Genomic DNA, 454,255 nt, shown 5'->3' with positions numbered 1-454,255 from the left:
TCGCCGTCGGCCAGCGCCAGGCCATGATCCAGCGTTTCGTGACGGTCGCGGGTGCCCTCGCGCAGCACCTGGTGGACGGGAGAAATCATGGCGTTCTTGAAGTGAAGGGTCTTGACGAGACGAGTCTCGATGGAATCGGTTAAACGGGCAGGTGCAGCGACCAGCAGCGGTCCTGGCGTTCCAGCCGCCAGCCCGCAGCCGTCGCAAGCAGCTCGACTTCCTGGGCGTCGAACGCGGGCGGCCGTTCAGAGGCCGCTTCGCCTTCGGGGACGCGGGCGCGCCAGACGCCGGGTTCGGAGGCATCCAGTTCAAGGTGGGTGTCGGCCGGCACCAGCGGCAACAGGCACAACAACCACGCCAGCACCAGGTAACGGGTGCTGAACAGCGGCACGTCGGCGTGGGCGACTTGCTCCGGCCAGCGAATGCCGTGGTGCGACAACAGCAGGTGCGAAAACATCAGCTTGCGGCAGTCCTGCAGCAGGTCGCCGCACGCCACGTTGGCGCCGCCGTCGCTCAGCCATCCTTCCAGGTCGCGCACCACGTTCACGCTTTCGTCGAGCATGTCGGAAAGGTCGCCGGCGAGGCGTTCGCAGCGTTGTTGCACGGCTTCGTCGCTGGCGCCTTCAGGGGCCTGGCGCAGCATGGCGGCCGCGAGAGAGGCGCTGGACAGCGGGCCCAGGACTTCGTGGCGCAGCACCGGAAAGATCTGGCTGAGCACCTTGAGCTGCACGCCCTTCACGGCCAGTCGGCCAAGGGTGTCGGATTGCATCATGAAAGAACCGTCAGGTGGCCTCGTGCAGAATGGCCAGGAGCGCGTCGGGGTCCGCCGGCTTTTCGATCCATCCGGTGAAGATGCCATTGATGGCATCGCGTCGTTCGTGCCGCGCCAGGCCGCTCAGCGCGTAGATGCGCGGCGGATTGGCGCGTTCGCGCAGGCGCTTGGCGAGCTCGTAGCCGTCCATGTCGGGCAGCAGGATATCGAGCAGCACGGCATCCGGCGCAAACGTGCCGACCAGCTCCAGGGCTTCGGCGCCGGTGGCGGCGCACCGCGTTTCCAGGTTTGAAAGCGCCAGGAACTCGGCCAGCAGTTCCGATCCCATTTCGTTGTCGTCCACCAGCAGGACGCGCATGGCGCGCACTTCGTTCAAGTTATGTCTCCCAGGTTCAAGAGGGGGTTGATTCCGGCAAGGCGCGGGGCAACGAGACTGTGAAGATCACGAGTCCGTCGCGGCATTGGACCGAGATGTCGCCGCCGTGGTCGCGCACGACCTGCTCGGCGATGTACAGGCCAAGGCCGAGGCCGGTGCGGTTGCGCGACTGGCCCACGGACTCCGGCTTGAAGGGCGAGAACAGATGCGCAAGCACGTCATCGGCGATCGGTTCGCCATGATTGATGACGCTGAGCGTGACACCGTCGCCGGACGCCGACGCGTTCACCACAATGGGCTGACGCGGCGCGCCGTGCTGGCGCGCGTTGCTCATCAGGTTGGTCACCACCTGCGCGATGCGGTCGGTATCGGCCATGAGCGTCAGGCCGTCCGGCACATCGGTTTCAATGCGCAGGCCAGGGTAGGCCTGGCGCTTTTCCTCGATGAGGCCGTTGACCAATGCCGACAGGTCGCACAGCCGCTTTTCGATGCCCAATCCCAGCCCGCCCTGCAGGCGCGACAGGTCCAGCACCTGCGAAATCAGGCGCTGCATCCGGCCGCTGGAATAGCGGATGCGCTCGCCCATGCGCGCCCCGGTATCGGTGCGCGACAAGAGCGTTGCGGCCATGGAGATCGATTGCAGCGGATCGCGCAGATCGTGGCCCAGCATGGCCAGCAGCGCGGTGCGGGCGCGGTCGACGTCGGCGGCGCGGCTGGTCGAAATGTGTGAGAGCTCGTCGCGCAGATTGTCCACGGCTTCCAGTTCGGAGGGCAGCCAGGGCAGACAGACCCCGCGCACGACCTCGCGCCACGCCTCGAACGAGCCGCGCGGAGTCAGGCGCGGGCCGAGGCTGCCGACGGCGTACTGCTTTTCCGGCTTGCCGCCCCATACAAGGGTCTCGATCTGTTCCTTGCGCAGCCAGATCAGCCAGCCATTGTTCATGGGGTCGAACTTGCAGGCAAGCAGCCCCGCGTACGGGACGATTTCGGTCTGCAATTCAGGGAAATCGCGCGCGATGTTGGTGGTGTGCACCACGCGCTGCCCGCTCTGGTCCAGCGCGTTCAGAATGCCCGCCAGTTCGCCGCGCGGCGCAATGCCGCCAAACACGGTGACGCTGTTGCTCCAGAGGCAAAGCGCGGCGTCGTTCGGGACCAGCGAGGCGGGCGTTTCGCCGCCCTGCGACAGCGCCTGATGCACGTTTTCAGAGGCCGACACGCGCTCGACCAGCTTGCTGACCAGCGCGGCGTTCTGGCGGGATTGTTCAGCCCGTTCGTTCGCTTCGATGCCAGACACGGTGGCGGCAACGACCTGCGCCATGGCTTCGCACGCCAGGCGGGCAGGGTACGGCAAGGCCCGCGGCGTGTGGTGGTGGCACGCGATCATGCCCCACAGGCGGCCGCCGATCACCAGCGACAGGCTCATCGACGCCCGCACGCCCATGTTCGCCATGTATTCCAGATGGATGGGCGACACGCTGCGCAAGACCGAAAAGCTCATGTCCAGCGCGCGCGGCTCCGGCGACGGGCCGCTCAGCACGCGCACGGGGTGGTAGGTCGCGTCGGCGATCAGGCGCAGGGTGTTTACCGTATAGAGCCGGCGCGCCTGCGCCGGGATGTCGCCGGCGGGGTAACGGCGGCCCACCCAGTCGTCCAGGTCGGCGCGGCGCTGTTCGGCCACGATCTCGCCGCTGTCGTCGGGATGGAAGCGATACGCCATCACCCGGTCAAAGCCCGTGGCGCGCTGCACTTCGCGCACCATGCTGTCCAGAAGCGAGGGAATGTCGCGCTGCCGGCGCACGCGCTCGATGCTGCGGTAGATGCGCTCGGGCGCGGCAATGCCGACGCCGTCGGCGCGGCGCTCGAGTTCGACGATGGTCAGACCGTCGGCATTGCGATGGCCAATGACGTCATACGTGGCGCGATCCAGCGTGATGGTCAGCGGATCGAAAATGGGGTCAGGGTTGCCGATCCACGTGGACAGGCAATATGCCAGGCCGGGCGGCAGCGCCTCGGGCGCGCAGGGCTGGTCCAGCGTCAGACACGTGTCGAGCAGCTGGGCGGCATTTTCGCTGGCGTAGCGCAGCGTGCCGTCCATGTCGAACGCGAGCAGCGCCCCCAGCGGCTGGATGGCGCCCGGTATATGTATCGGTTCGCTATCGCAATTGGCGAGAGTGAATTGGGGGTAGGATTCTGTGGGCGCATTCATGCGAGTGAGTAACCGTGGACGCGCGGAGGTAGTGCCATTATGTCAAAGATATTGTGAGAATGTGTGCATTTGCTGCCCTTAACCATCCGGAGTTCGCATGGCCCGTTTGCCCTACGCTGATTTGACTCATCCCGAAGCGCGGCCCCTGGTGGAACGCATCGTCGCGCAGCGGGGCAGTGTGCTGCATCTGTATCAGATGCTGCTGCACAGTCCCGCCGTGGCCGACGGCTGGCTGAACTACCTGACGTCGATCCGGCAGCTCAGCACGTTGCCGGGCGATCTGCGCGAGCTCGTCATCATGCGGGTGGCGGCCATCAACGGTGCGCCCTACGAGGCCGACCAGCATGCGCCGATCGCATTGAAGGAAGGCGTGTCCCAGGCGCAGCTCGATGCGCTGGATGCGTGGGAAACCTCGGGTCTGTTCAGCGAACGCGAACGGGCGGTGCTGGCCTACACGGACGCCATGACGCGTCACGTGCAGGTTCCCGAAGCGGTGTTCGACGCCGTCCGGGCGGCCATGGGGTCGGAAAAACTGGTGGTCGAGCTGACGGCGACAATCGCCGCGTACAACATGGTATCGCGGTTCCTGGAAGCGCTGCAGGTGCACTCCCACGATCACCGGTAGGAAAGGGGCGCGCGGACGGGCGCCGCGCGCCACGCTGGCTCAGCCTCGCTGCGCGTCGATCAGGGCGTCCAGCTTGATGGCATCGGCCACAAACAGGCGGATCCCCTCGGACAGTTTTTCGCTGGCCATCGCATCTTCATTGAGCAGGGTGCGGAACGTGACTTCATCCGCGCCGATGCGTTCGATGCCGCCGCGCGCGTCGCTGACGCGAAGCTGCGCCGGGGCGTCGCCCTCGGTGGAGGCCAGCTTGTTCAGCAGGTCCGGGCTGATCGTCAGCAGGTCGCAGCCGGACAAGGCAAGGATCTGCCCGACATTGCGAAAGCTCGCGCCCATGATCTCCGTGGGAATCCCGAAGTGCTTGTAGTAACGGTAGATATTGGTGACGGATTGGACGCCGGGATCGCGCGCGCCGGCATTGTCCTCTTCGACCCACGACGCCCCGGCCGATTTCTTGTGCCAGTCGTAGATGCGGCCCACAAACGGGGAGATGAGCTGCACGTGCGCATCGGCGCAGGCGACGGCCTGCGGCAGCGAGAACAGCAGGGTCAGGTTGCAGCGGATGCCTTCGGACTGCAGGACGCGGGCGGCCTGGATGCCTTCCCAGGTCGAGGCAATCTTGATCAGCACACGCTCGCGCGGGATGCCGGCGGCCTCGTACAGGGCGATCAGGCCGCGCGCGCGCTCGATGGTGGCACGGGTGTCGAACGACAGGCGGGCGTCCACCTCGGTGGACACGCGGCCCGGCACGATGTCCAGAATCGCGCGGCCGAAGGCGACCAGCAGGCGATCCATGAGCTCGGCGGTGGACGCGCCGCGGTGTTCGCGCGCGGTCTTTTCCAGCAGCGGACGGTAGGCGTCCTGCTGCACGGCCTTCAGAATCAGGGACGGGTTGGTGGTCGCGTCGGTGGGACGCAACGCCTTCATGGCTTCGAAATCGCCGGTATCGGCGACAACGGTGGTGTGATCACGCAGGGCGTCAAGTTGGCTGGGCATGGACTTATACGACTCGCAGCAGGCTAGGGTTGAAGGTGCTGCTAGCGTATCACCGACGCCGCCACGCCGCTGTCCGCCGCAAGGCCGAGGGCGGTCATGGAATGCCGCGCAACGACGCGGCAAAACAGCCGAAAACACCGATTTCGGCCTTATTTGGCGCGGTTCTCCGGGAAAAACGGCCGGTCAAGGTATAATCCGAAGGTTTGATTATCGATTCTAAAACCGGGGTTTACTGTGCTGCCGCAACTCTTTCCCGAGGGGATCAACCGCTTCCCTCCTGCAATTCTGGCTCTGGCGGACGGTACCATTTTTCGAGGCGTGTCGATCGGTGCGCCTGGCCATACCGTCGCCGAAGTGGTGTTCAACACCGCGATGACCGGGTACCAGGAAATTCTCACCGATCCCAGCTATAGCGGCCAGATCGTCACGCTGACCTATCCGCATATCGGCAACACCGGCGTCAACGCCGAAGACGTGGAATCCAATCGCGTCTATGCCGCCGGCCTGGTGGTACGCGACTGCCCCGCGCGCGTGTCGAACTTCCGTTCCACGCAATCCTTGCCTGACTACCTGAACGAGCAGGGCATCGTTGCCATTTCCGGCATCGACACCCGCAAGCTCACGCGCATCCTGCGCGAAAAGGGCGCCCAGGGCGCGTGCATCCTCGTGGGTTCCGACGCCGAGCGCGCCGTTGAACTCGCCCGCGGCTTTCCCGGCATGGCCGGCCAGGATCTGGCCAAGGTCGTGTCCATCAAGGAAAGCACCGGCTGGACGCAAGGCACCTGGCAGCTCGAAGGCGGATACACGTCGCCCGACCAGTCCAAGTTCCACGTGGTCGCCTATGACTACGGCGTGAAGAGCAACATCCTGCGCCTGCTGGCCGACCGCGGCTGCCGCATCACGCTGGTGCCCGCCCAGACCTCCGCCGAAGAGGTCTTCAAGCTCAATCCCGACGGCGTGTTCCTGTCCAACGGCCCCGGCGACCCCGAGCCCTGCGACTACGCCATCGACGCCACGCGTGCCTTCCTGGACAAGAAGCTGCCCGTGTTCGGCATCTGCCTTGGCCACCAGATCATGGGCCTGGCGGTGGGCGGCAAGACCGTCAAGATGAAGACGGGCCATCACGGCGCCAACCACCCTGTGCAGGACCTGGCGTCCAAGCGCGTGTTCATCACCAGCCAGAACCACGGTTTCGGCGTCGACGCGGCCAGCCTGCCCGCCAACGCGCGCGTGACGCACGTGTCGCTGTTCGACGGCACGCTGCAAGGCTTCGAGCTCACCGACCGCCCGGCCTTCTGCTTCCAGGGTCACCCCGAAGCCAGCCCGGGTCCGCACGACATCCTCGAGCTGTTCGACAAGTTCATCAGCCTGATGTCCGGCCAAAAGTAAAGATTGCATCATGCCCAAGCGTACAGACCTAAAAAGCATTCTCATCATCGGCGCCGGCCCCATCATCATCGGGCAGGCCTGCGAATTCGACTACTCCGGCGCGCAAGCTTGCAAGGCGCTCAAGGCCGAGGGCTACCGCACCATCCTGGTGAACAGCAACCCGGCCACGATCATGACGGACCCGGAAACGGCCGACGTCACCTACATCGAGCCCATCACCTGGCAAGCCGTCGAAAAGATCATCGAGCGTGAAAAGCCCGATGCGCTCTTGCCCACGATGGGCGGCCAGACCGCGCTGAACTGCGCGCTGGACCTGGCCCACCACGGCGTGCTCAAGAAGCACAACGTCGAACTCATCGGCGCCAACGAACACGCCATCGAAAAGGCCGAAGACCGCCAGAAGTTCAAGCAGGCCATGACCGACATCGGCCTGGAATCGGCCAAGTCGGGCGTGGCCCACAGCATGGACGAGGCCTGGGAAGTGCAGCGCCGCATCGCGGCCGAAGTCGGCACCTCGGGCTTTCCCGCCGTCATTCGCCCCAGCTTCACGATGGGCGGCTCGGGCGGCGGTATCGCCTACAACGCCGAAGAATTCGAAACCATCTGCCGCCGCGGCCTGGAAGCCTCGCCCACCAGCGAACTCCTGATCGAAGAATCGCTGCTCGGCTGGAAGGAATTCGAGATGGAAGTGGTCCGCGACAAGGCGGACAACTGCATCATCGTCTGCTCCATCGAAAACCTGGATCCGATGGGCGTCCACACGGGCGACTCCATCACCGTCGCGCCGGCCCAGACGCTGACCGACAAGGAATACCAGATCATGCGTAACGCATCGATCGCGGTGTTGCGCGAGATCGGCGTGGATACGGGCGGCTCGAACGTGCAGTTCGCCGTCAATCCCAAGAACGGCCGCATGATCGTCATCGAGATGAACCCGCGCGTGTCGCGTTCGTCGGCGCTGGCCTCCAAGGCCACGGGTTTCCCCATCGCCAAGGTCGCCGCGCGCCTGGCCGTCGGCTACACGCTCGACGAGCTGCGCAACGAAATCACCGGCGGCGCAACGCCCGCTTCGTTCGAGCCGACGATCGACTACGTGGTCACCAAGGTGCCGCGTTTCGCCTTCGAAAAATTCCCCACCGCCGACGCGCGCCTGACTACCCAGATGAAGTCCGTGGGTGAAGTCATGGCCATCGGCCGCACCTTCCAGGAATCGTTCCAGAAGGCGCTGCGTGGCCTGGAAGTGGGCGTCGACGGCCTGAACCAGAAGACCACCGACCGCGAAAAGCTGCAGGTCGAACTGGGCGAACCCGGTCCGGAACGCATCTGGTACGTGGGCGACGCCTTCGCGCAAGGTTTCACGCTGGACGAAGTGCACAACATCACGCACATCGACCCGTGGTTCCTTTCGCAGATCAAGGAAATCGTCGACATCGAGCTGGCGCTCGAGCAAAAGACGCTGGCCGACCTGGACTACGCCACGCTGTTCGAACTGAAGCGCCGCGGTTTCTCGGACCGCCGCCTTGCGTTCCTGCTGGATTCCTCGGAATCCGAAGTGCGCAAGCTGCGCCACCAGCTCAACGTGCGCCCGGTCTACAAGCGCGTCGACACCTGCGCCGCCGAATTCGCCACCCGCACCGCCTACATGTACTCCACGTACGAGGAAGAGTGCGAATCCGCGCCCACCGATCGCAAGAAGATCGTGGTGCTGGGCGGCGGCCCGAACCGGATCGGCCAGGGCATCGAGTTCGACTACTGCTGCGTGCATGCCGCGCTGGCGCTGCGCGATGACGGGTACGAGACCATCATGGTCAACTGCAACCCGGAAACCGTGTCCACCGACTACGACACCTCCGACCGTCTGTACTTCGAGCCGCTGACGCTGGAAGACGTGCTGGAAATCGTCCACAAGGAAAACCCGGTCGGCATGATCGTCCAGTATGGCGGCCAGACCCCGCTGAAGCTGGCGCGCGCCCTGGAAGCCAACGGCGTGCCCATCATCGGCACCAGCCCCGAATCCATCGACGTCGCCGAAGACCGCGAGCGCTTCCAGAAGCTGCTCAACAAGCTTGGCCTGCGTCAGCCGCCCAACCGCACCGCGCGCACCGAAGGCGAGGCCCTGGCCCACGCCGCCGAAATCGGCTATCCGCTCGTCGTGCGTCCCAGCTACGTGCTGGGCGGCCGCGCGATGGAAATCGTGCACGAGCAGCAGGACCTCGAGCGCTACATGCGCGAAGCCGTGAAGGTCAGCAATGACTCGCCCGTGCTGCTGGACCGCTTCCTGAACAACGCCACCGAAGTCGACGTGGACTGCCTGGCCGACGGCGAAACCGTCTTCATCGGCGGCGTCATGGAACACATCGAGCAGGCCGGCGTGCACTCGGGCGACTCGGCGTGCAGCCTGCCGCCGTACTCGCTGTCGGCGGAAGTCATCGCCGAGATCAAGCGCCAGACCACGATGATGGCCAAGGCCCTGAACGTCAGCGGCCTGATGAACGTGCAGTTCGCCATCCAGGGCGGTGACGTCTACGTGCTGGAAGTGAACCCGCGCGCCTCGCGCACGGTGCCTTACGTCTCCAAGGCCACGGGCCTGCAGCTTGCCAAGATCGCCGCGCGCGCCATGGCCGGCCAGACTCTCGCCGCGCAAGGCATCACGAAGGAAGTCGTGCCGCCTTACTTCTCGGTCAAGGAAGCCGTCTTCCCGTTCGTGAAGTTCCCGGGCGTGGACACCATCCTTGGACCGGAAATGAAGTCGACCGGCGAAGTGATGGGCGTGGGCATGAGCTTCGGCGAAGCCTTCGTGAAATCGCAGCTGGCAGCCAGCGTGCGTCTGCCGGAATCCGGCACGGTGTTCATCAGCGTGAAGAACCAGGACAAGCCCCGCGCCGTCGAAGTGGCGCGCGGCCTGCACACCCTGGGCTTCAAGCTGGTCGCCACGCGCGGCACGGCCGCCGAGATCGAAGCCGCCGGCATTCCGGTGCAAGTGGTGAACAAGGTCAACGAAGGCCGTCCGCACATCGTCGACATGGTCAAGAACGGCGAAATCTCGCTGGTCATCAACACCGTCGAAGAACGCCGCAACGCCATCGCCGACTCGCGCACCATCCGCACCCAGGCGCTGGCCGCCCGCGTGACCTTCTTCACGACCATCGCCGGCGCCCGCGCCGCGGTCGAAGGCATGCAGTATCTGCGCCAGGGCCTCGGCCTGCAGGTGTACCCGCTGCAAGAGCTTCACGCTTCCCTGCACGGCTAAGCCGGTAGTCAACGTTAGGGCACGCGAGAGCGTGCCCTAATTCTTTGCAACGCCAACACAGCGACGGGCACACATGGTCAACGTCTTCATCACCGGCGCCAGCAGCGGGCTGGGCCGCGCGCTGGCGCAGCAATACGCCGCATCGGGCGCCACGCTGGGCCTGCTGGGCCGGCGCGAGGACGCGCTGCAGGAACTGGCCGGCAGTCTGCCTGGCGTCCACCGCTGCTATGCCGTCGACGTGCGCGACCGCCAGGCGCTGCATGCCGCGGCGCAGGACTTCATCGCGTTCTGCCAGGGCAGGGTGGACGTGGTCATCGCCAGCGCGGGCATCAGTGCCGGCACGCTGACCGATCATGGCGAGGATTTCGACGTGTTCAAGGCCATCGTCGACACCAACCTGCTGGCCACGGTCTCCACCTTCGAGCCCTTCATCGGACCAATGCGCGCGGCGGGGGCGGGGCGGCTGGTCGGCATCGCCAGCGTGGCCGGTGTGCGCGGCCTGCCCGGGGCGGGCGCCTACAGCGCGTCCAAGTCGGCGGTGGTGACGTATTGCGAGAGCCTGCGACTTGAACTGGCCGCCCAGGGCATTGGCGTGGTGACGATCGCGCCCGGCTACATCAAAACCGCCATGACGGCGCACAACCCGTACTCGATGCCCTTCCTGATGGAAGCCGACGCCTTCGCATCGCGCGCCCGCGCGGCAATCGACAAGGGCACGAGCTACACGGTGATTCCGTGGCAGATGGGTGTGGTGGCCAAGCTGATGCGCCTGCTGCCCAACGCCGTGTACGACAGGCTCGCCCGCAACGCCCCGCGCAAGCCGCGCAAGACGGCCTGAGTCTGGCTGCGTTGTTCTCCGGTGTCTGACACCCGGCGGAAACGACCTTCAACTGCCGCACCTGTTTCAGGGGTGTCAGACACCCACAGACTCCCGGGTCCGATTCAAGGCACCACGTCGTCGCCGACCTCGGCTGCCACGTGGCTGACATCGCCCCAGTCCAACACTTCCCATTTGCGGCCATCAACGCCGACGCGGTTGATGCTGACATTGAGCAGCGCGGCGTCGCGCGGCGCGTTCAGGGGCACGCCCGAGGCATGGCGCCAGATGATGTCCAGCACGCCGCCATGAGTGAACAGCAGGATGCGCTCGCCTTCATGGCGGCTGGCGATATCGTCGACCGTGCTGATGACGCGCGACTGGAACTGGCCCAGCGTTTCGCCGCCGTCCAGCGGGCGCAGCGGATCGCGGCTCTTCCAGGCGGCCGCGGCCTCGGGCGCCAGCACGTCGATGCGCTCATGGTCCAGGCCTTCCAGCACACCGAAACCCCGTTCGCGGATGCCGGGCTCCACGCGCACGCGCAGGCCTAGCTGCTCGGAGACCGGCACGGCGGTCGCGTGCGCGCGCTGCAGATCGCTGCTGTAGATCGCGTGGATGGGTGTGTGCCTGGCCTCGTCGTGCAGGCGCGAGGCCAGCAGGCTGGCCTGGTTGACGCCAAATTCGTTCAGGGGGATGTCTTGCCAGCCTTGCAGGCGCCGCTGGCGATTCCAGTCGGTTTCGCCGTGGCGGATGAACCAGATTTCAGTCATTGCAGTCTTGTTGCGGGAATTGAGCCTTAAGCCTGGGCGGGCGCGATGGGCGCGCGCGGTTTCCAGATGGCTTGAATGATCGAGCTTAACGCGACCAGCGCGGGCTCGCTAGCGCGTTCGTAAGGCAGCATAAAGCCCAGCACGGCGTCCACGCGCGCCTGGCCCCACACGATGAAGTCGTTGGACGCCGCGCCCGCCAGCGCGGTTTCCTCGCGCAGCAGCGCGCAGCCCGCACCCGCCCGCACCAGCGCGTCCATGTTGGCCTGGTCGTCGTTCTGCATCACGATGCGCGGCGACAGGCCGTGCCGTTCGAACATATCGCGCAGCAGCAGATGCGTGTGACTGCCGGACTGCCCGTCCAGCCACGGCAGTTGCGCCACTTCGCGCCAGCCGCCGCGTTTGAGCACCGCCGCGTGTTCGCCGGGCATGGCGATGCGGTACCGCACACTGCGCAGCGGTTGCCACAGCACGCCACGCGGCGCGTTGGCCGCGATGGTCAATGCGGCAGGCAGACGGCCCGTGCTCACCTGTTCGGCCAGCGTCGCCGCGGGCTGCGTCTGCGTCTTTAACTCAACCAGCGGCAAGCGCTGCGTCACGGCCGAGGCCAACTCGCCCAGGCGCAGGAAATCGGGCTTTTCGCTGGGGACGCCCAGCTCGACAATGCCGTGCAGATTGCCCTGCAGCTGCTGCGCCTCGGACTTGAACTGCGCGCCCAGCACCAGCAGCGATTCCGCCGTTGGCAGCAATACTTCGCCTGCCTTGGCCAGGGCCAGGCGGCCGCCGCTGCGATCGAACAGCGCCACGCCCAGGCTCTGCTCCAGCGCCTTGATCTGTGCCGTCACAGCGGGCTGCGTCAGCGACAGCGCCTCGGCCGCCTTCGTCAGGTTGCCCAGCCGGGCGACCGTGACGAAGGCGCGGATCTGGTAGATTTCCATGGCCGCGAGTGTAGGTCAGGCCGCCAGCAACCGCACCTGTGTCGGCTCCAGCCCCACGGACACCGGCGCGCCCGCCGGAAACGGCGACAGGCCGGCCAGATGCGCCTGGTCCGCGGTCAGGCGCTGTTCGCCGACCTGCACCTGATAGCGCGTGAATTCGCCCAGGAATTCGCTGCTTTCCACAATGCCGGGCAGCCAGACGTAGCGCGCATCGCCCAGGCCGTCCGCCATCTCGATCTGCACCGTGTGGGGCCGGAAACTTGCCGCCAGCCGCGTGGCCGCGGGCGCGTCGCCCGCCAGCGGCAGATGCAGGTCGCCCACGCCGTCCACCGCCAGCGTCACGCTGCTGCTGGTGCGCTCGCGCACATTGCCTTCCAGCACATTCATCGTGCCCACGAAGTTCGCCACGAAGCGGTTCACCGGGTAGTCAAACAGCGTGCTGGGCGCGCCGATCTGCTGCACCACGCCGTGGTCCAGCACCGCCATGCGGTCGGCGGTCGTCATCGCTTCTTCCTGGTCGTGCGTGACGAAGATCGTCGTGATCCCCAGGCGGCGCTGCAGGCTCAGGAGGTCCTGGCGCATCTGCACGCGCAGCTTCTTGTCCAGGTTGGACAGGGGTTCATCCAGCAGCAGCACCTGCGGTTCGATCACGATGGTGCGCGCCAGCGCCACCCGCTGCTGCTGGCCGCCGGACAGTTGGTTTGGACGCCGCTTGGCATATTGGGACAGGCCGACCAGATCGAGCGCGGCTTCGACCTTGGTGCGGATCTCGGCGCGCGGCAGCTTGCGCTCGACCAGCCCGAACGCCACGTTGTCCCACACCGTCATGTGTGGCCACAGCGCGTAGTTCTGGAACACCATGCCGATGTTGCGGTGCCAGGGCGGGGTGCCGCTGATGTCCTTGCCGTCCACCAGCAACTGGCCGGCGCTATGCCGGTTGAACCCCGCAATCAGCCGCAGCAACGTGGACTTGCCGGACCCCGACGGCCCGAGCAGTGCGAAGAACTCGCCCGGCTCGATGCTGATGCTGACGTCCTTGAGCACTTCGGTGTTGCCGTAGGAAAGCTGAATGTTGCGGCATTCGACGCTGACTTTCTTCATGCGGATTCCCCTTCATTGCGCGCCGGCTGCTGGCGTTTGGACGCGCGGTCCACCAGCAGGTGCGAGATGTATGTGCCGATGCCCACGGCGACCACCGCCAGGACGCCGAGCGCGGCGCCCGGGCCCCGGCCCGCCGCGCTTTGCATGTAGAGATAGATGCCATAGCTCATGGGCGCCTGGCTGTCCTTGGTCACCAGCATGATGGTGGCCGACAGTTCCACGGCCGCGGTGACGAAGCTGGTCACAAAGCCCGCCAGCATGCCGCCCGCCATCAGCGGCACCACCACGCGGCGGATCGTGCTCATGCGCGTGGCGCCCAGGGACTGGGCGGCTTCTTCCAGCGACACGTGGATCTGCTGCAGCGCCGCCACGCACGAGCGCAGCGCATATGGCAACCGCCGCACGGAATACGCCAGCATGATGATGATCCAGGACGAGGTCAGCAGGGTGCCCGTGCCCGGCAGCTCGATGCCGCGGAACGTGCGCAGAAAGCCGATCGCCAGCACGATTCCCGGAATCGCCAGCGCCGCGGAGGCAAGAAAATCCAGCCATTGGCGCGCGGGCAGCCGGGTGCGCAGCATCAGGTATGCGATCGCGGTGCCCAGGATCACGTCGATCCCGGCGGCCAGCCCGCAGTACAGCAACGTGTTGGCGATCATGCCCTGCGACTCGGAGAACACCGCGGAATAATGCGCCAGCGTGTACCCGTCCGGCAGCGGCGCGTAGCTCCAGACGCTGGCCAGCGACAGCAGCAACACGCCGATGTGCGGCGACAGCACCAGCAGCAGCACCAGCACGATCCAGCCATACGCCAGCACGCTTTCCACCGGTCCCAGCTTGCGCTTCTGGATCGAATTGCCGCCCTTCTGCAGCGTGGAGTAGTCGCGCCCCTTGAGCACCCGCGCCGACAGCCACAGCGCCAGGATCGAGAAGCCCACCATGATGACGCTGATCACGTAGCCCAGCGGGTCTTCCAATCCGACCTGCGTGATGCGCAAGTAAGCCTGCGGCGCCAGCATGTTGGTGGTGCCCAGCACCAGCGGCGTGCCCAGGTCGTCGAACACCTTCACGAACACCAGCGACGCGCCGGCCACGTAGCCGGGCAGGGCAAGCGGAAAGATCACGCGGCGAAACAGCCGGAAGCCGCGCGAGCCCAGGTTGAAGGCCGCTTCCTCCATGGCCCCGTCGATGTTGCGCAGCGCCACGACCAGGTTCATCAGGATGAAGGGGAAATAATGGATGGCCTCCACGAAGATCACGCCATTCAGCCCTTCCATGAACGGAATCGTGAAGCCGAACCAATCGTTCAGCAGCAGGTTCACGCTGCCCGAGCGGCCGAAGATCAGCTGCATGGCCACCGCGCCCACGAAGGGCGGCATGATGAGCGGCAGCACGCCCAGGGTCTGGATCAGCAGGGCGCCCCGGAAATCGAAGCGCACCGTGAAGTACGCCAGCGGCACCGCGATCAGCGAGGCCAGCAGCGCCGACCAGCCCGCCACGTACAGGCTGTTGAAGAACGCCTCCCGCATCAACGGCTGGTTGAAGAAGGCGCCGAAGTGCCCGGTCGTGAAGCTGCCGTCGGCGTTGACGAAGGCGCTGTGAAAGACCGTGCCCACCGGCACGATCAGGAACAGCAGCAGAAAGCCCAACACCAGCAGCGCCGCCAGGACGGGGCCGGGGGGCAGGCGCAAATGGCCCGAATGATTCATCGAGATTCCCGAAAATCGTTGCCAGAAGACAAGCGCTGCCCGCGGCGGGCAGGTCAGGCCCGCTCGCCGCGTTCAGTGCGTCCTGCGTATCAGAGCGCGGCGGCTTGCCGCGCCAGCTTGACGGCTTCTTCGTAGTTGGCGCGCGCGCGGCCGTTCCACTCGCCTTCGAGCTGCGTGATCTGCTGATTGACGGCCGCGTCCTTCTTGTTGCCCGCGAAGATCGCCAGGAAGGCAGGGTCGGCCGCCTTCTTGCTGTCCACCAACGGCGCCCAGGCCAGCTTGCGCGCCTGGTCCAGCAGTTCCGCCGCCTTGCCGCTCTTGGCCTTGTCGCCCAGCTTGGCCTCGGCGTCGTAGATGGCCTTGGTGGCCGCTTGCAGCTCTTTCAGCCGGAACGTCACGGTCTGGTCGTACAGCGATTGCACGACGTAGTAGCGCGTCTGCGACAGGTCCGCATCGAAATGCACCTTGCTGCGCTTGGCGATTTCCGCCGGATCGGGATAGCCCGGCGGAATCTTTCCGGCCAGCGCGGAGTAGGGCAGCACCGGCAACCGCGAGATCTTCGGCTCCAGCAGCAGCTCCTGGCCTGCCTGGCTCAGCGTGAAGGCGATGAACTTCTTGCCTTCCTCGGTATTCTTTGCGCCCTCGATCAGCGCGATGTTGGCCGGGACGATGGCCGTCTCGGAGGGATAGACGAACTCGACCGGGAACTTGGAATACTTGCTCGACAGTCCGAAGAAGTCGATGACCGGGCCTGCGCCGAACTGGCCGTTGTTCACGCCGTCCGGCACGCCGAACGAGCGCTCGGTCACGGCGCTGCTGTTGCCCGACATGCGAAGCAGCGTGCTCCAGCCGTCATCCCAGCCTTCGCCCTGCAGGATGGTCTCCACCGTCAGGTGCATCGTGCCCGAGCGCGACGGCGAGGTGATGCCCACGTGGCCGAACCACTTGGGCGACAGCAGATCCTTCCATTCCACCGGAGCCGGAATCTTGTGCGCCGCGATGTACCGGGTGTTGTAGATGATGCCGTAGCCCGCCAGCGCCTGGCCCAGATACATCCCGCCCGGATCGTTGATGGGGTAGCTGCCGATCTTGTCGGGGACGTCCTTGTTGGCGATGTCGGCCGACTTGGCCAGCAGCTTGTCACGCCCCAGCACCTCGAACGCATCGGGCGCACTCGCCCAGAAGACCTCGGGGCGTTGGCCTGCCGGCGTCTCGCGCACGAAGGCGATGCCCGACACGGTGTTCTTGTTCAGGATTTCCAGGGTGATGCCTGGGTTCGCTTTTTCGAACGCGGTCTTGTAGGCCTGGGTCAGGTCCTTGGGGAACGACGTGATCACCGTAACGGTGCCGGCCAGGGCCGGCGCCGCGCAAACGGCCAGCAACGCCCCGGCCAGGGCTGTGCGCATAGCGTGCATGGTTTGTCTCCGTGGTTTTAGATTTGTCTGGAGACAGTACCGGCACGCCCGAGGAGCGTCCAATCAGAAATTTTGATGCGCGCCATCAGCGACGGCGCCACATCGCTTGCCCCGAATCAGGCCTGGGCCGACACGCCGGCCTGTTTGGCAGCCTGCGCCTGTTTTGCCAGGAGATGGGAAATCTGGCCTTGGATCTGCACGGCCTGGGCATTGAGCGCCATGATCTGCTGCGCCTTCATTTCGGCCGACATGCCGCTCGCCTTCACTTTGGCGATCTGATCCATGATGCGCTTGAGCTGCTTTTGCAACTCCTTGATCTGGCGGGTGTATTCGTCGTCGTTGTCGGTTTCTTCGGTGGCCTGCGCGTTGCCGACCTTGGTGGCGCCCGGATTGTTGACGCGGATCTTGCCTTCCGCAGTCACCGACACCGCATCCTGCCCCGAAGCGTTCTTCGCTTCCTTGTTGGCCTGGATCTTCTCGGCCCACAGATCTGCAAGGCTGCTGATCCGGGAGGTGCCGCTGATGCTGTTGATCGCCATGACTGTTCCTTTGCCTGGGATTTCGGGGTTTCCACTAATACGGCAATCGGCCGGCAAAACTTAAACGTTGCCCCCGCTTGATGGCCCCCTTTACACTGGCGCCCGCTCGCAGTTTGAAACCCTCTCGTACCACCCCGGGGAATCCATGTCCAACTCCTACTTTCCGCGCTGGCGCCTGGCGGACGACGCCGAGCCCGGCGTCATCATCGCGCCCGACGAACGGCTGTCCTGGCCCAAGAACGTCGCCATGGGCGCACAGCACGTCGTCGCGATGTTCGGCTCGACCGTCCTGGCGCCGTTGCTCATGGGGTTCGATCCCAACGTCGCCATCCTGATGTCGGGCATCGGCACGCTGATCTTCTTTCTGTTCGTGGGCGGCCGGGTGCCCAGCTACCTGGGTTCCAGCTTCGCGTTCATCGGCGGCGTCATCGCGGTGACCGGCTATGGCGGCGGCGGGGCCAACGCCAACATCGGTGTCGCGCTGGGCGCCATCATTGCCTGCGGTCTGGCTTACACGCTGATCGGCGTCATCGTCTGGATCGTCAATGCCCGGGCAGGCGGCGGCGCCAACTGGATCGATACCCTCATGCCGCCCGTCGTCACGGGCGCGGTGGTGGCGGTGATCGGCCTGAATCTCGCGCCCATCGCCGCCAAGGGCGCGATGGGGGCGTCGGGCTTCGATAGCGCCATGGCGATCGTCACGATCGTCTGCGTGGGCGGCATCGCCGTCTACACGCGGGGCATGGTGCAGCGCCTGCTCATCCTGGTCGGCCTGATCCTTGCCTGCGTGGTGTACGCGGTGCTGGCCAACGGCCTGGGCCTGGGCAAGCCCATCGATTTCTCCGCGGTGTCCGCCGCCGCCTGGTTCGGCCTGCCGCAGTTCTCGGCGCCGGTCTTCAAGGCCGAGGCCATGGGCCTGATCGTTCCGGTCGCCATCATCCTGGTGGCCGAAAACCTGGGGCACGTGAAGGCCGTCAGCGCCATGACGGGGCGTGACCTGGACCGCTACCTGGGCCGGGCCTTCGTCGGCGACGGCGTGGCGACGATGGTGTCGGGCGCTGTCGGCGGCACGGGCGTCACCACCTACGCCGAGAACATCGGCGTCATGGCGGTCACGCGCATCTATTCCACGCTGGTGTTCGTGATTGCTGCGGTGATTGCGATCGTCCTGGGCTTCTCGCCCAAGTTCGGCGCACTGATCCAGACGATCCCGGGGCCCGTGCTGGGCGGGATGTCGGTGGTCGTATTCGGCCTGATTGCCATCGCCGGCGCCCGCATCTGGGTCGTCAATCAGGTGGATTTCACCGACAACCGCAATCTCATCGTGGCCGCTGTCACGCTGGTGTTGGGCGCGGGCGACTTCACCATCAAGCTGGGCGACTTCACGCTGGGCGGCATCGGTACCGCCACCTTCGGCGCCATCATCCTGTATGCGCTGTTGCGACGCACCAAGTAAACGCGGCGGGCCGGGGCGCCCTGGCGCCCCCGTTTCAAGCCGCACAGGCAATCTTTCAGGTGTTTTTCAGCGGTAGCCGATCCCGGAAAACCGGCAGTCCGCGTCACGGTTCGCCGCTACGGTCGGCATCGCCAGCGTTTTTGGGCCGAAATCGCCGTTTTTAGCGGGTTACAGCGGCGAAATGCGCCGAAAAGGCCGTTTTCTCCGGCGGCTTGCATTTCCCACCAAGTTTGACCACAATATGAACTTGATTGCCCCGGTTCCGACCCGAGCCGGGGTTTTGTTTTGGTCGCCCGCGCCGCTCGCCAGGTTTTTTTCAAGCATCAGATGGCAAGCGCGCCGGTTCAGCGGCCTTCACCGAGAACGCTCCTTCGGGGCGTTTTTCTACTTTTTGTTTGGGAAACGACATGTCTGCCATTCCTTTGACCGTGCGCGGGGCCGAGCGCTTGCAAGAAGAGCTCCAACGGCTGAAAACCGTCGAACGTCCTGCTGTGATCAACGCGATCGCCGAGGCTCGCGCGCAGGGTGATCTGTCGGAAAATGCCGAGTACGATGCCGCTCGCGAGCGCCAGGGTTTCATCGAGGGCCGGATTGCCGAGCTTGAAGGCACGCTTTCCAATGCCCACATCATCGATCCGTCCTCGCTCGAGGCCGAAGGCCGCGCCGTGTTTGGCGCCACCGTCGACATCGAAGACCTGGATTCGGGCGATCGCGTCACCTATCAGATCGTCGGCGACGTCGAAGCTGATATCAAGTCCAACCTGATTTCCGTGTCCAGCCCCGTGGCTCGCGCGCTGATCGGCAAGAGCGAAGGCGACGTGGTCGAGGTCATGGCCCCGGCTGGCGTTCGCGAGTATGAAGTCCTGGGTGTGCGTTACATCTGACGCAAACCCGTCAAGCAGTAAAAATGTCAAACCACCCTGGCCCTGACGCAACGTTCGTCTGAATTCCGCGGTACATTGCGGATCGCTATGGTGGACCGGGCGCGTAAAGCGCCCGTTTTTGTGCCTGGACTTACCGTTTTGCAGTCTTGCGGCTGGTGCCGCTGCGGGCCCCGGCGCGCAGGCTCAGCGCGCTGCCGGCGCGGCGCGGAATGCCGTGGCCGCTGGTGGTGGCGCGTTTGTTGGACGGCCGCATGGGCTTGCCCTTCTTGTTGAGTTCGTCCTGGGGGACGTAACGCTTCTTGGCGGGCGCGGGCTCTTCGGACTCGCTGCGGCGCGGGCGCTTGGCAAGGGTCCGGCCTTCGGCGGCCAGCTTCTTGGGCGTGTACGGCTCCGAGGCGCGGCGCTTGGCGGGGGCTTCGGGCTCCTGGGCGGCCAGCGCGGCGGGCTTGATGTTGCCGGGCAGCGGGCGGAACAGGATCAGGGTCTTGCCCAGGTGATGCACGGGCGCGCACGATAGCGTGTCGCAGATCGTGGCAAGCATGGCGTCACGGGCCTCGCGGTCGTCGCCGCCGGCGCGAACCTTGATGAGGCCATGTGACGTCAGCGCCCGGTCGATTTCCTTCAGCACGGCGTCGGTCAGGCCGTTGTCGCCAATCAGGACGACAGGGCGCAGAGGGTGAGCGGCGGACCGCAGGTCGCTGCGCTCACGAGAGGTAAGTTCTAATATAGGCATGCGTGGAATTGTACGGTAATGGCCAAGAATAAATTCTCTAAAGACTGGATTCACCAGCACATCAACGATCCCTATGTGAAGCTGGCGCAACAGAAGGGCTATCGCGCCCGCGCCGCCTTCAAGCTGATCGAGATTCTCGACACCGAAAAGCTGCTGCGCCGCGGCGACCTGGTCGTCGACCTGGGCTCCGCGCCCGGCAGCTGGTCACAGGTGGCGCGCGAACGGCTCGCGGGGCCGGGCGGCGTCGTGGACGGCCGCATTATCGCGCTGGACATCCTGCCCATGGAACCCGTGGCAGGCGTGGAATTCATCCAGGGCGACTTCCGCGAAGACGAAGTCTTGAAACAATTGGAAGACATGGTCGGAACCCGTGCGGTGGACCTTGTTATTTCCGACATGGCCCCCAACTTGTCCGGGGTGGGTATTGCCGATGCCGCGCGCATCCAGCATGTGTGCGAATTGGCGATGGAATTTTCCTGCGCCCACCTCAAGCCCAACGGGGCGCTGATCGTCAAGGCATTCCACGGCACTGGCTTTTCGCAGATCGTCGAATCCTTCAAAAAGCGCTTTCGCCGGGTGGTTGAACGCAAACCGAAGGCGTCACGGGACAAGTCCTCTGAAACCTTTCTGGTGGCGCGCGATCTGAAGTAACCCTTCCGTATCCATCCGGGGCAAGGTGCCCTGGCCAAGAAAACCCCGTCCCGCCGAGACAACGACCAGAAAACTCAAGAATCAAATGTAATTAAATGGGCCCCACGGCTGCCGGGACGCAACTCCGTCCTACAGGTTAGAATGGGCTATTGACATACTTGTGACTGTGCCATACGCGGGTGCACAGTCGCCGGTCGGAATCGAAAGCAGGAGATCGACCTTGAACAATTCATTTTCCAAAGTCGCTGTCTGGATGGTGATAGCCCTGGTGCTGTTCACCGTCTTCAAACAGTTCGACGGACGCGCTCAGACTCAGGACGGCGTGACCTACACGCAGTTCATGGACGACGCCAAGGCGGGACGCATCCGCAAGGTCGACGTTCAAGGCGACGTGCTGTACGTCACCCCGGACGCGGGCCGCGCCTATACGCTGACTTCGCCCGGTGATCTCTGGATGGTTTCCGACCTGCTGAAGTACGGCGTGCAGGTGTCCGGCAAGCCGCGTGAAGAGCAGTCGCTGCTGATGAGCATCTTCGTGTCGTGGTTCCCCATGCTGCTGCTGATCGGCGTCTGGGTGTTCTTCATGCGCCAGATGCAGGGCGGTGGCAGGGGCGGCGCGTTCAGCTTCGGCAAATCGCGCGCCAGGATGCTCGACGAGAACACCAACCAGATCACCTTCGCCGATGTCGCCGGCTGCGACGAAGCCAAGGAAGACGTCCAGGAACTGGTCGACTTCCTGCGCGACCCCAGCAAGTTCCAGAAGCTGGGCGGCCGCATTCCGCGCGGCGTGCTGATGGTGGGCTCGCCCGGTACCGGCAAGACGCTGCTGGCCAAGGCCATCGCCGGCGAAGCCAAGGTGCCGTTCTTCAGCATCTCCGGCTCGGACTTCGTTGAAATGTTCGTCGGCGTGGGCGCGGCCCGTGTCCGCGACATGTTCGAAAACGCCAAGAAGCACGCGCCTTGCATCATCTTCATCGACGAAATCGATGCGGTCGGCCGCCAGCGTGGCGCCGGTCTGGGTGGCGGCAACGACGAGCGCGAACAGACGCTGAACCAGATGCTGGTTGAAATGGACGGCTTCGAATCCGGCCAGGGCGTCATCGTGATCGCCGCGACCAACCGTCCCGACGTGCTGGATCCGGCGCTGCTGCGTCCGGGCCGTTTCGACCGCCAGGTTGTCGTGCCGCTGCCCGATATCCGTGGCCGCGAGCAGATCCTGAAGGTTCACATGCGCAAGGTTCCGCTGTCGCCCAACGTCGACGCGACCATCCTGGCGCGCGGCTGCCCGGGCTTCTCCGGCGCCGACCTGGCCAACCTGGTCAACGAAGCCGCGCTGTTCGCCGCCCGCCGCAATGGCCGCACGGTGGATATGTCCGACTTTGAAAAGGCCAAGGACAAGATCATCATGGGCGCCGAGCGCCGCTCCATCGTGATGCCCGAAGAGGAACGCAAGAACACCGCGTACCACGAGTCCGGCCACGCGATCGTCGCGCGCATGCTCCCCAAGACCGACCCCGTCCACAAGGTCACCATCATCCCGCGCGGCCGTGCGCTGGGCGTGACCATGCAGCTTCCGGAAACCGACCGCTACAGCATGGACAAGGGCCGCCTGCTGTCCACGATCGCCGTGCTGTTCGGTGGCCGTATCGCGGAAGAGATCTTCATGGACCAGATGACGACGGGCGCCTCGAACGACTTCGAACGCGCCACCGCCATCGCCCGAGACATCGTCACGCGCTACGGCATGACCGACGAACTGGGTCCCATGGTCTACGCCGAGAACGAAGGCGAAGTCTTCCTGGGCCGCAGCGTCACCAAGACCACGCACATGTCCGAAGCCACCATGCAGAAGGTGGACACCGAGATCCGCCGCATCATCGACGAGCAGTACGGCGTTGCGCGCAAGATCCTGGAAGACAACCGCGACAAGGTTGAAGTGATGACCGCCGCGCTGCTCGAATGGGAAACCATCGACGCCGACCAGATCAACGACATCATGGAGGGCCGCCCCCCGCGTCCCCCGAAGACGCCGCAAGGCCCGTCGGATACGTCCGATACGCCGCCGACCGGCCTGGCTGCAGGTGGTAACACGGCAGCTGCGGTCTGAGGTCCTTCGTTCTGGGTTATGGCAAATAACTTCCTTTGCGGGCGCTTCGAGTTTGATCTCGAGCGCCCGCTTGTCATGGGCATCGTCAATGTCACGCCGGACTCGTTTTCCGACGGCGGCCAGCACGACGATACCGATTCCGCGGTGGCGCATGCGCGCCGGCTGATCGACGAAGGCGCGCAGATCCTGGATCTGGGCGGCGAGTCCACGCGGCCCGGCGCAGACCCCGTGTCCGTGTCCGACGAACTGAACCGGCTGCTGCCGGTGGTCGAGGCGCTTCGCGACTGCGGCGTGCCGCTGTCCATCGACACCTTCAAGCCGGAAGTCATGCGCGCCACGCTGGACGCGGGTGCGGACATGATCAACGACATCTATGGTTTCAGGCAGCCGGGCGCGATCGAGGCCGTCTCGCAATCGCGCTGCGGCCTGTGCGTCATGCACATGAAAGGCGAGCCGCGCACCATGCAGGCGGCGCCGCCCGAGTACACCGACCTGATCGGTGAAATTGGCCTCTTCCTGGGGGCACGCGCGCAAAAGCTGCGCGCGGCCTGGATCGATCCTCGGCGCATCGTGCTGGACCCGGGTTTCGGGTTCGGCAAGACGGCCGACCAGAACTTTCAACTGCTGCGCCGGCTGTCCAGCCTGCGCAGCACCGGTTATCCATTGCTGATCGGCCTGTCGCGCAAGAACATGATCGGCCAGGCCACAGGCCGGCCGGTCGGCGACCGGCTGCCCGGCAGCATTGCCGCCGCGCTTGCCTGCGTCGCGCGTGGCGCCTCCATCGTGCGCGTGCACGATGTTGCGGCCACCGTGGATGCGCTTAAGGTATGGCAGGCGGCTGAACAAGGAGCTATCAGTTCATGATTCGACGCAAATATTTCGGTACCGATGGCGTACGCGGTGAAGTCGGCGGTCCGGTGATCAACGCCGAATTCGCGCTGCGGCTGGGCTACGCGGCCGGCCGCGTGCTGGCGCGCGCGCACGCGGTGCGCGGCGCGACGCGCCCGCAGGTCGTCATCGGCAAGGACACCCGGATTTCCGGCTACATGCTGGAATCCGCGCTGGAGGCGGGGCTGTCCGCCGCCGGCATCGACGTGCTGCTGGCCGGCCCGATCCCTACGCCCGCCGTCGCCTACCTGACCCGCGCCCTGCGCCTGGTCGCCGGCATCGTCATCAGCGCATCGCACAATCCCTACCAGGACAACGGCATCAAGTTCTTCTCGGCGCAGGGCATGAAGCTGCCCGACGACATCGAGGCCGAGATCGAGGCCGCGCTGGACGAGCCGCTGGGCTGCGTCAGCTCCGAAGGCCTGGGGCGCGCGCGCCGTATGGGCGATGCCCAGGGCCGCTACATCGAGTTCTGCAAGAGCACGTTTCCCAACGATCTGGACCTGAACGGCATGACCATCGTGGTCGACGCCGCGCACGGCGCCGCCTACAACATCGCCCCGCACGTCTTCCGTGAGCTGGGCGCCGAAGTCCACGCGATCGGCGTGAACCCGGACGGTTTCAACATCAACAAGGGCGTGGGCGCGCTGCACCCCGAGCTGCTGGCCAAGGAAGTCAAGGCGCGCGGCGCCCAGCTTGGCATTGCGCTGGACGGCGACGCCGACCGCCTGCAGATGGTCGACGGCGAGGGCCGCATCTACAACGGCGACGAGCTGATGTACGCCATCGTGCGCGAGCGCATGCAGCGCGGCAAGGTCGAAGGCGTCGTGGGCACGCTGATGACCAATTTCGGCTTCGAGCGCGAAATGAAGCGACTGGGCGTGGGCTTTGACCGCGCCAACGTCGGCGACCGCTACGTCCTGGAACAGATGCAGTCGCGCGGCTGGCTGTACGGCGGCGAAAGCTCCGGCCACCTGCTGTGCCTGGACTGCCACTCCACGGGCGATGGCATCGTGGCCGCGTTGCAGGTCCTGACGGCGCTGCGCCGCAATTCGGCTGCGCTGGGCGATTGGGTCAGCGATCTGCGGATGTATCCGCAGAAAATGATCAATGTGCCACTCACGCCCGGCATGGACTGGAAGACGCACCCCGGTCTGACGGCGGCGCGCCAGGCTGTCGAAGCCGAACTGGACGGCCGCGGCCGGATCCTGATCCGCGCTTCGGGGACGGAACCCAAGCTGCGTCTGATGGTCGAAGCCGAAGACGAGGCGCTGGCGACCAATTCCGCCGAGAAGCTTGCGCAAAGCTTGGGGTAAACCCGGAGTTTTCGTTTTAATATGTGGGCCACGCGTCGAAAATCGGCGCGTGGCCTTTGTTTATGTGCACTTTCTGTACCGGCCTAATCTTCATAGTCACGTAACATATTGGTCAAGTCATTGACATACAGGGCGTCCACACTGGCTGGACTCTCTAGGAGCTTCGCGCAATGCTGGAATTAGCACGCATCAACCCGAGCCGCAGTACCGCAGAACCCTGGACGGGCGCCGCCCCCAAAGTCCTGGCGGTCGGCCTGGCGCGTACCGCCGAAGAAATAGAGCAGATTCAACGCCTGCGCTATGACGTCTTCACGGAAGACATGGGCGCCGTCTTTCCAGATGCGCAAGACGGCATCGAACAAGACCGCTTCGATCCGTTCTGCGAACACCTGATGGTGCGCGAGCTCGACACGGACCGCGTCGTCGGCACCTATCGGATCCTGACCCCCGAAAAAGCCCTCGAAGCCGGCGGCTATTACTCGCAATCGGAGTTCGACCTGTCGGGTCTGGGCGCCATCCGCGACGAAGTCGTCGAGGTCGGCCGCTCGTGCACCCACGCGGATTACCGGGGCGGGGCGGTCATCATGCTGCTGTGGTCCGGCCTGGCCGAATACCTGCGCCGCGGCGGTTACGAATACGTGCTGGGTTGCGCCAGCGTCAGCCTGCGCGACGACGGCGTCACCGCCGCCGAAGTCTGGCGCACGGTTGCCAAGCAGATGCCCCAGGGCAACGAGCCGCGCGTCACGCCGCTGCACCGCTACCCGGTCGAAAAGCTCAACAGCACCCTGCCGGCCCGCGTGCCGCCGCTGATCAAGGGTTACCTGAAGCTGGGCGCCAAGGTTTGCGGCGAACCCGCCTGGGATCCGGATTTCAACGCCGCCGACTTTCCGGTCCTCTTGAAGATGGAGCGCATGGACGAGCGCTACCGCCGCCACTTCGGCCTGGATCAGCCGGCCGTCCTCAATACTCAGCGCTAGACGCCACTCCCATGCGCCGCCTGCTCCGCCGAATGACTATCAGACTGATACGGCGGGCCACCCGGCCGCTGCGCATGGAACTCAGGCGGCTCGATCGGGAAACCGATCTGTCGCCATTTTGAAGCGCCGGGGCGGCCAGGCCGCCCCGCGAGGCCGCTTCAGAACTCCAGCAGTTCGAACGAAAACCCGACCTTGTTCCACTCGGCTTCTTCCGCGCGCAGCGTGAAGTCGCTGAGCGGATGTTCGGCCAGCCATTCGCGGTTGACGCGCACCACGATGGAGTTGTCGCGGACCGAGGCGGTCAGCGGCAGGGGCTCGATCTCGCCGCGGCGGCGGAACAGCAGCACGGCCAGACGCAGGGCCAGAATGGCTTTCCACTGCGGGCGCGATCGCACCAGGGGTTCCAGCTTGACGAGCTTGCCCTGGTGACCCAGCGCCAGCAGGGCCAGCAGTTGCTGGTCCGCGCGCGAGAAACCGGGCATGTCCGCGTTTTCGAGCACGTAGGCGGTGTGCTTGTGATACGCGTTATGCGCGATCGACAGGCCCACTTCGTGCAGGTCTGCCGCCCAGCCGAGCGCGGGCCGCAGTTCGGCGCGCTCCTGGCCTTCCGGGAACATCGCATCGAACAGGGTGAGGGCGGCGTGGCGCACGCGGCGCGCCTGGTTCACATCGACGTGATAGCGCTTCATGAACTGGCGCACCGATTCATCGCGCTTGTCGTGTTCGTCGTCGCGGCCCAGCAGGTCGTACAGCACGCCCAGCCGCAGCGCGCCGTCGCCGGTGTGCATGACGTCGATGCCCAGTTCGTCGAACAACGCGCTCATGATGGCCAGGCCACCCGGGAGCACGTCGGCGCGCTCGATCTTGATGCCGGGCAGCTCGGACGGAATGACGCGGCCCGAGCGCACGAGGCGGTCTTTCAGCTTGTTCAAGCCGACGCGCGTGATGCCGCGGTTGGAATAGCCGCCTTCGGTCAGGATGGCAAAGAGCGCCTTGGCTGTGCCGGAAGAACCATACACTTCTTTCCAGCCCGTCTTGCGATACTGCTTGGCGATGACTTCGATTTCGCGGCGCGCGGCCAGTTCGGCCTGTTTCATCTGGTGGGCGTCCACCACGCCGTCCGAGAAGAACTGGCGGCTGTAACTGACGCACCCCATGTAAAGCGAGGACATCAGACCGGGTTCGAGCCCCTTGCCGATGATGACTTCGGTGGAACCGCCGCCGATGTCGATGACCAGGCGCTTGTTGGGGGAGGGGGGCAGGGTGTTGACCACGCCCGTGAAGATCAGGCGGGCCTCTTCGCGGCCGGCGATGACTTCAATCGGAAAACCCAGCGCGGCTTCGGCCCGGGGCAGGAAGTCCCGCGTGTTGCGGGCGACGCGAAAAGTGTTGGTGGCAACCGCGCGCACCCGATTGGGGTGAAAGCTGCGAAGCCGTTCGCCAAAGCGTTCCAGCACGGCGATGGCGCGGTCGATGGCGTCGTCGCTAAGCCGTTTATCGGCATCCAGGCCGGCGGCCAGCCGGACGGTTTCCTTGAGGCGGTCGATCTGGTAAATCTGGGGCGTACCGTCCTGCTGAACGATGCGTCCGATGGAGAGGCGAAAGCTGTTGGACCCGAGGTCCACCGCGGCCAGAAGTTGATCCATGCGGCTCGTGATATTGGCTGTGAGGTGGACCGATTATAGAGACCCCATGTGACAACGCCTTCGGCTTCGGGTTTTTGCTTATGGAACAGGCGCTTGCAAGCGTCAGGCCGATGCGCCATACGTCCCGTATTTGACGTACCCTTAGCGAATGGGCGCTGTCATAGAACCGTCACTCTTTTGCAGTAAAACTTCACGCTCTCTTTTCGTATGGAATCCGGTATGCCCACACGTCCGCCAGGCGAGCCTCTGCTCATGAATCGCGAATTGTCGCTGCTCAAGTTCAATGAACGGGTGCTGGCGATGGCGGAGAACCCCAAGACGCCGCTGCTCGAGCGGCTGCGCTACGTGTGCATCGTCAGTTCCAACCTGGACGAGTTCTTCGAGATCCGGATTTCCAGTCTGAAAGAGCAGCAGCGCCAGTCGCCCAACCTGGTCGGACCGGACGGCATGACGCCGGACGAGGCTTTCGACTGCGTGCAGCAGGCCGTGCATGAACTGGTGGGCCGCCAGTACAACCTGCTCAACGACGACATCCTGCCGGCGATGCACGCCGAGGGCATCGCGCTGCATCACGCTTCCGAATGGAACGCCGCGCAGCAGGAATGGGCGCGCGACGTGTTCCATCGCGACGTGATGCCGCTCTTGACGCCCATCGGGCTGGATCCCGCGCATCCGTTTCCGCGCGTCTACAACAAGAGCCTGAATTTCATCGTGTCGCTGGCGGGCGCCGATGCCTTCGGCCGTCAGGCATCGATCGCCATCGTCCAGGCGCCCCGGGCCCTGCCGCGTCTGATCAAGATGCCCCAGGAACTGTCGGGGCAGCCCGAAGGCTACATCCTGCTGACGTCGCTGCTGCGCGCCTTCGTGGGCGAGCTGTTTCCGGGCCTGGAAATGCTGGGCTGCTATCAGTGGCGCGTCACCCGCAACAGCGATCTCTTCGTGGACGAGGAAGAAGTCACCAACCTGCGCCATGCGCTGCAAGGCGAGCTGTCGCAGCGCAACTTCGGGGCGGCCGTCCGGCTGGAGATCGACAAGCTGACGCCAGTTGAACTCGAAACGTTCCTGCAGCGCGAGTTCTCGCTCAAGGCGGACGACACCTATCGTGTGCCGGGGCCGGTGAACCTGTCGCGCCTCATGCAGCTGTGCAATTCCGCGGCGCGCCCGGACCTGCTGTTTCCCGACTATCGCGCCCCGGTGCCCGCGCCCTTTGACCGGGTCGGCGACAAGCCGGCTGATCTCTTCGAAGCGGTGGCCGAGTGCGACCGCCTGCTGCACCACCCCTACCAGTCGTTCCAGCCCGTCATCGATTTCCTGACCGCGGCCGCGCTGGATCCCGACGTGATGGCCATCAAGCAGACCATCTACCGTACCGGCGAGGACTCCGAGCTGATGAAGATCCTGCTGGCGGCCGCGCGCGCCGGCAAGGAAGTGACGGTGGTCGTGGAGCTGATGGCGCGATTCGACGAACAGACCAACATCAACTGGGCCTCCAAGCTCGAAGAGGTGGGGGCGCATGTCGTCTACGGCGTGGTGGCGCACAAGACGCACGCCAAGATGGCGGTCGTGCTGCGCCGGGAAAAAGGGCGTCTGCGCCGCTACGCCCACCTGGGCACCGGCAACTACCATCCCCGCACGGCGCGGCTGTACACCGATTTCGGACTGCTGACCGCCGATCCCAAGCTGTGCGAGGACATGGACAAGGTCTTCGCCCAGTTGACCGGCCTGGGCGCGCGGCGGGCATTGAAGTCGCTGATGCAGTCGCCGTTCACCCTGCACGAGGGCATGGTGTCGCTGATCCGCGCCGAGGCGCGCGCCGCCAAGGCGGGCAAGCGGTCGCGCATCATGGCCAAGATGAATTCGCTGCTCGAAGAGCAGATCATCGCCGAGCTCTACAAGGCCAGCCAGGCGGGCGTGAAGATCGACCTGATCGTGCGCGGCGTATGCGCCCTGCGCGCCGGGGTGCCGGGCTTGTCGGAGAACATCCGTGTGCGTTCCATCGTGGGCCGCTTCCTGGAGCACTCCCGCGTCTTCTATTTCTATGCCGAGGGCGAAGAGACGGTGTACCTGTCGTCGGCCGACTGGATGGACCGCAATTTCTTCCGGCGCGTGGAAATCGCTTTCCCGATCTATGACAAGACGCTCAAGAAGCGCGTCATCGACGAAGCATTCACCTACGCCCTGCGCGACAACCAGCTCGCCTGGCAGCAGCAACCCAGCGGCGACTACGCGCGCGTCAAAAGCCGCCGCGAGCCCTTCAACCTGCACCAGTTCCTGATGCAGAAGCTGGGCGTGTAGCACCGGCACGGCGGCAAACCGTCCCTGATATTTCACCAGGTGACGAGCGCCGCTCCCTGCCAGTCCCCGAGCTTGAGCATGGCCCCGTCCAGCCCATTTCCCCAGTGGAAATGGGCTTTTTTCATTCGGGGACGGGCTTGCCAATGCAGCCGAACGGATCTGGCTCTGCCGGTCGGCCACTGGGGATCATGACTGTCATGGTCTTGTCACGTTGGGCTCCTAAGATGCGAGGGTCGCTGAAAGACAGGCAGCTAAAAAGCCTGCCAAGACTCCTTTAACGAGCACAGAAGGAACCCAGATGTTCAAACGTGTCTTCAAGCAAGTTTCCGTGGGCGTCGCGCTGAGCGCCGCCGTTTTCGCAGTCCAGGCCGCCAACGTGACCGGCGCCGGCGCATCGTTCCCGTACCCGATCTACGCCAAGTGGGCGTCCGACTACAAGGCTGCGACCAACAACGCGGTCAACTACCAGTCCATCGGTTCGGGCGGCGGCCAGCAGCAGATCATTGCAAAGACCGTCGACTTCGGCGCCTCGGATGACCCGATGAAGGCTGCCGACCTGGAAAAGCACGGCCTGCTGCAATTCCCCGCCGTGATCGGCGGCACCGTGGCCGTCGTGAACGTCGACGGCATCGAGCCGGGCAAGCTGAAGCTGTCGGGCAAGGTCCTGGCCGACATCTTCCTGGGCAAGGTCAAGAAGTGGGACGACGCCGCCATCAAGGCGCTGAACCCCGACCTGAAGCTGCCGTCGGCCGACATCATCGTCGTGCACCGTTCGGACGGCTCGGGCACCACCTTCGGCTGGACGAACTACCTGTCCAAGGTGTCGCCGGAGTGGAAGTCGCAAGTCGGTGAAGGCAAGGCCGTCAAGTGGCCCACCGGCCAGGGCGGCAAGGGCAACGAAGGCGTCGCCGCCTACGTCGGCCAGCTGAAGAACTCGATCGGCTACGTCGAATACGCCTACGCCAAGCAGAACAAGCTGGCCTGGACGCAACTGCAGAACAAGGACGGCAAGTTCGTCCAGCCCGAGCAAAAGGCGTTCGCCGCCGCGGCCGCCAACGCAGACTGGAAGAGCGCGCCGGGCATGGGCGTGGTCCTGACCGACGAGCCGGGCGCCGATTCGTGGCCCGTCACCGCCGCTACCTTCATCCTGATCCACAAGTCGCAAGACAAGCCGGCTCAGGGCAAGGCGGTGCTGGAATTCTTCGACTGGGCCTTCAAGAACGGCGCCAAGTCGGCTGAAGCCATGGACTACGTGCCGCTGCCGGAAGCCGTGACCAAGGAAATCCGCGCCGCCTGGGGCGAAGTGAAGTCCGCCGACGGCCAGGCTGTCTGGAAGTAAATCAGTAACGCGCGGCCCCGACGCCACCTGGCGGGCGGGGCCGCCGCCTGTAATTCGACCTACCTGCTGTTCCCCCCAGGTTTCCTAAGGAAAGTCCATCCATGAGCGCGGTAATGGATAATAGTGTGCCGCTTCCGCCCAGCGTGGCGGATTCCGTGACTACCGGCACGCCTTCGCCTATGAAGCAAACAAAAAACGCGCTGATGGATGCGCTGTTCAAGAATCTGACCCGCCTGTTCGCCTTCCTGGTGTTCATTCTGCTGGCGGCAATTCTCATCTCCCTCATCTACGGCAGCCGCGAATCGCTGGCCAAATACGGCCTGTCGTTCCTGTGGCTCAATGACTGGGATCCGGTCAATTCCAATTACGGTGCGGTCGTGCCGATCATCGGCACGTTGCTGACATCCGCGATCGCGCTGATCATCGCCGTGCCGGTGTCCTTCGGCATCGCCATCTTCCTGACCGAACTGTCGCCGACCTGGCTGCGCCGCCCGCTGGGCACCGCCATCGAAATGCTGGCGGCCATCCCGTCCATCATCTACGGCATGTGGGGCCTGTTCGTCTTCGTGCCCGTGTTCCAGCAGTACGTGCAGCCATTCCTGATCGCAACCTTGGGCAGTCTTCCCGTCATCGGCGGACTGTTCGCGGGTCCGCCGTTCGGCATTGGCATCTTCACCGCCGGCCTGATCCTCTCGATCATGATCATCCCGTTCATCGCCGCCGTGATGCGCGACGTGTTCGAACTGGTCCCCGCGATGCTCAAGGAATCGGCTTACGGCCTGGGCAGCACGACCTGGGAAGTGATGTGGCGCGTGGTCCTGCCCTTCACCAAGTCGGGTGTCATCGGCGGCATCATGCTCGGCCTGGGCCGCGCGCTCGGCGAAACCATGGCCGTGACCTTCGTCATCGGCAATGCGTTCAAGTGGTCCGGCTCGCTGTTTTCGCCCGGCAACTCCATCGCCTCGGCGCTCGCCAACGAATTCAACGAGGCGGGCGGCATCCAGAAGGCGGCGTTGCTGGAACTGGGCCTGATCCTGTTCCTCATCACGACCATCGTGCTGGCCCTGGCCAAGGCGCTGCTGGTCCGCCTGTCCGCCAGCGAAGGCAAGAAGACCTGACGCCCGGAAGCACAAGGAAAAACCATGGCTGAATCCGTACTCAACATGCAGAACGGCATCTATCGCCGGCGCCGCGTGGTCAATCGCATCATGCTCGCCGTGTCGATGACGACATTGCTGTTCGGCCTGTTCTGGCTGTTTTGGATCATTCTGACGCTGTTGATGAAGGGCGCGCCCGCGCTGTCGTACACGCTCTTCACCGAAATCACGCCGCCGCCGGGTCAGGCGGGCGGTCTGCTCAATGCCATTCTCGGCAGCGTGATGATGGCGGGCGTCGGCACGCTGATCGGCACGCCGGTGGGCATTCTGGCCGGCACCTATCTGGCGGAATACGGCCAGCGTGGCTGGCTGGCGCCCGCCACGCGATTCCTGAACGACGTGCTGCTGTCGGCGCCGTCCATCATCATCGGTCTGTTCATCTACGCTGTGTACGTGGCGCAGGTGGGGCATTACTCCGGTTGGGCCGGCGCGGTTGCGCTGTCCATCCTGGTGATTCCCGTCGTGGTCCGCACCACCGACAACATGTTGCTGCTGGTGCCCAACAGCCTGCGTGAAGCGACCGCCGCGCTGGGTTGCCCGAAGTGGCGCATGATCACCATGGTGTGCTATCGCGCCGCCAAGTCCGGCATCATCACCGGCGTGCTGCTCGCCATCGCCCGCATCTCCGGCGAAACCGCGCCGCTGCTGTTCACCGCGCTGTCGAACCAGTTCATGTCGCTGAACATGAATGGGCCGATGGCCAACCTGCCGGTCGTCATCTACCAATACGCCGCCAGCCCCTTCAAAGACTGGAACAACCTGGCCTGGGCCGGCGCGACGCTGATCACGCTGCTGGTGTTGGGCATCAACATCATCGCCCGCAACTTGTTCCGCAAGTAAAGATCGCTATTTCGGCGCGCTGGCCGCGCCGACAGCCAAGGGAAATGCAATGGAAAACACCGCTACCGCAGTCAAGAACAAGCTCGAGGTCAAGGACCTGAACTTCTACTACGGCAAGTTCCACGCGATTCGCAACGTGAACATGTCGATCCAGGAGAAGAAGGTCACCGCCTTCATCGGCCCGTCGGGCTGCGGCAAATCGACCCTGCTGCGCACCTTTAACCGCATGTTCGAGCTCTACCCCGGCCAGCGCGCCGAGGGCGAAATCCTCCTGGATGGCGAAAACCTGCTGACGGCCAAGACCGACATCTCGCTGATCCGCGCCAAGGTCGGCATGGTCTTCCAGAAGCCTACGCCGTTCCCCATGAGCATCTATGACAACATCGCCTTCGGCGTGCGCTTGTTCGAACGCCTGTCCAAGGGCGAGATGGACGAGCGCGTGGAATGGGCGCTGAGCAAGGCCGCGCTGTGGAACGAAGTGAAGGACAAGCTGCACCAAAGCGGCAACAGCCTGTCCGGCGGCCAGCAGCAGCGCCTGTGCATCGCCCGCGGCGTCGCGATCAAGCCCGAAGTCCTGCTGCTCGACGAGCCATGCTCGGCGCTGGATCCCATTTCCACCGCCAAGATCGAAGAGCTGATCGCCGAACTGAAGAACGACTACACCGTCGTGATCGTGACGCACAACATGCAACAGGCCGCGCGGTGTTCGGACTACACGGCGTATATGTACCTGGGTGAACTGATGGAATTCGGTCAGACCGACCAGATTTTTGTTAAGCCCTCGCGCAAGGAAACCGAGGACTACATCACGGGCCGCTTCGGCTGACCGCAGGGTCGGGCGCAGCGGACGCCAGACACCAGTTTCTGGTATAGTCTCCACCCTTCGGGGCGTAGCGCAGCCTGGTAGCGCATCTGCTTTGGGAGCAGAGGGTCGTGAGTTCGAATCCCACCGCCCCGACCAATATTCATGCGGGTCTCCGGATTTCCGCAGTGCAAGAAAAGACGATTGGTGGCCCATCCTGTGGACCACCAATCGGTAGGACGAAAAAATGGCCCCAAGCTCACAAAGCTTGGGGCCATTTTGTTGTGTCCCTTCCTCCTACTGCCGCGGGATCTTCGCGTCTTCGATCAGCTTTTGCCATTGCGCATCGCTGCTCGCCACGAACTGCCCAAACGCCGTGGGCGAGGTGGGCGGGCTGACCTTTACGCCCAATTCCTTGAACCGTGCCTGGATCTCCGGCTTGGCCATGACGCGGCTGAACGCGGCGTTCAATGTCTGGACGATGGGTTCCGGCGTATTCGACGGTGCAAAAATTCCGGTCCAGAAGTAATAGTCCATCCCGTTGAGTTCCGGTGTTTCACCCGCCGACGCCAAGTCCGGGTTGCCGATATCGCGGTCGCGGCTCATGACGCCCACGCCCGTCACACGCCCGCTTTTGATCAGTTCAAGCAGGGCGGGCAACCCGGACACCGCGATATCCACATTCCCGCCGATGACATCGGTCGCGATCTTCGAGGCGCTTGCATAGGGAATAAAGGTGATGTCCGTACCGGTGGTGAGCTTGAAGCTCTCCATGGCGATGGCCGGCAGCGAGCCGACGCCCGTGGCGCCGTAGGTCAGCTTGCCCGGGTTGGCCTTGGCGCGCGCAATCAGGTCGCCGAACGATTTCACGCCCAGGTTCGGATTCGCCACCACGCCGACGCCGCTTGTGCCCAGCGGCGCGACGGCGGCCAGGTCGCGGTAGGTGTATTTGGCCGACGACTGAAGAATGGGTGCGATCACGACGTCGGACACGATGCCCATCAGTACCGTGTACCCGTCGGGCTTGGCGTTGACGGCGCGCGTGACGCCGATGATGCCGCCGGCTCCCGCGACGTTCTCGATGACGACGGTCTGGCCCAGCTCGCGGCCCAGTTCGGGGGCGATGATGCGAGCGAACGTGTCCACCGAGCCTGCCGGCGCGTAGCCCACGATGAGCTTGATGGGATGGGCGGGGTAGGCCTGCGCATGCGCCGCGCTCGTTCCTCCCAACACAAGGGCTCCCAGCAGCGCCGCGCTGGAAAGGGTTCGGATGTTCATGGTTGTCTCCCGTTGTTGTCGTTTGTATTGCTTCAGCTTTGCAGCCAGTTCAGGACGCGTTGGAATACCTCGTCGCTATTGCGGTCCATCATCGGCAGGTGCGAATTGCCCGCGATGCCGCTTTCGGGCAGGTCCAGCACCGTTACGTCGGCGCACCCCCGTATGGAATCCAGGTAACGCTCGGCTTGTTGGCGGTAGCCGACCCAGTGCGACCCCGATGGTTCGATGAAGTCGCCCCACACAACAAGATGCGGCGGCAGCGCATCAATCGGCGCCGCTTGCGGCATGCCGCCGGGCTCGACGCCCACCACCCGGCGCACCGCGCGTGGCCGGCGGCGCGCAATTTCGGCTGCAAAGCCCGCACCTTGGCTGTGGGCCACGATATGGCAATGTCCCACCCGGTCGATCAACGCTTCATAGGCTGCCAGGATCATGGACTCGTGGCCCGGCCAGCGCGGCACCCATTGATTGGCGAACGCGTCGAACGCCTCGGTGGGAAACTGTTGCCCTGCATAGGCTTCGCGCCGCGCAGGGTCCGGGTCATAGACAGGCCCGATGCGAAACGTCGTCCAGGCCTCGCGCTTGGTGCGAAAGACGGGCGCCTCGCGATACACCTGCGGGAACCGTGCCCATGACGAACGGCCCCGTTCCACCGCATCGCTGACCAGCACGTCGTAACCGGCGTCCAGGAATTTCCACAGCCAGCCGTTGCGGCCATCCGGAGTTGTTTCCCAGGTGCAGCCGGTCATGCCCCCGCCATGCCACAGCAGCACCGGATCCGGATGGCGGGGCTGCGCCAGGCGGTACTCCTGGACATACATCTGCCCATAGACCTGTTCTCCGTTCGGGTTGACCTCGCGCGGCGATCCGTTCAGGACCATGCTGCGATATTCGACCGGCAGGCCTTCCAGCACGGCGGTCGCGCCGCCCACGAAGAAGCTGCTCATCGATTTCAGGAAAATGCCCTTGCCTTGTGAATTCATGATGGCTCGTCGAAGTAATGCCGGCATGTTCGGCCAGCGCGTATAGTTACGTCTATCGAAAAAATTTCAACCATTATTGATCCATGCGAATCAATTACGATCTGGAAGACATCCGCGCGTTCTGCTGCGTGGCGCGCATGGGTCAATACACGTCGGCCGCCGCGTTGCTGTGCGTCACGACGTCGGCCTTGAGCCGGCGCGTCGCGAAGCTGGAATCGGATATTGGCGGGCGTTTGTTCGAACGCACGACGCGCAGCGTGGTGCTGACGTCGGTGGGCCGCGCGCTCTACGAGCGCGTGCTGCCTATCGTGACGCAGATGGATGCCAGCCTGACCGAGGCAGCCCGCCGCGCGCGGGGGCACGAAGGCACACTGATGGTGAGCACGGTGGCCTCGGTAGGCTATTCGGTGCTGCCCAAGGTGCTGCCCGAGTTCTATGCACGGCATCCGCAGGTGTACCTGTCGATCCGCGACGGCAACGCCACCGTCACGACGGGCCTGGTCGAAGAACGCGAGGTGGAATTCGGCATCACCACGCCGGTGTCATTCGGCCCCACCCTGGAGGCCGAGCGCATCGCCACCTATGGCTTCAACCTGGTGTACGCCGAGCGTTCTGCGCTGGCGCCACGCAGCCGCAAGCTGTCGTGGAAAAAGTTGCCCGGCCTGCCGGTGGTGGGACTGAATCCGGTCAGTTCCACCCGCCTGCAGATCGACAGCGTCCTCAATGCCCGCGGGCTGGAGTTGCCCTGGACCATCGAAGTGGATCAGCTGGCCACCATGATCGGACTGGTGCAGTCGGGCAATTTCGTGACCATCATGCCGGCATTGTTCGAGGCGCATGGTTATGGCCTGAAGTCGATTCCGGTGCTGGATCCCGACATTACGCGGGATGTGTACATCGTGCGCCGGCGTGACAGCACGCCGACGCCCCAAGGCCAGTATCTGATGGAACTCGTGCGCGCCTATCTTGCGCGTTGAGTCACGCCAATTGATTCGGCGGTTGCCTGCCGGCAAGCCACAGCGCAAGCGCACCATCAGCCCACGGTGAGCTTGTCTTCCACGCTGATGACGCTTGGCGCGCTCCATGCGGCCTGCTCGGCGACGCGCCTGTCGGCCAGGCAATTCACTTTTCCCATCAGCGTGACGTGCCTGTCGTGCACAGCCACTTGGATATCGTGTGCTTCCAGCGCGGCGCTTCGTTTCAACGCGTCCTGAATCCGCTGTTTCACATCGCTGATCTGCGCGTTGTTCGACAACTTGATCTGGTTCGCGACGCCCTTGACGCCGGATAGGCGGCGAATGGCGCTTTCGGCCGCCACGCGTTGGAAGTTCCAACTGACCTCTCCGGTCAAGGTCACCCAGCCGTGTTGCACCTTGACCTGCACCTTGTTGTCGGGGATGGACACGTTCCAGCCGATGCTGGTGATCGCGCGTTTGGCCAGCTCTTCGTCCGAGTTTCCTTGCTCGTAGCCGGTCCGGACTTCGAGCTCCTGCGCGATGCCTTTGACGCCTTTCACGTGTGCGGCAATCTTCTCTGCGTCGTACTTTTCGCTGAACGTGCTGACATGCCCCGTCAGCGTTACGACCCCTTGGGAAGCCGCGACCCCGATGCCGGTTGCATCGACGCGGGGATCGAACTCCAAGGCGTCCAGCACGTGACGGCGAAGTTCTTCGTCTTTCATGATGGCTCTCCTGTCGGAATAAGGGACGAGTTAAGGGGTACGCGTGTTCCGTCGCGCACCCCGGATTCGGCGCTCTTCGCATCGATTTTCCCGGGGCAGGGCGAGTCAGTATTGACGATCGTCAATGGAAAAATGGGGTGCGTTGTATGCCGGGCGTTCGTGGGACGGCGCGTTCAAGCCAGCCAAGCGGGGCGCGTCTGTGCCCCTGGCAAAGATTCGATGAACGGGTGGTTGGAAAATTCGTGATTTTCGTCAACAAGGCGCGGTGGCGCCGGTTCATGATGGGCTATCCCGCCGCGTCGGGCGGCGAACGTCCAGGAGGACATCATGCAGCAACCCGCCAAAACTCCCCCGCCGAAAGCCAGAAAAGAAGAGGCGCGCCAGAAGGAAGACGCCGTGGCACAGCGGCAGAAGGCCGAAATGGCCGAGTCGCTGGGACGGCACAAAAATACTGGCCAGAAGGATCACAAGGGCGCGCGTTGATATCCGCGCGGGTCACGGCCTGGCAACACAACTGGCTGGGGGCGCAAGAGATCATGAACATTCTCTTCAGAAACCGGCGCGAGGCCGGCCTGTTGCTCGCGCGGCAATTGGCCAGCTATGCGGGACGGCCGGATGTGATCGTGCTGGCGTTGCCGCGAGGCGGCGTGCCGGTGGGATTCGAAGTCGCGGCCGAGCTGGATGCCCCCCTGGACATCAAGGTGGTGCGAAAGATCGGCATGCCGGGGCATCCCGAATACGCCATCGGCGCGATCAGCAGCGATCAGTCACTATTCCAGACCAGGGAAATTGAGGCCTACGGCGTCGATCCAAAAGCGATCGAGTCCATCGTGTCGCGTGAACGGAAAGAAATCGAGCGCCGTGAATCGGTCTATCGCGCGGGGCGGCCACCGCTTCCATTGCAGGGAAAGGTCGTCATCGTGGTGGATGACGGCCTTGCGACGGGTTCGACCATGCGCGTGGCGCTTCAGTCCGTACGCAAGAATAATCCTGCATGGGTTGTTGCCGCCGTGCCGGTTGCCGCAGCCGAAACCAGGCAAGCGCTTGAGGGCGAAGCGGACGAAGTCGCGTGCCTGCATACGCCTACGCCGTTCTATGGCGTCGGGCAATGGTATGCGGATTTTGAACAGACCGCGGACGACGAGGTCCTGCATCTGCTGCACGAAGCGCAGCACCGGCATCCGCCCACCGCGTCGACGACGACTTCTTCGTCGCGCAACGGCTGATGCCCCCTGGTCCAGCCTTTGGAGTGCACATGGAAACCGCCATCGATGCTCACGCCGCCACGCTTGCCCAACTGTCTGCGGCCGCGCGGCCGCTTACGGGAGCAATGACGGACTATGACGCGCTGCTTGAACATATCGGCGGCGCGCGCTTCGTGCTGATCGGCGAAGCCAGTCATGGCACGCACGAATTCTACGAAGAACGGGCTCGCATTACGCAGCGGCTGATCGCCGAAAGGCGATTCTCTGCAGTTGCGGTCGAGGCGGATTGGCCCGATGCCTATCGCGTCAACCGATACCTGCGCGGGCAAGGCGACGACAATGCCGGCGAGCAGGCCTTGGCGGGGTTCAAGCGATTTCCAACGTGGATGTGGCGCAATACCGAGGTCGTCCGGTTCGTGGAGTGGCTTCGGTCTTTCAACCAATCGTTGCCCGCACACGCGGCGCCCGTCGGCTTTTATGGGCTCGATCTATACAGCCTGTTCACGTCCATTGCCGAAGTGCTGAAGTACCTGGATGAGGTCGACCCGGAGGCTGCGCGTGATGCGCGTCAGCGTTACGCCTGCTTCGATCATTTCGGCAGCAGTAGCGAGCGCTATGGCTACTTGGCGCACCATGGCCTGTCGGCGTCGTGCAGAGACGCCGTGATCGCGCAAATGCAGGATCTCAATGCCCGTGCGGCCGAATACATGAGGCGCGATGGCCAGGCGGCAAGCGATGCGCTTTTTTACGTGCAGCAGAACGCTCGCCTGATCGCAAACGCCGAGCAGTATTACCGAACCATGTTCGACCAGCGCGTTTCGTCCTGGAATCTGCGGGATCGGCACATGATGCAAACGCTTGATGCGCTCGCCAGGCACTTGCCTCGGACGGAAGACGGCCTGCCACCTAAGATCGTGGTGTGGGAACACAATTCTCATGTGGGCGACGCGCGCGCCACCCAAGTGGGCCAGGCCGGCGAGTTGACCGTGGGACAGTTGGCGCGTGAATCCTATGGCAAGCAGGCGTTTCTGATCGGACTGACGACCTACCAGGGCAGCGTGACGGCGGCGGCCGATTGGGACTTGCCCGCCGAGCGCATGCGGGTGCGCCCTGGCCTGCCGGGAAGCTACGAATCGCTGTTTCATGAGACGGGCCTTAGCCGCTTCATGTTGCCGCTCAACAGCGATCAAGAGTTGATGCGGGCGCTGTCGACGTCCCGCCTGGAGCGCGCCATTGGGGTCGTCTACCGTCCGGAAACGGAACGAGGCAGCCATTATTTTTACGCCTGCCTGCCACGTCAGTTCGACTGCGTGCTGCATCTTGACGAGACGCGAGCAGTTGAACCTCTTGAATGGGGCGATACCTGGAAATTGGATGAGGCGCCAGAAACCTTCCCGGCAGGTGTCTAGTGGCGCCGGCACGCCAGACGGAGCGGTATTGCGATGCGAGACGGACCAGCATGAACCGGACAGATGAACACGTGGACCCGGATGCGCGGTGCCAGGCCGCCACGCTGGAATTCTTGACCCGTCCTGATGTTCACGGCGTGCCTGCGGGCGACATCGTCACGATACGCACCCATATCTCCGTTATTGTCCTTGCCGGGATTCGCGCCTTCAAACTGAAAAGGGCGGTGCGTTTTCCCTATGCCGATTTTTCCACTGCTGCGCTGCGCTTGGCGGCCTGCTTGCGTGAACTTGAGCTCAACCGGCGAACCGCGCCCGATCTGTATGTGGCAGTGCGGGAAATCAGGCGGGACGAAAAAGGCAATCTGAATTTCGACGGCTCCGGAGAATTGATCGACGCCGTCGTGGAAATGCGGCGCTTCCCGGACGATGCGCTGCTGGAAGCCGTCGCGCAGCGGGAGGGGCTGACCGACGCGCTGGCGGAGCGCATTGCGGGAGAGATTGCCAAGTCTCATGACAACGCGCCGGTTGTGGGTGGCGTGGATGTGCCTTCCAGGCTGACCCACGTGCTGGCCGCGGCCGAGAAACTTCTTGCCGCGGCCGGCGTGCTGCCCGGACCGAAGATCGAGGTGCTCTGCGCCGCGATTCGTGACGAGTTGGACAAGCAGGCGCCGCTGCTGGCCGCGCGGGCGGCGGCGGGGCATGTGCGCCATTGTCACGGGGACCTGCACTTGCGCAATATCTGCGTGATCGATGGCGCGCCGATGCTGTTCGACTGCCTCGAGTTCGATGATGCCCTTGCCACCATCGATGTCCTCTACGACCTGGCATTTCTGATCATGGATCTTTGCTCCCAGGGGTTCTTGCGGCAGGCCAACGTCGTGCTGAACCGATACCTGGATCTCCGCCACGATGACGCGGGCATGGCGCTGATGCCGTTGTTCCTGGCCATCAGAGCCGTCATCCGCGCCCACGTCCTGGTCGCACAGGCCGAAGAAGCCATCGACACCACGCGAACGACTCCGCTGGGAAAGGCCCAGCGCTATATCGATACCGCGCTTGCCTGCCTGTCGCCGCGCGTTGGGCGTCTGGTTGCCATTGGCGGGCTCAGCGGCTCGGGAAAATCCTCGTTGGCCGTCGCGATCGCGCATGCGCTTGGCCCGATGCCGGGCGCTCGGATACTGTCCAGCGACCGTATTCGCAAGCAGATGTGGGGAGTGCCCGCCTCATCGAAGCTGCCCGAAACGGCTTATCAAACCGACTTTTCCGAAAACGTCTACGCGGCACAGGCCGATTGCGCGCAGAAACTGGTCCAGGCCGGTTGCGCAGTGATCGCCGATGCAGTGTTTGAGCGGGAGGCGTGCCGTCAGCGTATTGAACAGTGCGCGGCGCGCGCAGGGGTTCCCTTCAGCGGATTTTGGCTTGATGCGTCACCGGCCGCGTTGTCGGCACGCGTGAATCAGCGTACGAACGACCCTTCGGACGCCACTGAGAACGTGGTGCGCGCCCAATTGGCGCGGCAACGCGACGTCAAAGGCTGGACGCATGTCGATGCGCAACGCCCGCTGGAATGTGTCGCCGCATCCGTCCTTGCACACCTGGACGGGCATCGGGCCTGACACATCGCGTTACTGCGTTCGTGGCGGCCGTCGATTGCCGCATGGTAGATATATCGGCGGGAGTTGCCGCGCGGCGCCTCGCCGGGCGCATCCCCCTTTTTCCAAGGAGCCGACCATGAATGCTGTTCACAAGATGAATGCTGTTCAAGTGTCCCTGAAAAGCTTTTCCGCGATTCTTTGCCTGGCGGGTCTGGCGTGGACGGCCGGCGCGGCCCATGCTGCCGACACTAGCGCTACCTCGCAAGCGCAGCATCAGCAGGACGTCGCGACCTGCAAGAGTGGTGCCTCTGGCCAACCGCTGGAGACGTGCCTGCGCGAAGCGGCTGCGGCACGGCAAGAGCGTGATCGTCAGAACCTGAATGCGCAGAGCCCGGAACAGCTCCGCCAGAACGAGCTGGCGCGCTGCAACCGTCTGCCGGAATCGCAGCGGCAGACCTGCGTGGCGAAGATGAACTCGCCCACCAGTGTGCAAGGCAGCGTGCAGGGTGGAGGCGTACTGCGCAAGAAAGAGATCCAGGTGCCCGCTACCCCGGCCACCCCCGCCACGCCGGCCGGCAGTGCTCCGGCTCCCGCGCGTTGAACGGGTCGCTTCCGAACGTATGAAACGCGGTGTTTCGCTGCCATGCGGCACCTGCTTGCGTGGCAGCGTTTGTCCAATGGGCGACGCTGCCTAAAACCGCTGATCCTTGTCGAACGGCACCTCGGAATCGCTAGGTGCTTCGAACGTCGGCGCTTCGCCATTCAGATCCGCGACGTGAATCTGCGCGAGGCGGGTGGCCTCGGCAATTGCGCCATGGGCGGAATGAAACCGTTCATCGATGGCAATGCGCTCGGACGGCACGCCGGCGATGGGAGAGATCAGCGTATAGCCAATGCGCCAATCATCGCCGTCCTGCTCCGGCTGCGCGATCTGAAAGTCCCATTTTGCGGTCTGCATAATTTCCTCCAGTCGGTCGGTGCATCCTACTGCACTCGTCGCGCCGTTGAAAGCACTGATGTCCTGCGCGGTGCCAGCCGGTCGGTGCAAACGATTGCGTCTCACGCGGGCATGGGAGTTGCTGCGTGCAGTGGCTCATCCTCGCAGACTCAACGCCATGTCCAAACCGAAGCTTGAAATCCGAACGGGTCAATACGCGGACAAGCTGCCGCGAGACACCTTCCGCTTGCGTTTCATGCGCCGCTTCTACGATCCCGCGTTCAAGGTGGAAGCGCAAGCCTTGGACCGGCTGGAGGCCATTGCGTGGGACGCATACGAAAATGGGCGCAAGGCGCCCGTCACCGCCAAAGCCGGGCAAGGCTACGCCGATCCCGATTACGACTTGTCGGTGGAATGGAAGGATGCGCACGACCGGCTTGCGCGTTCTGCCCAGGTGCAGCGCGATCCGGCCACGCGGTCGCGCGTCCTGGTGGTCGTCGGCGCGGCGCGCAATGACGGTACCTGTCCAGGCGAGGTTTCCAAGACGTGGCGGCTGTCTCGGATCGTGCGTGAAGAACTGGAGTCTGCGGGCGTCCACGCCGACATGCTCGATCTCAGCCGGCTCACGTCGGAATATCAATACCTCATCCATCCCTGCAAAGGCTGCGTGTCCACGGCGATGCCGCTCTGCCATTGGCCCTGTAGCTGCTATCCCAATCATTCGCTCGGGCAGGACAACGATGCGATGAACGATATCTACGAGCAGTGGGTGGCGGCGCATGGCGTGATCCTGCTGGCGCCCACCTATTGGTATCAGTCGCCCAGCGTGTTGAAGCTGATGATCGACCGGCTGGTCTGTGCGGACGGCGGCAACCCCGATCCGACGACAACGTCGGGCAAGGACGCAATGAAGGCCAAGCAGATCGAAATGGACGGCTGGCCGTATCCCAAGCATCTTGCTGGCCGGGCCTACGGCGTGGTGGTCCATGGCGACGTGGCCGGCATCGAGGGGCAACGGCGGGCGTTGTGCGATTGGCTGGACTGGATGGGGATGGTGGATGCGGGCGCGTCGACGCGGCTCGATCGCTACATTGGCTACTACGAGCCCTATGCCACCAGCCATGCGGATCTGGATACGGACACGGCGGTGCAGGAAGAGGTGCGCAATGTGGCCAAGGCGATGATCCTGTGCCTGCCGCGCCTGCGGGCAGGTGAGTGGCCAGCCGTCGATCAGGGGCTGTCATCTCCTCGGCCGAAATAGCCGCTAGTGGCAATTGCCATGCGAGGTCGAAACGGGACTGTCGAGGCAATAACCTAACGGCGGCCGTCCTGCTCCATCGTCAAGGCTTCGACGTTGGCAGCAGTTGCATACCGGTGCGCCGTGCGAATTCCTCATAGCTGATGGGCGCGCCCGCCGTGGTGCTGGGGCTGTTGGCCTGCCAGTGCACCCACGAGCGTCCGGTGGACGCATCGTAGACGACCTTGAATAGATGGCTTGGCACGGCCACGCCCGAGCCGATCTGTTTGGGCTTGTCGCCGTAGTAGGGGCCGGTGAAGACATACACGTCGCCCGAGGCGCGCATGACGTACTTGCGCGTGTCCTGTTCGATCTGGCTCCATGGGCCGCCGTTGTGACGCTGGTCTTGAGGCACCATGTTGGCCAGCGAAAAGCTCTGCGCCATCGCTTCGGGCGTGGACATGTCGCCCGCCGGAGCCATGTGCCCGCGGGAATAGCCCGAGCCGCGGTAGTCCGTCAGTTCGGCACGTTCGGCGCGGGGCACGCGCGCTTCGGCATAGAACTTGTCGGACCGCTGCATGTCCTGCGCCTGCGTCAATATCTTGCGGTTCAGGCGCTCTGCCACGAATACCGGCGTCTTGGTCTGGCCGTTGTGCAAGATGGCGAAGTTGGAAAAGCACAGCTCGCGCAGGGCTTGGCTGGCCGGAACGACCGGCGGGCGTTGCTGCGGGAAGAACTGCGGACACTCGGCAAAGCGCGTGTGCGCCATGCCGCCTGCTGGCGCCGCCGCGGGCGCGAACTTTTCGTGGGTCGGCCAGCCGACGCGCGCAAGAATGTCGTCAAGCGAAAACTGAGGGCGCCACTGCGGATTCAGCGCATAGGTGGCTGCGCCGAAGGCGGCCACCGAGGTCAGCGCGAATGTGCGCAGGAACCGGAAGATGCGGCCGCCGCTTGCGGCCTTGCTTCTGCTGGCTGGGGCTTTCTTTCTGGGTGCTGATTTCTTCGCGCGGGTCATGCTGCCTGTTTGTTGCGGGCCGGCGCCACTTCGCGCTCGGCAACTGGCGGCATTGTAGATGACCGCAACATGACAGGCGCAGACCGGGCAATCGGGCCGACGCCGACAACGGCAAGATCGTTGGTCGGGGTATTCTTATGCTCGTTCCAAATTCATAACCACAACGTCATCACCACAACGGCCGCACATGCCGGCCGTCAGGATTGGGGAAATTCAATGAGATCGTCCGTGCTTTTCGTGGCCGCGCTCGTGGCGGGTTGCGCCTCGCCCGCGCCGGGAGACCTGGTCACGCAATCGAAGGTGCAAGCCATCAAGATCAACGTCACGACGTTCGATGAGATGGTTCGCGACTTTGGCCCGCCCCGCACGCAGAGCGTCAATAAGCAGGGGCTGCGCACGGCGTCGTGGTTCTACTTCAACAACAGCGAGTTCGGCGCCATGCAGGATCAGCGCACGCTGACCGTGACTTACAACAAGGACGGCACGGTCAAGGAATACGTGAATTCGTCCGCTGGCGAGAAGGACGGCGCCCGGACGCGATAGCACGCAGTTTCACCAGGCGTCGCGTCGCAGGGCAATGCCTCACTGCGCCGGCGCCGCCTTCGAGGCGTTCGCCCGAATCTGTTCCGACCGCTGGCGCTGCTCGGCGCGAATCGGGATGCAGTCGACGACCAGCACTTCTTCGCCTGTGCGCAGGTCGATCACCTTGGTCGCTCGGTACAGGTTGCTGGGCGGGCCGCGATCCAGGCACGCGCGCTTGGCGCCGGAACTGGCGCGAAAGAGCTCGGGCACGCCTTCGTATTGCGGGTTGGGCACGCTCCACTTGCCGCTCATGTCCTGGGTGCGCACCACATACTGGGCAAAGGCCGGACCGCCGCACAACAGCATGGCCAATGCGCACGCGACGCCAACTGCGGTTCTCATGGCGGACGTTCCTTGATGGACGACGGTAGGGCAGCGTAGCAGCGCACTGCCGCCTTCGCCGTCCGCCAGAAGGATGAGGGATTACCTCACAAGCCGAGGGACGCGGTTCACGGATTGTCATTGGCGCCGGCCGCCACCAGATGCTCCAGCAGCAACGCGGCTGCGGCGGGCAGCGCTGATGCGCTGCGCATGCAAATGGCAAAGCGGCGCCGGCTCCAGGTGTCCTTCAGCGGCAAGACCCGCAGGCCGTGCGCCAGCGCATACGGCGTGGCCACTTCAATGGGCGCCACGCTGATCGCCAACCCCGCCAGCACGACGCGAAAGGCCGAGTCGAAGTTGCTGACCGTGACGCGGTGCCGCAGCGTCTTGCCGCTGTCGTTGGCGGCCGTCTGCAGCATGCGCAGCACGGCGCCCGCGGCCGGCATGCTGACATGCTCGTATGCCAGCGCCTCTTCAAAAAAAACGGCGTCGCGCTCGGCGAGCGGGTGGCCTGGGGCGGTGACGACAGCCAGGCGGTCGCCCCGGTATGGGCGCTGTTCCAACCCATGAAAGTCGGCGGCGTCCCAACAGATGCCAAGGCTGGCGATGCCTTCCCGGACACCGCGCACAACTTCGTGGCTGACCCGTTCTTCCATGTCGACGCGGATATTGCGGTGCGGCGCGGCCTGGAGAAAGGCGGCGATGTCCTCGGCCAGGGACTCGGCCAGGACGGACGCGGTGGCCAGGATCCGGACCTGCCCCTTCACGCCGCTGGCGTAGGCCGACATGTCGCGCTCGATGCGCTCGGAGCTGGCCAGGATGGCGCGTGCGTGCTCCAGCAGCGTTTCCCCCGCCTCGGTGGGCTCGACACCGCGGCGCCTGCGCATCAGGAGTTTCGCGCCCACGGTGTCTTCCAGCTGTGCGAGCCGCTTGCTGATCGCCGACCCCACGATGTTGGCACGCTGGCCGACGCGGGCAATGTTGCCGGTCTCGCAGACGGAGATGAAGAGCCGTAGGGTGGTGATGTCCAGGTCGCGCATGGGATGTTGTCCGGTGTGATATTCCGAAGTGGAATTTTAGTCGTTCCAAAATACCGCTTGTGACGCTATTGAGAATATCTAAAACTGGAATTTCTCCATTCGAGCCGCTTGCCATGTCCAACCAAGAATCTTCCCGTCGTCCCCAGGCCGTGTCGATCCGGGAGGTCGGCCTGCGCGACGGCCTGCAGAGCCTTTCCGTGGTGATGCCCACGCAGACCAAACTCGACTGGATCGATGCGGCCTACGCCGCCGGCCAGCGCGAGATCGAAGTCGGCTCCTTTGTGCCCGCGCGCCTCTTGCCCCAATTGGCGGACACGGCCGAACTGATCGCCCATGCCACGCAGCTTCCTGGCCTGTCCGTGTCCGTCCTGGTCCCCAACCTGAAGGGCGCGGAACTTGCGTTGGCCACCGGCGCGCACCTGATGCTGGTGCCGCTGTCGGCCAGCCACGCGCACAGCCTGGCCAACCTGCGCAAGACGCCCGACGACGTGGTGGCGATGGTTGGTCAGATGCGCGCCGCGCGCGACGCGGCGGGGTCGAGCATGCTGATCGAAGGGGGCGTTGGCACGGCCTTTGGCTGCACGTTGCAGGGTGAAGTGCGGCAGGACGAAGTGCTGCGCCTGATGCAGGCGTTGCTGGACGCCGGGGCTGACCGCGTCAGCCTGGCCGATACGGTGGGATATGCCGACCCCGCGTCCGTGGGCCGACTGTTCGATGCGGCGCGCCGCATCGCGGGCGATCGCTTGTGTTGCGCGCACTTTCACGACACGCGAGGGCTGGGACTGGCAAACGTGCTGGCCGCGCTGGACACCGGGGTGGCGCGCTTCGACGCTTGCCTGGCTGGCATCGGCGGGTGCCCGCACGCGCCCGGCGCGAGCGGCAATGTCAGCACCGAGGATCTGGTGTTCATGCTGCAGCGCATGGGCATCGAGACCGGCGTTGACCTGGAGCGCCTGGTGGCCTTGCGCGCGGCCGTGGCCGGCTGGCTGCCGGATCAGCCCTTGCACGGCGCCCTGTGGCGCGCCGGCCTGCCCAAGACTTTACCCGCACGTCACGGCCAGTTGGCCTGACCGTGCGCATCGACGAATCCTCATCGAGCCTTGCCATGCAACCCGTTTCCGACACAGAAGTTCCCCAATCGTCCCGCCCGCTGCCGCTCGCCGGCCTGCGCGTCGTGGAGTTCACGCACATGGTCATGGGCCCGACTTGCGGCATGGTGCTGGCCGATCTGGGCGCCGAGGTCATCAAGGTCGAGCCGGTGCGCGGCGACCGGACGCGCCATCTGCTGGGCGTGGGCGCGGGGTTTTTTCCCATGTTCAACCGGAACAAGAAGAGCATTGCGCTGGACATCCAAAGCCCGGCGGGCGCCGAGGCCGCGCGCAGACTGGCCGCCAGCGCCGACGTGGTGGCGGAGAACTTCCGGCCCGGCACGATGGCGAAATTCGGCTTGGACCATGCCTCGCTGTCCAAGGAAAATCCGCGCCTCATCTATGTCAGCCACAAGGGATTCCTGCCGGGGCCCTACGCGATGCGCACCGCGTTGGACGAAGTCGTGCAGATGATGGGCGGGTTGGCCTACATGACGGGCCGGCCAGGCGACCCCGTGCGCGCCGGCACCAGCGTGAACGACATCATGGGCGGCATGTTCGGCGCCATCGGCGCGATGGCGGCGCTGATTCAGCGCGGCATCACCGGCCGAGGCCAGGAAGTGCAGTCGGCACTGTTCGAGAACAACGTGTTTCTGGTCGGTCAGCACATGCTGCAATACGCGATCACCGGCCAGCCGTCGGCGCCGATGCCTGATCGGGTGTCGGCCTGGGCGCTTTACGACGTCTTTACCGTCAAGGACGGCGAGCAGATCTTCCTGGCCGCGGTCAGCGACGCGCAATGGGTGACGTTCTGCGATGCCTTTGGCTTTGACGACCTGAAGAACGACCCGGCGATGGCCACGAACAACGACCGTGTCAGGCTGCGCCCCACCTTGCTGGCGGATCTGCGCAAGCGGTTGGCGAATTTCCGCGCAGCCGAACTGGCGGCGGTATTTGAACGCATAGGGCTGCCGTTTGCGCCCATCGTCAAACCGGAGGAGCTGTATGACGATCCGCACCTGCGCGCCACGGGCGGACTGGCCGAGATTCGGCTGCCCGACGGCGAGCGGGCAGGGCAGACGGCCGGGGCGGCGTTGTTTCCGCTGATGATGGACGGCCAGCGGCTCGGCGTGCGGCGCGATCCGCCCGTGCTGGGGGCGGACACCGACGCGCTATTGCAGGGGTTGGGATACGACGCCGGACAGATCGAGGCATTGCGCGCACAGGGTGCGGCGGCGTGAAGCGGGTACGGGCATCGCGCCCGTTCTGTGGAAGGGACGCCGCACAACCGTTGTAGTAAACGGCCGCACAAGTCGGCCGGCATATAACACCATCAGGAGACAGACATGAGCAATCAACGTGCGGGCGGGCGCTGGAGCCGCCGCCAGGTCCTCGGTGCGCTGGGCGCCGCCGTGCTGGGCGTGCCCGGCCTGGCCCGGGCGCAGTCGGACAGGCCGGTGAAATTCATCTTGCCGGTGGGCGTGGGTTCCGGCGTGGACACGATCACGCGCGCCGCGGGGCCGGCGCTGTCCGCCGCGCTGGGGCACACGGTCGTGGTCGAGAACCAGCCCGGCGCGGGCGGCATCGTGGGCACGTCCGCGCTCGTGCGCTCGGCGCCCGATGGCTACACGCTCAGCATGCTGTCGAACAACCACGTCATTTTTCCCAGCGTTTATAAGAACCTGCCCTTCGACCCGCTCGCCGACATCACGCCGATCAGCATGATCGGCATGACGCCCTTCCTGCTGGTGGCCAATCCGCAGAAGATAAGTGCAAACGATATCCAGGGGCTGACGGCGCTCTTGAAAAGCGAGCCGGGCCGCTTCAACTACGCGTCGTCGGGCAATGGCACGATTCTGCACCTTGCCGCCGAGATGTATGTGCAGCAGGCGGGCGTGAAAGCGCGGCACATCCCGTACAAGGGCGTGGGCCCGATGATGGCCGATCTGATCGGCGGACAGGTCGACTTCGGCGTGCTGTCGCTGCCTTCGGTGCTGCCGCAGATCAAGAGTGGCGCGCTCAAGGCGCTGGGGGCCTGTGGCGGCGAGCGCATGGCGGCGCTGCCCGATCTGCCCACGCTTCGAGAGCAAGGGATGGCGGACTACGAAATCGGCGGGTGGTTCGCGGCCGCCGGACCGGCAAAGCTGCCGCAGGCGGACGTGCGCCGCATCTTTGATGCGCTCGCGCGCGCGTTCAACTCGCCGGAGGTCAAGCAGTCGATGGCGACTCAGAACAACCGTATCGTCCTGATGCCGCCTGAGCAGACGGTGGCGTACTTTCGGTCCGAAATGGCGAAGTACGCCGCCGTCGTCAAGGGCGCGGGCCTGGAACTGATGTAGCCCGCATGGGGCGGCAGGTCAGCTGCCGTTGCGCTTGTCGTGACCGTTCTGGTCGGCTGCGCGGAGCAGTCCGTAGAGCTTGTCCTTGAGGTGCAGTTTTTCTTTTTTTAGCACCTCGATCGCGGTGCCCGAGGACGGCGTGATGCCGTCCTCCATGTTCTGGATTTCCTGGTCCAGATCGTTGTGCCGCTGGAACAGCGCCGAAAAGTGAGCGTTTTCGGATTTCAGTTGGGTAATGAGCTCGCGGTATTCAGGGAACATAAAGGCCTCTTGAGGAACCGGTTGACGGGACCGACGATGCGCCTGGCTCGACGCCTTCATCAGCGTCAAGCCCATGACACGCCAACGCCAACGGCTTGTCAACCTCAGGGGCTGCGGCGTGCCTCCCGCCCGTTGATGGGGCGCAAGGGCTCCCTCAAAATGAGTCATTCTGTCGCGTACGTTCACCTTTCATTACAGGACGCCCTGTCCCCGGCGATACACTCGCTTCCCTTTGGACTGTCCCAGAACACCCATGAAAGAGCGCGCCCCGGTCTACCGCAGAGTGATGGACCTTTTCAAACAGGATGGCCGGATCCACCCCGGCACCGGCATGATGAGCGGCGTGATCGCGCTTTTCCTGGCGATCCTTTCGGTGCTGGGCGTGCTGGCGTTCCACTTTCCCGCCTACCTCACCACGCCGGAGCTGCGCAGCTTCTATTCGGTGGAGGCGATGCGCACGCTGCTGTTCAGCGCGCTGCTGGTGTCGGGCTCGATCGCGCTGGCCAATACCGTGCTTGGCCGCCAGCGCTGGCTGAATATCTCGGCCTTCGTGCTGGTCTGCTGCGCGGTGGCCGCGGGCGGCAGCCAAGTCGCCGTCACGGCCTCGAACGCAGGCGGCCATCCGTATCTGGGACTCGATTGGTTCATCCTGGACCTCTTGGCGTCCAGCACCGTCTTTATCATTTTCGAAAAGCTGACACCGCTCTATCCTGGCCAGCCCGTATTCCGGGGCGAGTGGCAGGTGGACATGAAGCACTTCCTCTTCAATCACCTGTCGGTGGGGGCCGTGCTGCTGTGCATCAACTTCTTCATTCACCGCCTGTTCTCCTGGGCGGCCTATGAGCCGCTGCAGCAGGCCATCCAGTCCATGCCGTATCTGCTCGAGCTATTCGTGGCGGTGCTGGTGGCGGACTTGGCGCAGTACGCCGCGCACCGTATCTATCACGAGGTGCCGTTCATGTGGCGCTTCCATGCGGTTCACCACAGCACGCGCACGCTGGATTGGCTGGCCGGCTCGCGGCTGCACATCGTGGAACTGCTGATCACGCGCGTGGCTGTGCTGGGCGTGCTGTTCGTGCTGGGGTTTTCCAAGGCGGTGCTCGACGCCTACATCATCATCGTGGGTTTCCAGGCGGTGCTGATCCATTCCAACGTGAAGCTGCCATGGGGTTGGCTGCGCTACATCATCGTCACGCCGGACTTTCACCACTGGCACCATTCGTCCGATACCGAGGCGATCGACAAGAACTACGCGGCGCACTTTTCCTTCATCGACTACCTGTTCGGCACCGCGGTGCGCGGGGTGGGCAACCGGTTGCCGCAGCACTACGGCATTCTGGACAACGACATGCCAGGAACCTTCCTGGCGCAACAGGCATATCCCTTCGCCCGCAAGGCGAAATGACGAAGGCCCAGGCATATCGCCTGGGCCTTTTTTTCATTGCCGTCTCAGCGGGTTACGGCCGGCAGCCCTGCCGCGCGCCTTACTTGGCCGACTTGAAGGCCGAATACGAAGCCATCAGGTTGCGGTAGTCGGGAATGTGGTTGGCGAACAGGGTGCCCAGGCCTTCCACGTCGTTGCGCCAGTCGCGGTGCAGTTCGCACGCCACGCCGAACCACGACATCAGCTGTGCGCCGGCCTGTTCCATGCGTCGCCACGCCGCATCGCGGGTGACTTCGTTGAAGGTGCCCGACGCATCGGTCACGACGAACACGTCAAAACCCTCTTCGATGGCCGACAGCACGGGGAAGGCGACGCAGACTTCGGTCACGACGCCGGCGATGATCAGTTGCTTCTTGCCGGTTGCCTTGACCGCCTTGACGAAGTCTTCGTTGTCCCAGGCATTGATGTTGCCGGGGCGGGCGATGTACGGCGCGTCGGGAAATTTGTCCTTCAGCTCCTGGACCAGCGGGCCGTTGGGGCCGTCTTCGAAACTGGTCGTCAGGATGGTGGGGAGCTTGAAGTATTCGGCCAGGTCGGCCAAGGCCAGCACGTTGTTCTTGAATTGATCGGGTTGGAAGTCGCGCACCAGGGACAGCAGGCCCGCCTGGTGATCCACCAGCAGAACGGCGGCTTGGGACTTGTCGAGCTTAACGTAGGGCTTGGTCATGGCTGATTCCTTTGGTCGATTCAGTTTTGCGCGGTGGTGCGCGGTGTTGTGAACAACGCTGAGTGCGTAGAAGGAATACTAATTTCAGGACGATACAGCCGGTAGTCCGGTGATTTGCACCTCAGCGTTCTATAAATTGAACGCCGGCGATAGCGCGTTCAGCGTGGGAATGCCGTGGCGCGCCTGGGTTTCAGCCTCTCGGCGCGCGTTTTCACGATACTCCGCGCCCATGAAATCCAACAGTTCGCGCACGGCCGGCAGCAGGCCGCGGCGCGACGGAAAGACGGCATGCACGCTGCCCGGCTCGGGTTGCCAGGGGGCGCCCACGGTCACGAGCGTGCCCGCGTCAAGTTCCTCGCGGATCATCAGAAGGGGCAGGGCCACGACGCCCACACCGCGCAGCGCGGCCTGCTTGAGCGCCAGCATGTCGTCCGTGACCAGCCTGGGCATGAAGGGAACGGCAAGGCGCGCGTTGCCGGGGCCCAGCAGGCGCCATTGGCATTCGCGCTGTTCGGTCCCAAGCGCCAGGGTGGGTTGCCGGCTGATCGTCTGCAAGTCGGCGGGGTCGGGCAACGAGCGGGCCAGCGCGGGGCTGGCGACCAGGCTCTGGCAGCTCATGCCCAGGTTCTTCATCACGAGATCGCTGCTTTCGATGGCGCCAAAGCGCACCCGCACGGCCAAGTCAAAGCCTTCACGCAGCACATCCACGGGCCGGCTGAAGCTCTTCAGGTAGACGTTCACCTTCGGGCACTTTTCCATGTAACGGGCCACCACGTTGCCCAGGAAGTAGTAGATGAGCGCGGGCGGCGCGGCGATGCGGATGGTGCCTTGCGGTTCAGCGTGGGTGCGGTCGATGACATCCTGCGCCGCTTCGGCGCCCGCCAGCATTGCCAGGCACTGGTCGTAGTATTCCTGTCCAAGTTCGGTCACGGCGAACGTCCGCGTGGACCGCTGGATCAGGCGCACGCCAAGGCGCTCTTCCAGTTGGGCAATGCGCCGGCTCAGGCGCGATTTCGGGATGTTCAGCGCCCGGCCGGCCGGCGCGAATCCGCCATGCTTGACGACCTCCACGAAGAAATAAAGGTCATTCAGGTCGTGCATGCAAAATCCTCTCAGGTCGTCGGTGGGCCGCCGAGCATATTAAGGCGCGCGGCGCCGATTCCCTAGAAATGCGGCATTACGCGGGCAAATCCCGGTCGTCTTCGAGGCTTGGGGGGAGATCGGCTTGGGACCCGCGGGTCGAGGCAGCGCTCAGGCGGCCAGCGCGGTCTCGTCCTTCCAGCGCTGCTTGTCGCGCAGCGGCGGCGCACCGAAAAGGCGGCTGTACTCGCGGCTGAACTGCGAGGAACTCTCGTAGCCCACGGCATGCGCGGCCAGCGCCACGCCGGCATCGTCCGTCAGCATCAGCCGCCGCGCTTCCTGCAGCCGCAGGTGCTTCTGATATTGCAGCGGGCTCATGGCGGTGGCCTGCTTGAAATGATGATGCAGCGACGACACGCTCATGTGCACGTCGCGCGCAATCTCTTCCACCCGTAACGGTTGCGCGAAATTGTCTCGCAGGATGCGGATCGCCTTGGCCACGCGGTTGAGCTGGCTGTCTTGCAGCACCGTCTGGCGCAGCACGACACCCTGGCCATTCATGAGCAGGCGGTACAGCAGTTCGCGCTTGATCATCGGCGCCAGAATCGGAATGTCCCGGGGTGTGTCCAGCAGCCGCAGCAGACGCAGCACGACGTCCAGCAGGGTGCTGCCCAGCGGGTTGACGCACAGCGCGCGCGAGGCTTCCAAAGAAACCAGCGGCGGCAGGTTTTCATCGCTGATGAGCGCGGTGATCTCCTCGGGGTTCAGGTCTACCCGCAAGCCCAGATAGGGCAGGGTGGGACTGGCGACGGACACCTTGGCCACCACGGGCAGGTCCACCGACGAGATCAGGAAATGGAAGGGATCGTATTCATAGGTCTCCTCGCCGATGAGCAGGCGTTTCGACCCCTGGGCAATGACCGCCAGCGCCGCCTTCTGCAGGACCGGCTTCGCCCCGGACGGTTGCGACAGCCGGTGCAGGTACAAGCCTTCGATCGGCGTGTCCAGCGCGCCTTCCAGATTGCCGGTCATGCGCTCCAGCATGCAAAGCAACTCGGACCGCGCCAGTTCGCAGGCGGTGTCGTGACCGGCGCCGATGGGGGCGAGCGATCGGGCAGGATTCAGGGACATTGACGGGCTCTCGCAGGCGCACCGTTCGTCACCTTGAGAGGCGACGACGGCGGAGGATTGGGTGTCCGCCAGTGTATTGCCATCTCGGGCCTCAGGTGGTGGGTCCCCGTGGGGGAATGGAGAATCAGGCAGGAATCCCGGAGAAAACGACGGGTCGGTCCGGCCTGGCTGCCGTGCCGGAGAATCAGGCAAAAAAAGGGCAGGATCAAGCAGCGCGCGCCGGGCCCGCTGGTCGCATACTGTCCGCACCCCGGCAGGCTGCCGCAGCGGCGTTCCGTCCCGGAACCCAGCGCGCCCGCCAGCCCCTGAAGGAGCAAACATGCGATACAAGAAATTCGGCAGCACGGGCCTGTTCGTCTCGGAGCTGTGCCTGGGCACCATGACCTTTGGCGGCGAAGGCGAGCTCTGGAGCAAGATCGGCAGCCTGCAGCAGGAGGACGCCAACCGGCTGGTGGGACGCGCGCTCGACGCAGGCATCAATTTCATCGACACGGCGGACGTCTACTCCGAAGGACGTTCTGAAATCATCACGGGCCAGGCCCTGCGCGATCTGAACATCCCGCGCGAAGATGTGGTGATTGCCACCAAGGTCTTCGGACCGACCGGCGCGGGCGTGAACGCGCGGGGCAATTCGCGCGTGCACATCCTGGACGGCGTGAAGAAAAGCCTGTCGCGCTTGCAGCTCGACCATATCGACCTCTATCAGATCCACGGCTTTGACCCGGCCACACCCATCGAGGAAACCCTGCGCGCGCTGGACACGCTGGTGCAGCATGGCCATGTGCGCTATATCGGCGTGTCGAACTGGGCCGCCTGGCAGATCATGAAGGCGCTTGGCATTTCCGAACGCCTGGGGCTGGCGCGCTTCGAGTCGCTGCAGGCCTATTACACGGTCGCCGGGCGCGATCTGGAGCGCGAGCTCGTCCCCATGCTGCAAAGCGAGGGCGTCGGGCTGATGGTGTGGAGCCCGCTGGCCGGGGGCCTGCTCAGCGGCAAGTACGGCCGGGACGGCGAAGCCGAGGCGGGCAGCCGCCGCGTGGCGTTCGATTTCCCGCCCGTGAACCGCGAACGCGCCTACGACAGCATCGACGCGCTGCGGCTGATTGCGGATGCGCGCGGCGTGTCGGTGGCGCAGGTTGCGCTGGCCTGGCTGCTGCACCAGCCGGTCGTCACCAGCGTCATCATCGGCGCCAAGCGCGTGGATCAGCTCGAGGACAACCTCGCGGCCACGGACATCCGGCTGACCGGGGAGGAACTGGCCGCGCTGGACAAGGTCAGCGCGCTGCCGCCGGAATACCCGGGCTGGATGCATGTGCGGCAGGGCGAATACCGGCGCCAGCAGTTGCGCGAATCGGGCGAGGCCTGACCCGCGCCGCGCTAGGGAAATCCTCGCGGACCGGCGTCCTGCCGCCGGTCCGCGCCGGAGGGATGCCGCGCAGCCTCATGGAGAAGGCCCAGGACAAACGCCGTAAATCAACGGCGGTCGGCCATCTTGGCCCGGCGACGATTCACCGCTCGCTAGTAGAATCGGACCAGTCCCTTTTTCCTTGAAGCATCACCATGAGCGAGTTTTTCACGTCGGCCGAACTGCAGGCCTTGCGCGAGCACGGCATCGCGGTGTTCGCGGACCGCCTGCTGATCGATGTGCAGCCGCCATTGCCCGACGCCCGTATCGCCGAGATCCAGGCCCTGTGCGAAGGGCCGCTCCCGCCCGCGCTGCTCGACTTGTGGCGGCTCACCGCCGGGGGCGAACTGGCGTACGACCTGCGCGCTCAGATGGATGGCAATGAAGAGGCCTTGAGCTGGTCCGAACTCTTCTATGACGGCAGCGATCACTATCGTGACCTGCAAGGCTGGATCGAGCACGAACAGGAGTGCGCGCAGGACGCCGCCGCCGAGGACGGCGCCACCTGGAACGGGAAGTTGCGCTATCTGCCTATTGGCGGCTTCGAATACTGCGATCGCATTTACGTCGCCGTGGAGCCGGGCCCGCAAGCCGGCAGTGTGGTCGCGTGGAAGCAGGGCCTGCCGGGCTGGACGCACGCCTTGCAGCAGGACGGCATCGCCACGATCGCCCCAGACCTGCACGCGGCCTTTGCCGCGCTCCGCCTGGAAACCGACCCCGACGAAGACGAGAACAGCACCGGCCTGCGCGTGCTGGAGTATCTGGATGAGCGCGTGTCCGACCATGGGATGCCGCAGGCGCTTGCCGACCGCGTGGCCGCCTTCCACCGGCGGGCGCTGGTGGACTGGCGCGGCCCGCTCGAGGCCGGCACGCTGGCCGGCACCCCCAGTCTAGCCACGCTGGCCTTGCAGCACGCGTTGTCGCACGATGACGCCGGGCTCGTGCGTCGCCTGGCGGCGCAGGGCATGCGCTTCGATGCGCCGCTGCGCGGCAGCGCCCAACCGCTGGACGTGGCCTTGATGCAGCATGCGTTCGCCGCAGCCCAGGCGCTGCTGGACGCGGGTGCGCCGGTCAGCCCGACGGCGCTGCACCGGTTCGACCGGCAGCCGCCCGTCGCGTTGGTCGCCGCGCTGCTGGCCCACGGCGCCGTGGCCGATGCGCTGGGGGTCGCGCGCTGCGCCGCCTGCGGATCCCCGGAGGCCGCGCGTCTGATCGCGCAGGCGTGCGGGGATGGGCTTGCCGACGCCTATGCCCAGGTCCGCGATTCGATGGCCAGCCGCTACCAGGAAGACCTCAAGCGCGTGCGCGCGGGCTCGCTGGGGCACTACCTGGGCGCGGAAGGCCTGGCTGAGCGGGTAGCCAACCTGCGGGAATTTGCCCTATGAATCGCCGCCTGGCCGCGCTGGCGCTGTGCCTCTCGCTGGGCAATGCGGCGGCGTGGGCGGCCGGCACGGCCTCCTTCGATTGCGCCAAGGCGCGCACCGAGGTCGAAAAGGCGATCTGCGCCGATGGCGCGCTGGCCGGGCAGGATGCCAGCATTGCCAGACACTTCGGCAAGGCCAGGATGACCTTCGATGCCGCGACGGGCAAGGCGCTGACGCAAGACCAGCGCTGGTTCGTTCAGGTGCGCGACGAGGCGTTTGCGTCGCCGCCTGGCAACGATCCGCCGGAAAAGGAACTTGCCGACCGGCTGAAGTACCGCGATGCCTTTCTTGCATCGCTGGTGCTCAAGCGGCGGCAGGGCTTCGAGGGAGACTGGGAGAACCTCGCGGGCGGCGTCTCGATCAAGCGGCAGCCCGATGGCAGCCTGTCGTTCGACGGCTCCGCGGCGCATCCGGAAAACGGCCGTTGGGTGTGCGATGTCCGGGGCACGGGCGCCATCAAGAACAAGGTGCTGGTCGTCGAGACCGCCGATGCCGAGGGCTGGACGCTGACGTTGTCGCGCAAAGGGTACGGCCTTGTGGTGTCGGAAATCCCGCCGGCGGGGGCGGCCGATGCCGCGGGCCGGCCGTACTGCGGTCTGAACGGCGCGCTGGGCGGCGTTTACTATCCCGTATCCAGGCCTTGATCGACCCTACCCCGGCGCGTCTAGAATGGTTTCCGAATCGCAGTGAATACGCTCTTTTGTTGAAAGGACTGGCGTGACCATCCCGTATCTGCGCCGGTTGACCGCCGTCAGCCGAAGCCCGCAAGCCAACCGCCATCTCGCCTATCTGCTGACCTTTACCGCCGGCGCCGTCAACGCGGGCGGTTTCCTGGCGGTCCAGCAATACACCTCGCACATGTCCGGCATCGTGTCCCTGATGGCGGATCACATGGCGCTCGGCGGCGTGATCGTGGTGCTGCAAGGCTTGGCGGCGCTCTTGTCGTTCATGGCCGGCGCCGCCAGCTCGGCCTTCCTGATCAACTTTGGCCGCAGGTCCCGGCTGGCCAGCGAATATGCGTTGCCGCTGCTGCTCGAGGCCGTGCTGCTGCTCGTCTTCGGCCTGTTGGGCGCCAATCTCGAAACGCTGCGCTGGTTCTACGTGCCCGGCACGGTGATGCTGCTGTGCTACATCATGGGCCTGCAAAACGCGATGATCACCAAGGTGTCGCGGTCCGAGATCCGCACGACGCATGTCACGGGCATGGTGACCGACATCGGCATCGAGCTTGGCAAGCTGTTCTACTGGAACGTCGCCAAAGGCGATCCGCAGACGATGCCGCGGGTGCTGGCCGACCGCGGCAAGCTCATCGTCCTGAGCCTGATGGTGACCCTGTTCTTCGTGGGCGGCGTGACCGGCGCGTATTCGTTCTACAACTTCGGTTTTGGATCGACCTGGCCGCTGGCGCTGTTGCTGATGCTGCTGGCCGCGGTGCCGATCCTGGACGACATCCGCAGCTTCATGCACCGCGCAAAGGGCGCCTAATGCTGCCGCTTCGGCTTGGCGGCAGTGGAATGGCGCAGGAACACCTGCAGCGCGGCAAGCGTTTCGGCATGCAGCCGTGCCAGGCGGGCGTCCTTGGCGGGTTCGGTGACCGCATAGCCCCTGGCATCCAGCGGATAAGGCTCTTTGAGCAACCGCGCCATGTCGATCTGATAGAAGCTCGCGCCGCCGTACGGCCGCTTGCCATCGATGTAGGGCATGGGCCAGAAGCGATCGCCTTCGCGCAGCACGGCCCGTAACGCCGGCCCCTCGGCTTCGCGCCAGTCGGCGGCGCGCAGCAGGATCAGGTGCGCATCGCGCAGTGCAAACGTGCCGTCCGCGCCCACGCCGCTTTCCGGAAAGTCGAAGGCCTCGCGCATTTCAACCGGCACGTCATAACGGCCCGGCGACAGCTTGCCGATCGCGCGCACATAGCGCGGCACCAGCCGGCAGACTTCGGCCATCCTGCGCACCGCCAGGGCATCGTCGGCGGTATCGAGCGTGCGGCGGACGATGGCCAGCGTATCGTCGCCGCCCAGCAGGGGCTGTTCGAAATCGATGGCGGGCGCCCCGGACTCCACCGGCATCCACTGCACGCGCAACAGGCGCATCAGCGCGGCGTGCTGCGCGGTGTAGGGCAATCCGTCTGCCGGTGCCGAAAACACGCCGCGGATGATGGCGTCTCGGCTGGGCGATGCCAGGGCGTGCAACGGTGCGGCGATCAGGCTGGCCAAGGTCAGGAGCAGGGGGCGGCGTTGCATGGGGGTCAGAGAAGTGAACGCGAGGGGACATAAGATACCGAAAAGCGCGGCGCGCGGGGAAAAGCGCGGTGGTGCCGGGCCGGGAATACAATCCAGCGATCGTCCTGCGCGCAACGTGTGCGACACGGATCCTTTGGAGGAGCAGACAAGTCATGGACGCGGAATTCTGGCTGGAACGGTGGCGCGAAGGGCGCACGCATTTTCATCAGACGCGGGTCACGCCGTTATTGCAGAAATATTGGCCGTCGCTGGACGTGCCCAAGGGCGGCAAGGTGCTCGTGCCGCTTTGCGGCAAGTCGCTGGACATGGTGTGGCTGGCTGCCCAAGGCCATCAGGTGCTGGGCGCGGAATTGTCCAAGCTTGCCGTCGAGCAATTCTTTGACGAGAACGAGCTGCGGCCGGTGATTCACGATTCGGTATACGGGACCCATTATGTGGCCGGCAACATCGAGATCGTCTGCGGCGACATTTTCAAGCTGGATGCCCAGGTGCTGTCGCATTGCGTGGGCGTCTATGACCGCGCGGCGCTCGTTGCGCTGCCCGACGCGATGCGTGCCGACTACGTGCGGCACGTCTACGGTCAGCTGTCGCCGTCTTACCGGGGCCTGCTCATCACGCTGGACTATCCCCAAGAAGAGATGGCCGGCCCCCCGTTTTCCGTGGTGGACAGCGAGGTGCAGGCGATCTTTTCCGGCGTTTCGCCCGCGGTCATCATCGACCGCCGCGACATCCTCGATAAGGAACCCAAGTTCCAGTCGGCGGGCGTAAGCCGCCTGGACACCGTGGTCTACCGGCTGGGCGTGCAGGCCTGAACCTGTGCGCCCCGGCAAAAGGCCCGTTCGATTCGAACGGGCCTTTTGCTAGGTCATGAGCCAGCCGCCGGCCACGTCCAGCACCTGGCCGGTCACGAAACGGGCCTGATCTGACGCGAAGAACAGGCACGCGTCCGCCACTTCCTCGGGCGTGCCCAGCCGCCGCAGCGCGGTCACGGACGCCACGGCGTCGTTGATTTCCTGCGGCACGCTTTTCAGCAAGGGCGTGCTGATGCGGCCCGGCGCCAGCGCATTCACCGTCACCTGGTGCTCGCCAAGCTCCGCCGCCCAGTGGCGCGTCAGCCCGATCAGACCGGCCTTGGTGGCCGCATAATGCGCCGCCACGATATCGCAATACGCCTTGCCGGCCACCGACGACATGTTGATGACGCGCCCCTGCCGCGCCTGCACCATGTGCGGCGTGGCCAGATGCGTCATGTAGAACACGCTGTTCAGGTTCACCGAGACGACGTTGTTCCACTCTGCCGGCGGCATTTCCCAGACCTTGAGCGCGCGGCCGTTGGTTTTGGGCGAGATGCCGACGTTGTTGACCAGGATGGTCGCGGGGCCAAGATCGCGCGTGATGCGATCATAGGCCGCCTGGCACTGATCGAAATGCGCGACATCGGCCGGCACGAAGCACACGTCGTGGCCGCGCTGGCGAAGTTCCTTTTCGTACGCCTGGCCCGCCTGCGCGTTGAAGTCGACAAGACCGATACGCCCGCCTTCGGCCAGGAATGCCTCGACGATGGCCGAGCCGATGCCTCCCACGGCGCCCGTGACGATGGCGGTCTGGTCCGCAAAGCGTGCGCTCATGGCTTCACCTGCAGCATGATCTTGCCAATGTGCTTGCTGCTTTCCATCAGTTCGTGCGCGCGCGCGGCCTCGGCCAGCGGGAAGACTTCGTGGATCAGGGGCAGGCACTGTCCTGCCTCCATGAGCGGCAGCACCTTCTGTATCAGCGATTGTGCGATGGCGGCCTTGTCCTCGTCCGAGCGCGGGCGCAGCGTGGATCCCGTGAACTGCAGGCGCTTGGTCATGATGGGCAGCGCGTCGATCTCGGCCTTGCTGCCTTCCAGGAAGGCGATCTGCACCAGCCGGCCATTCAGCGCCAGCAGCCGCAGATTCTTGTTGATGTAGGCGCCGCCCACCATGTCCAGGATCACATCGACGCCGGCGTTGCCGGTGCCCTCGCGCACGGCGGACTCGAAGTCCGCGTCGCGGTACAGCACGGCATGATGCGCCCCGGCCTTGACGCACGCCTGCGCCTTTTGCGCGTTGCCCACGGTGGTCCAGACTTCGGCGCCGAACGCGCGCGCGAGCTGGATGGCGGTCAGGCCGATGCCGCTGGAGCCGCCGTGAACCAGGAATTTCTCGCCCTGCGCCAGGCGCGCTCGGTCGAACACGTTGGTCCAGACGGTGAAATAGTTCTCCGGAATGGCCGCGGCTGTCAGCAGGTCGATGCCGCGCGGCACCGGCAGGCAGTGCCGCTCGTCGGCCAGGCAGAATTGCGCATAGCCGCCACCCGGCGTCAGTGCGCAGACCTGGTCGCCCACCTTCCAGTCACGCGCCTCGGGCCCGGTCGCGACGATGGTGCCGGACACTTCCAGGCCAAGATACGGAGAAGCGCCCGGAGGCGGGGGATACGAGCCGGAGCGTTGCAACACGTCGGGGCGGTTCACGCCCGCGTAGGCGACTTCGATCAGCACCTGGCGTCCCGTGGGCGCTTCCATGTCGCGTTCGGCGACGCGCATGCAATCGGGCGCGCCGCCCTTGCCATGGTCGATGAATGTGCAGCGTTGTGACATGAGACGATGGTCCTTGGATTTCAGTGGCCTAGATAGGCCTTCTTGACGTGGGGATCGCTGAGCAGCTCGGCGCCGGTGCCCGTGCGCACGATCGCGCCGTTCTCAAGCACGTAGCCGCGATCGGCCAGGCGCAGCGTGCGAAACACGTTCTGCTCCACCAGCAGCACCGTGACGCCATGCGAGGTGACATCGCGGATGATGTCGAACATCTGCTGCACCAGTAGCGGCGACAGGCCCAGCGACGGCTCGTCGAACACCAGCAGTTTCGGATCGGCCATCATGCCGCGCGCGATGGCGACCATCTGCTGTTCGCCGCCCGACAGCGATCCGGCGTACTGGCTCAGTCGTTCCTTCACGCGCGGGAAGATGCGCAGCACCTCCTCCAGCTTGCGCTCGACGATCGGGCGGGCCGCCCGCTTGTACGAGCCCATCAGCAGGTTGTCGCGCACCGTGAAATGGGGAAAGAGCTGGCGGCCTTCGGGAATCATCGTGATGCCGGCATCCACGATGTCGTAGGGCTGGAGGTTGGTCAGATCCCGGCCTTCGAATTCCACCTTGCCCTGCGTGGCGGCGATCACCCCGCACAGCGTCTTGAGCGTGGTGGTCTTGCCCGCGCCATTGGCGCCAATAAGCGTGACGATCTCGCCCGCGTGCACCTCGAAATTCAGGCCGTTGAGCACCTGGCTCTTGCCATAGCCCGACGTCAGATTCGACACCTTAAGCATCCTGATACTCCTTGCCCAGATAGGCTTCGATGACGGCCGGATTCTCGACCACGTCCTTCGGGGCGCCGCTGACCAGCACGCCGCCTTCGTTCAGGACGATGATGCGGTCGGACAGCGCCATCGTCGCCTGCATCATGTGTTCGATCAGCAGCACCGAGACGCCGGAATCGCGGATGCGCCGGATCATCTGGATCGATTTCTCGATGTCCGTGGGATTCAGGCCCGCCATCACTTCATCCAGCAGCAGGATGCGCGGCTTGATCGCCAGCGCCCGCGCCACCTCCAGCCGCTTCATGCCGCCCACCGTGAGGCTGCGCGCCTCGGTGTTCAAGTACTTCACCAGGTCGGTCTGCTCGGCCACCTTCAGCGCGATCTGCTCGGCTTCGTCGCGGTCGGACGTGTGAATGAAGGCGCCCAGCATGATGTTCTCCAGCACCGTCAAACCCGTGAACGGTTTGGCGATCTGGAACGTGCGGCCCAAGCCCTTGTGTGCAAAGTCGTCGGGCGTCTTGCAGCTGACCCAGTTGCCATGCTGGTCGCGCATCGTGATGTCGCCCTTGTCCGGCGACAGAAAGCCCGACAGCAGGTTGAACACCGTGGTCTTGCCGGCGCCGTTGGGACCGATCATGCCCAGGATCTCGTGCTGGTTGAGCGTCAGCGACACGTCGTTGGTGGCGCGCAGGCCGCCAAAGCTCTTGAACAGGCCCTCCGCTTTCAGCACGGGCTGCTCGCTGCGCGTGGCGTTGCGGATGCGGATCTCGTCGGCGAGCTTGCGCTTGGCCGGGGGCGTGCCCAGGTACGGCAGGCGCGCCAGCATGCGCTCGATGAAGGGCCCGAACGCGCCGGCCAGACCGCGCGGAATCGTCAGCACCACTGCCACCAGGATCAGGCCGTAGATCAACCCGTGCATGCCGTTGCCCACGCTGCTGAGCCAGCCGCGCGCCAGTTCCGCGATGGGCAGCACCAGGAAGGTGCCCGCGATGGGGCCGGACACGGTGCCCAGTCCGCCGATCAGCGCAAACATCGCGACCTGGATGGACAGCTCGAGCGAGAACGCGGAGCTGGGGTCGACGAAGGTCAGATACGTGATGTGGAAAGTGCCGATGATGCTGGTCAGCACGGCCGACGCAACGGCGGCGATGATCTTCACGCGCACGGTGTGGATGCCCACCGCCAGCGCCGCATCCTCGCGTTCGCGGATCGCGATCAGGTAATGCCCGATGCGTGACTTGCGGATGTACCACGAGACCCAGGTCACCAGCACGAACAGGCCGAACGCGATGATGACGTAGTTGATCTTCTCGCGGAACACGATCCAGGCCCAGCCGATGTTCAAGGGCAGGCTGATGCCGCTGGAACCGCCCGTCCAGCTTTCCTCGTGGATGACCAGGAGGCGCACGACTTCCAGGATGGCGATGGTCGCCAGCGCGAAGAAGGGACCCCGCAGGCGCAGCGTGGGATAGCTGATCAGGATGGCGACGGCGGCGGAAATGGCCGCGCCCGCAAACATGCCTATCCACGGCGAGATGCCGAAGTTCTGCGTCAGCAGGGTGGCCGTGTAGCCGCCGATGCCGTAGAACACTGCGTGGCCAAGGGACAACTGGCCGGCATAGCCGCCCACGATGTTCCAGGCGACCGACAGCGCGGAAAACACGAACAGCAGGACAAAAAGGTTGGTCCAGAAAGGCGTGCCCATGACGACGGGCACGAGGAACATCGTGATCAGCAGAATGAGGCTGACGTAGGCTTTGGGATGTCGAAAGTCGGGAAACACGTCTTGCTCCTTGTTGTTCTGGTCACTCTGTGCCGATGCCGAACAGACCGTTCGGCTTCAGGACAAGGATCAAGAGGAAGATCCCGAAATAGACGACTTCCTTCAGGTCGGGCGCGATGTAGAAACCCGCCAGCGTGTCGACGATGCCGATGATCATGGAGCCGGCGACCGCGCCGTACAGGCTGCCCAGGCCGCCCAGCACCACGATGACGAACGCGGTCAGCACGAAATACGTGCCCACCGTCGGGAACACAGGATATTGCGGCGCCAGCAGGCCCGCAGCAATGCCTACGAATGCGGTGCCCAGGCCAAAGGCGATGGCGTACACGTTGTTGACGTTCACGCCCATCAGCGTGGCGGCATAGCGGTGCTGCGCCACGGCGCGCAGCGCGCGGCCAAGATAGGTGCGGTGCATGAACAGGTGCAGCAGCACGGCCAGGGTTAGGCCGATGACGAAGGTGACGAGCTGGCCGGTGACCATCGAGAACGGGCCGACGTCGATGGCGTTGGTGCCCAGCTCCACCGGCGCGCGGTACACGTTGGCCCCGAAAATCACGAGCGCCAGGTTCAGCAGGATGGTGGATACCCCCACTGTGGCGAAGATCTGGATGTGCTGGTCGGCGTGCAGCAACGGCTGGATGATGCCCTTCTGCGTCAGTGCGCCCAGCGCGAACAGGATCACGGCGACAGGAATCAGGCCGGCGTAGGGGTGGATGCCGAACTGCGCCGCGATCAGATAGACCATGTACATGCCGATCATCAGGAACTCGCCGTGCGCGAAGTTCACGACGCGCACGACGCCGAAGATGAGTGTCAGCCCCAGGCTGATGATCGTGTATGCGCCGCCCAGCAACAGGCCATTGATGACCAGTTGAATGAATAATTCCATTGTGCAACCTCTAAGTGCGGGAGGCGCCCCGTCCCCGTCCCGCAGCGTCCAGGGACGGGGCGCTCGAACCCCGGGTAATGCCGGACGCGCACCGGGGCTGCAAGCCCCCAGCGTCCGGCCGCTGGCATCGCGCTTTATTTCTTGAAGATGGGCTTGCCGAGAGCGAGGTTGTCAGGACCGATGGTGACGAGCTTGCCGTCCTGCCACTGCATGACGTAGAAGGTGGACGCGTTGTTCTGTCCGTCTTCGCCGAAGTCGAATCCCCAGCCATTGGCCGTCTGGCCCGCGGGCTTCTTGTAGGCCAGCACCGCGGCGCGGATCTTGTCCTTGTCAGTCGACTTGGCGTTGCCGATCGCTTCAAAGAAGGCCTTGGCGCCGACGTAGTTGGTCAGGCTGTGGCCGGATTGCGGATCGCTCTTGTACGTGTCCTTGTAGGCCTTCAGGAACTTGTCCAGCCCCGGCGCGCCGGCCGGATTGATGGACGCTTGCGGGAAGTCCAGGTCGAACACGCCGTTCATGTCGGCGCCGACAGCCTTGGCGGTGTCGGCAAGCGAATAGCCGCCGCCCGCGCCGATCACGACCTTGGGCTTGAAGCCCGCCGCGCGCGCCTGGCTGAAGAACAGGATGGCGTCGTTCTGGTAGGCCGTCTGCAGCACCACGTCGGCCTTGGCGCCCTTCAGGCGCAAGATCAGCGAAGACAGGTCAACGGTCTTGGCCGAGTAGGGCAGAACCTCCACGACGTTGTAGCCAAGTTCCTGCGCGCGCTTCTTTTCGGTGGCCGCCACGTCGGTCCCATACGGGCCGTCTTCGTGAATGATGCCAATCTTGATGTCCTTGGGGTTCAGGCCCATGCCGGGCGCGATGGTCTCGTGCAGCGCATTCACGACCGACACGCCGTACAGCGCGGTGTTGGGATTGCTGCGGAACAGGTACTTGTAGCCGCGCGTGGTGATCTTGTGCGCGGTGGCGCCCAACTCGAAGTAGGGCACGCCGGCCAGCTCGGTCACGGGCGAGGCGGCGTACGAAATGCCCGACGCGTAGCTGCCGAAGACGCCGACCACGTTGGCCGAGATCAGACGCTTGGTTTCCGACACGGCCTGCGTGGGATCCACGGCGTCGGCCTTGATGATTTCGATCTTTTCGCCGTTCACTCCCCCCGCGGCGTTGATCTCGTTCACGGCCAGTTCCAGTCCGCGATAGCTTTCCTGTCCAAGCAGCGCAAGCGCACCGCTGAACGGGAACAGGGCGCCTACCTTCATGTCGGCCGCTGCGGTGCCGCTTGCCAGCGCGCCGCACACACCCAGCGCCAAAACAATTTTGTTGAACTTGAACACTGTCTACGCTCCTTTGTCGGTATGGGATGCGGACTGGATCCTGAGGTCCGTCCGTCTTTTGCTATATATGATATATGTGCCGGCGGGGCGTGAAACCCTCGCCTTGGATTCTAGTGGCGGTCGCTGCATGCCGAATCAGGGAATTCCCTGAAACCGCATGAATAAAGCCTCAGCGGCCGATATACAAGAGAAAACCACACTTGATTCCGCCTGGCGGACCACGCCTTTTGCACGAGATGAGGGCCGCTTGGCGGATCACAGCATAGCCGGTTTCATCATATATCGTATATGATGATTCGCGCTCATAAGAACGATCCGAGGAGACAAGAGCATGTTCGAGGAAGTCGATTTCAACGGCAAGAAAGTGCTTATCACCGCCGGCGCCGATGGACTGGGTCTGGAAATGGCCAAGGTCTTTCATCATGCCGGCGCCACCGTGTTCGTGTGCGACGTCAATGAAGCGCGGCTGGCAGCCTTGCCCACCGAATTGCCCGGCGTGCACGTGGCGCATGCCGATGTGTCTGACGAGGCCAGCGTCGAGCAGCTCTTCGCGGCGGTCCGCCAGACGCTGGGCGGCCTGGACATCCTGATCAACAACGCCGGCGTCGCCGGTCCCACGGGCTTTGTGGAAACGCTTTCCAAAGCGGACTGGGATCGCACCCTTGCCGTCAACATCACGGGCCAGTTTCTGTGCGCGCGCCAGGCCATTGCGCTGCTCAAGGAATCGAAGGCGGGCGTGATGATCAATCTGTCGTCGGCGGCGGGGCACCTCGGGTTCGCCGGCCGGTCGGTGTATTCGGCATCCAAGTGGGCGGTGATCGGTTTCACCAAGTCGCTCGCCATCGAGCTGGGTCCCCATAACATCCGCGTCAACGCCATTCTGCCCGGCGCGGTCGAAGGTCCCCGCATTCGCGCGGTGATCGCCGCCAAGGCCGGCACACTGGGCCGGCCGGTTCAAGAGATCGCGGCCCAATACGAAAACCAGGCCGTGCTTGGCCGCATGGTCACCGCGCGCGATATCGCCAACATGGTCCTGTTCAACGCAAGCGAAGCCGCCCGCAGCGTCACCGGGCAGGCCATCGTGGTGGACGGCTTTACCCAGAAGCTCTACTGATGGGCACGGAGAACGCCGTGCGGCGCGCCGCCATCATTGGAACGGGATTGATCGGGCAGGGGTGGGCCATTGTCTTTGCGCGCATGGGCTGGGAAGTGCGGCTTCACGACGTCAATGCCGCCATGCTCGCCGAGGCGCGCACCCTGATCCTGCAGCAGCTGCGCGTGCTGCAAGCGCAGGGCTTGCTGGACGACGCCGATGCCATCGTCGATCGTGTGCAGGTGTCTTCCAGCCTGCAGGAAGCCCTGGCCGGCGCCAGCTACGTCCAGGAGAACTCACCGGAAAAAGTGGAGATCAAGCGTGCGCTCTTTTCCGAACTGGATGCCTTGGCCGAACCGCACGCCATCATCGGCAGTTCCACGTCCAGCATCCCGGCAAGCCAGTTCACCGAGCATCTGGCCGGCAGGCGCCGGTGCCTCGTCGCTCATCCCGTCAATCCGCCTTACCTGATTCCTGTGGTCGAACTGTGTCCGGCGCCCTGGACCAGTCCCGAAGCGCTGGCGGGTGCGCGCGAAGTCATGACGGGCATCGGCCAGAAGCCCGTGCTGGTGCGGCGCGAAATCGAAGGCTTCATCCTGAACCGCCTGCAGGGCGCGTTGCTGCAAGAGGCCTTCCGTCTTGCAAGCCAGGGCATCGCCAGCGCGCAAGACATCGACACCACGGTCAAGGACGGACTTGGCCTGCGCTGGTCCTTCATGGGCCCCTTTGAAACCATCGATCTGAATGCGCCGGGCGGCATCGCGGATTACTGCCGGCGTTACGGCGGCCTGTACCAATCCATCGGCGCCACGCAAGGCGATTGCGTGGCCTGGGAAGGCGCGCTGGTCGACTCACTGTCCGACGAGCGGCGCGCCTTGCTGCCCGAAGAGGATCTTGCCGCACGCCGCTTCTGGCGCGACGAAAAGCTGATGCGCCTCATGCGTCACAAACAATGCAACGGAGACAACAATGGCTAAGCCCAAATCGAAAGTCGTCATCACCTGCGCCGTGACGGGCGCCATCCACACGCCCAGCATGTCGCCGCACCTGCCGGTCACGGCCGACGAGATCGCCGAGGCCGCCATTGGCGCCGCCAAGGCCGGCGCTGCAGTGCTGCACCTGCATGCGCGCGATCCCCAGACCGGCAAGCCTTCGCAGGACCCGGCGCTGTTCAAGCCCTTCCTGGAACGCATCAAGCGCGAGACCGACGCCATCATCAACATCACCACGGGCGGCAGCCCGCATATGACGGTAGAAGAGCGCATGCGGCCCGCCACCACGTTCCAGCCGGAGCTGGCGTCGTTGAACATGGGTTCCATGAACTTCGGCCTCTTTCCCATGCTGGACCGCTTCTCGGAGTTCAAGCACGACTGGGAGCGCGAGCATCTGGAAAACAGCCGCTCGCTGATCTTTCGCAACACGTACCAGGACATCGAATCCATCCTGACGCTGGGCAATGCCAACGGCACGCGGTTCGAATTCGAGTGCTATGACATCAGCCATCTCTACAACCTGGCCCATTTCGTGGACCGCGGCCTGGTCAAGTCGCCGCCTTTCATCCAGTCCGTGTTCGGCATCCTGGGCGGCATCGGTCCGCATCCGGAAGACCTGATGCACATGAAGCGCACGGCGGACCGCCTGTTTGGCAACGACTACGAGTGGTCGATCCTGGGCGCCGGACGCAACCAGATGCCGCTGGCGACCATCGGCGCGGCCATGGGCTCGAACGTGCGGGTGGGGCTGGAGGATTCGCTATGGATCGGGCCGGGTCAGCTGGCCGAATCCAACCGCGTTCAGGTCGAACGCATTCGCGGCATTCTCGAAGCCTTGAACCTCGATGTCGCCACGCCGGACGAGGCGCGGGCCAAGCTGGGATTGAAAGGAAAGGACAACGTCGCGTTCTGACCGGGCAAGCGGCGCGGATCGGCGGTCAGCGCCGCCCGCTTTTTTGCGCTAAGCCGGATCAGGCGTGGCGCCGCAAGGCCTCAGCCAGCGTGCTCACATCCAGCGTGCGATCGAAGTTGGCGGCATGCCTGGCTTTCAGGCTGAGGTCCGCGGCCAACGTCAGTTCCGCGTCGGTCGGCTGGCCGGCCGCGCCGAGTTCGCGCAGCGTGGTCGGCAGGCCGACCTGGGCGTACCACTGTTGCAGATCGGCCAACATCCCATCGCCGCGGCTTTCCAGGTCCAGCTGCACCAGCAGGCCCACCGCGACCTGCAGGCCATGCAGCGCCGTCGCGATGCCGTTGATCTTAGGCAGCCCGCGCGTCAGGGCGTGGGCAATGGACAGGCCGCCGCTTTCGAAACCGAGACCGCTCATGAGGATCATCGCTTCCACCACGCGCTCGAATGCGGGCGTGGGCTGGCCGGTTCCCACCACGGCCACGGCGTCAGCGCCGTCCGCCATCAGCGTGCGCAGGCAGCCGTCCGCGATGAGCTGGGCCGTGAGCAGCGGCGCCGCGTCATACATGTTCTTGCCGCCATTGCGCTGGCATTGCTCGGCTTCGAACTTCTTGGAAATCGCATCGCCCAGTCCGGCGCGAAAGAAATGCACCGGCGCGGTCGCGATGATCGCGGTGTCGACCAGCACGATGGTGGGATTGAACAGCATGTGCTCGACGGCAAGGAGATTGTGATGCGCGTCGTAAAGCACGTAGTTCTTGCTGGTGGGCGCGTCGTTGGACGCCACCGTGGGAACGGTGATCAGGTGACAGTGGGACGACTTCGCAACGGCCTTGCCCGCATCCAGCGACTTGCCGCCGCCCACCGCAATGACCATGTCGATGCCCGCGGGCGCGGCCAGGGCGCGCAAGCCGTCAATGACCTCGGGCGTCAGGTCGCCTTCCACGATCAGCGGCACAAGCGTCACGCCGTGCCCGGCGCACAACGCCTCGATTCTTGGACCCAGCACGCCATGGACATAGCTGTCGATGACGAGCGCGGCGCGTCTTCCGAACAGCGCCGCATATTGTCCCAACGTTTCCAGGGCGCCCGATCCCTGGATGTAGCGGCTGGGTGCTCCAAAAATCTTCAGCATGGCGTCTTCCTATTTGCGGGCCCCGGGGGGGCGGTAGTCGAGTTCTTTTTCCCGTTCGACCAGCCAATCGATCATGATCTTTCCGCCCCATACCAGGTCGGCCTGAATCGCTTCCCGCGCCGCTTCCGAATCGCGCGCCTCAAGGGCCTCGATCACGGCCTCGTGGCGGTGTTCGTTCTGCGAGTAATCCAGCCCCGCCGTCTTGACGTGAAACACCTTGAGGATGGGGCCGGTGATGACCCAGAACGACTCGACCGTGCTGCGCAGGATGGGCTTGTTGCTGGCTTCCAGGATGGCGAAGTGGAACTTGCGGTTCAGGTAGCTGGCGCGTTTGGGATCGGTGGAGGTGCACGAGATGAAATCGCGCTGCAGCGCGATCAGGTTGTCGAGCTGCTTGCGCGTGATGTGCTGCGCGGCTTCGGCGGCGCCCATGCCTTCCAGGTGAAAGCGGATCTGCTGGATCTCGCGCAGCTTTTCCGAGTTGACGTACGGAACATACACCGCGGTGGCCGCCTGCATCTCCAGGCCTTGCTCGCTGATCAGCCGGAAGATGGCTTCGCGAACCGGCGTGATGGACACGCCCATTTCCTGCGCCAGTTCGCCAATGATCAGGCGCTCGCCAGGTTCGTATTGCCCATTGATCAGGGCATTGCGAATTTCGTTGTAGACCCTGACGGAAAGGTTCTCTTTTTTTACCGGTTTGAGGCTGGGCATGGCGTTTCTGGCTTGCTGTATAGGGGATGCGGGACGAACCCAGGAGCGATTCTAGCCCGGCATAGCCAATTCGAGCGCAATGGGTATATTATATATCATATATCCATACAACATGAGGAGGCGCGATGCGCAAGGAGCAGGGGACCCCTACCGCGGGGGAAATCGCGATGCTGCGGGAAAAGGCCCGCCATATCAGGCTTGAGACGATCCGCCTCATTGAAATTGCCAAGGTCGGTCATTACAGCTCCGTGTTCTCGTGCGCCGAGATATTCGCGGCGCTCTACTACGATGTGATGCGCCTGCGACAAGGCGAGCCGCAATGGCCGGATCGCGATCGCTTCCTCATGGGCAAGGGCCACGCCGCGGTGGGCTTGTTCCCGGTACTGGCCGATCTGGGCTTCATCGACCGTGAGCTGCTCGACGGCTACACGCGGCTGGGCAGTCCCCTGGGCGATCACCCCGACATGAGCAAGGTGCCCGGCGTGGACTTCAGCTCCGGTTCCATCGGCCACGCCTTGTCCAACGGCGTGGGCATGGCGGTGGGCGGGCGCATGAACGGACGCGGCTTCAACGTATTCGTGATGCTGGGCGATGGCGAAATGCAGGAAGGGCAGGTCTGGGAAGCCGCGCTCTTCGCGGCGCACAATCGCTTGTCCCGCCTGATTGCTATCGTCGATCGCAACGGCTATCAGCTCGACGGCAAGGTCGACGACGTCATGGGCGTGGAATCGCTGAAGGAGAAATGGCAGGCGTTCGGCTGGGAGGTCCACGAGGTCGACGGGCACAATCTTGCCGACCTGACGGCGTTGCTGCGCCGCCTGCGCGACGACGACTCGCGCGCCCGGCCGGCCTGCGTGATCGCCCGCACCGTCAAGGGCAAGGGCGTGACCTACATGGAAACCGAACCGGGCTGGCACCTGGGCTACCTGGCTCCTCAAGATGCGCAAAGCGCTGTCGAAGAAATCCTCTCCCGCGAGATCTGAATGGCACAGGCACAAGTCCTCTCTCCCGATTCCTGGCAGTACCGCGCCCTCAATGCGGTGAACCCCGGGCTGTCTTATCTCTCTGATGCGCTGATCGATCTGGCGAAGGCGGGGCATCCGGTCGTGGCCGGGTCGGCCGACCTGCAGTACTCGAACGGCTTGAACCGTTTCGCCCAGGCCTACCCCGATCGCTATGTGCAGTTCGGCATCTCCGAGCAGAACATGGTGTCGGCGGCGGCCGGGCTTGCGACGACCGGCATGATGCCGTTCGTCGCCACCTTTGCCTCGTTCCTCGGCCTGTTGTGCTGCGAGCAGATCCGGATGGATGTCGCCTACACGCGGCTGCCGGTGCGCCTGATAGGCCATCACACCGGAATCAGCCTGGGCTTCTATGGCACCTCACACCACGCCACCGAAGACATCTCCACCATGCGCGCGCTCGCGGGACTGACGGTGGTGTCGCCTGCCGACGGGCCGCAACTCGCGTCCGCCATCAGGGCATCCGCGGACTGGCCCGAGCCCATCTACTTCCGTATCGGACGCGGGCGCGATCCGCAGGTCTATGAAGACGGCACGCCGTTCCAGTTTGGTCGTGCGATTGTCCACGATGTTGGTAGCGACCTGACGCTGATCGCGTGCGGCATCACGCTGCACGGCGCGCTGGCCGCCGCCCGGCAGTTGCGCGAAGAGGGCCTGTCGGTGGGCGTGATCGACATGCCCACGATCAAGCCGCTGGACCGCGACGCCATCCTGAAGGCTGCGGGCCAATCCCGCCTGATGATGACGGTCGAAGAGCACAATGTGCTGGGCGGCCTCGGATCGGCGGTCGCCGAGGTGCTGGCCGACGCAGGCACCGGTACCCGACTGCGCCGTCATGGCATCTATGACGAATACAGCCTCATTGCGCCGCCCACCACCCTGTACGCCCATTACAAGCTCGACGCCGAAGGCATTGCCGGCGTCGCGCGGGAATTCATCAAGCTTTGATCCGGAGACACCCATGAACGAAATCAGCGGCAACACGCGCCTGTTCGGCATCCTGGCCGACCCCATTCACCATGTGAAGACGCCGCAGCGCATGAACGAGCATTTCGCCAAGATCGGCTATGACGGGGTTTGCGTGCCGTTTCACGCGCGGCCGGACAACCTTGCTGCCGTGGTTGAAGGCCTGCGCCGGCTGGAAAACCTGGGAGGCGTGATCGTCACGGTGCCGCACAAGACGGCCATCCTGGAATTGGCCGACGACGCCACGCCTGTCGCTCGCAAGATCGGCGCGGCCAACGTCCTGCGGCGCGAGGCCGATGGGCGTCTGGTGGCCCATATGCTGGACGGCGAAGGTTTTGTCCGTGGTCTGCGCAGTTGCGGCGTCTCGCCGGAAGGCAAGAGCGTCTATCTGGCCGGCGCGGGCGGCGCGGCCAACGCGATCGGCTTTGCACTCGTGCAGGCTGGCGTGTCGCGCCTGACCATCGCCAACCGCACGCCGGCCAAGGCCGAGGACCTCAAGGCCCGCATCCTGTCGCTGCATCCAGACGCGCAGATTTCAGTGGGCAACGCCGATCCGTCCGGCCATGACCTGGTCGTCAACGGCACGTCGTTGGGCATGAAGGAAGGCGATCCGCTGCCGCTGGACGCCAGCCGCCTGACGGCGGATCAACTGGTCTGCGAGGTCATCATGCAGCCCAAGGACACCGCGTTGCTCGTCGCGGCGCAGGCGCGCGGCTGCAAGGTCCATTACGGCGCGCCGATGCTGGCCTGCCAGATCGAATTGATGGTGGAAACGCTGGGCGTGACGGCCGCGCGCTAGGCGCGCGGCGCATATCCGGAACTCGGTGGAAAAAGATGGGCGACTACGATTTCATCATCGCGGGCGGCGGAACGGCCGGCTGCATCCTGGCCAACCGCCTCAGTGCGGATGGCAGGTATCGCGTACTGCTGCTGGAAGCCGGCCACGAGGCGCGCAGCATGTGGATTCCGATTCCAGCGGGCTTTTCCAAGCTGCTGGTCGATCCGCAATACAACTGGCGCTTTGCGACCGAGCCCGAGGACAACGTCCACGGCCGGGTCATCGCCGTGCCGCGTGGCAAGGGTTTGGGTGGATCGACGCTCATCAACGGCATGATCTACGTGCGTGGCCAGCCCCAGGATTACGACGGCTGGGTGGCGGCCGGCGCGGCAGGTTGGGGCCGCGACGTGGCCGAGCGCTTCTACCGCAAGATCGAGAACTACGCGCCGGGGGGCGAGCACCGCGGCAAGGAGGGGCCGATGCACCTCGAAGAGGTCGCCGAGCGCTTTCCCGTGTCGGATGCCTTCCTGCAGGCCGCGCGCGAAGACGGCCAGCCGTTCAACCCGGATTACAACAGCGGCGACCAGGAAGGCGTGGGCTATTACCAGGTGCTCCAGCACCGTGGCCGGCGCTGGAGCGTCGTGGACGGCTACCTGAAACCGGCGGCCGGCCGGCGCAATCTCAGCGTCGAATGCGGCGCCCATGTCACGAGGCTGGTATTCGAAGGAAAGCGCTGCGTCGGTGTGGCCTATCGGAAGAACGGTCAGGAGCACACGGTGCGCGCGCGCCGCGAAACGTTGCTTTGCATGGGCGCGGTGCAGTCGCCGCAATTGCTCGAATTGTCCGGCGTGGGCAACCCGGCTCTGTTGAAGACGCATGGCATCGACCTCGTGCACGCGCAGCCGTCGGTGGGCGAAAACTACATCGACCACTTCGCCACGCGCATGAACTGGCGCGTCAAGAACACGGTGACCTTGAACGAGATGTCGCGCGGCTGGCGGCTGGCGCAGCAGGTGGCGCGCTATTACCTGAGCCGCAAAGGCATCCTGACGCTCGGCACGGGATTGGTGCATGGCTTCGTGAAAAGCCGTCCCGGCCTGCCCACGCCGGACGTGCAGTTTTTCTTTGTGCACGCCAGTTACGCCAACGCGGCCGAACGCATTCTGGATCGCCACCCGGGCATGACCATCGGCGTGGCCCAGCTGCGTCCCGAGTCGGTCGGGTCCATTCACATCAAGTCGCCCGACCCCATGGCCGGACCTGCCATCCGGCCCAACTTCCTGTCCGCGCAGGTCGACCGCGATAGCCTGGTGGGCGGCATGCAGGTGGCCCGGCGCATCGTGGGCCGGCCCGCCATGCAGCGCTATGTGCAAGCGGAAATCAGCCCGGGGCCGGATGTGGACACCGACGACGAATGGCTGGATTTCGCCCGGCGCAACGGTCAGACCATCTATCACCCCATCGGCACCTGCCGCATGGGGACGGATGCGGCGGCCGTCACCGACGTGCGTTTGCGGGTCAATGGGCTGACGGGCCTGCGCGTGGTGGATGCGTCGGTCATGCCGCAAATGGTTTCCGGCAACACGCAGGCCGCTGTCATGATGGTGGCCGAACGCGGCGCCGAATTGATTCTCGAAGACGCGGCGCAGGGGTAAGCACACGCCCTCCCACGAAAACGCGCAGGCCGCCGTCTGCGCGTTTTTTTATCGCCGCGTTTTTCCGCGTCTGCGGCATGCGCCTTGCTAACAGCCGGTCGCGGCTGCAGACTGCAGATTCGGCTGCGCCAACTGAAAGGAGACCGTATGACTTACGACCTTTGGTATTGGGATGGCATTCCCGGACGGGGAGAATTCGTGCGCCTGGCGCTTGAAGCGGGCGGCATTCCTTATCGGGAGCGGGCGCGTGATCCGGGCGCCGACGAAGGCACGTTGATCGAGGACATGCGATCCGCCCGCAAGCATCCGCCGTTTGCCCCGCCTTATCTGGTGGCCGGAAAAATGACGCTGGGGCAGACGGCCAACATCCTGCTTTTCCTTGGCGAGAAACATGGCCTTGCCCCTGAATCGCTCGAAGGACGATTGTGGGTAAACCAGCTGCAACTCACGATCGCCGACATGGTGGCCGAAGCGCACGACACCCATCACCCCATTTCCGCCAGCGATTATTACGAAGACCAGAAGGAAGAGGCTGCTCGTCGCGCCCGGGTTTTTCGCGAAGAGCGTATTCCGAAGTTTTTGGGATACTTCGAGCGGCTGCTGGACGGGACGGATGCCTGGCTGGCGGGAGGCGGCAAATGGACATATGTCGACCTGTCCTTGTATCACCTGGTCGACGGGCTGTTGTACGCCTTTCCCAAACGCATGGCCACGGTGGCGGCGGATTATCCCAATGTGTTTGCGCTGCACGAACGCGTGACTGCGCTGCCCGAATTGCAGGCGTATTTTGCAAGCGGACGCCGTCTTCCATTTGGCGAAGGGATTTTCCGTCAATATCGCGAGCTGGATGCGGCTTGAACCCGGGATTACCCGGGTGTGCGTCATCACGACGATTTGGATTTATTTTGGACCGATCCCAAAAAACGCGATGAGTCGTGATAATTTGGGATTAATAGTATCTATTAGATACACGTGTACCAGGCACGCCGGCAAACTCACCCCTGGAGGTCACCATGCTTTGGCATACTCTTGGCCGCTTCATCCGTGGATACCGCAGTACCGACAAAGCAGATCTGCTCGGACAAATCGACGCGATCCATAAATCGCAGGCGGTCATCGAGTTTGATCTGAACGGCCACATCCTGACGGCCAACCAGAATTTCCTGGACACCATGGGCTATGTGCTCGACGAGATCCAGGGACAACACCATCGCATGTTCATCGCGCCGCAAGAGCGCGGGTCGGCGCAGTATGCGGCCTTCTGGGAAAGGCTGGGGCAGGGCGCCCATGATTCCGGCCGCTACCGGCGAATTCGCAAAGACGGATCGGATGTCTGGCTGCAGGCGTCCTACAACCCCATCTTTGACAAGCGCGGGCAGCCACTGAAGGTCATCAAGTACGCCACGGACATCACCGAGCAGCAACACCGGCAGGCGGATTCCGAAGGCCAGCTCGCAGCGATCTCCAAGGTCCAGGCGATCATCGAGTTCGAACTGGACGGCACCATCATGCGCGCCAACGACTTGTTCCTCAATGCGGTGGGCTATCGCGCGGACGAGGTGCTGGGCCGGCACCACAGCATGTTCGTACCTGCCGACGAGGCAAGAAGCACGGCCTACAAGGATTTCTGGCGCAGACTGCGCAATGGCGAACATGACACGGGTCAGTACATGCGCCTGGGCAAGGGCGGCCGCCAGGTGTGGATCGAAGCCAGCTACAACCCGATCTTCGACGCGCAGGGCCGGCCCTTCAAGGTCGTGAAATTTGCCACCGACATTACCAAGCGGTTTACGGCGGCGCAGACGTTGCAGGTCGCCGTGCAAGGCCTGACGGAGAACGCCGAACGGGCGCGGCAGGCCAACAGCCTTGCGCAGGACGCAAGCCGCGTCGCGGAAACCGGTGGCGACACGATGCGCGAGGTGGTGGCCACGATGGAAGCCATCACCGGCAGTTCGCGCCGAATTTCCGAAATCATCGGGGTCATGGACGGCATCGCATTCCAGACCAACATCCGGGCGCTGAACGCCGCGGTCGAAGCGGCGCGCGCGGGCGAACACGGCAAGGGGTTCGCGGTCGTCGCGTCCGAAGTCCGCAACCTGGCGCAGAGCAGCGCCGCCGCCGCCAAGGAAATCAAGGCGCTCATCACGACGTCGGTCGCGCAGGTCGAAGGCGGCGCGGTGCACGTCCAGTCAGCAGGAGGAACAGTGGAGGGAATAGTCGCCTCATCGCGCCGCGTCACCGAAATCATGGGTCAGGTCGTTGATGTGTCGCTCGCGCAATCGGCCAAGCTGGCCGGCGTCACCGAAGACCTGACCGAAACCCGCGTCGAGGCCACGGCACGTCTGCGCGCCGCGTGACGAGGCCGCGCCCGCGCGAAGCGGGTCCCGATTGCGCTATAAAGACGGCATTGCCGATCCTCCGGGGCCCGCGCGGGCAGTTTCCGCCGCGGGCCACGCCATTTGCCGCCGATGTCCATGACCGAATCCGAAGCCCTGGCACTTGCCACGCACCGCCACTACAAGGGCGGCCTGTATCGCTATGTTGGCACTGCCCGCCATTCCGAGACCGAGGAATCGATGGTGGTGTACGAACATCTTTGGCCGCATGCGCGCGGTCTGTGGGTGCGACCGGCCGAGCTGTTCTTTGGCAAGCTTGCCGACGGTTCGGACCGCTTCGCCGCGCTGCACCCCGCGGAGTAGGCCCGTGAGCTTTTTCTATCGGCGCGCGCCTTCGAGCGGCGCATCACCGGCACGCCCCTCCCGGCCGGCGGCCCGAGCTCAGGCCGCGGTCACGCAAGCCCTTGACGCGTTGGGCGGCCCGTTCATCGTGGCCGACCTTGAAACGACCGGCCTGTCCACTGCCAGTTGCGAAATCCTTGAATTCGCGGCGGTCAGGGTTGGCGAGGGCGGCGCCGTGGTGAACGAGTACACACAGGTCGTGCAGACCTGCGCACGCGTGCCCTCCTTCATTTCGCGCCTTACCGGCATCACGCAGGCCGAAGTCGATCGCGACGGCATACCGGTCGCGCAGGCCTTTTCTTCGTTCCTGGCGTTTGTCGAGGACCTGCCGGTGTTTTTCCACAATGCCTCGTTCGATCGGCGCTTCCTCAGCGCGGCGGCAGACCAGACGGGGATGCCTTTCTCGAACGCCACCCACTGCACGTTGGCGCTGGCGCGCCGCGCGTGGCCCGAGCTGACGTCGCACAAGCTCGACATCCTGGCGCGGCACGTGGGCGCTTCGCAGCCCACCCACCGGGCGTTGGCCGACGTGCGCACGACGGTTGCGGTTGCGCTGGCGGCCAGCGCTCGCCTGGCATCGGTGTAGCAAGGCGCCATTCCTGGGGGAGTGCTCATGTCAGACCTGGAAAAGATCCGGCTTGCCTTGCGCCAGTTCACGGCCGAACGCGAATGGCAGCAATTCCATTCGCCCAAGAATCTGGCCATGGCCCTGGCGGGCGAAACCGGCGAGCTGGTTTCGCTGTTTCAGTGGCTAAGTGAAGACGAGTCCCGAAATCTGCCTGCTGCCCGACTTGCGGATGCCGCTGACGAGATCGCCGATGTGCAGATGTACCTGGTGGCGTTGGCGGATCAACTGGGCATCGATATCTCGCAGGCGGTTGCCGGCAAGATGGTGAAGAACGCCAGCAAGTACCCTGCCGACGCGTTCCGGCGCAGCGCGCGAAAATACGACGAGCCGCCGCAAGATTAGCGCCGGGCGGTGCTGCCGCCCGGCCCGCCGCAGAGGCGTTCAGATCACTTTCTGTTCGTGGTGCACCTGGGGCGGCTCGACGAAAAAGCCGCCCACCAGCTTGCGCCATTCCTGGAAATCGGGCGACTCGCGGAAATCCACCATGTGGTTTTCGACCGTTTCCCAGTCCACCACCAGCGTGTAACGCTGCGGCTGCTCGATGCTGCGGTACAGTTCCATGCCATGGCAACCCTTGGCGCGCAGAAAAAGCGGCTTCGCCTGAGTCACACCGGCTTCGAACAGCGCTTCCTGTCCTTCGCGGACGTGGATGCTGGCAATCTCCTGAATCATGGTTTTGTCTCCGATTGAAGGGGGAGGGGGGGCAAGGCCGGGAGTAGTATGGCCGAAATTTCCGCTTCCAGTCCGATTGATGAATCACCGAGCCGTTACCTTGACTCGTCTCATTTCCCTTCGCCTGCTCTGGTATGTGGGCGTCGGCATGATCGTATTGATGTCCCTGTTCCTGCATACCCAGTTCGCGGTCGACGTGCTGCTGTCGGCCATCGCCATTTACATCCCTCTGTCGATGCTGAGCCTGCCGCTGGTGGCGTGGTTGTGCCTGTCGCGCCGCCCGCGAGCCGTCGCGTCCGGGGTGCCGCCCGCTTGGCCCGCATATCTTGCCGGCGTCACCGGCATCGCCCTGCTGGCGACCTATCAAGTTGTCGCCAATCTGAATCTGGCCGAGTGCGGGTTCCTGCTGGTCATGGTGGCCGTGGACCTGATGCTGGCGCGGCGCGAGACCGGCTGGTGGCTGCGCCTGGCGCAAGAGGGGGCTCGCCCTCTTGCGCGCTAGATATCATGCGCGAGCCGCCCGCGCGCACACCCATCCTTTGAGCTGACAGCCGGCCCGACGGCGGGTCTTCGCGCACGCTTGGCGTCATCCATACGCATGGCTGCATGGGGCCGGCATCTCCTCTTTCAGGTTTGTGTAATTCGCGCGTCCATCGGCCAGAAAGACCCGATCGTTCGTTTAACCGATACCGACCTGCCTAGGACGGCGCAATCATTCCGTACCAATACGAAAGTCCCACGCCCTGGCCCTGGACGGGCGCAGTACCTGGGGGAGTAACGGTCCGCGCCGGTCGGTCTCCGGCACCTGTGCATCCGTGCAGACGGATCAGGAGGAGCTCAAATGAAAAAGCTCGCAGCAGTCGCCGCGTTGTCATTGTTCGCCGCATCGGCTTACGCCACTGGCCCGGGCCAGGCCGGAGGTTCGGTAACCGGCCACGCCGGCGCCATCAACGGCACCGCGTCATCCATCTCCACCGGCAGTTCGGTGGTCGCCACCCAGATCAACGGCTACGGCTCATCGAGCCAGACGTCGTTCGGCAGCACGGGCGGCATCGCGGAGGTCGGCGGCACGTTCAGCCGCGACGGCACGCAAGTCGTCACCAGCACACGGCAATACGCCAATAGCGAGTCTTACGGGCATGTGTCGGGCAACGCGCCGATCATGGTCGGCGACAGCATCGCGAACGGCGGCGCCACATTCGGCAAGACGGAAACGAGCGCATCGGCGACGGGGACGTTCCATGCAGCGAACATCGGCGCTTTCGGGTCGATACACGGCATCGGCGCGGTGGGCCATGTCGGCGGGTTCAATCGCTGACCGAATTATCCGGACGGCTTCGGCCGTCCGGGCGAGGGGACATCATGAAGACCATAGTTCTAGCCATTTCCCTGTCGCTTGCCGCCATGTCGGCGGGGGCGCAGACCAGCACGTCCAGCTCCTCGACCTCGGCATCGTCCGGGTCGACCAATGCGGGCAACAACCAGGGCATCACGCTCAATTCCAGCAATAGCGGCACCAGCACGTTGCGCAGCGCGCCGCCGGTCGGCGGCCAGAGCTTCTACGGCTCGTTCTCGTCCGACAGCTGCATGGTGTCGGCGGGCGGCGGCGGTTCCGTCGTGGGATTCGGGATGAACGTTGCGATTCCGATCGAAGACCAAAAATGCAGCCTTCGCCGCAACTTCGAGCGCACGATGCAGGCGGCGGCGTCGACCAAGGACGCGGACCGCTCGCGGCGTCTGGAAACGGCAGCCATCGATATCCTGTGCCAGACCGACGACCGCACCAAGGCGGCACTGGTGGCGCAGGGACTGTGCACCAATCCGGCCTTGACGACGGCGGATCACCGGTTCGACAGCGGCGCGGTGGCGCAGGTCGCGCCGCAAACGCCCGTCCAGACCGCGGGCGCCGTGCCCGTCGCGCCCCAGGCGCAGGCGCCGCAAGGCTATCCCGTGATGTCGGCTCGCAGCGCGGCATTTACCGCGCCGCCGCTGCGCAATCCCCGCCTGGAGCGTCAGCAGTTTGCCGACCTGTATTCGCCCGGCTGAGACGGCGGGGCCGAGGCCGGGCGGCCGTGCGGGCAATCAGGGTGAAGCGGGCGGGGCTACCGCGATGGGCGCAGGCGCCTGTGCGGGCTCCGGTGCCGCCGCAATCAGCATCGTCGGCGGCGACGACACTTCGAGCTTGGCCTCGTCCAGCCGCTTGAGCACCGTGAACAGCAGCGCGCTTCGCACGCCGTACGCCGCACGGGGCGAGGACACGTAGCCCCTCGCGTTGAAGATCAGGTGGCCAGCATCGATCCCGTCCAGGAATACGTTGGGCGCAGGCGACTCCAACACGTCCTCGTGATCGGCAAAGGCCTGCAGCATCAGTTCGCGCACCTTTTCGGCATCCGTCGACAGCGGCATGGGCAGCTTGATCTGCACCAGCCCAAGCGGGTTGGACCGCGTCACGTTGCGCACCGTCTTCGTCACGAATTCGGAATTGGGCACGATCACCGTGGACCGGTCGCCCATCTGGATCTCGGTGGCGCGCACGTTGATGCGCAGGATGTCGCCTTCCACGCCGCCGAGCGACACCCAGTCGCCCACCTTCACCGGCCGCTCGGCAAGCAGGATCAGACCCGACACGAAATTCTGCACGACGGCCTGAAGGCCGAAACCGATACCCACCGATAGCGCGCTCGCAATCCACGCGACCCGTTCCAGACCGATCCCGGCCGCGGACAGCGACAACGCCACAGCCAGCACGAAACCGCCGTAGCCGAAGAGCGTCGCGGCAGACAACTGCATGCCGGGATCCAGTTCGGTCGTGGGTAGGTAGCGGTTCGAGAGCCAGCGCTTGAGCATCTTGACGCTCAGCAACGACAGCGCCAGCACGATCAGCGCCTGCAGCACCGCGCCCGGGCGGATCTGTGCCTCACCGATGGCCAGACCTTTACGCAGCTGGTCAAAGCGCTGCACCAGATCCATCGGCGCCTCGCCGAACGGCGCCAGCACCAGAATGATGGCGAGCAGCGCGATCGCCACGCGGCCAAGGCCCGACAGCAGCACCGCGGCCTGATCGCGCATGCTTGGCCCTTCGCCTTCGCCACCCTCGCGGTGCGCCGTCCCCAGCAGTGTGCTGAAACCGTCCTCGATCAGCGTGGAGGCCAGGTAGGCCGAGGCCAGCACGATCAGCACCCACAACACCTGCTTGACCAGGAAGCTGCCAAACGCCACGTAACCCGCCAGCAGGCTGGCAAGGCTGACGATCAGCACCGTCCAGATGGCGGCCAGCATCAGCGAGACCCACAGCGGGATCGGCGCTTCGCTGTCCTGCATGACCTGCCGGCGCAAGCGACGGCTGATCGCCAATACGGCGGCCAGCATCGCCATGCTCAGCACGCCCACGATGCCCGTCAGCGTAATGGTCGTCGTCAGGCTGGCGTCGAGCAGCACGGGCAACCTTTCGGCGAGCCAGATCAGGACCACCAGCACGCCCAGCGTGCCGGGGAGCCAGCGCAGGCGGTTCGCCACGATGTCGCTGACCGGGGGCAGGCGCCAGGAAGGACGCTTGGTCGACAGCAGCGCGAAGCCCAGCCCCGAAACGAACCCGCCAAAACACACGGTCGCCACCAGGTTGGTCAGGAGTGACGCGGTGCGGTCCGAAAGTTGCGACCGCCAGTCCAGGCCGGCCTGGATCAGCAAGGCGATCACGCCGGGCGTCGCGACCGACAGCGCGACGAGGGCCACGGCCAGGAAAGAACGGCGCAACCGGCCAGGCGGCACGCGCGTTGCCGTCAACTGCAGCAGGTAACGGCCAACCCAGACGCGCAGTGCAATCGCCAGACCGGCGACGACGGCGAGCAGCAGCCAGCCCCACTTGGGCGTTTGTCCGACGGCGGTGGTGAGGTCATCGCGCAGGGCTTCCAGCCGCTCCAGATCCCGGGGGAATTCCTGGCGGAATTCGGTCCAGAACTGGCCAGACAGGAAGGAATCGCGACGCTCACCCAGGCGCGCCTGGAACTGCTTGCGCCGCTGGGCCGATATCTGTTCGGCGGTCTGTCCGGCGTCTACCGACAGTAGCCGCGCCAGCTTGAGTTGCGCGTCCAGGGCGCGGCTGTTTTTCTCGAGCTGTGTGCGTTGTGCCGCCACATCGGGCGCTTCCTTGGCGCCGTCCGGCGGCGTGCCCAGTTCGCTCAGGCGCGCCGTCACGCTGGCCAGCTGCGGCGTTAGCGCCTCCGTGGCGGCATCCGCCTTCGATTGAATGTCCAGCGCCTCGCCACGCTGTTTGAGCAGCACGGCGTCGTCCGTTTGGTCGGGGATCTGCTTGCGGATCTCGTCGATCTGTTTACGCGCGGCGGCCAACACGGCTTCGGTGTCGGCTGGGGTGGCGGGCGGCGCCGCAAAGGCGGGCAGCAAGCTGAACACCAGCAGCAGCGCGGCAAGCAGCGCCGCCAGGTTGGGCGCGCGAACGAGGCGGGCGCGCATGAGCAAAGGGTACGTGGTGGAGATCATGTTCTAAGGGCGAGTTGCTCGCGTCGAGGCGGCAGCATAACAAGCCGCCCAGCTGGCCGTTGCAACAAAAATGCTGTTACGTCCCTAAATTTCAGAGTTCATGCCTGCGCGGTGAATATCGCCGTTGGCGGGCATAAAAACGGGGCCGGATTTGGGGCGCTTGGGCGTCGCCCGCGGGCGGCCATGGCCCCCTAGCAACCCCTGTTTACGAGCCGAACGTTTGGATTCAACTCCCAGAGCCGTGGGGGGCGCGCGCCGCCCGGCTCCGAGGCTTGCCCAGCACGGCATCGCACACCTCCAGCCAGGCGCGGGCGGCGAACGACAGATAGCCGGATTGCAGCCAGATATGCCCAACTTCCCACTGCATGCCGGACTTCGCCAGCTTGGCGGTGCTAAGGCCCCGCGTCTTCATCCGCTGCATCAGGGGTTCGGGAAGCAGGGCCACCCCCAGCCCTGCCGACGCCATCGCCACCAGGAAATCCCAGTGAGCGCTCTGCGCCGCGATGCTGGGCTGCAGTCCCGCATCGGCAAACGCCTGGCGCAACCGCCGGGTGATCGCGAAGTCGTCGGTGGGAATCAGCAGCCGCGCGTCGCGCAACGCGCTCAGCGGCAACGAGGTTTTTCCGGACCATGGCGCGTCGGGCGGTCCAATCACCCAAATCGGATAGCTGCCAAACGCTTGTGCAACCAGGCCGCCGTCGGGGGCGACCGGCAGGATGGTGGCTCCGACCTCCAGTTCGCCGCTGGCCACCAGGCCTTCCACGGCCTGGCCGGTCCCTTCGCGAAGTGTCAGATGAATGCCGGGATGCAATTCACGAAACCGCTTGACCACCGGCGTGAACAGCAGATTGATCATCGGAGGAATGCCCACCTCCAGCGCGCCGCGCCTCAGGTCCGCGGTTTGCCGCAGTTCTTCCGACAGCTGGCGCATGGTCTCCAGCACCTGCAGACCGCGCTGGTACATGACCCGGCCTGTATCGGTGGGGCGGGCCGTATGCCCATCGCGAATCAGTAGCGGCGTGCCGGCTTCTTCTTCCAGCTGCCGGATCATCTTGCTCACCGTGGACTGCGTGACGAACAGCGCCTTGGCTGCCTGCGTGAAGCTGGCATGGCGGACGGTTTCCACGAAATACCGCAAAGCGCGCACGTCCATGGGAAAGCTGGCCCCTTCGCGCGATGCGCGACAAAAACGCAAATGATGAAAAAAACGACTGAATGGGATGATTTTAAGTCATTACGAGATTTCCGCCCGCGTTCCTATACTGCCGAAAAATCGTTCCATCGCCCGCATCCGCGGCCCTTGGAACCTCGGGAAACGCCGCGTCAGACGGTGCCCGGGCGCTGAAGATCCTTCGCCGCGCCCGGCCCTAAGCCGCAAGCCTTTGAATTTGGAGACAACATGCCTTTCGACCGGATCCGCAACCCAGAACTGCACGCCCGGATCACCACAGCCGAACAGGCCGCCTTACTGATTCAGGACGGAATGACCGTCGGAATGAGCGGATTTACCCGGGCGGGCGACTGTAAGTCGGTGCCCGCCGCGCTGGCCGCGCGAGCCGAACGCGAGCCGCTCTCCATCACCTTGATCACCGGCGCATCGCTCGGGCACGACACTGACAAGATGCTGGCGCAGGCCAATGCGCTCGCACGGCGCCTGCCGTTCCAGGTCGACACGACCCTGCGCCGCAAGATCAATCAAGGCGAAATCGCCTTCATCGACCAGCACCTGTCCGAAACGGTGGAACAATTGCGGGCCGGTCACCTGGGCCCCATCAACGTGGCCATCATCGAGGCCGCCGCCATCACCGAAACCGGCGCGATCGTGCCGACGATGTCGGTGGGCAATTCGGCGTCGTTCGTGCAACAGGCCGACAAGATCATCGTCGAACTGAACACGAGCGTGCCCGCGGCCATCGAAGGTCTGCACGACATCTACATCCCCGGCGGTCGTCCCGCCCGCCAGCCCATCGGCCTGGTGTCGGCAGACCAGCGCATCGGCCAGCCCTTCATCGAAGTGGATCCTTCCCGCATCGCCGCCATCGTCATCACGCAAGAGCCCGACAGCCCCTCCAACGCGCTGCCGCCCGATGCAGAAACCAGCGCGATCGCGGGCCACATCAACCAATTCCTGCGCGGCGAAGTCAACGCCGGCCGTCTGACCAATTCGCTGCTGCCGCTGCAGGCTGGCATCGGCACCATCGCCAATGCGGTATTGCACGGCTTCGAGTCATCAGACTTCGAGAACCTGGTCATGTACTCCGAGGTGCTGCAGGACAGCGCCATCGAGCTCCTCGACCAGGGCAAGCTCGCATTCGCATCGGCGTCCTCCATCACCGTGTCCAAGCCGGTGTATGAAAAGATCCTCGCCAACATGGAACACTACCGCCAGCGCATCGTGCTGCGCCCGCAAGAGATCAGCAACGCGCCTGAAATCGTGCGGCGCCTTGGCATCATTGCCATCAATACGGCGCTGGAATTCGACATTTACGGCAACGTGAATTCCACGCACGTGGGCGGCACGCACATGATGAACGGCATTGGCGGCTCAGGCGACTTCGCCCGCAACGCGCATATCTCGATCTTCGTGTCCAAGTCGATGGCCAAGAGTGGCGACATCTCCAGCGTGGTCCCGATGGTGTCCCACGTCGATCACACCGAGCACGATGTCGATGTGCTGGTCACGGAATGCGGTCTGGCCGACCTGCGCGGTCTCGCCCCGCGCGAGCGCGCGCGGGCCATCATCCAGAACTGCGTGCATCCGTCTTACCGCGACGCGCTGCAAGACTACTTCGACCGCGCCTGCGAACGCGGCGGCCAGACGCCGCATCTGCTCGAAGAAGCGTTCTCGTGGCACCAGCGGTTCAACGAAACCGACTCGATGCAGCCGGTCGCCGCATCCGCCCGCAAGGTCGCCTGATGCGGGACTGAAGATTGACTGCCGCCGTCGCGGCGTCCGCCTGGGTTTCGAGCGAAGCGAACCCAGGCTGTTTGAGGCTAGGTCCTGCCGGACGCCGTGTTTTGGTCAAGGTAAAGCGGCTGCACGCTGCTTTACCTTTTTTTTTATTAGGCCTCGTCCTCGGACTTGGAGGTCACCAGAGTCTGGCGCGAAATTTCCAGTTCGTCGCGCAGCCACTGCTTGAACTCGGCCAGGGGCGCCCAGTCCCGCAAGCTTGGCCGATAGACCAGGTGATAGGTCTGCGCCAATTCGTAGTGCACGCGCACCGGCGACACCTGCACAAGCCGCCCCGCGCACAGCGCATCCGCCGCCAGCAGTTCTCGGCCCAACGTAATTCCCAGCCCCTGCTCAGCTGCTTGCAGCATCATCCCCGCATCGTTGAATGACGCCACAGGCGTGACCTGCGTCGGAAATCCGGCTGCAGCAAACCAATGCTGCCATAGCTCACGTTCGCCCAGCAGCGGTTGGCGCGCCAACGTTTGGGGGGAGTTGTCGGGCAGGGCGGCCATCGTCTCGGGCGAAGCAAGCACGATGAGCGGCAAGGGCACATCGAACAGCGGCTCCGATTCCACCCCGGGCCAGGGCCCTTGCCCGATTCGAAGCGCGGCATGAAAGCCGTCGCGCAACAAGTCGACCAATTGCTGGGACGTCTCGATCTCCAACGCCAGGCCGGGATGCCGTGCGCGCCAACGCGCCATGCGCGGAAGCAACCACCGCTGGGCAAACGAAGGCAGCACGGACACCCGCAGCCTTTGCTCGCTGCCGGACGCAGCCGCGCTCGCAGCCATGAGCCCTTCATCGAGCAGCGCCATGGCGCCTTGCACGCTGCACAGAAGTGCCGCGCCCGCGGAGTTGAGGACGATGCCGCGCCCGCTGCGCTCGAAGAGCGGAAAACCAATCTGCTCTTCCAGCACCTTGATCTGCTGGCTGACCGCGCTATGTGTAAGGTGAAGGCGCTCCGCCGCAGCGCGAAGATTCTGCAATTCCGCGACAACGCGAAACGCAGGAAGCGTATTGAGGGGCAATCGCATGGCAGATCCAGGCTGGAATTCGACTGGTCATCTTAGCTTACCGATCATGCCAAAACAATTCGATTTTCAGGCGGAAATTGGGCGACTACGCTTACCAAAACGGATAAGCAAAAGGAGCCCGTGATGACCGCTCAGCCTTTCATGCCGCCTGTCACCTTGGCCGGTGCACCCCCCAAAGCCAAACTGGCCAACGCCGAACCGGTCGCCGTGCTGGAAAGCGCCCAGGCGCCAGACCGCAGTTTCATGACCCGCCTGTGGAACGCGTACTGTGCTCGCCGCAACGAGCGGCGTATGCGCAACCTCGCACAAGACATGGATACCCACCTGCTCAATGACGTGGGCGCGCCCCAATGGCTGGTGAACGAAGTCGCCCTGAGCCGCGATCTCGCACGGTTGCGCAACAATCATCACCTGCGCTGGTAAGTGGTCCCGCCCGCCGCGTCCGCCGCCTACCACCCACGGGCTTCGCACTGGTTCGCTATATATATAGAGAGAGAGAGACAGCGAATCGCGTTACCCGTGGTCGGCGGCTTCTCGCCACCGACGACACACCCAAAATTTTGCGTCACTGGCATGACAGTCCAAAATTCTGTGCTATAGTCTCGCTCCTTCGCCGCTCAGACAGTTTTGAGACGCGAAGCCAAGCAAGTGCAACAGGTAACGGGGCAACCCACTTTCACCTGCCGCAGCGGCAATCAGTAATGAGCGCCAAGCGGTTATTGCAAGGATCGACGCAAATCAGGCAGAAGCCAGTTGCAAGATCTGCATAAATTGTGCTATAGTTTTGGGCTTGGCAGTTACTGAAAACTTAGGGTTTACCCTGACGTTTCAATAACTGCTAGGGCAGGACGAAAGTCCTGGCGAGACCTGAAGAGGTCGCCGCAAGTAAGTGACGCAACGGCGTAAAGCAAAAAGCGAAGCTGACTTGACAAGCGATAAAAACTTCTTCATAATCTCGTTTCTCTGCTGCAACGACGGCGACGACGCAAACGCGAAGTTAGTCGAAGTTGAGAGCAGAAACCTGTAGTACAGAATTTAGCAGTACCGCTCTTTAACAATTAAACAACCGATAAGTGTGGGCGCTTGATGCGAGTGCAGCGATTGGGTTTCGGCCTTATCGCAAGCACAAGAAATCAAGTGCTCACTAGAAGTGAAGTACCTTAGACGTCAAGTTTAAGAACATACCTCACTTCCTTTGAGTAGCGACGTATGACCTGGTTTGGATTTATTCAGACCAAGAATACGAAACAAATACAGAGATTAAACTGAAGAGTTTGATCCTGGCTCAGATTGAACGCTAGCGGGATGCCTTACACATGCAAGTCGAACGGCAGCACGGACTTCGGTCTGGTGGCGAGTGGCGAACGGGTGAGTAATGTATCGGAACGTGCCTAGTAGCGGGGGATAACTACGCGAAAGCGTAGCTAATACCGCATACGCCCTACGGGGGAAAGCAGGGGATCGCAAGACCTTGCACTATTAGAGCGGCCGATATCGGATTAGCTAGTTGGTGGGGTAACGGCTCACCAAGGCGACGATCCGTAGCTGGTTTGAGAGGACGACCAGCCACACTGGGACTGAGACACGGCCCAGACTCCTACGGGAGGCAGCAGTGGGGAATTTTGGACAATGGGGGAAACCCTGATCCAGCCATCCCGCGTGTGCGATGAAGGCCTTCGGGTTGTAAAGCACTTTTGGCAGGAAAGAAACGTTCCGGGTTAATACCCCGGGAAACTGACGGTACCTGCAGAATAAGCACCGGCTAACTACGTGCCAGCAGCCGCGGTAATACGTAGGGTGCAAGCGTTAATCGGAATTACTGGGCGTAAAGCGTGCGCAGGCGGTTCGGAAAGAAAGATGTGAAATCCCAGAGCTTAACTTTGGAACTGCATTTTTAACTACCGAGCTAGAGTGTGTCAGAGGGAGGTGGAATTCCGCGTGTAGCAGTGAAATGCGTAGATATGCGGAGGAACACCGATGGCGAAGGCAGCCTCCTGGGATAACACTGACGCTCATGCACGAAAGCGTGGGGAGCAAACAGGATTAGATACCCTGGTAGTCCACGCCCTAAACGATGTCAACTAGCTGTTGGGGCCTTCGGGCCTTGGTAGCGCAGCTAACGCGTGAAGTTGACCGCCTGGGGAGTACGGTCGCAAGATTAAAACTCAAAGGAATTGACGGGGACCCGCACAAGCGGTGGATGATGTGGATTAATTCGATGCAACGCGAAAAACCTTACCTACCCTTGACATGTCTGGAATGCCGAAGAGATTTGGTAGTGCTCGCAAGAGAACCGGAACACAGGTGCTGCATGGCTGTCGTCAGCTCGTGTCGTGAGATGTTGGGTTAAGTCCCGCAACGAGCGCAACCCTTGTCATTAGTTGCTACGAAAGGGCACTCTAATGAGACTGCCGGTGACAAACCGGAGGAAGGTGGGGATGACGTCAAGTCCTCATGGCCCTTATGGGTAGGGCTTCACACGTCATACAATGGTCGGGACAGAGGGTCGCCAACCCGCGAGGGGGAGCCAATCCCAGAAACCCGATCGTAGTCCGGATCGCAGTCTGCAACTCGACTGCGTGAAGTCGGAATCGCTAGTAATCGCGGATCAGCATGTCGCGGTGAATACGTTCCCGGGTCTTGTACACACCGCCCGTCACACCATGGGAGTGGGTTTTACCAGAAGTAGTTAGCCTAACCGTAAGGAGGGCGATTACCACGGTAGGATTCATGACTGGGGTGAAGTCGTAACAAGGTAGCCGTATCGGAAGGTGCGGCTGGATCACCTCCTTTCAGAGCTTATGTGCTCGTGTTAAGCGTCCACTCTTATCGGTTGTTTGTTGTAGCTGGCGTCAAGGTTTGGCGCAGCGTAGAAACTAACTGATAGCGCTGCTTGCAGCGCTATCAGTTGGGTTTTACCCAACAGCTACATTTGTTCTTTAACAATCTGGAAGAAGCACAACGAAAATGTGTTCATCAAGTAATCAGCGTTGCTGATGAAGATGGGCACGGGTTGTGATTGCATTATTTTTTGTTCCAAGTTCTCAAGACTGAGGTGATAAGCCTCAGACTGCTTTGAAACTTATGAACGGCACAAACGCTAATACTCAGGTCCTATAGCCTACAGCGTTATAGGATCAAGCGACTAAGTGCATATGGTGGATGCCTTGGCGATCACAGGCGATGAAGGACGTAGTAGCCTGCGAAAAGCTGCGGGGAGCTGGCAAACAAGCTTTGATCCGCAGATGTCCGAATGGGGAAACCCACTGCAGCAATGCAGTATCCCTAGCTGAATACATAGGCTAGTGGAAGCGAACCGGGTGAACTGAAACATCTCAGTAGCTCGAGGAAAAGAAATCAACCGAGATTCCGAAAGTAGTGGCGAGCGAAATCGGATGAGCCTTTACGTTTTAGCACGCAGGATAGTCGAACGGAATGGAAAGTCCGGCCGTAGCAGGTGATAGCCCTGTAGACGAAATTCTGTGTGTGGAACTAAGCGTAAGACAAGTAGGGCGGGACACGTGAAATCCTGTTTGAAGATGGGGGGACCATCCTCCAAGGCTAAATACTCGTGATCGACCGATAGTGAACCAGTACCGTGAGGGAAAGGCGAAAAGAACCCCGGAAGGGGAGTGAAATAGATCCTGAAACCGTATGCATACAAACAGTAGGAGCCTCCTTGTGGGGTGACTGCGTACCTTTTGTATAATGGGTCAGCGACTTACATTCAGTGGCAAGGTTAACCGAATAGGGAAGCCGTAGCGAAAGCGAGTCCGAATAGGGCGATTCAGTCGCTGGGTGTAGACCCGAAACCAGATGATCTATCCATGGCCAGGTTGAAGGCACGGTAACACGTGCTGGAGGACCGAACCCACTAATGTTGAAAAATTAGGGGATGAGCTGTGGATAGGGGTGAAAGGCTAAACAAATCTGGAAATAGCTGGTTCTCTCCGAAAACTATTTAGGTAGTGCCTCAAGTATTACTGCGGGGGGTAGAGCACTGTTATAGCTAGGGGGTCATGGCGACTTACCAAACTATGGCAAACTCCGAATACCCGCAAGTACAGCTTGGGAGACAGAGCACCGGGTGCTAACGTCCGGACTCAAGAGGGAAACAACCCAGACCGCCAGCTAAGGTCCCGAATTATCGCTAAGTGGGAAACGAAGTGGGAAGGCATAGACAGTCAGGAGGTTGGCTTAGAAGCAGCCATCCTTTAAAGAAAGCGTAATAGCTCACTGATCGAGTCGTCCTGCGCGGAAGATGTAACGGGGCTAAGCGATAAACCGAAGCTGCGGGTGTGCACTTTTAGTGCACGCGGTAGGAGAGCGTTCTGTAAGCCTGCGAAGGTGGCTTGTAAAGGCTGCTGGAGGTATCAGAAGTGCGAATGCTGACATGAGTAGCGATAAAGGGGGTGAAAAGCCCCCTCGCCGTAAGTCCAAGGTTTCCTGCGCAACGTTCATCGGCGCAGGGTGAGTCGGCCCCTAAGGCGAGGCAGAGATGCGTAGCTGATGGGAAGCTGGTTAATATTCCAGCACCGTCGTACAGTGCGATGGGGGGACGGATCGCGGAAAATCATCAGGGTGTTGGATGTCCCTGTTGCTGCATCGAAGATGGCGCTTAGGCAAATCCGGGCGCGTAAATCAAGGGTGTGGCACGAGCGAGCATTGCTTGCGAAGTGATCGGAAGTGGTTCCAAGAAAAGCCTCTAAGCTTCAGCTGTACGAGACCGTACCGCAAACCGACACAGGTGGACGGGATGAATATTCCAAGGCGCTTGAGAGAACTCAGGAGAAGGAACTCGGCAAATTGATACCGTAACTTCGGGAGAAGGTATACCCCGGTAGTGTGAAGCGCCTGCGCGCTTAGCATGATGGGGTCGCAGAGAATCGGTGGCTGCGACTGTTTATTAAAAACACAGCACTCTGCAAAGACGAAAGTCGACGTATAGGGTGTGACGCCTGCCCGGTGCCGGAAGGTTAAGTGATGGGGTGCAAGCTCTTGATCGAAGCCCCGGTAAACGGCGGCCGTAACTATAACGGTCCTAAGGTAGCGAAATTCCTTGTCGGGTAAGTTCCGACCTGCACGAATGGCGTAACGATGGCCACACTGTCTCCTCCTGAGACTCAGCGAAGTTGAAGTGTTTGTGATGATGCAATCTACCCGCGGCTAGACGGAAAGACCCCATGAACCTTTACTGTAGCTTTGCATTGGACTGTGAACCGGCCTGTGTAGGATAGGTGGGAGGCTTTGAAGCGTGGTCGCTAGATCACGTGGAGCCATCCTTGAAATACCACCCTGGTTTGTTTGCGGTTCTAACCTTGGTCCGTTATCCGGATCGGGGACAGTGCATGGTGGGCAGTTTGACTGGGGCGGTCTCCTCCCAAAGTGTAACGGAGGAGTTCGAAGGTACGCTAGGTACGGTCGGAAATCGTGCTGATAGTGCAATGGCATAAGCGTGCTTGACTGTGAGACTGACAAGTCGAACAGGTGCGAAAGCAGGACATAGTGATCCGGTGGTTCTGAATGGAAGGGCCATCGCTCAACGGATAAAAGGTACTCTGGGGATAACAGGCTGATACCGCCCAAGAGTTCATATCGACGGCGGTGTTTGGCACCTCGATGTCGGCTCATCTCATCCTGGGGCTGTAGCCGGTCCCAAGGGTATGGCTGTTCGCCATTTAAAGAGGTACGTGAGCTGGGTTTAAAACGTCGTGAGACAGTTTGGTCCCTATCTGCCGTGGGCGTTGGATACTTGACGGAGCCTGCTCCTAGTACGAGAGGACCGGAGTGGACGTACCTCTGGTGTACCGGTTGTCATGCCAATGGCATTGCCGGGTAGCTAAGTACGGAAGAGATAACCGCTGAAGGCATCTAAGCGGGAAACTCGTCTGAAGATTAGGTATCCCGGGGACTTGATCCCCCTGAAGGGTCGTTCGAGACCAGGACGTTGATAGGTCGGGTGTGGAAGCGCAGTAATGCGTTAAGCTAACCGATACTAATTGCCCGTGAGGCTTGATCCTATAACACTGATGGTTATTGACCTGGTGATATAGCGTTCCAAGTGTCGTTCAATACAAAATACTGGCTGCACCGTCAGCAGCCAGCCAACACAATTACACCCCACCGTGCGCTGATCATCGAGCCCCAGGCTCTGATCGCCACGCGTTGCGCTTCTTCCAAGATTGGAGCCGTTGCCTAACCCGCAGCTGCTCAACCAGTTACGCCTGACGACCATAGCAAGGTGGTCCCACTCCTTCCCATCCCGAACAGGACAGTGAAACGCCTTTGCGCCGATGATAGTGGACGGACGTCTGTGAAAGTAGGTCATCGTCAGGCTTTTATTGCTCAAAACCCCGCAGGTATTCCCTGCGGGGTTTTGTCTTTGTGGCGTCGGGATTACTGTAGCGATTCCCGTATCGAAAATGCGGTATCAGGATGCAGCAAAGGGAATGCTGCAAAGGGAATGCAGGATCGGAATTTATTAAAAACCCCCTCGCGGCTGGCGCCGCGAGGGGGTTTGTTTTTGGCTGGATCGGATGCTCTGCTGTTTGAGTCGGATGTTCTTCTGACTACGGTAGCTGGCGACGCAGCGCTGCGAAAAATAGCTCGGATTGCAGGCGTTCGCTTTGAATCTGGGCCGCAACCTTGGCGGCGAGGTCGGCGTTGACGGGAACCAGGGGACGGCCGGTGGATTGTGCCAAGACCTGGGCGGTACAGGCCCGCTCGAGGAAGAAGAGATCGTCGTAGGCGTAGTCGAGACGTTCGCCGCAGACAACGACGCCGTGGTTGCCGAGGAAAACGATGTCCGCGCCTTGCATGGCGTGCGCGATGCGTTCGCCTTCGGACACGTCCAACGCCAGTCCGTTATAGGCGTGGTCGATGGCGAGGCGGCCGTGAAAGCGCATGGCGTTTTGGGACAGGGTGGTGTCCAAGCCGCGATCCGTGGTGAGCGTGAGTGCCGTGGCGTAGGGCATGTGGGTGTGCAGCACGCAGGCCTTGCCGGCGATGCGGTGGATGGCGGCGTGGATGAACATGGCGGTGGGCTCGACTTCGTGGCGGCCGGCAAGCTTTTTGCCGTGCGCGTCGACCAGCACGATGTCGTCCGCCTGCACCTCGTTCCACATGAGGCCACGTGGGTTCAGAAGGAAATGATCGGGATCGCCCGGCAATGTCACGCTGAAATGATTGCAGACGCCTTCGCCAAGTCCGTGGGCTGCGGCCGCACGTAGGGCCAGCGCCAGGTCCGTGCGTAGAGCGGTGACGGGATCTGCATGGAAGAGTGCTTTCGCAAAACCGGGTTCCTGGTTCATGACAACCTTCAAGGGATGGGTTGGGGATCAGAGCCAGCCGGCTTTACTGAAAACGTCCAGCACGCGATCCAGAGTTGCTACGGTAGCGTCAGGCCGATAGTCAGGCAAGGGTTGGCGGCCGGTGCCGCGGTCGATCCAGATGCAGCGAAAGCCAATGTCGCGTGCTGCAGCGAGATCCAGGTGAGGGCTGGCGCAGATATGCACGACGTCTGCCGGGGTGACGCCAAGCTTTTGATGCGCGTGGGCGAAGATGGCGGGCGAGGGTTTGTACGCGCGGGCCTGTTCAGCTGAAATGACGCGGTCGATATGGCCACCCATTTGTGCCACGTTGCCCGCGATGATGTTGTCATCGGTGTTGGAGATGATGCACAGGCTAAATCCGGCTTGGTTGAGCCTGCCGAGTGTGTCGACGACTTCCGGGAATGGCGGCATGCGGGAAATGCTGCCTGTGAGTGTCTCCGCGTCTTCGGGCCGGTACTCAAGGCCGAAATGCGCCATGGTGAGGCGTAACGATTCGCGGGTGACCTCGGCGAAGTTGCGGTAGGGCAGCGTCTGTTCAAGGTGGTGCTCGTGCCCATCGTATATATGCAGGAACTGCGCAGCGGTCGGCCGGTCCATTGCGGCCTCGCGGCCCGCTAGGATCTTTTCCACTGCGGCGTGCAAGCCTTCGTCCCATTGAATGAGCGTGCCGTAGCAGTCGAAGGTTAGCCATTGCGGGCGGGGAGCTTGGTTAGAAGGCATGTCGGTGCTCGGAGAGAGTTCGGAGCTTCAGCGTAAGGCCCACCGCTCTAAGTTGTAAAATTAATTAATACGTTTACCTTAGTTGCAGAGTCAATGAGCTGCGGTATGCTTAACGAGCGCCTTAGTGCACGGGCGGCTCCGCTAGCGAGAAGGGCCGGCCCATCCAGCTGATGAGCGGCACGCCGCCGCCGCGAGTGCGCAAACGGCGCTGGGGGAAGCGCCCCGCGCCGACATACAAGCGCGCCGCGCCCGACCTTCTTTGTTGTCAGGTGTAGAGGTTAGATGCCAGGGCTAGCCGAGCCGGTCAGGGCGGGAAGATTTGGAAGCGATCCAGCTCGCTCGTGAGCGGCACGTCAACATCAATCAATCAAAGCCGATGCTCGATCTTGAACTATTGAAGACGCTGGTTTGCGTCGTGGACGAAGGCAGTTTCACGCGGGCGGCCAGCCGTGTTCATCGCACGCAGTCGACGGTTAGCCAGCAAGTGCGCAAGCTTGAACAGAGCGTGGGCAAGACCTTGCTGCTGCGCGACCGCGCGGGCGGCAATGTGTCTGCGACCGAGGACGGTGAAGTCATGTTGGCCTACGCGCGGCGCTTGCTTGCGATTGCGGGGGAGGCCGAGCATGTCCTGTCCGCGCCGAGAAGCGCTCGCGTGATTCGATTGGGCGTGCCCGAGGACTTCGATGTGACGCGGCTGACGGTGCTGTTGGCGGAGTTTGCCGCGCGGCATGCGCAGGTACGGCTGGAAACCTTAAGCGGCATGAGCACGGATCTTCTGGCGGGGCTGGCGGCCGGCGAGTTCGATCTGGCGCTGGTCAAGCGGGATCCGGGTGAAGGGCCTTGCCTTGCGGCGTGGCCGGAACGGCTGGTGTGGGTGGGCGGACAAGCGCGCAATCAAGCGGCGGCCGTCGTTCCGCTGGTTCTATTTCCGCAGGGATGCGTCTATCGCAAGCGGATGATCTATGCGCTGGAGAGCGCCGGGCGGCCGTGGCATGTCGCCTACCACAGCCACAGTCTGGCTGGCGTGCAGGCGGCCGTGGCAGCGGGGTTGGGCGTCAGTCTGTTGCCGGCTTCGGCGCGCCTTGATACGCATGTCGAACTGGGCGCCGCGGACGGATTTGCCGATGTGCCGCCGACCGAGCTGGCGATCGTGGGAGACGCGCGCGCCCTCGGCAGCGTTGGCCAGGATCTGGTGGGTGCGCTGAAGCAGGCGATTGGTGGGGAGATGAAGCAGCCGGTCCGGTAGCAGGGACGTTTTGGCTGGTCGGGCTAAGCGGGAAAGGCCGCGCGGTGCAGAGTCAAATCTACGCCGTGGTGACGGCCGCAGCACAAGCGACAGTCATGGTGGCGGTAACGGCGGCAGTCATGGATACAGTCGCGGCAGCGGTAGTGGTGGCAGTCACGGGCACCATCATGGCCACAGTCTTGGTCCCAATCCTGGACCCGATCGCGGCCTCACATGCTGCGATACTCGCGGCAACATCGCGGCTTCAAGTACGGCGTCAATCGTGATCTCATCGCAGCCTCGTCGCGGCGTCAAATTCGGCGTCAATTACGGCCGCGATCGTGGCCGGAGGTTTCCCTTCAGCGTACGTCGCCGTCTAGGTAGAACCACTGTCCGTTTTCTCGCAGGAAGCGGCTGGTCTCGTGCATGCGGCTGGCGCGGCCGTCAAGGCGGCTTCTGGCCACGAACTCGACGGTTGCGTGTTCTGCGTCCTGATCTGCCACGGCCTTGATTTGCAAGCCCAGCCATTTCAGGCCGGGCGGGTTGGGCTCGAGTGACGCAGGGCGCGTGCGCGGGTGCCACGTTGCCAACAGATAAGGCAGGTTGTCCAGCACAAAGGCGCTGTATCGTGAGCGCATGAGGGCTTCGGCCGTAGGGGCTTGCAGCGCCTGCGGGCCGTCGTGCCAGCGGGCGCAGCACTCGGGGTAGGAACGGGAGCTGCCGCAGGGGCAGGAGGGAGTGGAGGGGCTTGATTGCTTTGGCACGGCTTGGGGCAATGGAATCCGGACGCGGATCAGAGAATCAGAAGTGTTCAAGCGGTCAGCATAACGGATCGAGGGAGCCGGCAGATAAAACCAATTTGGGCGTGAGGCCGAAAGCCCGCTCGATTCGTGAAATCTAGGCTTCTGACGATACTGCAGAACAAAAAACAAGGGGTCGCTTCACCTGGACCCCGCGAGGCTAAGGCGATTGATCTGGCCGCTAGACAGGGCATCAGATCGAGGCAAGGAATCGAGGCAACGCGGCTCGAGGCGACGGATCGAGGCAACGCAATCGCGCGACAAAAGCTCGCGGCGGATCACCGCAACAAATTACTGCAATCGCGCGGGACGACAGGCAAACCTGCCAAACCGAGCGCCGCTATGACTACAACAAAGACATGGCGCAGGCGGAGGGCGCTCCGCATTAGCGCCAGGTCCGGGCAAACGGCACTTGCAGGTAAAGGCGGAGAACGGATTGGGAGATCGCGTCAGGCCAGCAGGTCGGCGTATTCGGGATGGCGTCTGATGTAGGCGTCGGCGTAGGAACAATAGGGTTTGACCTTCCAGCCGTTCTCGCGCGCGGTGAGCAGGGCTTGCTGGGTCAGTTCGGCGGCGATGCCGCGGCCGCCGACCGCGCTGGGTACGCCTGTGTGCGTGATTGCCATGGCGCCGTTTTGCAGTTCATAGTCCAGCACGCACAGCACGCCGTCGACGGTGGCGGTGAAGCGGGAGCGGTCGGTGTCGTGTATTACGGAAATCATTCAAGAAACTCCTTGGGTGGCGGTGGAGCGGGCGTTACTGAGGCCTGCGCCGCATTCACAAACAACGCGCTAGTTGAGGATCGCGCCGGGCATAAATCGTGCACCGCGTGCGAGTCACACCGGGCAGCCCCGCTCCGCTTCGAACGCGTTTCAAACCCCTCTCGTGGGCAGAACGGCAACCCCCGCTCTGTAAACCGGGAAAGGGACGGACTTCAGTTCAGCGAGCAAGTTTCGAGCCCGCGGCCTGGGTTGCCGACTCGGAAATCTGCCGTCGTGGCGCCAGGCGCTTGCCGTCGTATACACGACGCCGTCAACAAGCCGCGCCTGGAGTCGGTTCGCCGGGTGCGGCCCGGGGATCAGCGGGCGATGGCGGATGGCTATAACAATGACGGGTTACCGATATTAGCGCCGACGGCGCGCAGCTGCGGCTCAACGCTGAGGCCTTTACCGGTGCAGCACCTTGATTAACGCGGTGAGTTGCGCGTCGCGGGTTTCGACGAGGTCGGCGATGTTGCGGTGGCCGGCCTCGGCGTTGACGCCTTCGATCAGGCGTTGCTGCAGCGCTGGCGTGACCTCGGGTGCGCCTAGGTCGTCCCACCAGGTTTGCACGGGGCCCAGGAGGTGGTGCATGAAATGCGCCAGACCGCCTTCGCCGCCGCCCAGGTTGAACGTCATGTGCGGGCCGAAGAGCGCCCAGCGCAGGCCGGGGCCTTGCGATACCGCGGCGTCGATGTCCGCGACGCTGGCGACGTTTTCGGCGGCAAGGTGGATGGCCTCGCGCCACAGGGCGGCTTGCAGGCGGTTGGCGATGTGGCCGGGGACTTCCTTGTTCAGGCGGATGGGGTATTTGCCCATGCTGCGATAGAAGTCGATGGCGCGGTCCATGGTGTCGGCGGACGTCTGGTCGCCGCCGACGACTTCGACCAGTGGAATGAGGTGCGGCGGATTGAAGGGATGGCCGATCACGAACCGTTGGGGATGGCGGCAGCGCGATTGCAGCCGGCTCATGATGAGGCCCGATGAGCTCGATGCGACGATGACGTGCGGGGGCAGGACGGCGTCGATGCGGGCAAACAGGTCCGTCTTGAAGTCTTCGCGTTCGGGCGCGTTCTCTTGCACGAAATCCACGCCGGTCAACGCCTTTTCGAGGTCGGGTTCGAAGCGTAGCGCGTCGGCGGTGCCGCCGGAGCGCACGTGGCCAAGTTCGGCCAGGACCGGCCATGCCGCCTGTACGCGGGCGATGGTTTGAGCTTCGGCATGCGGGCTGGGATCGCTGACCACGACTTCAAGTCCGTGCGCGAGAAACAGCGCTGCCCAACTGGCGCCGATCGTGCCGGCGCCGACGATGGCGACGCGGCGGATGGGGATGGCGGTGGAGGAAGCGGAGCCGTGCAAGCCAGACGGCGACGACGGCGGGTTTGACGAAGCAGAGCTGGACGAAGCAAGGCTGGACATGCAGGTCTCCGTTGTTGGGTTTGCTTCATTGTGAAGCAAAGCCGATGCCGTTGCCATGCAAGCTGAGCGGCGGCAAGATAGGGCTTTTCGAAATCGCCAGGAGGCTTGCATGCGTCCGACGCCTGCGCGCGCGACCGTACCGTATTTCTGCCAATGGGAATCCGCGCATCGGGCGGGCGAGATCATTCGCGGGGAACTGGCGCTGGCTGACGACCCCGCGTGGCGCAATTCCGGGGCGCAGGATCTGGACGAGTACGTGCGCTGGGCCAGCCATGTGTGCGGGATGGCGTGTCTGAAGATGGTGCTTGCGGCGCGCACCGGCCACGCCTATCCGACCCTGGAGCTGGCGCGGGGCAGCTTGTCTTACGGGGCGTACGTCGAGGAACCGGACGGAAGCATCAGGGGCCTGATCTACGCACCGTTCGTGCAATACGTCGCAGACGTGTTTGGCATGCGTGCGCAGGTGCGCGTGGACTTGCCGGCGTCAGGCCTGCCTGAGCTGATGGCGCGGGCGGATTACTTCATGGCCTCGGCACATCCGTCGATTCGCTGGCCCGCTGTGCAGCCGCCGAAAAAGGGCGGACATCTGGTGCTGGTGACGCGCGCCACGCCCGACGCCGTGACGTTTCATAACCCGTCGGGCGAGCCGGGCTCGCAGGCGGACGTGGTGCTGCCGCTGGCCGACTTCGACAGGTTCTATGCCGGCCGCGGCGTGGAAATCCCGCCCGCCGGATGACGAGGCTTACATGCCGGCTCAGGCGTTGAGGGTACGGCGCAGATAGCGCCATGCGAGCACAACCGTGATGCCATAGCTGGCGGTGATGACGCCGTAGGCGGCGGGCAACGTGGCATGCCAGTCGGGCAGCAGATGCAGAAGGGTGCCCATCACCGCGACGCCGACCAGCGCGCCGGATTGGCGATTGGCATTCAGGGCGGCGGCCGCGCTGTTGGCGTGCTGGCGGCCCGATACCTGCATGACGATGCTGGTCATCGCCGGCACGGCGATCCCCACGCCCAGATTGGCCAGCGCGACGACGATGGCAAATGGCCAGTACGCGACGCCGGGAGTGAACGCGGCGATGCCGACGGCGCTCATTGCGGCCGCGAGCGAGACGCCGCCCAACAGCGATGCCGACACGTTCCACCGCGCCGACACGCGCCCCGAGATGAGGTTGCCGATGGAGAATACCGCCAGCATCGGCACCAGCTCGATGCCGGTCTGCAACGCATCGGCGCCGCGTGCATGCTGCAGGAACAGGCTGAGCAAGAACAGTTGGCCATACGACGCGAGGTTGATGAGAAACCCCACCGCGTTGGCCGCGGAGAATTGCGGGGTGGCGAAGAGCGTCCGCGGGAGAATGGGTTCGGCGTGCTGCCGTTCGCGGTGCACCAGAAGCGCGGCGGCGGCCAGGCCCAGAAGCATCGTCGCTGCGATGGCCGGGGAGGTCCAGCCATAGGCGTTGCCCTGGATCAGCACGAAGCACAGACTGGACAGCGCCACGACGCCGAGCACGTGGCTCATGGGGTTGAGCGCGCGGGCGCGACGTGGCGCGGACGCGATGCGGCGGCGGGCGAGCCACAGGCCTGCCAGACCCAGCGGGATGTTGATGAGGAAGATGCCGCGCCATCCAAATTGGTGGATCAGCGCGCCGCCCAGCAACGGTCTCGATGCGCCAGCGACCGCCACGATGGCGGACCAGGCGGCCAGCATGCGGTTGCGGACGCTTTCGTCGTCATAGGCGTGCGTGAGCAGGCTGAGCGAGCTTGGCATGAAAAGCGCCGCGCCGACGCCTTGCAGCATGCGGGCCGCGATCAGGGTGTCGGCGTTTGGCGCCAGGCCGCAGAGCAGTGACGCGGCGGTGAACACCCCCAAGCCGGCAAGGTAGAGGGTCTTGGCGCCGTAGCGGTCGGCCAGCGCGCCGGCGACCAGCAGCAGGGCGGCGAACGTCAGCGTGTAGCCGTCGACGATCCACACCAGGTCGGTCAGTGGGACGGCGAACTGGAGCGCGATACTGGGAATCGCCACATTGACCACGGTTACGTCGAGCATGGCCATGACGAATCCGATGGCCAGGGTGACAAGCGGCACCCATCCCGTGGCGGCGACGGGCAGCGCGTCTTGGGCGGCGATGGGGCGGCAGGCGGATGACATGGTGGGACTCTTTTCGAGGGGGCGGGGGGCGGGAGGTGCAAAGCTTAGGCGCTTGTTGTGATGCAAAAAAGCCGTATTACTGCTTTATAGTCATGCAAAAGTGCATCACGGACGTCAAATGGATTGGGACAACGCGAGGATATTTCTGGCCATCTACCGTGTGGGAACGCTGCGCGGGGCGGCGGCGGTACTGCAGATCGACCAGGCCACCGCTGGACGGCGCCTAGCCGCGCTGGAGGCGTCGCTGGATGCGCGCCTGTTCTTGCGCACGCCCGGTGGCTACGTCCCGACTTCGGCGGGCGAGCTTGCGTTTGCGGCCGCCGAACGCATGGAGCAGGCGGCGGACCAGCTGCAGCGCCAGATGCAGGGGCTGGATCACCGGCTGTCGGGGGTGGTTCGCGTGGCAGCCTCGGAGACGGTTGCCCGTTATTTCGTGATGGAGGCCATCAAGCGGGTCCACGCCGAACACCCTGACATTCGCGTGGTGCTGACGACCGGCATCCAGATCAGCAATCTGACGCGCCGTGAGGCCGATCTGGCCATCCGCAACATCAAGCCCGACAACCCCGATCTGATCCACCGTCACTTGGCGCGCAAGGAGGTGGGCTTGTATGCATCGCGCGCGTACCTGGACGCGCACGGCGAGCCCAAGCCCGGCACCGCGTTCGCGGGGCACACCTTGATCGCCTATCAGCAAGCCGTGCTGCCGGGCTGGTCCGATTCCCTTTGCGGCGAGCCCACCCGCAATGGCCGCATCGGTGTCGAGGTGAATTCGGGGTTGATGATCATCGACGCGGTCGTGGCGGGTCTTGGCATCGGCGAGCTGCCCACGCACATGGCGCCCGACTTCCCGGACCTGGTGCGCATCTGGCCAGCGCGCGCCGAGGCGTATGACCTGTGGCTGGTGATGCATGGCGACCTGAACCGCACCGCGCGCGTGCGGGCCGTGGCCGACGCGATTGTCGAGGTCTTTGAAGAGAGCAATTAGCGGCAAACCGAGGCTTGTCGCGCGGCGCGACTGGCGCTAAGGTTTGCTGGCCCGCAGGAAAACCCACGACCTCAGGAGTTGCGCGTGTCCGATCTTTGGCGTTTGTCCGCAGTTGAGCTTGCCGCCCTTGTCCGCAAGCGTGAAGTGTCCGCCGTGCAGGCCGCGCAAAGCGCGCTGCAGCGGCTCGATGCCGTCAATCCCGCGATCAACGCGGTGGTGGATCATCGGCCGGAAGACGTGCTGGCGCAGGCGGCCGAGGTAGATGCGGCAACCGCGCGCGGAGAAGATCCCGGCCTCTTGGCCGGCGTGCCCGTGACCGTGAAGGTCAACGTGGATCAGGCGGGCTTTGCCACGACCAACGGCGTGCGGTTGCAGAAGGACTTGATTGCCGAACGGAACAGCCCCGTCGTCGACAACTTGCGGCGGGCCGGCGCGGTGATTGTGGGCCGCACGAACACGCCGGCGTTTTCGCTGCGCTGGTTTACCGGCAACGTGTTGCATGGCGACACGCGCAATCCGCGGAATCCGGCGCTGACGCCCGGCGGTTCGTCGGGCGGCGCCGCGTCTGCCGTGGCGGCAGGCATTGGGCATCTGGCGCATGGCACCGACATCGCCGGGTCGATCCGTTACCCCGCCTATGCGTGCGGCGTGCATGGCCTGCGTCCATCGCTGGGCAGGGTGGCGGCCTACAACGCCTCGCTGCCGGAGCGTTCGATCGGCGGGCAGATCACCGCCGTGTCGGGACCGCTGGGCCGCACGATTGCCGATGTGCGGCTGGGTCTGGCCGCGCTGGCTGCGCCGGATCCGCGCGATCCGTGGTGGGTGCCGGCGCCGCTGACCGGACCGGAGGCGCCGCGGCGCGTTGCGCTGTGTCTGAACCCGGAAGGCATGGATACCGATCCCGCAGTGGTGAAGGCGTTGCAGGAAGCGGCGCGGCGGCTGAGCGAGGCGGGTTGGACAGTCGATACGCTGGAAGCGCTGCCGCCGATGCAGGAGGCAGCCGACCTGCAGATCCGCATGTGGATGGCCGACGGCTACGACGCCATGCTGGCGGCGGCGGAAAAAGAAGGCGACCCGGGCGCGTTGGTGGCGCTGGCAGGGCAACGCGACAAGGCGGCGGGCGCGGATCTGGCGACCTTTTCGGCGGTGCTGACGCGTCGCGCCACGCTCACGCGTTTGTGGGAGATGTTCTTTGCCGAGTATCCCGTGCTGCTTTTGCCGGTGTCGGCCGAACTGCCATTTCCCGACAACCTGGATCTGCAAGGCGACGCGGCCTATGCGCGCGTGTGGCGCGCGCAGATGACCCAGATCGGTCTGCCGTTCATGGGCTTGCCGGGACTGTCCGTGGCGATGGGCAGCGCCATGAGTAGCGCGGGCCCGAGTCCGGTGGGCGTGCAGGTGGTGGCGGGGCGGTACCGCGAGGACCTGTGCCTGGCGACCGGCGAAATCATTGAGGCGGCCGGCGAGCCGATCAGCATCGCCGAGCCTGCGCCGAAGTAATTGGCGGTTGGGGGAAAACGGCGGCGCTGCCCGAAGGTGGGGCGGCCAGAAGGCGGCCCCGCCTGAAAGTGAGGCGGCGTGAAGGTGGCTGCCTGTGCGACCTTAGCCGCCGAAGCGCACCTTCAGCACGCCCAGATCGCCGTACGCCAATTCGATGTCTTGATTGGCGGGCACGTCCAGAAAGCCCGCGTATGAGCCGGTGATGACGTGCTGACCGGCCGTCAGCCCCAGGCCTTGCTCGCGCAGGAAATTGGCCAGCCAGTACAGGCCGGCCTTGGGGCGGTCGTTCGGGTGGATGCCTGCGTGCTGCTCGACTTCAACGCCATCGACCATCAACGTGATCGTCATGCAGCCGGGGGCTGCGTCTGGCGATGAAATCCGCGGGCCCAGGACGAGGCCCTGGTTGAACATGTGGTCCGCCAGCAACTCGGGCAGGCTTGCATGTTCGGGGGCGGCGTAGCGGCAGCCCAGGACTTCGAGCGCCAGGCGGGCGCCGCCCACGGCGGCGTCGATCTCGGCTTCGGTGTAGGGCGTGTCGCGCGGCGGCAGGTCGCGGGCGATTTCGAACGCGATTTCGGGTTCGATGCGAACGAGGGCATCGCGGGTGGCGACCAGCCCGGCCGTGGCGTCAGCCGTGCCCGAGGCATAGATGGGCGCCACGACGGTTTTTTCGGGCGAGGGTAGGGCGCTTTTCCAGGCCGCGATGGTGTCCTGGCGCGTTTCGCGAAGCAGTTCAGCGGTGCGCTGCTGCACGGCGAAGGCCTGGCCCAGGGACTGCGGCCGGCATTCCGCGGGCAGGCGGGGGCCGGCCACGCCGGTCTGGCGCGCGGCGATCAGAAAGCGCGCGGCGTCGATGCTGCCGGGATAGTCTTCAAATCTGATCTGCATGCGTTCAGGCTCCGAGGAACAGCATGATCCACAAGACGATCATGGCGATCAGGCCCAGCCAGCAAGATCCCCAGAAGCCGACGATCGGCCATTTGAGGGACAGCGGAACCTTCTTGGGATCGACGTGGGCAAGCAGGTCGTTGGCATTGCCGATCAACCACATGCGCGTGCCGGGAAACATCAGGCGGAAGAAATAATCGAGCATGATCGCGGCCTGGATCGCCAGCGGGAATTGCTTGAACGGCCGATGCTGCAGATAGGGGTGCTTGAGGGCCGCATTGACCTGCTGGGTCTTGAAGAAGAACAGCACGATGCCGCTGATCGTGCAGGTGATGAAACACAGCACAAACAGGCTGAAGGCCATTGCCATGACGGGTGAATGCATGGGGGATCTCAACGATGCGCGGCCGGACCGCGTGGGATGGACAAATTCAGGCAAAAAAAGCTGGCCCTATTGTAGAGGGCTTGGCGCGGCCCTGTGTTCAGGGCCGCGTCAGTAGCGCCGGTCGGGCGCTTGGGCTGGGTCAGCCGCGGGTCTGGCCTTCGCCGTTCAAGACCCACTTGAGCGTGGTCAGGCCTTCCAGACCGACCGGGCCGCGCGCGTGCAGGCGATTGGTGGAAATGCCGATTTCCGCGCCCAGCCCGTATTCGAAGCCGTCTGCAAAGCAGGTGGGAAGGTTGACGTAGACGGAGCTGGAGTCGACTTCACGCTGGAAGCGCTGGGCCGCAGACAGGTCTTGCGTGACGATCGCGTCGGTGTGGCCCGAGCCATAGCGCGCGATATGTTCGATGGCGTCGTCCAGCGTGTCGACGATGCGCACGGCCAGGATGGGCGCCAGGTATTCGGTGGCCCAGTCTTCCTCGGTGGCGGGTGTGGCATGCGGCAGCAGCGCCAGCGTGCGCGGGCAGCCGCGCAGTTCGACGCCGTGTTCGGCGAAGGCGGCGGCCAGGCTGGGCAAGATGGACACGGCGGCCACGGCGTCGATCAGCAGCGTTTCCATGGCGCCGCAGATGCCATAGCGGTAGGTCTTGGCGTTCAGGGCGATGGCGTGGGCCTTGTCGGGGTCTGCCGCCGCGTCGATGTAGATGTGGCAGTTGCCGTCCAGATGCTTGATGAGCGGCACGCGGGCTTCCTGGGACAGCCGTGCGATGAGGCCCTTGCCGCCACGCGGCACGATGACGTCGATGTGCTCGGTCATGGTGATGAGCGCGCCCACGGCCGCGCGGTCGGTCGTGGCGACGACCTGCACGGCATCCTGCGGCAGGCCGGCGGCGGCCAGGCCGGTCTGCACGATGCGGCCGAGCGCCACGTTCGAGTGCAGGGCTTCGCTGCCGCCGCGCAGGATGGCGGCGTTGCCGGACTTCAGGCACAGGGCCGCGGCGTCGATGGTGACGTTGGGGCGCGATTCATAAATGATGCCGATCACGCCCAATGGCACGCGCATCTGGGCGACACGCATGCCGTTGGGCCGCACGGTGGTGGCCGTGATGCTGCCGATCGGGTCGGGCAGGGCGGCGATCTGGCGCAGGCCTTCGGCCATGTGCGCCAGCGTCTTGTCCGACAGGGTCAGGCGGTCGAGCAGGGCGGGCTCCAGGCCATTGGCCCGGGCGGCGGCCACGTCCTTTTCGTTCGCGGCTTTCAGTTCGTCGTGGCTGGCGGCCAGCGCGTCGGCCATGGCGATCAGCGCCCGGTTCTTGGCGGCGCTGTCGGCGCGCATCATGGCGCGCGAGGCGCGGCGGGCGTTTTCGCCCAGGGTCAGCATGGCTTGTTCGATGGAGGACGAGGACATGGCGGCGTCGATCTTGTGGAGAAGGCGGCGCGGGCGCCGCCTGGAGAGTCAGTGTATATCCGGCGGGAGGGCCGGGCGAGATCCGGTCGGCGGACCGGATGGGGGGCGGGAGGCAGGCGGCGAAGCCGCCTTCACGGTCGGCCGCCGGCGGCGGCCACGCGCAGGGCCAGCCGGGTCATTTCTTCCCAGGGGTCCGACAGGCGTCCGGGCACCGACAGGCCCTTGATCAGGCGGTCGACTTCGTGGGCGTGCTGCACGGCGGCGGGCCAGACGTTGGGCTGCACCCGGTTCAGGGCCTGCAGCGCAAGGCGTTCATGCGCGCCGAAAATGCGCAGGCGGCGCATGAGGCCGCCCGCGTCCTGGCCCAGCGCGCGTGCCTCGGCAATGCGCGCCAGCAAGCGGATTTCTTCGCCGACTGCCCACAGCACCAGCGGCAGCGCCTCGCCTTCGGCGCGCAGGCCGTCGATCATGCGGATGGTGCGGCCGATGTCACCGGCCAGCATGGCATCGCGCAAACCGAAGACGTCGTAGCGGGCGACGTTCAGCACGGCGCGCTCCACGTCCTCGGGGGCAAGCTGGCCTTCGGGGTAGAGCAGGCCCAGCTTCTGGATTTCCTGGTGGGCGGCGAGCAGGTTGCCTTCGACCTTGTCCGCCATCCATTGCAGGGTGGCGCTGTCGGCGCGCTGGTTCTGGCGCGCCAGACGCATGCCGACCCAGGCGGGCAGGCGGCCGCGCTCGATATTGGCGATATCGACAGACATGCCGGCGCGGGCAAGCGCCTGCATCCAGCGGCTTTCGCGGGTGGCCTTGTCCAGACGGGGCAGCGCGATCAGCACCAGCGTGTCGGCGTTTGGCTGCTTTTCGGCCTGTTCGGCCAGCTTGGTCAGGGTGTCGGCGCCGGATTTGCCCGGCTTGCCGGTGGGTATCTTGATTTCAAGGATGCGGCGGTCGCCAAAGAGCGACACGCTCTGGGTGGCGGCAATGACCGCGCTCCAGTCGCTGCGCGCGTCCATCACCATGGACAGGCGCTCGGTGTAGCCGGCGTTGCGCGCGGCGGCGCGAAGGGAGTCGACGGCTTCGGTCACCAGCAGCGGCTCGTCGCCCGACACCGTGTACAGCGGCGCCAGGCGGTTGCCGGGCCGCTGCAGGTGTTCGGCCAGCCGATCCGCGTCCAGAGGCTGTGCCATGGACTAGCGGACGATGGCCGGATCGGTGACGGACGGCGTCTGCCAGGGCGTGGGCACGCGCGGTCGTTGCTGCTCGTTGGGGTCGAACAGCGGCGTGTTTGCGTCGTCGCCGCCCGCTTGCGCGGCTTCGAATGCCTTGTGCACGTCCGGCGCGGTGATGCGGCGCAGCACGCGCGAGACGAGGTCCCGCTGCATGGCCTTGTACAGCGTTTCGATCTGGCCCTGCTTGGCCTGCACGACCTGGTCGTCGTACGGCATTTCGCGGTAGATGGACAGCGTCGTGTCGGGGACCAGGGCGCGGCCCTTGGCGTCGATCAGGCGGAACGTGTAGTTGATGCCGAGTTCGTAGGATTCGACACGGCCTTGCGCGTTCAGCGAGACCTCACGCAGCGTGCGCGTGTCGCTGACCTGCTGGAGGATCGCCTGGGCTTCCTTGCGCGAATCCACCAGTCTGGTGTTGGGCGAGGCCGCGCGCAGCGCGCGGCGCAGGTCTGCGCCGAACTGGATGTTGTCGGGAATGCCCACGTACAGTGTGTCGAAGGGCATCGGGGTGGTGCCGCGCAGCGCGAAGCCGCAGGCGGAGAGCAGCATGAACAGCGCCAGGCAGGCGCCGCGCAGCAGCCAGGTTTGGCGGGAGACTTGCGATTGTTGCCCGGCGAAGTGCATGCTTGACCTCATCAGCCTACGACGTTGACCAGTTTGCCCGGAACCACGATGACGCGTTTGGGCGGACGGCCTTCCAGGAATCGGGCGACCTCTTCCTGGCTGGCTGCCAGTTTCTCGATATCTTCCTTGGCCGCCTTGGCCGCCACGCGGATCGAGCCGCGCAGCTTGCCATTGACCTGCAGCATCAACTCGATCTCGTCGGCGACGAGGGCGGCTTCGTCGACATGCGGCCACGGGGCGTCGAGCAGGTCGCCGAGTTCCTTGGCGTAGCCCAGATCCTGCCACAGGTGCCAGGTGATGTGCGGCACGACCGGGTAGAGCACGCGCAGCAGGACGCCGACGGTTTCGGCATAGGCGGCATCGGCCTCGGCGCCTTCGGGCAGCTTGGCATCGTCGATGGCGTTCAGCATCTTCATGCAGGCGGACACGACGGTGTTGTACTGGATGCGCTGGTAGTCGTAGTCGGCCTGCTTGAGCAGACCGTAGACCTCGCGGCGCAGGTCCTTGACCGCGGCGGGCGCTTGCGCCCAGTCCGCGCCGTGGGCCAGGCCGCGAGCGATGGCTTCGCGGCGGTTGTAGCTGATGGACCAGAGACGGCGCAGGAAGCGGTTGGAGCCTTCGACGCCGGAATCGGACCATTCGAGGGTCTGCTCGGGCGGGCTGGCGAACATGACGAACAGGCGGGCCGTGTCGGCGCCCAGCGTGTCGATCAGCGATTGCGGATCGACGCCGTTGTTCTTGGACTTGGACATCGTGCCCACGCCGCCGTAGTTGATGGCCGAACCGTCCGACTTCAGCTTGGCGCCAACGATGGCGCCGCGGTCGTCATAGACGTTGTCGACGTCTTCGGGCCAGAAGTACTCGATGCCGCCCTGGGGCGTCTTGCGGGAATAGATGTGGTTCAGCACCATGCCCTGGCACAGCAGCTTGGTGAAGGGCTCGTCGAAGTTGAGCAGGCCCATGTCGCGCATGACCTTGGTCCAGAAGCGCGCGTACAGCAGGTGCAGCACGGCGTGCTCGATGCCGCCGATGTACTGGTCCATCGGCATCCAGTAGTCATTGCGCTGGTCGACCATGGCATTGTCGTTGCCGGGCGAGGTGTAGCGCATGAAGTACCAGGACGAGTCCACGAACGTGTCCATCGTGTCCGTTTCGCGGCGGGCGGGCTTGCCGCACTTGGGGCACGCGCAGGACAGGAAGGCTTCGTTCTTGGCCAGCGGGTTGCCGCTGCCGTCGGGGATGAGGTCGTCGGGCAGGACGACGGGCAGGTCCTTTTCGGGCACTGGCACCGGGCCGCAGTCGGCGCAGTGGATGATCGGGATCGGGGTGCCCCAGTAGCGCTGGCGCGAAATGCCCCAGTCGCGCAGGCGCCAGGTGGTCTGCTTTTCGCCCAGGCCCTTTTCGCCCAGGTCGGCCGCGATGGCGTCCACGGCTTCCTTGTAGGACAGGCCGTCGTACTTGCCGGAATTGATGGTGCGGCCCGACTGCTTGTCGCCGTACCATTCCTGCCAGGCGTCGGTGGAGTAGTCTTTGCCGGGCACTTCCACGACTTGCACGATGGGCAGGCCGTATTTCTTGGCGAAGGCGAAGTCGCGCTCGTCGTGCGACGGCACGCCCATGACGGCGCCGTCGCCGTAGGTCATGAGCACGTAGTTGCCGACCCAGACTTCAACCTGCGCGCCGGTGATGGGGTGCGTGACGAACAGGCCCGTGGGCATGCCTTCTTTTTCGCGCGTGGCCATTTCGGCTTCGGTCGTGCCGCCGAGCTTGCACTGCTCGATGAACGCGGCCAGCGGCGCATTGGTGGCGGCGGCGTGCGTGGCCAGGGGGTGTTCCGGCGCCACGGCGCAGAAAGTCACGCCCATGATCGTGTCGGCGCGGGTGGTGAAGACGTACAGCTTGCCGTCCTGGATCAGTTGGCCGTCCTGGCCGGCGATCTGGTGCGGGAAGGCAAAGCGCAGGCCCTCGGACTTGCCGATCCAGTTTTCCTGCATCAGGCGAACGCGCTCGGGCCAGCCGGGCAGGTCGTTCTGGACCGCGCCCAGCAGTTCGTCGGCGTAGTCGGTGATGCGCAGGTAGTAACCCGGGATTTCGCGCTTTTCGACAAGCGCACCCGAACGCCAGCCGCGGCCGTCGATGACCTGTTCGTTGGCCAGCACGGTCTGGTCGACCGGGTCCCAGTTGACGACCTGGGTCTTGCGGTAGGCGACGCCCTTTTCGAGCATCTTCAGGAACAGCCACTGGTTCCACTTGTAATACTGCGGATCGCAGGCGCACATTTCGCGCGTCCAGTCGATTGCCAGGCCCATCGCCTTCATCTGCTTCTTCATGTAGGCGATGTTGTCGTAGGTCCACTTGGCGGGCGGGACCTTGGACTTGATGGCCGCGTTTTCCGCCGGCATGCCGAACGCGTCCCAGCCCATGGGCATCAGGACGTTGTAGCCGCGCATGCGCAGCTGGCGGGCCATCATGTCGTTGATGGTGTAGTTGCGCACGTGGCCCATGTGCAGCTTGCCGCTGGGATAGGGCAGCATGGAGCAGGCGTAGAACTTGGGCTTTTCGGAGCCGTCGGGGTTCTTTGCGTGTTCTTGGACCAGATAGACGTCGCGGGCCTGCCAGTCTTGTTGGGCGGCCGCTTCGACGGTAGTGGGGAGGTAGCGTTCCTGCATGGGCTCGTGCGCGGTGGCGAAAAAGGGGTGAGCCGCCCCATCGCGCCGGGGCGCGGTGGCGGTCAAAACCCCTGATTATAGGAGGTGCTAGGCGCGGGCAGGGGGCGAGGGCATTTCCGGGATGCGCGCACTGGGCGCAAGGGCGCCATAAGCCAGCGTAAGGGCCGCCAGGACGGCGCCCGCCGTGACCACCGCCGGCCAGCCGAAATGGGCGTACAGCCAGGACGATACCAGCGAACCCGAGGCGCCGCCGATGAAGTAGCAGGTGACGTAACCGGCGGTCAGGCGGCTGCGCGCTTCGGGCCGCAGGCGGTAGATGGAGCTGGTATTGGTGACGTGGACGCCCTGAATCGCCAGATCCTGCACCAGGATGCCCGCCAGCAGCGCAACGACCGACACCTGGCCGAACGCCATCAGTCCCCAGGAACCCAGAAGCAGCAGCAGGCCCACGCGGGTGGCGAGGTTGCCCAGTCCGCGGTCGGCAAGGCGGCCGAAGCGGTTGGCGGCGTAGGCCCCGGCGGCGCCGGCCAGGCCGAAAAGGCCAATGGTGGTGTTGCTGTATTCATAGGGCGGGCCGGCCAAAAGGAAGGTCAGCGGAGTCCACAGCATGCTGAAGGCGGCAAACAGCAGTCCGCCAATCAGGGACCGGGCGCGGAACAGGGGTTCCTCGACGAACATGCGCAGGATCGACCCCAGCAGGCGCGGGTAGCTCATTGCCGTGGGGATTTGGTAGCGGGGCAGCACGCGCCACAGGACGGCGGACATGCACAGCATCAGGATGGCGGCCACCCAGTACACCGTGCGCCAGCTGCCCACGTCGGCCAGCGCGCCGGCCGCGGTGCGGGCCAGCAGGATGCCCAGCAGCAGTCCGCTCATGACGGTGCCGACGGCCTTGCCGCGCTCGTGGGGCGCGGCAAGCGTGGCGGCGAAGGGCACGAGGATCTGGGCAACGACGGACAGCATGCCGGTCAGGGCTGTGCCCAGGATCAGCACCGCGATGTTGCTGGCAAAGGCCGAGATCAGCAGGCCGCCCGCGGCCAGCAGGTTCATCAGCACGATCAGCGCGCGGCGCTCGAACATGTCGCCCAGCGGCACCAGCAGCATCAGGCCCACTGCGTAGCTGAGCTGCGCCGTTGTGACGATGGTGCCGGCGGCAGCATTCGAAATCGAGAACTGCTGACCGATCGTGTGCAGCAGGGGTTGCGCGTAGTAGTTGCTGGCGACTGCCAGACCGGTCGCCACGGACATCAGGAGGATGATGGGCGCGGTGAGCGTGGGCGTGGATTGCGTAGGAGAAGTCACTGATCTGAGGCTGAAAAGGGTGATGACGGTGGGCGGCAGGCAGCTCAGGCGTCGACGCTGCCGGGCGTTTCCTGGTCCTGCTTGATCAGTAGCTTTTTCAGAAGGCCCGCCAATTGGCGGCGTTCCGCGGCGGACAGCGGTTCCAGCAGGTCGTTCAGGTCGCTTAGATAGTCCTTGAGCAGGATCTTGATCGTGCGCAGCCCGTCGGCGGTGAGCGACACGATGACGCCGCGCCGGTCGTCGGGATTGGGACTGCGCACGAGCAGCCCGGCCTCTTCCAGCCGGTCCAGGCGGTTGGTCATGGCGCCGGACGTCAGCAGAAGGGCTTGCACGAGTTTTTGCGGATTCATCGCATACGGCGCGCCGGTGCGGTAGAGCGTGGCGAGCACGTCGAATTCGCCCTGATGCAGGTTGTACTGGCGAAAGGTGCGATTGACGTTGCGGGCGGCGAATGCGTTCAGGCGGAAGAGGCGGGCGACCACCGACATGGCGGCGAAGTCCTGCGCAGGGCATTCCTGCGTCCATTGCGAGATCACGAGATCGACAAGGTCATTCATGGCGGCGGGCTGGTGTGTCAATGTGAAGTATCTTCACGTAAAGACAAAATTCTAGCAGCGGCTTGCCGCCGATGCAAAGCGCGCGCCACCTGCCGAGCCAAAGACCGCGCGCAAATGAAGAAGGGCCCGCCTCTTGCGAGGCGGGCCCTTCCCGGCTTGACCGGATACTGCGCGTAATGAAATTACTGCGCGGCGTCCTTCAGCTTCTTGAGCGGGCGAACCTTGACCTTGACCGAAGCCGGCTTGGCGGGGAACCAACGCTCTTCGCCCGTGAACGGATCCTTGCCGAAGCGCTTGGCCTTGGCGGGAACCTTCTGCACGGCGACCTTGAACAGGCCGGGCATCGTGAATTCGCCAGCGCCCTTCTTGTCCACGGAGCCCAGCACCGAGGTTTCCAGGCTGGCCAGGACGGCCTTGACCGACTTGGCTTCGACGCCGGATTGCTCAACGATGTAGGCGATGAGCTGGGTCTTGTTCATCGCAGCCTTGATGGCCTTGGGGGCGGCAGCGACCTTCTTGGCGGCGACGGCCTTCTTGGCAGCCGGCTTCACGGCGGGCTTGGCGGCAGTTGCCTTCTTTGCGGGCGCCTTGACGGCGGTCTTGGTGACTTTCTTGGCAGGAGCTTTAGCTTTCGTGGCCATGGTCAAAATCCGTATGTTGAGGACATGGAGCAGCGCGTGCCGGATATCGGCATTTGACGCTACGCGCCCGATGATAGCGGAAGAGTGGCGGTAAAAGCGGCTTTGCGGCGGGTTTTAAGCCACTGTTTGTTGTTTCCACGCAGAAAAGTGCCTTCTGCAAGGGGTTTCGCAAGAAGTCGTGACGTTCGCTGACGTTCTGACGGCTCGCGTTTGCGGGGCGCGCGCGTGGGCCAATCGACGGCGCAACGTGCGCGCTAAGGGGCCCTTGCCGCGCATGCGGATGAACCTATCTTGTGGCGCATGTTCCAATTGCGGGCGGCGCGCGCGGCGGGCATGGGCGGAACGTCCCGTGATTCGGACTTGTCCCAAGCGCGTTGCGCGCGCCCGAAGAAAACAGAACATGGAAGTGAAGCAGCTATATGTTGATGAAGAAGTTGGCGGCGAGCCTGCTCGTTGCGACCGCCTGTATATCCAGCGCCATGGCGCAATCGATGCCGGCGCCGGCGCTTTCGGCCAAGGCGTGGCTGCTGCTGGATGAGACCAGCGGCCAGGTCATCGCGTCGCACGCGGCCACCACGCGCATCGAGCCGGCGTCCCTGACCAAGATCATGACGGCCTACGTCGTGTTCGATGCGATGACGAAGAAGGAGCTGACCGCTAGCCAGCTGGTCACCATCTCGACGCGGGCCTGGAAGGTGCCGGCAGGCAGCTCCAAGATGTTCCTGGAGCCCAACTCCAAGGTGTCGGTGGACGACCTGCTGCGCGGCCTGATGATCCAGTCAGGCAATGACGCGGCGGTTGCGCTGGCCGAGGCGGTGTCTGGCAGCGTCGAAGCCTTTGTCGCGCGGATGAACGACACCGCCGCCCGGCTGGGCTTGCACGCCACGCACTTTGCCAGCCCGCACGGGCTGCCGGATCCGAACACGTATTCCACCGCCAGCGACCTGTCGATCCTGGCCACGCGGTTCATCCGTGACTTTCCGCAGCTCTACAAGACCTACGATTCGGCCAGGCAGTTCACGTTCAACAAGATCACTCAGCCCAACCGGAACCGGCTGCTTTGGCTGGATCCCAGTGTGGACGGGCTGAAGACGGGCCATACGGCATCGGCCGGCTATTGCATCATTGCCACGGCGCAGCGGCCCAATGGCAAGGATCAGCGGCGGCTGATCACGGTGGTGGTGGGCACGGCGTCGGACAAGCTGCGCACGCAGGAAAGCCGCGAGTTGCTGGAATGGGGCTTCCAGGGGTTCAATACCATCAAGCTGTATGCGCGCGGACAGGCCGTGGCCACGCCCGAGGTCTGGAAGGGCGAGACCGACAGCCTGAAGGTGGGATTCTCGCGCGACGCCTACGTGACGGTGCCGGCCGGCGCGAAGGTCGAATCGGCCTGGGCGCCGCAAGCGCCGTTGATCGCGCCCATTGCCGCGCAGTCGACGGTGGGCGAACTGAAGGTGACGGTGGACGGCAAGCCCGCCATGCACTTTCCGGTGGTGGCGCTGGAGCCCGTGGCCGAGGCGGGCATCGCCGGGCGCGCATGGGATTCCATCCGTTTGTGGTGGCGAGGCACAGCGGGTTAACGCAACACGATTCGGAGGCAGGCGATGGCAGTGAGTTTTCCAGGCGGTCCGGCTGCGGCGCCGGGCCCGGACGATCCGCTGGCGCTGCTGTCGGCCTGTCATGGGCGCATCGCACGCCAATGCGCGACGCTGGCGCGGCTGGCGGCGCACCTGCCATCGCACGGCAGCGACACGGCGGCGCAAACCGCCGCCACCAGCGTTCGCCGGTATTTCGACACCGCGGCCGCGCATCATCATGAAGACGAAGAAGAAGACCTCTTTCCAGCCTTGATCGACTCGATGGCGGGGTCGGACGCGGTGTGCCTGCACGCGCTGGTGGACGGCCTGATGGCCGATCATCGCCGCTTGGCGGGCCTGTGGGAACCCTTGCGCCAGACGCTGTCCGAGATCGCGGCGGGGCGGCCGGCGCAATTGCCGCCGGAGCAGGTCCAAACCTTCACCGAGGCCTACGAAGCGCACATCCGGCGCGAAGAGGACGAGTTGCTGCCGATGGCGGCGCGGCTGATACCGGACGACGCGCTGGCTGCGATCGGTCAGGCCATGAAAGCGCGGCGCGGCGGCGAGGCCGGCTGAAAAGGCGCGTTGCGCGGGCGGGGGCGAGCGTTTACCCTTGCCGGACCGGCGGGAACGCCGATGCCAGGGAACAAGACAGGATGATGCTGGGGGGAATGAACGTCGCGCGCCGGCTGTTCGGTTCGTGGGTCGAGGATGTCAACCGGGTGACGCTGCGCGCCGACCTGGCGGCGGGGTTGTTGGGCGCGTTGCTGGTGCTGCCGCAGGGCGTCGCGTTCGCGACGCTGGCGGGCCTGCCTCCTGAATACGGCCTGTATTCGGCCATCGTGCCCTGTATCGTGGCGGCGTTGTTCGGCTCCAGCCGCCATGTGATGTCCGGACCGACCAACGCCAATTCGCTGGCGCTGTTTGCGGTGTTGGCGCCGCTGGCGGCCGCGGGCACCCCCGCCTACATTCAGCTTGCCCTTGCCGTGACCGTGCTGGTCGGGATCATGCAGTGGCTGGTGGGCACCTTGCGGCTGGGATCGCTGGCGCACTTTATTTCGCCGTCGGCGTTGTTTGGTTTTACCAGCGGTGCGGCCGTGCTGATCGCCGTGCATGCGCTCAAGGACGCGCTGGGTTTGCCCTCGACAGAGGCGCATGGTGCGGGCGCGGTGCTGGAAAGCATCGCCACGCATATCGGCCAGGCGCATCCTGGCGCCTTGCTGGTGACGCTGGTCACGCTGGGCACCGCGCTGCTGGCGCGCAGGCTGGACAAGCGCAAGCCATACATGCTGCTGGGCCTGGCGGCGGGGACATTCGCGGCGTGGGCCTTCAATTCGGTGGTCCCGCCGCAGGCAGGCACGCCGGTGCCTGTGCTGGGCGCAATCGCCCAACCGTGGCCGCCTTTTCATGTGCCCAGCGTCGACTGGCGCGCGCTGCCCGATCTCTTGAGCCTGGCATTTGCGTTGACCATCGTCGCATTGGCGCAATCCATCTCGATTGCCAAGGCGGTTGCGACGCGATCTGGCCAGCGCATCGACGCGAACCGGGAGTTCGTGGGACAGGGCCTGTCCAACATCGTGGGCGGCTTCTTTTCGTGCTACCTGTCCTGCGGCTCGCTCAATCGTTCCATTCCAAACTTCGAGGCGGGCGCGAAAACGCCGCTGGCGTCGGTGTTTTCCGCGCTGCTGCTGATGCTGCTGGTGGCGGTGTCCGCGCCGCTCCTGGCGTTGATCCCGCATGCGGCGATCTCGGGGCTGCTGTTGCTGGTGGCCTGGACGCTGCTGGACATTCCCCGCTGGCGTCACCTGTTGCGCACGCAACGCGGCGAATGCGCAATCGCCGCGGCCACGCTGGCCGCCACGATCGCCATCCGCATGGAGGTCGCGATCTTGCTGGGCACGGTGCTGTCGCTCATGGTGTACCTGCACCGCACGTCGCGGCCGGCGATGCGCACGATGGGCTTTGATTCGCGCGGGCCGGATCGCCGATTCGTCGTCCTGGAGCATCACCCGGACGCCTTGCCGGAATGCCCGCAGCTCAAGCTGCTGCGCATGGAGGGGTCAGTCTATTTCGGGGCGGCCGCGCACGTGGCGCAGCGGCTGCACGATCTGCGTTCGGCGCCGGGCGCGCCGCGCCATTTGCTGGTGATGGCCAAGAGCATGAACTTCATCGACCTGGCCGGCGCGCAGGTCTGGGACGACGAGTTGGCGGCGCGGCGCGCGATGGGCGGAGATCTGTATTTCCATCGGCCGCGGCCCGAGGTGATGGACATGTGGCGCCGCACCGGATTTCTGGCCCGGCTGGGCGAGGACCACATCTTTCCGGACAAGGCGACGGCGTTGCGCGAGATCTACGCCAAGCTGGACCGGAACATCTGCGCAGGGTGCACGGCCCGGATTTTTTGGGAATGCCAGCCGGACCGCTCGCAGCCCGACGGTTGAGGCGTTTGGCGGGTCAGGCTTTCTGCGGCGTCTCGGTGCCCAGATAAGCGGCCTTGACCCGCTCGTCGGCCGCGATGGCGGCCGGCGCGCCTTCGGCCAGCAGGCCGCCCCGCACCAGCACCGCGATGCGGTCCGCGTGCTTGAACACGACGTCCAGGCTGTGTTCCGTGAAAAGCACCGCAATGCGTTGCGTGTCCGCCAACTGGCGGGTCAGGCGCATCAGCGCGTGGCGTTCGTTGGTGGCCATGCCGGCGGTGGGCTCGTCCATCAAGAGCAGACGCGGCTGGTGCGCCAGCGCCATCGCAAGCTCCACCCGCTTGACGTCGCCATAGGCCAGCGTGCCGCACGCCTCGTTGGCCTTGTCCGCCATCTGCACTTGCGACAGCAGGGTCTTCGCTTCTTCAACCGCATGGCGGCCGGCGCGCCGCCATGGGTTGAACAGCAACCGGTCGCGCGAGAGCAGGGCGGTCTGAACGTTTTCCAGCACGGTCATCGAGCGGAAGGTGGCGGCGGTCTGGAAGCTGCGGCCCACGCCCAGCCGGCAGATCTTGCCGGCGGACAGGCCAACCAGTTCGCGCCCGTCCAGCCGCACCGAACCCGAGTCCGGGCGCAACTGGCCGCCCAACACATTGAAGCAGGTCGACTTGCCCGCGCCGTTCGGGCCGATCAGGGCCAGCATGTGGCCGGCTTCCAGGTCGAACGACACATCGGCCAGCGCGTCGATGCCGCCGAAGGATTTGCGCAGGTTGCGCACCTGCAGCAGGGGGGCGGCCGGGGTCATGCGGACCTCCTGCGCAGCCGGGCGGCAGCGCCTGCCAGGCCTTCGGGGAAGGCCATGACGAGCGCCAGGATCGCCAGGCCCAGCACCGCGTGCCAGTACTCGGTGCTGCGCGCCGCGGCATCCTGCAGCCAAGTGTAGGATGCCGCGCCGACGAGCGGGCCGGCCAGCGTCTGGATGCCGCCCAGCAGCACCATCACCAGTCCATCGACCGAGCGGCTGACGGCCAGCACGTCGGGCGCGATGCTGCCCTTGGAAAATGCGTACAGGGAGCCCGCCAGGCCCGCGGCGAACGAGGCGGCCACGAATCCGGCCCATTGGATGCGGCGCGTGTCCATGCCCAGCGCTTCGGCGCGCAAGGCCGAATCGCGCACGCCGCGCAGCGCGAACCCCAGCGGCGAAAACGCCAGCCGGCGCAGCCACCAGACGCCGGCCGCGCACAGCGCCAGCGTGAGGTAGTAGAACCAGGGCCCCTGCGCCAGCCAGGCCGACGGCCACAAGCCCGTCAGGCCGTTGCTGCCGCCGGTCACGTCATCCCATTGATAGGTCAGGGCCCACAGAATCTGCGCGACCGCCAGCGTCAGCATCGCCAGATACACGCCGGACAGACGCACGCAGAACCACCCGAACACCAGGGCGCCGAACGCGGCGGCAAACGGGCCCAGCAGCAGCGCCGCCTCCATGGGGATGGCGGCCAGTTTCAGGAGCAGCGCCGCGCCGTAGGCGCCCAGTCCGAACCAGGCGGCGTGGCCGAACGAGGTCATGCCCGCCAGCCCGGTCAGAAAGTGCAGGCTGGCGGCGAACAGGGCGGCGATGAGGATCTCGGTCATGAGGATGCTGAGGTAGGGCCAGGTCAGCGTCGCGACGGGCACCAGCGCCAGCAAGGCCAGCAGTACGCCGTAGGCCAGACGCAGGCGCGGACCCGCCGGGGATATGGGGCGCTCCGGCATGCCCGGGTGCGAAGTAGGGGCGGGGGGCTTACCCATCAGGCCCCACGGCCGCACGACCAGCACCACGGCCATCACGGCGAATTCGGCCAGCAGGGTGAGCTTGGACAGGTTGAAGACCCACGGGCCGATGGCGACCTGGCCCAGGAAGACGAACAGCGCCTTGACCGAACAGATCAGCACGGCCGCCAGGAACGCGCCAGGCACCGATCCCAAGCCGCCCACGACCACCACGACAAAGGCGCTGGCGATGATTTCAAGGTCCAGGCCGAGGGTGGCGGGCACGCGCGGCGCGGCCAGCGCGCCGCCCAGTCCGGCGAGGAACGCGCCCAGCGTGAAGGCGGACGTGAACAGCCAGGCCTGATTCACGCCCAGCGCCGCCAGCATGGTGCGGTTTTCAGCGGCGGCGCGCAGCAGCCGGCCCCAGCGGGTGCGCATGAGCAGCAGCCACAAGAGGCCCAGCACGATGGGGCCGGCGGCAATCAGCAGGAGGTCGTATTCAGGGTAACGGCGGCCCAGGATCTGCACGGCGCCCGACAGGCCCGGGGCGCGGGCCGAGAACAGGTCTTCGGGGCCCCAGATGGCCAGGGCCGCGTCGCCGATGATGAGGACGAGGGCGAAGGTCGCCAGCAGCTGGAAGAGTTCGGGGGCGCGGTAAAGGCGCTTGAGCACCAGCAGCTCGGCCGCCGCACCGATCAGGCCGGTCGCCAGCGCCGCCAGCAGCAGGCCGAACCAGTAGCCCGCGCCGCTGCCGAAATGGCTGGTGAAGGTCCAGGCCAGGTAGATGCCCAGCATGTAGAACGAGCCGTGCGCGAAGTTGACCACGCGGGTCACGCCAAAGATCAGCGACAGGCCCGCGGCGACCAGGAACAGCGCGCTGGCGTCGGCCAGGCCATTGAGCAGCTGCAGCAGCAGCCCGGACACATTCATCAGTGCGCCGGCCGCATCTTGCGCACCTGTTCGTCAGGCGGCTGCAGCCGCGCGCCGTCGATGTAGGCAAAGTCCTTCATGATGCCCTTGCCGTCCTCGACCGCGGTCACGCCCACGTAGACGCCCATCGTGGATTGATGGTCGATCTTGCGGTACTGGATCGGGCCGTAGGGCGTGTCCACCTTCAGGCCGGCAAAGGCGTCGACGAGCTTTTCCGTGTCCACGGAACCGGCGGCCTTCAGGCCCTGCGCGATCGACATCAGCGAGGCATAGCCGACCACCGACCCGACCTTGGGCGTTTCGTTGAAGCGCTTCTTGTAGGCCTCGACAAACGTCTTGTTGGCCGGCGTGTCGATGGCGTACCAGGGATAGCCGGTGACGATCCAGCCGGTGGGCGTGTCGGCGCCCAGCGGCTCCAGGTATTCGGGTTCGCCGGACAGCAGCGAGACGACCGGCATGTTTTCAAAGAGGCCGCGCGTGTTGCCCTCGCGCACGAAGCGCGTCAGGTCGGCGGCAAACAGCACGTTGAAAATGGCGTCGGGTTTGGCGTCGGCCAACGCCTGCACCACCGCGCCGGCATCCACCTTGCCCAGCGGCACGGCCTGTTCCGCGACGAATTCCACGTCGGACTGGAACGACTGCATCATGGCCTTGAACGTGGCCACGGCGGATTGCCCGTATTCGTAATTGGGGTAGACGATGGCCCAGCGCTTCTTGCGCAGGGCCAGCGCCTTGGGCGCCACCGCCGCCACGTGCATCCACGTGGACGGACGCAGGCGGTAGGTGTAGCGGTTGCCTTCCTGCCAGGTGATCTTGTCGGTCAGCGGTTCGGCGGCCAGGAAGAACACCTCTTGCTGCTTGGCGAAATCGGTCAGTGCCAGGCCGGTGTTGGAAAGGAACCCGCCGAACAGCAGCTCGACTTTTTCGCGCGCCAGCAGTTCCTGTGCGGCACGGACCGAGTCACCCGGATTGCCGTTGTCGTCGCGCGAGATGACTTCGAGTTTGCGGCCCAGCACGCCACCCGCGGCGTTGACCTCCTCAAGCGCCAGCTGCCAACCCTTTTTGTACGGGCCCAGGAAGGCGGGAATGGCCTTGTAGCTGTTGATCTCGCCGATGCGGATGGGCGGCTCCTTGTCTTTGGAGGCGGCGGGGGCGGCCGGAGCCAGGGCCAGGGCCAGGATCGCGGGCGCAAGCGCGCGGCGCAGCAAAGTGAGGCAGGGACGGATCATGGTGGAGTAATCGCAGGCTGAAGATGAGTCGGGCCTCGCGCGCGCCTGGGGCGCCGCCGGTGCGGCCTAATTGAAACATGGGCCTCGGCGTAGCGGCAAATTAATGGCAATAAAAAGCCGGCAAAAAAAGCGGGCAACAAAAAGCCGGCAATAAAAATGGCCGGCAATAAAAAAGGCCCTGCATGACAGGGCCTCTTTTGCGGGATACCGGCTGAATTACTTCAGCTTGGTTTCCTTGTAGTCGACGTGCTTGCGAGCGACCGGATCAAATTTCTTGATCAGCATCTTCTCGGGCATGTTGCGCTTGTTCTTGGTGGTCGTGTAGAAATGACCCGTGCCGGCGGTCGACTCGAGCTTGATCTTTTCGCGGATACCTTTGGCCATGTCGTGCTCCTAGTATGTAGATTGGCGGGGCGGCCGATTAGGCCATTTCGCCGCGGGCACGCATTTCGGCCAGCACGGCTTCGATGCCGTTCTTGTCGATCGTGCGGATGGCCTTGGCGGAAACACGCAGGCGGACCCAGCGGTTTTCGCTTTCAACCCAGAACCGGCGCGATTGCAGGTTGGGCAGGAAGCGACGCTTGGTCTTGTTGTTTGCGTGCGAAACATTGTTGCCCACCATCGGGCCTTTGCCGGTCACTTGGCATACGCGTGCCATGGATGCACCTCTTTAGTGTCGTTCTTGCCGCGCATCGCTTCGGGGGAGTAGACAGGTGTTTAGCCGCCGGGCTGTGAAGGCTGCTGTACGCTGCCTTGGCCGGCCACCCAGTCTTAGTGGATGAGGGGGAAAGTGATTTCACCCCAGTGCTTATACCCGCTGCCTGCCGCCCGCTTGCATTCACAACACGCGGTTGGGGGTCAGAGTGCTGAACTACAAAGCATAGTAGTCCTGCACGGGAAACTTCATGTGAAGACCGCGATTCTAATACGAAAATCTTAAGTAAATCAAGCTGCAGGGCTACGCGGTGTGCGAACGCGCCACACGCCCGGCCGTCCAGGACAGGCACGCGCAGGCCGCCAGGGTGGTGGTCAGCGGCAGGGCGGTGTCGGATTGCCAGGCGCTGACGGCGAAACCCGCGAGGGCGCCGCACGACAACTGAAGCGTCCCCAATAGCGCGGACGCCGCGCCCAGCCGCTTGCCCTGGTCGGCCAGCGCAAGCGCCGCCGAGTTGGGGTTCACGAAGCCCTGGCTGCCCATGTAGCAGATCAGGCACAGCATCAGCAGCGGCAGCGTCAGCAGCCCGGCCAGCGTCAGCGCGACGGCGGCGAGGCTGGCGCACGCCAGCGTGACCAGCGCGCGGCTTTGCAGCTGGCGCGGGGTGTAGGTGCGCAGCAGCCGTGCGCTGATTTGCGAGCAGATGATGAGCGACAGTGCATTGGTGCCGAACAGCAGGCCGTAGTATTGCGGCGGCACGCCGTAGAGTTCGATGAAGACGCGGGGCGAGCCGATGATGTAGGCGAACATGCCGGCCTGGCCAAAACCGCCCGCCAGGCTGTGCGACATGAAGCCGCGATGCGCGAACAGGCCGCGATAGTTGTGCAGGATGGTGCTCCAGCGCAGCGGCACCACGCGCTCGGGCGTGAGCGATTCCTTCATGATGAGGATGACTGCCGTCATCAGCATCGCGCCGCCCGCGAGCATCACCCAGAAGAGGCTGCGCCACGATGTGATGGCCAGCAACTGGCCCCCGATCAGCGGCGCGAGGATCGGCGCCAAGCCCATGATGAGCATCAGCAGCGACATGGCGCGCGCCGCTTCGTGGGTCTCGTAGTGATCGCGGATGACCGCGCGCGGAATCACGATGCCGGCCGCGCCGCCCATTGCCTGCACGACGCGCCAGCCGGTCAGGGCTTCGACCGATCCCGACAGCGCGCACCCCAGCGAAGCGATCATGAACAGGGTCAGGCCCACCAGCAGCGGCGGCTTGCGGCCGTAGCGGTCGGCCATCGGGCCGTAGAACACCTGCGCCATCGCCAGGCCGATCAGGTACGCCGCCAGCGTGCGCTCGACATCGCCGCGGGAGACACCGAGATTGGCCGCGATCGTGGGAAACGCGGGCAAGTACATATCGATGGCGAACGGGCCGATGGCCGTCAGCGCGCCCATGAGGATGAGCCAACCGGGCAGGCTGCTGCGGGATGTCTGTGATGGGGGCATGTAGATCGCGATGAAGCGCAGGGACAGGGCGCGTGGCGGTGCAGGGGCTGTACTGGCCGCGCCAAGCCGGGGACTTTATCATGGGCGGGCTTACAGGAAAATTGCGGGTGCTTTCCGAAAGCGTCCCTGGCGCCGCTACGCATCCGGAGGAGAAGCCGTGAATCCTTTGCTATCTGTCGTGGAACGCAAACTTCAGGCCCTGCCTGTCCCGGTGCAGCTCGTGCTGCCCGATGGCGCCGTGCTCGGCGCGCCGGCCCCCCGCGTGCGGTTCGTGACGCACGACAAGAGCGCGCTGGCCCATCTTGCCGAAGGGGCCGTCGGCGTGCTGGGCCAGGATTACGTCGAAGGCCGTATCGATATCGAAGGGCGCATGCGCGACGTCATGGCGGCCGCGGCAAAGCTTCTGCCCGGTTCGCCGATGGACGCCGCGCGGGGCGGATGGCTGACCGAGCTGGTGCGCAAGGTGATGTCGGTGTGGCGGCATTCGGTCGAGCGCGACGCCAAACAGATTCAGTTCCACTACGACCTGTCCGACGACTTCTACGCACTGTGGCTGGATCCGCGCCGCGTCTATTCGTGCGCCTACTACCGCGAGCCAGGCATGACGCTGGCGCAGGCGCAGGAGGCCAAGCTCGATCACATTTGCCGCAAGCTGCGTCTGTCGGCCGGCGAGCGGTTCCTGGACGTGGGCGCGGGGTGGGGCGGCCTGCTGCTGTGGGCCGCCGAAAATTATGGCGTCGACGCCACCGGCATCACGCTGTCACGCAACCAGCATGCGCACGTCAGCCGGCTGATCGAAGAGAAGGGGCTGTCCGGGCGGGTCCGCATGATGCTGCTGGATTACCGCCAACTGGACGAATCGCAGCCCTACGACAAGATCGCATCGGTCGGCATGTTCGAGCACGTGGGGCGCGCGCAGCTGGAAAGCTACTTCGCCAAGCTGCGGCGCTTGCTCAGGCCGGGCGGGCTGATCATGAATCACGGCATCACCGCGGCCGGCGTGTACAACGCCGAACTGGGCAACGGGATGGGCGAGTTCATCGAGAAGTACATCTTCCCGGGCGGGGAGCTGACGCACGTCAGCGTGGTGATGCAGGCGCTGGCCAATGGCGGGCTGGAAGACCTGGACGTGGAGAACCTGCGGCCGCACTATGCGCGCACGCTGTGGGCCTGGAGCGATGGACTGGAGGCGCGCTTGCCCGAAGCGGCCCGCATCCTGGGCGGGGACCAGGGCGAGCGGTCGCTGCGGGCGTACCGGCTGTATCTGGCCGGGTGCGCCATGGCCTTCGAGCATGGGTGGATCGCGCTGCATCAGATTCTTGTCCAGCATCCGGCGTCGGGCCGCGCGGACGAACTGGATGGGCCTGCGGATATGTCTTATCCGTGGCGGCGGGACTATATGTATGGATCGCGGTCCGGAGAGTGAGGGGGCCACCGGTGTCAATTGGAACCCTCTTAATAGCGTGAATGTTCGCGATTTCTGGAACCAATTGCTGTGTTGCAGTGCACTCTGGAACGCGCTGAACGTATTAATAGGCACATAATATTAACTAAATGTATCTGCCTTTTTGGGTTTGGTCTCCCTAGGAGAAATCCGCCGTTCCCCCCTGATCTACTGGGGTTTTCCCGGAGCAATTTGGCCGAGAATGTATCTGTTTCATTCACCCTTGGGGTTGGGCGGCGCAGCAATTTCGTTTAAGATGCTGCCTTCTTCGTTCAGTTTGTTCTCTTTCTGTGAGTATTCAAAAACTCGTTTTTGAAGCTCCCTGTCTTGCAAGACGCCGCATCCCTCGCGGGCAGTCTTGTTGCTAGTGTCGGTTTGTATTGGCGGTTCAGCCCGTCTTCCGCACAACCCCCTTAGCTCCACGGTGCCGCCCCAGGCTTTCATCCTGGCGTGAGTGCCTGAACCTATGGAGGCAAAAGCCAATGCGTTTTACCCCTGTCAAGTCCCTGGCCGCCGCGGCCGTTTTGTTTGCGTTTGCTGGTTCGGCTCAAGCCGCCGACGCCCCGCAATGTGAACTCAAGCGTCCGGTCACGTTCGGCGCCATGAACTGGGAATCCAACCTGGTCCTGGTCGACGTCGAGCGATTCATCATGGAAAAGGGCTACGGTTGCAAGACCGAAACCCTGCCCACCGAGACCTTGCCCGCCCTGGCCGCGCTTGAGCGCGGCGATCTGGACATCAACACCGAGATCTGGCTGAACAGCGTGGCCGATCCCTGGGCCCGCGCCGAGAAGACCGGCAAGGTCAAGCGCATTGGCGACCTGTACATGGGCGCCGAAGGCTGGTACATCCCCAAGTACACGGCCGAGCGTCTGCCCGAGCTGAAGTCGGCGGCGGACCTGCCCAAGTTCAAGGATGAATTCAAGGATCCGGAAGAACCCGGCAAAGGCCGTTTCTATGGCTGCCCGGCCGGCTGGGGTTGCGAAGTCACCAGCAACAACCTGTTCCACGCCTTGAAGCTGGACGACACCTACACGCTGTACTCGCCCGGCACGGGCGCTGCGCAGAAGGCGGCCCTGATGTCGGCCTACAAGCGCAAGCAGAACGTGGTCTTCTATTACTGGTCGCCCACGCCGCTGGTCGGCGCCATGGATCTGGTCAAGCTGGACCTGCCGGCCTACGATGCTGAAAAGCACAAGTGCCTGACGTCGCCCAAGTGCGCCAAGCCCGAGCCCAGCGCCTACCCCGACAACCCTGTCTTTACCGCGGTGAACACCAAGTTCTCCGAAGATGCGCCCAAGCTGACCGAATTCCTGTCCAAGGTTTCGGTGCCGCTGCCGGTCATCAATGAAACCCTGGCCCACATGGAAGAGTCCGGCGATGAGTCCAACGCCGTGGCCAAGTGGTTCCTGAAGAACAAACCCGACGTCTGGACCAAGTGGGTCCCCGCCGACGTCGCCGGGCGCGTCCAAAGCGCGCTGTAAAGCACTGTGATCCTGGCTGCGCGCCGCGGTGGCGCGTACCGGTCCGTCAAGGGGCCGGAACTCTTTGCCGGGATGGCCGCCGGCCGGGCGCATGCGTCCGGCCCGGCAAGCGTGCTTGTGCCGCCACCCGCGGTGGCAGTGATTCCGGTGCCGGGCACCGATGCGGAATGGATTTGCGCAATCAGCGGTCCTTCCGGGTGCCTGGCGCCAGTCTCAGTCTCGATGTCTTGTCCTGCGCCAGCGTGCCCGGTGGCGACACGGGCGGCGAGCGCGCCAGAATGGAGTCGAATGTATGTTTCCTGAACTTATTCCCGCCCGTCAGGTACGGGGGGCGATCGACGGTTTCGTCGATCACCTGGTCACCAACTACGCGGACACGCTGGAAAAGATGTCCCAGCCCGTGCTGCACGCGTTGGTGTGGCTGGAGCAACTGCTGCGCAATTCGCCCTGGTGGGCGGTGGTCGCGGTGACCATCGCGATCGCCTACGGCGTGAGCCGCCGCATCGGCCTGAGCCTGGCGATGGGCGCGCTGCTGTGCGTCATCGGGGTGCTGGGCTTGTGGGACGCCGGCATGCAGACGCTGGCGCTGATGATCATGGCCGCCGGCCTGTCGGTGCTGATCGGCATTCCGCTGGGCGTGCTGATGGCACGGGTGAACTGGCTGCGCTCGGGCATGCTGCCCGTGCTGGACGTGATGCAGACGATGCCCAGTTTCGTGTATCTGATTCCTGTCGTGATGCTGTTCGGCCTGGGCAAGATTCCCGCCATCATCGCAACCGTCATCTACGCCGTGCCGCCGCTCATCCGCCTGACCGACCTGGGCATCCGCCTGGTCGACCGCGAAGTGCTGGAAGCGTCGCGCGCCTTTGGCGCCAACCCGCGCCAGCAGCTGTTCGGCGTGCAGTTGCCGCTGGCGCTACCCAACATCATGGCCGGCATCAACCAGACCACGATGATGGCGCTGTCGATGGTGGTGATTGCGTCGATGATCGGCGCGCGCGGCCTGGGTTATGAAGTGCTTCTGGGCATCAACCGCCTGGAAGTGGGCCGGGGCCTGCTCGCCGGCCTGGGTATCGTGGTGCTGGCCGTGCTGTTCGACCGGATCACGCAATCGTATGGACAGCGCATGCGCACGGGAGGCCAGCGATGAGCAAGATCGAAGTCAAGAACATCTACAAGATTTTCGGTGCGCATCCGAAGAAATGGCTGCAAGCCGCGCAGGGCGGCATGAGCAAGGAAGAGCTGCTGGCCAAGAGCGGCCACACGCTCGGCCTGCGCGACATCAGCCTGTCCATTGAAGAAGGCAGCATCTACGTCATCATGGGGCTGTCCGGGTCGGGCAAGTCCACGCTGATCCGCCACTTCAACCGCCTGATCGAGCCCAGCTCGGGACACATCCTGGTCGACGGCGTGGACGTGGTCAGCCTGAACAAGCGCGACCTGGAAATCTTCCGCCAAAAGAAGATGAGCATGGTGTTCCAGCGCTTTGGCCTGTTTCCGCACCGCACCGTGCTGGACAACGCCGCGTACGGCCTGACCGTGCAAGGCGTTGGCAAGGCCGAACGCGAGAAGCGCGCCCGCGAATGGCTTGAACAGGTGGGCCTGTCGGGCTTCGAGAACCAGTATCCGCATCAATTGTCGGGCGGCATGCAGCAGCGTGTCGGCCTGGCGCGCGCGCTGGCCACCGATGCCGAGATCCTGCTGATGGACGAAGCGTTTTCCGCGCTGGATCCGCTGATTCGCCGCGAAATGCAGGATCAGCTCCTGCAGCTTCAGGCCAAGCTGAACAAGACCATCGTCTTCATCACGCACGATCTGGACGAAGCGCTGCGCCTGGGCAACCGCATCGCCATCCTGAAGGACGGCGAACTGGTGCAGGAGGGCACGCCGGAAGACATCCTGCTGAACCCGGCCAACGACTACGTGCAGTCGTTCCTGCAGGACGTGAACCGCACCAAGGTACTCAACGCCACGCACGCCGTGAATCCGGCGCGCCTGACGCTGACGATGCGCTCGCGCCCGGCGCACGCCGTGGACCGCATGAAGGCGTTGAACTACGAGTACGCGCCGGTGCTGGATGGCAAGCGTCTGGCTGGCGTGCTGACCGCCGAGGCCGCCGAGAAGGCGATGCAGGAAGGCGTGCGCGACGTGTCCCGCTTCGTCGAGGACCTGGCGTCGGTGCCGGCCACGGCTGGCCTGGGCGAGGTGCTGGCGCAACTGGTGCACAGCGACCAGCCGGTCGCCGTGACGGGTGAGGACGACGAGTTCCTGGGCATGCTGTCGCGCAAGAAGGTCGTCGAGCTGGTGACGCCGGCCCTGACCGAGACGCAGGTGGCGGGCGACGCCGCCACGCCCGATGCGGCTGCGTTGACGGCCCAGCCCGAGCAGGAAAGCGAGGGCAAGGCCGCCGCCTGATCCCCGCATCGTCGGCATGACCCCATGCGCCCGCGTGCACCCGCTTGCACGCGGGCGCAGTCACGATATGATGGCTGGCCGGCCGGCTTGGCCGGCTTTCCTCGTCATGCACCCTCGGAACCTGTCATGCCCCTCTTGAACGTCCAGATCATGCAAGGCCACTCGGCCGCCCAGAAAGCCGCCCTCTTGAAGGCGGCGTCCAACGCGGTGGTCGAAAGCATCGCGGCCCCGGTGCCCAGCGTGCGCGCCGTGCTGCACGAAATCCCGGCGGAACACGTGATCGTGGCGGGCGAGATCGGCAAGCGCATGGCGCGCGTGGACGTGGACCTGATCGAAGGGCGCGACGAGGCCAAGAAGGCCGCGCTGATCGCGGCGCTGAATCAGGCCGTGTGCGCCAGCCTCGACATGTCGGGCGAAGACGTGCGCGTGATCCTGCGCGACGTGCCCAAGACCGACATGGGCGTGGCCAATGGACTGAGCGCCAAGGCCGCCGGACGCTGATCCGTCCCGCCGGCAGAAAAGAAGACGCCCGCTTGCCGCGGGCGTTTCCGTTTGGGCGAATACCTGGGCGGCGCAGTCAGTCCAGCTTCACGTTTGCCGCCTTCACTACCTCGCCCCACCGCGCGATCTCGCTCTTGATGTAGGCGGCGTATTCCTGCGGTGTCGACCCCAGCGCCTGCGCGCCCTGCACCTTGAGCTGCTTCTGCATTTCCGGGGATTTGAGCGCGCGCAGGATCTCGGCGTTCAGCTTGTCGATGATGGGCGCGGGCGTGCCTGCCGGCACGACGACGCCTTGCCAGGCGCCCATGCCAAAGCCCGGCGCCACCGTTTCCGCCACCGTCGGCACGTTGGGCAACTGGTCGCTGCGGGTCTCGCTGGTCACCGCCAGGGCGCGCAGCTTGCCTTCGCGGATGAATCCCAGCGAGTCGTTCAGCGTGTTGGTCATCACCTGGACCTGGCCGCCGACCAGGTCGGTCATGGCCGGAGCGCTGCCGCGATAGGGCACGTGGACCGCGTCGATGTTTAGCGACTTCAGGAGCAGCAACGCGCCCAGGTGCGTGACGTTGCCCGCGCCCGCCGATCCATACGACAGCTTGCCGGGATGCTTGCGGGCGTAATCGACAAATGCGGATGCGGTGTCGGCGGGCACCGAGGGATGCACCAGGAGGACGAGTGGAATGACGGCCGTGCTGGAGACGGGTGCAAAATCCTTGACCGGGTCGAACGCCAGCGAGCGGTACAGGTTGGGGCTGAGCGCGATGGACGAGGTGTTGTACAGCACCGTGTAGCCGTCCGGCTTGGCCGCGGCTGCGTATTGCATGCCGATGTTGCCGTTGGCGCCGCCCTTGTTTTCGACGACGACGGTCTGGCCGAGCTGGTCGGTAAGCTGTTTGGCCAGCACGCGCGCCACCAGGTCGGTCGGCCCGCCGGGCGGGAAGGGCACCACCATCGTGATCGGGCGGTCGGGCCATGCGGCCTGGGCGCTTGCGGCGCCTCCCAGCGCCAGAATGGCCAGCGTCGCGGCCAGCATTGCTTTTTTCATGGTTGTCTCCTTGTGCTGTTATGGGTACTGCGAACTGGCGGCCGCGTCCTCTGGCGGGACCCGTGCCGCCGCAGGGGCATTCAGCCGGGTCTGCCGGCCAGCATGCGCACGGCCGTGTAGGCCATCACCGGCTTGCCATGCTGGTTGCGGACGTCGATCGCGGACGTGACCACCGCGCGGTTGTGCTGCGAGGTGGGGCGCACGCCGGTCACTTCGATCTCGGCCCAGATCGTGTCGCCGGCGACCACGGGCGCGATCATTTTCTTGTGGACTTCCAGCAGCGCCAGGCCCGTTCCCTGCACCATGCCCTGCATGATCAGCCCTTCGATCAGGCCGTAGGTCAGCGCGCCGGGGGCGGGCCGGCCCTTTATCGCGCCGTGGCTGTAGGTGGCGTCGATGAAGATGGTCTCCAGCATGCCCGTGACGCTGATGAAGTTGACGATGTCGGTCTCGGTGACCGTGCGGCGAAACGTCTGGAAGCGCTGGCCGACGGTAAGGTCCTGCCAGTAGTAGCCCTGGCCCAGTTGGGCGGCGGGCGTGGCGTTGCGGTCTTGGGTCATGCGGTGTCCTTGGCGTTGTCGGAAGAGGGGGAGGGTGCTTGGCCGGCGACGCCCGCTTGCAGCAGGGCGTCGATGACGGCCGGTGCAAGGCCGGCCTGGCGCAGCACTTCGTGGGTGTGCTCGCCCAGGCGCGGCGGCATGGCGGGCGGCACGTGGGACTGCTGCAGGCGCACCGGATTGCGGGGAAAGCGGTATTGGCTGCCGGACGCGCTTTGCAGCGGCACGAAGAAACCGACGCTCTCCAGGTGCGGATCGGTCTCCAGGTCTTCCAGGCGGTTCACGGGCGCGGCCGGAATCTCCAGCCGCTCGCACAGGGCAAGCCAGTACGCGGTGTCGTGGGCCGCGACGATGCCCGCCTGCAGTTCGTACAGCGTCTCTATGTGCCGGGTCCGCGCCGAGATGTCGGCAAAGCGCGCGTCCCGCGCCAGGTCGGGGCGGCCGGCGGCGTTGAAGAAATCGCGCCAATGGGCGTCCGTGTAGGGCATCAGGCAGACGTGTCCGTCGGCGGTCTGGCAGGGCCGGCGCCACGGCGTCAGCACCCGCGGATAACCGGCCTGGCCGGGCGCATCGGCCAGGTGGCGGCCGTAGTAATGCTCCACCAGCGCAAACGACGCCATGCTTTCGAACATGGGCACTTCCAGCTGCTGGCCCCGGCCCGTGCGCTCGCGCTGGAACAACGCGGCCAGGATGGCGTGCGCGGCGATCAGGCCGCAAGTCTTGTCGGCCGCGACGGTGGGCAGGTAGCGCGGCGCGCCGGTCTGGCGGCCCACCAGGTCGGCAAATCCGGACAGGCCCTGGATGATGTCGTCGTAGGCCGGACGGCCGTCATAGGCGCCGCCTTCGCCAAAACCATACAGGCCGGCATACACCAGCCGCGGATGGCGCGCGCACAGCGTGGCGGGGTCCAGTCCCAGCGCCGCCATCTTGGCCGGCCGCATGCTGTGCATCAGCACGTCGGCCTGGTCCACCAGCGTCAGCAGCGCCTCGCGCGCGGCCGGCTGCTTCAGGTCCAGCACGATGCTGCGCTTGTTGCGGTTCAGCCCCAGAAAGATCGCGGACAGGCCGGCCTCCTGCGCGGGGCCGGTGTGCCGGGTGGAATCGCCGCCGGGCGCTTCGACCTTGATGACGTCCGCCCCGTAGTCGGCCAGGATCTGCGAGGCATAGGGGCCGAACACGACGGAGGTCAGGTCCAGGATGCGGATGCCGTCCAGCGCGGAGACGGTCGGGGAGGGAGGCGTGGTCATGGCGGAAATCCTATCGGCGCCGCACATACGCGTCTAATATGGCTTCGGTATTGCTTGATACGGAATCTGTTATGGCTATAGATTTGCGCCAGCTTCGGCAGTTCGTCACGATTGCCGAACTGGGCAGTTACCGCCGCGCGGCCGACGCGCTGCACATCGCGCAGCCGGCGCTGTCGGTGTCGATCCAGAAACTGGAGCACGCGGTGGGCGTGCCGCTGCTGGTGCGGGGCGCCAAGGGCGTCTCGACGACGCCGGCGGGCGACGCGCTGATGGCGGACGCGCGCCGCGCGCTGTTTCATACCGACCAGGCGCGCCAGGCCGCCCGCCGGGTGGCGCTGGGCGAATGGGGCACGCTGCGGCTGGGCTTCGTGGGCTCGGCCACCTACATGCTGCTGCCGCGTTGCCTGCCCGCCTTTCGGACGCAATACCCGGACGTGCAGCTGGATCTGCGCGAGGACAGCACGGTCGGCCTGGTGGCGATGCTGCGCGCCAACGAAATTGACGCCGGCCTGGTGCGCGGGCCGCTGGCCGAAGACAACGAACTGGATTCCTGGGTGGTCGAGCGCGACGACCTGATCCTGGCCGTGCCCGCCGGGCATCCGCTGGCCGGCGCCGGCCCGATCGCGCTGGAACGCATGCGGTCCGAGAACTTCGTGCTGTATTCGCCAGCCAAGGTGCCGGGGCTGAACGGGGTGACGCTGGCGCTATGCCACAAGGCGGGGTTTTCGCCCCGCATCAGCCAGGAAGCGATCCAGGTGCAGACGCTGGTCAGCCTGGTCGCCAGCGGCCTGGGTGTGGCGCTGGTGCCCGGCGTGACCCGCGCCTATTCGACGCCGCATGTGGCCTTTGTGCCTTTGACCGACGCGGACGCGCAGGGTGCGTTGTCCCTGTCTCTGGTGACGCATCGCGACACCTCCTGCGCGTCCGTGCTGCGGCTGCGGGACAGCATGCTGGCGCCGGCCCCAGCCTGACCGGCGCTACACCGCGTAGACGACGCGGTGCGCCTCGGTCGGCAGCGGAAGGTCCCAGCGGTGCAGCATGCCCGTCAGCGTCTTGTTGGACAACGACGTGTCGCGCCGGGCATTGCGCCGCAGCAGCTCGGCGCGCGGCTTTTCCAGATACACCAGCTCAACGTCGGCCTGATACGCGTACAGCAGGTCCAGCGTCTTCTTGCGCATCAGTTCGCTGAGGTTGGTGGCGTTCCACACGAAGGGCGCGCGGGCGCGCAGCAGGGCCTTCGCGCGGTCGACGGCCAGGTGCGCCACCATGCCCTCGTTCTTGCCGTGGCGCAGCCCCAGTTCCTCGCGCGCATCGTCGAACGACACCACCGGCAGGTCGGGATGATGCGCCGCCACCCAGGTGTTCTTGCCGGAAGCGGGCAGGCCCGACATCACGATGACGCGCGAACCGGGCTCCTGGAACAAGGCGTAGTCCGGATGCACGTCCGCGCCGCGGAAATAGCTGACGGCGGTGTGCGCATCGGCAAAGGCGCGGGGCTGGCCAAAGCACGCTTCGTCGCGCGCCAGTTCGCAAAAGAGGGCGATGTTGTCCAGCACGCGGCCCGCGTCCGCGCAGAGGCGGCCGCGCATGTCGGCCTCGGCCAGCATGGCAAGCAGCGGAAGGGACACTTGCCAGGACAGCTCGCGCACGATGAATTCGGGCGAGCGGCCGCGGCGCGAGCCTTCCAGCGCAAAAAACGGCACCTGGTGCGTGGCAATCAGCCGGCAGATGGCTTCGCGCACCGCGAAGGGGACGCCGGCGTCCCACAAGGCGATGCGCGCATCGATCGCGCCCTTGCGCGAATGGCCGGGCTGGCCGATGGCGCCCGTCACCGGGTCGACCACCGTGGTGCTGTGCTTGGCCACGTCGTGCAGCAGCGCCGCCAGGAACACGATCTCCTGGTCGGCGCGAGACGCAGCCTGGTACTGCGGCAGCGCGAGCAGCGCGTCCACGACCATCTGCGTGTGCGTCCATACGTCGCCCTCGCCGTGATAGCGCGGGTCCTGCGGCGTGGTCTTGGCCAGCTCCAGCGCGGGAAAGGCCGCCAGGCACGCGGCATAGTCCGCGCCGCGCGTGGGCGTGGGAACCAGTGCCCGGATCTGTTCGTAATTCATGATGTCTCTCCGGCGCGGGTGGCGCCGCGCAAGGTGTCCCAGTCCACCGCGAGGCGCGGCGCGTACAGGTCGACGCCGTCGGCGAGCAGATTGGGGATGTAGGGCTGCTCCGAATGGTGCATGTCCGAATCCAGGATGGCCTGCACGAAGTCGCGGCGCACCCACTTGTAACGGGCGAGTGTCTTGCCGTCGGCTTCGGCCTTGATGTAGAGGCCTTCGGACAGATCCGACTTGTCGCACTGCTTCCAGGCGCGCGCCAGGTCCAGGCCTTCGCGCAGCACGGTGGCCTCGAACGCGTCGCGCCAGCCGGCCGTCTTGGCAAGCGAGGGCTTTAGCAGGGCCTTCAGATCGGCCAGCCGCGCGGGCGCCGGGCCTTCGTACAGCACCGGCACGGACAGCACCGGGCCGCCGGCCAGCAGCGCGCGGCGCGCGCCGGTCGACAGGAATTGGCCGGTGCGGCGGTCCAGTACATCGAATTCAAAGAAGTGATGCGGCAGCGCGTCGTAGAACACGGAGTGCTTTTTCGACAGGGTTTCGCCGTACATCACGTATCGGTCTTCCAGCCGGTCCAGCAGCCAGTCCGCATGCGCGGCGGCCCAGGCCTTGATGAAGCTGAACTGCCGTTCGCGCCCGCCGCCCACCAGATAGTGGCCGCGCGATTGCAGCAGCAGTTCGCCCGACGGGCTGAAACTGATGCCCGTGTTGGCGCCGTCGAGCTTTTCTTCAACGACAAGGGTCTGGCCCGCCAGCGTGCGATAGGGCACGTGGCCGTGGCCTTCGTCGCCTTCCTGCAGGCGCGAGCCTTCCAGGTGGGGCGTTCGGGGATATCGGAACAGGTCCAGCGATTGCGCGTAGGCGCAGAAATCCAGCGTCATGGGTCTTCTCCAGCAGATGGGAAAAGCCGACAACGCAGTCTTTACGGGAGGGGAAGCAGAGATGGGGTGGTGTTGCGCTTCCTGGATCCGCGCCTGCCGGGCGGGGTGTGCTCATGACATGGCGTTGAGCAGCGAATGCGGGCAGGCTGACCGCGGTACCAGGACGGTACTCGTCGGCGTTCAGGCGAATTGACGAATGGCAGACACGGTTGCACCCAGAAAATGGCAGGGGTTGAAAAAGCAGGGCCGAATGCTAAGTCAGCGCGGCGGCGCTTGTCAATGCGCCGCCGACATGGCCCGCTCGCCAGCGTCAGGCGGGCGGCGCGGCGCGCAGCACGATCTGCGTGATCTCCGACGGCCGTCCGAGCCGGATGGGAAAGCCCGGCCACAGGCCCGCGCCGTTGCTCACGTAAAGGTGCATGCCGCCGACCTGATACATCCCGGACACATAGCCCTCGTTGGCCAGTTGCGTGATGAGGTGCGGGCCCAGGATCTGGCCGCCGTGCGTGTGGCCCGACAACTGCAGGCCGGCGCCTGCCTGCGCGTGGCGCTTGGCGCCGACCGGCCGGTGGCTCAGCAGGATGACCGCCGACGACGGCGGCACGCCCTTCATGGCCGCGTCGATATCCGGCAGCGGCTGGCCGACGCGCGCGGCCACACTGTCGGTGATGCCCGCCAGCACGAGCGGCTGACCGTCGCGGTCAAGGACCATGTGTTCGTTCAGCAGCATGCGCAGGCCCAGCTTCTCGAAGGCCTGCAGCCAGCCCAGGTATTCGGCGTAATACTCGTGGTTGCCGGGGATCGCCACCACGCCATGCGGCGCGCGCAGATCGGCCAGCGGTTGCACGTCTGCGGCGCGGGCTGCGGGCGTGCCGTCGACCAGGTCGCCGGTGATAAGCGTCAGGTCCGGTTCAAGCGCATTGGCGCGCGCCACGACGGCCTGCATCCAGTCGCGTTGCAGCAAGCGGCTGGCGTGCAGGTCGGTCAGATGCACGATGCGAAAGCCGTCGTAGGCGCGCGGCAGATTGGGCAGGGCGACTTCGATGGTTTCGACTTGCGGCACGCGCACCGCCTGCCAGACACCCAGCGCGGACAGCGCCAGCGCGGCCACGGCGGACACGGCGCGCAGGCGCGGGCAGCCCAGCAGCGCGCGGCCGCGGCGGCGCGAAAACAACGACACGGCAAGACCCGCCACGTCCGAGACGAACAGGAAGACGGCCAGCAGAATCAGCGCGCCAAACGCCCAGCCCAGCGCCATCAGGACGGCGGCGGGCACCTCGGGCGAGGCCATGGTGCCGAAGAAGGTGCGGGTGATGAGGTGATGTTCGGCGGCAAGCAGCACCAATGCCGACAGCAACAGCTTGCCGGCGGCCGGCCAGCGCAGACGCCAGACGAAGCGCCAGATGACGTAGAGCGCGATAAACGCGGTGATGACATGAAACACGTGCGACATCCTGAATCTTGTTGTTGGAATCGCCGGGGCCAGCCTATTGCAGCCGCCCCGGTGAAGTGTCCCGCGAGGGATCGCCGATTAAACAACGGATTGCGCGGAGGGGATTGAAACATGGCGCGGCGTAGAATCGCTGGCGCCTGCATTTGGAGATTCCTGCGCCCCATGTCGATCCGTTTCGCTCGTCCCGAAGATGCCGTCCTCTTGCCCGCCATCGAACGATCCGCGGCGGCAGTGTTTCGCGCCGCGCCCGGGCTGGCGTGGATCGCGGACGATGCGGTCATGTCCGAATCCGAGCATCGGCGCCTGATCGCGCAGGGCACGGCGTGGGTGGCGCAGGACGCCGAGCGCGTGTGCGGATTTCTAGGCGCGGAGCGCTTTGACGACGACCTGCATGTGTGGGAACTGGCGGTCGATGCCGAACATCAGCGGATGGGGCTCGGTCAGCGTCTGGTGCAGGCCGCGTGCGGCCATGCGGCGGCGGCGGGGCTGTCCGCGGTCACGCTGACGACCTTTCGCGATCTGGCCTGGAACGCGCCGTGGTATGCGCGGCTGGGGTTTCGCGAGGAGACCGCGCTGCCCGGAACGCGGCTTTACGCGGTGCTGCAAGCGGAAGCCCGGCACGGGCTGCCCGCGCAGCGGCGTATGGCGATGCGCCTGCCGGTTGCCGGCGGCGCGTGACTGGCCGGGGCAGCCGCCTAGCGCCCAGCGCCCGTCAGCCCCGCAAAAAAACGCGTCGCATTCGATTCCAGCCCATCGATGTAATAGCCCCCTTCCTGCACGATCAGTGTGGGCAGGCTCAGGCCGCCGACCTCGCGGCCCAGGCGCTCGAAGCCGTCTTCCGTCACGCTCACCATGGCCTGGGGATCCTTCTCGAAAATGTCAAAGCCCAGCGACAGCACCAGGGCGTTGGGCTGGAACAATGCGATCGCACGGCGCGCCTGCGACAGCCGCTCGAAGAACACGGATTCCGGCGAGCCGTGCGGCATGGGCAGGTTGATGTTGTAGCCATAGCCCGCGCCGGCGCCGCGTTCGTCCTCGAAGCCCGCCACCACAGGGTAGAAGTTCTCGGGATCGCCATGGATGGAGACGTACAGCACGTCGCTTCGTTCGTAGAAGATTTCCTGGATGCCCTGGCCGTGGTGCATGTCGGTGTCCAGGATGGCGACGCGGGGAAACCGGCGGGTCAGCCGCTGGGCGGCGATGGCGGCGTTGTTCAGGTAGCAGAAGCCGCCCGCGGCATCGCGCCGCGCATGGTGGCCGGGCGGGCGGCAGATGGCGTAGGCGCTGCGGTCGCCGGCCAGCAGCGCATCGGCGCCGGCGATGGCGCATTGCGCCGACCAGTAGGCCGAATGCCAGGTCTTCGGGCCAACCGGGCAACTGCCGTCGGCCAGGTACCGCCCGGCCTTGGCCAGCACGCCACGCAGCGCGTTGGGCTCGCGCACGAAGACGTTCGACACGACCTCGCCGCCCCAGTCTCCGGGCAGCTTCATCCAGTCTTCATGCGCATCCTGCAGAAAGCGCAGGTAATCCAGGCTGTGCACCGCCGCGATTGCGCCCGCCCCGTCGTCGGCCGGCGCCTGGACGTCGAAGCCCAGCTTGCGCGCCGCCTGCACCAGGCCGTCCAGCCGCGACGGCACCTCCTGCGGCGTGCGCATCTTGCCGCGCGAAAAATAGGTCTGCGGATGGTGAAGCTTTTGATCGTCGTGAAAGAACGCCTTCATGCCTGGGACCTCTGGACTGGTTGGCTCGCAAACCATGAATTCTTATCCAGCGGCGCGGCGCTGCTTATGGGGGATTACCCGCGCCGCGCGTGCCCGCGTCCGGTCCGAAGGTCTTTGCGGCCCGCCTTTCCCACTACTGCGGCTTGATTTGCGCCGCCTTGACGATGTCCCGCCACTTTTCGCCTTCCGACACGTTGAATCGGGCAAACGTCGCGGGGTCCGATCCCACCGGCTTGGCGCCCAGGCCCGCATACTGCGTCACGACATTGGGCTGGCTAAGCGCCCGGGCCGCGTGTTCGGACAGCTTGGCCACGATGGCCGGTGGCGTGCCTTTGGGCGCCCACAGGCCGTACCAGGTGCTGATGTCAAAGCCCGGAAATCCGGACTCGGCCATCGTGGGCACGTCGGGCAGCTCATCCACGCGCCGGCTTGTCGTGACCGCCACCGCGCGCAGCTTGCCGGACTTGATGAAGGGCATGGCCGACGGCATGGAATCGAACATCAGCTGAATCTGTCCGCCCACCAGATCCGTCAGCGCGGGCGCGCTGCCTTTGTAGGGCACGTGCTGCATCGGCAGGCCGGTGCGCACCTTGAAGGACTCGCCCGCAAGCTGCTGCGCAGACGCCGAACCGGCCGAACCGAAGTTCAGCGGCTGGGTCTTACCCTGCGCCACCAGGTCCTGCACGGTCCGCACCTTGGACGTCTGCGGCACCACCAGCACCAGCGGCACGTCCGCCAGCTGCGTGATGGGCACGAAATCCTTGAAGGCGTCATAGCGCATCGACGCGTAGATGTACGGGTTGATGACATGCAGCGAGGCGTTGGCCAGGAACGTGTAGCCGTCGGGCGCGGCGCGCGCCACCAGGTCCGCGCCGATCATGCCGCTGGCGCCCGGCTTGTTGTCGACGACGATGCTCTGGCCGATGGTCTTGGACATTTCCGCGGCCACCAGCCGCGCCACGATATCGGTCGGGCCGCCCGGCGGGTAGGGCACCACCATGGTGATGGGCTTGCTGGGGTAGGCATCGGCAGCCTGCGCCGCGACCGTAAAGCAGGCGCAACTGGCCGCCAGGGCCAAGGCAGCAAGCTGGCGAATGCGGGGCGCTACATCGATCGCTGCGCGGGCGCGGCGCGGCCAGGCGGCGCGCCGGAAGTCGTGGGTACGCATGGGGTTGTCTCCGTCGTTATTGTGATCGCCACCTTGCCGACGACTTGTCGGCTTTCCAGGGCGGCGAGTGCTGCGGCAAGACCGGTGATCGGATAGATCGCCGTTACAGCCGGCCGGATCCGCTGGCGGCGGGCCCAGTCGAAGAGGGTGGACATGGTCCGCTGCACGGCGGGCGCGTGGACGATGCGTTCGTCCGCGGGCGTCCAGCCGATGTAGCGGCCAAAGAAAAACCCATGCAGGGCAATGTTCTTCACAAGCAGCAGGTTCAGCGGCACGTCGGGAATGCGGCCGCTGGCGAAACCCACCGACACCATGCGCGCGTTGGCCGCCGCGGCGCGCACGCTGTGTTCGAAAGCGTCGCCGCCCACGGCGTCCAGCACCACGTCCGCGCCATGCCCTTGGCTGGCTGCCTTGACGGCCTGCGGCATGTGCGCGTCGGCGGCGAACGCATGGGCCGCGCCGGCGTCCAGCGCGGCCTGGCGCTTTTCCGGCGTGCTGGCGCAGGCGATCACGTTCGCGCCCAGTGCCGACGCAATCTCGACGGCCGCCAGCCCCACGCCGGAGCCGGCGCCCAGCACCAGCACCGTCTCGCCGGGCTGCATGGCGGCGCGCCAGAGCAGCGCTGTCCAGGCGGTGCCGTACGAAATCGGGATGGGCAGCGCGGTCAGGAGCGGCAAGTCCTCGGGCACCGGATAGACGGTGTATTCGGGCACGGTCAGGCGTTCGGCGTAGCAGCCCCAGCGCGCCAGCGCCACCACCCTGTCGCCGGGCTTGAGGCGCGTGACCTTGGCGCCGCAGGCGATGACGCGGCCGGCGGCCTCCGTGCCGGGCGCAAAGGGCAGGGGCGGGCGGCTTTGATAGCGCCCCTCGATCAGCAGCTTGGTTGCATGGCTGACGCTCGCATGCTCGATGGCGATGGTGACCTCGTCGGGGGCGGGGGCGGGCGCGTCGGCAAGCTCGCCGGGCACGACGTCCTCGACCGGACCGTGGCGATGGCAGACCAGGGCGCGCATCAGACGGCCTCCTTGCTGCAAGCAGCCTGGCGCAGCACGCCGGCCTCAAGCAGGGCCTGGATCTGCCCGCGCGGCACGCCCCAATCGGTCAGCGCCTCGACCGTGTGCTCACCGACCGCGGGCGCGGCGGCAAGGGGCCGGCGCGACAAGGCGCCGGCTGCGCGCGCATAGGGCAGCGGCTCGCCGCCCGGCTGCGCCAGCGGTTCCAGCAATCCCAGGTGCGCGGCCTGCGGATGCGCGGCCAGACCGTCGTAATCGCGCACGCGAGCATGCAGCACGTCTTCGCGCGTCAGGCGTTCCACCCAGTGCGCGGCGGGATGCAGCGCCAGTTGCTCGGCCATTTCCCGATGCAGGCGATCGCGCTGCGCCATGCGCCCCGCGTTGGTGGACAGGGCCGGATCGGCAAGCCAATCGGTCCGCTCCAGCGCGCGGCACAAGCGCGCGAACTGATCGTTGTTCAGCGCCAGCACCGACAGGCGCGCGTCGGCGGTGTCGAACACGCCATTGGGCGCGCTGACCGCCACCGCCTCGCGCTGCCCCGCGATGCCGTAGGCAAGAATGTCGTTCACCTGCAAGGCCGCGCAGGCGGCAAGCAGACTGAGCTGCACATGCTGGCCGCGGCCGCTGCGCGCCTGTTGGTAGAGCGCCGCACTGGCGGCCTGCACGGCGTACAGCGCGGTGGCGATGTCTGCCATCAAGAGGCCGATGCGGCGGGGCTCGCCCGCGGGCGTCTGGTTGGCGAACATCAGGCCGCTGTCGGCCTGCATCACCGAATCCGAAGCCGGCGCGTTGGCATAGGGGCCGTCCGGTCCGTAACCGCTGATGGACACGTAGACGAGACCGGGGCAACGCGCCGCGAGGCTGTCGTAGCCCACCCCCATGCGCTCGGCCACGCCCGGCCGGAAGTTCTGGATCACCAGGTCCGCGCGTTGCGCCAGCTCCGCCAGAAGCGCCTTGCCGCGCGGCTGGCGCGCGTCCACGCACACGCCGCGCTTGCCGGCGTTGTAGGCGATGGACAGCGCGCTCTGGTCGTCGCGCACAACGCCCACGTGCCGGCCCCAGTCGCCGTCCGGCGGCTCCACCTTCATGACGTCGGCGCCTTGCTGCCACAGGATCTGCGCGCAGTATGGGCCCGCGATGCCCTGGCTCAGGTCCAGCACACGCAGCCCGGCGTAGGGGCCGCAAGAAGCGTCAATGGGCGGGGTCGGCATGGGGATCGGGCGCTCCTCGGCAAGGGGTCTTGGGCAATGAAGACGATGCTAGACTCGGCCGACGCATTGGACAATCCATCGGTTTGTGCCGGGAATGGTGAATCATGATTGACAATATGCCGGACCTGAACCTCGTCAGGCTTTTTGTCGCGATGGTCGAGTCGCGCAATCTCAGCGCGGCCGCCCAGCGTTGCGGCATGACGCGGTCGAACATGTCGCATCGGCTAAAGCGGCTGGAACTCGATCTGGGCGCGCAACTGTTCCGGCGCACCACCCGCCATGTCGAACTGACGCAGGCGGGGCAGTTGCTGTACCAGCACGGCATCCGGCTGCTGGACGAGATGCGCGCGGTGCAGGCGGCCATCGACAGCCTCGATGGCGCGGTGCGCGGCGACGTGCGCATCCGCCTGCCCACGGGACTGGGCCATCTTTATCTGGCGCCGGTGCTGCTGGAATTCGCGCGCGCCCATCCCGACATCGCGCTGCGCGTGCACATCAACGACGGCATCGGCGACCTGATCTCCGCCGAGGTCGACATTGCGCTCAAGATCACCTCGTCTCCGCCCGAGGATCACGTGGCGCGGCGGCTATGCGGCATCCAGTGGTGCCTGTGCGCATCGCCCGGCTTCCTGGCGCGCAACGGGCCGGTGCAGCACATCGAACAGTTGGGCCGTTGCGACCTCATCGCGCCGCAATCGCTGGGCCGGCGCTTCGATCTGCGGCTCAAGCAGGCGCACGGCGATCCGTTGATCCTGCGTGTGGCGCCGCGGCTGCAGTCGGGCGATTATCCGTTCCTGCGCGACGCGGTGCTGGCGGGCCTGGGCGTGGCGCTGCTGCCGCGCTACGCCGTGTGGGAAATGCTGCGCGATCAGACGCTGGTTCAGGTGTTGCCCACGTTCGAGCCCGAGGGCGTGGGCGATGCCATCTATCTGCTGACTGCACCGAACCGCTTTCCGTCGATGGCCACGCGCGTGCTTGCCGACTTCATCCGCGAGCACATCGAGCGGCATGCGCGGGACTGGGGCGGGACGCTTCCCGCCGCGAGCGATCAGGCTTTTACGCCGTCCTGACCCAACCGCGCGATGGCCGCCTCAAGATCGTCGGCATGCACCATCAACGCCCGCACCTGCTGCAAGCACGGAAACTGATTGAGCACGGGGCTCCAGCGTGGCTGCGCAAGCAGTTGATGGCATAGCGGCGCAAGCGTCTGCGAATCTGGCGCTTCGCCCGCAATCGTCTGGCTGGCATAGTCCAGACTTTCTTGCGCGGACAGCAGCTGCATGCGGCTCGCGGCGCTGAGCAGCCGGGGCGCGGTTTCTGCGGGCGCGTCCGAGAAATACAGGATCTTGCTGGCCAGTTCGTCCGGGTCCGCCGGCAGCGCGGCCAGCGCCGCGCCGCGCAGCCGCAGGGGCCCCTGATGGCTGTCGAACACATAAGTGGTCTGCGCATCGGCATGCTTGAGCAGCCGCAGGCCCCGCAGCAACCGCGGCAGATCCGTGGTGGCGGCATCCGTGGAAGCCTTGGCCTCCACCAGCAGACACACGTCCCAGACCGGGTCCGCCGCATCGCCACCCGACTGGCGCAGCAGGGCCACGTCCCATTCGCTCTTGGCGCGGTCGGCATTGCCGGGTATCGATGCCGGCACGCGCAGGCACGTCGCCACCCGATAGGTCTCGCCAGCCGCCTGCGCAAGGTGTTGGGCCAGCGCGGCAATTGACGCTTGCGCGCGCGCCTCGACGGCCACACCGCGGCGCCGCGCGTCCAGCCCCTGGGCGGCGGCCTCGGCCGTGCCGGTGCGCGGGCCTTGGCGCTGCCACAGGGATTGATAGCGTTGAACTTGCGGATCGGACGCCAAGTCGTCCTGCCGCCGCAGACGCGCCAAGGCGGGGTCGCGAAGCAACGCCTCCAGTTGACCGGCAAGCGCCGCGTCCGCCTCTTCATCGGACGCCAGTGCGCAATGCAGGGCTTGCACGCCTTGCGTCAGAACGCGCCAATCGCCGGCGGCGCAGGCGCCATCCAAGTCCGCGAGCGCATCGGCCAACGGCCCGGCGGGCATCCGGCGACGCTTGCCGGCATGCGCAAACGCAGCCACCGCCGTGCGCACGGCGCGCCGGTCCGCGCCCGCGTGCGCCGATAGCGAAGCATGTTCGCGCACCTGCGAACTTTGATGGCGCAGGACCATGGCCTGGAAAACGGGATCTCCGCCCGGGTCCCGCAGGGCATCACGGATCAACCGCGACAGCGCAATGACAAAGAGATGCTGATGTTCGCGCCGCGGCTCGGCGCCGGAAGTCAGCGCCGTGCGGCCTGCTTCGATGGCGGCGGCAAGCGCCGCCGCCGGGTCGGAATCTTCAAGCCCGCGCGTGGGTGCGGACATCGCCGCAACGTGGTAACGGCGCGCCACGGCGCGCAGCGTCTGTTCGATCAAGGCGGGCGGTAAGGCAGCGGGCATGAAGGTTCCGTGGCATGCCCGGCCTCGTCGCTAGCTACCTACCAGGGTACGACCGACACGGCGATCGAAACCACGACGACCAGGGCAATGATGGTGAGGATGTGATTTGTACGCATATTTTCTCCTTTGAGCCACCGCTACACACTACTTGCTGGCGACGCCCCTCGTCTGCAACTGAAGTTTTAAATTCTCATCGGATGTTAGCGGCGCGCGTTTGGCGCGGATTTCCCGCGGCGGCGCGGGGTATAACCAAGGCAAGCGGCCGCGAACCCTTTGCGCCGCGCCGATCGGGAGGTGCCATGCGCGACATCGTGCAATTGCGTCCGGAAGGGCTGTACTGTCCGGCCGGCGGCTTTCATATCGATCCCTGGCGGCCGGTGGACGTGGCCGTGCTGACGCATGGTCACGGCGATCATGCGCGTTCGGGCATGGGCCGCTATCACACCAGCGCCGAAGGCTTGCCCATTCTGCAATGGCGTCTGGGCGACCAGGATTACCGGGTCCATGCGTACGGCGAGACCTTCACGTTGGGCGACGCGCGCGTGTCACTGCATCCGGCCGGCCACGTGCTGGGATCGGCGCAAGTGCGCATCGAAGTCGGTGGCGAAGTCTGGGTCGTGTCCGGCGATTACAAGCGCCAGCCCGATCCCACATGCAGCCCCTTTGAAGTCGTGCCGTGCGACACCTTCATCACCGAGGCCACCTTTGGATTGCCCATCTACCGCTGGCCCAGCGCCTCGGACGTGGCGCGCGACATCGTGCAGTGGCGTGACCACTGCGCCGCGCGCGGCGAGGCGGCCATTCTGTATTGCTATGCGTTAGGCAAAGCGCAGCGCGTGCTTGCGGAATTGATCCCGTTCATCGACCGCCCGGTCTACCTGCATGGCGCGATCGCCGCGGGCGTGGACGTATACCGCAAGGCGGGCGTGCCGCTGGCCGAGACGCGGCTGGTCATCGACGCGGACGGCCCCGCCGCCTCGGGCACGGGATTTGCTGGGGAGCTGATCCTTGCGCCGCCGTCAGCTGCCGGCAGCCCGTGGCTGCGGCGCTTTCGCAAGGCGCAGCACGGGTTTGCGTCCGGGTGGATGCGGCTGCGGGGCAATCGGCGGCGGCGCAACATGGATCGGGGTTTCGTGGTGTCGGACCATGCGGATTGGCCCGATCTGGTGCGCACGATCCGCGACACCGGCGCCAAGCGGGTCATCGCCACGCACGGCGATACCGAGGCGCTGGTGCGGACGCTGAATGATTCGGGCATCGCCGCGGAGACGCTGGCGACGCAGTACGGAGAAGACGACTAGGACGGACACGAACATCCTGGATCATCGACAGGGGAACGGACGCAGGCATGAAGCGATTCGCGGGGTTGTATCAGGAGCTTGACCGCAGCACCGCCACCTTGGACAAGCGCGCGGCGCTGGTGGCGTACTTCCGCGATGCGCCGCCGCGCGACGCGGTCTGGGCGCTGTATCTGCTGGCGGGCGGCAAGATCACCAGCGCGCGCAAGAAGATTGCCGGCGTGGGCGAGCTGCGCGCCTGGGCGGCCGACGCCTCCGGCACGGCGCCGTGGCTGCTGGACGCCTGCTATGACCAGGTCGGCGATCTGGCCGAAACGTTGGCGTTGCTGGTGCCGGATCCGGTACAGGCCGCGCCCGATCGCGGGCTGGCCGATTGGATCGAAGAGGTCTTGCTGCCCGTGGCCAATCGCGACGAGATCGAGCGGCGCGAGGTCGTCGTGTCGGCGTGGCTGGGCCTGCCCTATGCCGAACGTCTCGTGTTCAACAAGTTGCTGACCGGCGCGCTGCGCGTCGGGGTGTCGCAGCGCATGGTGCAGCAGGCGCTGGCCGAGATGTCGGGGGTGCCCATCGCCCGCATCGCGCAGCGCATGCTCGGCGCGTGGTCCCCCAGCCCGGCGTTCCTGCGCGACTTGCTCAGCGTCGAAGAGCTGCCCGGGGATCGCCAGCAGCCTTACCCCTTCTTCCTGGCCTCGCCGCTTGAAGGCGAGCCGGCCATTCTGGGACCCATCGACGAGTGGCTGCTGGAATGGAAGTGGGATGGGATCCGCGCGCAGCTGATCCGGCGCCACGGCGAAGTGTCGCTGTGGTCGCGCGGCGAAGAGCGGCTGGACGGGCGTTTTCCGGAAGTGGAAGCGGCCGCCGCCGCGCTGAACGTGGACTGCGTCATCGATGGCGAGTTGCTGGCCTGGCAGGATGGCCAGGCGGACCCCATGCCGTTTTCAGCACTGCAAACCCGTATCCAGCGCTTAAAGCCCGGCCCCAAGTGGCTGGCCGAGGCGCCCGTGCAGATGCTGGCGTACGACCTGCTTGAACTGGAAGGCGAGGACCTGCGCGAATTGCCGCAGGCAGAGCGGCGTGAGCGTCTGGAAGCGCTGCTGCGCCGCCACCCCGATCCGAGGTTGCGCATGTCGCCGGCCGTGGCGCCCACGGACTGGGACGAGGCCCACGCACTGCGCGCGGAATCGCGCGAGCGCGGTGTCGAGGGCTTCATGCTCAAGCGCCGCAGCGCGCCCTATCAAAGCGGGCGGCGGCGCGGTGACTGGTGGAAGTGGAAGATCGATCCGCTCACCATCGACGCCGTGCTGTTGTACGCGCAATCCGGTCATGGCCGGCGCAGCACGCTCTACACCGACTACACCTTCGGGCTGTGGGATGGCGATGCGCTGGTGCCGATCGCCAAGGCCTATTCCGGCCTGGACGACAAAGAGATCCTGGAACTGGATCGCTGGCTGCGCGCCCACACGCGCGAGCGCTTCGGGCCGGTGCGCTCGGTCGAGCCGGTGCAGGTCTTCGAACTGGGCTTTGAGGGTGTCAACCTGTCCAAACGGCACAAGTCCGGCGTGGCGGTGCGCTTTCCGCGCATCCTGCGCTGGCGGCACGACAAGCCTGCGGGCGAGGCCGATCAGCTTGACACCCTGAAGGCGCTGGCGCGATGAGTGGCGGGGCCCGGGGCAGGGACGCGCCGCTGATCGCGTGGTTCAAGACACGGGGCTGGAAGCCCGCGCCTTTTCAGCGCGAAACATGGCGCCGTTATCTGGATGGCGAGTCGGGGTTGCTGCACACGCCGACGGGCAGCGGCAAGACATTGGCGGCATTTGGCGGCCCGCTGCTCGAAGCGCTTGAAGACGACACACCGGTGCGCGCGGCAGCGGGCGAGGGACCACGCGTGCTGTGGGTGACGCCGCTGCGCGCGCTGGCCGCCGATACCACGCGGGCATTGACGCAGACGGCGAGCGAATTGGGCATCGACTGGACGGTCGCGTTGCGCACCGGCGACGCCAGCGCGCGTGACAAGCGGCTGGCGCGGCAGGGCAAGGCGCACGTGCTGGTCATCACGCCCGAATCGCTGGCGTTGCTGCTGTCGTACGCCGATGCGTCGCTGCGCTTTCGCGCGTTGCGCTGCATTGTGGTGGACGAATGGCACGAGCTCCTGGGCAACAAGCGGGGCGTGCTGTTGCAGCTATGCCTGGCGCGCGTTCGGAAGCTGTCGCCGGCCGCCAGGACGTGGGGGCTGTCCGCCACGCTGGGCAATCTGGAGCAGGCGCGAGCGGTGCTGCTGCCGCAGGCGCTGGACAGCGCGCTGGTGGCGGGCGCCAAGCCGCGCAAGATCCAGATCTCGACCTTGCTCCCGGAACGCAGCCGCGCCCTGCCTTGGGCGGGCCACCTGGGGCTGTCGCAGCTCGAACGCGTCTTCAAGCGCCTGTTCGACGTGCGCGCGACGCTGCTGTTCACGAACACCCGGGCGCAGGCCGAGCTGTGGCATCGCGCGCTGGAATCGATCTGGCCGGAAGCCCCGGCCACGCTGGCCCTGCATCACGGGTCGCTGGATCCCAAGCTGCGCGCCGGGGTCGAGCAAGGGCTGCGCGACGGCACGGTGCGCTGCGTGGTCGCGACGTCCAGCCTGGACCTGGGCGTGGATTTCCCCGCGGTGGATCAGGTGCTGCAGATCGGCAGCCCCAAGGGTGTTGCGCGCCTGCTGCAGCGCGCCGGCCGCGCCAAGCATCGGCCGGGCGAATCGGGCAACGTCGTCTGTGTGCCCGCGCAGGCGCTGGAATTGATCGAGTATGCCGCGGCCCGCCAGGCGATTGCGCGCGGCGAGATCGAATCGCGCATGCCACCCATCGGCAGCCTGGACGTGCTGGCCCAGCACGCCGTGACGCTGGCGCTGGGCGGCGGGTTCGACGCCGCCGAACTGTACGAGGAAGTTCGCGGCACGCATGCCTACGCCACGCTTGACGCTGCAACGTGGCAGGCCGTGCTGGACTTCATCGTGCAAGGAGGGCGCGCGCTGGCAAAGTACCCGGACTACCACCGCGTGGTGCGCGACGAGGATGGCTGCTACCGCGTGCACGACCGGCGCATCGCCTTCCGGCATCGGTTGTCCATCGGCACAATTACGTCCGACGGCGCGGTGGCGGTGAAGTATCTGCGGGGCGGCAGCCTGGGGTCCGTCGAGGAAGGGTTCCTGGCGCGTCTGCGGCGCGGCGACCGCTTCCAGTTCGCCGGCCGCACGCTGGAGCTGGTGCGGCTGGAGGGCATGGTCGCCTACGTGCGCCGCGCAAAGGCCGGCGACGGGCCCGTCGCGACGTGGCAGGGCGGCCGCATGCCCTTGTCGACGCAGTTGGCGAGCGAAGTGGAAAGCCTGTATTCCCATCCCGGCGACCATCCGGAAATGCGTGCGGTCGGGCCGCTGCTGCGGATTCAGGAAGCGGCCAGCGCGCTGCCCGACCACGGCCGGCTGGTGGCCGAGCGCATCAAGACGCGGCGCGGCACGCATCTGTTCCTGTTTCCGTTTGCCGGGCGCGCCGTGCACGAGGGCATCGCCGCAATGGTCGCGCTGCGCTGGGGCCGGCGACAGCCCAACACGATTTCCTACACCGTCAATGACTACGGCCTGATGCTGACCTTGGCCGAACCTGCCGCGCTGGACGACGCGCTGCTGCGCGCGCTGCTCAGTCCCGACAACATGGCCGAGGACCTGCGCGACGGCGTGAATCTTGGCGAAATGGCGCGCCGCCAGTTCCGGGAGATTGCCCGCGTTGCCGGCCTGCTGACGCCGTCGTTGCCGGGGCAGGCGGCGCGCTCGCTGCGGCAGGTGCAGGCGTCCAGCGGTCTGCTCTACGACGTGCTGCGCCGCTACGATCCCGATCACCTTCTGCTGGCGCAGGCGGAGCGCGAAGTCTTTGAATTGCAACTGGAGGCGCCGCGCCTGCTGGCGGCGCTGCAAGACTGCCAGCGCCGCGAACTGGCCTTGTGCGAACCGCGCGCGCTCACGCCGCTGTCGTTTCCGCTGTGGACCGAAAGCCTGCGCGGACAGCTCAGCACCGAGACGTGGCAGGCGCGTGTCAAGCGCGCCGCCGAGCAACTGGAGAAGCGTTATGCACGCGTCGCCTGACGCAGGCCTGGCGATGGCGCTGGCGGGCGAGCGCGTCGTCCTGCTGGGCGCGCGCGCCATGCACTGGCCGGCGCGGTCCCGGCTGGTGATTGCCGACTTGCATCTGGGCAAGAGCCATGTGTTTCGCCAGGCGGGCATCGCCGTGCCGCGCGGCGCGACGATGGATGACTTGAATCGCTTGTCGGCGCTGATCGCGGCGACGCAGGCAACCGAGCTGGTGATCGTGGGCGACGTGCTGCACGGTCCCGCCGCGCAGGCGGCCTGGCGCGATGCGTGGATCGCGTGGCGCGAGGCGCATGCGGGCGTGGACGTGGCGGTGCTGGCCGGCAACCACGACCGGGCCCTGGACGCTCCGGCGCTGGGCATGCGCCAGCTTGGGCAGGCGTGGGCCGACGGCCCATTTCTTTTCCGGCATCTGCCAACGCCGGACACGCAGGGCCGGCATGTCATTGCCGGCCACGTGCATCCGAAGACGCGCGTGCCGGGCGTGCCGCGCAGCTGGCCGGCCTTCTGGCTGCGCCCCGGCATCACCGTGCTGCCGGCGTTTTCCGACTTCACGGGCGGACATCCGGTGCAAGGCGGGCAGGGCGCGTCGTTAGTCGCATGCGTGGAAGGCGATGCGCTGGCGCTGGGGTGGTCGCCACCCCCTCCGTGACGCCCCGCCGTGACGGGCACGACGTTTGCTGAACAGCGCGCATCTTCTTGCGCACCTTGTGCCCCAATCTTCATGACAGACCATCGCGGCCTTGCCGCTCAGCCGTCCTGCCTGGACATCCTCGATCAGGCACTTTCAGATGCCCATGCGCCGCTCGATCCCGGGCGGTGGCTGCGGATTCTTGTCGACCAGGGTTGCGACCGGTTGCCGCTGCCCGCCTCGGGCCGCACGCGCGAACGGTGGCAGGCGTTGGCCCGCGTGGCGGCAGCGGATCTCAGCCTGGCCAAGCTTTTCGAGGGCCACACCGATGCGCTCGCCATTCTGGCGGAGTTGCAGGCGTCGCCCGCGCCCTTGATGGCGAATAGCCGCTGGGCCGTGTGGTGCGCCGAACCCCCGGATCACCGCGTCCAGATCACGCAGCGCGCCGATGGTTCGGCGCTACTGCACGGCGTCAAGGCCTGGTGTTCCGGCGCGGCATCCGTGACGCACGCGCTCGTCAGCGGCTGGAATCCGGCCGGAGAACCCTGTCTGGTCGCGGTGGCAATGGATCAGGATGGCGTCAAGGTGACCGACGCCGGCTGGCACGCGGTGGGCATGCGCGCGTCGGCCAGCGTCGACGTGGCCTTCAGCCACGTGCCGTGCACGCTGGTGGGCAAGTCGGGCGCCTACGTGGATCGCCCCGGTTTCCTGCACGGCGGCGCCGGTGTCGCGGCGTGCTGGTATGGCGGGCTGGTGCACATTGCACAGTCGCTGCGCGCGGCGTTGCCCGTGACGTCCGCCGATCCGCATCGCCTGGCGCATCTGGGCGCCGTCGACGTCGCCCTGGCGCAGGCGCGGGCAGTGCTGCGCGAGACCGCTGCCGAGATCGATGCGCATCCGCGCCAGTCGTGCGCGATGGCTTGCGCGCGAGCCCGCTTGGCCGTGGAGGCCGCGGCGGCCGTGGTGGTGGAACGGGCGGCGCGCGCGCTGGGCGCGGGGCCGTTGTGCCGCGACGCCGGCTTTGCGCAGGTGATGGCCGATCTGCCCGTCTTCATCCGTCAGAGCCATGCCGAACGCGACCAGGCGGCGCATGGACAAGCGGTGCTTAACCACGAGGGCGCGCCATGGGCGCTGTAGCCGCGGATCACTTCGAACGGCTGTACCGCGCCGACCCCGACCCGTGGCGCGTGGCAAGCGCGTGGTACGAACGCCGCAAGCGCGGCCTGCTGCTTGCGGCGCTCGGCCGCGAACACTATCGCCATGCCTTCGAGCCGGGTTGCGGCACGGGGGAGTTGACCCGATGCCTGGCGCTGCGGTGCGCGCAGGTCTGCGCCGTCGACGTCGCGCCGGCGGCAGCCGCGCGTTGCGGCGAGCGCATGGCGGGCGAGGGCCTGGACCACGTCGCGGTGCTGGCGCTGGACCTGCCGCGGCAGTGGCCAGACGTGCCGCCAGACGGCTTTGACCTCATCGTGCTGTCGGAAGTGGCGTATTACCTGGACGACGCCGCGCTTCGCGCTTTTCTGCATGGCGTGGACGCGTCGCTGGGTGCCGGCGGCGAACTGGTGGCCTGCCACTGGCGCCCGGACTTCGATGACCGTCTCCAACCCACGGATGCGATGCATGCCGCCCTCGGCGCGCTGCCCGGCCTGGTGTGCACGGCGCGGCACGAAGAGCCCGAGTTCCGCCTGGATGTATGGCGCAGACAACCCCAAGGAAGCGATTCATGATCGGCGTGTGTATTCCGGCGCACAACGAAGAGCGCCATATCGAGGACTGCCTGCGCGCCGTACTGCGCGCCTCGCGCCATGCGCGGCTGGGCGGCGAAGCGGTGCGGATCGCGGTGGTGCTGGATCACTGCGTGGATCGCACCGCGGGAATCGTCGCCGGCTGGCCGGTGGATCTGCTGACGGTCCACGCGCGCAACGTGGGCGTCGCGCGTGCCGCCGGCGCGCATCATCTGCTGGATGCCGGCGCGCGTTGGCTGGCCTTCACCGATGCCGACACGAACGTGTCGCCCGATTGGCTGGCCGACCAGCTTTCCCTGAACGCGGAGGTGGTGTGCGGCACGATATCGGTCGCGGGATGGGAAGCGCACGGCGCGTTTGCGCAGCGGGCGCGCGGTGCGTTCGCCGCGCATTACCAGGACCGCGATGGCCACCGGCACGTGCACGGGGCGAACCTGGGCGTCGCGGCGCACGTGTACCGGCGCATCGGCGGCTTTGCGGCGTTGACCTGCAGCGAGGACCAGGCCCTGGTCGACAAGCTGGAAGCCGGCGGCGCGCACATCGCATGGTCCTGCCTGCCGCGCGTGACCACCAGCGCCCGGCCGTACTCACGCGTCGAAGGCGGATTCGCGACCGCGCTGCGCAGAGGGTGGGACGCGGCGGCAGTCAGCGAGGGCGCTCAGCCGGACCCGGAGCCGGACGGGGAGGCCGGGGCGCCGTTCTGCCACTGCTCGTGATAGGCAATCATCCGGGCCAGCGCGTGCTGCGCGCTGGCCCGCCGGATCGCGTTGCGGTCGCCTTCGAAACGCGTCGTCTCGGTGTATGCGGCGGGCGCGCCATCGGCGGGGCCGGCCTTGAATACCCATGCGTAACACTGCGTGCCGGCGGGAATGTCGGGGTCGGTGCCGTCGGTGACGCCCGTGTTTGAAATTGCGACGTTCGCCGGACTGTTGCGGGCGGCGCCCAGCGCCATTTCCCTGGCCACCGCTTCACTGGTCAGATTGTGGCGCTGCAGCGTACGCGCCGCCACGCCCAGGCACTTCTGCTTGGCCTGCGGCGAGTAGGTCACGAACGCGCAGTCCAGCAACGCGCCCGCGCCCGGTATGTCGGCAAGCGTGGCGGCAATCAGCCCAGCCGTGCACGACTCGGCCGTCACCAGTTGCAGCGAGTGCTCGTGCATGTACGCGGCGACCCGTTCGATGGCATTCATTCGCGTCCCTCCTGGCGTGAATGCCCGGGCGGCCAGCAAGCTGCGTGCCGCCCGCGTGCCGACTGCCTGCCCCGTCACCTGTCAGGCGGTTTGTGCGCCACCGCCACCCCCACCGATCCGCACGGCAGCCGGTATTTGCCTCCCCCCAGCCACGTGACGGGTTCGCCGGTCGGAAGGGTGCAGACGTAGATGGGGACACCGGATGCTTCTTGCGTTCTCCTTGCGATCAAACGCCGTTCTACGCGGCAGGTGGAGCGATCGGGGAGTTTTACGATTACATCGGACAGCCTGGATCCTGAAGCCATATTTCATCTCCTGAATGTCGTGTGTCGTGTTGCCGGATGCGGTTGTTGGGCCTTGCCACGGCGTTCTGACCGCATGACCCATTCTTAGCACCGCGACCGCCTTTGGCCTATCGGCCATACAGCGTGGACCTTGTGCGGTCCGGCCGGCCGCCTCCGTCCGGCACAGCACTTGCTGCCCTGGCGAGGCGGGCAGGCGAGGGCGCGCAGCTGTCCCCGAACCCGGCCCGCTTGATGTGCAACTTGCAACGGGAGAGACGATATGAGTAGAGACCCGAGGAACACGCCGGCATTTCGAGGCGAGCGGGAACCGTGGCAGGATCCCGCGCCTTCGTTCGGATACCAGAGCGAAGGCACCCGCCCGGCAGGCACGCGCGAGACGCGAGAGCCTGTGCGCAGCCGCAGCGCGGATCCTGGCCAGAGCAGCTACGGCGGATTCTCGAACGAAGATCCCTCGTTCCAGCGTCAACAGGTGGTCGAGGGGCAGGACCGCGGGCGTGGCAGCGATGACCGCCACCATGACGCGCGCGGCCGATATGGCGATCAGGGCCGCGGCACGGGCGGCCAGGGCCGATATCCGGGCGGGCGCGACCGCGCCTACGGGCGCGATCAGTCCTACGACGGCCCCACGTCCTTTGGCGACGACGAAGGCGGCTATTACGGCGACCGTCCGGCCTGGCGCGAGGAATCCATGTCCTTCGAAACCGCCGAGCGCGGCGGCTACAACCGCGGCCCGACGGCATGGCGCGACCGCGCATCGCGCAGGACCGATCCCAAGGGCTACATCCGTTCGGACGACCGGATTCGCGAGAACGTCTGCGAGGCGCTCGCCCATAGCGGCCTGGACGTGAGCGACGTGTCGGTTTCGGTCACCGATGGCCGGGTCGTGCTGGAGGGCACCGTCCCCAACCGCCGCATCAAGCATCACATCGAGGATTGCACCGTGGAATGCGCCGGCGTCAACGACGTCGACAACCGGATCCGCGTCAGTGAAAGGAGCAAATCATGACCAAGCAGAAGGACGACAAGCACAACGAGACCGGCGCGGACCGCACCCAGGACGATACGCCCCGGCAATCGCAGGCGAGCCACGGCGACACGCAGAACCGCACCAAAAAGGAGGGCCATACCACGCAGATCGGCACTGGCCAGGACCAGCAGAGCCAGCGCAACCGCGGGCAGGGCGCCCGGTCCAAGCCTTGATCCTGTCCTGTGCATTGAGCAGGAACCGTAGCCGATGACGCTGGACGCGTTGTGGGACTTCCTGCAGTGGCCGGCCATGGCGGCGTCGCTTGCCGCCGCCTGGCTGGTCGCCTCGCGCAGCCCTGCCCGGCGCACGGCCGGTTTCTGGGTATTTCTTGCCAGCAACGTGTTGTGGGTGGCCTGGGGGCTACACGACGACGCGTGGGCGCTTATTGCGCTGCAACTAGGATTGGCCGTGCTCAACGTGCGCGGCGTCCTGAAAAACGATTCTTAGGGCGCCTGCCGGCAGGGCCAAAGGCCTATACTTTTTCCATCACGCACGCTCCGGCGCACGACACAGGGCGTCTGCCGCCTTCCCCCCGCGCGGCGTTCGCCGGGCATTCATGTGCACAGGGTCATGGCCCCTTTTCCAAGGAGGCAATTCCCATGTCGCGCCCCAGCAGATAGACGGCTTTACACGCTGTTTGTAAAGACATCGCCATCAAGGAGATGTGTGATGAACAACCTGTCCAGCAGTAGTTTGGACGATCTGCGGGCGGCGGCCCGGGGTCAGATCCTGTCGGCCGGCGATGCCGGTTACGACGAGGCCCGAAAAATCTGGAACGCCACGGTGGACCGGCGGCCTGCCGTCATCGCGCGATGCGCCGGGCCGGCCGACGTGCGCCGTGCCGTGGACTACGCGCGCGAACACGGCCTGGTGATTTCCGTGCGGGGCGGCGGCCACAATATCGCGGGCACCGCCGTCTGCGACGGCGGCATGATGATCGACCTGTCGCCCATGAAATCGGTGCGCATCGATCCGGCGCGCGCCAGGGCCTACGTGGAACCGGGCGCTACCTTGTCCGACCTCGATCACGAAGCGCAGGCGTTCGGCCTGGCGGTGCCCTTGGGCATCAATTCCACCACCGGCGTTGCCGGCCTGACGTTGGGAGGCGGTTTTGGCTGGCTGACGCGCAGGTTCGGCATGACCATCGACAATCTGGTGTCTGCGGATGTCGTCACCGCCGACGGCCAGATGCTGCGCGCCAGTGAATCGGAGAACCCGGATCTGTTCTGGGCGCTGCGCGGGGGCGGCGGCAATTTCGGTGTGGTCACGATGTTCGAATTCCAGCTGCATCCGGTGGGCCCCGAGGTCTACGGCGGTCTGGTGGTGTTGCCGCTCGAACAGGGCCGCGAGGCGCTGGCGCGCTACCGCGACGCATTGCCATCGATGCCGCCGGAGCTGACCGTGTGGGCCGTGCTGCGCCAGGCGCCGCCGCTGCCGTTCTTGCCGGCGTCCGTGCACGGAAAGCCCATCGTCGCCTTCGCCGCGTGCTACACGGGCGGGGTGGACAAGGGGCCGCAGGCGCTGGAGGCGGTGCGGGCCTTGGGCGAACCCTATGGCGAGCACCTCGGGCCGATGCCTTATGCGGCCTGGCAGAAGGCGTTCGATCCCTTGCTGACGCCCGGCGCGCGCAACTACTGGAAGTCTCACAACATCGGTGAGCTGCAGGACGGGCTGATCGACGCCGTCGTGTCGGCGGTCCAGAACGTGCCGTCACCGCAATGCGAGATTTTCTTCGGCCACATTGCCGGCGCGGCGATGCGAGTGCCCGTTTCCGCCACGGCCTATCCGCACCGGTCCGCGCAGTTCGCCATGAATGTGCACGGACGCTGGGACGATCCTGGGGACGATGCGCGGTGCATCGCCTGGACGCGCGACATTTTCAAGGCCACAGAGCCCTGGTCGCAGGGCGGTGTGTACGTCAACTTCCTGACGCAGGACGAGTCGGCAAGGGTGGGCGCGGCCTATGGTGAAAACTTCGACCGGCTGGTGCAGGTAAAGACCCGCTACGATCCGCACAACCTCTTCCGGCACAACCAGAACATCAGGCCGTCCGCGCCTTGAGGCATGCGGGGCGGCGTGTCAGCCGGGCCGGCGCAATGCGGCATGCGACCGGCCCCGCTGCTTGCGCCGCCAGATCAGCACGCCGGTCACGGACAGCATGACGACGATCAGCCCGAGCAGGCACGCAAAGATCCGGTAGGGCAGGCCGAAGACGTGCGCCATGTGCAGCGCGCCCAGCCAGTTGCTGAACGTATCGCCCCATGCGCCGCGCGTGGGCAGGTACATGCCGCGCCGCTCGCCCGTGTTGGCGTCGATCAGGATGGCGGTGTTGCCCACATGGCGGCGCAGGTCGGCGTCGCTGTGCGCCAGGTACGCGTACAGGCCGCGCCGCCGGTCCAGCATCAGCGACTCCTCGCCATCCACGGTAAAACCACGTTCTTTTGCCAATTCGTCCATCGCGCGGCGCGCGGCTACCAGGGCGGCCGGGCCTTCCAGCGCGGGCGTGGCCAGCGGCTGCGGCAGGACGGGCGCGCCGCGCCACGATGTGTCGAACGGCATGATGACCGACATCACCGGCTGGTAGACCTGGGCCCGCAGGTTGAACATGACGCTGGACCACGCATACACCAGCAGCAGGACCCACAGCCAGAGGCCGAAGGCGCGGTGCAGATCCAGCGTGACGCGCGCGGCCGCCGCGCCTTGCTTGATCGACCAGGCGGGCCGCCACGCGCGCCAGAATCCCGCGCGCTTCGCACCCTTGGACGGCAGGGTCAGGTAAAAGCCGATAACACAGTCCAGCGTCCAGATGAGCGCGATCACGCCATACAGCAAGCGGCCCCAGACGCCGGGCAGCGTCAGATCCAGATGCAGCCGGTAGATGAAGGGCAGCAGGTTCTCGCGCGCGAGCGACACCGCACCCTCGTTGCGCCAGCCCAGCACCTTGCCGCTGTAGGGATCCGCGAAGGCATGCGTGGCGGGCAGCGGCAGCATGCGCTCGGCGGCCGCATCCTGCCGCGGCGTCAGTCGAAAGACCACGGCCCGGTCCGCCTCGCGCCGCAGCGGCACCTGCTCGATGCCGGCCCACGGCAACTGTGCGCGAACCGCGTCGCGCAGGACGAAGGGATCCAGCGGCGCGCGTCCCTCGGCGGGCGCCAGGAACAGCTGCGGATTCAACCAGGCGTCCAGGTCTTCCTTGAAGGCCAGGATGCTGCCCGTCAGCCCGGCCACGCACAGGAACAGGGCGGTGGCCAGCCCCGCCCATCGGTGCACGCGGACCCAGAACGGGCGCGCTGCGATTGCCATGCCGCGCTCAGTACTTGGCGCGCAGCGTCAGCAGGAAGGCCTGCGGCTCGCCAAAGATGTTCTGCGAGCGCGGCGAGCTGATGGTCGCGTAGTACTTGCGGTCGAACAGGTTGGTGACGTTGAGCGCCACATCCAGGTTGCGGTTGATCTCGTAGCCGATCTTCATGTCGACCGTCGCATAACCGCCTTGCTCCAGCCGTGCGCCGTTGTACTGCGGCAGGGCAACATAGGTGCCGCTTTGCACGTTGACGCCGCCGCCGATGGTCCACCGGTTTGCCACGCCGGGCAGCCGGTAGTCCGTCCACAGCCGCAGCAGATGGCGCGGCGCGACGGCGGTCACGTTCGAGTCGTACGAGGCGCTTTGGTCCACGCGCGTCTGCAGCCACGTGTAGCCGGCGTAGATGTTCCAGCCCGGCTGGATCTCGCCGTTGACCTGCAGTTCGAAACCGCGGTTGCGCGTCTTGCCGTTGGCCGTGTAGACCGTGGTGGAATCCGGCGAGAGCGTGGCGCGGTTCTCGTCGCGGATCTCGAAGACTGCAAACGAGGCATTGAGCGCGCCGTCCAGGTATTCGCCCTTGATGCCGGCCTCGATCTGCTTGCCTTCCAGGGGCTTGAGCATGCTGCCGTCCGCCGTGGTGTATCCGTTCTGCGGCAGGAAGATCTCGGAATAGCTGGTATAGACCGAATAGGTGTCGTTCAGGTCATAGATCAGGCCCAGGTTGGGCGTGAACTTGCCATCGTAGTTGGCCTGCTGCGCCTTTTCCGCGGTGAGCGTGCGCTGATTGGACGTCAGGTCCCACCAGCTGAAGCGCCCGCCCGCCACCAGCGTCAGCGGCTCGGCCAGACGCAGGCGCAGGTTGCTGTAGAGGCCCCATTGCTTGGTGCGCGCGTGGTTGCTGTTGTTGAAGGCATAGTCCAGGCGGTCGAAGTCCGAACGCGGGTTCGTGATGTCGATGCGCGGCGCCCAGTTCGGCGTCGGATAGTTCCACGCGTTATCAAAGCGCGAGTCGGTGTAGTTGGCGCCCAGCGTCAGATTGTGCTGACGGCCGAACAGCTGGAAGGGGCCGTCGGCATAGGCGTCGTAGGACGTCTGCGCCTGCCGCGTCGGACCCTTGGCCGACAGCAGCTGGATCAGGTTGTTCGAGGTATTGGCCGGCCCCCAGCCGTACGCCTGTTCGCGGTCCAGCTTGTTTTCGGCGTAGCGGCCGGACAGCTTGGCGGTCCAGCCATTGTCCAGTCGGTGCTCCACGTCGGCGAAGGCTTCGGTGGACGTGAACTGGTCACGGTTCCAGTCGGCGCCGATGAAGGTGGAGCGCTTGATGTCAGCCAGCGAAAAACTGGGCTGGCCGCCGGGGCCCACGGTCATGAGCGCCGGGATCGACCACATCGACGCGTGGATGTCGCGCTCCTGGCGGCCGCCGCCCACCGTCAGCGTCGTGCGCGGCGTGAAGTCATACGCCAGCGCGCCGTATAGCACGGAATGTTGCTCGTTGGTCTTGTCGTAGAAGAAGCGGCGGTCCTGGTAGACGCCGACCAGCCGTCCGCGCAGCGAGCCATCCGCGTTCAGGCCGCCGGTCAGGTCGACCTCGGAGCGGTAGTTGTCCCACGAGCCGGCCGAGACGCTGCCTTCGAAGCCGAATTCCTTTTGCGGGCGCTTGTGGACCAGGTTGATCGCGCCGCCCAGCCCGCCCGCGCCGTTGTACAGGCCCGCCGGGCCTTTCAGGACCTCGACGCGGTCGTAGATGGCCAGGTCCGTCGAGGACAGCATGCGCCAGTCGTATTGCGTGGGAATGCCGTCGATCTGATACGACGTCATGTCAAAGCCGCGCGAATGGAAGATCGAGCGGCTGTTGTCGCGGCGTTCGACGGTGACGCCCGCCGTGTTGCGCATCGCGTCGTCCAGCGTCTGCATGGCCTGCTGGCGCATGCGCTCCTGCGTGACCACGCTGATCGACTGGGGAATCTGGCGCTGCGTGAGCGGCGTCTTGGAACCCACCGTGGTCGGCGGGTTGTAGCGTTCGGCCGCCGAGTCGCCCGTCACCGTGACGGGGGCCAGCGTGCTGACCGCCGGTGCGGCCGGCCGGATGACGAAGTGGCGTTCGCCCGTCTGCTCGGCGATCAGGCCGCTGCCTGCCAGCAGCGCCGCAAAGCCCTCGGCGATGGCGTAGGGCCCGCGCAGCGCCGGCGCCTGCCGGCCCGTGGTGAGCGACGGATCGAACGACAGCGTCACCCGCGCCGACGCGGCGTACTGGTTCAAGGCGGTCTCAAGTGGCGCGGCGGCCTGTTCGATCGTCACGCGCGCGGACTGGGCATGAACGGCGGGGGCAAGCGCCAGCGCGGCGCATAGCGGAAGCAGGCGCAGAAGGCGCGTCGGGGTGGGGCGGGCAGAGCGGGACATGACGTAGGCGATCCTGGTTCAAACGAGGGTTGTCATTCCCTATGTCGAACGAGGACGCCAAAACCCGTAAACGGAATCGCCAAAAAGTTGTAACGGCATTCAGGCGGGCAGCACGCGGGTCCACACGCCCGCGTAGCGCTCGATCCGCGTGGGCAGCGCGCGGGACAGCGTATTGAGCGCGCCCGGCAGGTCGTCCAGCAGGAAGACGCCCGACACCCGCAGATCGGCCACGGCGGGATCGCAGCTGATCCAGCCGCGCTGATAACGCGACAGTTCCTGCAGAAAATCCGCGAGCCGCATGCCGCGCACGGTCAGCACGCCGTCGGCCCAGCTATCGGCGTCAAACGGCGCGGCGGGTTCGCGCCGTGCATCGCGGTCCGTCACGCGGTAGCGCCCGCCGGGTTCGGCGCGCGATTCGGCGCCGTGCACGGGGGCAATGCGCAAGTCGCCGCGCTGCATGTCCAGCAGCGTGGCGTCTTCGATCGTGCGCAGCAGAAAGCGCGCCTGCGTGGCGGTGAAACGCGCCTGGCGCGTGCGCACTTCCCACGGGGCGGGCGCCGCGCCCGTGTCCATGCGCAGCTCGCCGGCCAGCAGGGTAAGGCGCCGGCCGCCCGGGTCGGTCCGCACGGCGCTGCCCGTGTTCAGCCACAGTTCGGCCCCGCCCTCCAGCGCGAACCGGCGACGCTCGCCGACGCCGCTGCGGTAGTCGGCGGTCATGCGATCCCAGGCGCCGTCGCGCCACGCCAGTGTCGCGCCAGCGCCCACCGTTCCCAACGCCAGCATGGCAAGGACGCGGCGGCGGCCGCGGGCGGGGGCGGCGCGCAGCGCGGACGCCGCCGCCGAGCCGGACACCGTGCGCAGATCCGTCTCGATCGCCTGCAACTGGCGCCAGACCCGTTCGTGCTCGGCGTCGGCCTCGCGCCAGCGGCGGCAGGCCTCGTGCTCGGCGGCATCGGCGTGGCCCGAGTTCAGGCGCACCGCAAAGGAAATGGCGCGATCCAGCACCACGGCGCGATCAGCCATAGCGCAGCTCGTAGCAATGACGGATGGCGGCGGCCATGTATTTTTCGATGGAGCTCACCGACACGCGCAAGGTTGCCGCGATGTCGGGATAGGTCATGCCGTCCAGCCGGGACATCAGGAACGCCGCCTTCGCCTTGGCGTTCAGGCCGTCCAGCATGCGGTCGATGCGCACCAGGGTTTCGAGCAGCAGGGCGCGGGTTTCGGGAGAAGGGGCCTGGGCTTCTGGCAGCAGGGCCAGCTCGTCGAGATAGGCCCGCTCCAGCTTGCGCCGGCGGATGTGGTCCACGGCCAGGCCGTGCGCCAGCGTCGTCAGGTAGGCGCGCGGCTCTTGCAGGCCGCGGGCGCGCTCGGGCGCGGCCAACAGCCGATGAAAGGTGTCTTGCGCGATATCGGCGGCGTCAAAGCCGCACCCCAGCTTTCTGCGCAGCCAGTTCACCAGCCAGCGGTGATGGTCCACATAGAGTGCGCCCACATGATGGTGATCCGGCGCCAGGCTGCGAGTCATGGAAGTGCGGCGAAAGGGGAGACGTTGGCAATCCCGGACGGAAGGTGTCGAGATTGAGAATGGTTCTTATTGTATCAGCGGTTTGCGGGGGGCGGCATCAGGGAATCCGAGGGGGGCAGGTGTCAGGCGGGACGCTGGCTTTCCAGCTCGTGCTCGATGCCCGCTTTCAGCGCCAGCAGATCCGGGGCATGCCGCTGCGCCACCGCGGACGGCGCGTCGTCGGTGGTGAGGCTGATGTTCAGCGCCATTGCCGGGCCGCCCAGCGGGCGTAGCGGCGTGGACAGCGCCACCACGCCCGGCTGCCACGACGCCACGCAATATCCGCGCGCCGTCACCTTGGCGATGGCGCTGTCGATGTCCGCGCGGATCGGCTTCCAGGTGGCGCTGCGATAGCCCCGCCGGATCTGGTCCAGCAGGGCGTCGCGCGTGTCGGCGTCCAGCGTCGCCAGGTAGGCGCGGCCCAGCGACGTCAGCTCGATCGGAACCCGCTGGCCCGCAACGATGGTGCGCAGGGACGCCTTGCGGTTGTAGCGGATGGATTCCAGGTAGACCATGTCGGCCCGGTCGGCGCTGGCCAGGCCCACGTTCAGGCGCTGCTTGACGGACACCTCGCGCATCAGCGGCGTGGCCGCGCGCAGCACCGGCGACGAGGCGTGCATGGCGTGTCCCAGGCTGAGCACCGGCGCGGCCAGGCGATAGGCGCGCGCGCGCCGGTCGTGTTCCAGAAAGCCGCTGGTCACGAGGGTCTGCGTCAGCCTGCTGACCGTTGCCGCCGACAGGCCCGTGCGTTCGGCCAGATCGCCATTGCCCAGCAGGTCCGTGCCCGGCTTGAACGCGCGAAGGATCTCCAGGCCGCGTTCCAACGAGCGGTTCTGGCTGACGCCGGTGAAGCGGCGGCTGGCGGCGGTAGCGGATTCGGAGGCGGCGGGCATGGCAGTGTAATTCCACTAGCTGGAAATAGGGCGGTGCATTTGCACACTGTAGCGCCTACCTTGTCGGTGTTGCCAGCCCGGCAGACGTTGTGGATTCCGGGGCTGGCCCTGGAAACGACGGAGCACGGAAATGGCTGACTACGAATTCATCAGACTGCAGACGCGGGACGGCGTGGCGACGCTGACACTGAACCGCCCCGACAAACGCAACGCGATCAGCGACGCCATGCGCAGCGAATTGATCCAGGCGCTGGAGCACGTCGCACAGGACCGCGCGATCCGCGCGCTGGTGCTGACAGGCGAAGGCAAGGGATTCTGCGCGGGCGGCGACATCGCGGGCATGCAGCGCAGGATGGACGCGCCGGCGGGCGAGGTCGGATTCAACGGATGGTCGCGCCAGCAGCGCGTGCACCACGCGCAAGGGCTGCTGTTCAACATGCCCAAGCCGACGATCGCGGCGGTGAACGGCGCGGCGGCGGGGCTGGGGGCGGACGCGGCGCTTAGCTGCGATTTCATCGTGGCGTCCGAAAGCGCCTCGTTCACGTGGAGCTACATTGCGCGCGGCCTGATCCCGGACGGTGGCGGCATGTATTTCCTGCCGCGCCGCGTCGGCCTGGCGCGCGCGAAGGAATTGATCTATTCCGGGCGCAAGGTGGCGGCGCAGGAGGCCCTGCAACTGGGCATCGCCGACCGGCTCGTGCCGGCCGGTACAGAAGTGGAGGCGGCCCAGGCGTGGGCGGCCGAATTGAGCCAGGGCTCGGCCACGGCGTTGGCGCTGGGCAAGTCGATCCTGGACCAGACGTTCGAACTGACGGCCGACCAGGTGTTCGCCATGGGCAGTCAGGCGCAAGGCATTTGCTACACCAGCGCCGAGCACCGCGACGCCGTGGCCGCGTTTCTGAAAAAGATGGCGCAGGCGCAGGCGGCCCGCGCCCAGGGAGAGAAGCCGTGAGCGCGCTGGACAAGCTGCTGCGGCCCCGCAGCGTGGCAGTGGTCGGGGCGTCGGCCGACCCCGCCAAGACCTCGGGCCGGCCCGTGGCCTACCTGCGCAAGCACGGGTTTCAGGGCAGCATCTACCCCGTCAACCCGAAGGCGTCCGAGATCGACGGCTTGCGTTGCTACCCCGATATCCGCTCGCTGCCGCAGGCGCCCGACGTCGCCATCGTGGTGCTGGGCGCCGAGCGCACGCAGCAGGCCGTCCGCGAGCTGTCCGCCATCGGCACGGGCGCGGCCATCGTGCTGGCAAGCGGATACTCGGAAAGCGGCGAGGAGGGCGCTCGCCGCCAGCAAGCGCTGCGCGAGGCCGCTGGCGCCATGCGCATTCTGGGGCCGAACACCATCGGCCTGGTCAACCTGACCGACCGGGTCACGTTGTCGGCCAGCGGCGCCCTGGAAATCGACGACCTGCAGCCCGGCGCGGTGGGGCTCGTCTCGCAGAGCGGCGGCATCCTGGGGGCGCTGCTGTCGCGCGCCGCCGCCCGCGGCGTGGGCCTGTCCAAGCTGATTTCGACCAGCAACGAGGCCGATCTGGAAGTGGCCGACTTCGTGGACGCGCTGGCCGACGACCCCGCTACGCAGGTCATCGCGCTGTACCTCGAGAGCCTTCGCCATCCCGCCAAGTTCCGCGCCGCCGCGCGCAAGGCGCGGACCGCCGGTAAACCGGTGGTGGCGTTCAAGATTGGGCGTTCGGAATCGGGCGCGCGGGCGGCAGCGTCGCACACCGGGGCGCTGGCCGGCGCCGACGCCATGTACGACGCGCTTTTCGAGGATGCGGGCATCATCCGGGCGCAGACCTTCTCGGACCTGCTGGATATTCCGGCTGCGCTGGCGCACGCACGCAAGCTCCCCGGACGCCGCGTTGCGATCCTGACATCGACAGGCGGCGCCGGCACGCTGGTGGCGGACTGCCTGGGCCTCGCGGGGTTCGAGCTGCCGGCGCCTGACGGCGCCACCGGCGCGGCGCTGCGCGCCCTGCAACCCGGCACGCCCGCCGCGCTGGACCGCAATCCCATCGACGTCACGCTGGCGGGCCTGCAGCCCGAACTGCTGCGCGGCGCCATCCGCATCCTGCTCGACAGCAGCAGCTATGACGCGCTGGTGGTGATCGTCGGTTCGTCCGGCGTGGCGCAGCCCGAACTGATGGCCGGCGCTTTGAAGGACACGTTGGCTGGCGCCGCCAAGCCCGTGATGGCCTACATCAGCCCGCACGCGCCCCGCGCCGCCGAGGTGCTTGGCCGCTACGGCATACCGGCGTTTCACACGCCCGAAGGCGTCAGCGCGGCCATGGCGGCGATGTGGCAGGCACAGGCGCGCGTCGAGGCTGACAACGCGGTGCCGCCGGACGCAGCGTTGCCGGGCGGCCTGGATCTAGGGGACGGCGGCTCGCTGGACGAGGCGCAGGCCAAGGCGCTCTTTGCCCGGTTCGGCGTGCCTGGCGTCAAGGAAATCGTCGTGCGCGACGAGGCGCAGGCCGCGCAAGCCGCGGCCGCGCTGGGCCCAAGGGTCGTCCTCAAGCTGCTGTCGCGCCACATCACGCATAAGAGCGACGTGGGCGGCGTAGCCGTGAACGTGGCGCAGGAGGACGTGCCCGCACGGCTGCAGCAGATGCGCGAGGAAGTTCTGCGTCATACCGGCGGCGAACCCCGCGCCTTCCTGGTCCAGGAGATGGTGAGCGGCGCGGCGGAAGTGATCGTCGGCCTGCATCGGGATCCCCTGGGGTCGGCCATCCTGCTCGGCATGGGGGGCGTGGTCGCCGAACTGGTCCGGGATACGACGCTCTTGATGCTGCCCGAAGACGGGACCGGCCTGTCGCCGACGCAGGTGATGGCCGGACTGCGGCGGCTCAAGACCTGGCCCTTGCTGGACGGCTACCGCGGGCGCGAGCGCGCCGACGTGCCGGCGTTGGTCGCCGCCGTCGTCGCGTTCTCACGCATGGCGGGCGCGTTGGGAGATGTCCTCGTCGAAGCCGAAATCAATCCGCTCTTCGTTCGGCCGGCGGGCCAGGGCGTTTGCGCGGCGGACGGCGTGGCCGTCCTGCAAAACCGCCCGAACTAGTTCAGGCGGGTGGATAAAAACAGGAGACAACCATGAAACAGCAAACTTTCTTCACGCGTGGCGGCATCGCCTTGGCCGCGGCGGTCCTGGCGCTGGGCGCACTGTCCGCGCCGCAGGCACGCGCGGCCTACCCCGACAGGCCCTTGCGCATCGTCGTGCCGTTTACGCCGGGCGGCGGCACCGATCTGATCGCGCGCCAGTTGGCCAAGGGCCTGACGCAGGAATTGGGCCAGACCGTGGTAGTGGAAAACCGCCCGGGCGGCAGCACCATCATCGGCACGGAGAACGTGGCCAAGAGTCCGCCTGACGGCTACACCTTGCTGATGGCCACGTTTGCTCATGCGGTGAATCCGGCGATCCACAAGAAGCTGCCCTACGATACCGAGCGGGCCTTCGCGCCGGTCGCGATGATCGGCAAATCGCCCAACGTGCTGGTGGTGTCGCCGAACTCGCCGTTCAAGAGCGTGCAGGAGGTCCTTAGCTACGCGCGCGCGCATCCGGGCAAGCTGACGTTTGGATCTTATGGCAATGGCACCTCGGCCCATCTGGCGGGCGAGCTCTTCAAGAGCCTGGGCAAGGTGGACATCCTGCACGTGCCCTACAAGGGCGCCGGCCCCGGCATCAACGACCTGATCGGCGGGCAGATCGACATGATCTTCTCGACCTCGGCCAGCGTCAGCGGCCACATCAAGAGCGGCCAGCTGCGCGCACTGGCCGTGACCACGAAGCAGCGTTCGCTGGCCTATCCCGATGTGCCGACCGTCGCGGAAGCGGGCGAGGCGGGATATTTCGTGGATAGCTGGTATGGCGTGTTCGTGCCGAACGGCACGCCGCCCGCCGTCATCGACACGTTGAACGCGGCAATCAGGAAGGCGTCCGGCGATCCGGATTTCCGCGCGGCGCTGGAGCTGGAAGGCCTGGCGCCCGATGTGGGCACGCCCGCCGCGCTGGGCGAGTACGTCAAGGAGGAAGAGGCGCGCTGGAGCCGGATCATCCAGGACGCCGGAATCACGGACAAGCCCTGAGCGGGCCTGCCCCGTGTTCGCGGGCGTGCGTTCAATGCAGCTGGTCGGACCCTTCCGGCTGCAATTCCGACAGCGCCTTCCAGTCCGGATCCTGGAACATGCGCAATTGAATCGGATACACGGGGTGCCCTGCCAGGCACTTGTTGAACGCATCCAGAAACGCCTCGACATTCGGCGTGTAGTAGCGCCATTCTTTCTGATGATTGCCCGTCAGGCAAGCCACCTGCACGCCGGCGTCCGAATTCTCGAAGCCCTGCTCGACGGCTTCTTCGAAGCTGTTGGTGCGCTGCTTGTCTTCATCATTGGGCATGCCCGATTCGATGCCCTCGTACGGCCACGTGATGATGATCAGGTTCTCGTTGATCTGGCGGTCGGCCTCGGCCGGCAGACCGGTGCGAAAGCGGATGACGACCGGCAGTCCGTTGACGCGGGCTTCGCCCACCGCCCAAAGATCGCCTGGAAAAATGCTGGGCATTGCTTGAACTCCTTTTCACTACTTCGTCGAAACAGGCCACGAGTCTATCGCAAGCGGTCCAGACGGGCCGCGGGGCCCTTGCAGCGGCCCTGCGCAGGGGCCTCGGGGATGTTGACGATTGTCAATTTCGGGGTTTCTGGCCGATCTATGCTGGCGCTGCGCAGGCGTTGCGCGCAGTGAACCTTGTGCGATTGGCAATCGGGTGGAGATCGATCATGAACATGAAGACTGCGGCCATTGCCGCGATGCTTGCCTTGTCGGCCCCTGGCCTGGCGCTTGCCGCGCCGCCCTCTGACGCGCCCGCGCGCCCAGCCCAGCCTGCCTCGCCGGGCGGCAATGTCCAGGACTTCGACAAACAGGCTGCGCAAGTCAGGGATAACCTGGAAAACATGCAAAAGCAGATGGATGAGATCCAGAAGACCACCGATCCGGATGCGCGGCAGAAGCTCATGCTTGAGCATCGGCAGCTCATGCAGAACACCATGGGCATGATGCGCCAGATGTGGACGGGCGGCATGGGACCTTGCTGCGCGCAGGGTGGCGGCGGCCCCCATCATCGGGGAGGCCCGATGATGGGATGGAACGCCATGAGAGGCAATTACTCCGGACTGACGCCTGAACAGGTCCGGGAGCATCAATACATGCGCGACCAATACATGGGAATGCAGCAGCGGATGATGGAGCAGATGCTGCAGCAGCAACTCAATTCGGCCACGCCACAACGGTGACCGCCGCGGTGGGTGTGCGCCTGGCAGCGGCGACGCCAGTCGCGTCGCGGCGTTATCGAGCGGCCCCGCATGGCAGCGCGCCTGCCGCGCTCAGCGGCTGGCCCAGCGGCCGCAGTCCTCGCGCCACCGGCCACACCGTCACCGCGGCCAGCAGTGCCGCCGTCCATTCCCGGATGCCCAGCGGGCCGAATTCGAACAGCCCGCGCAGGGCAGGCCATTGCAACGTCAGGGCCAGCAGCGCCAGCGTCGCCGCGACCGCCAGCCGGGTGGCGCCGTCCCACGTGCCGGCATGCCGCTGGTGGGGCGAGCGGTTGTTGACCATCAAGGTCAGATTGCCCAGCACCAGCGCACAGAAGGCGGTGGCGCGCGCGGTATCCGCGGGCGTCTGGGTCTGCTGCAGCCAGGCGTAAAGAACGCCGGCGGATGCCAACAGCGCCAGCCCCAGGGCCAGGCCAATCAGGAAGGTTCGTAGTGAAAACAGCGGCTTCTCGACGGGCAGGGGAGGGCGGCGCATCAGGTCCGGCTCTGCCGCGACGGACTCGAAAGCCAGTCCGCACAGGGGGCCGATGACGATCTCCAGGAACGCCACATGGGCCGGGCGCAGCAGTTCCGGCCAGCCAAAGAGCAGTGGCAGGATCACCAGCCCGGCGATCGGCACATGCGCCGCGACGATGTAGACGATTGCCTTGGACAGGTTGTCGAACAGGCGGCGGCTTTGCCGGACCGCGTTCAAGATGTCCGAGAAGTCGTCGCGGGTCAGGACCAGGTCGGCGGCTTCGCGCGCGACATCGGTGCCACGCGCGCCCATGGCGATGCCGACGTGGGCCGCGCGCAATGCGGGCGCGTCGTTGACGCCGTCTCCCGTCATCGCAACGATGGCGCCTTGCCGCTTGAGCATCTGGACCAGGCGCAGCTTCTGTTCCGGCTTTACGCGCGCGTAAACGCAGGTGCGGCCCACCAGTTCGGCCAGATGCTCGCCGCCTTCCCGCGCCAGCACATCGCCTTCAGCCACGTAGTCCGCCGGAATGCCCGCCTGGCGGGCAATGGCGCGGGCAGTCTCCGGATGGTCGCCCGTCAGCATCAGCACGCGTATGCCCGCCGCATCGCACGCGGCGACCGACTCGGCCACGCCTTCCTTCAGCGGATTTTCCAGGCCCACCAAGCCCGCGAACTGCAGCGGCAGGTCGTCGGGCTGATCGGGAAGCCGCCCGTTCGGCCAGCGCCCGCTGGCCGCCGCCAACACCCTCAGCCCCGCCGCGGCCATGCGCTGGACCTCGGCCTGCAGTTGCGCCGTGCGCGCCGGGGACAGCTGGCAAAGCTTGAACACCGCCTCCGGCGCGCCCTTGCACGCGAGACGGGCGTCATCCGCTTGCGCCGTAGCCCAGACGTGGATCACAGCCAACCGTGCGGACGAGAAGGGATAGGCTTTAACCAGGGCAAGACCGCCCGCTGGTGGATGTCCGCCAAGCGACGCGGCAAAAATGCGAAAGGCGTCCTCCATCGCGTCGCCGGAATCGGGCACGCTCGCCAGCGCAAGCGTTTCGGCCAAGGTCATGGCCTCGGCCGCGCAATCCGCCGCCGCCGCGCCCGCGAGATCGGCGGCATCGATGCGCACTGAGCCAGCGTAAAGCGCGCGAACGACCATGGTGTTTGTCGTCATGGTGCCCGTCTTGTCGGCGCACAACACAGTGGTCTTGCCCATGGTTTCGACCACGCTCAGCTTGCGGACAAGCACGCCTTCGCCCGCGATGCGCCGGGCTTCCAGCGCGGAGAAGATGGTCACGATGACGGGGAAATCCTGCGGAAGCAGACTCATCGCCAACGCGATGCCCGCCAGCATTCCTTCGAACCATCCTCCCCGCATGTAGACGTACAGGGCCCAGGTGGCCAGCGACAGGAAGAACCCCACCCACATGAACCGCAGAATGAAATGGCGGGTCTGCAATTCCAGGGGCGCGCGTTCCGGCGTCAGTTGCCGCATCGACTGGCCCAGCGCGCCCAACCGCGTGTCGTCTCCCACGGCAAGAACGCGCAGGGTGCCGGTTCCCGACAGCACCAGCGTCCCGCTCAGCACCTCGGCATCGCCCTCAACCGTGCCCGATGGCCGCTTGTACACGGGCTGGAACTCGCCGGTAAGCGGCGACTCGTCTACCAGCAGACCCTCGCCGTCCGTCAACCGGCCGTCCGCGGGGACGCGGTTGCCTTCGGCAAGCAGCACCGCATCGCCAGGCTTCAGGTCGGCCGACGGCACCCAGTGGCGCTTGCCGTCGCGCAGCAGCAGGGCGCGGGGCGCGGCCAGACGATCCAATGCGTCAAGGGCGCGTGCGGTACGTAATGACTGCGCCACCGTCAGCGCAAAAATGACCAGTACAAAAAGCAGCAGCAGCGCCGCTTCCTGCCAGGCGCCCAGAAGTGTGTACAGGCCGCCGCCGGCCAGCAGCAATGCGAACATCGGATCCTTGACCAGATCCAGGCTGATCGAGGCCAGGGTGCGCTGATGGTCCGGCGAAGGCATGGCGCGTCGGCCTAGGTGATCAGCACCACCGGAATGTGAACGGTGTGCAGCACCTTCAGCGTGGTCGATCCCAGAAACAGGCTGCCGGCCGCGCCCAGCCCTCGCGACCCCATGACGATATGGTCGCAACCTTGTTCGGTGGCGTGTGCCTTGATGCATTCGGCAATGTTGCCCACCCGCGTCGCCTTTTGATAGATGATGCCCGAGCGATCCAGCAAGGCCTCCGACTCCGCGAGGGCGGCCTTGGCTTCGTCCTCATAGAATTCCTCGATGGCATCCGGCTCAAAGAACGCCAGTATCGTGCCGGAAGCAATGGGCGGCTGCACATTCAGCAGGTGGATGGCGCACGGGCCATGTTCGCGAACCTGGTCGACCACATAGTGCACGGCGCGCAGGGAATTGCCCGATCCGTCAACGGGGATAAGCACGTTTTTCACGACCCCTCCGATAGCAGTATCTGCCCGGGCCGCATGGCTCGGGCGTGATGCCATCATCGCGCCGATGCGGTCGTGGAAGTTGACGTCAGTCAAGCTTTCGCCCGATCGCGTGGGCGAGCGCGGCCAGGCCTGCGCGGGGCCCGACGTTTGTCCCCGATTTCTGCATGACAAAGGTCAATTTGGCGATTCCGGACGGGGGCAACATGGAGAGGCGGGCGAACCTCCCGCGTCTCATCCTCACGAAAAGGAGATAGCCATGTCGCGCTTGACGCAATACAGCCCATTTTCGAGCGAACCCTTCGCGGACGTCTTCCAGGCGTTCCTGCGGCCGATCCGGCAGAACGGGGAGGATCAGGCCCCCCGGATGGACATCGATGTCACCGAGGCAGGCGACAAGTACGTCCTGAAGGCCGACGTGCCCGGGATCGACAAGAAGGACATCACCGTGCAGATCGATGGCAACACGGTGATGATCTCGGCCAACAAGGAAAAGCACAGTGAAACGAAAGAGGCGGGAAACGTCATCCGCCAGGAGCGTTTCTGGGGCCAGGTTCAACGCTCCGTGTCGCTGGCCAGCCCCATCGATGAAGCGGCCGCCAAGGCGGTCTGCGAGAACGGCGTCCTGACCCTGACACTACCCAAATCGGCGGGAAGCCGGAACAAGACGCTGCAGATCGAATGACGGCGGTTTACAGCCATGTCCCTGTATAGACGGATCCTCATTCCCATCGACGGCAGCCAGACCGCCGAACTGGGGCTGGACGAAGCCATGCGTCTGGCCGTGTGCAACGGCGCTCGCATTCGATTGATCTGCGTGGTCGGGGAACTGCCCCTGTCCTCGCGGATCGGCGCGGATTGCTATTCCCCAAAAGAGGTGCGCATGCTGTCGCGCGAGCTTGGCGTTCAAGTGCTGCGCAACGCCGCGCGCCGGGTGCGCGCACGTTGCATCCCGGTCGATAGCGCGCTGTTCGAGGCAGGCGAACAATCCTTCGAGGAGCGCGTGGCCCAGGAGGCCGACGCGTGGGGCGCGGATCTGATCGTCATAGGCGCTCGCGGGGGGGACGGCTTTAATGCCATCCCCCGGGGCGCCGGGACCAGGAACGCCCGCCGCGCCGCGCCCATGCTGCTGGTGCACGAATCCGCGCGAAAAGCGCAACGCCGCTCAGTGCACGGCGGGCGTCAGGCCGAAATCGCCTCTAGTCTCGCGTATCTCGTCGACTCGTTCTGAATCCACCAGGCAGGCGGATCGGCCCGGTCAATCAATGTGCGGCAGCGCGCGCCGGCACGGCCCAGTCCGGCCGGCTCTCGCGTTCGGTGTCGACGATGATCAGATAGCGTCCGGCGCCATCGGCGGGCGTCCTGCCGGGTTGCAGCACCCACGGCGGCGCGACCAGATCGGCCGCGAGCTCGTAGTCGGCGTCCAGCAATCCGTAGCTGTCGAGCAAGCGGTTCAGGGTTGTCGGAATGCGGATGCAGCCTTTGGATTGCGGCGTTCCCAGCTTGGATTCCAGCAGGACGGGATCCGTCGCGTGCATCTGCAGCCGCATCGTGCTCACGCCGCCATTGCCCCATCCCCGCAATGCCTGCTGCCAGCCGAAGTCATAGACCCGCATGCCCTTGGCGCCGTAGCCCAGGATGCCATTCGCGTTCTTCGTGCCCTGGGCGCGGAAGTCCGGATTGGCCAAGGTATGCGGGTACACGCCCGTGGGCGTTTCAAAGTGATCGAACTGGCCGATCCTGCCGGTCGACACCGGCGCCGCGCCCACATGGACGGGCATGCCGATGGCGGGCAGCCAAAAGAGGAAGACCGCCTGCACCTTGGGATTGCGGTCGACCACGAGGGCGTACTGCGGGCCCAACAGGCCGAGCCCCGCTTCCTTGAGCATCCCCAGCGCCAGGCTTGCATAGCGGATCTGCTCGTCGGCCGGAACCGTCAGCGCGGGCGCAACGCGCAGCGCAAAGGTCTGCATGACGTCCTGCGGCGTGACCTGGGCCGGTACCGGGCTGGTCATCATCGCCGACAGGACGGCGCACCACACTGCAGCCCGCGCGGTGGCGGGGCCATGGCCCGATCCCCCCACGGAACTCGGCTTGTTTTTCATGGTGTCTCCGGCGCTTTCGCGTGCCAGGCCGCGGGGCCTGGCCATGCAATCATGATCGCGCGGCTGCCGCGGACGCGATTGACGCCGGTCAATCTCTCTTCCGATTGCGGCGTGCGTGCCGGCCAGGATGCGGCACGCGTGCGAAGGATCGTTCGACCAAGCCCCAGCGCAAGGGCCGCCGGTCAGCGTCGAATTCGTGATTTTGGTCAACAAGCGCTTGCCAGACAGGTTCAAGATGAAATCCATGAAGACAAGCGTCCTCGCCGTGTTGCTTCACCTGATTCTGGCCCTGCTGCCGGCTGGCCCCGCGTTCGCACAGCCGGCGGATTCATTGATGCCGGTACCGCCCGCCCTGTTGAACCGCGTTGATCAGGAAGCCGAGGCCACGCTGTTGCGCCTCTATCGTCTGTCGCCCGCGGCCAAGGCGCTGGTTGGCCGGTCATTTGGCGTGCTGGTGGTGCCCGCCTTGCACGCCGACGGAAGCATCCTGGGGATGGCCTATGGACGCGGTGTACTGATCGACGCCGCCGAGGGGCGCAATTACTACAACGTCATCGCCAGTCCGCCGGGCTCGGTGCTTGGGCTGAACGACAAGTCGCTGATCCTGGTCTTTTCGTCCTACCCGGCCCTGCGCGGGTTCCAGGTCGGGCCGGGGTGGGAAGAGGGCGCCAGCGGAACCATCCAGATCCTGGACGAAACCGCCATGGCCGCGCGCGAGCTGGTCGTTGAACCGATCGCGGGCTTCATCCTGTCGGAAACCGAAATGGTTCGAGGCCTGTCGCTCGAGGGCATGCTGTTCGTCAAGGTCCCGGTTTACATGTGCGCCGATCAAACCGATGCCTGCCGTGGAAAAACCGCAATCCCCTTCCCCCCTTGATGCTCGCGGCCATGTATAGACGGATTCTCATACCGATTGACGGCAGCTCGACCTCTGAATCGGGGTTGGATGAGGCAATACGCCTGGCCTTTCTCCATGACGGGGTCATTCGGCTGATCTGTATCGTCCAGCCTCAGCCGTCGTCCGGCGCGCCAGGCGCAAATTGCTATTTCCCGGCGGAAATTCAGGCGCTATTGTTTGAGCATGCCGCCGAACTGCTGCGCAATGCGGCAACAAAGGTGCGCGCCAACTGCATTGCCGTCGATAGCGCGCTCGTCGAAGCAGGCGAACGCTCGTTCGAGGAATGCCTGGCGGCCGAGGCCCGGGCCTGGGAGGCCGATCTGATCGTGATCGGGGCGCACCGGTCGCGCGACGTGCGCAGGATGCCGATGTCCAGCCCGGCCCCGAACCTGCCGCGCGGCGTGGCCGTCCCCTTGCTGCTTGTGCGCGAGGCTGCGCCAAAGGCCGTTCAACCACTCGTCAACAGTTGGAGGTAGGGCATGAATACCACCATGAAAGCAGTCGTCTTTGCCAGCCCGGGCCGCATTGAAATACGCGAAAAGCGCATTCCGGACGTCGGGCCCAATGACGCGTTGATCAAGATCACCACCACCACCATTTGCGGCACGGATATTCACATTCTCAAGGGCGAGTATCCGGTGCAGCCGGGCCTGACGATCGGCCATGAACCCGTCGGCGTCATCGAAAAGCTGGGAAGCGCCGTGACGGGTTATTCCGAGGGCCAGCGCGTGATTGCCGGCGCGATCTGCCCGAATTTCAATTCCTACGCCGCGCAGGACGGTGCGCCTTCGCAGGACGGCAGCTATCTGGTGGCCAGTGGCATGTGTGGATGTCACGGCTACCGCGCCACCGCGGGGTGGCGCTTCGGCAACATGATCGATGGCGCCCAAGCCGAATACCTGCTGGTTCCCGACGCGCAGGCCAATCTCGCGCCCGTGCCAGACGGCCTGAGCGACGAGCAGGTGCTGATGTGCCCGGACATCATGTCCACCGGGTTCAAGGGCGCCGAAAACGCCAACATCCGCATTGGCGACACGGTCGCCGTGTTTGCGCAGGGCCCGATCGGACTGTGCGCGGCGGCCGGCGCCCGGTTGCTGGGCGCCACCACGGTCATCGGCGTGGACGGCAATGCGCGGCGTCTGGAAATATCTCGCCAGTGGGGCGCCGATATCGTCCTGAATTTCCATGATTGCGACGTCGTCGAGGAAATCCTGCGTCTCACCGGCGGCAAGGGCGTGGACTCGGCCATTGAAGCGCTGGGCCAGCAAAGCACCTTTGAATCCGCCCTGCGCGTCTTGAAGCCGGGAGGCACGTTGTCCAGCCTGGGCGTCTATTCCGCCGACTTGAAGATCCCGGTATCCGCGTTTGCCGCCGGGCTGGGCGACCACAAGATCAACACGGCGCTCTGCCCGGGCGGCAAAGAGCGCATGCGCCGGCTGATGAACGTGTTGCAGTCGGGCCGCCTGGATCTCGCAAAAATGGTCACGCACCGCTTTGCGCTGGACCAGATCGAAGACGCGTACGACCTGTTCGCCAATCAGCGGGATAACGTGCTGAAGGTTGCGATCCGGCCGGGGGCCTGATTCCTCTACAACCAGCCCCGGCGCCGTGGCGCGCCAGGGCGGCCGTCGTGGCGGGCCGCATCATCGGCTGGCCTGGTCAGGTGCTGGTTGCGCGCGCAGTTCAACGTAAACGCCAACCCACGGAAAATTCGCAGCAGCTTTCCGCCAGTTCGGCCACGCTCTCGCAAAACGCCACGTCCGCGTCCCGGCGGAACATCGCGCTGTACACCGATTGCGGCGGCGCCACGCTGGTGCGCGCAATGACGAGCTGCCGCGTGCTGACCATCTCGGCGAAGTAGTCGCGCGGCAGGCAGCTCACGCCAAACCCCGCGGCGGTCAACCCGGCCATCGCGATCAGGCTGTTGATGGTGAAAATGTTGCTTTGCGCCGTGTGGGGACGCAGCCATTCGTCATAGATCATGTTCAGGCCGGACTCGCGGCTCTGGCGCAGCAGCGGCAGGCGGGCGATGTCGGCCGGGGTGTAGACGTGGCTCGTGTCGATCAGGTCGGGACTGCCCATCCACGCAAATTCCAGGCGCTGCAACGCCACAACCTGCAGGTTCGGCTCGGCGAATTCGCCATGCAGAAAGGCCATGTCCAGCTGCCCGGCCAGCAGCCGCTTGTGCAGGTCACCGCCCAGATCGATATGCGGCTCCAGCGTGATGCGGGGATAGTGGGCGCGCAGCAGACGGATGAGCGCGGGAAGCCAGGTCATCGCGGTGATCTCCGTGATGCCGAAGCGGAAGGTGCCCGTCAGGGTGTGCTGCCCCTTCAGGCGCGCCAGCAGGCGGTCGCGGTGCCCCAGCATCTGTTCGGCCAGCGCGTAGATCTCGTGCCCCCGGGCCGTCAGCTCGGCGCGGTGGCCCGACCGGTCAAAGAGCGCGATGTCGAAATCGGCTTCCAGCTCCTGGATGCGCTTGGTGATTGCCGATTGCGTGGTGTGCAGCTTCTGCGCAGACGCGGAAAACGTGCCTAGCCGCACCGTCCAATACAGCGCCTCGATTTGCTTGAAAGTCAGCATGCGGCGCCCATGAGATCGGTAGAGTTCATTCCGAATTTTCCCTTAAGGGGTAACCCCTATATTCTGAAAAGTGATGAAGTTCGCTGAAATTTAATCCCTTTTTCGGAATCGCAAAAGCTCGCACCATTCGCTCTGACTCAATTCCTGCCGACCGGATCCGCTTCATAAAGCCGGAGATCGAGCGGCCTTCGATTCAGGACAAGCAGATCGTCATGGCTACCATTTCCACCGGCGCACGCATACTGCCGGCATCTCCCGTCGCGCCCGCCGCCATCCTGCAAGCGCTTGCAGGCATCGTCACGCCGCATCTGAGCGACAATCTTGCGCGGCGCGAGGGCATCACCGGGCTGCGGCGCTACAACCGAGCGGGCAAGCTCGTGGGCACGGCGCTGACCGTCAAGACCCGCCCCGGCGACAACCTCATGATCTACAAGGCCATGCTGCAGATCCAGCCGGGCCACGTGCTGGTGGTGGACGCCGGCGGCGATCTGTCCAACGCCGTGCTCGGCGAGATCATGAAGCGCTATCTGCAGATCCACGGCTGCGCGGGCGTGGTCGTCGACGGCGCCATCCGCGACGTGGCAGCCTTCGAAGCCGACAGCTTCCCTTGCTACGCGCGCGGCCACATCCACCGCGGTCCCTACAAAGACGGTCCCGGCGAAGTCAATGTGCCCGTGTCGATCGGCGGTCAGGTCATCAATCCCGGCGATATCCTGGTGGGCGACGAAGATGGGCTGGTCAGCTTTGCCGTGTCGGACGCCGACGCGCTGATTGCCGCAGCCCATGCGCACGCCGACAAGGAAGCGCGCATCATGGCCGAAATCGCCACCGGCGAGAAAACGCAGAGCTGGATGCAGGCCGCGTTTGCGGCAAAGGGGCTGGCATGAACGCCGTCACCCCCGAATTCCTGGCCGAACGCGCGCGCGCCATCAAGCCTTCGCCCAGCATGATGGCCAAGAGCCGCGTGGATCAACTACGCGCTCAGGGCCGCGACATCATCGATTTCACGGTGGGCGAGCCGGATCTGCCCACACCTGCCCACATCGTGCAGGCCGGCATCGACGCGCTGAACAGCGGCGACATCCGCTACACCGCGTCGGTCGGCGCCAAGCCCCTGCTTGAAGCGGTGCGCGCCAAGTTCCGCCACGAGAACGGACTGGACTACGGCCTGGATGAACTGATCGTCGGCGTGGGCGCCAAGCAATTGATCTTCACCGCGCTGGCCGCCACCGTGCAGGCCGGCGACCAAGTCATCATTCCGGCGCCGTACTGGGTGTCCTATCCCGATATGGTCCTGGTCAACGACGGCACGCCGGTCGTGGTGGCCTGCACGGAGGCCGACGGATTCAAGCTGACCCCCGACGCGCTCGAGCGCGCCATCACGCCGCGCACCAAGTGGCTGCTGTTGAACACGCCCAGCAATCCGACCGGCGCGATGTACGGCGCCGACGAGCTGCGCGCTTTGGCGCAGGTGCTGGCGCGTCATCCGCAGGTCTGGCTCCTCACCGACGAAATCTACGAGCACCTGGCCTATGGCGGCGAGGGCCACGCGTCGCCCGCGGCCGTCGAGCCGGCGTTGGCCGCGCGCACGTTGACGATCAACGGCGTCTCCAAAGCCTATGCAATGACGGGCTGGCGCCTGGGGTACGCAGGCGGTCCGAAGGCGTTGATCAAAGCCATGGCCACCCTGATTTCGCAGAGCACCAGCTGCGTCAGCGCCATCAGCCAGTCGGCCGCGCGGGTCGCGCTGACGGCCGACCAGCAATGCGTGCGCGATGCCGCGGCCCTGTTCCACGACCGGCGCGACCGCATCGTGGCGCTGCTCAACGAGGTGCCTGGCATCCGTTGCCCGGTTCCCCAAGGCGCGTTCTACGTGTATCCGTCGGTCGAAGGCCTGCTCGGCAAGACGACGCCCAACGGCCGCAAGCTGGAAAGCGACCTGGACGTGGTGATGTTCCTGCTGGACGAGGCCGGCGTCGCGGGCCTGGACGGCGCGGCCTATGGACTGTCGCCTTACCTGCGGCTCAGTTTCGCGACGTCGATGGAAAACATCGAAGAAGGCTGCCGCCGCATCCGCGAAGCCTGCGCCCGGCTGGCCTGATATCGGATTTTTAAGTAGCACCCATACCTACACATCAAGGGAATCCCATGAAGACGTTCATCTCCTCCTTCGTTGCCATTGTCGGCCTGGCGGCCACGCTGGCGCCCGCCGCCAATGCCGACACGCTGCAGGACATCAAGGCCCGCGGCAAATTCATCTGCGGCACCATGGGCACGGCCGAGCCGTTCAGCTTCCAGGATCCCAAGACGCGCGGCATCGTCGGCTACGAAGTGGATGTCTGCCAGGCGCTGGCCGACAGCCTGGGCGTGCCGCTGGAGCTCAAGCTGATCGCCGTCGAGGCCCGCATCCCCGAGCTGATTGCCGGCCGTGTGGACGTCGTGGCCGCCAACCTGGGGTGGTCGCCCGAACGCGCCAAGCAGATCGATTACTCGCACCAGCACTTCGTGAGCCCGCAGAAGATCCTGTCGCGCGAGTCGGACAAGGACCTGAAGGCGCCGGCCGATCTGGCGGGCAAGCGGGTCAGCGCGGTGCGTGGATCGTCCTCGGAGCAAGGCGCGCGCAAGAACATCCCGAACGTCGATCCCGTGACGTTCAAGGATCCCAGCGGTGCGTTCCTGGCGCTGCAGCAGGGCAAGGTGAGCGGCTTTGTCGGGTCCGAACTGATGCTGGTCAAGCTGCAACACCAGGCCGCATCCAGCGCGGTGCCCGTCAAGATCCTGGAGCCGGCGCTGTTCATCGAACCGTGGGGTGTCGGTGTGCGCAAGGGCGACACGGCGATGCTGAACCAGGTGAACAAGGTGCTGGACGGCATGGAGGCGTCCGGACAGGCCGCCAAGACCTTCGACAAGTGGTTCGGCCCCGGCACGCAATTCAACATCAAGCGCGACTTCCGCATCGAAGAAATCAAGGGTTGACGCACCAAGCGTCCTGGAGCCTGGTTCGATGCACTACATCTTCGACTTTGGCGCCATTTTTCAGGGCGAGTATCCGGACTGGCTGCTCAGGGGGTTGATCACCACCCTGGCGCTGGCCGGGCTTGCCTGGATCCTGGCGTTCTTTGTGGGCAGCCTGTTGGCGGTGATCCGCCTGACGGGCTCGCCCATTGCCAATGGATTGATCGCGACGTACGTCGCGTTCCACCGCAACGTGCCCATGCTGGTGCACATCCTGTTCTGGTATTTCGGTGTGCCGGCCTTGCTGCCGGCCCCCGTCACGGACTGGCTCAACAGCCACGGCAGCGAATTCATCCTGTCGTGCATCGCGATAGGGCTGGTGATGTCCGCGTATGTCTGCGAAGACCTGCGCAGTGCGGTGCGCGGCATTCCGCCCGGCCAGGTCGAGGCCGCGCGCGCGCTGGGCCTGAGTTTTCTGAAGACCATGCGCAAAGTCGTGCTGCCTCAGGCTTTTCGCATCGCCATTCCGCCGCTCTTGAATCAGACCCTGCTGCTGCTCAAGAACACCAGCCTGGCGATGGCCATCGGCGTCACCGAGCTGACGGCGGCCGCACGCGAGATCGAGAACAACACGTTCCGCACGTTCGAGGCCTACGCGGTCGTGACGGTGATCTACCTCGTGCTCTCGTTCGTCATCATGGGCGGGGGCGCAATGCTGCAACGACGCTATCGTCCGCTGGGAGTCCGCTGACATGTGGGACATACTCAAAGACAATTGGCTGCTGCTTCTGATCGGCCAATATCCGCATGGACCTATCGGCGGACTGGTGGCCACGCTGGGCCTGGCCGCGATCAGTCTTGCCTTGGCGCTGCCGTGCGGGGTGCTGCTGGCGCTGGGCCGCATCAGCCCCTATCGCATCTTTTATTGGCCTTCGTCGGCCGTGGTCTACCTGGTGCGCGGCCTGCCGCTGCTGATGTTCATCTTCTGGGCGTATTTCTTCGTGCCTCTGATCATCGGCCGTCCCGTGGCGGGCACGACCACCATGGTGGTCGCGCTGGTCTGCTACGAAAGCGCCTATCTGGCCGAGATCATCCGCGCCGGCATTCAGGCGCTGCCGCCCGGCCAGCAGGAAGCCAGCCGCGCGCTGGGCTTGTCCTACATGCAGACGATGCGCCGGGTGATTCTGCCGCAGGCGCTCTACAACATGCTGCCCAGCATGCTGAGCCAGTTCGTGTCCACGGTAAAGGAGACCTCGTTGGCCTACGTGATCAGCGTGCAAGAGCTGACCTACGCCGCCAACCAGATCAACAGCGTCCTGCTGACCAAGCCCTTTGAAGTCTTCGGGCTGCTTGCGCTGACCTATTTCGTCCTGAATTTTGGCCTGAGTCTATTGGTGCTCCTGACCGAACGCCGCATCGGCCGCCGGCGCGCCGGACCTGCGCCTACCCAGAAAGTGGTGCCCACATGATCCGATTTTCCGAAGTGCAGAAGTGGTATGGCGATTATCAGGCGCTGGCCGACGTGACCGCGCAGGTCGCCCGGGGCGAGGTCGTCGTGGTGTGCGGACCCTCCGGGTCCGGCAAGTCCACGCTGATCCGCACCGTCAATCGGCTGGAGCCCATCCAGAAAGGGGTGATCGAAGTCGACGGCAAGGACATCTACGGCAAGGACGTGCATCTGGACGCACTGCGCAGCCATATCGGCTTTGTGTTCCAGCAGTTCAATCTCTTCCCGCATCTGTCCGTGATGGAAAACCTGATGCTGGCGCCGCTGCAACTGAAGCGCGCCCGCCGCCCAGAAGCGCGCGAGCGTGCGATGCAACTGCTGGAACGCGTTGGCCTTGCGCACAAGGCCGATGCCTTCCCCGCGCAATTGTCCGGCGGCCAGCAGCAGCGCGTCGCCATTGCGCGCGCCCTGGCCATGAGCCCGCCCGTCATGCTGTTTGACGAGCCCACCAGCGCGCTCGACCCGGAAATGGTGGGTGAAGTGCTGCAGGTGATGAAGGGCTTGGCAAAGGACGGCATGACGATGGTCTGCGTGACGCACGAGATGGGCTTCGCCCGGGAAGTTGCCGATCGCGTCTGGTTCATGGACGCCGGCCGCATCGTCGAAACCGGCACCCCGGACGCGTTCTTCAACCGGCCGCAGACGGCCCGGGCGCAGAAATTCCTGGCGGAAATCCGGCATTGAAGCTGCGCCAAGCCAATGGCAGACCTGCCACATCATGCTGGAACGGGACGCAAGCAGCCTTGGCAAGCACGCTTGCCTTCAGGCGGCAGACAACGTTTTCGCTTTAAGGTGTCGTTTGCAAGCCATTAAGGAGGCCATGCCATGACACCCGAAACAGAGACCGCAATCGCCATCGTTGGTCCAGGCGCCATCGGCACCACGGTTGCCGCCGCGCTGCATCAGGCCGGCCGCACACCGCTCTTGTGCGGCCGCACGCCCCGGGACCGGCTGACGCTCCTGGATGGCGATCGCCGCGTCGACGTTCCCGGCCCTGTGCTGACGGATCCGGACCAGGCCGGCCGCAAGATGGACCTCGTTTTCCTCGCGGTCAAGGCGACGCAGACCGAGGCTGCATCGGGATGGCTCGCGGCATTGTGCCGGCCGGATACCGTGGTCTGCGCGTTGCAGAATGGCGTCGAGCAATTGGAAGCGGTTGCAACGCATGCGCCGCCCGCGCGGATCATCCCCGCTGTCGTGTGGTTCCCCGCGCAGGCGCAAGCCGACGGCTCGGTGCGTTTGCGCGGGAATGCGCGCCTGAGCCTGCCCGACATGCCGGCAGCTCACGTGGTTGCCGAGGCGCTGCAGGGGACTCAGTGTGCGGTGGAAATCACCGAAGATTTCCAGTCTGTGGCTTGGCGCAAGCTGCTGCAAAACGCAGTCGCTGGCCTCATGGCCCTCACGCATCGCCGCGCGGGCATGTTTGCGCGGCCGGACATCGCCAAGCTCTCCTTGGCGTATTTGCAAGAGTGCCTGTCTGTCGCGCGCGCGGAAGGCGCAAAACTTGGAGACGAGGTCCCGCAGGAAATCCTCGCCAAGTTTCAGGCCGCTTCCCCCGACCTGAGCACGTCCATCCTGACGGACCGCGAAGCCGGCCGGCCACTGGAATGGGATATACGAAACGGCGTGATCTCGCGTCGTGCACAGGCCCATGGCCTATCCACGCCGATCAGCGACATCATCGTGCCCTTGCTGGCTGCGGCGAGCGACGGGCCGGGCTGAACGCGACGACGCTGGCATTTCCAAGCGAACGACCGATTTCCTCGAGCAACGCCCTGAACGACGCCTTGAGGGCGACGCTTGTTCAAGTCATCCCGCATACTCGTTGCGTTGGTTCGTGTATCGTCGCGTCAACGTAAGACTCTTACTGCCATGGCCCGCCGCGATCTACTTCCGCCACTGAATCCCGCCCGAGCGTTCGAAGCCACTGGACGCCTGCTTAGCGTTTCCAAGGCAGCCGATGAATTGTGCGTGACGCCTGCGGCGGTCAGCAGGCAGGTGCGTGCGCTGGAAAGCTATCTGGGCACGCCGCTGCTTTTACGCATACGCGGCCGCCTGGAGTTGACGCCGGCGGGCGCACGTTACCTGTCGGACTTGATTCCGTTGTTCGCAACCCTGCGCGAAGCCACGCAGGCGGTTTCCGGCAGCAAAGTGGGCCGGGACACCTTGCGTATCAGGTCGCCCGCCACCTTTGCCGTACGATGGCTCATCCCGCGACTGGCGAGTTTTCATCAGAAGCATAAAGACATCGACGTTCAAGTCATGACGTCGTTCGCACCACTGGATTTCCAGCGCGAAGACATCGACGCAGGCATACAGCTGGGCGATGGCCGCTGGCCGGGGATGCGCACCCTGCAGCTTGTGCGCAACGAGTTGATTGCTGTGGTGGCCCCCACGCTTCGGCTGTCGCAAAGGAAACAACTGGCGACGCAAACCTTGCTGCATTCGATGGCCCGGCCCGACGATTGGATGCTATGGCTGCGTGCCGCAGGTTTGCGCAACGTGAACCCCGCGCAAGGCATGAAGTACGAAACCTCCTTGCTTGCCTATCAGGCAGCCATTGAAGGTCATGGCGTTGCCATTGCCCAAAAGGCCCTGATCGAGAAAGAGCTGGCGGACGGGACCTTGGTGGCGCCGTTGGATCGCATGCTGGATCGTGAGGATTACACGTATTACTTCGCGTGGCCTACGGGCAAGCCCCAATCCAGGGCGTTGCGTCTATTCCGCGATTGGCTGGTCACCCTCGTCGCCCTCTGAACCGCGCGCGCCTGCACTGACCTCTTTACAAAAAGTCAAAGCGTCCTGCCGATAAAGTCGTTTGCCGGCTAGATCGGCCCTGCCTATTCTGCCCGCATGACAAGTGATCACGACCACCTATCAGGCCGTGTCGCGCAGGAGCCAGGATATGTTCAAACGCAGCTTGCAAGGTGTGCGAGTCGTGGATTTCTCGCACGTACTCGCGGGGCCCGTCTGCACCATGATGCTCGCAGATATGGGTGCGGAAGTAATCAAAATCGAGCCGCCGGGCGGGGAACTCGGGCGGCAGATCGGGCCTCCCTGGATCGCGGGAGAAAGCGCCGTCTATTTGAGCGTGAATCGCAACAAGCGCGGCATGGCGCTGGATCTGAAGTCCGACGGCGGCCGAGAAGTCGCCCGTCGCTTGATCAACCGTGCGGACGTGGTGGTCGAAAACTACCGGCCGGGCGTCATGCAATCGTTTGGGCTGGACTACGACACGCTGGCCGACAGCCACCGCGGATTGGTGTACTGCTCGATCTCCGCGTATGGCCAAAGCGGCCCGCTGCGAGGCCGGCCTGGTGTGGATGGCATCATCCAGGCCGCCAGCGGCTTGATGAGCACCTTGGGCATCGCGGGCGGAGAGCCGGTTAAAGTCGCAACGCCCGTCGCCGACATGGTCACTGCCTATATCGCGACGATTGCGATTCTGGCGGCGTGTAACGCGGCACAGCGCAGCGGCCAAGGCGAATACCTGGACATCAGCCTCTACAACGCGACGCTGATGCTGCAGCAGATCGGGTACGCATCGTTCTTCGCCTCGGACGCTGTACCCGCCAAGGCTGGCAGCGCCGCTCCCTACGCCGCACCCAATGAAGCCTACCAGACCCTCGACGGATGGATCATGGTGGCCGCCTACCATCCCCAGCGCTGGCAGGCGCTGTGCGCCGCCTTGGGGGCGGGCGAGCTGGAACATGATCCGCGCTTTGCCAGTAATGAGTGCCGTGTCGCGCATCGCGAAGAACTGCGCCGGGTACTGACGCCGTTGTTTCGGCAGCGTGCCACCGAAGCGTGGGTAAGTCGGCTGTCCGGACTGGACATCCTGTGTGCGCCGGTAGCGAACTACGACGATGTCGTCCGCTCGCAGGAATACGCCGCTAGCGGAATCGACAGTTGGGTTGACCATCCTGTTGCTGGAAAAGTGCGCGTGCCGGGCTTTGCGCCCGGGCCTGCTCACGCAGCAAGCGCGCATGACCCCATCACGGCCGCGCCAACGCTGGGCCAGCACAGCCGCCAAATCTTGAACGAATGCGGCTATGACACAGCCGAGATAGACGCCATGTTCAGTAGCGGCGTGCTGGGTAAGCACGAACGATTTTCTACATAAGCCAAGGAGACACCGATGAAAACCAATGAATCCAGCGTCTCGGGAAGTGCCTGCGTCCCGGGTGATGTGCTGATCCGGCAAGATGTCGCCGACGGCGTTCTCACATTGAGCCTGAATGACCCGGATTCAGGCAATGTCATGTCGGTGCGCATGGCTGAGGCCCTTGCCGAGGCACTGGAGCAGGCCAATACGCTGCCAGACGTTCATTGCGTATTGCTGCGCGCCAATGGCAAGTACTTCTGCACGGGCGGCAATGTGAAAGACATGGCTCGAGGATCCGACTTGATGCAGGGGTCGGTCACAGAGCTACGCGCCCGGCTGAAATCGACGCTGCACCGAATCACGCATGCAATGCAAGCACTGCAGGTGCCGTCCATTGCCGCGGTCAATGGCGCCGCGGTCGGAGCCGGCTGCGACTTGGCGCTCATGTGCGACCTGCGTGTGGCCAGCGAACGCGCGACGTTTGCCGAGAGCTTCCTGCGGCTCGGCCTGGTTTCCGGAATCGGCGGCGCCTGGTTCTTGACGCGCATCGTGGGGAGGGCGAAGGCGTTGGAGCTGACACTGACCAGCGAGTTCATCGATGCCCAGACCGCGCTGCAATTAGGCATGGTTTCCCGTGTCGTGGCACCGGAAGAGCTGGACGAGACAAGCGCCGCGTTGGGTCGCCGCATTGCATCGAACCCCCCCCATGCCTTGCGCATGGCCAAGCGCCTGGTATTGGATGCCGCCGAATCCACCTTGCCGATGGCGCTGGAGGCTGCTGCCGCCATGCAAGCGATTTTGCTCTGCGGCGATGAACACAAGACCGTGGTGCGCGAGTTTCTGGCAAAACGCGCCCGACGCGATCTCCAGGCTCAACCCGCTGGAGTGCGTTGACAGCGCAACCGCGGGCGGTGGCATACACAACGTGCGGGTCCTCGACGCCGGCACGGACAAATCACAGGAGACAAAAATCATGATCCGCATCACTGCTTTTATGATCCGCGTGGCGGCGTCGTTGTCGGCCGCCCTTGGTATGGCCTGGGCCGTATCGGCGCAAGCGGCTGATTACCCTGCGAAGCCCCTGACGTTTGTCGTGCCCTTCGGCGCGGGCAGCGCGACCGATTTGCTGGCACGCGCATTGTCAGCGTCGCTGACGCAACAAACGGGGCAGGCTGTCGTCGTGGAGAACCGACCTGGCGCGAGCGGCATGATCGCCGCGCAGCATGTTGCCCGAGCTGCCCCCGACGGCTATACGGTGTTAATCACCAGCAATACGACGCAAGCCGCCAATCCGCACCTTTTCAAGAAGCTCCCCTATGACCCGGTGGGGGATTTCACGCCGTTGACAGGATTGGGACGCGGCGGCCAGATTCTGGTGGTGAAAGTCGATTCTCCGTATCGCACCGCCGATGAGTTGATTCGCGCGGCACGGCAAGCCCCAGGAAAGTTGAGCTTCGGCAGCGGAAATTCGTCCAGCCGCATGGCTGGCGAAATGCTCAAGCAACTGACCGGCACCGATATCGTCTGGGTCGGCTACAACAGCAATCCCAATGCGCTCAACGATCTGCTGGGTGGTCACATCGACATGATGGTGATTGACACCGTGACGGGCTTGTCGCAGATCGAAGCTGGCAAACTGCGTCCGCTCGGCGCGTCAACCCTTGAACGCCTGCCTCAGCTTCCAGAGTTGCCCACCCTGAACGAGGCCGGCATCAAAGGCTATGACATGGGCTATTGGTTCGCCGCCTACGTACCGGCCGGCACACCCGCGCCGGTGGCAGCGACGCTTAGACAGCTACTGGTCAAGGCGGTCGGCAGCGACGGCGCGCAGACGTTCTTTCGGAACTCGGCAACCCAGGCGTGGACGACGACCCCCGACGGGTTGAGACAGTTTCAGGCTGCAGAGATTCAAAAATGGGGCAATGTCATCAAGGCGGCTGGAATCGAGCCGGAATGAGCTGCCCCTCCAACGCCTTACCGCGTCTGCGTCCGCCTTGTTAGTCCATCCGCACGCCGGCCTGCTGCGCCAGCTTGCCCCATTTCTGGCTCTCGTTCCGAATGAAGATGGCGAACTCCTCGGGCGTGCCTCCCATCGGATCGGCGCCTTGTCCTTTGATAAACGCGTCGACCTCGGGTGTGCGCAACACGCGGCCCAGCGCGGCGTTGATCTTCTCCACCACATCTCGGGGCAGCTTGGCGGGCCCCATGATGCCGTACCAAGTCCCACTGATCACATCTGGCAGGCTTTCCTCGGCCGTAGTGGGTATCTGAGGCAGAGTGGAGATGCGATTGGAGGATGTGACCGCCAGAGCGCGTAACCGGTCGTCGGCAATGAAGGCGGACACGGCGGGCGCGTCCGCGACCATCATGTCCACGGTGCCGCCGATTACGTCGGCAATGGCGGGCGCGGCGCCACGGTAGGGGATATGTGTGATGGACACGCCCGCGGAACGCTTAAGCAATTCCGCGCCGAGTTGCGTGGTGGTGCCATTGCCCGCCGACGCGAAGTTCAGCGTATCGGGCTTTGCCTTGGCTGCCCTGAGCAGGCTTGAAAGCGATGTGTAGGGGCTTTTGGAGGCCACCACCACGACCTGCGGCGTGTTCACCGCCAAGCCGATGGCGACGAGATCCCGGTCTGGGTTGTAGCTCACGTTCTTCGTGATGGCGGGAATGATCACCAGTGCGCCCGTCGACGAGAAGAGGATGGTGTGGCCGTCGGAGGCCTTGGCCACTTCGGCGGCTCCAAGTGTGCCGCCCGCGCCGGCGCGATTCTCCACGATCACCGTCTGTCCCAGCTCGGGGCCCAGGCGCGCGGCGATAAAGCGGGCCAGCGCGTCGGCGGGGCCTCCCGGCGCGAACGGGACGATCAAACGAATCGGTTGTCTTGGCCAAGACGCCGGTTGGGCTTGAGCAGGCGAAGAGAGCAGCAGTCCGCCGCAGGCGATCAGACTGGCCAATATGGCCGAGACGGCGCGGCGCCGAGCTGGAATCCGGGGATTTGTCATGTTGTCTCCTGTTATTGATCTATTTGGCCGCCGTGACGCCGGCAGCCAGGTCCTTGCTGATTTAGCTTTCGGGCGGCTTGCGCATGCGCGCCAGCTCCGCCAGGATGTCGGGAAGTCTCTGCCGAGCGCTGCGGCGGACATCCTCGTACAGACTGTTGCCGTGGGCGTCGATCCCCACCGTGGTCGGCCCCAGCCCTTCGACGCGCAGGCGCACGATGCGGTAATGGGTCAGCATGTCCGGCCATCCCACTTCGAGCACTTCCTTTACGGCCTGGGTGAGCGGCGTGCACCCGCCGCCGAGGAATGACAGGTAGACGCCGCCCGTTTGCCGCAGCGCCTGGACACTCGCGGAATCGAGGCCGCCCTTGCCGCCGACGGCGTGCAGGCCCAATTCCCGGATCAGCGTGGGCATGTAGGGGTTGAAGCGGGTGCTGGTCGTCGGGTTGATGTAACGCACGTCGAAATGGTGGCCGCGTTGTTCGCTGTAACTGCCGATATGGAACAGGCTTTGATCCTTCATCGCCAGCGGCAGCGGTTCATGCCCCTCCAGCGCGCGCAGTAGCCGTTGATGAGTGGGCAGCCCAGCCGTTACCAGAATTTCTCCGTCCAGCACCACAAGGTCGCCTGCGCGAAGCTTGAGCGCGGCCTCGGCGGAAAGCGGGAAGCGCAATCGGTGCAGGGATGGCGTCATTCGATCACCTCAACGCGACCGTCGTTATGCAGGCGAGCCCGGGTGCGGCGGTTTATCCAGCAATTAAAGGCGACCGCTACTGGGATAAATCCGTGCCCGGCAGCGTAGTTGACGTGCACGGCATAGGCTGTGCTCGTTCCGCCCGTACCCATGGGGCCAAACCCGGTCTGGTTCACTGCCGCTGCCAGCCGGCGCTCCATGTCCGCCACGAATGGCTCGGGATGAACCTGTCCGATCGGACGCAGCGTGGCTTCCTTGGCCAATTTGGCGGCGTAGTCAAAGGTTCCCCCAATCCCCACGCCCACAACCACTGGCGGGCAGGGCTGAGTACCGGCTTCCATCACGGCCTCCATGATGAAGGCTTCGATGGTCGCCTGGTCGGGAAAACTGAATATCTTTAGCGCTGCCCACCGCCCGGAGCCGAGTGCCTTGGGACTGCAGGTGATGTCCAGGCAATCGCTGCCGTCGACGACGTCGAACGTAATGATGGGCATGCCCGGCCCGGTGTGGCCGCGCTGCAGTGTCAGCGGATGGGTGACATGGGGAAGCAGTGGCGGGTTGATGGTGTCCACCAGCGCTTCGTAACCGTCGACGATCGCCCGGCGCAGGTCGCCATCCAACTTTGCCTGCGTACCCACGCGCACGAAGTAGACGGGTATCCCTGCGTCGGAGCAGACGAAATGATTGGATTGTTTGGCTGCATCGGCGCTCTGCAGCATGATCCGCAACGTGTGCCTGGCGGTTTGATCTGATTCGCGTTGTTCCGCTTGCGCGAGCGCCAGGCGGGTGTCATCAGGAATGCCGCGCAGGGATCGGTCATACAGTTGCGCGCACACGGCGGCGATCAGTTCAGCGGAAATTGCCATGGGGCGTCTCCGTGTTGGATGCCGCGGCCAGCGACCGGGCTCGAAGCGCCGCCAATGCGTGAACCGTGCGGCAGTGGGGCATGTCCACGCCAGTCTGCGCGGCCAACTCGATCGCCGCGCCCAGAATGGCAGCCAGTTCGACTGGACGTCCTGCCTCGGCGTCCTGAAGCATGGACGTTTTGACGTGGCCAAGGCGCCTCGTCGTTGCGATACGTTCCGCGGGCGACACCGCCGGTGCGATACCCAGGCTCCGCCCAAGCGCCAGTAACTCGCACATCATCTGCGTGAAGACGCCACGTACGCCTGGATCGTCGATCATGACGTCGGTAGCGGAATCGGTCAGTAAGCTGACGGGGTTGAAGCATGCGTTGCCGAGCAGTTTGCTCCAGACTTCCGTGCGGATGTCTTCCGTCGTATGGGCGTCCAGCCCGCAATGACGTAGCAGCGTCACCCACTGCGATAGCCGTTCTTTGTCGGCAGTTTGCACGACATTGCCGAAAACCAGCCGAGAACCCGCACCGTGCCGGGTGATGCCGGGCTCGGGACTGGAACAGGACGGGTACACGACCGCGCCGATGATCCGATCTGGCGGAACCGCGTGGCCGAGTTCGCCATGCGGATCCGTGCTGGTCAGCGGCGCTGCCAGCGAAGATTTGCCCGCACCAAACCACCACGGAACACCATTTATCGCTGGCACGACGATGGTTTCCGGGCCGACCAGGCGCGCGAGCAGCGGGGCCAGCGATGGCAGGGAATGGGCTTTGACGGCCAACAGGACGACGTCCGGCATCCATGGATCATCCTGCTCGAATCCGCTGCCGATCTCGGTGTCGAAGGCGAGAACGCTTGCGCCAATACGCTGGCCACCGATATCGAGCCGCCAGCCGTGCTGCCTGATGGCGGCCAGGGTCTGGCCACGTGCGAAGACGCGGACATCCACACCGGAGCGCGCCATTTGAACGCCAAGAAAGCCGCCGATGGCGCCCGCGCCGATGACGCAGACCCGCGTTGGCGGGATGGGTCGCAGGTCAATAGAACGCTTTTCCATGCTTCGATCCTTCGGGAAAGTACTGAATTGAATCCGTTGCCCGGGCGCGAGATAAATGAATTCTTCGGCTAGACTCATAAGTTCCACTTATAAATATCGCGCCATGCATGTCACTTTGCGTCAGTTGCGGGTCTTGCTCGCGGTAGCCGAGACGGGCAGTTTCAGCGCTGCGGCGCGGGTAGTGGGGTTGTCCCAGCCGGCAGTCAGCCAGAGCATCCGGGCCGTCGAGCAGGCGCTTGGGGTGTCGCTGCTGCAAAGGACTACGCGCCATGTCGTGCTGACGCAGGCTGGCGAACAACTGGTCTTGCCGTTGCGGGACGCGCTGAAGACGCTGGAAGACGTCCTGACACAAGCGCAGCAGGCTGGTGAGCGCCTGCTGCACGTGGTGCGTGTGGCCGCTACGCCTTCGCTGTCCGGCAGGCTATTGCCGCGCTGTCTGGCAGACGTCGCACGGCAATTCCCTGGCGTTGCGGTGCAATTGAAAGAGCAGGCGCAAGACGCCGCGCTGGCATCCGTCAGGCAAGGGACGGTGGATTTTGCGTTGGCAGTCGGTGATTTTGGGCCGTGTGAGTTGCAGCGCACCTCGTTGCTAAAGGATCGCTTCGTGCTGGTCTGCCGCGGCGATCATCCATTTGCCCGTCGTGACAAGGTCTCGATTGGACATCTTGCCCTTGAGCGTCTGATCGTGCTTGACGCGGCGAACGGCGGACGCCGGGGGCTGGACCGTGTGCTGGTCGCGCACGGTGTCTCGGTCGACGTATTGCAGGAAGTCGCGTCGGCCTCGACCGCGTTTGAAATGGTGAAGGAGCGGTTGGGCGTGGCACTGCTTCCGGCCAGTTGTGTGCCGACGTTCTCAATGAAGCAATTGCGCTCGGTCAGCCTGGAGCCGGACGTCTTGCGTGACGTGTCACTGTTCAGTCGCCGGCATGAGGACTTGTCCGAGGATGCACGCGCGGTACACGACATCATTCTTGCTCGGGCGCAAGGCGGTACGCGAGGCGTGCCGCGGCCGCTCACTGTCCTCGTTCCGTTTCCGAAGCGAGGACCGGTGGATAGCTACGGCAGAGCGTTCGCCAAGCTGCTGGCTGCGCGCCTGGGCAAGGATGTGGTGGTGACCAACACGGTCGGCTTGGGTGGCGCGCAAGGCGTTCACGCCGTCACGCGCTCGCGGGCGGACGGCTACACCATCGGTATCGCGGGCAATGGTGCGACCGTATTTACGCCAGCCAGTGGGCGGCAACCGTTGTTCGACGTCTTCGAGGACCTCACGTTTCTCAGCGGTCTGGTGCGTGTGGCTGCCGTGCTGGTGGTAGGGGCACATACCGCCGCCCGCGATTTTGCGCAGTTGTGTGCCCTTGCCCGACTGCATCCTAAGCGTTTCGTTGTTGGCGCGGCGGGAACGGGTTCGAGCCGGATGCTTGCCGAACTTCTGGGGCGCTTGACCGGCATCGAGCTGACACATAAATCCTATGACGGGCTGGCACCGGCGCTGGACGACCTCGCCAAAGGCAAACTTGACATGGTCTTCGGGGAGCCGGCCGGCGTGCTTCCGCTGGTGCGAGCCGGAAAGGCATTTGCGCTGCTCACGACCGGCGATGAGCGTTGCTCTTTGTTGAACGAAGTGCCGAGCGCGGCTGAGGCCGGCTTGCCGGATCTTGCGACTGACGGGGGATACTGCCTGGTGGCGCCGCCATCATTGCCGGCCAGCGTCCTTGAGCGGCTGTCAGGCGCGATCGCGGAAGTTCTGCAGTCCGACGAACTGAATCGGACTTTCGCCGCGCTGGGTGTTCGGCCCGATTTTCGAAGCGGCCCATACTACGAGAATTTCGTCAGGGGAGAGCAGTCTCGTTGGCAAGCATTTCTCGAGAGAGATTGATTCCAGTCATCTCGTTAGCCGCGATGCCCAGATCAGCCGCACAGTGTGCAAGCTGCTCCCTCACATGAAGCTTCAGCGCGTTGGGGTGGGGCACGCATGCGTTGGCGCCGCAGTCGTTCCGCGAGGCCACATGGCTGGTCGAAGCCGGCAAGCTCATGCCGTATCTCGCTCCCCGGCGGTTCGACCTGCGATCCGCGGAAGTTGCCTACGAAAGCTATCTCGACCGCAACCGCGAGGGGGGAAATCGTGGCGGATGTCGCATGATGCTCGCACCCCGCATTGCGGGTGGCGGCATCGGTTGGCGATTTGCTGCCGACTCAATAGATCATTCTTTGCACGGCGCTATGGTTCCGAGCCCCGGGACTTTGCGTGCCGCGCCGCAATCCATGACAAGGTGCCGACGTCGGCCCCTCCAGACTCGATGACGGTGGTGCCGGCCATCATCAATCCGTAACCGTGTTCCTCCTCCCAGGCGCAGCGGAAGTCCAGGCCGATATAAGGCCCGCCTGCGACAGGATGGAGCGTGATGTTGTTCAGACGGATCAGTTTCAGCAAGGCTGGGCCATCCCAGTGCTGCGGCAGGCGGAAGGCATCATCGTCCAAAACGATGCCATCCTGCTCGGCGCGCAGGCGCGGCAGATCCGCCAGCATCGCCTTCATCACCGCCTGGTAGAACGCCTCGTCATGGTCCAGCAGCCAGCGCGCCGCCTCGATCATCATTGACGCCGGCGCTTCACCGGAGCCATCGTCATTTTCAAACAAAGCGATGACCTCCCCGGCTTGTGCGATCGCGTCGTCGCGCGCGTAGCCCTTTGAAGCGGGAAGGGCATCGGCGCCGCGCAATCGCGACGTTGCGGGCAGTGGCAACGCGGTGATCCAGACGCACCACGCGCTTTTCGGCCCATAGAGCGTAGGCAGGCCCGTTACCGAAAGCGGCACATAGTCTGATGGAATCTGGCCGGTATTCATTGAATCGCTCCTTGAATCTTTGTTGAGGCGACGCCAACCTCAATCTCCGGTCGTGGCTGCCGTCAGGGCCGTCAGCGCCGCCAGCAACGCCGTGTCGGCACCTCCAGGCGCGGAGGCCACCGCCGCGCGCACCCGTTGCGCCAAAGCGCCGTTGAAATCGGCCGCAATCTCGGCGCGCAGTGTGACCCGCCGGCCGGTCTTGTCCAGAAGCATGTCTGGCGCCACCCCCACCGAGTCCAACCGCGCGCCATCGGCGCGGTGGACGCGGGCGGTGGTGATCACCAACGCGCGCTGGTCGCCGGGCAGGGCGCGCACGGTCTGGATCGTGCCCGCACCCAGGGTTGCCGTGCCGATCAGCAAGGCACGGCCGTGGTCCTGCAGTGCGGCCGCCACGATCTCTGCGCCGGCGCCCGTTCGGTGATCGATCAGCACCACTACCGGAACCAACTGCGGCACGAGGGGGGCGCGGGCGTGCAAGGTGCGCGCATTGTCCGGCGTGCGACCGCGCAGGCTGCCGACCTCGGATCCTTCGGGCAACACCATGCCGGCGACTTGTTCGGCTGCGTCGAGCAGCCCGCCGGCGTTGCCGCGCAGGTCCAGCACCAGTCCCGACAGCGGCGCTTCGGCATGCGCGGACGCTGCGTCGAGCGCATCTTTCAACTGGCGGCCCGTTCGGCTGTCGAAAGCGGAGATCCGGATCACCGCAAGCGCGCCATCCAGGTCCCAACGTACCGTGGGAGGCGCCTGTACGGGTCCGCGCACAGGCTGCGCCGTGATCGCGCTGACCGAACCCGGCCGCCGCAGGGTGAGCGTGGCGCGGGTGCCTGCCGTGCCGCGCAGCAATGCAACGGCTTCTGGCAAGGGCAGGCCCGCGGTGGCACGGCCGTCCACGTGGGTCACGATGTCGCCGGCCTGGACGCCGGCGCGCTCGCCCGGGCTGCCGGGCAGGGGCCGCACGACGGTCAGGGCACCGTCCCGGATCGACAGCTCCAGGCCGACGGATGCCGGCGGGGCTGCCAGTTCAGCGGGCGTCGCGACGCGGCTGTAGGGGTCCAGACCCGCCATCATGCCGCGCAGGGCCGCGTCCAGCGCCATCTCGCGCGGTGTGCCGTCGGCAAAACGCAGGATCTCGCCGGTCAGGATGCGGATCTGGGGTGTCATGCCTTCCGTCTGATGGCCGGTCAGGACGGCCTGTTCGATCGCGGCCTTGCGCGATGGATCTTGAGCGTCTGGCAGCGCCTTGAGCGCGCTCAGGCCGTTCACCACGAGTACACGTGAATCGAGGGGATCGACGTACTGGTTTACAACCTGGGTCATGGCAGCCGCGAGCGTGGCTTCGATCTCCTGGCGCGTCATGGCGGCGGCAGACGCGTGCACGATGGTGCCCGCCCACAGCAGGGCGCAAAACGATTGTCGCAGCGCGCACCCACGCCCGGCGAACGATGCCTGGCTTTTTGCGGGCGCCGGCCCCGCCCCGCGCGAAGGCCGCGATCGAAAGGGCGCGCAGACGAGGGCGGTTCGGAACGCTTCAGCCCAAAAGGCAAAGGAAAGTTTCGTCATCCTGCGGAATGCGCCGCGTGCGCGTCGAATTGTCGAGTGCGCTGATGTTAGCAGCCATGAAAGCATCGCCAATTTGCGGTGCGAGTGTCGGGTCCGAGCTGCCTGCGCCTGGGGATCGCTAGGCAGACAGTATGACAACCACTGCTGCGCGTCGCCGCAGACCTGGTCTCAAAGACGGTCGAGTTGTTCTCGCGGGTGAAACTCCGGGTCGTCTTTGCCGTCCAGCATCGCGTCCACCATGCGCTCGAATGCGCCAGCGGCATTACCGAACGCATCGGAAGCCAGAAACTCGGATCTGCCTATTCCGTCCAGTCCAAGCGCAGCAACGGTTTCCCGTTCGCCTTCCTCGCCCCAGATGTAATCGTGAACCACCGCAAGGCCTCGACCATCCGCCTCGAAAAAATCGGCCGCGCCACGCGCTACCGTCAGAAAAACGATGAGGTCGTAGAGATTTTCAGAATAGGTCAGCGACCCTGCAACGAAGTGCGTCTCCGAAGAATCGTAGGCCGCAACCTTGATGTGGTCGGCCTCGGCGGATTGCAGAATGGCTCGCAGCGCCGCGCGATTGTCCGAATGGCGAGCCAGCATGGCGTCGCATTCCGAAACAAGCTTGCCCAAATCCTGATCGCTGGAGGCAGCCAAATCCTTGCCTCCCGACAGATACCACTGCCCGCCAATGGTGCGCCAATCCGACCATCTTGATGCGGTCGGCACAGGGGCAGCGAGCCATCTGGCTAGATTCTCGCGGGGCATCTGGAATTTGAGAAAGGCGGAATAGGGTTCGGACATGGCAGCTATCGATCCTCAGGTGCTCAGCAACTTTGCTTTTATCAAAATGGCGCTGCAAATTCTACGGTTGCGTCTTCAGCGCGGCCTGCCGCAGGATGTCGTAGACCGACAGGCCCGGAAGCCGCGAGAAGAACGTGTTCCTATCGGAGGAAGCTGTCCACGCAGACCACAGCGTCAGCACGGAAAGCTGGCCATGCTTCCATGCGACGAGCGCCTCGATATCGCCCGCGTCGCGGCCGTTCTTGTCTTCGACGGAAAACCGGAAGGTGCGCGCGGAAAACCCCTGGTCCGCCAACGCACTATCCACCAAAGGAGCATGCGCACGACTGCTGATCAACTGATTTCCCTACTGATGAAGTCTTATTTAACACCCGCCCTTGGCGCCCTGTGCTTCGTAGACCGTGGCAGCACCCAACTAGCGCAAGGTGGCAGGCAGATCGGTCATGTCAGTCCACCTTCGCGCCAGTACGTTTCACCAGCGATTCCCAGTACGGTAGTTCTTTGGCTATAAAGCTCGCGAACTGTTCGGGCGTTCCGGCCACGTCATCGGAGCCCATCTCGTCCAGGTTCTTGGCCAGCGTCGGACTCTTCAGCGCCTTGACCACCCCCAGGTTGAGGCGCTGGATCAGTGCCGCGGGTGTTTTTGCTGGAGCAAAGATTCCATACCAGTTGTCGATCACGAAATTGGCATGGCCCAGTTCTTTCATCGTCGGCACGTCGGGCAGGATCCTGGAACGGACTGTGCCAGTAGTGGCCAACGCGCGGATGCGGCCCGAGCTGAGCTGCGGGGCGATGGCTGTAGTGGTTTCAAACGCGATGGGCACCTGGCCTGCAATTACGTCGGCCAGCGCCGGCCCCTGTCCGCGATAGGGGATGTGGATCATGTCGAGCTTCATATCAAGTTTGAGCATTTCACCCATCAGGTGTTGCGGGCTGCCACTGCCACCCGATGCGAAATTGAATTCGCCGGGCTTGCTGCGAATCAGGGTGAACAGCTCATCGGCGGTCCTGGCAGGCACGGAGGCGTTGACGTAAAGCACCAGTGGGACTGCAGCCACTTCAGCGACCGGCGCCAATGTGCTGACCGGGTCGTTGCGCAGTGTGTACAAGTTGCGGTTGATGACGACCCCGGTGTTGTTGCCCAAAAGCAGTGTGCAGCCGTCTGGCGCTGCCGTGGTGACGTACTGAGTTCCGATGTTGCTGCTTGCGCCACCCTTGTTCTCCACGATGACGTTGGTGCCCAGTTCTGCGGCCAGTCCCGGCGCGATCAGACGCGCCAGAATGTCGGTGGTGCCGCCCGGCGGGTAGGGTGAGATGATCTTCACCAGCTGGCAGGGATAAGGCTCCTGGGCCAAAGCTGGCGCGGCGATTGCGGCAGTGACCGCGCACAGGGCTCCTGCACTCAAAATGCGGATTATTGACATCATGTCTCCTTGGATTATGTAGTTGTTATCAGCGCAGAATCAGGTCGGATCGGTCGGTCTATCCGGAGAACGCTGCAGTTTGTGATAGCCGAACTGCCTGCGCGCTTCGGCCAGCGGCACGCCGTTCAACGCCGCTGCCAATATCTGGCTTTCCAGCGCGCGTGTTTCCAGCGCCTTATGGAGCACTTCCCGTATGCGCGCCTGCGGCACCACCACCACTCCATCGGCATCGCCAATCACAAGATCTTTCGGACACACGCGCACGTCACCCAGTGCGACGGGCTCCTCGTAAGCCTGTACCTGCACCCGATCCTTGCCGGTGCGCATGAAGGCGCCTCGGGCATATAGCGGATAGCCAGCATCGTCGGCTTCAGCTGTGTCGCGGCATACCCCGTGCACGACCGTACCGGCAATGTTTTTTTTCGCAGCCAAGCGGCTGAGAATGCCGCCCCACACAGTGCAGTCCATCCGGCCGCCATTGTCCAAGACGGCTACGGTGCCGGGGACGAGCCGGTCGATGAAGTCGCCCACTGTCCCAGGCTGGGCGTCGTCGATTGGCGCGAATCGGACCGTATAGGCATGTCCGAACAGCCTGTCCGGCCCGGCGACCGGCCGTATGCCCAGGACACAACCAGCCAGCTTGTAGTAGTCGAGGGCGTCGGATACCTCGGCAGTGGAAAGGCCGCGGGCAAGACTCAGCCATTCGGGCTCGTTCAAATCAGGCATCAACAGGGTCTCCAAGTTTGGCGCGTGAATGGGGGCTTTCAATCTGGGTGCTTTCAATCCCATGTTCAGCTAAAGAAATGTAGAGAGCAATCAAGCATTTTTGAGCGTAAGATCAATTTCCATGAACCTAAAACCCCTGCAGTTCTTTTGCGAAGTGGTCGAAACCCGCAATGCCAACTTGGCGGCCCAGCGGTTGCACGTCGTGCCTACGGCGGTCAGCATGCAGCTGGCACAGTTGGAAGCCCGGTTGGGAGCGAAGGTGTTCGACCGTTCGAAACGGCCCATGACGCTTACGCCGCTGGGCAGTTTCATCTATCCCAAAGCCAAGGCGCTGCTGGCCGACGCCCAACGTCTGTTCGACGAGGCGCAGGACATGGCCTCGGGCCATTTTGGTTGGTTGAGTATTGGCTTCACGCGTTCGACCATTTTTTCGGTGCTGCCCGATGCTGTACGCAAGATGAAGGCTGACCTACCCAAGGTGCGAATCGATCTAACCGAAATCCTCAGCGAGCACCAGGGCGAGGCCCTGCGCAGCGGGCTTATCCATGTGGGCCTGTCGCGCACCATCGGGCGGTGCATCGAGGAGGAGGACCTGGACTACTTTCCGCTGTTCGAGGACGCGCTGGTTGCGGCCGTGCCGTGTACGGATGCGGTTGCCAAGCGCAAGCGACTCACGCCCAATGACCTGGCCGACATGGCCTTCATCAGCTATCCAAAGGATCCGGGTAGTAGCTTCGCCCGCTCGACCATCGAGGCGTTGGAACAAGCGGGAGCCAAGGTCCGTGTGGGATACGAGGCGAAAGAAATCCACACCGCGCTGGGTCTGGTGGCGGCCGGCCTGGGCTTTGCCTTGGTTGGAAGGTCGGTTGCCGACCACAGCCGCAGCGATATCCTGTTCTTGCCCGTCCAGGGGCTGACGGCCAGGGCACAGGTATATGCGGTGCGCGCCAAAGGCGTCTCACATCAATTGGTTGACGGCTTCATGAAGATCGTCGCGGCGCAGTCGGGCGCGCGATGATTTGGTAAATTGTGTCGCGAAGAAACGATTAAGACCGCGAACTCCCATTCCCCCGCCCCAGGTTTGAGCGCACGGAATAAAGTTCGCTTTTTTTTTGACGGGCGAGCTCGCAAAATTTGTACCAGCCAAGTTCGCATTTTTTTGCAAGGGACGCAGGACAAGGATGGATTTATACGAAAGTTCGCCTTTTCTTGGGCAAGTAGCAAATCGGTGCGCTTCTTGGCGCGAGTGGGTTCCAAGCCACCGTGCCGGGAATGTGTCTTAGGGCCAAACCGTGATGCAAATTTAACCCGCGACGCCACTGATATAGCCTTCGTTATACCTCCTGAAAACCGCCTCGGGGGCCGTAGGGTCCAGCTAGATTGCGCGGGGTTTTCGGCTCGGGCCGGCGCGGTTCGAGCCTCTTCAGGTTCAGAAGCCGTAGGCACGTCGGGCAGTTCAGACGAACCAATTTTCGTCTTTTAACCAATGTGCACCGCAGGGAAGGCACGTGAGCTGACAGGCCGACTCTGTCACCAACATGCGTCCGTTCGGAATGAACGGCGCCGAGCCGAGAGGAGTCTTGGCCATTCAGAAAGCCTAGAAAAGGGCCAAGAAGCGGTGGCAGGGATATCCACCTTGGCAAGCCCCGTGGAGAAGCACGGACATCTTGATCCCAAGGCGCATGAACTGATCGCGCTGGCCGTCGCAGTTACCACGCGTTGCGACGGTCGATGAGATATCGGAGGCGCTTTTGGTGGGGATGGGTGCGGGTAGTCTGCAGTTGCCGGAATTTATGAAAAGGCGAACTTCAGTGAAATAGGCGGACTATATTCCCCCGCCCCAGGTTTCCCCTAATCAAATTCCCCTTGCGGAAAATCAATGCTCTATAGGACACTTTGTGTCATAGCGCCGCGATGGCGCATACAAGGGGAATGGCATGAAGGTCTTGGGCATGGTGGCAGCGTTGGCGATGACGGCGGGATTGGCGGGGCACGCGCAGGCGGCGTTTCCGGAGCGGCCGATCCGGCTGGTGGTGCCGTTTGGCGCCGGCGGCATCACGGACATCGTGGCGCGGCAGGTGGGCAAGGGAATGGGGGACGTGTTGGGGCAGGGGATCGTCATCGAGAACCGGCCGGGCGCGGGCGGCGTGATCGCGGCGCAGGTGGCGGCGACGGCGCCGGCCGATGGGTACACGATATTCATGGGGACAGTGGGCACGCAGGTCGTGAACCCGTTGATCTACGCCAAGCTCAGCTATGACGCGGACAAGTTTGCGCCGGTCGGCATGGTGTCCGGGTCGCCCTATTTGCTGGCCGTGCGTTCGGGTTTGCCCGGCGCGTCGTTCGCCGAGTTCGTCAAGTATGCCAAGGCCAATCCCGCCAAGCTGAATTTCGGCTCGGCCGGTAACGCCAGTTCGCCGCACCTGGGCCTGGAGCTTCTGAAGCTGACTGCGGGCGTGGACATTGTGCATGTGCCGTTCAAGAGCGGCAGCGAGGCCGTGAATGCGGCGATCGGCGAGCAGGTGGATGTGGTGATGGACGCCAGTCCGGTCATCATGCCGCACGTCGCGTCGGGCAAGTTGCGGGCGCTGGCGGTGGCGTCGGACAAGCGGCTGCCGTCTGCGCCCGCGGTGCCAACCAGCGTCGAGGCGGGCGATGCGGGCCTGCAGATCAGTTCGTGGAATGCGTTCTTTGCACCCGCCGGCACGCCGCCGGACGTGGTGGCTGCGTTGAGCGCGGCCTTGCAAAAGACGCTGGCCTTGCCCGACCTGAAGGAACGGCTGGCGGCGCAGGGCACGCAGCTCTACACGGGCACGCCCGAGGAATATCAGCGCTTCATCGGCGGCGAAAAGACCAAGTGGGCCGAGATCGTGAAGCGCGCCAATATCAAGATGGATTAGGAAACACGCATATGGAAAGGAGCTACGCATGAATACCGGGGCGTCCCACCCGCTGGCGGGCAAGCCGCTGGAACTGGCCGATACGCTGCGGTCGGGCAACGCGTGGAAGATCCGCTTGGCCTGCGGGCTGATGGGTCTGCCACTCAAGCGGCGCACGTTCGACATCGTTCAGGGCGACCTGGAGACCGAGGCGTTCGCGCGCATCAATCCGTGGCGGCAGGTGCCGGCGCTGTTGACGCCGGAAGGGCAGTGGCTGGCGGAGTCGCAGGCGATCCTGTGGTATCTGGGCATGGGCACGTCGTGGCTGCCCGAAGACCGGCTGGCGCAGGCGCAGGTGTCGAGCTGGTTGAGTTTCGAGCAGACCCAGCACATGCACGCGTTCGCGCAGCCGCGCCTCTTGATCCACCTGCGGCAGACCGCCAAGACGGACGATCCTGACATGGTGGCGTGGCGCGCGGTGGGCATGAAGGCCGCCGCGCTGATGGACGGCCACCTCGCGGGCCGCGAGTTTCTGGTGGGCGCCTCGCCCACCATCGCGGACATCGCGTTGTACCCCTACACGAGCATGGCGGGCGAGGGCGGTTACGACCTGTCCGGCTTTGCGAACCTCACTGCCTGGCTGGCTCGCATGCGCGCCTTGCCGGGATTTACGCCGTTGATGGAAACGGCATGACGGAGACATGATGGCCGATACGATGCACCTGGGAAAGGACGAACTGATCGCGCGCGCACAGGCCGAGATGCAGCGCCAGTTCGACACCCCGCAATGGACCTTGCGCGAGCGGCTGGCGCTGACCTGCCGCATCCTCTTTGACGGCGGGCATGATTCGGGCCTGGCGGGCCAGATCACGGCGCGCGCCGATGCGCCCGACCGCTATTTCACGCAGCGTTTGGGGTTGGGCTTCGACGAGATCACGGCCAGCAACCTGCTGCTGGTGGACGAAGACCTGCGCGTGCAGGAAGGCGGCGGCATGCCCAATCCGGCGAACCGCTTTCACTCGTGGATCTACCGCGCGCGGCCGGACGTGAACTGCATCATCCACACGCATCCGCTGCATGTGGCGTCGCTGTCGATGCTGGAGGTTCCGCTTGAGGTCTCGCACATGGACAACTGCCCGCTCTACGGCGACGTGGCGTTCCTGAAGGACTGGCCGGGCGTGCCGGTGGGCAACGAGGAAGGCGAAATCATTTCCAAGGCGCTGGGTTCCAAGCGCGCCATCCTGTTGTCGCATCACGGCATGCTGGTTGCGGCCGGGTCGGTGGAAGAAGCCTGCGTGCTGGCGCTGCAGTTCGAGCGTGCCGCCCGGATGCAGCTGCTGGCGATGGCCGCGGGCAAGATCCAGCCGATTCCGCCGGAACTGGGCCGCGAGGCGCACGACTGGATTCTGACGCCCAAGCGGTCGCAGGTGGGGTTCTCGTACTATGCGCGCCGCGCCCTGCGGGCGCACCCTGATGTGCTGAGCTAGGCGAAGCAGGGCGGGGCGGCTCGACGGCGGCGGGCTTTTGGGGCATTCTTGCCGGTTGTATTTGCGCCTTCCCCGCCCATGATCGACCTGCCGCACCGCCTTCGCACCCTGCGCCGCCAGCAAACCCTGTCCTTGGAACAGCTGGCGCAGCGCACGGGATTGACCAAAAGCTATCTCTCCAAGCTGGAGCGGGGCTTGAGCGAGCCGTCGATTTCCACCGTGCTGCGCCTGGCCGAGGCCTATGGCGTGGGCGTGTCCCAACTGGTCGGGGACGACGGCGCCGCGCAAGACGAAGTGGTCAGCGTGGTGCGCGTGGCTGACCGGGAGGCCCTGCAGCGGCGCGGCCTGGGCAGCGAGTACCATTACGAGTCGCTGGCGGGGCGGCGCAAGGTCAAGGCGATGGAGCCTTTCGTGGTGCATCCGCCGCGCGAATTTCCGGACGCCGCCGCGGTGTTTCCGCATCCGGGCGAGGAATTCCTGCTGGTGCTCAAGGGCGCCATCGAGGTCCACGTGGGCGAACGCCAGTTCCGCCTGGAAACCGGCGATTCCGTCTACTTCGACTCTGAATTGCCGCACCGCATGCGCACCGTCAGCCGGGCCATGGCCGAGGTGCTGGTGGTGGCGGCGCACTGAACGCCCGGGGCCGGCGCACTGACTCGCTATTGAAAGACACAGGATCAACCATGAAAAACGATCAATCGCGGCTTGTCCGCATCGATGCCGGCCCGATGAAGAACCCGGTGCCCGGCAAGCCGCGCCGCCCGATTTCGGGCGATGCCGCGTTTCGTACCGTGACTGCCTTTGAAGGCAACGCGGGCAAGGCCGAGGCCGGCGTGTGGGAAAGCACGGCGGGCTCGTTCCAGTCCAACACCACCGGCTACATCGAATTCGGCTATATCGTCGAAGGCGCCGCGCGTCTGGTGGACCCGGACGGCACGGTGCACGAGCTGACCGTGGGCGAAGCCTTTGTCATGCCCGAAGGCTACACGGGCCGCTGGGAAGTCGACCACTTCGTCAAGAAGATCTATTTCATCACCCGCATGAGCTGAGCCGCTCGTCTACACCCCGTCCACACCCCGGAGCAATCCTCATGACCGCAATTCCCGCTGCCCCCACGCCGGGCGCAGCGCTGCCCGCCCGCACCGCGCAGGTGGATGTCGTCTCGATCCAGTCCCAGGTCGTCTACGGCTATGTCGGCAACAACGCCGCCATGCCGGTGTTCCGCAAGGCGGGCCTGCGCGCGATTGCGCTGCCCACCGTCATCCTCAGCAATACGCCGCACTATCCCACGCTGCACGGCGGCGCGGTGCCGCTGGACTGGTTCGAGGGCTTGCTGCAAGGATTGGACGAGCGGCGCGTGAGCCAGGTGGCGCGCGCGGTGGTCTGCGGATATCTGGGGCAGCCGGGGCAGGCCGGATTGCTGGCGCGATGGCTGTCGGCCGTGCGGGCCTCGCGGCCCGAGCTGCGGGTGTTCATCGACCCGGTGATGGGCGATCGCAATGACGGACTCTACGTGGACGAGGGGCTGGTCGCGCAGTATCGCGATTTGCTAGTGCCGCTGGCCGAGGGCATGACGCCCAATCATTTCGAGCTGGAATTGCTGGTGGGCCGTGCGCTGTCGTCGGTCGATGATGTGGTGACCGCCGCCCGCGAGTTGATCGCGCGCGGGCCGCAGTGGATCGTCGCGACCAGCGCCGCGCCGATGACGGCGGCGCCCGGCACGTTGCAATTGGTGGTGCTCACGCGGGACGACGTCACGGTGGTGACCCACCCCGAGATCGCCATTCCGCCGTCGGTGCATGGCACGGGCGACGTGTTCATGGCGGGCGTGTCGTCGCGATTGCTGAACGGCGTGACGCTGGTTCAGGCGGTACGCGAAGCGGCGGCCCAGGTCACGGTGACGCTGCAGCGCACCCGCGAACTGGGCTGGGAAGAACTGGCCGCCGAGGGCTAACCGCAGGCGGGGCCCGCCCCGCCTGGCGCGCCTTCAGTACGTCTTGTACGGCAGGAACTTGCCGCTCATCACGATCTGCACGCGGTCGCCCTTGGGGTCGGCCTCGCGCGACAGATCCATCTTGAAGTCGATGGCGCTCATGATGCCGTCGCCAAACTCTTCGTTGATCAGCGCCTTGAACGTGGTGCCGTAGACGTTGATCAGTTCATAGAAGCGGTAGATCAGCGGATCGGTGGGCACGGTGCTGGGCAGCGAGCCCTTGTAGGGCACGACCTGCAGTTGCACGACGGCGTCAGCGGGCAGGTCCAGCACGCGGGCGGCGGCCTGCGCCTGTTCCTCGGTCATGGTCATCTGGCCTAGCAGCGCAGCGGTGGTCCATTCCTTGCTCTGACCGACGGCTTCGGCGATGGCGCCCCACGAGAGCTTTTTTTCCAGCTTGCGGGTGACGACGAGTTCAGTGACTTCAGCGCGGGACATCATGGTGGTTCACTCCTTGTGGATGGCCTTGTCGACCAGGAAGTCGACGAGATGGTTTCGGATGTCGTAATAGCGGGGTTCGTGATGCAGGCTGGCGCGCGTGCGGTCGCGCGGCAGGTCCACGGTGACGGATTCGGCGATGCGGGCGTAGGGCCCCGCGCTCATGAGCAGGATGCGGTCCGACAGCAGGATGGCCTCGTCGACATCGTGCGTGATCATGAAGACGGTCTGGCGGGTTTCCTGGACGATGGCGCGCAGCTCGTCCTGGATGGCGCCGCGGGTCAGCGCGTCCAGCGCGCCAAAGGGCTCGTCCAGCAGCAGCATCTTGGGCTGGATCGCAAAGGCGCGGGCGATGCCCACGCGCTGCTTCATGCCGCCGGACAGTTCGCAGGGCTTCTTGCCGGCGGCGTGGCCCAGCCCGACCATGTCGAGGTAACGCTGGCTGTGCGCGCGCACCTGTTCGCGGCTGTAGGCCGGCCAGCGCGAACGCACGCCGAATTCCACGTTTTGCAGCGCCGTCAGCCACGGCAAGAGCGCGTGCGCCTGAAAGACGACGCCGCGTTCCAGCGACGGCCCCGAAATCTGGCGGCCGTCCATGATGACGATGCCTTCGTTGCTGTCGTCGATGCCGGCCAGCACGTTCAGGATGGTGGTCTTGCCGCAGCCGGAGTGGCCGATGACGCAGACGAACTGGCCCTTGTCGATCTGGAAATCGATGTTCTCGAAAACGGGTGGCTGCGGGCGGCCATCGCGCCCCGGGTAGCGCTTGCCCAGCCCTTGGACCTGCAGGAAAGATTGGCTCATGCGCGTTACTCCCGATAGCTCACCAGCCGCGCGGCACGCGCCAGCAGGTTGTCCAGCAGCATGCCGATCAGGCCAATGAAGACGATGGCGCAGATGATGTTGGAGATGGACAGGTTGTTCCATTCATTCCAGACGAAGTAGCCGATGCCCGTGCCGCCGATCAGCATTTCGGCGGCGACGATCACCAGCCACGCGATGCCGACCGAGATGCGCATGCCGGTCATGATGGTGGGCGCGGCGGCGGGCAGGATGACCTGCAGCGCGGTGCGCAGCCGCGACACCTCAAGCGTGCGCGCCACGTTCAGCCAGTCCTGCCGCACGGCGCCCACGCCGAACGCGGTGTTCACCAGCATGGGCCACAACGAGCAGATGAAGATCACGAAGACGGCGGAAGTGTTGGCGTCCTTGATGGTGTAGAGCGCCAGCGGCATCCACGCCAAGGGCGAGATCGGCTTGAGCACCTGGATGAAGGGATCGAACGCGCGATACACCGTGCGCGACATGCCGATCAAAAATCCAAGCGGGATGGCCACCAGCGCGGCCAGGCCGAAGCCCGTCAGCACCCGCGCCACGGAGTAGCCGAGCTGGATGCCGATGCCCTTGTCGTTTGGGCCGCGGTCGTAGAAGGGATCCTTCAGGTGCTGCCACAGCTGCGCGCCAACTTCGGCGGGACCGGGGAACGGCGTCTTGGACCCGCTGGCCGCGGCATTGCCGACCAGCGCGGCGTAGGCCGGGTCCACCGTCGCCTCGCCCGCATCGGGGCGGGTGGCGGCGTGCCAGAGCAGCAGGAACGCCAGGAACAGGGCGATGGACAGGAACGTGGCCCGCCAGTGTTGCACCGACCCCATCAGGTCCTCCGGATCTTGAAGCTGGCGAGGTAAGCCTCGGGCTGGCTGGGGTCAAACGGCTTGCCCATGACGCTGAAGGTCTTGGCGGTTTCGGCGGGCGGGGTGAGGCCCGCTTCGCGCATCAGGCGAACGGCGTCGGTCGCCAGGAAGACGTCGCTTGCGACCTTCTGATAGTCGATATCGCCCTTGACCTGGCCCCAGCGCTTCATCTGCGTCAGGATCCACACGGCAAACGACTGCCAGGGCATGGGGTCGAAGTCGATGCGGTTGGGATCAGTGAGCACCTTGCCCAGGCCGTCGGCGTAGGTGCCGGTCAGCACCTGCTCGACCACCGTGACGGGCTGGTTCAGGTAGTTGGGCGCGGCGATGGCGGTGGCGATTTCCTTGCGGTTGGCCGGATTGCGGGCATAGGCGGTGGCCTCGATGATGGCTTTCAGCAGGGCCTGATAGGTGTTGGGCATGGTGGTGACGAACTCCTTGCTGGCGGAGAACGCGCAGCAGGGGTGGCCGTCCCAGATGGCCTTGGACAAGGTGTGGATGAAGCCCACGCCGTCGTACACGGCGCGCTGGTTGACGGGATCGGGCGCCAGGAATCCGTCGATGTTGTCGGCGCGCAGGTTGGCCACCATTTCGGGCGGCGGCACGGAGCGGATCTGCACGTCGGTGTCGGGATCCAGGCCGTGTTCGGCCAGGTAGTAGCGCAACAGATAGTTGTGCATGGAGTAGTCGAAGGGGACGGCGAACTTGAAGCCCTTCCAGTCCTTCGGGTCGCGGCGGTCCTTGTGCTTCATGGACAGCGTGATGGCCTGGCCGTTGATGTTCTCGACGGCGGGCATGGTCCACGGCACGGCGCGGCTGGCGCCCACGCCCATCGAGATGGCGAGCGGCATGGGCGACAGCATGTGGGCGGCGTCATACTCGCCGGACATGGCCTTGTCGCGGATGAGCGCCCAGCCGGCGGTCTTGACGACTTCGACGTCCAGCCCCTGTTTGCCGTAAAAGCCCATGGGGTGCGCCATGATGATGGGCGTGGCGCAGGTGATGGGGATGAAGCCGACCTTGAGCTTCTGTTTTTCCAGCGGGCCGGCGGTCTGCGCGAAGGCTTCCTTGGCGGCGGCCAGCGGAAAGATCGACGCGATGGCGGCCATGGCGGTGCCGCTGCCGACGGCACGCAGGAAGCGGCGGCGCAGCGCATCCTGCGGGAACAGGGCGCGCATGACGGCCTGTTCGACGGCGCTGCCGGCGGCGTCGCCCTGCGAGATGGCCTGCGTGGCGCGCTCGTGTTCGGCCTGCGAGGCGTGGCGTCCGCAGCCGCATGCCAGGCGGCTGTTGGCGTCAAACGGGTTGCTGAAAAGGGACATGGTGGCTCCTTCGGTCGGGAATGGAGCCATCATGGGGCTGGCCGGCGGCGGCCGGTATCGCCGGTTCAACGATACGCGTGTAGGGGGCTTACTACGTGGTGCGCGGGTTGCGCCGGGATAGTGCGGCAGGCGCTCAGATCGCACCCAACTGGTGCGTGTTGGCGTAGGCGACCAATTCCACCAGCGTGCGGACGTTGAGCTTTTCGAAGATGCGGCTGCGATAGGTGGAGATGGTGTTGACGGACAGGGCAAGCTGTTCGCCGATGGCCGAGACGGAGCGGCCGGCCACCAGCAGCTGCAAAACCTGGAATTCGCGGTTGGACAGCAATTCGTGGGGCGGGCGGGAGCTGTCCTGGCGCACGGTGTGGGCGAGCAGTTCGGCGACGGTGGGCGTGACGTACATCTTGCCGGCGGCGGCGTTGGTCAGGGCGGCCAGCAGTTCTTCGGGCTCGCAGCCCTTATTCAGATACGCATGGGCGCCGGCGCGCAGGGCGCGGACGGCGAACTGGGATTCGGGGTAGACGGAGAGCATGACGACGCCCAATCCCGGATGATCGGCGCGCACGCTTTTCAGTACATCCAGCCCGTCGCGCTCGCCAAGGGCGACGTCCAGGACGATGGCGTCGTAGTGGGCCTGGCGCAGGGCGCGCAGGGCGGCGGGGCCGTCGGCGGCTTCGTGGACAAGGGCGACGCGCGGATCTTCTTCCAGGATGCGGGCGAGGCCGCGGCGGATGATGAGGTGGTCGTCGACGATAAGCAGGTTCAGGGGCATGGCGCGGTTTCCTTCAAGCAGCCAGCGGGTTCAGGCGCAGGCGGGCGCGCATGCCGGCGCCGGGGGCGCTGTCCAGTGCAAGATCGCCGCCAATGGCGCGGGCACGCTCGCGCATGCCAAGGATGCCGAAGGTGTGGCGGTCTTCGGGCAGTTGCATGCCGACGCCGTCGTCTTCGACGGTGAGCACAAGGCCGTCGGCGCCACAGACGGCGCTGACGCTGACGCTGCGGGCGCGAGCATGCCGCTGCACGTTGGTGAGCAGTTCCTGGACGATGCGGTAGATGGCGATTTCGGCGTTGCGGTCCAGGCGCAGGCTTTCGGTGTCGGGCGGGCAAAGGTAGCGGCACTGCAGGCCGCTGCGGGTCTGCAGGTCCTGCAGCAGGGCTTCAAGGGCGGCCCAGAGGCCAAGGTGGTCGAGGACGACGGGGCGCAGGTCGTTGAGGATGCGGCGGGTGGCGCCCATGGCGGTCTGGGTGACTTCGAGCATGCGGTCAAGGTGCGCCTGGAGGTCGGGCGCGGCGCTGAGCTGGCGGCGCAGCCAGTTCAGGTCGAGCTGCAGGGCGGTGAATGAGGCGCCCAGATCGTCATGGATGTTGCGGGCGATGTGGGCGCGTTCCTCTTCGCGCAGGGTGCTCAGGTGCGAGGACAGGCGGCGCAGGGATTCGTGGGCGGCGCTGAGTTCGGCGGTGCGTTCGCCGACGCGGCGTTCTAGCAACGCTTGGGTGCTTTGGAGTTCGCGCTCGATCTGTTTGCGGGCGGTGATGTCTGAGAAAGTGACGACGGCGCCGACGACTTCCTGGTCGTTGCGGATGGGGTATGAGGCGTACTGAGCGTCAAAGCAGGTACCGTCGCGGCGCCAGAGCACTTCGTCGTCGGCGCGTTCGCCGCGGCCGTCGCGGAAGGCTTTGAAGATGCGGCAGTCGTGGACGGGCATCAGGGTGCGGTTGGCGTGGGAGTGATGGATGAGGTAGTGCATGTTGCGGCCTACCAGTTCATCGGGGGTGTAGCCGAGCATGTCGGCGCCGGCGCTGTTGATGAAGATGCAGCGGCCGCGCAGGTCGATGCCGTAGATGCCTTCGCCGGCGGATTCGAGCAGCATTTCAAGCTGGCGGCGCCAGGCGGCGTGGTGCGAGAGGTGCTTAAGGTCGGCGAACATGAATGGCTTTGCTTGTGCTTTATCTGTCCGGGGCTAGCGGCCCGGATCCCCTTGGTGCGCGGTGTTTTTGGGTGCGCTTTGGGGCGGAGTTTACGGGACGGGGTTGGAGTTTCGGGGGGATTGAGGGAAATCCCTTTGTTGGATTCTTTGTTGGTTTCTTTGGTGGTTTCTTTCGGTGGTTGTTTCGGTGGTTGTTTCGGTGTTCTTGCGGCGGCTGGGGCGGGTTTGGTGCGGGTTCTTGAGACGCCCTGCACGGCGGCGGCCTGGGTGCGCGGGGCTACGATTGCGGTCCGGAGCCTTCGCTCCGGACTTCCCCGTCGTCATCGTCGTTGTCGCCTTCGGCGACTGCCTTCCGATTCCCTCGGGCGCATCTACACGCCCCGCGCACCCAGGCCGCCGCCGCGCCGGGCTGCGTCGTAAAAGGTCGGGCGGCCGTTGGGGAGGGTGGCTTGCTTGACCTTTTTCTACAGGTCTGTTCGGGTTCGGAAGATCTTGCGGGGCTGCCAGATGTCGGCCGCGCTGGCGGCCTTATCTGGCGTTCGGGTGTCTTGCGTCGGCGTTCTATACCAAGGTGTCTGACACCCGTTGAATTGCCGTCACGGGCTGACGCCCCTCTCTCCCGGGTGTCTGACACCGTCCCGCCAATAGAGGTAGCCCCCCCAATCGCGCGCGCAAAGCAAATCGCCGGCATTTCAAGCCGGCGATTTTCATTCAACGATTCCGTGCCGCGTTAAGGCCTTACGGAATCAGCGACAGGCCCACGCGGAACTGGCTTTCGTTGCGCTGGTTGTAGCCAAGCAGCGTTTCGCCGTAGCCGTTGAAGTACTGCAGGTGCAGGTAGCCGTTCCAGTTCAGGAACGTGCGTTGCAGCGGCCAGGCGAAGTCCAGTTGGGTGGTGCGGCGGCGTTGGTCGCCCTGGCGGTACATGGCGGTGACGACCGCGCCGTTGTCCTGGGCCCAGCGCAGTTGCCAGTCGACGTGGCCGGCGTAGGCGGAGTAGTCGCTGTTTTCGTTGGCGACGGCGAAGTAGGCCTTGACCTTGGGGGCGAAGGTGAGGGTGCTGCCGCCGTCGAAGCGGTAGTGGAAGCGCGGTTCGATGTAGCCGTCGTTCAGGGAGCGCGAGTCGTCGCCGTCCTTGCCGTTGGAGGCATGTTCGACGCCGACGTTCATGCCGATGCGCCAGTTCTGGTTGTCGGATTTCCAGACGTCGTCGGAGAGCCAGAAGACGCTGGGGTTGAAGGTGGTGTCGATGAAGGGCTTGGAGTCGCTTTCCAGGTCCCAGAGCGAGGTCTGGGTGTAGCCCAGGTAGAAGTCGTCGTGCCAGGTGTCTGCGCTGCCGCGCGGGCTGATGAGGCGGTATTTGGCGCTGATCTGGAAGCGGGCGGTGGTCAGGCCCCGGGTGCCGACGGCGAAGTAGACGGGTTTGTAGGCCGAAAAGGCGCTGCGGAATTTGTCGAAGGCGGCCTGTTCGACGGTCTGTTCGACGGCGGCGGCGGGGGCGGGGCCGGCTTCGGGCGAGGCGCCTGCCGCGGCGACGGCGGCGGGCGGGACGGGCTGGCCGCTGCGGGCGTCGACGACGGGGGTTTGGGCGGGCGTGGTGGCCAGGGTGCCGCTATCGCGGCCGGTGGCGTCCAGCGCCATCATGGACGGTTGGCCTTCGATGGAGACGGCTTGCAGGCCGCGCGCGGTGGCGGGCACTTCGGCGGTCCAGGACATGCGGGCGAAGTTGTTGACGGGCACGCTGTAGTTGTCGCGGCCGCTTTTCAGTTTGGCCAGGCTGCGCACGATCTGGCCGTTGGGGCTGCGCCACTGGAGGACGAGTTCAGGCGGGGCCTGCCAGTCCACGCGCGAGCCCCCTTCGTTGAAGAACACGGCCTCGATGGTGACGGTTTCGCCGGGCGCCGCAGAGGGGCGGTCCAGCCGGTAAGACACGCCTGCCGCGGCGGAGCCGGCCGCGCTCAGGGCCAGGATGGCGGCGGCGAGGCGGGTAGTGGGAGAGCGATGAAAGGGACGGCTGGAGGTCATTGAGGACGTGTATGGTTTTTGTGATGAGGCAATGTAGCACCGTCCCCGGCAACAGTTTGTAAGTCAGGCTAATTGGTTGTATGGGCTGTAAGCAATGCGAAAACCCCGCGCATTGTCGACAATGCGCGGGGCTTGGAGAAAGGTGTTGGGCGAAGGCGCTGCGCGGCGGATCCGGCAGGCCTTGCGGCAGGGTGATCGGCGGTTATTCGCCGAATTTGATGCCTTGGGCCAGCGGCAGGTTGCGCGAGTAGTTGATGGTGTTGGTGGCGCGGCGCATGTAGTTGCGCCAGGCGTCTGAACCGGACTCGCGGCCGCCGCCGGTTTCCTTTTCGCCGCCGAAGGCGCCGCCGATTTCGGCGCCGGAGGTGCCGATGTTGACGTTGGCGATGCCGCAGTCGGAGCCGGCGGCCGACAGGAAGGTTTCGGCTTCGCGCAGGTCGTTGGTGAAGATGGCGGACGACAGGCCTTGCGGCACGCCGTTCTGCATGGCGAGCGCGTCGTTGAAGTCCTTGTAGCGCATCACGTAGAGGATGGGGGCGAAGGTTTCGTGGCAGACGACGTCGGTCTGGCCGGGCATTTCGGCGATGGCGGGGCGCACGTACCAGGCGTCAGGGTATTGGTCGGCCAGCACGCGTTCACCGCCGGTGACCTTGCCGCCTTGTTCGCGTGCGGCGGTCAGGGCTGCCTGCATGGCGTCGAAGGAGGCGCGGTCGATCAGGGGGCCGACCAGGTTGCCGCTGTCGAGGGGGTTGCCGATGGGGGCGCTGGCATAGGCCTTGTGCAGGCGCTGGACCAGTTCGTCGGCGATGCTTTCGTGAACGATGAGGCGGCGGGTGGTGGTGCAGCGCTGGCCAGCGGTGCCGATGGCGCCGAAGACGATGCCGCGCGCGGCCATGTCCAGGTCGGCGGTGGGGCCGACGATGATGGCGTTGTTGCCGCCCAGTTCCAGCAGGACGCGGCCGAAGCGCTGCGCGACGCGCGGTCCGACCTGGCGGCCCATGCGGGTGGAGCCGGTGGCGGACACCAGGGCCACGGTGTGCGAGTCGACCAAGGTCTCGCCGACTTCGCGGCCGCCGATCAGGACTTCGGACAGGCCGGCGGGGGCGTCGCCAAAGCGTTGCACGGCTTGCGCGAAGAGGGCCTGGCAGGCGAGGGCCGTGAGCGGCGTCTTTTCCGACGGCTTCCAGACGACGGCGTTGCCGCAAACCATCGCCAGCGCGGCGTTCCAGGACCAGACGGCGACGGGGAAGTTGAAGGCGCTGATGACGCCGACGACACCGAGCGGATGCCACGTTTCCATCATGCGGTGGCCGGGACGCTCGGACGCGATGGTCAGGCCGTAGAGCTGGCGCGACAGGCCGACGGCGAAGTCGCAGATGTCGATCATTTCCTGCACTTCGCCTTCGCCTTCGGCAACGATCTTGCCGGCTTCCAGGCTGACCAGGCGGCCGAGCTCCTGCTTGTGCTGGCGCAGGGTCTCACCGAACAGGCGGATCAGCTCGCCGCGGCGGGGGGCGGGGACGTCGCGCCATGCCAGGCTGGCTTGGCGGGCGCGGGTGATGGCGGCGTGGGCCTGGGCCACCGTGTGCTCATGCACCTGCGCCAGCTCGGCGCCGTCGATCGGGCTGCGGGCGATCAGGGTGCCGCCGGTGAGCGCATTGGAATTGAGTCCGAGATTGCGCAGGATGTCTTGAGGAGTGTCCATGCCGGTTCCTTCGATGCCTTGCGAAGTCAGCGTCTTCGCTTAAGGGTTATGCCTAAGTGGCGATTCTGGAAAAAAATTTACTATACGAAACTATGACGTGAAATGCGAAATATTTTTGAGGTGCACTGCACCTGAAGGTGAATTCGTGGCCGAACCCTTGCTCGTAGTTCAGGCAGTCAGAAAGACCTATCAGCGCGACGGGCATCCCCCGCATCTGGCGCTGGATGGCATCGATTGCCAGCTCGAACGCGGCGAGGTGATGGTGGTGGTGGGGCCGTCCGGCTCGGGCAAGAGCACCTTGCTGCGCACCTTGAACGGCCTGGAAAGCATCGACAGCGGCAGCATCCGCGTGAACGGCGTGTCGCTCACGGACCCGGCCACGGACGTCAACCGCTGGCGCACCGACGTGGGCATGGTGTTCCAGCACTTCAACCTGTTCCAGCACCGTACTGCGCTCGACAACGTGGCGCTACCCCAGCGCGTCGTGCGCGGGCGCAGCCGCGCCGATGCCGAGCGCTACGCCCGCGAGCTGCTGGGCCGCGTCGGCATGGCGGAATTTGGCGATCGCTATCCCAGCCAGCTGTCCGGGGGCCAGCAGCAGCGTGTGGCCATTGCACGCGCGCTGGCGATGGACCCGCAACTGATGCTGTTCGACGAAGCCACGTCGGCGCTCGATCCCGAGACGGTGGGCGGCATTCTTGAATTGATGCGCGCACTGGCGCGCGACGGCATGACGATGGCGGTTGTGACGCACGAAATGGGGTTTGCCCGCGACGTGGGCGACCGCGCGCTCTTCATGGATGCCGGCCGCATCGTGGAGATGGGCACGCCCGACGAAGTGTTCGGCCACCCCAAAGAGGCGCGCACCCGCGCTTTCCTGGAAAAGATTCTGTAGTCCCGCCGGTCCGGCTTATCCGGGCGCTGCCGGCGCGATGTGCCTTGCCCGGAACGATATGGGTCCAATCACCAAAGGGGTTAGAAATGCTGAAGATCAAACAATGGCTGGGCGTGGCCAGCGTCGCCCTGGCGGCCGCCACCGTGGCCCTGCCGGCACAGGCGGACGAACTTTCCGACATCATCAAGCGCGGCGAACTGCGCGTGGCGGTGCAGACATCCGGGCCGCTCATGAGCTTCATGGACAAGTCGGGCAAGCGCACGGGGCTGGCAGTGGAAGTGGCCAAGCGCATGGCGGACGACCTGGGCGTGAAGCTGGTGCTGCAGGATTATGAATGGAAGGGCCTGTTGCCCGCGCTGCTGTCGGGCAAGGCCGACATGGTGGCCGCGGACATGACACCCACGCCGCAGCGCGCCGCGCAGGTGCTGTTCTCGCTGCCCATGTTCTACGCCGACACCGTCGCCGTGGTGCCCAAGGATTCCCCGTACAAGAACTTTGCCGAACTGAACAAGTCCGGCGTCACCGTCGGCGCGCTGGGCGCCAGCACCTATGCCGAAGTCGGCAAGAAGATGCTGCCCTCGGCCACGCTGAAGGAGTTCTCGGGCGGCAGCGCTCCGGTCGGCCAGGCGCTGTCCAGCGGCCGGCTGGACGCGGGGATCATGTCGCTGTCCACCGCCAACCAGTTCCTCGTGGACTTCGGCAACCTGCGCGTGCTGGAAGGCGTCATGGTGCGCGAGCCGCTGGCGTTCGCCGTCGGCCCCAACGCCTTCCATCTGAAGTTCTGGCTGGACAACTGGCAGACGCTGAAGACCGCCGACAACTCGCTGCCGGAGCTTGTGCAGTACTGGTACTCGACCGATTGGAAGAAAGACCACTGATCGGAGACGGGACCGCCCATGGACTGGCTGATCGATTTCTATAACTGGCGCATCGTCAGCCAGTACACGGGCCAATTCGCCGAAGGCCTGGCCAATACGCTGATCGCGGCGGGCGCAAGCCTGGTGCTGTCGGTGCTGGCCGGGGTGCCGCTGGCGCTTGCCCATATGTCGTCGCGCGGCGCGGTGTGGCGCCCGGTGGCGGCCTATGTGCAATTCGTGCGCTCCACGCCGCTGCTCGTGCAGATCTACCTGGTCTATTACGCGGTGCCGTACCTGGTGCCCGGCGCCAAGGGCTGGAGCGAGATGGTGCTGGGCATCATCGCCATGACCGTGCACCACGCGGCCTACATGAGCGAAATCATCCGCGTCGGCATCGAGTCCGTGCCGCGCGGCCAGATCGAAGGGGCCAAGGCCTGCGGCATGAACTACCACCAGCGTCTGCGTTATGTGGTGCTGCCGCAAGCCTTCGCCAATACGTTGCCGCCGCTGCTGGGCCAGACCGCCGTGCTGATCAAGGACACCTCGCTGCTGTCGCTGATCACGGTGTTTGAACTGGTGGCCGCCGGCGTGCAGATGAACAGCGAACGCATCGTGCCCAACGAAGCCTTCCTGACCATCGCCGCAGGCTATCTGCTGATCTACTGCGTCATGCTGCTGCTGTCCAAGGGCGTAAGCCTGTGGCTGGCCGGCCCGGCCTGGAACGCGAGGTAACCATGCTGGAATCCTATCTTTCCACCGCCGGCGTCGTCCTGCCCTTTCTGCTCAAGGGTTTTTGGGAGACGCTGAAGATCTCCTTCGTGGCCATCATCGCGGGGTCGCTGCTGGGCTTTGTCATCGGCGTGATCCGCAGCTACCGCATTCGCGGCGTGCATCAGATCCTGGGTCTCTACATCCACATCCTGCGCGGCACGCCATTCCTGGTGCAGCTCTACATTTTCTACTTCGTGCTGCCCAGCTCCGGCATTGAGATGCTGCACTGGGATTCCGGCACGGCGGCCTTCGTGGCGCTGTCGGTCTACACGTCCTGCTACGTGGCGGAAATTGTCATGGGCGCCATCCAGGCCGTGCCGCGCGGCCAGACCGAGGGCGCGATGACGCTGGGACTGCGACCGCTGCAGATCCTGTGGCTGGTCATCCTGCCGCAGGCCATGCGCCTGATCGTGCAGCCCATGAGCGGCGTCTACGTCATGCTGATCAAAAGCACCGCCATCCTTTCGGTCGTCGGCATCACCGAGCTGACCCGCCAGGGCGAAGTCTTCATCATCACCTTCCCGGCGAAATCCCTGTTCATCTACGGCATGATCGCCGCCATCTACTTCATCTACTGCTACCCGCTCCTGCGCCTGGCCAACTGGCTGGAAAAGCGCCTGACCGGGGGCCTGCAAGGCGCGGGCCTGCACTGAGCGGACACCATGGTCTCCGAGTACATCGACACGTATTACAAGCGCACGCTCGCCGACAGCGAAACCTACTATCGGCCGCTGGCGGGCGCGGCCAGCGCCGACGTCTGCGTGATCGGCGCGGGCCTGGCAGGCCTGTCCACCGCGCTGGAACTGGCCCGGCGCGGCCGCAACGTCACCTTGCTGGAGGCGCGGCGCATTGCCTGGGGGGCGTCGGGCCGCAACGGCGGCTCGGTGTCGCCGGCCTTTTCGGCCGGCGCCGATGCCATCCGCAAGCACGTCGACGAAGACCACTACCGCCAGCTTTACCGGCTGTCGATGGAAGGCGTCGAGATCATCCGCAACAACATCCGCGATCTGCGTATCGCCGACGCCCACAAGGTGGACGGTCGCCTGCGCGTCGTGCGCTACGAGGCGACCGACGCGCTGCGCCGGTGGTGCGACAGCCAGCAGCGCGACTTCGGGCGCGACGTGCGGCTGCTGTCGCGCAGCGAAGTCCGGGAGCGTCTCGTGTCCGATGTCTATTTCCAGGGCATCGAAGACCCGTCGTCCTTTCACTTCCACCCGCTGAACTACGCCCGCGCGCTGGCCCGCGAGTGCGTCCGGCTGGGCGTGCGCATCCATGAAGACTCGCCGGTCGTGCACGCCACGCTCGACGGCGCGGTCAAGCACCTGAAGACCGAACAAGGGCAGATCGACGCCGCCACTGTCGTGCTGGCCACCGGCGGCTACACCGGCGACGTCGTGCCCGCCTTGCGGCGCGCCATGCTGCCCATCGCCACCTACATCATGCTGACCGAACCGCTCGGCGACCGCGTCCGCGGAGCCATCCGCAGCACCGCCGCCATCGGCGACGACCGGCGCGCCGGCAACTATTACCGCGTCCTCGATGGCGGCCGCATCGGCTGGGGCAGTAGAATCACCACCCGTGTCGACGACCCGCCCGATCTGGCCGAGTCCCTGCGCCGCGAATTGCTTGGCGTCTACCCGCAATTACAGGGGGTGCGCGTTGAGGCGGCGTGGTCGGGACGCATGGCTTACGCGCGGCACCTGATGCCGCAGATCGGGCTGCTGGGCCCGGGCGTCTGGTACTGCACGGCGTTCGGCGGCCACGGCATGAACACCACCTCCATAGGCGGACGCGTCGTGGCCGAGGGGATCACCGGCGACTCGCAGCGCTACAAGCTCTTCGAACCGTTCGGGTTGGCCTGGAATGGCGGGAGCCTGGGCACGGCGGCGGTTCAACTGACTTATTGGTCTTACCAGGCGCGCGATTGGTGGCGTGAACGTCAATCGCGGGGCTGATTATTGCGGGCCTGATTGTTCAGGCCCGACTACTGCGGGCATGACAGGGTGTAGAGAATGCAAGGCAACAAACAGAGCGCATTGGCACAACGGCTGCGAGCCTTGCGCCAGGCGCGCGCGTGGACCCTGAAGCAGGCGGCCGAGGCCACCGGCGTGTCCGCGTCGACCCTGTCAAAGATCGAGAACAGCCTGCTGTCCCCCACCTATGACAACCTGATCAAGATCGCCGCGGGCCTGGACCTGGACGTCGCCGAACTCTTCACCGCGTCCGACGCCCACATGGGCACCGGCCGCCGCAGCCTCAGCCGCCAGGGCGAAGGCCGCCAATACGAAACCCCGTATTACGACCACCGCCTGCTGTGCACCGCGTTGTCCCACAAGCGCATGATGCCGTTCCACACGCGCGTCAAGGCCCGCTCCTTCGACGAGTTTCAGGACTGGAGCCGCCATGGGGGAGAGGAATTTGTCTATGTGCTGGAGGGAGAGGTGCAGCTCTATACCGAGTTCTACGAACCCGCGCGGTTGAAGGCGGGGGAGAGCTTCTATATAGACAGCCGCATGGGGCACCGGGTGATCAGCCTGAGCCCGGAGGATGCGATCGTGCTGTGGGTGTCCACGCATACGGACATTGGCGAGGAGTAGGGGGGCGCCTAGCCAGGGGGGGGCCCTCGGCTAGAGGCGACCGGCTTAGGGGCGACGAACTTTTTTCCGCAACAGGGTAAAATGCGCGGCCCGGACAGGTTCCGGGCGTCTTCACACCGCGCGGCAGTAGCTCAGCTGGATAGAGCACGGGCCTTCTAAGCCTGAGGTCGGGGGTTCGAGCCCCTCCTGCCGCGCCAGAATAGCCCAATCAAATCAGCCGATTGGGTGCTGTAAGTCGTAAACGAGGCAATCATCAGAATAATCGCGCCTCTGACGACGCCGCTATCCCGGACCGGGGCTCGGCCATCGAGCCGACAGACTCCCGCTTTCATCTCTCGACAGATAACGTGAAGTGACCTTCCCGCGCCGGGCATGCCTGTTCAAGGGGCGTGCGCGCGCCCTGGCTATTGCTCAGACACGTTTGATCTCCGCCCCGACCCCCGCGAACGATTCGACTCACCCCGTCCCCCTCTATCGATGCCTCAGTGACAGCCCAACCCAACACGGCCTCCTCACAAAAATATAGTGGATTAAATCAACTAATGGGCCTATAGTCGCTCCGTGGCCGCGGCTTCTTGCGGTGACAGCAACCGAACGATCAGGAGCAGGCATGACCCGGACTTATCACACGATTCTGTTTGACGTGCAGGACCATGTCGCCACGGTGACGTTGAACCGGCCCGAGAGTCGTAACGCGCTCAGTTCGCAGATGTGCGCGGAGCTTGTGCATGTCATGGAGGCGATCGCTGCCGACCCCGGCGTGCATGTGGCGCTGATCATGGGCAACGGCCCGGCGTTTTGCGCGGGCGCTGACCTTAAAGAGCGCAAGACCATGAACAGCCAGGAGATGACGGCGCGGCGTGTGCAGGGTTTTGCCGCCTATGCCGCCATTGAGCGGCTGCCGCAGCCTGTGGTGGCCGTGGTCCACGGCCCGGCGTTTGGTTCGGGTTGCGAGATCGCGGGCGCTTGTGACTTTGTGTTGGCCTCCAGCGAGGCCGTGTTCTGCTACCCCGAAGTGGGTTGGGGAACGGTGGGCGCGACGCAGCGTCTGCCGCGTATTGCCGGCCCTCGCAAGGCCAAAGAGCTGTTGTTTACCGGCCGCCGTTTCGACGCCGCCGAGGCGCGCGAGATCGGGCTGGTCAACCATGTGTATGCGCCCGATGCGCTGCGTCAGGAAGCGCTGGCGATGGCGGCGGCCATGGCCCGGGCCCAGCCGCTGACGATGCGCCTGACCAAACGCAGCATCGACCAGGGCCTTGCCACGACGCGCGAAGGCGCGATGGCCATCGAACTGCTGGCGATCGAGGAAAACCTGCGCGGCACGGATTGGCAAGGCGCCATCGCCGGCTTTGGCAAGGAGCCGCAGGCATGAAGACGATGACGCTGGCGGCCGTATTGGCGCAGACGGTGGCGGCGCGAGGCCGGCAAGAGGCCTTTGTCGCCCCGGGCGAACGTTTCAGCTGGGATGAACTGGCCGCCGGGGCGCGGCTGCGCGCGCAGGCGCTGTATGCGGCCGGTGTGCGCCGGGGCGACCATGTCGGCATCTTTCTCGGCAATGGCGGCGACTGGCTGCAGCTGTTTTACGCGTGCGCCCTGATAGGCGCGGTGACGGTGCCGGTCAATACCCGGTTCAAGACGGAAGAGCTGGCGTTCTGCCTGCAACAGGCAGACGTCAAGCTGCTGCTGACCGCCGATACGTTTCTGGGCATCGACTTCCTGGATCTGCTGCAAACGGTGGAGCCCGCTCTGGCTGAAAGCCTGCCAGGCGCGGTGCTGCCGAGGCTGGAGAAAGTGGTGGTGCTGGGCGATCGCGGGCTGCCGGGCACGACCGCCTGGGCAGACTTCATCAAAGGCGCAACCCGGGCCGATGCCGCCGGCTTTGATGCCGCCATGCGAGCCGTCAGCAGCGACGATGTGCTGCTGATTCAATACACGTCGGGCACGACGTCCTTTCCGAAGGGCGTCATGCTCACCCATGCCAATATGCTGGGCAACGCGGCGGCAGTGGCGCAGCGCATGGGCGTGCAGCCGGAAGATCGCTATTTCAGTATCCGCCCGTACTTCCACGTGGCCGGCACCACGCTGTCCATTCTGGTGAGTCTGGTGACGGGATGCTGCCTGCTGACCTTGCCGCGTTTTGAAGTGGGCGACGCCTTGCGCATGCTGGACGAGGAGCGTTGCACGCTGACGTCCGGCAACGACACCATCTTCCTGATGCTGATGGGGCACCCGGATTTTGACCGGCAGCGGATCCATTTGCGAGGCGGTTGGGCCGCGGCTGGTCCCGAGGTGATGCAGAAGATCCGCGATGTCATGGGCGTGCCCTCGGTGTGCAATGCCTATGGGCAATCAGAAGCGTCGCCCAATATCGTCATGTCGGCCTGGGATGATGCTTTTTCGCTGCGCGCGCAGGGCTGGGCCTTGCCGCATCCCGGCATGGAAATCCGTCTGGTCGATCCGGCCACCGGCGCGGTGGTGGCGCCTGGCGGGCAAGGCGAGATCCAGGCGCGTGGCTGGAGCGTGATGAAGGGCTATTACAAGATGCCCGAGGCAACCGCTCGCGCACTGAGCGCGGATGGTTGGCTTAGCACCGGCGACCTGGGAGAAATGGATGCCGAGGGCCGCTTGCGCATGGTGGGACGCTTGAAGGACATGTTCCGGGTCGGGGGCGAAAACGTGGCGCCCGCCGAGGTTGAAGAGGTGCTGCACGGTCATCCGGCCGTGCGCATGGCGCAGGTGGTGGGCGTGCCCGACGCGCGGCTGGGCGAAGTGCCGGCCGCCTTTGTGCTGCTACGTGAAGACCAGCAGGCCGAGACCGCCGAGCTCATCGCCTGGTGCAAAAGCCGTTGCGCCAATTTCAAGGTGCCGCGCTATTTGGAAATCGTCGATACCTTTGAGAACATCGGCATGACCGGGAGCTCCAAGGTGCAGAAGAACAAGTTGCGCGCCCACGCGGTCAGCCTGTTCGGCTTGGGAGAAAAGTTATGACCCGCGATGTGGTGCTATGCGAGTGTTTTGCCCGCGATGGCCTGCAGCATGAGCCGGATTTCATTGCGACAGGCGTCAAGACCGAACTGGTCGACGCATTTGCGGCGCTGGGCTTTGAGCGGGTGGAGGCAACCTCGTATTCCAATCCGAAGGTGGTGCCGCAGTTTGCCGACGCCAGCGAGATGCTGGCCGCGCTGCCGCGGCGGGACGGCGTCTGGTACAAGGCGACCTGCGCCAATGAGCGCGCCGTGCAGCGGGCGCTGGCCGATCTGGAGCAGGGGCAGGGCGCCAACGAGATCAGCTTGCTGGTGTCGGCCAGCGAGTCGCATTCCGAGCGCAACCTGAAGCGCAGCCGTGCGGATCAGTGGGACAACATCGCCGGCATGGCCGCGCTGGCCAGTGGCCAATTTCGCATGATCGGCACGATCTCGGTGGCGTTCGGATGCCCCTTCGAGGGTGCGGTCTCGGCCGATAGCGTGCTGCGCGACGCCGAGCGTTATGCCGCGCTGGGGGTGAACATCGTCACGCTGGGCGACACCACCGGCATGGCCACGCCGCAAGCCGTGCGCCAGTTGTATGGCGCCCTGCAACGCGAATTCCCGCAACTCACGCTGGTGGCGCATTTTCATGACACCCGCGCAACCGGCCTGGTGAATTATGTGGCGGCGTTGGACGCCGGCGTACGCTGGTTCGATTGCGCCGTGGGCGGCGTGGGCGGCCATCCGGCCAAGGTGAAGTATGGCGGGGGCCATACCGGCAATGTGGCAACCGAAGACCTGGTCAATCTGTTTGAATCCATGGGGGTGCGCACGGGTCTGGACCTGGACGCACTGGCTGTCGTGTCACAGCGTTGCCGCGCGGTGCTGGGGCGCGACCTGCACAGCCGCGTCGCCGACAGCGGCTTCAATCCGCTGATCCGCGCCGGCGCTTGAGCGGCGTTTGTATATCATGCCCTCGTCACCGCAACCGCTCCAAGAGAACTCCATGGCAACTCGAAGCAAGCTTTCCTCGGGCCGTACCGCGCCCGCCGCGCTCAAGGAGCTGTTTTCCTATCGCTTGAACCGGCTGGCCTATGTGTCCAGCCGCATTGCGGCGGGCCTGAACGAAAGCCGCTATGGCGTGGGCCCGCGTGAGTGGCGGATCCTGGCCTTGCTGGGCGCCGCGCCCAATATGTCGTTGAACGCACTGGCTCGGGAAGCCAACATCGACAAAAGCCAGGCGAGCCGCACGGTGTCCGACCTGATCGAGCGCGGCCTGATCGAGCGCTGCGCGGATGCCCAGGATGCGCGCGGCGTCAACCTGGACCTGACGCGCGCCGGGAAGAAGCTCTATCAAGAGATGTTTCCCGCTGCCGTTGAGCGTAACGAGGAGATGCTGGCCGTGCTGAGCGAAGATGAGCGCGAGGTGCTGGAGCGTGCCCTGGAAAAGATGACGACGCACATGCTGGACATGCTCAATGACTTGAAGGCCGAAGTGCCGGCCCGCCGCGGCCGCGGCGTCCAGCCGCGCTGAGACGATTGCCTGTCCAAGACAGGCTTTCTTTTATTCATAAAGTTGATTAAATCAATTAAATAGAGGCAAAACGATGGCTGAAATGATTGTCGAGAACCAAGGCGCGGTGCGCGTGCTTCGGCTGAATCGCCCGGAGAAGCACAATGCGCTGAACACCGCCTTGACCGCCGGGTTGCTGGCCGCGCTGCGCGAGGCCGACCAGGATCCCGCGGTACGCACCATCGTGCTGACCGGCAATGGCAAGTCCTTTTGCGCCGGCGCGGATACGACGGAGTTCTCGGCGCTGACGCCCGAGCATCCCGAGGCCGTGCTGGCGCGCGCCAGCCTGACCACCGATCTGCATCTGGTCTTCTCGCGGATGAGCAAACCTGTCATTGCCGCCGTGCATGGCAATGCGCTGGGCGGCGGCGCAGGACTTGCGCTGGCGTGCGACATGGTGGTGATGGCCGAGGACACGCGTTTTGGCTATCCCGAACTGCGTCACGGCATCGTGGCGGCCGTGGTGATGGCCAATCTGGTGCGGCAGTTGGGCCGCAAGCAGGCCTTCGAGCTGGTGGCCATGGCCGAGCCCATCGACGGCCATCGGGCGGTGGCGTTGGGGTTGGCCAACCGGGCCGTGCCCGCCGCCGACGTCATGCCGCAGGCGCTGGCCTTTGCCGAGCGTCTTGCCGGGTGGGAAGCCGCGGCCATGGGCCTGACCAAGCGCGCGTTCCATCGGTGCGCGGACCTGGGGCTGGAAGACGCGCTGGGGGTGGGCCGCGATGCCAACGTCATCATGCGCGGTTTTCGTCAGGGGGCGTCGCGATGAAGCCGCTTGATGGCATCACCATCCTGGATTTGTCGCGGGTGCTGGCGTGCCCTTTTGCGTCGATGATCCTGGCCGAATTGGGCGCCACGGTGATCAAGGTCGAGCAGCCCGATGGCGGCGACGAGACGCGCGGATTCGAACCCAAGGTGCACGGCGAGGACGGGGACGAGTCGGCCTACTACCTGGCCTTCAACCGCAGCAAGCAGTCGATCACCGTCAATTTCCGCAAGCCCGAGGGCCAGGAGGTGATACGCCGGTTGGCGCAGGATGCCGATGTGGTGGTCGAGAATTTTCCGGTGGGCACCCTGGCGCGTTACGGCCTGGACAAGGCCCACATCGCGCCGGGAAACCCGGACTTGATCTATTTCTCGTGCACCGGCTTTGGGATGACTGGGCCGTACGCCCCGCGCAAGGGCTACGACACGGTGTTCCAGGCGATGGGCGGGATCATGAGTCTGACCGGCGAGCGCGATGGCGGACCGGTGAAGCCGGGATTGCCGGTGGCCGACCTGACCTCCGGCCTGTGGGCGGCGATTGGCATCTTGTCCGCCCTTGTCGGCCGCGAGCGTAGCGGGCGCGGGTGCCATATCGATTTCTCGATGCTGGACGGGCAGGTGGGTCTGTTGTCGCTGGCGGCGGCGCGCTATTTCGCCTTGGGAGAGGTTCCGGCGCGCATGGGCACGGAACATCCTGGCCGGGTGCCGTCGGCGGCCTTTGAATGCAGCGATGGCAAATGGGTGCAGATCACCGGCAGTGATCAACACTGGAAACCGCTGTGCGACCTTCTGGATCTGCCTCAATGGGGCGCGGATGCCGAATTGGCGCGCAATGCCGTGCGGGTAGCCCGCCGGGAGGAAGTCATGGCCGGTTTGCAGGCTGCCGTGGCCCGGCTGGATCGCGACGAGCTTTGCCGCCGTTGCGATGCCGCAGGCGTGCCGGCCGGGCCGATTCTGGATGTCGGCGAAATCCTGAATAACGAGCATGTCCGCGCGCGCGGCATGGTCTCGAGCTATGACCATCCCCGCATCGGCCGTTTTGGCGCGGTGCCGGTGCCCTTCAAATTCGAAGGGTATGAAGATCCGCAGGTCGAACGGCCGCCATTGCTGGGCGAGCATACCGACGAGGTATTGCGCGCAAGGCTGGGGCTGTCGGCCGAGGAAATCACGGCGTTAAGGCAGCTTGGCGCCATTTAGCAATACAAAAAAAGCATCCCGATGAGGATCAGGAGACAACGATGAAAACCTTGAAGCGATTGCTGTGCGGCCTGGGTGTCAGCATGATTTGCAGCGGTGCGAGCCTGGCGGCGGACGCCTACCCAACCCAGCCGATCACGCTGGTCAATCCTTATGCCGCCGGCGGCCCTGCCGATGTGCTGGGACGCGCGCTGGCGCGCGAGCTGGAAAAGCAGTTGGGCAAGCCGGTCATCGTGGAGAACAAGGCCGGCGGCGGGGCGGCGATCGGCGCAAATTTCGTGGCGCGGGCCAAGCCGGACGGCTACACCCTGCTGCTGGGGACGTCGGCCGCGCATGTCGTGACGCCCCTGATGCAGCGGACGGCCTACGACGGCATCAAGGATTTTGCCTTTGTGACCATCGTGGCCAACCAGCCCAATATGCTGGTTGTGCGTTCGTCCTTGCCGGTATCCACCTTGCCGGAACTGATCGCGCTGGCACGCAAGGAGCCGGGCAAGATCAACTACGCGTCGGCCGGTCCCGGAAGTTCTCCGCATCTGGGTGGCGAGCTGTTCCGTCAGCAGGCCAAGGTCGACATCATGCACATCCCCTATAGCGGCGCCGCGCCGGCCATCAATGATCTGGTGGGCGGCCAGGTCGATATGGCCGTCCTGAACCTGGCGGCCAGCGTGCAGTTCATCCGCAGCGGCAAACTGAAGGCCCTGGCGTATGCCAACCCCAAGCGTTCCGCGCTGTTTCCCGATGTGCCCACCTTGGCTGAAGCAGGGGTGAGCGGCGCCGAATCGGCGTCCTGGTACAGCCTGGCTGCACCCAAGGGCACGCCGCAAGCGGTGCTTGAGAAATTGAACAAGGCCGTGCAGGCCGTGAACCAGTCGCCGGAGTATCGCAAGCTGATGGATGCCCAGGGTGTGGAGCTCTGGACCCTGACGCCGCAGGAAGCCACCCAATACGTGGAAAAAGACCAGCTTGCGATGCGCAAGCTGGTGGACAGTGCTGGCCTGACGAAGAAATAAGGCGCGCGGGGGGGGGCGCAGTTGCGCTTCACCCCAGCGCGCTAAGCCGCCGGATCGCAACCAGCGTCTCTTGAACCAGGCGCTGCATCAATTCGGCGGCCGGCACCAAGTCGCCGATCAGTCCCGCGCTTTGACCGGCTTCCACCTTGCCGAGGTCGACATTGCCTTCCAGCGCGGCCTGCTTCAACGTGCTTTGCGCGAACAAGCCGTCCAGTGCTTCGTCGCTGCTGGTGCGTTCGGCGTTCAGGTACTGCTGGGCAAAAGCGTTGCGCAGCATGCGTACCGGCGAGCGGCCGCGGCCGACCAAGGTGGTGTCGCTGATGCCGGCGGCCATCACGGCCGCCTTGTAATCGGCGTGCACGCTCGCCTCGGGTGTCAGCAGGAAGCGCGTTCCCAGTTGCGCGCCAGCCGCGCCCAGGCACAGCGCCGCGGCAATGCCGGCGCCATCCGCGATGCCGCCTGCGGCGACGACGGGCAGGTCCACGCGCTGCACCGTTGCACGCAGCAGCACCTGTGTGGTGATCTCGTCCGGGCCAGGGTGCCCGCCCGCTTCCAGGCCCACCGCGATCACGCCATCCACGCCGGCCGCTTGGGCTTTCTCGGCGTGGACGGGGCTGGCAATGACCTGCAGCCATTTCATCCCGGCATCATGCACGCGGGCCAGATGCTCTCGCGGCCCGCCTTGCGAGGCAATGATGATCGGTGCGCCTTCGGCGATGGCGATGTCCAGATGTTCGCGCGCGCGCTTGTTGTACAGCGGGATGTTGACCGCGTAGGGCGCGTCGGTCAGGGTGCGCAGCTTGCGCAGCGCGGCTTGCAACGCCTCCGGGTACATCGGGCCGGATGCCACCACGCCCAGGCCACCGGCGGCCGACACGGCGGCAGCCAGTTCCGCGTTGGAAGACGCCCAGCTCATGCCGGCTTGAATGATGGGGTATCGGATACCCAGAAGATGGGTCAGCGGGGTTTGCAAGGTCATGATGGCGTCTCGTCCGAAAGCAACCATTCTCGGACAAGTCGTTGATTTAATCAACTAAATCGCAACGTCAGCCCGTCAAATTCACCGTCGCCCCATGCCGTACCACGCGCTTGGCCAAATCCCCGCCCACCCAGTAAGCCAGCTCTGCCGGATGCGCAATATCCCAAACGACAAAATCCGCCACCTTGCCCGCCTCCAGCGTCCCGCGCGTCGCTGACAAGCCCAACGCCCGGGCCCCATTCGCCGTCACGCCCGCCAGCGCTTCCTCCGGCGTCATCCGGAACAACGTGCACGCCATGCTCAGCATCAAGCGCAGCGACAGCACGGGCGACGTTCCGGGATTCAGATCCGTCGAAATGGCGATGGGTACACCGTGTTGGCGCAGCAGATCCAGCGGCGGCAGTTGTGTCTCGCGCAGCGCGTAGAAGGCTCCAGGCAACAGCACCGCCACCGTCCCCGCTTTGGCCATCGCCCGCACATCCGATTCGGTCAGGTATTCGAGATGATCCGCTGACAGCGCCCCATGGCGCGCCGCCAGGCTTGCGCCGTGCAGCGAAGACAGTTGCTCGGCATGCAGCTTCACGGGCAGGTTCAGCCGTGCCGCGGCCTGAAACACGCGCTCCACCTGAGCGGGCGTGAACGCCAGATGTTCGCAGAAGGCGTCGACGGCATCGACCAGGCCCTCGGCCGCCAGGGCGGGCAGCATGCGCTGAGTGACTTCATCAATGTAGTCGTCGGGGCGGCCTTGGAACTCGGGCGGCAGCGCGTGCGCGGCCAGGCAGGTTGCCTGCACGGTCAGGGGCAGCGTCTGGCCCAGGTGACGGGCCACGCGCAGCATCTTGCGTTCGTTTTCCAGATCGAGCCCGTAGCCGGATTTGATCTCCAGCGTGGTGACGCCATCGCGCAGCAGTTGCACGGCGCGGCGGCGGGCGCTGGCGTAGAGCTCGTCTTCGGTGGCCGCGCGCGTGGCGCGGACGGTGCTGGCGATGCCGCCGCCCTGGGCGGCGATGGTGGCGTAGTCGACGCCTTGCAGGCGTTGCTCGAACTCCCGGCTGCGGTCGCCGCCGAACACCAGATGAGTGTGGCAGTCGATGAGGCCTGGCGTGACCCACGCGCCGCCCAGGTCATGCACGTGCGCGGCGTCGACGTTGGGCAATTCGGCCTCGGGACCGATCCACTCGATGTGCTCGGCACGGGTCACGATGGCTGCGTGTTCGATGAGGGAATACGCGCCACCCGCCATCGTGGCCGCGTGGCAATGTCGCCAGACTTGTCTCATGCACTTCTCCTTCAGGCAGCTGCCTGCCAGGGGATTGCCCTGGCAGGCGCCGCGTCGATCAATCCGAGCCCTGCGTGGCCAGCACCGGGGCGCCGCCGCCGGGGCGTTTGGGATGCACCCAGAAACGATACGCCACGCAAAGCAGCGCGATCCACACCGCGCCCACGCCCAGCGCCGTCTGCGTGCCGGGGAAATAGCCCAGCACGGCGATCACGAAAACCATGAAGGCAATGGCCAGCAAGGGACCCAGCGGCCAGAACGGAACCGGGAACTTCAATGCGGCGACGTCTTCGGCGTGCATCTTGCGGCGCATCGCCACCTGCGAGAGCAGAATCATCAGCCACACCCATACGGTGGCGAAGGTGGCGATGGAAGCGATGAGCAGGAACACATTCTCCGGGATCAGATAGTTCAGCAACACGCCGACCAGCAACGCCACGGACATGACCACCACCGTCATCCACGGCACGCCGTTGCCCGAGACCGAGGCAAAGCCGCGCGGCGCCTGACCTTGCTGCGCCATGCCGTACAGCATGCGGCCCGCGCCGAAGATGTCGCTGTTGATGGCCGACACTGCTGCGGAGATGACGACGACATTCAGGATGGTGGCCGCCGAGCCGATGCCCAGGCTGTCGAAGATCTGCACGAACGGACTGCCTTTGCTGCCGATCTGCGTCCACGGGAAGATGGACATCAGCACGAATAGCGTCAGCACGTAGAAGAGCAGGATGCGCATGGGGACGGCGTTGATGGCGCGGGGAATGGTGCGGCCCGGGTCCTTGGCTTCGCCGGCGGTGATGCCGATGATCTCGATGCCGCCAAACGCGAACACCACCACGGCCAGCGACGCAATCAGCCCGCCCACGCCATTGGGCATGAAGCCGCCGTGCGCCCAGAGGTTGTGCACGCCGGTCGCAGCGCTGTCCGCGCCCAGTCCCAGGCCAAACAGCATGATGCCCAGGCCGCCCGCAATCATCGCGACGATGGCGCTGACTTTCAGCAGCGACAGCCAGAACTCCAGTTCGCCGAACACCTTGACGGACAGCAGGTTGATGGCGCCGATGAAGCAGACGATGGAAAGCACCCAGATCCAGCGCGGCACGTCGGGATACCAGAAGCCCATGTACAGCCCGAACGCGGTGATGTCGGCCAGACAGACGATGATCATCTCGAACGCATAGGTCCAACCGGTAAGAAAGCCCGCGAGCGGGCCCAGGTATTGCGTGGCGTAGTGGCCGAACGAGCCGGATACCGGATTGCGGACCGCCATTTCGCCGAGGGCGCGCATCACCATGTACACGGCGGCGCCGGCGATCAGGTACGCCAGCAGCACTGACGGTCCGGCTGCCTGGATCGCCTTGGCCGATCCGTAGAAGAGCCCCGTGCCGATGGCCGATCCCAATGCCATGAAGCGGATGTGCCGGGCATTCAGGCCCCGTGTGAGCGCCTGCGCGGGGGGCGGTGCGTCGGACTGCTTGGTTGCTTGCATTGTGTCTCTCTCGTGTTCCCTTGGACGTTCGGCATCAGCCGCCGCGAGGGGCGCCTTCTGGTGGGCGCGTGCACGCGGCGTGGCAATGGCGGCCGGCGTCATCCGGCCGCCACGGACGGCATCACAGGCTGGGCAAAAGGCCCGGGGGCATCAGGCCGTTCATGACCTGCGCGGCGAGCAGGCCGCTGGCCGCAGCGATGTCGGGCGCGAAGAAGCGGTCTTCTTCGTAGTGGGGCACTTTGTCGCGCAGGGCGCGGCGCGCCTGTTCCAGTTGCGGAGAGGTCTTGAGCCCCTCGCGGAAATCCAGCCCCTGGCACGCGCCCAGCCATTCGATGGCCAGGATGTCGCGCACGTTGTCGGCCATGGCCCACAGACGCTTGCCCGCGTTGGGCGCCATCGAGACGTGGTCTTCCTGGTTGGCTGACGTGGGCATGCTGTCCACGCTGGCCGGATGCGCCAAGGCCTTGTTGTCGCTGGCCAGTGCCGCGGCCGTCACCTGGGCGATCATGAAGCCGGAGTTCACGCCGCCCTTGCGGACCAGGAACGGCGGCAATTGCGACATGTGCTTGTCCATCATCAGCGCGATGCGCCGTTCCGACAGGGCGCCGATCTCGGCCAGCGCCAGCGCCAGGTTGTCGGCGACCAGGGCGACGGGCTCCGCATGGAAGTTGCCGCCCGAGATGACGTCGCCTTGTTCGACGAACACGAGGGGGTTGTCGGACACGGCGTTGGCTTCGATCTGGAGCACCTGCGCCGCTTGGCGGATCTGCGTGAGGCAGGCGCCCATGACCTGGGGCTGGCAACGCAGGGAGTACGGGTCTTGCACCTTGCCGCAGTCGGCGTGGGAATGGCCGACTTCGCTGTCCTCGCCCAGCAGGCTGCGGTAGACGGCGGCCACGTCGATCTGGCCGGTCTGGCCGCGCGCGGCGTGAATGCGGGCATCGAACGGCGTGCGCGAGCCCAGCATGGCTTCGACGCTGAGGCTGCCGCAAACGAGGCCAGCCGCCATCATGTCTTCGGCTTCGAACAGACCGCGCAGGGCAAACGCAGTGGACACCTGGGTGCCGTTCAGAAGCGCCAGGCCTTCCTTGGCGGCAAGCGTCAACGGCGTCAGGCCGGCGCGCGCCAAGGCGTCGCGCGCGGGCAGCCATTCGCCCTGATGGCGCGCCTGGCTTTCGCCCAGCAGCACCATTGACATGTGGGCAAGCGGGGCGAGGTCGCCCGAGGCGCCCACCGAACCCTTGAGAGGAATGTGGGGATAGACGCCCGCGTTGACCAGGGCAATCAGGCTGTCGATGACTTTGCGGCGCACACCGGAATAGCCGCGGGCCAGGCTGTTGATCTTCAGCACCATGATGAGGCGCACCATCGCGTCGTCCAGCGCCTCGCCCACGCCGGCGGCATGCGAACGCACCAGCGAAGTCTGCAAGGCCTGCAGGTCCTCGCGCGCAATCTTGGTGGAGGCCAACAGGCCAAAGCCGGTATTGATGCCGTAGACCGTGCGGCCTTCGGCGATGATGCGTTCAACCGTGGCCACGCTGGCGTCGATGCCCTGCGCGGCGCCGGGATCCAGCGTCAGGCTGACGGGCTGCCGGTAGGCGCGCCGCAGGTCGGCCAGCGTCAGGTGGCCCGGTTTCACATGCAATTCCATTTCCACTTCTCCCACGCCGGTTGCCCGGCTGCTTGCGATCATTGTTGTGCGGTCAGTCGTGCTTGCCGGTCACCATGGGCAGGTTCAAGCCCTGCTCGCGGGCGCAATCGATGGCGATCTGATACCCGGCGTCGGCGTGCCGCATCACGCCCGTGGCCGGATCGTTGGTCAGCACCCGGGCGATGCGCTCGGCGGCCGCGTCGGTGCCGTCGCACACGATGACCATGCCGGAATGCTGCGAGAAGCCCATGCCGACGCCGCCGCCGTGATGCAGCGAAACCCAGGTCGCGCCGCTGGCGGTGTTGAGCAGGGCGTTGAGCAGCGGCCAGTCGGACACGGCGTCCGAGCCGTCGCGCATGGACTCGGTTTCGCGGTTGGGGCTGGCGACGGAGCCGGAATCCAGGTGGTCCCGGCCAATGACGATGGGCGCCGACAGCTCGCCCGACCGGACCATCTCGTTGAATGCCAGGCCCAGCTTGGCGCGCGCGCCCAGGCCCACCCAGCAGATTCGGGCGGGCAGCCCCTGGAAGCTGATGCGTTCGCGCGCCATGCTGAGCCAGCGGTGCAGGTGGGCGTCGTCGGGAATCAGTTCCTTGACCTTGGCGTCGGTCTTGTAGATGTCCTGGGGGTCGCCGGACAGCGCGGCCCAGCGGAACGGCCCCACGCCCCGGCAGAACAGCGGCCGGATGTAGGCCGGCACAAAGCCGGGGAAGTCGAACGCGTCGGCAACGCCTTCCTCCTTGGCCATCTGCCGGATGTTGTTGCCGTAGTCGAAGGTGGGGATGCCCTGCCGCTGGAATGCCAGCATGGCCTGCACATGCACGGCCATCGACTGCTTGGCCGCCTTGATGACCGCCGCCGGTTCGCGCTGCGCGCGATCGCGGTATTCCTGCCAGGTCCAGCCGGCGGGCAGGTAGCCGTTCAAGGGGTCGTGCGCACTGGTCTGGTCGGTGACCATGTCGGGCCTGACGCCCCGGCGCACGAGCTCGGGCAGGATCTCGGCGGCGTTGCCGCAGAGCGCGACGGACACCGCGCGGCCTGCTTGCGTGTGTTTGGCGATGCGGGCCAGCGCGTCGTCCAGGTTGGCGGCCTGTTCGTCCACATACCGCGTGCGCAGGCGGAAGTCGATCCGGCTTTGCTGGCATTCGATGTTGAGCGAGCACGCGCCGGCCAGCGTGGCCGCCAGGGGCTGCGCGCCGCCCATGCCGCCCAGGCCGGCGGTCAGGACCCAACGACCGGCCAGGTTGCCGCCGTAGTGCTGGCGGCCCGCTTCGACGAAGGTTTCGTACGTGCCCTGCACGATGCCCTGGCTGCCGATGTAGATCCAGCTGCCGGCGGTCATCTGGCCGTACATGGCCAGACCCTTGGCGTCCAGTTCGTTGAAGTGTTCCCACGTGGCCCAATGCGGGACGAGGTTCGAGTTGGCGATCAGCACGCGGGGCGCGTTGGCGTGCGTCTTGAACACGCCCACCGGCTTGCCCGATTGCACCAGCAGCGTTTCGTCGTCGTTCAGGGTCGTGAGGGATTCAACGATCTTGTCGTAGCAATCCCAGTCGCGGGCTGCGCGGCCGATGCCGCCGTAGACGACGAGCTCGTTCGGGTTCTCGGCCACGTCGGGGTCGAGGTTGTTCATGAGCATGCGCAAGGGCGCTTCGGTCAGCCAGCTCTTGGCCGTGAGTTGGCTGCCGCGCGGTGCGCGAATGAGGGCGTCGCGGAATCGTGTCGAAGGCTTCAAGTGTGTCTCCTGGATCGGGTCGAGGCGCGCGGTGATCCAGCGCCAAGGTCATCGAATCTTATGATGCCTATGGTTGTATAGACAAGAGTAGATGACTTGTTTTCGAATCAGGGATTACCCCAATGAAAAATGCCGAAACCCGTGGGGATTCGGCATTGGCGAAAGAACCAGGGGGCGCCGCAATGGCGCGGATGTCACGTCGTGAACTTGCCTTCCAGGCGGTGGCGCGAGCCGGGGTGGATCAGGCGGGCCAGGGTCACCGCGCGGTCGCCGGACCAGGTGCGCCGGCTGATGAGCAGGCATGGCTCATCGCGTTCGATCTGCAGCAATTGGCACTCGCGCGGCTTGGCCAGGATCGCCTCGACCACGTGCTCGCCCGCGCTCAGCGGCGCCACGCGGGTCAGGTATTCATAGGGCGTGCTTTGGGTGAAGTCCTGCTTCAGGTAGTCGGGCGCAAGGCGAACGTTGACGTAGCGGTCTTCCAACTGAATCGGCACGTCGTCCTCGTAGTGGACGATAAGCGAATGAAAGACCGGCTGCCCGGCGCGGATTTCCAGCGCCTGGGCTTGTTCGGCGCCAGCCGGCTCTTCAGCCAGCCGCACCACGCGGCTGTGGTGGCGGTGGTTGCGCGCCGCGATCTCGTCGGCGATGTTGTTCACGGCAAACAAGGCCGAACGCGCCTTGGGCTGGGCAACGAAGGTGCCGACGCCTTGCATCCGCACAAGCAGGCCTTCCGACGTCAATTCGCGCAGCGCGCGGTTGATCGTCATGCGGCTGAACCCCAGTTCCTCGACCAGTTCGGCTTCCGACGGCACGCGGTAATGCGCGGGCCAGGCGCCGCTGCGGATCTGCTGCGCAATCATCTGCTTGACCTGCGCGTACAGCGGCGCGGGCGGGGCATTGGCTGGGACAGGCAATCGGGGAGGGGAGGCAGCCACGAGGGATCCTGGGTATGCAACGTGTGAGCGGTGAAAATGCGGGCTCTAGTATAGACAGGTACACCTCGCCAGCGGGCGCCCTGCCTTAGCTGCGCGCCGGCCTGCTGACCCGAAGCGCGGCGACCACCAGCGAAAACGCCGGCGACGGTTGCCGCCGGCTGGGGTAGTAAAGATGGTATCCCTCGAAGCTGGGGCACCAGTCCTCCAGCACCCGGACCAGTTGGCCGGATTCCAGATAGGGCATCAGTTCGTCCTCCGGCAACAGCGACAGGCCAAGTCCCGCCAGCGCCGCGTCGATCTGGGGCTGGGTGGTATTGAAGATCAACGGGCCGTCCACGCGGACGTTGACCTGGCGGCCGCGGCGCTCGAAGTCCCACACATACAGGCCGCCTGAACTTTGCATGCGCTGATTGATGCAGGCATGCTGCATCAGATCCTGGGGCACCTTCGGGACGGGCCGCGATTCGAAGTAGCCGGGCGACCCCACCACGGCCAGGCGCATTGGCGGACCAATGGGTACGGCGATCATGTCCTTGTCGATGGTCTTGCCCATGCGCACACCGGCGTCGAACCGGTCCGCCACGATGTCGCGGAATCCGTAGTTCACGTCGAACTCTAGCTTGATGTCCGGATACTCGCGCATCAACGGCGTCAGCTTGGGCAGCAGGATACTGTGCAGCACGTAGTCGCCACAGGTGATGCGCACGGTTCCCGCCGGCTTGTCGCGCAGTTCGGTCAGCTCGTCCAGCTCTGCCTCGATCTCGTCGAAGCGGTTGCCGATGGCGTTGAGCAGCCGCTCGCCCGCCGCGGTGGGTGAAACACTGCGCGTGGTGCGCCTGAGCAGCCGGACGGCGGGCGGCGCCTGCGAGCGGCGCCGGGTCTTACCGGGCCGTGACCCCATTCTTGACCGCCAGGATGTGCGCCATGACGCTCACCGCGATCTCGGCGGGCGTCTTGCTGCCGATGTGCAGTCCGACCGGCGAGTGCAGCCGTTGCAGCGACGCTTCCGTTTCATCGAAGTGTTCCATGAACCGCTCGCGGCGGCTGGCGGCGTTGCGGCGTGAGCCGATGGCGCCCACGTAGAAGGCGGGGCTGTGCAGCGCTTCCAGCAAGGCCATGTCGTCCAGCTTGGGGTCATGGCTGAGCGCCACGATGCAGGTTCGGGAATCGGGGGCGAGCGCGCGCACGGCGTCGTCGGGCATTTCGGTGGTGAAGGCCACGCCGTCCACGGACCATGTGCCCAGGTGCTCGATGCGCGGGTCGCATACGGTCACCGCGAAGTCATTGAACAGCGCCATGGTGGCGACGTATTCGGCCAGCGATCCGGCGCCGATGAGCAGCAGCCGGTATTGGGGTCCAAGCGTGCTGGACAGCGTGACGCCATCGAAATGCAGGGCCTCGGGCGCCGATGCGTCGCCAAGCGTCACGGCCCCGGACGCGCAATCCACGGTCCGCTGCACGAGGTGGCCCGCCTCAAGCCGGCGGACCAATGCGTCAAGCGCCGCGCCGTCGGGTTCGAATTCAAGCAGCAGCTCAAGCGTGCCGCCGCAAGGCAGCCCGAAGCGGTGCGCCTCGTCGGCCGTGACGCCATAGCGCACGAGTTCGGGCGCCGACTGCGGAATGACCCCGTCGCCGTAGGCCCGCGTGTAGCGGTGGATCAGGTCGTCCTCGATGCAGCCGCCCGAGACCGATCCGATGCAGCGGCCGTCCTCGCGCAGCACCATCATCGCGCCGACGGGCCGCGGCGACGACCCCCACGTCTTGACGACGGTGGCCAGCATCAGGCGATGACCGGCCACCTGCCAATCGCGCGCCGCGCGCAGCACGCGCACATCAACACTTTCCATCATGCCACCTTGCGCACCGGCAGGCTGCGGATCCGCTTGCCGGTCGCGGCGAAGATGGCGTTGCACAGGGCGGGGGCTACGGGCGGCACCGGGGGCTCGCCTACGCCGCCCGGCGGCAACGCGTGATCGTCATTGACCAGGTGCGTGCGGATCACGCGCGGCGAGGCGTTATGGCGCAGGACTTCGTAGTCATGGAAGTTGCTTTGCTTCACGCGGCCTTTTTCGAACGTGATTTCGCTGGTCAGCGCCAGGCCAAGGCCCATGATGGCGCCGCCTTCCATTTGCGCGCGGATGCGTTCGGGGTTGATCTGGGGGCCGCAGTCCATCGCCATGTCCACGGCGACGATGCGGACCTCGCCCTTGTCGTCCACGGCCACCTCGACGACCGTGGCCGTGTAGCTCATGAAGCTGTAGCAAAAGGCCAAACCCAGGCCATGGCCCTTGGGCAAGGTGCGGCCCCAGCCCGCGCCCTTGCAGGCGGCCTCGATCACGCCGCGCAGGCGGCCGGTGTCGTAGGGGTAGCGTTCGGGCGACTCGGTGTAGTTCCACGTGTCGGCCATCGTGCCGGGGTCGATCTGGCGGGCCGGGCCGATGAGGTCCAGCGCGAAGGCTTTCGGATCCTTGCCCGCGCGGTGGGCCAGTTCGTCGATGAAGCACTGGGCCGCGAAGGCATGGGGAATGTTGGCGACGGACCGGAACCAGCCGATGCGGGCGTGGGCGTCGACTTCGGCGGTCTCCACGCGCACGTTCGGAATGCGGTACGGCATGTTGATCGCCGACATGGCCGATTCGAACATCTGCTGTCCCTTGGCGCCTTGCGCGAACAGCGAGGCGATGGTGGGGGCGGCGCTGCGGTGCAGCCAGGACTGGACTTGCCCCTGCGCGTCCATGACGGCTTCCAGGCGCTCGACCGACACGGTATGCAGATAATCGTGATGAATATCGTCCTCGCGCGTCCAGACCAGCTTGACCGGCGTGCCGTCGGGCATGGCGCGGGCCACGATGGCGGCTTCGTCCACGAAGTCGGGCTTGGACTTGCGCCCGAAGCCGCCGCCCAGCAGCAGCACGTTGACCTTGACGTTGGCCGGTTCCAGCTTCAGTCGCGTGGCGACTGCGTTTTTAGCGGCGGCCGGATTCTGCACGGACGTCCAGACCTCGGCGCTGTTGCCCTTGATCTGCACGGTGGCGACTGGCGGTTCCATCGATGCGTGCGCCAGATGCGGCACGTAGTATTCCGCGGCCACGCGCTCGGCTTCGGGCGCCTTGGCCCAGGCATTGGCGGCGTCGCCCTGGTTGCGCATCGTCTTGCCGGGTGCGCGCGCCGCCGCCTGCAGGGTTTGCCGGTAGGCGGCCGAGTCATAGCTGCCGTTCGGGCCATCGTCCCATTCGATCTCCAACGCGTCGCGTCCCTGGCGAGCGGCCCAGGTGTTGCGCGCCACGACGGCCACGCCGCCCAGCGGCTGGAACGCGGGGGCGCCCTGCATGGGGGGAATCTCGACGACCTTCAGCACGCCGGGCACGGCCAGCGCCTTGGCGCTGTCGAAACGCCGCAGCCGGCCGCCCACGACGGGAGGACGCGCCACGACGGCATAGACCATGCCGGGCAGGCGCATGTCCATGCCGTAGGTGGCTTGCCCTTTGCCGATGGCTTCGACGTCCACGAGGCGAACCTGGTCCTTGCCGATGTACCGGAATTCTGACCGGTCCTTGAGCTTGAGCGTGTCGCCTGCAGGCACGGGCTGCTTGGCCGCGTCCGCCGCCAGGTCGCCATATGACAGACGCCGGCCGGTGGACGCATGCAGCACTTCATGCTGTTCGGCCTTGACCTCGGCAACGGGCACGGCCCAACGTGCGGCGGCGGCGGCTTCCAGCATCTGCCGGGCCGCGGCGCCCACGCGCCGCATCGGCATCAGGAAGTGCCGCATGCTGCGCGAGCCGTCCACGTTCTGATTGCCGTAGCGCGCTTCGTCGCCGGGCGCCTGCACGACCTTCACGCGTTCCCAGCGGGCTTCCATCTCGTCGGCCACCACCATCGGCAGGCTGGTGCGCACGCCCGTGCCCATTTCCGCGCGGTGCGCCACGATGGTGACCGCGCCGTCGGCGGCGATGCTGACAAAAACCAGCGGATCGTCCACGGTGCCGCCAGGCATGCTGTCGGCGCCATACGCCTTGGCGGCCGGCTCGGCGGCCACCGCGGTCGTGACCCACCCCCTGACCGTGACGGCAAGCGTCAAGACGCCCAGGCTGCCCTGCAGGAAAGCGCGGCGCGAAAGTTGAGCGGCGGCGGTCATTGCTTGCCTCCTTGGGCGAGGCGGCTGGCTGCCTGTTGAATGGCGGCCAGGATGCGCGGGTAAGTGCCGCAGCGGCAGATGTTGCCGCTCATGGCGTCTGCGATCTCCTGTTCGGTGGGAGTGGGGTTGGCCTTCAGCAGGCTCACCGCCGTCATGATCTGGCCCGCCTGGCAGTAGCCGCACTGCGCGACGTTGTTGTCGACCCAGGCCGTCTGAACCGCCCGGCCGACCGGATCGGCATCCATGCCTTCAATGGTCGACAGCTGGCGGCCGGAAGCCACCGAGACGGGGGTAAGACAGGCGCGCACGGGCGTGCCGTCGATATGCACCGTACAGGCGCCGCACAGCGCCATGCCGCAGCCGAACTTGGTGCCGGTCATGCCCAGTTCGTCGCGCAGAACCCATAGGATCGGCATGTCGTCCGGGACGTTGACGTCCTGAGCCTGGCCGTTGATTTGCAGTTGCGTCATGGGGGCAATTCCTGAGAAGCACGGCACAGTCGCCTTGCCTCGGGTGGGGGGATAACTTCTTGAGTCCGGAATTTTGCCGAAAAAATCCCGGTTTTATTCATTAGCCCTACTAATAGGCCTGTTAAGGACCGGTTATGCCTGCGCGGAAACCAGCCCCTGATTGGGCTATGACGCGTCCGGCCGGTAAAGCACGGCGCGCATGTCGGATGAAGCGCCCAACCGGCGCGACAGGTCGTCGGCGCGTTCCAGGATCATGGCCTCGAATGCCTTGGCATCGACGGTCTTGAGACGTGCCGAGGGGCCGGCAATGGTCAGCGCGCCGACGAAGCGGTCTTCCTGGCCGATGACCGGAACAGACCAGGACGACGTATACGGATCGCGCGCGCCGCACGAGAAGATCGGCAGGCGGACCTGATCGCGCCGTTCGCCTTGCGCCCAGATCGCAAAGACCTGGCCCGTGGAGGATTTGTCGGGCGGCATCACGCTGCCGGCAATGACCTGGCTGTGCAGGCCTTCGTGCGGCTGATGCCGGAAAAGGCACAGGCGCTGGCCCGGTTCTCCGCCTTCGACGTAATACGCCGCGCTTTCACCGGTGTCTGCCGACAGCCGCTCCAGCACCGGCATGACGACGGCCTCCAGGTCGAAGCCGCGCTCGTAGACCCGCGCCAGGAACAGCACGCGCGGGCCCAGCCCATAGCGGCCGTCGGGCTCGCGCACCACATAGCCGCAGCGCGCCAGCGAATTGAGCAGGCGAAAGATCGTCGTCTTGTGCAAGGGAAGACGGGCCGCGAAATCGGCCAGCGACAGGTGCTCCGCGCCGGGACGAAAGCAGTCCAGCACGCTGAGCGCGCGTTCAACGGCCACGACGCCATCATTGCTCATGAATTCTCCAAGATGTGCTTTTTTGCTGGATGATTGTACGTAATACAACGTCATTTCGTAAATTTAAAATGCACTCAGTCTGTTGATTCGGGAGGCCGGGATGGCAAATTCGATGGTGGTGGTAACTGCCCATGTGGGCGATTTCGTCTGGCGTTGTGGCGGCGCGATGGCCCTGCACGCGCAGCGTGGCGTAGAGGTGCATCTGGTCTGCCTGAGCTATGGCGAAAACGGAGAGTCCAACGCGGCGTGGAAAGGGGATACGCAGCGCGAGGCGGTTAAAGCGCAACGCCACGCCGAAGCGCAGGCCGCCGCGCAGATCCTGGGCGTGAGCAGCGTGGATTTTCACGACCTGGGCGACTATCCGCTGCCCGACTCGCCGGACGCCGTGCGCCGCATCTCCGAGACGCTGCGCCGCACGAAGCCGTCGGTGGTGCTCACCCACCCCGAGCACGATCCTTCCAACCTCGATCACTGCCGCACGTTCGAAATGACGCTGCGCGCCCGCATGCAGGCGATGGCGCCAGGGCATGGGGCCGATTTCGTGGTGCCGCCGCAAGTGTTGTGCTTTGAGCCGCATCAGACCGAGTTGTGCGGCTTCAAGCCCAATGTGCTGCTGGACATCACGGAGGTGTGGGAACGCAAGTGGCAGGCCATGCAGGCCATGCCGACGCAAAGCAACCTGTGGGCGTACTACGAGCGTGTCGCGCTGCAACGCGGCGCGCAGGCCGGGCGCCGGGGCAAGACGGCGGGCACGCGCTATGGCGAGGCCTATCAGAGCATTTTCCCGGCCGTGGTTACGGCCTTGATGGAGTGACCCCATGCGCGACATCCACGAATCCGGCTTGACCAGCACATTGCTGGCGGACGTCGGCGCTCGCTATCTGCGCGCGGCGATCAAACCCCTGCGTGCGGGATGGACCGTGCGCGGCCGCGCGGTGACGGTGTCGGTCCCGGCGGGCGACAACCTGGCGATCCATGCAGCGCTCGCGCTTGCGCAACCTGGCGATGTGCTGGTGGTGGATGCGCAGGGCTACACCGAACGCGCGGTGATGGGCGGAATCATGTGCGCGCAGGCCGCAGGAAGCGGCATCGCCGGCGTGGTGATCGACGGTGCGGTGCGCGACGCGGCAGAGCTGCGCCAGGGCCAGCTGCCCGTGTTCGCCGCTGCGATATCGCCAGCGGGGCCCGCCAAGGCCGGCGGCGGCACTGTGAACCGCCAGATCCAGTGCGGCGGTGTGCGCGTCGATCCGGGCGACTGGATCCTGGGCGATGACGACGGGTTGGTCGTGGTCGCCCCGGCGGAAATGGACGCGATGGTTGCGGCAGCCTTGACCAAGGCCGGCGCCGAAGCCCGCCGCATGGCCGCCATCGCGCGCGGCGAACTGCGGCCCGTGTGGCTTGACGACGCGCTGGCCAAGGCCACGCTGGACATTGGGCCGTCGCTGCCTGCGTCCGAATAACAGCTATTCAATACAACAGGAGGAAGACAATGAACTTCAAGCACACGCTGGGCGCGATCGCCCTGATGGCGGGCCTTGCGCCCTTTGCCGCAGCCCACGCCGACTATCCCGAAAGGCCGATACGCATGATCGTGCCGTTTGCGGCAGGCGGCCCCGCGGACATGGTCGGACGCGAATTCGCCAAGCTGTTTGGCGAAAAGCTGGGGCAGCCCGTGGTGGTTGTGAATGCGGGCGGCGGTCACGGCGTGCCGGCGTTGAACCAGGTGCTGGGGGCCGAAGCGGACGGCTACACGATGCTCATGCCTGCCTCGGGCAACATGACGGTGCCGTCCAAGGCCATGCAGGGCAAGAAGGTGCTGGAAGTGCTGGCGCCCATCAGTCTCTTGACCGAAAGCCCGCACGTCCTGGTGGTGAACGCGCAGTTGCCGGTGAATTCGGTGCCGGAACTCGTCGATTACGCGCGCGCCCATCCCGGCAAGGTCAATTTCGGGTCGGCAGGCGTGGGGGGCGTGGCGCATCTGGGCATGGAGCTTTTCAAGAGCAAGGCCAAGGTGGACGTGGTGCACGTGCCTTACCGGGGTACCTCGCAGGTGCTGACCGACCTGGCGTCGGGTCAGGTTCAGGCGCTGTTCAGCAGCATGCCGTCGCTCAAGCCCATGATCGACAAGGGGGCCGTGAAGGCGCTGGCGATGAGCGCGCCGAGCAAGGGCGCGGATACCGCGAAGCTGCCCCTGATTTCCCAGACCTTGCCGGGCGTGTCGTACACCACCTGGTACGCGCTCTTTGCCAAGGCGGGCACGCCGCCCGAGGTGCTGGCCAAGCTGAACGCGGCGGTGGTCGACACACTGAAGAATCCCGAGCTGAATCAGAAGTTCGAGTCGCAGGGCGTGGAGTTCGTCTCCAGCACGCCGCAGCAGCTTGCCGACACGGTGCGGCGCGACACCGCGCAGTGGACGGCGCTGATTGACGAAGCCGGCATCGAAATCGAGTAGGCATCGCGTGGCAAAGCGGGGAGGGCGGCCGCCTTACCCGCTTTTGCTACGACTTAACACGTCTTTTCCGGCCAGGCTTTGCTATAAAAGCGCCTACAGCATTTCTGTAGGGCCGGGAAAATGTCGATTCGTACGATCAGCCGCTGCGGCGCGGCCTTGTTCTTCGTCGCGCTGGTGGCCGGTTGCTCGTCCACCAAGCCGACGGCAGAGGAAAAGGCCAGCGCGACCACTACCACGCCCGCTCGGGCCAGCAACGAGTGCAAGTCCAATCGCAAGCAGTGCCTGCACGAAGGCTCTTACGATGTCGGCGAGCGGGCATACGCGGAAGACGAGGCCAAGCGCCTGAACCTGGCCGAGTCCCAGCGCCTGCGCCGCCTGTTCGATAAATAGTCCACCGTTAATGTCTTGCCCAACGCCGTAGAACCGTCGTCGATGACCCGAAAACCGCTCGCCATCATCCAGATGGGCCGCCCGCCCGAAGACCTGCGGCAGGCGCAAGGCGAACAGTCCGACTGGATGCTGGCCGCGCTGGCCGACCCCGACCTGCCGGTGCGCGTTTGCAAACCCCACGATGATGAGGCGCTGCCCGCGTGGGACGAGCTGGCCGGGGCCGTGCTGACCGGATCCTGGTCCATGGTGACGGATCGCGAACCCTGGAGCGAACGCACTGCCGAATGGTTGCGCGGCGCGCATCGCGCGCAGCTGCCGCTGCTGGGCATCTGCTACGGCCATCAGTTGATGGCGCACGCGCTGGGCGGCGTGGTCGATTTCCATCCCAAAGGCCGCGAGATCGGCCAACATGCCATCGACTTTTGCGCGGACGTCGCCGGCGATGCGTTGTTTGGCGCGCTGCCGCCGCGCTTTCTTGCCAATCTCACGCATGAGCAGAGCGTGCTGACGCCGCCGCCGGGCGCCGAGGTGCTGGCGCGGTCGCGGCACGATCCGCACCAGGTCCTGCGCTATGGACCGAACGCATGGTCCGTCCAGTTCCACCCCGAGTTCTCGCCCACATTGATGTCGGCCTGCCTGGCGCGCCGGGCGCCGGTCTTCGAGGCAGAGGGCTACGATGTGGCGGCGATGGTCGCCGGGCTGGGACTCACGCACGATGCGCGCCAACTGCTGCGCACCTTTGCGCGGCGATTCGCCTAGCCGAATCGGATAGCCGCTTTACATGGCGGCTTCAAATAGCGGCTTCAAACAGTGGCTCGAATTAGCGGCTTCCTGCCTTCATATCACACGCGCGTGACACGCCTGCCGGTGTGGCGCGCGCGTGCGCCGCTGTCGGTCTCGCGCCACAAAAAGGCGATTGATTTGCGCTTCTTTGCGCCACATCCCTTGCGTCCCCAGAACTGACATATTGCGTCCCTAGAATTCGTTCCTGCCATGCGCCGTGTGCATCACTGTGCCGCCCGCAACGCGGGTCTGGCTACCTGCGCATGTCTGTTCACATCAATGGGAATCTGTAATGAAAAAGACTCTGTTCGCCACCGCCATCTTCGCCGCGCTGTCCGGCATGGCGCAGGCGGAAACCTCGGTGACGCTGTATGGCCTGATCGATACGGGCGTGGGCTATCAGCGGATCAAGGGCGATGGCTTCCACGAATCCAAGGTCGGCATGAGCAATGGCGTTTCCAGCGGTTCGCGTTGGGGCCTGCGTGGTTCGGAAGATCTGGGCGACGGCCTCTCCGCCGTGTTCACGCTTGAAAGCGGCTTCAATTCGGCCAACGGCCAATCGGGCCAGAGCAGCCGCCTGTTCGGCCGCCAAGCCACCATCGGCCTGAAGAGCTCGTCCTGGGGCCTGTTGGAATTCGGTCGTCAGACCAACATCGCCTCCAAGTACCTGGGCGCGATCGATCCGTTCGGCGCCAGCTACGGCCAGGCCAACATCGGCAACGCGTTCAGCGCCGCCAACACCGTCCGTTACGACAACATGGTCCAGTACTCGACCCCGTCGTTCGGCGGCTTCCAGGCTGGCATCGGCTACTCGTTCAACGTCGCTGACACGACCGCGGCGCAGACGGGCTTTCGCACCGCCAACAACACCCGCGCCATCACGGCCGGCGTGCGCTACGTGAATGGCCCCCTGAACGTCGCCCTGACGTACGACCAGCTGAACCCCGCCAACCAGCTTGGCAACGATGCCACGCCCAAGTCGTGGAACGTCGGCGCCTCGTACGACTTCGAAGTCGTCAAGCTGGCGGCCGCCTTCGGCCAGACGCGTGACGGCTGGTTCACCGGCCAGAGCATCAACGCCTTCGGCAGCACCGAAACCATCGCCGATGGCTTCCGTTCGAACGTTGGCGTCGAAGACTTCAAGGCCAATTCGTACATGGTCGGCCTGACCGTGCCGCTCGGCGCCAGCTCGATCCTGGCTTCGTGGCAACGTGCCGATCCGGACAGCGATCTGCTGACCGGTGGCGATTCGGCCATGAACGTGTACAGCATCGGCTACACGTACAACCTGTCCAAGCGTACGAACGTGTACGCGCTGGGTTCCTACGCCACAGACTTCGCGTTCATCGACGGCGTCAAGAGCACGGTCGGCATGGTTGGTATCCGTCATCGCTTCTAAGCGGCAGACGTGATGAGCGGCGCGCCCGGCGCGCGCCGCTTGCGCCCTGCACCGCGGTTGCACTGAGCGGATTGGGCGTCTTACCCGGCCACAGACGCGAAAAAAGCGGCCACCTCCCTAGCTCCACTCTCAGTCCGCTCACCCGAACTTCGATCATGGCAAACCGAAGGCCCGCGCATTCTGGCGCGGGCTTTGCCATTTCTGGCTGACCACCGGCCAAGCCTTCCCACAATCCCTCATTGCGCGGCCGCGGCCCAAAAGGGCCGCGCGGGCGTTGTAGTATTGGAAGCTCAGCCTAAACATCGGATAGCTATGCAAACGCACAACGCTCGGCTCGCGGAAATGACTTTGGCGTTGGCGCTGGCCCTGACCGCAACGGCCGCGCCTGCGCAGACCCCGGATGCCTCGCCGGCTGGCGCCAAGCCGGCTGAAGCGAAGCCTGCCGAATCGAAGCCTGCCGAAGCCAAGCCTGCAGACGCTAAGCCAGCAGAAGCCAAACCAGCAGACGCTAAGGCAGCAGAAGCCAAACCAGCAGACGCTAAGCCAGCAGACGCTAAGCCAGCAGACGCTAAGCCGGCCGAGGTCAAGCCGCCCGAAGCGAAGCCCGCGCAAACCAAGCCGGCCGAAGCCAAGCCGGCTGGAACGAAGTCAGCAGAAGCCAAGCCCGCCGATGCCAAAGCGTCGGGCGACCCCGCCGCTGCGCAGGATCCGAATGGCGCACCCGTGGACGCCGCGGTGGCGCCGCCGCCACCTCCACCTCCGCTGCAGGTCCTGGACGGCAAGCTCCATGTCGCCATCCCCGCGGGTTTCGCCGAAACCGAATTTCCGTCCGATCCGGCCACGCCCGAGGTCTCGGGCAAGATCTACCTGAACCGAGCGACCATGCAGGCCATCATCGTGATCGATGTGCCGGTTGAACAGGCTGTTGGCGATGACGACGCATTCACGCTGGGGGCGATGGCCGCGGGCTTCCAATCGCAGCAGCAGGCCGCGGTGCCCACGTTCAAGAAGACGGGCGACGGCGCGTTCAAGGTCGGCAGCATCGGCGTCTTTCAACTTGATGCAACCAGCAGGCTGTCCGGCCGCCCCGCCGACCTGACGGCGCTGTTCGCGGCGTCGGGCAAAAAGGTCGTGACCTTTTCGGTCTATACGTTGGCGCAAGAAAAAGCCCGGCATCCCGGGCTGGTCGAAGAACTGAAAAAGGGCATGTCGGTAACGCCGTAACGGGCGCGACGGGCCAGAGCGCCCGTCATGCCGGCGGGAATCAGTTCGGCTTCCAGAACACGTAATCGGCCTGGTATGCCACCTGCGTTTTCTGGCCCTTGTTGGCCGGCGAGCAGGGCGTTTGCGGCACGCCGCCGCCTGCGCGAACCAGCCGCTGAATGTACGTGACGCCGGTCAGCACGCCCACGCCTGCCGAAGGATTGGCCAGCACGAGCTGGTCGTACAGCCGGTCCGGTCCGGCATATGCGCGTACGGTTTCCATCCCCGTCAATGTCGAGCCGTCGGCGGCCCGCCAGCTTTCAGGCGGACTCTTGTACGTGCCGCGCGGCTCCGATGATCCCGCCTGGCCTGCGCCCAGCGTGGCGCTGGCGCCCGCGATGACCCAGGCGTAGCGCGCGCCGTCGGTCTGGATCATCCGGCATTCGTAGGTGATGACGCCTTCAGCCGGCGCGCGCCATGCGACGCTATTGTCTGCCGGCACCTGCATGATCTGCGGCACGTTGTCCTGGGCCGCCGCGGCGGAGGCGGCCAGGCTGGCCGCCAGGAACAGTCCGGCCAACGCCGGGCGAGGGTGAGTCGGAATGCGGTTCATCCATGCTCCTTCGGGCGGGCAGGGCGCCCGCGATGGCAGTTGCGGGCGCGCTTGGCCCAAGGTCCGGCTGAGCCGGAGTCGGGCCATTCTGCCACGATTCCCCGCCGGCGCTGGTCTCAATTGATTTGCAGCGTGTAGGCGGCTTTACCGCGCAGCAGCGTCAACACCAGCGGCTGCGCGCCCGAGCCGCTCAAGAGGTCGCGCAGGTCCGCCAGCTTGCTGACGGGTCGCTGGTTCACGCCGATGACGATGTCGCCGCGCTGCAGGCGCGCAGCCACCGGGCCCCGGTCCGGATAGGTGGCGCTGACTGCCGCGCCGTCATTGCCCTGCACGCGCTGCGCGCGTCCCACCTCGGTGAACTCGACGCCATTCAAGCGCGCGTCCAGCGAGCCGCCATGCAGGCGCTCGTTTTGTTCGGGTTCGATGCGCAGCACGACGTCCCGCTTTGCGCCCGCGCGCAACAGCCCCAGGCGCACCTGGCGGCCCACCGGCAGCAGGCCTTCGGCGTTGCGCAACTGCGCGCTGGAACCGATGGCCTTGCCGTCGATCGACAGGATCTGATCGCGGGCCTGGATGCCGGCCTTCTGCGCGGGAGACCCATCCGCCACGCGGGCAACGGCCACACCCATCGATCCCGCCGCCAGGCCAAGCTGGCGCGCATTGCGTGGCGTGATGTCCAGCGTGTCCAGACCCAGCCCCCCGCGTTGCACCTGCCCGTGCTGCAGCAACTGGCGCATGACCTCGCCCGCCAGGTTGGACGGAATGGCAAAGCCGATGCCCACGTTGCCGCCCGACGGCGTGTAGATCATCGTGTTGATGCCCACCAGTTCGCCGTTCAGATTGACCAGCGCGCCGCCCGAGTTGCCCGGATTTATGGAAGCATCGGTCTGGATGAAGTTCTGGTAGCCGGCGGCGCGGAGGCTGGACCGGTCCAGCGCGGACACGATGCCCGACGATGCGGATTGGCCCAGGCCGTAGGGATCGCCGATGGCGACCACGAAGTCGCCCACGCGCAAATCGCTGGAATCGGACAACGCCAGCGCTTGCAGGTTTTGCGCGGGGATGCGCAGCACCGCCAGATCCGTGTCCGGATCGCTGCCCACGACGGTGGCGTTGAAGCTTCGGCCGTCCTGCAACGACACGCGGATGGTGGCGGCGCCGCGAATGACGTGGTGATTGGTCAGCACGTTGCCTTGGCTGGCGTCCACGATGACGCCCGATCCGACGTTCTGGCGCACGCCGCCGGGCGCGCGCGCCGGGTTGGCCGCTTGTCCGTCCGATTGCGCCGAGATGTTCACGACTGCGGGCGTGACGCGCTCGAGCATGGGGGCCAGCGAGGGCAAGGGCTGTCCGTCGACAGCCAGCGGAAGCGCGGCGCGCGCCGGCGGTAGCGGCGCGGCCAGCAGCAGGGCGCAGCAGGCCGCGGAAAGGAATGCGGGTAGGCGTCGCGCGCGGCGCAATGCGCTACGCGCGACACAACGGGGTTCAAGAGGAGGCAAGGCCAGGCGGGGCATATCGATCCTTCCGGCAACGAGGCGGCAGAATCTGCCGTCCCCGCTGCACGCGTGTGACGACGCGCGCGGCTTGCGGCCGGCGCGCGAGCGGTCACGGATTGTCGCCGAACTTTGGCGCCCGGTCCGGCGCGCCCCGCGTGGTCAGAACCCGACGGCCTGGCCGTCGCGCCGCGAGTCGGACGCGGCGACGTAGCCACCCTGCGGCAGGCGGCAGATGAGCTGGGCCGAGCCGAACTCCAGGCTGTCCACCGGCGCGACCGCCACGTTGTGGCCACGCGCGCGCAGCGTATCGACCACGTCGGCCGGCAGGTGCGACTCCACGTTCACGACTGGGCCGTTCTCGACGCGGAAACGCGGCGCGTCGCTCATGGCCTGCGGGTTCTGGCCGAACGCCGCCAGACGCGTGACCATCTGCAGATGGCCCTGCGCCTGCATCGACCCGCCCATCACGCCGAACGACATGAGAGGTTGGCCGCGGCGCGTCACGAACGCCGGGATGATGGTGTGCATCGGCTTCTTGCGCGGCGCAACCTGGTTTGCGTGACCCGGCTTGAGCACGAAGTTCAGGCCGCGATTGTGCAGGCTGATGCCGGTGCCGGGCACGACCACGCCCGAGCCAAAACCGTGATAGTTGGACTGGATGAAGGACACCATCGTGCCGCTGGCGTCGGCGGCGGTCAGGTAGACCGTGCCGCCGGTAGCCGGGGTGCCTGCGGTGGGCACGCTGGCGCGGTCCATGGAAATCAGGCGGGCCCGTTCGGCAAGATAGGCGCGGTCGAGCAGCGCGTTGGCGTCGGTGCGCATGTGGCGCGGATCGGCAACGTGGTGGTGCAGGTCCGCAAACGCCAGCTTCATGGCCTCGATGCTGACGTGGTAGTAGTCGGCGCTGTCGCGGCCCATGCCTTCCAGGTCGAATTGCTCAAGCATGCCCAGCGCCATCAGCGCCGAGATGCCCTGGCCATTGGGCGGGATCTCGTGCAGCTCGTAGTCGCGGAACGATTGCGAGATGGGCTTGACCCATTCCGGCCGGTGCTCGGCGAGGTCCACCGCGCTCAGGGCGCCGCCCGTCTTGCTGGCAAAGTCCGCGATCTTGCGGGCCAGTTCGCCGCGGTAGAAGCTTTCACCACCGGTCTCGGCGATGTCACGCAGCGTCTTGGCCTGGTCCGGAAAGCGCCACCATTCGCCGGCTTGGGGCGCACGGCCTTGCGGCAGGAAGGCGTCGGCAAAGCCGGGTTCGGCGGCAAGCTTGGGTGCCTGGTTGGCCCATTGGCGCGCAATGGTCGGCGACACCGCGAAGCCTTCTTCGGCGTAGGCGATCGCCGGTTCAAACAGCTTGGCGAAGGGCAGCTTGCCGAAGCGGTCGGACAAGGCCTTCCAGCCGGCGACCTGGCCCGGCACGGTGACCGTGCCCCAGCCGGTGCCCGGCATCGCGTCGCGGCCGTTGAAGTATTCGGGTGTCCACGCGGCCGGCGCGCAGCCGCTGGAATTCAAGCCGTGGAGCTGGCCGTCGTGCCAGACCAGGGCGAACATGTCGCCGCCGATCCCGTTCATCACAGGTTCGACGACGGTCAGGGCGATCGCGGTGGCAATGGCGCTGTCAACGGCATTGCCACCGGCCAGCAGCATGCGTAGTCCCGCCTGCGCAGCCAGGGGCTGGCTGGTCGCGACCGCGTTGGCGGCCAGGACCGGCATTTTTCGGGAAGCGTACGGGAAAGACCAATCGAAGGGGGAGGACATGGATGCTGGAACTCGTTGGAAAAATTACTGCGGGGTGATGCCGGCCTGGTCGATCAGCTGCTTGGTGCGCGGAATCTCGGCCTTGATGAAGGCGGCGAATTCCTCGCGGCTGCCGCCACGCGGCTCGGCGCCGGCTTCGGCGAGCTTACCGCGCAATGCGGGATCGGCGAGCACTTTGTTGACGGCGCGGTTGAGCTTGTCGAGGATCGGTGCGGGCGTGCCCTGCGGCGCGACAAGGCCGTACCACGGCGCGATGTCGTAGCCCGAAAAACCTTGCTCCGCGATCGTGGGAATGTCCGGCGCCAGCGCCGAGCGCTGCGAGTTGGACATGCCCAGCGCCAGCAGCGCGCCGCTCTTGGCCTGGGGCAGGCCGGTCATGATGGTGTCGAAGTACATCGACACCTGGCCGCTCAGGAGGGCGGGGATGGCTTCGCCCGCGCCCTTGTACGGCACGTGCAGGATGTCGATGCCGGCAACAGACTTGAGCATTTCGCCTGCCATGTGCGAGGTCGTGCCCGTGCCGAACGAGGCATAGGTCAGCTTGCCGGGGTTGGCGCGCGCATAGGCGACCATTTCGGGCAGCGTCTTGAAGGGTTGCTTGGGGTTGGCCAGCAGGATGTTCGGGGTGTAGGCCACCAGCGAGACCAACTCGAACGCGTCCGGATCGTAGGCCAGGCGCTTTTGCAGGAAGCGGTTGGTGACGACGGCGGCCGGGCCGCCCATCAGCAGCGTGTAGCCGTCCGCCGCGGACCGTGCGACAGACGCGCTGCCGATGGCGGCGGCGGCGCCGGGACGGGCTTCGATGACGAAGGGCTGACCCAGTTCGGCGGACAGCGCCGCGCCAAGCTGGCGCGAGATCAGGTCCGTGGCGGAACCGGCCTGGAAGGGCACGACGATGCGCACGGGATGCTGCGGCCAGTCCGTGGCTTGCGCGCCGGCCTGCGCCGCGAAGGCCACGGCGGCAGCGCCTGCCAGCGCCCGGATGAGACGAAATTTCATGGATTCCCCTTGATCGCGTTATGGAAAGCGTATGGGCCGGGCGGGTCTCTTGCCCCTTCCGGCCGAGCGGGCGCGGCATGCCGCGTCCTGCCCTGGATTAAACGCAAGCGGCGCGCATCCGGCCATTAGGATTTGTATTCATGGATCATTGGATCCAATTTGTGTTATTTTCGCCGTTATCTATCATGGCGGCTTTCCAAGCCCGGGGACGAAAGTGCTGCAATTCCAGAAGACAGCCATCAGCGCCGAAGACGAGGCGTACCTGCATTTGCAGCGTGAAATCCGCCTGGGCCACTATGCGCCCGGCCAGCGGCTGGTGCCGGACGTCGTGGCGGCTGAAATCGGCACCAGCCGCATGCCGGTGCGCGGCGCGCTGCGCCGTCTGGCCTCGGAGGGCCTGGTCGAGATCCGCGCCAACCGCGGCGCCGTGGTGCGCGGCCTGAACCAGCAGGAAATGCTGGAGGTCTTTGAAATGCGCTCGGTGCTCGAAGGGCTGGCGACGCGCAACGCCGTGGCCAACATGGGGCCCGAACACATCCGCCGGCTGGTCAACATGCTCGCGCAGCTGGACCAGGGCGCGAACGAAGACCTGGACTGGACGGCTGCCCACCGCGAATTCCACGAATACCTGTGCAGCTTCTGCAAGCAGCCGCGCCTGTTGAACCAGATCTCGGAACTGCACTCGGTCGTCGAACCCTACATGCGCCTGTGGGCCGCCCAACCCGGCCGCGTGCTGCGCGTACGCGAATCGCATCAGGAATTGATCGACGCCCTGCAAACCCGCGACGCCGCCCGCTGCGAGGCCGCCATGCGCCAACACGTCCTGAATACCGTCCCGGCGCTGCAGGCGTTTCTCGAACAGGCGGGCTGATCCACGCCGCCGCGCCGGTTGTCCGACACCCGGCCGCCACGGCGCCATCCGCGCCTGCCAAACGGCTTCAATGCGCTGACCGCTCACCGGACAGGATTTCCATTTCCCCGTCCCGCTCGCATATAGCCAGGAGTAATATGTGACGCGTCCGGCGGCGCACGTCCGCCGGCGCAAGCAAGCCGAATCACGCCTGGTCCTTCCCACCCCCTGTCGACAGCGGAGCCCCCTCCGTGCCTGCCCTCGGTGTCTGCAAGTCCTGGCGCGCAACCGGCCATAAAAAAGACACCGAGGAGAAGAGGAATTGGATAAGCAAGAGTCGGGCGGCTGGTATTTCGGCTGGAACATCGTTGGCGCCGCCACGGTACTCACGCTGTTTACGGTCGGCCTGCGCATGGGGATCGGACCGTTCTTTCTGCCCATGGCCGAAGGCTTGGGTTTTTCGCGTAGCCTGCTGTCGGGCATCGTGGCGATCGGCATGCTGTGCTATGGCCTGGGCATGCCGCTCGCCGGCTATCTGGTCAGTATCCGCGGCACGCGCTTCGTGCTCCTGACCGGCACGGCCATCGTCGTCGCCGCCTCCATCTGGACCGTCTTCGCGCGCAGCCCCCTCGAATTCCTGCTCGCCTTCGGTGTCGCGCTGTCCATCGGCCTCGCCTTCACCAGCCCCGTCGCGCTGACGCCGGTGATCAGCCGCTGGTTCACGCGCCAGCGCGGCATGGCGCTCTTCTTCCTGTCCACGGGCTCGATGGCCGGCATTGCGCTAATGACCCCGACGCTCACCTACGCCATTTCGGCGGTGGGCTGGCAGGAAACGCTGCTGGGCTTTGCCGTACTGTTCGCCGTGCTGACCATCCCCATTGCGCTTTTCGTGATGCGCGACGAGGCGCCCGAGCACACCGACCTGCTGCCGCATCAGATCATCGAGAAATCAAGTTCGGCCAAGCCGGCCGCCAAGACGCCCGCGCCGCAGCTGGGCGAGGCGCTGCGCACGTTGCCGTTCTGGCAGGTTGCGCTGGGTCTGTTTGCCTGCGGGTTCAGCATGAACCTGCTGGGCACGCATGGGATGCCCATGCTGATGGACCACGGCTTTGACCCCACCACCAGTTCGCTGGGCATCGGTCTGATCGGCCTGGTCGCCATCTTCAGCACGCTGGTGCTGGGCCGCATGTCCGACCAGGTCGAACGCCGCAACATTCTCGCCGCCATTTATCTGGTGCGAGGCCTGGGATTCTTTGCGCTCGTCATGGTGGGCGCGCATTGGGAACTGTACCTGGCCGCCACCATCGGCGGCATCGTCTGGGCCGGCAGCATCGCGCTGTCGTCGGCCATCCTGGCCGACGTGTACGGCATCCGGCTGGTCGGCGTGCTGTATGGGCTGACTTATCTGGGCCACCAGGTGGGCGGCATGATCAGCTCGTGGCTGGGCGGCTGGGCCTTCGAAACCTTCGGCACGCACTGGGTCGCGTTCGGGTCGGCCGGGGTGTTGCTGTTGCTGGCGGCGCTGATTTCGCTGCGCCTGCCGCCGCGCGGGGTCCTGCGGGCGCCGCGCGTGGCGGCCGCTGCCGGACGCTGAACCCGCCGCGCCGCGGCAACCGGCCAGGGATGCGGCGCATCCCTGGCGCGCGGGACGGCTAGCGGTCTTTCAGCAGCGACACCAGTTCGGGCACATAACGCTCGCCGCCGCCTTGCGTGACGGCCTGGTCGAACGTGTGCTGCACGGCGGCGCCGATCTCGCGCACGGCGCCGGCTTCGGCGGCCATGGTGTTGTAGTACGAAAGGTCCTTCTGCGCATTCGACATGAAAAAGCGCAGCGACGACGGATCCTGTTCCAGCAGATACGGCTTGATGCGCTCCAGCGCCACGCCGCCGCCGCCGCCCTTTGCCAGGACCTCGGTGAAGACGGCCGGGTCGATGTCCGAGCGCAGCGCGCACGCCGCGGCTTCGGACAGCAGCGCCACCACGCCCAACGACACATAGTTGTGCAGCAGCTTCATCCGGTGGCCCGCGCCCACCGGCCCGGCATGGGTGATGTTTTCGGCAAAGCAGGCCAGCAGCGGCTTGCATTCCTCGAACAGCGCGGCATCGCCGCCCACCAGCAGGTTCAGCCGGCCTTCGGCGGCTTCCTTGGGCGTGCGCGTCATGGGCGCGTCCAGGAAGCGCCCGCCGCTCTCGGTGACCGCCTGGGCGACCTTCACGGTGGACGAGGGGATGGCGGTCGAGCAGTCGATGATGACGGTGCCCGGACGCAGTCCCTCGAGCACGCCGCCCGGCGACAGCAGCACGGCTTCGACCTGCGGGCTGCCGGTCACGCACAGGATGATCACATCCGACTGCGCGGCAAGCTCGGCGCCGCTGGCCACGCTGACCGCACCAGCAGCCTTGAGCGCGTCCAGGGGCTGATTGCCCGGATGCTCAAGCACGGTCAGAGTGTGACCGTGCTTGACCAGGTTGCTTGCAATACCGTGGCCCATGAGGCCGATTCCAACCATGCCGACTTTTGCCATCTTCCACTGCTCCTGCCATGTAGGGTGATTGTTGTGCCGTAAATCTTACCCGCAGAAGCCGCAAGCGGGGCCAACGGGCACCCGCGTCCGCTGATCTGGCGTCCGCGCGCCGATCACCGCGCTATGCCAGGGCGGGCGCGTCTGCAATACTTTCGAGGATCGTCCATCGGGACTCTTGCAGCGGCAGCCATGACAGACTCCATCCCCGCCGGTTTCACGCCCTGGTATCCCAGCAGCCAGTTCATGCGCCACCTGAACGATCTTGGCCCGTTCTACCGCCGCAAGGCCGACAACGTGCTGGGGCTGCGTGTCACCACGGCGCACGGCAACATGCACGGCATGGCGCACGGGGGATTCCTGGCAACGTTTGCCGACAGCGCGCTGGGGCTTGTCATCTCGGAAGACGCCCACGTCTCCGTCGTTACGGCGCAGATGTCCGTTGAATTCCTGAACGCCGTGAACCCCGGCGACTGGCTTGAGGCGCACGTGCAGATCGACAAGCAGGGCAAGCGCCTGATCTATGCGACCTGCCGCCTGCAGGTGGACGGCCGCGCCATGCTCAAGGCCAGCGCCGTGTTCGCGGTCCGCCACGCCGCCGTGCCCGCCTCGGACGGCTAGCCACGGCGAGCCGCGTGCGTGATCAATGCCGGTGATCACCGCCGGGGCAGGGGGGCGCTACAGATAAGGCGTGGCCAGCCAGATCACCTTGTTGCGCAGGCGCTTGGCAAAGGGCGCCTGCAGCAGGTCCTCGAGCGTCACGCGGTGCGCGTTGGCGACCAACGCATCGAAGCGCGCATCGAGCCACCGCGCCACGTCGCGGTCGTAGATCTCGGTGTCCAGCTCGAAATTCAATCGCAGGCTGCGCGGGTCCAGATTCGACGAGCCGGCATACGTCCAGGCCCCGTCCACCGTCATCAGCTTTGAGTGGTCGAACGCGCCGCTCGAGCGCCAGACGCGGCAGCCCGTGCGCACCACCTGGTCCAGCTGCGCCGTCATCGCGTAATCGACCAGCCGCAGGTTGTTCTTGCCCGGGATCACGATGTCCACAATGATCCCGCGGCGCGCCGCCGTGGCCAGCGCCCCGATCAGCGTCTGGTCCGGCAGGAAGTACGGCGACTGGATCCGCACGTGATGCCGCGCCACGGCCAGGGCGCCCAGCAGCATGTTGTGCGTGCTGCCCAGCGCACGGTCGGGCCCTGACGGCACGCAGCGGATCGGCACGCGGCCAGACGGCGGCATGAAGTCGGGATCGAACCAGGGCTTGGCGGGCAGCGACTCGTGCGTCGTGAAATTCCAGTCATGCGCAAACACCGACATCAGTTGCGTCACGATCGGTCCTTCCACTCGGAAATGCGTATCGTGATTGGTGGCATCGCCCGCCAGCGCGCTGACAAACGCCGCCCGCACGTTCATGCCGCCCGTGAAGCCCACCCGGCCGTCCACCACCAGCACCTTGCGGTGGCTGCGCAGATTGGCATAGGGCATGCGCAGCACTCCCATCGGATTGGTCATGAACCGCGCCACCGGCACGCCCGCCCGCGCCAGCATGCGCACGATCGGCGGACGAGAGTACTTGGACCCCACCGCGTCGATCAGCACCCGCACCTGCACGCCCCGCGCCTGCGCCTCGATCAGCGCCTCGGCCAATTCGCGCCCGATCGGATCGTTGTCGAAGATATAGCTCTGCATCGCCACCGTGTGACGGGCCTCGCGAATGGCCTGCAGCATGGCCGGATACGTCTCGTCGCCACCGGCCAGCGGCCGGACCTCGTTGCCGGCCAGCAGCTGAAACCGGCTGACCCGGTCACCCAGCACCTTCAGCGACGCGAACTGCTCCCCCGAGATCGCCACCACATCGACCGGCGCAGTCTCGACCTGCTCGGCATCTTCCAGCATGGCGTCGTCGCGCTGCTGCGACACCCGCGTCTTGCGGATACGGTTGATCCCGGCGACGAAATAGAAGAGCGCCCCAAGGATCGGCGAGAACATCGCCACCCCCACCCAGCCGATGGCCGCCCGCACATCCTGCTTGGTCATCGCGGCATGCACCGCCGCGCCCGTGCCCGCCACGATGCTGATGGCAAAGGCAATATGAGGCCAATATTCGATCAAAAATGCGTGTATGCGATCCATGGCGAGGGCTTGAGACGCGGCCTCCATTGGTTAACCAAGCGCAAGGATAGCAAGGCAGCCGCGGGTGGCAAACGTGCGACTTCGGGGCGATTTCACACGCTTTAAAAAAACGTGCTAGAATTCGGCCTCTTCGTTGTTGAGCTTCCTTCGAAACACGTTTCAGAGAAGTTTGCGGCGAAAGCGCTGTAGAAGTTAAGCAGTGCTTAGCAGTACCAGTGGTGGCTGTAGCTCAGTTGGTAGAGTCCCGGATTGTGATTCCGGTTGTCGTGGGTTCGAGTCCCATCAGCCACCCCAAGAATTCCTTAGAAATCAGCCGCCTAGAGCGGCTTTTTTCTTTTGTGCGGCCTGCAAAATGGTGGCAAGCATTAAGCGCTGCCCTCGATTTCGGCCACCCGGCGCCCATCATCAACGCGGTGTGTCGTTGCCGGAGTCGCGTGCGTTTCCGGGTTCTCGTCCCTGCCTACCAGCACTATCGCAAAGTAGGCGTGCAGGCCGTGAAAGGTGAACCGCTCGCGGCCAGGCGTCTTAACCCAATCTCCCCTGATTTTGGAACATAGCGCCCCGAAGCCCTGTTCGGCGCATAGTTGCTGGCCATTCTGACCAGGTACACGGATTCCCGAATGGCCAATTTAACGCCCCGCGTTATTTGGTCCAACTGAGCAAGGTCGGCAAACAGTTGGCGCAGGGCCGCGTCCATTCGATCGGATTGCTAGCCGAGCCGAGATGTTCTCAAAGCCTGCACTGAGGAATATTGCAATGCTGGCACGAGATATTCCGATTGAGCTAGAGAGACGCCTGAAAGCTCCTGCAGAATCCCGCCCGTAACAGGGCCGGCAGAAAATCGGTGACTATAATCGCCCCGGGCCAAAAGCAGCGGCCGCCCGATTATCACATCAAGCAGATTAGAAGAACAATGCGAATGTCAGACGTGCATCTGAAGTACCGGCCTGAAATCGACGGACTACGCGCTATTGCAGTGTTGGCGGTCATTCTGTTTCACGCGAAAATTCCCGGGGTGGCGGGTGGTTTTGTCGGCGTTGATATTTTCTTCGTCATAAGCGGCTACCTGATCACGACGATCATCGCGCGCGAACTGGATGCCGGGTCGTTTTCGTTTGGCAGCTTTTATGAACGGCGCGCGCGGCGTATTCTTCCCGCGCTCTTGGCCGTCCTGATCGGCACCACCATTGCCGCCTGGTTTTTGCAGGGGCCGTATGCACTGGTTCGTCTTGGACAGGGGCTGGTCGCGGTGACCACTTTCGTCTCCAATATCTTCTTTTGGAATACGACGAACTATTTCACCGCAGGTCTGGACAACCCGCTGCTCCACACATGGAGCCTCAGCGTCGAAGAGCAGTTCTATGTGCTATTCCCGCTGCTCATGATCGCCATTTGGCGTTTTGCGCGCAGATCCGTTGTCTGGGTCTTGTTGCTTTGCGCGCTTGCATCGTTGGCGGTGAGCGAGGCGGCGGTACAAACTGGGCGTTCTCTCGCCGCGTTCTATTGGCTTCCGACCCGCGCTTATGAGCTGTTGATCGGCTCCCTCGCCGCGGTGTCTCCCTTCGGAAGATTCCTGGCTGCTCGGCCAAATATCCGCACCCTGGTTGGGTGGATCGGGGCCGCCGGCGTGTTTGGCGCCATCCTGACTTTCGACAGCGCCGTGTTCTTCCCGGGCCTGTCCGCGCTGATTCCAGCCGTGGGTTCGGCGTTCGTTCTCTTGGGCGCCACGCGGACCAATTCGCTGGGGCGGATTCTGTCGGTGCGGCCGCTGGTGTGGGTCGGGCTAATCTCATACAGCGCTTATCTGGTCCACCAGCCTTTGTTCACGTTCGCGCACATTATCCGGCCCGGCTTCGGGATTCGGGGCAGCTTGATCTTGACCGGACTGGCGCTGGTGCTGGGCTGGATCAGTTGGCGTGTGGTCGAAAAGCCATTTCGTGACCGTGCAAAATTCAAAACCCGGCCGGCCATGTGGACCCTAGGGCTTGGATCGTTGGCCGTCTTTGGAATCGGCATGGCGCTGTGGGTCTGGCAGGGCGCCATTGTTCGTCACAACGAGGAACAGAAGCGCTGGCAGGAGTACGACAACGTCCAGGCGCAGACGCCCTACGTCATCACTCGCTTTAACGCGCTTGAGAAGGACTTCGACGAAGTCGGCAAGCGCCGCGTGCTGGTGATCGGAGACAGCCAGGCGCAGGACTTCGTGAATATGGCTGCCGAGGCCGGCGCCTGGAAGGCCGACGAGGTCCGGACTATTTACGTGCCTGCGCAATGTCAGATTGTCTGGACGGATGACGATGTGTCGGCGCACATTCCTGCAGCCGAGCGGCACATGTGTGCGAACGCCCGCTCCTTGAAGAAGTCCACGGCTCAGGTTGCGAAGGCTGACGTGATTTTCCTGGTCGCAAACTGGCATCTATGGTCCGCATCCAGGCTGCGGGAGACGATTCAACGCATGAATTTGCGTTCGGATCAGCGCTTGTTTGTGGTCGGCACGAAGGAGTTTGCGCCACCGGACATTCGCAACATGATGAGAATGACGGCGAAGCAGCGTGCCGAGGTGCGGTCTTTCCCCAACGCTGGCCACCTGGAACTCGGCCGAACGCTGCAAGAGGGCGTTGCGGGCTTTGGGACATACGTGGACTTCTTCAATGCGGTATGCGCAGATAATGGCTGCCCTGCCGTAACCCTGGACGATGAGCTGATTTCTTACGATCGCATCCATCTGACAGAAGGCGGTGCGCGCTATCTTGGCCCGATCCTTTTCAGAAACAACACACTGCGTGAATTCGCGGGAGCCGAATGAGTCGGGCGTGGCGGCCCCTTACCCTGATTGCCGTGCATCCCATCGGAACGGTATTTCAGTTCGGCCGTCCGGTGCCGTTATCTGAATATGACGATGCCTTGTCGGAGCGCAAGTAGATGAACCACATGGAAAAGTTGACCGGCGCCGATTGGGCGCTGTTTGGGCTGGCGCTTCTGTTGCTGGCCCCTCCCGTGGTGGTGATCATGTTTCTGAACGACGCCGACGCTGCTTCGTTTTTCACTTCCTCGGACGGACGGGCGTACTTTCTTTCCTATTGCTCGTTCTGGCTTGCCGCCATGGCTGGGTTGACGGCGGGCCGTGGCGTCGTCCGGCATCAGCGGGGAACGCCCAAGGCAGAGCTGGCCATTGCGTCGATCCAGGATTACATCGAAAGCGGCATGTTGCTGGTCAGTTCCGCCTGCGCGCTGGCGCTGACGGCGCATGACGATCTGCTGCCGCATCGCACCTTTTTGAATCTGTTGATTGCGTATCCCCTCGTTTATGCCGGCTACCTGCTGGTCCTGAAGATTTGGGAGAAAGGGCGGCTTAAGGGGAAAAAGGCGGTTTCATTGCCATCGGCGGGACTTCGGAATGCCAGGCGTGCCTTTTTGGTAATTGCCTCGGTTGCGGCTGTCGTGATCTGGATCATGGACCGATCTGCTGTCCTGACCCTGGTAGGGTAAATGCAGGATCAAAACAACAGCCAGACGATCACCGTGCCCCATGTCGTGATCAGAATATGTCCGAAGGCCACGGTGCCGGAATAGCCGATGACCGCAACGGGGCTATCGGATTTTTCTTGCACCGCGGCAAGGCCGGCGGTCATGGTTTGCACGCCGGCCAATGCGCCCAACAATAAAAGCGGCTCAAGCTTCAACAAATATCGGCCCACCAGCAAGCCAACGAACAAGGGCACCAACGTCACGACGATGCCCGCCAGAAAGATCGTCAGTCCAACTTCTTTCAGCGCGTCGACAAAAAGAGGCCCGGCTTTCAATCCGATCATGGCGACGAAGCCGGCCAGCCCGATCGACTTCATGAATTCCAGGGAAGCGTGGGATATTCGGCCGAACAACGGCTTGCCAGCGTTGCGCCAGCCAACCAAAAGGCCCAGCACCAACGTTCCGACGCTGCTTCCGATGGCGATCGGCATGCCGCCGATGGGCAATACGAGCGAGGTGCCGATCACCGCGCCAAGAAAGACGCCGAAGCCCAGCGCGACGAAATCGGTGGAATCCGCTTCCTGTACCACGCTCCCCACAAGCGCCGCCACGCGCTCCACCGCCGTTTCCTGTCCGACGATGGTCAGGACATCGCCACGTTGGAGCACCGTGCCGGGGCCAATCGGGATCTTTTCACTTCCGCGCCGGATATCTCGCAGGAATACGCCTCGCACTTCCTCGGCTCGATCAGCAATTTGAGCGACCGTTTTACCGACAAACTCTCGCTTGGACAGCACGACATCAAACATGGCGCTTGGAATGTCGAGCAGCTCTCGATCGGCTTGTTCGATGGCGTTACGATCCAGCACTCTGAGAAGGACTTCGCTTTTGCCGGAGACCGCGATGACGTCGCCCGGTAGCAGGCGGGTTTCGGGTGTAGAGACAAGCAGACTGCCGTTACGTCTGATTCGCTCTATGAACAGGCGCTCCGGCGCGAAAAGTGATTCGGCCTGAGCGACCGATTTTCCGGCGATCGCGTGATTGTCCTGGACCAGATACGCGCGCAGGTCGAATCGTCGCCATGCGGAGGTCACGCCGGCTTTCTCGCGTTCGATGCCATAGACCTGTTCAAGCCTCGCGCCTTCAGCTTTCAAATCAATGCGCAACAGCTTTGGTGCCAGGCTCGAGCAGAACCAGATAACGCCGAACGTACCGAAGATGTAGCACAGCGCGTCGGCCACGGCGATTTGGCTGATAAGGCGATTTTGTTCGTCGGCGCTGATCGGCAGGTGCCGGATCGCTTCGCTGCCTGTTCCGATGACCGGAGATTCGGTCAGTCCGCCTGAGATGAGGCCTACCGCATAGCCGATCTCGAGCTTCAGCAAGGTGGCAAGCGCCCACGCCGTAACTAACCCTGCAACCGGCACGACAACGCCCAGCACCGCCCATCGCCACCCGCCGTCCTTCATTCCCCGGAAGAAGCTTGGGCTCACGGAGTATCAGATTCCGAACATGAATAGCAGAAACAGCACCTGCTTTGCGGTATCCGATATCGGAACTTGAACGAAGTATCCGATCAGCAGCCCGGCCAGCAACGAACCCGTTACAGGTCCAAAGCCGACGCCGCGAATCTTGAATCCCCCCACCCAATAGCCGATCCCGATGGCAAGGAAAACCGCCAGTTCCGGGTTGCGCTGCAGCATGTTGCTAAAGAAGTCCATGGCATTTGTCTCCCCGTAAGAGGAAGCTCCAGCGCTTCGAGCAGGTCCGGCTTCGAGCCGGCACCGCACGTTGATTTTGATTGTGCAGATGGCAGCGATTTGCGTCCCAAACAGTTTCAGACATGGGCCGTTGGGTATGTTGACCAATGTCAATTTCGTTGATGCGGGCTGCTCTACTCTGGCGCTGCTCATCCGCGCTGCGCGGGCGTCGCACAGGATTTCCGAACCTGCATGACTCAGTGCTTTCCATTCAGGAACAGTCAAGGAGAGAATCATGAGTTGGTTTGTGGACACGCTTAAAGCCTATCCGGAAATCGCCATCTTCCTGGCGCTGGGCTTCGGATACTGGATAGGCGGCAAAAGCTTCAAGGGCTTCAGTCTGGGCGCCGTGACCTCGACGCTGCTCGTCGCAATCGTCATCGGCATACTGGGCGTCAAGATATCCCCCAACGTGAAGTCGGTCTTCTTCCTGATGTTCCTGTTTGCGGTGGGATACGGGGTGGGGCCGCAATTTGTGCGCGGCATCGCGAAGGATGGACTACCCCAGGCGATTTTTGCCGTCGTCATGGCGCTGTTGTCCCTGGGCGCGGCCGTCGTTGCCGCAATCCTTGCCGGTTACGACCTGGGTTCTGCGGCCGGCCTCTTCGCGGGATCGCAGACCATCTCCGCGTCCATGGGGCTGGCGACCGATGCGATCGGACGTCTTGGGCGCCCGCCCGAAGATACCCAGGCGCTGCTGGACGCCATGCCGATCGCCTATGCGGTCACGTACATTTTCGGCACCGTGGGCTCGGCGATCATCCTGGCGCAGATCGGGCCGAAGCTTCTTGGCATCGACCTGGTGGCCGCCTGCAAGGCCTACGAGGTGAAACTGGGAGCCGGGCAGGGCGGGGCGGACGCGACCAACTGGTACGAGTTCGACGTCCGTGCCTACTCGGTGGCACAGAACAGCCCGTTCATCGGCAGGACCGTCAGCGAGATCGAGGCCGGCGTGCAGCCCGGATTCCGCGCGTTTGTCGAGCGGATCCGGCGAGGCGGAAAGATCATCGAGGCAGATCCGGCCCCCGTCATCCAGGCGGGGGACGTGGTCGCGATCGGCGGCAAGCGCAACCAGATGATCGAACGGCTTGGCCCCAGCGGGCGTGAAGTCGAGGACGCCGAGCTGCTCGACATCAAGACCGAGGGCGTCGACATCTACATCTCGAACAAGAATGTGGATGGCAAACCGCTGGAAGAACTGGCGCATTGGCCGGGCGCCCGCGGCGTGTTCCTGAAAAAGATCCGGCGCGGTCCGACCGAGACGGTGATACCCATCCTGCCAAAGACCCAGTTGTTCCGGGGCGACGTCATCACCGTCGTCGGGCGCACTCAGGACATCAATGCCACCGCCAAGAATCTCGGATACGTTGACCGGCCGACCACGGTGACGGATGTTGCGTTCATGTCGTTGGCCATCACGATCGGCGCGCTTGTCGGCGCCGTCGTGATCAACGTCAGCGGCATCCCGCTCACGCTCTCCACCGCGGGCGGTGCGCTGATTGCCGGCATCGTCTTCGGGTGGTTCCGCGCCATCCATCCCACGTTTGGCCGCATTCCCGAGCCCACGCTGTGGTTCATGAACTCCGTCGGGCTCAATGTGTTCATCGCCGTGGTGGGTATATCGGCCGGCCCGGGCTTCGTCGCCGGGCTGCAGAAGTTGGGCATCAGCCTCTTTCTGTGGGGCATATTCGCGACCGCCGTTCCGCTCGTGCTGGGGATGCTGATCGCCAAGTTCATTTTTCGCTTCGACCCGGCCCTGATCCTGGGCATCTGCGCCGGAGCGCGCACCACCACCGCGGCGCTCGGCATGGTCTGCGAGGCCGCGAAAAGCCAGGTTCCCGGCTTGGGATACACGGTGACCTACGCCGTCGGCAATACCCTGCTGACGATCTGGGGCATGGTGGTGATCATGATTCTTTCCTAACGACACCCACGCGCCTCGGCGGGTTGCCTGCCGGGGCTTATGCCGGCCATCTGGGGACTGCAATGACATCCGACATGAACGAACACCGCCAACTTGACCACCTGCTCTCGAACTCGGCCGCGCGCCTGGACCGGTGGCGCGACCTGAATGCCAAGGCGCAAGCCTGGGCCGCCGAGGTCCGGTGCGCCAGGACCGGCGCGGGCGCGGGACCCGTGCAGGACGCGCTGGCGGACCTGCGTCCGATGGAGAGCTACTTCGCCTACCCGGGCGTGCGGTTGCTCCATGCGCTGGACGAGCGGATTGCGGACGGCGACGGCATGGGCGCAGCGCGTCTCATCTTGCGCATGAGCAACTCCCTGCTATCGGGCAGTTATCGCTACGACGAGGGCGAATGGCAGGCGACAGAGGAATTCTGCGCCGAAGGGCCCGACCGCACCCCGCCCGGCCTGGCGGGAAGCCACGCCAGCCGGCCGTACTTCGAGGCACTGTTCGTGAGCCCGGCGCCCGCGGCCCGCGCGGCGGCGATTACCCGAGAAATCCGTGAACTGCGGCGCCACGACGACCCGCTGATCTATGAGCCCGTCTTGGTTGGAAGCGTCGAAGATGCCTTGCTTGCCACGATTCTCAACGGCAAGCTGGAGGCCGTCGTCATCTATGACGGCATCCCCATCCCTTCCAAGCACGATGCCCCGCTGCTGCGGGATTTTCTGAGCGTCTACGAGCACCTGGACATGACGGTCGACGCGCCGCGCGAGATCGGCGTGCGGCTGGCCCACATGATCGCCCGCATCCGGCCGGAGCTCGACATTTACCTGCTTACCGACAGGAACGTGGAACAACTGGCGGGCGACCCCAGCGCCTCGGCGATCCGCCGCGTCTTCTATGAGGTCGAAGAGCCCATGGAGGTGCACCTGAACATTCTGGAGGGCGTGCGCGATCGGCAATCCACGCCCCACTTCGACAATCTCAAGCAGTATGCCGCCAAGCCAATCAGCACCTTTCATGCGCTGCCCATCGCGCGGGGCAAGTCGATCATCAAGTCCAACTGGATTCGCGACTTCGGCGAATTCTACGGGTTGAACCTCTTCCTGGCGGAGACGTCCGCCACGACAGGCGGCCTGGACAGCATGCTGGAGCCCACGGGCAACATCAAGGTCGCCCAGGAGAAGTTCGCGCGCGCAGTCGGCGCGGACCACGTGTTCTTCGTGACCAATGGCACGTCCACGTCGAACAAGATGGTCTACCAGGCAGTGACCAAACCGGGCGACATCGTGATCGTGGACCGCAACTGCCACAAGTCGCACCACTACGGGATGGTTCTGTCGGGCGCGCAGCCGCTTTATGTGGAAGCCTTTCCGATGACGGAGTATTCGATGTATGGCGCGGTTCCGCTGCGCACGGTCAAAGAGGCGCTGCTGGCGCTGAAGTCGGCGGGGCGGCTGGACAAGGTGGCCATGGTCACGCTGACCAATTGCACCTTCGACGGGCACATCTACAACACCCAGCGCGTCATGGCCGAGTGCCTGGCCATCAAGCCCGACCTGATTTTCCTGTGGGACGAGGCGTGGTTCGGGTTTGCGCGTTGGTCGCCATTCTTGCGCATGCGCACGGCGATGGGCGCCGCGGCCTCGCTGCAGGCATGGCGCGACGACCCCAAGGCGCTCGAGGCCTGGCAGGCACAGTGCCGCGAACTTGGCGAGGATCTGGACCCCCAGGATCCGAGGCTGCTGGATCGCGTCCTGGTTCCCAATCCGCGGGCCATGCGCGTACGCGTCTACGAGACGGATTCGGTGCACAAATCCATGTCCAGCCTAAGACAGGGATCGATCATCGCCGTGCGCGATGAAGACTATGAGCACCATGTGTCGGCATTCCACGAGGCGGTGTTCATCCATGCATCGACCTCGCCCAACGCGCAGATCATTGCCTCGCTGGATGTGGCGCGCCGTCAGATGGAGCTGGAGGGCTACGAGCTGGTCATGCGCGCCATCGAGGTCGCGTTGGCCATCCGCCGTGAGGTCGCGAATCATCCCCTGATTTCGCGCTACTTCAGCGTGCTGGGGGCCGACAAGATGATCCCCGAGGAATTTCGCGCTTCGGGATTTGCCGACTATCTGGCGCCGGGCATGAACTGGCTGACGGCCGTGAAGTCGTTCAAGGAAGACGAGTTCTGCCTGGATCCGACCCGGTTGACGCTGGTGTGCGGCACTGCGGGATACGACGGCACCACGTTCAAGAACCTGCTGGCGTCCCGCTACAACATCCAACTCAACAAGACCTCGCGCAATAGCGTCTTGCTTCAGAGCAATATCAACAACACACGCAGTGACGTCGCGATGCTTATCAAGGTGCTGCTGGAAATTTCCGAGGAAATCGAATCAGGATTCAAGGAAAGCGGCGAAGCGGGCAGGGCAGAGTTCGCCGAGAAAGTCAGGAGCCTGATGGAAGATGTGCCCAGCCTTCCCAATTTCAGCCGCTTTCATGACGGCTACTGGGATGACCCGCGCAGCCCCACGCAGGAAGGCAACATGCGAGACGCCTTCTTCGCGGCCTACAACGAAGCGGACTGTGAATACCTGCCGCTGTCCAGTCAAGACATTGACAAGCGCCTGGAGGCGGGCCCCCCGCTGGTGTCAGCGAATTTCGTCATCCCGTATCCGCCGGGCTTCCCGATCATGGTGCCAGGCCAGATCATCGACGCGCACACCATTGAGTTCATGCGCAAGCTCGATGTCAAAGAAATTCATGGCTACAACGGGGCGCGCGGCATCAAGCTGATAAAGCCGTCGGTCTTCAGAGGCGCCGAAGGAAATTGAGCATGAGCAGATTCTTCGCGACGCTGTTCAAGACGCTTTTTGCAGGAAGGGGGCGCCTTGACGCTGCGTTCGGCCTAGCCCTGATCACGGCGGCCGGGCTGTTTCTTCAAGGGTGCACCGCGACGCCTGCCAGGCTGCAGGCGGTGCCGCACGGCTTGGTCGACCAGGTTGAAGTTCCTGGAATGCCTGGTGTGCGCTATCTGGTTGTGGCCGACTCGCCAAAAATCATTCAGGCGGCCTACGAGTCGTTGAAAAGGGAACAGGATTACCTTGCGAGGCAGGGATATTCGGGCAAGCTGGGATCCGCTGTATTCCTTGCGATTTCTGGGGGTGGCGACAACGGGGCGTTTGCTGCGGGGTTGTTGAACGCATGGACGGAAACAGGCACCCGGCCGGAGTTCAAGCTTGTGACCGGCATCAGCACGGGGGCACTGATTGCCCCTTTCGCTTTTGCCGGCAAGAAATACGACGCGACGCTGAAGGAAGTCTATACAACGACTTCGCCAGACGACGTGATGGTCAAGCGCAGTTTGCTTGGCGGCGTGTTGAGCGACGCGATGGCGGACAACCGGCCGCTCCTGGCCCTGACCCGAAAGTTCGTCACCCAGGAATTCCTTGAGGAGATCGCCGCCGAGCACGCCAAGGGGCGCATGCTGTTGATCGGCACCACGGACCTCGATACCGGCCGTGGCGTCATCTGGGATATGGGCAAGATTGCCACTTACGGCGGTCCTGCGGCATTGGATCTGTTCGTAAAGGTCATGGTCGCCTCAACGTCGATTCCGGGCGCTTTTCCTCCGATGATGATTGACGTGGAAGCCGGTGGACGAAGCTACCAGGAGATGCACGTTGATGGCGGTGTCGTGGCGCAAGTGTTTGCCTATCCGGTGACCCTGCGCTTGGCGGAGGAAGCGACGATGCGTGGCGCCAACCGCGAGCGAGAGCTCTATATCATCCGCAACGCCCGGCTGGACGCGGACTGGATTGAGGTGCAGCGCGCCACAATGAGCATTGCTGCGCGCGCGGTGGCGTCCATGATTCAAAGCCAGGGTATCGGCGATCTTTACCGCATCTACACGACAGCGCACCGTGATGGCGTCCAGTTCAACCTTGCGTTCATCCCCTCGAGCTTTCGGGCGCCGCATCGAGAGGAGTTCGACACGGAATACATGCGATCGCTCTACGACACCGCCTATGACATGGCGTTGAAGGGCTTCCCGTGGACCCATTCGCCGCCGGGCTTCGCTTTGCCGACCGTTGATTCACCCGGCAAATAGATCGCGGGCGGCGTCGCGCGTGTCAGGGCTTGGGTCTTACGTCCGGAGACGCAGGCGCGGAGTACCAATGTTCCGGCGGGACGACCTTGGGCTGTTCGGGGTCTCCCTCGTAGGCAGGCGTCATGATTTGCACCTGGTATTCGTTGAAGACATCAATGATGTGGCGGTGCAGTTCGGCGTAGCGTTTGCCGATCATCTCTGTGTCGCGCACATAAACGTTCAGTTCGTATGAAACCGAAAAATCTCCCAGTTTGGTCAGGAGAATGAAGGGGTTCGGATCTGAAAGCACACCGGCGGTGCGCGCGGCGGCGGTGAGCATCATCGCCTCGACCTGCCGCCACGGCACCTCGTAGCCAATCCCGACCGTGGTGTGAAGAATCAAACCTTTGGTGCCGGCAAGGGAACTGTAATTCGTGACGTCGCTGTTCAGAATCTGGGAGTTCGGTATGGTCACCTCTTCGTTTTTATTCGTGCGCAAATGCGTCACCTGAAGGCGGACGGCCACAACTTCGCCGACGACATCGCCCACCTTCACCCGATCCCCAACCTTGAAAACCCGCCGGTAGGTCATCAGGTAGCCCGCGATAAGGTTGGATATTGCCGTTGAAGAGCCTAACGACAGCACGAGCCCGATGAAGATCGAGATGCCCTTGAAGGCTGCGGTTTCGGAGCCCGGAATGTAGGGGTATGCAACGACAATCGCAAACGCCAGGATCAGCACCCGGAGCAGCTTGTAGGTCGGCATGGCCCAATCCGGTTCGAACTGCGTGAAGACGACGCGCTTTTGTTCCACGGCGGCGAAGAATTTCCGGGCCCGGGCTAGCGTAAAGCGGGTCAGGAAATAGATGATGGTCAGGATCAGGACGTCGGGAATGATCTCGGCGGTGGACTTCCCAAGTCTGCGGGCAGCACGGGTCGACAGGTCGAGCAGGTCGTTCGAGACGGAACGGGTCCAGGGAAAGAGCGCAAGCACATATTGCAGGTATACGTAGATCGACACGACGATGGTCATGATCCCGACCGCCAGGATTACGCCATGCAACGCTTTCCAGATCGTGTCCGACCGCACGACCTCGAACGACTGGATGTCCACGTCGTGAACGCGACGCTTCAGAACCCTGGAGGCGGCCTTGTCCAGCCAGCGGTTGAGCAGAAGCAAGACCGCAATGCCGGCCGCCAGCAGGATGGTGGCCCCGGCAGCATGAAGCGCCGCCTTGATCAGGTAGTCCGTGCTGCGGGTCAGCCGGTATTCATCGATGGCCTGGCGAATGCGCGCCAGGTGCAAGGCCGCGAGGTTCTCGCGCGTGGTTTGCTCGAGCTGGGCGTCCGCATCCGTGACGACCATCAATGCCGTCTTGCCTGCCAGGATGACCGTGCCGGTTTCGAGGGTGTCCACTTTCAGTCCGGCGCTCGCGAAGGCGGCATCGCCGGCCGCTTCCTCGATTCTTCGCCCAATGGATTGCGCCCGTTTCTCGGCCGGAAACGATGACAGCCCACGGACCGTGAACAGCACCTGGCCGTCGATCTCGACGGGAGCTGTCTCCAGCGTCAATTCAAGGGCAGGGGCCGTGGAACGCGCCTCGTCGCCAGCGGCCCCGAACGCGAGCAGGGGCGCCAACAACACGGCGGCCAGGATGAACGACTTGAGTCTGCGGGCCATTTGTGTCTCCCACGCTCACCGCATCGTTGAGTCGCGCTTCACCGGCGAGCGTGGGCGCGAGGCTCGTTTCGCACGATTTATCCGGCATGACGACCATCCGGACAGAATTGCGGATTAGGCCAGCGTCGATGTTGACTTCCATCATGAAAACGCCGGCAGCAGTGAATGCCGTGGCCACGCGAGGCGCCTGCGAGACGGATGGCCCAAAGAATCGAATATTTCTGATGGGAACGCTTGTGGACGCGTTCCTATACTTCGTCACTTGCGCGCAGTGCTGCCCAGATTGCCGGGATGCGCGATTTTGCGTTCTTGCCATAACAGACGATGCCGTATTCCGAACAGTCGCTGCATTGGGGGCAGTATCACCCTCGGATTATCCATGACGCGTTCCATGCGCCGCGCGGGGTGGCGGTGCGGGCGGCCCACGCGGACCCATTTCCCATCGGCGCCAAGGCCTACATCGTCGACGAGGACGAGTCATCGGAATGGGCCGTTCGACGGATTCTGGCCAATTTTTCCATCGACGTCATACAGAGCCGGACAGTGCGTGATTTCCTGTCCATTTATTCCGAAGGCGAGTGCGACTGCCTGATCATGGACTTTGGAAAATTGACCGCAGATAGGGCTGTCGATCGCGATTTGGCCCAGGCAAACGCCGCCCTGCCGATGATCTTCATCAAGTCCGAGCCTGAATTCGGCGACGCCGTCGAGGCCATGCGGCGTGGTGCGGTGGACTTCTTTGCCAAGCCGCTCAATTCCAGCCGTCTATCCCATGCCATTCACTTTGCGCTGCGCCTGAGCCGCCGCGCGCATCTGAATCGCGTGCGGGCGGAACAGGAAGAAGCGCGAAAGGCGCTGCTGACGCAGCGTGAGCTTGTGATCGTCCAAGGCGTGATTGCGGGGCATTCCAGCAAGGAAATCGCGGAACATCTGCATATCTCCGTGCGAACCGTGGACAACCACAAGGCGCGTGTTTATTCCAAGCTGAATATCAATTCTTCGCTTGCGTTGGCCCGGCTGTTCATCGGTCTGATAAAGCCTGGCATTGACTGGCGCTCGAGCGAGGGGCAATCCGATTATGTGCTGGCAAAAGGGTAGTTTTACTCTCCATTCCAGCCTCTTGTTCTTGAAATAATGTCTCGCCCAGTCTTCCGATACGTCAGTGCTGATCGTGGCCTGCAGCCTTGCGCGGTTCTGCGATGTAAATGCAAAGAGACATGGCGGAGCGTCAAGTTTGTCTGAGGCGCACGCGGTTATTGGGTCTCGCAGGCCGAGCGTTTTTACGCTCGGCCTGTTGAGTGATATTTAACGCGCAGAGCGCATCGTTGATTGAGTCACAAGGACTGTTATGAATAAAAAAATAATCTCCCGATTCGCGTGCTTGGGAGTCGCTGTTGGACTGATCGCAGTCAAGCCAGGCCAAGCCATCGCTGCCGAAGACTTCAAACCGCCCGTGGGCAAAATCTCGCAACGCGCCGCGCCCGTCAAGGGCACGCCTGCCGCCTCCCCGACGTCCACGGGCGGTCAGGAAATTGCCCGGTCCCGCGGCACGGCCATTGCTCCCGACAAGGGGCTGTCCATCACGTCGGGCGCAACGCTTAATTCCCAGTTGATCCGTGTGCGTACCTCCGGCGGAACCGGCACCTTGAACTTCCGGTTGCTCGACACCAGCGGCAAGCCCGCCGAACTGCCCGCCGGCCTGGTGTTCGGATCCGACGGCTCGCTCTCGGGCGCCGCACCCTCCGTCGCCAGCCCCAAGACGCTGACCTATCTGATCCAAGTCGAAGATAGCGGTGGCGGCAAGGCCAGCCGGGCGGTGCAACTGACTATCAACCCGCCTTTGAATGTCGAAGGCGGTTCCATTCAAGCGACGGCGGGCGGCCGGATCAAGAGCCCCGTCAAGTTCATCAACGTCAGCGGCGGCACCGGGAACTACGCCGTGTCCTATTCAAACGCTGATGGCAGCGCCATGCGTATCCCGTCCGGCTTGGTGCTCGACGGCAGCGGCCGCGTCAGTGGCGCGGTGCCCAAGTCTCTGGAAAAAATGGCAGGTCTTACCGCCACCATCAGCGACGAAGGCGGCGCCCGCGTTTCGGTTCCGGTCGACTTCAACCTGGCGCCCGCGCTCGAAATCTCGACCAACCCGATCGAACTTACGGCCGGCGCCACGATGCCGACGGCATTGCCGGTGGTGAACGCCACGGGCGGTAGCGGCGCGGTGCGCTACGCGCTCTTCGACAAGGACGGCACGACGCCTGCCCGACTTCCCGAAGGCCTGAAGTTTGACGAGGCCACCGGCACGCTGCGCGGTCTGGTGCCGCCCACGCCGCAAGAGGGCCGTTACGTGGTGCTGGCCCAAGACGCCGGTGGCGGCGAGGCAAGTGCCCGCTTCGAATGGAAGATCAATCCCCAGCTTCAGATTTCGTTCGAGTAAATCGAAGTATTAAGTAAAAATAAAAAACCCGCCTTCCACATTCTGGAAGGCGGGTTTTTATTTTTTGGGGACATATTGGACCCTCGTCCGGCGGCGCTGCGCCCTGGGTTTTCCTTTTATTGCACAGCCGCTTGTGGCCCGGCGCAGCGATTCAGTACGTAACATCTCTTTCCGTCTGAGCGGCTGATCCCATTTGACGATGGCGATATGCTTGGTGCTTCACTCGTATTCACGGGAAAGCCATGAGCGCATCGATTGAAGAACAGACTGCGGCTTTCAAGCCTGACCCCCGCATTTCGACCGGTAATCCCGGGATCGACGATATTCTGGGCGGCGGTTTGGATCCCAACAGGATGTATCTCTGCGAAGGGCGGCCAGGCACTGGCAAGACCACCATGGGCATGCAGTTTCTGCTGGAGGGTGTCCGCCAGGGCGAGGGCGCGCTGTATGTCGCGCTGTCGGAAAGTCCGGCTGAGCTCAACCTTGTCGCGCACCGTCATGGATGGTCGTTGGATGGCGTCGAGATCCTGGAAATCGTGTCGGAAGACGTGCTGGACCCCGAGCGGGAGCTCACGGTCTTGCACCCCGCCGAGATGGAGCTGACCGAAACCACGCGGCTCATTCTGGACAAGGTGGAATCGCTGAATCCGTCGCGGGTCGTCGTTGACAGCCTCTCTGAACTTCGACTGCTGGCGCAGGGCTCGCTGCGCTATCGCCGCCAGATCCTGGCATTGAAGCACTTTTTCGCGAATCGCCAATGCACCGTGATTCTGTTGGACGACCAGGCGGCCAAAGAGGACGACCTGCAGTTGCACTCCATCTCGCACGGCGTCATCGCCCTTGAGCAGATGGCCGTGGATTTCGGTGCCCAGCGGCGGCGGCTGCGCATTCTCAAAATGCGCGGCGTGGACTTTCGGGGCGGTTATCACGACTTCACGATCAAGCGGGGCGGGCTGGAGGTCTATCCGCGGCTCGTCGCGGCCGAGCATCACAAGGAGTTTCATCCGACGCCCACCCCCAGCGGCAACGCGGAGCTGGACAGCCTGTTGGGCGGTGGCCTGGACCGTGGCACCAACGCCCTGCTGATTGGCGCGGCCGGCGTGGGCAAGTCCTCGTTGGCTGCCACCTACGCGGCATCTGCAACGCAGCGAGGCGAGCATGCTGCAATTTTTGCGTTTGACGAATCCCGGGCCACATTTTTTGCGCGTTCCCGCGCGCTGGGGATGGAACTGGATACCGCGCTGGATGCCGGATTGCTGAACTTCAAGCAAATCGATCCGGCCGAAATGTCCCCTGGCGAATTTACGGCGTTGGTGCGGCGCGCTGTCGAGCAGGGCGGGGCGCGCATCGTGGTTTTCGACAGCCTGAACGGGTATATGAATGCCATGCCCGACGGACGGTTTCTGATTCTGCAGATGCACGAACTTCTCAGTTACCTTGGCCAGCAGGGGGTGACGACCGTGATGGTGCTTGCCGAGCATGGGCTGGTGGGCCCGATGGAAACGCCGCTGGACATCAGTTATCTCAGCGATACGGTAATCATGTTGCGTTACTTCGAATACGGCGGACGCGTGCGTCGTGCGATTTCGGTCGTCAAGAAACGCAGCGGCGCGCACGAACACGTGATGCGCGAATTCACCATGTCGTCGGCAGGTCTGACCCTGGGGCCGCCCTTGACCGCCTTTCATGGACTGTTTTCGGGCACCCCGCAGTACACGGGTGAAGACCTGCGACTATTGAGCGTACCCGATGCTTCGTCCTGAGGATGCCGAAGCGCGTGTTCTGGTGTATGCCCCGATCGGTCGCGATGGCACGGCCGGCGCGCGGCTGCTGCAGCGCGCCGGCTTCTCTACATACGTGTGCAAGGATGCGGAAGACCTGCTGATGCAGGCGGAAACCGGCGCCCTGACGGCTTGCATCACCGAGGAAGGGCTGTTCGGCAAGAATCTGGACTTGGTGAGCGAATGGCTGAAGGCGCAGCCCGCCTGGTCCGGACTGCCGTTTGTCGTGCTGACCGGCAAGTCGCAGAGCGGACCCGTCGTGCGGTGGCGCAAGAAGATGACGGAGCTGCTGGGCAACGTGTCGCTGCTGGAGCGGCCGACCCAAAGCCTTGCGCTGACCACGATGGTGCAGACGGCGGCGCGCGCAAGGATGCGCCAGTATGAAATCCGTTCTCTGCTGTTGGCAGAGAAGCAGGCGGCCCAGGCGCTCGAGTCCATGGTGGCAAGCCGGACCCGGGAGCTGGAAATGGCCAATGCCGAACTTCAGCAACAGATGCTCGAGCGCAGCCGGATTGAAGAGTCGCTGCGCCAGGCCCAGAAGCTTGAGGCGCTGGGACAACTGACGGGGGGCGTGGCCCACGATTTCAATAACCTGCTGATGGTCATTTCGGGGGGACTGCAAATGCTGCAGCGTCCCATCGACGACGCGCGGCGCACACGCCTGTATGCGTCGATGCGGCAGGCGGTGGACCGGGGCGCCTCGTTGTCGCGGCAGTTGCTGACGTTTGCCCGCCGCCAGGCCTTGCGCCCACAGGTGGTGGACCTGAACACAGTCGTTCGCGACATGCTGGACATGCTGGAGCGCAGTCTGCGCGGCGACATTGTCGTGTCGCTGGCGTTGGCCGACGGCCTGTGGCCGGTGGAGGTCGATCCGGGCGAGCTTGAACTCGTCATCCTGAATTTGGCGGTCAACGCGCGCGATGCCATGCCCAACGGCGGCGTGATTGAAATCCGGACCGAGAACGTGGCCGCGCCGGGGCAGGGCGAGTTGACGGTCGACCACGTTGCGTTGCGCGTGACGGATACCGGCACGGGCATGTCCGCAGAGGTGGCGGCGCGCGTGTTCGAGCCATTCTTCACCACCAAGGATGTTGGCAAGGGATCGGGCCTGGGGCTGCCGCAAGCGTATGGATTTGCCAAGCAGTCGGGCGGCGCCATCGAGCTTTCCACACAGCCGGACATGGGAACCACCGTCTCGGTGTGTCTGCCCCGGTCGGCAAAACAAGCCGCCACGCGCGGCCGCCCGGCCGATGTGCGTGCGGTTCGGGAACGCGCCTCGACGTTGAATGTCTTGCTGGTTGAAGATGACGCCGAAGTGGCCGCGTTGACGGCCAGCATGCTGCAAGAGCTGGGTTATGCGGTCACGCCCGCTTCCAGTGCCGCCGAGGCGTTGGAAGTGCTGAACGGCGATGGCCGCGTTGACGTCATGTTGACGGATGCCATGATGCCGGGCGGTAAGAACGGCATCCAATTGGCCCGGGAAGTGCGTATCCGGAACCCGGGGCTGCCGGTGGCGCTGATGACCGGATTCATGGGCGAGGAAGTGAAAAAGGCTGGGCAGGAAGGCATTCCGCTTCTGCCCAAGCCTTACCGGCTCGAGCAACTGGCGGGCCTATTGATCCGATTGACTGGCGGGCGCGCGTCGGGGCGGACGTAGCCGTCCTGGCGCGGGAATGGCAATTGCTGCGCGAGCCCTGCCCGCCAGGCTTGACAGCCACGCGCCAAGGAGACGCCATGATTGCAGAACGATTGCGTAGATTGCGCCGCATCGCGGCCTTTGCCGCCGAACGCTCGGGGGACTATGTGGAGTTGGTGGGGATCGAGTTGTCCCTTTACCGCTCGGCGCTGGTGGCCACCGTGATCAGCAGCGTGGCCCTTGTGTTTTGCGGGTTGGGCACGCTGGGGTTTATCTCGGTGGCCGCGATTGTGAGCTTTTGGGATACCGAGCATCGCAAGCTGGCCGCGTGGCTGGTGGCCGGCGCCTGGCTGCTGATCACGCTGATTTCGCTGGTCATTTCGACACGGAGCGCGCCGAAAGCGTCGCCCTTCGCGGAACTGAGTCATCAGGTGCGCCTGGATACCGCTGCTGCACGGAGCCACTATGCCCAAGACGACCACACTGGCTGATAAAGAGGCCCTGCTGGCCAAGATGGAGCGCGACCGCCAGGCGCTCGATGTTCCCATGCCGCGACGTTTACCGCTCAACAGAGCGGGCGGGGCGTGGGCCCGGACGGCCGCGCTGGCCGCCGGTGCGACGCTGGGATGGCCGCGCTTTTTGCGCCAGCCGCTGCGCGCCATGGCAGCGGTGGCCATGCGCGACCGGGTTGCGGAACTGATGGGCCGCATGCAGGTGCGGCGCGTCAGCGATCCGATGTCGGACCCGGAACTGGCCCGGTTGGAGAAGATGATGGCGGACGTGCGCGCCGCTGCCGCCAGGTCGGCCGACGACGCGGAGATCGAGCGGCTTCGGGCTCTTTTGGATCTTCAAGTGGCGCGGCTGCGCAAATTGCGTGTGCAGCAAGGTCAGCGCGCCCAGCACGTCCAGCAGTCTCAAGTCATGCAGACCATTCCGCCCACTCCGCGAACCCGGCAGACCCCTCCCGTGCCGTCCGCGCCGGCGGGCCGTGACGTTTCATCGATTCCATAGCGCAAGGCAAACGCGAGGCGCGACCGCGCCTGCTGCACGGGCGGACCCTCGCGGGTCCAATCCCCGGGCGGATCATGGCCGGTCCAAGAGCGCCCACGGACCCGCACCCCATCACTGCCGGCGGCGACTGCGTGCGCGTTGCCGATGCTGTTTCCGCGCCCGGCTGGTCAGCGCGGACGCCAGGGCAAGCAGCTTTTCCTCGTCCAGCCGTTCAGCGTCGACCAGTTGCTCGTCGGCGCCTTTCACCGCAATCAGCAGTTCGTCCAGCTTCAGGTGCAGCGCCTCGCTGTCCTTGTTCTGGCTTTGCTGAATCAGGAAGACCATGAGAAACGTGATGATGGTGGTGCCGGTGTTGATGACAAGCTGCCATGTCTCGGAAAACCCGAAGGCCGGGCCCGAGAACGCCCACACGACTACAGCGATCAGCGCGATGCCGAATGCGACAGGCGATCCCGCTCTCTTCGTGACTTGCGATGCGAAGCGGTCAAAAAAGTGGGAGATGGGGTTCACTTTTCCGGCCTTCCCGGGCCGGGATTTCGGCTCGCACTTTGCTCGCCGCTTTGCTGCATTTCTCTTCGGCATGGCGCTCCATTCCTACACGCTCGGACCTGCGTGACGTAAAACCCGACAGCAAGCCTCATGCCCGATTGCTTGCGCGCCACGCGGCACGGCACGTGCTAGGCCCACGGTGTTTTTCGCCCGCCATATCGCAATGAAATCCCTACTGCAGTCTGAAATGTTCCTGCTGCTGGCCTGCGGGCTTGCGGTCGCGGGGCTCTTTGTTGAGCCGCATCTGGAAGGGCTAGGCCAAGCCGGTAGCCTCGTTGAAACGGTCGTGCTGATCGCCGCGATTCTTGCCGCGTCGCTCAGTGTTGCCCGCCATGCCGAACGTATCGCGCAGAAGCTGGGCGACCCCTACGGCAGCATGATCCTGACTTTGTCCGCCGTGCTGGTCGAAGTGATCGTGCTGGTGATCGTGTCGGCGAAGGCGGGCTCGCCGACGCTGGTGCGCGACAGCATCTATTCGGCGGTGATGCTGGACATCAACGGGATCCTTGGCGTGGCCGCGCTGATCGGCGGCTTCAAGCACGGCGAGCAGGCCTACAACGACGATTCGGCGCGCACGTACAGCGTGATGATCCTGACCGCCGTCACGGTGTCGATGATCATCCCCGAGTTCGTTCCGCAGCCAAGCTGGCGGGCCTACAGCGCTTTCACGGTGGTGTCGATGCTGCTGATGTACGGCGTGTTCGTGCGCATGCAGACCGGGCCCCACAGCTATTTTTTCAGCTACAGCTATCCGGACAAGAAGACGCGCAAGCCCGCGCCGGCGGGCGCGCAGCCAAATTGGCGCCAGTCGGCAGTCGTGATGGCGGTGGGCATTGTGGCGGTGGGCGCGCTGGCCGAACTGATGTCGCACTCGCTGAACCGCGGCCTGAAAGGGATGGACGTACCCGTCGGCCTGATCGCGCTGGTCGTGGCGGGCATCTCGGCGGCGCCAGAGATGTTGACGGCGTTTCGCGCGGCGCTCGCCAATCGCATGCAGTCGGTGGTCAACATTGCACTAGGTGCGTCCCTGTCCACGGTGATTCTGACCGTGCCGGCGATGGAGGCGATGGCCTTGATCACTGGTCAGCGGATCAACATGGCGATGACGCCGCTGCAGACGCTGATGATGCTGGTCACATTGGTTGTCGCGGCCATCAACCTGAACGACGGGCAGACGAACGCCATCGAGGGCCTCACGCACTTTGTGCTGTTTGGCGCGTTCCTGATGCTGCTGTCGCTGGGGTTATAGGGCGGCTCCTCAACCGCAAGCATTCGCGGTAAGCGCCTGAATCGAATCGGGGAAACTGCGTGCGCCAGAGGCTGCGGGAAAGGGGGGCGCTAAGGCAAGCCCCCGAAGCCTGAGCCTCAGGGGCGTCAATACATTTACTTTTTCAGACCCGCCAAGGCGTCGCGCAGCATGAGCTTGGGGTTTTCGTTGCACTGCTTGACCAGCATCGGCGTGCGGGTGCTGATGCCCTCTACGTCGACCACGGCCTCTTCGGGCTTGCCTTTGTTGTTCAGCGCTTCTGCATAGCTGACGACGACGGGACGAAAGCTCTCTTGGACGTCGAGGAAGTCCTGGCATTGCCACATGCCGAGAGGCTTTTTCGCATCAGCTGCCTGGCCGGTGACCGAAAAGGTCAGCGAGCCAATGAGACCAATCATCAGTAGGTGCTTCTTCATGTTCGAGCTCCTGGGGTTGGCTTGCAGATGGAATGGCTTACAGGGAAAAAGTGAGCCGCCAGGCTCACCGATTTACATTACTGAAATCGGATGGGCGTCGTCAACGCGGCCGACATCCAATGGCGGAGGGGGATCCGCTTATACCGGTCACGCCGCAACGTCCGGCGAAATCATTGCAGCGCCGTGTCCAGCAGCATCATGAGCACGAATCCCAGCATGAGGCCGCAGGTCGCGGGAACCTCGTGGCCTTTTCGATGGGTCTCGGGAATGATTTCGTGGCTGATGACGAACAGCATGGCGCCAGCCGCAAAGCCCAATCCCCAGGGCAAGAGCGAGGCCGACCAGCCCACAATGGCCGCGCCAAGCACGGCGCCCAGCGGTTCCACCAACCCCGATGCCATCCCGAAGCCAACGGCAAATGCGCGCCGATAGCCCGCGGCGAGCAGGGCAATGGCCACCACCAGTCCCTCGGGAACGTCCTGGATTGAAATGCCCATGGCGAGCGAACCCGCCTGCACGGGATCGGCGCCGGCGTAGCCGACGCCGATCGCCAGGCCTTCCGGAAAGTTGTGCAGCGTGATGGCGAACACAAACAGCCAGGTGCGGCGCAGGTTGCGTGCCGGCTTGCCTTCCTTGCCCTTGATGAAATGCTCGTGGGGCAGCACGCGGTCCAAGAGCAGCAGCGCCAGTGCCCCGAGCAGGATGGCGCCCGCGATGGTCAGACCCGCGCCCCAGGGGCCGCTCCCGAGTTGCCGGGCCGCGTCCAGGCCCGGAATGATCAACGAGAACGCGCAGGCGGCCAGCATGATGCCCGCGCCGAATCCCAACAGGGTGTCCTGCACCCGCTCGGGCACGCGTTGCGAGAACGCGACCGGCAACGCGCCCAGCGCGGTCGCGCCCGCCGCGAGCAAGCCGCCCAACAACGCGGCGCCAACAGCGGGATGGCCGGCGTCCAGGTATCGCCATAACGCGAACACGCTCAGCCCGCACACGATGAGCAGACCCGTTCCCATCAGACCCCTCAGCATCGAGGTCCGCGGGTCCGGCAGCGCCTGGCCGGCTGGGGAGGTCTGGCGGGGCACTTACGGCGATCCCGAAAAGAGGCCGCGCGCTGCCGCAAGACTTGCAAGCGCAGAGAACGTCAGCGGTGAATCCGCTTGTGTGCGGCGTGGCCGATCCATGGATACCCCCTGTGTGAAGGCCGGCAGCGTCCTTCACGACGCCGGCCGGCCGGATGTGGCGGTCGAGCCACAGCAATGCGCGTGCCCGAGGGGGGCAGTACGGCCCATGAAAAGAGCGCCCGAAGGCGCTCCATGGGACCGCGCGCGTTGCGCGTCAGGTCAGGCAGAACTGCGGCGTGCCGCTGGGGTCGACGCGCCGGATGCCCTTGAGAATCCACTTCGCGTGCCGCTCGGCTTCATGCTGGGCCGAAAACAGCTTGCCGCTCGGAATGGGCCAGACGGCCTGCTGGTCATTAAGGTCGCCGTCACGCCGGGTCGTGACGTTCAACCGGTATTTGCCGCTGGGCAACTCAATGACGTCGCAGTGGACTTTGAATCCATCTACGCAAATACCTTGTTCAGTATTCATCGTGCGCTCCAGTGAGTGGATAGAAATCGTTGTGCCCCGGGATTTTCCAAAATCGGGGCTCCATGCTGTGCAACAAAGTGCAAGAATTCTCGACCAACCGCCCAGGGCTATTTGCACCTGCAGAATGGCCTCTCGGGCGACCCAAACGAAGCGGGCCCTGGACATGGTCCAGGGCCCGGTGTGGCGCGCAAAGCAGGGCGATGCTACCTGCGTATGCTCATGAAGGGGGATGAAGGCGTCCGGCTCACTGCCCGAGATTTGACGCCGTCTTTCCAGCCGGCTTTCCACATCTCGACGCGGCTGCGCCATTCATTGACGGATTCGCCGGTCTGCGCAGGCATGGCTGCGGTGCGAAGGTAGGGGCAATCCAATAGGGTCAACCCCTGGCGCGCGGCGTCTGCTCCCAGCTTCTGGATATCCACTTGCATGGCAACTCTCCCAAAAGATGTGAGCGCTTAGTTTGCCCAGCGCAAAACCGTCGTGCAACGCAGCGCGTGTAACTTCGCGTTTCTGTGTTACATAGCCGTAAAACCCGCGCGTTGCGCCGCGAAAAAGTGCCGTGCGTCGTGGGGCGAACACGCCCCGCCCAAGTGAAAGCAAGGTCACAGCGACGAGGCGAGGCCGTGCCAGCCACCAGGCTCCCCAACCAGAACCCGATGACCGCGTCGCTGTGACACCCCAAAGTCCGCAACTAACGTTCCCGTGTTGCGCTGGCGTGCCACCAACGTAGACGTGCGAGGGGATGCCATGCGGGCACTCCACCGGGCATGACGTTTGCTGAAGCTTGGCTGTTCGTCAGACGGCAACGCGCCGTCATCCGGCGACGCTATTCCTACTGGAGGTCCGAATGAAAAACCGTCTTTTGAAGGCAGGGCTTGGCGCTGCAATTGTTCTCAGCATGGGTTCGGTTGCGCTCGCGCAGACGCCCGCCACCCCTGGCGGGCAGGTGCCCGCCGCAACGAACAAGCTTGACAGCGAGGCCCGTGGCTTTCTGACCGACGCGGCCGAGTCCGGCCATCTCGAGATTGCTGGCAGCAAGATGGCGCTGGAAAAGTCGCAGAACGCCGAGGTCAAGAAGTTCGCGCAGATGATGATCGACGATCACACCAAGGTGGGGCAGAAGCTTGAGGCATTGGCCAAGAGCAAGGGCTTCGAGCCGCCCAAGGATCCGTCGATGATGCAATCTGCCAAGCTCAAGGCGCTGGGCCTGCGCAAGGAAGGATTCGACAAGGCTTACGCCGACGAGATCGGCGTGGACGCGCACGAGGACGCCGTCAAGCTGTTCGAAAAGGCCTCGAAGGAAGTGAAGGATCCCGAGGTCAAGCAATTTGCGATCGAAACGTTGCCCAGTCTCCAGCAGCATCTGCAGGCCGCCAAGGCGCTGCAGCAAAGCGTGTCCGCCAAGAAGTAGCGCACACGCGTGCGCCGGCGCCCTGTCCGGCGCCGGGCCGTTCAAGCGGGCCTGCCCGCCACGCGTTGCACCAAGGCTCACCGGCATGGGCCTTGCTGTGCAGGGGCTGGGCAAGGCCCGCTTTTCAATCGATCCACCGACAGGAGTGATCATGAGCCAGAAAACCTTGAAGGACCTGTTTGTACACGAGCTATCGGATATCTACAGCGCCGAAAAACAACTCACGCGAGCCTTGCCGAAGATGGCCCGGGCAGCCAGCGATCCCGCACTGGCCGACGCGTTCACCGCCCACCTTGAAGAGACCCGTGGCCAGGTCGAACGCATCGACAAGATCGTGGAAGGGGCGGACTTCCGCCTCAAGCGCATCAAATGCGCCGCGATGGAAGGGCTGGTCGAAGAAGGCCGGGACGTCATTGAAGACGTTGAAGAAGGTCCGGTGCGCGATGCCGCGCTGATCGCGGCTGCGCAGAAGGTCGAGCATTACGAGATCGCCAGCTACGGCACGCTGTGCACGTTTGCCAAGCAACTGGGCGAGACCGAAGCGCTGAAGCTGTTGAAGGAGACACTGGCCGAAGAAAAGGCCACCGACGAGAAGCTGAGCATGCTGGCGCTCCAGCAGACCAACGCCGAGGCTGCCAAGGCGGGCAAGGCCAAGTAGTGAAGTACGCAGCGCGCCCGCCAAGGCGATGACGGCCCTTTGCAGTACTTGCGCGTGCAGGGCCGTCATTCGTACTATGCGCTGAAATGGGCGCCCTGGAGAGCCATCATGAAACCAGCAGACGAGTCACCTTCGCGCGGCCGGCCCGCGCGGCGCGGGGCCAGGACCGGCCGCGGACCCTGGCTGATGCTTGCTTTCTGGATAGGCGCGGTGGCCGTCCTGTTTCTGGTCGGCGTATTGATCCGCGGGATGTAGCGACTTACTGGCACAACCTGGACGCCACCATGGTGACGACGGTGCCATCCGGAAGTTTGTAGTGTCCATCGCCTTCCCAGGTCACGAGTTGGCCGTCGGGAAGGCAGCAGTAGGCACGGGGCGTTTCATCGCCCATTGGCTGCGAGGAGTATCTGTCGATGCGGTAGGTGCTACCGTCGGCAGCAGCGGCAACGACTTCCATGACACGCTTGTATGTTGGGTTTGACATTTCTGCCTCCTGTTCACACTGTCGGGGTATTGGTGCATGTTGCCCCTGCACGGTCAATACGCATCGCAGCATGGGCGTCGTGTGAGCCGTAGTACGTCCGTTGCGTCAACTTGCCGCTCCGGCCTTCAGCCATGCCGAACACCCCGCCGGCGCAACCGACCCGCTGACGTACATCGCGTCGGCTGCAAATAGGCGCAGTTTTTGTGCGGTGGGGACGGCGGTCATGACCCAGACGGATCCTTGCGGATCCGACCAGACGATGCGTGCATCGGTTGCGGCCAGCGTCTGGAACATCGCGGCGGGGGACGCGCCCGGGCGCAGCGCGACCACCGTGGTGTCCGCGTCGGCACGCAAGGGAAAAAGGTTCAGCATCCCGCCCGCCAGCACCGCTGCCGCGAGCAGGCCGACGAGCGATTTGCCGGTGCGGCCGGTGGGCGGCGGGCGGCGAGGATTGCGGGTCGTCCAGCCGGCCAGCAGCGGCGCCAGGCCGAATACGACAAACCACGCGATGTCCCAGATGAGCGGCTGTTCCGCGTCCATCTTGATGCGATGAATGCCGGTGATCCAGTGCGAGAGCAGCGCATCGATGATGTGCCAGGAGCCGAAGCCGATCCAGAAGTGGCCCCAGCGCGGGCGGATCGGCGTGCCCGGCGACGCGGCTGACCGGGCGCGAAACAACTCCATGAGCCCGGCGGCGGCGATGACGTACATGATGGCGTGAAAGACGCCATCAGCGGCGACCTGGGCGCCCAGCGACCCCAGCGGTCCAACCTGCACGTTCGATAGCAGGTGGTGCCATTGCAAGATCTGATGCAGCAGGATGCCGTCAAAGAAGCCGCCCATGGCGAAACCCAGCAGAAAGCTGGCGCGCCGCAGACGGCGAGGGGCGGCAGGGTCAACAGGTGTGCGGACGAGTTCCATGGCGTTTTCCTTGAATGGCATCGCAAGCGCGCCGTCGGCGGCGCGGTCCGCATGTCCTGTTCCCATCTGCGCCAAGGCGAAGATCCGCACGGAGTTGGTCGGCGCAGGGGCGGCTGCCGGGGTGTGGATCGGCGACGGCATGGCAGTTGCTGCGCCAGGCCCGATCGCGTGTTGCGGTCACGTCAAAGGAGATTCCAATGAAAGCACTTTGCTGGCACGGCAAACACGACATCCGCTACGACACGGTGCCCGATCCGATCCTGGAGCATCCGCGCGACGCGATCATCAAGGTGAGCGCGTGCGCGATATGCGGGTCGGACCTGCATCTGTTCGATGGGTTCATGCCCGGCATGAAGTCCGGGGACGTGATGGGTCACGAGTTCATGGGTGAGGTCGTGGAAGTCGGCGCGCAGGCGCAGAACCTGAAGGTGGGGGACCGGGTCGTGATTCCGTTCACCATCACCTGCGGCGAATGCGACCAATGCAAGAAGGGCAACTTTTCGGTCTGCGAGCGCACGAACCGCAACGCGGACCAGGCGGCCAAGATGTTCGGGCATACGACGGCGGGGCTGTTCGGCTACACCCATCTGACCGGCGGCTATGCGGGCGGCCAGGCGGAATACGTGCGCGTGCCGTTCGCCGATTCGACGCATGTGCAGGTGCCCGACGCGCTGTCGGATGAACAGGTTCTTTTCCTGGGTGACATTCTGCCCACCGGGTGGCAGGCGGCCAAGCAGTGCGACATCGAATCGACCGACACCGTCGCCGTGTGGGGCGGCGGACCCGTGGGCCAGATGGCGATCCAGAGCGCCATCCTGTTGGGCGCGCGCCAGGTGATCTGCATCGAATCCGTGCCGGAGCGGCTGAAAATGGCGCGCGACTGCGGCGCGGTCACGATCAACTTCCAGGACGAGGATGTGGTGGAGCGGCTCAAGGAGCTGACCCACGGCAAGGGCCCGGAGAAATGCATCGACGCGGTCGGCATGGAGTCGCACGCCAGCAGCTCGATGGAGCACCTTTACGACCGGGTGAAGCAGGCAGTGGGCGCCGAGACCGACCGGCCGCACGTGCTGCGCGAGATGATGTATGTGTGCCGGCCCGCCGGCATCCTGTCGGTCCCCGGCGTCTACGGGGGACTGATCGACAAGATTCCCTTTGGCGCGTCGATGAACAAGGGACTGACGTGGCGCATGGGTCAGACCCACGTGCGGCGCTGGACGGACGAGTTGCTCGACCTGATTGTGCAGGGCAGGATCGATCCGTCGTTTGTCATCACGCACCGCGCAAAGCTTGAGGCCGGACCCGATATGTACAAGACCTTCCGAGACAAGGAGGATCGGTGCATCAAGGTGGTGCTCACGCCTTGACGCCTGGCGCGCGTCAGGCCCCGGCCTGGGATGGGGTCTGTTGCGCAGCAGGCTGCACGGTGTCGCACAGGGCATCCAATTCCCGCGTGACCTCGTGCCAGGACCAGCGGATCAGATCCACCGCCACCCGTTCGTCACACGTGAAGCCGCCGCCGCTGGCGGCTTCCTGCACCACGGCGTCCAGCTGAGCAAATTGTTGACGGGTGCAACACAGGGGCGCGTCGGCGCCCCGTTCGCGAATGGCGCGCGCCAGGCCGTCGATCTGCCGTTGCGCTGCCTGCGCAACCGCATGCAGGGCAGGGCCCAGACGGCGTGAGACGTTCTCGGTGACTTGCACGCCGCCCACGCGCTCCATCAGCGGGACGGTAAGCCATAGCTCCTCGATCCGGTCCTGCAGCCGCTGCGCCTGCGTGTCGCGGCCCACAAAATCGATCGGCAGCGATCGGGACTGGCGTGCCATGTCGATCGCCCGCCAGTGCGCGCGTTCCAGGGCGGGCTTGTCTCGCGGCCGCGGGCGTTCTCTGCCTTCGTTCAGGGCGGCGGCCCATTCGACCAGCAATTCCCCGTACAGCTGCAACGAGGCGGCAAGGTTGTAGCGCATGCTGTGACGGGCCGATAGCGGCAGCACGGCAAAGGCGGCCAGGATACCGGCGGCCGAGCCCACGACGATCGCAAGTGTCTTGTTGACGGCGCCTGCAACGAGGTCGGCGTCCGGGGTCACGGTCAGGATGGTCGCCGTGACGAGACTGTAGTTCAAGGAGGGCCAGCGTAACGTCAGGCAAGCGGCGGCGCCTACGCCGACGACGATGCTCCACGGCGCCGGCAGGCCGGTGACGGCGGCAAGTGGCACGAAGGCAATGCCCAGCGCCACCCCGATCATTGCGCCCAGGATGCGCGCGGCTGCTTCGCCGACCGTGCCCTCCACCGTGGCCCGCACTACAAATAGCGCGGAAAAGGCGCCCCATGCCAGATCCGGCATCTGCTGCCACCGCATCCAGCCATAGGCCAGCAAGACGGCGGTAATGGTTTGCAGGGGTAGGCGGACATTGTCCTGTCCGATCGCGTCGCGATAGGCGGCGGCGCGTTTGAGAAATTGGGCGTAAAGAGGAAACATCTGAACTTTGGCCAACTGTGCGCAGATCAGGCGTCTGCGTCGGCCGGAAACGGAAGGAAGATGGCGTCGCGATGGCCCAAGAAACCGCAGCGCCTATGCGCGGTGGTCTCCTGGGCAGGGCGGTCAGTTATGGTCAGGACTCGGATTTCTTGGGGCGTCCGTACGGATCCTTGCCCGCAGGCGCCTGGGACCCGCCGGCGGGATACCCCGAATTGGTGTCGGGGTTCTGATTGACGTCCCCCGTGGGCGGACCGTCCTCGGTCGGTTGACCCGTATAGCCGGTCTCTGCGCGATCCACGTGAGGCGACGGCGGCGGATTGGGGGGCGGGGCGGGTTTCGAATCGGTCATGAGGTAGCTTCCTTTGTAAAGATTGGAGCGGGCCGCGCTTTCAACCCAGGTTGTGGTACTTGCGCCCAATTTCCATCGTGGCGCGATAGAAGCCTTCCTTGCTGCCGCAGTCGTAGCGCACGCCCTCGTATTCAAACCCGAAGACGTTACGGGCCTTGAGCAGGGCGGCGATGCCGTCGGTGAGCTGGATTTCTCCACCCACGCCCGCCTGGGTGCTCTCCAGCAGCGCGAAAATTTCGGGCTCCAGGATGTAGCGCCCGACGACCGCCAGGTCGGTCGGCGCATCCTCGGGCTTGGGCTTTTCCACGATGCCCGTCAGGCTCATCACGCCGTGTGCCTTGCGGCTGCCGGAGACGATCCCGTACTGGTGGGTGTTGGCTTTGGGCACCTGCTGGATCGCCAGGACGCTGCCGTCGAACTCCCGGGCTACCTTCGCCATTTCGCCGATGACGGGGGCATCCGCGTCTATCATGTCGTCCGCCAGCAGCACGGCAAACGGTTCGTTGCCTACAATGGGCGCCGCGCAGAGCACCGCATGGCCCAGCCCCAGGGCAGCCGGCTGGCGGGTGTACACGCATTTGACGTTGTTCGGAATGACGTTGCGGACGGTTTCCAGCAGGGCGTTCTTGTTTTTCGCTTCCAGGTCGTATTCCAGTTCTGGCACGCGGTCGAAATGATCCTCGATGGCGCGCTTGTTTCGGCCCGTGACGAAAATCAGTTCAGTGATGCCCGCGGCGACCGCTTCCTCGACGGCATACTGGATTAGCGGCCGGTCGACGATGGGAAGCATCTCCTTGGGCATGGCCTTGGTGGCGGGAAGAAACCGCGTGCCGAGGCCCGCGACGGGAAATACAGCTTTACGAATGGGTTGCATTGCTAAGGCCCTCTATGCCCGGACGGCGCCAGGAATGCGCCGCCTACTGATCGCTGTTAGAGCAAATTTTGTGCCCGTGGGCTGGCGGCTGTAACAGAGTTTTCGGGATGGCACGCCGTTTGCTGACGGGGCTTGAGCATGAATAGACACGCAGGTGGGGACATTGCATGACTTCTTTACCGGATTTTCCGTCCGAGGATCGCTATCGTCTGCTGGTAGGGGCAGTACGGGACTACGCCATCTACCTTTTGGACGCCAACGGCCGCGTCAGCAGCTGGAATCCGGGCGCTGAACGTTTCAAGGGCTATGGCGCGGACGAGATCATCGGGCAGCACTTCTCCGTTTTTTACACGCCCGAGGACCGGAATGCCGGCGTACCCGAGCGCGCGCTGGAAACGGCACGGCGCGAGGGGCGCTTCGAGGCCGAGGGCTGGCACATGCGCAAGGACGGCAGCAGGTTCTGGTGCAGCGTGGTGATCGACCCGGTCGTTGACGATCGCGGCGAACTGGTCGGCTTCGCGAAGATCACGCGCGACATTACCGAGCAGAAAGAGCGGCACGAGCAGCTCCAGGAAGCCCGCGATTCGATGCACCATGCCCAGCGCAACGAGGCCATTGGCCGGCTGACGGGGGGCGTGGCGCATGACTTCAACAATTTCCTGACGGCGATCCGGTTCTCCGCGGAATTCATCAAGCGCTATCCCGACCTGCCTGCTTCGCTGATGCGTTATGTGGGCATCATCATCGACACGACGGAAAAAGCGGCCCAGCTTACCCGGCAGCTGCTTGCCTACGCCAAGCGCCAGCCGCTGCAGCCGCACGCGTTCGACGTGCGCGATAGCCTGGCTTCGATGCGGCAGCTCTTCGAAACCACGGTGGGGTCGTCCGTGGCGGTCAGCTACGAGTTCGGGCCGGGCGACTGTACGATCTTCGCCGATCCCACCCAGCTTGAGTCGGCGCTGCTCAACCTGGTCATCAACGCGCGCGACGCGATGCCCTCGGGCGGCCAATTGAAGATATCGGCCCAGATCGTGCCCGACACCGCGACGCTGGGCGGCTTGGCGAGGCTCAATGGGCCGCAGGTGGCGCTGTCGGTGCAGGATTCCGGCGCCGGGATCGAGCCGGAGGTGCTGGCGCATGTCTTCGAACCCTTCTTCACGACCAAGGGCCAGCATGAAAACTCCGGCCTGGGGCTAAGCCAGGTGCAAGGCTTTGTCCGGCAATCGGGCGGCGACGTGACCGTCGACAGCACGGTAGGCACGGGCACGACGTTCACGCTTTACCTGCCGGCCGCCAAGGCGTCGGGCGCCACGGCCGAATCGCCCGTCTCCGGTGAGCTGGCCAACGTGCCGGTGCGCCGCGAGGTGCTGCTGGTGGAAGACAACCGCATGGTCGGTGAAGTGGTATCGGCATGGCTGGAAGAGCTGGGTCAACAGCTCACCTGGACCGTTGACGCCGAAAAGGCCCTGAAGGAACTTGAACAGCGCGACGGCGGGTTCGACCTGGCCATTCTTGACCTGGTGCTGCCCGGCATGAACGGCATGGATCTGGCCTATCGGATCCGGGAGCGCTGGCCCGGCATCCGAATCGTGCTGGCCAGCGGTTACAGCGAGGCGATGGCAGGGCCCCGGGCGCTGGGCTTTCCAGTCATGCAAAAGCCTTATTCCGTCGAAGCCCTGATGCAGGTGCTGACCGAGGACGCGCATACGATGCCCTGAGCGCCGGACGCCGGGGATTCCGGCCGCTCAGTTGCCGCTACGGCCGGGCACACGGATTGCTGCGGATATCCGCGAGAAGCGGATAGGAGTGAACATGCAACCCCAAAACACGGCATTGCGCCCGCAGGACGCCATCGCGCGCGAGCTCGGCGTCACCAAGGACTTTGACGCGGCCGTCGAACTGGAAGCGCGGGTCGCATTCCTGGCCGATTACCTCGCCCGCTCGGGGCGCGCGGGCTATGTGCTGGGCATCAGCGGCGGGGTGGACTCCACGGTGGCCGCGCGAATGGCGCAGCTTGCCGTCGAGCGGGTGCGATCCCAAGGCAGGCCGGCCACGTTTATCGCGGTGCGCCTGCCCTATGGCGAGCAGCGCGACGAGGAAGATGCGGCGCAGGCGGTGAACTTCATCGCGCCCGACCGCCGGATGCGCATCGACATCAAGCCGGCGGTGGACGCGCAGCGCGAGGCGCTACGCGCGGCGGGCCTCGCCTACGCGAACGAGGCGGCCGAGGACTTCGGCGCAGGCAACATCAAGGCGCGGCAGCGCATGATCGCGCAGTACGCAATAGCCGGCGCGCTGGATTGCCTGGTCATCGGCACGGACCAGGCGGCCGAGGCGTTGATGGGTTTCTTCACGAAACACGGGGATGGGGCGGCGGATGTGCTGCCGCTGCGTGGGCTGACCAAGCGGCGGGTCCGGGCGTTGGGAACGTTGCTTGGAGCGCCGGAGCGGCTGGTGCAAAAGGTGCCCACTGCCGACCTCGAGTCCTTGAGGCCGTTGCGCCCGGATGAGGACGCGTACGGCGTCACGTATGCCCAGATCGATGGATTTCTGGAAGGAGAGGAAATTGCGCCGGACGCCGTGGCGGTGATCGAGCGCCAGTTCAACGCCACCGCGCACAAGCGCGCACTGCCTCCGGGGCCTGCACCGTGACGTGAGGCCGCCGCGCTTTTCGCGACCTGTATCATTGCCGATACCCTTCAGCCCGTCACCACAGGCAAAAAATGTCCAATTCGCCGTCCGTTCCAAACAACAAGCCCGGCGTCGTCCGTAGTGACCTCAGCTTTCCTGTGGTCGGCCTGGGCGCCTCAGCTGGGGGGATCGACGCGCTTAAAACATTTTTTTCGCATATGCCGGCCAAGCCCGGCATGGCCTTCGTCGTGGTGGTGCACCTGTCCGCGGACCACGAAAGCGTCCTTGACAGGATTTTGCAGTCCAGCACCGCCATCCCGGTCGCGCAGGTCACCAAGCCGGTCCCGATCCAGCGTGATCACATCTATGTGATACCCCCGGGCGCGACGCTGGCGATGAACGACGGGTATCTGCGCGTGACCGCTGGCACGGCCAGACCGGAAGGCCGCCACATCGCCATCGACACGTTTTTCCGGACGTTGGCCGACGTGCACACAACGCGCGCCGTCGGCATCGTCCTGTCCGGCGGCGGATCGGACGGGTCGGTCGGCCTTGCCCGTATCAAGGAGCAGGGCGGCGTGACGTTCGCGCAATCGCCCCAGGACGCCGAGCACGACACCATGCCGCGAAGCGCGATCGCAACCGGCGCGGTGGACATCGTGCTGCCGGTGTCGATCATGCCGGATCGCCTCAGGAAAATCGCGGAGAACATGGGCAGCATCCACCTGCCGCCGCTGACCGAGGAGGAAGCCGCGGGCGCGGCCGACGCCGAGCAGGCGGCGGATGAGTCCAAGCACGATCGCAACACGTTGCGCGAGATCCTTGCCTTGCTGCGCGCCCGCACGGCGCACGACTTTCGTCACTACAAGAAAGCCACGGTGCTGCGCCGGATCGAGCGCCGCATGCAGATCACGGGCGCCGCCACCCTGGCGGACTATGGAAAGCTGCTTCAGGAACGCAGCGACGAAACCCCCAGGCTGCTATCCGACATGCTGATCGGCGTGACGCAGTTCTTCCGTGACCGGGACGCCTTTGCCAATCTGGATGAATTCGTGCTGCCCAAGCTGTTCAAGGCACTCAGTCATGCGCCGGATTCCGCGTTGCGCGCATGGGTGGCGGGTTGTTCGACGGGCGAAGAGGCTTATTCGCTCGCCATGTTGATGAGCGCGCGGGCTGCGGCGATGCCTCAGCCGCCCAGGATCCAGATCTTTGCCACCGACATCGACGAAACGGCGCTGACGGTGGGCCGGACGGCGGCATATCCCATGGCGATCAAGGCCGATGTGCCCGAGGCAATGCTGCAAAGCTTCTTCAGCCGCAAGGACGACGAATACCGCATCAAGAAAGACGTGCGCGAGCGTGTTCTGTTTGCCGTGCACAACATCCTGCGCGACCCGCCTTTTTCTCGGCTGGATCTGGTCAGCTGCCGCAATCTGCTGATCTACCTGGATCGCGAGGTGCAACGCGATGTGCTGCGCATGTTCCATTTTGCGTTGAAACCGGGCGGCTTCCTTTTTCTGGGCAGCTCCGAATCGGCCGATGCATGCCCGCAGCTGTTCCAGGTGGTGGACAAGCGCTATCGCATCTACGCCGCGCGCGAGACCCCGGCGCAGCTGAGCGGCATGCCCGAACTGACGGACGGCGGTTTCAGTCACGTGCGGCCCATCCACGCCTCCACCGCGCCGGTGCGTGAGACCAAGGTGTCGTACGCCGCGGTGCACCAGCGCGCGCTTGAAATGTACGCGCCACCCAGCGTCATCGTCGATGCCAACAGCGACATCGTGCATATCTCGGATGGCGCAGGCCGTTTCCTGCGCCATCCGGGCGGCGAGCCCTCCCGGAATCTCCCGGCGTCGGTGCATCCCGAACTTCGCACCGAACTGCGCACGGCAATGTTCCAGGCGCTGCATTCGCGCAAGAGCGTTGAGGCGCGGCGGGTCAAGATGACCTTCGGCGACCGCCAGGCCTACATCAACATGGTGGTGCGGCCGTTCCGGCACGAGGAGTCCGCCAGCGACTACATGCTGGTGCTGTTCGACGAAGTCGAAGACGTCATGAGCGCCGATGGCAGCCAGGGCCCGACGAGCGGCTCTGCCGCCGTGCTGACACAGCTGGAGGCAGAGCTGCAGCGCACCAAGGATCAGTTGCAGGCCACCATCGAGCAGGCCGAGACCTCGACGGAGGAACTGAAGGCCTCCAACGAGGAGCTGCAGGCCATCAACGAAGAGCTGCGTTCGACCACCGAAGAGCTGGAAACCGGCAAGGAAGAACTGCAGTCCGTCAACGAAGAGCTTATTACCGTCAATGCGGAACTCAAGACCAAGGTCGACGAAACCGCCAAGATCAATGACGACTTGCAGAACCTGATCGCGTCCACCGACATCGCCACGGTGTTCGTGGACCGCATGATGCGCATTCAGTGGTTCACGCCGCGCGCCTCCGATATCTTCAATGTGATTCCCAGCGACGCCGGCCGTTCGGTGCTGGACATCACGCATCGGCTGGAATATCCGGACCTGGCCAAGGATGCCGCGGGCGTGTTCGAATCGCTGCGGCCGCTTGAGCGCGAGGTGCGCAGCGCCACCGACCGTTGGTATCTGGCGCGGCTGCTGCCCTACCGCAGTGCCGAACACCGCATCGAAGGCGCGGTCCTGACGTTCATCGACATCACCGACCGGCGCAAGGCGGAAGACCGGGTTCGTCTGGGCGAAGCCCACCTGAAGCTGATGACGGAAAGCGCCCGCGACTTCGGCATCATGACGCTGGATAACCAGGGCATCATCACCAACTGGAACATCGGCGCCGAGCTGATGTTCGGATACACCAGCGCCGAAGCCGAAGGCAAGTCGATATCCATCATCTTCACCGACGAGGACATTGCCGCCGGCCGGCCGGAATACGAACTCGATCGTGCCCGGCAGATCGGTTACGCGCCGGACGAGCGGTGGCACAAGCGCAAGGATGGCAGCCTGGTGTACTGCACCGGGGGCGTGAACCGCATGGACGACCCGGTCTATCAAGGGTTCGCGAAGATCGTGCGCGACGTGACGGAATTGAAGCTGCGCGATGCCGAGCAGGAATCGCGGCTGGATCGCGCGCGTGCCGACAGCATGCTCAAGGACGAATTCTTCGCGGTCGTGTCGCACGAACTCAAGCACCCGCTCAATCTGATTCAGCTCAATGCCGAGCTGCTGGCCCGCGCGCCAGCCGTGCGCAACCTGGCGCCGGCAGCGCGTGCCATCGATCTGATCCAGCGGTCGGTCAGGGGCCAGGCCCGCATCATCGACGACCTGCTGGACCTGTCGCGCGTGCGCACTGGAAAGCTGGCGCTGAACAAATCGATCATCGACGTCGTGGCCATCGCGAAGAATATCCTCGATGTGCTCAGGCCCGCCGCCGCCGCCGCCGGCGTCGACCTGCGGGCGGACTTCGATCCCGCCCTGGCGATCTACCTGGATGCCGACCCCGTGCGCATCGAGCAGGTGATCTGGAATCTGCTGAACAACGGGATCAAGTTCACACCGGAAGGAGGGCGGGTCGCGCTCAAGCTCGCCGTTCAAGACAACCGGTTGAGGCTGGACGTGGCCGATACGGGCCAGGGCATCGACCCGATGTTTGTCGGCCGGGTCTTCGACATGTTCAGCCAGGGTGACGTGCGTCAGAAGGCCGGCACCAGCCCGGGGCTGGGTATCGGACTGGCGGTCGTCAGCGAACTCGTTGGCGCCCATGGAGGCACGATCGAGGTGCACTCGGACGGCCTGGGCGCCGGCGCGCGATTCACGGTGTGGCTGGACCTGGCCGGGGCGCGCGAAGAACAGGACGCGCCACAAACCAATGGCGACATGCCGCTCGACGGGTTGAATGTGCTGCTGGTCGACGATTCCGAGGACGTCCTGCAGGTCATGCGCGAACTGCTGGATCTCGAAGGGGCCATCGTGACGGCTGTCTCCAGCGGCCGCGAGGCCTTGGAACGGCTGGATCAGTCCCCGTTCGATCTGCTGCTGTCGGACATCGGCATGCCCGACATGGACGGCTATGCGCTGATGCGGGCCATCCGCGAGCGGGAGGACGGCGTCGATCTGCCGTCCATCGCGCTTACCGGGTTTGGCGCCAAGGAAGACATGCGAGAAGCCGTCAGCGCCGGCTTCTCGGCGCACATCAGCAAGCCCGTGTCATTGGACGATCTGCTGGAAGTCGTGCGCAAGATTCGTCCCCGCAGTTGAACGTCGCTGGCGGCCGCGCGCAGCGGCCGCCGCACCCCCCGCCATCGCGAAGTTTCAATTAGTGCCAATTTTACGCTTCTGGAAATAATTAGCCTGCGTTGGCGTAGGGCGTGATTGCGCCTGTTTTGGGTTGCGCGCAAAGCATGCTGCGAAAATTCGCATATTTGCGACCACCAATCCGGGCACGCATGCGCCAAGATTTCGCTGCAAGGCGTGAAAAATGCTGCCATGCGGTCGATTGACACCATCGAGAAAAGCTTGCGCTAAGCGTCGCCGCTACTTAAGCTGTCCCGAAACGCCGCGCCCCAGCACGTAACGTGCCAGCGCCGGTAAGCGGATCGCAGCGCAATGTCCGCAGAATGACCACGCAACACTTTGTCAGCCAGTTTCCCTTGTCCCGGACATAAAGGATCCTTGTGCGAAAGTCGATGGTCTTGTTGGTATCACGATGCGGCCGGCGCACGCCTGGCACGTATCGGCCTTGCCCAGTTGGGCAGGTTCTTCCTGGATCGGATGTTTCCCGATCGGGCCCTCCTCCCTTTTCCGGCGCCGTCTTCCCTTTGCGCCGCGTCGCGCCCGCAATCCACAAAAAATACGCTGAACCGGCGCACCCGCCGCGCCATTGAGCTGTCCGAGCTGGGCCCTTTCCACCGGTGGGGGGAGAGGGAAGTGGGACCTTGAGTCCGACCGCCTGGGAGTAGGGGATGATGCAAGCGAGCAGCAATGTCCGTCGTGTCGTGTTGTATGCGTTGAGTGCTTGGATGATGGTGTTGGCGGGGTGCGGGGACCGGAACGATGCGGCTGCCGTCCCCCTGGCGCCAGTAAAGGTCTTCGTGATGACCGTGGGGAGCCAGCCGGTCGACCTGAACGTGGATCTGCCGGGCCGGATCGAGCCCATTCGCACGGCCGAAGTGCGCGCGCGCGTGGATGGCATCGTGGAGAAGCTGCTCTACACCGAGGGCAGCGACGTAGAGGCCGGCGACCCGCTGTTCCAGATCGATCCGAGCGACTACAAGGCGCAGCTGGCGCAGGCCAATGCCATGCTGCAGCGCGCGCAGGCCGTGCAGAAGAATGCGCGCTCGGTCACCGAGCGGTTCCGTCCGCTGGTGCAGCGCCAGGCGGTCAGCGCCCAGGAATACGAGGCGGCGTTGGCGGCGCTGGGCCAGGCGCAGGCCAATGTCGCCGATGCGCAGGCAGCGGTCACGCTGGCGCAGTTGCGCCTGGACCGTTGCACGGTCCGGGCGCCCATCGCGGGGCGGGTGGGACGCGCGCTGGTCACCGAAGGGGCGCTGGTCAGCGCATCGGGCGCAACGCTGCTGGCGCAAGTCAACCAGCTTTCGCCGATCAGCGCCACGTTCACCAAATCCAACACCGCCATCATGGACCTGACCGACTACGCGCGCTCGGGCGCGCTGGCCACGGCAGGCAACACATTTCCGGTGCGTCTCATGCTGGCCAATGGCCGCGAGTTCGGCGAAACGGGCGTCGTCGACTTTGCGGACCTGAGCGTGGACCGGACGACCGGCGCTCAGACCATACGCGCCCGCTTTGACAATGCGAAGCGGGAACTGCTGCCGGGTCAGTTCGTGACCGGGCAGATCCTGGTTGGCGTGCGCAAGGAGGGCATCCTGATCCCCGCGCGGGCCGCGCGGTTGAACGGCGACACGGCCACCGTGTTCGTCATCGGGCCGGGCGACACGGCGGTGCCTAAACAAATCCAGGTCGGCGAGCAGGTCGCCGGCAACTGGCTGGTGCGTAGCGGCCTTGAACCCGGAGAGCGGGTGGTGGTGGACGGCTGGCATAGAATCAGGCCCGGCCAGCAGGTCGATCCTGTTGAACAGCAAGCCGCGAAACCCTGACGGAGTCGGCCATGGGCTCATTCTTCGTGTTGCGGCCAGTATTCGCCTGGGTAGTGGCGCTTTTCGTCCTGTTGTTCGGCCTGATCTCGGTGGTGCTGCTGCCCGTCGAGCAGTACCCGAATATCGCGCCGCCGTCGATCACCATCCAGGCGACCTTCCGGGGCGCCGATACCACCACCATCGATCGCACGGTCACCTCCATCATCGAGGAGGAAATGAACGGGGTCGACAACTTCCTGTACATGGCGTCGGTCAGCCGCGCCAACGGCACGGCGCAGATTACGGTGACGCTGGAGCCCGGCACGGACCTGGACGTGGCGCGCAGCCAGGTGCAGGACCGCTTGAGCCGGGTCGAGCCGCGGCTGCCGCAAGAGGTGCGCCAATTGGGCGTGGCCGTGACCAAGGCGTCATCCGGCTTCCTGATGCTGCTGGCATTGCAGTCCGAAAGCGGCAACGTCAGCGCCGTCGAGATGGGCAATTTCGCGTCCAACAACATCCTGAATGAGCTGCGCCGCATCCGTGGCGTGGGCGATGTGCAGCTGTTTGGCTCGTCTTACGCCATGCGGATCTGGCTGGATGAGCGCAAGCTGGCGAGTTTTCAGATGTCGGCCAGCGACGCGATGCGCGCGGTGCAGGAGCAGAACGCGCAGACGATCGGCGGTTCGCTGGGCGACCTGCCGCTGGCGCGCGGCGCGGACTTCAACGCGCAGATCGTCGCGCAGAGCCGTTTCTCCACGCCCGAGCAGTTCCGCCAGGTCATCTTGCGCGTGAACAACGACGGCTCGCTCGTGCGGTTGGGCGACGTGGCGCGGGTGGAGCTGGGCAACGAAAGCTACAACTTCCGCCTCAGCGTCAACGGCAAGGAGGCAGCCGGCATCGCCATCCAGCTGGCCAATGACGCGAATGCGCTGGATGTCGCACGCCAAGTCCGCCAGCGCATGACGGAGCTGGAATCGGTCTTTCCGGCGGGCGTCGGCTGGACGGTGCCGTTCGACACCACGCCCTTCATCACGACCTCGATCAGTTCGGTGCTCGTCACCATGGTGGAGGCGCTGCTGCTGGTCACGGCAATGGTGTTCCTGTTCCTGCAAAGCTGGCGCAGCACGCTGATCCCGACGCTGATCGTGCCGATTGCGCTGATCGGCACCTGCGCGGGCCTGTTCCTGTTTGGCGCGTCCATCAACCTGCTGTCGCTGTTTGGCATGGTGGTGGCGATCGGGGTGTTGAACGACGACGCGATCGTGGTGTCCGAGAACGTCGCCCGCATCATGCAGGACGAAAAGCTCTCCGCGCCGGAAGCCACGCGCAAGGCGGTCGGCCAGGTGTGGGGACCGATCATCGCCAGCACGCTGGTGCTGGTGGCGGTGTTCGTGCCGATGGCGATGTTTCCGGGGTCCAGCGGCGCGATCTACCGCCAGTTCTCCATCACCCTGTCGGTCGCCATCGTCGTGTCCACCGTGCTGGCGCTGTCGCTGGGCGCCGCGTTGTGCGCAACGCTGCTCAAGCTGCCGGACGGCAAACCGCCGAAGGGACGGGTGTCCAAGGCCAAGCAATGGGTGTTCGACAAGTTCAACGCGGGCTTTGACGCCATGACGCGCCAGTATGTGCGGGCGGTAGAGCACATGCTGGTGCGGCCGCTGCGCTGGATGCTGATCTTCCTGGGCGTGTGCGGCCTGACGATCTTTCTGTTCTCGCGCTTGCCGGGCGGCTACCTGCCGCTGGAAGACCAGGGCTATTTCTTCGTGTCGTACACCGGCGCGCCTGGCACCACGGCCGACCAGACCGAGGTGGCCGTGCAACAGGCCGAAAGCCTGCTGCGTGAGCAGCCTGCCGTGCGCAACGTGGCGTCGGTGGTCGGGTTCAACTTCTTCGGCCAGGGGCAGACGGCCGCGCTGTCGTTCGTGGACCTGTACCCGTGGAGCGAGCGCACGGATCGCAGCAAGGCGGTCGATGCGCTGGTCGGGCGCAGCAACCTGGCCTTCCGCCAGATCCCCCAGGCGATGATCTTTGCGCTGAACCCGCCGCCGATCCCGTCGATGGGCAACGCGTCGGGCTTTTCCATGAAAGTGCAGGACCGCACGGCGCAGGGCGGCGCGGGTCTTGCCGCGACGGGCGCGGCGATGATTGCGGCCGCCGCCGCCAGTCCGCTGCTGACCGGCGTGCGGCTGGACGGCATGCCGCCGGGACCGCGGTTGTATGTCGAGATCGACCGCGTGCATGCCCGCGCGCTGGGGTTGCAGGTGGCGCAGGTCAATCAGGCGCTGACGCTGGCGTTCGGCTCGAACTACGTCAACGACTTCCTGCACGATGGGTCGGTGCAGCGGGTGTTCATCCAGGCTGAGGCCGATCAGCGCATGCAGCCGCAGGACATCGCCGCCTTGCAGTTGCCGAACAACCGGGGCGAGATGGTGCCGTTCTCGGCGTTTTCGCGAATGCGCTGGATCGATGGTCCGCAGCAGCTGGAACGCTATAACGGCTTTCCCTCCATCACCATTTCAGGCGAGGCCGCCGCAGGCCGCTCCAGCGGCGTGGCGCTGGCCGAAATGGAGGCCATCGCCGCGCGGGTCCTGCCGCAGGGCATCACCTACGAATGGACCGGGACGGCGTACGAGGAACAGCAGGCGGGCAACCAGGTGGCGTTGCTGCTGGCCCTGTCGCTGGTCGTGGTGTTCCTGCTGCTGTCCGCGCTGTACGAAAGCTGGTCCGTGCCGGTGTCGGTGCTGCTGATCCTGCCCTTCGGCATCCTGGGCGCTGCCGCATTCACGTTGGGGCGCGGCATGTCGGCGGACATTTATTTCAATATCGGGCTGGTGACCATCATCGGGCTGGCCGCCAAGAACGGCATCCTGATCGTGGAGTTCGCGCTGAAGGAGGAACTTGAAGGCCGCGACCGCAAGGAAGCGGTGGTCGATGCGGCCCGCCAGCGCCTGCGCCCCATCATCATGACCAGCGTCACGTTCGTGCTGGGCATGCTGCCGCTGGTGCTGGCGACCGGCGCGGGCGCCGCCAGCCGGCAGGCGGTGGGCACCAGCGTGATGGGCAGCATGCTGACCGCCACGCTGTTCGGGGTGTTCTTCACGCCGCTTTTCTACATGGTGGCGCGGCGCTGGTCCGGGCCCCGGAAATCGGCGCCCAAGCCTGGCGATAGCGGTCCGGCCAAGGCCGAAGAGCGGGGAGAAAACCCATGACCCCCGCCCGCATTGCCGCCGCCGCGCTGCTTATCGGTGGGCTGTCCGCGTGCAATTTTGCGCCCGAGCACCGCCGGCCCGAAGTGGCCACGCCCGCCATGTTCCCGGGCGAGGTCCCCCCGGATGCCAAGGCGGCGCAGGACGTGACCTGGGAGCAGTTCTTTGGCGATGCGCAGCTCAAGCGCCTGATTGCGCGGTCGCTGGAGCTGAACCAGGACCTGGCAGCGGCCACGGCCCGGATCGAGCAGGCCCGCGCGTTCTACCGCATCGAGCGCGCCAATCAGCTGCCGCAACTGGACGCCGGCGCGGCGGCGTCGCGCAACCAGCAGCCGCTGACCGTGCTGGACCCGGCGCTGGCCGGGTCACGGCAGACCGTGCAATTCAATCAGTTCAACGCGCAGGTGATGGTCTCTTCGTTTGAGCTGGACTTCTGGGGGCGGGTGCGCAATATGACCGCCTCGGCGTTGCAGCAGTACCTGGCGACGGTGGAGGGCCGGCGTGCGTTCCGCCTGTCGCTGATCGCGAACGTGGCCTCGACCTATTACGACGCCCAGGCAGGTGAAGAGGGCATCGCGCTGGCGCAGCGCACGGTGGAGACGCGCAGCTATGCGCTTCGCGTGGCCAAGGACCGCCTGGACGCCGGGGTCACGTCGCGCGTCGACTTCGAGCAGTCGGCCATCCTGCTGACCCAGGCTCAGACCCAGCTTGCCGAATGGCAGCGCGCCACGGCGGGGCATTGGAACCGGTTGTGGGTGCTGGTCGGCGAAGACCTGCAGCACGAGATGGCCCCCGGTCAGCCCATCGAGGCCGCAGGGCAGTTCGATGCGCTGAGCCCCGGATTGCCGTCTTCGCTGCTGGCGGTCAGGCCGGACATCCGGCAGGCGGAGAACCGCCTGCGCAGCGCCAATGCCAACATCGGCGCGGCGCGCGCGGCACTCTTTCCGCGCATTGCGCTGACCGGATCGCTGGGCTACGCGTCCACCGAGCTGTCGGACCTGTTCTCCTCGCCCAGCCAGATCTGGAACATCGGCGCGGGGATCGGGTGGCCGATCTTCGACTACGGGCAGCGGCGGGCGGCGGTGGACCTGGCCACGGCGCAGCGCGACGAGCTGGTCGCCAACTACCGCAAGACAGTGCAGACCGCGTTCAGCGAAGTGGCGACCGCGCTGGAGAACCGCAAGCGCTTTCAGGAGCAGGTCACCGCGCAGGAGACGGCGATCCAGGCGCAGCGCCGGCTGGCTGAAACCGCCGAGTTGCGCTACATGAACGGCATCTCCATCTATCTGGAAGTCGTCGATGCGCGGCGCGGCCTCTTCAACGCGGAGCAGCAGATGCTGACGCTGCGGGCCTCGCAATTGCAGAACGGCGTGTCGCTGTACGTGGCGCTGGGCGGCGGGGACGAGCAGCCGGAAGTGGTCATGGCCGACGCGCCGCCTGCGGCGGGAGCCGCGCAGTGAACACCGGCAAGCCCACCGACGCCATCCAGCGCCCGCGGTGGCGCCGGCTGCGCAAGGCCTTGTTCATCGTGGCCGGGGTGGCGCTGCTGATTGTCTTCACGCTCATGGGCGTGCGCCTGTACGACATCCAGCAGGGGCCGCCGCTGGCTGCGTGGCACACGTATGTGCCGCAGGAACTGGACGCCGAGCGGCTGGACCGCAGCACCTGGGACGATTACCTGGCGCATGAGGATCAGCTTTTTGCGCTGGTCAGGCAGAACGTGGGCGACAAGCTGCTGCCGGAGGACAAGGTGGACAGCAACCGCTACTTCGCAGACGCGAAGGTGTACCCCGAGCATTTCGCGCATGACTGGAACCGGTCGTTCATGCTGCTGCCGGCGGGTGAACCGCGGGGCGTGGCCGTGCTGCTGCATGGCCTGACGGATTCGCCCTACAGTCTGCGCCACGTCGCCGCCCATTACCAATCCGTCGGCTACGTGGCGATCGCCATCCGGATGCCGGGCCACGGCACGGTGCCTGGCGGGCTGACGGACGCGCATTGGGAAGACTGGGCGGCGGCCACGCGCCTGGCCGTGCGCGAAGCCCGCCGCCGCGTGCCGGCGCCCAAACCGCTGCACATGGTGGGCTTTTCCAACGGCAGGGCGTTGGCGCTGATGCACGCGCTGGATGCGCTGGACAACCCCAAACTCGACAAGCCCGACCGCCTGGTGCTGATCTCGCCGATGGTCGGCATCACGTCGTTTGCGCGCTTCGCGGGCTTGGCGGGCCTGCCGGCCATCCTGCCCGCGTTTGCCAAGGCCGCGTGGCTGAGCATCGTGCCGGAGTTCAATCCCTTCAAGTACAACTCTTTCCCCGTCCACGCGGCCCGCCAGTCGTTCGAGCTGACGCAGACGCTGCAGGACAGGCTGGTCGCGCAGCAGCGCGCGGGCGGCCTGGAACGGTTGCCGCCCATCATCACGTTCCACTCCGTGCTGGATTTCACCGTCAGCACGCGCGCGCTGATCAACGCGCTGTATGCGCGGCTGCCGGCCAACGGCAGCGACCTGGTGCTGTTCGACCTGAACCGGGCCACCAAGCTTGGGCCGCTGTTCCGGCGCGGTGTCGCCTGGCAACTGGCGGGCACGCTGCCCGGCGAAAAGCGCAACTATCGCCTGACGCTCGTCACCAACGCCAGCCCCACGTCAAGCGCCATGATCGAGCGCGTCATTGAGCCGAACGCCACCGCCGTCGTGGAACGGGCCATCGGCATGGACTATCCGCGCGAGGTCTATTCGCTGTCGCACGTTGCGCTGCCGTTCCCGACCGACGACGCGCTGTACGGCACGCATCCGGACAACATCGAAGAATTTGGCATCAGCCTGGGCGCCATGTCCATGCGCGGCGAAGTCGGCGCCTTCGTGATCGGCATGGACACGTTGACCCGGCTGACCTCCAATCCGTTCTATGCCTATCTGGTCAAGCGCGTTGATGGGGTGATACCACGATGACGTCCTTCGCAATGTCCGGCATCTTTGCCCTCCTGCTGCTCGGCCTGCTGTACCTGGCCAGCCCGATCTTCGTGCCGTTGGCGTTTGCGCTGTTCGTCATCTGCCTGGTTGCGCCGCTGCGCCAGTACCTGGGCCGCAGGATGCCGGCGCCGCTGGCCGCGATCCTGGCGCTGGTGGTCACGGTGGTCGTGTCGGTGGTGTTCCTGTCGTTGGCGGCCTGGGGCTTCAGCCTGGTCGCGCAGTGGGTCATGGCCAATGCCGCGCGCTTCCAGCGCCTGTTCACGCTGGAGACCGAAACGCTGCATCCGCACGGCGCGATGGCGATCCAGATGTTCCAGGACAGCTTCAACGTGTCGTGGCTGGTGCGGGCGATCCAGGAGGTGGCGCTGCGGATCAACAGCATGCTGGGCATGATTTTCATCGCGTTTGTCTTCATTGCGCTGGGGCTGTTCGAGCTTGACGAGGCGCCGGGGCGGCTGATCCGCCTGCTGGGTGAGGCCAGGGCGCAGCGCTGGATGGCGATCGGGCGCGAGGTTGCCGCCAAGCTGCGTTGGTACATGGTGATCCGCACGATCGCAAGCGTGCTGACGGGCGTGACGGTCTGGCTGTTTGCGATCTATGCCGGGCTGGAGCTGGCGACCGCCTGGGGCGGGCTCGCGTTCCTGCTGAACTACATCCCGTTTCTCGGGCCGCTGGTGGCGACGGTGTTTCCGGCGTTCTTCGCATTCGTGCAGGTGGGATCCCTGCAGACCAGCATTGCGGTGCTCGTCGTCCTGAACTGCATCCAGATCGTGTACGGCTGCTATCTGGAACCCAGGCTTGCCGGCAGCGCGTTTGCGCTGTCGCCGCTGATGGTGATGTTTGCTGTTTTTTTCTGGGGGTTTGTGTGGGGCATTCCGGGCACGTTCATTGGCGTGCCCCTACTTATCACGATGACCACCGTGTACGGCGCAGGCCGCAGTTCACGCGTTGCCCGCAGCTGAGCCGGCCGGTCCGGGGCATGCCCGGCAAGCTGGCCGACCCGCTCACGTCTTTGCTCAATATTGGAGGTGCATGATGGAAAGCAGTACTCCCAAGAAGCTTGGATTGCTTGCCTTGACCGGCATGGTGGTGGGGTCGATGATCGGCGCCGGGATTTTCTCGCTGCCCAGGACCTTTGGCGGGGCGACGGGCGTCGTCGGCGCGGTGATCGCGTGGATCATCGCGGGGGCGGGCATGTACACGCTGGCGCGCGTGTTCCAGGCGCTGGCCGAGCGCAAACCCGACATGGACGCGGGCGTCTTTGCGTACGCCAAGGCGGGCTTTGGCAACTATATGGGCTTTCTGTCCGCGTTCGGCTACTGGATCGGCAGTTGCATCGGCAACGTGTCGTACTGGGTGCTGATCAAGTCCACGCTCGGCGCCTTCTTTCCCGTTTTCGGCGACGGCAACACGGTCATCGCAATCGCGGTGGCATCGGTGGGGATCTGGCTGTTTCACTTCATGATCCTGCGCGGCGTGCAGCAGGCGGCGTTCATCAACGCGGTCGTGACGGTCGCCAAGATCATTCCGATCCTGGTGTTCATCGTCGTGCTGTTCGTGGCATTCAAGGTCGACCTGTTCCGCATCAACTTCTGGGGCGAAATGAGCGGCTACAGCCTGTTCGAGCAGGTGCGCAGAACCATGCTGGTGACCGTCTTCGTATTCCTGGGGATCGAGGGCGCAAGCGTGTACTCGCGGTTCGCGTCCAAGCGCTCGGACGTGGGGGTGGCCACGCTGATCGGCTTTGTCACGGCGCTGCTGCTGATGGTGCTGGTGTCGCTGCTGCCCTATGCGGTCATGCAGCAGAGCGACATCGCCGGGCTGCGCCAGCCGTCGATGGCCGGCGTGCTGGAATCGGTGGTGGGTCCGTGGGGCGCGGTGTTCGTCAGCGTGGGCCTGTTGATCTCGGTGCTGGGCGCCTATCTGGCCTGGTCGCTGATCTGCGCGGAAGTGATGCACGCGGCTTCCAAGAACGAAGACATGCCGCGCGCGTTCGCCCGCGAGAACAAGAACGGCGTGCCGGTCGTGGCCCTGTGGGTGACCAACATCATCGTGCAGCTCTTCGTCATCAGTACGTACTGGTCGCGCGACGCCTTTGCGCTGATGCTGAGCCTGACCAGCGCGATGTCGTTGATCCCCTATCTGCTGGTCGCCGGTTTTGGCTGGCAGCTTGCCAAGCGCGGCGAGACGTATGTCGACGGCAAGGACCGCAAGCGCGATCTGACGCTCGCTAGCATCGCGGCCATCTACACCATATTCATGATCTTCGCCGGCGGATTGAAGTTCCTGCTGCTGTCGGCGCTGTTGTACGCGCCCGGGTCTGTCCTGTACTTCTGGGCCCGGCGCGAGCAGGGCAGGTCGCTGTTCACCGGTTGGGAGTTGGTCGTATTCATCGTGGCATGCGTCGGAGCTCTGGCCGCCATTGTCGGCCTGATCTACGGCTGGATCGCCATTTAACGTCTGGGAGCTAGTCATGGCTGATACCGAGGAATTTGGAGTCCATTCAGAAGTCGGGCAATTGCGCACGGTGATGGTCTGCGCGCCGGGACGCGCCCACGAAAGATTGACGCCCTCCAATTGCGATGCGTTGCTGTTCGACGACGTCATGTGGGTCGACAACGCCAAGCGGGACCATTTCGACTTCATGACCAAGATGCGGGACCGCGGCGTGGACGTGCTGGAAATGCACAACCTGCTGGCCGAAACGGTCGCGTTACCCGAAGCAAAGAAGTGGATCCTGGATAACCAGGTCGTGGCGAACCAGGTCGGGCTGGGATTGCTCGATGAGATCCGAAGCTACCTGGACGGGCTGGCGCCGCGCAAGCTGGCCGAGACGCTGATCGGGGGGCTGTCGACCGACGAGTTTCCCGAGTCGGTGGGCGGCGAACAGCTCATGCTGATCAAGGAGGCCGCGGGCGTCACGGAATACCTGCTGCCGCCGCTGCCCAACACGCTGTACACGCGCGACACGACCTGCTGGATCTACGGCGGCGTGACGCTCAATCCGCTTTACTGGCCTGCGCGGCACGAAGAGACGATCCTGACGTCGTCCATCTACAAGTTCCATCCGCGCTTTGCCGGCAAGGTGAACGTCTGGTGGGGCGATCCCACGGCCGACCACGGGCTGGCCACGCTGGAAGGCGGCGACGTCATGCCGATCGGCAACCGCACGGTGATGATCGGCATGAGCGAACGCACGTCGCGCCAGGCCATCAGCCAGCTGGCGGCCACGCTCTTTTCCAAGAACGCGGCCGACCGGGTGATCGTGGCTGCCATGCCCAAGCTGCGGGCGGCCATGCACCTGGATACCGTGCTGACCTTCGCGGACCGCGACTGCGTGCTGATGTATCCCGACATCGTCAACAACGTCCAGGCGTTCTCGTACCGGCCGGGCAACACGCCGGGCTCGCTGGAGTTGCACAAGGACAAGGGCTCGCTCGTGGACGTGATCGGCGAGGCGCTGGGCGTCAAGAAGATGCGCGTCGTCGAGACCGGCGGCAACGCCTATGTCCGCGAGCGCACGCAGTGGGACAGCGGCGCCAATCTGGTCTGCATCTCGCCCGGGGTGGTGCTGGCCTATGACCGGAACGTCTACACCAACACGCTGTTGCGCAAGGCGGGCATCGAGGTCATCACCTTCGTCGGCGCGGAACTGGGCCGGGGCCGCGGCGGCGGGCATTGCATGACGTGCCCGATCTCGCGGGATGCCGCCTAGCGGGGGATCGGCGCGCGCGGCCGTCCCGGCGGGGGACGGCCGCGCGGGCAGGGCAAGCACTGGGTCTTTTTCAGGAGAAGATCGTGAGCGGGGAAACTGCCAAACTTTCTCGCATGGCGCTTGCCGCCATGGTGGTGGGCTCGATGGTGGGGGCGGGGATCTTTTCGCTGCCCAGCGTGTTTGCGCGCAATACCGGTCCGGTGGGCGGCATGGTGGCCTGGGCCATCGCCGGCACGGGCATGTTGACGCTGGCCATGGTCTTCCAGTTCCTGGCGCGCCGGCGTCCGGACCTGGACACCGGCATCTTTGCGTACGCCAAGGCCGGATTCGGGCTGTATCTGGGGTTTCTGGCGGCGCTGGGCTACTGGACGGCCGCCTGCCTGGGCAACGTCAGCTACTTCGTCATCTTCAAGGGAACGCTGGGTGCCGTGCTGCCATTCTTCGGCGACGGCGATACCGTGCCGGCCGTGCTGGTGTCTTCGGTGCTGTTGTGGTCCACCCATTTCCTGATCCTGCGCGGCATCCGTCAGGCCGCCGGCATGAACACGGTCGTCACCATCGCCAAGGTCGTGCCGATCGCGATCTTCATCGTCTTTGCCGCCTTTGCCGTCGACCTGGACGTGCTGCGCGCGAACATCGCCGAGGGGCTCAGCGGTGAAGGCAAGGGCAGTCTTTTCGAGCAGGTGCGCAACACGATGCTGGTCACGGTGTTCGTGTTCCTGGGGGTGGAGGGCGCCAGCGTCTATTCGCGCTATGCCAAGCGGCGCGAGGACGTGGCGGTTGCGACCATTGTGGGTTTTCTGCTGGTGCTGGCGCTGCTGGTGATGGTGACGATGCTGTCGTACGGCGTGCTGCCGCGCGCGGAGATCGCGGCGCTGCGCAACCCGTCCATGGCGGGCGTGTTGCGCGCGGTGGTCGGGCCGTGGGGCAGCATGCTGGTCAGCGTGGGGCTGATGGTCTCGGTGGCGGGCGCCTATCTGGCGTGGATCCTGCTGGCGGCCGAAGTGCTGCGCGCCGCGGCGGGCGCTGGCATCATGCCGTCGTTCCTGGGCCGCGAAAACCGGCACGGCGTGCCGGCAGCCGCGCTCTGGCTCAGCAACGGCATCGTGCAGCTCTTTCTGATCGTCACGCTCTTTACCGAAGACACCTTCGTGCTGCTCAAGAACATGGCCAGTTCAATGAGCCTGATGCCGTACTTCTTCGTGGCCGCGTTTGGGCTGATGCTGACCGTGCGCGGCGAAACCTATAACGGCTGGAGCGGGCGGCGCAAGGTCGAACTGGCGCTGGCGGCGGCCGCCACGGTCTATGCCGCCGGGCTGGTGTATGCGGGCGGCTTCCGGTATTTCATCCTGTCGTGCGTCATTTACGCGCCCGGCACCATCCTCTTTCTGATTTCCCGCCGGGAGCAGCGGGGCAACATCTTTGCCCCGTATGAATGGCCGATCCTGATTCTGGTGCTGGTGTCGTGCGGCATCGGCGTGTGGGCGATCAGCACGGGCAACACGGCGTTCTAGGGACGCGCGAAGGAGCCGCACGGCAATGGTCAGCGAACTGGCAGTCGTCCTCACCATCCTCTGCGCGGCTGTCGTGCTGTTTGTCATCGGGCGGCCCCGGTCCGATGCCGTGGCGCTGCTGGTCATGCTGCTGCTGCCCCTGAGCGGCACGGTGACCTACCGCGAGGCGCTGGATGGATTCTCCAATCCCAACATCATCCTCATCGCCTGCCTGTTCGTCGTGGGCGAGGGGCTGGTGCGCACGGGCGTTGCGCAGGCCGTGGGCGACCTGCTGCTAAAGCACGGCGGCAAGAGCGAGGGATGGCTGGTGCTGCTGGTGATGGGGGCCGTCGGCTCGATGGGCGCGGTGATGAGCTCCACGGCCGTGGTCGCCATCTTCATTCCCATCGTCCTGCGGATCGCGCGCAAGTCCGGCATGGCCAGCCGCCGGATCCTGATGCCCATGGGCGCGGCGGCAGCCATGAGCGGCATGCTGACGCTGGTGGCAACCACGCCGAACCTGGTGCTCAACAGCGCGCTGGGCTATGCGGGCTACGAGGGCTTTCGCTTCTTTGACTTCACGCCGATCGGCATTGTGGTCTTGGCCGGCGGCATCGCCTACATGCTGTTTGCGCGCAATCTGATCGACGCGGGCCAGGGGCCGCGCGCCGCGAACCGGCCCAGCTTCGGCGACTGGGCCACCAAGTATTCCCTGCAGAACCGGGCCTGCCGCCTGCTGGTGCAGGACGACTCCGATCTGGCCGGACGTCAGCTTGGCATGTGGGCGGGCGAACTGGGCAAGGCGGCGTTCGTCATCGCGATCGAACGCCATTCGCGCTTCGCCCGGGCCGTGATGCGCCCCACGGCGGACGACGTGCTGGAAGCGGGCGACATCCTGTTGCTGGACATGGACGCCGAGGGTTTCGACATCGACGGATTCTGCGCCCGGCATCAGGTCAAGCGGTTGGCGATGTCCGGGGTGTACTTCACCGATCAGGCGCGCGACGTGGGCATGGTGGAGGTCATCATCCCCTCGGAGTCGCGGCTGGAGGGCGCAAATGCCCGCGAGTCCGTGGTGCTGGCGCGGCACGGGCTCTTTGTTGTCGGCCTGTGGCGCGGCAAGGAGGCCATGCGCGACCTGCCGAATGTAAAGATGCGCGTGGGCGACACGCTACTGGTGGTCGGCCCGTGGACAGGCATTTTCTCGCTGCAGGCCGAAGAGCACGATCTGGTCAGCCTGGCCATGCCGGTCGAAGCCGATTCGCTGGTGCCGGTGCCCAATCGCGCCCTTCACGCGCTGTTCTCGCTGGCGACGGTCGTGTTCCTGATGCTGACCGACTGGGTGCCCAACGTGATGGCGGGACTGATCGGCGGCCTGATGATGGGCCTGTTCGGCTGTGTGACGCTGGACGTGGCGTACCGGTCGATCAACTGGCGCGCGCTGATCCTGATCGTGGGCATGCTGCCCTTTGCGCTGGCGCTCAAGCGCAGCGGCGGCGTCGATATGGCCGCGCAGTTCCTGCTGCACTATTCGGGCGATTGGGGCATCTACGGGCAGCTGGCGCTGGTGTTCGTGGCGACCGTCACGCTGGGCGTGGTGGTGTCGGGCACGGCCACTGCCGTGCTGATGGGCCCCGTGGCGATCAGCATCGCCGAAAGCCTGCATGCTTCGCCCTACGCGTTTGCGATGACGGTGGCCATCGCGTCGTCCGCGGCGTTCATGTCGCCGGTGTCCACGCCTTCCAATGCGCTGGTCAGCGTGGCGGGGGGCTTTGGCTTTGCCGACTATCTGAAGATCGGAACGCCATTGACCTTGTTTTCCCTGGTGGTCAGCGTGCTGCTGATCCCGATCCTGTTTCCGTCCTGAAGGCGGATGACTCACCCAGAGGCGCGATCATGGTTGTCAGGACTGGTATTGCATTCACGGCGGCATTGCTGATTTTCGGGGCTGGGTCGGCGCATTCCCATTCCTTGCCCGCGGCCCAGGCGGCGGCGCCGCCGGGCGCGCAGGCCGCGGCCGACTCCCGGGTCCTCTTCGAAAATGTCCGCATCTTCGACGGCGTGTCGGGCGAGCTGAGTCCGGCGAGCAGCGTGCTGGTCCACGGCAACGTCATTGAAAAGGTGTCGCGCGACAAGGTGCCGGCCGACGGCGCGCGGGTCATCGACGGCGGCGGGCGCACGTTGATGCCTGGGCTGATCGACATGCACTGGCACAGCATGTTCGTCGGCGTGCCGCTGGCCGTGGCGATGACCCAGGATCCGACCTACCTGAACATTGTCGCGGGCGTGGAGGCGGGCAAGACGCTGATGCGCGGCTTCACCACGGTGCGGGACCTGGGCGGCTCGGCGTTCAGCCTGAAGCAGGCGGTGGACCAGGGCGTGATCCCGGGCCCACGCATCTACCCGTCCGGCGCGATGATCAGCGTGACCAGCGGGCATGGCGATTTCCGTTCGATGGCGGACCTGCCGCGCACGCTAGGGGCGCCAGCGTCGCGGCACGATCTGGCCGGCGACAGCACCATTGCCGACAGCCCCGACGAAGTGCGCCTGCGCACGCGCGAGCAACTCATGCAGGGCGCGACGCAGATCAAGCTGACCGGCGGCGGAGGCGTGTCGTCGCCGCACAGCCCGCTGGACGTCGTGACGTTCACCGAGCCCGAGCTTCGCGCGGCGGTGGAGGCCGCGACGGATTGGGGCACCTACGTGGCGGTGCACGCCTACACGCCCACCGCCATCCAGCGGGCCGTCAAGGCGGGCGTGCAGAGCATCGAGCACGGCAGCATGATGGACGAGGAAACGGCGCAGCTGATGGCCCGATCGGGCGCATGGCTCAGCACGCAGCCCTTTCCGGACGAACTGGCGGACGCCTTTCCCCGCGGCTCGGACCAATGGCAAAAAGCGCAGGAGGTCTTTGCCGGCACCGATCGGACCTATCAGCTGGCAATCAAGTACAAGCTGAAAACGGCGTTCGGCACCGACATCCTTTTTTCCAGCCAGCTGGCGGCGCAGCAGGGCAGGATCCTCGCCAGCCTCACGCGGTGGTACACGCCGGCACAGACGCTCATGATGGCGACCGGCACGAACGCCGAATTGCTCAAGTTATCGGGCAAGCGCAATCCTTACCGCGGCGACCTGGGCGTGGTGCGCGAGGGGGCGCTTGCCGATCTGCTGCTGGTCGATGGCAACCCCATTGAAGACATCTCGCTGATCGGTGACCCGGAGAAAAACTTCCTGATCATCATGAAGGACGGGGTGCTCTACAAGGACACCGTGCCGGTACGCTGAGCGTTTCAGGTGGGGCGGTGCAGGCATGATGCCCCACGGCGCGCGCCGTTATCAGCGCGGCGCGCCGCCGTCAGAAGGTGCCGACGGTCACCAGTTGGTCCGACGCGAACATGGCGGCCGGCGAGATGATGGGTTCTTCCCAGGGAATGCGCTTGCCGTAGCGTTCCTGCATCTTGGCCTGCACGGCGGGCGAGGCCAGATCGAAGCTTTTCAGCGGGGCCAGCGCGCCAATCTGCACGCCGAGGACGCGCTCGTAGATCTTCCAGACCAGTTCGGAGCAATAGATCTGGTCGTCCGACCAGGCGAACACCAGATCGTAGGGCTTGCCTACATAGGCGGCGCCCGCCTTGGCCAGGCGGGCGCGCGCGTCGGGCGTGAGCTGCGATGCGTCGCGCAGCCGCTTCACGACGTAATGGCCGCGCTCGCCTTGCGCGATCCATTGCGAGAGGGGGGTGTAGCTGACGCGCGCCGCGGCCTCGAGCACGTAGGCCTGGCCTTGGCGCGTCACGATCATGCCCATGTGGCTATAGGGCGAATGCGTGGCCTGTTGGATGGCCAGGCTTTGCGCCGATCGCGACTGCTGGAAAACCATGTCGCCCGTCTGCAGGTCGGGCGTTGCGGCGGCGGCCATGGACAGCGCGCAAAGCGCTGCCCCGGCGGCCGCACAGACCTTTGCCGCCAGCCTCACGGGCGAGCCCGTCCTGTCGCAGGCGTCTGCTTTTTGGCGCGCGGTTTGGCCGCGGGTTTTTCTTCCTTGGGCGGCGTGTCGAACTCTTGTTTGTTGCGCTCGCCGCGTGGCGTGTTTTCGGGGTGGGGTTTGGGAAATGCCCAGGGCTTTGTTTTCTGATCCATTGCATGTACTCCTTGCACAGGCGGAACAGTAGCATTAGCCGTGGTCCCTGGGTAAGTGAGGGTTGACGTCAATATTCATCACATCGTGATATGCAGCGGAAAATGGTCACCCGCGCATCACGGCGTTTTGGGAATTTCCGCGACCCAGATGCGGTCGAATTGCTCGCGAACCCGGCGCGCCCAGTCGTCGATGGCGCCTTGCACGTCGGCCGCCGTGGGCTTGCGGCTCTCGGGCAGGTTGCTGCCCGTGACGGCGCCCATCGAGGCGATCAGCAGCTGGTTGGTGGTGGCATCGCGCGCCGAGGCTTCGATCAACAGCCGCGCCGATTGATCGCGCAGGCCCGCGGCCTTGGCCGTCTGGCCCAGTACGTAGCCGATCGGCACGTATTCGCCCGGGCGCGGATCGCGATCGTTGCGGAAGGTGCCCGTGATGGCGGCCCGCAGCCGCACCGAGCGCGGCGCGGGCGCCGATATCAACTGATAGCCGGCCTGCGAAAACTCCCGGCGCAAAGCGGCGTTCATGTAGTCCAGCACGCGCTGCCGCAGTTCGGCATTGTCGCGAAAGTCCAACTCGTCAGGCCGGTCGCCGGGAATGTAGGTCACATTCTCCAAGAGCAGCTTCTTGTCGAACTGGCTGCCGATCGGCGGCCCCGGCCGGACCCAGATGCGGCCGCCGCTCCAGTTTGGGTCCTGCTGGAGCTGGCTCTGGGGTTCGCCAAGCGCGGTGGAATAGTCCTTGGCCTTGGGCAGATTGGTGCAACCGGCCAGTCCGATGAGTGCGCAGCAGGCCGCGCACAGTGCGAGGTTGGGCTTCATGGGGGCTTTCCTTTTCAGGCAACGGCGTCCGCGGCGGCGGACTCACGACCGGCACGATTCATGCTGGCAATTATCTGCCCGAAACTCGCGCTGCCGCGGCTATTTTTTTGGCTGCGGGCATCGGCTGCGCGCCTGGCCGCATCATCCTTCTGGCCATGCGAAAACGCTGTCTTGCCGGCTGTGGCCAGCGCTACGATGGGCATGTGCACATAGAAGGAGACATCTATGGACACCGCCAACGAATGGTATGCCGCCGTCAAGGAATGGCAGCGGGCCCGCGATGAACTGACCGAAGCGATCGCCGCGATCCAATGGCCCAGTCCCACGCCCGGCTGCCTTGAAAACTACGACCGCGCCTTTGCGCATGAAACCGAGGCCCGCGAACGCATGAACGCCGCCTACGCGCGATCCCGACGATAGCAGCGAGACGCATTGGCGGCGCCAGTTGGCGCACGAGGTGCTTGGCTCCATGAAACGCGGAAGGTGTGGCTCTTTCAGTGGGGCCACGCGCGCGGTATGTTGTCGCTTTCCTGACCTTTTCATCGCGCCGCCATCATGTACCTGCCGTCCGCCTTTCGCGAAGATTCGCTGGATATCCAGCACGAGTTCATCCGCGCCCACCCGCTGGGCGTCGTCTGCACCAGCGGCGACGGCGGGCTGATGGCCAATCACATTCCCTGTCTGCTTTATCCCGAAGGCCCGCATGGCGTCCTGCGCCTGCACGTGGCGCGCGCCAATCCGCAGCTTGCCGAGCTGGCTTCGGGACGCGAGTGCCTGGTGGCCTTTCACGGGGCGCAGGCCTACATCACGCCGTCCTGGTACGCGACCAAGGCGGAGACGCACAAGGTGGTGCCCACCTGGAATTTCGTGGCTGTCCACGTGTGGGGCACGCCTGTCATCCAGGACGATCCGGCGTGGCTGCGCGCCCAACTGGAGGCCCTGACCGACAGCCAGGAGCGTGCGCGCGCCCGGCCGTGGCGCGTGGACGAGGCGCCCGCCGATTTCATCGCCGCGCAGATGCGCGCCATCATCGGCGTGGAAATTCCCATCGCGCGCATCGAAGGCAAATGGAAGGTCAGCCAGAACCGCAACGCGGCCGATCGCGAGGGCGTGGCAGAGGGGCTGGTCAACGAACGCGGCGACGCGGTCATGGCCGGCCTGGTGGCGCGGCGCGGCGGCGCCTGAGGCGTCAGAGCGCGCCGCGCCTGGCGTGGGCGCCACGACCCGCGGCAAAGCACAGGATGGCGGCCAACTGCAATACGGCGGCGGCGGCCAGGAAACCCGGCAGCGCCAGCCCCGTCGGCTGCAACAGGGTCCGCAGCGCCCCGAAGGCGGCCGGCGCAAAGGCATAGGCGCCTTGCGACAGCGCCACGATCAGGGGCACCACCCGGGCCGCGTCCTCGCGCGCGAACTCCGCCTGCGCGATCAGGGGCGGCAGGGACGTGGCATTGCCGATGCCCGACCCGAAGAGCACCACGCCCGCCCACACCGCCCACGCGTGGTCCCCGGCCAACATCAGCACCAGCGACCCGGCGATCTGCACGGCATAGGCCGCGCAGGCGATCCGGCGGCGGTCGGCCGCCGGAGGCATCAGCCAGCCGACGAGCGAGCGTCCGGCGATGGCGCTGGCGGTGGCAAGTCCCATTGCCAGTCCCGCCGTCTGCGCGCCCAGCAGCGGCGCCAGCAGAGACAGCAGGTGCGCGATCAGGCCGATCTGGGCGAACAGGCCCAGCGCCATGCCTGCGGCCAGCGTCACGAACGCGCGGTCGCGGCGCAGCGGGCCGGCGGCCGCCGGCGCGGTTTGAGTGGCGGTGGGCGGCTTGCCCCCCGCGTCGCCGTCCGGGGCCTGGCCAAGCTGTCGCGGCGTCACCGAAAACACCTTGCGCGACAGTACGCCGATGACAACGACCATCGCCAGCCCGACCCACAGCGCCGCGTGCGCAAAGCCGGCATGCGCGATCAGGAACACCCATAGCGGTGAAAAGACGACGCCGCCGACGCTGGCGCCGTTGTAGGCCATGCCCAGGGCGGCCGGACGCCGCCGCACGAACCAGGGGGCGATCAGGGCGTTGACGGCGGCGGCGCCCAACGTCACCCAGCCCATCCCGCTGCACGCCGCGGCGGCGTACAGCTGCGCGGGCGTCTGCGCCACCGCCCATCCGGCCACGCCCACGGCCAGCAGCGCCGCGCCGCCGGCGGTCGTGCGGGCGACGCCGATGCGGCGGTAAAGGCGTGGCAGGTTGGCCACCACCACCGTGCCGGCCAAAAAGTGCAGCGTGACCGCGCCCGATACCAGTGCGACGCTCCAGCCGGTGCGCTGGACGACGGCGTGCAGGAATACCGGCGGACCGTAAAAACCCACGCCCCAACCGAAGACGGCGAGCACGAAGGTGGCGCAAAGGACTTTCCAGCCAAAAAAGGGAGGGGAGGCGGACATGGTCTCGGTGATTGATGCGAGTTTCGATGCGGCGAAGTATGCTTACGCCCTGCACACAACACTTTGGCCGATATCGAATCATGGATTCCGAGTTCGCCGACATCAACCTGTCCGCCGTGGCAGGCGCCATCGCCGATCCCGCGCGCGCACGCATGCTGTGCCTGTTGCTGGACGGCCGCGCGCGCACCGCCACGGAACTGGCCGCGGCCGCCGACATCGGCGCGTCCACGGCCAGCAGCCATTTCCAGCGCCTGCGCGATCAGGGCCTGGTGGAAATGGCCGTGCAGGGCAAGCACCGCTACTACCGCCTGGCCAGCGGCGAGGTCGGCCACGCGCTGGAGGCGCTGCTGGTGGTGGCGGGCGCCGAGCGCGCGCCGTTCAAGCCGACCACGCCGTCCGCGCTGCGCGACAGCCGCACCTGCTACGACCACATGGCCGGCACACTGGCCGTGCGCATCCATGACGCGATGCTGGGCCGGCATTGGCTGACGCCGGACGGGCGCGACTATGTGCTCACGCCGCTGGGCGAAGCGTCGCTCGCGCAAGTGGGCGTCGACGTGGCCCAGGCGCGCCAGCGCCGCCGCCGCTTCGCCTGCGCGTGCCTGGACTGGAGCGAACGGCGTTCCCATCTGGGCGGCGCCTTGGGCGCGGCGCTGCTCGACGCGCTGCTCGCGCGCGGCTGGGTCGCAAAGGACCTGGACTCGCGTGCATTGCGCATCACGGCCAAGGGCGAGCGGCAATTCCCGGCATTTTTTGGCCTGGCGGGCGACCAGCCCGCAGCCCAAAGGGACGCGCATGCAGCAGCGTGATCGATTCCTCGCCTGGCCCCATTCACCGCCCTGACCGGCGGTGCATCCGCACACAACTTTTCAAGCCGCGGATGCGGCTTTTTTTACGTCTCCCGTCCCTCGCGGACCGTTCTTCAACCCTGTACAGGAGGTGGCCTTGCCTACGCTGGCCTTGCACGCGTTCCGTCACGTCATGTCGATCGTGACGGAATTGCGCATCGACGTTAACCATAGTCCCCAAGAAGTGGACAAGGAGCTCGATGCCATCCACAACCGCATGAATCGTCCGATGGACCGCCTGCATGGATTGCCGGAGGTCAAGACCGACATTCCTGGCATCGTGCTTCGCTATCGCGAGGCCGACGGCGAGTATTACGTGTATGTGGTGGACGTGCGGCGGGACCGGCTGGCGGGCTATACGGTGTTCAACCGGCTGATCGAAGTGGGCCGTCGCGCCGATCCCTACGTGCGCGCGCCGCATTCGAAGTACGCAGCGCCGTACCAAGGCATGGGCCTGGCCACCGCGGTGTACCGGTGGGCGCTGGACGCGGGCCTGTGCATTCTTAGCGGCGCCCGCCAGTCCGTCGGGGCGCACCGCCTGTGGATGGGACTGTCGCGCCACTACGCGCTGGGTTACGTGGACCTGCGCTGCAAGCAGCTCACCTATCTGGGGCGCGAGGTGGCGCCCCGCGTGCGCGATGACCTGCATACCCGCATGATCCTGCTCGGCAAGGGCTGGCGGTTGGACGACTACATGCGCGTGACAGGGATGAATATGTCCGAGGATGCGCTTTCGCAACAGACCCTAGGGTAATCCCCCGGAATTGGCGGCGGGCGCCGGTGCGTGCAGCGCCGGCGCCGGCTCGCAAGCCGCGCCGGCGCTACCTTTCAGGCTTGAAAGCTGATGCGCTTCTCAACATTTGAGAAATGGGGACGCGCCTGCGTTGGCGCAACAGTGTTTCTATTTTCTGCTTGAGTTACAAAACTTATCCGGATTGTCATGAAATCACGGAGTATGCTCGACGGCAGATAGAGGACTACCGAAGTGCATCAGAACAACTTGATCTACAAGGGATACCGCCTCACGGCCAAGGTGTCCCGGGGCGGCGGCGCTATCGTGCCCCCGCCCGAAGCCAGCGGCCCTGTCTTCACTGCCTCGGTGATGGTTGTCCAGGCAGGCGCCATACTCGAAGGCGGCGACGAATACCCCGTGCCCCAGTTTGCGGGCGGCGGCTTCGTCTACAGTCCGCGCGAGGCCGTGCATGCGGCCATCGTGCACGGCCGCGAAATCGTCGACGGCCTGACCAACACGCCGTCCTGAGACGGCTAGGCCGAAAACACCTCTCGCCAGTCACGGGTCTTGGCCAGCGTCTGCACGGTGGCGGACTGCTCCAGGATCGTCACGGCCTTCTTGAATTCCTCGGCCGATGCGCCGTCTTCCAGAATCACCATGCGCGAGTTGCGCGCATCGGCCATCTTCACATCCGACATCTTGCCGTGGGTCTGGTAGACCTGCGTCCAGTCCATTTTCTTGCCCGCCTTCAGGGCGATCGGCTCGATGTAGGTGAGGGCGGTGCTGCCCGCCGCGCGCACCGCGTACGCGAAGTCCGCCGTGTGACCGCTGCTGCCCTTGGCGCGCGCGCCCTTGACCATGCGGTTCACGCCCACGCCTTCGGCCAGCGCGCGGCCCACCTGCGCGCGGAATCGCAGCTGGCTGAATCGCGGCATCCATTTCGCGCATTGGAACGACAGGGCCATCGCCAGCTTCACCGCGTCCCACAGCGCTTCCTGTAACTGCTCGATCGGACCTTCGGCCACGATGGCGCCCGACCGGTCGAAGTGGGCGAGCGTGACGCCCGGCGTCTCGTTCAGGATGTCGATGCGCTTGGCCGCCACGTCGATGCCAAAGCTGGACGCATGCATGGCGGTCTCACAGGCGTCGGTCAGGTAGAACGACGACTCATCGGGATGCGCGATGAAAAAGGCGGCGTGCTGGCCATCCAGGCCCAACGTCATGGGAGAGACGGCGCGAATGGCGTGTTCGCCCGCCGGCAGGACGGTCCAGCCGGAGGCTTCCAGAAAATTGCTCATAGGATCAGTTCGATTTGGCGGCCTTTGAGGGGATGCGCAAAGCCGCCGGCCAGCGTCAGGTTCGCTCGCGGCAGGAAATACTGCATCAGCGCGCCGATGGTGTCCAGCGCGGGCACGATGGGCTCGGCATAGCCTTCGCCTTCCTCGACCCAGATGTGTTCATGGCTGCGGTCGGCAAGCGGCTTGCGGTATTGCGGCCGGTCCGCGCCCACCAGGCTGGTGTGGAACGAATCGTCGGTATCGACGCCATACACCCGGTGCGGGCCCACAAAGAGACTGGCGCAGAACGCCTCGGTCAGGAAGATGGTGGCCTGCCCATGCACCGCCGTGCGCGCGCCCCGGTACATGACGCGGAAGATCACGTCTTCGCGCACCTCGCCCTTGATCTTGCATGGACAGCTGAACTCCATCCACTGGGCATTGCCCGCGGCGGGTTTCGGCAGCCAGAGGATCGGCTTGGCGGTTTCCTTGGGTTCGGCAAGAATCTCTTGCACCTCATCAACGGTGATTAGCGGTTCGAACTTGTTGGCCATGGAAACGAATCTAGGGTCTGGGGGCGCGCGAAGCAAAACGTGCATGCGGCATGCGCTGCGCCCCGCCGCGCCGCGGTGAAGACACGCGCGCGCAGCATTGCGAGGGGGCGTAATCTTACAAGATGAAGACGGCCGGGGTCTGTGGCCTGGATGGATATACAGGTGTTGGCGCCGTGCGGCCCGGAGCGGGCGAGGGCCGCGCAGCGCCGGGCGTCACAGAGACGTCGCGCCAAACGTGTCGCACTGCTTGATGCTGCCGCTTTCCAGGCCGCGCTTGAACCAGCGCACGCGCTGCGCGGAGCTGCCGTGCGTGAAGGCATCGGGCACGACGTATCCCTGGCTCTGCTTCTGCAGGCGGTCATCGCCGATCGCGGTGGCGGCCGCCAGCGCTTCTTCGACGTCGCCGCCTTCCAGGATGTTGCGCGCGGCATCCGCGCGCTGCGCCCAGAGGCCGGCAAAGCAATCCGCCTGCAGTTCCAGCCGAACCGACAACGCATTGGCCTGCGACGGGTTGCGCCGGCGCAGTTGGTCGACCTGGTCCGAGATGCCGAGCAGGTGCTGCACATGATGGCCGACTTCATGCGCAATCACGTACGCCTGCGCGAAATCGCCGGGGGCCTTGAACCGGTTCTGCAGTTCGTCGAAGAACGACAGGTCTATATAGACCTTGCTGTCGCCCGGACAGTAGAAGGGGCCCATGGCGGATTGGCCGGTGCCGCAGGCCGTGGGCGTGGCGCCGCGAAACAGCACCAGCTTGGGCTCGACGTACTGGCGGTTCAGTTCCTTCTGGAAGATGCCGGTCCACACGTCTTCGGTTTCGCCCAGGACCTTGGACACGAAGACGGCCTGGGGATCGTTGGCCGGCGGGGCCGAGGCGGGCGCCTGCTCCTGCACGGCCGGGCCTTCCGCCATGTCCAGGACCACGCGCGGATCGACGCCGAAGTACATCGCCACCAAGGCAAGTACTATCGTGCCTATGCCAATGGTCCCGCGGCCGCCGATTCGTGGGCCGCTGGAACGGCGGTCTTCCACATTGTCGCTCTGGCGCGAATTATCGAGGCGCATACTGGTTCTCCGGGCGGATCGTCATTACCGCCATTTTGCATCGCCGCGCTATTGGGCGGCCTTCAAGGATGTTAGGATAAACCCATGGCTTTGTATTTCTCTGTCCACCCAGCAAATCCCCAGCCGCGGCTGCTCAAGCAAGCCGCGCAATGGCTCAATGACGGGGGCCTGGTGGCCGTGCCCACCGACTCCAGTTACGCTGTCGTCGCCCGCCTGGACGACAAAAGCGCCGCCGACGGGCTGCGCCGCCTGCGCGGACTGGACGAACGTCATCACCTCACCCTCCTGTGCCGCGACCTGGCCGAAATTGGCCACTTCGCCCGCGTCGACAACAAGCAATACCGGCTGCTGAAAGCCGCGACGCCCGGCCCGTGGACCTTCATCCTCGAAGCCACCAAGGAAGTGCCGCGGCGCGTGTCGCACCCCTCGCGCAAGACCATCGGCATCCGCGTGCCGGATCACGCCGTCCTGTTGGGCTTGCTGGAACAGGCGGGTTCGCCGCTGCTGTCCACCACGCTCATCCCCAAGGATGAAACCGAGGCGCTGAACGACGCCGAGGAAATCCGCGAGCGCTACGACCACGATCTGGCCGCCATTATCGATGCGGGCGCCTGCCCGCAAGCGCCCACCACCGTGATCGACCTGACCGGCGACGAGCCGGTCGTCGTGCGCCTGGGCCGCGGCGATCCCGCTACCCTCGGACTTGTCTGATATTCCCCCTCGCCACGATGCATGAGACGCGCCGCGCTGGCGCGCGGCTCATCTACAATCCGGTTCGCCATGAATGACATCATCCAAACCATTGCGGTCTACGCGATACCGGTTATCTTCGCCATCACCCTGCATGAGGCGGCGCACGGCTACGTGGCGCGCATGCTGGGCGATCCGACCGCCTACCAGGCCGGACGGGTCAGCCTGAATCCCGCACGCCACATCGACCCCGTCGGCACGCTGCTGGTGCCGGTCGCCATCCTGCTGGCCTCCAAGCTCATGGGCAGTCCCGGCTTGCTCTTCGGTTGGGCCAAGCCGGTGCCCGTGGACTTTGGCCGCCTGCGCCGTCCCAAGAAGGACATGGCCTGGGTCGCGCTGGCCGGACCGGCCGCCAACCTGTTCATGGCCATTTTGTGGGCGCTGTCGCTGCGTCTCTTCATGGAAAGCGGCCTGCACGAAAGCTTCTGGTTCGAAATGGCGGTGGCGGGCGTCAACGTCAACCTGGTGCTGATGGCGCTGAACCTGCTGCCCATCCTGCCGCTGGACGGCGGACGCGTTCTCTTCAGCCTGCTGCCCAATCGCCTGGCCTGGCAATACTCGAAAATCGAGCCGTATGGATTGATCATCGTCATTGTCCTGCTGGTCACCGATGTGCTCTGGTTATTGATGCAACCGGTGCTCGGGCTGGGAACGACGATCGTTCAGTGGTTTCTGTAAGATTCCACCCAATATCCGTTAAACTCAGCGGTTTCACTGAATCAGGCCCTGGGGCAATCCCGCCGCGGGGTTTTGGAGCCCGACATCTATGGCATCCCCTGCTACCGCCGCAGGCGTTAATTTCCAGGGCAGCATGGTGGCCTTGGTCACCCCAATGCAACCCGATGGCAGCCTGGACTACGCTGCCTACCGGTCGCTGATCGACTGGCACGTCCAGGAAGGCACCGACGCGCTGGTGGTGGTGGGCACCACCGGGGAGTCGCCCACGGTCTCCATGGAAGAACACGCGGAACTCATCCGCGTTGCCGTCGAACATGCCGCCGGCCGCATCCCGGTCATTGCCGGCGTGGGCGCCAACTCCACCGATGAAGCCATCCACCTGACCCGCCACGCCAAGGCAGTGGGCGCGCACGCTGGCCTGTCGGTCGTTCCGTACTACAACAAGCCGTCGCAGGAAGGCCTGTACCGCCACTTCCGCACCATCGCCGAAGCCGTCGACCTGCCCACCATTCTTTACAACGTGCCGGGCCGCACCGTTGCCGACATGAGCAACGAGACGATCCTGCGCCTGGCGCAGGTGCCGGGCATCATCGGCATCAAGGACGCCACCGGCGACATCGCCCGCGGCGGCCTCTTGCTGCGCGAAGCGCCTGCCAGCTTCCAGGTCTTCAGCGGCGACGATCCCACCGCTGCGGCCCTGATCCTGCTGGGCGCGCGCGGCAACATTTCCGTCACGGCCAACGTGGCGCCCAAGCTCATGCGCGACCTCTGTGCCGCCGCCCTCGCGGGCGATGTGCCCAAGGTCCGTGAACTTAACGCGTTCCTGGCGCGTCTGAACAAGGTTTTGTTCGTCGAAGCCAACCCCATCCCCGTCAAGTGGGCGTTGGCCCAAATGGGCCGCAGCGCGCTGGGCTACCGGCTGCCGCTGGTCGAACTGAGCGCGCAGCATCACGCAACGGTGCGCAATGCGCTCCAGGAAACGGGACTGCTCTAAATATCGTGAGGAAACGTATGAACAAACGTCATGCCGGTTTGTCGGCATTGATGTCTCTGGTGTTGCTGGCCGGGTGCTCCGAGGTCAACCAATTCCTGGGCAATGAAGAATCGGTCGACTACAAGAGCGCGGTAAACCAGCGTGGAGAGCCTCTCAGCATTCCGCCCGACCTGACGCAGGCCAATAGCGATCCCCGCTACCGCGCGCCGGCCTCGGGTTCCACCACCTTCTCTGAATTCCAGCAACAGGGTGTGGCCCAGGCCAGCGCCCCGAAGACCAGCAACGTGCTTCCCAACCGTTCGGACATGCGCGTCGAACGCGACGGCGATCTGCGCTGGCTCGTCGTGGACCGTCCGCCCGAGCAGGTTTTCCCCCGCCTGATCGACTTCTGGACCGAAAGCGGCTTTACCGTCGCCACCAACAATCCCGGTGCCGGCCTGATCGAAACCGACTGGGCCGAGAACCGCGCCAAGATCCCCGAAAGCTGGCTGCGCCAGGCGCTGGGGGCGGTGCTGGAATCGGCGTGGGATAGCGGCGAGCGCGAGAAATTCCGCACCCGCGTCGAACGCGTCAACGGTCACACCGAAATCTACGTCAGCCACCGCCAGATGCTCGAAAAGCGTGTCGGTTCCGACGGCGGCCAGGTGCAGTGGCAGAACGGCAAGGAAGACCCGGGCCTGAACGCCGCCATGCTGGCGCGCATGATGGTCTTCCTGGGTACCGACGTCGACAACGCCCGCAAGCTGGTGCAGCAGGCCGAGGCCTCGCCGCAGCGTCCCGCCGTGCAGCAGGACGTTCGTGCCCAGGGCGCGTCGCTCATCGTCAGCGAGTCCTTCGACCGCGCCTGGCGTCGTGTCGGCGTGGCGCTCGATGGCGGCGGCTTCGCAGTCGATGACCGCGATCGTTCCTCCGGCGACTACTTCGTCCGCTATGTCGACACCGACACCGGCGAAAAGATGGAACAGCCCGGCTTCTTCAGCCGCATGTTCTCTGGCGACAAGAAGGCGCAGGCAGCTCAGTACCGCATCCACCTGGTGGGCAACGGCGAACAGACGACCGTCTCGGTCTTGGACGCCAACGGTACGCCGGACAGCAGCCCGACCGCGCAGCGCCTGCTGAGCGTCCTGAAGGACAAGATGTAATAGAACCGCCGGGCCGCGCGCTCACGCGCAGCGGCCGCCGGCAGGGCCCCCGGTCGGGTGCCCATGGCCGGCCGGCGGCAAGCGCGGACTTCCGTCGCTTACGTTCCGGCAAGGCACAAAAAAAACCCTGGCATCACATGCCAGGGTTTTTTTTGCGTCTTCAGTGCGGGGGTTCGTGCCTGAAGGATTACGACGCGGGGGTGGTCGAGCCGCCCGGCGTGGTCGAACCGGTGCCGGGCGTCGTGCCCGGGGCCGCCGGTGCGGGCGAGGCCGGCGGCGTGCCGCCAGGTGCGGGCGTGGTGGCGCCGGGAGTCGGGCTGGTCGCCGGCGCCGGGGCATCTTCCTTCTTGTTGCAAGCGCTGAGCGCGACGGCCAGCACCGAGGCAATAATCAAGGTTTTGCTCATCATTATTTGAACTCCTGTAGATGACGACTCTTGAAACCCCGTTAGGGGAAACCAGAACTCAGGCTACAGGAAGGTTCAGGCCGATCGCGTAGGAAAGTTAAATCGTTCGCATCCCAACGGCAACAAACCTTTCAGCTTGGTGTTATGTCTTTCTTGATGTGACCCGGTTTACAGACCTGATTTCTTTCTGTGTGACACGGATACGCGAACGTTTCCAAATACTACTCGGCTCGGTAATGAATCCAGCCCGAGTCCAGCCAATCGGCTAAACATGCCCGTGCTTCGTCGGAAAGACGGGCGCAGGCGGGATGCGCACAATCCAGGCTACGTGAATCGGCCAGCAGGCGCAACGCCGCATCCGCGGGCGTCATGGCGGTTTCTCCGTTGATGAACAGCTGTTTGCCGCGATAGAGCATGCGGCTGCGGCGGTCCAGCGCCAGGCGCCCGGATGCAGGCCAGTCCTCTTCCAGATCCACGTCCATGCCCTCCGGCGCATCGAACACGCTGAGGTTGCTGGGCTCGGTCAGCCAGCAACCCAGAAAGCGCGACGCCAGCGCGTCGTCAAAGCGCAGCTTTTCCACCGTTTCCAGCGTGGCGGCCACCAGTGCGTCGGGCAGCGCCGCAGGCGTGTCCACGGCCGGCTGGGCCGGATCGCGGTAGACGGCCGACAGCTTCGGGCCGGGCAGGGCGGGTTCGCCGTAGGGACCACCCAGAAGGCCCACGCGGGCCATGACCTGGTCCGCGGCCGCTTCCAGCAGGCCACGCGCCAGCGTCGCCTGCGTCGGCGCCCGGAAACCGATGGAGATCGTCATGCAGCCATCGCCCATGGCAATGCCGTCGTGGGCTGCCTGCGGCGGCAGGTACAGCATGTCGCCGGGCGCCAGCACCGCCTTTTCCTCGGGCTGGAAGTTGCTCAGGATCTTGAGCGGCAAGTCCGGTTCCAGCGACAGGTCCTTCTGGCGGCCATAGCGCCATTCGCGCTCGCCCGCGGCCTGCAGCAGGAACACGTCGTAGCTGTCGAAATGCGGGCCGACGCCGCCGCCGTGGCTGGCGATGCTGATCATCACGTCGTCCAGGCGGGCGTCCGGAATGAACCGGAACTGGGCCATCAGCTCGGCGGCCGCATCGCTGTGCAGGTCCACGCTCTGCAGCAGCAGCGTCCAGTCGCCCTCGTTGTCCTTGGGCAGACGCGCAAAGGGGCCGTTTTCCATCTGCCATTCGCCGTTCTCGCGCCAGATGAGGCGCGACTCCACGTCGTCGCGGCGCGCGAGTTTCTTGATGGCCGCGATGGTGACGGGCGGCTTGAACGCCGGAATGGCCTGGCGGATTAGCAGCGGCTTCTTCTGCCAGTAACGGCGCATGAAGTCGTTGGGGCTTTGATTGCCCAGGAGCGCAAGCGGATGATCGAGGTTCATTGGAGGTGCTTCTTCAAGCGGTAAAGGGCATCCAGCGCTTCGCGCGGGGTGAGGCTGTCGGGGTCGATGGCGGAAAGCTCCTCGCGCAGGGAGTCGAGCGCCTCGATGGTGTCTGCACGTTCGGCCTGCGCATACGCCTGGGCGTCGGCCTCGGCAGCAGCCGAGAACAACCCCAGCTGCGGCGTGGGGGCGCCTTGCGCTTCCAGGCGTTCGAGTTCGCGCGTCGCCTGCCGGATGACGGCGGCGGGCACGCCGGCGCGCTGGGCCACCTGAATGCCGTAGCTGCGGCTGGCGGGGCCTTCGCGCACTTCGTGCAGGAAGACGATGCCGCCCGCCGACTCGGCCGCGGCCAAGTGGACGTTGGCGGCCGTGGGCTGCTCGGCGGGCAGGCGGGTCAGCTCAAAGTAGTGCGTGGCAAACAGCGTCAGCGCGCGATTGTGCGACAGCAGGCGGCACGCAATGGCCCACGCAAGCGCCAGGCCGTCGTACGTGGACGTGCCGCGTCCGATTTCGTCCATCAGCACCAGGCTGTTGGGCGTGCTGGCCGACAGGATGGCCGCGGCCTCCGTCATTTCCATCATGAAGGTCGAGCGTCCACCCGCCAGGTCGTCGGCAGCGCCGATGCGGGTGAAGATACGGTCGATCTTGCCGATCCGGGCGCGCGAGGCCGGCACGAAGCTGCCAATGCGCGCCAGCAGCGCGATCAGCGCCACCTGCCGCATGTACGTCGACTTACCGCCCATGTTCGGGCCGGTGATGAGCAGCATGCGCCGCGCGGGATCCAGACGGCAGCCGTTGGGGGTGAAGCGTTCGATGGCGCGTTCCACCACCGGATGGCGGCCGGCCTCGATGTCGATGTCGGCCTGCTCGGACAGCTCGGGCGCGATCCAGTCGTGGCGCTGCGCGTGTTCGGCCAGCGCGGCCAGCGTATCCAGCTCGGCCAGCGCCGCGGCGCAGTCGGACAGCGGACGCACGTGCTCGGCCAATACGTCGAGCAATTGCTCGAACAGCCATTTTTCGCGGGCCAGCGAGCGGTCCTGCGCGGACAGCACTTTGTCCTCCCAGGTCTTGAGCTCGGGTGTGATGTAGCGCTCGGCATTCTTGAGCGTCTGGCGGCGGCGGTAGTCTTCGGGCACCTTCGCCGCCTGGCCCTTGGTGACTTCAATATAGAAGCCATGCACGCGGTTGAACTCCACGCGCAGGTTGCTGATGCCGGTGCGCTCGCGCTCGCGCGCTTCGAGCTGGACAAGGAAGTCTCCGCCGTCGGCGGCCAATGCGCGCAGCTCGTCGAGTTCGGCGTCAAAGCCGGCTGCCAGCACGCCGCCATCGCGGATGGCCACGGCAGGCTCAGGCGCGATGGCGCGCACCAGCAGGGCGGCCAGGGCAGGATCCACGGACAGATGCGAGATCAGTTCGCCGATGCGCGGCGAGGCCGACATCGGTTCGACCAGATCGGCCAGCGCGGGCAAGGCCTGCAGCGCGTCGCGCAGGCTGGCGAGCTCGCGCGGGCGCACGGAGCGCAGCGCCAAACGCGCAGCGATTCGCTCGATATCGGGAAAGGCGTTCAGCGCGGCGCGCAGGGCTTCGAGCAGGCCCGCCGAGCCGAAGGTCTGCTCGACGTCCATGCGCCCGGCCAGCAGCGCCGAAATGGTCTGCTGGCGCGCCAGCGCCTGGTCGTTTTCGCGCAAGGGGTGATGCAGCCACCGGCGCAAGAGGCGGCTGCCCATCGGCGTGCGGCAACCGTCCAGCAGCGAGAACAGCGTGGGCGAGTCTTCGCCCGACAGCGTCTGCGTCAGTTCCAGGTTGCGCCGTGTGACCGGGTCCAGCAGGACGAACTGCCCGGGCCGCTCGGCCGACAGGCTTTGCACGTGCGCCAGTGCCTGCGACTGCGTGCGCGCGGCATAGCGCAGCAACGCGCCGGCCGCGCAGATGCCGGCGGGCATGTCTTCGATGTCAAAGCCCGCCAGCGTGTCCGTCTTGAAATGCGCCAGCAGGTGCGCTCGCGCGCCGTCGCTTTCGAAGTGCCAGTCCGGCACGCGGGAGCGGGCACCCTCGAACGGAAAGTCGAACTCCGCGGTGTCGGCGCAAACGATCTCCGCCGGCGCAATGCGGTGCAATTCCGATTCCAGCTGCGCGGGCGCGCATTCGGTCACCCGGAATTCGCCGCTGGCCAGATTCAGCCACGCCAGCCCCGCGCGCGGCGCGCGAGCGCTGCCGCTGACGCAGATGGCCGCCAGCGCGCGATCCGCCTTGGCGGGCAGCAGGGCGTCGTCGGTCAAGGTGCCGGGCGTCACGATGCGCACGATGCGGCGCTCGACCGGCCCCTTCGAGGCGGCCGGATCGCCGATCTGCTCGCAGATGGCGACGGACTCGCCCATCGCCACCAGCCGGGCCAGGTATTGCTCCATGGCATGCACCGGCAGGCCAGCCATGGGGATGGGCACGCCGTTGGACGAGCCCCGCTTGGTCAGTGTCAGATTGAGCAGCCGCGCGCCGCGCTCGGCGTCTTCGTAGAACATTTCATAGAAATCGCCCATGCGATAGAACAACAGCAACGGCCCGGCCTCGGCTTTGAGGCGCAGGTATTGTTGCATCATGGGGGTGTGGCCCGGGTGGGCGTCGGCGGCGGTATTTTGCAGTGCAGAATTCATGCCCGTGATTGTATCGGGGCGGACAAGGCGCCGCCGAGCCGGGGCGTGGCGATTTGGCGGTGGGTTGCGATTTTTCGCATGACTGCGCACCTGGACGAATGGTGCGCATACGAAACAGGCTGAATCGCGCCGAAATCGGCTGAAATAACCTTCGGAAATGGACGCGCAGTTGCCCGCGACAAATGTCGCTATGGTAGTTGCCTGGCCGCATAACAACGCGGTGAGATGACACCGACCTCCACGCCATTGGGAACAAAATGAAAGTCAAATCCATGCTGTCTTTCGTCGTGCTTTCCTTGCTCACCGCCGCAGGCGCCCAGGCAGACAGCTGCCGGGCCAATTACCAAGGCGGGGAAGATTGCCGGTACGACGATGGCACCACGTCGTCGAGCCGCTCCAACTACCAAGGCGGCTTCGATACGACCTATAGCGACGGCAGGACCTCCACCAGCCGGAAAAACTACACTGGCGGTTTTGACACCCGCTACAGCGATGGCAGCAACTCCACCAGCCGGTCAAACTATACCGGCGGCTACGATACGCGTTATAGCGACGGCTCGTCCTCGTCCAGCCGGAAAAACCACACGGGCGGTTATGACACCCGCTATAGCGATGGCTCATCGTCTTCCAGCCGGAAAAACTACAACGGCGCCCTGGACACCCATGCCCGGCGTGACAAAGACAGCAAGGCCGATACCCGCCGCCCGGCCGGCGGCCGCTGACTGATGCTGGGGTTTGACACATGCGGACAAGTTGGCGTCGGACACCCTAAAGGGATGGCGGCTCTTACAATCGGCCTCCCAAACGAATAGGCTGCCCAGCCGTGAACACAAGCGAAAAGTTGAAGGCTTGGGCCAGGAGAATCAAGCGTGACGGTGTGACGCTGTGGTTCGCGGGCAAGCACCCTCGAACGCCTTGGTACGCAAAGGCGCTTGGCGTGTTCGTGGTGGCTTATGCCTTGAGCCCGATCGACCTGATTCCCGACTTCATCCCGGTGCTGGGATATGTCGATGACGTCCTGCTGCTTCCCGTCCTGATCTGGCTGACGATCAAGTTGCTTCCTGCGGATGTCGTTGCCGAATGCCGCCTGCGCGCGGACGAATGGATGCGGGAAAAGGGTGCGAAGCCCAGAAGCCGCCTTGGCGCGATATTGATCGTGGCGATCTGGATATCCTTTGGTGTGGCGGCCTGGTTGTGGTGGGGTGCCCGAGGCGCGTGAGCGGCGCCCCGGCTACGCCAACTTGCAGCCCCAACGCGCCGCCGGGCACAATCGTCCCGACGTGGCGCGTGTGGACGCCGCGGGAGTTTCAACGCCATGCCCGATATTGCCGTTCCTGACGTGCTGGATGCCAGCGAGCGCGTTTCCATTTCAAGCGGCGACCACCAGGCCGAGTTCGCGCCCGGCGGGGGCGGCCGGCTGACGCGGCTCTCCACCGGCGGACACGACTGGATCGTGCCGCTGACCGCCACCGAATGGCCGGCGGGCCGATGGCCGCGTGCCGGATCCTATCCGCTGGCGCCGTATTCCAACAGGATCCGCGACGGCGTCTTCACGTTCAATGGCGCCCGCTACGCATTGCAATCCGTGCCCAACCGGCCGCAGGCGATTCATGGCTCGGGGCTGTTCCAGTCCTGGCTGGTCCGCAATCTGACGCCCGACAGTGTCGATCTGGTGCTGGATCAGCCGGCCGGCGTGCTGGGCTGGCCCTGGCCGTTTGAATGCGTGCAGCGCTGGCGGCTGGACAGCCGCGGGCTGAGCCTGAAGATGGCCATCACCAATCGAGGCGACACGCCCATGCCGTGCGGGATGGGCATCCATCCGTATTTCACGGCGCAGCGCGTCACGCTGCACGCCCGGCGCATCTGGCCGTCGGACGAGAAAGGCTTGCCCACGGGCAGCAAGACGACGACGGTGCGAGAGCTGCGCCAGTCCGCCGAAGGCTGCGACACGTACCTGTCGCAATGGCAGGGCCGCGCGACGCTGCACTGGCCCGACGGCCACGAACTGGCGCTGCATGCCGACCCGGCGTTCGCGCATCTGGTGGTGTACACGGCCCCGGGTGCGGATTTTCTTTGCGTGGAACCGGTCAGCAACGTGGCCGATGCGTTCAATCTGGCGGCGGCGGGCGAGACCCGAACCGGCATGCAGGTGCTGGAACCTGGAGAGCGTTTTGCCGCCACGCTTCTGCTGGGGCTTGCGCCAGCGCGGAAAAAGTGAATGGCAGCTTGGTAAGCGCCGCACCCTGCGGCGATAATCCGCTCAAACCAGAATCAGGAGTCGTTACGTGAAAAAGCTCAGCACCGAACAATTGCAGGCTGCGGTCGAGACGCTTCGCCGGACGCAGGCCAAGCTGGCTCGCGCCGGCAACCTGCCGCTTGAGCCCACCATCTACGCCAGCGCCAAGGGTTTTCGCCGCAACGTGCCCGATTATGTGTGGTCCTGGCTGTCCGGCCTGCTGGCGCCGCACAAGAGCCTGTCGGCCTGGATGGACACGCACCAGCCGGGCTGGCGCGAAGGCAAGACGCCGGCGGCCGCCGTCTATGCCCGCACGGAAAACGGCTGGTTCCAGTGGCTGATCGCCGAACTGGAAGCCGAAATCAACGACCCGCACGCGCGCGCCAAGCGCGAAGGCCGAGGCTGATTGGCCTGATCGCGCCCGGCGCGGCGCGCCGGCGCACGCGATCCCGTTCGGGATCGCCGCGTTTCTAGAACCCCTCCAGCACGATCTTGCCGCGCGCCTTGCCGCTTTCGATGAAGGCGTGGGCGCGGCGCAGGTTTTCGGCGTTGATCTTGCCGTAGTGCTCGCCCAGCGTGGTGCGCAGCGTGCCGTTGTCGATCAGGCGGGCAGCCTGGTTCAGCAACTCGTGCTGCGCGATGAGGTCGGGCGTGTTGTGCAGCGGCCGGGCAAACATGAATTCCCAATGCAGCGAGGCTGACTTGCCCTTGAGCAGCCGCACATCGATCGCGGCCGGGTCGTCGATCAGGGCAATCTTGCCCTGCGGCGCAATCGCTTCGGCCATCTGCGGGAAATGCGTGTCCGTGTGCGTCAGGCCGGCGATATAGCTCACATTGTCAAAGCCGATGCGCTTGAGTTCGCCGGCCAGCGGTTGGGTGTGATCGATGACGTGATGCGCGCCCAGGTCGCGTACCCAAGCCTGGGTCTCGGGTCGCGAAGCCGTGCCGATCACGGTCAGGCCCGTGAGCTGTCGCGCCAACTGCACCAGGATCGAGCCAACCCCGCCTGCCGCCCCGATGACGAGCAGGCTGCGCTGGCTGGGCGCGGCGTTGTCCAGCACCCGCAGGCGGTCGAACAACAGTTCCCAGGCGGTGATCGTGGTCAGGGGCAGGGCGGCCGCCTGCGCAAAATCCAGGCTCTTGGGCATGTGGCCGACGATGCGCTCGTCCACGACATGGCGTTCGCTGTTGGCGCCCGGACGGGTCAGGGCGCCGGCATACCAGACGCGGTCGCCCGGCTTGAAAAGGCTGGTGCGCGCGCCGACCGCGCGCACGATGCCGGCGGCGTCCCAGCCGATGATTTCGGGCTGGCCGTCCTTGGGCTTGCGGTTGGCGCGGATCTTGACGTCCACGGGGTTGACCGAGATGGCATGCACGTCCACCAGCAGGTCGTGGTCGCCCGGCACGGGTTCGGGGGCGGTGATGTCCTGCAGGGCATCGGCGTTGTCGGCGGGCAGGTTCTTGAAGTAGGCAATGGCTTTCATGGCGGGAGCGTCCGGCGGTTCAGGGGTTCAGATGATGGAGCGGACCACGCCGCCGTCCACGCGCAGGGCCGCGCCGTTGGTGGCCGACGCTTGGGTCGAGCAGGCGTAGACGACCATGTTGGCCACTTCTTGCACGGTGGCCAGCCGGCGCAGCAGCGAGGTGGGGCGATGCTGGGCGATGAAGTCCTGCTCCATCTGCGCTTGCGAGACGCCTTGCTCCTTGGCCATTTGCGCGAAGAAGTCGGCGACCCCGTCGGAACGCGTGGGGCCGGGCAGCACGGCGTTGACGGTGACGTTGGTGCCGGCGGTCAGCTCGGCCAGGCCGCGCGAGACCGCGAGCTGGGCGGTCTTGCTGACGCCGTAGTGGATCATCTCGGCCGGGATCTGCACGGCGGATTCGCTGGAAATGAACACGATTCGGCCCCAGTTGGCGGCCAGCATGCGCGGCAGGTAGTAGCGCGACAGCCGGATGCCGCTCATGACGTTGGTGTCCATCATGGACTGCCAGTCGTCGTCGGTGATTTCGGTGAAGGACTTGGGCGTGAAGGTGCCGGCATTGTTGACCAGGATGTCCACGTCGGGATGCGCGGCGCATACCGAGGCGGCGCCGTCCGCGGTGGCCAGGTCCGCCTGCACGGTCGTGACCTGGGCGCCTGCAACTTGCTGCGCGACGGCCTGGGCGGCCTGCGCAAGCTTGGTTGCGTTTCGGCCATGAAGGACGACCTGCGCGCCGGCCTCGGCCAGTCCAATGGCAATCGCCAGCCCAATGCCACCGGACGATCCGGTGACAAGCGCCTTCTTGCCGATCAGTTCGATTTTCATGCGGGGACTCCTTGCGTGTCGGGGGAATGAATGCATGATTACCCACTCCGCACCGGTGAAAAACGGGCTAGCATCGCAGGCAGTTTCAATAAATTTTTGAAAATGAGGCCGAATTGGTCCGATTCGAGGATTTGAAGATCTTTGTCGCCGCGTCGGATCTGGGCAGCTTCTCCGCCGCCTCGCGTGAGCTCGACCTGACGCCGGCGGTGGCCAGCGCCGCGCTCAAGCGGCTGGAAGAGGCGTTGGAAACGCGGCTTTTCGTGCGCTCGACACGTAGCCTGCGTTTGACCAGCGATGGCGAACGCTACCTGGAATATGCGCGCTCGGCGCTATCCACCCTGGAAGCCGGCAAGAACGCAATGGCGCGCGACAAGACGGACATTGCCGGCACCTTGTCGGTATCGATCCCGTCCGACCTGGGCCGCCACGTGCTGCTGCCGTGGCTGGACGAGTTCCAGCGCCAGCACCCGCGCGTCAACTTCCAGCTACGCATCAGCGACCGGCTGGCGGACCTGTACCGGCAACCGGTCGACATCGCCGTGCGTTACGGCACGCCGAACGATTCCAGCCTGGTCGCACTGCCGCTATCCGAACACAACCGGCGTGTCGTATGCGCGGCGCCCGCGTACCTTGCGCGGCACGGCGTGCCGCAAACGCCGGCGGACCTGCGCCGCCACAACTGCCTGTCGTTCGTGCTGGGCGAAACGCTGCACGATCGCTGGACTTTCGAGCATGAGGGGACCAGCCTCACCATTCCCGTCAAAGGCGATCGCGTGGGCGACGACGGTGACCTGGTGCGGCGTTGGGCGCTGGCTGGGCACGGCATCGCGTACAAATCGCGCTACGACGTGCTGAGCGACTTGCGCGCGGGCCGGCTGGTCGAGCTGCTTGCCGGCTATGGCAGCGAGCCGTCGCCGCTCTATCTGCTGTGCGTGCATCGCATGCTGCTATCGCCCGCGGTGCGGCGCTTGCGGGAATTTCTGCAGGAACGGTTCAAGGCGTTCGAGGCGGGCTAGCCGCACGTTTAGGAATTGCTGCGGTATCGCCACGCCGCATCCGTTGGCCTTGTCAGTGCGCCATATCAATGCGCCGCATGATGCCCGCCTGCGGCCTGCTTGTTCGCTGCACGCGTGCGTGCCGCCTTCTTGGCAGCGGCTGAGCGGCCAGCCGCACCCTTGGTTGCTGCTGCCTTGCGCGCGGCGGCCGAGCGGTCGGCAGCCGTGCGCTTGCTGGCCGTCTTGGTCGCGTTGCGTGACAGCGCGGACTTCGACGCGGGCTTGGTGCTTTCCTTCTTCAGGGCGTTGGTCGTGGCCTTGGAGCGCGTGCTCGACTTGGCATGGCCGTCGTGCGCCGCGCGGGTGTCCTGCGCTGCCTTGCGTTTGGTCTCGGCGCTGGCGTTCTTGGGCGTACCCAGCTTCACCCCGGCGCGGCGTGCCTTGGACAGGCCAATTGCGATCGCCTGCTTGCTGGATCGCACGCCATGCTTGCCCTCGCGCACATTGTCGATTTCCTCGCGCACGAATTCGCCGGCTTGGGTCGATGCTGATTTGCCTTCGCGCTTGTCCCGCTTCGCGCGCTCGATGGTCTTTCGTTCAGGCATGGTGGTCTCCTTTGCTTCGTATTGCAAAAGCGATTCCGTCGCCGGTCGAGACCGCGCGACGGAACTCGTAACACTAGGCTATCGCTGCGCAGGTATCCTGTGTGTTCGAATGGATTGCCGGTCGTAAGCGCCGGAACACGGCGAAAGCACCGACGATTCACGACTCACCCCCTATGCGGAGACGAGCTATGTCGAATCATGTCTACAAGCAGATCGAGTTGGTGGGCTCTTCCACCAAGTCCACCGACGATGCGATCGCGAAAGCCATCGAGCGCGCGTCCGAAACCTTGCGCAACCTGGATTGGTTCGAGGTGACCGAAGTGCGCGGCCACATCAAGGACGGCAAGGTGGCGCACTGGCAGGTAGGGTTGAAGATCGGCATGCGGCTGGAAGGCGATTCCTGATCCCGCCGCTGGTCATTGCTTGACCACGCCTCGCAAGTCACTGTCGCATAACGAGTTTCTGTACTTGTTGTGCGACTGTTCATAGGCTTGTCCACATTCCATGGGGACAAGCCTGTCCGCTTGTCCACCGTCCCATCTCATCCTCATCCCGCGCGCTGCGGCGGCGGCACGGTGAGCGATTCTTGCCCGCACCCTGCAAGTCGATGATCTGCAAGGCTTTTGGCAGAGTACCCGCAGACTGTCCTCAGGCTTATCCACATTTGGCGGGGACAACCCCGGCACGGTTAAACCGCGTTTGGGCCTTTCTTGACCACGCTCTGCAGGGCATTGATATGAAACAGGATTTTCCACCTGCCCTCATACTGTCCTCATCCTTGTCCACAGAAGGCGGGGACAAATCCACACTGGGGCGTGCGCCGTCGCCATGACGGTCCCCACAGCGCCGAAAACCGGGGATAACTCCGCCAGAAATCGTCCATAAGGATGATTGCGCATTTATTGATCGCGCATCGCAAGTGCTTGGCGAGACAGGGAATTTTTGATCTGCCCCAAGGCTGTCCTCACCTTTCTCCACAGTTGGAGGGGATAAGTGGGGGCGAGCCGGAAGATGCGATGGTGGCTGGCACCCAACCATAAAAAAGCCCCTCGACGCATCGAGGGGCTTGATCGCCCGGAGGTAGATCGGGCGATCGGCGCCGGCACGCGCGGGGCGTGGCCGGCGTCGGCGGCAGATCAGGCGTTCATTTTCTTGATCCAGTCGACGTAGCGGTCCACCCAGCCCTGCAGGAACTTGCGGGTGCCTTCGTTGGTGATGGTGAACTGGTCGTCGACGAGGCCTTCGGAATACTGCAGGAAGACTTCCGGTGTGGTGAGCGCGTTGGCGCCTTCGGCGGCCAGGATGTTGCGCAGGTGTTGCTGCATCATGGCCGTGCCCGCGGCGCTGGGCGATGCGCCCAGGATGCCGACGGCCTTGCCGGTCCACGAGTTCTGGCCCCACGGGCGCGAACCCCAGTCGATGGCGTTCTTGATGGCGGCCGGGACCGAGCGGTTGTGCTCAGGAGACACGAACAGGATGCCCTGCGCGTCGGCGATCTGCTGCTTGAGCTTGGCGGCGGGGGCGGGCAGGTTGTTTTCGTTGTCCTGGTTGTAGAGCGGGATGTCGCCCAGGCTCACATACTCGAACTTGAAGTCGGCCGGAACCAGCTTTTCCAGCGCACGCGCCACGCGCAGATTGATCGAGGCGGCGCGCAGGCTTCCGACGAAAACCGCAATCTTGTATGTGCTCATGAGCAGGGGCTCCAACAAGGAAAAGGGAACGGCCAGTGTAGACCTGCAGAAGTCCGGGCTCAATGCCGTTTGCGAATATTCACATGGCGTTTGGCAATGTCGGCCTGATGCCCGCAGGGCCCACGCGTCTTGACGGTACGCGGGCGATCGACGATGTCACGTCATCAGGCTGACATGGGCGGCCACGACGCGCCAGCCTTCGGGGGTACGCATCCATGTCTGGCTCTGGCGTCCGGTGCGGGTGCTGCCGTCGCGCTGGAATTCCAGGTTGGCGGTGGCGAAGTCCCGGCCATAGGTGGTGATGGCGGTGCGCAGGACCTGTCTTGCCAGGCCTTGCGGCGAACGCTGTGCGCGGAAGGCGCGAATCTCGTCGTAACCGTAGAGGTTTTCGCCGGCGCCGTAACGCAGGGTATGCGGACTGTTCCAGAATAAGGCGTCCAGCACCTCCACGTCGTTGGAAACCAGCGCCACTTCGTAGCGTTCGACAACCGCGGTGACCTCGGCCACGACGTCGGGCAGATTGATGTCCATTGCTGCTTATCTCCGGTATGCACCAGCTTGGTGCGTGAAGTAGGGGTAATCACCAATATGGGGTGTGTTGCGGTGCGCAAATATCCACGCGCCAGACCGCGGAAGCCCTCGCAAGGCGGGATTGCTGCGCTGCAAGGCTGGCACGCCGTTTGCTAGGGTTAACGTGCATAACACGCTGCACGCTGCCCCAGGAGTATCACCATGTCCGCATCCGCCGTTTCCGTTCCGGTCACCATGATGGTGACGCGGCACATCGCGCCCGAACGCTATAGCGATTTCCTGTCCTGGATGCGCCAGGGCGAAATCCTGGCGGCGGGCTTCCCGGGGTTTCTGGGATCTGGCGTGCTGCAGCCGCCCGAAGGCGGCGACGAATATCAGATCTTGCTGCGCTTCACGGACGAGGCGAGCCTGAACCGGTGGGAGAAATCCCTGCCACGCCGCATGTGGCTGGAGCGCGGCGCGAGCCTGGTGCGGGCGAGCCACGAGCATCGCGTGAAGGGCACGGAAGGCTGGTTTGCGCCCAAGGCCAGCACGCCGCCGCGCTGGAAGCAGGCGATCAGCATCTGGCTGGCCTACTTTCCGGTGCTGCTGGTGTTCTCGATGCTGGTGAGCGAACACTTGAACATCCTGCCGGTGTTCTGGCGCGTTCTGATCACGAGCGTGATACTTACGCCCATCATGGTGTTCTTCTGTATTCCATTCATCTCGCGCGTGCTGCATCGCTGGCTGCGCGCCGGCTGAGGCTGCGGGGGCGCTGAGCCGTGCGCCGGGCGCGGCGGCGTTCTTCAGCTTCACGCGGCCTTGGCGCGGCGGGTCGAGTACAGCCGGTGCAGCGTGATCTTGCGCACGGCGTTCTGGCTGTCCTGGATATGCGCGCGCAACAGGTCTGCCGCGCCTGCGGCATCGCGCGCCAGGATGGCCGACAAGATCGCGGCGTGTTCCCGGTACGTGGTGCCGATGCGGTCGGGCTGGGTGAAATCCAGCCGCCGCACGATGCGGATTCGCTCGGTGGCGGCGCGGTGCACGCGCGCGATCTCCGGGTTGCCGGCGGCCGCCACCAGCTCGACGTGAAAGCGCTCATCCAGATCCGCCAGCCATTCGCAATCGCTCGAACGCTCGCTTTCGTCCACCAGCCACGTCTCGGCAAGCGGGCGCAGCGCCAGCAGCGGATCGGGCGACTGGTCCGGCGCGCACAGCGCATGCACCGCGGCCGCTTCCAGCACGCTGCGCAGCTCATAGAAATGATCCAGCGTTTCGAAATCCAGCGGCTTGACCAGCCATCCATTGCGCTGGCGCACCTCTAGATAGCCTTCCCGCTCCAGCCGGAACAACGCCTCGCGCACGGGCGTGCGGCTGACCTGCAGGCGGTCGGCGATCTCGGTCTCGGTGAAGCGGTCGCCCGGGGCCAGGCGGAAATCCAGGATGTCGCGCTTGAGCGTGGTGTACGCGGAGTCGGCCAGCGTGCGCGGCATGTCGATGGCGGCGAAGGCGGTGTCCATGTCGAGGCTCCAGGCGTTGCGGGTGGTGGGGCGGAATGGGCGTCAGACTGGCCGGACGCGAGCTGCGCCGGCTTGTTCCAGCGCATGGGCTGCGCGCAGGCAGTCGATCTCGCGCCACGGGGCGGCGATAAGCTGCACACCCAGCGGCAGATGGCCGTCCTCGTCCTGCTCCGGCCATGTGGGCGCGGTGCAGACCGGCAGGCCGATGGCGGAAATCGGTTGCGTCAGCAGGCCCATGCTGGCGCGGGCCGGCAGTTGCTTGCCCGCCAGCGTCAGCCAGTCCGCGCCGATGGGCGTGGCGCTGACGGGCGTGGCCGGGGCGATGAGGACGTCGTAGTGTTTGAAAAGCGCCAGCGCTTCGAGATAGGCGCGATGGCGCACGCGCTGCGCCTGTTGCACCCAGGCCGCAGGGATGAGGCTGCCGGCCACCAGGCGGTCGCGCGAATGCGGTTCGTAGTAGTCGTAGTGCGTGACGAGCCGGCGGCGGTGCAGCGCTCCGCCTTCGGCCGCGGTGATGACGAAGGCGGCGGCGCGGGCCTGCGCCGCGGCGGCAAAGTCGACCTCATCGGTGGCGCCCAGCGCGCGCGCGGCAATCTCAACGGCGCGGCGCGCCTGTGGCCCCGCCCATTCCGAAAAGTGGCCGCCCAGCACTCCGACGCGCAGCTCGCCCGCGCTCTCGGAGAGGGCCGGCAACGCGGGCGTGGCGGGGCGCTGCGCGCAGGCGACGTCGGACTCGTCCGGGCCTTGCAACGCGTCGTAGGCCGCGGCCAGATCGCTGACGCTGGCCGCGAAGGGCCCCAGGTGATCCAGGCTGCCGACAAAGGGGAAGGAACCGGTGCGCGGCAGGCGGCCGAAGGTGGGCTTCAGGCCGAAGACGCCGCATAGCGAAGCCGGCACGCGGATCGAGCCGTTGGTGTCCGACCCCAGGGTCAGCGGCACCAGACCGCCGGCCACGGCAGCAGCGCTGCCGCCGGACGAGCCGCCCGCGATGCGGGCCGTGTCGTGCGGGTTGCGGCACGCGCCGTAATGCGTGTTTTCCGTGGTGAAGCCGTAGGCGTGCTCATCCATGTTGAGCGCGCCGATCAGCACGGCGCCCGCCTCGCGCATCCGCGCCACCAGCACCGCATCGCGGCTGGCAGGGGGATTGGACGCGTTGACGCGTCCGCCGGCCAGCGTGACCTCGTCGGCGACATCAAAGAGGTTCTTCACGGCGTAAGGCACCCCGGCCAGCGGCGGCAGCGTGTCGCCGCGCGCCCGGCGCGCATCGATGGCCAGCGCTTCCTGCCGCGCGCGGCTTTCCGTCAGGGCCGTGAAGCAGTTGTAGCGGGGATCGCGCTCGCGCACGCGGGCGAGGGTGGCGTCCAGCACCGCCACGGCGCTGCGTTCGCCGCTGCGCACCTGGCGGGCGATATCGTGAGCGGGGCCGGTCACGGGCGGAACACCGAGGCCGATTCCAGTTCCACCGGCAGCGGCTCGTCGGCAAACGCGGCGGCGATGTCGTGGATGCGGGCGAACTGCTGTGCCACCTGCTCGGTGGCGGACTCGCGCAGCGCATACCCCGACAGCGCCAGCGCGCTGCGCACGTATTGGTCGATGGTTTCCTGTGTCATGGCGGATGCTCCCGGTGATGGCGTGGGTTACTTGCGCACTTCGCGCTGGAAGATCTCCAGGCTCAGTTTCTTCATCTGGATGAAGCTGGGCTCGGACAGCGTCTCGACCGTGCGAGGGCGCGCATCCGTGTAGTCCAGGATCTCGGCGACCCGCGTGGGGCGCTTGGTCAGGAGCAGCACCTGGTCGGCCAGGTACACGGCTTCCTCCAGGTCATGCGAGACCAGCAGCATGGTGGTGCCGGTCTGCAAGAAGACTTCCTGCAGCTTCTCGCGGATGAACAGCGTCATCTCGAAGTCGAGCGCCGAAAACGGTTCGTCCAGGAACAGCACCTCGGGCCCGGGCGCCAGCGCGCGCATGATCGAGGCGGTCTGCTGCTGGCCGCCGGAAAGTTCGTAGGGATAGCGGTTCAGATCGAACTTCACGTCGAACGAGGCCACCAGTTCCTCGACGCGCGCGTCGACCTGGGCCTTGCTGCGGCCCTCCAGCCGCAGCGGATAGGCGATGTTGTCGATGGTGCGCAGCCACGGGAACATGGCTTCACGGTAGTTCTGGAACACGTAGCCGATCTTGGTCTGCGCCAGCGATTTGCCGTCGAACAGGATCTCGCCGGCATCGATCGGGATGAGGCCCGCGATCATGTTGATCAGCGTGGACTTGCCGCAGCCGTTGGGACCGAAGACCGAGACGATCTTGCCCTTGGGAATGTCCAGGTTGAAGTCTTCATACAGCGGCCAGCCGGCGAAATACTTGGTCAGGCCGCGGATGGTGATGTGCGTGCCCAGCGGGCCCGGTTGAAAAGGCGCGGCGGCCGGTCCGGGGGCGATGGCGGGATTGATGACGGTGGACATTATCGGCCGCTCCAGTGAACCACGCGCTTTTCCAGCACGAGAAAGAGAATGTTGAGCACATAGCCCAGCGCGCCGGCCGCCAGGATCGCGGCGTACATCTCGCGCACGTTCAGCACCTGCTGCGCATTGATGATCCGGTTGCCCAGGCCGCTGTCCGAGCCGATGAACATCTCGGCCACGATCACGATGACCAGCGCCATCGACACGCCGCTGCGCAGGCCGACGAAGGTGGGCTGCAGGCTTTCCCAGATCAGCACGTCCTTGAAGATCTGCCAGCGCGATGCGCCCATCACGCGCGCGGCCATCACCCGCTGCTTGCGGGCGTTGATGACGCCGTAGGCGCTGTTGAACAGGATCACCAGCACGGCCGCGAAGGCGGCGATGGCGATCTTGTTCATGTCGGTCACGCCGAAGATCATCAGGAACAGCGGGATCAGCGCGGAGGACGGTGTGGAGCGGAAGAAGTCCACCAGGAACTCGACGCTGCGGTAGGCCTTTTCATTGCTGCCCAGCAGCACGCCCAGCGGCACGCCAATCACGCCGGCGATCAGAAAGGCCTGGACCGTGCGGTTTAGCGAGGACAGGAAGTCGGCCAGCAGCGGGCCGCCCGCCATGCCCTTGACCAGCGCCACGATGGTGGCGCTGGGCGTGGGCAGCAGCACGGGGCTGACCAGCTGCAGCCGTACCACCAGGTCCCACACGATGAACAGCGCAAGCGGGCCGATCAGGGGAAGCAGGCGCGCGCTGTTGAACTTGCGCGGCGGTTTGGACATGCCCGGCTGCGCCTTGGGCGGCGCGGTGCTGGAGGCCGTGGAAGGGGCGGGCGTGGCGCCCGTAGCCGTGGTCGCGGTCATGGATCAGCCCTTGTAAAGCATGGTCGAGACGTCGACCTTTTGCGCGAAGATGCCCTTGTCGGTGAAGAGGTCGAAGAACTTCTGGAAGTACTGCACGTCGCTGGGCGTGAACTCGTTATGCAGCGTGTAGGCGGCCAGCGGCACTTCCTCGGTCATCGGACCTTCGATGGCGGTGTAGCCCTTCAGGAAGGGGCGCGCCTCGGCGGGGTTGGTGCGGATCAGTTCGATGCCGCGCGCGTACGCGGCGATGAATTTCTTGCTTTCCTCGGGATGCTTTTTCAGGAAGGCGGTGGTGAGCGAGGCCGAGCCGCCGAACCACGGCGCCATGGGATCGCCCAGCACGTATTTGGCGATCACGCCCGTTTCCAGCACGCGGGTCGTGCCGTTCAGGCGGCCCACCGTGCCCGTGGGTTCAAGCGTGTAGCACGCATCCAACTGGCCGGCGGCAACCGCGGCGACGTGCTGGCTGATCGCCAACTCGACCACGGTTGCTCCGGTTGCGCCGGCGCGCTCCAGTACTGCCTTGGCCAGCGTGGAATTCTGGATGCCGGGACCAGAACCGACCTTTTTCCCCTTGAGGTCTGCGATGGATTTGATGGGACTGTCTTTCGCGACGATGAACTCGTCCAGCACGTTCTTTACGTTGCTGGGGTTGGACGCAAAAATCTTGAACAGGCCGGGCGAGGCGATCTCGCCGATGGCCAGGTTGGCCGAACCCGTGCCGTTGGCGCTGCCGTCGGCACGGCCCGCGAGCATGGCTTCCATGACCTGCTGCGCGCCGGCGAACTTCAGCGCCTCGACGTTCAGGCCCGCTTCCTTGAAGTAGCCTTTCTCGATGGCGGCGTAGAACGGCAGGCCGGCGGCCACGGGCCAGAAGCCGATGCGAATGACCGGGCCCGATTGCGCGCGCACCAGCGCCGGGGCGGCGAGCGCCGCGGCACCCATGGCGGCGCCCTGGATCAGGCGGCGGCGGGTGGCGTTGAAGGCGTAGGGTGCGTTGCGATTGATCATGTGGGGCTCCTGGGCTGCTTGAGAGGGGGCGCTTGTAGACAAGCTTGCATACCAGTCATCAAGCAATACCCGTGCCAGGTTGTGCGCCGGAAGGTTTGCCCCGTGGCGCGCCCGCTTGCCGCTTCAGGCTGGTGCCCGCCGTGAACCAAGATGGTGCAAGGCGCACCACATAAGGGGACATAGCGGCTTGCCGCGCGGGCGGGCATGCGCGCGCCCGCCGGGATGGCAGTAGCATCTGGCCCATGAACACGCGTTTTGTCGAAGCCTTTCTGTGGTCCGCCCGGCTGGGCAGTTTCCGCGCCGCCAGCGACCGCCTGCACATCACGCAGGCGGCGGTGGCAAACCGCGTCGCGTCGCTGGAAGAAGACATCGGCGCGCGCCTGTTCGAACGCGACGCCAAGGAGCTGAAGCTGACCGCGGTCGGCACACGGCTGCTGGACTACGGCGAGCGCCTGCTCGAGATCCGCCAGCAGATCCTGTCGCTGGGCAAGCGGGGCGACGAGGTCGCCGGTCTGGTGCGCATCGGTGCGATCGAAACCGTCGTGCATACGTGGCTGATCGGTTTTCTGACGAACCTGCGATCGACGTATCCGGGCATCGAGGTGCAGCTCACGTCGGAAACCACGCGCGCCCTGCATCGCGGCCTGCGCGAAGGCACGCTGGACATCGCGTTCCAGACGGATGTGCTGAACGACACGGGCATCATCAGCATGCCGTGCCTGCCCATGGAAATGGGCTGGGTCGGGCCGGCGGGGGGTGAAGACGCCATGACGGTGCATGACCTGCTGGGCGAGCCGGTTTTGACGATGAGCCCGGGCTCGCAGCCGCACGAGGCGCTCAAGGCGCTGTACCGCGAGGTGGGCATGCCGCAAGGCAAGGTGCATTTCGTCAGCTCGATCTCGGCGCTGGCGCGGCTGGTGCGCAGCGGGTTCGGCCGCGCGCTTGTGCCGTTGCCGCCCATCTACGAATACGTCGCGCGCGGCGAGATCCAGGTGATCCGCACCGATCTGCCGGCGCCGCCGCAGCTGCTGGTGGTGAGCTACCTGGAAAGCGGCGGGTCCGACGCCATCCGGCTGGTTGCCGAGCTGGCCTGCCGCGCGTCGGATCAGTTCACGGCCGCGGTGGTGGCCCCGCAGGCCGAACCGGCCCGTTGGCAAGGGTGAAAACCCCGGATCGCTTTCAGTAATTCTGTTGCCGGGCGCAAGATTTATTGGTTTGCCGCGCGGCGGCCTGCGCCCGAAGATGAGGCCTTGCTCATCCCGACCCTCTGACGCCATGACGCCTGATTCCGAATTCCCGCTTGTGCCCAACGGGCTGCTTTTCGTCGCAACCGACGTCGATCCCGCCGATGAACCCGATTTCAACCGCTGGTACGACCGCGAGCATGTCGAGGAACGCGTGCGTATTCCCGGCTTCCTGTCGGGCGCGCGCTATGTGTCCGTGCAGGGTGGGCGCAAGTATCTGGGCCTGTACCGCACCCAGTCGCTGGGCGCGTTCACCACGGCGGATTACCGCGCCGCGTTCGAGCGCCAGACCGCCTGGTCGGTGACCAACCTGGACCGCATGCGCGATCCGATGCGTCGCGTGTGCGCGGTGGAAGCGGTGACCGGCGCGGGCAGCGGCAGCCAGCTTGTGGTGCTGCCCTTGCCGGTGGGCAGTGCGGGTGCGCCGGTGGCACGGGCGCGTAATGCCGGCGCCGAATTGCGTGAGGTCGACGGCTTCGTGCGGTCTTGTCTGCTGGTGCCCGACGCGGCGCTCAGCACCCCGCTGCCGCGAGAGTCCGCCAGCGGCCGCGTGCTGTCTCCCCCTGTTTGTTGTCGAGGCCAGCACGCCAGCCGCGGCGCGAACCTTGCGCGATGGCGCCGCCGCGGCGTTTGATGCCGATCCCGCCACAGCGTGGTGGTACGCGCTGGGGTGGAAGCTGGAGGCGGCGGACCTCGCCTAGCGGCTTGCCGCTTGCGGCCCAGCGCGTCAATGCGCCTGCGGATCGAACTTCTTGACCAGCACGGCCCACTTGTCGTGTTCGCGCTTGATGAAGGTGGCGAACTGCGCCGGCGTGCCGCCGACCGGCTCGGCGCCTTCACGCAGCATCTGCTCGTTCAAGGCGGGCAGCGTCGCGTTGACTTCGCGGTTGACCAGATCGACCACCTGCTGCGGCGTGCCCTTGGGGGCGAAGAAGCCGAACCACGAACCCGCGTCAAAACCCGGATAGCCGGACTCGGCGATGGTCGGCAGCTCGGGCAAGGTGGCGGACCGTTGCTGCGTGCTGACCGCCAGCGCGCGCAGCTTGCCGGCGCGGATGTGCCCGATCACCGACGGAATGGTTGCGAACATGAAGTCGATGCGGCCGGCCAGCAGGTCGTTCACGGCGTCCGCGCCCTTGTACGGCACGTGGGTGGCGTTGACCTTCAGTTCGTCCATCAGCATGTAGCTGGACAGGTGCGACGAGGTGCCCACGCCGGTGGAGCTGTAGTTCAGATCGCGCGCGGACTTCACGTATTTCAGAAAGCCCTGGATGTCCTTGGCGGGCGAGGACGGCGGCACGACCAGCACGTTGGGAACGGTCGCGATCTGCACCATCGGCACCAGGTCGGTGAGCGGATCGTAGGACAGCTTGTTCAGCGACGGATTGACGGCGATGGGACCGACCGAGTTCACGATCAGCGTGTGGCCGTCGGGCGCGGCGCGCACCACGTACTCGGTGCCGATGTTGCCGCCCGCGCCGGGTTTGTTTTCCACGACGAAGGGCTGGCCCAGCTTCTGCGTGAGCGTGTTCGTGACGCTGCGGGTGAGCGTGTCGGTGGTCCCGCCGGGCGAGAAGGCCACGATGACCTTGACCGGCCGGTCGGGATAGCCGGCGGCGCTGGCGGCGGGCGCGGTACAGGCGCCCGCCAGCGCCGCGCAAGCGAGCAGGGCTTGGGCAGTTTTCATGATGTCTCCTCGCGTGGTCGTTGTCGTGTGATGAGGGCCCCGTGCCGCCACGCCGGCCGGGACGCTGAAAAATCGGATGGTCAGTCGCGGTAACCGGGATCGATCCGGTCCAGCTTGCGCAAGAGCGCGGGCCACTCCATGACGCCGTAGGGGCGCCGGGTGCCAGGCTGGTAGTTGTTCCAGGTTTCTTCCAGCACCGGTTGCGGCACGGGCTGAAGCCGAGCGCCCGTTGCCATGGCCGCCAGTTGCGAACGGCAGGCCAGTTCCAGGCGGTGCATCCAGTTGAAGGCCTCGCCCACGGTGCGGCCCACGGTCAGCGCGCCGTGATTGCGCAGGATCAGCGCCTCGCCCTGGCCCAGATCGGCCAGCAGCGAGGCCTGCTCGTCGGTGCCCAGCACCACGCCCTGGTAATCGTGGTAGCAGATCTTCAGAAATCGCATGGCGGTCTGCGTCAGCGGCAACAGGCCGCATTCCAGCGACGACACGGCCATCGACGCCCAACTGTGGGTGTGGATGACGCAGTCCACCTCGTGGCGGTGGGCATGCACCGCGCTGTGGATCACATAGCCGGCCTTGTTGATGCCGTAGTTCAGATCGCCGAAGTCGGGCTTGGACAGGATGGTGCCGTCCAGGTCGACCTTGATGAGGCTGGAGGCCGTGATCTCCTCGTACATCATGCCGTAGGGGTTGATGAGGAACGCGTTGTCCTCGCCGGGCACGCGGGCCGAGATGTGGTTGGCCATCATGTCGGCCATGCCGTAAAGCTCGACCAGCCGGTAACAGGCCGCCAGGTCCACGCGGGCTTGCCACTCGGCGTCGGAGCAGTGGGGGCGCATGGAGGAAATGCCCAGCCGGCCGGGGCGATTCGGAGTAGTGGTCATCGGATTTCGTGAAGGTAAATCGCCGCGGCACGCTGCCGCGACTTGATGTGGATCAATTTATCTTCTAGAAAACCGACCGCCTAGGGATCCTAAGCGTATGGGGGCATCACGAATCGAGAAGGGTGGCGCCTGGCCAGCCGCCGTGCCGGACCAGGGCGCGCATGGCGTCCAGCAGCACCACGCGCGCGGCCAGGGCCGCGGGCGATAGTTCGTCGTCGCTGATGCAGTAGATCTGGTTGCGGCGAAAAAGATATGGGTCGTCGATGGGGTGCATGCTGAGCAGCCCGGTTTCGACGCGGGCCACGGCAGCGCCGGGCTGGATCGTCGCGATCGGATGGGCCTGAACCAGGTCCATCAACGTGGTCAGGCCGTCGACCTCGACGCCGATCCAGGGCTCGATGCCGGCCCGCTCGAAAGCCGCCTCGACCCACGCGCGCAGCCCGTGCGCCTTGCTGGTGACGGCCAGCGGCAGCCCCGCCAGATCGGCCATGCGGACGGGTTCGCCATCGGGACGCTCCATCATGCCGCGCGGGGCCAGCAGGAACAGGCGTTCGTCCAGCACCGGCACCACGCTGCGGCCTTGCGCGCTGTCGTTCTGAAATAGGACGGCCAGATCCAGCCGGCGGGCGTTGAGCAGGTCGCCCAGGTTGCCCGACAGGCCCTCGACCAGATGCAGCCGCACGTTGGGATAGCGCTCGGTCATGGCGGCATAGAACGGACGCGCCAGCAGCGACGCGGTGGTGGGCGCGAAACCGACGCTGACCGTGCCGGCCAACCGCGCCTCGCGCGCGGCCGCAATGGCGCTTTCCGCATGCCGCAGCGTCAGCTGCGCCTGCCGCAGGAAGGCCGCGCCGGCGGGCGTGGTGGTCACGCCCGTGGTGCTGCGCGTGAGCAGCCGCGTGGCCAGCTCGCTTTCCAGCCGGCTGATCTGCTGGCTGAGCGCCGAGGCCACCACGCCCAGGTCTCGCGCGGCCCGGCCAATGCTGCCCAGTTCGGCGACGCGGACGAAGTAACGGAGTTGGCGCAATTCCATGGGGCGAATTCCAGAGTGAAAAAGCAGGGCCGGCAAGACCATTTGCGGCCTGCCGCAGCATACTTTTTTTGTTCAAAAAGTTGTCAGCTATCTGAACAGGGCCTGAATAACAAACGAAAATTGTTTACACTCGCATCCACAAAATTCAAGCCGGAACGGTCCGCCGCGGGGGCGAGCCGTCCGGATTACGGGAGAGATTCGATGCGCAAGTTGCTTTTGGGGGCGGTGCTGGCTGCTGCGGTGTATGGCGGAACGGCGATGGCCGCCGTCGAACCCAAGGCCGTGGTCGCCACGTATTCCGATCTGGCGCTGGCTGGCTACGAGGATTCGCTCACGGCAGCCAAGAAGCTGCGCGAGGCCATCAATGCGCTGGTCGCCAAGCCCAGCGCCGACACCCTGAAGGCCGCGCGCGAAGCGTGGATCGTGGCGCGCGTGCCCTACCAGCAGACCGAGGCCTACCGTTTCGGCAACCCCATCGTCGACGACTGGGAAGGCCGCGTGAACGCTTGGCCGCTGGATGAAGGCCTGATCGACTATGTCGACGCGTCCTACGGCACCGAGAATGACGAGAACGCCTTCTACGCCGTCAACGTCATCGCCAATTCCAAGATCTCGGTGGGCGGCAAGACGGTCGACGTCAGCAAGATCACGCCCGAACTGCTGTCCGAAGTGCTGCACGAGGCCGACGGCAACGAAGCCAACGTGGCCACGGGTTATCACGCGATCGAATTCCTGCTGTGGGGCCAGGACCTGAACGGCACCGGCGCCGCGCCCAAGGACCGCAAGGGCACGCCGCAGGAGCGCCATTCCGGCAACCGCCCGCACACCGACTTCGATCCCAAGCAGTGCACCGGCGGCCACTGCGAACGCCGCATCGAATTCCTGAAGGCCGTGACGGACCTGCTGGTGACCGACCTGGAAGAAATGGTGGGCAACTGGAAGAAGGACGGCGCCGCGCGCAAGGCCGTAGAAGAGGATCCGAAGGCGGGCCTGATCGCCATGCTGACCGGGCTGGGCAGCCTGTCGTACGGCGAACTGGCGGGCGAGCGCATGAAGCTGGGCCTGATGCTGCACGATCCCGAGGAAGAGCACGATTGCTTCTCGGACAACACGCACAACTCGCACTATTACGACCAGATCGGCATCCGCAATGTCTATCTGGGTTCGTACACCCGCATCGACGGCAAGACCGTGTCGGGCGCGAGCCTGTCGGAACTGGTCAAGGCCAAGGATCCCAAGCTGGACGCCGAGGTGCGCGCCAAGCTGGACGCCACGGTCGCGGCCATGCAGGCCATGAAGACCCGCGCCGAGACGGTCGAGACCTATGACCAGATGATCGCGGACGGCAACAAGGAGGGCAACGCGGTGGTGCAGGCAGCCATCGACAGCCTGGTGGCGCAGACGCGCAGCCTGGAGCGCGTGATTACGTTGCTGGAACTGGGCAAGGTTGCCATCGAAGGTTCCGACAGCCTGGACAAACCTGACGCCGTATTCAAGTGAAACTCGTATTAGCCGCCGTACTGGCGGCGTCGGCCCATGCCGGCGCCGCCGCCGCGCCCGCCGCCTCCGGCGGGCGTGACGACCTGACGCCCGAAGACCAGAAGCGCGTCACTGCCATCACGGCGCCCACGCAGGATTTCTCGAAGATCGAATCGTTCGAGACCATGCAGGCCGGCGCCGCCACCACCAACAAGCTCATCAACGCCGACATCTTTTCTCAGCCGTCGGCCAACATGAGCTTTGAAGGCCGCCAGGAATTCCAGGTCGGCAACGGTCTGTTCCGCAAGGACTGGGTGTCCGCGCCCGCGTCCACGCAGGCGTCCGACGGGCTGGGACCGCTCTTCAATGCGCGCTCCTGTCAGGCCTGTCACACCAAGGACGGCCGCGGCACGGTGCCGGGCTTCGATCCGCTGGAACGCACCGACGCCGTCGCCTTGCTGCTGCGCCTGGCCGTGCCGCAAGGCGCGGACCGGGGACATCCCAAGCTGGGCGCCAGCGAGATCGCGGCCTTGCCGGAACCCGTCTACGGCGTGCAGCTTCAGAATTTCGCGGTCGCGGGCCTGCCCGCCGAGGGCCGCATGGAGATCGAGTACGAACCCGTGCCGGTCGCGCTGCGCGGCGGCGAGACCGCCACGCTGATGAAGCCCACCTACCGCATCGAGAACCTGGGCTACGGGCCCATGCGCGCGGACACGCAGATCTCGCCGCGGCTGGCGCCGCCGATGATCGGCCTGGGCCTGCTGGAATCGATCCACGAGGCCGACATCCTGGCGAACATCGGCGCGGACAAGCGCGACGGCATCGTCGGCAAGGCCAACTGGGTCACCGACGCGCGCACCGGCGCGCGGGCGCTAGGCCGCTTCAACCTGAAAGCCGGACAGCCGACGGTCGAGCAGCAAAGCGCCGCGGCGTTCTCCAATGACATGGGCCTGTCCACGCCGATGTTCCCCAAGCATTCCGGCGACTGCACCGCCGCGCAGCCGCAATGCCTGGACATGCCGCATGGCGCGCAGCCGCGCTTCGGCCCGGAGGAAGTGCCGGCCAAGCTGATGGACTTCATCACCACCTATTCGACGAACCTGGCGGTGCCGCAGCGGCGCGATGCGGACGACGCGCGCGTGCTGGCCGGCAAGAAACTCTTCTATGAGGCCAATTGTGTGGCTTGCCACGTGCCCAAGTACGTGACCAGCCGCAATGCCAAGCAGCCGGAACACCGCTTCCAGCTCATCTGGCCGTACACCGACATGCTGGTGCACGACATGGGCGACGACCTTGCCGACGGCGTGAGCGACGGCATGGCCACCGGCCGAGAATGGCGCACGCCGCCGCTGTGGGGCATCGGCCTGACCAAGACCGTCAATCCCAACGCCACCTGGCTGCATGACGGGCGCGCCCGCACGCTGCTGGAAGCCGTGCTGTGGCACGGCGGCGCGGCTAAGCCCGCGCGCGACCGCGTCGTGAACATGACGCCCGACGAACGCGCGGACCTGATCCGCTTCCTGGAGTCGCTGTGATGGCCCGTTCTGTCCGCCTTCCGTTCAAGCGCGCCGCGGCCGTGGCGCTGATGCTGGCGGCACCGCTGTCTGCGCCGATTGCCGCGCAGGCCGCCTTGCCCGCCGACCTGGGTGAACGCCTGGCGCGCGATTACGCGCGGCCCGCGGTGGCCAAGATGACGGATGCCGCCGCGGCCCTGGAAGGGGCGCTGGGCGGCTGGTGCTCCAAGCCTGACGCGGCAGGCGCCAAGCGCGTCGGCGATGCCTTCGGCACGCTGGCGCACGCGTGGTCCGGTGTCGAGATCCTGCGCTTCGGCCCGCTGGTGCAGGCCAACCGCTTCGAACGGCTGGCGTTCTGGCCCGATACGCGTGGCGTGATGCCCCGCCAGGTGCAGGCGCTGATCGCGGCCCAGGACGACGCGCTGCTCCAGCCCGGCGCGCTGGCCGGACGCAGCGTGGCGGTGCAAGGCCTGCCCGCGCTGGAATATGTGCTCTATGGCGAACCGGATCTGCTCAAGCAGACCGGCGCGCCTGGTTTTGCCTACGCCTGCGGCTATGCCACGGCCATCGCGTCCAACGTGGCGAGCATCTCGCGCGATGTGGGCGAGGCCTGGAGCCCGCAGGGCGCGTTCGGCCGCCAGTTCGCCGCGCCCAAGCCGGGCAACGACCTGTACCGCAGTTCGCAGGAGGTGGCGGCCGAGGCCATGAAGGCCTTGTCGACCGGCCTGCAGTTCGCGCGCGACGTCAAGATCGTACCGGTGCTGGGCGATTCGCCGCAGGCCGCTCGGCCCAAGCGGGCGGCGTTCTGGCGCAGCAATCTGTCGACCAGCCTCTTGGCCGCCAACGTGGATGCGCTCAAGGCGTTCTATGTGGCGGGCGCGTACCCGCTGCCGGCGGGCGAGGGCTGGATGGATGCGTCGGTGCGGAGCGAGTTGTCCAGCGCGGCGCAGACGCTGCGCGAGGTGCCGGTGCCGCTGGATGCGGCGCTGGCCAGTGAAGAGGGACGCCGTCTGCTCATGCTGGCATCGCTGACGCTCAAGAACGCCAAGGCCATCGTTGACGAGAACCTGGCGCCTGCGCTGGGCGTGACCATTGGGTTCAATGCGCTCGATGGTGATTGACCGGCGCCGGTTCCTGGCGCTGGCCGCCGCGCTGGGCTTGCCGCCCGCCGCCGCGCGCGCCGCAATGCCAGCCGATGGCGGGCCGCTGTACCTGACCGCGCGCAAGCGCGGCGGGCGCGACGAGGCCGTGGTGCTGGACGAGACCGGCCGCGACCGCCTGGCCATCCCGATGCCTGCCCGCGGGCACAGTTTTGCGATCGATGGCGCCGCTGGGCGCGCGGTCGTGTTCGGCCGCCAGCCGGGCTTTTTCGCGCTGGGGTTTTCGCTGACCGGAGGCGAGCCGGTGGCGCTGGCGCTGCCCGACGACCGTCACTTCTTCGGCCACGGCGCGTTCGTGCAAGGCGGGCGGCTTCTGGCCGCCACGGAAAACGACTTCGAGGCCGGGCGCGGCGTGCTGGGTCTGTACGACGCCACGCCGGGCGGCGATTACCGGCGCGTGGGCGAGTTCGACGCCGGCGGCATCGGTCCGCACGAAGTCGTGCTGCTGCCTGACGGCAAGACGCTATGCGTGGCCAATGGCGGCATCCTGACGCATCCAGACTACGGCAAGCTGGAATTGAACCTGGACACCATGCGGCCGTCGCTCGCGTATATCGACGCGGCCACCGGCCAGCTGCTGGAAAAGGTGGAGCTCGCGCCATCGCTGCATCGGCTGTCGATCCGGCATCTGGCGCAGGCGGCCGATGGCGCGGTGTGGTTCGGTTGCCAATACATGGGGCCGGCGGCCGACCGGCCCGCGCTGGTCGGACGGCACCGCCGCGGCGCGGCGCTTGAACTGTTCGAAGGACCGCCCGAGACGCTGCGCAACATGCGCAACTACGTCGGCTCCGTCGCGGTCGATGCCGCAGGCGGCATCGTGGCCACGTCCAGCCCGGTTGGCGGGCAGGTGATCTACTGGGATGCCGCCAGCGGCAAATGCCTGGGGACCACCGCGCTTGCCGACGGCTGCGGCGTCGCGCCCGCCGCGCAAGACGGCTTTCTGGTCACGAGCGGTTTGGGCGCGATGATCCGCACCGACGCTCAAGGCAGGGAAAAGCCGGTCCTGCCGCCGTCGCGCGATGTCTCCTGGGACAACCACTTTCGCATCGTGCCTGCGTAACGCGGCTTTGCCTGCCGGCGCCGGAAGACCTATGCTGCAGGTCGGTTCTCTTTACAAAGCCTGACACTCCCGCCAGGCGCCGCGCCGTTTTGCGCAAGCCGCTTCTGATACATTCTTCCGTCGATTTTTTTTCGCAGGAGGTTCCTCCATGGATGAGGCCGTAAAAGAGTTCTATCTGTGGGCGCCCAGGCTGATGGACATGGGCATCAATCTGCTGGTTGCCTTGCTTATCCTGGGCATCGGCTGGTGGGTGTCTTCGTTGCTGGGCGGTTGGGTCCGCCGGGCCGCCACGCGGTCGCCCAAGATCGATCCCACGATCGTTCCCATGTTCTCCACGACCGTGATCTGGGCGGTACGCATCTTCACGGTGATCGCGGTGCTGGCGCGCTTTGGCGTGCAGACGGCCAGCCTGATCGCGGTGCTGGGCGCCGCCGGTCTTGCCGTCGGCCTGGCCTTGCAGGGCACGCTGCAGAACATCGCGGCCGGCATCATGCTGCTGATCCTGCGTCCCATCCGCGCCGGCGAATACATCGCCCTCAGTTCGGGCGCCGACGGCACGGTCGAGGAGGTGGGCCTGTTTCTCACGCGTCTCGTGCAGGGCGATGGCATTCATCTCACGCTGCCCAACAGCACGGTATGGAACGCCACCATCACCAACTACAGCCGCAACAAGACGCGCCGTCTGGATATCCCCGTGCCGGTGCGTTATGGCGACGATCTGGATGCGGTGGTCGCCAAGCTGCAGCAGATAGTGGATGCGCGTCCCGATGCGTTGAAGGATCCGGCGCCTCAGGTCAAGGTGTTCGACTACAAGGAAAACGGCGTCACCGTGAACGTGCGCGTGTGGGCCGAGTCGGGCAAGTACTGGGAATTGCGCTGGAGCCTGTACCAGGAAATCCGCCGCGCGCTCGAAGAGGCCGGCTTCCAGGCCCCGATCCCGCTTCGCGAGATCCAGAACCCCAAAACCGGCGCCGCCGCTTCCTGAACGAGGCGCGCAGGGCGTCAGGCATGAAAATGGGAGCCTCGCGGGGCTCCCATTTTTTTACGTCTCGGCTTCGTGGCTTTTTTCAGTGCATGAATGCGACGCGGCCGATCCCCGGTTCAGGCCGGCATCGCCAGCCGGGCCAGTTCCGTCTTGATCCAGCCTGCGATCTCGCGCTGGCGTTGCGCGGGCATGCGGTCGATGATGGCCGTGACGCTGACCGCCAACAGGGGCGCGCCCTGCGCGTCCAGCAGCGCGCAACCCACGCCCAGGGCGCCGCGTACCGCATGGTTGCCCACCACGGAATAGCCGCGCGCACGGGTGTTTTCGATGAGGCGGAACATCTCTTGCGGCGTCATGCCGCCGTACTCGTCCAACCGGCCTGAGTTGCGCTCGACGATGCCGCGCGCCACGTCGTCGGGCAGGGCCGCCAGCAGCGCCATGCCGCCCGATCCCACGCCCAGCGGCTGGCGCTTGCCCGCGTACGTGGCCAGGATCTGTACGGGATAGCTGCCGATCTCGCGATGCAGGCTGATGGAATCGTCTTCTTCGCGCACCACCAGGAACACGGCGTCGCCGGTGCGGTCGGCCAGGCGGCGCAGCACGGGCAGCAGCTGGCGCACGCGCGGGTCGCGCGAACGCGTGTCCGGGTCCACGGCGAGCTGAGCGCGGTACTTCTTGGTGCCCGTGACCGGCAACACCAGGCCGGCGTCCAGCAGCGCTGCCAGCAACCGATAGATGGTGGGACGCTGAATGCCGGTCAACCGGGCAATGTCGGTCACGCTCAGGCCGTCCGGGCCTTGGTCACGCAGGGCGGCCAGCACGGCCAACCCACGGCGTAGCGTGCGTGGGCCGGCGGACGCGGCATCGCTGTCTTGCATGCAAATCTCTGAAAACTAAGGGTTATCAACGAACGGACGAGGGAAAACCATTGTCCGTAGGGTGGACTCTACCTTGATGCCATCCGCATGTATAGCGCAGAATGCGTTCATCCAATAATTCAAATCGTCCATCTAATGGACAGTACCTGCACGGAGACACTATGACTACAGGTCACAAGCCTGGCATGCGGCGTCTGGCCGCCACCCTTCTGGCCACCGCCGCAAGCGCATTTGCAATGGGTTCCGCCCACGCTGCCTATCCCGACAAGCCCGTCCGTATCGTGGTCGGTTTCTCGGCCGGCGGCACCACCGACGTGATCGCCCGGATCATGGCCAAGGAACTGACCGAGTCCCTCGGCCAGTCGTTCGTGGTTGAAAACAAGCCGGGTGCTGGCAGCAATATCGCCACCGACCAGGTCATGCGCGCCACGCCCGACGGCTACACGCTGCTGTTCGTGGCGGTGACCAGCGCGATCAACCAGACCCTGTACAAGAACGTCTCGTTCGACCTGACGAAGGACTTCGCACCGGTCGCAGTGGGCGCCAAGGTGCCGAACATCCTGGTGGTCAATCCCCAGGTCCCGGTCAAGTCCGTGAAGGAATTGGTCGACTACGCCAAGAAGAATCCGGGCAAGCTGGCTTTCGCCTCGTCCGGCAGCGGCACCTCCATCCACATGGCGGGCGAGCTGTTCAAGATGAAGGCGGGCATCGACGTCCTGCACGTGCCGTACAAGGGCAGCGCCCCGGCCATGACCGACCTGATCGGCGGCCAGGTGCAATTCATGTTCGACAACATGCCGTCGGCCTGGCCGCACGCCCAGTCGGGCAAGCTGAACGCGCTGGCCGTGACCACCCGTGAGCGCTCCAAGAGCGCGCCGGACCTGCCGACCATGCAGGAATCGGGCTTTGCGGACTTCGACGTGTCGTCCTGGTTCGGCCTGCTGGCCCCGGCCGGCACGCCGCCGGAAGTGATCAACAAGCTCAACGCCGCCATGCAGCAGGCGCTGGACAAGCCCTCTGTGCAGACCAGCTTTGAAAAGCTGGGCGCCGTGGGCGTGAAGACCACGCCGGCCGAATTCGGCCAGTTCATCAAGTCGGAAGTCGACGGCTGGGCCCCCGTGGTCAAGGCCTCGGGCGCCAAGGTGGACTGATCGGCATGACCGCCGGCGATCTGCCGGCGGACGGGCCAAACAAGAAGGGACGGGCAATGCCCGTCCCTTTTTTATTCGTGCGTTTGGCAATGCCGTTGCCGGCCTGCCGGTTTCGGCCGCTATTTCTTCTTGGCCGCGTTCAGCATCGCCGTGCAGACGCCACGCATCATGTCCACCTCGTCGCGGGTGAGCGACAGGCGCGAATACAGATGGCGCATGCGCGGCATCAGCTTCTTGGGGTGGGCGGGGTCCAGGAATTGCACGCCGACCAACGCTTCTTCCCAGTGGGCAAGAAAGGCCTGCACCGCCTCGCTGGAAGCCGGAGCCGCGCCGCGCGAGGGCTCCTGGGCGGTCGAGCGGGGCAGCAGCTCGGCTCCTTGGTCCACCAGCAGGGCGTAACGCAGCTCCCAGGCGGCCAATTGCAGCGCCTGGGCAACGTTCAGCGAGCTGTACTCGGGATTGGCCGGGATATGGCAGATACGGTGGCACAGCGCGATCTGCGCGTTCGTCAGGCCGGCGCGCTCGGTGCCCAGCACCACGGCGGCCACGCCCTCGGCCGTGTCCGCCAGATGCGCGCAGGCCAGGTCGGCCGCCTGCCGGATGTCGCAAGGCGGAGGGCCCAGGTCCCGGACCCGGGCAGTCAGCGCAAACGCCAGCGTGACGGGCGCCAGGGCTTCTTCCAGCGTCGGATAGATGCGGGCGTTTTCAAGCACGTCCAGCGCGCCGCTGGCCAGCGCCACGGCCTCCGGCTGGCTTGTTACATCCGGGAATTTGGGGTCCACCAGGACCAGTTCCGAGAAGCCCATCGTCTTGATTGCGCGGGCCGCGGAACCGACGTTTCCGGGGTGGCTGGGGTTCACCATTACGAAGCGAACACGTGAAAATGCTTGAGTCATTTAAAATGGCACGTTTGGCTTCGTGCCTTCCTGGTTTTTTGGGTCGATTTCCCCGTGGGGGCGACGGCGCGGCGGGGGGCGGCAAGCGGCCTATCATCAAGCCAACTCATCGCATACGTACGGAATTTTATGCACCCGATGCTCAACATCGCCATCAAGGCGGCCCGGCGTGCCGGCACCATTATCAACCGTGCCAGCATGGATTTGGAACGACTCAGCGTGGCTCGCAAGGGTCCGCGCGATTATGTCACGGAAGTCGATCGGGCCGCCGAAGAGTCCATCGTCGAAACGCTGCACGCGGCCTATCCTGACCACGCCGTTCTGGGCGAGGAGTTCGGCCTGCAGGGTCCTGACCAGGCGGAATTCCAATGGATCATCGATCCGCTGGACGGCACCACGAACTTCATCCACGGCCTGCCCAACTATGCCGTGTCGATCGCGCTGACGCAGCGCGGGCAGGTCACGCAAGCGGTCATCTATGATCCCTCGCGCAACGAACTCTTCACGGCCAGCCGCGGCAGCGGCACGTTCCTGAACGACCGCCGCGTGCGCGTATCGGGCCGTACCCGCTACCACGATGCGCTCTTGGGCGCGCACTGGCCCAACGCCGGCGACCCCGAACAGGGTTCGCAGCGTTTCCGCCAGATGGCCGAAGGCGCCACGGGCGTGCGCCGCCTGGGTTCCACCGTGCTGGATCTGGCCTACGTGGCCACCGGCCGCCTGGACGGTTTCTGCGGCGTGGGTCTGAAGCCCTGGGACCTGGCTGCGGGCAGCTTGATGGTCCTGGAAGCCGGCGGCCTGGTCGCCGATTTCGACGGCGAACAAGGCTGGATGGACAGCGGCAACGTGCTGGCCGCCAGCCCCAAGATCTTCACGCAGATGCTTGCCACGCTGAACCCGCCGTCTGCCGCCTGATCGGCGCGGCGCAATGAAAAACCGGCCCTCGTGGCCGGTTTTCTTTTATCAGACGGGTGGATCAGGCGTCGCCGGTCTGCGTAATCAATTGCCCGTCGGGCAGCACCATCCACGCTTGCACACCCAGGCGTCGCACCAGCTGCGCGGTGCGATCTAGCGGCATGTTCGAGAACGCGGTCGACAACGCATCGGCCGCGGTTGCCGTGGACGCCATGACCGACACGCTGCGGTACAGCGGCCGCGCCTGGCCGCTGTGCGGATCGAAGAGATGCGAATACCGCCCCTCGGCGTCGAACGGCGTGCCGTAGCCGCCGGACGTGGCAAGCGCCTGGTTGCTGACCGACACCTGCGTCAGGATCTGGTCCGGTGACAACGGGTCGGCCAGCCCGACGCGCCAGCCCGTTGCGCCGGCCGATTCATCCAGGCCGCGGATTTCGCCCATATCGACCAGCGCGCGCTCCAGCCCGGCATGGCGAAGCAGGTCCGTCACACGGTCCGTGATGTAGCCCTGGGCGATGCCGTTCAGCGTAAGCGCCATGCCTGGCTGCAGGCGGATGCGTTGCGGGTCGACCTCGATGCCTTGGTAAGACACGCGCTGCAGGGCCGCGGCAATGTCGGCCTTCGCCGGCCCGGCCGCCGATGCCCCCGGCCGCGCGAAGTGATCGGCGTACACACGCCACAACGGCTGCACGGAGGGATCGAAGAGGCCGCCGGTCAGTTCGGCGTAGTGCTGGCTTTCGCTCAGCAGCCGGACAAGATCGGACGGCGGATCGGCCAGATACCCCTGGCGGTTCAGGACCGACAGCGCGCTGTCGTCGCGATACAGGCTGAATACCCCTTCCAGCCGCCGAAGTTCTTGCCGCGCCTGTTCGATCAGCCGTTCGGCCGCCTGGCGGTCGGGATGGTACAGCCGCAGTTCCGCATCGGCGCCCAGCGCCACGCCTTGCCAGCGCGTGGGGGCGATGGCCGCTTGCGCGCGGCGCCATAAGCTGGGGGCGAGGGCCAGCGCGGATGACGCGGCGACGATACCGAGGAAGCGGCGGCGGGTGGGACGGTTCATGGCGTTATCTACTGAAAGGGCGCGAGGGGCAGGGAGGCTTCGAGGCAGGGCGGCGGCCGATCGCTATTGGGCAAACACGTAGTCCTCGGGCACGTCGGCAAAGCGCACGACGCGGCCGCCGTGGGCCTGGGCGAAGGCAATCGCCCGGGTTTGATCCGAAAACGGCATGGCGTCTTCGGCGCCCATGCCGCCAAGAAAGCTGGAACCAATGACATAGAACGCCTCGCGGGCGTCCACCCAGGCTTTCGGGTCGGCGGCGCCGTCGGGCCCCGCGGCCGCCATGTCGTTGACGTAGATAGCGGCAAGCCCCTTGGGTTCCTCGGGCAGCCGGGTGTAGGCAAAGACCTGTTTGATCGAAGAGAACCACACCGGCGCCGCGCGGCCCTTGACGAATATCTGGCCTTTCGGCCCCGCATGGTCCTTGAGCATCATCCCGCAGTAGTGGCCGACGGCGTCGGCGGACACCGCCTGGGGCGCGGGCGGCGGCGCGGCGGGTTCGTCGCCGCCGCAGGCTGAAATCGCCAGCATGATGGCCGAGAAGGCCGTTATTGCGGCCCAACGTTGCAGCGTCATAGTTGTTTCCTCCGGAAGCAGAAGGCCGCCAGAAGGAACGGCACCGCGATCCACAGCAATTGCGCCGCCACCAGCAACGGCACGGGCATCTGGGCCTGGTCGCTGACGCCCGCCATGCCGGCGTACATGGAGATGTTCTCGAAGCCCGTCAGGTTCAGCAGGCGGTACACGTCGGACGGGTTGGCCAGCAGCAGCGCGTTGAGCATGCCCGGCGTGACGTGACGGCCCTGGTCCGCCGCCAGCACGCCCAGCAGGCCCATGTCGTAGATGACGACAAAGAACAGCCACACGCCCAGCGCGATGCCCGCCGCCGTCGCGCGTTCTCGCACCAGCGTGCTGATGAGGTAGCCCATCGCCAGAAAGCTCGCGCCCAGCAGCACGCTGGCCCCGATCAGCATGGCAAAGGGCCGCCACGCGCCGGCATCCATGCCGCCATAGACCCATTGCAGCGCCAGTCCTGCCGACCCGTAGCCCGCGCCGGTGGCAATGGCCAGGATGGCCAGGTGGCCGATGAACTTGCCCATGATGACCTGCCATCGCGACACCGGATAGCTGAGCAGCAGGGCCATGGTGCCGCGGTCGACCTCGCCGACGATCGCGTCATAGGCCAGCAGCATGGCGATGAGCGGCACCAGGAAGATGGAAAGACTGGACAGGCTGACCACCGTCACGGTCAGGGGATCGACCTTGACTGCGCCAGTGGGAGCGCTGCCCAAGAGGCCCAGCGCCAGCGCCAACGCGGCCAGGAGGACAGAGGTGGCAAGGACCCAGCGGTTGCGCAGGCCGTCGCGGATTTCCTTGCCGATGATTGTGCTTACGGCGTTCATGCGTCTTCCCGTTCAAGCAGGTGGGCGTAGATGTCGTCCAGCCCGGGAACCTGGATGTCCAGGTCGCCGATGGGCGCCCGGATGGCGCCGATGCTGCGGATGGCCTCGACTTTGTCCGATTCGTGGCACAGCCGCTCATAGCGGCCGGCCTCGATCTGCCGCCAGGCCGAGGAGGGCGGCGGGGCGGCCGCATCGTCCGGCCCAAGCGTCACGCTGATGCGGATCGGCAGGCCGGTATCGCGCCGCAACGCGGACATGCCGCCGTCGGCGATCTTCACGCCCGCCTTCATGACGACGATGCGGTCGGCATGGCCAGCCAGTTCCGACAAGGCGTGCGTGCTGAGCAGGATGGTCGCGCCGCTGGCGCGCAATTCATGCACGATCTCGTAGAACTTGAGCCGCGACGCGGGGTCCAGACCGGTGGTGGGCTCGTCGAACAGCAGGATGCGCGGTTCGCCCAGCAGCGCCTGCGCCAGCGCCAGCCGTTGGCGCATGCCTTTGGAATAGCCGCCCACGCGGCGGTGCGCCGCGCCGGAAATGCCCACCTTTTCAAGCAGTTCCGCGTTGCGCTTCAGTGGTTGGCGCTTCAGGCGCGCATAGAACGCCAGGGTTTCGGCGCCCGTCATCGCGGGATGCAGCGCCACGGTTTCAGGCAGGTAGCCGATCCGGTCCCGCAGTCGCGCGGCAGCCGGGCTGTGCGCGTCCTGGCCAAACAGCGTGACGCGCCCGTGCGTGGGGCGGATCAGGCCCAGGATCAGCTTGATCAGCGTGCTTTTGCCTGCGCCGTTGTGACCGGCCAGCGCCACGCATTCGCCTTCGCGCAGGTCCAGGTCCAGGACGCTGATGGCCCGGTGGTCGCCATAGTGTTTGCTGACGCCCGAAAGCGTCACCAGTGGAGTGCTCATTGGATGTCCTCGGCGCGTTTCGCGCCGGTTTTTGCGCCGCGCGGCCTGGCGGGCTTCATCAGCGGCGCGCTATCGATCACGCCGCCCGGCAGGATCGCGGGAAACTGCGATTGCGCCCAGCGCACCACCGAGATGGCGGGGCTGTTGAGCAGGATGCGCGCGGCCGGGGCGCGCCACAGCAGCTGGTCCACCACGTCGTTAGGGCGGTAGGCCGTGTCGGCGATGCCGTCGCCGTCCAGGTCGAAGGCGGTGTTGTCGCTCCAGTAGTTGCCGCGGCCACCGTCCGACCATTCCATCACCCGCGTGCCCACGTACTTGACCTGGTTGCGGTTGTTGATGAAGGCGTTGCCCGAGATGCGGTTGCCTTCGGAGCCCGCGGTGAAATGGATGCCGATGCCGCAGTTGGAAAAATGGTTGTCCGCAAAGCGGTTCTTGTTGGCGTTGTAGATGAACACGCACTTGGCCGAGCCATCGACGGTGTTGCCCGAGATGTCCGAGTCGTTGGCGTAGTTCATCATCAGGCCCTGCTCGACGTTGTTCACGGCCTCGTTGCCGGTGACGATCAGGCGGTGCGAATACATGATGGCAAAGCCGATGTCGTTGCCGGTGGACACGTTGCCGCTGATCTCGCTGTCGTTCGTGTACATGTAGTGCACGCCGTAGCGCAGGTCGTGGAAGCGGTTGCCGGTGAAGCGGTTCTGCTTGCTGGTGTTCACGAAGATGCCGTCGCGGCCGGCGGAAATGTCGTTGTCCACCACCGCGCTGCCGGGCGTGTTCCACAGGGACACCCCGTTGCCACGCTCGGCCACGCGCAGTTCCTGGTTGCCCACGATGCGGTTGCCCCGCACCATCGCATCCTGCGGACCCCACACATACACGCCGAACAGGTTGTCCAGGATGTCGTTGTGTTCCACCACGGCGCGATGCGCGGTGCGGTCCAGGAAGATGCCCGCGTCCATGGCGGGCAGATCCAGCCCCGAGCGCGTGACGGTCAGATGGCGCAACGATACGTCCGCGGCCTTGACCCACAGCGTGCGTCCTTGGCGCGTGCCGGCGATGATGGCGGATCGGTCCTGCGGTCCTTCAAGGGTGAGCGGCTTGTCGATGACGACGGCGCCCGCGTAGGACCCCGGCGCCAGACGCAGCGTGTCGCCCGGTTGCGCCTCGGCGACGGCCTGCGCCAGGTCCGCGCCCGCCGCCACGTCCAGCGTGGCGGCCGCGGCGGCCCCGTGCAGGGCCGGGCCGAAGCCGGCCAGCACGATGCCGGCCGCGGCCCATGCCGCGAGTCGCAAGGTTGCGATGGCAGCCATGGATCGTTACGCGGACTTCTTGGGGTGCACGATCATCTGGCCGGACATTTCCATGTGCAGCGCGTGGCAGAACCACTGGCAGTAGTACCAGTAGATGCCTGGGCGGTCTGCCTTGAACGTCACGGACGACGTGGCCTGGGGTCCGATTTCCATTGCGATGCCGTGGCCTTCCAGCGTGAAGCCGTGCGTCAGGTCTTCGATCACTTCCATGTTGGTCACGAACACCGTGACTTCGTCGCCCTGGTTGACCTCGAACTGCTTCAGGCTGAACATGGGCGCGACCGCCATCATGTACACGCGCACCTTGTTGCCGTCGCGCACCACCTTGGCGGCGTCCTCCAGCGACACGCCGTCCTTCTTGGCGATCTGGCGGGCGTCTTCCCACATGGGGTCGTCGCGCTTCCAGACGCTGATCGGGTTGATCTTGGAGCGGTGCACCAGGCACATGTCGTGCGGCTCGGCAAAGCTGGGGCCGTCATGCACAAGCTTCATTTCGTCGCCGGAAATGTCGATGAGCTGGTCGTTCTCGGGCTTGAGCGGGCCCACGTTCAGGAACCGGTCCTTGGAGAACTTGTTCAGCGACACCAGCCACTTGCCGTCGGCTTCCTTGGTTTCGCCCATGGTCGAGTGGTTGTGGCCGGGCTGGTAGTGCACGTCCAGCTTCTGGATGATCGGGTCGACCTTTTCGCCCTTGTAGGCGCGCTTGGCCTTGTCGATGTTCCACTTGACCATCTGGCTGTCGATGAACAGCGTGGTGTAGGCATTGCCGCGGCCGTCGAACGCGGTGTGCAGCGGGCCCAGGCCAAGCTGCGGTTCGGCCACGACGCAGTCGCGCGGCTTGATCTTGTCGGCGAACAGATCGTCCAGCTTGCGCACGTCGATCACCGTCACGGTGGGCGACAGCTTGCCGTTCAGCATGAGGTGGATGCCGTCGGGCGCGGCGTTGCAGCCGTGGGGCGAGTTGGGCACCGGGATGTAGCGCGTGTACTTGGAACCGTGCCGGCCATCGACGACCGGCACGCCGCCCATCGTCTTGAAGTCGCCGTCCTTGACGGCCTGCTCGATGCGCTTGATGTTGAAGACCACGACCCAGTCCTGCTCGTTGGCCGACATCTCTTCGACGGTGACGCCTTTCTCGGAGTTGTAGCAGGTGGCAAACGAATACTTGCCCTGGTAGTCGGCATCGCCGTTGTCCAGGTTGCCGTCGACCAGCACCTGCCACGCCACCTTCATGGTGTCGCCGTCCAGCGCCGTGTAGACGGAGAAGAAGTTCTTCTTCGGGTCGTCCAGCACCTTGCCGTCGTTGGGCAGGGGAATGATGTGCTCGCCGTTGGCAAACACGTAACCGGTGCGCGGATAGCGCTGCGGACGCAGGCCGTGCACGCCCGATACGTTGGGCAGCTCGGTGATCTTGTCGGTCTTCATCACGTCAAGGCGGATGCGCGCGACGCGGTTGTTGGCCTTGTCGTTGATGAAGAGGTAGCGGCCGTCGTAGGTCTGGTCGGTGAACGACAGGTGCGGGTGGTGGGCGTCGCCGTTGGGGAACACGCCGCCCTTGTCCTTCAGGAACTCGCGGGTTTCGGGCGTGAGGCCGTCGGTCAGGATCTTGCGGCTTTCGTTGGTGCGGCCCCAGCCCGTGGCGCTGCATTGATTGAAGACGGGGATGCGCACCAGTTCGCGCATCGACGGCAGGCCCAGCACGCGGACTTCGCCCGACTGGCCGCTGGAGTTGAACGCGTAGTATTCGTCCAGTTCACCCGGCGCGACGTGCCCGAGCACGCCGCCGTTGCCGGACTTGGCGTCCTTGCCGTGCGCGGTGGACATCTGCGCCCCGGCAACGAGGCCGGCCGCGCCGGTGATGGCTGCGGTGCCCAGGAAGCTGCGGCGGGTAAGGCCGGCTTTTTCGGGGGTCTTGTCGGACATGGATAACTCCTAGGTAGTGGCGGCGCGGTGCGCCGCGGTACGAAAATCGTGTTTCACGATTCCGGGTTGGGGCGATTCGCCGGGGTGGGGCTGGGCATGCGGTGCAGAACGACTTCGTGCACCGCCGGCTCCGGGGGCGGCGCCGGGCGCCGTTCGCGCTTGGCCTGCTTCTGGATCAGGTGAGGGCACTTCTGCTTGTGGTGGTACAGCATCTGGCAATGCAGGCACTGGATGCACTCGTTCGGGTTGATTTCGCCGGAGGGGTCGATGGCCTGGACGGGGCATTCGATGTTGCAGCGCTGACAGGGGTTGCCGCAGTCGCGGTAGCGCTTGAGCCAGTTGAAGATGCGCAGCCGGGCGGGGATGGCGAGGGCGGCGCCCAGCGGGCACAGGTAGCGGCAGAAGAAGCGCTCGATGAACAGGCCCGCGACAAGCAGCGCCACGGCGAACAGCACGAAGGGCCAATGACGCACGAAGTGCAGGATGATCGCGGTCTTGAAGGGCTCGACTTCGGCGAGCTGCTCGGCGACCGCCAGGTCATACAGCGAGAAGCCGAAAAGCAGCAGGAAGATCACATACTTGAACGTGGACAGCCGCTGCGCCACACCGTGGCGGATCTTCAGCTGACGCACGCCCAGCCGCCGCGCGATGCGGTTGGTCAGTTCCTGCAGCGCGCCAAACGGGCACAGCCAGCCGCAGAACGCGCCGCGGTTCCAGAACACCATGGAGATGGCGGTGGCGCACCACAGGATGAACACCAGCGGGTCCATCAGGAAGTATTCCCAGCGGAAATCGGTGCGCAGGGCAGAGAAGAACGTCAGCACGTTCACGATAGACAGCTGCGCCTGGCCGTACCAGCCGATCCAGAACAGCGCGAAGGCAAGGAACGCCAGGCGCAGGCGGTCGTGCAGCAGCGGGCGCGACGTGAGCTGGTCCTGGAAGAAGAAGATGCCGACGAGCACCGTCAGGGCAACGGTCAGGATGGCGATCTGGCCGGCCTTGCCCTGCCAGATCTGCTTCCACAGCGCGGGCGCGGAATCGGCCTCGGGCGCGGTCGCGGGCGAAGCTTGCGCCGGGCTGGGCGCGGAGGCGGCCGGGGGCGCGACGGAGCGGGTGTAGGCCTGGGGCAGTTCGTAGGGCAGATCGAACGTGACAAATGCCTTGTCCGACACGCTGAGCACGCGCTGCACCATCAGTTGCAGGCGCCACGGCTTGACTGGGTCGAGGGACGCGTCTTCAGGCACCACAAAGAGGGCGACTTCGCGCAGCGCCGGCGCGCCCTTGGCGTTGACGTCGGCCAGACGCTGGTGGTTGCGGTCGCGAAAGCGAAAGGCGCTTTCGTCCTGGATGACTTCGATGCGGTCGAAGATGCCGCCGCGCACGTAGCCCGATCCCTTGAAGGAATACAGGCCGTTGCCCGCCACCAGCACGGCCTGCTGGCCGGGCTTCAAGCGTTCTTTCAGGCGCTGCCAGCCGATGTCGCCCAGCAGGCTGCGGCCGATGGACGGCGCGCTGACCAGCGCCGCATACAGATCGATGAAGGTGTCGTCGGGGCCGCCTTCGCCGTGTTCGGCGGCGTCTTTGCGGCCGGATCGCAGGAACGCCTGATTGACGTCGTCGGGCGTCAGGCGCAGGTTCTTCACGGCGCCCGCGTCGAGCAGTTCCTGCCAGCTCTGCACCGTGTCCTTGTCCTCGTCCAGGACGCGCGTGGCGGCCGGTTGCGCCGCCGGGCGCGCCGCGCCGGACTTGTCGATGCCGTGCGCGCGCGCCACCGCGATGGCCGATCGGGTGATGGTGTCGCCGATCACCATCAGCGTGACGGTGGCGCCGCTGACGATGTCCACGGGCGGCGGCGCGCCGTGGCGGGGCGGGGACTCGACGAAGTTCAGGCCGACGTAGCCCTGGATGAAGTGGTCGACCTTGGACTGGGGAATGCCGATCAGCACGATGGGCTCGTGGTGCTCGACGAGCTTTGCGCCCATGATGCGGCCGTTGTCCGAAAGCCCCACCAGCACGTCGATCGGCTTGCTGGAGTATCCGCGGGTGTTGACTACGTCGGTGGTGAGATAGACCAGACCCAGTTGTTTGCCGCCCGCATAGACGCGGGCGACGGCGGGCTTGCCTTCGACGGGCCCGGTGCGGTCGGCGCCGGGAAAGATATCGGTGATGGGCGTGGCGGCCAGGAATTCAGGCAGGCGTTGCGCCTGCGCCGCTGGCGCCAGGAACAGACAGGAAAGCCAAAATGCAATCAACGCGGCTTGAACGTATCGTGCGACCCGGTGGTGAACTTCGGTACTGCCGCGCATGCTGAACTCTATTCGTCGTGTTTGCTTACAGGCATCCTACGAACATGCACCCGGCACCGGATTGCGGTTTGTCAATTTGGCCCTTTGAATGCTTAATAGCCCTACGAAATGTAGGGGAAGTTCCTTAGTTTTGGGGGGTATGCGGGGTAGGGCTTGATGGATGTCAAGCGATCGATGGGAAGGCGGTCCTACACTGGTCCGCGGCGGCAACGGCGTCTGCATATGGCTGGCGTACGTGCATCGACCGCTGTGTCATCGGAGAATTTCATGCTGGCAAAAGCCACCCTCGCCATCCTTCTTTCCGCCACCAGCCTGCCCGTGCTGGCCGCGCAATGTGAAGCCACCGTCGAAAGCAACGACGCCATGCAGTTCAACGTCAAGGAAATCGTCGTCGACAAGAGCTGCAAGGAATTCACGGTCACCCTCAAGCACGTCGGCAAGATGGCCAAGGTCGCCATGGGCCACAACTGGGTGCTCACCAAGGAAGCCGACAAGCAGGGCGTCGCCACCGACGGAATGGGCGCCGGCCTCGCACAGGATTACGTCAAGGCGGGCGACACCCGCGTCATCGCCCACACCAAGGTCATCGGCGGCGGCGAATCCGACTCCGTCAAGATCGACGTCTCCAAGCTCGCCGCGGGCGAAAACTACGCATTCTTCTGCTCCTTCCCCGGCCACTGGGCCATGATGAAGGGCACGCTGAAAGTCGGCGGCTGATACGCCGACGGGTCTGTTGAGACAAGCAAGAGCCGGCCGGGGGGCCGGCTTTTTCATTGCCGGGCCGCTCCGTTCAGGCGCTTGCAAGCCTTAGTCCTTTCGGGCCAAAGCCTCTGTCCATCAGGCTTACGGAGGGGATACGTCACCGGCATGTCACGGATTTTCCATGTACGATTACCGGTCGTGTAACTTCTGGAGCTCCTGATGGAGTGGCTGCTGGACCCCGCTGCGTGGGTCGGCTTGCTTACCCTGGTCGTCCTAGAGATCGTCCTGGGCATTGATAACCTGATTTTCATCGCCATCCTGGCGGACAAGCTGCCGCCCGCGCAGCGCGATCGCGCACGCATCATGGGCCTGAGCCTCGCGCTGATCATGCGCCTGGGCCTGCTGTCCGTCATGTCCTGGCTGGTCACCCTGACCACCCCGCTGTTCAATATTGGTCCCCTGTCGCCCTCGGGGCGCGACCTGATCCTGATGGTGGGCGGCCTGTTCCTGTTGTTCAAAGGCACCATGGAACTGCACGAGCGCCTGGAAGGCAGCGGGCACGCTGGCGCTTCCGGCCCGCGCGTCTATGCCAGCTTCTGGGTGATCGTCACGCAGATCGTGGTGCTGGATGCGGTGTTCTCGCTGGACTCGGTCATTACCGCCGTCGGCATGGTGGATCACCTGGCCATCATGATGATCGCGGTCATCATCGCCATCGGCATCATGCTGATCGCGTCCAAGCCGCTGACGCGCTTTGTCAACGCCCACCCCACGGTGGTGGTGCTGTGCCTGGGCTTTTTGCTGATGATCGGCTTTTCGCTCCTGGCCGAAGCCTTCGGCTTCAAGGTGCCCAAGGGGTATTTGTACGCGGCCATCGGCTTTTCGGTCGCCATCGAGGCGCTGAACCAGGTCGCCCGCCGCAATCTGCTCAAGCTGGATGCGCGCCGTCCGATGCGCGAACGCACGGCGTCGGCCGTGCTGCGCATGCTGGGCAAGCGGCCGCCCGCCAGCGACGAACCCGATCTGCCGCACGCCGACGGCCCGTCCGTCCAGGCGTTCGGGGTCGAGGAACGCAACATGGTCAGCGGGGTACTGACCCTGGCCGAGCGCTCCATCCGGTCCATCATGACGCCGCGCACCGACGTGTCCTGGATCAACATCGACGACGATCCCGAGAACATCCGCCGCCAGCTCACCGAGGCGCCCCACAGCTTTTTCCCGGTGTGCCGCGGCTCGTTCGACGAAGTGCTGGGCATCGGCCGCGCCAAGGACCTGATCGCCGACCTGATCACCGAGGGCAGGGTGCGCCGCAACCGCCTGCGCGATCCCATCATCGTGCACGAGTCGATCGGCATCCTGCGTCTCATGGACACCCTCAAGCGCTCGCGCGGCCAGCTCGTGCTGGTGGCCGACGAATTCGGCGCCATCGAAGGCTTGGTGACGCCCATCGACGTCTTCGAGGCCATTGCCGGCGAATTCCCCGACGAGGACGAACTGCCCGACATCGTGGCGGATGGCGAAAACACCTGGAAGATCGATGGGGCGGCCGACCTGCACCACGTCGAACAGGTGCTGGAAACCGAAGGCCTGGTCGACGACGCCCAGGACTTCTCCACGCTTGCGGGCTACCTGCTCTCGCGCTTCGGACATCTGCCCAAGCCGGGCGACGTCTGCGAATACCAGATCCACCACCAGCATTTCCGTTTCGAAGTCCTGGAAATGGACGGCCGCCGCATCGCGCTCGTGCGCGTCGAAAAGCGCCCGCAAGAGCATTTCCCTGACGAATCCTCCCTAGCCAACGACTAACAGAAAGAGACCCCAGCCCGTGACCGAGAACACGCTCTATCTGATCAAAGCATTCATCCTGGGCATCCTGGAAGGCCTGACGGAATTCATTCCCGTGTCCAGCACGGGCCACCTCATCCTGGTCGGCGACTGGCTGAATTTCGATTCGGGCGACGGCAAGGTGTTCGAGGTGGTCATCCAGCTGGGATCCATCCTTGCCGTGATGTGGGTCTTCCGGGCCCGACTGCTCCAGCTCATTCGCGGCACGCTGACCGGCGTGCCCAGCGAGGTGGCCTTCACCCGCAACCTGATCCTGGCCTTCCTGCCCGCTGCGGTGATCGGCGCGATCTTCATCAAGACCATCAAATCGGTGTTCTACCACCCGGCAGTGGTGGTGGTGACGCTCGTGCTGGGCGGGCTGATCATGCTGTACGTCGAACGCCGCACGCGCCATACGCCGGGCGACGCGCCGGGCGCGGCGGACGACACCGCGTCCGACGAACGCGCATCGGCCCACACGCTGGAGCAGATCACCTGGAAGCAGGCGCTGGGCGTGGGCGTGGCCCAGTGCTTCGCCATGATTCCCGGCACCTCGCGCTCGGGCGCCACCATCATCGGCGGCATGATCGCGGGCATCCAGCGCAAGACGGCCACCGAGTTCTCGTTCTTCCTGGCCATGCCGACCATGCTGGGCGCGGCGGCCTACGACATGTACAAGAACTTCGGCCTGCTGACCCAGCACGACCTGTCCGGCATCGCCGTGGGCTTCGTCGCCGCATTCCTGAGCGCGATGGTGGTGGTGCGCGCCGTGTTGCGGTTCGTGGCCAACCACACGTACCGCGTTTTCGCCTGGTACCGGATCATCTTCGGCGGCGTCGTGGCCGCCTGGATCTTCACACGTTGATGCCTTCCCCGCCACGGCGGGGCGCAGAATACACAAGGGCCGCTTTTTCAAGCGGCCCTTGTGTTTGACTTGCGCGGTACGGCAGCGGCTACGCTTCTGTTTCCAGATCATAGAACTGCAATCCGTCTCGGTCGATGACCAGCCAGCCGCCGCGCGGGGGCGACACGTGGTCGCAGTCCCAGTCGGGCAGCACCCAGCGTTCGCGTTTTTCGCCGTCGACCTCCAGCACGTGGCGCGCGGGGCGATGCGTGTGGCCATGCACCAGCACGCGCACGCCCGATTCGCGGAAGATCGATTCGATGGCGCCCGCGTTGACGTCCATGATCTCCATGGACTTCGTCTGGTTGGCCGCCTGGCTTTCGCCGCGCGCCTGCTGCGCCATGGCCAGCCGCTCGGGGATGGTCTTGGCCAAAAATTCGGCCTGCCATTGCGGATTGCGGACCATCTGGCGGAATTGCTGATAGGCGGCGTCGTCCGTACAGAATTCGTCGCCGTGCGTCAGCAGGATCGAGCCGAAATCGGTTTCCAGCAGCGCCGGCTCGGGCAGCAGTTGCGCGCCTACGGCCTTTGCCAGTTCCTCGCCGATGAGGAAATCGCGGTTGCCGCGTCCCAGCCAGACCGGGATGCGGGCTGCCGTGGTCTTCAACGCCGCCAGCACCGTGGCAAGCCACGGCGGGGCGGCGCGGATCACGTCGTCGCCGATCCAGGCGTCGAAGATGTCGCCGGGCAGCAGCAGGGCTGCCGCCTCTTCTTGCGCAACCTGCAGAAAGGCCAGGAAGGCCTCCGAGGTGGCCGGCGTGGCCTGCCCCAGGTGCAGGTCCGATGCCAGCCAGACCGGGCCGGGCAGCGTGATCTTATTCAAGAACTTCGGCCTTCTCGATGATGACGTCTTCGTTCGGCACGTTCTGGTGGAAGCCCTTGTTGCCGGTCTTCACGCCCTTGATCTTGTCGACCACGTCCTGGCCTTCGGTGACGGCGCCGAACACGGCATAGCCCCAGCCGTTCGGCGTGGGCGACGTGAAGTTCAGGAAGTCGTTGTTGGACACGTTGATGAAGAACTGGGCGGTGGCCGAGTGCGGGTCGCTGGTGCGGGCCATGGCCAGGGTGTACTTGTCGTTCTTCAGGCCGTTGTTGGCCTCGTTTTCGATCGGGGCGTGGGTTTGCTTTTGCTTCATGCCGGGCTCGAAGCCGCCGCCCTGGATCATGAAGCCGTCGATCACGCGATGGAACACCGTGCCGTTGTAGAAGCCTTCCTTGACGTAGGTCAGGAAGTTTTCGACGGACTTGGGCGCCTTGGCGGCGTCCAGGGTGATGACCATGTCGCCTTGGTTCGTTTGAAGCTTGACGCGGGGATTGGTGCTCATGGTTTTGGTGCCTTCGGAGGTGGAGGGGGAAGAAGAGGCTGCCGGGGCGGCGCTGACCAGCGCCGGTGCGAATGCAGCCAGCGCGAACGAGCACGCCGTCAGGCGCAGCAGGTGTAGAGGGGAGTAACGGGACATCATTTGCCTTGTTTATCCTTCAACATTGTTTCAACTTCGCGGACCTTTTCGCGCATGCCGGGCACGCCGTCGCCGGCGGCTTCCTTGTAGGTGCGCAGGGCCTGCAGCAACTGCAGGTCGCCCAGGTTGGCGCGGGCTGCCGCGTAGTTCGGGTCGGCGCGCAGGGCCATCTGCAAGGCATCCTGCGCCCGGTCGAGTTCACCGCGGCTTGCATATAGAGCCGCCAGGTTGTTCCAGGGTTCCGGCAATTCGGGGAACCGCGTCGTCATGTCGTTGTAGATGTCGATGGCTTCGTTCGTGCGCTTGAGCGCCGCCAGGGCGCGCGCATGCTGGAACATGAGCTGGACATCGGTGCCGCGCTGGTCCTTGATCTCGGCCTCGCGCTTTTCGATCATCGCCAGCGCCTTCTCGTTATCGCCGCGGTTCAAGAGAAGCTCGATGTGCGTCGTGATCTGGGAGGCGGACGGGGTCAGGCGCGTATCCACGCTGGGCTTGGCGGCCTCCAGCAGCTTGGCCAGGGCGTCCCAGCCGCCTTCGGGCGGGATGGGGTCCAGGGTGGTGCGAGTGGCGTTGGGGTTTTCGCCCGCGCCACCGCTCATCGACTGGGCGATGGCGACGCCCGCGGGCGAGCTGGCCAGGGCCAGGGCGAGCAGGGCAACGCAAAAACGCGGCTTGATAGTCACGTGTGGGTTCCGTTAAAAGTCTTGGCCGGCCGGCGCTTACGCGCTCGACCGGGCCGCTTGCTATACTTGACGACCACCATTTTAGCCCCGGTTGGGTTTTGGCTCGACCATCGCGTTCAGGGCAGGAAGGGAAAGCAGGTCGCGAAGTCATTCTTTTTACGCGAACCCGCCTGCCGAAGTGCAATGGGACGACCCTGAACAAAGTGCAATGGGACGACCCTGAACAAGGGAAGCCCCCTGCAAACGGGTCGGCACTGTAAATGGGGCGGCACGCGTCGGCGGATCTTCCGCCGATTGCAATTTTCCGAACCGCCACGGAACACTAATCGAAGCCTATCGCGCCATGCTGCAAATCTACAACACGTTATCGCGTACCAAAGAACCGTTCAAACCGGCCCAGGCCGGCCAGGTGCGCATGTACGTGTGTGGCATGACCGTCTACGACTTCTGCCATCTGGGCCACGCTCGCATGCTGGTGTCGTTCGACGTCGTGCAGCGCTGGCTGCGCGCCAGCGGCCTGGCTGTCGACTACGTGCGCAACATCACGGACATCGACGACAAGATCATCCGCCGCGCGGTCGAGACCGGCCGCCGCATTGGCGAAGTCACCGAGTTCTATATCGACGCGATGCACGCCGACGAGCGCGCGCTGGGCGTCGAATCCCCCGACCGCGAGCCGCGCGCCACGCAATACGTGGGCGAGATGCTCGACATCATCGGCAAGCTCGAACAAAACGGCCTGGCCTATCAAGCCGAAGACGGCGATGTGAACTACGCCGTGCGCGGGTTTGCCGGCTACGGCAAGCTGTCCGGCAAGACGCTGGATGACCTGCGCGCCGGCGAGCGCGTGGCCGTCGGCTCCGGTAAGCGCGACCCGTTGGATTTCGTCCTCTGGAAGTCCGCCAAGGCCGAGGAACCGGCCGACACCAAATGGGAATCGCCCTACGGCCTGGGCCGGCCGGGCTGGCACATCGAGTGCTCGGCCATGAGCAAGTCGCTGCTGGGCCTGCCCCTGGATATCCACGGCGGCGGTCCGGACCTGAAATTCCCGCACCATGAAAACGAGATCGCGCAGACCGAAGGCGCGTTCGGCGGCACGCTGGCCAACATCTGGATGCACTGCGGCCCGCTCATGGTCGATTCGGACAAGATGTCCAAGTCGCTCGGCAACTTCCGGACCATCCGCCAGACCATTGCCCAAAGCGATCCGGCAGCCGACCAGTCCGATTACGCGGTGAACCCGCGCGAAGCCGAAATGGTGCGCTTTTTCATCGTGCGCAACCACTACCGCAGCCCGCAGAACTACACGCCGGATAACCTCGTCGACGCGCAGAACGCGCTGGATCGCCTGTACCAGGCCTTGCAGAACGTGCCGGCCGACGACCAGGGCATCGACTGGAACGAGCCGCAGGCGCAAGCCTTCAAGGCGGCCATGGACGACGACTTCAACAGCTCGGGCGCCGTGGCTGCGCTATTCGAACTGGCCTCCGAGGCCAACCGTACCAAGAGCGCGCGCAGCGCCGGGCAGATGAAGGCGCTTGCCTCGCTGCTGGGTCTGCTGCAGCAAGCCCCGGCCGCCTACTTCCAGTCCGCCACCCGCTACTCGGCGGCCGCCATGGAGCAGGGCGCGCGCAGCACGCTCGACGCCGACGCCATCCAGGCCCTGATCGACGCGCGCGCGGCCGCCAAGGCCGCCCGGAACTTTGCCGAGGCCGACCGCATCCGCGCCGAACTACGCGATGCCGGCATCGAGCTGGACGACAAACCGGGTGGCCTCACGCAATGGCGCCGCGCGTGACCAAGCAGGATACGCCGGCCATGTCCACCGCAGATCTCGACATTCCCAAGCCTGAATATTGGGAAGCCGCCGTCGCGCACTTGATGCGCCGCGACCGCATCCTGAAAAAGATCATCCCTCAGCACCCCGAGGTCTGGCTGACCTCGCGGGGCACGCCGTTCATCACGCTGGCGCGGGCGATCATCGGGCAGCAGATTTCCCCCAAGGCGGCCGATGCCGTCTGGACCAAGTTCATCGACGCCGTGGGCAAGCGCCCCACGCCCGTCGCCGTGCTGCGCGTGGGCGTGGACGGCCTGCGCAAGGCCGGACTGTCCCAACGCAAGGCCGAATACGTGCTCGACCTGGCCGTGCATTTCGGCGAACGCCGGGTCCATCCCGAGAAATGGGCGGCCATGGACGACGAGGCCGTCATTTCTGAACTGGTCGCCATCCGCGGCATTGGACGCTGGACGGCGGAGATGTTTTTGATTTTCAATCTACAGCGGCCTGATGTCCTGCCGCTGGATGATCCTGGGTTGCTCAAGGCAATCTCGCTACACTATTTCAGCGGCGAGCCTGTCTCTCGCTTCGAGGCTCGCGAAGTCTCGTTGGCGTGGCAACCCTGGCGTACCGTGGCAACCTGGTATCTGTGGCGCAGTCTGGAACCGACGCCGGTCCAATACTGACGCAAACCAGGCAGCCCATCTACGGAACCACACTACATGCGCAATACATTTCTGGAATTTGAACAGCCGCTCGCCGAGCTTGAGAACAAGATCGAGCAGCTGCGCTATGTGCAGGCCGATTCGGCGGTAGACATCTCCGATGAAATCGGACGTCTGCAGCAGAAGAGCCAGACGCTCGCCAAGGAGATCTACGCCAAGCTCACGCCCTGGCAGACGGCGCTGGTCGCGCGCCACCCCCAGCGTCCCTACACGCTGGACTACGTGCGCGAAATGTTCACCGACTTCCATGAACTGCATGGCGATCGCATGTATGCCGACGACCAGTCCATCGTGGGCGGCCTGGCGCGCTTTAACGGCACGCCTTGCATGGTCATCGGCCACCAGAAGGGCCGCGACACCAAAGAGCGCGCCGCGCGCAACTTCGGCATGCCGCGTCCCGAGGGCTATCGCAAAGCCCTGCGCCTGATGCGCCTGGCCGAAAAATTCGGCATTCCCGTCTTCACGTTCGTGGACACCCCCGGCGCCTACCCCGGCATCGGCGCCGAAGAGCGCGGCCAGTCCGAAGCCATCGGCCACAACCTGTACGCCATGGCTGAACTCAAGGTGCCGGTGATCTGCACGATCATCGGCGAAGGCGGTTCGGGCGGCGCGCTGGCCATTGCCGTGGGCAATGCCGTGCTGATGCTGCAATACGCCACCTATGCCGTGATTTCGCCCGAAGGCTGCGCCTCGATCCTCTGGCGTAGCGCCGACAAGGCCCCCGAGGCCGCCGATGCGCTGGCCATCATCGCACCGCGCCTCAAGGACCTGGGCCTGGTGGATCGCGTCGTCAACGAACCCGTGGGCGGCGCCCACCGCGACCCCCGCGTCATGGCGCGCCTCTTGCGCCGCGCGCTCGGCGACGCCCTGCGCCAGCTTCAGGGCCTGACGCCCGAACAGCTCGTCGAGCAGCGCGTGCAGCGCGTGCTCTCGTACGGCGCCTTCCAGGAAGTGCGCGCGTAAAGCGGGCAGGGCGCCGGCCCCCCAGTGCCGGCGCCGCGGCCCCCGCGCCCTCTGCCATGACCGACGTCCCGCCGCCCGGCATCTCCCCTCGGGCCGACGCGGGCGGCAGCTTCTCCTTGCCTCTTTGCGCCGCGCTTGCCGCGGCGTTGCGTCAGGCGCTCACGGCATTGCCCGAGCGTCCGCGCCGCATCGCCGTCGCCTTCAGCGGCGGGGCGGACTCGGCCATGCTTGCCGTGCATGCAGCCGCGGTTGCGCCGGCGCTTGGCATCGAGGTGCTGCTATTCCATGTGCATCACGGCCTGCAGGCGCAGGCGGACGCATGGGCGCGGCATGGCCAGGACCTGGCCGCACGGCTTGCGCTGCCGCTGCATGAAGCGCGCGTCCAGGTGGAGCCGGCCGCCGGCAAGGGCATCGAAGCCGCCGCACGCGACGCGCGCTATGCCGCACTGGCCGGGTTGGCGCGTCAGCACGAAGTCCATCACATCCTCCTTGCCCACCACCGCAACGACCAGGCTGAAACCGTGCTGCTTCGCCTGCTGCGCGGCACCGGACTGGCCGGCATGGCCGCCATGGCGCCGGTAGCGCAGCGCGATGGCGTGACTTATTTACGGCCGTGGCTGGAGCGGGATCGCAGCGAGATCCTGGGCGCGGCGAACGACCTCGAAGCCGCCATCGGCTGGCGCGCCGTGCAGGACCCCACCAACGCCGATCCGCGCTACACCCGCGCCGCGCTGCGCGAATTGCTGGCGCCTGTGCTGGATGCGCGCTGGCCCGGCTGGCGCGCCATCGTCGCGCGCCATGCGCGGCACATGGCAGAGGCGGCCGAGATCCTGGACGAAGTCGCGGCCGAGGATTTTGCGCGGCTGGACCCCAGCCCTGATGGCGTGAGCTTTTCGCTACAGGCATGGCGCGGTCTGTCGCCCGCCCGGCAGGCGCACGTGCTGCGCCATTGGCTGGCGCGCAACGGCGCCCGCATGCCGACCGATGCGCGCATGGCCGATCTGTTGCGGCAGTTGCGGGGGCTGCACAGCCTGGGCCACGACCGCCAGTTGCGGGTGGAGCAGGCCGGCCATGTGGTCCGGTGCCATCGCGGCCGCGTGTGGGTCGAGCCCCGGGACGGTTCGGATTCGTAATCGGGGCGCGGCGATGCGGTATCGCCGGTTTCAACGTGCCTGCCAGCGATTTTGCGCGCGGAATGGACATAAATTTGCGCAATCTGCGCAAATTTTTACCGTCGCGCTAGAATATATGGTTTTGCCCGTCAACACTTGCGGCGGGTGTCCAGCCAGAGTACGAGATGTCCCTGATCGTTCACAAATATGGCGGTACTTCGATGGGCTCGGTCGAGCGCATCAGAAACGTGGCGCGTCGCGTCGCAAAGTGGCACGCCGCCGGCCACCAAGTTGTTGTTGTCCCGTCCGCCATGGCGGGCGAGACCAATCGTCTGCTGGGTCTGGCGCGCGAGATTTCGCCCCAGCCCGACGGCCGCGAGCTCGACATGATTGCCGCCACCGGCGAGCAAGCCAGCAGCGGCCTTCTGGCCATTGCGTTGCAGGCCGAAGGCGTGCCCGCGCGCAGCTATGCCGGTTGGCAAGTGCCCGTGCGCACCGATTCGTCGTTCACGAAAGCCCGCATCACGTCCATCGACGACGCCCGCGTGCGCGCCGACCTGGACGCCGGCCGCGTGGTCATCGTGACGGGCTTTCAGGGCATCGACCCCGACGGCCACATCACCACGCTGGGCCGCGGCGGCTCCGACACCTCGGCCGTGGCCGTGGCGGCTGCCATCAAGGCCGACGAATGCCTGATCTACACCGACGTGGACGGCGTCTACACGACCGATCCGCGCGTGGTGCCCGAAGCGCGCCGCATGGCCGTCGTTTCCTTCGAGGAAATGCTGGAAATGGCTTCGCTGGGCTCCAAGGTCCTGCAGATCCGCTCGGTCGAATTCGCCGGCAAGTATCGTGTTCCGGTCCGGGTCCTGTCCTCGCTGACCGACCCCCTTATCCCGCTCGAGGAAGAAATGGTCTCGGGCACGCTGATTACTTTTGAGGAAGACGAAAAAATGGAAGCCGCCGTTGTCTCCGGCATCGCCTTCAGCCGCGACGAAGCCAAAATCACCCTGCTGGGCGTTCCCGACAAACCCGGCATCGCATTCTCCATCCTGGGCCCCGTCGCCGCCGCCAACATCGACGTCGACATGATCGTGCAGAACCAGTCCGTCGCCGGCACGACCGACTTCTCGTTCACCGTGAACCGCAACGAATTTGCGCGCGCCGTGGACTTGCTCAAGCGCGAAGTCATCCCCGCGGTGGGCGCGCGTGAACTGTCCACCGACGAAAAGGTCGCCAAGGTCTCCATCGTCGGCATCGGCATGCGCTCGCACGTCGGCGTTGCCAGCCTGATGTTCCAGACGCTCTCGCAAGAGGGCATCAACATCCAGATGATCAGCACGAGCGAAATCAAGACCTCGGTCATCATCGACGACAAGTACATGGAACTGGGCGTGCGCGCGCTGCACAAGGCCTTCGGTCTGGACCAGGCGCCCGCCACCAAGGTCTGACGAATCAGGTCCGGCACGATTTTTTTGCGTGAATGCCCGAAACGCGGGCGAGAGCCAAAAAAATCGTGCTAGAATCTCGTTCTCTTTTCGGAGACGTGCCCGAGAGGCTGAAGGGGCTCCCCTGCTAAGGGAGTATGTGGCTAAAAACTGCATCGTGGGTTCGAATCCCACCGTCTCCGCCAAAGACACTTGCACCAGTGACACAAGGTTGCCTCAAGACCCGCATAGCTTATTGCTCTGCGGGTTTTTTGTTTTGTGCGGTCCACTGCGGTCCACTGCGGGCCGCAGTTGTGCCGACGCAAAGCAAGGCGCGCTGCGATTCACCCCAGCCTGTCGATCAGCGTTTGTGCCTGCTCGATCACATCGGCGTCATTCGGCCGGAAATCCAGCCGCTGGGCCCGTGGCAGATTCACGAAGTGCGACTGCGAGCTGCGCGCGTATGCCGGGTCGTAGTGGCGGTCGATGAGTTCGCGCGCGAGGTCTTCGCGGCGGCCTTCGTCCACCAATGTCATCCAGCCCTTGATGGTGTCGCGGCTGTGCAGCCCGACCATGCGCTGCAATTGCGCCTTTAGCCAATCCGGCGTGTCAAAGAGCTGCGCATAATCCTGTTGCAGGAAGCGCGCGCGGTCTTCGCGGCTGGCGCGTACGTCAATGCATTGGCCGTGATGCATGGCACGCAGCAGCGATGCGGGAATTTCCACCGCGCCGATCTTGCGGCTTTCGGCTTCGATGAACACCGGCTGGCTGGCATCGAGTTCGCGCAGTCGCACCGCAAGCAGCGTGTCGAAGCGCTTTTGCGTGGGCTGCTCAGCGTGCGGCCATGCGCCCAGCAGCGAGCCGCGGTGCGAGGCAAGCGCTTCCAGATCCAAGGTCTGCGCGCCTGCTTCGCGCAAGGCGTGCAATAGCCGCGTCTTGCCGCTGCCGGTGGGGCCGGTCAGCACGACAAGGCGCAGTGGTTGCGGCAGCGTTTGCAGGTCGTCCAGCGTGGCGCGGCGGTAGGTCTTGTAGCCGCCGTCCAGTTGCCGGGCGCGCCAGCCGATCATATTGAACATCAGCGTCATCGATCCCGAACGCTTGCCGCCGCGCCAGCAATACACGAGCGGACGCCATCCTTGCGGGCGGTCCGCGAAGGTGGTCTCCAGATGGCGGGCGATGTTGCGCGCGACGAGGGCCGCGCCTGCGCGGGAGGCTTCGAACGGCGAAACCTGCTTGTACATCGTGCCGATCAGCGCGCGTTCTTCGTTGTTCAGCACCGGTGCGTTGCAGGCGCCAGGAATGTGGTCGTCGGCGTATTCAAGCGGCGTGCGCACATCGATGATTTCGTCGAAATCATGCAGCCTTTCCAGGCTGACAAGCAGGTGTTTCACGAAGACCGCCTCGGTGGAAGAATCGGAAGATTTTCGCACGCGGTGCGTGGGCGATGGGTTGGAGGGCAACTGAAGGTGCACAGACAAGCGGACTCGGGATAGACAGGCCAGCGTGCCATCCGACTTGCGCAACCTTCGAAACAACGCTATTATTCAAGGCTTGCTTTTTCAAGCGCCCGTAGCTCAGCTGGATAGAGTACCTGGCTACGAACCAGGGGGTCGTAGGTTCGAATCCTGCCGGGCGCGCCAAGTTATTTCGCGATTGTTTGCGCTATGCGCAATGTCTGCGAGACCGATGAAAAAGCAGGGTCTGTAGTGAAGAGAAGTTATGCGTCACTACAAACATGGCACGATTATTCTGATATAATTTTGCCTCTTTGCCGGAGCGCCCGTAGCTCAGCTGGATAGAGTACCTGGCTACGAACCAGGGGGTCGTAGGTTCGAATCCTGCCGGGCGCGCCAAACCATCACGGTTTAAACATCGCGATGTGAATGCGGCAAAGAAAATTGCAGTAAAGAAAGTGCAGTAAACAAAATGGAAAGGCCTTTGATCTTGCATCGAAGGCCTTTTTGTTTTGGTGCGCGGTTTTTTATGCGTGGGTCGGTAGTGCCGGTTGCCGATAATGCTTGTGCTTGCTACTTGCCCCGCACGGCAACATCGCAAACGTGCAGGGCGGCAGTGCCGGGCTTCCTGCCCGATCAATGCCGATCAATGCGCGGCGCTTTCTTCCGCGTTTTCTTTCTCTGCATCCTTCGATTTTTCGTCCGCGTCGTCGAAGCCCCAATCTCCGAACAGATACCAATCTTCGCCCAGCGATTCCGCCGGGTGCATGGTGCGGCCAGAGCCGTTGCCGCAGGCCATGGAGTCGGTGGAACAGTAGCGGTCGCAGCCCCAGCAGATGCGTTCGGGGTGCTTGGGGTGGAGGGGAAACTTCTTGGCCATGCTGTCTGCCTGATGTTCTTGTTGAACTCAGCGTACTGCTGCCGGGGCCTGCGATTCATTGACATCGCGCAAATGCGGGGTCGCCACGTGTGCCGAGTCCCGGTTTAAACGGGGTCGATTTGCATGGTGTGATTCTTTCGTGTTATAAACACGCCTCTTTCGGGGCGCCCGTAGCTCAGCTGGATAGAGTACCTGGCTACGAACCAGGGGGTCGTAGGTTCGAATCCTGCCGGGCGCGCCAACTTATTCGAGATCATGCTGCACAGCGTGGTTTCCGCAGGAAAACCGCAGCAATGCGGACGCGAAAAGCGGCTTGATGAATTCATCAAGCCGCTTTTTTTTCGTGGCGCGGATCACTGGCGCGGATCACTGGCGCGGCTCACCACACGCGGTACACGCGTCCCGTCTGCGCGCCTTCGACGCTGCGGCTGAAGGCCAGCGCCACGCGGCTGGCCGGGGCCGCCTCGAAGCCCTGGAAGTAGGGGCCGTAGCTGTCCAGCGACTCCTGCAGCACGGTAGGGCTGACCGCGTTGATGCGGATCCCTTGCAGTTCGACTGCCGCGCCGCGCACGAAGCCGTCGATGGCGCTGTTCACGGCGGCGGCGTTGGCGCCATTGCGAATGGGCTCGTCGCTCAGGATGCCGCTGGTCAGGGTGATCGAGCCGCCCGCGTTGACGTAGTGCTGGCCGATGAGGGCCAAGTCGACCTGTCCCAGCAATTTGTCATGCAGGCCAATCTTGAACTGTTCCGCCGTCATGTCGGCAAGCGGGCCGAAGTGCAGGCTGCCGGCGGCGGACACGATGGCGTCGACCTTGCCAACCCGTTCGAAGAGGTCGCGAATGCTGTCGCTGCGGGTCATGTCGACCTGATATTGGCCGCGGCGCTTGCCCACCGCGATGATGTCGTGACGTTGGCCCAGTTCGCGGGCGACTGCGCTGCCGAGCGTGCCATTTGCGCCGATGAGGATGATCTTCATGTAGTTCTCCGTGGAATGCCGTTTGGGGTGGCCGCCGGCGGGTCCGCCAGCGCATGAACGCATTCTGCGCGTCGCATTCCGCAAGAAAAATCCTAGAATTGTCGGATCAGTCAACACTCAGGGTACGGAATCCATGGATCGGCTGCTTAGCATGGAAGTCTTCGTGGCGGTGGTCGAGCTGGGCAGCCTGACGGCCGCCGCGGCGCAGCTGGACATGTCGCCCGCGATGGCCGCCAAGCACGTCAAGGGGCTGGAAGACCGGCTGGGACTGCGGCTGATGAACCGCACGACGCGCCGCCAGAGCCTGACCGAGGCGGGACAGGCGTACTTTGCGCGGTGCAAGGCGATCCTGGCGGACATTCGCGATGCGGAGCAGGGCGCCGAGGCGCTGCGGTCGGCCCCGCGCGGCCATTTGCGCATCACGTCGTCGGTGTCGTTCGGGTCATTCGCGCTGGCGCCGGTGATCGCCGATTACCTGTCGATCTATCCGGACGTGAGCGTGGAACTGTCGTTGAGCGATAACGTGGAAAACGTGGTGGCATCCCGCTTTGACGTGGCGCTGCGCATTGGCGAGCCCGCGGATTCGGGTCTGGTGGCGCGGCGTATCGGGCTTTATCAGATGATCGTCTGCGCCGCGCCGGCGTATCTGGCGCGCTACGGCACGCCCGCCACGCCTGGCGATCTGGCCCGGCATCAGTGCCTGGATTTTTCGCATTGGAGCCGGCGCACGGGCTGGCGGCTGGGCACGGATGAGGGCGGGGAAATGGGGTATCCCACGGGGCGGTTCGTGTCGAACAATGGGCAGGCGCTGCGGCAGGCGGCGCTGGCCGGCTTTGGTATCGTGCTGCAGCCCGAACTGCTGCTGACTGACGACGTGCGCGCCGGCCGCCTGGTGCCGATCCTGCAGCCTTATTGGCCGGTCGCCCGGCCCATCATGCTGTTGTATGCGAAGGATCGCCAGGCGCCGCCCAAACTCACGACCTTCGTGGATTTCGTGGTGACGCGATTTGCGCGGTAGCGGTAGGGCATCAGGCGCGTCGTCGGTCCACCGCCGTCAGGGATGTGCCGCTTTTGAGAAGCTGATAGGTCTGGCCGCCCAGCCACGCGACCTTTTCACCGGAGCTGGTGCGGCAGACGCAATGCGTCTTCGGGTCAAAGCGTGGCGTGCCCAGCGCGGAATACGCATCGGGATCGGAAACGAAACGTTCGATGCGATACAACGTGCCATCCGGCGATGTGGCGAGCACATCGGTCAATCGTCTTGCGGTGCCGAGCATATTCAATACCTCCATGCGCGGGCCGTCAGGTGTCGGCGCCAAAGTCGTCTGAACAATTCACGGCGGGAGCGCAAGGCAATGCCTTGCGCGCGACGCTAATGAAACTGTCCTCCTAACAATGAATCATCGAGTTGGTCTGGCGATACGCCCAGGGCCGCCGACACGCGGTCAAGTATGACCTGCCGGGGCCGCGGGCGCGGCCGTTCCAACTCGATATAGATGGAGTGATCGACGCCAAGCCGGGCAGCCATGTCAGCAGTGCTGATGTTCAGATGCTCGCGCCAGGCGCGTATCAAGCTCCAATCGTTGCCGGTTTTTAGATTGACTACAGCTGGCGGCAGGCGCGCCTTGGCCCCTGCAACTTTCTTGCGAGAGGCGCGCGGCGCGGATGCCGCCTTTTCATCGCCCGGGACCGCGCCGCTGTGCCGCGATTCGCCCCGGGGTGTGGTGTGTGCCGTGACGGCAAGAAAGATGGCGCCGCCGTTCAGTTGGCGATACTTGTCGTTGCCCATCCAGCACAGCGTTTCGCCGTTGTCGAGCTTGCATTCGCAATCCAGGTGGGTATTGCTGGGCATGCCTTCGAGCTTGGCGATGGTTTCCGTGGTCGTGGCGTGACGCACCACACGGTGCAGCACACCGTCCGGCGAACGTACGAAGACGTCAGGAAGTCTCCAGGAAAACGGAATGATCATCTCCACAAACGAAGCCCATTACACCACTGTATAGCGCCGATGTAATGGTGAATTTGAGGGTTTTCCTGGAAGTGTCGCGCAAGTGTCATAGGCGTGTGGTTGGACGCCACGGATGCTCACAAAACCTCGCGGCCGCCCGGTGTTGCCGGCGTGGCCGGCAGGCCTGGCGTGAATTGCGCCGCCGCCAGCACGGCGGGCATGATCTGGGCCGCGGCGCCGCGCAGGTTGTGATGGGCGATCGCGTCCAGCGGCGTTGCGGCCGGGTTGACCTGCACGACCGTGGCGCCGCCCGCGACGGCCAGCCGCGGCAGTTCGGCCGCGGGATATACGAGGGACGAGGTGCCGATGCTGAAAAGCAGGTCGCACTGCTGCACGGCAAGGGTGGCGTCACGCCAGGCCTGCGCGGGCAGGCTTTCGCCGAACCAGACGACGCCGGGCCGTACCGGCGCGCCGCACTCCGTGCACGGCGGCGGCGCCAGGCGCCGGCCGGCGTCGGGCTCTTGCGGCAGGCCGGTGGCAAACGCTTGCGGAGCGCCGCAGCGCGAACAACGCGGCGCATGCAGGCTGCCGTGCAGATGCGTGACCGCGCGGCTGCCCGCGCGCTCGTGCAGGTCGTCCACGTTCTGCGTGATGACGGCCAACGCCGGGACATGGCGCGCCAGCGCCGCAATGGCGTGGTGTGCGGCGTTGGGCGCGGCGCGCAGGACCTGCGCGCGCCGCCATTCGTACCAGCCCCATACCAGGTCGGGATGTTCGCGAAATGCTTCGGGCGTGGCCAGCGCCTGGGCGTCAAAGCGCGACCAGAGCCCGGTCAGGGCATCGCGGAACGTGGCGATGCCGCTTTCGGCGGACACCCCGGCGCCCGTGAATACGACGACGCGGCGCGCGCTGCGCAGGGCCTGCGCCAGCGCGGGCGGAATATCGTGATGCGTGTTTTTCATTTCCAACCTTGCAGACAGTTCGATACGCTGCACGCGCCGGCAAGGCGCTGTCAAGGGCGCGCACGCGGCGCTGCGCGGGGCGGCAAGCGGGACGCGCGTGCGTCCGCGTCCTGAATCGTGGATACTGTTTTTTCAATCTGGGATTTCATCCCGCCTTGGAGAGCTGAGAATGCCTGAATCGAACACCGGCCTGGAACGGCTGCGCCGTTTTATTGCCACTGCGACGCGGCTGGCTTCGCCGCAGGGGCTGGACCAGGGCCCCGAGCTGGCGGCGGCGTTCGGGGACCTGGTGGGGCACGACGATTGGCTGCCCCACGCCTGTACCGCCCCGCATCCGCAGTTCTACCAGCAGTACCTGCTGCATTGCGATCCGCTGGAGCGATTCTCGCTGGTGAGCTTCGTGTGGGGGCCGGGCCAGTCCACGCCCGTGCACGATCACGAGGTCTGGGGCTATGTGGGCATGCTGCGCGGCGCGGAGATCAATCAGCGGTTCACGCGTAATGCGGACGGCCGGTTGGCGTTGGCGGGCGAGGCGACGACGCTTCGCCCGGGCGACGTCGAGCGCCTGTCGCCGGCCGAGGGCGACATCCATCGCGTGTCCAATGCCTATCCGGATCGGGTGTCCATCAGCGTGCACCTGTATGGCGGCAATATCGGCGCGGTGTCGCGTCACGTGTATGACCCCGATACCGGCCAGGCCAAGCCGTTCGTCTCGGGCTATTCGTCGCCTAGCCTGCCCAATCTGTGGGATCGGTCCGCCGCCGTGCGCGCCACGCTGGGCTAGCGTATCCGCCGGGCGGAATTTGCTGTTCCCGCACCGCGTCCCGTGCTATGTTCCCGTCCTAAATATTAGGAAAAATCACGAATGGACAAGACGCTGCTCAAAGGGCTGATGGTGTTGGAAGCCGTGACCGATGTGGACAATCCGCCGCGCACCATCGACGCGCTGGCGGCCCGCGTGGGTCTGACCCGCAGCAATACGCATCGCACCTTGCAGACGCTGATACACGCCGGCTACGTGATCAAGGACGACGACGGCGGCGGTTACCGCGGGGCCGTGCGCCTTTTCGAACTGGCGGCGCGGCAACTGGCGCAACTGGACGTGCGCAAACTGGCCGCGCCCCACATGCGCACGCTGGCGGACCAGACGGGCGAGACCGTGCACCTGTCGGTGCTGGATGGCTTTGACGTGGTGTATGTGGACAAGATCGACAGCCCGCAACCCATTCGCGCGTACTCGATGGTGGGCGGCCGCGCGCCTGCCTATGCGGTGGCGACCGGCAAGGCGCTGCTTGCGTATCAGCCCGAGGGTTACGTCGAACGCTACGCGGAGCAGATGTTGCGGCACACCCCGTCCACCATCGTGTCCATGCCGCTTTTGAAAGACGAGCTGCGCAAGATCGCGCGCGCCGGTTACGCGGTGAACCGCGGAGAGTGGCGCGAAGGGGTGGGCGGGCTGGCGGTGACGGTGTTCAACAGTCTGGACCAGCCCGTGGCCGCGGTGGGCATCTCTGGCCCCCTGGATCGCCTGAGCGCCGCTAGGATGAAGCAGCTTGCGCCGGATGTGGCGGCCTGTGCGCAGTCCATCTCTCAGGGAATGGGCTATCGCCGCGGGTTTCTGGATCAGTGAGGGGCGTGGCGCGCAGGGTGGCCGCGATCCGCTCGGCCTGATCGCGCGCCAGGCGGGCATTGACGTCCATGGACGTGGTCCAGAAGTAGGTGCCTCCGGCCAGGCTTCCCAGCACCGAGACGCCAGCCACGTGCTGGCCGGCGCCATTTATCAGGCAGCCCGTGTCGTAGTCCAGCGTGAGTCCGCCGTGCGGATCGGCCTGCGCGTGGCCCTCGCGCAGCAGTTCAGACACCAGCGGATCGTCCGTGCGCGCTGCGTCCACCGAGAAGCTCGTGGCGTTGATCAGATGATGGCTCAGGTGTTCGATCTGGCCGTCCGCCGTGCGCAGCCGCGTGCGGAACAGGCCCCTGGCCGGATCGTGTTCGCAGCCGGCAAAGCCCGCCGCAACGCTGAGCTGATTCGCGCCAAACAGTGCCTGCAATTTCAAGGCGTTGCGCATGGGAAAGGTTGCGCGCCGGGCCATCCATAGCGATCGCCATTGCGACTGGAAGCGGCGCCGTTCGGTATCGGGCAGCAAGTGCCAGATCTGATCGACCGCCGCGTTGGTGGCCGCGGCCACCGCCTGCCACGGGCGCGGGGCGGCGGACGACCGGCGGATCTCGTCTTCCAGCGCGGATCGCGCGTCGCCGTCCATGCCCAGCACCTCGTCGGGGTCCAGAGACCCCTGCAACGCCAGCACTTCGTCGCGCAGGGCTTGCCAGATGATGTCCAGCGTAAGCGTTCCCCCGTGCTGAGCGGCCAGGGCGAGGGCGCCGTCTCGGCTCAGGCGTTGCAGCGTGTCCGGGGGACGGTTGTGCGGGCTGCGCACGGACGGCAAGCGGCCGTTGCGCGACACGCACAGGATCGGGCCTTGGTGTCCGGCCTGTTGCAGTGCGGCCACGGCGTCCACCGCGCTCAGGCTGGTGCCGACGATGCACACGGACGCATCGGGTGCGATGTCCTGCGCAAGCGCCGACACTGGATACGGGCTGTTGAAGAAACCGGCCACGCCTTCCAGCGAGGGGAACGCCTGCGAGGGCAGGTTGCCGTTGCACAGCACGGCGTGGCGCGCGTGGCGCAGCGGGCCGTGTGCGAGCTGGATGATCGCGCCGCCGTCCGGCTGGGGCGCCACGCGGTGCACGCGGCTGCGCACGTGTTCCAGCGTCACGCCAAGGGACCGGGCGAGCTGGCGGCAGCGTTCGTAGACCGCGCCCATGTAGGCGCCGAAGAGCGGACGCGGCAGAAAGTCGGCCGGATCGATCGCGGTGACGCCGTAGCCGCCGAGCCAGCCGGCATCCTGAGCGCGCAGCCAGTCGACAAAGTCCAGCCGATGGTCGGCGCGCGCCGACATGTTGCCGGCGGGGATGTTGAGCAGGTTGCTGCGCAGGTCGTCCTGGTATGCGCCGCCCGGGCCGGGCACAGCCTGCGGTTCGAACAGATGGATCACCGGCGGCCGCGCCTCCCGCACGGGGGGCGCGGCCTGCAGCGCCAGCAGGAACTGATACAGGAAGCTGACGCCGACCGAGCCGCCGCCGACGATGGCCAGGTCGATTGCGGCCGGCCGGCCCGATGCGGGGGCGGGCGTCATTTCGCCACCGACAGGCGCACCACGTCGGCCCAGCGCGAGGTTTCCTGCTTGAGCATCCGGCTGGTGTCGGCCGGGGTCGTGGCGATGGCGTCGGCGCCGAGCTTCAAGGCGGCCTGCTGCACGGAGGGCATCGCGGCGGCGCGGCGCATCCCGTCCGACAGCTTCTCGACGACCGCGGGCGGCGTGCCCGCCGGCGCGAGCAGGGCGTACGTGGTGGCGACCGAATAGTCTTTCACTCCCTGTTCCATCAGCGTCGGCAGGTCGGGCAGCGCCGTTGCGCGCTTGGCGGTCGTGACGCCCAAGAGGCGGATCTTGCCGCTGGCAACCTGCGGCAAGAGGGCGGGCAGGGTTTCGATGACCATGTCGATCTGGCCGCCCAGCAGATCCGTGATGGCCGGTCCGCTGCCACGGTAAGGCACGTGCATCAGCCGCGTGCCGGTCACCGCCTGGAAGAGTTCGCCCGCCATGTGCTGCGAGGTGCCCGGGCCGGCCGATCCGAACGTGATCGTGCCGGGTTTGCTTTTGGCCAGCGCAATCAATTCCTGCACGTTCTTGGCGGAGATCTTGCTGCTGTTGACCGCCACCGCCATCGGCATGCTGGTGGCCATCGACACGCCGACGAAGGCCGTGCCGAAATCGTAGCCCGGCTTGTCGGGCATGGCCGCGTGGATGGCGTGGCTGCCCACGGCGCCCATCAGCAGCGTGTAGCCGTCGCCCGCGGACTTGGCGACGAACTCCGCGCCGATCTCGCCACCCGCGCCCGCCTTGTTTTCCACGACCACGCTCTGGCCGAGAAAGTCTCCCAGATGCTGCGCATAGATGCGCGCGGCGGCGTCCGTTGCACCACCCGGCGGAAACGGCACCACCATGCGCACGGGTTTCGTTGGCCAGTTGTCCGCGGAAGCGGGATTGGCCGACAGCGCCAGCACCGTGCTGGCCAAGGCAATACGCCACAACAGTCTCATGCAAGTCTCCTCGGTGGATGGGCCAGCATGCGACAGGCGCCGTGCGTATCGCCGGCGACTTGACCGCTGCAGTCCTCTTTTACTAAATCCTAAAATATAGGATCGACGTTCCAATAAATGGTTTACGTAGAATTCCACACGGTGCTATGCTGGTCAACAATTAACCGCGACACCTAGGGATTGCACTAGGCTTAGCCAGGAAATCAACGACTTCCCGTCTTTGTCGGACTGGATGATGCCACCGTTGAAAGCCGCGTCTTATACTGTTTTTCTTATCCCAAATATTGAATTTTCATAACGAGAGGTCAGGCATGACACCCAGTTCGGCGCTAACCGGCATCACAGTGCTGGAGATTTGCAACGTCGCGGCGGGACCTTTTTGCGGCATGTTGTTGGCGGACATGGGCGCGGACGTCATCAAGGTGGAGCACCCCGAAGGCGGCGATACGCTGCGCAGCTGGCCGCCCATCTCCGATGGCTACAGCGAGAACTTCGCTTCGCTCAACCGCAACAAGCGCTCGGTGACGCTGAACCTGAAGGATCCCGGCGACGTGGCCTTGGCGCGCGAGCTGGCGCTGCGCGCCGACGTGCTCATCGAAAACAACCGGCCGGGCGTGATGGATCGGTTGGGCCTGGGATACATGCAGCTGCGCGAGGCCAATCCGCGCCTGGTCTATTGCTCGATCTCCGCCTATGGCCAGTCCGGACCGCGCTCGCAGGAAGGCGGCTTTGACCTCACCATCCAGGCCATGAGCGGGATCATGAGCGTGACGGGCGAGGCCGGCGGCGAACCCGTCAAATGCGGCGTGCCGCTGGCCGACTTTTCGGCCGGGCTGTATGGCGCGTTCGCCATCGCGTCTGCGCTGCGCGCGGCGCAGGCAAGCGGGCAGGGCACGCACATCGACGTGCCGATGCTGGGCGCGACGCTGGGCATTGCTGCGTTGCAGACGTCCGAGTTCTTCGGCAGCGGCAAGGATCCCGTCAAGCTGGGGTCGGCGCACCCGCGCAACGCGCCGTATCAGGCATTTCGCTGCAAGAACGGGTATTTCGGCATGGCCGCCGGCAACCAGGCGCTGTGGAAAGCCGTGTGCGCCACGGTGGGGCGCGACGACCTGCTGGCCGATCCGCGCTTTACCGACACCAGCGCACGCGCGCGCAACCAGACCGCGCTGCGCGACATCCTGGAAGCGATCTTTGCGGAACACGAGGCGCAGGAATGGCTGGCGCGTTTCCGCGCGGCCGGCGTGCCGTGCGCGCCCATCAACACGTATTCCGAGGTGCTGGACGATCCGCAGGTCGCGCACATGGGCTGGGTCCAGCCGCTTGAGCTGCCCAACGGCGTGCAGACGCGCACGTTCGGGCTGCCGGTGCGGTTCGACGGCGAGACGACGGCGCTGCGGCGCAGGCCCCCGGCGCTGGGCGAACACAACGACGAAGTGCTGGGGCCGCTGCGTGCGGGCGGCAAAGGGAGCGCGGCATGAGCGTCCTGCGTATCGACAGACAAGGGCCGCGCCACGTGCTGACGCTGGCGCGCCCCGAAAAGATGAATGCGCTGTCGGCCGACCTGGTCGAGGCGCTGATCGCGGCGCTTGACGAGGCCGAAGGCCAGGGCGCCAAGGTCATCGTGCTGCAAGGCGAAGGCAAGAATTTCAGCGCGGGCTTTGACTTCGGCGATTGGCAGACGCAGAGCGAAGGCGATCTGCTGCTGCGCTTCGTGCGGATCGAAACCCTGCTGCAGCGGCTGGCGGCCTCGCCGTGCCTGACCGTCGCGCTGGCGCACGGGCGCAATTTCGGCGCGGGCGTGGATGTGTTCGGGGCTTGCAAATGGCGCGTCAGCGCGCCGGACGCCACGTTCCGGATGCCCGGCCTGAAGTTTGGACTGGTGCTGGGCACGCGGCGGTTTGCGTCGCTGGTGGGCGCCGAGCGCGCGCGCACGGTGCTTGAACAGGCCGCCACGTTCAATGCCGAAGACGCCTTGCGCGACGGCTTTGCCAGCCGGCTTGCGGCGCCGGCCGACTGGACGCGGATCGGCGACGAGGCGCTGGAAACCGCCGGCGCGCTCACGGACGACAGCCGCGTGCAGCTTTACGCCGCGCTGTCGCAGGAGACGCCGGACACGGACCTGGCACGGCTGGTGCGCTCGGCATCGGCGCCGGGGCTGAAGGACCGCGTGGCGGCATATCTGCAGGCGCGCTAGGCGCGCCCCATCAAGCAGGGAGGAAGACAATGGCTTCAGGATTCAATCAGAAGAACAAGCAGTGCAGCTTGCAGGAACTGGCGGCGCTGGTGCCTAACGGGGCATCGATCGCGCTGGGCGGCAGCTTCCTGCATCGCGGTCCGTTCGCGTTCGTGCGTGAACTGATCCGCCAGGAAAAGCGCGATCTCGAACTCATCAAGCAGTCGCCGGGCTACGACGTCGACATCCTGTGCCGGGAGGGCGTGCTGCGCCGCGTGCGCGCGGGCATCGTCGCGATGGAGGGCAACTTTGGTCTGGCGCCCTGGTACCGGCGCGCCGTGGAACGCCACGAGATCGAGCTGGAGGAACATGCCTGCGCCAGCCTGACTGCCGGCCTGCGCGCGGCGGCCTTCGGCGTGCCGTTTCAGCCCTGCGGCGGCCTGCACGGCAGCGGCCTGCCGGAACTGAACGGCTGGAAATGCCTGGAAGACCCGTACGGCAGCGGCGAGAAGACCTGGGTGGTGCCCGCGATCCGGCCGGACTTCGCAGTGATCCAGGCGTCGGAGGTGGATGCGCAGGGCAATGTGCGCGTGCATGGCACCGCGCATTGGGACCGGATCATGTCGCGTGCCGCCGGCAGCGTGCTGGTGGTGGCCGAAAAGCAGGTGGATAGCGCGGTGTTCGAGGCGCAGCCCGAATCCACGCTGGTGCCGTATTTCATGGTGCAGGCCTATGCGGTCGTGCCGCGGGGCGCGTGGCCGGGATCGTGCTGGCCCGATTACGCCATCGACTATCCCGCGGTGGAAACCTACATGGACAAGAACAGCGATCTGCGCGCGCACCTGGCTGCGGCGCCCGAAGCGCGGGAGGGAAATCATGGCTGAGCAATGGTCGGGCTTTTCGTACATCGTCACCAACCTGGCGCGCTTCATCCGCCCCGATGAAATTACGTTCAGCGGCGTCAATTCCACGATGCCCATGCTGGCCTGCCTGCTGGCCAAGCGCGCGTATGACTGGGACTTCGTCTATATCAATGTGGCCGGCGGCGTGAACCCGCGGCCTTCGCACATTCCGTTGTCCAGCTCCGATCCGGTGCTGGCCGAGCACACGGCGTCGATCTTCTCGAACGAAGACTTCTACGATCTGTGCACGCGCGGCCGCATGGACCTGACGTTTCTGGGCGCCGCGCAGATCGACGGCGCGGGCTGCGCCAACAACTCGTGCATTGGCGACTGGCACGAACCCAAGGTCCGCCTGCCCGGCGGCGGCGGCGGCGCGGTGATGCTGCCCACGGCGCGGCGCGCCTGCACCTGGCGCACCGAGCATTCGCGCCGCACGTTCGTGCCCAAGCTGGACTTCATGACGTCGTGGGGCGGCTTTCACGGAGTGGTCACGCCGATTGCCGTGTTCATCAAACGCGACGGCCGGCTGGCGCTGCAATCGTGGCATCCAGAATCCAGCCTGTCCGAGGTGCGCGAGCGCACGGGCTTTGAGTTCGACGCCGCCGGCGCGGGTCCGACCGAACCGCCGACCGAGCGCGAAGCCCTTGCCTTGCGCGAACTGGACGCGGACGGGCAATTCGAACGCGACGCCGCCGTCACGCTGCGCTGATCGCGCATCCACCCATCACATCGAGCCCGGTACAGGGGGAATCAGTCATGTCGATTGCCGATGCCACGGTCGTGGCGGCGTTTGCACGCTTGTGGGACCAGCCGGAATGGGCCGCGCGCCACGCGCTCGTGACCGCCGAGGAAAGCGTCACCTACGCGGACCTGCGCCGCCGGGTGGGGCAGGCCGCGGGCGGCCTGAGGGCTGCCGGCGTTGCGCCCGGCGACTACGTTGGCGTGGCGATGGAGCGCTCGCTGGCGCAGGTGCTGGCCATTCTGGGCGTCATGGCGGCGGGTGCTTGCCCGTGCCCGCTGGAGCCGCGGCTGTCGGTTGAGGAAACCGCGCGGCGCGTGGCGGCTGTGGGGCTGACGTGGATGCTGGTCGATAGCGACAACGCTGCCACCGCGCGCGGCTGCGGCCTGCCGGCGGCGCGCGTGCTCGATGCGGCAAAGACCGCGCAGGGCGGGCAGGACTGGTCCGGCGCGGATGTCGCGCCAGAGGCCCCGGGGCTGCTGCTTTTTACGTCCGGCAGCACCGGCAATCCGAAGGGCGTGCTGCTCAGCCATCGGGGGCTCGTGAACAACGCGCGCGGCGTTCTGGCGCATACGGGTCTGACGCCCGGCGATCGCCTGCTGCACGTCATGCCGCTGCACCACACCAACGCGCTCAACAATCAGATCTTCACGCCGCTGCTGGCGGGGGCGAGCGTGGCGCTGGCCGGCCGGTTCCGCGCGCAGGACATGCCGGGTCTGCTGGCCGCCTTCCGGCCCACGATCATCACCGGCGTGCCGACCATGTATGCGCGGATGCTGGAATTGACGTTCGATCCGGACAGCCTGGCCGGCCTGCGCTTTGCCCGTTGCGGCTCGGCGCCCATCACCGAGGCCTTGCACCGCCGGATCGAAGCCTTCCTCGGGTGTCCGCTGGTCGTGTCCTATGGCCTGTCGGAGGCCACGTGCACGTCCACCATGAATCCGCCCGCGGCGCGGCGCGTGGGATCGGTGGGCACGGTGCTTGAAGGGCAGGACGTGAGCCTGCGCCTGCCCGACGGCAGCCTGGCGCCGGCAGGCGCCGAAGGCGAGATCTGCATCGCGGGCGACAGCCTGATGCTGGGCTATCTTGGCGTGGACAGTGCGGACGCGGGCGCGCCGCGGCTGCTGCGCACGGGCGACCTGGGCCGCTTCGACGCACAGGGTTATCTAATGATCACCGGCCGCATCAAGGACGTCATCATCCGCGGCGGCGAGAACATTTCGCCCGCGCTCATCGAAGGCGTGGTGACGGGTATGCCCGGCATCGCCGCCTGCTGCGTGGTGGGGGCGCCGGACGAGGATCTGGGCGAGACGCCGGTTATCTTCGTGCAGGGCAATGGCGACGCCGCGCCCGACGCGGCCGCGATACAGGCCGAGGTGCTGGCGCGGTTGGGCCGGATCTACGTGCCGCGTGACGTGATCTGGATCGACCGGTTGCCGGAGAACGCGGTGGGCAAGGTGGACCGCAAGGCGCTGGCCCGGCAGGCGGCGGGGCGCGAAACGGTGCAATGAAAAAAGGGGGCGCGAAGCCCCCCATAGACGCTACGGTCTAGTTCGTCATTCCACCTTGCCGATCCGCTTGACCGCCACTTCCAGCGACGCGGAGTCCTTTTTCCAATAGTCGTCGAACGCCGGCGCGTCCAGGTACTGCACCGGGCTGCCGGTGCCGGCGATGCGCGCCTGCACCGCGGGATCGTCCGCGATCTGCTTGACGGCATCGCGCAGCTTGGCGATGACGGCGGGCGGCGTGCCGGCCAGCGCGAAGATGCCGGACCACTGCACGAAGCTGGCGTCAAACCCCTTGGACTTGAGCGATGGCACCTGCGGCAGGCTCTCCAGCTTGCCATCGCCCCAATGCGCCAGTGGGCGGACACGTCCAGCTTGAATGAGCTGCATGACGCTGGACGGGCCGGTGGCCAGGGCGTCGACCTGCCCGCCGACCAGCGCCTGCACCGCAGGACCCGCGCCGGTGAAGGGCACGTGCATCATCTTGATGCCGGCGGCGCTCTGCAGCATTTCCATCGGCACGTGCATCGTGCCGTAGATGCCCGAGCTGCCGTAGCTCAGCTTGCCGCCCTGTTTCCTGGCCGCCTCAAGGAATTCGTCCAGCGTCTTGTAGGGCGCGTCCGCGCGCACCACCAGCACGGTGGGATCGGCCGTGATACGGGCGATCGGCACGAACTGGTCCAGCTGATAGGCGGGTTTGCGCTCCAGCAGCCGGTCGGCTGCGGGCAGGATGGAAATCGACGACAGGCTCATCAGCAACGTGTAGCCATCGGGCTTGGCGCGGCCCGCTTGGCCGATGCCGATGGCCCCGCCCGCGCCGCCCTTGTTTTCGATGACGATGGGTTGGCCCAGCTTGTCCCCCAAGGCCTGGGCAATGGGGCGGGCGATGGTGTCGGCCACGCCGCCGGGCGGGAAGGGCACCATCAGCGTGACGGGGCGTTCGGGATAGCCGGCGGCCAGCACGGTCATCGTGGCCGTCGCACTCAGGCATAGCAAGGCAGCCGCGGCCACCTGTTTGCAGCGCAGTTTCATGTCTCACTCCTTATGGGCTTGCGTGCTGCGCGGCGCCGGTTTCATTGACCGGCGCTCATTGGCGCGGGCGTCAGACGAATCGGTTCTCGATCCTTCCAATGCCGTCGATTTCAATGCGGACGGTGTCCCCGCTCTTGAGGAACTGGGGCGGATTCAGGCCCTGGCCGACGCCAGCGGGCGTGCCGGTGGCAATGACGTCGCCGGGGTACAGCGTGATGCCGCGCGAGCAGGTTTCGATGAGCGTGGGAATGTCGAAGATCAGGTCTTCCGTGTTGCCGTCCTGGCGAAGCTCGCCGTTCACCCAGCAGCGTACGCGCGTGTTGCGTCCGTCCAGCTCGTCGGCGGTGACCAGCCACGGACCCATCGGGCAGAAGGTGTCGAAGGATTTGCCCAGGTCCCATTGCTGGTGGCGCATCTGTACGTCGCGTGCGGTGACGTCATTGACCACGGTGTAGGCGATGACGTGGCTCATGGCTTCGGCGCGGGAGATGTTGCGACCGCCCTTGCCGATCACCACCGCCAGTTCGGCTTCGTAGTCGATCTTGTCGGAGATGCCCGTGGGCAGCGTCACGTCGGACCAGGGGCCCACCACGGTTTGCGGCACCTTGGTGAAGACGATGGGCCAGGATTCCGGGTTGGCGTCGTTGTCCTTGAAGACGGAGTCGCGCAGTTCCTTGGCATGGGCGTGATAGTTGCGGCCCACGCAGAACAGGTTGCGCGGCTGCGCCGGCAGGGGCGCTTCGTGCTCGACCTGATCCCAGCGGTAGGACGGTCCCGTCTGGGCGGGCAGGGCGCGGCCCTCTGCCAGCCACCGCACCGCCGTCAGTGCGCCGGCCGCGGCCAGTTCGGGCGCGAAATCCAGCGCGGTAACCGTGCTGCCGTCGTCCGCGACCACGCCCACGCGCCGTTCACCATTGACTCGAAATACCGCGATTTTCATGCTTGCTCCTACGGGGCTTACGCCGCCCGTTGATGAGATACCAAAAAATACCAATTTGGATAATTTAGGCCCAATTGGTGCTGTTCGGCAGGATAAACCAAAATTCTCCACAGGCGAATCCGTTTATTTCCGGATAAGCAGGAATTTATTGGACTGATTTGGTATCATCGCGGCATTCATCCGGGAGTCCTCATGGACAAAGCCTCCGCCATGCGGGCGGTCATCATCGAAAACCTGCAGTCGGGTATCTGGCCCGCCGGCCATCGCCTGCCGACCGAGCGCGCGTTAAGCGAGGAATTCGGCCTCAGCCGGTCTACCGTGCGCCGCACGCTGGCGCAGTTGAAGGACGACGGACTGATCTCGCAGCGCGTGGGCAGCGGCACCTACGCCAACCCGCCGTCGACGCTGGCGCAGACCGAGGCGTTCTTGCGCGGCGAGGTGCTGTCCACGAGCCCTGCCGAACTGATGGCCGCGCGCCTGGTGCTGGAACCGGCTATTGCGGCGTTGGTGGTGCAGCACGGCACGCCGGCCGATTTCGCGGCCATGCAGCATGCGTGCGACGAGGCGGAGGCCGCCGCCAGCTTTGAAGCGTTCGAGGTGTGGGATGCGAAACTGCACGAGCTGATGGCCACGGCCACGCACAATCTCTTCATCGAAAAGGTCTTCGCGCTGATGACTGCGGCGCGCTCGCAGGCTACCTGGGGGGCGCTCAAGCGCAAGAGCCTCACCCCTGAACGGCGCGCGGCCTACCAGGCTGAACACCGCGAGATCGTCGAGGCGCTACATGACCGCGACGCAGACCGCGCCATGGCGGCGGTGCGCCGGCATCTGGTGCACGTCAGGGAAAACTTGCTGGGGTGAGCCAGGGCGTGCGCCCGGGATGCAGGCGACTAGTTCACGCGCAGATGCCGTTGCAGCGTATCCAGAAACACCTTCGCCCGCGCCGGCGTCACGCGGTTGTCGGAGAGCGCGTAGATGGTCGCGGGGGGTAGTTTCCAGTCTGGCAGGATCTGTTCCAGATCCAGTTCCCGCAGTGTTTGCGACAGCGCCAGGTGGCTGGGCATCCAGGCAATGCCCAGCCCGGCGATGGCAAGCTGCACACCCAGCGCCGAGCTGTTGGTACCGATGTGGGTGGGGCCGCGGACGTTCAGCAGGCTCTCGCCTTCGCCCAGTGTCCAGTCCTGCAGGTCGCCGGTGATGATGCGCTCGTGCAGGCCCAGGTCTTCCGGGCAGGTCGGCCGGCCGAATCGGTCCAGGTAGCTGCTGGCCGCGACCAGCACCCACTGCACCTGCGCGACGTGCTTCTGGATGAGCGCCGAATCCGCCAGCTCGCCCGAGCGCAACATCAGGTCGAAGTGCTGGCCATTGCGGCCCGTGTCGGCCAAGCCAAGCTCCACCTCGAACGAGATCTGCGGATAGGTTTCGCGCAGCTCTTTCAGCACCGCCGGCAGGATCGTCGTCAGGCCGGGCATGACCGACACGCGCAGCGTGCCCGCCAGGTGGTTCAGCCGTGAGTTGATGATTTCGTGCGCCGACAGGGCGCCTTCGACGTGTTCCGCGCAATGATCGAAGTACTGCTGTCCGATGGCCGTCAGGCTGACGCTGCGCGTCGTGCGGTTCAGGAGCTTGTAGCCCAGCGCCTGTTCCAGCTGCGTGAGCCGCCGCGACAGCGTGGCGACGGGGATGCCGAGCGCGGCGGCGGTGGCGGACAGCTTTCCACGCTTGGCGACTTCGACGAAGTAATGGATGTCCTGCATCGAGATATCGTTTCTGTTCATGATGAGTTCCGGGCGCGAGCCTTGATTGCCTGCCTATTGTCGGCGTGACCGCGCCTGCCGATTGTTGCCATTGCGGCAACATCATGGTCCCCGCGCCGGGGCTACTGCGGTCCGGCGGGTCGGCCTACGATTTGGGCGTCGAACAAGCAAGCGCCGCGCCCGGCAACCCGACCGGGAAGCGCCCAACCCACCCAGGAGCCATCATGAGCCAACGTCTCAACGCCTTTGCCCAATCGCCGGAACTGTTCAAGAAGTTTGTCGAGTTCACCATGCTGGCCAAATCCGGCACCATCGAAAAGTCGATCCTTGACCTGGTCGACATCCGCGCCTCGCAGATCAACGGCTGCGGCTTCTGCCTGGACATGCACATCAAGCAGGCCAAGCTTGCCGGCGAGCGCGAACTGCGCCTGCACCATGTCGCCATCTGGCGCGAATCCAATCAATTCTCGGCGCGCGAGCGCGCCTGCCTGGCCTGGACCGAAGCGCTGACCACGCTGGGCGTGCATGGCGTGCCGACCGAGGTGTACGAGCGCGTGCGCGGCGAACTGTCCGAAAAGGAAATCTCGGACCTCAGCTTTGCCGTCATGGCCATCAATGGCTGGAACCGGCTGAACGTGGGATTCCAGACCGTGCCCGGCTCGGCCGACAAGGCGTATGGGCTGGACAAGGCCCAATTCAACTAAGGATCGATCATGAAAATCCTCGTCATCGGCGGCACGGGCCTGATCGGCTCCAAGCTCGTCAAACTGCTTGCCGAACGCGGCCATGAGGCCATCGCCGCCTCGCCCGCCACCGGCGTGAACACGATCACCGGCGAAGGCCTGGACGCGGCCCTGGACGGGGTCGACGTCGTGGTCGACGTGGCCAACTCGCCGTCCTTCGAAGACAAGGCCGTCCTGGAATTCTTCCAGACCTCCGGCCGCAACCTGCTGGCCGCCGAAAAGCGCGCGGGCGTGCGCCATCATGTCGCGCTGTCGGTGGTGGGCACCCGCCGCCTCGCCGAAAGCGGCTACTTCCGCGGCAAGATCGCGCAGGAAGACCTGATCGAAGCCGCCGGCATTCCGTACACCATCGTGCACAGCACGCAGTTCTTCGAGTTCCTGGGCGGCATCGTGCAGTCCGGCACGCAGGGCGAAGAGGTACGGTTGTCCTCCGCCTACGTGCAGCCCATCGCCTCGGACGACGTGGCGCTGGCCATGGCCGACGCCACGTTGGGCGCGCCCGTGAACGGCATTGTCGAGATCGCTGGTCCGGAGAAGGTCAGGTTGTCCGAACTGGCCCAACGCTACATGCGTAGAATCGGGGACTCCCGCACCGTGCACGCGGACGCCGGCGTGCGCTATTTCGGCGCGCTGCTGGACGACAGCACACTGGTGCCCGGATCCCGCCCGCGCCTGGGCAAGATCGACTTTGACACCTGGTTCAGCCACTCGGGTGCAAGCAAGTAGCGGCGGTCACAAGGACCCACATGAGCAAACTGCGGCCTCCTCCCCAAAGCCTCCTGGACAAGTACCGGGGCGGCGACTTCCGGCCCCTGTACACCACCAGCGTGACGGTGCGGGGCGGGGAGGCCGCGCATGGCCGCGCCTCGGGCATCGCCATGTCGGACGACGGCGAACTGCTTGTGGAATTACGGTTGCCCGTCGAACTGGGCGGCACGGGCGGCGGAACCAACCCCGAGCAGCTCTTTGCCGCCGGTTACGCGGCCTGCTTTCACGGTGCGCTCAGCATGCTGGCCCAGCGGTCCGGGCTGTCCATTCCCGACGCCTCGGTCACCGCCACGATCGCGTTCGGGCGTGACCCCGTCGATGGCCTGTTCGCGCTGAAGGCGGACGTCAACATCCACCTGCCCGGCCTGGACAAGGCCATTGCCGAAGAACTGGTGCGCAACACCGAGCGCCTCTGTCCTTATTCCAAGATGGCGCAGGGCGGCATCGAAAGCGTCGTCGCACTGACGCAGTAGCGCCGCTTGCCGGGGCGCCTTTCCACGCGCCTTGCTGCCTTGCGCTTCACGCCGGCTTGACCAGCAGGCTGTCCAGTATCTGCAGGTCCATCGCGCGGATGTTCTCCGTCATGTAATCGATGAACACGCGCATGCGCGCCGGCAGGTGCTGGCGGCTGAGAAAGCACAGGTAATGCCCGCGGTCGTCCGGCGCATATTGCGGCAGGCAGGCCACCAGCCGGCCCGCCCGCAGATGGTCGCAGACCTGATAGGCCGCCATCTGCGCGATGCCGTGTCCGTCCAGCACCGATTGCAGCACCAGGTCCGCGTCGTTGAAGGTCAGCATGCCGGGCGGCGCCACCTTGCGCATCTGTCCGCCCACCTTGAACTCCCATTCGAACACGCGGCCGGACGCCAGCTTGAAATTCACGCAGGCATGGTCCGCGATGTCCTCGACGCTGGCGGGCAGTCCGTGGCGCGCGGCATAGGCCGGCGACGCGCACAGCATCATCTGCATCGGGATCACCTTCTTGGCGATCACCTGGCTGTCTTCCATGCGCCCGTTGCGAAAGGACACGTCCACGCGGTCGGTGGTGAAGTCGGTAGGGCCGTCGTCCAGCAGCAACTCCACCGAGATGCCCGGATTGGCCTCGCGAAATCCCTTCAACAGCGGCGCGACGACCTTGCGGCCCAAGCCCACGGTGGCGCACACGCGCAACTGGCCCGACGGCGGGCCCTCGCGAAGGTCGCGCATATCGTCCAGCGCCTGGATGATGCGTTCAACGCCCGGGTGGCATTGCTCGTAGAAGCGCTGGCCCTCGGGCGTGAGCGACGTGCTGCGCGTGGTGCGCACGAACAGTCGCGTGCCGAGCTGATCTTCAAGCTTCTGCACGCTGCGGCTGACGGCCGAGCGGCCGATGCCAAGCCGGTCGCCCGCCTTGGCGAAATTGCCTTCAGCGGCGACCGCGATAAAGGCCATGACACCGGCATAGCTGGTGGCAAAGCTGTCGGCCAGGGAATCCGGTCCGGCCGAAGCAGGGGTATCCGAAGGGGCAGGGTAGGGTGTCGACATGGTGGCGGCGCCGCAAGTGGGTTGATCCTACAGCTAAGACGGCGCAGCCTGCAATCTTGTGACATCACGCGCAAAAAAAATCTATGGTCAGCCCGATTTTTGCAAGCGGGTTTGTGTTGGCGTAAATTGGGCTTTGCTCAAATCTATTCGGAGTCGTTTGGGGACAGGTCCCCCGCTCCATGATGAGAGTCGCGCCCGGCAAACCTCAAAAGGGCCTCAGCATCCAGGTGCTGAATTTTTTACCAGGTTTCTTGCCAGGCCGTTGAGCCGTTTATGTCTTCACGTACTCGCGTCGCAAAACCAGGAAGTGACTGCGTAAAACGGTGATGAATGTCAGGTTGCGCTAACAGCCTGCTCACTTCGGTAGTTCGTTCCATTGGCGAGGATGGCCCAGGCTATCCTCGCCAATTTATTGGCCAGCGCGCAGGCCACCACGTTCGAGTGGCGTCGTGCCAGCAGCTCGCGTACCCAGACGCCCAGCCGATCCGTGCGCCGCTCTACGCGTTGCATGATCGCTCGTGCGCCCTGCACCAACAGCCGCCTGAGATTCTTGTCGCCACGCTTGCTGATTCCCAGCAGCTTAGGCGTACCGCCAGTGCTGTATTGGCGTGGCACCAGACCCACAGAGGCGGCGAACTGGCGGGCCGAACCGAATTGCTGCGCATCGCCCAATTCTGTCATCAGCACGCTCGCGGTGATCGGCCCGATGCCGGGGATCTCCAGAAGCCGCTGGCTGCGTTCATCCTCGCGCAGTTGCTGGCACAAATCGCGTTCGATTTCGCCGATCTGCTCGTCCAAATACTTGAAGTGCGCCTGCAGCCGTTCAAGCAATGCCGCCAGTCGGGGCGGCAGCTCATGCTCGGCCAACACCGCTGGCAGGCGCCGCAGGATCGCCTGGCCGCGCGGCAGGCTGATGCCGAACTCCAGCAAAAAGGCGTGGACTTGGTTGATCACGCCGGTGCGCTCGCGCACCAGCGACTCTCGGACGCGGTGCAGCGCCGAGACGGTCTGCTGAGCCTCGTTGCGCACGCACACGAACCGCATGCTCGGGCGCGAGGCGGCTTCGCAGATCGCCTGCGCATCGGCAAAGTCGTTCTTGTTGCCCTGCACGAAAGGGCGCACGAACTGTGGGGAGATCAGCTTGGGTTGGTGGCCTAGCGCCTGGATGCGGCGCGCCATCCAATGGGCTCCTGCGCAGGCCTCCATCACCACCGTGCTGCACGGGCTATTACCCAGCAACGTGAACACTTGCTGGCGAGAGCACTTCTTGCGAAACACCATCCTGCCGGCAGAATCCTGCCCGTGCAGATGGAAGCTATGCTTACCCAGATCGATGCCAATCAGCGTGACGGTGCTCATGAGAGGTCTCCCAGAAAGAACAATCCCCACTCAGCGTACCGCTTCGTGGGGATCGGGCTGACCATCTCATTAAGGCCCTGCCCCGAGGGGAAGGCCTGGCGGGCCGACGAAAGGCCCCCGCCGCGTGCCGGGCAACCTTATTTGACCGGGGTCAGGGCGGGCGCGCCTTGCTTCTTGATGAGGACGACCAGGAACTTGGCCGGCTGGGTCTGGCTGGCATTGCGCCCCACCGTGTGAACGTCGTCCGGCCCTTCATAGAAGGTTTGCCCGGGCGTCAACGTGACTTCCTTGCCGCCCTTGACCTGCATGACGATGCTGCCTTCCAGCACATAGACAAAACCATACGCATCATGGCGGTGAATGGGATCGGCCCCGCCGGGCGGATAGTCGACGATGAGCATCAGCGCGTCCTTGCCGGGAATGTCCGGCAGGGCCTTGGTCATCAGTTCGGTGACGATGGGATCGGCGGCCGTGGCGCCGGACGATGCGTGATGGGAGGCGGCGTAAGCGGGCTGGCCGAGCAGCGCCGCCGCGGCGATGAAGGGCAATCCGAACTTGGTGGTCTTAGACATGGCCTGTCCTTGCGTGTGTGAGTGATGACAGGTCCATCGTAGAAGCGCGGCCCGCGAGGCGGTAGGCACGCACAAGGGATCACCGTGTTGCCTGCCAGGCACCAACGCATCAGGCCGCCAGCGGCGGCGCGTAGCCGGGGGCGACGGTAGCCGGTGTCTGACACCCTTGGTAGATGAACTTGGTGTGAAGCGAATCTCACAAGGGTGTCAGACACCAGGAGCGGAAGCAGCCACATGCGAAGCGCCATCGCGACGACGCAAGACGCCGCGTAAGCCCACGAAGGCCGCCCGCGCGGCCGCCCGGGGGCGGGCCCCGCAAGACGCTTCTCTTCCAAACGACTGCGTGCAAGAACCTCAAGAACCCGACTCGCCCCGGCACCCGTAAAGATTCAACGGCAGAGCCCGGTGTGGCGTGGGCCTGGGGTGGCGGGGCGTTTAGATGCGCCCGGCGGAAACCGAAGGGAGCCGAAGGCGGACGAGGTTGAGCGCGGGGCAGTCCGGAGCGAAGGCTCCGGACCGCAATCGGAGCCCCGCCCGCCCCAGGCCCACGCCGCACCGGGCGCCTAAAGAACCCAGCCGAATCCCATGCAAACTCCCCCACTCCCAAACCCGATGCAGCGCAATCCCCCTTCCAACGACACGCCACCCGCGCGCATCACGAGCGCTTGAGCGCCGCGGCAACGCCCGCAAGCTTGTCCGGATTTCGCTGCACCAGCACCCGCGTCAGCCGTTCGCCATCGGTCTCGTAAGACTGCACGGATTCCAGATCGCCGTCGATGAAGCGCAAGAGGGTCCATTGCCCGTTCACCTGCACCACCCGGACATCCAGCGCGTCGCGATACCGGCGCTTGCCCGCATAAAAGAGCTGCGCCAGCCGCTTGCCGCCCACCAGACTGGCAAACGCGGTCACCTTGTCGCCGCCGTCGCCGATCAGTTCGGCGTCGTCGCTCAGGAGCGCAAGCAGTCCGTTGAAATCGCTGCGCTGCATCGCGTCGGCAAACGCCTGCAACAGGCGCTGCAGCGTCGCGCGCGGCACGGCCTCGCGCGGCGCGCCCTGGCGCAGTTGCTGGCGCGCGCGCCGCACCATCTGGCGCACGGCCGCCGGGTTCTTGTCCAGCGTTTGCGCGATGTCTTCGTAGTCCGCATCGAACACGTCGCGCATGAGAAACGCCGCGCGGGCATCGGGCGACAGGCGTTCCAGCATGAACAGAAACGCCACCGACACATCGTCCGCCTGCTCATGGATCTGCTCCGGCGTGGAGGGCGCCGCCATCAGCATGGGTTCCGGCAGCCAGACCCCAACGTAGTGTTCGCGTTCAGCCTTGACAGCGCGCAACCGGTCGATCGACAGGCGCGTGGTCACCGTGACGAGCCATGCTTCGGGGTTCTGGATGGCCGCGCGGTCAGCCTCATGCCACCGCAGCCACGCTTCCTGCACGACATCTTCGGCCTCTGCCACGGCCCCCAGCATGCGATAGGCAATGCCATAAAGGCGGGAACGGTGCTGGTCGAAGAGGGCGGAGTCGGTCATGGAAAGGGCCAGCGCCGGGGCGAGGCGCAAGGAAGGCAAACATTTTGCCGTAGCGGCCAAGCTGCGACAAGCGCGCGCGACGTGCGCGCGGTTCTCATGTCGTGCCCGGTGCGCCGGCGCAAACCTGATCGGTGGTTGCGTGTCCGTGGCCGCCGCGCCTTGCTGCGCGCCGCCTACGCGCTCTCGCGCGTCACGATGCGAAAACCGATTTCCACCACCGACTGCGCGGGACGCTGGCCGTTGGCGCGCAAGCCGATCATCTCGGCCGCCTGCGCGCCGATCGCGGCGCCGTCCACGTGCACGGACGTGATGGCAGGAGACATCGACGCAGCGATGTCCATGTCGCCAAAGCCCATCACGGCCAGTTGCCCAGGCACGTCCAGCCCTTGCGCCGCGGCCTCGGTCAGCACGCCGGCCGCCATCATGTCGGAACTGCAAAACACCGCGTCGATGCCTTGGCCCGAACGCTGCAGGGCGCGCAGGCCTTCGCGGCCTTGCGCGTGCGTCGTCGGCGCGGGCATGTAGTGCACCAACGGTTCGGGCAGGCCCGATTCCAGCGCCGCGCGAACCAGGCTTTCGGCGCGCAGCCGGGCGCGGTGGTCGTCGCCGCTCAGCACCGCCTGCCGCGTCTTGCCCGCATCGCGCAGGTAGTGGCTGACGGCCGTGCCGATGGCGTCGTGCGACAGGCTGAGCAGCATGTCGATGGGGGCGTCTGTGGCATCCCATGTTTCGACGATGGGGATACCCGATGCCTTGAGCAGCTGCCGCCCCTGCGGCGAGTGCATCACGCCCGTCAGCACGATGCCGTCCGGGCGCCGTCCGATGATGGCGCGCAGCAGCGCGTCCTCGCGGGGCGAGTCGTAGCCGCTCTGGCCAACCATGAGCTGAAAGCCCTTGGCTTCGAGCGACTGCGTCAGCGCGGTCAGCATCCCGCCAAAGAGCGAACCGGCGATCGAGGGCACCAGCACCATCACCAGGTTGCTGCGCGACAGGCGCAGGCTGCCGGCCATCAGGTTGGGCACATAGCCCAGCGCCTGGATTGCGGCGTTGACCTTGTCCAGCGTGGCGGGCGAGACCTGCTGCGGCGTGTTGATGGCGCGCGAAACGGTAATCATCGACACCCCGGCCGCTTGCGCCACCTCGCGCACGGTGACGTTGGCGCGCTCCGGGGAGCGGGAAGGGGAGTCGGCGGACGGCATGCGGGGCGGGTGCATCAAAGAGGGAGTCGTAAACGGCGGGGTGCAATTGGCGTCAAGCCTAACCGCAGACGCGCGCCTTGCGGGCCGGATGGTGTCAGGGTTTGTCCGGATGGCGAACCGTCTGCGCGCCGAAATACTCTAAAAAAGCCGTCATGTTAACGTTAACAAAAGAAATGTTAACGTTAACGTAATTAAAAGAACCCAATCCGGAGACAGTAATGAAGACCAATGCGCGCAAGTGGATGCTTGGATTGACCCTGATGGCCGCCGCGGGCGCGGCGCAGGCCTGGCCTGACAAGGCCGTCACCGTCGTCGTCCCATTCCCGCCCGGCGGCGCAACCGACTCGGTGGCGCGCGCGCTGTCCAACAAGCTGGGCGAACAGCTCAAGCAATCCTTCGTCGTGGAAAACAAGGCGGGCGCCACCGGCACCATCGGCGCGTCGCAGGTGGCCCGCGCCGCGCCGGACGGCTACACCCTGATGGTCACCTCGCTGGCCCCGCTGGTCGTGGCCCCGCACCTGATGAAGGGCATCACCTACGATCCGGCCAAGGACTTCACGTATCTCACCGTGGCCGTGCAGACGCCCAATGTGCTGGTGGTCAGCCCCAAGCTGGCGCCTCAGATCAACAGCGTGCAGGACGTGCTGAAGCTGCTGAAGGACAAGCCGGGCGCGATCAGTTTCGCGACCTCCGGCGCGGGCTCGTCCGACCACCTGACCGCCGAACTGTTCTGGCAGAAGACCGGCACCAAGGGCCTGCATGTGCCCTACAAGGGCGGCGCGCCCGCCATTTCCGATCTGCTGGGCAACCAGGTGGACATGTCGTTCCAGAACGTGAACGCCGTGCTGCCGCATATCAAGTCCGGTAAGCTCAAGGCCATCGCCGTCACCGGTTCCAAGCGCTCGCCCGTGCTGCCGGACGTGCCCACGTTCGCCGAAGTCTCGGTGCCCGGCGTCGACGTCTATGCCTGGCAGGCCGTCGTGGCCCCCAAGAACCTGCCCGCCGACGTGCGCGACAAGCTGTCCGCCGCCCTGACCGCCGCGCTGAAGGATCCGGCGCTCAGCAAGCCCTTCACTGACATCGGCCTGGAGGTCGTCGCAAACTCGCCCGAAGCGTTCACCAAGTTCCAGCAGCAGGAAAGCGCCCGCTGGAAGCAGGTCATCGAGACCGGCGGCATCTCCGTGCAATGACGCAACGCGCCCGGCCCCGCCGGCCGGGCATTTTCAAGAAGCAATCATGACTCTTCACGCATCGCAAGCCTCCCAGACGCCCACGATTACCGGCATGCGCGTCGTGCCGGTCGCCGGCCAGGACTCCATGCTGCTCAACCTGAGCGGCGCCCACGCGCCTTATTTCACGCGCAACCTGGTCATCCTGACCGACAGTGCGGGCAACACCGGCGTCGGCGAAGTGCCTGGCGGCGAAAAGATCCGCGCCACGCTGGAAGACGCGCGCGCCCTTATCGCGGGCAGCTCCATCGGCAACTACCAGCACACGCTGAACCAGATGCGCCAGGCCTTCGCCGGTCTGGATAGCGCGGGCCGCGGCGCCCAGACCTTCGACCTGCGCGTGGCGATCCATGCCGTGACGGCGGTGGAATCGGCGTTGCTGGACCTGCTGGGCCAGCACCTGGGCGTTCCCGTGGCCGCGCTGCTGGGCGAAGGCGTGCAGCGCACCTCCGTGCAGATGCTGGGATACCTGTTCTACGTGGGCGACTCGTCGCTTACGCCGCTGCCTTACCAGACGGCGCCCGACGCCGACGGCTGGCTGCGCGTGCGGCACGAAAAGGCCATGACGCCCGAGGCCATCGTCCGCTTGGCCGAAGCCGCTCATGACCGCTATGGCTTTCAGGACTTCAAGTTGAAGGGCGGCGTTTTGCGCGGCGAGGAAGAGGTCGAAGCCATCCGCGCCCTGCACGAGCGCTTCCCCGACGCGCGCGTCACGCTCGACCCGAACGGCGGCTGGCTGCTCAAGGACGCCGTGCGGCTGTGCCGCGACCTGCACGGCGTGATGGCCTATGCCGAAGACCCGTGCGGCGCCGAAGGCGTGTTTTCCGGCCGCGAGGTCATGGCCGAGTTCCGCCGCGCCACGGGCCTGCCCACCGCCACCAACATGGTTGCCACCGACTGGCGCGAAATGGCGCATGCGCTGTCGCTGCAGTCGGTCGACATTCCGCTGGCCGACCCGCATTTCTGGACCCTGCAAGGTTCGGTGCGTGTGGCCCAGACGTGCCAGGCGTTCGGCCTGACGTGGGGTTCGCATTCCAACAATCACTTCGATGTGTCGCTGGCGATGTTCACGCATGTGGGCGCCGCCGCGCCGGGCCGCGTCACCGCGATCGACACGCACTGGATCTGGCAGGACGGCCAGCATCTGACCCGCAACCCGCTGCAGATCCGCAACGGCTACGTCGAACTGCCGCAGACCGGCGGACTGGGCATCGAGCTGGACATGGACGCGATTGAACGCGCGCATCAGCTCTACCTGCAGCATGGCCTGGGCGCGCGCGACGATGCCACGGCGATGCAGTACCTGGTGCCGGGTTGGAAGTTCGACAACAAGCGGCCTTGCATGGTGCGCTGAGCGCATCAAAAAAAATCGGGGCGGCAATATGCCGCCCCGATTTGCTTGCAGCCCGCGTTCCGCGGTTCAGGACTGCCCGCGCAAGCGTTCCAGTTCCGCCGACAGCTCCGCCACCAGCGCCTGCGCGCGCGCCAGCGGATCGTGTCCGTTGACCGGCGGCTGCGGTTCCGGGGCGGGGTCATGCAGCCGCGGCTGCACGCTTTCGTGTCCCATGCTGACGTCCACGTCGAACACCAGTTGTTCGGCGCGGTGCCAGGTGGTGAACCATTCCAGCGGCTTGCCGTGCTGGTCCATGCCCTGGCCTTGCAGCATCAGCAGCGGCGTGCCGGTCTGTGTGTCGAGCAGCCTGGCGAGCTTGTCGTCGGCCGCGACGGCGCGGATCTGGTTGCGCCCCGCGCCGGGGCGCAGGCCGAACTGCCGCGTCAGCACGCCGTGCAGGGAGGCGTCGGCCAGATGGTCGGCGACGAGGCCCGGCACCGCGTCGGCGGGCAGCCAGGTGCGCACGTAGGCCAGCGGCGCTTCGGCCACGTGGCGCAGGCGCTCCAGCAATAACAGGCGGGTGGTGCCGAAGAACTCGGCCACGTCGGCGGGCGGCTCGGCCGGGCCCAGCGCCAGCACGCGCGTGCGCAGCGCAACACCCGATTGGGCAAACTGTTCGTAAAGGCCGGTGGACCGCTGCACCAGGCGGCGGTGTTCCTGCGGCGCCGCCACGGTGGCGGGACGGCCGGTCTCGCGTTGAATGAGACCTTCGGCGGCCAGCGCCGCCAGTGCCTGGCGCACCACGCTGCGCGCCACGCCGAAGCGGTCGCACAGCGCCGCCTCGCTGGGCAGCACGGCGCCCGCCGCGAGCTTGTTCGTGCGGATGTATCCGCGCAACCGCGACGCCACCTGGGCGTGCAGCGGGATGTCTCCCGCGCGGTCAAGATCGGGCAATGCGTCGTGCGTGGCGGGCGCCATGGGAATCAACCTCCGGTTTGTGCCCGCGCAGTTTCCCATACATGCGTCCAGCCCGGGGCCAGATGCGCGGCGCGCTCGGCGGCCAGGATCAGGCTGTCTTCGCGCGCGATGCCCTTGCCGGCAATGTCGAACGCGGTGCCGTGGTCCACGGACACGCGCACGACCGGCAGGCCCACGGTGATGTTGACGCCGTCGTCGCCGTACACGGACTTGAAGGGCGCGTGGCCCTGGTCGTGGTAACAGGCGATCACGAACTTCCACTTGCCGCGCACGGCCTGCGGGAACAGCGCGTCGGCCGGGATGGGACCCGCGGCCAGGATGCCGGCGGCGTTGGCTTCGGCCACGGCGGGCGCCAGGATGTCGGCGTCTTCGCTGCCGAAGATGCCGTTCTCACCGGCGTGCGGGTTCAGGCCCGCGACCGCCACGGGTTCGTCGGCACGGCCCAGCGCGGTGGCGAACGAGCCGGCCAGCCGCAGCACGGCGCGCATGCGGGCAGGGTTCACGTCTTCGATGGCCTGGCGCAGCGACACGTGCGTCGTGGCGTGGAAGATGTAGAGGTCGCCGGCCGACAGCACCAGCGAGAACGTCTTGACGCCGAACTCATGCGCCAGCAGTTCGGTGTGGCCGGGCCACTTGTGGCCGGCGGCGTGCATGGCGGCCTTGTTCAGCGGGGCGGTGACGATGCCGTCGATTTCGCCGGCGCGCGCCAAGGCGCAGGCCGTCGTGACAAATCGGACCGAGCCGTCGCCGGCGTCCGCGCTGATCTCGCCCAACTTCACGTGCGCCAGCGACGGGCCGGCCTGCAGCACTTCGATCAGGCCCGGGGTGTTGGTCGCATCGGCCGGGCGCTCGATCTTGCGCACGATGGAAGGGTCGGCGCCCAGATTGCGCACCGCATTGGCCATGACGTCTGCATCGCCGACCACGAAGAGGCGCGCCTTCTGGCGCAGTTCGTCGTGGCCCATGAGCATCTTGGCCGTGATTTCCGGCCCGATGCCCGCTACGTCGCCCAAGGTCACAGCCAAGAGGGGCAGCTTCGCGGGAGGGGTTTGTGTCATCGCTTGAATCTCCTGTCGCGGATCGCGCGAACCGCGCGAACCAGTACGTCTTCGGTGCCAAAGCCGCCGGCCTTGGTCACCACGGGCAGGCCTGCGGCCGTGCCTCCGGTCAGCGTGCCCAGCGGCACGCCGCCCATCACTTCGTCCACCAGCGCGATGCCGTTGGCTTGCAGCGCCAACAGCACGCTGCGCGCGCCGTCGCCGCCGGTGGCGACCACGCCGGCCGCGCGCGAGGCGGCAATCAATTGCGCGGCCAGGCTGCCGAGCCGGTCGGCGACTTTGTCGGAATCCAGGCCGGCGCGCTGGCCTTCGGGAGCCAGCAGCAGAATCGTGCCGGCTTCCAGCGGGGCCTGCGCGTGCGCCTGCAGCAGCGGCTGGCTCCAGGCCTGCCATTGCACGTCGTCGGCCAGCTGCTCGAGCGACGGGCGCCAGGTGTCCGCGCCCGCAGCCTGCAGCGCGGCGGCCTGGCCGCGCGCGGCGCTGTGCTGCGAGGTCACCACGACCACGACAGGCGCGGTCTGGTCGGCGCCTGCCCACACGCGGGCAAGCGGCACGGCCAGTCCGCCCGCGCCCACGGGCAGGGCGCGCTCGCCCAGCAGCCCGACGGCGCGCGCCAGCCGTTCCAGGTCGTCATCGGTGGCGGCGTCGACCACCACGGTGGCGCCGGCCTGCGCGATGCGCGCGGCCAGCGTTTCAGGCGTGTCGTCCGCCAGCGGCGCCACGTGGGCGCTGCCGAGCAAGGTGGGGATATGGCTTTCGGTTACCGGCGTCACGGGGTCGGTGGCCGCCGAGGTCTCGGTGACCGGTTTGCCGTTCACATACAGAATGCCTTGCTCGACCGTGCGGCCCGTGGCCGGAAAGGCGGGGCAGACCACCGCGATGGCGTCGTCGCGCCAGGCGTCGCGCGCCGCGTCGATCTCGGCCTTGAAGGCGCCGCGCAGGGTCGAATCGACCTTCTTGTACAGGCGCGACACGCCGGCTTCACGCAATTGCCGCACGTTGCGGCCGATGACGTCGGTGGCATCGGCGGCGCTGAGCGCCCGGCTGTTGGTCGTGACGGCCAGCACCTCGACGTCGTCGTGCGCGGGACCGGCCAGGGCCTCGTCCGCGCCGCCGATGGACAGGTGCGTGCACCAGCCAGCCCGCACGAATTGCACGGCGGTGTCGCCGGATCCGGTCAGGTCGTCGGCGACGATGGCGATGGCGGGTTTCACAAGGCCTCTCCGCGGGCTTCGGTCAGGGGCGGGGCAACGGTGGCATCGGCGTCCTCGGATTTGAGCTCACCGGCGCGCTTGAGGAACCAGGATGCCAGCACCGGAGCCAGAATGGAACTGATCAGCACGCACGCGGCGACCTGCGCGGTGGCGGCCGACACATATTGCTGGAAGTTGGGATCGGCGGCCGCGACCACGGCGGGCGTGGCGATGGCGTTGCCGGCGGTGGTGCCGGCCGCAAAGCCCAGGCCGCTCTTGCCGCCGCGGCGCAGGATCAGGCGGTAGCCCAGGTAGACCAGACCGCCGGTGATGGGGCTGATGATCAGGCCCAGGATCAGACCGCTGATGCCGCCGCTGACGACCGCGCCCAGATTGATGCCGGTGCCCAGCGCAAAGGCGAAGAACGGGATGACGATATTTGGCACGGGCTTGAGCACGTCGCGCCACTTCGGGTCCAGGTTGCCCACGACCACGCCCAGCAGGAAGGGCACCAGCGCGGCGACCAGGGCGATCATCGGAATGTCGGCAAGGCCCGACGCGCCCAGGAACAGCAGGCTGAAGAAGGGGCCGTCGTTGACCGCGCTGGCCACGTAGGCGCCGCGATCGCGGGCATCGCCGTACTGGCCGGTGTAGGCCAGCCACAGGCCGCCGTTGCTATTGTCGAAGGCGGCGAGCATCGCCAGGATCGACACACCCCACAGGCCGTCAAGACCGACGTAGCTGCCCAGGATGATGATGAGGGTGGCGGGCACCAGCGTCTTCATCAGCAGGATGGTGCCGGCGGTGGCCAGAATGGGACCGCCCGTGCGGGCGTTGACGTGCGTGCCGGTGGCGAAGATCAGCAGCGCGATCAGCGGCAGTGCGCTGTTCTTGAAAAGCGCAGTGGTGAAGCCGCCAATGGCGAGCGCATCGGGGGCAAAGGTGCCGATCAGGGAACCCAGGATCAGCGGCACCAGCATCAATCCACCGGGGATTTTCTGCATCGTGCCAAAAAAGGGCGAGCGGGTAGTTGCGGTCGACACTATCGGGGTCTCCAGGACGATTTTTCTGGGTTGCAGACGTTCATGCGCGCGTCTGTCGGACGGTTGAAAAAATCGTAGTGTACACCTGTACGTACAGCATGTACGTACAGGTTGACCCGCGGTATACGTCCCGGATATGGGGACGGTTTGGACGTCAGAAGCGGTAGGCGCCGCTCAACATGACCGTGCGGCGCGCGCCGTAGAAGCAGTCTCCGCGGTCCAGGCACACCACTTCGTACGTGCGGTCCGCGATGTTGTTGACGTTCAGGGCGTAGCGCCACGGTCCGTTCGTGTAGCTGACCATCGCATCGAACAGCGTCACCGACGGCGTTTCCGGCGCGCCGCCGTCGCGGAACTTGGACAGGAACCGGGTGCCGGCGCCGACCGCGAAGCCGGGCTGGCCCGCAAGCGTGAAGCGGTATTTGCCCCACAGCGACGCCATGTGCTTGGGCATGCCCTCAAGCTGCGGATCGATGTCGGTGTAGATGTAGTTGGCGATCACGTCCACGTTCTGGGTGACGCGGCCGCGCATCTCCAGTTCGACGCCGCGCGTGCGCGTCTTGCCTGCCTGGATCTGGTTGTTGGGGTTGTCCGGATCGTTGGTCTGGCGGTTGCTTTCGCGCAGGTCGTACGCCGCCGCCGTGAATTCCAGGTCGGCGCCGGGCGGCATGTACTTCAGGCCCACTTCCCACTGCTTGCCGCGCATGGGCTTCCAGCGCTGGTTGTAGAAGTCCGCGCCCGCGATGGGGGTGAAGGACTCGCTGTAGCTCACGTAGGGCGACCAGCCGTTGTCGGCCGCGTACATCAGGCCGAAGCGCTTGGTGGTGGCCTGGTCGGTTTCCTTGTCCTGGCCCTCGGTCGTGCTTTCGACGCGATCGCGGCGGATCCCCGCCAGCAGGATCCAGTTCTTGTCGAACTTGATCTGGTCCTGCGCGTAGAAGCCTATTTGCTGCTGGCGCTGCTTGGGCGTGTCGGTCAGCGTGTAGTCCGGCGCGTTGCCGTATACCGGGTGGTACAGGTTCAGCGGCGATCCCAGCCCGCTGTCGGACTGGCTGGTTTCGCGGTAGCGCGTGTAGTCCATCCCCACGATCACGGTGTGCTGCGTGCGGCCCCAGTTCAGCTTGCCTTCCAGATTCTGGTCGGCCAGCAGCGTGCGCATGCGGGGCTTGTTGATGTAGTAGTAGCGGTCGACGGTGGTCTGCGCGTCGTCGATGTACGAATCGCCGCGGCGGTCGCCATAGACGTTCGGATAGAGCGACTTGTAGTCGACGCTGCTGACCGTATTGCGAAAGCTCTGGCGGACCTTCCAGGTGTCGTTGAACTGGTGTTCGAACAGCCAGCCCACGTTGAATTGCTCGGTGTCGTAGGCGTCAAAGCCCGGCTCGCTGGCGAAGCGGCGCGTGGGGATGCGGCCGTTCGGATTGTGGTCGACGGTGCCGCTCCAGGGCAGGAACGACTGCGTCGTGCCGGACCGGTCCTTCTGCCACGAGGCCAGCAGCGTGAGCGAGGTGGCCGCGCTGGGCTGCCACGTGAGCGACGGGGCGAGGAACATCCGGTCGTCCTGCGCGTACTGCACCTGCGTGTCGCTGTCGCGGCCCAGGGCCACCACGCGGTACAGCCACTGGCCGTCCTCGGTCAGCGGGCCGGTGATGTCCGCCTGGATTTCGCGGCGGTTGAAGTTGCCCAGCTGCACGCCGATTTCGCCCTGCTGTTCTGCCTGCGGGCGCTTGCTGACCAGGTTGACGATGCCGCCCGTGCTGCCCTGTCCGTACAGCATCGACGCCGGGCCGCGCAGCACCTCGACGCGTTCCAGGCCGTAGACCTCGGTGCGCGGGTTGTTGTAGTTGAAGAACTGGCGCAGGCCGTCCAGATACTGCACGGGCTCCACGCCGCGCACGCGCACGTAATCGCCGCGGTTGTCCACGCCGTAGGCGTTCGGACGCACGCCCGCCGCGTAGTTCATCGTGTCCTGCACGTTCTGCGAGCCCTGGTCGATGATCTGCTCGCGCGGGATCACGGTGATCGCTTGCGGCGTCTCGGATAGCGGCGTGTCGGTCTTGGTGCCGGTGGCGCTGCGCCGGGCGACGTAGCCGTCGACGGGGCCGGTGGCGGTCTCGCCGGTGCCAAGGACCTGCACGGCGGGCAGCGTGGCGGGCTGCTCGGGTTGCGCGTGCGCGGCACCCGCGCCCAGGCAGGCGGCCAGCGCGGCGGCGGCGGGAACACGGGGGCGCAGCCGCGCGCGCAGGGCGGCCGGAGTGTGATGGCGTTTCAAAAGGATCTCCCCACTGGCGCGGCTAAGGGCGCGTCCAGTTAGTCATAGAAATAACAACGATAACGATTATTAATTGTGTTGATGGACACAGCCAATAGCGGACGTCGGGGAAGATGTAAAAAAGCCCTGCTGCAGCGCGGGGCTTTGGGAATTGCCGAAGAAAAGCCTTGCGAATTCAGCGGGTTGACGCGCAGGACCGCGCCCGGGGACGGCGCGGGCGCTGTTGCCCGCGTGCGACAGTGCCGCGTGGGCGGAAAGGCGGCGCGCCCGCGGCGATCAGTCCTGGCCGGTCGCCTCGCGGGTGATGGCGGAAGCGGGAGCGGCGGCGTTGCCGATGGCGTCGCTCGCCGCGTGGGGCGCATTGGCCGGCGCCGCGCCTTGCGCGTCCGGACGCAGTTCGCGCCGCAGGATCTTGCCCACGGTGGTTCGCGGCAGGTCGTCGCGGAATTCGATATACCGAGGCACCTTGTACCCCGTGAGCTGCGTGCGGCAATGCGCGATCAACGTGTCCGCGTCCAGCGTGGGATCCTTGCGGATGACGTAGAGCTTGACGGCTTCGCCGGAGCGCTCGTCGGGCACGCCCACCGCCGCCACCTCGCGCACGCCCGGGTGCAGCGCGGCCACGTCCTCGACTTCGTTCGGGTACACGTTAAAGCCCGACACCAGGATCATGTCCTTCTTGCGGTCGACCAGATAGACATAGCCCGTCTCGTCGACGTAGCCGATGTCGCCCGTGCGCAGGAAGCCGTCCGGGTACATGACCAGCGCCGTCTCGTCCGGCCGGTTCCAATAGCCCTCTGTGACCTGCGGGCCGCGCACGCAGATCTCGCCGGTTTCCCCGACGCCCAGTTCACGGCCGGCGTCGTCGCGGATCGACAGGTCGGTGGAGGGCACGGGCAAGCCTATGGACCCGTTGAAGATCTTGGTGTCCAGGGGATTGATGGTGACGGCGGGCGACGTTTCCGTGAGCCCGTAAGCCTGCGCGATCGACACGCCCGTCGCGGCGCGCCAGCGGTCTGCGACCGAGCGCTGCACCGCCATGCCGCCGCCCATCGTCAAGCGCAGCCGCGAGAAATCCAGGTGGGCAAAATCCGGGTGGTTGAGCAGCGCGTTAAAGAGCGTGTTCACGCCTGTGAACGCCGAGAACGGCACCTTGCCCATCTCTTTTATCAGCCCCGGAATATCGCGCGGATTGATGATGAGCAGGTTGCTTGCGCCCAGTTTCATGAACGTCAGGCAGTTCGCCGTCAGCGCAAAGATGTGATACAGCGGCAGGGCTGTGACGATGCATTCCTCGCCGTCTTTCACCAGGGGCCTGACCCAGGCGTAGGCCTGGCTGACGTTTGCCACCAGGTTGCCGTGCGACAGCATGGCGGCTTTGGCGACGCCGGTCGTGCCGCCCGTGTACTGCAGGAACGCCAGGTCGGCAGCCGTGAGCGGCACGTCGGCGAACGGCAGGTCGCGGGCTTGGCGCAGCGCATCGCCCAGTTTCTGCGATCCGGGCAGCGACCACGCCGGCACCATGCGCTTGACGCGCCGCACGGCAAAGTCCACAAGACGACCCTTGATGGGACCCAGCATCTCGCCGATGGACGTCACCAGCACGCGTTCGATTTGCGTGGCGGGCAACGCCTTTTGCAGTGTGGCCGCAAAGTTGTCCGCGACCACGATGGCGCGCGCGCCCGCATCGGCAAGCTGGTGTTCAAGCTCGTGCGCGGTGTAGAGCGGGTTGCAGTTCACCACGATGCAGCCGGCGCGCAGGGCGCCGAAGAGGCAGACGGGATACTGCAGCAGATTGGGCATCATCAGCGCGACGCGGTCGCCGCGGCCAAGGCCGTTCGCGTGCAGCCATGCGGCGAAGCGTCGCGTCAGCGCGTCCAGTTCGGCATAGGTGATCGATTTGCCCATGCTGATGTAGGCCGTCTTGCCGGGAAAGCGCCGGAAGCTTTCCTGGATGATCGTCACCAGGGTGGTCGCGCTGTCGGTCCCGATCTCCGCGGGCACACCGTAGGGATAGCTCTTGTGCCAGATTCGTTCCATGTCTTGCGGTTCCGTTGGGGCGCAAGGCCCTAGTTGCCCAGCAGGGCTTTCTTCAGGGAGGCCTGCGCGGGGCTGTCGCCCAGCCAGACGCGAAGCAGGGCGCGGGCGAAGGCGGGATCGTCGATGCGGCCGCGCGGCTTGCCGTTGCTGGCAATGGCGACGCCGCGGGCATCGAAGTCCAGATCGATGACATCGCCCTCGCGGGCGGCGCCGATGTCGCTCATCAAGCGTGACAGGCGCTCGGCGGGCGCTTTCAGCGCGGCAAGTTCCTGCGAGCTCGTATTGTCTCGCAATCCGTCCTGCAGCGCGCCGTCCAGGCTTTTGCTGTCCACGTCGCGCAGCATCCGCAGCCGCATGCGGCGCGGCTGCGTGCTGTCAATGAGTGCCGCGGGGTCGTGGCTTTTCGTGGTGACGTACAGCGCGGCCACGTAGACCTTCACGACGAAACGCGTGCGCAGGCCCGCGCCGTTCAGCGTCAGCGCCTGGCTGCCTTCGGCAAGCTGTTCGGGCACGCGCACGCCGGCAACGTCCACGTCGGCAAAGGCGGGCGCGCCCGCCAGGCAGGCCGCGAGAATCAGGCTCAGGGCGGCGGTGCGCCCTCCGGGGTTGAAACGCATTTGTCACCTCCAGTGTTCTTCTGCTTGTAGAACTTCTTGTCTGCGATGTAGATCGTGCGTTCCACGACGGCGTACACGACGTCGTCCTTGTCCTTCAGTTCGACCGTGTAGGTGCGGGTCGTTTCGTGGTGCGTGGCGAGCAAGCGCCGGATTTCGGCGATCTCGCCCGGCGGCAGCCGGAAGTCGACATACAGCGTGGTGTAGGCGGGCTTGCGGAAACGGATGCTGGCCGCCTTGTCCCAGACGATGTGATCCGGGCCCAACGCCGACATCAGCATTGTCGGGTGGGCGCCGTCGGTTACCGCAAAGAGCGAGCCGCCGTACATCGACCCCACGATGTTGCGGGTGCGGCGCAAGAGCGGCAGCTTGATGCGGATGTGCTGGAAGTCCGGCGACACGTGCAGCACGCGGCCGCCGGTGGCGCGAAAGGCCGGATGCAGGTTGAAGCCCACCCGCATCAGCCGCGCGCGCCACTCGGGCGACAGGTTCTTGAACCAGTAGGGCTTCACGCTGGCCGCCGTTTGGCTACATGGCCTCGAACAGGCCGGCCGCGCCCATGCCGGTGCCGATGCACATCGTGACCAGCCCGTACTTGCCGCCGGTGCGGCGCAGCCCGTGCGTGATCGTCGCGGTGCGGATCGCGCCCGTGGCCCCCAGCGGGTGGCCCAGCGCAATGGCGCCGCCTAGCGGATTGACCTTGGCAGGATCCAGGTTCAGCTCGCGGATCACGGCCAGCGACTGGGCCGCGAACGCTTCGTTGAGCTCGATCCAGTCCAGCGCGTCCTGCTTGATGCCGGCGCGTTCCAGCACCTTCGGGATGGCGGCGACGGGGCCGATGCCCATGACCTCGGGCGGCACGCCGGCCACGGCAAAGCCCACGAAGCGGGCCAGCGGGCTCAGGTTGAATTCGCGCAGGATGCGATCGGACACCAGGATCACGGCCGCCGCGCCGTCCGACATCTGCGAGCTGTTGCCCGCCGTGACGCTGCCACGCGTGGAGAAGACCGGCTTGAGCCGCGCCAGCGCTTCCAGGCTGCTGTCGGGACGCGGGCCTTCGTCAACCTCGACGAGGCGGCGCGCGAAGCGCACCGCGCCGCTGGCGCCGTCTGGCAGGTGCGTGACGACCTCAAAAGGCGTGGTCTCGGCGCGGAAGTGGCCGGCGGCAATCGCCGCGCAGGCCTTCTGGTGCGAGGCCAGCGCAAAGGCGTCCTGATCCTCGCGCGACACCTTCCAGCGCTCGGCGACCTTTTCGCCGGTCAGGCCCATGCCAAATGCCATGCCGATGTTTTCTTCGTGAGCGAAGATGGCTGGGTTCATGGACACCTTGTTGCCCATGATCTGCGGCATGGCGCTCATGGATTCGGTGCCCGCGCCGATCATGATGTCGGCCTCGCCCAGCCGAATGCGGGCGGCGGCGTCCGCCACGGCCTGCAGTCCCGACGCGCAGAAGCGGTTGACGGTGACGCCCGCCACGCTTTGCGGCAGGCCGGCCAGCAGCAGGCTGATGCGGGCCACGTTCATGCCCTGTTCGGCCTCGGGCATGGCGCATCCGGCGATCACGTCGTCGATGCGGGCGGCGTCCAGCCCGGGCGCCTGCGCCAGCGCGCCGTTCAGCGCGGCGGCCAGCATGTCGTCGGGCCGGGTGGTGATGTAGGCGCCATTGCGCTTGCCCACCGGCAGGCGCGTGGCGGCAACGATGTAGGCGTCTTGGATCTGCGTGCTCATATCCATTTCCATTAGGCTAGTTCCGCAAGGGTTTGCCGGTTTCCAGGGTGTGGCGGATGCGCGCCTGGGTCTCGGGCGTGCGCAGCAGCGCCACGAATTCCTTGCGCTCCACGGCCAGCAGCCATTCTTCGTCGACCTTGGTGCCGGTCTCGACCTCGCCGCCGCACAGCGCGACGGCCGCGCTGCGGGCCACGCGGTAGTCGTGCGCGCTGATCATGCCGCCTTCGCGCATGTTGACCAGCACCATCTCGAAATTGGCGATGCCGTTGCGGCCGGCCACCGGGACGTTCTGCAGGCGGGCGGGCGGCGTGTAGCCGGCCTGCGCCGCGGCGCGCGCCTGGCCGATGGCCACGTACAACAGTTCGCCGGGATGGAACAGCACGATGTCGTGCTCGCGGGCAAAGCCGGCCTCGATGGCTTCCAGTGCGCTCTTGGCAACCTGGGCCATGGCAATGGTCTGGAAGACCGGTTGGAGGTAGGGGAAGACTTCGCCGGGCGTGGCCGTCTTGGCCGCCAGCGCCGCGGCGCGCGCGGCGAACTCCTTGCTGCCGCCGCCCGCCGGAATGAGGCCGACGCCGGCCTCGACCAGCCCGATGTAGCTTTCCAGCGCCAGCACGCGGTGCGAGGCGTGCATCAGGAATTCGCAGCCGCCGCCCAGCGCCATGCCCTGCACCGCGGCAACGGTCGGGATCTGCGCGTACTTGAACGACTGCGAAGCCCGCTGGAATTTTTCGACCGTGGCCTCCAGCATGTCCCACTGGCCCGCCGCGCAGGCTTCGACCACCTGCTGCAGGTTGGCGCCCACCGCAAACGGCGCGTCGTGCCAGATGACCAGGCCGTCGAATTCACGTTCGGCCATGGCCACCGCCTGCAGCACGCCTTCCAGCACCTCGGCGCCCAGCGTGTGGTTGCGCGACGTGACGGACAGGATGGCGATGCCGGCGTCGACCTGCGGCAGATTCCACAGGCGCACGCCTTCGTTTTCCCAGACCGTGACGCCGCGGTCGTCGGCGGCTTCGCCCACGACGCGTTCCGGAAACAGCTGGCGCGCGTACACCGGCAACGTCGAGCGCGGATGCAGCTTGCCCGTGCGGGCGGAATACGAGCCTTGCGGCGCATGCACGCCCTGGCGGTCCGGTTCCAGCACCCAGGCGGGCAGGGGCGTGTCGCTCATGGCGCGGCCGGCGGCGATGTCCTCGGCCACGGCGGCGGCGATGGCCTGCCAGCCCGCGGCCTGCCAGGTTTCGAACGGGCCTTGCAACCAGCCGAAGCCCCAGCGCATGGCCAGGTCCAGGTCGCGCGCGTTGTCGGCCACGTGCTCGAGCTGCACGGCGCTGTAGTGGAAGATGTCGCGGAACAGGCTCCACAGGAATTGCGCCTGCGGATGCTCGCTGGCGCGCAGGGCGGCAAAGCGCTTGGCCGGGTCGCGTTCCTTGAGCAGCGCGGCGACTTCATCGGCCAGCTTGCCCGTGCCCGGCGCGTAGTCCTGCTTTTTCAGATCCAGCACCTGGATCTCGCGGCCCTGTTTGCGGTAGACGCCCGCGCCGCTCTTCTGGCCCAGCGCGCCCTTGGAGATCAGCGCCGACAGCCAGTCCGGTAGCGCGAAGTACCGGTGCCACGGATCGTCGGGCAGGTTCTTTTCCATGGTGCCCACCACGTGGGCCAGCGTGTCCAGCCCCACCACGTCGGCGGTGCGGTACGTGGCGCTCTTGGGGCGGCCGATCTTGGGGCCGGTCAGCGCGTCGACTTCGTCGAAGGCCAGGCCCAGCCGCGCGGTGTGGTGCATGGCGGCCAGGATCGAGAACACGCCGATGCGGTTGGCAACGAAGTTCGGGGTGTCCAGCGCGCGGATCACGCCCTTGCCCAGCGCGGAGGTCAGCCAGGTTTCCAGCTGGTCCAGCACGTCCGGTTGCGTGTGCGAGGTGGCAATGATCTCCACCAGGCGCATATAGCGCGGCGGATTGAAGAAATGGATGCCGCAGAAGCGGTCGCGCAGCCCGACGGGCAGCGCGTTGGCCAGCGCGTCGATGGACAGGCCGGAGGTATTGGATGCGACGATGGCGCCGGGCGCCACGTGCGGCGCGATGCGCTCGTACAGTGCCGTCTTCCAATCCATGCGCTCGGCGATGGCTTCGATGACGAGATCGCAGCCGCTCAGGCGGGCGAGGTCGTCATCGTAATTGGCGGGCGCGATGAGCGCCAGGCGCGAGGCGCCGGCCAGCGGCGCAGGTTCCAGTTTTTTCAGGCCGGCCAGCGCCTTCTTGACGGTGCCGTTGCGGTCGCCTTCGCGGGCGGCCAGGTCGAACAGCGTGACCGGCACGCCGGCATTGGCCAGGTGGGCGGCGATCTGCGCGCCCATGACGCCGGCACCCAGCACGGCGACGTTTTTGACGACGAACTTGCTCAAGGGAGTCTCCTGAAAAAGCGGGGGACGGCGCGCGGCCGTCCCCCGTTCACGGCTAGAAGCGGGACGAGAGTTGCAGGCCGAAGATGTGGCCGTTGCTGTCGTAGGTGCCCGCGACGCGGCCCTTGGTGGCTGCGCTGCCGGACGTGGTGTCGATGTCCGTCTTGCGCAGGTACAGATAGGTATAGCCCACGTCGATCGTGGTGTCCTTCGTGGCGGCCCATTGCAAGCCGGTGGAGAACCAGTAGCGATCGTTGTCGGGCAGGGACGTCGGGCGGTCGGCGGCTTTGTACACAGGCGACTGGTCGAACGCCAGACCGAACTTCCACTTCCAGGCCGGCGCGAACTTGTAGTTCGCGCCCACCGCGACGCGCCATGAGTCGCGGAAATTCAGCGGCAGTTCATCGTCGCGGGCGCCCGGGCCCGAATTCTTGATCTTCAGCTCGGGGATGCTGCTCCATCCGGTCCAGGATACGTCGCCCAGCAGTTCCCACTTTTCGTTGAGCTGGTGCGTGGCGCTAAGAATCAACGTATCGGGCAGGTCGACGTTGGCCTTGGCGTCGAACGACACGGACTGGCCGGTGGGGCCGATGTTGTCGATGTCGGTGTCGCCCTTGGCCGAGTGCTTGATCTTCGAGCGGTACGACAGGCCGATGCGCGTGTCTTCGGTGGGTTGCAGCATGAAGCCGACGTTCCAGCCCCACGCATCGCCCTTCAGGTTCAGGTCGGCGTCGCCATTGGTGGCCAGCGGCAGCCCCGCGATGGGCACCACGGTTTTTTTCTTGTAGGTGGCGTCGATGTGTTGCCAGTTCACGCCGAAGCCCATCGAGAATTTCTCGTTGACCTTGTAGGCGATGGACGGGTTGACGTTGATCGTCTTGATGTCGAACTTGTTCGAGTGGTATTGACCGACCCAGCCGTCGTCGTATTCGGTCATCAGGCCGAACGGTGCGCCCACGCCCAGACCGATGTACCACTGCTCGTTCAGTTGCCAGGAGGCGTAGAGGTTGGGCACGACGCCCAGATGGCCCGCGTCCCCGCCATTGCCGCCGGTGGGAACCGAACCGTTCAAGCCCGATCCGGCAATGCCCGGCGCGCTGGGGTTGCGGCTGTTGCCGTTGTCCGAAAACTTGAACGACGGTTTGATCAGGTTTACCCCGCCGGAGAAATTAAGGCCCGGCAGATAGGTCAAGCCTGCCGGGTTGAAATACATGATGCTGGCATTCTCCGGGTTTGCCGCCGAGCCCGCATACGCGTTGCCCAGGCCGCTGGCGTTCTGCTCCAAGAGCTGAAAACCGGCGCCGTAGGACGTTGCGGATGCGCCCAGGCCGACCAGGATGGCCGACAGGGTGCTCAGGGACAATGGACGTCTGCGCATGGTACTGCCTCCTCGAGTTGGATGTGTGTCTCTCTTTCCACTGCCGGCCTGGTTTCGCCGGTCTAATCGGCGCGAGCCGCTGTGCTGCGGTCCTGCTTGGTGCTGCCTGCTTCGTAATGCAAGGGGCCTCCCGTGAATGGCGCGAAGCCCGTCCCAAAAATCACGCCGGCATCGGCCAGATCGGCGTCGGCCACGATGCCGCCCGCGACACGTTCACGCGTGGCGTCGATGAGCGGCTGGATCAGGCGCTGGGCCAGGCCGGCGGGCGCGGCGGCGGGATCCGCGCCGCGCTGCTTGACCGGCTTGCCATCGCGCCAGGTGTAAAAGCCCTTGCCGCTCTTTTTGCCCAGCTCGTTGCGCGCCAGGCGCTCGGCCAGGCAACGTGGCGGCTCGGCGCCGCCGGCCAGTTGCGCGCCGGCGTCGCGTGCGATGTCCAGGCCTACGGTGTCTGCCAGCTCCAGCGGCCCCATCGGCATGCCGAAGGCCACCATCGCGGCGTCCACGGTTTCCGGCGCGACGCCTTCGTCCACGCTGCGCATGGCCTGCAGCATGTAAGGCGCAAGCACCGCATTCACCAGGAAGCCGGGCGCGCTCTTGACCGGCAGCGCCAGCTTGTCGATCTGCCCGACAAAGGCGCAGGCGCGGATCTGGGCGTCGGGGTCGCCGCCTTGCGCGTGCACGACCTCCACGAGCGGCATCTTGGCCACGGGATTGAAGAAATGAATGCCCACCAGGCGCTCCGGCCGCGCCAGGCCTTCGCGCAGCGTTTCAAGCGACAGGCTGGACGTGTTGGTGGCCAGCAGCGCATCCGGCTTCATGCGCGGTTCCAGCGACCGGTACAGCGCGCGTTTGGCGTCGGGCTGCTCGCTGATGGCCTCGATGATGACGTCTGCCAGCGGCACGCCGTTGCCTTCCGGATCGGGCACCAGCCGGTCAAAGGCGGCGCGCGCCAGGCGCGGGTCCTTCAAACGCCGCGTATAAAGCGCTGCGGCGCGCTTGATTGCCGGCGCGATGCGGGACATCTCCTGGTCCTGCAGGGTCACGGTCATGCCCTTGTATGCGCACCAGGCGGCGATGTCGCCGCCCATTACGCCGGCGCCCACCACGTGCACATGGCGCGCGGGCGCAACGCCGGGCTGCTTGCCGTTGGCCTTCAGACGCTCTTGCAGGCGGAACACGCGAAGCAGGTTGCGCGCCGTGCCGGACGAAATGATGCGGTCGATGAGGTCGGGCGCCTTGAGCGCATTGCCGCCATGCTTTTCCCAGATTTCCACGATGGCGGGCGCGGCCGGGTAATGGCCTAGCGGATCCTTGGCGGCAATCTGCTTGCGGGCGCGGTTGGCAACGATGGCTTTCAGCGGCCAGCGGTTCAGCAACGCGCCCAGGCCGCGCGCGCGCCGGGCGGGCTTGCGCGACAGGACCGTCTGGCGCGCCGCGGCCAGCAGCAGGCGTGGCGGCACGCGCGCGTCCACCAGCCCCAACGCGGCCGCGCGGCGGGCATCGGCGCCGCGGCCGGTCAGCATCATGTCCAGCGCGGCCGGCGCGCCGATCACCTGCGGCAGGCGCAGCATGCCGCCCCAGCCTGGAAAGATGCCAAGCATGACTTCGGGCAGCGCCAGGGAGGCGCCGGGCTGGTCCGCCACCAGCCGGTAGCGGCAAGCCAGCGCCAGTTCCAGGCCGCCGCCCAGGCAATGCCCCTGGATCAGCGCCAGCGTCGGATAGCGCACGCCAGCCAGGCGGTTCATGAGATTCCAGCCGCGCGACACCAGCCCGCGGGCCTGCTCAGGCGTGTCCAGTGTGGCGAATTCGTTGACGTCGGCGCCCACGATGAAGCCCGTCGCCTTGCCGGACTGGATGATGAGGCCCTGGGGCGGATCGCGGTCTAGCGCGTCAAGCACCACCGAGAGTTCGGCCATGGTATCGGCCGACAGGGCGTTGACCGCGCTGCCCGCGCGGTCGAAGGTCAGCCAGGCGAGCCCGTCGGGGTCGCGGTCCAGGCGCCAGTGGGAAAGCGTATCCAATGTCGTCATGGGCGGTCCTCGTCCAGGGTTTCGACCAGCATCGCGCCGCCTTGGCCGCCGCCGATGCAGATGGCCGCCATGCCGCGCCGGGCGCCCCGGCGCTTGAGCGCATGCAGCAGATGCAGCACGATGCGTGCCCCCGAGGCGCCCACCGGGTGCCCGATGGCAATGGCCCCGCCGTCGACGTTGAGCCGCGCGGGGTCCAGTTCGCCCCAGGCTGGCGTGCCGAAGTTTTCCTGGCAGTAGGCCTCGTCCCGCCACGCGGCCAGGCAGCCTAGCACTTGCGCCGCGAAGGCTTCGTTGATCTCCCACAAGTCCAGGTCATTCAAGCCCAGCCCATGGCGCTGCAGGATCGGCGTGGCCGCATGCACGGGACCTAGGCCCATGATCGCGGGATCCAGCCCGGCCCATTGCGAATCGATGATGCGGCCCAGCGGACGCAGGTTCCATTTGCGCACGGCCTCTTCCGAAGCCAGCACCAGCATGGCCGCGCCGTCGGTGACCTGCGAACTGTTGCCTGCGGTGATGTTGCCCCACGGCTTGTCAAACACCGGCTTGAGCTTGGCCAGCTTGTCGGGCGTGGAGTCTTCGCGTACACCGTCGTCCGCGGCGTGCAGCGTGCCCTGCATGTCGATGACCGGTGTGACCTCGGGCATGCCGGCGGCGCGGGCCGCCAGCGCGCGCTGGTGGCTGCGCGCCGCGTACGCATCCATGGCGGCGCGGTCGATATTGAACAGCGTGGCGACGTTCTCGGCGGTCTGACCCATCGACAGGCCCACGACCGGGTCCGTCAGGCCCTTGAGCAGGCCGATCACGGGCGCCAGGTGCTTGGGCCGGAAACCGCCCAGCGCCTTGAGCTTGGCGCCCACGCCGCGCGCGGCGTACCAGCGCGACAGCCAGCGCACCATGCCGTCCGAAAACAGCACCGGCGCGCGCGACAGCGCATCGGTGCCGCCGGCCAGCACCAGGTGCGACCGGCCGTTCTGGATGTTTGCAATGGCCGAATCCAGCGCCTGCATGCCCGATGCGCAGTTGCGCATGACGGTCCAGCCGGGCACCCGATCGTCGCAACCGAGCCGCAGCGAAATCACGCGGCCGATGTTGACTTCTTCGGGCGAGGGCGCCGCGCAACCCACGATGACCTCGTCCAGGTCGGTGGGCGCGTAGGGCTGGCGCAGGAGCAGGGCGCGGCCGGCCTGCACCGCCAGATCCCCGGCGGAGAAGGGGCCCGGGCCCGTGCGGGCCTTCAAAAAGGGCGTGCGTGAACCGTCGACGACGTAAACCGGTTTGAATGCCATCCGCTACCTCCCTCAGGCGACCTTGCGTTCGGCCGTGGGCCGGTCCGCGTCGGCGGCGCCGAGGTCAAAGGGGAAATCATCCACTTTCACCACGGTGTCGCGCAAGCGGTTGCGGCGCTTGACCACCGCGTACTCTTCCGCGGTGATGCCGCCGATGGCCACCGCCGCGTCGGCGATGTCGCGCACATTCGCTTGCGGATTTCCGTCCAGCACGCCGCGCTTTTCCAGTTCGCGGATCTTGGCTTCGATCGGCTCGGCGTCCAGCGTGGCGGCCAGCGCCTGCTCGATCGCGCCCACGGGCTCGTCCGCGGTGGCGGGCAGATGGCAGCCGGCGGTCAGGCGGTCGCGCGTGGCGCTGGGGCTGATGAGCAGCCGGGCCACGTCCTGGCCAAGCTGGTCCGACGGCGGGATCTGGCCGTGGCCCCACGGAAACACGATGCGGCGAATGATCCAGGCCACCGCACGGTTCGGGAAGTTGTCCAGCACGCCGTCAAAGGCGTCCTGCAATTTGCACAACGCGTCCTGGATGGACCAGTGCGCCAGCGGCGCGTCGGCGGCCTGCCGGCCTTCGTCCTCGAAACGCTTGAGCGTGGCGCTGATCAGGTACATCTGCGACAGCACGTCGCCCAGCCGCGCCGACAGGCGCTCGCGCCGCTTCAGGCTGCCGCCCAGCACCAGCATCGAGGTGTCGGCCAGCATCGCGAATGCCGCGGAATAACGGCCCAGCAGCTGGTAGTAGCGCTTCATGGCGGGCGAGACGTCGGCGTTCACGGCGGCAAACCGCGCGCCGGTCAGCGACGTGCCCAGCGCACGGAAGGTGTTGCGCACCACAAAGCCCGCGTGGCCCCAGAACGCGGCGTCGAAATCATCCAGCCCCCGCTTGCGGTCCGGCGATTGCGCAGCCTGCATTTCCGCAAGCACGTAGGGGTGGCAGCGGATCGCGCCCTGGCCGAAGATGATGAGACTGCGCGTCAGGATATTGGCGCCTTCGACCGTGATGCCGATGGGGATCTGCTGGTAGGCGCGGCCCAGGAAGTTGGACGGTCCCAGGCAGATGCCCTTGCCGCCGATCACGTCCATGCCGTCGTTGACGACCTGGCGCGCGCGCTCCGTGACGTGGTATTTGACGATGGCCGACACGACAGAAGGCTTTTCGCCCAGGTCCACCGCGCCGGCCGTCATGGTGCGCGCCGCGTCCATCATGTAGGTGTGTCCGCCAATGCGCGCCAGCGCCTCTTCGACGCCTTCGAACTTGCCGACCGGCATGCGGAACTGGCTGCGCACGCGCGCATAGCCGCCCACGGCGCGCGCCGTCAGCTTGGACATGCCGGTGTTCGAGGAAGGCAGCGAGATCGAGCGGCCGGCGGCCAGGCATTCCATCAGCATGCGCCAGCCCTGGCCGGCCATGGCGGGACCGCCGATGATGAAGTCCAGCGGCATGAAGACGTCGGCGCCGCGCGTCGGGCCGTTCATGAACATGGCGTTCAGCGGGAAGTGGCGCCGGCCGGTGTCCACGCCGGGGTGGTCGTGCGGCACGAGCGCGCAGGTGATGCCCAGGTCCTTCTTGCCGCCCAGCAGGCCGTCCGGGTCGTACAGGCGGAACGCCAGGCCCAGCAACGTGCAGACGGGCGCGAGCGTGATGTAACGCTTGTCCCAGGTGACGCGCATGCCGATCACCTCGCGGCCCTGCCATTCGCCCTTGCAGACGATGCCGCTGTCGGGAATGGCGGCCGCATCCGAACCCGCCCACGGGCTGGTCAGCGCAAACGCCGGCACTTCCTCGCCGCGGGCCAGGCGCGGCAGATAGTGGTTCTTCTGTTCCTCGGTGCCGTAATGCAGCAACAGTTCGGCCGGACCCAGCGAGTTCGGCACCATGACCGACACGGCCAGCGCGGAAGAACGCGTGGATAGCTTGGTCACGATTTCGGAATGGGCGTAGGCGGAGAACGCAAGGCCGCCGTACTGCTTGGGAATGATCATGCCGAGGAAACCCTCGGTCTTCAGATAGTTCCAGACGCCGGCGGGCAGGTCGAAGCGCTCTTGCGTGACGTGCCAGTCGTTGACCATGCGGCACGCGGTCTCGGCCTGGTTGTCCAGAAAGCGCTGCTCTTCGTCGGTCAGCTGCGGGCGGGGATAGGCCAGCAGACGGCTCCAGTCGGGCCGGCCGCGAAAGAGCTCGCCTTCCCACCAGACGGTGCCTGCCTCGAGCGCATCGCGCTCGGTGTCCGACATCTGCGGCAACACCTTGCGATACAGGTTGAAGATCGGCGCGGACAACAGCGCCCGCCGGATGGGGCGCACGCCCAGCAACACGGCGGCCAGGAGCGCAATGACAACCAGCGCGACGATGACTGCGTACATTTTCTTGTCTCCTCGTTGTTCTTCAGGTGCGTGGCGGCCTTCAAAGGAGGGCGCGCCGGCCGGGCGGGCGGTGGACGGCGGTCAGGCGCCTCCGGGGCTTGCGTTTACGTGCGGCAAGGGCGAACGCAGCCCGCCCAGCAGAAAACTCATCAGGCGCGGCAGAAGCAGTTCGCGGTCGTTGGGCTGTTCGGCTTCGTCGCCGGCCAAGCCGGTGACCGAGCGCAGCAGGTCGGTGCCCATGATCGCGTACGACGTCGCGCCCAGCATGAACTGGAAACGCCAGATGATCTCGGCGCGGGGCACGTCCGGCAGGGCGGCGAACAGCGCGTTGCGGTAGCGCGCGAGCACGTCGGCGTATTCCTCGGCGAACAGTGCCCGGATGAAATCCGTGGGATCGGTCATCGTGCGTTCCAGCAGCGGCAGGAACGTGCTGCCGGCCTGCGCGGGATCGGCGGCCAGGCGCAGCAGCGTGCCGAAGAACGCATCGACGATCTGCGAGGGCTTCAGGGGTTTGCCGCCGGATTGCGCCTCCAGTTCGTCCAGAAGGCGCATGCGCTCGCGATTCAGCACTTCCAGGCGGCGTTTGAGCACCGCCTGCACGAGTGACTCCTTGGAGCCGAAGTGATAGTTCACCGACGCGAGGTTCACACCGGCCGCGCCGGTGATCTGGCGCATCGACGTCGCTTCGTGTCCTTGCTGCGCGAACAGGGACTCGGCGGTGTCCAGGATGGCTTCTCTCGTGGGTGTGGAGCGGATTTCTTGCATAAGGTTGAATTCAAACGTTTGTTTCAATGCATTATGCGGGAGCCTTGGATGAGAGGCGAGCCTCTGCTATCCCCAATAGGGTTTACCCCTAAGCGCTAGCGGCCGTGGTGTTGTTTTTGCCGCGAGCGCGCTTCGCATCGTGCGTACGGACGAGGCCCTGCCGCGAAGAAGCATGAGGCGCGGCCCGCGCGGGAGGTTGAGATTTAGCCGAATGTCCTCGGACACCAGTCCTAGGATGAATGCGCTCTGGAACGCACGCTAAAAAGCCCGCAGTATCAGCGCGAGAACATAAAAGCATTGCCCCGGGTGTGTGCCGGGCGAGGCCCTGCGCAGTCACGGCGCGGCAGGCCAATCGCCCTGATACAGGAGCACGAGAAATGACGACGTACAAGGTGGGATTGCTGGTTGACGGGTATGAGCAACCCGGCTGGATGCACGAGATGGTTGAGTGGCTACTCCACAGCCAGGAGTTCGAGCTCACGGCGTTGCTGGTGATGAACGGTGAGGTCGCCGACAGTGCACCGAGGCTGAGCGTGAAGGCACTGTTCGGCACGCTGTCGCGCCTGGAAGGCAAGCTGCTGCCGCAGAAGCAGCGCGACATGCTGGCCTGCCGCGACATGCGTGACAGCCTGCAGCAGGCCGGCACGGCGGTGATTCCGCTGGCGCCCGGCGATGAGGATCCGCAGGCGCGCCGCGAGGTGCAGGCGCTGGGGCTGGACCTGGTGATCACGCTGGGCGCGTCGCTCGCCACACGCTCGCAACTTTCCAGCTGGTCGCGGCTGGGCGTGTGGCAATTGAGCTATTCGGATATTGCGGTGGCAACCAGCCGTTATGCCGGCTTCTGGGAGGTCTTTCAGCGCGAAGATCACACCACCGTGAAACTCTGGCGCATCGGCGCGCGGCAGGAAGACGACGAACTCCTGGACCAGCGCAGTTTCAACACGGAAGTGTTCTGGCTGAAGAATCAGGCCCGCGCTTTCAGTTTGGGAAACTTCATGGTCTATGACGCCTTGCAGGCGCTGGCCCACGACCGGCCGGGCGTCGCGCCGCCTGCCATGCAGATCATGAGCGGTCCGCGCCGCGCCGACCCGGCAGAGTGGGACAGCGCGGCATATATTGCGCGCCAGGCGTGGTTAATGTCGGATCTGGTTGTGCGGCGCATCATGAAACGCAATGTCCGGTGGCGGATCGGTATGTTTCCCTCCGCGCGACAGCAGGCGGTGGTATCGGAGGCGATGGTATTGCAGCCGCCCAAGGGGCGGTTTTTCGCGGACCCCTTCGTTTATACGCACGACAAAAAACCATATATATTTTTCGAGGACTATGATTTTACGTCCCGCAAGGGCACGATCTCCGTCGCGACCTACTCCGACGGGGCTTTCCGGCTGTTGGGCACCGCGCTGAACCTGCCTTATCACCTTTCATTTCCGTATATTTTTGAACACGAAGGCGTGACATACATGGTTCCGGAAACGTGTGGAAATCGCAGTATCGAGCTATGGAAATGTACGGAATTTCCGCTGAAATGGGAGCTGGATGTTAATCTGATGACCAATATTTCTGCCGTGGATACCATTATTTTTAAACACGGCGAATACTGGTGGCTATTGACAAATATCGACCGGACTGACGGCCAGAGCCACTGCGACGAGCTGTTCGCGTTCTTCTCGGATTCGCCCCGCTCGATGTCCTGGACGCCCCACGCCTGCAACCCGATCGTGCGCAACCCGATGCGCGCCCGCAACGCCGGAATCGTTGTCTCGCCTGGCGGAGACGTGATCCGGTGCGCCCAGTACCAAGGCTTCTGTCACTACGGCAAGGGCGTTTCGCTGAACAAGATCGAGGAGCTTTCGCCTTCCACTTATGTCGAAACCGATGGCGAGATCCACTACGCCAACTTCCTGAGAAAACGCCATGCTTCAATGCACCATTGGCATCATCAGGGCGGACATACGGTATTTGACTTCGCCTATATGGAGTAAATACGCCTGCGGGCGTAAAAATAAAAATGTTACCGTTATTTCGATTGAAGGGATCGCTCACCGGCGTGATGTGTCGACAGATACAAGTTGACAGCTTTCCCTCCCCATCCGGCACCCCAAGGCCGCGTCAGGCAGATGCCCCGACGTGGCTTTTTTTCGTCTGTAACACGGGCATTCCGGGCGTGGCCGGCCGGCAAACCGCGGCCGTTTCATAGGGAGAACCGCAGGTGCAACGGGGCGATGCTGGTGAAAACCCTAGCGGTAAAAAGGACGAGATGGGGTTCCTCATCCGTATTTAGGAACATGATTAAGGCTAACGATTGATTTCTGATTTTGTCGGATTATATCGCCCTGAAACGTCTTGATTTTGACAAATCCGAACCATAAGATGGGTTCCATGCCATCCGTTATGTTGGCTACCAAAGTCGACCAGCCTAAACGTCCCGGTTCAGCTTCATTAGATATTCCGGGATATGCGGACCACCCCCGCAGGGCTGGATAAATAATATCTTCAGCACAGCGAAGATCCCTTCTAGGCCCGTCGAAAAACCGGGAGGACACCATGGCCAAGATGGTCCTGATTGAAGCCCATCCGCTACTGCGGTTGGGGTTGTGGCAAATTCTTAGCAAGTTGGATGATGTGTGGGAGATCGAGGGGATGGGCCTTGCGGACGTGTCCAAGGCCGACGGCGTGCACGCGGGCGCCGATCTTCTGATCTATGGATTGCCAGTGGATACCGATGAAGCATGGAGCGCCTTGCACGAGATTCAGCGCGTGCTGACGCCCAAGCGGATTCTGCTTCTGACGGACGTCATGCCCTTGCCCATGCCGGTGCAAGGCCTGCCTGGCGCCAGTGTGTACGGTTGCCTGATGAAGACGGCTTCGGTCGAGATCCTCGAGGCCGCCATCCGCCTGGTGATGGCGGGCGGGCAATGCTTCCCGAGCGAACAGGCGCTGCAGGCTCCGGCCTCCACCGTATGCGCCTTGCCGTCGCGGGATGCGGAAGAAGGCGGTGCGAAGGGCGCCATGCCGGTCAGCGCGGGCGCACAGCTCCTGCAGATCACGCCGCGCCAGTACGAAGTGTTGGTGTTGCTTGCAAGGGGCTATCCCATCAAGACCGTCAGCCGGATGTTGAACATCTCGGTGGCAACCGCGAAGACGCACGCGTGCACGCTGTACCAACGCCTGCATGTCAAGAACAAGGGCGAAGCCGTGTACGCGGCGCTGCAACGCGGCGCGACCCTTGAATGGCATGAACCGAATGGTCGCGAAGTGGATGCCGGGCAGATCTATGGGCGCAAGCTCGGTTAAGCAAGGTTTGCGCTGCCTGCCCGGCAGCAGGAACGCCCGTTCCAACGCTGCCGGGACCGCGCATAGCCAATACGGCTAAGGCATAGAAAGCAGGTGTTCACGTCGCTGTCGCCTCGCTTTCCGCCACCAATCATCCTCCTGAACGAGATTCAGCGAACGTAGCCGCTGATAGCATGAGTTGTGTCCGCAAGCATGGATTGATAGGGCGAATCACTTAGTCTCGCCACTGCAATCCCAAGGCTGCGGGCAGGATTCCCCTGAACCTGGCGACGCGCGTGAACCCGCGCATTGCGCGGCGTCGCGCCAGCGTCATGGGAACCGTAATGGGCCATGCGTCACAAGGTTCTTCCCGGGATGACAACCGTACTGATCGAAGACTACGCTCTGCTTCGTGTCGCAATTCAGCATGTGCTGGAACGTGTGCGCAACGCCGACGATATCCTGGCCATCTCGCCAGCCCACCTCCTTAATATGTCCAGCTCGATCAACAAGCCAGTGGAGTTGCTAGTGATCGGTTGCAGCGGCACCGCGGAAGAGGACATCGGCCTTCTATCGCAGGCCATGGCCTTTTTCATGCCCAGGCTGGTGCTGGTGCTGTATTCAGCGCTGGACCAGAGCGTGATGGCCGCGTGTGCGCGCGCCGGGGTCGCGGGCTATCTGCCCAAGGCTTCCAGCCCCGATGCGCTGGCCGCGGCAGTCAGCCTGGTGATTGCGGGCGGCGAATGCTACCCGCAACCCGCCGGCCGGCCGCCCAGCACCGCGCACGCTTCCGTGCAAGAGCTGCGCGAGCTCACGCAGCGGCAGGAGGAAATCCTGCAGCTGCTCGTGCAAGGCAAGACCATGCGCGAGATCGGCCAGCAGGTCGGCATCTCGGTCGCCACTGTCAAGAGCCACGCGCGCACGCTCTATTGGAAGCTGAACGCACGCAACCAGGCCGAGGCCGCGTACATCGCGGTGCAGATGGGACTGGTGCGCAGCTCGAATGGGCAGCCTGCGCCGGCCAAAGGCGACGCGAGCTGAAACGAGGAAGTGAGTCAGGGCCTGTGCGGGTGGCGCTGCCGCCCGCACAGGCCCTGGCTTTTTTGCGCGCCTGACAGTTGTCGCAATAGAAGCTGACGAATTTCAAAATCGTACTTGTCTGATACCCAAGCCTGGGCATGCGTGCCGTAATGGGCGCGCGCAGGCTGGGCACGCATTGGTGGTGTGGAAAGCCTGTGGTTTCCGGGAGCCCGACATTCCTATCCAGTCCGATTTCGCTTCGCATTTGCCATCGACGACAAGTCCTTCGACGTCGTCGTGTACACCTTGCGGGAAGGTCTGTCCAAGGCCTTCGTGTTGCCTGTGGGCCATGAGGCCCCCGCTATGACAACGCCCCACAAGAAAGCGCTGAGTCCCGACCGCCCTAATGAAAAACAACTGGGCAAGGCCATCTCACCGCCATCGTGTCAGCGGTGTGTGCCCATCTACCCTTTGCGCTACGGCGTTGCTGAGCGCACCTGGGATAAAGGCGTGTTTCCCACACTCAGCGCTGAGGGCTATCCCGCGCTGACCGCCGGCAAGGCGTACGGTCTGCGCGTGCTGCGTCCAGGCACCTACGTTTACCTGTGCTACTTCCAGAACGGCCGGATGTGGACGCAGCACTATCAAGTCACCGACGACATGCGATTTGCGCGCATCTGGTGGACTCCTGCAGACGAAGACGATGCCATCCCCGGGCGGCTCGCTCGCCCCGAAACGGTCAGCGCCAAACCTTATCTATCTGCCCCAGCGACCCAAGAAGGAGACGTCGTCTACCTGCTGACCAGCGAAACGATGCTGACCCATGCCAGACTCTGGAGCATCGAGAACGATAGCGGTGGCAGCCGCTCCAGGTTGGCGACAAGGGTCAGGCACGCTGGTGGTGTTGAGCAACCCCATGTGTTCAACATCGCGTTGCTTGCTTACGCGACGCCGGAACTGCGACGACCCGACTTGAGTGGCAGGTCGGGGTACTACACGTGGAGCGAGATATCAGCGCCGGAGTCGTTCCCCACCTACGAAACCGTCATCCCGGGCGCTTACGTCGAGCTTGTTCCGATCAAGGATATCGTTCCTCTGGCGGTCGTGCTGCACGACCCGATCGGCGTCATGAGTGAACTGGCGCATCTTGTCGCAGTTGCGGCGGCAGATCGGCAAGCTTATGAAATCGATAACAATCACGCTTACACAAGCGCCACCGTCATAAAGCAGTACTTGCAGAGCGTTCAAAAGCGTGCGACTCCAGAAGCCTATGCCAAAAGGCGAGATCTGGTTCGCTTTGACGCGAACGATGACGCGGACCGCTTCCATGGCAATGCTGTTCCATACATGCGCTCGTATGAACAGACAGTCAGGCGGAAACAGGCCGACATTGACACACTGGTGAAGGACCTTGAAGGCTGGATCAGGACTGGCGGCAGCGCCATCGCCAAGGATTGGCAGGATGGATGGTTTGGCAAGGCGCTGTCCTGTTTTGACTTGGGTGCAAAAAAGAATGCACAGGACTACGAGCGCGTTGTTGCACACTGCGTGGGTAACCTGACTCACAGCGAAAGTGGTCGATCGACGTACCGGAGTTTGTTGCTGGCCCCACCAGAAAGAAGTCCTGTCTGGTTGGCGCTAGCGCACGGCATCCCTGAGTTGCACGCCGATTTCGCCAACCCTGCGCCGCTGAAGAACGTGCTGGATGTTGGGATTGCGGCCTTTGCGCCCATCTTTCAACTGAACGTCTCCTATCCAGCGACCCAGTCCTCAGATGTACTTGTAAGCCAGATGCTTTCTGAGCTTGGTGATACGCGTTTGCCCGAGGCCACAGCCAGCAGCATCGTCCGGCGATTACGCCTGTACGCAGAAGTCCGCGTTGGCAACACCATTGTCACGTACCGCGTGTCTAGCGCCGAGGCGAATTTCCAATACTCCCAGTTCCACGGTGAACGAAGCATGAACACCGAACAACTAAGGAAGTGGGGTATTACCGTCAAGCAGCCATTGCGCAATCAGCCAGCGACGGTGCTCCTTTACGAAACCGTGCGCATCGGTGATCAAGCAACCCGTATTTCATCTGCCCAACCGTCTGTGCACAATCCGCAGCCGTTCCAACTTGAAGGAAATGTGTTCAAGCGGATGCTGGATCAGGTTCGTCAAAGTAAAGCCTACGGCGCCGCGCAGACTGGAATCGTGCGCGGGGAATATGGGTTCACAGGCCTGGCCGCCATTTCCGCCATCATGGCACTTCGGTCGTCGATCAAAGATCTCGCGAACGGGAAGATTGATCGATCAGTTTCTGGGTTCGCCAACGGGGCTAGCGCGTTGGCGGCAGTATCAGCCGTAATTAGCTCGGGCTCTTTCGTCAAGGCCGACGTGCTCCAACTACATGCGTTGGCCAAAGGCGAATCACTTGCCGCAGCTCGAAAGGCCGTTCTGCCTGCTCGAACATTAGCTGCGAAAGCTGGCGCCTTGACTGCTGCATTAGGAGCCATCGCGGACGGGGTTCGTGCCTCACACGCGCTCACAACTCAACAAAACTCCGAGGCTGGCCGACTATATCTCGCGTCCGCTGGGTTTGGAGCGTTGGCGGCTGCAGGGTTGTTCTTGGGTGCCGCAGGCGTCTTCCTTGGCGTGGTCGGCCCAGTCGGCTGGCTGGTGCTGGCCTTCATTGCCACTGTAGGAGTGATTTACTTCAGCATCCAGGCCGCTCTCGCCAAATTTCAGCCTGACGAAGTCTGGTTGGCACACAGCTATTGGAGTCGGGGCGGGCGAGCATATCGTTATAAATCTCTAGACGAGGAACTTACCGCATTTCACGGTGCGGTTTACGGCGTCCGCGCGGTAGCAAATTGGGAAACTCCCTCGATGTCGGTGCGCGATATTGCAATCCGCAGCATTCCTATTTACGGACTCTGGCAAGACAGCGTTGCTCTACAGCGCGTTGTCGGCAAGGAAGGCATAGGAACTCTTTCGCTGTCTATAGTCCTCCCTGGCTACCCCTCTTTAGGCGAAGAATCGCCGCCTACACAACACGCCGATGTTTTCCAATACACGCTCAAAGCGATGCGGAATGGCCAAATCCTAAATATGGTGCGGGGCCCACTCGCTGTGGCACCGGGGTACCAATTCCCTTTTGACGCGGAATGCATAGTCAGTGGTAAGGACTTCATTCGAGAGGGTACTCGCCAGTTGAGTTGGCAGATAACGATGCGTGAAGATACGGAGGTCATGCTGGACTACTGTTATCGGCCAGACATTTTGAACCAGCCCAGTCTCGCGTTGTTCCCACAGCAGGAGCCGCTCATCTTCACGCGCGGTACGTGGCTCACAGATCCCATTGACGAAAAATTGGTCGCTCCAGTCCAGGAGCCCAAATAATGCGGACTGCTAAAAAAATGGGGCAGTCCCGCCCATCGTTCGATGAGATCCAGAGCAAGTGGCGGCTGTTTCGCTTCGCGAGCACGTTGTTGCCAGCGCTGCCCGATACGCAGGAACCCGCTGCCATCGTAGCAACACGGTTGAACGACCATTGCGTCGAGGTCGTTTCCAATACGTTGCAGACTGAAGGCGCGGGATTTTTACTTCGACTTTTCACCTTCTTTGGACTGCTTTCATTTTTTTTTGGCAGTGATCGGTGTATTCGGTGGCTGGTCTGCAGGTGTGCTCATACTTTCACTCGGTCTACCTTGCATGGGGCTTATATGGTTCTTTTTGCCATGCCTTTTGGCGCCACGTTATCGATACCTTTGTTCGAAAGTACGTTTTGACCGCCGTAGCCGTCGCGTCTACTACGTTCCATATCCTGAGGAAAGCTCGGATGCAATATGGGAACTCGAGTGGGATCGGCTTCAGGGCATCAGCTGGTCCACAGGTCAAGCGCAAGCGTATCTTTACCTTGTGGTCTATACGTGCAACCTGCCTGAGTCTCAATTGGTCAAGATACCCATAATGTTTAATGAGAAAATTTTCGCAAGCCACATATGGGCTTGGCTTCACGGTTTTATGGACAAGGTCGAAGCCTTGCCCGCACCCAAAATTATCGCGTTCCCTCAAAATTCGCGTGATGTGCTGATGCGCTACGGTGGTCGTTGGATCACATGGTCCCTCACCACAAAGAAGGGACGGCTATGGTTGCCTTTGATGATCTGGGTGGATTTGGTGGTTCTGCTGATGTTCATGCCCGTCCTGGCGTTGCCGCAACTGATCGTTCTTCTGTATCCGGAGATCCGATTCCCGAAAGAGAACGATCGACATTGTGGTTTTTCTACGGATTGAATATGAATGGCAGGTAAGGGCGACGAATCGCATGCTGTCCCGCGACCGCCAACGCCTGCAAAAACCCGGCCCACGCCATTTCAAGTGTTTCCCATCCCTCGCCCAGAAGCCTGAGTAATGCAAGCCACCAAGCACGCCCGACAGCCGCGCCCGTCGTTTAGAAAGATCCAGGAAAAGTGGCGGCTATTTCGCTTCGCAAGTACGTTATTGCCTTTGGATCCTGCCGCTCACGAAGTACCAGCTATCGAAGCAACGCGTTTAAATGAAAATTGCATCGAAGTGGTTTCCGATACGCTACAAGGGGAACTTGAGGGAGTGGGTCTTCGACTGCTCACTTTATTCGGGCTAGTTGTTTTTTATATTGCATTAATCGCGGGCGTCGACGATGGGTTTGGACTGATTTGGGTGCCTATTCTAGGTCTGCCGATCCTAGGGCTTTTGGGGTTTTGCCTTCCGCGCGTGTTGCTGCTGCGATATAAATACCGATCTTCGAAAGTACGTTTTGACCGCCGTTCCCGGCGCGTGTACTACGTCCCTTATCCAGAGGAAAGCTTGGACGCAATATGGGAACTGGATTGGGACCAGTTGCAGGGCATTGATTGGACAACAGGTAGATCGCAACCGTATCTCTACCTTGTTGGTTATACCTGCAACTTGCCGGAGCCTCAGTTGGTGAAGATACCCGTAATGTATAACGGTGAGATTTGGGCGAGCCATATCTGGGCTTGGCTTCATCGTTTCATGGATAACGTTGAAGCCCTACCTCCACCAAAGATCATCACGCTTCCTGAAAGGCCGAGTGATGTGCTGATGCGTTATGGGGGCCGCTGGATCAAATGGTCCCTGACTACAAAGCAGGGGCGGCGATGGTTGCCTTTGATGATCTGGGTTGATCTCGCGGTTCTGCTGTTGTACATGCCGTCATGGAGCTTGCCGCAACTGATTGTTCTTCTGTATCCGGAGATCGAATTTCCGGAAGAGAACAGTCGACATTGTGGTTTTTCAACGGGTAAATAAAAAGAATGCATCAAAGTAATGCGAACCACCAAACAATTTCGGCAGCCGCGCCCATCGTTTAGTGAAATTCAGAACAAGTGGCGACTGTTTCGTTTCGCAAGTACTTTGCTGCCATTGCGGCTCGATATGCATGAGACCGCCGCCATCGAAGCAACACGATTCAATGACAATTGCATCGAAGTGGTTTCCGATACCTTGCAAAATGACCATGAGGGGGTGATCCTTCAGGCATTTACTTTCTCAGGGCTTTTTTCGTTGCTGTTTGCGGTGATGGGGGGCTTTGGCGGCTGGTCTGTAGGCGTTTTAATTTTTTCTCTCGGCCTGCCCGGCTTGGGAGTTGTGTTGTTTTTCCTTTCTTGTGTCTTGAGGCCGCGCTATCGATACCGATGTTCGAAAGTACGTTTCGATCGCCGTAGCCGTCGTGTTTATTACGTCCCGTATCCCGAGGAAAGCTTGGACGCGATATGGGAACTTGATTGGGATCGGCTCCAGGGCATTAGGTGGATGACGGGGCGAGCGCAATCGTATCTTTACCTGGTGGGCTACACCTGCAATCTGCCCGAGCCGAAACTGGTAAAGATACCCATAATGGCGAATCACGAATTTTTCGCAAGCCATATTTGGGCATGGCTTCAGCGTTTCATGGCCGGGCAGGTTGGAGGCTTGCCCGCACCAAAAATCATCAATCTTCCTCAAAAGCCGAGCGATGTGCTGATGCGTTACGGGGGGCGCTTGGTCATGTGGTCCATCACCACAAGGAAAGGGCGACGATTTTTGCCTCTAATGATCTGGGTTGATCTCGCGATTCTGCTGCTATACCTGCCATCCCGGGCCTTGCCGCAACTGATCATTCTCCAGTATCCGGAGATCCAATTTCCGGAAGAGAACAATCGACATTGTGGTTTTTCAACGGGCTAAGCAAAACGCGCGGGGCAAGTCGCTCTCCATGCCGCCCCGCACCCGCCAACACCTGCGCCAATTCCCTCACACCCCCCCCTTCAAACATCCCCCTCACTCGCTCGCGTTCCCGCCGGCGTCGCGCGGCCCTTGTTTTTCGCAATTGCCATGAACTCCCGCTCCGCCGCGCCCAGCACCGCATCCACATGCAGGTGCGCCATCGCATACTGACGTGCGGCGGCGCCCAGGGTTTCGCGGATCTGTGCGTTGTAGCTGAGTTTGCGCACGGCTTCGGCCATCGCTGCGGCGTCTTCGGGCGGGGTCAGCAGGCCGCAGCGCGACACCACGTTGGCGAGCTCGGTGCCGCGCGCCGCGCCGCAGACGACGGGGCGGCCGGTGGCCAGCATGCCGGTCAGTTTGGACGGCATGACCAGGTCAGCCGCGCCGGCGCGTTGCGGCAGCAGGTGGATGTCGGCCGTACCCAGAAGCGCGCCCAGGCGTTCTGCCGGTTGCAAGTCCAGGAAGATGACGCGCGTCAGGCCGCGGCACTTTTCCTCCAGCGCCGCGCGCTCGGGGCCCTGGCCGCAGAACAGGAACCACAGGCGGTCTTCGCGGTTCAGGCGGCGTGCCACGTCGGCGAGGATCTGCAGGCCCTGCTTGCCGCCCATGTTGCCCGAATACAGCGCGACGATGGCGTTGTCCGGAATGCCGAGCTGCGCGCGATAGTCGCCGCCTTCGGCCAAGGGCGTGATGGCATTGACGTCGATCCAGTTGGGCAGCAGCACGGCGCGGGCGGGGTCGATGCCTTTGGACAGCGCCAGATCCAGCATGCGGTTTGAAATCGTGGACACGCGGTCAAACCTGCGCATCAGCCAGCGTTCGGCGCGCTTGACCATCGATCGCAGGACGCCGCCCTTGAGCAGCCCGAGTTCGAACGCCGCGTCGACTTCGAAGTCCTGGATGTGCAGCCAGGCGCGGGCGCCGGTCAGGCGGGCGGTCAGCCAGGCGGCCGGGGCGCAGAAGAGGGCGGGTTCGACGACCAGGATGATGTCCGGCCGCCGCATTGCCGCGCGCAGCAGCGACGGCAGGCTGAACAGCGCAAAGCTGGCCAGATGCACCAGCCGCTTGGCGCCGCCCGGTCTTTCGGGGACCCACAAGGGCGCGCGCCGCACGGTCACGCCCCGGCGCGTTTCCTTGGTGTAGCGTGTGCCGCGGTAGCCGTCGTGGACCCGCCATTGCGGGTAGTAGGGCGGGGCGGTGACCACGCCGACCTCGTGCCCGCGCGCCGCCAGCCACTCGGCCAGTTCGGCGGTGTATTTGCCAGTGCCGGTCAGTTCGGGCGTGTAGTTGATGCCATAGATGAGTATTTTCATGTTGGCGTGGCGGTGCGTGGCCGGATGGGGCGGCACGGGTTGCCGTGGCACACCATCGCGGCGGGCATGTTGCGAAACACCGAGCTGCGCGCGCCAATCACGGCCTCACGTCCGATGGTCACGCCCGGACCGACGAACACGTCCGTGGCCACCCATGCGCCGTCTTCGACACGCACGGCGCGTTCGCGCAGCGGAAAGTCGGGCCGGCCGGCATCGTGATCGGCTGCGCACAGATAGCTGCGCTGCGACACCACGGCGTGCGCGCCGATGTGGATGGGGCCCAGGCTGTAGATCACGGCGTCGTCGCCGATCCAGGCGTAGTCGCCGATTTCCACTTTCCAGGGATAGGTGACCGTGGCCGTGGGCCGGATCAGCACCTTGTGCCCGACGCGCGCGCCGAAGCGGCGCAGCAGCCAGCGGCGAAAGCCGTAGGCTACCTGCGGCGACCAGCGGAACAGGGTGCCCTGCACCATCCACCACAACTGCACGGTCAGCGCCGACCGTCCGCGCTGACCCGGCGCCAGCGCGAACTGGTCCAGGCGTTGCAAGGTGCTCATTTGGCCGCTCCCGCAACGGCATCGCGCCGCGATGCGGCCTCGCTGGCCTGGCGCGCCTTCTGGATCTCTTCGGTCTTGATGCGGATCTGCCAGTAATACATGGCGCGCGCGACCGCATAGTCGTAGCCGGCCTTTCCATCCAGGAATCCCAGTTTGAAGACATAGGAGTGCAGGAACGAGATCGGCGCCTTGAATGGCATGGCCTGGAAGATGCGCTTGAGCAACGCGCGGCCGCCGACGTTGGCCTCTCGCGGATCGTTCATCAGGCCCTTGGTGCGCAGGTTCGCTTCCCAGTCCGAATAGCGGTTGTGCTTGTCGAAGTAGTGATACAGCGAATCGTGGTCGTTGTGCACCATGCGCTGGCGCAGCGCAAAGGTCTCGCCCTGGACCTGCGGCTGGTAGTGACCCTCGACCTCCCACATATTGGCCACGTCCAGGTCGTCGTAGTCCAGAAAGCGCGAGCGGTCGCGCGCCAGGAGCGCCAGCTTGTAGACGCGATGGCCATGTTCCAGCTTCTTGCCGCAGAACACGTAGTCGAAGGGCACGAACGCGCCGCCTGCCCCCGCGGCAAAGCGCGGCAGAACTTCGCGGATCTCGGCCGCCAAACCGGGAGTCATTTCTTCGTCGGCGTCCACGTACAGCACGACGGGGTGCGTGAAGGGAAGCTGCTCCAGGCACCACTGCTTTTTCTTCGGATACTTGCCGTCCCACTGGAAATTCGAAACACGCGCGCCCATCGCCGTGGCGATCGAGCAGGTCGCGTCCGTACTGTTGGAGTCCACGACGAAGACTTCGTCGAACTCCACCAGCGCCTTCAGGCACTTCGCGATGTTGCGTTCCTCGTTCTTGGTCATCACCACGACGGATACCGGTATCTTCTGCATGATGCTGTCCTGTTCAGGGCGTTCCGCGCTGCATGAGCGGGCGGAAGAGATCGATGACGTTGCGGCAGTGCCGCTCGAGGGAAAAGGCGTCCGCGCGCTCGGGGCCCTGGGCCGCAAGCTTCTCGCGCATCTCGCCGTCGTAGGCCAGTCGACGCACCGCCTCGGCCAGCGCCTCGGCGTCGCCTACCGGCACCAGCAGCCCGTAGCGGCCGGCATCCAGGATCTCGGCGGGGCCGTGCGGGCAGTCGGTGGAGATGACGGGCACGCCCAGGCACAGGGCCTCGACCAGCACGTTGCCGAAGCTCTCGCGCACGGAGGTGAGCGCGAAGGCGCCGGCGCCGGCAATGACCGGAAACGGATTGTCGATGTGGCCGGCCAGCGTGACCTGCGTGCGGGACGGCCGGTCGTCGATGCGCTTTTGCAGGGCGGCGTGCTCGGAGCCTTCGCCCAGGATCGTGAACGCAATGCGCGGGTCGTCGAGCAGCGCGGCCGCGTCGATCAGCGTGGCGTAGTCCTTGACGGCTTCGAGCCGGCCCACGGCCACCACGTGATAGGGCGAGTCGCCGCCATCGGCCGTCTTCGGCTGGGCGCCCTGGCGCCGCACGTTGTCCAGCGGCACGCCGTTGTAGATGGTGTGCACCTTGCCGCGCAGCGGCGGAAACATGCTGACCAGGTCTTCCTTCACGCCGCGCGACACGCCGACCACCGCATCGTGCCGCCGATAGGTCTGGCTGACCAGCCAGCACTTCAGGCGGCGCATCTTGGAGGCGCCGTAGTGGATGGCCGGGCTGCTGTGTTCGAAGGCCACCGTGCGGAAGTTACCGCGCAGGATCTTTCTGGCCAGCACGACCAGCATGTTGCACAAAAGGCCGTGCGAGCAGACGATGGCGGGCTTTTCGCGGCGTATGTGCTGCAGCAGCTTGAAGAACGCCACGGGCAGCGCCAGCCGCAGCTTGGTGGGAGACTCGATGATCGGAAATGCGCGGGTGACCTTGGGATTGGCGATGGGATACTCGCGGTTGCGCGAGCGCAGCAGGAACAGGGCGGAGTCCACCCCCTGTTCCGGCAACGCATCCACAATGAAGGCGACGCATCTTCCGACGCCGCCATGCAAGTCCGGTGCGACAAACAAGACATCAGACATGGGGTATTACTCGCGTGGGTGGCGCCCGGCGCACGATATCCGGGCGGGGGCTGGGAGCGGGAGATTCTTGGCGAGGCACGGGCATGATCTGGGCATTTCGCATCAGCGAAAGGCAGTAACACAGCAGAAAGCCGGTAAACGCGGTCTTGGGCGCATAGGCCAGGCCGCCGGACATCGAGTCGATGAAGATGTAGATGGGCGCGGTGGCGAGCAGGTATCGCCGGTGCATCTCCAGCCCGGGATGGGCGTAGCGCCGAAAAAGCGAGAACAGCAGGATGAGCAGCGGCGGCAGCATGATCATGATCGTGCCGACCACCCCGAATTTCATCAGGTAGAACGCCCAGGAGTTGTGCGCGAACGTGCTGAGTTCAAAGCCGTTCTCGCCCATCACCCAGCTGCGAAAGCCCGCACCCTTGCCAAAGACGGGGCTTTCGGCAAAGAACTGCATCTGGCCTTCCATTTCCTGCACCCGCGCGCCGTAGCTGGAGTCTTCGTCCAGGCGCTCGACGCTGAAGATGCGCTGGGTCAGCACGTCCAGGTACCCGATGCTGGCAAAGATCAGCACGCCGGCCACGGCGGCCGGCGCGAAGATCATGACGGCGCGGCGGCGGATGTCGGCATTGCCTGCCAGCAGCACGGCGATGACCACGGAAATGGCAAGCTGCAGGTATTGGCTGCGGTTCAGCGAGAACACCAGCGCCATCACCATGTACAGCGTCAGCGCATAGGCTTTGGGGCCCGACACGTTCAGCGTGCGCCTGAAGTACAGCAACGACACCACGCCCATCGGAATCGCCCAGACGCCCAGGCGCACGTTGCGCAGCGGATTGGCGACGCTGAAGCCGGTCGCCTGTTCCAGCAGCATCAGCGTGGCGACCGCCAGGCTGGCCGCCACGATGTATTTCTGCAGGATGGCATAGGCGTGGGGACTGTCGATGTCCTTGTAGCAAAGGAACGGCGTGCACAGGAAATAGAAGACGATGCGCAGATCGCGCGCCACGTCGCCGGTCTCGATCCCGGGATGGTGGGCCGAGACCAGCAGCAGGTAGATCACCGAGATGGCCTGGATGCCGAGCAACACGCCCAGCGCGCCGCGTGGCAGCGCGTAGGCGCGCGGGTCGGCCAGGCGCAGCGCCTTGACCCCCAGCATGGCCACGAACAGCAGATCGAAGGGCGACAGCTTGAAGCTGCCCACCCCCACGATGAACTTGTCGTCGTTCAGCGCCAGCGCGGTGAAGACGAACAGGCCCAGGAGATGCAGGGTGGAAAGGCGGCGCGTGGTCATTGCGGTTCCGTATCAGTGAGGGCCGCCTAGTGCGCGGCCCAGTCGTCCCGGCCGAAGATCTTGGTGGTCAGCTTTTCCAGCAGGTAGGTCAGGTCGCCCTGCCGGGCATGCGCGGCCACCTTCGAGGCGCGGCAGGACAGCTCGAACAGCTTTCCCAACCCCGGCTCGGTCCGGCGGATGCGGCTGACGATCTGTTCGCGCTCTTCAAGCAGCACGTCCTGCATTAGGGCGGTCTTGGTCTCGTCGTGGGCGGTGTACACGCCCAGCGCGTCGGGAACGATCAGGTTCTTGCCCTCGCGCAGCAGCCGGCTCCACAGTTCGAGGTCCATGCAGTACCGCATGCTTTCCTGCAGCAGGCCGTACTTGCGCAGCAGGTCGCGCCGGAAGATGGCGGACTGGTTCGGGATGGAGGCCTTTACCACCGTCAGCGTGCCTCGGTTGACGGGCGTGTAGTGGATCTTGCGGAAGATGCGGTTGTCGGCATCCGCCACGAAGAGGTTGCCGCTGACGATCGGCGCGCGGCCCTTGGCCGCGGCGGCCCCCAGTTTGCGCAGCGCGCCCGGGAAGTACAGGTCGTCCGAGTTCTGCCAGCCGACGTAGTCGCCCGTGGCGCGTTCGAACCCCTTGTTGATCGCGTGCGACTGGCCCCGGTCCGGGGTGCTTTCCCAATAAGACAGGTAGCGCTCGTATTTCTTGATGATGTCCACGCTGCCGTCGGTGGAGCCGCCGTCGATGATGATGTATTCCAGCCGCGGATACCCCTGGTTCAGCACGGACAGGATGGTGCGCTCCAGGAACTTGGCCTGGTTGAACGAGGGCGTCACGATCGTCACCTTGGGCAGCAGCCCGCTGGCGATGGGCGCCGGCGGACGAAGCTCGCGGACGAAGTCGATGAGCTGGCGTGAATACTCGTTATGGCGCTTGCGCATGTAGGACCTCAGCATGTTGGTTATCGGGTGGCCGCAGGCATGGCGCCCGGAAAGTCGGGGCGGGATTGACGGATGGCGAGGGCCACGCCGGCCAGCGTGATCGCCGCATAGGCCATGCGGCCCCAGGCTGCGGCGTGTTCCCCCGCCACGTGAACCAGTCCCGCCATGACGCACAGCATCGCCAGGCCGCCCAGTCCGTTCAGGATTGCGACAGCGCGGGAATTGCCGAGCCCCAGGAGGGAGAAGTGCGCCGCGGCGTTCAGGGACAACAGGCCCGACGCCACGATCAGCAACTGGAAGGTGCCCAGATGGCCGCTGGCGACGTTCTCGCCCAGCAGCACGTTCAGAAGCGGCTTGCTGACCGCCAGCACGGCCAGCGTGGCGCTGGCGGACAGCGCCAGGTTCCACAGCATCATGCGGCGGATTTCGCGTTCCGCGGCGCCGGGGTAGGGCGGCGAGACGGACAGGCGTGTCACGCGCGGCATCGCCTTCTGGAAGATGGCGACGGACGCCGTATGGATGATCTGGCCGACCTGCACGCCGACGGTGTAGATCGCCAGCGCCGCTGGTCCCATCAGGCTGCCGACCAGCACCCGGTCGACCGAGCCGAAAGCCAGCGCGCTCAGGCTGTTCAGCCACGACCAGCGCGAGAAGCGGAAGGCGGCCATCATGGCGCCGCGGTCGCGCACGGGCCGCACGATGAATCGGTCATAGGCGCGCGAGAACACGCGCATCTTGACGCTGCCCGCGATGAGCAGGCCGAGGGCCTGCGCCAAGCCGGTCCAGGTGGGCGAGGCGGTGTACCAGGCGGCCGCGCACGCCAGCGCCATCGTGCCGGTGCGGCTGAAGACCTCGCACAGCGCGGTGGCGCGAAAGTCCTCGCGTCCCTTCAGGCAGCCGGAAAAGAGCTGGTCATACTGCTGCGTGAGGTAGATGGCCAGGGCGGGCATGGCCAGCATCGTGACGGCCACGCCGCCAAACGTGGCGTCCGGCCAGCCCAGCCCCACCACGCCCCACAGCAGCACGGCGGCCAAGGTGACGACGGCCAGCGCACAGCCGATCAGCGACATGCTGACGCCGGCCGCGCGATAGGCGCCGCCGGGCTCGTGCATGCTCTCGGAGACGAGCTTGGTCGCGGTCACCGCCGCGCCCAGGTTCGCCGCGTTGCCGAACCCGGCCAGCGCGATGATCATGGAATATTGGCCGAAGCCGACCGTGCCGAGCTGGCGAAAGAGGATCGGCAGCGCCACCAGCGCCGCGACGGGACCGATGCCGTATTCCACCAGCCCCCAGAAGGAAGCATTGCCGGCGATGTGTTTCTTCACGAATCCAAGCATCGGTAACCCTGTCTGTCATGCTGGCGCGGCCGTCAGGCGACCGGCAGCGCCTGTTGCGTGCGCTCGCGCAGGAAATGGCCATAGGCCAGCGTGATGCCGTGCGTCAGGGAGATTTCCGGCCGCCAGCCCAGCGCCTGCACGCGCGACGAGTCCATCAGCTTGCGCGGCGTGCCGTCGGGCTTGGAGGTGTCGTAGACGATCTTGCCCTCGTAGCCGATCACGCGCGCCACCAGCCGCGCCAGGTCCGCAATGGAGATGTCTTGGCCGGCGCCGATGTTGTAGATGCCCTCGGCGTCCGGATGCTCCATCAGCATGACGCTGGCCTGCGCCAGGTCGTCCACATACAGAAACTCGCGCAGCGGCGCCCCGGTGCCCCAGATCGTCACGCTTTCCGCACCGGCCTCGCGGCCCTCGTGGAATTTGCGGATCAGGGCTGGCAGCACGTGGCTGCTGTGCAGGTCGTAGTTGTCGTGCGGGCCGTACAGGTTGGTCGGCATGGCGCAGATGAAGCGCGCGCCGAACTCGCGCTGGTAGGCCTCGCACAGCTTCAGGCCGGCGATCTTGGCGATGGCGTAGGGCTCGTTGGTGGATTCCAGCGGACCGGTCAGCAGCGCGTCCTCGCGGATGGGCTGCGGCGCCTCGCGCGGATAGATGCATGACGAACCCAGAAACAGCAGCTTGCGTACCCCGGCCGCATACGCGGCGCGGATCACGTTGCACTGGATCATCAGGTTCTTGTACAGAAAGTCTACCGGATGCGTCTGGTTGGCCAGGATGCCGCCCACCTTGGCGGCGGCCAGGTACACCACATCGACCGGCGTGGTCGAAAAGAAGCGGTGCACCTGGTTCTGGTTTTCCAGGTCCAGTTCGGCGCGGCTGCGGGTCAGCACGTTCTCGTAGCCGCGCCGGTGCAGTTCGCGGGTGATCGCCGCGCCCACCATCCCGCGGTGGCCGGCGACGAACACGCGTTGGTCCAGGTTCGTCATGGCGGGCTACTCCTTGTACGCGTAGATTTCGTAGCCGTTCTGTTCGACCAGCGCATCGCGCCGCGCTTCCCTCAGGTCGCTCTCGACCATTTCCTTGACGAGCTGCGCGAACGAGGTGCGGGGCGTCCAGCCGAGCTTCTCGCGGGCCTTGGTGGGATCGCCCAGCAGGGTTTCGACCTCGGTCGGACGGAAGTAGCGCGGATCGACGCGCACGATCACCTGGCCCGCCTTGACGTCGTGCACCGGCGAGAACAGCACGGTCGCCGTCTCTTCCAGGCCTTCGCCTTCCCACGCCAGCAGAATGCCCAGCTCGCGCGCCGCGGTGTTGATGAACTCGCGCACGCTGTACTGCATGCCGGTCGCGATGACGTAGTCCTCGGGCGTGTCCTGTTGCAGCATCAGCCACTGCATCTCGACGTAGTCGCGGGCGTGGCCCCAGTCGCGCAGCGCGGACAGGTTGCCCAGGTACAGGCATTCCTGCAGCCCCAGCACGATGCGCGCCAGGCCGCGGGTGATCTTGCGGGTCACAAACGTTTCGCCGCGCTTGGGCGATTCGTGGTTGAACAGGATGCCGTTGCAGGCATACATGCCATAGGCTTCGCGGTAGTTGACGCTGATCCAGTAGGCGTACAGCTTGGCGGCGGCATAGGGACTGCGCGGATAGAAGGGGGTGGTTTCCTTCTGCGGCGTTTCCTGCACCAGGCCGTAAAGCTCGGACGTGGACGCCTGGTAGAAGCGCGTCTTGTTTTCCAGCTTCAGGATGCGGATGGCTTCCAAGAGGCGCAGGGTGCCCAGGCCGTCGGCGTTGGCCGTGTATTCCGGTTCCTCGAACGAGACGCCCACGTGGCTTTGCGCGGCCAGGTTGTAGATCTCGTCGGGCTGCACCGACTGCACGATGCGGATGAGGCTGCACGAATCCGTCATGTCGCCGTGGTGCAGCACGAAATTACGGGGCTGGTCGTGCGGATCCTGGTACAGGTGGTCGATCCGCGCGGTATTGAACAGCGAAGCGCGCCGCTTGATGCCGTGGACCTCATAGCCCTTGGCCAGCAGAAGCTCCGCCAGATAGGCCCCGTCTTGGCCAGTTACGCCGGTAATCAGTGCCCGTTTTGGCATGGTTGTGTCCTTAAGACTTAGTGACTGCACGAAAGGAGCCGATGGCTGCGTTACCAATGTGCAAAGAGATTACTGTTGCACCAGCCGCTGAGATATCGGCCAAAAGGTCTAAGAGATCCGCCTGCCGGTAGGGAAAAAAGGATTGGATTGATTCATCCAGCGCGCCCAACGCGGTAACCGCCAGCATGGCCACCAGTGCGGGACGCCGGTTCACCGACAGGTAGATCAGCGCGGTCAGGCAGGCGTAGGCGGCCAGGTGCAGCCGCTTGTCGCCAAAGGCATCGGACATGTCCGCCGCCAGCCCTGGCAGGTTGCCCACCGTGACCAGCACGATGAAAAACAGGGCCGCCGCGGGCAGGCAAATCCTTGCCACGCCCGGGCGCCAGAAGGGAACTGAAACCTGCTCAGACACGACCGTACATATCCTGGAATCGCACGATGTCGTCTTCGCCCAGGTAAGCGCCCGATTGCACCTCGATGATCTCCAGCGGAATCTTCCCGGGGTTCTCCAGGCTGTGGATCTCGCCCAGCGGGATGTAGGTCGACTGGTTCTCGGTCAGCAGGTACTGCTTGTCGCCGTTGTAGATGCGGGCCGTTCCGGACACCACGATCCAGTGCTCGGCACGGTGATGGTGCATCTGCGAGGACAGGCGCGCGCCGGGTTTGACGGTGATGCGCTTGACCTGGTAGCGCGGTCCCTGGCCAACGGAGTCGTACGACCCCCAGGGCCGCTGGACCTCGCGGTGGTGGTTGAGCTCGCTGCGGTGCTGCGCCTTGAAGACCTCGACCAGGCGCTTGACGTCCTGCGAGCGCGACTTGTGCGCCACCAGGACCGCGTCGGCCGTCTCGATGACGACGATGTCGTCCAGGCCCACCGAGGCGACCAGCCGGCTGGTCGAATGGATGAGGCAGTTGCGCGAATCCTCCACCATGACATCGCCCGTGGTGGAGTTGCCTTCCACCGACTTCTGGGCGATGCCCCAGACGGCGTCCCACGCGCCCACGTCGCTCCACGAGGCCGCCAGCGGGATGACCACCGCGCTGTCGGTGCGCTCCATGATGGCGTAGTCCATCGAATCGCTGGGGCAGGCCTCGAACGCCGGGCCGTCCAGGTGAAAGAGCCCGTTGTCGCCATGCCCGGTGAGCACGGCGGCCTCGGCCTGCTCCAGGATCTTGGGCGCCAGCCGCCCCAGTTCGGCCAGGAAGACCGAGGCCTGGAAGGCGAACATGCCGCTGTTCCAGTAATAGCCGCCGTCGTCGATGAAGCGCTGGGCGACCTCGGGCGACGGCTTTTCCACGAACCGGCGCACGCGGCGCGCGGGCGCCATGGCGCCGGGCTCGTCGGCCTGGATGTAGCCGTATCCGCTGAGCGGCGCGGTCGGCTTGATGCCGAATGTCACCAGCGCGCCCTGACGGGCGGCGTCGTACGCCTGGGCGAAGGCCGCGCTCAGCACTTCGCCATCCTCCAGCACGTGGTCCGACGGCATGATGAGCATGATCGGGTCTTCGCCATCCTGCATCGCCCGCAGCGTGGCGGCGGCGATGGCCGGCGCGGTGTTGCGCGCGAACGGCTCCAGGATGACCTCGGCGTCCTTGATGCCCAGCTCCTCGGCCTGTTCCGCCGCAATGTAGCGGTGCGCTTCGTTGCAGACCAGGATGGGACGGGCCTGCGCGCCGGCCGAGTCCAGCCGCCGCAGGGTGTTCTGCAACAGGCTGCGGTCATCGGTCAAACGGATGAACTGCTTCGGCAGCAGTTCGCGCGACAGCGGCCACAGGCGCGAGCCTGAACCGCCGCAAAGAATCACAGCCCGGTACGGGGGACGGGGGTTGGTCATGGCTCTCACTCCTTGAAGTAGGCCTGGGTGTACGGATGCACGCCGGGATCGGCGGCGATCACTTCCCCGGGCAGCCAGCGGTAGCCGCTGTGCTGCGCCAAGGGAAGGCTTGCGGTATCCAGAGAAAGCTCGGCCTCGTAGGCGAGGACGACGTAGTGGGTGGAGCGACCCGCCTCACCCGCGAAATTCGTGCCATAGAAGTGTTCGTACACGCCGCGCGGCGTCCAGGCGAGATCGGGCAGCGAGAGGCCCAGCTCGTCCTGGACGATGCGGCGCAGCGCGCTCTGCAGGGATTCGTTCTTGCGGATCCGGCCGCCGGGCACGAACCACGCGCCCTGCGCGGGCGGATTGGCGCGCAGCCCGGTCAGGTAGTTGCCGGCGCCGTCGCGCAGCAGCAGGTCGATCGACACCAGCGGCAGCATCTCCACCGCCTGGCGGAAGTCCGCGCGGGCCAGCACTCCGCCCCGCGGCGCCGGCGCTTCGCGCACAGGCCATCCCAACGGTTTAGTAGACATTGCGGCCCGTCCAACCCGATACCGCCGTGCGCGCGATGATCAGCAGATCCATCCGGAACGTCCAATGCTGGATGTAGTAGATGTCGTGTTCGACGCGGTCGCTCATCTTGCGCAGCGTGTCGGTCTGCCCGCGAAAGCCGTTGACCTGCGCCCAGCCGGTGATGCCCGGCTTGACGCGATGGCGCATCATGTAGCGTTGCACCAGGTCCTTGTACATTTCGTTGTGCTCCAGCGCATGCGGGCGCGGGCCCACCACCGACATGTCGCCCATCAGCACGTTCAGGAACTGCGGCAGCTCGTCCAGGCTGGTGCGGCGCAGGAAACCGCCGATGCGCGTGACGCGGCTGTCGTTGCGCGTGGCTTGCGTGACCACGCCCTGTTCCTGGTGCACGGTCATGGTGCGGAACTTGTAGACGTGGAACACCTTGCCGTCCACGCCCAGACGCGGCTGCGTGAAAAAGACCGGGCCGCGCGAGGTCAGCTTGATCAGCAAGGCCACGGTCAGCATCACGGGCGCCAGGCCAATCAGCGCGCACAGCGCAAAGCTGCGGTCGAAGGCCTCCTTGGCCCAGCCGCGCACGCCGGCGGCTGGCAGACTGTTCAACTGGATGGCGGGCAGCCCCAGGAATTCGCCGATGCGATGGCCCAGCAGCTGAATGGACATGACATCGGGAATCCAGCGGATGTCCACCAGGTCGTTGCGCAGGTGATAGAGCACCTCTCGCAGCTCCTGGCCGGCTTCCATCGGCAGCACGATCCAGATTTCGCGCACGTTGTTTTCGCGCACGAAGGTGGTCAGGTTGTCCAGGTCATGCAGACGGCGGACCTGCGGGGGCAGGATCTCATGCGGTTCGGCGTAGATCCCCGATATCTGGTAGCCAGCCTCGCGGTACTTTTCCACGCGGCGCCACATGTCGTGGCCCAACGCGCCAAAGCCCACCAGCAGCACGCGCTTCTTGTCCATGCCGCGATCGCGCGCCGCGCCCAGCGCCGCATAGACGGCGATGCGCACGCCGGCCAGCGCCAGCGCCGTCATGCCGAACCAGGTTGCAGCCCATAAGCGGGATATCGCGCCGGTCTGGTGCATGAGAAAACTGACGAAGATGCCCAACGCGAACACGGTGGCCCACGCAGCCAGGCTGCGCACCACCAGATCGGTCAGGAGGCGTCCGCGCCACGACACATACAGGCGGAAGGCCGGGAAGATCGCGATCGCACCCAGGCCGCAAAGGTAGATCAGGAACAGATGAATCTGCGGAGGATCCGTCAAGGCCTCTTCCGAGAATTTCAAACCGGTGGCAGTCAGGCCGCAGGTGATGACGATCGCGGCGTCGAGCAAGCGATACAGATAGCTTGCTCCGCTGAACCTTGCCGACGTGTCCGTTTGGGACGGGTCCATCGCGCACTCCTGTTCGGGGGAAGCGCCCTGCGGCAAGCAACGACTGTGCAGTGCCGCAAAGCATGTGGCTACCGACAAAATCTTATTGAGAGCGCAACGCACCCGAAACCTCCAAACGATGTAGGAGAAGGCTTAGGGCATCCGTCGAATGTGCGGGACTAGGAAAAGCGTGTGGAATGTCTCAACCCGTTACGCATCGGGCTCCTTTCCAAGCAACGAAGTCATTCACAGTGGATTCGCCATGACTACACTTTTCGGAACGTTGAGCCGAGCCATAGCCGCTATCGCGCTCGTGTCCTCGCTGAGCGCTTGCGCCTTGTCTCCCGGCATGACGTTCAGCGCCAATCAACTCGCGGATCCGCTGGAC

Annotated in this window: 413 protein-coding genes, 7 tRNA genes, 3 rRNA genes and 4 pseudogenes (2 of these 427 only partly in view); 221 read left to right on the top strand and 206 right to left on the bottom strand. The window is 65.2% G+C overall.

Translation table 11 applies throughout. The features are described 5' to 3' along the window. The 4 genes in view from QEP15_RS18925 to QEP15_RS18910 are tightly spaced (at most 50 nt apart) and all read right to left on the bottom strand, a layout consistent with a single transcriptional unit that may run on beyond the window. Positions 1–89 carry the 5' end (the start) of a biliverdin-producing heme oxygenase gene (locus QEP15_RS18925; RefSeq protein ID WP_280147859.1) on the bottom strand. The gene continues 487 nt to the left of window position 1, outside the view, so the window shows 89 of its 576 coding nt (coding positions 1–89); its start codon is at positions 87–89; the stop codon falls past the left edge of the window. Between the two features lie 50 nt (positions 90–139). Beyond that, entirely contained in the window at positions 140–772 is a 633-nt protein-coding gene (locus QEP15_RS18920) for a hypothetical protein (RefSeq protein WP_280147858.1), read from the bottom strand. Positions 773–782: 10 nt separating this feature from the next. Further along, the gene (locus QEP15_RS18915; protein WP_223576540.1) at positions 783–1,139 is read right to left on the bottom strand and encodes a response regulator; all 357 of its coding nucleotides are present in this window, start codon (positions 1,137–1,139) and stop codon (positions 783–785) included. Between the two features lie 25 nt (positions 1,140–1,164). Further along, the gene (locus QEP15_RS18910) at positions 1,165–3,354 is read right to left on the bottom strand and encodes an ATP-binding protein (RefSeq protein ID WP_280147857.1); all 2,190 of its coding nucleotides are present in this window, start codon (positions 3,352–3,354) and stop codon (positions 1,165–1,167) included. A gap of 97 nt (positions 3,355–3,451) precedes the next feature. Between QEP15_RS18910 and QEP15_RS18905 the strand changes: the two genes are divergently transcribed. After that, on the top strand, positions 3,452–3,979 hold the full coding sequence (locus tag QEP15_RS18905) for a carboxymuconolactone decarboxylase family protein (RefSeq protein WP_056326810.1): 528 nt from the start codon (positions 3,452–3,454) through the stop codon (positions 3,977–3,979). Between the two features lie 39 nt (positions 3,980–4,018). Here QEP15_RS18905 and tal read toward each other — a convergent pair whose 3' ends face one another. After that, positions 4,019–4,972 (bottom strand): transaldolase, encoded by a 954-nt coding sequence (gene tal, locus QEP15_RS18900; protein ID WP_180098127.1) that lies wholly within the window; start codon positions 4,970–4,972, stop codon positions 4,019–4,021. A gap of 234 nt (positions 4,973–5,206) precedes the next feature. Here tal and carA point away from each other — a divergent pair, with 234 nt between their 5' ends. The 3 genes from carA (at position 5,207) to QEP15_RS18885 (ending at position 10,449) form a co-directional block, all read left to right on the top strand. Next, entirely contained in the window at positions 5,207–6,361 is a 1,155-nt protein-coding gene (gene carA / locus QEP15_RS18895; RefSeq protein ID WP_180098128.1) for a glutamine-hydrolyzing carbamoyl-phosphate synthase small subunit, read from the top strand. A 10-nt stretch (positions 6,362–6,371) separates the two neighbouring features. Beyond that, positions 6,372–9,611: a carbamoyl-phosphate synthase large subunit gene (gene carB / locus QEP15_RS18890; protein WP_056326817.1), complete on the top strand. Its 3,240-nt coding sequence runs from the start codon at positions 6,372–6,374 to the stop codon at positions 9,609–9,611. Between the two features lie 73 nt (positions 9,612–9,684). After that, positions 9,685–10,449 (top strand): SDR family oxidoreductase, encoded by a 765-nt coding sequence (locus tag QEP15_RS18885; RefSeq protein WP_056326819.1) that lies wholly within the window; start codon positions 9,685–9,687, stop codon positions 10,447–10,449. A gap of 104 nt (positions 10,450–10,553) precedes the next feature. Here the strand turns inward: QEP15_RS18885 and QEP15_RS18880 are convergent, their stop codons facing one another. From QEP15_RS18880 to QEP15_RS18855, 6 genes are all read right to left on the bottom strand, one after another. Beyond that, positions 10,554–11,198, bottom strand: coding sequence for a histidine phosphatase family protein (locus QEP15_RS18880; protein ID WP_180098129.1), 645 nt, complete (start codon positions 11,196–11,198; stop codon positions 10,554–10,556). Between the two features lie 26 nt (positions 11,199–11,224). After that, on the bottom strand, positions 11,225–12,133 hold the full coding sequence (locus QEP15_RS18875) for a LysR family transcriptional regulator (RefSeq protein WP_152385286.1): 909 nt from the start codon (positions 12,131–12,133) through the stop codon (positions 11,225–11,227). A gap of 15 nt (positions 12,134–12,148) precedes the next feature. Further along, positions 12,149–13,234, bottom strand: a complete 1,086-nt coding sequence (locus QEP15_RS18870) for an ABC transporter ATP-binding protein (protein WP_062841735.1) — start codon at positions 13,232–13,234, stop codon at positions 12,149–12,151. Then, positions 13,231–14,943, bottom strand: a complete 1,713-nt coding sequence (locus QEP15_RS18865) for an ABC transporter permease (protein ID WP_056326828.1) — start codon at positions 14,941–14,943, stop codon at positions 13,231–13,233. The genes QEP15_RS18870 and QEP15_RS18865 overlap by 4 nt, the downstream gene beginning before the upstream one ends. 89 nt (positions 14,944–15,032) lie before the next feature. Continuing rightward, positions 15,033–16,358 carry an ABC transporter substrate-binding protein gene (locus QEP15_RS18860; RefSeq protein WP_152385284.1) on the bottom strand — a complete coding sequence of 442 codons (1,326 nt, stop codon included), beginning with the start codon at positions 16,356–16,358 and terminating at the stop codon, positions 15,033–15,035. A gap of 116 nt (positions 16,359–16,474) precedes the next feature. After that, entirely contained in the window at positions 16,475–16,897 is a 423-nt protein-coding gene (locus QEP15_RS18855; protein WP_056326831.1) for a FlxA-like family protein, read from the bottom strand. Positions 16,898–17,042: 145 nt separating this feature from the next. Here QEP15_RS18855 and QEP15_RS18850 point away from each other — a divergent pair, with 145 nt between their 5' ends. Beyond that, positions 17,043–18,353: a solute carrier family 23 protein gene (locus tag QEP15_RS18850; RefSeq protein WP_280147856.1), complete on the top strand. Its 1,311-nt coding sequence runs from the start codon at positions 17,043–17,045 to the stop codon at positions 18,351–18,353. 407 nt (positions 18,354–18,760) lie between these two features. Beyond that, positions 18,761–19,237: a transcription elongation factor GreA gene (greA, locus tag QEP15_RS18845; RefSeq protein WP_008158056.1), complete on the top strand. Its 477-nt coding sequence runs from the start codon at positions 18,761–18,763 to the stop codon at positions 19,235–19,237. A 130-nt stretch (positions 19,238–19,367) separates the two neighbouring features. Here greA and QEP15_RS18840 read toward each other — a convergent pair whose 3' ends face one another. Next, positions 19,368–19,970: a YhbY family RNA-binding protein gene (locus QEP15_RS18840; protein WP_056326834.1), complete on the bottom strand. Its 603-nt coding sequence runs from the start codon at positions 19,968–19,970 to the stop codon at positions 19,368–19,370. An 18-nt stretch (positions 19,971–19,988) separates the two neighbouring features. Here QEP15_RS18840 and QEP15_RS18835 point away from each other — a divergent pair, with 18 nt between their 5' ends. From QEP15_RS18835 to QEP15_RS18815, 5 genes are all read left to right on the top strand, one after another. Continuing rightward, positions 19,989–20,621, top strand: a complete 633-nt coding sequence (locus QEP15_RS18835; protein WP_056326836.1) for an RlmE family RNA methyltransferase — start codon at positions 19,989–19,991, stop codon at positions 20,619–20,621. A gap of 220 nt (positions 20,622–20,841) precedes the next feature. After that, positions 20,842–22,728 (top strand): ATP-dependent zinc metalloprotease FtsH, encoded by a 1,887-nt coding sequence (gene ftsH / locus QEP15_RS18830; RefSeq protein ID WP_062841739.1) that lies wholly within the window; start codon positions 20,842–20,844, stop codon positions 22,726–22,728. A gap of 18 nt (positions 22,729–22,746) precedes the next feature. Beyond that, positions 22,747–23,592 carry a dihydropteroate synthase gene (gene folP / locus QEP15_RS18825; protein WP_152385280.1) on the top strand — a complete coding sequence of 282 codons (846 nt, stop codon included), beginning with the start codon at positions 22,747–22,749 and terminating at the stop codon, positions 23,590–23,592. After that, on the top strand, positions 23,589–24,932 hold the full coding sequence (glmM, locus tag QEP15_RS18820; protein ID WP_152385279.1) for a phosphoglucosamine mutase: 1,344 nt from the start codon (positions 23,589–23,591) through the stop codon (positions 24,930–24,932). Before folP ends, glmM begins: the two co-directional genes overlap by 4 nt. A gap of 170 nt (positions 24,933–25,102) precedes the next feature. Further along, a complete protein-coding gene (locus QEP15_RS18815) occupies positions 25,103–25,909 on the top strand; it encodes a GNAT family N-acetyltransferase (protein WP_062841741.1) in 807 nt (268 codons plus the stop codon). A gap of 158 nt (positions 25,910–26,067) precedes the next feature. On the opposite strand, the gene ppx is transcribed toward QEP15_RS18815, so the two are convergent. Continuing rightward, the gene (gene ppx / locus QEP15_RS18810) at positions 26,068–27,555 is read right to left on the bottom strand and encodes an exopolyphosphatase (protein ID WP_062841742.1); all 1,488 of its coding nucleotides are present in this window, start codon (positions 27,553–27,555) and stop codon (positions 26,068–26,070) included. 219 nt (positions 27,556–27,774) lie between these two features. Between ppx and ppk1 the strand changes: the two genes are divergently transcribed. The 6 genes from ppk1 (at position 27,775) to QEP15_RS18780 (ending at position 34,147) form a co-directional block, all read left to right on the top strand. Continuing rightward, a complete protein-coding gene (ppk1, locus tag QEP15_RS18805; RefSeq protein WP_056326848.1) occupies positions 27,775–29,850 on the top strand; it encodes a polyphosphate kinase 1 in 2,076 nt (691 codons plus the stop codon). A gap of 298 nt (positions 29,851–30,148) precedes the next feature. Then, positions 30,149–31,189 (top strand): phosphate ABC transporter substrate-binding protein PstS, encoded by a 1,041-nt coding sequence (gene pstS, locus QEP15_RS18800; protein ID WP_180098130.1) that lies wholly within the window; start codon positions 30,149–30,151, stop codon positions 31,187–31,189. Between the two features lie 101 nt (positions 31,190–31,290). Further along, on the top strand, positions 31,291–32,307 hold the full coding sequence (gene pstC, locus QEP15_RS18795; RefSeq protein ID WP_280147855.1) for a phosphate ABC transporter permease subunit PstC: 1,017 nt from the start codon (positions 31,291–31,293) through the stop codon (positions 32,305–32,307). A 24-nt stretch (positions 32,308–32,331) separates the two neighbouring features. Further along, entirely contained in the window at positions 32,332–33,186 is an 855-nt protein-coding gene (gene pstA, locus QEP15_RS18790; RefSeq protein WP_081259763.1) for a phosphate ABC transporter permease PstA, read from the top strand. 49 nt (positions 33,187–33,235) lie between these two features. Beyond that, positions 33,236–34,012 (top strand): phosphate ABC transporter ATP-binding protein PstB, encoded by a 777-nt coding sequence (gene pstB, locus QEP15_RS18785; protein ID WP_056326853.1) that lies wholly within the window; start codon positions 33,236–33,238, stop codon positions 34,010–34,012. Between the two features lie 58 nt (positions 34,013–34,070). Continuing rightward, positions 34,071–34,147 (top strand) — tRNA-Pro (locus QEP15_RS18780). Positions 34,148–34,285: 138 nt separating this feature from the next. On the opposite strand, the gene QEP15_RS18775 is transcribed toward QEP15_RS18780, so the two are convergent. Together QEP15_RS18775 and QEP15_RS18770 are read right to left on the bottom strand one after the other, a co-directional pair. After that, positions 34,286–35,266 carry a Bug family tripartite tricarboxylate transporter substrate binding protein gene (locus QEP15_RS18775; RefSeq protein WP_056326855.1) on the bottom strand — a complete coding sequence of 327 codons (981 nt, stop codon included), beginning with the start codon at positions 35,264–35,266 and terminating at the stop codon, positions 34,286–34,288. A 32-nt stretch (positions 35,267–35,298) separates the two neighbouring features. Beyond that, complete coding sequence (locus QEP15_RS18770) at positions 35,299–36,249, bottom strand: alpha/beta hydrolase (protein ID WP_280147854.1); 951 nt, start codon at positions 36,247–36,249, stop codon at positions 35,299–35,301. Between the two features lie 83 nt (positions 36,250–36,332). On the opposite strand from QEP15_RS18770, the gene QEP15_RS18765 reads away from it, so the two are divergent. Further along, on the top strand, positions 36,333–37,226 hold the full coding sequence (locus tag QEP15_RS18765; RefSeq protein ID WP_152385199.1) for a LysR family transcriptional regulator: 894 nt from the start codon (positions 36,333–36,335) through the stop codon (positions 37,224–37,226). A gap of 56 nt (positions 37,227–37,282) precedes the next feature. On the opposite strand, the gene QEP15_RS18760 is transcribed toward QEP15_RS18765, so the two are convergent. Next, positions 37,283–37,930 carry a BON domain-containing protein gene (locus QEP15_RS18760; RefSeq protein WP_175155035.1) on the bottom strand — a complete coding sequence of 216 codons (648 nt, stop codon included), beginning with the start codon at positions 37,928–37,930 and terminating at the stop codon, positions 37,283–37,285. Positions 37,931–38,257: 327 nt separating this feature from the next. Between QEP15_RS18760 and QEP15_RS18755 the strand changes: the two genes are divergently transcribed. The 5 genes from QEP15_RS18755 to QEP15_RS18735 all read left to right on the top strand — a co-directional run bounded on the left by QEP15_RS18755 (position 38,258) and on the right by QEP15_RS18735 (position 42,740). Then, positions 38,258–38,413: a hypothetical protein gene (locus QEP15_RS18755; RefSeq protein WP_155739284.1), complete on the top strand. Its 156-nt coding sequence runs from the start codon at positions 38,258–38,260 to the stop codon at positions 38,411–38,413. A 53-nt stretch (positions 38,414–38,466) separates the two neighbouring features. Continuing rightward, on the top strand, positions 38,467–39,156 hold the full coding sequence (locus QEP15_RS18750; protein ID WP_217618823.1) for a phosphoribosyltransferase: 690 nt from the start codon (positions 38,467–38,469) through the stop codon (positions 39,154–39,156). A gap of 29 nt (positions 39,157–39,185) precedes the next feature. After that, positions 39,186–40,544, top strand: coding sequence for an erythromycin esterase family protein (locus QEP15_RS18745; protein WP_280147853.1), 1,359 nt, complete (start codon positions 39,186–39,188; stop codon positions 40,542–40,544). A 50-nt stretch (positions 40,545–40,594) separates the two neighbouring features. Next, on the top strand, positions 40,595–42,160 hold the full coding sequence (locus QEP15_RS18740; RefSeq protein ID WP_280147852.1) for a bifunctional aminoglycoside phosphotransferase/ATP-binding protein: 1,566 nt from the start codon (positions 40,595–40,597) through the stop codon (positions 42,158–42,160). Positions 42,161–42,275: 115 nt separating this feature from the next. Further along, complete coding sequence (locus tag QEP15_RS18735) at positions 42,276–42,740, top strand: hypothetical protein (protein ID WP_280147851.1); 465 nt, start codon at positions 42,276–42,278, stop codon at positions 42,738–42,740. A gap of 90 nt (positions 42,741–42,830) precedes the next feature. Here QEP15_RS18735 and QEP15_RS18730 read toward each other — a convergent pair whose 3' ends face one another. Continuing rightward, positions 42,831–43,097 (bottom strand): hypothetical protein, encoded by a 267-nt coding sequence (locus tag QEP15_RS18730; RefSeq protein ID WP_056326865.1) that lies wholly within the window; start codon positions 43,095–43,097, stop codon positions 42,831–42,833. Positions 43,098–43,254: 157 nt separating this feature from the next. On the opposite strand from QEP15_RS18730, the gene QEP15_RS18725 reads away from it, so the two are divergent. Further along, entirely contained in the window at positions 43,255–44,337 is a 1,083-nt protein-coding gene (locus QEP15_RS18725; RefSeq protein WP_280147850.1) for a flavodoxin family protein, read from the top strand. Between the two features lie 79 nt (positions 44,338–44,416). Here QEP15_RS18725 and QEP15_RS18720 read toward each other — a convergent pair whose 3' ends face one another. Next, complete coding sequence (locus QEP15_RS18720; protein WP_280147849.1) at positions 44,417–45,328, bottom strand: DNA/RNA non-specific endonuclease; 912 nt, start codon at positions 45,326–45,328, stop codon at positions 44,417–44,419. Between the two features lie 216 nt (positions 45,329–45,544). Between QEP15_RS18720 and QEP15_RS18715 the strand changes: the two genes are divergently transcribed. Continuing rightward, a complete protein-coding gene (locus tag QEP15_RS18715) occupies positions 45,545–45,871 on the top strand; it encodes a hypothetical protein (protein ID WP_174245427.1) in 327 nt (108 codons plus the stop codon). 39 nt (positions 45,872–45,910) lie between these two features. On the opposite strand, the gene QEP15_RS18710 is transcribed toward QEP15_RS18715, so the two are convergent. Next, on the bottom strand, positions 45,911–46,252 hold the full coding sequence (locus QEP15_RS18710) for a hypothetical protein (protein ID WP_152385193.1): 342 nt from the start codon (positions 46,250–46,252) through the stop codon (positions 45,911–45,913). 107 nt (positions 46,253–46,359) lie between these two features. Then, on the bottom strand, positions 46,360–47,271 hold the full coding sequence (locus QEP15_RS18705) for a LysR family transcriptional regulator (RefSeq protein WP_152385192.1): 912 nt from the start codon (positions 47,269–47,271) through the stop codon (positions 46,360–46,362). Positions 47,272–47,384: 113 nt separating this feature from the next. Between QEP15_RS18705 and QEP15_RS18700 the strand changes: the two genes are divergently transcribed. From QEP15_RS18700 to QEP15_RS18690, 3 genes are all read left to right on the top strand, one after another. Continuing rightward, positions 47,385–48,341 (top strand): hydroxymethylglutaryl-CoA lyase, encoded by a 957-nt coding sequence (locus QEP15_RS18700; protein WP_152385191.1) that lies wholly within the window; start codon positions 47,385–47,387, stop codon positions 48,339–48,341. A 35-nt stretch (positions 48,342–48,376) separates the two neighbouring features. Beyond that, on the top strand, positions 48,377–49,600 hold the full coding sequence (locus QEP15_RS18695; RefSeq protein WP_152385190.1) for a CaiB/BaiF CoA transferase family protein: 1,224 nt from the start codon (positions 48,377–48,379) through the stop codon (positions 49,598–49,600). A gap of 105 nt (positions 49,601–49,705) precedes the next feature. Next, positions 49,706–50,698: a Bug family tripartite tricarboxylate transporter substrate binding protein gene (locus QEP15_RS18690; RefSeq protein ID WP_193725316.1), complete on the top strand. Its 993-nt coding sequence runs from the start codon at positions 49,706–49,708 to the stop codon at positions 50,696–50,698. Positions 50,699–50,716: 18 nt separating this feature from the next. Here the strand turns inward: QEP15_RS18690 and QEP15_RS18685 are convergent, their stop codons facing one another. Further along, positions 50,717–50,959: an HP1242/YdcH family protein gene (locus QEP15_RS18685; RefSeq protein ID WP_056326879.1), complete on the bottom strand. Its 243-nt coding sequence runs from the start codon at positions 50,957–50,959 to the stop codon at positions 50,717–50,719. Between the two features lie 253 nt (positions 50,960–51,212). Between QEP15_RS18685 and QEP15_RS18680 the strand changes: the two genes are divergently transcribed. Next, the gene (locus QEP15_RS18680) at positions 51,213–52,364 is read left to right on the top strand and encodes a sterol desaturase family protein (RefSeq protein WP_056326880.1); all 1,152 of its coding nucleotides are present in this window, start codon (positions 51,213–51,215) and stop codon (positions 52,362–52,364) included. A gap of 79 nt (positions 52,365–52,443) precedes the next feature. On the opposite strand, the gene ycaC is transcribed toward QEP15_RS18680, so the two are convergent. The 3 genes from ycaC to QEP15_RS18665 all read right to left on the bottom strand — a co-directional run bounded on the left by ycaC (position 52,444) and on the right by QEP15_RS18665 (position 55,281). After that, positions 52,444–53,070, bottom strand: a complete 627-nt coding sequence (gene ycaC, locus QEP15_RS18675) for an isochorismate family cysteine hydrolase YcaC (RefSeq protein ID WP_128827375.1) — start codon at positions 53,068–53,070, stop codon at positions 52,444–52,446. 129 nt (positions 53,071–53,199) lie between these two features. After that, positions 53,200–54,171: a LysR substrate-binding domain-containing protein gene (locus tag QEP15_RS18670; RefSeq protein ID WP_062841754.1), complete on the bottom strand. Its 972-nt coding sequence runs from the start codon at positions 54,169–54,171 to the stop codon at positions 53,200–53,202. 150 nt (positions 54,172–54,321) lie between these two features. Continuing rightward, on the bottom strand, positions 54,322–55,281 hold the full coding sequence (locus QEP15_RS18665) for an AraC family transcriptional regulator (RefSeq protein ID WP_280147848.1): 960 nt from the start codon (positions 55,279–55,281) through the stop codon (positions 54,322–54,324). Between the two features lie 319 nt (positions 55,282–55,600). Between QEP15_RS18665 and QEP15_RS18660 the strand changes: the two genes are divergently transcribed. The 4 genes and pseudogenes from QEP15_RS18660 to QEP15_RS18645 form a co-directional block, all read left to right on the top strand. After that, positions 55,601–56,647 (top strand): aldo/keto reductase, encoded by a 1,047-nt coding sequence (locus tag QEP15_RS18660; protein ID WP_152385187.1) that lies wholly within the window; start codon positions 55,601–55,603, stop codon positions 56,645–56,647. 194 nt (positions 56,648–56,841) lie between these two features. Then, positions 56,842–58,071: an SMI1/KNR4 family protein gene (locus QEP15_RS18655; protein ID WP_152385186.1), complete on the top strand. Its 1,230-nt coding sequence runs from the start codon at positions 56,842–56,844 to the stop codon at positions 58,069–58,071. Then, positions 58,068–58,754, top strand: coding sequence for a lysozyme inhibitor LprI family protein (locus tag QEP15_RS18650; protein ID WP_152385185.1), 687 nt, complete (start codon positions 58,068–58,070; stop codon positions 58,752–58,754). Before QEP15_RS18655 ends, QEP15_RS18650 begins: the two co-directional genes overlap by 4 nt. A gap of 73 nt (positions 58,755–58,827) precedes the next feature. Further along, a pseudogene (locus QEP15_RS18645) lies at positions 58,828–59,580 on the top strand (YoaK family protein); the annotation flags it as partial. An 11-nt stretch (positions 59,581–59,591) separates the two neighbouring features. Here the strand turns inward: QEP15_RS18645 and QEP15_RS18640 are convergent. Continuing rightward, a complete protein-coding gene (locus QEP15_RS18640; protein WP_280147847.1) occupies positions 59,592–60,353 on the bottom strand; it encodes a hypothetical protein in 762 nt (253 codons plus the stop codon). A 152-nt stretch (positions 60,354–60,505) separates the two neighbouring features. Here QEP15_RS18640 and QEP15_RS18635 point away from each other — a divergent pair, with 152 nt between their 5' ends. Beyond that, on the top strand, positions 60,506–61,165 hold the full coding sequence (locus tag QEP15_RS18635) for a thiopurine S-methyltransferase (protein WP_056326898.1): 660 nt from the start codon (positions 60,506–60,508) through the stop codon (positions 61,163–61,165). 48 nt (positions 61,166–61,213) lie between these two features. Here QEP15_RS18635 and QEP15_RS18630 read toward each other — a convergent pair whose 3' ends face one another. The 6 genes from QEP15_RS18630 to QEP15_RS18605 all read right to left on the bottom strand — a co-directional run bounded on the left by QEP15_RS18630 (position 61,214) and on the right by QEP15_RS18605 (position 67,695). Then, the gene (locus QEP15_RS18630; protein ID WP_175234918.1) at positions 61,214–61,981 is read right to left on the bottom strand and encodes an SDR family oxidoreductase; all 768 of its coding nucleotides are present in this window, start codon (positions 61,979–61,981) and stop codon (positions 61,214–61,216) included. Further along, complete coding sequence (locus tag QEP15_RS18625) at positions 61,978–62,973, bottom strand: NAD(P)H-quinone oxidoreductase (RefSeq protein ID WP_056326902.1); 996 nt, start codon at positions 62,971–62,973, stop codon at positions 61,978–61,980. Before QEP15_RS18625 ends, QEP15_RS18630 begins: the two co-directional genes overlap by 4 nt. A gap of 20 nt (positions 62,974–62,993) precedes the next feature. Continuing rightward, positions 62,994–63,698: an ABC transporter ATP-binding protein gene (locus QEP15_RS18620; protein WP_056326904.1), complete on the bottom strand. Its 705-nt coding sequence runs from the start codon at positions 63,696–63,698 to the stop codon at positions 62,994–62,996. Next, positions 63,691–65,472, bottom strand: a complete 1,782-nt coding sequence (locus QEP15_RS18615; protein WP_280147846.1) for a branched-chain amino acid ABC transporter ATP-binding protein/permease — start codon at positions 65,470–65,472, stop codon at positions 63,691–63,693. The genes QEP15_RS18620 and QEP15_RS18615 overlap by 8 nt, the downstream gene beginning before the upstream one ends. Positions 65,473–65,494: 22 nt before the next feature. Continuing rightward, on the bottom strand, positions 65,495–66,361 hold the full coding sequence (locus QEP15_RS18610; protein WP_056326907.1) for a branched-chain amino acid ABC transporter permease: 867 nt from the start codon (positions 66,359–66,361) through the stop codon (positions 65,495–65,497). A gap of 134 nt (positions 66,362–66,495) precedes the next feature. Beyond that, entirely contained in the window at positions 66,496–67,695 is a 1,200-nt protein-coding gene (locus QEP15_RS18605; protein ID WP_056326909.1) for an ABC transporter substrate-binding protein, read from the bottom strand. Positions 67,696–68,026: 331 nt separating this feature from the next. On the opposite strand from QEP15_RS18605, the gene QEP15_RS18600 reads away from it, so the two are divergent. Genes QEP15_RS18600 through kce form a run of 3 tightly spaced genes read left to right on the top strand, consistent with a single transcriptional unit; the run spans position 68,027 to position 70,693 of the window. Further along, on the top strand, positions 68,027–68,809 hold the full coding sequence (locus QEP15_RS18600) for an SDR family oxidoreductase (protein WP_142053911.1): 783 nt from the start codon (positions 68,027–68,029) through the stop codon (positions 68,807–68,809). Next, positions 68,809–69,765: a 3-hydroxyacyl-CoA dehydrogenase gene (locus QEP15_RS18595; RefSeq protein ID WP_152385177.1), complete on the top strand. Its 957-nt coding sequence runs from the start codon at positions 68,809–68,811 to the stop codon at positions 69,763–69,765. Before QEP15_RS18600 ends, QEP15_RS18595 begins: the two co-directional genes overlap by 1 nt. After that, on the top strand, positions 69,758–70,693 hold the full coding sequence (kce, locus tag QEP15_RS18590; protein WP_062841767.1) for a 3,5-dioxohexanoate:acetyl-CoA acetone transferase: 936 nt from the start codon (positions 69,758–69,760) through the stop codon (positions 70,691–70,693). The genes QEP15_RS18595 and kce overlap by 8 nt, the downstream gene beginning before the upstream one ends. A 58-nt stretch (positions 70,694–70,751) precedes the next feature. Here kce and QEP15_RS18585 read toward each other — a convergent pair whose 3' ends face one another. Together QEP15_RS18585 and QEP15_RS18580 are read right to left on the bottom strand one after the other, a co-directional pair. After that, a complete protein-coding gene (locus QEP15_RS18585; protein ID WP_280147845.1) occupies positions 70,752–71,822 on the bottom strand; it encodes a glycerol dehydrogenase in 1,071 nt (356 codons plus the stop codon). 9 nt (positions 71,823–71,831) lie between these two features. Next, positions 71,832–72,536: a GntR family transcriptional regulator gene (locus QEP15_RS18580; protein ID WP_152385175.1), complete on the bottom strand. Its 705-nt coding sequence runs from the start codon at positions 72,534–72,536 to the stop codon at positions 71,832–71,834. 167 nt (positions 72,537–72,703) lie between these two features. On the opposite strand from QEP15_RS18580, the gene QEP15_RS18575 reads away from it, so the two are divergent. The 9 genes from QEP15_RS18575 (at position 72,704) to QEP15_RS18535 (ending at position 80,665) form a co-directional block, all read left to right on the top strand. Further along, the gene (locus QEP15_RS18575; RefSeq protein WP_226846637.1) at positions 72,704–73,519 is read left to right on the top strand and encodes a transketolase; all 816 of its coding nucleotides are present in this window, start codon (positions 72,704–72,706) and stop codon (positions 73,517–73,519) included. Then, entirely contained in the window at positions 73,520–74,506 is a 987-nt protein-coding gene (locus QEP15_RS18570; protein WP_217618815.1) for a transketolase family protein, read from the top strand. Between the two features lie 13 nt (positions 74,507–74,519). After that, positions 74,520–75,323 (top strand): shikimate dehydrogenase family protein, encoded by an 804-nt coding sequence (locus tag QEP15_RS18565; RefSeq protein WP_217618814.1) that lies wholly within the window; start codon positions 74,520–74,522, stop codon positions 75,321–75,323. A gap of 35 nt (positions 75,324–75,358) precedes the next feature. Continuing rightward, complete coding sequence (locus QEP15_RS18560) at positions 75,359–76,957, top strand: GMC family oxidoreductase (RefSeq protein WP_280147844.1); 1,599 nt, start codon at positions 75,359–75,361, stop codon at positions 76,955–76,957. A 147-nt stretch (positions 76,958–77,104) separates the two neighbouring features. After that, positions 77,105–77,815: a glutathione S-transferase gene (locus QEP15_RS18555; RefSeq protein WP_152385571.1), complete on the top strand. Its 711-nt coding sequence runs from the start codon at positions 77,105–77,107 to the stop codon at positions 77,813–77,815. A 155-nt stretch (positions 77,816–77,970) separates the two neighbouring features. Then, a complete protein-coding gene (locus QEP15_RS18550) occupies positions 77,971–79,314 on the top strand; it encodes a methyl-accepting chemotaxis protein (protein ID WP_280147843.1) in 1,344 nt (447 codons plus the stop codon). Between the two features lie 117 nt (positions 79,315–79,431). Next, on the top strand, positions 79,432–79,656 hold the full coding sequence (locus QEP15_RS18545) for a DUF1653 domain-containing protein (protein ID WP_062841788.1): 225 nt from the start codon (positions 79,432–79,434) through the stop codon (positions 79,654–79,656). A 4-nt stretch (positions 79,657–79,660) separates the two neighbouring features. After that, a complete protein-coding gene (locus QEP15_RS18540; RefSeq protein WP_280147842.1) occupies positions 79,661–80,281 on the top strand; it encodes a 3'-5' exonuclease in 621 nt (206 codons plus the stop codon). A 27-nt stretch (positions 80,282–80,308) separates the two neighbouring features. Continuing rightward, positions 80,309–80,665, top strand: coding sequence for a nucleotide pyrophosphohydrolase (locus QEP15_RS18535; protein WP_175155012.1), 357 nt, complete (start codon positions 80,309–80,311; stop codon positions 80,663–80,665). 39 nt (positions 80,666–80,704) lie between these two features. On the opposite strand, the gene QEP15_RS18530 is transcribed toward QEP15_RS18535, so the two are convergent. Next, the gene (locus tag QEP15_RS18530; protein ID WP_056326936.1) at positions 80,705–80,995 is read right to left on the bottom strand and encodes an antibiotic biosynthesis monooxygenase family protein; all 291 of its coding nucleotides are present in this window, start codon (positions 80,993–80,995) and stop codon (positions 80,705–80,707) included. 100 nt (positions 80,996–81,095) lie between these two features. On the opposite strand from QEP15_RS18530, the gene QEP15_RS18525 reads away from it, so the two are divergent. From QEP15_RS18525 to QEP15_RS18515, 3 genes are all read left to right on the top strand, one after another. After that, positions 81,096–81,497 (top strand): hypothetical protein, encoded by a 402-nt coding sequence (locus QEP15_RS18525; protein WP_226846632.1) that lies wholly within the window; start codon positions 81,096–81,098, stop codon positions 81,495–81,497. 339 nt (positions 81,498–81,836) lie between these two features. Further along, entirely contained in the window at positions 81,837–82,313 is a 477-nt protein-coding gene (locus QEP15_RS18520; RefSeq protein WP_152385167.1) for a hypothetical protein, read from the top strand. 44 nt (positions 82,314–82,357) lie between these two features. Continuing rightward, on the top strand, positions 82,358–83,041 hold the full coding sequence (locus QEP15_RS18515) for a hypothetical protein (protein WP_175155011.1): 684 nt from the start codon (positions 82,358–82,360) through the stop codon (positions 83,039–83,041). Between the two features lie 36 nt (positions 83,042–83,077). Here the strand turns inward: QEP15_RS18515 and QEP15_RS18510 are convergent, their stop codons facing one another. Beyond that, a complete protein-coding gene (locus QEP15_RS18510) occupies positions 83,078–85,492 on the bottom strand; it encodes a DUF3772 domain-containing protein (protein ID WP_280147841.1) in 2,415 nt (804 codons plus the stop codon). A 226-nt stretch (positions 85,493–85,718) separates the two neighbouring features. Then, positions 85,719–86,645, bottom strand: coding sequence for a LysR family transcriptional regulator (locus QEP15_RS18505; protein ID WP_226846630.1), 927 nt, complete (start codon positions 86,643–86,645; stop codon positions 85,719–85,721). A 246-nt stretch (positions 86,646–86,891) separates the two neighbouring features. Between QEP15_RS18505 and QEP15_RS18500 the strand changes: the two genes are divergently transcribed. Next, positions 86,892–88,409 (top strand): succinyl-CoA:acetate CoA-transferase ScpC, encoded by a 1,518-nt coding sequence (locus QEP15_RS18500; RefSeq protein WP_217618811.1) that lies wholly within the window; start codon positions 86,892–86,894, stop codon positions 88,407–88,409. A gap of 146 nt (positions 88,410–88,555) precedes the next feature. On the opposite strand, the gene QEP15_RS18495 is transcribed toward QEP15_RS18500, so the two are convergent. Beyond that, positions 88,556–89,479 (bottom strand): LysR substrate-binding domain-containing protein, encoded by a 924-nt coding sequence (locus QEP15_RS18495; protein WP_152385162.1) that lies wholly within the window; start codon positions 89,477–89,479, stop codon positions 88,556–88,558. 123 nt (positions 89,480–89,602) lie between these two features. On the opposite strand from QEP15_RS18495, the gene QEP15_RS18490 reads away from it, so the two are divergent. The 4 genes from QEP15_RS18490 (at position 89,603) to rrf (ending at position 95,815) form a co-directional block, all read left to right on the top strand. Continuing rightward, on the top strand, positions 89,603–89,902 hold the full coding sequence (locus QEP15_RS18490; RefSeq protein ID WP_253855184.1) for a hypothetical protein: 300 nt from the start codon (positions 89,603–89,605) through the stop codon (positions 89,900–89,902). A gap of 839 nt (positions 89,903–90,741) precedes the next feature. Beyond that, positions 90,742–92,272, top strand: a 16S ribosomal RNA gene (locus QEP15_RS18485). A gap of 342 nt (positions 92,273–92,614) precedes the next feature. Further along, positions 92,615–95,499 (top strand): 23S ribosomal RNA (locus QEP15_RS18480). 203 nt (positions 95,500–95,702) lie between these two features. Next, positions 95,703–95,815: ribosomal RNA gene (gene rrf, locus QEP15_RS18475) — 5S ribosomal RNA — on the top strand. The 16S, 23S and 5S rRNA genes sit together here, the layout of an rRNA operon. A 233-nt stretch (positions 95,816–96,048) precedes the next feature. Here the strand turns inward: rrf and QEP15_RS18470 are convergent. Both QEP15_RS18470 and QEP15_RS18465 read right to left on the bottom strand, forming a co-directional pair. Further along, positions 96,049–96,789, bottom strand: coding sequence for an aldolase (locus tag QEP15_RS18470; protein WP_280147840.1), 741 nt, complete (start codon positions 96,787–96,789; stop codon positions 96,049–96,051). A 27-nt stretch (positions 96,790–96,816) separates the two neighbouring features. Further along, positions 96,817–97,530, bottom strand: a complete 714-nt coding sequence (locus QEP15_RS18465) for a haloacid dehalogenase type II (RefSeq protein WP_280147839.1) — start codon at positions 97,528–97,530, stop codon at positions 96,817–96,819. Positions 97,531–97,906: 376 nt separating this feature from the next. On the opposite strand from QEP15_RS18465, the gene QEP15_RS18460 reads away from it, so the two are divergent. Then, positions 97,907–98,776 carry a LysR substrate-binding domain-containing protein gene (locus QEP15_RS18460; RefSeq protein WP_152385570.1) on the top strand — a complete coding sequence of 290 codons (870 nt, stop codon included), beginning with the start codon at positions 97,907–97,909 and terminating at the stop codon, positions 98,774–98,776. Positions 98,777–99,114: 338 nt separating this feature from the next. On the opposite strand, the gene QEP15_RS18455 is transcribed toward QEP15_RS18460, so the two are convergent. From QEP15_RS18455 to QEP15_RS18445, 3 genes are all read right to left on the bottom strand, one after another. Then, positions 99,115–99,519 carry a YchJ family protein gene (locus QEP15_RS18455; RefSeq protein WP_152385159.1) on the bottom strand — a complete coding sequence of 135 codons (405 nt, stop codon included), beginning with the start codon at positions 99,517–99,519 and terminating at the stop codon, positions 99,115–99,117. Positions 99,520–100,004: 485 nt separating this feature from the next. Then, a complete protein-coding gene (locus QEP15_RS18450) occupies positions 100,005–100,277 on the bottom strand; it encodes a GNAT family N-acetyltransferase (protein WP_152385158.1) in 273 nt (90 codons plus the stop codon). Between the two features lie 444 nt (positions 100,278–100,721). Then, complete coding sequence (locus QEP15_RS18445) at positions 100,722–101,732, bottom strand: 3-hydroxyacyl-CoA dehydrogenase NAD-binding domain-containing protein (protein ID WP_227741276.1); 1,011 nt, start codon at positions 101,730–101,732, stop codon at positions 100,722–100,724. 109 nt (positions 101,733–101,841) lie between these two features. Here QEP15_RS18445 and QEP15_RS18440 point away from each other — a divergent pair, with 109 nt between their 5' ends. Next, positions 101,842–102,468, top strand: coding sequence for a cysteine peptidase family C39 domain-containing protein (locus QEP15_RS18440; protein ID WP_152385157.1), 627 nt, complete (start codon positions 101,842–101,844; stop codon positions 102,466–102,468). A gap of 18 nt (positions 102,469–102,486) precedes the next feature. Here QEP15_RS18440 and QEP15_RS18435 read toward each other — a convergent pair whose 3' ends face one another. Further along, entirely contained in the window at positions 102,487–103,884 is a 1,398-nt protein-coding gene (locus QEP15_RS18435) for an MFS transporter (protein WP_280147838.1), read from the bottom strand. Positions 103,885–104,002: 118 nt separating this feature from the next. Here QEP15_RS18435 and QEP15_RS18430 point away from each other — a divergent pair, with 118 nt between their 5' ends. Both QEP15_RS18430 and QEP15_RS18425 read left to right on the top strand, forming a co-directional pair. After that, complete coding sequence (locus tag QEP15_RS18430; RefSeq protein ID WP_175157070.1) at positions 104,003–104,872, top strand: LysR family transcriptional regulator; 870 nt, start codon at positions 104,003–104,005, stop codon at positions 104,870–104,872. A gap of 84 nt (positions 104,873–104,956) precedes the next feature. After that, positions 104,957–106,372, top strand: coding sequence for an amidase family protein (locus QEP15_RS18425; protein ID WP_280147837.1), 1,416 nt, complete (start codon positions 104,957–104,959; stop codon positions 106,370–106,372). A gap of 102 nt (positions 106,373–106,474) precedes the next feature. Here QEP15_RS18425 and QEP15_RS18420 read toward each other — a convergent pair whose 3' ends face one another. The 9 genes from QEP15_RS18420 to QEP15_RS18380 form a co-directional block, all read right to left on the bottom strand. Continuing rightward, positions 106,475–107,260, bottom strand: coding sequence for a 2-keto-4-pentenoate hydratase (locus QEP15_RS18420; RefSeq protein ID WP_280147836.1), 786 nt, complete (start codon positions 107,258–107,260; stop codon positions 106,475–106,477). A gap of 4 nt (positions 107,261–107,264) precedes the next feature. After that, the gene (locus QEP15_RS18415; protein WP_180100684.1) at positions 107,265–107,645 is read right to left on the bottom strand and encodes a hypothetical protein; all 381 of its coding nucleotides are present in this window, start codon (positions 107,643–107,645) and stop codon (positions 107,265–107,267) included. A gap of 139 nt (positions 107,646–107,784) precedes the next feature. After that, complete coding sequence (locus tag QEP15_RS18410; protein ID WP_056322805.1) at positions 107,785–109,050, bottom strand: glutamate-5-semialdehyde dehydrogenase; 1,266 nt, start codon at positions 109,048–109,050, stop codon at positions 107,785–107,787. A gap of 131 nt (positions 109,051–109,181) precedes the next feature. Then, a complete protein-coding gene (gene holA / locus QEP15_RS18405; protein ID WP_280147835.1) occupies positions 109,182–110,237 on the bottom strand; it encodes a DNA polymerase III subunit delta in 1,056 nt (351 codons plus the stop codon). A 3-nt stretch (positions 110,238–110,240) separates the two neighbouring features. Then, positions 110,241–110,903, bottom strand: coding sequence for an LPS-assembly lipoprotein LptE (locus tag QEP15_RS18400; protein WP_152385152.1), 663 nt, complete (start codon positions 110,901–110,903; stop codon positions 110,241–110,243). A gap of 11 nt (positions 110,904–110,914) precedes the next feature. Further along, a complete protein-coding gene (gene leuS / locus QEP15_RS18395) occupies positions 110,915–113,572 on the bottom strand; it encodes a leucine--tRNA ligase (RefSeq protein WP_280147834.1) in 2,658 nt (885 codons plus the stop codon). Between the two features lie 87 nt (positions 113,573–113,659). Continuing rightward, on the bottom strand, positions 113,660–114,820 hold the full coding sequence (locus tag QEP15_RS18390; RefSeq protein WP_175157077.1) for an MFS transporter: 1,161 nt from the start codon (positions 114,818–114,820) through the stop codon (positions 113,660–113,662). Positions 114,821–114,918: 98 nt separating this feature from the next. Next, positions 114,919–115,431, bottom strand: a complete 513-nt coding sequence (locus QEP15_RS18385) for a MarR family winged helix-turn-helix transcriptional regulator (RefSeq protein WP_056322814.1) — start codon at positions 115,429–115,431, stop codon at positions 114,919–114,921. Between the two features lie 182 nt (positions 115,432–115,613). Then, on the bottom strand, positions 115,614–116,072 hold the full coding sequence (locus tag QEP15_RS18380; RefSeq protein WP_056322817.1) for an HU family DNA-binding protein: 459 nt from the start codon (positions 116,070–116,072) through the stop codon (positions 115,614–115,616). Positions 116,073–116,491: 419 nt separating this feature from the next. On the opposite strand from QEP15_RS18380, the gene QEP15_RS18375 reads away from it, so the two are divergent. The 3 genes from QEP15_RS18375 to QEP15_RS18365 all read left to right on the top strand — a co-directional run bounded on the left by QEP15_RS18375 (position 116,492) and on the right by QEP15_RS18365 (position 120,090). After that, complete coding sequence (locus QEP15_RS18375) at positions 116,492–117,652, top strand: D-alanyl-D-alanine carboxypeptidase family protein (protein ID WP_082586281.1); 1,161 nt, start codon at positions 116,492–116,494, stop codon at positions 117,650–117,652. 24 nt (positions 117,653–117,676) lie between these two features. After that, complete coding sequence (locus tag QEP15_RS18370; protein WP_152385150.1) at positions 117,677–118,225, top strand: hemerythrin domain-containing protein; 549 nt, start codon at positions 117,677–117,679, stop codon at positions 118,223–118,225. A 95-nt stretch (positions 118,226–118,320) separates the two neighbouring features. Continuing rightward, entirely contained in the window at positions 118,321–120,090 is a 1,770-nt protein-coding gene (locus tag QEP15_RS18365; RefSeq protein WP_280147833.1) for a SulP family inorganic anion transporter, read from the top strand. A gap of 13 nt (positions 120,091–120,103) precedes the next feature. On the opposite strand, the gene QEP15_RS18360 is transcribed toward QEP15_RS18365, so the two are convergent. From QEP15_RS18360 to QEP15_RS18335, 6 genes are all read right to left on the bottom strand, one after another. Then, positions 120,104–120,871 carry an ABC transporter ATP-binding protein gene (locus QEP15_RS18360; protein ID WP_152385148.1) on the bottom strand — a complete coding sequence of 256 codons (768 nt, stop codon included), beginning with the start codon at positions 120,869–120,871 and terminating at the stop codon, positions 120,104–120,106. After that, a complete protein-coding gene (locus QEP15_RS18355) occupies positions 120,868–122,745 on the bottom strand; it encodes an ABC transporter permease (RefSeq protein ID WP_152385147.1) in 1,878 nt (625 codons plus the stop codon). Before QEP15_RS18355 ends, QEP15_RS18360 begins: the two co-directional genes overlap by 4 nt. Further along, a complete protein-coding gene (locus QEP15_RS18350) occupies positions 122,745–123,974 on the bottom strand; it encodes an ABC transporter substrate-binding protein (RefSeq protein ID WP_280147832.1) in 1,230 nt (409 codons plus the stop codon). The genes QEP15_RS18355 and QEP15_RS18350 overlap by 1 nt, the downstream gene beginning before the upstream one ends. Before the next feature lie 216 nt (positions 123,975–124,190). Then, the gene (gene rpmG / locus QEP15_RS18345) at positions 124,191–124,358 is read right to left on the bottom strand and encodes a 50S ribosomal protein L33 (RefSeq protein WP_003810296.1); all 168 of its coding nucleotides are present in this window, start codon (positions 124,356–124,358) and stop codon (positions 124,191–124,193) included. 37 nt (positions 124,359–124,395) lie between these two features. Further along, positions 124,396–124,632 (bottom strand): 50S ribosomal protein L28, encoded by a 237-nt coding sequence (rpmB, locus tag QEP15_RS18340; protein WP_050447723.1) that lies wholly within the window; start codon positions 124,630–124,632, stop codon positions 124,396–124,398. A 300-nt stretch (positions 124,633–124,932) separates the two neighbouring features. Beyond that, positions 124,933–126,081 carry a Bcr/CflA family multidrug efflux MFS transporter gene (locus tag QEP15_RS18335; protein WP_280148927.1) on the bottom strand — a complete coding sequence of 383 codons (1,149 nt, stop codon included), beginning with the start codon at positions 126,079–126,081 and terminating at the stop codon, positions 124,933–124,935. Between the two features lie 208 nt (positions 126,082–126,289). Between QEP15_RS18335 and QEP15_RS18330 the strand changes: the two genes are divergently transcribed. The 5 genes from QEP15_RS18330 (at position 126,290) to QEP15_RS18310 (ending at position 131,976) form a co-directional block, all read left to right on the top strand. Beyond that, positions 126,290–127,558, top strand: a complete 1,269-nt coding sequence (locus QEP15_RS18330) for a class I SAM-dependent methyltransferase (protein ID WP_152385146.1) — start codon at positions 126,290–126,292, stop codon at positions 127,556–127,558. A gap of 500 nt (positions 127,559–128,058) precedes the next feature. Continuing rightward, on the top strand, positions 128,059–129,060 hold the full coding sequence (locus QEP15_RS18325) for an ABC transporter substrate-binding protein (protein WP_056322835.1): 1,002 nt from the start codon (positions 128,059–128,061) through the stop codon (positions 129,058–129,060). A 292-nt stretch (positions 129,061–129,352) separates the two neighbouring features. Continuing rightward, positions 129,353–130,210 (top strand): ABC transporter permease, encoded by an 858-nt coding sequence (locus QEP15_RS18320; RefSeq protein ID WP_175157059.1) that lies wholly within the window; start codon positions 129,353–129,355, stop codon positions 130,208–130,210. After that, positions 130,207–131,475, top strand: coding sequence for a quaternary amine ABC transporter ATP-binding protein (locus QEP15_RS18315; protein WP_152385145.1), 1,269 nt, complete (start codon positions 130,207–130,209; stop codon positions 131,473–131,475). The genes QEP15_RS18320 and QEP15_RS18315 overlap by 4 nt, the downstream gene beginning before the upstream one ends. A 126-nt stretch (positions 131,476–131,601) precedes the next feature. After that, a complete protein-coding gene (locus QEP15_RS18310) occupies positions 131,602–131,976 on the top strand; it encodes a tautomerase family protein (protein ID WP_056322842.1) in 375 nt (124 codons plus the stop codon). A 76-nt stretch (positions 131,977–132,052) separates the two neighbouring features. Here QEP15_RS18310 and QEP15_RS18305 read toward each other — a convergent pair whose 3' ends face one another. The 3 genes from QEP15_RS18305 to QEP15_RS18295 form a co-directional block, all read right to left on the bottom strand. Beyond that, complete coding sequence (locus tag QEP15_RS18305) at positions 132,053–133,018, bottom strand: Bug family tripartite tricarboxylate transporter substrate binding protein (RefSeq protein ID WP_175236416.1); 966 nt, start codon at positions 133,016–133,018, stop codon at positions 132,053–132,055. Between the two features lie 80 nt (positions 133,019–133,098). Next, positions 133,099–133,578, bottom strand: a complete 480-nt coding sequence (locus tag QEP15_RS18300) for a MaoC family dehydratase (protein ID WP_152385143.1) — start codon at positions 133,576–133,578, stop codon at positions 133,099–133,101. Then, positions 133,575–134,822: a CaiB/BaiF CoA transferase family protein gene (locus tag QEP15_RS18295; protein WP_280147831.1), complete on the bottom strand. Its 1,248-nt coding sequence runs from the start codon at positions 134,820–134,822 to the stop codon at positions 133,575–133,577. Before QEP15_RS18295 ends, QEP15_RS18300 begins: the two co-directional genes overlap by 4 nt. 71 nt (positions 134,823–134,893) lie before the next feature. Here QEP15_RS18295 and QEP15_RS18290 point away from each other — a divergent pair, with 71 nt between their 5' ends. Then, positions 134,894–135,793 carry a LysR family transcriptional regulator gene (locus tag QEP15_RS18290; protein ID WP_142053984.1) on the top strand — a complete coding sequence of 300 codons (900 nt, stop codon included), beginning with the start codon at positions 134,894–134,896 and terminating at the stop codon, positions 135,791–135,793. A 6-nt stretch (positions 135,794–135,799) separates the two neighbouring features. Here QEP15_RS18290 and QEP15_RS18285 read toward each other — a convergent pair whose 3' ends face one another. From QEP15_RS18285 to QEP15_RS18275, 3 genes are all read right to left on the bottom strand, one after another. Beyond that, a complete protein-coding gene (locus QEP15_RS18285) occupies positions 135,800–136,936 on the bottom strand; it encodes an AAA family ATPase (protein WP_253857983.1) in 1,137 nt (378 codons plus the stop codon). Continuing rightward, the gene (locus QEP15_RS18280; RefSeq protein ID WP_175157053.1) at positions 136,933–137,811 is read right to left on the bottom strand and encodes an RNA ligase family protein; all 879 of its coding nucleotides are present in this window, start codon (positions 137,809–137,811) and stop codon (positions 136,933–136,935) included. The genes QEP15_RS18285 and QEP15_RS18280 overlap by 4 nt, the downstream gene beginning before the upstream one ends. A 310-nt stretch (positions 137,812–138,121) precedes the next feature. Further along, positions 138,122–139,255 carry a metallophosphoesterase gene (locus QEP15_RS18275; protein ID WP_175157076.1) on the bottom strand — a complete coding sequence of 378 codons (1,134 nt, stop codon included), beginning with the start codon at positions 139,253–139,255 and terminating at the stop codon, positions 138,122–138,124. Positions 139,256–139,426: 171 nt separating this feature from the next. On the opposite strand from QEP15_RS18275, the gene QEP15_RS18270 reads away from it, so the two are divergent. Further along, positions 139,427–139,942, top strand: coding sequence for a GNAT family N-acetyltransferase (locus QEP15_RS18270; protein WP_175157052.1), 516 nt, complete (start codon positions 139,427–139,429; stop codon positions 139,940–139,942). Positions 139,943–139,959: 17 nt separating this feature from the next. Here the strand turns inward: QEP15_RS18270 and QEP15_RS18265 are convergent, their stop codons facing one another. The 4 genes from QEP15_RS18265 to QEP15_RS18250 form a co-directional block, all read right to left on the bottom strand. Further along, on the bottom strand, positions 139,960–140,985 hold the full coding sequence (locus tag QEP15_RS18265) for a histone deacetylase family protein (protein WP_152385137.1): 1,026 nt from the start codon (positions 140,983–140,985) through the stop codon (positions 139,960–139,962). A gap of 133 nt (positions 140,986–141,118) precedes the next feature. Next, positions 141,119–142,153 carry a Bug family tripartite tricarboxylate transporter substrate binding protein gene (locus tag QEP15_RS18260; protein WP_280147830.1) on the bottom strand — a complete coding sequence of 345 codons (1,035 nt, stop codon included), beginning with the start codon at positions 142,151–142,153 and terminating at the stop codon, positions 141,119–141,121. Continuing rightward, positions 142,090–143,166, bottom strand: coding sequence for an NADPH:quinone oxidoreductase family protein (locus QEP15_RS18255; protein ID WP_180100666.1), 1,077 nt, complete (start codon positions 143,164–143,166; stop codon positions 142,090–142,092). The genes QEP15_RS18260 and QEP15_RS18255 overlap by 64 nt, the downstream gene beginning before the upstream one ends. Then, positions 143,166–144,377: a CaiB/BaiF CoA transferase family protein gene (locus QEP15_RS18250; protein WP_280147829.1), complete on the bottom strand. Its 1,212-nt coding sequence runs from the start codon at positions 144,375–144,377 to the stop codon at positions 143,166–143,168. The genes QEP15_RS18255 and QEP15_RS18250 overlap by 1 nt, the downstream gene beginning before the upstream one ends. Before the next feature lie 104 nt (positions 144,378–144,481). Here QEP15_RS18250 and QEP15_RS18245 point away from each other — a divergent pair, with 104 nt between their 5' ends. After that, positions 144,482–145,447 (top strand): LysR family transcriptional regulator, encoded by a 966-nt coding sequence (locus QEP15_RS18245; protein ID WP_180100665.1) that lies wholly within the window; start codon positions 144,482–144,484, stop codon positions 145,445–145,447. Here the strand turns inward: QEP15_RS18245 and QEP15_RS18240 are convergent. Then, the gene (locus tag QEP15_RS18240; RefSeq protein WP_280147828.1) at positions 145,426–146,829 is read right to left on the bottom strand and encodes a 3-deoxy-D-arabino-heptulosonate 7-phosphate synthase; all 1,404 of its coding nucleotides are present in this window, start codon (positions 146,827–146,829) and stop codon (positions 145,426–145,428) included. The two genes, QEP15_RS18245 and QEP15_RS18240, sit on opposite strands and share 22 nt — an antisense overlap. Positions 146,830–147,128: 299 nt before the next feature. Here QEP15_RS18240 and QEP15_RS18235 point away from each other — a divergent pair, with 299 nt between their 5' ends. From QEP15_RS18235 to QEP15_RS18205, 7 genes are all read left to right on the top strand, one after another. Further along, on the top strand, positions 147,129–148,130 hold the full coding sequence (locus QEP15_RS18235; RefSeq protein ID WP_152385131.1) for a ligase-associated DNA damage response exonuclease: 1,002 nt from the start codon (positions 147,129–147,131) through the stop codon (positions 148,128–148,130). 47 nt (positions 148,131–148,177) lie between these two features. Beyond that, positions 148,178–149,782, top strand: coding sequence for an ATP-dependent DNA ligase (locus tag QEP15_RS18230; RefSeq protein ID WP_175157046.1), 1,605 nt, complete (start codon positions 148,178–148,180; stop codon positions 149,780–149,782). Then, positions 149,779–152,241 (top strand): ligase-associated DNA damage response DEXH box helicase, encoded by a 2,463-nt coding sequence (locus QEP15_RS18225; protein ID WP_175157045.1) that lies wholly within the window; start codon positions 149,779–149,781, stop codon positions 152,239–152,241. The genes QEP15_RS18230 and QEP15_RS18225 overlap by 4 nt, the downstream gene beginning before the upstream one ends. Then, positions 152,225–152,896, top strand: a complete 672-nt coding sequence (gene pdeM, locus QEP15_RS18220) for a ligase-associated DNA damage response endonuclease PdeM (protein ID WP_253857966.1) — start codon at positions 152,225–152,227, stop codon at positions 152,894–152,896. Before QEP15_RS18225 ends, pdeM begins: the two co-directional genes overlap by 17 nt. A 72-nt stretch (positions 152,897–152,968) precedes the next feature. Continuing rightward, on the top strand, positions 152,969–154,012 hold the full coding sequence (locus tag QEP15_RS18215; protein ID WP_152385127.1) for an acyl-CoA/acyl-ACP dehydrogenase: 1,044 nt from the start codon (positions 152,969–152,971) through the stop codon (positions 154,010–154,012). Then, entirely contained in the window at positions 154,000–154,602 is a 603-nt protein-coding gene (locus QEP15_RS18210; protein ID WP_152385126.1) for an SAM-dependent methyltransferase, read from the top strand. The genes QEP15_RS18215 and QEP15_RS18210 overlap by 13 nt, the downstream gene beginning before the upstream one ends. Further along, positions 154,599–155,336, top strand: a complete 738-nt coding sequence (locus tag QEP15_RS18205) for a glycosyltransferase family 2 protein (protein ID WP_217618659.1) — start codon at positions 154,599–154,601, stop codon at positions 155,334–155,336. Before QEP15_RS18210 ends, QEP15_RS18205 begins: the two co-directional genes overlap by 4 nt. Here QEP15_RS18205 and QEP15_RS18200 read toward each other — a convergent pair. Then, a complete protein-coding gene (locus tag QEP15_RS18200; protein ID WP_280147827.1) occupies positions 155,279–155,809 on the bottom strand; it encodes a CinA family protein in 531 nt (176 codons plus the stop codon). The genes QEP15_RS18205 and QEP15_RS18200 overlap by 58 nt on opposite strands. Positions 155,810–156,373: 564 nt before the next feature. Between QEP15_RS18200 and QEP15_RS18195 the strand changes: the two genes are divergently transcribed. From QEP15_RS18195 to QEP15_RS18180, 4 genes are all read left to right on the top strand, one after another. Beyond that, positions 156,374–157,120, top strand: a complete 747-nt coding sequence (locus QEP15_RS18195; protein WP_280147826.1) for a BON domain-containing protein — start codon at positions 156,374–156,376, stop codon at positions 157,118–157,120. After that, entirely contained in the window at positions 157,117–157,314 is a 198-nt protein-coding gene (locus QEP15_RS18190) for a hypothetical protein (RefSeq protein ID WP_152385122.1), read from the top strand. The genes QEP15_RS18195 and QEP15_RS18190 overlap by 4 nt, the downstream gene beginning before the upstream one ends. Before the next feature lie 34 nt (positions 157,315–157,348). Continuing rightward, on the top strand, positions 157,349–157,588 hold the full coding sequence (locus QEP15_RS18185; RefSeq protein WP_369818539.1) for a hypothetical protein: 240 nt from the start codon (positions 157,349–157,351) through the stop codon (positions 157,586–157,588). Positions 157,589–157,810: 222 nt separating this feature from the next. Beyond that, a complete protein-coding gene (locus tag QEP15_RS18180; RefSeq protein WP_253857960.1) occupies positions 157,811–159,202 on the top strand; it encodes an FAD-binding oxidoreductase in 1,392 nt (463 codons plus the stop codon). Between the two features lie 18 nt (positions 159,203–159,220). Here the strand turns inward: QEP15_RS18180 and QEP15_RS18175 are convergent, their stop codons facing one another. From QEP15_RS18175 to QEP15_RS18155, 5 genes are all read right to left on the bottom strand, one after another. After that, complete coding sequence (locus tag QEP15_RS18175; protein WP_280147825.1) at positions 159,221–160,444, bottom strand: PepSY-associated TM helix domain-containing protein; 1,224 nt, start codon at positions 160,442–160,444, stop codon at positions 159,221–159,223. Between the two features lie 7 nt (positions 160,445–160,451). Beyond that, entirely contained in the window at positions 160,452–162,842 is a 2,391-nt protein-coding gene (locus tag QEP15_RS18170) for a TonB-dependent siderophore receptor (protein ID WP_253857956.1), read from the bottom strand. A gap of 99 nt (positions 162,843–162,941) precedes the next feature. Beyond that, positions 162,942–163,865: a DUF4880 domain-containing protein gene (locus tag QEP15_RS18165; protein ID WP_253857954.1), complete on the bottom strand. Its 924-nt coding sequence runs from the start codon at positions 163,863–163,865 to the stop codon at positions 162,942–162,944. Then, entirely contained in the window at positions 163,858–164,370 is a 513-nt protein-coding gene (locus QEP15_RS18160) for a sigma-70 family RNA polymerase sigma factor (protein WP_056322900.1), read from the bottom strand. Before QEP15_RS18160 ends, QEP15_RS18165 begins: the two co-directional genes overlap by 8 nt. Before the next feature lie 122 nt (positions 164,371–164,492). Continuing rightward, positions 164,493–165,302: an IclR family transcriptional regulator gene (locus QEP15_RS18155; protein WP_280147824.1), complete on the bottom strand. Its 810-nt coding sequence runs from the start codon at positions 165,300–165,302 to the stop codon at positions 164,493–164,495. Positions 165,303–165,432: 130 nt separating this feature from the next. On the opposite strand from QEP15_RS18155, the gene QEP15_RS18150 reads away from it, so the two are divergent. Genes QEP15_RS18150 through QEP15_RS18140 form a run of 3 tightly spaced genes read left to right on the top strand, consistent with a single transcriptional unit; the run spans position 165,433 to position 169,381 of the window. Continuing rightward, a complete protein-coding gene (locus QEP15_RS18150; RefSeq protein WP_280147823.1) occupies positions 165,433–166,254 on the top strand; it encodes an enoyl-CoA hydratase/isomerase family protein in 822 nt (273 codons plus the stop codon). After that, a complete protein-coding gene (locus tag QEP15_RS18145; protein ID WP_280147822.1) occupies positions 166,251–168,356 on the top strand; it encodes an acetate--CoA ligase family protein in 2,106 nt (701 codons plus the stop codon). Before QEP15_RS18150 ends, QEP15_RS18145 begins: the two co-directional genes overlap by 4 nt. 32 nt (positions 168,357–168,388) lie before the next feature. After that, entirely contained in the window at positions 168,389–169,381 is a 993-nt protein-coding gene (locus QEP15_RS18140; protein ID WP_280147821.1) for a tripartite tricarboxylate transporter substrate binding protein, read from the top strand. A 31-nt stretch (positions 169,382–169,412) separates the two neighbouring features. On the opposite strand, the gene QEP15_RS18135 is transcribed toward QEP15_RS18140, so the two are convergent. Continuing rightward, the gene (locus QEP15_RS18135; protein WP_062842233.1) at positions 169,413–169,856 is read right to left on the bottom strand and encodes a DUF695 domain-containing protein; all 444 of its coding nucleotides are present in this window, start codon (positions 169,854–169,856) and stop codon (positions 169,413–169,415) included. A gap of 215 nt (positions 169,857–170,071) precedes the next feature. On the opposite strand from QEP15_RS18135, the gene QEP15_RS18130 reads away from it, so the two are divergent. Beyond that, positions 170,072–170,584: a hypothetical protein gene (locus QEP15_RS18130; protein ID WP_227741275.1), complete on the top strand. Its 513-nt coding sequence runs from the start codon at positions 170,072–170,074 to the stop codon at positions 170,582–170,584. Between the two features lie 52 nt (positions 170,585–170,636). Here the strand turns inward: QEP15_RS18130 and QEP15_RS18125 are convergent, their stop codons facing one another. Beyond that, entirely contained in the window at positions 170,637–173,099 is a 2,463-nt protein-coding gene (locus QEP15_RS18125; RefSeq protein WP_280147820.1) for a cation-translocating P-type ATPase, read from the bottom strand. 11 nt (positions 173,100–173,110) lie between these two features. Next, positions 173,111–173,629 (bottom strand): universal stress protein, encoded by a 519-nt coding sequence (locus tag QEP15_RS18120; protein ID WP_280147819.1) that lies wholly within the window; start codon positions 173,627–173,629, stop codon positions 173,111–173,113. Between the two features lie 163 nt (positions 173,630–173,792). Here QEP15_RS18120 and QEP15_RS18115 point away from each other — a divergent pair, with 163 nt between their 5' ends. Beyond that, positions 173,793–174,218 carry an Hsp20/alpha crystallin family protein gene (locus QEP15_RS18115; protein ID WP_175157031.1) on the top strand — a complete coding sequence of 142 codons (426 nt, stop codon included), beginning with the start codon at positions 173,793–173,795 and terminating at the stop codon, positions 174,216–174,218. A gap of 15 nt (positions 174,219–174,233) precedes the next feature. Next, entirely contained in the window at positions 174,234–174,764 is a 531-nt protein-coding gene (locus QEP15_RS18110) for a universal stress protein (protein WP_152385110.1), read from the top strand. A 31-nt stretch (positions 174,765–174,795) separates the two neighbouring features. On the opposite strand, the gene QEP15_RS18105 is transcribed toward QEP15_RS18110, so the two are convergent. Then, on the bottom strand, positions 174,796–175,638 hold the full coding sequence (locus QEP15_RS18105) for a L,D-transpeptidase (RefSeq protein ID WP_280147818.1): 843 nt from the start codon (positions 175,636–175,638) through the stop codon (positions 174,796–174,798). Positions 175,639–175,882: 244 nt separating this feature from the next. Here QEP15_RS18105 and QEP15_RS18100 point away from each other — a divergent pair, with 244 nt between their 5' ends. From QEP15_RS18100 to QEP15_RS18090, 3 genes are read left to right on the top strand one after another with little or no spacing between them, the layout of a single operon-like run. Beyond that, positions 175,883–176,515, top strand: a complete 633-nt coding sequence (locus QEP15_RS18100; RefSeq protein ID WP_152385109.1) for a lipid-binding SYLF domain-containing protein — start codon at positions 175,883–175,885, stop codon at positions 176,513–176,515. Continuing rightward, on the top strand, positions 176,515–177,012 hold the full coding sequence (locus QEP15_RS18095) for a universal stress protein (protein WP_280148926.1): 498 nt from the start codon (positions 176,515–176,517) through the stop codon (positions 177,010–177,012). Before QEP15_RS18100 ends, QEP15_RS18095 begins: the two co-directional genes overlap by 1 nt. A 3-nt stretch (positions 177,013–177,015) precedes the next feature. Further along, positions 177,016–178,119 carry an NAD(P)-dependent alcohol dehydrogenase gene (locus tag QEP15_RS18090; protein ID WP_056322931.1) on the top strand — a complete coding sequence of 368 codons (1,104 nt, stop codon included), beginning with the start codon at positions 177,016–177,018 and terminating at the stop codon, positions 178,117–178,119. A 100-nt stretch (positions 178,120–178,219) separates the two neighbouring features. Here QEP15_RS18090 and QEP15_RS18085 read toward each other — a convergent pair whose 3' ends face one another. Beyond that, complete coding sequence (locus QEP15_RS18085; protein WP_280147817.1) at positions 178,220–179,119, bottom strand: LysR family transcriptional regulator; 900 nt, start codon at positions 179,117–179,119, stop codon at positions 178,220–178,222. A gap of 212 nt (positions 179,120–179,331) precedes the next feature. Here QEP15_RS18085 and QEP15_RS18080 point away from each other — a divergent pair, with 212 nt between their 5' ends. The 11 genes from QEP15_RS18080 (at position 179,332) to QEP15_RS18030 (ending at position 189,643) form a co-directional block, all read left to right on the top strand. After that, positions 179,332–180,006, top strand: coding sequence for an RraA family protein (locus QEP15_RS18080; RefSeq protein WP_152385106.1), 675 nt, complete (start codon positions 179,332–179,334; stop codon positions 180,004–180,006). Next, complete coding sequence (locus QEP15_RS18075; RefSeq protein WP_152385105.1) at positions 180,003–181,220, top strand: aminotransferase class I/II-fold pyridoxal phosphate-dependent enzyme; 1,218 nt, start codon at positions 180,003–180,005, stop codon at positions 181,218–181,220. The genes QEP15_RS18080 and QEP15_RS18075 overlap by 4 nt, the downstream gene beginning before the upstream one ends. A 47-nt stretch (positions 181,221–181,267) precedes the next feature. Beyond that, complete coding sequence (locus QEP15_RS18070; protein ID WP_056322942.1) at positions 181,268–182,095, top strand: ABC transporter substrate-binding protein; 828 nt, start codon at positions 181,268–181,270, stop codon at positions 182,093–182,095. Between the two features lie 28 nt (positions 182,096–182,123). Continuing rightward, positions 182,124–182,825 carry an amino acid ABC transporter permease gene (locus QEP15_RS18065; RefSeq protein ID WP_152385104.1) on the top strand — a complete coding sequence of 234 codons (702 nt, stop codon included), beginning with the start codon at positions 182,124–182,126 and terminating at the stop codon, positions 182,823–182,825. A 1-nt stretch (position 182,826) separates the two neighbouring features. Continuing rightward, complete coding sequence (locus tag QEP15_RS18060) at positions 182,827–183,543, top strand: amino acid ABC transporter permease (protein WP_152385103.1); 717 nt, start codon at positions 182,827–182,829, stop codon at positions 183,541–183,543. After that, positions 183,540–184,265, top strand: a complete 726-nt coding sequence (locus tag QEP15_RS18055; protein WP_056322950.1) for an amino acid ABC transporter ATP-binding protein — start codon at positions 183,540–183,542, stop codon at positions 184,263–184,265. Before QEP15_RS18060 ends, QEP15_RS18055 begins: the two co-directional genes overlap by 4 nt. 141 nt (positions 184,266–184,406) lie before the next feature. Then, the gene (locus QEP15_RS18050) at positions 184,407–185,303 is read left to right on the top strand and encodes an oxidoreductase (RefSeq protein WP_280147816.1); all 897 of its coding nucleotides are present in this window, start codon (positions 184,407–184,409) and stop codon (positions 185,301–185,303) included. A 150-nt stretch (positions 185,304–185,453) separates the two neighbouring features. Further along, on the top strand, positions 185,454–186,338 hold the full coding sequence (locus QEP15_RS18045; RefSeq protein ID WP_152385101.1) for a LysR substrate-binding domain-containing protein: 885 nt from the start codon (positions 185,454–185,456) through the stop codon (positions 186,336–186,338). A gap of 148 nt (positions 186,339–186,486) precedes the next feature. After that, positions 186,487–187,704 carry a CaiB/BaiF CoA transferase family protein gene (locus QEP15_RS18040; protein WP_152385100.1) on the top strand — a complete coding sequence of 406 codons (1,218 nt, stop codon included), beginning with the start codon at positions 186,487–186,489 and terminating at the stop codon, positions 187,702–187,704. 15 nt (positions 187,705–187,719) lie between these two features. Then, complete coding sequence (locus tag QEP15_RS18035) at positions 187,720–188,580, top strand: enoyl-CoA hydratase-related protein (protein WP_152385099.1); 861 nt, start codon at positions 187,720–187,722, stop codon at positions 188,578–188,580. A 79-nt stretch (positions 188,581–188,659) separates the two neighbouring features. Then, complete coding sequence (locus QEP15_RS18030) at positions 188,660–189,643, top strand: Bug family tripartite tricarboxylate transporter substrate binding protein (RefSeq protein WP_152385098.1); 984 nt, start codon at positions 188,660–188,662, stop codon at positions 189,641–189,643. A gap of 40 nt (positions 189,644–189,683) precedes the next feature. Here QEP15_RS18030 and QEP15_RS18025 read toward each other — a convergent pair whose 3' ends face one another. The 4 genes from QEP15_RS18025 to QEP15_RS18010 all read right to left on the bottom strand — a co-directional run bounded on the left by QEP15_RS18025 (position 189,684) and on the right by QEP15_RS18010 (position 193,296). Beyond that, on the bottom strand, positions 189,684–190,691 hold the full coding sequence (locus tag QEP15_RS18025) for a Bug family tripartite tricarboxylate transporter substrate binding protein (RefSeq protein ID WP_193725313.1): 1,008 nt from the start codon (positions 190,689–190,691) through the stop codon (positions 189,684–189,686). Between the two features lie 61 nt (positions 190,692–190,752). Continuing rightward, positions 190,753–191,382, bottom strand: coding sequence for a fumarate hydratase C-terminal domain-containing protein (locus QEP15_RS18020; protein WP_152385096.1), 630 nt, complete (start codon positions 191,380–191,382; stop codon positions 190,753–190,755). Continuing rightward, positions 191,379–192,248 (bottom strand): fumarate hydratase, encoded by an 870-nt coding sequence (locus tag QEP15_RS18015; protein ID WP_152385095.1) that lies wholly within the window; start codon positions 192,246–192,248, stop codon positions 191,379–191,381. Before QEP15_RS18015 ends, QEP15_RS18020 begins: the two co-directional genes overlap by 4 nt. After that, the gene (locus QEP15_RS18010; protein ID WP_193725312.1) at positions 192,232–193,296 is read right to left on the bottom strand and encodes a ketopantoate reductase family protein; all 1,065 of its coding nucleotides are present in this window, start codon (positions 193,294–193,296) and stop codon (positions 192,232–192,234) included. The genes QEP15_RS18015 and QEP15_RS18010 overlap by 17 nt, the downstream gene beginning before the upstream one ends. Before the next feature lie 103 nt (positions 193,297–193,399). On the opposite strand from QEP15_RS18010, the gene QEP15_RS18005 reads away from it, so the two are divergent. Further along, positions 193,400–195,172, top strand: a complete 1,773-nt coding sequence (locus QEP15_RS18005) for a tripartite tricarboxylate transporter substrate-binding protein (protein ID WP_193725311.1) — start codon at positions 193,400–193,402, stop codon at positions 195,170–195,172. 342 nt (positions 195,173–195,514) lie between these two features. Here the strand turns inward: QEP15_RS18005 and QEP15_RS18000 are convergent, their stop codons facing one another. From QEP15_RS18000 to QEP15_RS17975, 6 genes are all read right to left on the bottom strand, one after another. Then, on the bottom strand, positions 195,515–196,141 hold the full coding sequence (locus QEP15_RS18000; RefSeq protein ID WP_280147815.1) for a DUF6985 domain-containing protein: 627 nt from the start codon (positions 196,139–196,141) through the stop codon (positions 195,515–195,517). Between the two features lie 39 nt (positions 196,142–196,180). Next, on the bottom strand, positions 196,181–197,518 hold the full coding sequence (locus tag QEP15_RS17995; RefSeq protein WP_193725310.1) for a S41 family peptidase: 1,338 nt from the start codon (positions 197,516–197,518) through the stop codon (positions 196,181–196,183). 351 nt (positions 197,519–197,869) lie between these two features. Then, on the bottom strand, positions 197,870–198,490 hold the full coding sequence (locus QEP15_RS17990) for a hypothetical protein (RefSeq protein ID WP_152385091.1): 621 nt from the start codon (positions 198,488–198,490) through the stop codon (positions 197,870–197,872). A 61-nt stretch (positions 198,491–198,551) separates the two neighbouring features. After that, positions 198,552–198,797: a hypothetical protein gene (locus tag QEP15_RS17985; RefSeq protein WP_152385090.1), complete on the bottom strand. Its 246-nt coding sequence runs from the start codon at positions 198,795–198,797 to the stop codon at positions 198,552–198,554. A 139-nt stretch (positions 198,798–198,936) separates the two neighbouring features. After that, the gene (locus QEP15_RS17980) at positions 198,937–199,917 is read right to left on the bottom strand and encodes a Bug family tripartite tricarboxylate transporter substrate binding protein (RefSeq protein WP_227741272.1); all 981 of its coding nucleotides are present in this window, start codon (positions 199,915–199,917) and stop codon (positions 198,937–198,939) included. Between the two features lie 36 nt (positions 199,918–199,953). Beyond that, positions 199,954–200,640, bottom strand: coding sequence for an RraA family protein (locus QEP15_RS17975; RefSeq protein WP_152385089.1), 687 nt, complete (start codon positions 200,638–200,640; stop codon positions 199,954–199,956). 121 nt (positions 200,641–200,761) lie between these two features. On the opposite strand from QEP15_RS17975, the gene QEP15_RS17970 reads away from it, so the two are divergent. The 8 genes and pseudogenes from QEP15_RS17970 to pdxY all read left to right on the top strand — a co-directional run bounded on the left by QEP15_RS17970 (position 200,762) and on the right by pdxY (position 206,960). Then, positions 200,762–201,658 carry a LysR family transcriptional regulator gene (locus tag QEP15_RS17970; protein ID WP_152385088.1) on the top strand — a complete coding sequence of 299 codons (897 nt, stop codon included), beginning with the start codon at positions 200,762–200,764 and terminating at the stop codon, positions 201,656–201,658. A gap of 636 nt (positions 201,659–202,294) precedes the next feature. Then, positions 202,295–202,369, top strand: a pseudogene (locus tag QEP15_RS17965) (carboxymuconolactone decarboxylase family protein); the annotation flags it as partial. A gap of 208 nt (positions 202,370–202,577) precedes the next feature. After that, a complete protein-coding gene (locus QEP15_RS17960) occupies positions 202,578–203,540 on the top strand; it encodes a Bug family tripartite tricarboxylate transporter substrate binding protein (RefSeq protein WP_152385087.1) in 963 nt (320 codons plus the stop codon). A gap of 28 nt (positions 203,541–203,568) precedes the next feature. Next, on the top strand, positions 203,569–204,213 hold the full coding sequence (locus tag QEP15_RS17955; protein WP_280147814.1) for a glutathione S-transferase family protein: 645 nt from the start codon (positions 203,569–203,571) through the stop codon (positions 204,211–204,213). Positions 204,214–204,223: 10 nt separating this feature from the next. Then, complete coding sequence (locus tag QEP15_RS17950; protein WP_175157072.1) at positions 204,224–205,006, top strand: aldolase; 783 nt, start codon at positions 204,224–204,226, stop codon at positions 205,004–205,006. Positions 205,007–205,084: 78 nt separating this feature from the next. After that, positions 205,085–205,639, top strand: coding sequence for a helix-turn-helix domain-containing protein (locus tag QEP15_RS17945; protein WP_056323110.1), 555 nt, complete (start codon positions 205,085–205,087; stop codon positions 205,637–205,639). A gap of 50 nt (positions 205,640–205,689) precedes the next feature. After that, positions 205,690–206,055: a cupin domain-containing protein gene (locus QEP15_RS17940; protein WP_280147813.1), complete on the top strand. Its 366-nt coding sequence runs from the start codon at positions 205,690–205,692 to the stop codon at positions 206,053–206,055. Positions 206,056–206,096: 41 nt separating this feature from the next. Beyond that, positions 206,097–206,960 (top strand): pyridoxal kinase, encoded by an 864-nt coding sequence (pdxY, locus tag QEP15_RS17935; RefSeq protein WP_280147812.1) that lies wholly within the window; start codon positions 206,097–206,099, stop codon positions 206,958–206,960. A gap of 33 nt (positions 206,961–206,993) precedes the next feature. On the opposite strand, the gene cynS is transcribed toward pdxY, so the two are convergent. The 8 genes from cynS to amaB form a co-directional block, all read right to left on the bottom strand. Next, the gene (gene cynS / locus QEP15_RS17930; protein WP_056324548.1) at positions 206,994–207,437 is read right to left on the bottom strand and encodes a cyanase; all 444 of its coding nucleotides are present in this window, start codon (positions 207,435–207,437) and stop codon (positions 206,994–206,996) included. A 9-nt stretch (positions 207,438–207,446) separates the two neighbouring features. Further along, the gene (locus QEP15_RS17925) at positions 207,447–208,241 is read right to left on the bottom strand and encodes an ABC transporter ATP-binding protein (RefSeq protein WP_063954410.1); all 795 of its coding nucleotides are present in this window, start codon (positions 208,239–208,241) and stop codon (positions 207,447–207,449) included. Between the two features lie 5 nt (positions 208,242–208,246). Continuing rightward, positions 208,247–209,089, bottom strand: coding sequence for a nitrate ABC transporter permease (gene ntrB, locus QEP15_RS17920; protein ID WP_056323123.1), 843 nt, complete (start codon positions 209,087–209,089; stop codon positions 208,247–208,249). Beyond that, positions 209,089–210,450 (bottom strand): CmpA/NrtA family ABC transporter substrate-binding protein, encoded by a 1,362-nt coding sequence (locus tag QEP15_RS17915; RefSeq protein ID WP_152385084.1) that lies wholly within the window; start codon positions 210,448–210,450, stop codon positions 209,089–209,091. The genes ntrB and QEP15_RS17915 overlap by 1 nt, the downstream gene beginning before the upstream one ends. A gap of 133 nt (positions 210,451–210,583) precedes the next feature. Continuing rightward, on the bottom strand, positions 210,584–211,222 hold the full coding sequence (locus QEP15_RS17910) for a response regulator (RefSeq protein WP_062842204.1): 639 nt from the start codon (positions 211,220–211,222) through the stop codon (positions 210,584–210,586). 13 nt (positions 211,223–211,235) lie between these two features. Beyond that, a complete protein-coding gene (locus QEP15_RS17905; protein WP_056323130.1) occupies positions 211,236–212,378 on the bottom strand; it encodes a sensor histidine kinase in 1,143 nt (380 codons plus the stop codon). A 738-nt stretch (positions 212,379–213,116) separates the two neighbouring features. After that, on the bottom strand, positions 213,117–214,403 hold the full coding sequence (locus QEP15_RS17900; protein WP_152385083.1) for a phospholipase A: 1,287 nt from the start codon (positions 214,401–214,403) through the stop codon (positions 213,117–213,119). A 202-nt stretch (positions 214,404–214,605) separates the two neighbouring features. Further along, positions 214,606–216,108 (bottom strand): L-piperidine-6-carboxylate dehydrogenase, encoded by a 1,503-nt coding sequence (amaB, locus tag QEP15_RS17895; RefSeq protein WP_152385082.1) that lies wholly within the window; start codon positions 216,106–216,108, stop codon positions 214,606–214,608. Positions 216,109–216,253: 145 nt separating this feature from the next. On the opposite strand from amaB, the gene QEP15_RS17890 reads away from it, so the two are divergent. From QEP15_RS17890 to QEP15_RS17825, 14 genes are all read left to right on the top strand, one after another. Next, positions 216,254–217,003, top strand: coding sequence for an amino acid ABC transporter ATP-binding protein (locus QEP15_RS17890; RefSeq protein ID WP_056323137.1), 750 nt, complete (start codon positions 216,254–216,256; stop codon positions 217,001–217,003). Between the two features lie 86 nt (positions 217,004–217,089). Further along, entirely contained in the window at positions 217,090–217,881 is a 792-nt protein-coding gene (locus QEP15_RS17885) for an ABC transporter substrate-binding protein (protein WP_280147811.1), read from the top strand. A gap of 18 nt (positions 217,882–217,899) precedes the next feature. Further along, positions 217,900–218,592: an amino acid ABC transporter permease gene (locus QEP15_RS17880; RefSeq protein ID WP_056323141.1), complete on the top strand. Its 693-nt coding sequence runs from the start codon at positions 217,900–217,902 to the stop codon at positions 218,590–218,592. Between the two features lie 2 nt (positions 218,593–218,594). Beyond that, positions 218,595–219,284 (top strand): amino acid ABC transporter permease, encoded by a 690-nt coding sequence (locus QEP15_RS17875; RefSeq protein WP_056323142.1) that lies wholly within the window; start codon positions 218,595–218,597, stop codon positions 219,282–219,284. Positions 219,285–219,293: 9 nt separating this feature from the next. Further along, on the top strand, positions 219,294–220,586 hold the full coding sequence (locus QEP15_RS17870; protein WP_280147810.1) for an NAD(P)/FAD-dependent oxidoreductase: 1,293 nt from the start codon (positions 219,294–219,296) through the stop codon (positions 220,584–220,586). 57 nt (positions 220,587–220,643) lie between these two features. Continuing rightward, a complete protein-coding gene (locus tag QEP15_RS17865; RefSeq protein ID WP_056323144.1) occupies positions 220,644–221,228 on the top strand; it encodes a helix-turn-helix domain-containing protein in 585 nt (194 codons plus the stop codon). Between the two features lie 120 nt (positions 221,229–221,348). Beyond that, a tRNA-Arg gene (locus QEP15_RS17860) sits at positions 221,349–221,425 on the top strand. Between the two features lie 413 nt (positions 221,426–221,838). Further along, positions 221,839–222,600 carry an enoyl-CoA hydratase/isomerase family protein gene (locus QEP15_RS17855; RefSeq protein WP_062842195.1) on the top strand — a complete coding sequence of 254 codons (762 nt, stop codon included), beginning with the start codon at positions 221,839–221,841 and terminating at the stop codon, positions 222,598–222,600. Beyond that, a complete protein-coding gene (locus QEP15_RS17850) occupies positions 222,597–224,216 on the top strand; it encodes an AMP-binding protein (protein ID WP_280147809.1) in 1,620 nt (539 codons plus the stop codon). Before QEP15_RS17855 ends, QEP15_RS17850 begins: the two co-directional genes overlap by 4 nt. Then, complete coding sequence (locus QEP15_RS17845; RefSeq protein ID WP_175157202.1) at positions 224,213–225,148, top strand: hydroxymethylglutaryl-CoA lyase; 936 nt, start codon at positions 224,213–224,215, stop codon at positions 225,146–225,148. Before QEP15_RS17850 ends, QEP15_RS17845 begins: the two co-directional genes overlap by 4 nt. A gap of 52 nt (positions 225,149–225,200) precedes the next feature. Continuing rightward, positions 225,201–225,728: a MarR family winged helix-turn-helix transcriptional regulator gene (locus tag QEP15_RS17840; protein ID WP_063954389.1), complete on the top strand. Its 528-nt coding sequence runs from the start codon at positions 225,201–225,203 to the stop codon at positions 225,726–225,728. Positions 225,729–225,801: 73 nt separating this feature from the next. Further along, positions 225,802–226,536 carry an enoyl-CoA hydratase/isomerase family protein gene (locus QEP15_RS17835; protein WP_152385078.1) on the top strand — a complete coding sequence of 245 codons (735 nt, stop codon included), beginning with the start codon at positions 225,802–225,804 and terminating at the stop codon, positions 226,534–226,536. Continuing rightward, entirely contained in the window at positions 226,533–227,729 is a 1,197-nt protein-coding gene (locus QEP15_RS17830; RefSeq protein WP_152385077.1) for a CaiB/BaiF CoA transferase family protein, read from the top strand. Before QEP15_RS17835 ends, QEP15_RS17830 begins: the two co-directional genes overlap by 4 nt. Positions 227,730–227,770: 41 nt before the next feature. Further along, entirely contained in the window at positions 227,771–228,742 is a 972-nt protein-coding gene (locus QEP15_RS17825) for a Bug family tripartite tricarboxylate transporter substrate binding protein (RefSeq protein ID WP_062842189.1), read from the top strand. A gap of 28 nt (positions 228,743–228,770) precedes the next feature. Here the strand turns inward: QEP15_RS17825 and QEP15_RS17820 are convergent, their stop codons facing one another. The 11 genes from QEP15_RS17820 to QEP15_RS17770 form a co-directional block, all read right to left on the bottom strand. Then, positions 228,771–229,721, bottom strand: coding sequence for an NAD(P)H-dependent flavin oxidoreductase (locus QEP15_RS17820; RefSeq protein ID WP_180100584.1), 951 nt, complete (start codon positions 229,719–229,721; stop codon positions 228,771–228,773). A gap of 67 nt (positions 229,722–229,788) precedes the next feature. Continuing rightward, entirely contained in the window at positions 229,789–231,000 is a 1,212-nt protein-coding gene (hutI, locus tag QEP15_RS17815; protein WP_280147808.1) for an imidazolonepropionase, read from the bottom strand. Positions 231,001–231,058: 58 nt separating this feature from the next. Next, complete coding sequence (locus QEP15_RS17810; protein WP_280147807.1) at positions 231,059–232,489, bottom strand: amino acid permease; 1,431 nt, start codon at positions 232,487–232,489, stop codon at positions 231,059–231,061. A 121-nt stretch (positions 232,490–232,610) separates the two neighbouring features. After that, on the bottom strand, positions 232,611–234,140 hold the full coding sequence (hutH, locus tag QEP15_RS17805; protein WP_280147806.1) for a histidine ammonia-lyase: 1,530 nt from the start codon (positions 234,138–234,140) through the stop codon (positions 232,611–232,613). 52 nt (positions 234,141–234,192) lie between these two features. After that, on the bottom strand, positions 234,193–235,875 hold the full coding sequence (hutU, locus tag QEP15_RS17800) for a urocanate hydratase (protein ID WP_280147805.1): 1,683 nt from the start codon (positions 235,873–235,875) through the stop codon (positions 234,193–234,195). A 194-nt stretch (positions 235,876–236,069) separates the two neighbouring features. Next, a complete protein-coding gene (gene hutC, locus QEP15_RS17795; RefSeq protein WP_175157196.1) occupies positions 236,070–236,813 on the bottom strand; it encodes a histidine utilization transcriptional repressor HutC in 744 nt (247 codons plus the stop codon). A gap of 85 nt (positions 236,814–236,898) precedes the next feature. Beyond that, entirely contained in the window at positions 236,899–237,714 is an 816-nt protein-coding gene (locus QEP15_RS17790; RefSeq protein ID WP_280147804.1) for a LysR family transcriptional regulator, read from the bottom strand. Next, positions 237,695–238,660 carry an XdhC family protein gene (locus tag QEP15_RS17785; RefSeq protein WP_280148925.1) on the bottom strand — a complete coding sequence of 322 codons (966 nt, stop codon included), beginning with the start codon at positions 238,658–238,660 and terminating at the stop codon, positions 237,695–237,697. The genes QEP15_RS17790 and QEP15_RS17785 overlap by 20 nt, the downstream gene beginning before the upstream one ends. After that, positions 238,660–240,951: a xanthine dehydrogenase family protein molybdopterin-binding subunit gene (locus QEP15_RS17780; RefSeq protein ID WP_280147803.1), complete on the bottom strand. Its 2,292-nt coding sequence runs from the start codon at positions 240,949–240,951 to the stop codon at positions 238,660–238,662. Before QEP15_RS17780 ends, QEP15_RS17785 begins: the two co-directional genes overlap by 1 nt. Beyond that, entirely contained in the window at positions 240,948–241,421 is a 474-nt protein-coding gene (locus QEP15_RS17775; protein ID WP_062842180.1) for a (2Fe-2S)-binding protein, read from the bottom strand. The genes QEP15_RS17780 and QEP15_RS17775 overlap by 4 nt, the downstream gene beginning before the upstream one ends. A gap of 165 nt (positions 241,422–241,586) precedes the next feature. Further along, positions 241,587–242,303, bottom strand: a complete 717-nt coding sequence (locus QEP15_RS17770; RefSeq protein ID WP_280147802.1) for an IclR family transcriptional regulator — start codon at positions 242,301–242,303, stop codon at positions 241,587–241,589. Positions 242,304–242,403: 100 nt separating this feature from the next. Between QEP15_RS17770 and QEP15_RS17765 the strand changes: the two genes are divergently transcribed. The 7 genes from QEP15_RS17765 (at position 242,404) to QEP15_RS17735 (ending at position 248,551) form a co-directional block, all read left to right on the top strand. Further along, positions 242,404–243,117: a PIG-L deacetylase family protein gene (locus QEP15_RS17765; RefSeq protein ID WP_280147801.1), complete on the top strand. Its 714-nt coding sequence runs from the start codon at positions 242,404–242,406 to the stop codon at positions 243,115–243,117. Between the two features lie 4 nt (positions 243,118–243,121). Next, a complete protein-coding gene (locus tag QEP15_RS17760) occupies positions 243,122–243,763 on the top strand; it encodes an RraA family protein (RefSeq protein ID WP_280147800.1) in 642 nt (213 codons plus the stop codon). Between the two features lie 29 nt (positions 243,764–243,792). Further along, the gene (locus QEP15_RS17755; RefSeq protein WP_280147799.1) at positions 243,793–244,755 is read left to right on the top strand and encodes a Bug family tripartite tricarboxylate transporter substrate binding protein; all 963 of its coding nucleotides are present in this window, start codon (positions 243,793–243,795) and stop codon (positions 244,753–244,755) included. 120 nt (positions 244,756–244,875) lie between these two features. Continuing rightward, positions 244,876–245,145, top strand: coding sequence for a hypothetical protein (locus QEP15_RS17750; RefSeq protein ID WP_280147798.1), 270 nt, complete (start codon positions 244,876–244,878; stop codon positions 245,143–245,145). A gap of 42 nt (positions 245,146–245,187) precedes the next feature. Continuing rightward, complete coding sequence (locus QEP15_RS17745) at positions 245,188–245,904, top strand: glutamine amidotransferase (protein ID WP_280147797.1); 717 nt, start codon at positions 245,188–245,190, stop codon at positions 245,902–245,904. Positions 245,905–246,220: 316 nt separating this feature from the next. Then, positions 246,221–247,327 carry a porin gene (locus QEP15_RS17740; RefSeq protein ID WP_280147796.1) on the top strand — a complete coding sequence of 369 codons (1,107 nt, stop codon included), beginning with the start codon at positions 246,221–246,223 and terminating at the stop codon, positions 247,325–247,327. Between the two features lie 282 nt (positions 247,328–247,609). Then, positions 247,610–248,551 (top strand): DcrB/PsbP domain-containing protein, encoded by a 942-nt coding sequence (locus QEP15_RS17735; RefSeq protein ID WP_280147795.1) that lies wholly within the window; start codon positions 247,610–247,612, stop codon positions 248,549–248,551. A 40-nt stretch (positions 248,552–248,591) separates the two neighbouring features. On the opposite strand, the gene QEP15_RS17730 is transcribed toward QEP15_RS17735, so the two are convergent. The 4 genes from QEP15_RS17730 to QEP15_RS17715 form a co-directional block, all read right to left on the bottom strand. Continuing rightward, complete coding sequence (locus tag QEP15_RS17730; RefSeq protein WP_082586302.1) at positions 248,592–249,143, bottom strand: DUF3455 domain-containing protein; 552 nt, start codon at positions 249,141–249,143, stop codon at positions 248,592–248,594. A gap of 116 nt (positions 249,144–249,259) precedes the next feature. Beyond that, entirely contained in the window at positions 249,260–250,486 is a 1,227-nt protein-coding gene (locus QEP15_RS17725) for a trypsin-like peptidase domain-containing protein (protein ID WP_280147794.1), read from the bottom strand. A gap of 312 nt (positions 250,487–250,798) precedes the next feature. Continuing rightward, positions 250,799–252,394 carry a gamma-glutamyltransferase gene (ggt, locus tag QEP15_RS17720; protein WP_279989684.1) on the bottom strand — a complete coding sequence of 532 codons (1,596 nt, stop codon included), beginning with the start codon at positions 252,392–252,394 and terminating at the stop codon, positions 250,799–250,801. Positions 252,395–252,418: 24 nt separating this feature from the next. Next, the gene (locus tag QEP15_RS17715; protein WP_062842169.1) at positions 252,419–253,393 is read right to left on the bottom strand and encodes a Bug family tripartite tricarboxylate transporter substrate binding protein; all 975 of its coding nucleotides are present in this window, start codon (positions 253,391–253,393) and stop codon (positions 252,419–252,421) included. 214 nt (positions 253,394–253,607) lie between these two features. Here QEP15_RS17715 and QEP15_RS17710 point away from each other — a divergent pair, with 214 nt between their 5' ends. Next, on the top strand, positions 253,608–254,264 hold the full coding sequence (locus QEP15_RS17710; RefSeq protein ID WP_063954363.1) for a GntR family transcriptional regulator: 657 nt from the start codon (positions 253,608–253,610) through the stop codon (positions 254,262–254,264). 301 nt (positions 254,265–254,565) lie between these two features. Next, positions 254,566–255,837 (top strand): MFS transporter, encoded by a 1,272-nt coding sequence (locus tag QEP15_RS17705; RefSeq protein ID WP_280147793.1) that lies wholly within the window; start codon positions 254,566–254,568, stop codon positions 255,835–255,837. 58 nt (positions 255,838–255,895) lie between these two features. Here QEP15_RS17705 and QEP15_RS17700 read toward each other — a convergent pair whose 3' ends face one another. Beyond that, positions 255,896–256,768: an NAD(P)-dependent oxidoreductase gene (locus QEP15_RS17700; protein ID WP_280147792.1), complete on the bottom strand. Its 873-nt coding sequence runs from the start codon at positions 256,766–256,768 to the stop codon at positions 255,896–255,898. A gap of 189 nt (positions 256,769–256,957) precedes the next feature. Between QEP15_RS17700 and QEP15_RS17695 the strand changes: the two genes are divergently transcribed. Then, positions 256,958–257,386, top strand: coding sequence for a PaaI family thioesterase (locus tag QEP15_RS17695; RefSeq protein WP_152385058.1), 429 nt, complete (start codon positions 256,958–256,960; stop codon positions 257,384–257,386). Positions 257,387–257,443: 57 nt separating this feature from the next. On the opposite strand, the gene cls is transcribed toward QEP15_RS17695, so the two are convergent. Next, on the bottom strand, positions 257,444–258,901 hold the full coding sequence (gene cls, locus QEP15_RS17690; RefSeq protein WP_280147791.1) for a cardiolipin synthase: 1,458 nt from the start codon (positions 258,899–258,901) through the stop codon (positions 257,444–257,446). A gap of 218 nt (positions 258,902–259,119) precedes the next feature. Here cls and QEP15_RS17685 point away from each other — a divergent pair. From QEP15_RS17685 to QEP15_RS17675, 3 genes are all read left to right on the top strand, one after another. Continuing rightward, positions 259,120–259,195, top strand: a tRNA-His gene (locus QEP15_RS17685). Between the two features lie 625 nt (positions 259,196–259,820). Beyond that, positions 259,821–261,707 carry an acyltransferase family protein gene (locus tag QEP15_RS17680; protein ID WP_280147790.1) on the top strand — a complete coding sequence of 629 codons (1,887 nt, stop codon included), beginning with the start codon at positions 259,821–259,823 and terminating at the stop codon, positions 261,705–261,707. 116 nt (positions 261,708–261,823) lie between these two features. Beyond that, a complete protein-coding gene (locus QEP15_RS17675; RefSeq protein WP_280147789.1) occupies positions 261,824–262,390 on the top strand; it encodes a hypothetical protein in 567 nt (188 codons plus the stop codon). Positions 262,391–262,398: 8 nt separating this feature from the next. On the opposite strand, the gene QEP15_RS17670 is transcribed toward QEP15_RS17675, so the two are convergent. Then, positions 262,399–263,178, bottom strand: coding sequence for an aspartate-alanine antiporter-like transporter (locus tag QEP15_RS17670; RefSeq protein ID WP_280148924.1), 780 nt, complete (start codon positions 263,176–263,178; stop codon positions 262,399–262,401). Positions 263,179–263,292: 114 nt separating this feature from the next. Continuing rightward, positions 263,293–264,282: pseudogene (locus QEP15_RS17665) on the bottom strand (aspartate-alanine antiporter-like transporter); the annotation flags it as partial. An 82-nt stretch (positions 264,283–264,364) separates the two neighbouring features. On the opposite strand from QEP15_RS17665, the gene aspT reads away from it, so the two are divergent. The 3 genes from aspT (at position 264,365) to QEP15_RS17650 (ending at position 270,146) form a co-directional block, all read left to right on the top strand. Continuing rightward, a complete protein-coding gene (aspT, locus tag QEP15_RS17660) occupies positions 264,365–266,053 on the top strand; it encodes an aspartate-alanine antiporter (RefSeq protein ID WP_280147788.1) in 1,689 nt (562 codons plus the stop codon). Between the two features lie 74 nt (positions 266,054–266,127). Beyond that, positions 266,128–268,869 carry an aminotransferase class I/II-fold pyridoxal phosphate-dependent enzyme gene (locus QEP15_RS17655; protein ID WP_280147787.1) on the top strand — a complete coding sequence of 914 codons (2,742 nt, stop codon included), beginning with the start codon at positions 266,128–266,130 and terminating at the stop codon, positions 268,867–268,869. A 2-nt stretch (positions 268,870–268,871) separates the two neighbouring features. Further along, positions 268,872–270,146 (top strand): patatin-like phospholipase family protein, encoded by a 1,275-nt coding sequence (locus QEP15_RS17650; protein WP_280147786.1) that lies wholly within the window; start codon positions 268,872–268,874, stop codon positions 270,144–270,146. A 22-nt stretch (positions 270,147–270,168) separates the two neighbouring features. Here the strand turns inward: QEP15_RS17650 and QEP15_RS17645 are convergent, their stop codons facing one another. After that, a complete protein-coding gene (locus QEP15_RS17645) occupies positions 270,169–271,806 on the bottom strand; it encodes a mechanosensitive ion channel family protein (protein WP_280147785.1) in 1,638 nt (545 codons plus the stop codon). 324 nt (positions 271,807–272,130) lie between these two features. On the opposite strand from QEP15_RS17645, the gene QEP15_RS17640 reads away from it, so the two are divergent. From QEP15_RS17640 to QEP15_RS17615, 6 genes are all read left to right on the top strand, one after another. Further along, the gene (locus QEP15_RS17640; RefSeq protein WP_280147784.1) at positions 272,131–272,904 is read left to right on the top strand and encodes a response regulator transcription factor; all 774 of its coding nucleotides are present in this window, start codon (positions 272,131–272,133) and stop codon (positions 272,902–272,904) included. A 283-nt stretch (positions 272,905–273,187) separates the two neighbouring features. Beyond that, positions 273,188–274,240, top strand: a complete 1,053-nt coding sequence (locus QEP15_RS17635) for an Ig domain-containing protein (protein ID WP_180100531.1) — start codon at positions 273,188–273,190, stop codon at positions 274,238–274,240. A 242-nt stretch (positions 274,241–274,482) separates the two neighbouring features. Beyond that, the gene (locus QEP15_RS17630; RefSeq protein ID WP_280147783.1) at positions 274,483–276,003 is read left to right on the top strand and encodes an ATPase domain-containing protein; all 1,521 of its coding nucleotides are present in this window, start codon (positions 274,483–274,485) and stop codon (positions 276,001–276,003) included. After that, on the top strand, positions 275,990–277,678 hold the full coding sequence (locus QEP15_RS17625) for an ATP-binding protein (RefSeq protein ID WP_142054161.1): 1,689 nt from the start codon (positions 275,990–275,992) through the stop codon (positions 277,676–277,678). Before QEP15_RS17630 ends, QEP15_RS17625 begins: the two co-directional genes overlap by 14 nt. 77 nt (positions 277,679–277,755) lie before the next feature. After that, positions 277,756–278,148, top strand: coding sequence for a phage holin family protein (locus QEP15_RS17620; protein ID WP_280147782.1), 393 nt, complete (start codon positions 277,756–277,758; stop codon positions 278,146–278,148). Further along, positions 278,123–278,668 (top strand): hypothetical protein, encoded by a 546-nt coding sequence (locus tag QEP15_RS17615; RefSeq protein ID WP_142054162.1) that lies wholly within the window; start codon positions 278,123–278,125, stop codon positions 278,666–278,668. Before QEP15_RS17620 ends, QEP15_RS17615 begins: the two co-directional genes overlap by 26 nt. Before the next feature lie 111 nt (positions 278,669–278,779). On the opposite strand, the gene QEP15_RS17610 is transcribed toward QEP15_RS17615, so the two are convergent. After that, positions 278,780–279,250, bottom strand: a complete 471-nt coding sequence (locus tag QEP15_RS17610; RefSeq protein WP_142054164.1) for a low affinity iron permease family protein — start codon at positions 279,248–279,250, stop codon at positions 278,780–278,782. A gap of 130 nt (positions 279,251–279,380) precedes the next feature. Between QEP15_RS17610 and QEP15_RS17605 the strand changes: the two genes are divergently transcribed. Then, entirely contained in the window at positions 279,381–280,466 is a 1,086-nt protein-coding gene (locus tag QEP15_RS17605; RefSeq protein ID WP_056323262.1) for a calcium:cation antiporter, read from the top strand. Positions 280,467–280,600: 134 nt separating this feature from the next. On the opposite strand, the gene hdeA is transcribed toward QEP15_RS17605, so the two are convergent. From hdeA to QEP15_RS17585, 4 genes are all read right to left on the bottom strand, one after another. Next, a complete protein-coding gene (gene hdeA / locus QEP15_RS17600; protein ID WP_056323268.1) occupies positions 280,601–280,900 on the bottom strand; it encodes an acid-activated periplasmic chaperone HdeA in 300 nt (99 codons plus the stop codon). Between the two features lie 170 nt (positions 280,901–281,070). Beyond that, positions 281,071–281,928, bottom strand: a complete 858-nt coding sequence (locus QEP15_RS17595; RefSeq protein WP_280148923.1) for a ZIP family metal transporter — start codon at positions 281,926–281,928, stop codon at positions 281,071–281,073. 307 nt (positions 281,929–282,235) lie between these two features. Next, a complete protein-coding gene (locus QEP15_RS17590; RefSeq protein ID WP_180100524.1) occupies positions 282,236–282,490 on the bottom strand; it encodes a hypothetical protein in 255 nt (84 codons plus the stop codon). A gap of 203 nt (positions 282,491–282,693) precedes the next feature. Further along, entirely contained in the window at positions 282,694–282,918 is a 225-nt protein-coding gene (locus tag QEP15_RS17585; protein ID WP_128828768.1) for a CrpP-related protein, read from the bottom strand. A 419-nt stretch (positions 282,919–283,337) separates the two neighbouring features. Between QEP15_RS17585 and QEP15_RS17580 the strand changes: the two genes are divergently transcribed. Both QEP15_RS17580 and QEP15_RS17575 read left to right on the top strand, forming a co-directional pair. Next, positions 283,338–283,901, top strand: coding sequence for a DUF4142 domain-containing protein (locus QEP15_RS17580; protein WP_180100523.1), 564 nt, complete (start codon positions 283,338–283,340; stop codon positions 283,899–283,901). A gap of 151 nt (positions 283,902–284,052) precedes the next feature. Continuing rightward, positions 284,053–284,559: a YciE/YciF ferroxidase family protein gene (locus QEP15_RS17575; protein WP_152385044.1), complete on the top strand. Its 507-nt coding sequence runs from the start codon at positions 284,053–284,055 to the stop codon at positions 284,557–284,559. A gap of 589 nt (positions 284,560–285,148) precedes the next feature. On the opposite strand, the gene QEP15_RS17570 is transcribed toward QEP15_RS17575, so the two are convergent. Further along, entirely contained in the window at positions 285,149–286,105 is a 957-nt protein-coding gene (locus QEP15_RS17570; RefSeq protein WP_280147781.1) for a DUF2243 domain-containing protein, read from the bottom strand. A 56-nt stretch (positions 286,106–286,161) separates the two neighbouring features. Here QEP15_RS17570 and QEP15_RS17565 point away from each other — a divergent pair, with 56 nt between their 5' ends. Beyond that, a complete protein-coding gene (locus QEP15_RS17565; RefSeq protein WP_108005450.1) occupies positions 286,162–287,331 on the top strand; it encodes a zinc-dependent alcohol dehydrogenase in 1,170 nt (389 codons plus the stop codon). A 13-nt stretch (positions 287,332–287,344) separates the two neighbouring features. Here the strand turns inward: QEP15_RS17565 and QEP15_RS17560 are convergent, their stop codons facing one another. The 3 genes from QEP15_RS17560 to galU form a co-directional block, all read right to left on the bottom strand. Next, positions 287,345–288,445, bottom strand: coding sequence for an FUSC family protein (locus QEP15_RS17560; protein WP_280147780.1), 1,101 nt, complete (start codon positions 288,443–288,445; stop codon positions 287,345–287,347). A gap of 133 nt (positions 288,446–288,578) precedes the next feature. Further along, positions 288,579–288,794 carry a hypothetical protein gene (locus QEP15_RS17555; RefSeq protein ID WP_062842130.1) on the bottom strand — a complete coding sequence of 72 codons (216 nt, stop codon included), beginning with the start codon at positions 288,792–288,794 and terminating at the stop codon, positions 288,579–288,581. 40 nt (positions 288,795–288,834) lie between these two features. Beyond that, the gene (gene galU, locus QEP15_RS17550) at positions 288,835–289,668 is read right to left on the bottom strand and encodes a UTP--glucose-1-phosphate uridylyltransferase GalU (RefSeq protein ID WP_280147779.1); all 834 of its coding nucleotides are present in this window, start codon (positions 289,666–289,668) and stop codon (positions 288,835–288,837) included. Between the two features lie 167 nt (positions 289,669–289,835). On the opposite strand from galU, the gene QEP15_RS17545 reads away from it, so the two are divergent. The 13 genes from QEP15_RS17545 to QEP15_RS17485 all read left to right on the top strand — a co-directional run bounded on the left by QEP15_RS17545 (position 289,836) and on the right by QEP15_RS17485 (position 313,027). Further along, positions 289,836–291,386: a PAS domain-containing sensor histidine kinase gene (locus QEP15_RS17545; RefSeq protein ID WP_152385041.1), complete on the top strand. Its 1,551-nt coding sequence runs from the start codon at positions 289,836–289,838 to the stop codon at positions 291,384–291,386. A gap of 94 nt (positions 291,387–291,480) precedes the next feature. Continuing rightward, a complete protein-coding gene (nadE, locus tag QEP15_RS17540) occupies positions 291,481–292,320 on the top strand; it encodes an ammonia-dependent NAD(+) synthetase (protein ID WP_152385040.1) in 840 nt (279 codons plus the stop codon). A 71-nt stretch (positions 292,321–292,391) separates the two neighbouring features. Beyond that, positions 292,392–296,522: a CheR family methyltransferase gene (locus tag QEP15_RS17535; protein WP_280147778.1), complete on the top strand. Its 4,131-nt coding sequence runs from the start codon at positions 292,392–292,394 to the stop codon at positions 296,520–296,522. An 836-nt stretch (positions 296,523–297,358) separates the two neighbouring features. Further along, positions 297,359–298,381: an efflux RND transporter periplasmic adaptor subunit gene (locus QEP15_RS17530; protein ID WP_230965040.1), complete on the top strand. Its 1,023-nt coding sequence runs from the start codon at positions 297,359–297,361 to the stop codon at positions 298,379–298,381. 11 nt (positions 298,382–298,392) lie between these two features. After that, on the top strand, positions 298,393–301,569 hold the full coding sequence (locus QEP15_RS17525; RefSeq protein WP_152385038.1) for a multidrug efflux RND transporter permease subunit: 3,177 nt from the start codon (positions 298,393–298,395) through the stop codon (positions 301,567–301,569). Beyond that, a complete protein-coding gene (locus QEP15_RS17520) occupies positions 301,566–303,026 on the top strand; it encodes an efflux transporter outer membrane subunit (RefSeq protein WP_152385037.1) in 1,461 nt (486 codons plus the stop codon). The genes QEP15_RS17525 and QEP15_RS17520 overlap by 4 nt, the downstream gene beginning before the upstream one ends. After that, a complete protein-coding gene (locus QEP15_RS17515) occupies positions 303,023–304,513 on the top strand; it encodes an alpha/beta hydrolase (protein WP_280147777.1) in 1,491 nt (496 codons plus the stop codon). Before QEP15_RS17520 ends, QEP15_RS17515 begins: the two co-directional genes overlap by 4 nt. Further along, entirely contained in the window at positions 304,510–305,496 is a 987-nt protein-coding gene (locus tag QEP15_RS17510; protein WP_062842123.1) for an AI-2E family transporter, read from the top strand. Before QEP15_RS17515 ends, QEP15_RS17510 begins: the two co-directional genes overlap by 4 nt. A gap of 73 nt (positions 305,497–305,569) precedes the next feature. Further along, complete coding sequence (locus tag QEP15_RS17505) at positions 305,570–306,991, top strand: basic amino acid/polyamine antiporter (protein WP_280148922.1); 1,422 nt, start codon at positions 305,570–305,572, stop codon at positions 306,989–306,991. 16 nt (positions 306,992–307,007) lie between these two features. Next, positions 307,008–308,249, top strand: coding sequence for an arginine deiminase (gene arcA, locus QEP15_RS17500; protein WP_152385036.1), 1,242 nt, complete (start codon positions 307,008–307,010; stop codon positions 308,247–308,249). Between the two features lie 83 nt (positions 308,250–308,332). Further along, positions 308,333–309,763: a basic amino acid/polyamine antiporter gene (locus QEP15_RS17495; RefSeq protein WP_334167321.1), complete on the top strand. Its 1,431-nt coding sequence runs from the start codon at positions 308,333–308,335 to the stop codon at positions 309,761–309,763. Between the two features lie 25 nt (positions 309,764–309,788). Continuing rightward, positions 309,789–311,609 carry an SLC13 family permease gene (locus QEP15_RS17490; protein WP_280147776.1) on the top strand — a complete coding sequence of 607 codons (1,821 nt, stop codon included), beginning with the start codon at positions 309,789–309,791 and terminating at the stop codon, positions 311,607–311,609. A 29-nt stretch (positions 311,610–311,638) separates the two neighbouring features. Next, positions 311,639–313,027 carry a metal-dependent hydrolase family protein gene (locus QEP15_RS17485; protein WP_280147775.1) on the top strand — a complete coding sequence of 463 codons (1,389 nt, stop codon included), beginning with the start codon at positions 311,639–311,641 and terminating at the stop codon, positions 313,025–313,027. A gap of 70 nt (positions 313,028–313,097) precedes the next feature. Here the strand turns inward: QEP15_RS17485 and QEP15_RS17480 are convergent, their stop codons facing one another. Both QEP15_RS17480 and QEP15_RS17475 read right to left on the bottom strand, forming a co-directional pair. Next, the gene (locus tag QEP15_RS17480; RefSeq protein WP_056323369.1) at positions 313,098–313,658 is read right to left on the bottom strand and encodes a YiiX family permuted papain-like enzyme; all 561 of its coding nucleotides are present in this window, start codon (positions 313,656–313,658) and stop codon (positions 313,098–313,100) included. 338 nt (positions 313,659–313,996) lie between these two features. Next, complete coding sequence (locus QEP15_RS17475) at positions 313,997–314,695, bottom strand: DUF3313 domain-containing protein (RefSeq protein ID WP_180100511.1); 699 nt, start codon at positions 314,693–314,695, stop codon at positions 313,997–313,999. Positions 314,696–314,920: 225 nt separating this feature from the next. On the opposite strand from QEP15_RS17475, the gene QEP15_RS17470 reads away from it, so the two are divergent. Both QEP15_RS17470 and QEP15_RS17465 read left to right on the top strand, forming a co-directional pair. After that, positions 314,921–315,115, top strand: coding sequence for a hypothetical protein (locus tag QEP15_RS17470; protein WP_056323375.1), 195 nt, complete (start codon positions 314,921–314,923; stop codon positions 315,113–315,115). A 135-nt stretch (positions 315,116–315,250) separates the two neighbouring features. Continuing rightward, positions 315,251–315,880: an FMN-binding negative transcriptional regulator gene (locus QEP15_RS17465; RefSeq protein WP_280147774.1), complete on the top strand. Its 630-nt coding sequence runs from the start codon at positions 315,251–315,253 to the stop codon at positions 315,878–315,880. Positions 315,881–315,884: 4 nt separating this feature from the next. Here QEP15_RS17465 and QEP15_RS17460 read toward each other — a convergent pair whose 3' ends face one another. Further along, positions 315,885–317,132, bottom strand: a complete 1,248-nt coding sequence (locus QEP15_RS17460) for an MFS transporter (protein WP_226846410.1) — start codon at positions 317,130–317,132, stop codon at positions 315,885–315,887. A gap of 80 nt (positions 317,133–317,212) precedes the next feature. Between QEP15_RS17460 and QEP15_RS17455 the strand changes: the two genes are divergently transcribed. The 3 genes from QEP15_RS17455 (at position 317,213) to QEP15_RS17445 (ending at position 319,241) form a co-directional block, all read left to right on the top strand. Beyond that, on the top strand, positions 317,213–317,941 hold the full coding sequence (locus tag QEP15_RS17455) for an ArsR/SmtB family transcription factor (protein WP_152385031.1): 729 nt from the start codon (positions 317,213–317,215) through the stop codon (positions 317,939–317,941). Between the two features lie 136 nt (positions 317,942–318,077). Beyond that, entirely contained in the window at positions 318,078–318,734 is a 657-nt protein-coding gene (locus QEP15_RS17450; protein WP_226846409.1) for an N-acetyltransferase, read from the top strand. Positions 318,735–318,965: 231 nt separating this feature from the next. Next, positions 318,966–319,241: a hypothetical protein gene (locus QEP15_RS17445; protein ID WP_056323383.1), complete on the top strand. Its 276-nt coding sequence runs from the start codon at positions 318,966–318,968 to the stop codon at positions 319,239–319,241. 5 nt (positions 319,242–319,246) lie between these two features. On the opposite strand, the gene QEP15_RS17440 is transcribed toward QEP15_RS17445, so the two are convergent. From QEP15_RS17440 to ypfJ, 3 genes are all read right to left on the bottom strand, one after another. Further along, positions 319,247–320,011 carry a DUF1828 domain-containing protein gene (locus QEP15_RS17440; RefSeq protein ID WP_142054209.1) on the bottom strand — a complete coding sequence of 255 codons (765 nt, stop codon included), beginning with the start codon at positions 320,009–320,011 and terminating at the stop codon, positions 319,247–319,249. Further along, positions 320,008–320,544, bottom strand: coding sequence for a hypothetical protein (locus QEP15_RS17435; RefSeq protein WP_056323388.1), 537 nt, complete (start codon positions 320,542–320,544; stop codon positions 320,008–320,010). Before QEP15_RS17435 ends, QEP15_RS17440 begins: the two co-directional genes overlap by 4 nt. Before the next feature lie 213 nt (positions 320,545–320,757). Further along, on the bottom strand, positions 320,758–321,609 hold the full coding sequence (gene ypfJ, locus QEP15_RS17430; RefSeq protein WP_128828751.1) for a KPN_02809 family neutral zinc metallopeptidase: 852 nt from the start codon (positions 321,607–321,609) through the stop codon (positions 320,758–320,760). An 84-nt stretch (positions 321,610–321,693) separates the two neighbouring features. Here ypfJ and QEP15_RS17425 point away from each other — a divergent pair, with 84 nt between their 5' ends. The 4 genes from QEP15_RS17425 (at position 321,694) to bamC (ending at position 325,173) form a co-directional block, all read left to right on the top strand. Continuing rightward, positions 321,694–322,320 carry an L-threonylcarbamoyladenylate synthase gene (locus QEP15_RS17425; protein ID WP_056323394.1) on the top strand — a complete coding sequence of 209 codons (627 nt, stop codon included), beginning with the start codon at positions 321,694–321,696 and terminating at the stop codon, positions 322,318–322,320. Positions 322,321–322,389: 69 nt separating this feature from the next. After that, on the top strand, positions 322,390–323,037 hold the full coding sequence (locus QEP15_RS17420) for a site-2 protease family protein (RefSeq protein ID WP_056323397.1): 648 nt from the start codon (positions 322,390–322,392) through the stop codon (positions 323,035–323,037). 88 nt (positions 323,038–323,125) lie between these two features. Next, on the top strand, positions 323,126–324,031 hold the full coding sequence (gene dapA / locus QEP15_RS17415; protein ID WP_280147773.1) for a 4-hydroxy-tetrahydrodipicolinate synthase: 906 nt from the start codon (positions 323,126–323,128) through the stop codon (positions 324,029–324,031). A gap of 17 nt (positions 324,032–324,048) precedes the next feature. Continuing rightward, positions 324,049–325,173 carry an outer membrane protein assembly factor BamC gene (gene bamC / locus QEP15_RS17410; RefSeq protein ID WP_128828750.1) on the top strand — a complete coding sequence of 375 codons (1,125 nt, stop codon included), beginning with the start codon at positions 324,049–324,051 and terminating at the stop codon, positions 325,171–325,173. Positions 325,174–325,360: 187 nt separating this feature from the next. On the opposite strand, the gene QEP15_RS17405 is transcribed toward bamC, so the two are convergent. The 3 genes from QEP15_RS17405 to mutS form a co-directional block, all read right to left on the bottom strand. After that, entirely contained in the window at positions 325,361–325,582 is a 222-nt protein-coding gene (locus QEP15_RS17405; RefSeq protein ID WP_425285960.1) for an endopeptidase, read from the bottom strand. Between the two features lie 218 nt (positions 325,583–325,800). Further along, positions 325,801–326,994, bottom strand: coding sequence for a ribosomal protein uL16 3-hydroxylase (locus QEP15_RS17400; RefSeq protein ID WP_280147772.1), 1,194 nt, complete (start codon positions 326,992–326,994; stop codon positions 325,801–325,803). Beyond that, on the bottom strand, positions 326,991–329,645 hold the full coding sequence (gene mutS, locus QEP15_RS17395) for a DNA mismatch repair protein MutS (protein ID WP_280147771.1): 2,655 nt from the start codon (positions 329,643–329,645) through the stop codon (positions 326,991–326,993). Before mutS ends, QEP15_RS17400 begins: the two co-directional genes overlap by 4 nt. A 257-nt stretch (positions 329,646–329,902) precedes the next feature. Here mutS and QEP15_RS17390 point away from each other — a divergent pair, with 257 nt between their 5' ends. The 4 genes from QEP15_RS17390 (at position 329,903) to QEP15_RS17375 (ending at position 332,287) form a co-directional block, all read left to right on the top strand. After that, entirely contained in the window at positions 329,903–330,367 is a 465-nt protein-coding gene (locus QEP15_RS17390) for a hypothetical protein (protein WP_280147770.1), read from the top strand. 101 nt (positions 330,368–330,468) lie between these two features. Beyond that, positions 330,469–330,864 carry a YkvA family protein gene (locus QEP15_RS17385; RefSeq protein WP_174245483.1) on the top strand — a complete coding sequence of 132 codons (396 nt, stop codon included), beginning with the start codon at positions 330,469–330,471 and terminating at the stop codon, positions 330,862–330,864. 96 nt (positions 330,865–330,960) lie between these two features. Continuing rightward, positions 330,961–331,863: an aldose epimerase family protein gene (locus QEP15_RS17380; RefSeq protein ID WP_152385027.1), complete on the top strand. Its 903-nt coding sequence runs from the start codon at positions 330,961–330,963 to the stop codon at positions 331,861–331,863. A 67-nt stretch (positions 331,864–331,930) separates the two neighbouring features. Further along, positions 331,931–332,287, top strand: coding sequence for a hypothetical protein (locus QEP15_RS17375; protein WP_056323418.1), 357 nt, complete (start codon positions 331,931–331,933; stop codon positions 332,285–332,287). A 64-nt stretch (positions 332,288–332,351) separates the two neighbouring features. On the opposite strand, the gene QEP15_RS17370 is transcribed toward QEP15_RS17375, so the two are convergent. Together QEP15_RS17370 and QEP15_RS17365 are read right to left on the bottom strand one after the other, a co-directional pair. Continuing rightward, positions 332,352–333,365: a zinc-binding alcohol dehydrogenase family protein gene (locus tag QEP15_RS17370; RefSeq protein ID WP_056323421.1), complete on the bottom strand. Its 1,014-nt coding sequence runs from the start codon at positions 333,363–333,365 to the stop codon at positions 332,352–332,354. A 27-nt stretch (positions 333,366–333,392) separates the two neighbouring features. Next, on the bottom strand, positions 333,393–334,187 hold the full coding sequence (locus tag QEP15_RS17365; RefSeq protein WP_152385026.1) for an SDR family NAD(P)-dependent oxidoreductase: 795 nt from the start codon (positions 334,185–334,187) through the stop codon (positions 333,393–333,395). Positions 334,188–334,300: 113 nt separating this feature from the next. Between QEP15_RS17365 and QEP15_RS17360 the strand changes: the two genes are divergently transcribed. Further along, complete coding sequence (locus QEP15_RS17360) at positions 334,301–335,203, top strand: LysR family transcriptional regulator (protein WP_226846405.1); 903 nt, start codon at positions 334,301–334,303, stop codon at positions 335,201–335,203. Between the two features lie 65 nt (positions 335,204–335,268). On the opposite strand, the gene QEP15_RS17355 is transcribed toward QEP15_RS17360, so the two are convergent. Further along, positions 335,269–335,787, bottom strand: a complete 519-nt coding sequence (locus QEP15_RS17355; RefSeq protein WP_280147769.1) for a DUF6496 domain-containing protein — start codon at positions 335,785–335,787, stop codon at positions 335,269–335,271. A 188-nt stretch (positions 335,788–335,975) separates the two neighbouring features. Between QEP15_RS17355 and QEP15_RS17350 the strand changes: the two genes are divergently transcribed. Continuing rightward, the gene (locus QEP15_RS17350) at positions 335,976–336,191 is read left to right on the top strand and encodes a dodecin (RefSeq protein WP_062842102.1); all 216 of its coding nucleotides are present in this window, start codon (positions 335,976–335,978) and stop codon (positions 336,189–336,191) included. 732 nt (positions 336,192–336,923) lie between these two features. Here QEP15_RS17350 and QEP15_RS17345 read toward each other — a convergent pair. Then, positions 336,924–337,478, bottom strand: coding sequence for an NADPH-dependent FMN reductase (locus QEP15_RS17345; RefSeq protein ID WP_056323434.1), 555 nt, complete (start codon positions 337,476–337,478; stop codon positions 336,924–336,926). A 156-nt stretch (positions 337,479–337,634) separates the two neighbouring features. Further along, entirely contained in the window at positions 337,635–338,009 is a 375-nt protein-coding gene (hpxZ, locus tag QEP15_RS17340) for an oxalurate catabolism protein HpxZ (protein WP_175155932.1), read from the bottom strand. A gap of 201 nt (positions 338,010–338,210) precedes the next feature. Here hpxZ and QEP15_RS17335 point away from each other — a divergent pair, with 201 nt between their 5' ends. Next, a complete protein-coding gene (locus QEP15_RS17335) occupies positions 338,211–338,750 on the top strand; it encodes an antibiotic biosynthesis monooxygenase (RefSeq protein ID WP_062839234.1) in 540 nt (179 codons plus the stop codon). Positions 338,751–338,800: 50 nt separating this feature from the next. Here the strand turns inward: QEP15_RS17335 and QEP15_RS17330 are convergent, their stop codons facing one another. Genes QEP15_RS17330 through QEP15_RS17305 form a run of 6 tightly spaced genes read right to left on the bottom strand, consistent with a single transcriptional unit; the run spans position 338,801 to position 343,832 of the window. Further along, entirely contained in the window at positions 338,801–339,508 is a 708-nt protein-coding gene (locus tag QEP15_RS17330; protein WP_152385023.1) for a GntR family transcriptional regulator, read from the bottom strand. A 42-nt stretch (positions 339,509–339,550) separates the two neighbouring features. Continuing rightward, the gene (locus tag QEP15_RS17325; RefSeq protein ID WP_280147768.1) at positions 339,551–340,939 is read right to left on the bottom strand and encodes an AtzE family amidohydrolase; all 1,389 of its coding nucleotides are present in this window, start codon (positions 340,937–340,939) and stop codon (positions 339,551–339,553) included. Continuing rightward, positions 340,936–341,118: a DUF4089 domain-containing protein gene (locus QEP15_RS17320; protein ID WP_056323446.1), complete on the bottom strand. Its 183-nt coding sequence runs from the start codon at positions 341,116–341,118 to the stop codon at positions 340,936–340,938. The genes QEP15_RS17325 and QEP15_RS17320 overlap by 4 nt, the downstream gene beginning before the upstream one ends. A gap of 27 nt (positions 341,119–341,145) precedes the next feature. Beyond that, complete coding sequence (locus QEP15_RS17315) at positions 341,146–341,967, bottom strand: ABC transporter ATP-binding protein (protein WP_056323449.1); 822 nt, start codon at positions 341,965–341,967, stop codon at positions 341,146–341,148. Next, positions 341,967–342,821 (bottom strand): ABC transporter permease, encoded by an 855-nt coding sequence (locus tag QEP15_RS17310; protein WP_371825591.1) that lies wholly within the window; start codon positions 342,819–342,821, stop codon positions 341,967–341,969. The genes QEP15_RS17315 and QEP15_RS17310 overlap by 1 nt, the downstream gene beginning before the upstream one ends. A 3-nt stretch (positions 342,822–342,824) precedes the next feature. Then, on the bottom strand, positions 342,825–343,832 hold the full coding sequence (locus QEP15_RS17305) for an ABC transporter substrate-binding protein (RefSeq protein WP_152385021.1): 1,008 nt from the start codon (positions 343,830–343,832) through the stop codon (positions 342,825–342,827). A gap of 242 nt (positions 343,833–344,074) precedes the next feature. Between QEP15_RS17305 and QEP15_RS17300 the strand changes: the two genes are divergently transcribed. Together QEP15_RS17300 and QEP15_RS17295 are read left to right on the top strand one after the other, a co-directional pair. Continuing rightward, entirely contained in the window at positions 344,075–344,995 is a 921-nt protein-coding gene (locus QEP15_RS17300) for a LysR family transcriptional regulator (protein WP_056323455.1), read from the top strand. 112 nt (positions 344,996–345,107) lie between these two features. After that, positions 345,108–345,777 (top strand): annotated as a pseudogene (locus tag QEP15_RS17295) (hypothetical protein). A gap of 26 nt (positions 345,778–345,803) precedes the next feature. Here QEP15_RS17295 and QEP15_RS17290 read toward each other — a convergent pair. The 3 genes from QEP15_RS17290 to QEP15_RS17280 all read right to left on the bottom strand — a co-directional run bounded on the left by QEP15_RS17290 (position 345,804) and on the right by QEP15_RS17280 (position 348,677). Next, entirely contained in the window at positions 345,804–346,763 is a 960-nt protein-coding gene (locus tag QEP15_RS17290; protein ID WP_253856895.1) for a Bug family tripartite tricarboxylate transporter substrate binding protein, read from the bottom strand. A gap of 80 nt (positions 346,764–346,843) precedes the next feature. After that, entirely contained in the window at positions 346,844–347,644 is an 801-nt protein-coding gene (locus QEP15_RS17285) for a class II aldolase/adducin family protein (RefSeq protein ID WP_280147767.1), read from the bottom strand. Positions 347,645–347,750: 106 nt separating this feature from the next. Further along, the gene (locus tag QEP15_RS17280) at positions 347,751–348,677 is read right to left on the bottom strand and encodes a LysR family transcriptional regulator (protein WP_056323466.1); all 927 of its coding nucleotides are present in this window, start codon (positions 348,675–348,677) and stop codon (positions 347,751–347,753) included. Between the two features lie 201 nt (positions 348,678–348,878). Between QEP15_RS17280 and QEP15_RS17275 the strand changes: the two genes are divergently transcribed. From QEP15_RS17275 to QEP15_RS17255, 5 genes are all read left to right on the top strand, one after another. Next, a complete protein-coding gene (locus QEP15_RS17275; RefSeq protein WP_056323468.1) occupies positions 348,879–350,177 on the top strand; it encodes an imelysin family protein in 1,299 nt (432 codons plus the stop codon). Further along, positions 350,174–351,691 carry a di-heme oxidoreductase family protein gene (locus tag QEP15_RS17270; protein ID WP_152385015.1) on the top strand — a complete coding sequence of 506 codons (1,518 nt, stop codon included), beginning with the start codon at positions 350,174–350,176 and terminating at the stop codon, positions 351,689–351,691. Before QEP15_RS17275 ends, QEP15_RS17270 begins: the two co-directional genes overlap by 4 nt. Continuing rightward, entirely contained in the window at positions 351,691–352,791 is a 1,101-nt protein-coding gene (locus QEP15_RS17265) for an imelysin family protein (RefSeq protein ID WP_152385014.1), read from the top strand. Before QEP15_RS17270 ends, QEP15_RS17265 begins: the two co-directional genes overlap by 1 nt. After that, complete coding sequence (locus tag QEP15_RS17260; RefSeq protein WP_175155999.1) at positions 352,781–353,890, top strand: DUF1513 domain-containing protein; 1,110 nt, start codon at positions 352,781–352,783, stop codon at positions 353,888–353,890. The genes QEP15_RS17265 and QEP15_RS17260 overlap by 11 nt, the downstream gene beginning before the upstream one ends. A gap of 148 nt (positions 353,891–354,038) precedes the next feature. Next, a complete protein-coding gene (locus QEP15_RS17255; protein ID WP_056323479.1) occupies positions 354,039–354,875 on the top strand; it encodes a mechanosensitive ion channel family protein in 837 nt (278 codons plus the stop codon). Between the two features lie 116 nt (positions 354,876–354,991). Here the strand turns inward: QEP15_RS17255 and QEP15_RS17250 are convergent, their stop codons facing one another. Next, entirely contained in the window at positions 354,992–355,753 is a 762-nt protein-coding gene (locus QEP15_RS17250; protein ID WP_056323481.1) for an IclR family transcriptional regulator, read from the bottom strand. 161 nt (positions 355,754–355,914) lie between these two features. Between QEP15_RS17250 and QEP15_RS17245 the strand changes: the two genes are divergently transcribed. Beyond that, a complete protein-coding gene (locus QEP15_RS17245; protein WP_425285959.1) occupies positions 355,915–356,904 on the top strand; it encodes a Bug family tripartite tricarboxylate transporter substrate binding protein in 990 nt (329 codons plus the stop codon). A 119-nt stretch (positions 356,905–357,023) separates the two neighbouring features. On the opposite strand, the gene QEP15_RS17240 is transcribed toward QEP15_RS17245, so the two are convergent. Then, a complete protein-coding gene (locus QEP15_RS17240) occupies positions 357,024–357,800 on the bottom strand; it encodes an RNA methyltransferase (RefSeq protein ID WP_217618499.1) in 777 nt (258 codons plus the stop codon). A gap of 129 nt (positions 357,801–357,929) precedes the next feature. On the opposite strand from QEP15_RS17240, the gene QEP15_RS17235 reads away from it, so the two are divergent. Then, positions 357,930–358,715, top strand: coding sequence for an inositol monophosphatase family protein (locus QEP15_RS17235; RefSeq protein ID WP_056323489.1), 786 nt, complete (start codon positions 357,930–357,932; stop codon positions 358,713–358,715). A gap of 61 nt (positions 358,716–358,776) precedes the next feature. Here the strand turns inward: QEP15_RS17235 and QEP15_RS17230 are convergent, their stop codons facing one another. The 7 genes from QEP15_RS17230 to QEP15_RS17200 all read right to left on the bottom strand — a co-directional run bounded on the left by QEP15_RS17230 (position 358,777) and on the right by QEP15_RS17200 (position 367,619). Next, positions 358,777–359,775 (bottom strand): FAD:protein FMN transferase, encoded by a 999-nt coding sequence (locus QEP15_RS17230; protein WP_280147766.1) that lies wholly within the window; start codon positions 359,773–359,775, stop codon positions 358,777–358,779. 63 nt (positions 359,776–359,838) lie between these two features. Continuing rightward, positions 359,839–360,348 carry a nitrous oxide reductase accessory protein NosL gene (locus QEP15_RS17225; protein WP_217618497.1) on the bottom strand — a complete coding sequence of 170 codons (510 nt, stop codon included), beginning with the start codon at positions 360,346–360,348 and terminating at the stop codon, positions 359,839–359,841. Continuing rightward, positions 360,345–361,175, bottom strand: a complete 831-nt coding sequence (locus QEP15_RS17220) for an ABC transporter permease (protein WP_056323496.1) — start codon at positions 361,173–361,175, stop codon at positions 360,345–360,347. The genes QEP15_RS17225 and QEP15_RS17220 overlap by 4 nt, the downstream gene beginning before the upstream one ends. After that, positions 361,172–362,080, bottom strand: a complete 909-nt coding sequence (locus tag QEP15_RS17215) for an ABC transporter ATP-binding protein (RefSeq protein WP_152385008.1) — start codon at positions 362,078–362,080, stop codon at positions 361,172–361,174. Before QEP15_RS17215 ends, QEP15_RS17220 begins: the two co-directional genes overlap by 4 nt. Next, positions 362,077–363,390, bottom strand: coding sequence for a nitrous oxide reductase family maturation protein NosD (locus QEP15_RS17210; RefSeq protein ID WP_152385007.1), 1,314 nt, complete (start codon positions 363,388–363,390; stop codon positions 362,077–362,079). Before QEP15_RS17210 ends, QEP15_RS17215 begins: the two co-directional genes overlap by 4 nt. Positions 363,391–363,396: 6 nt before the next feature. Next, on the bottom strand, positions 363,397–365,313 hold the full coding sequence (gene nosZ, locus QEP15_RS17205) for a TAT-dependent nitrous-oxide reductase (protein ID WP_056323503.1): 1,917 nt from the start codon (positions 365,311–365,313) through the stop codon (positions 363,397–363,399). Positions 365,314–365,366: 53 nt separating this feature from the next. Further along, complete coding sequence (locus tag QEP15_RS17200) at positions 365,367–367,619, bottom strand: NosR/NirI family protein (RefSeq protein ID WP_175155927.1); 2,253 nt, start codon at positions 367,617–367,619, stop codon at positions 365,367–365,369. A gap of 267 nt (positions 367,620–367,886) precedes the next feature. On the opposite strand from QEP15_RS17200, the gene azu reads away from it, so the two are divergent. From azu to QEP15_RS17185, 3 genes are all read left to right on the top strand, one after another. Then, positions 367,887–368,336: an azurin gene (azu, locus tag QEP15_RS17195; protein ID WP_056323506.1), complete on the top strand. Its 450-nt coding sequence runs from the start codon at positions 367,887–367,889 to the stop codon at positions 368,334–368,336. 204 nt (positions 368,337–368,540) lie between these two features. Then, the gene (locus QEP15_RS17190; protein WP_062839210.1) at positions 368,541–370,127 is read left to right on the top strand and encodes a TerC family protein; all 1,587 of its coding nucleotides are present in this window, start codon (positions 368,541–368,543) and stop codon (positions 370,125–370,127) included. A gap of 19 nt (positions 370,128–370,146) precedes the next feature. Beyond that, positions 370,147–371,010, top strand: coding sequence for an undecaprenyl-diphosphate phosphatase (locus QEP15_RS17185; protein ID WP_056323512.1), 864 nt, complete (start codon positions 370,147–370,149; stop codon positions 371,008–371,010). A gap of 88 nt (positions 371,011–371,098) precedes the next feature. On the opposite strand, the gene QEP15_RS17180 is transcribed toward QEP15_RS17185, so the two are convergent. From QEP15_RS17180 to QEP15_RS17170, 3 genes are all read right to left on the bottom strand, one after another. After that, positions 371,099–371,872 carry a UDP-2,3-diacylglucosamine diphosphatase gene (locus QEP15_RS17180; protein ID WP_280147765.1) on the bottom strand — a complete coding sequence of 258 codons (774 nt, stop codon included), beginning with the start codon at positions 371,870–371,872 and terminating at the stop codon, positions 371,099–371,101. Then, on the bottom strand, positions 371,865–372,374 hold the full coding sequence (locus tag QEP15_RS17175) for a peptidylprolyl isomerase (RefSeq protein ID WP_056324586.1): 510 nt from the start codon (positions 372,372–372,374) through the stop codon (positions 371,865–371,867). The genes QEP15_RS17180 and QEP15_RS17175 overlap by 8 nt, the downstream gene beginning before the upstream one ends. Positions 372,375–372,508: 134 nt before the next feature. After that, positions 372,509–373,192, bottom strand: a complete 684-nt coding sequence (locus tag QEP15_RS17170; RefSeq protein ID WP_142054351.1) for a tetratricopeptide repeat protein — start codon at positions 373,190–373,192, stop codon at positions 372,509–372,511. Between the two features lie 343 nt (positions 373,193–373,535). On the opposite strand from QEP15_RS17170, the gene cysS reads away from it, so the two are divergent. From cysS to QEP15_RS17140, 6 genes are all read left to right on the top strand, one after another. Continuing rightward, positions 373,536–374,990 (top strand): cysteine--tRNA ligase, encoded by a 1,455-nt coding sequence (gene cysS / locus QEP15_RS17165; protein ID WP_056323521.1) that lies wholly within the window; start codon positions 373,536–373,538, stop codon positions 374,988–374,990. A 20-nt stretch (positions 374,991–375,010) separates the two neighbouring features. Then, entirely contained in the window at positions 375,011–375,655 is a 645-nt protein-coding gene (locus tag QEP15_RS17160) for a DNA-3-methyladenine glycosylase family protein (protein WP_056324588.1), read from the top strand. Between the two features lie 36 nt (positions 375,656–375,691). Further along, positions 375,692–376,657, top strand: coding sequence for an acetyl-CoA carboxylase carboxyltransferase subunit alpha (locus tag QEP15_RS17155; protein WP_056323524.1), 966 nt, complete (start codon positions 375,692–375,694; stop codon positions 376,655–376,657). A gap of 146 nt (positions 376,658–376,803) precedes the next feature. Beyond that, positions 376,804–377,790 carry a tRNA lysidine(34) synthetase TilS gene (gene tilS, locus QEP15_RS17150; RefSeq protein WP_371825593.1) on the top strand — a complete coding sequence of 329 codons (987 nt, stop codon included), beginning with the start codon at positions 376,804–376,806 and terminating at the stop codon, positions 377,788–377,790. A gap of 164 nt (positions 377,791–377,954) precedes the next feature. Next, positions 377,955–379,220 (top strand): aspartate kinase, encoded by a 1,266-nt coding sequence (locus tag QEP15_RS17145; RefSeq protein WP_056323526.1) that lies wholly within the window; start codon positions 377,955–377,957, stop codon positions 379,218–379,220. Between the two features lie 89 nt (positions 379,221–379,309). Further along, positions 379,310–379,402 (top strand) — tRNA-Ser (locus QEP15_RS17140). A gap of 138 nt (positions 379,403–379,540) precedes the next feature. Here the strand turns inward: QEP15_RS17140 and mnmH are convergent. Continuing rightward, positions 379,541–380,587 carry a tRNA 2-selenouridine(34) synthase MnmH gene (gene mnmH / locus QEP15_RS17135; RefSeq protein ID WP_180098268.1) on the bottom strand — a complete coding sequence of 349 codons (1,047 nt, stop codon included), beginning with the start codon at positions 380,585–380,587 and terminating at the stop codon, positions 379,541–379,543. Positions 380,588–380,759: 172 nt separating this feature from the next. Between mnmH and QEP15_RS17130 the strand changes: the two genes are divergently transcribed. Together QEP15_RS17130 and QEP15_RS17125 are read left to right on the top strand one after the other, a co-directional pair. Then, positions 380,760–380,836, top strand: a tRNA-Arg gene (locus tag QEP15_RS17130). A gap of 136 nt (positions 380,837–380,972) precedes the next feature. Then, positions 380,973–381,049, top strand: a tRNA-Arg gene (locus QEP15_RS17125). A gap of 247 nt (positions 381,050–381,296) precedes the next feature. Here the strand turns inward: QEP15_RS17125 and QEP15_RS17120 are convergent. After that, positions 381,297–381,530, bottom strand: coding sequence for a DUF3079 domain-containing protein (locus QEP15_RS17120; RefSeq protein ID WP_217618495.1), 234 nt, complete (start codon positions 381,528–381,530; stop codon positions 381,297–381,299). A gap of 164 nt (positions 381,531–381,694) precedes the next feature. Between QEP15_RS17120 and QEP15_RS17115 the strand changes: the two genes are divergently transcribed. Further along, a tRNA-Arg gene (locus QEP15_RS17115) sits at positions 381,695–381,771 on the top strand. 138 nt (positions 381,772–381,909) lie between these two features. Here the strand turns inward: QEP15_RS17115 and QEP15_RS17110 are convergent. Next, a complete protein-coding gene (locus tag QEP15_RS17110; RefSeq protein WP_280147764.1) occupies positions 381,910–382,506 on the bottom strand; it encodes a short chain dehydrogenase in 597 nt (198 codons plus the stop codon). 133 nt (positions 382,507–382,639) lie between these two features. Here QEP15_RS17110 and QEP15_RS17105 point away from each other — a divergent pair, with 133 nt between their 5' ends. Next, positions 382,640–383,524: a LysR family transcriptional regulator gene (locus QEP15_RS17105; protein WP_280147763.1), complete on the top strand. Its 885-nt coding sequence runs from the start codon at positions 382,640–382,642 to the stop codon at positions 383,522–383,524. A gap of 10 nt (positions 383,525–383,534) precedes the next feature. Here QEP15_RS17105 and QEP15_RS17100 read toward each other — a convergent pair whose 3' ends face one another. The 3 genes from QEP15_RS17100 to QEP15_RS17090 all read right to left on the bottom strand — a co-directional run bounded on the left by QEP15_RS17100 (position 383,535) and on the right by QEP15_RS17090 (position 385,416). Beyond that, positions 383,535–383,783 carry a hypothetical protein gene (locus tag QEP15_RS17100; RefSeq protein WP_172802127.1) on the bottom strand — a complete coding sequence of 83 codons (249 nt, stop codon included), beginning with the start codon at positions 383,781–383,783 and terminating at the stop codon, positions 383,535–383,537. Between the two features lie 95 nt (positions 383,784–383,878). Further along, on the bottom strand, positions 383,879–384,481 hold the full coding sequence (locus QEP15_RS17095; RefSeq protein ID WP_152385000.1) for a helix-turn-helix domain-containing protein: 603 nt from the start codon (positions 384,479–384,481) through the stop codon (positions 383,879–383,881). Between the two features lie 110 nt (positions 384,482–384,591). After that, complete coding sequence (locus QEP15_RS17090; protein ID WP_280147762.1) at positions 384,592–385,416, bottom strand: SIR2 family NAD-dependent protein deacylase; 825 nt, start codon at positions 385,414–385,416, stop codon at positions 384,592–384,594. A gap of 169 nt (positions 385,417–385,585) precedes the next feature. Here QEP15_RS17090 and QEP15_RS17085 point away from each other — a divergent pair, with 169 nt between their 5' ends. Beyond that, positions 385,586–386,200 (top strand): cysteine dioxygenase family protein, encoded by a 615-nt coding sequence (locus tag QEP15_RS17085; protein WP_152384998.1) that lies wholly within the window; start codon positions 385,586–385,588, stop codon positions 386,198–386,200. Positions 386,201–386,281: 81 nt separating this feature from the next. Continuing rightward, positions 386,282–387,046, top strand: a complete 765-nt coding sequence (locus tag QEP15_RS17080; protein ID WP_175155920.1) for an IclR family transcriptional regulator — start codon at positions 386,282–386,284, stop codon at positions 387,044–387,046. On the opposite strand, the gene QEP15_RS17075 is transcribed toward QEP15_RS17080, so the two are convergent. Then, positions 386,955–388,613 carry an FAD/NAD(P)-binding protein gene (locus tag QEP15_RS17075; RefSeq protein ID WP_280147761.1) on the bottom strand — a complete coding sequence of 553 codons (1,659 nt, stop codon included), beginning with the start codon at positions 388,611–388,613 and terminating at the stop codon, positions 386,955–386,957. The two genes, QEP15_RS17080 and QEP15_RS17075, sit on opposite strands and share 92 nt — an antisense overlap. Continuing rightward, on the bottom strand, positions 388,610–389,578 hold the full coding sequence (locus tag QEP15_RS17070) for a Bug family tripartite tricarboxylate transporter substrate binding protein (protein WP_056323564.1): 969 nt from the start codon (positions 389,576–389,578) through the stop codon (positions 388,610–388,612). Before QEP15_RS17070 ends, QEP15_RS17075 begins: the two co-directional genes overlap by 4 nt. Positions 389,579–389,889: 311 nt before the next feature. Here QEP15_RS17070 and QEP15_RS17065 point away from each other — a divergent pair, with 311 nt between their 5' ends. From QEP15_RS17065 to QEP15_RS17045, 5 genes are read left to right on the top strand one after another with little or no spacing between them, the layout of a single operon-like run. After that, on the top strand, positions 389,890–391,059 hold the full coding sequence (locus QEP15_RS17065; protein WP_180098273.1) for a CaiB/BaiF CoA transferase family protein: 1,170 nt from the start codon (positions 389,890–389,892) through the stop codon (positions 391,057–391,059). Beyond that, positions 391,056–391,775: an enoyl-CoA hydratase/isomerase family protein gene (locus QEP15_RS17060; protein WP_056323570.1), complete on the top strand. Its 720-nt coding sequence runs from the start codon at positions 391,056–391,058 to the stop codon at positions 391,773–391,775. The genes QEP15_RS17065 and QEP15_RS17060 overlap by 4 nt, the downstream gene beginning before the upstream one ends. Positions 391,776–391,804: 29 nt before the next feature. After that, positions 391,805–392,638: a CoA transferase subunit A gene (locus QEP15_RS17055; RefSeq protein ID WP_175155917.1), complete on the top strand. Its 834-nt coding sequence runs from the start codon at positions 391,805–391,807 to the stop codon at positions 392,636–392,638. Next, a complete protein-coding gene (locus QEP15_RS17050; protein ID WP_056323575.1) occupies positions 392,631–393,365 on the top strand; it encodes a CoA-transferase subunit beta in 735 nt (244 codons plus the stop codon). Before QEP15_RS17055 ends, QEP15_RS17050 begins: the two co-directional genes overlap by 8 nt. Positions 393,366–393,412: 47 nt before the next feature. Beyond that, positions 393,413–394,906, top strand: a complete 1,494-nt coding sequence (locus tag QEP15_RS17045; protein WP_280147760.1) for a class I adenylate-forming enzyme family protein — start codon at positions 393,413–393,415, stop codon at positions 394,904–394,906. A gap of 45 nt (positions 394,907–394,951) precedes the next feature. Here the strand turns inward: QEP15_RS17045 and QEP15_RS17040 are convergent, their stop codons facing one another. Then, a complete protein-coding gene (locus tag QEP15_RS17040; RefSeq protein ID WP_280147759.1) occupies positions 394,952–395,932 on the bottom strand; it encodes a tripartite tricarboxylate transporter substrate binding protein in 981 nt (326 codons plus the stop codon). Between the two features lie 70 nt (positions 395,933–396,002). Next, on the bottom strand, positions 396,003–396,872 hold the full coding sequence (locus tag QEP15_RS17035) for a fumarylacetoacetate hydrolase family protein (RefSeq protein ID WP_152384990.1): 870 nt from the start codon (positions 396,870–396,872) through the stop codon (positions 396,003–396,005). A gap of 192 nt (positions 396,873–397,064) precedes the next feature. Here QEP15_RS17035 and QEP15_RS17030 point away from each other — a divergent pair, with 192 nt between their 5' ends. After that, on the top strand, positions 397,065–397,733 hold the full coding sequence (locus QEP15_RS17030) for a FadR/GntR family transcriptional regulator (protein WP_142054379.1): 669 nt from the start codon (positions 397,065–397,067) through the stop codon (positions 397,731–397,733). 29 nt (positions 397,734–397,762) lie between these two features. On the opposite strand, the gene QEP15_RS17025 is transcribed toward QEP15_RS17030, so the two are convergent. After that, entirely contained in the window at positions 397,763–398,650 is an 888-nt protein-coding gene (locus QEP15_RS17025; protein WP_280147758.1) for a LysR family transcriptional regulator, read from the bottom strand. 203 nt (positions 398,651–398,853) lie between these two features. On the opposite strand from QEP15_RS17025, the gene QEP15_RS17020 reads away from it, so the two are divergent. From QEP15_RS17020 to QEP15_RS17010, 3 genes are read left to right on the top strand one after another with little or no spacing between them, the layout of a single operon-like run. Continuing rightward, positions 398,854–399,333 carry a carboxymuconolactone decarboxylase family protein gene (locus QEP15_RS17020; RefSeq protein ID WP_056323593.1) on the top strand — a complete coding sequence of 160 codons (480 nt, stop codon included), beginning with the start codon at positions 398,854–398,856 and terminating at the stop codon, positions 399,331–399,333. 9 nt (positions 399,334–399,342) lie between these two features. Next, positions 399,343–400,098 (top strand): SDR family oxidoreductase, encoded by a 756-nt coding sequence (locus QEP15_RS17015; protein ID WP_253856788.1) that lies wholly within the window; start codon positions 399,343–399,345, stop codon positions 400,096–400,098. Positions 400,099–400,118: 20 nt separating this feature from the next. Next, the gene (locus QEP15_RS17010) at positions 400,119–400,613 is read left to right on the top strand and encodes an Ohr family peroxiredoxin (RefSeq protein WP_152384986.1); all 495 of its coding nucleotides are present in this window, start codon (positions 400,119–400,121) and stop codon (positions 400,611–400,613) included. A 46-nt stretch (positions 400,614–400,659) separates the two neighbouring features. On the opposite strand, the gene QEP15_RS17005 is transcribed toward QEP15_RS17010, so the two are convergent. From QEP15_RS17005 to QEP15_RS16985, 5 genes are all read right to left on the bottom strand, one after another. Continuing rightward, a complete protein-coding gene (locus QEP15_RS17005; RefSeq protein WP_280147757.1) occupies positions 400,660–401,664 on the bottom strand; it encodes a LysR family transcriptional regulator in 1,005 nt (334 codons plus the stop codon). A gap of 333 nt (positions 401,665–401,997) precedes the next feature. Continuing rightward, the gene (locus tag QEP15_RS17000; RefSeq protein WP_142049788.1) at positions 401,998–403,023 is read right to left on the bottom strand and encodes an IS110 family RNA-guided transposase; all 1,026 of its coding nucleotides are present in this window, start codon (positions 403,021–403,023) and stop codon (positions 401,998–402,000) included. Positions 403,024–403,160: 137 nt separating this feature from the next. Continuing rightward, positions 403,161–403,595: a cupin domain-containing protein gene (locus QEP15_RS16995; protein WP_175155909.1), complete on the bottom strand. Its 435-nt coding sequence runs from the start codon at positions 403,593–403,595 to the stop codon at positions 403,161–403,163. 655 nt (positions 403,596–404,250) lie between these two features. Beyond that, positions 404,251–405,126 (bottom strand): RNA polymerase sigma-70 factor, encoded by an 876-nt coding sequence (locus QEP15_RS16990; RefSeq protein WP_226846371.1) that lies wholly within the window; start codon positions 405,124–405,126, stop codon positions 404,251–404,253. Positions 405,127–405,299: 173 nt separating this feature from the next. Next, positions 405,300–406,340 (bottom strand): LacI family DNA-binding transcriptional regulator, encoded by a 1,041-nt coding sequence (locus QEP15_RS16985; RefSeq protein ID WP_227741264.1) that lies wholly within the window; start codon positions 406,338–406,340, stop codon positions 405,300–405,302. A 203-nt stretch (positions 406,341–406,543) separates the two neighbouring features. Here QEP15_RS16985 and QEP15_RS16980 point away from each other — a divergent pair, with 203 nt between their 5' ends. Both QEP15_RS16980 and gudD read left to right on the top strand, forming a co-directional pair. Beyond that, positions 406,544–407,515 carry a Bug family tripartite tricarboxylate transporter substrate binding protein gene (locus QEP15_RS16980; protein ID WP_062839185.1) on the top strand — a complete coding sequence of 324 codons (972 nt, stop codon included), beginning with the start codon at positions 406,544–406,546 and terminating at the stop codon, positions 407,513–407,515. Between the two features lie 46 nt (positions 407,516–407,561). After that, positions 407,562–408,908 carry a glucarate dehydratase gene (gudD, locus tag QEP15_RS16975; RefSeq protein WP_152384983.1) on the top strand — a complete coding sequence of 449 codons (1,347 nt, stop codon included), beginning with the start codon at positions 407,562–407,564 and terminating at the stop codon, positions 408,906–408,908. A 66-nt stretch (positions 408,909–408,974) separates the two neighbouring features. On the opposite strand, the gene QEP15_RS16970 is transcribed toward gudD, so the two are convergent. From QEP15_RS16970 to QEP15_RS16900, 15 genes are all read right to left on the bottom strand, one after another. Beyond that, the gene (locus QEP15_RS16970) at positions 408,975–409,865 is read right to left on the bottom strand and encodes a GntR family transcriptional regulator (RefSeq protein ID WP_152384982.1); all 891 of its coding nucleotides are present in this window, start codon (positions 409,863–409,865) and stop codon (positions 408,975–408,977) included. Between the two features lie 5 nt (positions 409,866–409,870). Then, positions 409,871–410,923, bottom strand: coding sequence for a 4-hydroxythreonine-4-phosphate dehydrogenase PdxA (pdxA, locus tag QEP15_RS16965; RefSeq protein ID WP_152384981.1), 1,053 nt, complete (start codon positions 410,921–410,923; stop codon positions 409,871–409,873). Beyond that, a complete protein-coding gene (gene dtnK, locus QEP15_RS16960; RefSeq protein ID WP_280147756.1) occupies positions 410,920–412,137 on the bottom strand; it encodes a D-threonate kinase in 1,218 nt (405 codons plus the stop codon). Before dtnK ends, pdxA begins: the two co-directional genes overlap by 4 nt. Beyond that, on the bottom strand, positions 412,134–413,120 hold the full coding sequence (locus QEP15_RS16955; RefSeq protein WP_276558103.1) for a 2-keto-3-deoxygluconate permease: 987 nt from the start codon (positions 413,118–413,120) through the stop codon (positions 412,134–412,136). The genes dtnK and QEP15_RS16955 overlap by 4 nt, the downstream gene beginning before the upstream one ends. Before the next feature lie 193 nt (positions 413,121–413,313). Further along, the gene (locus tag QEP15_RS16950) at positions 413,314–415,431 is read right to left on the bottom strand and encodes a TonB-dependent siderophore receptor (protein WP_371825590.1); all 2,118 of its coding nucleotides are present in this window, start codon (positions 415,429–415,431) and stop codon (positions 413,314–413,316) included. 276 nt (positions 415,432–415,707) lie between these two features. Next, positions 415,708–417,471, bottom strand: coding sequence for an AMP-binding protein (locus QEP15_RS16945; RefSeq protein ID WP_280147755.1), 1,764 nt, complete (start codon positions 417,469–417,471; stop codon positions 415,708–415,710). A 29-nt stretch (positions 417,472–417,500) separates the two neighbouring features. Further along, a complete protein-coding gene (locus QEP15_RS16940; RefSeq protein WP_280147754.1) occupies positions 417,501–418,088 on the bottom strand; it encodes a chalcone isomerase family protein in 588 nt (195 codons plus the stop codon). Then, positions 418,052–418,597, bottom strand: a complete 546-nt coding sequence (locus QEP15_RS16935; protein ID WP_056323642.1) for a DUF4442 domain-containing protein — start codon at positions 418,595–418,597, stop codon at positions 418,052–418,054. Before QEP15_RS16935 ends, QEP15_RS16940 begins: the two co-directional genes overlap by 37 nt. A 16-nt stretch (positions 418,598–418,613) precedes the next feature. Continuing rightward, entirely contained in the window at positions 418,614–419,813 is a 1,200-nt protein-coding gene (locus QEP15_RS16930) for an acetyl-CoA C-acyltransferase (protein WP_152384978.1), read from the bottom strand. A gap of 16 nt (positions 419,814–419,829) precedes the next feature. Next, complete coding sequence (locus QEP15_RS16925; protein ID WP_280147753.1) at positions 419,830–422,220, bottom strand: 3-hydroxyacyl-CoA dehydrogenase/enoyl-CoA hydratase family protein; 2,391 nt, start codon at positions 422,218–422,220, stop codon at positions 419,830–419,832. A gap of 52 nt (positions 422,221–422,272) precedes the next feature. Continuing rightward, the gene (locus QEP15_RS16920; RefSeq protein ID WP_175155904.1) at positions 422,273–423,595 is read right to left on the bottom strand and encodes an OmpP1/FadL family transporter; all 1,323 of its coding nucleotides are present in this window, start codon (positions 423,593–423,595) and stop codon (positions 422,273–422,275) included. Positions 423,596–423,657: 62 nt separating this feature from the next. Next, positions 423,658–425,625, bottom strand: coding sequence for a 3-hydroxyacyl-CoA dehydrogenase NAD-binding domain-containing protein (locus QEP15_RS16915; protein ID WP_152384975.1), 1,968 nt, complete (start codon positions 425,623–425,625; stop codon positions 423,658–423,660). Further along, a complete protein-coding gene (locus QEP15_RS16910) occupies positions 425,622–426,914 on the bottom strand; it encodes an acetyl-CoA C-acetyltransferase (protein WP_175155902.1) in 1,293 nt (430 codons plus the stop codon). Before QEP15_RS16910 ends, QEP15_RS16915 begins: the two co-directional genes overlap by 4 nt. 12 nt (positions 426,915–426,926) lie before the next feature. Continuing rightward, entirely contained in the window at positions 426,927–429,275 is a 2,349-nt protein-coding gene (locus QEP15_RS16905) for an acyl-CoA dehydrogenase (protein WP_280147752.1), read from the bottom strand. A gap of 81 nt (positions 429,276–429,356) precedes the next feature. Then, positions 429,357–430,040 carry a TetR/AcrR family transcriptional regulator gene (locus QEP15_RS16900; RefSeq protein ID WP_056323661.1) on the bottom strand — a complete coding sequence of 228 codons (684 nt, stop codon included), beginning with the start codon at positions 430,038–430,040 and terminating at the stop codon, positions 429,357–429,359. Between the two features lie 377 nt (positions 430,041–430,417). Here QEP15_RS16900 and QEP15_RS16895 point away from each other — a divergent pair, with 377 nt between their 5' ends. The 7 genes from QEP15_RS16895 to QEP15_RS16865 all read left to right on the top strand — a co-directional run bounded on the left by QEP15_RS16895 (position 430,418) and on the right by QEP15_RS16865 (position 440,549). Beyond that, on the top strand, positions 430,418–432,022 hold the full coding sequence (locus QEP15_RS16895; protein WP_152384972.1) for a glucosamine inositolphosphorylceramide transferase family protein: 1,605 nt from the start codon (positions 430,418–430,420) through the stop codon (positions 432,020–432,022). A 562-nt stretch (positions 432,023–432,584) separates the two neighbouring features. Further along, a complete protein-coding gene (locus QEP15_RS16890; protein ID WP_062839173.1) occupies positions 432,585–433,334 on the top strand; it encodes a response regulator transcription factor in 750 nt (249 codons plus the stop codon). Positions 433,335–433,688: 354 nt separating this feature from the next. Continuing rightward, positions 433,689–434,354 carry a helix-turn-helix transcriptional regulator gene (locus tag QEP15_RS16885; protein ID WP_056323669.1) on the top strand — a complete coding sequence of 222 codons (666 nt, stop codon included), beginning with the start codon at positions 433,689–433,691 and terminating at the stop codon, positions 434,352–434,354. 183 nt (positions 434,355–434,537) lie between these two features. Beyond that, on the top strand, positions 434,538–437,717 hold the full coding sequence (locus QEP15_RS16880; protein WP_280147751.1) for a toxin VasX: 3,180 nt from the start codon (positions 434,538–434,540) through the stop codon (positions 437,715–437,717). A gap of 312 nt (positions 437,718–438,029) precedes the next feature. Next, the gene (locus QEP15_RS26000; protein WP_425285989.1) at positions 438,030–438,614 is read left to right on the top strand and encodes a DUF6708 domain-containing protein; all 585 of its coding nucleotides are present in this window, start codon (positions 438,030–438,032) and stop codon (positions 438,612–438,614) included. Between the two features lie 117 nt (positions 438,615–438,731). Further along, positions 438,732–439,631 carry a hypothetical protein gene (locus QEP15_RS16870; protein ID WP_152384968.1) on the top strand — a complete coding sequence of 300 codons (900 nt, stop codon included), beginning with the start codon at positions 438,732–438,734 and terminating at the stop codon, positions 439,629–439,631. An 18-nt stretch (positions 439,632–439,649) separates the two neighbouring features. Continuing rightward, positions 439,650–440,549: a hypothetical protein gene (locus tag QEP15_RS16865; protein WP_152384967.1), complete on the top strand. Its 900-nt coding sequence runs from the start codon at positions 439,650–439,652 to the stop codon at positions 440,547–440,549. An 80-nt stretch (positions 440,550–440,629) separates the two neighbouring features. On the opposite strand, the gene QEP15_RS16860 is transcribed toward QEP15_RS16865, so the two are convergent. Genes QEP15_RS16860 through QEP15_RS16800 form a run of 13 tightly spaced genes read right to left on the bottom strand, consistent with a single transcriptional unit; the run spans position 440,630 to position 453,888 of the window. Further along, positions 440,630–441,901 (bottom strand): glycosyltransferase WbuB, encoded by a 1,272-nt coding sequence (locus QEP15_RS16860; protein WP_280147750.1) that lies wholly within the window; start codon positions 441,899–441,901, stop codon positions 440,630–440,632. Further along, complete coding sequence (locus QEP15_RS16855) at positions 441,898–442,458, bottom strand: putative colanic acid biosynthesis acetyltransferase (protein WP_056323682.1); 561 nt, start codon at positions 442,456–442,458, stop codon at positions 441,898–441,900. The genes QEP15_RS16860 and QEP15_RS16855 overlap by 4 nt, the downstream gene beginning before the upstream one ends. Then, entirely contained in the window at positions 442,455–443,342 is an 888-nt protein-coding gene (locus QEP15_RS16850) for a glycosyltransferase family 2 protein (protein ID WP_152384965.1), read from the bottom strand. The genes QEP15_RS16855 and QEP15_RS16850 overlap by 4 nt, the downstream gene beginning before the upstream one ends. A 13-nt stretch (positions 443,343–443,355) precedes the next feature. After that, positions 443,356–444,486 (bottom strand): glycosyltransferase, encoded by a 1,131-nt coding sequence (locus tag QEP15_RS16845; protein WP_142054415.1) that lies wholly within the window; start codon positions 444,484–444,486, stop codon positions 443,356–443,358. Continuing rightward, on the bottom strand, positions 444,479–445,771 hold the full coding sequence (locus QEP15_RS16840) for an O-antigen ligase family protein (protein WP_152384964.1): 1,293 nt from the start codon (positions 445,769–445,771) through the stop codon (positions 444,479–444,481). Before QEP15_RS16840 ends, QEP15_RS16845 begins: the two co-directional genes overlap by 8 nt. A gap of 26 nt (positions 445,772–445,797) precedes the next feature. After that, entirely contained in the window at positions 445,798–446,715 is a 918-nt protein-coding gene (locus QEP15_RS16835) for a glycosyltransferase family 2 protein (protein WP_226846353.1), read from the bottom strand. A 5-nt stretch (positions 446,716–446,720) separates the two neighbouring features. Continuing rightward, on the bottom strand, positions 446,721–448,025 hold the full coding sequence (locus QEP15_RS16830) for a lipopolysaccharide biosynthesis protein (protein ID WP_223576223.1): 1,305 nt from the start codon (positions 448,023–448,025) through the stop codon (positions 446,721–446,723). A 44-nt stretch (positions 448,026–448,069) separates the two neighbouring features. After that, positions 448,070–449,023 carry a GDP-L-fucose synthase family protein gene (locus QEP15_RS16825; RefSeq protein WP_056323700.1) on the bottom strand — a complete coding sequence of 318 codons (954 nt, stop codon included), beginning with the start codon at positions 449,021–449,023 and terminating at the stop codon, positions 448,070–448,072. A 6-nt stretch (positions 449,024–449,029) separates the two neighbouring features. Further along, entirely contained in the window at positions 449,030–450,139 is a 1,110-nt protein-coding gene (gene gmd, locus QEP15_RS16820) for a GDP-mannose 4,6-dehydratase (RefSeq protein WP_152384962.1), read from the bottom strand. Positions 450,140–450,149: 10 nt separating this feature from the next. Beyond that, entirely contained in the window at positions 450,150–450,512 is a 363-nt protein-coding gene (locus QEP15_RS16815; protein ID WP_056324604.1) for a VanZ family protein, read from the bottom strand. Positions 450,513–450,543: 31 nt separating this feature from the next. Continuing rightward, positions 450,544–451,974 carry a mannose-1-phosphate guanylyltransferase/mannose-6-phosphate isomerase gene (locus tag QEP15_RS16810; protein WP_056323706.1) on the bottom strand — a complete coding sequence of 477 codons (1,431 nt, stop codon included), beginning with the start codon at positions 451,972–451,974 and terminating at the stop codon, positions 450,544–450,546. Between the two features lie 5 nt (positions 451,975–451,979). Then, positions 451,980–452,432: a GDP-mannose mannosyl hydrolase gene (locus QEP15_RS16805; protein WP_425285988.1), complete on the bottom strand. Its 453-nt coding sequence runs from the start codon at positions 452,430–452,432 to the stop codon at positions 451,980–451,982. Positions 452,433–452,478: 46 nt separating this feature from the next. Next, positions 452,479–453,888, bottom strand: a complete 1,410-nt coding sequence (locus QEP15_RS16800) for an undecaprenyl-phosphate glucose phosphotransferase (protein WP_056323712.1) — start codon at positions 453,886–453,888, stop codon at positions 452,479–452,481. 241 nt (positions 453,889–454,129) lie between these two features. Here QEP15_RS16800 and QEP15_RS16795 point away from each other — a divergent pair, with 241 nt between their 5' ends. After that, positions 454,130–454,255, top strand: partial view of a polysaccharide biosynthesis/export family protein gene (locus QEP15_RS16795; RefSeq protein ID WP_062839163.1) — the beginning only. Its footprint extends 1,011 nt past the window's final position; the window shows 126 of its 1,137 coding nt (coding positions 1–126); the start codon lies at positions 454,130–454,132; its stop codon lies off the right edge, out of view.

Origin of the sequence: Achromobacter mucicolens (assembly GCF_029866465.1) — a bacterium.
Classification (GTDB): Bacteria; Pseudomonadota; Gammaproteobacteria; order Burkholderiales; family Burkholderiaceae_B; genus Achromobacter; species Achromobacter mucicolens.
This window is presented reverse-complemented; position numbering and strand designations above follow the sequence as displayed.

Coding starts and splice junctions, on each gene's coding strand:
- QEP15_RS18920 (WP_280147858.1), bottom strand. CDS start 772: ATGATGCAATCCGACACCCTTGGCCGACTGGCCGTGAAGGGCGTGCAG.
- QEP15_RS18910 (WP_280147857.1), bottom strand. CDS start 3,354: ATGAATGCGCCCACAGAATCCTACCCCCAATTCACTCTCGCCAATTGC.
- QEP15_RS18905 (WP_056326810.1), top strand. CDS start 3,452: ATGGCCCGTTTGCCCTACGCTGATTTGACTCATCCCGAAGCGCGGCCC.
- tal (WP_180098127.1), bottom strand. CDS start 4,972: ATGCCCAGCCAACTTGACGCCCTGCGTGATCACACCACCGTTGTCGCC.
- carB (WP_056326817.1), top strand. CDS start 6,372: ATGCCCAAGCGTACAGACCTAAAAAGCATTCTCATCATCGGCGCCGGC.
- QEP15_RS18885 (WP_056326819.1), top strand. CDS start 9,685: ATGGTCAACGTCTTCATCACCGGCGCCAGCAGCGGGCTGGGCCGCGCG.
- QEP15_RS18880 (WP_180098129.1), bottom strand. CDS start 11,198: ATGACTGAAATCTGGTTCATCCGCCACGGCGAAACCGACTGGAATCGC.
- QEP15_RS18875 (WP_152385286.1), bottom strand. CDS start 12,133: ATGGAAATCTACCAGATCCGCGCCTTCGTCACGGTCGCCCGGCTGGGC.
- QEP15_RS18870 (WP_062841735.1), bottom strand. CDS start 13,234: ATGAAGAAAGTCAGCGTCGAATGCCGCAACATTCAGCTTTCCTACGGC.
- QEP15_RS18865 (WP_056326828.1), bottom strand. CDS start 14,943: ATGAATCATTCGGGCCATTTGCGCCTGCCCCCCGGCCCCGTCCTGGCG.
- QEP15_RS18860 (WP_152385284.1), bottom strand. CDS start 16,358: ATGCACGCTATGCGCACAGCCCTGGCCGGGGCGTTGCTGGCCGTTTGC.
- QEP15_RS18855 (WP_056326831.1), bottom strand. CDS start 16,897: ATGGCGATCAACAGCATCAGCGGCACCTCCCGGATCAGCAGCCTTGCA.
- QEP15_RS18850 (WP_280147856.1), top strand. CDS start 17,043: ATGTCCAACTCCTACTTTCCGCGCTGGCGCCTGGCGGACGACGCCGAG.
- greA (WP_008158056.1), top strand. CDS start 18,761: ATGTCTGCCATTCCTTTGACCGTGCGCGGGGCCGAGCGCTTGCAAGAA.
- QEP15_RS18840 (WP_056326834.1), bottom strand. CDS start 19,970: ATGCCTATATTAGAACTTACCTCTCGTGAGCGCAGCGACCTGCGGTCC.
- QEP15_RS18835 (WP_056326836.1), top strand. CDS start 19,989: ATGGCCAAGAATAAATTCTCTAAAGACTGGATTCACCAGCACATCAAC.
- folP (WP_152385280.1), top strand. CDS start 22,747: ATGGCAAATAACTTCCTTTGCGGGCGCTTCGAGTTTGATCTCGAGCGC.
- glmM (WP_152385279.1), top strand. CDS start 23,589: ATGATTCGACGCAAATATTTCGGTACCGATGGCGTACGCGGTGAAGTC.
- QEP15_RS18815 (WP_062841741.1), top strand. CDS start 25,103: ATGCTGGAATTAGCACGCATCAACCCGAGCCGCAGTACCGCAGAACCC.
- ppx (WP_062841742.1), bottom strand. CDS start 27,555: ATGGATCAACTTCTGGCCGCGGTGGACCTCGGGTCCAACAGCTTTCGC.
- ppk1 (WP_056326848.1), top strand. CDS start 27,775: ATGCCCACACGTCCGCCAGGCGAGCCTCTGCTCATGAATCGCGAATTG.
- pstS (WP_180098130.1), top strand. CDS start 30,149: ATGTTCAAACGTGTCTTCAAGCAAGTTTCCGTGGGCGTCGCGCTGAGC.
- pstC (WP_280147855.1), top strand. CDS start 31,291: ATGAGCGCGGTAATGGATAATAGTGTGCCGCTTCCGCCCAGCGTGGCG.
- pstA (WP_081259763.1), top strand. CDS start 32,332: ATGGCTGAATCCGTACTCAACATGCAGAACGGCATCTATCGCCGGCGC.
- pstB (WP_056326853.1), top strand. CDS start 33,236: ATGGAAAACACCGCTACCGCAGTCAAGAACAAGCTCGAGGTCAAGGAC.
- QEP15_RS18775 (WP_056326855.1), bottom strand. CDS start 35,266: ATGAACATCCGAACCCTTTCCAGCGCGGCGCTGCTGGGAGCCCTTGTG.
- QEP15_RS18770 (WP_280147854.1), bottom strand. CDS start 36,249: ATGAATTCACAAGGCAAGGGCATTTTCCTGAAATCGATGAGCAGCTTC.
- QEP15_RS18765 (WP_152385199.1), top strand. CDS start 36,333: ATGCGAATCAATTACGATCTGGAAGACATCCGCGCGTTCTGCTGCGTG.
- QEP15_RS18760 (WP_175155035.1), bottom strand. CDS start 37,930: ATGAAAGACGAAGAACTTCGCCGTCACGTGCTGGACGCCTTGGAGTTC.
- QEP15_RS18755 (WP_155739284.1), top strand. CDS start 38,258: ATGCAGCAACCCGCCAAAACTCCCCCGCCGAAAGCCAGAAAAGAAGAG.
- QEP15_RS18750 (WP_217618823.1), top strand. CDS start 38,467: ATGAACATTCTCTTCAGAAACCGGCGCGAGGCCGGCCTGTTGCTCGCG.
- QEP15_RS18745 (WP_280147853.1), top strand. CDS start 39,186: ATGGAAACCGCCATCGATGCTCACGCCGCCACGCTTGCCCAACTGTCT.
- QEP15_RS18740 (WP_280147852.1), top strand. CDS start 40,595: ATGAACCGGACAGATGAACACGTGGACCCGGATGCGCGGTGCCAGGCC.
- QEP15_RS18735 (WP_280147851.1), top strand. CDS start 42,276: ATGAATGCTGTTCACAAGATGAATGCTGTTCAAGTGTCCCTGAAAAGC.
- QEP15_RS18730 (WP_056326865.1), bottom strand. CDS start 43,097: ATGCAGACCGCAAAATGGGACTTTCAGATCGCGCAGCCGGAGCAGGAC.
- QEP15_RS18725 (WP_280147850.1), top strand. CDS start 43,255: ATGTCCAAACCGAAGCTTGAAATCCGAACGGGTCAATACGCGGACAAG.
- QEP15_RS18720 (WP_280147849.1), bottom strand. CDS start 45,328: ATGACCCGCGCGAAGAAATCAGCACCCAGAAAGAAAGCCCCAGCCAGC.
- QEP15_RS18715 (WP_174245427.1), top strand. CDS start 45,545: ATGAGATCGTCCGTGCTTTTCGTGGCCGCGCTCGTGGCGGGTTGCGCC.
- QEP15_RS18710 (WP_152385193.1), bottom strand. CDS start 46,252: ATGAGAACCGCAGTTGGCGTCGCGTGCGCATTGGCCATGCTGTTGTGC.
- QEP15_RS18705 (WP_152385192.1), bottom strand. CDS start 47,271: ATGCGCGACCTGGACATCACCACCCTACGGCTCTTCATCTCCGTCTGC.
- QEP15_RS18700 (WP_152385191.1), top strand. CDS start 47,385: ATGTCCAACCAAGAATCTTCCCGTCGTCCCCAGGCCGTGTCGATCCGG.
- QEP15_RS18695 (WP_152385190.1), top strand. CDS start 48,377: ATGCAACCCGTTTCCGACACAGAAGTTCCCCAATCGTCCCGCCCGCTG.
- QEP15_RS18690 (WP_193725316.1), top strand. CDS start 49,706: ATGAGCAATCAACGTGCGGGCGGGCGCTGGAGCCGCCGCCAGGTCCTC.
- QEP15_RS18685 (WP_056326879.1), bottom strand. CDS start 50,959: ATGTTCCCTGAATACCGCGAGCTCATTACCCAACTGAAATCCGAAAAC.
- QEP15_RS18680 (WP_056326880.1), top strand. CDS start 51,213: ATGAAAGAGCGCGCCCCGGTCTACCGCAGAGTGATGGACCTTTTCAAA.
- ycaC (WP_128827375.1), bottom strand. CDS start 53,070: ATGACCAAGCCCTACGTTAAGCTCGACAAGTCCCAAGCCGCCGTTCTG.
- QEP15_RS18670 (WP_062841754.1), bottom strand. CDS start 54,171: ATGCACGACCTGAATGACCTTTATTTCTTCGTGGAGGTCGTCAAGCAT.
- QEP15_RS18665 (WP_280147848.1), bottom strand. CDS start 55,281: ATGTCCCTGAATCCTGCCCGATCGCTCGCCCCCATCGGCGCCGGTCAC.
- QEP15_RS18660 (WP_152385187.1), top strand. CDS start 55,601: ATGCGATACAAGAAATTCGGCAGCACGGGCCTGTTCGTCTCGGAGCTG.
- QEP15_RS18655 (WP_152385186.1), top strand. CDS start 56,842: ATGAGCGAGTTTTTCACGTCGGCCGAACTGCAGGCCTTGCGCGAGCAC.
- QEP15_RS18650 (WP_152385185.1), top strand. CDS start 58,068: ATGAATCGCCGCCTGGCCGCGCTGGCGCTGTGCCTCTCGCTGGGCAAT.
- QEP15_RS18640 (WP_280147847.1), bottom strand. CDS start 60,353: ATGCAACGCCGCCCCCTGCTCCTGACCTTGGCCAGCCTGATCGCCGCA.
- QEP15_RS18635 (WP_056326898.1), top strand. CDS start 60,506: ATGGACGCGGAATTCTGGCTGGAACGGTGGCGCGAAGGGCGCACGCAT.
- QEP15_RS18630 (WP_175234918.1), bottom strand. CDS start 61,981: ATGAGCGCACGCTTTGCGGACCAGACCGCCATCGTCACGGGCGCCGTG.
- QEP15_RS18625 (WP_056326902.1), bottom strand. CDS start 62,973: ATGTCACAACGCTGCACATTCATCGACCATGGCAAGGGCGGCGCGCCC.
- QEP15_RS18620 (WP_056326904.1), bottom strand. CDS start 63,698: ATGCTTAAGGTGTCGAATCTGACGTCGGGCTATGGCAAGAGCCAGGTG.
- QEP15_RS18610 (WP_056326907.1), bottom strand. CDS start 66,361: ATGGAATTATTCATTCAACTGGTCATCAATGGCCTGTTGCTGGGCGGC.
- QEP15_RS18600 (WP_142053911.1), top strand. CDS start 68,027: ATGTTCGAGGAAGTCGATTTCAACGGCAAGAAAGTGCTTATCACCGCC.
- QEP15_RS18595 (WP_152385177.1), top strand. CDS start 68,809: ATGGGCACGGAGAACGCCGTGCGGCGCGCCGCCATCATTGGAACGGGA.
- kce (WP_062841767.1), top strand. CDS start 69,758: ATGGCTAAGCCCAAATCGAAAGTCGTCATCACCTGCGCCGTGACGGGC.
- QEP15_RS18585 (WP_280147845.1), bottom strand. CDS start 71,822: ATGCTGAAGATTTTTGGAGCACCCAGCCGCTACATCCAGGGATCGGGC.
- QEP15_RS18580 (WP_152385175.1), bottom strand. CDS start 72,536: ATGCCCAGCCTCAAACCGGTAAAAAAAGAGAACCTTTCCGTCAGGGTC.
- QEP15_RS18575 (WP_226846637.1), top strand. CDS start 72,704: ATGCTGCGGGAAAAGGCCCGCCATATCAGGCTTGAGACGATCCGCCTC.
- QEP15_RS18570 (WP_217618815.1), top strand. CDS start 73,520: ATGGCACAGGCACAAGTCCTCTCTCCCGATTCCTGGCAGTACCGCGCC.
- QEP15_RS18565 (WP_217618814.1), top strand. CDS start 74,520: ATGAACGAAATCAGCGGCAACACGCGCCTGTTCGGCATCCTGGCCGAC.
- QEP15_RS18560 (WP_280147844.1), top strand. CDS start 75,359: ATGGGCGACTACGATTTCATCATCGCGGGCGGCGGAACGGCCGGCTGC.
- QEP15_RS18555 (WP_152385571.1), top strand. CDS start 77,105: ATGACTTACGACCTTTGGTATTGGGATGGCATTCCCGGACGGGGAGAA.
- QEP15_RS18550 (WP_280147843.1), top strand. CDS start 77,971: ATGCTTTGGCATACTCTTGGCCGCTTCATCCGTGGATACCGCAGTACC.
- QEP15_RS18545 (WP_062841788.1), top strand. CDS start 79,432: ATGACCGAATCCGAAGCCCTGGCACTTGCCACGCACCGCCACTACAAG.
- QEP15_RS18535 (WP_175155012.1), top strand. CDS start 80,309: ATGTCAGACCTGGAAAAGATCCGGCTTGCCTTGCGCCAGTTCACGGCC.
- QEP15_RS18530 (WP_056326936.1), bottom strand. CDS start 80,995: ATGATTCAGGAGATTGCCAGCATCCACGTCCGCGAAGGACAGGAAGCG.
- QEP15_RS18520 (WP_152385167.1), top strand. CDS start 81,837: ATGAAAAAGCTCGCAGCAGTCGCCGCGTTGTCATTGTTCGCCGCATCG.
- QEP15_RS18515 (WP_175155011.1), top strand. CDS start 82,358: ATGAAGACCATAGTTCTAGCCATTTCCCTGTCGCTTGCCGCCATGTCG.
- QEP15_RS18510 (WP_280147841.1), bottom strand. CDS start 85,492: ATGATCTCCACCACGTACCCTTTGCTCATGCGCGCCCGCCTCGTTCGC.
- QEP15_RS18505 (WP_226846630.1), bottom strand. CDS start 86,645: ATGGACGTGCGCGCTTTGCGGTATTTCGTGGAAACCGTCCGCCATGCC.
- QEP15_RS18500 (WP_217618811.1), top strand. CDS start 86,892: ATGCCTTTCGACCGGATCCGCAACCCAGAACTGCACGCCCGGATCACC.
- QEP15_RS18495 (WP_152385162.1), bottom strand. CDS start 89,479: ATGCGATTGCCCCTCAATACGCTTCCTGCGTTTCGCGTTGTCGCGGAA.
- QEP15_RS18490 (WP_253855184.1), top strand. CDS start 89,603: ATGACCGCTCAGCCTTTCATGCCGCCTGTCACCTTGGCCGGTGCACCC.
- QEP15_RS18470 (WP_280147840.1), bottom strand. CDS start 96,789: ATGAACCAGGAACCCGGTTTTGCGAAAGCACTCTTCCATGCAGATCCC.
- QEP15_RS18465 (WP_280147839.1), bottom strand. CDS start 97,530: ATGCCTTCTAACCAAGCTCCCCGCCCGCAATGGCTAACCTTCGACTGC.
- QEP15_RS18460 (WP_152385570.1), top strand. CDS start 97,907: ATGCTCGATCTTGAACTATTGAAGACGCTGGTTTGCGTCGTGGACGAA.
- QEP15_RS18450 (WP_152385158.1), bottom strand. CDS start 100,277: ATGATTTCCGTAATACACGACACCGACCGCTCCCGCTTCACCGCCACC.
- QEP15_RS18445 (WP_227741276.1), bottom strand. CDS start 101,732: ATGTCCAGCCTTGCTTCGTCCAGCTCTGCTTCGTCAAACCCGCCGTCG.
- QEP15_RS18440 (WP_152385157.1), top strand. CDS start 101,842: ATGCGTCCGACGCCTGCGCGCGCGACCGTACCGTATTTCTGCCAATGG.
- QEP15_RS18435 (WP_280147838.1), bottom strand. CDS start 103,884: ATGTCATCCGCCTGCCGCCCCATCGCCGCCCAAGACGCGCTGCCCGTC.
- QEP15_RS18430 (WP_175157070.1), top strand. CDS start 104,003: ATGGATTGGGACAACGCGAGGATATTTCTGGCCATCTACCGTGTGGGA.
- QEP15_RS18420 (WP_280147836.1), bottom strand. CDS start 107,260: ATGCAGATCAGATTTGAAGACTATCCCGGCAGCATCGACGCCGCGCGC.
- QEP15_RS18415 (WP_180100684.1), bottom strand. CDS start 107,645: ATGCATTCACCCGTCATGGCAATGGCCTTCAGCCTGTTTGTGCTGTGT.
- QEP15_RS18410 (WP_056322805.1), bottom strand. CDS start 109,050: ATGTCCTCGTCCTCCATCGAACAAGCCATGCTGACCCTGGGCGAAAAC.
- holA (WP_280147835.1), bottom strand. CDS start 110,237: ATGGCACAGCCTCTGGACGCGGATCGGCTGGCCGAACACCTGCAGCGG.
- QEP15_RS18400 (WP_152385152.1), bottom strand. CDS start 110,903: ATGCACTTCGCCGGGCAACAATCGCAAGTCTCCCGCCAAACCTGGCTG.
- leuS (WP_280147834.1), bottom strand. CDS start 113,572: ATGCAGGAACGCTACCTCCCCACTACCGTCGAAGCGGCCGCCCAACAA.
- QEP15_RS18390 (WP_175157077.1), bottom strand. CDS start 114,820: ATGTCCGTGGCGACCGGTCTGGCAGTCGCCAGCAACTACTACGCGCAA.
- QEP15_RS18385 (WP_056322814.1), bottom strand. CDS start 115,431: ATGAATGACCTTGTCGATCTCGTGATCTCGCAATGGACGCAGGAATGC.
- QEP15_RS18380 (WP_056322817.1), bottom strand. CDS start 116,072: ATGGCCACGAAAGCTAAAGCTCCTGCCAAGAAAGTCACCAAGACCGCC.
- QEP15_RS18375 (WP_082586281.1), top strand. CDS start 116,492: ATGTTGATGAAGAAGTTGGCGGCGAGCCTGCTCGTTGCGACCGCCTGT.
- QEP15_RS18370 (WP_152385150.1), top strand. CDS start 117,677: ATGGCAGTGAGTTTTCCAGGCGGTCCGGCTGCGGCGCCGGGCCCGGAC.
- QEP15_RS18365 (WP_280147833.1), top strand. CDS start 118,321: ATGAACGTCGCGCGCCGGCTGTTCGGTTCGTGGGTCGAGGATGTCAAC.
- QEP15_RS18360 (WP_152385148.1), bottom strand. CDS start 120,871: ATGACCCCGGCCGCCCCCCTGCTGCAGGTGCGCAACCTGCGCAAATCC.
- QEP15_RS18355 (WP_152385147.1), bottom strand. CDS start 122,745: ATGAATGTGTCCGGGCTGCTGCTGCAGCTGCTCAATGGCCTGGCCGAC.
- QEP15_RS18350 (WP_280147832.1), bottom strand. CDS start 123,974: ATGATCCGTCCCTGCCTCACTTTGCTGCGCCGCGCGCTTGCGCCCGCG.
- rpmG (WP_003810296.1), bottom strand. CDS start 124,358: ATGGCCAAAGGTATCCGCGAAAAGATCAAGCTCGAGTCGACCGCCGGC.
- rpmB (WP_050447723.1), bottom strand. CDS start 124,632: ATGGCACGCGTATGCCAAGTGACCGGCAAAGGCCCGATGGTGGGCAAC.
- QEP15_RS18335 (WP_280148927.1), bottom strand. CDS start 126,081: ATGGGCGCGCTGACGGCCATCGGCCCGTTCGCCATCGATATGTACTTG.
- QEP15_RS18325 (WP_056322835.1), top strand. CDS start 128,059: ATGCGTTTTACCCCTGTCAAGTCCCTGGCCGCCGCGGCCGTTTTGTTT.
- QEP15_RS18320 (WP_175157059.1), top strand. CDS start 129,353: ATGTTTCCTGAACTTATTCCCGCCCGTCAGGTACGGGGGGCGATCGAC.
- QEP15_RS18315 (WP_152385145.1), top strand. CDS start 130,207: ATGAGCAAGATCGAAGTCAAGAACATCTACAAGATTTTCGGTGCGCAT.
- QEP15_RS18310 (WP_056322842.1), top strand. CDS start 131,602: ATGCCCCTCTTGAACGTCCAGATCATGCAAGGCCACTCGGCCGCCCAG.
- QEP15_RS18305 (WP_175236416.1), bottom strand. CDS start 133,018: ATGAAAAAAGCAATGCTGGCCGCGACGCTGGCCATTCTGGCGCTGGGA.
- QEP15_RS18300 (WP_152385143.1), bottom strand. CDS start 133,578: ATGACCCAAGACCGCAACGCCACGCCCGCCGCCCAACTGGGCCAGGGC.
- QEP15_RS18295 (WP_280147831.1), bottom strand. CDS start 134,822: ATGACCACGCCTCCCTCCCCGACCGTCTCCGCGCTGGACGGCATCCGC.
- QEP15_RS18290 (WP_142053984.1), top strand. CDS start 134,894: ATGGCTATAGATTTGCGCCAGCTTCGGCAGTTCGTCACGATTGCCGAA.
- QEP15_RS18285 (WP_253857983.1), bottom strand. CDS start 136,936: ATGAATTACGAACAGATCCGGGCACTGGTTCCCACGCCCACGCGCGGC.
- QEP15_RS18280 (WP_175157053.1), bottom strand. CDS start 137,811: ATGACGCTGGATTTCTGCGCCTACGCGCAATCGCTGGACCTGTTCCGA.
- QEP15_RS18270 (WP_175157052.1), top strand. CDS start 139,427: ATGTCGATCCGTTTCGCTCGTCCCGAAGATGCCGTCCTCTTGCCCGCC.
- QEP15_RS18265 (WP_152385137.1), bottom strand. CDS start 140,985: ATGAAGGCGTTCTTTCACGACGATCAAAAGCTTCACCATCCGCAGACC.
- QEP15_RS18260 (WP_280147830.1), bottom strand. CDS start 142,153: ATGCGTACCCACGACTTCCGGCGCGCCGCCTGGCCGCGCCGCGCCCGC.
- QEP15_RS18255 (WP_180100666.1), bottom strand. CDS start 143,166: ATGCGCGCCCTGGTCTGCCATCGCCACGGTCCGGTCGAGGACGTCGTG.
- QEP15_RS18250 (WP_280147829.1), bottom strand. CDS start 144,377: ATGCCGACCCCGCCCATTGACGCTTCTTGCGGCCCCTACGCCGGGCTG.
- QEP15_RS18245 (WP_180100665.1), top strand. CDS start 144,482: ATGATTGACAATATGCCGGACCTGAACCTCGTCAGGCTTTTTGTCGCG.
- QEP15_RS18240 (WP_280147828.1), bottom strand. CDS start 146,829: ATGCCCGCTGCCTTACCGCCCGCCTTGATCGAACAGACGCTGCGCGCC.
- QEP15_RS18235 (WP_152385131.1), top strand. CDS start 147,129: ATGCGCGACATCGTGCAATTGCGTCCGGAAGGGCTGTACTGTCCGGCC.
- QEP15_RS18230 (WP_175157046.1), top strand. CDS start 148,178: ATGAAGCGATTCGCGGGGTTGTATCAGGAGCTTGACCGCAGCACCGCC.
- QEP15_RS18225 (WP_175157045.1), top strand. CDS start 149,779: ATGAGTGGCGGGGCCCGGGGCAGGGACGCGCCGCTGATCGCGTGGTTC.
- pdeM (WP_253857966.1), top strand. CDS start 152,225: ATGCACGCGTCGCCTGACGCAGGCCTGGCGATGGCGCTGGCGGGCGAG.
- QEP15_RS18215 (WP_152385127.1), top strand. CDS start 152,969: ATGACAGACCATCGCGGCCTTGCCGCTCAGCCGTCCTGCCTGGACATC.
- QEP15_RS18210 (WP_152385126.1), top strand. CDS start 154,000: ATGGGCGCTGTAGCCGCGGATCACTTCGAACGGCTGTACCGCGCCGAC.
- QEP15_RS18205 (WP_217618659.1), top strand. CDS start 154,599: ATGATCGGCGTGTGTATTCCGGCGCACAACGAAGAGCGCCATATCGAG.
- QEP15_RS18200 (WP_280147827.1), bottom strand. CDS start 155,809: ATGAATGCCATCGAACGGGTCGCCGCGTACATGCACGAGCACTCGCTG.
- QEP15_RS18195 (WP_280147826.1), top strand. CDS start 156,374: ATGAGTAGAGACCCGAGGAACACGCCGGCATTTCGAGGCGAGCGGGAA.
- QEP15_RS18190 (WP_152385122.1), top strand. CDS start 157,117: ATGACCAAGCAGAAGGACGACAAGCACAACGAGACCGGCGCGGACCGC.
- QEP15_RS18185 (WP_369818539.1), top strand. CDS start 157,349: ATGACGCTGGACGCGTTGTGGGACTTCCTGCAGTGGCCGGCCATGGCG.
- QEP15_RS18180 (WP_253857960.1), top strand. CDS start 157,811: ATGAACAACCTGTCCAGCAGTAGTTTGGACGATCTGCGGGCGGCGGCC.
- QEP15_RS18175 (WP_280147825.1), bottom strand. CDS start 160,444: ATGGCAATCGCAGCGCGCCCGTTCTGGGTCCGCGTGCACCGATGGGCG.
- QEP15_RS18170 (WP_253857956.1), bottom strand. CDS start 162,842: ATGTCCCGCTCTGCCCGCCCCACCCCGACGCGCCTTCTGCGCCTGCTT.
- QEP15_RS18165 (WP_253857954.1), bottom strand. CDS start 163,865: ATGGCTGATCGCGCCGTGGTGCTGGATCGCGCCATTTCCTTTGCGGTG.
- QEP15_RS18160 (WP_056322900.1), bottom strand. CDS start 164,370: ATGACTCGCAGCCTGGCGCCGGATCACCATCATGTGGGCGCACTCTAT.
- QEP15_RS18155 (WP_280147824.1), bottom strand. CDS start 165,302: ATGCCCGCCGCCTCCGAATCCGCTACCGCCGCCAGCCGCCGCTTCACC.
- QEP15_RS18150 (WP_280147823.1), top strand. CDS start 165,433: ATGGCTGACTACGAATTCATCAGACTGCAGACGCGGGACGGCGTGGCG.
- QEP15_RS18140 (WP_280147821.1), top strand. CDS start 168,389: ATGAAACAGCAAACTTTCTTCACGCGTGGCGGCATCGCCTTGGCCGCG.
- QEP15_RS18135 (WP_062842233.1), bottom strand. CDS start 169,856: ATGCCCAGCATTTTTCCAGGCGATCTTTGGGCGGTGGGCGAAGCCCGC.
- QEP15_RS18130 (WP_227741275.1), top strand. CDS start 170,072: ATGAACATGAAGACTGCGGCCATTGCCGCGATGCTTGCCTTGTCGGCC.
- QEP15_RS18125 (WP_280147820.1), bottom strand. CDS start 173,099: ATGCCTTCGCCGGACCATCAGCGCACCCTGGCCTCGATCAGCCTGGAT.
- QEP15_RS18115 (WP_175157031.1), top strand. CDS start 173,793: ATGTCGCGCTTGACGCAATACAGCCCATTTTCGAGCGAACCCTTCGCG.
- QEP15_RS18110 (WP_152385110.1), top strand. CDS start 174,234: ATGTCCCTGTATAGACGGATCCTCATTCCCATCGACGGCAGCCAGACC.
- QEP15_RS18105 (WP_280147818.1), bottom strand. CDS start 175,638: ATGAAAAACAAGCCGAGTTCCGTGGGGGGATCGGGCCATGGCCCCGCC.
- QEP15_RS18100 (WP_152385109.1), top strand. CDS start 175,883: ATGAAGACAAGCGTCCTCGCCGTGTTGCTTCACCTGATTCTGGCCCTG.
- QEP15_RS18095 (WP_280148926.1), top strand. CDS start 176,515: ATGCTCGCGGCCATGTATAGACGGATTCTCATACCGATTGACGGCAGC.
- QEP15_RS18090 (WP_056322931.1), top strand. CDS start 177,016: ATGAATACCACCATGAAAGCAGTCGTCTTTGCCAGCCCGGGCCGCATT.
- QEP15_RS18085 (WP_280147817.1), bottom strand. CDS start 179,119: ATGCTGACTTTCAAGCAAATCGAGGCGCTGTATTGGACGGTGCGGCTA.
- QEP15_RS18080 (WP_152385106.1), top strand. CDS start 179,332: ATGGCTACCATTTCCACCGGCGCACGCATACTGCCGGCATCTCCCGTC.
- QEP15_RS18075 (WP_152385105.1), top strand. CDS start 180,003: ATGAACGCCGTCACCCCCGAATTCCTGGCCGAACGCGCGCGCGCCATC.
- QEP15_RS18070 (WP_056322942.1), top strand. CDS start 181,268: ATGAAGACGTTCATCTCCTCCTTCGTTGCCATTGTCGGCCTGGCGGCC.
- QEP15_RS18065 (WP_152385104.1), top strand. CDS start 182,124: ATGCACTACATCTTCGACTTTGGCGCCATTTTTCAGGGCGAGTATCCG.
- QEP15_RS18060 (WP_152385103.1), top strand. CDS start 182,827: ATGTGGGACATACTCAAAGACAATTGGCTGCTGCTTCTGATCGGCCAA.
- QEP15_RS18055 (WP_056322950.1), top strand. CDS start 183,540: ATGATCCGATTTTCCGAAGTGCAGAAGTGGTATGGCGATTATCAGGCG.
- QEP15_RS18050 (WP_280147816.1), top strand. CDS start 184,407: ATGACACCCGAAACAGAGACCGCAATCGCCATCGTTGGTCCAGGCGCC.
- QEP15_RS18045 (WP_152385101.1), top strand. CDS start 185,454: ATGGCCCGCCGCGATCTACTTCCGCCACTGAATCCCGCCCGAGCGTTC.
- QEP15_RS18040 (WP_152385100.1), top strand. CDS start 186,487: ATGTTCAAACGCAGCTTGCAAGGTGTGCGAGTCGTGGATTTCTCGCAC.
- QEP15_RS18035 (WP_152385099.1), top strand. CDS start 187,720: ATGAAAACCAATGAATCCAGCGTCTCGGGAAGTGCCTGCGTCCCGGGT.
- QEP15_RS18030 (WP_152385098.1), top strand. CDS start 188,660: ATGATCCGCATCACTGCTTTTATGATCCGCGTGGCGGCGTCGTTGTCG.
- QEP15_RS18025 (WP_193725313.1), bottom strand. CDS start 190,691: ATGACAAATCCCCGGATTCCAGCTCGGCGCCGCGCCGTCTCGGCCATA.
- QEP15_RS18020 (WP_152385096.1), bottom strand. CDS start 191,382: ATGACGCCATCCCTGCACCGATTGCGCTTCCCGCTTTCCGCCGAGGCC.
- QEP15_RS18015 (WP_152385095.1), bottom strand. CDS start 192,248: ATGGCAATTTCCGCTGAACTGATCGCCGCCGTGTGCGCGCAACTGTAT.
- QEP15_RS18010 (WP_193725312.1), bottom strand. CDS start 193,296: ATGGAAAAGCGTTCTATTGACCTGCGACCCATCCCGCCAACGCGGGTC.
- QEP15_RS18005 (WP_193725311.1), top strand. CDS start 193,400: ATGCATGTCACTTTGCGTCAGTTGCGGGTCTTGCTCGCGGTAGCCGAG.
- QEP15_RS18000 (WP_280147815.1), bottom strand. CDS start 196,141: ATGAATACCGGCCAGATTCCATCAGACTATGTGCCGCTTTCGGTAACG.
- QEP15_RS17990 (WP_152385091.1), bottom strand. CDS start 198,490: ATGTCCGAACCCTATTCCGCCTTTCTCAAATTCCAGATGCCCCGCGAG.
- QEP15_RS17980 (WP_227741272.1), bottom strand. CDS start 199,917: ATGATGTCAATAATCCGCATTTTGAGTGCAGGAGCCCTGTGCGCGGTC.
- QEP15_RS17975 (WP_152385089.1), bottom strand. CDS start 200,640: ATGCCTGATTTGAACGAGCCCGAATGGCTGAGTCTTGCCCGCGGCCTT.
- QEP15_RS17970 (WP_152385088.1), top strand. CDS start 200,762: ATGAACCTAAAACCCCTGCAGTTCTTTTGCGAAGTGGTCGAAACCCGC.
- QEP15_RS17960 (WP_152385087.1), top strand. CDS start 202,578: ATGAAGGTCTTGGGCATGGTGGCAGCGTTGGCGATGACGGCGGGATTG.
- QEP15_RS17955 (WP_280147814.1), top strand. CDS start 203,569: ATGAATACCGGGGCGTCCCACCCGCTGGCGGGCAAGCCGCTGGAACTG.
- QEP15_RS17950 (WP_175157072.1), top strand. CDS start 204,224: ATGGCCGATACGATGCACCTGGGAAAGGACGAACTGATCGCGCGCGCA.
- QEP15_RS17945 (WP_056323110.1), top strand. CDS start 205,085: ATGATCGACCTGCCGCACCGCCTTCGCACCCTGCGCCGCCAGCAAACC.
- QEP15_RS17940 (WP_280147813.1), top strand. CDS start 205,690: ATGAAAAACGATCAATCGCGGCTTGTCCGCATCGATGCCGGCCCGATG.
- pdxY (WP_280147812.1), top strand. CDS start 206,097: ATGACCGCAATTCCCGCTGCCCCCACGCCGGGCGCAGCGCTGCCCGCC.
- cynS (WP_056324548.1), bottom strand. CDS start 207,437: ATGTCCCGCGCTGAAGTCACTGAACTCGTCGTCACCCGCAAGCTGGAA.
- QEP15_RS17925 (WP_063954410.1), bottom strand. CDS start 208,241: ATGAGCCAATCTTTCCTGCAGGTCCAAGGGCTGGGCAAGCGCTACCCG.
- ntrB (WP_056323123.1), bottom strand. CDS start 209,089: ATGGGGTCGGTGCAACACTGGCGGGCCACGTTCCTGTCCATCGCCCTG.
- QEP15_RS17915 (WP_152385084.1), bottom strand. CDS start 210,450: ATGTCCCTTTTCAGCAACCCGTTTGACGCCAACAGCCGCCTGGCATGC.
- QEP15_RS17910 (WP_062842204.1), bottom strand. CDS start 211,222: ATGCCCCTGAACCTGCTTATCGTCGACGACCACCTCATCATCCGCCGC.
- QEP15_RS17905 (WP_056323130.1), bottom strand. CDS start 212,378: ATGTTCGCCGACCTTAAGCACCTCTCGCACCACGCCGCCTGGCGCCGC.
- QEP15_RS17900 (WP_152385083.1), bottom strand. CDS start 214,403: ATGACCTCCAGCCGTCCCTTTCATCGCTCTCCCACTACCCGCCTCGCC.
- amaB (WP_152385082.1), bottom strand. CDS start 216,108: ATGGACACTCCTCAAGACATCCTGCGCAATCTCGGACTCAATTCCAAT.
- QEP15_RS17885 (WP_280147811.1), top strand. CDS start 217,090: ATGCTGAAGATCAAACAATGGCTGGGCGTGGCCAGCGTCGCCCTGGCG.
- QEP15_RS17880 (WP_056323141.1), top strand. CDS start 217,900: ATGGACTGGCTGATCGATTTCTATAACTGGCGCATCGTCAGCCAGTAC.
- QEP15_RS17875 (WP_056323142.1), top strand. CDS start 218,595: ATGCTGGAATCCTATCTTTCCACCGCCGGCGTCGTCCTGCCCTTTCTG.
- QEP15_RS17870 (WP_280147810.1), top strand. CDS start 219,294: ATGGTCTCCGAGTACATCGACACGTATTACAAGCGCACGCTCGCCGAC.
- QEP15_RS17865 (WP_056323144.1), top strand. CDS start 220,644: ATGCAAGGCAACAAACAGAGCGCATTGGCACAACGGCTGCGAGCCTTG.
- QEP15_RS17855 (WP_062842195.1), top strand. CDS start 221,839: ATGACCCGGACTTATCACACGATTCTGTTTGACGTGCAGGACCATGTC.
- QEP15_RS17850 (WP_280147809.1), top strand. CDS start 222,597: ATGAAGACGATGACGCTGGCGGCCGTATTGGCGCAGACGGTGGCGGCG.
- QEP15_RS17845 (WP_175157202.1), top strand. CDS start 224,213: ATGACCCGCGATGTGGTGCTATGCGAGTGTTTTGCCCGCGATGGCCTG.
- QEP15_RS17840 (WP_063954389.1), top strand. CDS start 225,201: ATGGCAACTCGAAGCAAGCTTTCCTCGGGCCGTACCGCGCCCGCCGCG.
- QEP15_RS17835 (WP_152385078.1), top strand. CDS start 225,802: ATGGCTGAAATGATTGTCGAGAACCAAGGCGCGGTGCGCGTGCTTCGG.
- QEP15_RS17830 (WP_152385077.1), top strand. CDS start 226,533: ATGAAGCCGCTTGATGGCATCACCATCCTGGATTTGTCGCGGGTGCTG.
- QEP15_RS17825 (WP_062842189.1), top strand. CDS start 227,771: ATGAAAACCTTGAAGCGATTGCTGTGCGGCCTGGGTGTCAGCATGATT.
- QEP15_RS17820 (WP_180100584.1), bottom strand. CDS start 229,721: ATGACCTTGCAAACCCCGCTGACCCATCTTCTGGGTATCCGATACCCC.
- hutI (WP_280147808.1), bottom strand. CDS start 231,000: ATGAGACAAGTCTGGCGACATTGCCACGCGGCCACGATGGCGGGTGGC.
- QEP15_RS17810 (WP_280147807.1), bottom strand. CDS start 232,489: ATGCAAGCAACCAAGCAGTCCGACGCACCGCCCCCCGCGCAGGCGCTC.
- hutH (WP_280147806.1), bottom strand. CDS start 234,140: ATGGAATTGCATGTGAAACCGGGCCACCTGACGCTGGCCGACCTGCGG.
- QEP15_RS17790 (WP_280147804.1), bottom strand. CDS start 237,714: ATGGGGTCACGGCCCGGTAAGACCCGGCGCCGCTCGCAGGCGCCGCCC.
- QEP15_RS17785 (WP_280148925.1), bottom strand. CDS start 238,660: ATGGAAAGTGTTGATGTGCGCGTGCTGCGCGCGGCGCGCGATTGGCAG.
- QEP15_RS17780 (WP_280147803.1), bottom strand. CDS start 240,951: ATGACCGCCGCCGCTCAACTTTCGCGCCGCGCTTTCCTGCAGGGCAGC.
- QEP15_RS17775 (WP_062842180.1), bottom strand. CDS start 241,421: ATGACGCAACTGCAAATCAACGGCCAGGCTCAGGACGTCAACGTCCCG.
- QEP15_RS17770 (WP_280147802.1), bottom strand. CDS start 242,303: ATGAGCAATGATGGCGTCGTGGCCGTTGAACGCGCGCTCAGCGTGCTG.
- QEP15_RS17765 (WP_280147801.1), top strand. CDS start 242,404: ATGGCAAATTCGATGGTGGTGGTAACTGCCCATGTGGGCGATTTCGTC.
- QEP15_RS17760 (WP_280147800.1), top strand. CDS start 243,122: ATGCGCGACATCCACGAATCCGGCTTGACCAGCACATTGCTGGCGGAC.
- QEP15_RS17755 (WP_280147799.1), top strand. CDS start 243,793: ATGAACTTCAAGCACACGCTGGGCGCGATCGCCCTGATGGCGGGCCTT.
- QEP15_RS17750 (WP_280147798.1), top strand. CDS start 244,876: ATGTCGATTCGTACGATCAGCCGCTGCGGCGCGGCCTTGTTCTTCGTC.
- QEP15_RS17745 (WP_280147797.1), top strand. CDS start 245,188: ATGACCCGAAAACCGCTCGCCATCATCCAGATGGGCCGCCCGCCCGAA.
- QEP15_RS17740 (WP_280147796.1), top strand. CDS start 246,221: ATGAAAAAGACTCTGTTCGCCACCGCCATCTTCGCCGCGCTGTCCGGC.
- QEP15_RS17730 (WP_082586302.1), bottom strand. CDS start 249,143: ATGAACCGCATTCCGACTCACCCTCGCCCGGCGTTGGCCGGACTGTTC.
- ggt (WP_279989684.1), bottom strand. CDS start 252,394: ATGTCCTCCCCCTTCGATTGGTCTTTCCCGTACGCTTCCCGAAAAATG.
- QEP15_RS17715 (WP_062842169.1), bottom strand. CDS start 253,393: ATGAAATTTCGTCTCATCCGGGCGCTGGCAGGCGCTGCCGCCGTGGCC.
- QEP15_RS17700 (WP_280147792.1), bottom strand. CDS start 256,768: ATGGCAAAAGTCGGCATGGTTGGAATCGGCCTCATGGGCCACGGTATT.
- QEP15_RS17695 (WP_152385058.1), top strand. CDS start 256,958: ATGACAGACTCCATCCCCGCCGGTTTCACGCCCTGGTATCCCAGCAGC.
- cls (WP_280147791.1), bottom strand. CDS start 258,901: ATGGATCGCATACACGCATTTTTGATCGAATATTGGCCTCATATTGCC.
- QEP15_RS17680 (WP_280147790.1), top strand. CDS start 259,821: ATGTCAGACGTGCATCTGAAGTACCGGCCTGAAATCGACGGACTACGC.
- QEP15_RS17675 (WP_280147789.1), top strand. CDS start 261,824: ATGAACCACATGGAAAAGTTGACCGGCGCCGATTGGGCGCTGTTTGGG.
- QEP15_RS17670 (WP_280148924.1), bottom strand. CDS start 263,178: ATGTTTGATGTCGTGCTGTCCAAGCGAGAGTTTGTCGGTAAAACGGTC.
- aspT (WP_280147788.1), top strand. CDS start 264,365: ATGAGTTGGTTTGTGGACACGCTTAAAGCCTATCCGGAAATCGCCATC.
- QEP15_RS17655 (WP_280147787.1), top strand. CDS start 266,128: ATGAACGAACACCGCCAACTTGACCACCTGCTCTCGAACTCGGCCGCG.
- QEP15_RS17650 (WP_280147786.1), top strand. CDS start 268,872: ATGAGCAGATTCTTCGCGACGCTGTTCAAGACGCTTTTTGCAGGAAGG.
- QEP15_RS17645 (WP_280147785.1), bottom strand. CDS start 271,806: ATGGCCCGCAGACTCAAGTCGTTCATCCTGGCCGCCGTGTTGTTGGCG.
- QEP15_RS17640 (WP_280147784.1), top strand. CDS start 272,131: ATGCCGTATTCCGAACAGTCGCTGCATTGGGGGCAGTATCACCCTCGG.
- QEP15_RS17630 (WP_280147783.1), top strand. CDS start 274,483: ATGAGCGCATCGATTGAAGAACAGACTGCGGCTTTCAAGCCTGACCCC.
- QEP15_RS17625 (WP_142054161.1), top strand. CDS start 275,990: ATGCTTCGTCCTGAGGATGCCGAAGCGCGTGTTCTGGTGTATGCCCCG.
- QEP15_RS17620 (WP_280147782.1), top strand. CDS start 277,756: ATGATTGCAGAACGATTGCGTAGATTGCGCCGCATCGCGGCCTTTGCC.
- QEP15_RS17615 (WP_142054162.1), top strand. CDS start 278,123: ATGCCCAAGACGACCACACTGGCTGATAAAGAGGCCCTGCTGGCCAAG.
- QEP15_RS17610 (WP_142054164.1), bottom strand. CDS start 279,250: ATGCCGAAGAGAAATGCAGCAAAGCGGCGAGCAAAGTGCGAGCCGAAA.
- QEP15_RS17605 (WP_056323262.1), top strand. CDS start 279,381: ATGAAATCCCTACTGCAGTCTGAAATGTTCCTGCTGCTGGCCTGCGGG.
- hdeA (WP_056323268.1), bottom strand. CDS start 280,900: ATGAAGAAGCACCTACTGATGATTGGTCTCATTGGCTCGCTGACCTTT.
- QEP15_RS17595 (WP_280148923.1), bottom strand. CDS start 281,928: ATGCTGAGGGGTCTGATGGGAACGGGTCTGCTCATCGTGTGCGGGCTG.
- QEP15_RS17590 (WP_180100524.1), bottom strand. CDS start 282,490: ATGAATACTGAACAAGGTATTTGCGTAGATGGATTCAAAGTCCACTGC.
- QEP15_RS17585 (WP_128828768.1), bottom strand. CDS start 282,918: ATGCAAGTGGATATCCAGAAGCTGGGAGCAGACGCCGCGCGCCAGGGG.
- QEP15_RS17580 (WP_180100523.1), top strand. CDS start 283,338: ATGAAAAACCGTCTTTTGAAGGCAGGGCTTGGCGCTGCAATTGTTCTC.
- QEP15_RS17575 (WP_152385044.1), top strand. CDS start 284,053: ATGAGCCAGAAAACCTTGAAGGACCTGTTTGTACACGAGCTATCGGAT.
- QEP15_RS17570 (WP_280147781.1), bottom strand. CDS start 286,105: ATGCCGTCGCCGATCCACACCCCGGCAGCCGCCCCTGCGCCGACCAAC.
- QEP15_RS17565 (WP_108005450.1), top strand. CDS start 286,162: ATGAAAGCACTTTGCTGGCACGGCAAACACGACATCCGCTACGACACG.
- QEP15_RS17560 (WP_280147780.1), bottom strand. CDS start 288,445: ATGTTTCCTCTTTACGCCCAATTTCTCAAACGCGCCGCCGCCTATCGC.
- QEP15_RS17555 (WP_062842130.1), bottom strand. CDS start 288,794: ATGACCGATTCGAAACCCGCCCCGCCCCCCAATCCGCCGCCGTCGCCT.
- galU (WP_280147779.1), bottom strand. CDS start 289,668: ATGCAACCCATTCGTAAAGCTGTATTTCCCGTCGCGGGCCTCGGCACG.
- QEP15_RS17545 (WP_152385041.1), top strand. CDS start 289,836: ATGACTTCTTTACCGGATTTTCCGTCCGAGGATCGCTATCGTCTGCTG.
- nadE (WP_152385040.1), top strand. CDS start 291,481: ATGCAACCCCAAAACACGGCATTGCGCCCGCAGGACGCCATCGCGCGC.
- QEP15_RS17535 (WP_280147778.1), top strand. CDS start 292,392: ATGTCCAATTCGCCGTCCGTTCCAAACAACAAGCCCGGCGTCGTCCGT.
- QEP15_RS17530 (WP_230965040.1), top strand. CDS start 297,359: ATGACCGTGGGGAGCCAGCCGGTCGACCTGAACGTGGATCTGCCGGGC.
- QEP15_RS17525 (WP_152385038.1), top strand. CDS start 298,393: ATGGGCTCATTCTTCGTGTTGCGGCCAGTATTCGCCTGGGTAGTGGCG.
- QEP15_RS17520 (WP_152385037.1), top strand. CDS start 301,566: ATGACCCCCGCCCGCATTGCCGCCGCCGCGCTGCTTATCGGTGGGCTG.
- QEP15_RS17510 (WP_062842123.1), top strand. CDS start 304,510: ATGACGTCCTTCGCAATGTCCGGCATCTTTGCCCTCCTGCTGCTCGGC.
- QEP15_RS17505 (WP_280148922.1), top strand. CDS start 305,570: ATGGAAAGCAGTACTCCCAAGAAGCTTGGATTGCTTGCCTTGACCGGC.
- arcA (WP_152385036.1), top strand. CDS start 307,008: ATGGCTGATACCGAGGAATTTGGAGTCCATTCAGAAGTCGGGCAATTG.
- QEP15_RS17490 (WP_280147776.1), top strand. CDS start 309,789: ATGGTCAGCGAACTGGCAGTCGTCCTCACCATCCTCTGCGCGGCTGTC.
- QEP15_RS17485 (WP_280147775.1), top strand. CDS start 311,639: ATGGTTGTCAGGACTGGTATTGCATTCACGGCGGCATTGCTGATTTTC.
- QEP15_RS17480 (WP_056323369.1), bottom strand. CDS start 313,658: ATGGCCGCCGCCGCAACGCCCGACCTGCAGACGGGCGACATGGTTTTC.
- QEP15_RS17475 (WP_180100511.1), bottom strand. CDS start 314,695: ATGAAGCCCAACCTCGCACTGTGCGCGGCCTGCTGCGCACTCATCGGA.
- QEP15_RS17470 (WP_056323375.1), top strand. CDS start 314,921: ATGGACACCGCCAACGAATGGTATGCCGCCGTCAAGGAATGGCAGCGG.
- QEP15_RS17465 (WP_280147774.1), top strand. CDS start 315,251: ATGTACCTGCCGTCCGCCTTTCGCGAAGATTCGCTGGATATCCAGCAC.
- QEP15_RS17460 (WP_226846410.1), bottom strand. CDS start 317,132: ATGTCCGCCTCCCCTCCCTTTTTTGGCTGGAAAGTCCTTTGCGCCACC.
- QEP15_RS17455 (WP_152385031.1), top strand. CDS start 317,213: ATGGATTCCGAGTTCGCCGACATCAACCTGTCCGCCGTGGCAGGCGCC.
- QEP15_RS17440 (WP_142054209.1), bottom strand. CDS start 320,011: ATGAGCAATTTTCTGGAAGCCTCCGGCTGGACCGTCCTGCCGGCGGGC.
- QEP15_RS17435 (WP_056323388.1), bottom strand. CDS start 320,544: ATGGCCAACAAGTTCGAACCGCTAATCACCGTTGATGAGGTGCAAGAG.
- ypfJ (WP_128828751.1), bottom strand. CDS start 321,609: ATGCGCCTCGATAATTCGCGCCAGAGCGACAATGTGGAAGACCGCCGT.
- QEP15_RS17425 (WP_056323394.1), top strand. CDS start 321,694: ATGGCTTTGTATTTCTCTGTCCACCCAGCAAATCCCCAGCCGCGGCTG.
- QEP15_RS17420 (WP_056323397.1), top strand. CDS start 322,390: ATGAATGACATCATCCAAACCATTGCGGTCTACGCGATACCGGTTATC.
- dapA (WP_280147773.1), top strand. CDS start 323,126: ATGGCATCCCCTGCTACCGCCGCAGGCGTTAATTTCCAGGGCAGCATG.
- bamC (WP_128828750.1), top strand. CDS start 324,049: ATGAACAAACGTCATGCCGGTTTGTCGGCATTGATGTCTCTGGTGTTG.
- QEP15_RS17405 (WP_425285960.1), bottom strand. CDS start 325,582: ATGATGAGCAAAACCTTGATTATTGCCTCGGTGCTGGCCGTCGCGCTC.
- QEP15_RS17400 (WP_280147772.1), bottom strand. CDS start 326,994: ATGAACCTCGATCATCCGCTTGCGCTCCTGGGCAATCAAAGCCCCAAC.
- mutS (WP_280147771.1), bottom strand. CDS start 329,645: ATGAATTCTGCACTGCAAAATACCGCCGCCGACGCCCACCCGGGCCAC.
- QEP15_RS17390 (WP_280147770.1), top strand. CDS start 329,903: ATGAAAGTCAAATCCATGCTGTCTTTCGTCGTGCTTTCCTTGCTCACC.
- QEP15_RS17380 (WP_152385027.1), top strand. CDS start 330,961: ATGCCCGATATTGCCGTTCCTGACGTGCTGGATGCCAGCGAGCGCGTT.
- QEP15_RS17370 (WP_056323421.1), bottom strand. CDS start 333,365: ATGAAAGCCATTGCCTACTTCAAGAACCTGCCCGCCGACAACGCCGAT.
- QEP15_RS17365 (WP_152385026.1), bottom strand. CDS start 334,187: ATGAAAATCGAACTGATCGGCAAGAAGGCGCTTGTCACCGGATCGTCC.
- QEP15_RS17355 (WP_280147769.1), bottom strand. CDS start 335,787: ATGCCTGAACGAAAGACCATCGAGCGCGCGAAGCGGGACAAGCGCGAA.
- QEP15_RS17350 (WP_062842102.1), top strand. CDS start 335,976: ATGTCGAATCATGTCTACAAGCAGATCGAGTTGGTGGGCTCTTCCACC.
- QEP15_RS17345 (WP_056323434.1), bottom strand. CDS start 337,478: ATGAGCACATACAAGATTGCGGTTTTCGTCGGAAGCCTGCGCGCCGCC.
- hpxZ (WP_175155932.1), bottom strand. CDS start 338,009: ATGGACATCAATCTGCCCGACGTCGTGGCCGAGGTCACCGCGGTTGTC.
- QEP15_RS17335 (WP_062839234.1), top strand. CDS start 338,211: ATGTCCGCATCCGCCGTTTCCGTTCCGGTCACCATGATGGTGACGCGG.
- QEP15_RS17330 (WP_152385023.1), bottom strand. CDS start 339,508: ATGGACACCGCCTTCGCCGCCATCGACATGCCGCGCACGCTGGCCGAC.
- QEP15_RS17320 (WP_056323446.1), bottom strand. CDS start 341,118: ATGACACAGGAAACCATCGACCAATACGTGCGCAGCGCGCTGGCGCTG.
- QEP15_RS17315 (WP_056323449.1), bottom strand. CDS start 341,967: ATGTCCACCGTCATCAATCCCGCCATCGCCCCCGGACCGGCCGCCGCG.
- QEP15_RS17310 (WP_371825591.1), bottom strand. CDS start 342,821: ATGACCGCGACCACGGCTACGGGCGCCACGCCCGCCCCTTCCACGGCC.
- QEP15_RS17305 (WP_152385021.1), bottom strand. CDS start 343,832: ATGATCAATCGCAACGCACCCTACGCCTTCAACGCCACCCGCCGCCGC.
- QEP15_RS17300 (WP_056323455.1), top strand. CDS start 344,075: ATGAACACGCGTTTTGTCGAAGCCTTTCTGTGGTCCGCCCGGCTGGGC.
- QEP15_RS17290 (WP_253856895.1), bottom strand. CDS start 346,763: ATGAAAACTGCCCAAGCCCTGCTCGCTTGCGCGGCGCTGGCGGGCGCC.
- QEP15_RS17285 (WP_280147767.1), bottom strand. CDS start 347,644: ATGACCACTACTCCGAATCGCCCCGGCCGGCTGGGCATTTCCTCCATG.
- QEP15_RS17280 (WP_056323466.1), bottom strand. CDS start 348,677: ATGGAATTGCGCCAACTCCGTTACTTCGTCCGCGTCGCCGAACTGGGC.
- QEP15_RS17275 (WP_056323468.1), top strand. CDS start 348,879: ATGCGCAAGTTGCTTTTGGGGGCGGTGCTGGCTGCTGCGGTGTATGGC.
- QEP15_RS17265 (WP_152385014.1), top strand. CDS start 351,691: ATGGCCCGTTCTGTCCGCCTTCCGTTCAAGCGCGCCGCGGCCGTGGCG.
- QEP15_RS17260 (WP_175155999.1), top strand. CDS start 352,781: ATGGTGATTGACCGGCGCCGGTTCCTGGCGCTGGCCGCCGCGCTGGGC.
- QEP15_RS17255 (WP_056323479.1), top strand. CDS start 354,039: ATGGATGAGGCCGTAAAAGAGTTCTATCTGTGGGCGCCCAGGCTGATG.
- QEP15_RS17250 (WP_056323481.1), bottom strand. CDS start 355,753: ATGCAAGACAGCGATGCCGCGTCCGCCGGCCCACGCACGCTACGCCGT.
- QEP15_RS17245 (WP_425285959.1), top strand. CDS start 355,915: ATGACTACAGGTCACAAGCCTGGCATGCGGCGTCTGGCCGCCACCCTT.
- QEP15_RS17240 (WP_217618499.1), bottom strand. CDS start 357,800: ATGACTCAAGCATTTTCACGTGTTCGCTTCGTAATGGTGAACCCCAGC.
- QEP15_RS17235 (WP_056323489.1), top strand. CDS start 357,930: ATGCACCCGATGCTCAACATCGCCATCAAGGCGGCCCGGCGTGCCGGC.
- QEP15_RS17230 (WP_280147766.1), bottom strand. CDS start 359,775: ATGAACCGTCCCACCCGCCGCCGCTTCCTCGGTATCGTCGCCGCGTCA.
- QEP15_RS17225 (WP_217618497.1), bottom strand. CDS start 360,348: ATGACGCTGCAACGTTGGGCCGCAATAACGGCCTTCTCGGCCATCATG.
- QEP15_RS17220 (WP_056323496.1), bottom strand. CDS start 361,175: ATGAACGCCGTAAGCACAATCATCGGCAAGGAAATCCGCGACGGCCTG.
- QEP15_RS17215 (WP_152385008.1), bottom strand. CDS start 362,080: ATGAGCACTCCACTGGTGACGCTTTCGGGCGTCAGCAAACACTATGGC.
- QEP15_RS17210 (WP_152385007.1), bottom strand. CDS start 363,390: ATGGCTGCCATCGCAACCTTGCGACTCGCGGCATGGGCCGCGGCCGGC.
- nosZ (WP_056323503.1), bottom strand. CDS start 365,313: ATGTCCGACAAGACCCCCGAAAAAGCCGGCCTTACCCGCCGCAGCTTC.
- QEP15_RS17200 (WP_175155927.1), bottom strand. CDS start 367,619: ATGCGCGGCAGTACCGAAGTTCACCACCGGGTCGCACGATACGTTCAA.
- azu (WP_056323506.1), top strand. CDS start 367,887: ATGCTGGCAAAAGCCACCCTCGCCATCCTTCTTTCCGCCACCAGCCTG.
- QEP15_RS17190 (WP_062839210.1), top strand. CDS start 368,541: ATGGAGTGGCTGCTGGACCCCGCTGCGTGGGTCGGCTTGCTTACCCTG.
- QEP15_RS17175 (WP_056324586.1), bottom strand. CDS start 372,374: ATGAGCACCAATCCCCGCGTCAAGCTTCAAACGAACCAAGGCGACATG.
- cysS (WP_056323521.1), top strand. CDS start 373,536: ATGCTGCAAATCTACAACACGTTATCGCGTACCAAAGAACCGTTCAAA.
- QEP15_RS17160 (WP_056324588.1), top strand. CDS start 375,011: ATGTCCACCGCAGATCTCGACATTCCCAAGCCTGAATATTGGGAAGCC.
- QEP15_RS17155 (WP_056323524.1), top strand. CDS start 375,692: ATGCGCAATACATTTCTGGAATTTGAACAGCCGCTCGCCGAGCTTGAG.
- QEP15_RS17145 (WP_056323526.1), top strand. CDS start 377,955: ATGTCCCTGATCGTTCACAAATATGGCGGTACTTCGATGGGCTCGGTC.
- QEP15_RS17120 (WP_217618495.1), bottom strand. CDS start 381,530: ATGGCCAAGAAGTTTCCCCTCCACCCCAAGCACCCCGAACGCATCTGC.
- QEP15_RS17110 (WP_280147764.1), bottom strand. CDS start 382,506: ATGAAGATCATCCTCATCGGCGCAAATGGCACGCTCGGCAGCGCAGTC.
- QEP15_RS17105 (WP_280147763.1), top strand. CDS start 382,640: ATGGATCGGCTGCTTAGCATGGAAGTCTTCGTGGCGGTGGTCGAGCTG.
- QEP15_RS17100 (WP_172802127.1), bottom strand. CDS start 383,783: ATGCTCGGCACCGCAAGACGATTGACCGATGTGCTCGCCACATCGCCG.
- QEP15_RS17090 (WP_280147762.1), bottom strand. CDS start 385,416: ATGAAAAACACGCATCACGATATTCCGCCCGCGCTGGCGCAGGCCCTG.
- QEP15_RS17085 (WP_152384998.1), top strand. CDS start 385,586: ATGCCTGAATCGAACACCGGCCTGGAACGGCTGCGCCGTTTTATTGCC.
- QEP15_RS17080 (WP_175155920.1), top strand. CDS start 386,282: ATGGACAAGACGCTGCTCAAAGGGCTGATGGTGTTGGAAGCCGTGACC.
- QEP15_RS17075 (WP_280147761.1), bottom strand. CDS start 388,613: ATGACGCCCGCCCCCGCATCGGGCCGGCCGGCCGCAATCGACCTGGCC.
- QEP15_RS17070 (WP_056323564.1), bottom strand. CDS start 389,578: ATGAGACTGTTGTGGCGTATTGCCTTGGCCAGCACGGTGCTGGCGCTG.
- QEP15_RS17065 (WP_180098273.1), top strand. CDS start 389,890: ATGACACCCAGTTCGGCGCTAACCGGCATCACAGTGCTGGAGATTTGC.
- QEP15_RS17060 (WP_056323570.1), top strand. CDS start 391,056: ATGAGCGTCCTGCGTATCGACAGACAAGGGCCGCGCCACGTGCTGACG.
- QEP15_RS17055 (WP_175155917.1), top strand. CDS start 391,805: ATGGCTTCAGGATTCAATCAGAAGAACAAGCAGTGCAGCTTGCAGGAA.
- QEP15_RS17050 (WP_056323575.1), top strand. CDS start 392,631: ATGGCTGAGCAATGGTCGGGCTTTTCGTACATCGTCACCAACCTGGCG.
- QEP15_RS17045 (WP_280147760.1), top strand. CDS start 393,413: ATGTCGATTGCCGATGCCACGGTCGTGGCGGCGTTTGCACGCTTGTGG.
- QEP15_RS17040 (WP_280147759.1), bottom strand. CDS start 395,932: ATGAAACTGCGCTGCAAACAGGTGGCCGCGGCTGCCTTGCTATGCCTG.
- QEP15_RS17035 (WP_152384990.1), bottom strand. CDS start 396,872: ATGAAAATCGCGGTATTTCGAGTCAATGGTGAACGGCGCGTGGGCGTG.
- QEP15_RS17030 (WP_142054379.1), top strand. CDS start 397,065: ATGGACAAAGCCTCCGCCATGCGGGCGGTCATCATCGAAAACCTGCAG.
- QEP15_RS17025 (WP_280147758.1), bottom strand. CDS start 398,650: ATGAACAGAAACGATATCTCGATGCAGGACATCCATTACTTCGTCGAA.
- QEP15_RS17020 (WP_056323593.1), top strand. CDS start 398,854: ATGAGCCAACGTCTCAACGCCTTTGCCCAATCGCCGGAACTGTTCAAG.
- QEP15_RS17015 (WP_253856788.1), top strand. CDS start 399,343: ATGAAAATCCTCGTCATCGGCGGCACGGGCCTGATCGGCTCCAAGCTC.
- QEP15_RS17010 (WP_152384986.1), top strand. CDS start 400,119: ATGAGCAAACTGCGGCCTCCTCCCCAAAGCCTCCTGGACAAGTACCGG.
- QEP15_RS17005 (WP_280147757.1), bottom strand. CDS start 401,664: ATGTCGACACCCTACCCTGCCCCTTCGGATACCCCTGCTTCGGCCGGA.
- QEP15_RS17000 (WP_142049788.1), bottom strand. CDS start 403,023: ATGAGCACCGTCACGCTGATTGGCATCGATCTGGGTAAGCATAGCTTC.
- QEP15_RS16995 (WP_175155909.1), bottom strand. CDS start 403,595: ATGTCTAAGACCACCAAGTTCGGATTGCCCTTCATCGCCGCGGCGGCG.
- QEP15_RS16990 (WP_226846371.1), bottom strand. CDS start 405,126: ATGACCGACTCCGCCCTCTTCGACCAGCACCGTTCCCGCCTTTATGGC.
- QEP15_RS16985 (WP_227741264.1), bottom strand. CDS start 406,340: ATGCACCCGCCCCGCATGCCGTCCGCCGACTCCCCTTCCCGCTCCCCG.
- QEP15_RS16980 (WP_062839185.1), top strand. CDS start 406,544: ATGAAGACCAATGCGCGCAAGTGGATGCTTGGATTGACCCTGATGGCC.
- gudD (WP_152384983.1), top strand. CDS start 407,562: ATGACTCTTCACGCATCGCAAGCCTCCCAGACGCCCACGATTACCGGC.
- QEP15_RS16970 (WP_152384982.1), bottom strand. CDS start 409,865: ATGGCGCCCGCCACGCACGACGCATTGCCCGATCTTGACCGCGCGGGA.
- pdxA (WP_152384981.1), bottom strand. CDS start 410,923: ATGACACAAACCCCTCCCGCGAAGCTGCCCCTCTTGGCTGTGACCTTG.
- QEP15_RS16955 (WP_276558103.1), bottom strand. CDS start 413,120: ATGCAGAAAATCCCCGGTGGATTGATGCTGGTGCCGCTGATCCTGGGT.
- QEP15_RS16945 (WP_280147755.1), bottom strand. CDS start 417,471: ATGGAACGAATCTGGCACAAGAGCTATCCCTACGGTGTGCCCGCGGAG.
- QEP15_RS16940 (WP_280147754.1), bottom strand. CDS start 418,088: ATGCGTTTCAACCCCGGAGGGCGCACCGCCGCCCTGAGCCTGATTCTC.
- QEP15_RS16930 (WP_152384978.1), bottom strand. CDS start 419,813: ATGAGCACGCAGATCCAAGACGCCTACATCGTTGCCGCCACGCGCCTG.
- QEP15_RS16920 (WP_175155904.1), bottom strand. CDS start 423,595: ATGCGCAGACGTCCATTGTCCCTGAGCACCCTGTCGGCCATCCTGGTC.
- QEP15_RS16915 (WP_152384975.1), bottom strand. CDS start 425,625: ATGACGACATTGGATACGCTTTCCCACTGGCGCCTGGACCGCGACCCC.
- QEP15_RS16910 (WP_175155902.1), bottom strand. CDS start 426,914: ATGGCATTCAAACCGGTTTACGTCGTCGACGGTTCACGCACGCCCTTT.
- QEP15_RS16905 (WP_280147752.1), bottom strand. CDS start 429,275: ATGTACGCAGTCATCGTCGCGCTGGTTGTCATTGCGCTCCTGGCCGCC.
- QEP15_RS16900 (WP_056323661.1), bottom strand. CDS start 430,040: ATGCAAGAAATCCGCTCCACACCCACGAGAGAAGCCATCCTGGACACC.
- QEP15_RS16895 (WP_152384972.1), top strand. CDS start 430,418: ATGACGACGTACAAGGTGGGATTGCTGGTTGACGGGTATGAGCAACCC.
- QEP15_RS16890 (WP_062839173.1), top strand. CDS start 432,585: ATGGCCAAGATGGTCCTGATTGAAGCCCATCCGCTACTGCGGTTGGGG.
- QEP15_RS16885 (WP_056323669.1), top strand. CDS start 433,689: ATGACAACCGTACTGATCGAAGACTACGCTCTGCTTCGTGTCGCAATT.
- QEP15_RS26000 (WP_425285989.1), top strand. CDS start 438,030: ATGGGGCTTATATGGTTCTTTTTGCCATGCCTTTTGGCGCCACGTTAT.
- QEP15_RS16870 (WP_152384968.1), top strand. CDS start 438,732: ATGCAAGCCACCAAGCACGCCCGACAGCCGCGCCCGTCGTTTAGAAAG.
- QEP15_RS16865 (WP_152384967.1), top strand. CDS start 439,650: ATGCGAACCACCAAACAATTTCGGCAGCCGCGCCCATCGTTTAGTGAA.
- QEP15_RS16860 (WP_280147750.1), bottom strand. CDS start 441,901: ATGAAAATACTCATCTATGGCATCAACTACACGCCCGAACTGACCGGC.
- QEP15_RS16855 (WP_056323682.1), bottom strand. CDS start 442,458: ATGAGCACCTTGCAACGCCTGGACCAGTTCGCGCTGGCGCCGGGTCAG.
- QEP15_RS16850 (WP_152384965.1), bottom strand. CDS start 443,342: ATGCAGAAGATACCGGTATCCGTCGTGGTGATGACCAAGAACGAGGAA.
- QEP15_RS16845 (WP_142054415.1), bottom strand. CDS start 444,486: ATGTCTGATGTCTTGTTTGTCGCACCGGACTTGCATGGCGGCGTCGGA.
- QEP15_RS16840 (WP_152384964.1), bottom strand. CDS start 445,771: ATGACCACGCGCCGCCTTTCCACCCTGCATCTCCTGGGCCTGTTCGTC.
- QEP15_RS16835 (WP_226846353.1), bottom strand. CDS start 446,715: ATGCTGAGGTCCTACATGCGCAAGCGCCATAACGAGTATTCACGCCAG.
- QEP15_RS16825 (WP_056323700.1), bottom strand. CDS start 449,023: ATGACGAACCTGGACCAACGCGTGTTCGTCGCCGGCCACCGCGGGATG.
- gmd (WP_152384962.1), bottom strand. CDS start 450,139: ATGCCAAAACGGGCACTGATTACCGGCGTAACTGGCCAAGACGGGGCC.
- QEP15_RS16810 (WP_056323706.1), bottom strand. CDS start 451,974: ATGACCAACCCCCGTCCCCCGTACCGGGCTGTGATTCTTTGCGGCGGT.
- QEP15_RS16800 (WP_056323712.1), bottom strand. CDS start 453,888: ATGGACCCGTCCCAAACGGACACGTCGGCAAGGTTCAGCGGAGCAAGC.